Source organism: Oceanobacillus jeddahensis (assembly GCF_000750635.1).
GTDB classification, from domain to species: Bacteria; Bacillota; Bacilli; order Bacillales; family Amphibacillaceae; genus Oceanobacillus; species Oceanobacillus jeddahense.
The window spans coordinates 149,121-610,493 of record NZ_CCDM010000003.1; the positions used below are offsets into that span (position 1 = coordinate 149,121).

At 37.0% G+C, this 461,373-nt stretch carries 433 protein-coding genes, 2 tRNA genes, 2 other RNA genes, 7 pseudogenes, 2 riboswitches and 6 other annotated features; of the genes and pseudogenes, 127 read left to right on the forward strand and 317 right to left on the reverse strand.

The genetic code is table 11. From position 1 onward, the window contains the following. The first annotated feature begins 681 nt into the window (after positions 1 to 681). The 3 genes from deoC to betB all read left to right on the forward strand — a co-directional run bounded on the left by deoC (position 682) and on the right by betB (position 3,979). Positions 682 to 1,428: a deoxyribose-phosphate aldolase gene (gene deoC, locus BN986_RS14085; RefSeq protein ID WP_040981214.1), complete on the forward strand. Its 747-nt coding sequence runs from the start codon at positions 682 to 684 to the stop codon at positions 1,426 to 1,428. Between the two features lie 67 nt (positions 1,429 to 1,495). Further along, on the forward strand, positions 1,496 to 2,356 hold the full coding sequence (locus tag BN986_RS14090) for a glycine betaine ABC transporter substrate-binding protein (protein WP_040981216.1): 861 nt from the start codon (positions 1,496 to 1,498) through the stop codon (positions 2,354 to 2,356). Positions 2,357 to 2,518: 162 nt separating this feature from the next. After that, positions 2,519 to 3,979, forward strand: coding sequence for a betaine-aldehyde dehydrogenase (gene betB, locus BN986_RS14095; RefSeq protein ID WP_040982164.1), 1,461 nt, complete (start codon positions 2,519 to 2,521; stop codon positions 3,977 to 3,979). Positions 3,980 to 4,303: 324 nt separating this feature from the next. Here betB and BN986_RS14100 read toward each other — a convergent pair whose 3' ends face one another. Continuing rightward, positions 4,304 to 4,900 (reverse strand): TetR/AcrR family transcriptional regulator, encoded by a 597-nt coding sequence (locus BN986_RS14100; protein ID WP_040981219.1) that lies wholly within the window; start codon positions 4,898 to 4,900, stop codon positions 4,304 to 4,306. Between the two features lie 77 nt (positions 4,901 to 4,977). Here BN986_RS14100 and BN986_RS14105 point away from each other — a divergent pair. The 4 genes and pseudogenes from BN986_RS14105 to BN986_RS14120 all read left to right on the forward strand — a co-directional run. Continuing rightward, positions 4,978 to 5,220: pseudogene (locus tag BN986_RS14105) on the forward strand (MFS transporter); the annotation flags it as partial. A gap of 1,306 nt (positions 5,221 to 6,526) precedes the next feature. Continuing rightward, a complete protein-coding gene (locus BN986_RS14110; RefSeq protein WP_040981223.1) occupies positions 6,527 to 7,726 on the forward strand; it encodes an alpha/beta hydrolase in 1,200 nt (399 codons plus the stop codon). 119 nt (positions 7,727 to 7,845) lie between these two features. Then, the gene (locus tag BN986_RS14115; protein ID WP_081922217.1) at positions 7,846 to 8,079 is read left to right on the forward strand and encodes a sigma factor; all 234 of its coding nucleotides are present in this window, start codon (positions 7,846 to 7,848) and stop codon (positions 8,077 to 8,079) included. Positions 8,080 to 8,406: 327 nt separating this feature from the next. Continuing rightward, positions 8,407 to 8,802: a RidA family protein gene (locus BN986_RS14120; protein WP_040981227.1), complete on the forward strand. Its 396-nt coding sequence runs from the start codon at positions 8,407 to 8,409 to the stop codon at positions 8,800 to 8,802. Between the two features lie 134 nt (positions 8,803 to 8,936). On the opposite strand, the gene BN986_RS14125 is transcribed toward BN986_RS14120, so the two are convergent. Next, entirely contained in the window at positions 8,937 to 9,989 is a 1,053-nt protein-coding gene (locus tag BN986_RS14125) for an alkene reductase (protein ID WP_052400805.1), read from the reverse strand. Between the two features lie 110 nt (positions 9,990 to 10,099). Here BN986_RS14125 and BN986_RS14130 point away from each other — a divergent pair, with 110 nt between their 5' ends. After that, on the forward strand, positions 10,100 to 10,516 hold the full coding sequence (locus BN986_RS14130; RefSeq protein ID WP_040981229.1) for an Lrp/AsnC family transcriptional regulator: 417 nt from the start codon (positions 10,100 to 10,102) through the stop codon (positions 10,514 to 10,516). A gap of 85 nt (positions 10,517 to 10,601) precedes the next feature. Here BN986_RS14130 and BN986_RS14135 read toward each other — a convergent pair. Then, positions 10,602 to 10,958: pseudogene (locus BN986_RS14135) on the reverse strand (winged helix-turn-helix transcriptional regulator). After that, positions 10,948 to 11,853: a LysR family transcriptional regulator gene (locus tag BN986_RS14140; protein ID WP_052400806.1), complete on the reverse strand. Its 906-nt coding sequence runs from the start codon at positions 11,851 to 11,853 to the stop codon at positions 10,948 to 10,950. Before BN986_RS14140 ends, BN986_RS14135 begins: the two are co-directional and overlap by 11 nt. Before the next feature lie 147 nt (positions 11,854 to 12,000). On the opposite strand from BN986_RS14140, the gene BN986_RS14145 reads away from it, so the two are divergent. The 4 genes from BN986_RS14145 to BN986_RS14155 all read left to right on the forward strand — a co-directional run bounded on the left by BN986_RS14145 (position 12,001) and on the right by BN986_RS14155 (position 14,194). After that, the gene (locus BN986_RS14145; RefSeq protein ID WP_040981231.1) at positions 12,001 to 13,113 is read left to right on the forward strand and encodes an oxidoreductase; all 1,113 of its coding nucleotides are present in this window, start codon (positions 12,001 to 12,003) and stop codon (positions 13,111 to 13,113) included. Continuing rightward, positions 13,103 to 13,519, forward strand: a complete 417-nt coding sequence (locus BN986_RS14150; RefSeq protein ID WP_244445011.1) for a flavin reductase family protein — start codon at positions 13,103 to 13,105, stop codon at positions 13,517 to 13,519. The genes BN986_RS14145 and BN986_RS14150 overlap by 11 nt, the downstream gene beginning before the upstream one ends. Beyond that, the gene (locus tag BN986_RS27685; protein ID WP_244445026.1) at positions 13,428 to 13,622 is read left to right on the forward strand and encodes a hypothetical protein; all 195 of its coding nucleotides are present in this window, start codon (positions 13,428 to 13,430) and stop codon (positions 13,620 to 13,622) included. The genes BN986_RS14150 and BN986_RS27685 overlap by 92 nt, the downstream gene beginning before the upstream one ends. Positions 13,623 to 13,801: 179 nt before the next feature. After that, positions 13,802 to 14,194 carry a RidA family protein gene (locus BN986_RS14155; protein WP_198136797.1) on the forward strand — a complete coding sequence of 131 codons (393 nt, stop codon included), beginning with the start codon at positions 13,802 to 13,804 and terminating at the stop codon, positions 14,192 to 14,194. A 119-nt stretch (positions 14,195 to 14,313) separates the two neighbouring features. Here BN986_RS14155 and BN986_RS14160 read toward each other — a convergent pair. Then, a pseudogene (locus tag BN986_RS14160) lies at positions 14,314 to 14,666 on the reverse strand (winged helix-turn-helix transcriptional regulator). 386 nt (positions 14,667 to 15,052) lie between these two features. Between BN986_RS14160 and BN986_RS14165 the strand changes: the two are divergent. Both BN986_RS14165 and BN986_RS14170 read left to right on the forward strand, forming a co-directional pair. Beyond that, positions 15,053 to 16,210, forward strand: coding sequence for an MFS transporter (locus tag BN986_RS14165; RefSeq protein WP_040981235.1), 1,158 nt, complete (start codon positions 15,053 to 15,055; stop codon positions 16,208 to 16,210). Between the two features lie 681 nt (positions 16,211 to 16,891). Then, positions 16,892 to 17,593, forward strand: coding sequence for a hypothetical protein (locus BN986_RS14170; RefSeq protein WP_040981237.1), 702 nt, complete (start codon positions 16,892 to 16,894; stop codon positions 17,591 to 17,593). Between the two features lie 151 nt (positions 17,594 to 17,744). Here BN986_RS14170 and BN986_RS14175 read toward each other — a convergent pair whose 3' ends face one another. Together BN986_RS14175 and BN986_RS25775 are read right to left on the reverse strand one after the other, a co-directional pair. Next, complete coding sequence (locus tag BN986_RS14175; RefSeq protein WP_244445012.1) at positions 17,745 to 18,038, reverse strand: MerR family transcriptional regulator; 294 nt, start codon at positions 18,036 to 18,038, stop codon at positions 17,745 to 17,747. 400 nt (positions 18,039 to 18,438) lie between these two features. Next, positions 18,439 to 19,053: a TetR/AcrR family transcriptional regulator C-terminal domain-containing protein gene (locus BN986_RS25775; protein WP_052400807.1), complete on the reverse strand. Its 615-nt coding sequence runs from the start codon at positions 19,051 to 19,053 to the stop codon at positions 18,439 to 18,441. Between the two features lie 133 nt (positions 19,054 to 19,186). Here BN986_RS25775 and BN986_RS14185 point away from each other — a divergent pair, with 133 nt between their 5' ends. Both BN986_RS14185 and BN986_RS28010 read left to right on the forward strand, forming a co-directional pair. Then, positions 19,187 to 19,690, forward strand: a complete 504-nt coding sequence (locus tag BN986_RS14185) for a hypothetical protein (protein ID WP_040981239.1) — start codon at positions 19,187 to 19,189, stop codon at positions 19,688 to 19,690. Between the two features lie 287 nt (positions 19,691 to 19,977). Beyond that, the gene (locus BN986_RS28010; protein WP_316244934.1) at positions 19,978 to 20,043 is read left to right on the forward strand and encodes a hypothetical protein; all 66 of its coding nucleotides are present in this window, start codon (positions 19,978 to 19,980) and stop codon (positions 20,041 to 20,043) included. Between the two features lie 342 nt (positions 20,044 to 20,385). Here BN986_RS28010 and BN986_RS14190 read toward each other — a convergent pair. The 6 genes and pseudogenes from BN986_RS14190 to BN986_RS14215 form a co-directional block, all read right to left on the reverse strand. Continuing rightward, a pseudogene (locus tag BN986_RS14190) lies at positions 20,386 to 20,589 on the reverse strand (sigma-70 family RNA polymerase sigma factor); the annotation flags it as partial. Between the two features lie 649 nt (positions 20,590 to 21,238). Continuing rightward, complete coding sequence (locus BN986_RS14195; RefSeq protein ID WP_040981241.1) at positions 21,239 to 21,559, reverse strand: DUF418 domain-containing protein; 321 nt, start codon at positions 21,557 to 21,559, stop codon at positions 21,239 to 21,241. 333 nt (positions 21,560 to 21,892) lie between these two features. Beyond that, positions 21,893 to 23,080 (reverse strand): DUF418 domain-containing protein, encoded by a 1,188-nt coding sequence (locus BN986_RS14200; protein ID WP_052400808.1) that lies wholly within the window; start codon positions 23,078 to 23,080, stop codon positions 21,893 to 21,895. A gap of 237 nt (positions 23,081 to 23,317) precedes the next feature. Beyond that, positions 23,318 to 24,241 carry an acyltransferase family protein gene (locus tag BN986_RS14205; protein WP_211198900.1) on the reverse strand — a complete coding sequence of 308 codons (924 nt, stop codon included), beginning with the start codon at positions 24,239 to 24,241 and terminating at the stop codon, positions 23,318 to 23,320. Then, the gene (locus BN986_RS27385; protein WP_040981245.1) at positions 24,156 to 24,371 is read right to left on the reverse strand and encodes a hypothetical protein; all 216 of its coding nucleotides are present in this window, start codon (positions 24,369 to 24,371) and stop codon (positions 24,156 to 24,158) included. Before BN986_RS27385 ends, BN986_RS14205 begins: the two co-directional genes overlap by 86 nt. A 65-nt stretch (positions 24,372 to 24,436) precedes the next feature. After that, positions 24,437 to 25,198 carry a MerR family transcriptional regulator gene (locus tag BN986_RS14215; RefSeq protein WP_040981247.1) on the reverse strand — a complete coding sequence of 254 codons (762 nt, stop codon included), beginning with the start codon at positions 25,196 to 25,198 and terminating at the stop codon, positions 24,437 to 24,439. Between the two features lie 187 nt (positions 25,199 to 25,385). Between BN986_RS14215 and BN986_RS26255 the strand changes: the two are divergent. From BN986_RS26255 to BN986_RS25780, 4 genes and pseudogenes are all read left to right on the forward strand, one after another. Further along, positions 25,386 to 25,514: pseudogene (locus BN986_RS26255) on the forward strand (XRE family transcriptional regulator); the annotation flags it as partial. Positions 25,515 to 25,706: 192 nt separating this feature from the next. Further along, complete coding sequence (locus tag BN986_RS14220) at positions 25,707 to 26,051, forward strand: protein kinase family protein (protein WP_211198901.1); 345 nt, start codon at positions 25,707 to 25,709, stop codon at positions 26,049 to 26,051. A gap of 725 nt (positions 26,052 to 26,776) precedes the next feature. Then, entirely contained in the window at positions 26,777 to 30,310 is a 3,534-nt protein-coding gene (rpoB, locus tag BN986_RS14225; RefSeq protein WP_040981249.1) for a DNA-directed RNA polymerase subunit beta, read from the forward strand. 294 nt (positions 30,311 to 30,604) lie between these two features. Next, positions 30,605 to 30,799 carry a helix-turn-helix domain-containing protein gene (locus BN986_RS25780; protein ID WP_052400810.1) on the forward strand — a complete coding sequence of 65 codons (195 nt, stop codon included), beginning with the start codon at positions 30,605 to 30,607 and terminating at the stop codon, positions 30,797 to 30,799. Positions 30,800 to 31,175: 376 nt separating this feature from the next. On the opposite strand, the gene BN986_RS14235 is transcribed toward BN986_RS25780, so the two are convergent. Further along, positions 31,176 to 31,565 carry an Lrp/AsnC family transcriptional regulator gene (locus BN986_RS14235; protein WP_040981251.1) on the reverse strand — a complete coding sequence of 130 codons (390 nt, stop codon included), beginning with the start codon at positions 31,563 to 31,565 and terminating at the stop codon, positions 31,176 to 31,178. A gap of 176 nt (positions 31,566 to 31,741) precedes the next feature. Here BN986_RS14235 and BN986_RS27095 point away from each other — a divergent pair, with 176 nt between their 5' ends. The 7 genes from BN986_RS27095 (at position 31,742) to BN986_RS14260 (ending at position 35,762) form a co-directional block, all read left to right on the forward strand. After that, the gene (locus BN986_RS27095; protein ID WP_157037084.1) at positions 31,742 to 31,882 is read left to right on the forward strand and encodes a hypothetical protein; all 141 of its coding nucleotides are present in this window, start codon (positions 31,742 to 31,744) and stop codon (positions 31,880 to 31,882) included. A 247-nt stretch (positions 31,883 to 32,129) separates the two neighbouring features. Next, the gene (locus BN986_RS27695; RefSeq protein WP_074435682.1) at positions 32,130 to 32,291 is read left to right on the forward strand and encodes a DUF2197 domain-containing protein; all 162 of its coding nucleotides are present in this window, start codon (positions 32,130 to 32,132) and stop codon (positions 32,289 to 32,291) included. A gap of 75 nt (positions 32,292 to 32,366) precedes the next feature. Continuing rightward, positions 32,367 to 32,684, forward strand: coding sequence for an ArsR/SmtB family transcription factor (locus tag BN986_RS14240; protein ID WP_040981254.1), 318 nt, complete (start codon positions 32,367 to 32,369; stop codon positions 32,682 to 32,684). Positions 32,685 to 32,825: 141 nt separating this feature from the next. Then, positions 32,826 to 33,254, forward strand: coding sequence for a DMT family transporter (locus tag BN986_RS14245; RefSeq protein ID WP_040981256.1), 429 nt, complete (start codon positions 32,826 to 32,828; stop codon positions 33,252 to 33,254). 10 nt (positions 33,255 to 33,264) lie between these two features. Beyond that, complete coding sequence (locus BN986_RS14250) at positions 33,265 to 33,744, forward strand: DMT family transporter (RefSeq protein WP_040981258.1); 480 nt, start codon at positions 33,265 to 33,267, stop codon at positions 33,742 to 33,744. 82 nt (positions 33,745 to 33,826) lie between these two features. Beyond that, complete coding sequence (locus BN986_RS14255; RefSeq protein WP_040981260.1) at positions 33,827 to 34,621, forward strand: SDR family NAD(P)-dependent oxidoreductase; 795 nt, start codon at positions 33,827 to 33,829, stop codon at positions 34,619 to 34,621. A 55-nt stretch (positions 34,622 to 34,676) separates the two neighbouring features. Then, the gene (locus tag BN986_RS14260) at positions 34,677 to 35,762 is read left to right on the forward strand and encodes an SDR family oxidoreductase (RefSeq protein WP_040981262.1); all 1,086 of its coding nucleotides are present in this window, start codon (positions 34,677 to 34,679) and stop codon (positions 35,760 to 35,762) included. A 93-nt stretch (positions 35,763 to 35,855) separates the two neighbouring features. On the opposite strand, the gene BN986_RS14265 is transcribed toward BN986_RS14260, so the two are convergent. Continuing rightward, positions 35,856 to 36,227 carry a winged helix-turn-helix transcriptional regulator gene (locus BN986_RS14265; RefSeq protein ID WP_040981264.1) on the reverse strand — a complete coding sequence of 124 codons (372 nt, stop codon included), beginning with the start codon at positions 36,225 to 36,227 and terminating at the stop codon, positions 35,856 to 35,858. Positions 36,228 to 36,470: 243 nt separating this feature from the next. Here BN986_RS14265 and BN986_RS14270 point away from each other — a divergent pair, with 243 nt between their 5' ends. From BN986_RS14270 to BN986_RS14405, 29 genes are all read left to right on the forward strand, one after another. Then, entirely contained in the window at positions 36,471 to 37,436 is a 966-nt protein-coding gene (locus tag BN986_RS14270; RefSeq protein WP_040981266.1) for a quinone oxidoreductase family protein, read from the forward strand. Between the two features lie 84 nt (positions 37,437 to 37,520). Then, positions 37,521 to 37,808, forward strand: a complete 288-nt coding sequence (locus BN986_RS14275) for a TraB/GumN family protein (protein ID WP_052400811.1) — start codon at positions 37,521 to 37,523, stop codon at positions 37,806 to 37,808. A 717-nt stretch (positions 37,809 to 38,525) separates the two neighbouring features. Continuing rightward, positions 38,526 to 39,338, forward strand: coding sequence for a MerR family transcriptional regulator (locus BN986_RS14280; protein WP_040981268.1), 813 nt, complete (start codon positions 38,526 to 38,528; stop codon positions 39,336 to 39,338). A gap of 38 nt (positions 39,339 to 39,376) precedes the next feature. After that, complete coding sequence (locus BN986_RS14285) at positions 39,377 to 40,846, forward strand: MDR family MFS transporter (protein WP_074435683.1); 1,470 nt, start codon at positions 39,377 to 39,379, stop codon at positions 40,844 to 40,846. Between the two features lie 82 nt (positions 40,847 to 40,928). Next, positions 40,929 to 41,588: a Rossmann-fold NAD(P)-binding domain-containing protein gene (locus BN986_RS14290; protein ID WP_052400812.1), complete on the forward strand. Its 660-nt coding sequence runs from the start codon at positions 40,929 to 40,931 to the stop codon at positions 41,586 to 41,588. Positions 41,589 to 41,662: 74 nt separating this feature from the next. Next, a complete protein-coding gene (locus tag BN986_RS14295; protein WP_040981270.1) occupies positions 41,663 to 42,157 on the forward strand; it encodes a GNAT family N-acetyltransferase in 495 nt (164 codons plus the stop codon). Between the two features lie 259 nt (positions 42,158 to 42,416). Further along, complete coding sequence (locus tag BN986_RS14300) at positions 42,417 to 43,088, forward strand: response regulator transcription factor (RefSeq protein ID WP_040981272.1); 672 nt, start codon at positions 42,417 to 42,419, stop codon at positions 43,086 to 43,088. Position 43,089: 1 nt separating this feature from the next. Beyond that, the gene (locus BN986_RS14305) at positions 43,090 to 44,076 is read left to right on the forward strand and encodes a sensor histidine kinase (RefSeq protein WP_040981274.1); all 987 of its coding nucleotides are present in this window, start codon (positions 43,090 to 43,092) and stop codon (positions 44,074 to 44,076) included. A 123-nt stretch (positions 44,077 to 44,199) separates the two neighbouring features. Then, on the forward strand, positions 44,200 to 44,967 hold the full coding sequence (locus BN986_RS14310; RefSeq protein WP_040981276.1) for an ABC transporter ATP-binding protein: 768 nt from the start codon (positions 44,200 to 44,202) through the stop codon (positions 44,965 to 44,967). Further along, positions 44,960 to 46,975, forward strand: a complete 2,016-nt coding sequence (locus tag BN986_RS14315) for an ABC transporter permease (RefSeq protein WP_040981278.1) — start codon at positions 44,960 to 44,962, stop codon at positions 46,973 to 46,975. Before BN986_RS14310 ends, BN986_RS14315 begins: the two co-directional genes overlap by 8 nt. Before the next feature lie 33 nt (positions 46,976 to 47,008). Next, a complete protein-coding gene (locus BN986_RS14320; RefSeq protein WP_040981280.1) occupies positions 47,009 to 47,293 on the forward strand; it encodes a hypothetical protein in 285 nt (94 codons plus the stop codon). A 51-nt stretch (positions 47,294 to 47,344) separates the two neighbouring features. Continuing rightward, entirely contained in the window at positions 47,345 to 48,022 is a 678-nt protein-coding gene (locus BN986_RS14325) for a sensor histidine kinase (protein ID WP_052400813.1), read from the forward strand. 36 nt (positions 48,023 to 48,058) lie between these two features. Then, a complete protein-coding gene (locus tag BN986_RS25785; RefSeq protein WP_052400814.1) occupies positions 48,059 to 48,463 on the forward strand; it encodes a hypothetical protein in 405 nt (134 codons plus the stop codon). 255 nt (positions 48,464 to 48,718) lie between these two features. Further along, the gene (locus BN986_RS27390) at positions 48,719 to 48,880 is read left to right on the forward strand and encodes a hypothetical protein (RefSeq protein ID WP_187378566.1); all 162 of its coding nucleotides are present in this window, start codon (positions 48,719 to 48,721) and stop codon (positions 48,878 to 48,880) included. 439 nt (positions 48,881 to 49,319) lie between these two features. Beyond that, positions 49,320 to 50,213: a helix-turn-helix transcriptional regulator gene (locus BN986_RS14335; protein WP_040981282.1), complete on the forward strand. Its 894-nt coding sequence runs from the start codon at positions 49,320 to 49,322 to the stop codon at positions 50,211 to 50,213. Positions 50,214 to 50,446: 233 nt separating this feature from the next. Beyond that, the gene (locus tag BN986_RS14340; RefSeq protein ID WP_040981284.1) at positions 50,447 to 50,896 is read left to right on the forward strand and encodes a VOC family protein; all 450 of its coding nucleotides are present in this window, start codon (positions 50,447 to 50,449) and stop codon (positions 50,894 to 50,896) included. Positions 50,897 to 51,040: 144 nt separating this feature from the next. Continuing rightward, positions 51,041 to 51,862: an NAD(P)H-binding protein gene (locus BN986_RS14345; RefSeq protein WP_040981286.1), complete on the forward strand. Its 822-nt coding sequence runs from the start codon at positions 51,041 to 51,043 to the stop codon at positions 51,860 to 51,862. An 89-nt stretch (positions 51,863 to 51,951) separates the two neighbouring features. After that, positions 51,952 to 52,899, forward strand: coding sequence for a daunorubicin resistance protein DrrA family ABC transporter ATP-binding protein (locus tag BN986_RS14350; RefSeq protein ID WP_040981288.1), 948 nt, complete (start codon positions 51,952 to 51,954; stop codon positions 52,897 to 52,899). Further along, complete coding sequence (locus BN986_RS14355) at positions 52,899 to 53,714, forward strand: ABC transporter permease (RefSeq protein WP_040981290.1); 816 nt, start codon at positions 52,899 to 52,901, stop codon at positions 53,712 to 53,714. Before BN986_RS14350 ends, BN986_RS14355 begins: the two co-directional genes overlap by 1 nt. A gap of 392 nt (positions 53,715 to 54,106) precedes the next feature. Then, complete coding sequence (locus tag BN986_RS14360; protein ID WP_040981292.1) at positions 54,107 to 54,490, forward strand: OsmC family protein; 384 nt, start codon at positions 54,107 to 54,109, stop codon at positions 54,488 to 54,490. Between the two features lie 393 nt (positions 54,491 to 54,883). Further along, entirely contained in the window at positions 54,884 to 55,540 is a 657-nt protein-coding gene (locus tag BN986_RS27395; protein ID WP_040981294.1) for a hypothetical protein, read from the forward strand. Continuing rightward, positions 55,527 to 56,285, forward strand: a complete 759-nt coding sequence (locus BN986_RS14370; protein WP_040981297.1) for a cytochrome c biogenesis CcdA family protein — start codon at positions 55,527 to 55,529, stop codon at positions 56,283 to 56,285. Before BN986_RS27395 ends, BN986_RS14370 begins: the two co-directional genes overlap by 14 nt. Before the next feature lie 13 nt (positions 56,286 to 56,298). Continuing rightward, the gene (locus BN986_RS14375) at positions 56,299 to 56,907 is read left to right on the forward strand and encodes a peroxiredoxin family protein (RefSeq protein WP_040981299.1); all 609 of its coding nucleotides are present in this window, start codon (positions 56,299 to 56,301) and stop codon (positions 56,905 to 56,907) included. Between the two features lie 34 nt (positions 56,908 to 56,941). Beyond that, the gene (locus tag BN986_RS14380; RefSeq protein WP_040982184.1) at positions 56,942 to 57,625 is read left to right on the forward strand and encodes a response regulator transcription factor; all 684 of its coding nucleotides are present in this window, start codon (positions 56,942 to 56,944) and stop codon (positions 57,623 to 57,625) included. After that, the gene (locus BN986_RS14385; RefSeq protein WP_040981300.1) at positions 57,612 to 58,694 is read left to right on the forward strand and encodes a sensor histidine kinase; all 1,083 of its coding nucleotides are present in this window, start codon (positions 57,612 to 57,614) and stop codon (positions 58,692 to 58,694) included. Before BN986_RS14380 ends, BN986_RS14385 begins: the two co-directional genes overlap by 14 nt. A gap of 344 nt (positions 58,695 to 59,038) precedes the next feature. Further along, positions 59,039 to 60,124: a tyrosine recombinase XerS gene (gene xerS, locus BN986_RS14390; protein ID WP_040981302.1), complete on the forward strand. Its 1,086-nt coding sequence runs from the start codon at positions 59,039 to 59,041 to the stop codon at positions 60,122 to 60,124. A gap of 119 nt (positions 60,125 to 60,243) precedes the next feature. Beyond that, positions 60,244 to 61,143, forward strand: coding sequence for an LAGLIDADG family homing endonuclease (locus BN986_RS14395; RefSeq protein WP_040981304.1), 900 nt, complete (start codon positions 60,244 to 60,246; stop codon positions 61,141 to 61,143). An 11-nt stretch (positions 61,144 to 61,154) separates the two neighbouring features. Beyond that, complete coding sequence (locus tag BN986_RS14400) at positions 61,155 to 61,400, forward strand: hypothetical protein (RefSeq protein WP_052400815.1); 246 nt, start codon at positions 61,155 to 61,157, stop codon at positions 61,398 to 61,400. 634 nt (positions 61,401 to 62,034) lie between these two features. After that, on the forward strand, positions 62,035 to 62,310 hold the full coding sequence (locus BN986_RS14405) for an acylphosphatase (protein ID WP_040981305.1): 276 nt from the start codon (positions 62,035 to 62,037) through the stop codon (positions 62,308 to 62,310). 58 nt (positions 62,311 to 62,368) lie between these two features. On the opposite strand, the gene cls is transcribed toward BN986_RS14405, so the two are convergent. From cls to BN986_RS14465, 12 genes are all read right to left on the reverse strand, one after another. Next, complete coding sequence (cls, locus tag BN986_RS14410) at positions 62,369 to 63,823, reverse strand: cardiolipin synthase (protein ID WP_040981307.1); 1,455 nt, start codon at positions 63,821 to 63,823, stop codon at positions 62,369 to 62,371. 148 nt (positions 63,824 to 63,971) lie between these two features. Further along, entirely contained in the window at positions 63,972 to 65,489 is a 1,518-nt protein-coding gene (locus tag BN986_RS14415) for an FAD-dependent oxidoreductase (protein ID WP_040981310.1), read from the reverse strand. A 231-nt stretch (positions 65,490 to 65,720) separates the two neighbouring features. After that, the gene (locus BN986_RS14420) at positions 65,721 to 65,960 is read right to left on the reverse strand and encodes an indolepyruvate ferredoxin oxidoreductase subunit alpha (RefSeq protein WP_040981312.1); all 240 of its coding nucleotides are present in this window, start codon (positions 65,958 to 65,960) and stop codon (positions 65,721 to 65,723) included. Between the two features lie 141 nt (positions 65,961 to 66,101). Further along, positions 66,102 to 66,308 carry a DUF6501 family protein gene (locus BN986_RS14425; protein ID WP_040981314.1) on the reverse strand — a complete coding sequence of 69 codons (207 nt, stop codon included), beginning with the start codon at positions 66,306 to 66,308 and terminating at the stop codon, positions 66,102 to 66,104. A 41-nt stretch (positions 66,309 to 66,349) separates the two neighbouring features. After that, positions 66,350 to 67,309 (reverse strand): peptide-methionine (R)-S-oxide reductase MsrB, encoded by a 960-nt coding sequence (gene msrB / locus BN986_RS14430; RefSeq protein ID WP_040981316.1) that lies wholly within the window; start codon positions 67,307 to 67,309, stop codon positions 66,350 to 66,352. A 114-nt stretch (positions 67,310 to 67,423) separates the two neighbouring features. Further along, on the reverse strand, positions 67,424 to 67,924 hold the full coding sequence (vrrA, locus tag BN986_RS14435; protein WP_040981318.1) for a VrrA/YqfQ family protein: 501 nt from the start codon (positions 67,922 to 67,924) through the stop codon (positions 67,424 to 67,426). A gap of 262 nt (positions 67,925 to 68,186) precedes the next feature. Beyond that, the gene (locus tag BN986_RS14440; protein ID WP_040981320.1) at positions 68,187 to 68,411 is read right to left on the reverse strand and encodes a YozE family protein; all 225 of its coding nucleotides are present in this window, start codon (positions 68,409 to 68,411) and stop codon (positions 68,187 to 68,189) included. Between the two features lie 12 nt (positions 68,412 to 68,423). Beyond that, positions 68,424 to 69,179, reverse strand: coding sequence for a twin-arginine translocase subunit TatC (gene tatC / locus BN986_RS14445; RefSeq protein WP_040981321.1), 756 nt, complete (start codon positions 69,177 to 69,179; stop codon positions 68,424 to 68,426). 72 nt (positions 69,180 to 69,251) lie between these two features. Beyond that, positions 69,252 to 69,422, reverse strand: a complete 171-nt coding sequence (gene tatA, locus BN986_RS14450) for a twin-arginine translocase TatA/TatE family subunit (protein ID WP_040982187.1) — start codon at positions 69,420 to 69,422, stop codon at positions 69,252 to 69,254. Between the two features lie 35 nt (positions 69,423 to 69,457). Beyond that, positions 69,458 to 69,658 carry a twin-arginine translocase TatA/TatE family subunit gene (locus BN986_RS14455; protein ID WP_040981323.1) on the reverse strand — a complete coding sequence of 67 codons (201 nt, stop codon included), beginning with the start codon at positions 69,656 to 69,658 and terminating at the stop codon, positions 69,458 to 69,460. Between the two features lie 139 nt (positions 69,659 to 69,797). Next, complete coding sequence (locus tag BN986_RS14460; protein WP_040981325.1) at positions 69,798 to 70,289, reverse strand: dihydrofolate reductase; 492 nt, start codon at positions 70,287 to 70,289, stop codon at positions 69,798 to 69,800. A 35-nt stretch (positions 70,290 to 70,324) separates the two neighbouring features. Continuing rightward, positions 70,325 to 71,278 carry a thymidylate synthase gene (locus BN986_RS14465; RefSeq protein WP_040981327.1) on the reverse strand — a complete coding sequence of 318 codons (954 nt, stop codon included), beginning with the start codon at positions 71,276 to 71,278 and terminating at the stop codon, positions 70,325 to 70,327. A 745-nt stretch (positions 71,279 to 72,023) separates the two neighbouring features. Here BN986_RS14465 and BN986_RS14470 point away from each other — a divergent pair. From BN986_RS14470 to BN986_RS27100, 5 genes are all read left to right on the forward strand, one after another. Beyond that, positions 72,024 to 72,224, forward strand: a complete 201-nt coding sequence (locus BN986_RS14470) for a cold-shock protein (protein ID WP_040981329.1) — start codon at positions 72,024 to 72,026, stop codon at positions 72,222 to 72,224. A 344-nt stretch (positions 72,225 to 72,568) separates the two neighbouring features. After that, positions 72,569 to 72,679, forward strand: coding sequence for a cytochrome c oxidase subunit 2A (locus BN986_RS26270; RefSeq protein ID WP_074435684.1), 111 nt, complete (start codon positions 72,569 to 72,571; stop codon positions 72,677 to 72,679). 18 nt (positions 72,680 to 72,697) lie between these two features. Further along, on the forward strand, positions 72,698 to 73,231 hold the full coding sequence (locus BN986_RS14475; protein WP_040981331.1) for a cytochrome c oxidase subunit II: 534 nt from the start codon (positions 72,698 to 72,700) through the stop codon (positions 73,229 to 73,231). A gap of 61 nt (positions 73,232 to 73,292) precedes the next feature. Further along, positions 73,293 to 74,885, forward strand: a complete 1,593-nt coding sequence (locus BN986_RS14480) for a b(o/a)3-type cytochrome-c oxidase subunit 1 (protein WP_392392295.1) — start codon at positions 73,293 to 73,295, stop codon at positions 74,883 to 74,885. A gap of 21 nt (positions 74,886 to 74,906) precedes the next feature. Then, positions 74,907 to 75,053, forward strand: a complete 147-nt coding sequence (locus BN986_RS27100) for a hypothetical protein (protein ID WP_157037085.1) — start codon at positions 74,907 to 74,909, stop codon at positions 75,051 to 75,053. Between the two features lie 577 nt (positions 75,054 to 75,630). Here the strand turns inward: BN986_RS27100 and BN986_RS14485 are convergent. The 6 genes from BN986_RS14485 to BN986_RS14505 all read right to left on the reverse strand — a co-directional run bounded on the left by BN986_RS14485 (position 75,631) and on the right by BN986_RS14505 (position 79,068). Beyond that, positions 75,631 to 76,758, reverse strand: coding sequence for a THUMP domain-containing class I SAM-dependent RNA methyltransferase (locus BN986_RS14485; RefSeq protein WP_040981336.1), 1,128 nt, complete (start codon positions 76,756 to 76,758; stop codon positions 75,631 to 75,633). Between the two features lie 223 nt (positions 76,759 to 76,981). Beyond that, an RNA gene (gene rnpB, locus BN986_RS26275) (RNase P RNA component class B) lies at positions 76,982 to 77,363 on the reverse strand. A gap of 56 nt (positions 77,364 to 77,419) precedes the next feature. Continuing rightward, positions 77,420 to 77,734 (reverse strand): cell division regulator GpsB, encoded by a 315-nt coding sequence (gpsB, locus tag BN986_RS14490; protein ID WP_040981338.1) that lies wholly within the window; start codon positions 77,732 to 77,734, stop codon positions 77,420 to 77,422. Positions 77,735 to 77,903: 169 nt separating this feature from the next. Further along, a complete protein-coding gene (locus BN986_RS14495) occupies positions 77,904 to 78,296 on the reverse strand; it encodes a cytidine deaminase (protein ID WP_040981340.1) in 393 nt (130 codons plus the stop codon). Positions 78,297 to 78,332: 36 nt separating this feature from the next. Next, a complete protein-coding gene (locus BN986_RS14500) occupies positions 78,333 to 78,692 on the reverse strand; it encodes a DUF1798 family protein (RefSeq protein WP_040981342.1) in 360 nt (119 codons plus the stop codon). A gap of 160 nt (positions 78,693 to 78,852) precedes the next feature. Beyond that, a complete protein-coding gene (locus BN986_RS14505; RefSeq protein WP_040981344.1) occupies positions 78,853 to 79,068 on the reverse strand; it encodes a hypothetical protein in 216 nt (71 codons plus the stop codon). Between the two features lie 720 nt (positions 79,069 to 79,788). Between BN986_RS14505 and recU the strand changes: the two genes are divergently transcribed. Together recU and BN986_RS14515 are read left to right on the forward strand one after the other, a co-directional pair. Next, positions 79,789 to 80,367, forward strand: a complete 579-nt coding sequence (recU, locus tag BN986_RS14510; RefSeq protein WP_040981346.1) for a Holliday junction resolvase RecU — start codon at positions 79,789 to 79,791, stop codon at positions 80,365 to 80,367. A gap of 17 nt (positions 80,368 to 80,384) precedes the next feature. Next, positions 80,385 to 83,330 (forward strand): transglycosylase domain-containing protein, encoded by a 2,946-nt coding sequence (locus BN986_RS14515; RefSeq protein ID WP_040981348.1) that lies wholly within the window; start codon positions 80,385 to 80,387, stop codon positions 83,328 to 83,330. A gap of 106 nt (positions 83,331 to 83,436) precedes the next feature. Here the strand turns inward: BN986_RS14515 and nth are convergent, their stop codons facing one another. The 11 genes from nth to BN986_RS14570 all read right to left on the reverse strand — a co-directional run bounded on the left by nth (position 83,437) and on the right by BN986_RS14570 (position 95,414). Then, positions 83,437 to 84,087: an endonuclease III gene (nth, locus tag BN986_RS14520; protein ID WP_040981350.1), complete on the reverse strand. Its 651-nt coding sequence runs from the start codon at positions 84,085 to 84,087 to the stop codon at positions 83,437 to 83,439. 4 nt (positions 84,088 to 84,091) lie between these two features. Beyond that, a complete protein-coding gene (locus BN986_RS14525) occupies positions 84,092 to 84,778 on the reverse strand; it encodes a DnaD domain-containing protein (RefSeq protein WP_040981353.1) in 687 nt (228 codons plus the stop codon). A 310-nt stretch (positions 84,779 to 85,088) separates the two neighbouring features. Then, positions 85,089 to 86,381 carry an asparagine--tRNA ligase gene (asnS, locus tag BN986_RS14530; protein ID WP_040981355.1) on the reverse strand — a complete coding sequence of 431 codons (1,293 nt, stop codon included), beginning with the start codon at positions 86,379 to 86,381 and terminating at the stop codon, positions 85,089 to 85,091. A gap of 96 nt (positions 86,382 to 86,477) precedes the next feature. After that, on the reverse strand, positions 86,478 to 86,993 hold the full coding sequence (locus BN986_RS14535; protein ID WP_040981357.1) for a hypothetical protein: 516 nt from the start codon (positions 86,991 to 86,993) through the stop codon (positions 86,478 to 86,480). Between the two features lie 709 nt (positions 86,994 to 87,702). Further along, entirely contained in the window at positions 87,703 to 90,507 is a 2,805-nt protein-coding gene (dinG, locus tag BN986_RS14540) for an ATP-dependent DNA helicase DinG (RefSeq protein ID WP_244445013.1), read from the reverse strand. 28 nt (positions 90,508 to 90,535) lie between these two features. Continuing rightward, positions 90,536 to 91,525, reverse strand: a complete 990-nt coding sequence (locus tag BN986_RS14545; RefSeq protein ID WP_316244929.1) for a biotin--[acetyl-CoA-carboxylase] ligase — start codon at positions 91,523 to 91,525, stop codon at positions 90,536 to 90,538. Continuing rightward, a complete protein-coding gene (locus BN986_RS14550; RefSeq protein WP_040981360.1) occupies positions 91,492 to 92,679 on the reverse strand; it encodes a CCA tRNA nucleotidyltransferase in 1,188 nt (395 codons plus the stop codon). The genes BN986_RS14545 and BN986_RS14550 overlap by 34 nt, the downstream gene beginning before the upstream one ends. 4 nt (positions 92,680 to 92,683) lie before the next feature. After that, on the reverse strand, positions 92,684 to 93,820 hold the full coding sequence (gene bshA / locus BN986_RS14555; protein ID WP_040981361.1) for an N-acetyl-alpha-D-glucosaminyl L-malate synthase BshA: 1,137 nt from the start codon (positions 93,818 to 93,820) through the stop codon (positions 92,684 to 92,686). A gap of 15 nt (positions 93,821 to 93,835) precedes the next feature. Further along, complete coding sequence (mgsA, locus tag BN986_RS14560) at positions 93,836 to 94,237, reverse strand: methylglyoxal synthase (RefSeq protein WP_040981362.1); 402 nt, start codon at positions 94,235 to 94,237, stop codon at positions 93,836 to 93,838. 36 nt (positions 94,238 to 94,273) lie between these two features. Beyond that, the gene (gene dapB / locus BN986_RS14565; RefSeq protein WP_040981364.1) at positions 94,274 to 95,071 is read right to left on the reverse strand and encodes a 4-hydroxy-tetrahydrodipicolinate reductase; all 798 of its coding nucleotides are present in this window, start codon (positions 95,069 to 95,071) and stop codon (positions 94,274 to 94,276) included. After that, a complete protein-coding gene (locus tag BN986_RS14570) occupies positions 95,061 to 95,414 on the reverse strand; it encodes a nucleotide pyrophosphohydrolase (RefSeq protein WP_040981366.1) in 354 nt (117 codons plus the stop codon). Before BN986_RS14570 ends, dapB begins: the two co-directional genes overlap by 11 nt. A 495-nt stretch (positions 95,415 to 95,909) precedes the next feature. Here BN986_RS14570 and BN986_RS14575 point away from each other — a divergent pair, with 495 nt between their 5' ends. Continuing rightward, positions 95,910 to 96,776 (forward strand): YitT family protein, encoded by an 867-nt coding sequence (locus tag BN986_RS14575; RefSeq protein WP_040981367.1) that lies wholly within the window; start codon positions 95,910 to 95,912, stop codon positions 96,774 to 96,776. Positions 96,777 to 96,890: 114 nt separating this feature from the next. Here the strand turns inward: BN986_RS14575 and BN986_RS14580 are convergent, their stop codons facing one another. The 58 genes from BN986_RS14580 to BN986_RS14875 all read right to left on the reverse strand — a co-directional run bounded on the left by BN986_RS14580 (position 96,891) and on the right by BN986_RS14875 (position 151,984). Then, positions 96,891 to 97,571 carry a zinc metallopeptidase gene (locus tag BN986_RS14580; RefSeq protein WP_040982191.1) on the reverse strand — a complete coding sequence of 227 codons (681 nt, stop codon included), beginning with the start codon at positions 97,569 to 97,571 and terminating at the stop codon, positions 96,891 to 96,893. A 61-nt stretch (positions 97,572 to 97,632) separates the two neighbouring features. Beyond that, the gene (locus BN986_RS14585) at positions 97,633 to 97,887 is read right to left on the reverse strand and encodes a sporulation protein YpjB (RefSeq protein WP_040981368.1); all 255 of its coding nucleotides are present in this window, start codon (positions 97,885 to 97,887) and stop codon (positions 97,633 to 97,635) included. Between the two features lie 67 nt (positions 97,888 to 97,954). Next, positions 97,955 to 98,530 carry a lipoprotein heptaprenylglyceryl N-acetyltransferase LhaT gene (gene lhaT / locus BN986_RS14590; protein WP_040981370.1) on the reverse strand — a complete coding sequence of 192 codons (576 nt, stop codon included), beginning with the start codon at positions 98,528 to 98,530 and terminating at the stop codon, positions 97,955 to 97,957. Between the two features lie 88 nt (positions 98,531 to 98,618). Then, positions 98,619 to 99,398 carry a menaquinol-cytochrome c reductase cytochrome b/c subunit gene (locus BN986_RS14595; protein WP_040981371.1) on the reverse strand — a complete coding sequence of 260 codons (780 nt, stop codon included), beginning with the start codon at positions 99,396 to 99,398 and terminating at the stop codon, positions 98,619 to 98,621. A gap of 15 nt (positions 99,399 to 99,413) precedes the next feature. Continuing rightward, positions 99,414 to 100,088: a menaquinol-cytochrome c reductase cytochrome b subunit gene (qcrB, locus tag BN986_RS14600; protein ID WP_040981375.1), complete on the reverse strand. Its 675-nt coding sequence runs from the start codon at positions 100,086 to 100,088 to the stop codon at positions 99,414 to 99,416. A 6-nt stretch (positions 100,089 to 100,094) separates the two neighbouring features. Continuing rightward, a complete protein-coding gene (locus BN986_RS14605) occupies positions 100,095 to 100,607 on the reverse strand; it encodes a QcrA and Rieske domain-containing protein (RefSeq protein ID WP_040981378.1) in 513 nt (170 codons plus the stop codon). Between the two features lie 149 nt (positions 100,608 to 100,756). After that, the gene (locus tag BN986_RS14610; protein WP_040981380.1) at positions 100,757 to 101,215 is read right to left on the reverse strand and encodes a DUF2487 family protein; all 459 of its coding nucleotides are present in this window, start codon (positions 101,213 to 101,215) and stop codon (positions 100,757 to 100,759) included. A 294-nt stretch (positions 101,216 to 101,509) separates the two neighbouring features. Further along, positions 101,510 to 102,058, reverse strand: a complete 549-nt coding sequence (locus BN986_RS14615; RefSeq protein WP_040981382.1) for a ReoY family proteolytic degradation factor — start codon at positions 102,056 to 102,058, stop codon at positions 101,510 to 101,512. A 39-nt stretch (positions 102,059 to 102,097) separates the two neighbouring features. Beyond that, positions 102,098 to 103,357 carry a tetratricopeptide repeat protein gene (locus BN986_RS14620; RefSeq protein ID WP_040981384.1) on the reverse strand — a complete coding sequence of 420 codons (1,260 nt, stop codon included), beginning with the start codon at positions 103,355 to 103,357 and terminating at the stop codon, positions 102,098 to 102,100. A gap of 224 nt (positions 103,358 to 103,581) precedes the next feature. Beyond that, complete coding sequence (gene aroA, locus BN986_RS14625) at positions 103,582 to 104,871, reverse strand: 3-phosphoshikimate 1-carboxyvinyltransferase (RefSeq protein ID WP_052400816.1); 1,290 nt, start codon at positions 104,869 to 104,871, stop codon at positions 103,582 to 103,584. 18 nt (positions 104,872 to 104,889) lie between these two features. Further along, positions 104,890 to 105,993, reverse strand: a complete 1,104-nt coding sequence (locus BN986_RS14630) for a prephenate dehydrogenase (protein ID WP_040981388.1) — start codon at positions 105,991 to 105,993, stop codon at positions 104,890 to 104,892. Between the two features lie 13 nt (positions 105,994 to 106,006). Then, positions 106,007 to 107,101, reverse strand: a complete 1,095-nt coding sequence (hisC, locus tag BN986_RS14635; RefSeq protein ID WP_040981390.1) for a histidinol-phosphate transaminase — start codon at positions 107,099 to 107,101, stop codon at positions 106,007 to 106,009. Positions 107,102 to 107,104: 3 nt separating this feature from the next. Further along, complete coding sequence (gene aroH / locus BN986_RS14640; RefSeq protein WP_040981392.1) at positions 107,105 to 107,479, reverse strand: chorismate mutase; 375 nt, start codon at positions 107,477 to 107,479, stop codon at positions 107,105 to 107,107. After that, positions 107,476 to 108,552, reverse strand: coding sequence for a 3-dehydroquinate synthase (aroB, locus tag BN986_RS14645; RefSeq protein WP_040981394.1), 1,077 nt, complete (start codon positions 108,550 to 108,552; stop codon positions 107,476 to 107,478). The genes aroH and aroB overlap by 4 nt, the downstream gene beginning before the upstream one ends. Then, positions 108,553 to 109,722, reverse strand: a complete 1,170-nt coding sequence (aroC, locus tag BN986_RS14650) for a chorismate synthase (RefSeq protein ID WP_040981396.1) — start codon at positions 109,720 to 109,722, stop codon at positions 108,553 to 108,555. It lies immediately after the preceding gene. Positions 109,723 to 109,985: 263 nt separating this feature from the next. Further along, positions 109,986 to 110,759 carry a CheR family methyltransferase gene (locus BN986_RS14655; RefSeq protein WP_040981398.1) on the reverse strand — a complete coding sequence of 258 codons (774 nt, stop codon included), beginning with the start codon at positions 110,757 to 110,759 and terminating at the stop codon, positions 109,986 to 109,988. A 74-nt stretch (positions 110,760 to 110,833) separates the two neighbouring features. Then, positions 110,834 to 111,280: a nucleoside-diphosphate kinase gene (gene ndk / locus BN986_RS14660; RefSeq protein ID WP_040981400.1), complete on the reverse strand. Its 447-nt coding sequence runs from the start codon at positions 111,278 to 111,280 to the stop codon at positions 110,834 to 110,836. Between the two features lie 166 nt (positions 111,281 to 111,446). After that, positions 111,447 to 112,418: a heptaprenyl diphosphate synthase component II gene (gene hepT, locus BN986_RS14665; RefSeq protein ID WP_040981403.1), complete on the reverse strand. Its 972-nt coding sequence runs from the start codon at positions 112,416 to 112,418 to the stop codon at positions 111,447 to 111,449. A gap of 38 nt (positions 112,419 to 112,456) precedes the next feature. Next, complete coding sequence (gene menG, locus BN986_RS14670) at positions 112,457 to 113,164, reverse strand: demethylmenaquinone methyltransferase (RefSeq protein WP_040981404.1); 708 nt, start codon at positions 113,162 to 113,164, stop codon at positions 112,457 to 112,459. Between the two features lie 18 nt (positions 113,165 to 113,182). Next, a complete protein-coding gene (locus BN986_RS14675) occupies positions 113,183 to 113,938 on the reverse strand; it encodes a heptaprenyl diphosphate synthase component 1 (protein WP_040982193.1) in 756 nt (251 codons plus the stop codon). Positions 113,939 to 114,511: 573 nt separating this feature from the next. Further along, positions 114,512 to 114,733, reverse strand: a complete 222-nt coding sequence (mtrB, locus tag BN986_RS14680) for a trp RNA-binding attenuation protein MtrB (protein ID WP_040981406.1) — start codon at positions 114,731 to 114,733, stop codon at positions 114,512 to 114,514. Between the two features lie 157 nt (positions 114,734 to 114,890). Continuing rightward, complete coding sequence (locus tag BN986_RS14685) at positions 114,891 to 115,163, reverse strand: HU family DNA-binding protein (protein WP_040981409.1); 273 nt, start codon at positions 115,161 to 115,163, stop codon at positions 114,891 to 114,893. Positions 115,164 to 115,507: 344 nt separating this feature from the next. Continuing rightward, the gene (gene spoIVA, locus BN986_RS14690) at positions 115,508 to 116,986 is read right to left on the reverse strand and encodes a stage IV sporulation protein A (RefSeq protein ID WP_040981410.1); all 1,479 of its coding nucleotides are present in this window, start codon (positions 116,984 to 116,986) and stop codon (positions 115,508 to 115,510) included. 537 nt (positions 116,987 to 117,523) lie between these two features. Further along, a complete protein-coding gene (locus BN986_RS14695) occupies positions 117,524 to 118,243 on the reverse strand; it encodes a hypothetical protein (RefSeq protein WP_081922222.1) in 720 nt (239 codons plus the stop codon). A gap of 13 nt (positions 118,244 to 118,256) precedes the next feature. After that, the gene (locus BN986_RS14700; RefSeq protein ID WP_040981414.1) at positions 118,257 to 118,454 is read right to left on the reverse strand and encodes a DUF2768 family protein; all 198 of its coding nucleotides are present in this window, start codon (positions 118,452 to 118,454) and stop codon (positions 118,257 to 118,259) included. Between the two features lie 501 nt (positions 118,455 to 118,955). After that, a complete protein-coding gene (locus BN986_RS14705; protein ID WP_040981416.1) occupies positions 118,956 to 119,216 on the reverse strand; it encodes a stage VI sporulation protein F in 261 nt (86 codons plus the stop codon). 57 nt (positions 119,217 to 119,273) lie between these two features. Continuing rightward, complete coding sequence (locus tag BN986_RS14710) at positions 119,274 to 120,314, reverse strand: NAD(P)H-dependent glycerol-3-phosphate dehydrogenase (RefSeq protein ID WP_040981418.1); 1,041 nt, start codon at positions 120,312 to 120,314, stop codon at positions 119,274 to 119,276. 14 nt (positions 120,315 to 120,328) lie between these two features. Beyond that, on the reverse strand, positions 120,329 to 121,639 hold the full coding sequence (der, locus tag BN986_RS14715) for a ribosome biogenesis GTPase Der (protein WP_040981420.1): 1,311 nt from the start codon (positions 121,637 to 121,639) through the stop codon (positions 120,329 to 120,331). Between the two features lie 350 nt (positions 121,640 to 121,989). Then, the gene (locus tag BN986_RS14720) at positions 121,990 to 122,175 is read right to left on the reverse strand and encodes a capping complex subunit for YIEGIA (protein WP_040981422.1); all 186 of its coding nucleotides are present in this window, start codon (positions 122,173 to 122,175) and stop codon (positions 121,990 to 121,992) included. Continuing rightward, positions 122,176 to 123,072, reverse strand: a complete 897-nt coding sequence (locus BN986_RS14725) for a YIEGIA family protein (RefSeq protein WP_040981424.1) — start codon at positions 123,070 to 123,072, stop codon at positions 122,176 to 122,178. It abuts the gene before it with no gap. 281 nt (positions 123,073 to 123,353) lie between these two features. Next, entirely contained in the window at positions 123,354 to 124,484 is a 1,131-nt protein-coding gene (gene rpsA, locus BN986_RS14730) for a 30S ribosomal protein S1 (RefSeq protein ID WP_040981426.1), read from the reverse strand. Between the two features lie 116 nt (positions 124,485 to 124,600). Then, positions 124,601 to 125,182 carry a lysophospholipid acyltransferase family protein gene (locus tag BN986_RS14735; protein WP_040981428.1) on the reverse strand — a complete coding sequence of 194 codons (582 nt, stop codon included), beginning with the start codon at positions 125,180 to 125,182 and terminating at the stop codon, positions 124,601 to 124,603. Positions 125,183 to 125,304: 122 nt separating this feature from the next. Next, positions 125,305 to 125,991 carry a (d)CMP kinase gene (cmk, locus tag BN986_RS14740; protein ID WP_040981430.1) on the reverse strand — a complete coding sequence of 229 codons (687 nt, stop codon included), beginning with the start codon at positions 125,989 to 125,991 and terminating at the stop codon, positions 125,305 to 125,307. A gap of 373 nt (positions 125,992 to 126,364) precedes the next feature. Continuing rightward, positions 126,365 to 127,708, reverse strand: coding sequence for a germination protein YpeB (gene ypeB, locus BN986_RS14745; RefSeq protein ID WP_040981432.1), 1,344 nt, complete (start codon positions 127,706 to 127,708; stop codon positions 126,365 to 126,367). Positions 127,709 to 127,724: 16 nt separating this feature from the next. Then, the gene (sleB, locus tag BN986_RS14750) at positions 127,725 to 128,483 is read right to left on the reverse strand and encodes a spore cortex-lytic enzyme (RefSeq protein ID WP_379555534.1); all 759 of its coding nucleotides are present in this window, start codon (positions 128,481 to 128,483) and stop codon (positions 127,725 to 127,727) included. A gap of 470 nt (positions 128,484 to 128,953) precedes the next feature. Then, complete coding sequence (gene prsW / locus BN986_RS14760; RefSeq protein WP_052400818.1) at positions 128,954 to 129,631, reverse strand: glutamic-type intramembrane protease PrsW; 678 nt, start codon at positions 129,629 to 129,631, stop codon at positions 128,954 to 128,956. Between the two features lie 34 nt (positions 129,632 to 129,665). Continuing rightward, positions 129,666 to 130,631 carry an asparaginase gene (locus tag BN986_RS14765; protein WP_040981438.1) on the reverse strand — a complete coding sequence of 322 codons (966 nt, stop codon included), beginning with the start codon at positions 130,629 to 130,631 and terminating at the stop codon, positions 129,666 to 129,668. Between the two features lie 240 nt (positions 130,632 to 130,871). Beyond that, positions 130,872 to 131,843 carry a YpdA family putative bacillithiol disulfide reductase gene (locus tag BN986_RS14770; RefSeq protein ID WP_040981440.1) on the reverse strand — a complete coding sequence of 324 codons (972 nt, stop codon included), beginning with the start codon at positions 131,841 to 131,843 and terminating at the stop codon, positions 130,872 to 130,874. 666 nt (positions 131,844 to 132,509) lie between these two features. Continuing rightward, a complete protein-coding gene (locus BN986_RS14780) occupies positions 132,510 to 133,793 on the reverse strand; it encodes a Glu/Leu/Phe/Val family dehydrogenase (RefSeq protein ID WP_040981445.1) in 1,284 nt (427 codons plus the stop codon). A 152-nt stretch (positions 133,794 to 133,945) separates the two neighbouring features. Continuing rightward, complete coding sequence (locus BN986_RS14785; protein WP_040981446.1) at positions 133,946 to 134,533, reverse strand: genetic competence negative regulator; 588 nt, start codon at positions 134,531 to 134,533, stop codon at positions 133,946 to 133,948. A 224-nt stretch (positions 134,534 to 134,757) separates the two neighbouring features. After that, positions 134,758 to 135,036 carry a hypothetical protein gene (locus BN986_RS14790; protein WP_040981449.1) on the reverse strand — a complete coding sequence of 93 codons (279 nt, stop codon included), beginning with the start codon at positions 135,034 to 135,036 and terminating at the stop codon, positions 134,758 to 134,760. A 10-nt stretch (positions 135,037 to 135,046) separates the two neighbouring features. Beyond that, positions 135,047 to 135,613 carry a CPBP family intramembrane glutamic endopeptidase gene (locus BN986_RS14795; RefSeq protein ID WP_040981451.1) on the reverse strand — a complete coding sequence of 189 codons (567 nt, stop codon included), beginning with the start codon at positions 135,611 to 135,613 and terminating at the stop codon, positions 135,047 to 135,049. A gap of 1 nt (position 135,614) precedes the next feature. Further along, positions 135,615 to 137,153 carry a RecQ family ATP-dependent DNA helicase gene (locus tag BN986_RS14800; RefSeq protein ID WP_052400819.1) on the reverse strand — a complete coding sequence of 513 codons (1,539 nt, stop codon included), beginning with the start codon at positions 137,151 to 137,153 and terminating at the stop codon, positions 135,615 to 135,617. A gap of 7 nt (positions 137,154 to 137,160) precedes the next feature. Further along, positions 137,161 to 138,198, reverse strand: coding sequence for a YpbB family protein (locus tag BN986_RS14805; RefSeq protein WP_040981453.1), 1,038 nt, complete (start codon positions 138,196 to 138,198; stop codon positions 137,161 to 137,163). Between the two features lie 43 nt (positions 138,199 to 138,241). After that, positions 138,242 to 138,976 carry a YkgJ family cysteine cluster protein gene (locus BN986_RS14810; RefSeq protein ID WP_040981455.1) on the reverse strand — a complete coding sequence of 245 codons (735 nt, stop codon included), beginning with the start codon at positions 138,974 to 138,976 and terminating at the stop codon, positions 138,242 to 138,244. A 573-nt stretch (positions 138,977 to 139,549) separates the two neighbouring features. Then, complete coding sequence (locus BN986_RS14815) at positions 139,550 to 140,059, reverse strand: ECF transporter S component (RefSeq protein WP_040981458.1); 510 nt, start codon at positions 140,057 to 140,059, stop codon at positions 139,550 to 139,552. Positions 140,060 to 140,061: 2 nt separating this feature from the next. Then, positions 140,062 to 140,499, reverse strand: a complete 438-nt coding sequence (locus BN986_RS14820) for a DUF4430 domain-containing protein (RefSeq protein ID WP_040981460.1) — start codon at positions 140,497 to 140,499, stop codon at positions 140,062 to 140,064. Positions 140,500 to 140,799: 300 nt separating this feature from the next. Next, positions 140,800 to 142,554, reverse strand: coding sequence for an ATP-binding protein (locus BN986_RS14825; protein ID WP_040981462.1), 1,755 nt, complete (start codon positions 142,552 to 142,554; stop codon positions 140,800 to 140,802). Further along, positions 142,554 to 143,270, reverse strand: coding sequence for a response regulator transcription factor (locus BN986_RS14830; RefSeq protein WP_040981464.1), 717 nt, complete (start codon positions 143,268 to 143,270; stop codon positions 142,554 to 142,556). Before BN986_RS14830 ends, BN986_RS14825 begins: the two co-directional genes overlap by 1 nt. Before the next feature lie 201 nt (positions 143,271 to 143,471). Further along, entirely contained in the window at positions 143,472 to 144,662 is a 1,191-nt protein-coding gene (gene ccsB / locus BN986_RS14835) for a c-type cytochrome biogenesis protein CcsB (RefSeq protein ID WP_040981466.1), read from the reverse strand. Positions 144,663 to 144,698: 36 nt separating this feature from the next. Continuing rightward, entirely contained in the window at positions 144,699 to 146,342 is a 1,644-nt protein-coding gene (gene resB / locus BN986_RS14840) for a cytochrome c biogenesis protein ResB (RefSeq protein WP_040981468.1), read from the reverse strand. A gap of 24 nt (positions 146,343 to 146,366) precedes the next feature. Next, positions 146,367 to 146,945 carry a thiol-disulfide oxidoreductase ResA gene (resA, locus tag BN986_RS14845; protein WP_040981470.1) on the reverse strand — a complete coding sequence of 193 codons (579 nt, stop codon included), beginning with the start codon at positions 146,943 to 146,945 and terminating at the stop codon, positions 146,367 to 146,369. A 65-nt stretch (positions 146,946 to 147,010) separates the two neighbouring features. Continuing rightward, a complete protein-coding gene (locus BN986_RS14850) occupies positions 147,011 to 147,745 on the reverse strand; it encodes a pseudouridine synthase (protein ID WP_040981472.1) in 735 nt (244 codons plus the stop codon). Between the two features lie 416 nt (positions 147,746 to 148,161). Beyond that, positions 148,162 to 148,692 (reverse strand): spore maturation protein, encoded by a 531-nt coding sequence (locus BN986_RS14855; RefSeq protein ID WP_040981473.1) that lies wholly within the window; start codon positions 148,690 to 148,692, stop codon positions 148,162 to 148,164. Then, positions 148,692 to 149,282, reverse strand: coding sequence for a nucleoside recognition domain-containing protein (locus BN986_RS14860; RefSeq protein ID WP_040981475.1), 591 nt, complete (start codon positions 149,280 to 149,282; stop codon positions 148,692 to 148,694). Before BN986_RS14860 ends, BN986_RS14855 begins: the two co-directional genes overlap by 1 nt. Then, positions 149,275 to 150,312 carry a D-alanyl-D-alanine carboxypeptidase family protein gene (locus BN986_RS14865; RefSeq protein WP_074435686.1) on the reverse strand — a complete coding sequence of 346 codons (1,038 nt, stop codon included), beginning with the start codon at positions 150,310 to 150,312 and terminating at the stop codon, positions 149,275 to 149,277. The genes BN986_RS14860 and BN986_RS14865 overlap by 8 nt, the downstream gene beginning before the upstream one ends. Positions 150,313 to 150,662: 350 nt before the next feature. Next, complete coding sequence (gene scpB, locus BN986_RS14870) at positions 150,663 to 151,238, reverse strand: SMC-Scp complex subunit ScpB (protein WP_040981477.1); 576 nt, start codon at positions 151,236 to 151,238, stop codon at positions 150,663 to 150,665. Further along, the gene (locus BN986_RS14875; RefSeq protein ID WP_040981478.1) at positions 151,229 to 151,984 is read right to left on the reverse strand and encodes a segregation/condensation protein A; all 756 of its coding nucleotides are present in this window, start codon (positions 151,982 to 151,984) and stop codon (positions 151,229 to 151,231) included. Before BN986_RS14875 ends, scpB begins: the two co-directional genes overlap by 10 nt. Positions 151,985 to 152,160: 176 nt before the next feature. Between BN986_RS14875 and BN986_RS14880 the strand changes: the two genes are divergently transcribed. After that, on the forward strand, positions 152,161 to 152,253 hold the full coding sequence (locus tag BN986_RS14880) for a YjcZ family sporulation protein (protein ID WP_040981479.1): 93 nt from the start codon (positions 152,161 to 152,163) through the stop codon (positions 152,251 to 152,253). A 50-nt stretch (positions 152,254 to 152,303) separates the two neighbouring features. Here BN986_RS14880 and BN986_RS14885 read toward each other — a convergent pair whose 3' ends face one another. From BN986_RS14885 to BN986_RS14930, 10 genes are all read right to left on the reverse strand, one after another. Next, complete coding sequence (locus BN986_RS14885) at positions 152,304 to 152,672, reverse strand: GNAT family N-acetyltransferase (RefSeq protein ID WP_040981481.1); 369 nt, start codon at positions 152,670 to 152,672, stop codon at positions 152,304 to 152,306. A 179-nt stretch (positions 152,673 to 152,851) separates the two neighbouring features. Next, entirely contained in the window at positions 152,852 to 153,283 is a 432-nt protein-coding gene (locus tag BN986_RS14890; protein WP_040981482.1) for a peptidylprolyl isomerase, read from the reverse strand. Positions 153,284 to 153,337: 54 nt separating this feature from the next. Then, positions 153,338 to 154,663 (reverse strand): diaminopimelate decarboxylase, encoded by a 1,326-nt coding sequence (gene lysA, locus BN986_RS14895; protein WP_040981484.1) that lies wholly within the window; start codon positions 154,661 to 154,663, stop codon positions 153,338 to 153,340. 208 nt (positions 154,664 to 154,871) lie between these two features. Beyond that, positions 154,872 to 156,344 carry a spore germination protein gene (locus tag BN986_RS14900; protein WP_040981486.1) on the reverse strand — a complete coding sequence of 491 codons (1,473 nt, stop codon included), beginning with the start codon at positions 156,342 to 156,344 and terminating at the stop codon, positions 154,872 to 154,874. 413 nt (positions 156,345 to 156,757) lie between these two features. Continuing rightward, entirely contained in the window at positions 156,758 to 157,186 is a 429-nt protein-coding gene (locus tag BN986_RS14905) for a stage V sporulation protein AB (protein ID WP_040981488.1), read from the reverse strand. Then, complete coding sequence (locus BN986_RS14910; RefSeq protein ID WP_040981490.1) at positions 157,164 to 157,781, reverse strand: stage V sporulation protein AA; 618 nt, start codon at positions 157,779 to 157,781, stop codon at positions 157,164 to 157,166. Before BN986_RS14910 ends, BN986_RS14905 begins: the two co-directional genes overlap by 23 nt. A gap of 309 nt (positions 157,782 to 158,090) precedes the next feature. Next, positions 158,091 to 158,843 (reverse strand): RNA polymerase sporulation sigma factor SigF, encoded by a 753-nt coding sequence (gene sigF, locus BN986_RS14915; protein WP_052400820.1) that lies wholly within the window; start codon positions 158,841 to 158,843, stop codon positions 158,091 to 158,093. Between the two features lie 10 nt (positions 158,844 to 158,853). After that, positions 158,854 to 159,294: an anti-sigma F factor gene (spoIIAB, locus tag BN986_RS14920; RefSeq protein ID WP_040981494.1), complete on the reverse strand. Its 441-nt coding sequence runs from the start codon at positions 159,292 to 159,294 to the stop codon at positions 158,854 to 158,856. After that, positions 159,291 to 159,644, reverse strand: coding sequence for an anti-sigma F factor antagonist (gene spoIIAA, locus BN986_RS14925; protein ID WP_040981496.1), 354 nt, complete (start codon positions 159,642 to 159,644; stop codon positions 159,291 to 159,293). Before spoIIAA ends, spoIIAB begins: the two co-directional genes overlap by 4 nt. A gap of 138 nt (positions 159,645 to 159,782) precedes the next feature. Then, a complete protein-coding gene (locus BN986_RS14930; protein ID WP_040981498.1) occupies positions 159,783 to 160,961 on the reverse strand; it encodes a D-alanyl-D-alanine carboxypeptidase family protein in 1,179 nt (392 codons plus the stop codon). Positions 160,962 to 161,111: 150 nt separating this feature from the next. On the opposite strand from BN986_RS14930, the gene BN986_RS14935 reads away from it, so the two are divergent. After that, positions 161,112 to 161,834 carry a 3-ketoacyl-ACP reductase gene (locus BN986_RS14935; protein ID WP_040981500.1) on the forward strand — a complete coding sequence of 241 codons (723 nt, stop codon included), beginning with the start codon at positions 161,112 to 161,114 and terminating at the stop codon, positions 161,832 to 161,834. A 64-nt stretch (positions 161,835 to 161,898) separates the two neighbouring features. Here the strand turns inward: BN986_RS14935 and BN986_RS14940 are convergent, their stop codons facing one another. The 4 genes from BN986_RS14940 to BN986_RS14955 form a co-directional block, all read right to left on the reverse strand. Continuing rightward, positions 161,899 to 163,191, reverse strand: coding sequence for a pyrimidine-nucleoside phosphorylase (locus BN986_RS14940; protein ID WP_040981502.1), 1,293 nt, complete (start codon positions 163,189 to 163,191; stop codon positions 161,899 to 161,901). A gap of 191 nt (positions 163,192 to 163,382) precedes the next feature. Continuing rightward, a complete protein-coding gene (deoB, locus tag BN986_RS14945; protein WP_040981504.1) occupies positions 163,383 to 164,564 on the reverse strand; it encodes a phosphopentomutase in 1,182 nt (393 codons plus the stop codon). A 120-nt stretch (positions 164,565 to 164,684) separates the two neighbouring features. Continuing rightward, positions 164,685 to 165,575: a site-specific tyrosine recombinase XerD gene (gene xerD, locus BN986_RS14950; protein ID WP_040981506.1), complete on the reverse strand. Its 891-nt coding sequence runs from the start codon at positions 165,573 to 165,575 to the stop codon at positions 164,685 to 164,687. Positions 165,576 to 165,577: 2 nt separating this feature from the next. Further along, entirely contained in the window at positions 165,578 to 165,775 is a 198-nt protein-coding gene (locus BN986_RS14955; protein ID WP_040981508.1) for a DUF4227 family protein, read from the reverse strand. Between the two features lie 520 nt (positions 165,776 to 166,295). Here BN986_RS14955 and BN986_RS14960 point away from each other — a divergent pair. Next, positions 166,296 to 167,159, forward strand: a complete 864-nt coding sequence (locus BN986_RS14960; protein WP_316244930.1) for a fructosamine kinase family protein — start codon at positions 166,296 to 166,298, stop codon at positions 167,157 to 167,159. Positions 167,160 to 167,402: 243 nt separating this feature from the next. Here the strand turns inward: BN986_RS14960 and fur are convergent, their stop codons facing one another. The 3 genes from fur to BN986_RS14975 form a co-directional block, all read right to left on the reverse strand. Beyond that, on the reverse strand, positions 167,403 to 167,876 hold the full coding sequence (gene fur / locus BN986_RS14965; protein ID WP_040981510.1) for a ferric iron uptake transcriptional regulator: 474 nt from the start codon (positions 167,874 to 167,876) through the stop codon (positions 167,403 to 167,405). Between the two features lie 180 nt (positions 167,877 to 168,056). Next, positions 168,057 to 168,701 carry a stage II sporulation protein M gene (gene spoIIM / locus BN986_RS14970; RefSeq protein ID WP_040981511.1) on the reverse strand — a complete coding sequence of 215 codons (645 nt, stop codon included), beginning with the start codon at positions 168,699 to 168,701 and terminating at the stop codon, positions 168,057 to 168,059. Between the two features lie 277 nt (positions 168,702 to 168,978). Next, positions 168,979 to 169,521 carry an NUDIX hydrolase gene (locus BN986_RS14975; RefSeq protein WP_040981512.1) on the reverse strand — a complete coding sequence of 181 codons (543 nt, stop codon included), beginning with the start codon at positions 169,519 to 169,521 and terminating at the stop codon, positions 168,979 to 168,981. Between the two features lie 187 nt (positions 169,522 to 169,708). Here BN986_RS14975 and BN986_RS14980 point away from each other — a divergent pair, with 187 nt between their 5' ends. Next, positions 169,709 to 170,629 carry an aldo/keto reductase gene (locus BN986_RS14980; RefSeq protein WP_040981514.1) on the forward strand — a complete coding sequence of 307 codons (921 nt, stop codon included), beginning with the start codon at positions 169,709 to 169,711 and terminating at the stop codon, positions 170,627 to 170,629. Positions 170,630 to 170,915: 286 nt separating this feature from the next. Here the strand turns inward: BN986_RS14980 and BN986_RS14985 are convergent, their stop codons facing one another. After that, on the reverse strand, positions 170,916 to 171,722 hold the full coding sequence (locus BN986_RS14985; RefSeq protein ID WP_040981516.1) for an SDR family NAD(P)-dependent oxidoreductase: 807 nt from the start codon (positions 171,720 to 171,722) through the stop codon (positions 170,916 to 170,918). A 176-nt stretch (positions 171,723 to 171,898) separates the two neighbouring features. On the opposite strand from BN986_RS14985, the gene BN986_RS14990 reads away from it, so the two are divergent. The 3 genes from BN986_RS14990 to BN986_RS15000 all read left to right on the forward strand — a co-directional run bounded on the left by BN986_RS14990 (position 171,899) and on the right by BN986_RS15000 (position 175,103). Beyond that, positions 171,899 to 172,642: a glycerophosphodiester phosphodiesterase gene (locus tag BN986_RS14990; protein WP_040981519.1), complete on the forward strand. Its 744-nt coding sequence runs from the start codon at positions 171,899 to 171,901 to the stop codon at positions 172,640 to 172,642. A 102-nt stretch (positions 172,643 to 172,744) separates the two neighbouring features. Then, entirely contained in the window at positions 172,745 to 173,662 is a 918-nt protein-coding gene (gene rnz / locus BN986_RS14995; protein ID WP_040981521.1) for a ribonuclease Z, read from the forward strand. Between the two features lie 61 nt (positions 173,663 to 173,723). Continuing rightward, positions 173,724 to 175,103, forward strand: a complete 1,380-nt coding sequence (locus BN986_RS15000) for an aldehyde dehydrogenase (protein WP_040981524.1) — start codon at positions 173,724 to 173,726, stop codon at positions 175,101 to 175,103. Positions 175,104 to 175,146: 43 nt separating this feature from the next. On the opposite strand, the gene BN986_RS15005 is transcribed toward BN986_RS15000, so the two are convergent. Continuing rightward, the gene (locus BN986_RS15005; RefSeq protein WP_040981525.1) at positions 175,147 to 176,397 is read right to left on the reverse strand and encodes a DNA polymerase IV; all 1,251 of its coding nucleotides are present in this window, start codon (positions 176,395 to 176,397) and stop codon (positions 175,147 to 175,149) included. 95 nt (positions 176,398 to 176,492) lie between these two features. Then, positions 176,493 to 177,614, reverse strand: a complete 1,122-nt coding sequence (locus BN986_RS15010) for a M20/M25/M40 family metallo-hydrolase (protein ID WP_040981527.1) — start codon at positions 177,612 to 177,614, stop codon at positions 176,493 to 176,495. Positions 177,615 to 177,813: 199 nt separating this feature from the next. Here BN986_RS15010 and BN986_RS27105 point away from each other — a divergent pair, with 199 nt between their 5' ends. Then, on the forward strand, positions 177,814 to 177,942 hold the full coding sequence (locus tag BN986_RS27105) for a DUF4044 domain-containing protein (protein ID WP_148417142.1): 129 nt from the start codon (positions 177,814 to 177,816) through the stop codon (positions 177,940 to 177,942). A gap of 148 nt (positions 177,943 to 178,090) precedes the next feature. Here the strand turns inward: BN986_RS27105 and BN986_RS15015 are convergent, their stop codons facing one another. Beyond that, positions 178,091 to 178,531, reverse strand: coding sequence for an Lrp/AsnC family transcriptional regulator (locus BN986_RS15015; RefSeq protein ID WP_040981529.1), 441 nt, complete (start codon positions 178,529 to 178,531; stop codon positions 178,091 to 178,093). Between the two features lie 119 nt (positions 178,532 to 178,650). Here BN986_RS15015 and BN986_RS15020 point away from each other — a divergent pair, with 119 nt between their 5' ends. After that, positions 178,651 to 179,205, forward strand: coding sequence for a cysteine hydrolase family protein (locus tag BN986_RS15020; protein WP_040981531.1), 555 nt, complete (start codon positions 178,651 to 178,653; stop codon positions 179,203 to 179,205). Positions 179,206 to 179,478: 273 nt separating this feature from the next. Here the strand turns inward: BN986_RS15020 and BN986_RS15025 are convergent, their stop codons facing one another. The 9 genes from BN986_RS15025 to BN986_RS15065 all read right to left on the reverse strand — a co-directional run bounded on the left by BN986_RS15025 (position 179,479) and on the right by BN986_RS15065 (position 190,286). After that, positions 179,479 to 180,465 (reverse strand): aromatic acid exporter family protein, encoded by a 987-nt coding sequence (locus BN986_RS15025; RefSeq protein WP_040981533.1) that lies wholly within the window; start codon positions 180,463 to 180,465, stop codon positions 179,479 to 179,481. A 71-nt stretch (positions 180,466 to 180,536) separates the two neighbouring features. Next, positions 180,537 to 180,968 carry a BrxA/BrxB family bacilliredoxin gene (locus BN986_RS15030; RefSeq protein ID WP_040981534.1) on the reverse strand — a complete coding sequence of 144 codons (432 nt, stop codon included), beginning with the start codon at positions 180,966 to 180,968 and terminating at the stop codon, positions 180,537 to 180,539. A 78-nt stretch (positions 180,969 to 181,046) separates the two neighbouring features. Further along, positions 181,047 to 182,318 carry a dihydrolipoamide acetyltransferase family protein gene (locus tag BN986_RS15035; RefSeq protein ID WP_040981536.1) on the reverse strand — a complete coding sequence of 424 codons (1,272 nt, stop codon included), beginning with the start codon at positions 182,316 to 182,318 and terminating at the stop codon, positions 181,047 to 181,049. 14 nt (positions 182,319 to 182,332) lie between these two features. Then, positions 182,333 to 183,316 carry an alpha-ketoacid dehydrogenase subunit beta gene (locus BN986_RS15040; protein ID WP_040981538.1) on the reverse strand — a complete coding sequence of 328 codons (984 nt, stop codon included), beginning with the start codon at positions 183,314 to 183,316 and terminating at the stop codon, positions 182,333 to 182,335. 1 nt (position 183,317) lies between these two features. Next, positions 183,318 to 184,322 carry a thiamine pyrophosphate-dependent dehydrogenase E1 component subunit alpha gene (locus tag BN986_RS15045; RefSeq protein WP_148417143.1) on the reverse strand — a complete coding sequence of 335 codons (1,005 nt, stop codon included), beginning with the start codon at positions 184,320 to 184,322 and terminating at the stop codon, positions 183,318 to 183,320. A 59-nt stretch (positions 184,323 to 184,381) separates the two neighbouring features. Next, positions 184,382 to 185,803 (reverse strand): dihydrolipoyl dehydrogenase, encoded by a 1,422-nt coding sequence (gene lpdA / locus BN986_RS15050; protein WP_040981542.1) that lies wholly within the window; start codon positions 185,801 to 185,803, stop codon positions 184,382 to 184,384. Then, a complete protein-coding gene (gene buk, locus BN986_RS15055) occupies positions 185,804 to 186,898 on the reverse strand; it encodes a butyrate kinase (protein ID WP_040981544.1) in 1,095 nt (364 codons plus the stop codon). Between the two features lie 95 nt (positions 186,899 to 186,993). Then, positions 186,994 to 188,091, reverse strand: coding sequence for a Glu/Leu/Phe/Val family dehydrogenase (locus BN986_RS15060; protein ID WP_040981546.1), 1,098 nt, complete (start codon positions 188,089 to 188,091; stop codon positions 186,994 to 186,996). Positions 188,092 to 188,243: 152 nt separating this feature from the next. Beyond that, on the reverse strand, positions 188,244 to 190,286 hold the full coding sequence (locus tag BN986_RS15065) for a sigma-54-dependent Fis family transcriptional regulator (protein WP_040981548.1): 2,043 nt from the start codon (positions 190,284 to 190,286) through the stop codon (positions 188,244 to 188,246). A 212-nt stretch (positions 190,287 to 190,498) separates the two neighbouring features. On the opposite strand from BN986_RS15065, the gene BN986_RS15070 reads away from it, so the two are divergent. The 3 genes from BN986_RS15070 (at position 190,499) to BN986_RS15080 (ending at position 193,259) form a co-directional block, all read left to right on the forward strand. Next, on the forward strand, positions 190,499 to 190,735 hold the full coding sequence (locus tag BN986_RS15070; protein ID WP_040981550.1) for a DUF2627 domain-containing protein: 237 nt from the start codon (positions 190,499 to 190,501) through the stop codon (positions 190,733 to 190,735). Between the two features lie 339 nt (positions 190,736 to 191,074). After that, positions 191,075 to 192,472 carry an aspartate kinase gene (locus BN986_RS15075; RefSeq protein ID WP_040981552.1) on the forward strand — a complete coding sequence of 466 codons (1,398 nt, stop codon included), beginning with the start codon at positions 191,075 to 191,077 and terminating at the stop codon, positions 192,470 to 192,472. 268 nt (positions 192,473 to 192,740) lie between these two features. Further along, on the forward strand, positions 192,741 to 193,259 hold the full coding sequence (locus BN986_RS15080; RefSeq protein WP_040981554.1) for a hypothetical protein: 519 nt from the start codon (positions 192,741 to 192,743) through the stop codon (positions 193,257 to 193,259). A 250-nt stretch (positions 193,260 to 193,509) separates the two neighbouring features. Here the strand turns inward: BN986_RS15080 and glnA are convergent, their stop codons facing one another. The 8 genes from glnA to gltB form a co-directional block, all read right to left on the reverse strand. Further along, the gene (glnA, locus tag BN986_RS15085) at positions 193,510 to 194,847 is read right to left on the reverse strand and encodes a type I glutamate--ammonia ligase (RefSeq protein WP_040981556.1); all 1,338 of its coding nucleotides are present in this window, start codon (positions 194,845 to 194,847) and stop codon (positions 193,510 to 193,512) included. A gap of 87 nt (positions 194,848 to 194,934) precedes the next feature. Further along, positions 194,935 to 195,345 (reverse strand): MerR family transcriptional regulator, encoded by a 411-nt coding sequence (locus tag BN986_RS15090; protein WP_040981558.1) that lies wholly within the window; start codon positions 195,343 to 195,345, stop codon positions 194,935 to 194,937. A 116-nt stretch (positions 195,346 to 195,461) separates the two neighbouring features. Beyond that, positions 195,462 to 196,703: a methionine gamma-lyase family protein gene (locus BN986_RS15095; RefSeq protein ID WP_040981560.1), complete on the reverse strand. Its 1,242-nt coding sequence runs from the start codon at positions 196,701 to 196,703 to the stop codon at positions 195,462 to 195,464. A gap of 3 nt (positions 196,704 to 196,706) precedes the next feature. Then, positions 196,707 to 197,948 carry a GTPase HflX gene (gene hflX, locus BN986_RS15100; protein ID WP_040981562.1) on the reverse strand — a complete coding sequence of 414 codons (1,242 nt, stop codon included), beginning with the start codon at positions 197,946 to 197,948 and terminating at the stop codon, positions 196,707 to 196,709. A gap of 62 nt (positions 197,949 to 198,010) precedes the next feature. Beyond that, complete coding sequence (gene spoVK, locus BN986_RS15105) at positions 198,011 to 198,922, reverse strand: stage V sporulation protein K (protein ID WP_040981563.1); 912 nt, start codon at positions 198,920 to 198,922, stop codon at positions 198,011 to 198,013. Positions 198,923 to 199,934: 1,012 nt separating this feature from the next. Then, the gene (locus tag BN986_RS15110; RefSeq protein ID WP_040981566.1) at positions 199,935 to 201,056 is read right to left on the reverse strand and encodes an IS110 family RNA-guided transposase; all 1,122 of its coding nucleotides are present in this window, start codon (positions 201,054 to 201,056) and stop codon (positions 199,935 to 199,937) included. A gap of 492 nt (positions 201,057 to 201,548) precedes the next feature. Continuing rightward, positions 201,549 to 203,045: a glutamate synthase subunit beta gene (locus BN986_RS15115; protein ID WP_040981568.1), complete on the reverse strand. Its 1,497-nt coding sequence runs from the start codon at positions 203,043 to 203,045 to the stop codon at positions 201,549 to 201,551. Then, positions 203,038 to 207,612 carry a glutamate synthase large subunit gene (gltB, locus tag BN986_RS15120; RefSeq protein WP_040981570.1) on the reverse strand — a complete coding sequence of 1,525 codons (4,575 nt, stop codon included), beginning with the start codon at positions 207,610 to 207,612 and terminating at the stop codon, positions 203,038 to 203,040. The genes BN986_RS15115 and gltB overlap by 8 nt, the downstream gene beginning before the upstream one ends. Positions 207,613 to 207,731: 119 nt before the next feature. Here gltB and gltC point away from each other — a divergent pair, with 119 nt between their 5' ends. Next, complete coding sequence (gene gltC, locus BN986_RS15125) at positions 207,732 to 208,625, forward strand: glutamate biosynthesis transcriptional regulator GltC (protein WP_040981572.1); 894 nt, start codon at positions 207,732 to 207,734, stop codon at positions 208,623 to 208,625. 143 nt (positions 208,626 to 208,768) lie between these two features. On the opposite strand, the gene BN986_RS15130 is transcribed toward gltC, so the two are convergent. From BN986_RS15130 to cymR, 18 genes are all read right to left on the reverse strand, one after another. Next, positions 208,769 to 209,269 (reverse strand): NUDIX domain-containing protein, encoded by a 501-nt coding sequence (locus BN986_RS15130; RefSeq protein ID WP_052400821.1) that lies wholly within the window; start codon positions 209,267 to 209,269, stop codon positions 208,769 to 208,771. Positions 209,270 to 209,399: 130 nt separating this feature from the next. After that, entirely contained in the window at positions 209,400 to 210,089 is a 690-nt protein-coding gene (gene mtnN, locus BN986_RS15135) for a 5'-methylthioadenosine/S-adenosylhomocysteine nucleosidase (RefSeq protein WP_040981574.1), read from the reverse strand. Between the two features lie 30 nt (positions 210,090 to 210,119). Beyond that, positions 210,120 to 210,827: a YrrS family protein gene (locus BN986_RS15140; protein ID WP_244445014.1), complete on the reverse strand. Its 708-nt coding sequence runs from the start codon at positions 210,825 to 210,827 to the stop codon at positions 210,120 to 210,122. A gap of 451 nt (positions 210,828 to 211,278) precedes the next feature. Beyond that, the gene (gene greA, locus BN986_RS15145; protein WP_040981578.1) at positions 211,279 to 211,755 is read right to left on the reverse strand and encodes a transcription elongation factor GreA; all 477 of its coding nucleotides are present in this window, start codon (positions 211,753 to 211,755) and stop codon (positions 211,279 to 211,281) included. 201 nt (positions 211,756 to 211,956) lie between these two features. Then, complete coding sequence (gene udk / locus BN986_RS15150; RefSeq protein WP_040981581.1) at positions 211,957 to 212,595, reverse strand: uridine kinase; 639 nt, start codon at positions 212,593 to 212,595, stop codon at positions 211,957 to 211,959. 21 nt (positions 212,596 to 212,616) lie between these two features. Further along, positions 212,617 to 213,255 carry an O-methyltransferase gene (locus BN986_RS15155; RefSeq protein WP_040981583.1) on the reverse strand — a complete coding sequence of 213 codons (639 nt, stop codon included), beginning with the start codon at positions 213,253 to 213,255 and terminating at the stop codon, positions 212,617 to 212,619. Positions 213,256 to 213,725: 470 nt separating this feature from the next. Further along, a complete protein-coding gene (gene mltG / locus BN986_RS15160) occupies positions 213,726 to 214,844 on the reverse strand; it encodes an endolytic transglycosylase MltG (protein WP_040981586.1) in 1,119 nt (372 codons plus the stop codon). Between the two features lie 582 nt (positions 214,845 to 215,426). Beyond that, a complete protein-coding gene (locus BN986_RS15165) occupies positions 215,427 to 215,699 on the reverse strand; it encodes a DUF1292 domain-containing protein (RefSeq protein ID WP_040981588.1) in 273 nt (90 codons plus the stop codon). Next, positions 215,699 to 216,124: a Holliday junction resolvase RuvX gene (gene ruvX, locus BN986_RS15170; protein ID WP_040981591.1), complete on the reverse strand. Its 426-nt coding sequence runs from the start codon at positions 216,122 to 216,124 to the stop codon at positions 215,699 to 215,701. The genes BN986_RS15165 and ruvX overlap by 1 nt, the downstream gene beginning before the upstream one ends. After that, positions 216,121 to 216,390: an IreB family regulatory phosphoprotein gene (locus BN986_RS15175; RefSeq protein WP_040981593.1), complete on the reverse strand. Its 270-nt coding sequence runs from the start codon at positions 216,388 to 216,390 to the stop codon at positions 216,121 to 216,123. Before BN986_RS15175 ends, ruvX begins: the two co-directional genes overlap by 4 nt. Positions 216,391 to 216,484: 94 nt before the next feature. After that, on the reverse strand, positions 216,485 to 219,127 hold the full coding sequence (alaS, locus tag BN986_RS15180) for an alanine--tRNA ligase (RefSeq protein WP_040981595.1): 2,643 nt from the start codon (positions 219,125 to 219,127) through the stop codon (positions 216,485 to 216,487). 54 nt (positions 219,128 to 219,181) lie between these two features. Then, positions 219,182 to 219,387: a binding site (T-box leader), on the reverse strand. Between the two features lie 266 nt (positions 219,388 to 219,653). Next, the gene (locus BN986_RS15185; RefSeq protein ID WP_040981597.1) at positions 219,654 to 220,718 is read right to left on the reverse strand and encodes an AI-2E family transporter; all 1,065 of its coding nucleotides are present in this window, start codon (positions 220,716 to 220,718) and stop codon (positions 219,654 to 219,656) included. A 47-nt stretch (positions 220,719 to 220,765) separates the two neighbouring features. Further along, positions 220,766 to 220,954 (reverse strand): hypothetical protein, encoded by a 189-nt coding sequence (locus tag BN986_RS15190; RefSeq protein ID WP_040981598.1) that lies wholly within the window; start codon positions 220,952 to 220,954, stop codon positions 220,766 to 220,768. 684 nt (positions 220,955 to 221,638) lie between these two features. Next, on the reverse strand, positions 221,639 to 223,975 hold the full coding sequence (gene recD2 / locus BN986_RS15195; RefSeq protein WP_040981601.1) for an SF1B family DNA helicase RecD2: 2,337 nt from the start codon (positions 223,973 to 223,975) through the stop codon (positions 221,639 to 221,641). A 12-nt stretch (positions 223,976 to 223,987) separates the two neighbouring features. After that, on the reverse strand, positions 223,988 to 224,659 hold the full coding sequence (locus BN986_RS15200) for a tetratricopeptide repeat protein (RefSeq protein ID WP_040981603.1): 672 nt from the start codon (positions 224,657 to 224,659) through the stop codon (positions 223,988 to 223,990). Between the two features lie 30 nt (positions 224,660 to 224,689). Then, entirely contained in the window at positions 224,690 to 225,802 is a 1,113-nt protein-coding gene (mnmA, locus tag BN986_RS15205; protein WP_040981605.1) for a tRNA 2-thiouridine(34) synthase MnmA, read from the reverse strand. Positions 225,803 to 225,815: 13 nt separating this feature from the next. Continuing rightward, complete coding sequence (locus tag BN986_RS15210; protein WP_040981607.1) at positions 225,816 to 226,958, reverse strand: cysteine desulfurase family protein; 1,143 nt, start codon at positions 226,956 to 226,958, stop codon at positions 225,816 to 225,818. A gap of 239 nt (positions 226,959 to 227,197) precedes the next feature. Then, positions 227,198 to 227,623, reverse strand: a complete 426-nt coding sequence (gene cymR / locus BN986_RS15215; RefSeq protein ID WP_040981608.1) for a cysteine metabolism transcriptional regulator CymR — start codon at positions 227,621 to 227,623, stop codon at positions 227,198 to 227,200. A gap of 913 nt (positions 227,624 to 228,536) precedes the next feature. Between cymR and BN986_RS15220 the strand changes: the two genes are divergently transcribed. Together BN986_RS15220 and BN986_RS15225 are read left to right on the forward strand one after the other, a co-directional pair. Continuing rightward, positions 228,537 to 229,805: a replication-associated recombination protein A gene (locus BN986_RS15220; RefSeq protein WP_040981610.1), complete on the forward strand. Its 1,269-nt coding sequence runs from the start codon at positions 228,537 to 228,539 to the stop codon at positions 229,803 to 229,805. Between the two features lie 202 nt (positions 229,806 to 230,007). Then, the gene (locus BN986_RS15225) at positions 230,008 to 230,685 is read left to right on the forward strand and encodes an RsfA family transcriptional regulator (RefSeq protein WP_040981611.1); all 678 of its coding nucleotides are present in this window, start codon (positions 230,008 to 230,010) and stop codon (positions 230,683 to 230,685) included. Between the two features lie 97 nt (positions 230,686 to 230,782). On the opposite strand, the gene ssrS is transcribed toward BN986_RS15225, so the two are convergent. The 12 genes and pseudogenes from ssrS to BN986_RS15275 all read right to left on the reverse strand — a co-directional run bounded on the left by ssrS (position 230,783) and on the right by BN986_RS15275 (position 245,902). Further along, positions 230,783 to 230,965, reverse strand: a non-coding RNA gene (ssrS, locus tag BN986_RS26280) — 6S RNA. Between the two features lie 119 nt (positions 230,966 to 231,084). Continuing rightward, a complete protein-coding gene (gene gdhA / locus BN986_RS15230) occupies positions 231,085 to 232,455 on the reverse strand; it encodes an NADP-specific glutamate dehydrogenase (RefSeq protein ID WP_040982203.1) in 1,371 nt (456 codons plus the stop codon). A 189-nt stretch (positions 232,456 to 232,644) separates the two neighbouring features. After that, positions 232,645 to 234,423: an aspartate--tRNA ligase gene (aspS, locus tag BN986_RS15235; protein WP_040981614.1), complete on the reverse strand. Its 1,779-nt coding sequence runs from the start codon at positions 234,421 to 234,423 to the stop codon at positions 232,645 to 232,647. Positions 234,424 to 234,426: 3 nt separating this feature from the next. Further along, positions 234,427 to 235,707 (reverse strand): histidine--tRNA ligase, encoded by a 1,281-nt coding sequence (gene hisS, locus BN986_RS15240; RefSeq protein WP_040981616.1) that lies wholly within the window; start codon positions 235,705 to 235,707, stop codon positions 234,427 to 234,429. A 127-nt stretch (positions 235,708 to 235,834) separates the two neighbouring features. Beyond that, positions 235,835 to 236,054 (reverse strand) — a binding site (T-box leader). A 115-nt stretch (positions 236,055 to 236,169) separates the two neighbouring features. Continuing rightward, positions 236,170 to 236,343 carry a hypothetical protein gene (locus tag BN986_RS27400; protein WP_187378567.1) on the reverse strand — a complete coding sequence of 58 codons (174 nt, stop codon included), beginning with the start codon at positions 236,341 to 236,343 and terminating at the stop codon, positions 236,170 to 236,172. A 212-nt stretch (positions 236,344 to 236,555) separates the two neighbouring features. Next, complete coding sequence (gene dtd, locus BN986_RS15245; protein WP_040981618.1) at positions 236,556 to 237,002, reverse strand: D-aminoacyl-tRNA deacylase; 447 nt, start codon at positions 237,000 to 237,002, stop codon at positions 236,556 to 236,558. 15 nt (positions 237,003 to 237,017) lie between these two features. Continuing rightward, positions 237,018 to 239,213 (reverse strand): annotated as a pseudogene (locus BN986_RS15250) (RelA/SpoT family protein). A gap of 538 nt (positions 239,214 to 239,751) precedes the next feature. Further along, a complete protein-coding gene (locus tag BN986_RS15255) occupies positions 239,752 to 240,264 on the reverse strand; it encodes an adenine phosphoribosyltransferase (protein WP_040981619.1) in 513 nt (170 codons plus the stop codon). Further along, the gene (recJ, locus tag BN986_RS15260; RefSeq protein ID WP_040981621.1) at positions 240,254 to 242,563 is read right to left on the reverse strand and encodes a single-stranded-DNA-specific exonuclease RecJ; all 2,310 of its coding nucleotides are present in this window, start codon (positions 242,561 to 242,563) and stop codon (positions 240,254 to 240,256) included. Before recJ ends, BN986_RS15255 begins: the two co-directional genes overlap by 11 nt. Positions 242,564 to 242,647: 84 nt before the next feature. Continuing rightward, positions 242,648 to 243,028, reverse strand: coding sequence for a LapA family protein (locus BN986_RS15265; protein WP_040981623.1), 381 nt, complete (start codon positions 243,026 to 243,028; stop codon positions 242,648 to 242,650). 275 nt (positions 243,029 to 243,303) lie between these two features. Next, positions 243,304 to 245,556, reverse strand: a complete 2,253-nt coding sequence (gene secDF, locus BN986_RS15270) for a protein translocase subunit SecDF (RefSeq protein WP_040981626.1) — start codon at positions 245,554 to 245,556, stop codon at positions 243,304 to 243,306. A 46-nt stretch (positions 245,557 to 245,602) separates the two neighbouring features. After that, positions 245,603 to 245,902: a post-transcriptional regulator gene (locus BN986_RS15275; protein WP_040981628.1), complete on the reverse strand. Its 300-nt coding sequence runs from the start codon at positions 245,900 to 245,902 to the stop codon at positions 245,603 to 245,605. A gap of 145 nt (positions 245,903 to 246,047) precedes the next feature. Between BN986_RS15275 and spoVB the strand changes: the two genes are divergently transcribed. After that, on the forward strand, positions 246,048 to 247,598 hold the full coding sequence (gene spoVB / locus BN986_RS15280; RefSeq protein ID WP_040981630.1) for a stage V sporulation protein B: 1,551 nt from the start codon (positions 246,048 to 246,050) through the stop codon (positions 247,596 to 247,598). Between the two features lie 197 nt (positions 247,599 to 247,795). Next, complete coding sequence (locus BN986_RS15285; protein ID WP_040981632.1) at positions 247,796 to 248,176, forward strand: TIGR04086 family membrane protein; 381 nt, start codon at positions 247,796 to 247,798, stop codon at positions 248,174 to 248,176. A 77-nt stretch (positions 248,177 to 248,253) separates the two neighbouring features. Here the strand turns inward: BN986_RS15285 and yajC are convergent, their stop codons facing one another. The 9 genes from yajC to safA form a co-directional block, all read right to left on the reverse strand. Continuing rightward, the gene (gene yajC / locus BN986_RS15290; protein ID WP_040981634.1) at positions 248,254 to 248,523 is read right to left on the reverse strand and encodes a preprotein translocase subunit YajC; all 270 of its coding nucleotides are present in this window, start codon (positions 248,521 to 248,523) and stop codon (positions 248,254 to 248,256) included. A 15-nt stretch (positions 248,524 to 248,538) separates the two neighbouring features. After that, positions 248,539 to 249,678, reverse strand: a complete 1,140-nt coding sequence (gene tgt / locus BN986_RS15295; protein WP_040981636.1) for a tRNA guanosine(34) transglycosylase Tgt — start codon at positions 249,676 to 249,678, stop codon at positions 248,539 to 248,541. Positions 249,679 to 249,737: 59 nt separating this feature from the next. After that, the gene (queA, locus tag BN986_RS15300) at positions 249,738 to 250,766 is read right to left on the reverse strand and encodes a tRNA preQ1(34) S-adenosylmethionine ribosyltransferase-isomerase QueA (protein WP_040981638.1); all 1,029 of its coding nucleotides are present in this window, start codon (positions 250,764 to 250,766) and stop codon (positions 249,738 to 249,740) included. Between the two features lie 486 nt (positions 250,767 to 251,252). After that, on the reverse strand, positions 251,253 to 251,444 hold the full coding sequence (locus BN986_RS15305; RefSeq protein ID WP_040981640.1) for a DUF2905 domain-containing protein: 192 nt from the start codon (positions 251,442 to 251,444) through the stop codon (positions 251,253 to 251,255). Continuing rightward, on the reverse strand, positions 251,444 to 252,451 hold the full coding sequence (gene ruvB, locus BN986_RS15310) for a Holliday junction branch migration DNA helicase RuvB (RefSeq protein ID WP_040981642.1): 1,008 nt from the start codon (positions 252,449 to 252,451) through the stop codon (positions 251,444 to 251,446). The genes BN986_RS15305 and ruvB overlap by 1 nt, the downstream gene beginning before the upstream one ends. 18 nt (positions 252,452 to 252,469) lie before the next feature. Beyond that, positions 252,470 to 253,081: a Holliday junction branch migration protein RuvA gene (ruvA, locus tag BN986_RS15315; RefSeq protein ID WP_040981644.1), complete on the reverse strand. Its 612-nt coding sequence runs from the start codon at positions 253,079 to 253,081 to the stop codon at positions 252,470 to 252,472. A 63-nt stretch (positions 253,082 to 253,144) separates the two neighbouring features. Beyond that, positions 253,145 to 253,876 carry a YebC/PmpR family DNA-binding transcriptional regulator gene (locus BN986_RS15320; protein ID WP_040981646.1) on the reverse strand — a complete coding sequence of 244 codons (732 nt, stop codon included), beginning with the start codon at positions 253,874 to 253,876 and terminating at the stop codon, positions 253,145 to 253,147. 84 nt (positions 253,877 to 253,960) lie between these two features. Next, positions 253,961 to 254,461, reverse strand: a complete 501-nt coding sequence (locus BN986_RS15325; protein ID WP_040981648.1) for a YhcN/YlaJ family sporulation lipoprotein — start codon at positions 254,459 to 254,461, stop codon at positions 253,961 to 253,963. Between the two features lie 68 nt (positions 254,462 to 254,529). After that, positions 254,530 to 255,762: a SafA/ExsA family spore coat assembly protein gene (gene safA / locus BN986_RS25795; RefSeq protein ID WP_052400823.1), complete on the reverse strand. Its 1,233-nt coding sequence runs from the start codon at positions 255,760 to 255,762 to the stop codon at positions 254,530 to 254,532. A 483-nt stretch (positions 255,763 to 256,245) separates the two neighbouring features. Here safA and BN986_RS15335 point away from each other — a divergent pair, with 483 nt between their 5' ends. Together BN986_RS15335 and BN986_RS15340 are read left to right on the forward strand one after the other, a co-directional pair. Next, entirely contained in the window at positions 256,246 to 257,868 is a 1,623-nt protein-coding gene (locus tag BN986_RS15335; protein WP_040981650.1) for a BCCT family transporter, read from the forward strand. A 451-nt stretch (positions 257,869 to 258,319) separates the two neighbouring features. Continuing rightward, positions 258,320 to 259,942 carry a BCCT family transporter gene (locus BN986_RS15340; protein ID WP_040981652.1) on the forward strand — a complete coding sequence of 541 codons (1,623 nt, stop codon included), beginning with the start codon at positions 258,320 to 258,322 and terminating at the stop codon, positions 259,940 to 259,942. A 135-nt stretch (positions 259,943 to 260,077) separates the two neighbouring features. On the opposite strand, the gene pheA is transcribed toward BN986_RS15340, so the two are convergent. From pheA to rplU, 6 genes are all read right to left on the reverse strand, one after another. Further along, positions 260,078 to 260,932 (reverse strand): prephenate dehydratase, encoded by an 855-nt coding sequence (gene pheA / locus BN986_RS15345; RefSeq protein ID WP_040981654.1) that lies wholly within the window; start codon positions 260,930 to 260,932, stop codon positions 260,078 to 260,080. Positions 260,933 to 261,133: 201 nt separating this feature from the next. Then, positions 261,134 to 262,414: a GTPase ObgE gene (obgE, locus tag BN986_RS15350; protein ID WP_040981656.1), complete on the reverse strand. Its 1,281-nt coding sequence runs from the start codon at positions 262,412 to 262,414 to the stop codon at positions 261,134 to 261,136. A gap of 2 nt (positions 262,415 to 262,416) precedes the next feature. Next, complete coding sequence (locus BN986_RS25800; RefSeq protein ID WP_052400825.1) at positions 262,417 to 262,950, reverse strand: Spo0B domain-containing protein; 534 nt, start codon at positions 262,948 to 262,950, stop codon at positions 262,417 to 262,419. Positions 262,951 to 263,108: 158 nt separating this feature from the next. Beyond that, positions 263,109 to 263,399 (reverse strand): 50S ribosomal protein L27, encoded by a 291-nt coding sequence (rpmA, locus tag BN986_RS15360; RefSeq protein ID WP_040981658.1) that lies wholly within the window; start codon positions 263,397 to 263,399, stop codon positions 263,109 to 263,111. Positions 263,400 to 263,413: 14 nt separating this feature from the next. After that, on the reverse strand, positions 263,414 to 263,743 hold the full coding sequence (locus BN986_RS15365) for a ribosomal-processing cysteine protease Prp (RefSeq protein WP_040981660.1): 330 nt from the start codon (positions 263,741 to 263,743) through the stop codon (positions 263,414 to 263,416). Between the two features lie 17 nt (positions 263,744 to 263,760). Then, positions 263,761 to 264,069 (reverse strand): 50S ribosomal protein L21, encoded by a 309-nt coding sequence (rplU, locus tag BN986_RS15370; RefSeq protein ID WP_040981661.1) that lies wholly within the window; start codon positions 264,067 to 264,069, stop codon positions 263,761 to 263,763. Between the two features lie 15 nt (positions 264,070 to 264,084). Then, positions 264,085 to 264,159, reverse strand: a sequence feature (ribosomal protein L21 leader region). A gap of 647 nt (positions 264,160 to 264,806) precedes the next feature. Between rplU and BN986_RS15375 the strand changes: the two genes are divergently transcribed. Both BN986_RS15375 and BN986_RS15380 read left to right on the forward strand, forming a co-directional pair. Continuing rightward, a complete protein-coding gene (locus tag BN986_RS15375) occupies positions 264,807 to 265,589 on the forward strand; it encodes a M23 family metallopeptidase (protein WP_040981663.1) in 783 nt (260 codons plus the stop codon). Continuing rightward, on the forward strand, positions 265,573 to 266,439 hold the full coding sequence (locus tag BN986_RS15380) for a M50 family metallopeptidase (RefSeq protein WP_052400827.1): 867 nt from the start codon (positions 265,573 to 265,575) through the stop codon (positions 266,437 to 266,439). The genes BN986_RS15375 and BN986_RS15380 overlap by 17 nt, the downstream gene beginning before the upstream one ends. Positions 266,440 to 266,570: 131 nt before the next feature. On the opposite strand, the gene minD is transcribed toward BN986_RS15380, so the two are convergent. The 8 genes from minD to BN986_RS15420 form a co-directional block, all read right to left on the reverse strand. Further along, positions 266,571 to 267,365 carry a septum site-determining protein MinD gene (gene minD / locus BN986_RS15385; RefSeq protein ID WP_040981666.1) on the reverse strand — a complete coding sequence of 265 codons (795 nt, stop codon included), beginning with the start codon at positions 267,363 to 267,365 and terminating at the stop codon, positions 266,571 to 266,573. Then, on the reverse strand, positions 267,358 to 268,044 hold the full coding sequence (gene minC, locus BN986_RS15390) for a septum site-determining protein MinC (RefSeq protein WP_040981668.1): 687 nt from the start codon (positions 268,042 to 268,044) through the stop codon (positions 267,358 to 267,360). The genes minD and minC overlap by 8 nt, the downstream gene beginning before the upstream one ends. 113 nt (positions 268,045 to 268,157) lie before the next feature. Then, positions 268,158 to 268,682 carry a rod shape-determining protein MreD gene (gene mreD / locus BN986_RS15395; RefSeq protein WP_040981670.1) on the reverse strand — a complete coding sequence of 175 codons (525 nt, stop codon included), beginning with the start codon at positions 268,680 to 268,682 and terminating at the stop codon, positions 268,158 to 268,160. Continuing rightward, entirely contained in the window at positions 268,679 to 269,557 is an 879-nt protein-coding gene (mreC, locus tag BN986_RS15400; protein ID WP_040981672.1) for a rod shape-determining protein MreC, read from the reverse strand. The genes mreD and mreC overlap by 4 nt, the downstream gene beginning before the upstream one ends. Before the next feature lie 15 nt (positions 269,558 to 269,572). Then, entirely contained in the window at positions 269,573 to 270,610 is a 1,038-nt protein-coding gene (locus BN986_RS15405) for a rod shape-determining protein (RefSeq protein WP_040981674.1), read from the reverse strand. A 260-nt stretch (positions 270,611 to 270,870) separates the two neighbouring features. Then, positions 270,871 to 271,557: a RadC family protein gene (gene radC / locus BN986_RS15410; protein WP_040981676.1), complete on the reverse strand. Its 687-nt coding sequence runs from the start codon at positions 271,555 to 271,557 to the stop codon at positions 270,871 to 270,873. A gap of 261 nt (positions 271,558 to 271,818) precedes the next feature. Continuing rightward, entirely contained in the window at positions 271,819 to 272,682 is an 864-nt protein-coding gene (locus BN986_RS15415; protein ID WP_040981678.1) for an SPOR domain-containing protein, read from the reverse strand. A 101-nt stretch (positions 272,683 to 272,783) separates the two neighbouring features. Next, positions 272,784 to 274,067, reverse strand: a complete 1,284-nt coding sequence (locus BN986_RS15420; RefSeq protein ID WP_040981680.1) for a bifunctional folylpolyglutamate synthase/dihydrofolate synthase — start codon at positions 274,065 to 274,067, stop codon at positions 272,784 to 272,786. Between the two features lie 196 nt (positions 274,068 to 274,263). Between BN986_RS15420 and BN986_RS15425 the strand changes: the two genes are divergently transcribed. Further along, positions 274,264 to 275,160 (forward strand): ATP-grasp domain-containing protein, encoded by an 897-nt coding sequence (locus tag BN986_RS15425; protein ID WP_040981682.1) that lies wholly within the window; start codon positions 274,264 to 274,266, stop codon positions 275,158 to 275,160. Beyond that, positions 275,157 to 276,005: an ATP-grasp domain-containing protein gene (locus BN986_RS15430; RefSeq protein WP_040981684.1), complete on the forward strand. Its 849-nt coding sequence runs from the start codon at positions 275,157 to 275,159 to the stop codon at positions 276,003 to 276,005. Before BN986_RS15425 ends, BN986_RS15430 begins: the two co-directional genes overlap by 4 nt. A gap of 25 nt (positions 276,006 to 276,030) precedes the next feature. On the opposite strand, the gene BN986_RS15435 is transcribed toward BN986_RS15430, so the two are convergent. Beyond that, positions 276,031 to 278,676, reverse strand: a complete 2,646-nt coding sequence (locus tag BN986_RS15435) for a valine--tRNA ligase (RefSeq protein ID WP_040981686.1) — start codon at positions 278,674 to 278,676, stop codon at positions 276,031 to 276,033. A 70-nt stretch (positions 278,677 to 278,746) separates the two neighbouring features. Then, positions 278,747 to 278,991: a binding site (T-box leader), on the reverse strand. A gap of 206 nt (positions 278,992 to 279,197) precedes the next feature. Here BN986_RS15435 and BN986_RS15440 point away from each other — a divergent pair. Further along, positions 279,198 to 279,386, forward strand: coding sequence for a hypothetical protein (locus tag BN986_RS15440; protein ID WP_040981688.1), 189 nt, complete (start codon positions 279,198 to 279,200; stop codon positions 279,384 to 279,386). Here BN986_RS15440 and ysxE read toward each other — a convergent pair. From ysxE to hemA, 8 genes are all read right to left on the reverse strand, one after another. Then, a complete protein-coding gene (gene ysxE / locus BN986_RS15445; protein ID WP_040981690.1) occupies positions 279,383 to 280,381 on the reverse strand; it encodes a spore coat protein YsxE in 999 nt (332 codons plus the stop codon). The genes BN986_RS15440 and ysxE overlap by 4 nt on opposite strands. A 154-nt stretch (positions 280,382 to 280,535) precedes the next feature. Further along, positions 280,536 to 281,639, reverse strand: coding sequence for a stage VI sporulation protein D (gene spoVID, locus BN986_RS15450; protein WP_040981692.1), 1,104 nt, complete (start codon positions 281,637 to 281,639; stop codon positions 280,536 to 280,538). Positions 281,640 to 281,866: 227 nt separating this feature from the next. Then, the gene (locus tag BN986_RS15455) at positions 281,867 to 282,409 is read right to left on the reverse strand and encodes a GNAT family N-acetyltransferase (RefSeq protein WP_074435704.1); all 543 of its coding nucleotides are present in this window, start codon (positions 282,407 to 282,409) and stop codon (positions 281,867 to 281,869) included. Positions 282,410 to 282,506: 97 nt separating this feature from the next. Next, on the reverse strand, positions 282,507 to 283,793 hold the full coding sequence (hemL, locus tag BN986_RS15460) for a glutamate-1-semialdehyde 2,1-aminomutase (protein WP_040981696.1): 1,287 nt from the start codon (positions 283,791 to 283,793) through the stop codon (positions 282,507 to 282,509). A gap of 13 nt (positions 283,794 to 283,806) precedes the next feature. Further along, positions 283,807 to 284,790: a porphobilinogen synthase gene (gene hemB / locus BN986_RS15465; protein ID WP_040981698.1), complete on the reverse strand. Its 984-nt coding sequence runs from the start codon at positions 284,788 to 284,790 to the stop codon at positions 283,807 to 283,809. After that, a complete protein-coding gene (locus BN986_RS15470) occupies positions 284,783 to 285,550 on the reverse strand; it encodes a uroporphyrinogen-III synthase (RefSeq protein ID WP_040981700.1) in 768 nt (255 codons plus the stop codon). The genes hemB and BN986_RS15470 overlap by 8 nt, the downstream gene beginning before the upstream one ends. A gap of 2 nt (positions 285,551 to 285,552) precedes the next feature. Then, complete coding sequence (gene hemC, locus BN986_RS15475; protein ID WP_040981702.1) at positions 285,553 to 286,479, reverse strand: hydroxymethylbilane synthase; 927 nt, start codon at positions 286,477 to 286,479, stop codon at positions 285,553 to 285,555. Between the two features lie 316 nt (positions 286,480 to 286,795). Then, positions 286,796 to 288,172, reverse strand: coding sequence for a glutamyl-tRNA reductase (gene hemA, locus BN986_RS15480; protein ID WP_040981704.1), 1,377 nt, complete (start codon positions 288,170 to 288,172; stop codon positions 286,796 to 286,798). A 443-nt stretch (positions 288,173 to 288,615) separates the two neighbouring features. Between hemA and BN986_RS15485 the strand changes: the two genes are divergently transcribed. Next, complete coding sequence (locus BN986_RS15485) at positions 288,616 to 289,095, forward strand: LiaF transmembrane domain-containing protein (protein ID WP_040981706.1); 480 nt, start codon at positions 288,616 to 288,618, stop codon at positions 289,093 to 289,095. 130 nt (positions 289,096 to 289,225) lie between these two features. Here BN986_RS15485 and yihA read toward each other — a convergent pair whose 3' ends face one another. From yihA to BN986_RS15555, 15 genes are all read right to left on the reverse strand, one after another. Next, complete coding sequence (yihA, locus tag BN986_RS15490; RefSeq protein WP_040981708.1) at positions 289,226 to 289,813, reverse strand: ribosome biogenesis GTP-binding protein YihA/YsxC; 588 nt, start codon at positions 289,811 to 289,813, stop codon at positions 289,226 to 289,228. Continuing rightward, positions 289,803 to 292,139: an endopeptidase La gene (lon, locus tag BN986_RS15495; RefSeq protein ID WP_040981710.1), complete on the reverse strand. Its 2,337-nt coding sequence runs from the start codon at positions 292,137 to 292,139 to the stop codon at positions 289,803 to 289,805. The genes yihA and lon overlap by 11 nt, the downstream gene beginning before the upstream one ends. A 986-nt stretch (positions 292,140 to 293,125) precedes the next feature. Then, entirely contained in the window at positions 293,126 to 294,403 is a 1,278-nt protein-coding gene (clpX, locus tag BN986_RS15500) for an ATP-dependent protease ATP-binding subunit ClpX (protein WP_040981712.1), read from the reverse strand. 35 nt (positions 294,404 to 294,438) lie between these two features. Continuing rightward, positions 294,439 to 294,564: a ClpX C4-type zinc finger protein gene (locus tag BN986_RS26285; protein ID WP_081922224.1), complete on the reverse strand. Its 126-nt coding sequence runs from the start codon at positions 294,562 to 294,564 to the stop codon at positions 294,439 to 294,441. A gap of 468 nt (positions 294,565 to 295,032) precedes the next feature. Then, positions 295,033 to 296,319, reverse strand: a complete 1,287-nt coding sequence (gene tig, locus BN986_RS15505) for a trigger factor (RefSeq protein ID WP_040981714.1) — start codon at positions 296,317 to 296,319, stop codon at positions 295,033 to 295,035. A 117-nt stretch (positions 296,320 to 296,436) separates the two neighbouring features. Next, entirely contained in the window at positions 296,437 to 297,411 is a 975-nt protein-coding gene (locus BN986_RS15510; protein WP_040981716.1) for a tetratricopeptide repeat protein, read from the reverse strand. A gap of 241 nt (positions 297,412 to 297,652) precedes the next feature. Beyond that, positions 297,653 to 298,141, reverse strand: a complete 489-nt coding sequence (locus BN986_RS15515; protein ID WP_040981718.1) for a hypothetical protein — start codon at positions 298,139 to 298,141, stop codon at positions 297,653 to 297,655. Positions 298,142 to 298,628: 487 nt separating this feature from the next. Further along, positions 298,629 to 298,702, reverse strand: a tRNA-Arg gene (locus BN986_RS15520). Between the two features lie 5 nt (positions 298,703 to 298,707). Further along, a tRNA-Gly gene (locus BN986_RS15525) sits at positions 298,708 to 298,781 on the reverse strand. 229 nt (positions 298,782 to 299,010) lie between these two features. Beyond that, positions 299,011 to 299,520, reverse strand: coding sequence for a metallophosphoesterase (locus tag BN986_RS15530; protein ID WP_040981720.1), 510 nt, complete (start codon positions 299,518 to 299,520; stop codon positions 299,011 to 299,013). A 21-nt stretch (positions 299,521 to 299,541) separates the two neighbouring features. Further along, entirely contained in the window at positions 299,542 to 300,135 is a 594-nt protein-coding gene (locus BN986_RS15535) for an XTP/dITP diphosphatase (protein WP_040981722.1), read from the reverse strand. A 25-nt stretch (positions 300,136 to 300,160) separates the two neighbouring features. Then, positions 300,161 to 300,901, reverse strand: coding sequence for a ribonuclease PH (rph, locus tag BN986_RS15540; protein WP_040981724.1), 741 nt, complete (start codon positions 300,899 to 300,901; stop codon positions 300,161 to 300,163). Positions 300,902 to 301,071: 170 nt separating this feature from the next. Beyond that, entirely contained in the window at positions 301,072 to 302,145 is a 1,074-nt protein-coding gene (locus BN986_RS15545; protein ID WP_040981726.1) for a GerMN domain-containing protein, read from the reverse strand. Positions 302,146 to 302,513: 368 nt separating this feature from the next. Continuing rightward, complete coding sequence (gene racE, locus BN986_RS15550; protein WP_040981728.1) at positions 302,514 to 303,329, reverse strand: glutamate racemase; 816 nt, start codon at positions 303,327 to 303,329, stop codon at positions 302,514 to 302,516. Between the two features lie 23 nt (positions 303,330 to 303,352). Next, positions 303,353 to 303,769 carry a MarR family winged helix-turn-helix transcriptional regulator gene (locus BN986_RS15555; protein ID WP_187378571.1) on the reverse strand — a complete coding sequence of 139 codons (417 nt, stop codon included), beginning with the start codon at positions 303,767 to 303,769 and terminating at the stop codon, positions 303,353 to 303,355. Positions 303,770 to 304,064: 295 nt separating this feature from the next. Here BN986_RS15555 and BN986_RS15560 point away from each other — a divergent pair, with 295 nt between their 5' ends. Together BN986_RS15560 and BN986_RS15565 are read left to right on the forward strand one after the other, a co-directional pair. Then, the gene (locus BN986_RS15560; RefSeq protein WP_040981732.1) at positions 304,065 to 304,289 is read left to right on the forward strand and encodes a helix-turn-helix domain-containing protein; all 225 of its coding nucleotides are present in this window, start codon (positions 304,065 to 304,067) and stop codon (positions 304,287 to 304,289) included. Positions 304,290 to 305,667: 1,378 nt separating this feature from the next. Further along, on the forward strand, positions 305,668 to 306,810 hold the full coding sequence (locus BN986_RS15565; protein ID WP_040981734.1) for a hypothetical protein: 1,143 nt from the start codon (positions 305,668 to 305,670) through the stop codon (positions 306,808 to 306,810). 204 nt (positions 306,811 to 307,014) lie between these two features. On the opposite strand, the gene BN986_RS15570 is transcribed toward BN986_RS15565, so the two are convergent. From BN986_RS15570 to BN986_RS15585, 4 genes are all read right to left on the reverse strand, one after another. Then, positions 307,015 to 307,455 (reverse strand): acyl-CoA thioesterase, encoded by a 441-nt coding sequence (locus BN986_RS15570; protein WP_040981736.1) that lies wholly within the window; start codon positions 307,453 to 307,455, stop codon positions 307,015 to 307,017. A gap of 196 nt (positions 307,456 to 307,651) precedes the next feature. Beyond that, on the reverse strand, positions 307,652 to 308,416 hold the full coding sequence (sdhB, locus tag BN986_RS15575; RefSeq protein WP_040981738.1) for a succinate dehydrogenase iron-sulfur subunit: 765 nt from the start codon (positions 308,414 to 308,416) through the stop codon (positions 307,652 to 307,654). Between the two features lie 15 nt (positions 308,417 to 308,431). Continuing rightward, positions 308,432 to 310,180: a succinate dehydrogenase flavoprotein subunit gene (gene sdhA / locus BN986_RS15580; RefSeq protein ID WP_040981740.1), complete on the reverse strand. Its 1,749-nt coding sequence runs from the start codon at positions 310,178 to 310,180 to the stop codon at positions 308,432 to 308,434. 35 nt (positions 310,181 to 310,215) lie between these two features. Next, positions 310,216 to 310,836 (reverse strand): succinate dehydrogenase cytochrome b558 subunit, encoded by a 621-nt coding sequence (locus BN986_RS15585; RefSeq protein ID WP_040981742.1) that lies wholly within the window; start codon positions 310,834 to 310,836, stop codon positions 310,216 to 310,218. Positions 310,837 to 311,379: 543 nt separating this feature from the next. On the opposite strand from BN986_RS15585, the gene BN986_RS15590 reads away from it, so the two are divergent. Next, a complete protein-coding gene (locus BN986_RS15590) occupies positions 311,380 to 311,832 on the forward strand; it encodes a DUF2507 domain-containing protein (protein WP_052400829.1) in 453 nt (150 codons plus the stop codon). A 122-nt stretch (positions 311,833 to 311,954) separates the two neighbouring features. On the opposite strand, the gene uvrC is transcribed toward BN986_RS15590, so the two are convergent. From uvrC to zapA, 12 genes are all read right to left on the reverse strand, one after another. Further along, positions 311,955 to 313,760, reverse strand: coding sequence for an excinuclease ABC subunit UvrC (gene uvrC, locus BN986_RS15595; RefSeq protein WP_040981744.1), 1,806 nt, complete (start codon positions 313,758 to 313,760; stop codon positions 311,955 to 311,957). 136 nt (positions 313,761 to 313,896) lie between these two features. Beyond that, the gene (gene trxA, locus BN986_RS15600) at positions 313,897 to 314,211 is read right to left on the reverse strand and encodes a thioredoxin (RefSeq protein WP_040981746.1); all 315 of its coding nucleotides are present in this window, start codon (positions 314,209 to 314,211) and stop codon (positions 313,897 to 313,899) included. A gap of 1,011 nt (positions 314,212 to 315,222) precedes the next feature. Next, on the reverse strand, positions 315,223 to 316,197 hold the full coding sequence (locus tag BN986_RS15605; RefSeq protein ID WP_040981748.1) for an electron transfer flavoprotein subunit alpha/FixB family protein: 975 nt from the start codon (positions 316,195 to 316,197) through the stop codon (positions 315,223 to 315,225). 38 nt (positions 316,198 to 316,235) lie between these two features. Next, positions 316,236 to 317,009 (reverse strand): electron transfer flavoprotein subunit beta/FixA family protein, encoded by a 774-nt coding sequence (locus BN986_RS15610; protein WP_040981750.1) that lies wholly within the window; start codon positions 317,007 to 317,009, stop codon positions 316,236 to 316,238. A gap of 23 nt (positions 317,010 to 317,032) precedes the next feature. Further along, positions 317,033 to 317,806, reverse strand: coding sequence for an enoyl-CoA hydratase (locus BN986_RS15615; protein ID WP_040981752.1), 774 nt, complete (start codon positions 317,804 to 317,806; stop codon positions 317,033 to 317,035). Positions 317,807 to 317,839: 33 nt separating this feature from the next. After that, positions 317,840 to 318,421, reverse strand: a complete 582-nt coding sequence (locus tag BN986_RS15620; protein ID WP_040981754.1) for a TetR/AcrR family transcriptional regulator — start codon at positions 318,419 to 318,421, stop codon at positions 317,840 to 317,842. A gap of 225 nt (positions 318,422 to 318,646) precedes the next feature. After that, positions 318,647 to 320,350 (reverse strand): long-chain-fatty-acid--CoA ligase, encoded by a 1,704-nt coding sequence (locus BN986_RS15625; RefSeq protein ID WP_040981756.1) that lies wholly within the window; start codon positions 320,348 to 320,350, stop codon positions 318,647 to 318,649. Between the two features lie 170 nt (positions 320,351 to 320,520). Then, the gene (locus tag BN986_RS15630; RefSeq protein WP_040981758.1) at positions 320,521 to 320,931 is read right to left on the reverse strand and encodes a DUF350 domain-containing protein; all 411 of its coding nucleotides are present in this window, start codon (positions 320,929 to 320,931) and stop codon (positions 320,521 to 320,523) included. A 99-nt stretch (positions 320,932 to 321,030) separates the two neighbouring features. Further along, positions 321,031 to 323,376, reverse strand: coding sequence for an endonuclease MutS2 (locus BN986_RS15635; protein WP_040981761.1), 2,346 nt, complete (start codon positions 323,374 to 323,376; stop codon positions 321,031 to 321,033). 204 nt (positions 323,377 to 323,580) lie between these two features. Beyond that, positions 323,581 to 325,293 carry a DNA polymerase/3'-5' exonuclease PolX gene (gene polX, locus BN986_RS15640; protein WP_040981763.1) on the reverse strand — a complete coding sequence of 571 codons (1,713 nt, stop codon included), beginning with the start codon at positions 325,291 to 325,293 and terminating at the stop codon, positions 323,581 to 323,583. Positions 325,294 to 325,541: 248 nt separating this feature from the next. After that, positions 325,542 to 326,093 carry a CvpA family protein gene (locus BN986_RS15645; RefSeq protein WP_040981765.1) on the reverse strand — a complete coding sequence of 184 codons (552 nt, stop codon included), beginning with the start codon at positions 326,091 to 326,093 and terminating at the stop codon, positions 325,542 to 325,544. Between the two features lie 5 nt (positions 326,094 to 326,098). Further along, the gene (gene zapA / locus BN986_RS15650) at positions 326,099 to 326,359 is read right to left on the reverse strand and encodes a cell division protein ZapA (RefSeq protein WP_040981767.1); all 261 of its coding nucleotides are present in this window, start codon (positions 326,357 to 326,359) and stop codon (positions 326,099 to 326,101) included. 128 nt (positions 326,360 to 326,487) lie between these two features. Here zapA and rnhC point away from each other — a divergent pair, with 128 nt between their 5' ends. Continuing rightward, positions 326,488 to 327,405: a ribonuclease HIII gene (rnhC, locus tag BN986_RS15655; protein ID WP_040981769.1), complete on the forward strand. Its 918-nt coding sequence runs from the start codon at positions 326,488 to 326,490 to the stop codon at positions 327,403 to 327,405. Between the two features lie 13 nt (positions 327,406 to 327,418). Continuing rightward, a complete protein-coding gene (gene ung, locus BN986_RS15660) occupies positions 327,419 to 328,102 on the forward strand; it encodes a uracil-DNA glycosylase (RefSeq protein ID WP_040981771.1) in 684 nt (227 codons plus the stop codon). Between the two features lie 121 nt (positions 328,103 to 328,223). Here ung and pheT read toward each other — a convergent pair whose 3' ends face one another. The 3 genes from pheT to BN986_RS15675 form a co-directional block, all read right to left on the reverse strand. Next, on the reverse strand, positions 328,224 to 330,653 hold the full coding sequence (pheT, locus tag BN986_RS15665) for a phenylalanine--tRNA ligase subunit beta (RefSeq protein ID WP_040981773.1): 2,430 nt from the start codon (positions 330,651 to 330,653) through the stop codon (positions 328,224 to 328,226). A gap of 20 nt (positions 330,654 to 330,673) precedes the next feature. Beyond that, positions 330,674 to 331,708, reverse strand: a complete 1,035-nt coding sequence (gene pheS / locus BN986_RS15670) for a phenylalanine--tRNA ligase subunit alpha (RefSeq protein WP_040981775.1) — start codon at positions 331,706 to 331,708, stop codon at positions 330,674 to 330,676. Positions 331,709 to 332,110: 402 nt separating this feature from the next. Continuing rightward, the gene (locus tag BN986_RS15675; protein WP_316244931.1) at positions 332,111 to 332,857 is read right to left on the reverse strand and encodes a TrmH family RNA methyltransferase; all 747 of its coding nucleotides are present in this window, start codon (positions 332,855 to 332,857) and stop codon (positions 332,111 to 332,113) included. Positions 332,858 to 332,950: 93 nt separating this feature from the next. On the opposite strand from BN986_RS15675, the gene sspI reads away from it, so the two are divergent. From sspI to BN986_RS15710, 7 genes are all read left to right on the forward strand, one after another. Continuing rightward, complete coding sequence (gene sspI, locus BN986_RS15680; RefSeq protein ID WP_040981779.1) at positions 332,951 to 333,166, forward strand: small acid-soluble spore protein SspI; 216 nt, start codon at positions 332,951 to 332,953, stop codon at positions 333,164 to 333,166. Between the two features lie 1,404 nt (positions 333,167 to 334,570). Further along, entirely contained in the window at positions 334,571 to 336,169 is a 1,599-nt protein-coding gene (locus tag BN986_RS15685; protein ID WP_081922225.1) for a DUF6583 family protein, read from the forward strand. A gap of 47 nt (positions 336,170 to 336,216) precedes the next feature. Further along, a complete protein-coding gene (locus BN986_RS15690) occupies positions 336,217 to 337,440 on the forward strand; it encodes an ABC transporter permease (RefSeq protein WP_040981783.1) in 1,224 nt (407 codons plus the stop codon). Continuing rightward, complete coding sequence (locus BN986_RS15695; protein ID WP_040981785.1) at positions 337,437 to 338,582, forward strand: ABC transporter permease; 1,146 nt, start codon at positions 337,437 to 337,439, stop codon at positions 338,580 to 338,582. The genes BN986_RS15690 and BN986_RS15695 overlap by 4 nt, the downstream gene beginning before the upstream one ends. Then, a complete protein-coding gene (locus BN986_RS15700; RefSeq protein ID WP_040981787.1) occupies positions 338,566 to 339,240 on the forward strand; it encodes an ABC transporter ATP-binding protein in 675 nt (224 codons plus the stop codon). Before BN986_RS15695 ends, BN986_RS15700 begins: the two co-directional genes overlap by 17 nt. A 141-nt stretch (positions 339,241 to 339,381) precedes the next feature. Next, a complete protein-coding gene (locus BN986_RS15705) occupies positions 339,382 to 340,020 on the forward strand; it encodes a lytic transglycosylase domain-containing protein (protein WP_040981789.1) in 639 nt (212 codons plus the stop codon). 274 nt (positions 340,021 to 340,294) lie between these two features. Then, positions 340,295 to 341,446 (forward strand): glycerate kinase, encoded by a 1,152-nt coding sequence (locus tag BN986_RS15710; protein ID WP_040981792.1) that lies wholly within the window; start codon positions 340,295 to 340,297, stop codon positions 341,444 to 341,446. Positions 341,447 to 341,608: 162 nt separating this feature from the next. Here BN986_RS15710 and BN986_RS15715 read toward each other — a convergent pair whose 3' ends face one another. The 5 genes from BN986_RS15715 to BN986_RS15735 all read right to left on the reverse strand — a co-directional run bounded on the left by BN986_RS15715 (position 341,609) and on the right by BN986_RS15735 (position 345,790). After that, positions 341,609 to 342,592 carry a ring-cleaving dioxygenase gene (locus BN986_RS15715; RefSeq protein WP_040981794.1) on the reverse strand — a complete coding sequence of 328 codons (984 nt, stop codon included), beginning with the start codon at positions 342,590 to 342,592 and terminating at the stop codon, positions 341,609 to 341,611. A gap of 203 nt (positions 342,593 to 342,795) precedes the next feature. Beyond that, positions 342,796 to 343,881: a M42 family metallopeptidase gene (locus tag BN986_RS15720; protein WP_040981796.1), complete on the reverse strand. Its 1,086-nt coding sequence runs from the start codon at positions 343,879 to 343,881 to the stop codon at positions 342,796 to 342,798. A gap of 74 nt (positions 343,882 to 343,955) precedes the next feature. Further along, on the reverse strand, positions 343,956 to 344,444 hold the full coding sequence (locus BN986_RS15725; RefSeq protein ID WP_040981798.1) for a dUTP diphosphatase: 489 nt from the start codon (positions 344,442 to 344,444) through the stop codon (positions 343,956 to 343,958). 66 nt (positions 344,445 to 344,510) lie between these two features. Then, a complete protein-coding gene (locus BN986_RS15730) occupies positions 344,511 to 345,086 on the reverse strand; it encodes a TetR/AcrR family transcriptional regulator (protein WP_052400831.1) in 576 nt (191 codons plus the stop codon). Beyond that, positions 345,083 to 345,790: an MBL fold metallo-hydrolase gene (locus tag BN986_RS15735; RefSeq protein ID WP_040981800.1), complete on the reverse strand. Its 708-nt coding sequence runs from the start codon at positions 345,788 to 345,790 to the stop codon at positions 345,083 to 345,085. Before BN986_RS15735 ends, BN986_RS15730 begins: the two co-directional genes overlap by 4 nt. Positions 345,791 to 346,668: 878 nt before the next feature. Between BN986_RS15735 and BN986_RS15740 the strand changes: the two genes are divergently transcribed. Beyond that, positions 346,669 to 347,067 carry a hypothetical protein gene (locus BN986_RS15740; protein WP_040981802.1) on the forward strand — a complete coding sequence of 133 codons (399 nt, stop codon included), beginning with the start codon at positions 346,669 to 346,671 and terminating at the stop codon, positions 347,065 to 347,067. Between the two features lie 27 nt (positions 347,068 to 347,094). On the opposite strand, the gene BN986_RS28105 is transcribed toward BN986_RS15740, so the two are convergent. The 13 genes from BN986_RS28105 to BN986_RS27905 all read right to left on the reverse strand — a co-directional run bounded on the left by BN986_RS28105 (position 347,095) and on the right by BN986_RS27905 (position 357,860). After that, positions 347,095 to 347,385 (reverse strand): TIGR04104 family putative zinc finger protein, encoded by a 291-nt coding sequence (locus BN986_RS28105; protein WP_074435687.1) that lies wholly within the window; start codon positions 347,383 to 347,385, stop codon positions 347,095 to 347,097. A gap of 68 nt (positions 347,386 to 347,453) precedes the next feature. Then, positions 347,454 to 348,092 (reverse strand): TVP38/TMEM64 family protein, encoded by a 639-nt coding sequence (locus BN986_RS15745; protein WP_081922226.1) that lies wholly within the window; start codon positions 348,090 to 348,092, stop codon positions 347,454 to 347,456. Positions 348,093 to 348,218: 126 nt separating this feature from the next. Further along, positions 348,219 to 348,494: a DUF1294 domain-containing protein gene (locus tag BN986_RS15750; protein WP_040981804.1), complete on the reverse strand. Its 276-nt coding sequence runs from the start codon at positions 348,492 to 348,494 to the stop codon at positions 348,219 to 348,221. A gap of 400 nt (positions 348,495 to 348,894) precedes the next feature. After that, positions 348,895 to 349,251, reverse strand: a complete 357-nt coding sequence (gene rplT / locus BN986_RS15755) for a 50S ribosomal protein L20 (RefSeq protein WP_040981806.1) — start codon at positions 349,249 to 349,251, stop codon at positions 348,895 to 348,897. 37 nt (positions 349,252 to 349,288) lie between these two features. Beyond that, the gene (gene rpmI / locus BN986_RS15760) at positions 349,289 to 349,483 is read right to left on the reverse strand and encodes a 50S ribosomal protein L35 (RefSeq protein ID WP_040981808.1); all 195 of its coding nucleotides are present in this window, start codon (positions 349,481 to 349,483) and stop codon (positions 349,289 to 349,291) included. A gap of 31 nt (positions 349,484 to 349,514) precedes the next feature. After that, positions 349,515 to 350,021, reverse strand: a complete 507-nt coding sequence (gene infC / locus BN986_RS15765; protein ID WP_040981810.1) for a translation initiation factor IF-3 — start codon at positions 350,019 to 350,021, stop codon at positions 349,515 to 349,517. Positions 350,022 to 350,087: 66 nt separating this feature from the next. Beyond that, positions 350,088 to 350,218, reverse strand: a sequence feature (ribosomal protein L20 leader region). Between the two features lie 230 nt (positions 350,219 to 350,448). Continuing rightward, complete coding sequence (gene thrS, locus BN986_RS15770; protein ID WP_040981812.1) at positions 350,449 to 352,383, reverse strand: threonine--tRNA ligase; 1,935 nt, start codon at positions 352,381 to 352,383, stop codon at positions 350,449 to 350,451. Positions 352,384 to 352,542: 159 nt separating this feature from the next. After that, positions 352,543 to 352,775: a binding site (T-box leader), on the reverse strand. Positions 352,776 to 352,833: 58 nt separating this feature from the next. After that, a complete protein-coding gene (gene ytxC, locus BN986_RS15775; protein WP_244445024.1) occupies positions 352,834 to 353,667 on the reverse strand; it encodes a putative sporulation protein YtxC in 834 nt (277 codons plus the stop codon). Between the two features lie 342 nt (positions 353,668 to 354,009). After that, positions 354,010 to 354,939, reverse strand: a complete 930-nt coding sequence (dnaI, locus tag BN986_RS15780) for a primosomal protein DnaI (RefSeq protein ID WP_040981814.1) — start codon at positions 354,937 to 354,939, stop codon at positions 354,010 to 354,012. A gap of 21 nt (positions 354,940 to 354,960) precedes the next feature. Continuing rightward, positions 354,961 to 356,283, reverse strand: coding sequence for a replication initiation and membrane attachment family protein (locus BN986_RS15785; RefSeq protein ID WP_040981816.1), 1,323 nt, complete (start codon positions 356,281 to 356,283; stop codon positions 354,961 to 354,963). Between the two features lie 21 nt (positions 356,284 to 356,304). Continuing rightward, complete coding sequence (gene nrdR / locus BN986_RS15790) at positions 356,305 to 356,778, reverse strand: transcriptional regulator NrdR (RefSeq protein ID WP_040981818.1); 474 nt, start codon at positions 356,776 to 356,778, stop codon at positions 356,305 to 356,307. Positions 356,779 to 356,794: 16 nt separating this feature from the next. After that, the gene (locus BN986_RS15795; protein ID WP_040981820.1) at positions 356,795 to 357,181 is read right to left on the reverse strand and encodes a cytosolic protein; all 387 of its coding nucleotides are present in this window, start codon (positions 357,179 to 357,181) and stop codon (positions 356,795 to 356,797) included. A 553-nt stretch (positions 357,182 to 357,734) separates the two neighbouring features. Next, complete coding sequence (locus BN986_RS27905; RefSeq protein WP_262362471.1) at positions 357,735 to 357,860, reverse strand: hypothetical protein; 126 nt, start codon at positions 357,858 to 357,860, stop codon at positions 357,735 to 357,737. 753 nt (positions 357,861 to 358,613) lie between these two features. Between BN986_RS27905 and BN986_RS15800 the strand changes: the two genes are divergently transcribed. After that, on the forward strand, positions 358,614 to 359,357 hold the full coding sequence (locus BN986_RS15800) for a methyl-accepting chemotaxis protein (RefSeq protein WP_052400833.1): 744 nt from the start codon (positions 358,614 to 358,616) through the stop codon (positions 359,355 to 359,357). Between the two features lie 60 nt (positions 359,358 to 359,417). On the opposite strand, the gene BN986_RS15805 is transcribed toward BN986_RS15800, so the two are convergent. The 9 genes from BN986_RS15805 to BN986_RS15845 form a co-directional block, all read right to left on the reverse strand. Beyond that, positions 359,418 to 360,449, reverse strand: coding sequence for a glyceraldehyde-3-phosphate dehydrogenase (locus BN986_RS15805; RefSeq protein ID WP_040982222.1), 1,032 nt, complete (start codon positions 360,447 to 360,449; stop codon positions 359,418 to 359,420). Positions 360,450 to 360,999: 550 nt separating this feature from the next. Further along, positions 361,000 to 361,602 (reverse strand): dephospho-CoA kinase, encoded by a 603-nt coding sequence (gene coaE, locus BN986_RS15810; RefSeq protein WP_040981822.1) that lies wholly within the window; start codon positions 361,600 to 361,602, stop codon positions 361,000 to 361,002. Positions 361,603 to 361,605: 3 nt separating this feature from the next. After that, positions 361,606 to 362,442, reverse strand: a complete 837-nt coding sequence (gene mutM / locus BN986_RS15815) for a DNA-formamidopyrimidine glycosylase (protein ID WP_040981824.1) — start codon at positions 362,440 to 362,442, stop codon at positions 361,606 to 361,608. Positions 362,443 to 362,454: 12 nt separating this feature from the next. Beyond that, positions 362,455 to 365,091 carry a DNA polymerase I gene (gene polA / locus BN986_RS15820; protein ID WP_040981826.1) on the reverse strand — a complete coding sequence of 879 codons (2,637 nt, stop codon included), beginning with the start codon at positions 365,089 to 365,091 and terminating at the stop codon, positions 362,455 to 362,457. Between the two features lie 317 nt (positions 365,092 to 365,408). After that, on the reverse strand, positions 365,409 to 366,773 hold the full coding sequence (gene pnpS / locus BN986_RS15825; protein ID WP_040981828.1) for a two-component system histidine kinase PnpS: 1,365 nt from the start codon (positions 366,771 to 366,773) through the stop codon (positions 365,409 to 365,411). Then, entirely contained in the window at positions 366,774 to 367,466 is a 693-nt protein-coding gene (locus tag BN986_RS15830) for a response regulator transcription factor (protein WP_040981830.1), read from the reverse strand. It abuts the gene before it with no gap. 241 nt (positions 367,467 to 367,707) lie between these two features. Next, positions 367,708 to 368,274, reverse strand: a complete 567-nt coding sequence (thiT, locus tag BN986_RS15835) for an energy-coupled thiamine transporter ThiT (protein ID WP_040981832.1) — start codon at positions 368,272 to 368,274, stop codon at positions 367,708 to 367,710. 143 nt (positions 368,275 to 368,417) lie between these two features. Then, positions 368,418 to 368,520: riboswitch (TPP riboswitch) on the reverse strand. Between the two features lie 64 nt (positions 368,521 to 368,584). Beyond that, positions 368,585 to 370,378, reverse strand: coding sequence for a M3 family oligoendopeptidase (locus BN986_RS15840; protein ID WP_040981834.1), 1,794 nt, complete (start codon positions 370,376 to 370,378; stop codon positions 368,585 to 368,587). Between the two features lie 125 nt (positions 370,379 to 370,503). Further along, positions 370,504 to 370,722, reverse strand: a complete 219-nt coding sequence (locus BN986_RS15845) for a phage holin (RefSeq protein ID WP_040981836.1) — start codon at positions 370,720 to 370,722, stop codon at positions 370,504 to 370,506. 215 nt (positions 370,723 to 370,937) lie between these two features. Between BN986_RS15845 and BN986_RS15850 the strand changes: the two genes are divergently transcribed. Next, a complete protein-coding gene (locus BN986_RS15850; protein WP_040981838.1) occupies positions 370,938 to 371,471 on the forward strand; it encodes a YceI family protein in 534 nt (177 codons plus the stop codon). A gap of 93 nt (positions 371,472 to 371,564) precedes the next feature. Here BN986_RS15850 and BN986_RS15855 read toward each other — a convergent pair whose 3' ends face one another. The 3 genes from BN986_RS15855 to BN986_RS15865 form a co-directional block, all read right to left on the reverse strand. Continuing rightward, entirely contained in the window at positions 371,565 to 372,437 is an 873-nt protein-coding gene (locus BN986_RS15855; RefSeq protein ID WP_040981841.1) for a VanW family protein, read from the reverse strand. A gap of 302 nt (positions 372,438 to 372,739) precedes the next feature. Next, a complete protein-coding gene (locus tag BN986_RS15860; RefSeq protein ID WP_040981843.1) occupies positions 372,740 to 373,948 on the reverse strand; it encodes an NAD(P)/FAD-dependent oxidoreductase in 1,209 nt (402 codons plus the stop codon). 329 nt (positions 373,949 to 374,277) lie between these two features. Then, positions 374,278 to 375,174, reverse strand: a complete 897-nt coding sequence (locus BN986_RS15865; RefSeq protein ID WP_040981845.1) for a hypothetical protein — start codon at positions 375,172 to 375,174, stop codon at positions 374,278 to 374,280. A gap of 476 nt (positions 375,175 to 375,650) precedes the next feature. After that, positions 375,651 to 375,756: riboswitch (SAM riboswitch) on the forward strand. A gap of 136 nt (positions 375,757 to 375,892) precedes the next feature. Between BN986_RS15865 and BN986_RS15870 the strand changes: the two genes are divergently transcribed. Further along, the gene (locus BN986_RS15870) at positions 375,893 to 376,999 is read left to right on the forward strand and encodes a methionine biosynthesis PLP-dependent protein (protein WP_040981847.1); all 1,107 of its coding nucleotides are present in this window, start codon (positions 375,893 to 375,895) and stop codon (positions 376,997 to 376,999) included. Between the two features lie 235 nt (positions 377,000 to 377,234). On the opposite strand, the gene BN986_RS15875 is transcribed toward BN986_RS15870, so the two are convergent. Together BN986_RS15875 and dacB are read right to left on the reverse strand one after the other, a co-directional pair. After that, positions 377,235 to 377,642 carry a Spx/MgsR family RNA polymerase-binding regulatory protein gene (locus BN986_RS15875; protein WP_040981849.1) on the reverse strand — a complete coding sequence of 136 codons (408 nt, stop codon included), beginning with the start codon at positions 377,640 to 377,642 and terminating at the stop codon, positions 377,235 to 377,237. A gap of 217 nt (positions 377,643 to 377,859) precedes the next feature. Beyond that, positions 377,860 to 379,224: a D-alanyl-D-alanine carboxypeptidase/D-alanyl-D-alanine endopeptidase gene (dacB, locus tag BN986_RS15880; RefSeq protein WP_040981851.1), complete on the reverse strand. Its 1,365-nt coding sequence runs from the start codon at positions 379,222 to 379,224 to the stop codon at positions 377,860 to 377,862. Between the two features lie 135 nt (positions 379,225 to 379,359). Here dacB and BN986_RS26295 point away from each other — a divergent pair, with 135 nt between their 5' ends. Continuing rightward, complete coding sequence (locus tag BN986_RS26295; protein ID WP_074435689.1) at positions 379,360 to 379,455, forward strand: YjcZ family sporulation protein; 96 nt, start codon at positions 379,360 to 379,362, stop codon at positions 379,453 to 379,455. Positions 379,456 to 379,728: 273 nt separating this feature from the next. On the opposite strand, the gene BN986_RS15885 is transcribed toward BN986_RS26295, so the two are convergent. Both BN986_RS15885 and BN986_RS15890 read right to left on the reverse strand, forming a co-directional pair. After that, entirely contained in the window at positions 379,729 to 379,944 is a 216-nt protein-coding gene (locus tag BN986_RS15885; protein ID WP_040981853.1) for a twin-arginine translocase TatA/TatE family subunit, read from the reverse strand. A 71-nt stretch (positions 379,945 to 380,015) separates the two neighbouring features. After that, positions 380,016 to 381,638: a M20/M25/M40 family metallo-hydrolase gene (locus BN986_RS15890; RefSeq protein ID WP_040981854.1), complete on the reverse strand. Its 1,623-nt coding sequence runs from the start codon at positions 381,636 to 381,638 to the stop codon at positions 380,016 to 380,018. Positions 381,639 to 382,104: 466 nt separating this feature from the next. On the opposite strand from BN986_RS15890, the gene htpX reads away from it, so the two are divergent. Beyond that, positions 382,105 to 383,010 (forward strand): protease HtpX, encoded by a 906-nt coding sequence (gene htpX, locus BN986_RS15895; protein WP_040981856.1) that lies wholly within the window; start codon positions 382,105 to 382,107, stop codon positions 383,008 to 383,010. Positions 383,011 to 383,131: 121 nt separating this feature from the next. Here the strand turns inward: htpX and BN986_RS15900 are convergent, their stop codons facing one another. The 4 genes from BN986_RS15900 to pruA all read right to left on the reverse strand — a co-directional run bounded on the left by BN986_RS15900 (position 383,132) and on the right by pruA (position 388,667). Continuing rightward, a complete protein-coding gene (locus BN986_RS15900; protein ID WP_157037086.1) occupies positions 383,132 to 384,166 on the reverse strand; it encodes a lactonase family protein in 1,035 nt (344 codons plus the stop codon). A 152-nt stretch (positions 384,167 to 384,318) separates the two neighbouring features. Then, positions 384,319 to 385,806: a sodium/proline symporter PutP gene (gene putP / locus BN986_RS15905; RefSeq protein WP_040981859.1), complete on the reverse strand. Its 1,488-nt coding sequence runs from the start codon at positions 385,804 to 385,806 to the stop codon at positions 384,319 to 384,321. 174 nt (positions 385,807 to 385,980) lie between these two features. After that, the gene (locus tag BN986_RS15910) at positions 385,981 to 386,982 is read right to left on the reverse strand and encodes a proline dehydrogenase family protein (protein WP_040982223.1); all 1,002 of its coding nucleotides are present in this window, start codon (positions 386,980 to 386,982) and stop codon (positions 385,981 to 385,983) included. Between the two features lie 137 nt (positions 386,983 to 387,119). Beyond that, a complete protein-coding gene (pruA, locus tag BN986_RS15915) occupies positions 387,120 to 388,667 on the reverse strand; it encodes an L-glutamate gamma-semialdehyde dehydrogenase (protein WP_040981861.1) in 1,548 nt (515 codons plus the stop codon). A 243-nt stretch (positions 388,668 to 388,910) separates the two neighbouring features. On the opposite strand from pruA, the gene BN986_RS15920 reads away from it, so the two are divergent. The 4 genes from BN986_RS15920 to BN986_RS15935 all read left to right on the forward strand — a co-directional run bounded on the left by BN986_RS15920 (position 388,911) and on the right by BN986_RS15935 (position 393,154). Continuing rightward, entirely contained in the window at positions 388,911 to 390,272 is a 1,362-nt protein-coding gene (locus tag BN986_RS15920; protein ID WP_052400834.1) for a sigma-54 interaction domain-containing protein, read from the forward strand. 166 nt (positions 390,273 to 390,438) lie between these two features. Beyond that, positions 390,439 to 390,618, forward strand: a complete 180-nt coding sequence (locus BN986_RS15925; protein ID WP_040981863.1) for an aspartyl-phosphate phosphatase Spo0E family protein — start codon at positions 390,439 to 390,441, stop codon at positions 390,616 to 390,618. Positions 390,619 to 390,931: 313 nt separating this feature from the next. Further along, positions 390,932 to 391,459, forward strand: coding sequence for an NfeD family membrane protein (locus BN986_RS15930; RefSeq protein WP_040981865.1), 528 nt, complete (start codon positions 390,932 to 390,934; stop codon positions 391,457 to 391,459). Between the two features lie 141 nt (positions 391,460 to 391,600). After that, positions 391,601 to 393,154 (forward strand): flotillin family protein, encoded by a 1,554-nt coding sequence (locus BN986_RS15935; RefSeq protein ID WP_040981867.1) that lies wholly within the window; start codon positions 391,601 to 391,603, stop codon positions 393,152 to 393,154. Between the two features lie 206 nt (positions 393,155 to 393,360). On the opposite strand, the gene BN986_RS15940 is transcribed toward BN986_RS15935, so the two are convergent. The 3 genes from BN986_RS15940 to BN986_RS15950 all read right to left on the reverse strand — a co-directional run bounded on the left by BN986_RS15940 (position 393,361) and on the right by BN986_RS15950 (position 395,508). Further along, positions 393,361 to 393,792 (reverse strand): HIT family protein, encoded by a 432-nt coding sequence (locus tag BN986_RS15940; RefSeq protein WP_040981869.1) that lies wholly within the window; start codon positions 393,790 to 393,792, stop codon positions 393,361 to 393,363. Positions 393,793 to 393,852: 60 nt separating this feature from the next. Continuing rightward, positions 393,853 to 394,470 carry a helix-turn-helix domain-containing protein gene (locus BN986_RS15945; RefSeq protein ID WP_244445016.1) on the reverse strand — a complete coding sequence of 206 codons (618 nt, stop codon included), beginning with the start codon at positions 394,468 to 394,470 and terminating at the stop codon, positions 393,853 to 393,855. Positions 394,471 to 394,605: 135 nt separating this feature from the next. Next, positions 394,606 to 395,508: a hydroxymethylglutaryl-CoA lyase gene (locus BN986_RS15950; RefSeq protein WP_040981871.1), complete on the reverse strand. Its 903-nt coding sequence runs from the start codon at positions 395,506 to 395,508 to the stop codon at positions 394,606 to 394,608. Between the two features lie 734 nt (positions 395,509 to 396,242). On the opposite strand from BN986_RS15950, the gene BN986_RS15955 reads away from it, so the two are divergent. After that, positions 396,243 to 397,835 (forward strand): amidohydrolase, encoded by a 1,593-nt coding sequence (locus tag BN986_RS15955; protein ID WP_040981873.1) that lies wholly within the window; start codon positions 396,243 to 396,245, stop codon positions 397,833 to 397,835. Between the two features lie 310 nt (positions 397,836 to 398,145). Here BN986_RS15955 and BN986_RS15960 read toward each other — a convergent pair. The 9 genes and pseudogenes from BN986_RS15960 to BN986_RS28110 all read right to left on the reverse strand — a co-directional run bounded on the left by BN986_RS15960 (position 398,146) and on the right by BN986_RS28110 (position 406,474). Beyond that, positions 398,146 to 398,802, reverse strand: a pseudogene (locus BN986_RS15960) (DUF443 family protein). 662 nt (positions 398,803 to 399,464) lie between these two features. After that, positions 399,465 to 399,674, reverse strand: coding sequence for a hypothetical protein (locus BN986_RS15970; protein ID WP_040981880.1), 210 nt, complete (start codon positions 399,672 to 399,674; stop codon positions 399,465 to 399,467). 802 nt (positions 399,675 to 400,476) lie between these two features. Then, complete coding sequence (locus BN986_RS15975) at positions 400,477 to 401,115, reverse strand: DUF443 family protein (protein ID WP_040981882.1); 639 nt, start codon at positions 401,113 to 401,115, stop codon at positions 400,477 to 400,479. 66 nt (positions 401,116 to 401,181) lie between these two features. Then, entirely contained in the window at positions 401,182 to 401,718 is a 537-nt protein-coding gene (locus tag BN986_RS15980) for a hypothetical protein (protein WP_040981884.1), read from the reverse strand. A 344-nt stretch (positions 401,719 to 402,062) separates the two neighbouring features. After that, positions 402,063 to 402,716, reverse strand: coding sequence for a DUF443 family protein (locus BN986_RS15985; RefSeq protein ID WP_040981887.1), 654 nt, complete (start codon positions 402,714 to 402,716; stop codon positions 402,063 to 402,065). 513 nt (positions 402,717 to 403,229) lie between these two features. Next, positions 403,230 to 404,087 (reverse strand): hypothetical protein, encoded by an 858-nt coding sequence (locus BN986_RS15990; RefSeq protein WP_040981888.1) that lies wholly within the window; start codon positions 404,085 to 404,087, stop codon positions 403,230 to 403,232. A gap of 623 nt (positions 404,088 to 404,710) precedes the next feature. After that, positions 404,711 to 404,845, reverse strand: a complete 135-nt coding sequence (locus tag BN986_RS27110) for a DUF4176 domain-containing protein (protein WP_148417154.1) — start codon at positions 404,843 to 404,845, stop codon at positions 404,711 to 404,713. A gap of 443 nt (positions 404,846 to 405,288) precedes the next feature. Then, positions 405,289 to 405,927 (reverse strand): DUF443 family protein, encoded by a 639-nt coding sequence (locus BN986_RS16000; protein WP_040981892.1) that lies wholly within the window; start codon positions 405,925 to 405,927, stop codon positions 405,289 to 405,291. A gap of 283 nt (positions 405,928 to 406,210) precedes the next feature. Next, positions 406,211 to 406,474 carry a DUF443 family protein gene (locus BN986_RS28110; RefSeq protein WP_074435690.1) on the reverse strand — a complete coding sequence of 88 codons (264 nt, stop codon included), beginning with the start codon at positions 406,472 to 406,474 and terminating at the stop codon, positions 406,211 to 406,213. 330 nt (positions 406,475 to 406,804) lie between these two features. On the opposite strand from BN986_RS28110, the gene BN986_RS16010 reads away from it, so the two are divergent. Further along, positions 406,805 to 408,151, forward strand: a complete 1,347-nt coding sequence (locus BN986_RS16010) for a DUF5068 domain-containing protein (protein WP_040981896.1) — start codon at positions 406,805 to 406,807, stop codon at positions 408,149 to 408,151. Between the two features lie 67 nt (positions 408,152 to 408,218). Here BN986_RS16010 and BN986_RS16015 read toward each other — a convergent pair whose 3' ends face one another. After that, a complete protein-coding gene (locus tag BN986_RS16015) occupies positions 408,219 to 409,019 on the reverse strand; it encodes an SDR family NAD(P)-dependent oxidoreductase (protein WP_040981898.1) in 801 nt (266 codons plus the stop codon). A gap of 293 nt (positions 409,020 to 409,312) precedes the next feature. Here BN986_RS16015 and guaC point away from each other — a divergent pair, with 293 nt between their 5' ends. Then, positions 409,313 to 410,296, forward strand: coding sequence for a GMP reductase (gene guaC / locus BN986_RS16020; RefSeq protein ID WP_040981900.1), 984 nt, complete (start codon positions 409,313 to 409,315; stop codon positions 410,294 to 410,296). Between the two features lie 67 nt (positions 410,297 to 410,363). On the opposite strand, the gene BN986_RS16025 is transcribed toward guaC, so the two are convergent. The 16 genes from BN986_RS16025 to BN986_RS16105 all read right to left on the reverse strand — a co-directional run bounded on the left by BN986_RS16025 (position 410,364) and on the right by BN986_RS16105 (position 433,086). Then, entirely contained in the window at positions 410,364 to 412,043 is a 1,680-nt protein-coding gene (locus tag BN986_RS16025) for an ABC1 kinase family protein (RefSeq protein WP_187378572.1), read from the reverse strand. A gap of 135 nt (positions 412,044 to 412,178) precedes the next feature. Further along, positions 412,179 to 412,601: a hypothetical protein gene (locus BN986_RS16030; RefSeq protein WP_040981902.1), complete on the reverse strand. Its 423-nt coding sequence runs from the start codon at positions 412,599 to 412,601 to the stop codon at positions 412,179 to 412,181. 20 nt (positions 412,602 to 412,621) lie between these two features. Further along, entirely contained in the window at positions 412,622 to 413,719 is a 1,098-nt protein-coding gene (gene ddlA, locus BN986_RS16035) for a D-alanine--D-alanine ligase (RefSeq protein WP_040981904.1), read from the reverse strand. 303 nt (positions 413,720 to 414,022) lie between these two features. Then, positions 414,023 to 415,189: a rod shape-determining protein RodA gene (gene rodA, locus BN986_RS16040; RefSeq protein ID WP_040981906.1), complete on the reverse strand. Its 1,167-nt coding sequence runs from the start codon at positions 415,187 to 415,189 to the stop codon at positions 414,023 to 414,025. Between the two features lie 15 nt (positions 415,190 to 415,204). Next, positions 415,205 to 415,834, reverse strand: a complete 630-nt coding sequence (locus tag BN986_RS16045; RefSeq protein ID WP_052400835.1) for a helix-turn-helix domain-containing protein — start codon at positions 415,832 to 415,834, stop codon at positions 415,205 to 415,207. Between the two features lie 271 nt (positions 415,835 to 416,105). Continuing rightward, positions 416,106 to 416,654, reverse strand: a complete 549-nt coding sequence (lepB, locus tag BN986_RS16050; RefSeq protein ID WP_040981908.1) for a signal peptidase I — start codon at positions 416,652 to 416,654, stop codon at positions 416,106 to 416,108. A 463-nt stretch (positions 416,655 to 417,117) separates the two neighbouring features. Next, entirely contained in the window at positions 417,118 to 418,632 is a 1,515-nt protein-coding gene (locus BN986_RS16055) for an alpha-amylase family glycosyl hydrolase (protein ID WP_040981910.1), read from the reverse strand. Positions 418,633 to 419,148: 516 nt separating this feature from the next. Then, complete coding sequence (locus BN986_RS16060) at positions 419,149 to 419,526, reverse strand: YisL family protein (protein ID WP_040981913.1); 378 nt, start codon at positions 419,524 to 419,526, stop codon at positions 419,149 to 419,151. A gap of 128 nt (positions 419,527 to 419,654) precedes the next feature. Next, complete coding sequence (locus BN986_RS16065) at positions 419,655 to 420,812, reverse strand: DUF418 domain-containing protein (protein WP_040981915.1); 1,158 nt, start codon at positions 420,810 to 420,812, stop codon at positions 419,655 to 419,657. A gap of 3 nt (positions 420,813 to 420,815) precedes the next feature. Then, a complete protein-coding gene (addA, locus tag BN986_RS16070; RefSeq protein WP_040981917.1) occupies positions 420,816 to 424,532 on the reverse strand; it encodes a helicase-exonuclease AddAB subunit AddA in 3,717 nt (1,238 codons plus the stop codon). Further along, the gene (gene addB, locus BN986_RS16075) at positions 424,525 to 428,022 is read right to left on the reverse strand and encodes a helicase-exonuclease AddAB subunit AddB (protein WP_040981920.1); all 3,498 of its coding nucleotides are present in this window, start codon (positions 428,020 to 428,022) and stop codon (positions 424,525 to 424,527) included. Before addB ends, addA begins: the two co-directional genes overlap by 8 nt. 605 nt (positions 428,023 to 428,627) lie before the next feature. Continuing rightward, positions 428,628 to 429,176, reverse strand: a complete 549-nt coding sequence (gene lepB / locus BN986_RS16085) for a signal peptidase I (protein ID WP_040981923.1) — start codon at positions 429,174 to 429,176, stop codon at positions 428,628 to 428,630. 168 nt (positions 429,177 to 429,344) lie between these two features. Continuing rightward, positions 429,345 to 429,986 carry a TVP38/TMEM64 family protein gene (locus tag BN986_RS16090; protein ID WP_040981924.1) on the reverse strand — a complete coding sequence of 214 codons (642 nt, stop codon included), beginning with the start codon at positions 429,984 to 429,986 and terminating at the stop codon, positions 429,345 to 429,347. Between the two features lie 350 nt (positions 429,987 to 430,336). Then, a complete protein-coding gene (locus BN986_RS16095; protein WP_040981925.1) occupies positions 430,337 to 430,801 on the reverse strand; it encodes a competence protein ComK in 465 nt (154 codons plus the stop codon). Between the two features lie 485 nt (positions 430,802 to 431,286). Then, positions 431,287 to 432,282: a lipoate--protein ligase gene (locus BN986_RS16100; RefSeq protein WP_040981926.1), complete on the reverse strand. Its 996-nt coding sequence runs from the start codon at positions 432,280 to 432,282 to the stop codon at positions 431,287 to 431,289. A 75-nt stretch (positions 432,283 to 432,357) separates the two neighbouring features. Further along, positions 432,358 to 433,086, reverse strand: a complete 729-nt coding sequence (locus tag BN986_RS16105; RefSeq protein ID WP_040981927.1) for an MBL fold metallo-hydrolase — start codon at positions 433,084 to 433,086, stop codon at positions 432,358 to 432,360. A 110-nt stretch (positions 433,087 to 433,196) separates the two neighbouring features. On the opposite strand from BN986_RS16105, the gene yhfH reads away from it, so the two are divergent. Both yhfH and pepF read left to right on the forward strand, forming a co-directional pair. After that, positions 433,197 to 433,328, forward strand: a complete 132-nt coding sequence (gene yhfH / locus BN986_RS26305) for a protein YhfH (RefSeq protein ID WP_074435691.1) — start codon at positions 433,197 to 433,199, stop codon at positions 433,326 to 433,328. A 458-nt stretch (positions 433,329 to 433,786) separates the two neighbouring features. Continuing rightward, positions 433,787 to 435,607, forward strand: a complete 1,821-nt coding sequence (gene pepF / locus BN986_RS16110; protein WP_040981928.1) for an oligoendopeptidase F — start codon at positions 433,787 to 433,789, stop codon at positions 435,605 to 435,607. A gap of 89 nt (positions 435,608 to 435,696) precedes the next feature. On the opposite strand, the gene BN986_RS16115 is transcribed toward pepF, so the two are convergent. Continuing rightward, on the reverse strand, positions 435,697 to 436,254 hold the full coding sequence (locus BN986_RS16115) for a GNAT family N-acetyltransferase (protein ID WP_040981929.1): 558 nt from the start codon (positions 436,252 to 436,254) through the stop codon (positions 435,697 to 435,699). Positions 436,255 to 437,049: 795 nt separating this feature from the next. On the opposite strand from BN986_RS16115, the gene BN986_RS16120 reads away from it, so the two are divergent. Further along, positions 437,050 to 437,370 carry a hypothetical protein gene (locus BN986_RS16120; protein ID WP_148417144.1) on the forward strand — a complete coding sequence of 107 codons (321 nt, stop codon included), beginning with the start codon at positions 437,050 to 437,052 and terminating at the stop codon, positions 437,368 to 437,370. A 43-nt stretch (positions 437,371 to 437,413) separates the two neighbouring features. On the opposite strand, the gene hemY is transcribed toward BN986_RS16120, so the two are convergent. The 4 genes from hemY to BN986_RS16140 all read right to left on the reverse strand — a co-directional run bounded on the left by hemY (position 437,414) and on the right by BN986_RS16140 (position 443,237). Next, the gene (gene hemY / locus BN986_RS16125; RefSeq protein WP_040981931.1) at positions 437,414 to 438,817 is read right to left on the reverse strand and encodes a protoporphyrinogen oxidase; all 1,404 of its coding nucleotides are present in this window, start codon (positions 438,815 to 438,817) and stop codon (positions 437,414 to 437,416) included. Then, positions 438,817 to 439,752 carry a ferrochelatase gene (gene hemH / locus BN986_RS16130; RefSeq protein WP_040981933.1) on the reverse strand — a complete coding sequence of 312 codons (936 nt, stop codon included), beginning with the start codon at positions 439,750 to 439,752 and terminating at the stop codon, positions 438,817 to 438,819. Before hemH ends, hemY begins: the two co-directional genes overlap by 1 nt. Positions 439,753 to 439,845: 93 nt before the next feature. Continuing rightward, a complete protein-coding gene (gene hemE / locus BN986_RS16135; RefSeq protein WP_040981935.1) occupies positions 439,846 to 440,883 on the reverse strand; it encodes a uroporphyrinogen decarboxylase in 1,038 nt (345 codons plus the stop codon). Between the two features lie 152 nt (positions 440,884 to 441,035). After that, positions 441,036 to 443,237: a transglycosylase domain-containing protein gene (locus BN986_RS16140; protein WP_040981937.1), complete on the reverse strand. Its 2,202-nt coding sequence runs from the start codon at positions 443,235 to 443,237 to the stop codon at positions 441,036 to 441,038. Positions 443,238 to 443,419: 182 nt separating this feature from the next. Here BN986_RS16140 and BN986_RS16145 point away from each other — a divergent pair, with 182 nt between their 5' ends. Further along, positions 443,420 to 443,917, forward strand: coding sequence for an antibiotic biosynthesis monooxygenase family protein (locus BN986_RS16145; RefSeq protein ID WP_040981939.1), 498 nt, complete (start codon positions 443,420 to 443,422; stop codon positions 443,915 to 443,917). A 102-nt stretch (positions 443,918 to 444,019) separates the two neighbouring features. On the opposite strand, the gene BN986_RS16150 is transcribed toward BN986_RS16145, so the two are convergent. The 4 genes from BN986_RS16150 to BN986_RS16165 form a co-directional block, all read right to left on the reverse strand. Beyond that, positions 444,020 to 444,670, reverse strand: coding sequence for a response regulator (locus BN986_RS16150; protein WP_040981941.1), 651 nt, complete (start codon positions 444,668 to 444,670; stop codon positions 444,020 to 444,022). Then, on the reverse strand, positions 444,667 to 445,746 hold the full coding sequence (locus BN986_RS16155; protein WP_040981942.1) for a sensor histidine kinase: 1,080 nt from the start codon (positions 445,744 to 445,746) through the stop codon (positions 444,667 to 444,669). Before BN986_RS16155 ends, BN986_RS16150 begins: the two co-directional genes overlap by 4 nt. A gap of 15 nt (positions 445,747 to 445,761) precedes the next feature. Beyond that, positions 445,762 to 446,520 (reverse strand): cell wall-active antibiotics response protein LiaF, encoded by a 759-nt coding sequence (gene liaF / locus BN986_RS16160; protein WP_040981944.1) that lies wholly within the window; start codon positions 446,518 to 446,520, stop codon positions 445,762 to 445,764. Between the two features lie 65 nt (positions 446,521 to 446,585). Beyond that, positions 446,586 to 447,236, reverse strand: coding sequence for a phosphatase PAP2 family protein (locus BN986_RS16165; protein ID WP_040981946.1), 651 nt, complete (start codon positions 447,234 to 447,236; stop codon positions 446,586 to 446,588). A gap of 105 nt (positions 447,237 to 447,341) precedes the next feature. Between BN986_RS16165 and BN986_RS16170 the strand changes: the two genes are divergently transcribed. Beyond that, positions 447,342 to 447,806, forward strand: a complete 465-nt coding sequence (locus tag BN986_RS16170; RefSeq protein ID WP_040981948.1) for a ferritin-like domain-containing protein — start codon at positions 447,342 to 447,344, stop codon at positions 447,804 to 447,806. A 199-nt stretch (positions 447,807 to 448,005) separates the two neighbouring features. After that, complete coding sequence (locus tag BN986_RS16175) at positions 448,006 to 449,172, forward strand: M20 family metallopeptidase (RefSeq protein ID WP_040981950.1); 1,167 nt, start codon at positions 448,006 to 448,008, stop codon at positions 449,170 to 449,172. 45 nt (positions 449,173 to 449,217) lie between these two features. Here BN986_RS16175 and BN986_RS16180 read toward each other — a convergent pair whose 3' ends face one another. Both BN986_RS16180 and BN986_RS16185 read right to left on the reverse strand, forming a co-directional pair. Next, complete coding sequence (locus BN986_RS16180; RefSeq protein ID WP_040981952.1) at positions 449,218 to 450,438, reverse strand: ABC transporter permease; 1,221 nt, start codon at positions 450,436 to 450,438, stop codon at positions 449,218 to 449,220. Beyond that, positions 450,431 to 451,174 carry an ABC transporter ATP-binding protein gene (locus BN986_RS16185; protein ID WP_040982232.1) on the reverse strand — a complete coding sequence of 248 codons (744 nt, stop codon included), beginning with the start codon at positions 451,172 to 451,174 and terminating at the stop codon, positions 450,431 to 450,433. Before BN986_RS16185 ends, BN986_RS16180 begins: the two co-directional genes overlap by 8 nt. Positions 451,175 to 451,473: 299 nt before the next feature. Here BN986_RS16185 and BN986_RS16190 point away from each other — a divergent pair, with 299 nt between their 5' ends. From BN986_RS16190 to BN986_RS27700, 7 genes are all read left to right on the forward strand, one after another. Beyond that, positions 451,474 to 451,905, forward strand: coding sequence for an HIT family protein (locus BN986_RS16190; protein ID WP_040981954.1), 432 nt, complete (start codon positions 451,474 to 451,476; stop codon positions 451,903 to 451,905). 121 nt (positions 451,906 to 452,026) lie between these two features. Then, the gene (locus BN986_RS16195; protein WP_040981956.1) at positions 452,027 to 452,545 is read left to right on the forward strand and encodes a tryptophan transporter; all 519 of its coding nucleotides are present in this window, start codon (positions 452,027 to 452,029) and stop codon (positions 452,543 to 452,545) included. 388 nt (positions 452,546 to 452,933) lie between these two features. Then, positions 452,934 to 453,305, forward strand: coding sequence for a YtxH domain-containing protein (locus tag BN986_RS16200; protein WP_040982234.1), 372 nt, complete (start codon positions 452,934 to 452,936; stop codon positions 453,303 to 453,305). 528 nt (positions 453,306 to 453,833) lie between these two features. Further along, positions 453,834 to 454,019: a hypothetical protein gene (locus tag BN986_RS16205; protein WP_040981957.1), complete on the forward strand. Its 186-nt coding sequence runs from the start codon at positions 453,834 to 453,836 to the stop codon at positions 454,017 to 454,019. A 115-nt stretch (positions 454,020 to 454,134) separates the two neighbouring features. Next, the gene (locus tag BN986_RS16210; RefSeq protein ID WP_040981959.1) at positions 454,135 to 455,040 is read left to right on the forward strand and encodes a peptidylprolyl isomerase; all 906 of its coding nucleotides are present in this window, start codon (positions 454,135 to 454,137) and stop codon (positions 455,038 to 455,040) included. A gap of 1,356 nt (positions 455,041 to 456,396) precedes the next feature. Further along, complete coding sequence (locus BN986_RS16215) at positions 456,397 to 457,404, forward strand: LacI family DNA-binding transcriptional regulator (protein WP_040981961.1); 1,008 nt, start codon at positions 456,397 to 456,399, stop codon at positions 457,402 to 457,404. 132 nt (positions 457,405 to 457,536) lie between these two features. Then, on the forward strand, positions 457,537 to 457,746 hold the full coding sequence (locus tag BN986_RS27700; RefSeq protein ID WP_256710383.1) for an HPr family phosphocarrier protein: 210 nt from the start codon (positions 457,537 to 457,539) through the stop codon (positions 457,744 to 457,746). 207 nt (positions 457,747 to 457,953) lie between these two features. On the opposite strand, the gene BN986_RS16220 is transcribed toward BN986_RS27700, so the two are convergent. The 3 genes from BN986_RS16220 to BN986_RS16230 form a co-directional block, all read right to left on the reverse strand. After that, entirely contained in the window at positions 457,954 to 459,303 is a 1,350-nt protein-coding gene (locus BN986_RS16220) for a four-carbon acid sugar kinase family protein (RefSeq protein ID WP_040981963.1), read from the reverse strand. Between the two features lie 124 nt (positions 459,304 to 459,427). Next, positions 459,428 to 460,450, reverse strand: a complete 1,023-nt coding sequence (pdxA, locus tag BN986_RS16225; protein WP_040981964.1) for a 4-hydroxythreonine-4-phosphate dehydrogenase PdxA — start codon at positions 460,448 to 460,450, stop codon at positions 459,428 to 459,430. 197 nt (positions 460,451 to 460,647) lie between these two features. Continuing rightward, on the reverse strand, positions 460,648 to 461,244 hold the full coding sequence (locus BN986_RS16230; protein ID WP_040981966.1) for a thioredoxin family protein: 597 nt from the start codon (positions 461,242 to 461,244) through the stop codon (positions 460,648 to 460,650). Between the last annotated feature and the right edge of the window lie 129 nt (positions 461,245 to 461,373).

Here is a 461,373-nt window from a genome sequence, read left to right on the forward strand (position 1 = left end):
AATACGAACTTCTTTTTTGGGAAATGGCTTATACTTTTGAAGGATGGCTTTCGGAAAATAAAAAGTTTAACAGCTTGCTGGAAAAGTAAAAATTAAATCAATGTGAAGAAACAAACAGTACAGCGTTTAATCACGCTTTTACTCACTATTTTTCTTTAGTGTCTATGTCTAAAAAGAATAGTGAGTAAAAGCATGATATCTATATTCTTTTTGTTAGATGGAAAACTATTTTGTTAAGTACGCATCAATTAGATCATTAACAACAAATATGCGATGGCTTTGTCAACAAAAAAACAGGAAATGGTATACTTTTTTCGTTATAATTAATTGAATATTCAATTAATTATGTTGATCTTTAATTTTTATCTTTGTTTCTATTTTTGAGAGCACATTTGGACTCATAATTTTAAAAATTATAGAACACCTAAAATACTTGTAGGGTTACAAGCTATCTTTTGTATGTCTCTAATCATTGATACAAACAAATTTGGAAAAAATTAACTCAAAACTCGAGATATAATCTACTTTTTAGCATATGATATCCTCCCTTGTTTTTTTAAGTCAACTGTATTACAATAATCATTGTGTTAAGGGATATGTCGACATTCTCCTTGCCGAGACAACATTTATGTGTGTCATGTGATACTTGAAAGCTAAGAAAAAGGAAAAGGGAGATTGAAAATGAATAAAAAAGAATTTTGTAGTTTCATAGACTACTCCATCTTGTGGCAGAACATTAGTCGAAAGTCAATAGAAAAACGAAGTCGAGAAGTGATTAAATACGGATTTGCTTGTTTATGCTGTTATCCTGCTGATGTGTTTATAGCCAAAAATATTATAGGGAATAATGCCAGTATTAGTGGTGTGGTAGGATTTCCAGCTGGTTTTGAAACAACAAAAACGAAGGTCCAAGAGACTTTGACGGCGATTGATAATGGTGCGAACGAAATTGATGTTGTTATGAACATATCTCGCTTTAAAGATGGCGACTATGAATATGTGTTAAATGAACTGAAACAGATTGTTGAAACAGCAAAAAATAAAAGAAGTGACTGTGTTGTTAAAGTTATCATTGAGACACCTCACCTTAAGGAACGGAATGAATTAGCAAAAGCTTGTGAGTTGGTGATTGCTTCCGGGGCTGACTATGTAAAGAATGCCACAGGATTTGCTACAGGATATGATGGTACTGGGGACTCTGGGTACACGGATGAAGCGGTGGGTCCGTTCGATAATACAGGAATTGACAATGTAAAAGCAATAAGTGATATCGTGAACGGCAGAATAAAAATAAAAGCTTCTGGCAACCTTGAAAATTTGGAAGAATGTATCTATTACATTAAAGAATTAGGAGTCTCTCGGATAGGTAATGATTATATAAGCCAATGGATCGAGGAATCAGGAGACGATTATTGGAAAGATAAATAAAATTTATTGCGCTTGACAGGTTGAAGATATCATTTAGAACAAATAGTTGAAAGGAATGGTCTTTGTAATGAAGAAAATGCTTATGATTATAACTGTCCTATCATTATTGACAGGTTTGTACGGATGCGGTGCAACTAATAATGATGACGGGAATAATAAAGAGGATCAGGAATTGGTTTTGGGTTTGACAACTTGGACAAGTACTATCCCGCCTACAGAAATTGTAAAAGAGATATTGGAAGATATGGGATATGACATTGAAATAAAGGAAGCAAATATCGGAGCTATTTATGCTGGCCTGGAAACAGGAGAAATAGATATCTACATGGACTCTTGGTACCCACAACAGACACAATATTTAGAGGAATATTCTGACACCATTGAACAATTAGCGCCAATCTATGAAGATGCGGATGCGGGAATGGTGGTTCCAAATTATATGGAAGATATTAATGATGTTGAAGATTTAATTGGTTATGAAGATATGGTGAATAATGAAGTTATTGCAATTGAAGACGGTGACCCTGCCATGGATGAATTGCAGGAACTTATAGATGCTTATGATCTTGATCTTGAATTAGTCAACTCTTCAGAGGGTGCAATGATTGCTGCCGCCAAAACAAGTATAGATGAAAATGAACCGATTTTATTATATGGTTGGCGTCCTCATACCATGTTTAATGATATGGGTTTAAAAATACTGACAAACGAAGAACACCCAGATTATTTTAATGGAAGTTCGGTTCATCCTATCGTTAATGAAGATGTTAAAAAGAAAGCTCCTGATGTCCATAAATTATTAGGGGATTTGACAATATCCATCGATGATATGGAAGATATGATTATTAAAATCGATAACGGTGAAGATTCTGAAGAAGTAGCAAAAGAGTGGTTAGACATTAATCCAGACTGGCTAAACAATAACTAGGACAAGATTTATGATAGGAAGAACAATAAATAATTATGAATCAATCAATATTTTTGTATAAACAATTAACAGTCGATTACTTTTTCTTGACTGTCAATCTGTTCATTACTATTTTAATTAACAAAAAAGTAAAAAGGGGTGTATCCGTTGGAAAAGAAAAAGATGTTCATCAATGGCAAATGGGTTGGATCGAAATTCGGCAAGTTCCGTGAGATTATCAATCCTTACAATCAGGAAATCATCGCGATGGTTTCAGAAGGCGACGAAAACGATTCAAAAGCAGCAATCACAGCAGCACGGAAAGCCTATAATCAAGGTGATTGGTCTACAATGCCAGCTATAGAACGCGGCAAAATTGTTCATAAGATTGCTGACTTGATCGAACGTGATCGGGAAGAATTAGCCAATCTAGAATCACTTGATACGGGTAAAACGGTTGAAGAAAGCCTTGGGGACATGGATGATATCACTGCTGTTTTCCGATATTACGCAGAAATGGCTGAAACAGAAATCGACAGCGAGATTATCAATTCACCCATTCAAAATTCAACCAGTAAAATCGTTCGTGAACCTGTTGGTGTATGTGCTCAAATCACACCATGGAATTATCCTTTACTGCAGGCATCTTGGAAATTGGCACCTGCATTGGTAGCAGGAAATACACTTGTTATGAAACCAAGTGAAGTGACCCCTCTTACAACGATTAAAGTATTTGAATTAATGGAAGAAGCTGGCGTTAAAGATGGAGTGGTCAATCTAATTCTTGGTCCTGGAAATTCCGTTGGTGCAGAGCTTGCTTCTAATGATGATGTTGACCTGATTTCATTTACTGGCGGTCTTGAAACTGGTAAGAAAATTATGCGAGCTGCCAGCTCCAATGTGAAGAATTTGGCGCTTGAGTTAGGGGGGAAAAATCCTAATGTGGTCTTTGCTGATGCTGATTTTGAAACAGCAGTTGACCAGGCTATGAATGCAGTGTTTTTCCATGCAGGACAAGTCTGTTCTGCAGGGACACGATTGATTTTGGAAGAGAGCATTCACGATGAATTCGTTGATGCATTGGTCGACCGTGCGAAAAGCATTAGGCTTGGTAATGGTTTTGACAAATCCACCCAAATGGGACCGCTCATTTCAGAGGGGCATTTAAATAAAGTTATCAATTATGTTAAAAAAGGGAAACAAGAAGGTGTGACCGTTGCTGTAGGAGGTGAGCTCCCTGATAATCCTGAATTACAAAACGGATTTTTCTACCTGCCAACTGTACTAACAGATTGCACGACTGATATGAGTGTTGTGCAGGATGAAGTCTTCGGACCGGTCATCACAGTGGAAAAATTCATTACTGAAGAACAGGCTGTTCGATTGGCTAACGACTCCATTTATGGACTTTCTGGCGGTGTTTTTACAAATGACATAGCTAAAGCAGAACGATTCGCAGCCAAAATGCGAATGGGTACTGTCTGGATAAACGACGTGAACCTTTATTTCCCACAGGCACCATGGGGCGGATATAAACAATCCGGTATCGGTCGTGAGCTTGGCAAGACGGGACTTGAGGAATATCAGGAAACAAAACATATTTACCGTAACCTGAAACCCAAGCCATTGAACTGGTTTAAGTAATTTTGATAGACGAACTTTAGCTTCTCTTTATAATTTTGAAGGTTTTTTCTACATTTGCCAAAGAATAATTTCAATATTCTCGAAAAAGGATTTCATCACAAAGCTTAGAAATCCTTTTACCAACCATTACGGCTATAGGTTATTTTACTTTCTCCCTCGAACCCCCTCAAAATAGGGGAGGATTCGAGGGGATTTTTATCATCCTCATGCAAAACAATTAAAACGAGGTTGATACTTGGAAATTTACTCATATCCACATTTAGGTTGCAATTACAGTTGTCGTATCGCGGACTAAAACCAAGGAACCAGACGGTTCAAATATGTTTAATTGCAGATATAGCTTAAATATTCTCTGACTTTTTTTTCAACAACTTGATCGTTATATAAATTTGTATAAATCACAGCTTCAAATACTAACCCGGTAACAAATATAATTAACGAATGTGCCATATCCTTAATATTGTCGGGATTTGTAATATATTCATTCTTATAAAGCATTTTTATAATATCCTCTGCGAAATTAAGGTTTACTTTTCGATATTCTTCCTTTAGTTCTTGGTATTCCGGATTCATTGTTGCCATTAAGGTAAATTTTACCCATATATCATTTTCAATTCTCTCTTCTTCTGTATGAACTTGAACAATCTGTTTCACCATACGAACGGCGTTTTCAAAAGAATCTTGCTCCGTCTCTACTACTTTTTGCATTCTCTCTTCAAATCTTTGAAAAATAACGTCCATTGCGAATGTATACATGTCCTTTTGTTTTGGAAAAAAATGTTGAACTGAGCCTAAAGATAATCCTGCTTTTTTGGCGATTTTCCGTAAATTAGTTTTTTCAAAACCATAATGATATATAACATCAAAAGCTGCTTCAACAATTTGATCTTTTCTTTCTGTATGGTCTATTATTTTAGGCATAAGATTACTCCTTTGATTTTTTTAGGTTATTTGTATTATAACATTTTTAAAATCAAATGATGTAGATTAGCTGTTTGGGAGTAGCAACTTGGACAACAACACCGGCAAAGCAATTTTATTTAGTTGCACTCAAGCCACAATCATCTGAAACAGTGCTCAGTTTTAATACCGCATTAATGAATGTGGGCATGATGTTTGGTTCTGCTTTAGGAGGACAGTATATGGATACTGTCAACTTAAGCTGGATTGCCGGATTATTTGTTGTAGTGGCGCTTATTTTTATCAGACGTTCTTTTTATTTAAATAAAATGATTGGATAAAGGATATAGGTCCAAAACAAAAGCGATACAGCCATTATTTGGAATTAATTATCGTAAGGCTGTTTTAATGTTTTGTACATACTAAAAGACAAGGAGGTGTCAGTAATGAGTAAAAAAATAAAAACAAAGAAAATAAGAAAAATAAATCATTTGCAGATAACAAAGGAATTCAAGCGGTGCAAAACCAATTGAATGAGAGTTATCAAAGCGGCGTGGTGGAGGATCAATTAGAAATAATAAGGGAATTCACCATTTTAATAATAAGAGCAGATAAAACGATAAGATACCGGATGGCATGAGTGGTTAGCATTGGGGTTATGCTTTTTATATAACTCTAATGCTATCCCAAAATATTATCCTAGATTTTTTCTTGATATTTGAGAGAATCATTAATTTAAAACGTAGGCAGGGTTTGCAATCAAATAAGTTCTTCACTTGGTTGATATGTAAGGAGCTTTACATATTATTTCTTATCTGAGTCTGCGTAGTATTGCAACAATCCCAAACAAAACTAATACCCCAAAACCGCGATTAGCCGCATCACTTAAAATACCATATGTGAATACTAAACTAAACAGTTATTGCTAGATAAAAATGGATACTTTGGATATGGGGATAAATGCATCTGAAAGGGCACTGATCTAGGGCAGATTACTCATCAGAAAGGAAATATGTTGATATTATGATGGAAGTGCAACCAGAATGAATCGTCATAACTGATAAAGGGTCTGATATGGAGGGTGCTTTGTATGATAGTGGAGCAAATATCGTTTTCTTGACAAGCTATATGCTTCAAAAAATGGAGCTTCAAGCTCTTTTTCTTCCTCTGGTAATGATACTATTGTTGAAATATGCAAAATATAGACCCGAATGAAGCCAAATAAATAGGAAGAAGTACAAATAAAAAAACATTTACTAACCTTGATAGCTTTAACAACCACTTTTATTTTGCTTGCTGGCCGCAGTTCTTCCGGTCAAATGATAACAATTTTTTTAGTGAAAGTATATGAAAAGCAGGCGATAAACTTACCAGCTTTTTTGATGAAACCTCATTAACAAAAGATAAATCATTTGAAGGAGAAAGAACATTTGAAGAAGATGATTATACAGGAACATTTGCAGCAGTATATCAACAATTTTCAAGTAAATAAAGGGGCTAGTAAATGATAGTGTAGCATAACGAAGAAAAATCATAAATGAAATGAACATTAGAGTATTTAAAGTACTATGATGAACAGGTTTTAGTTTCAAAAATCTCTTTTCGGGGTATCGCTATTCAGATAAACTAAAGAAAGAGAGAAACGAAATGACATCTACAAAATTTAAATCTATTTTAAAAATAACTGGTATTATTGCTAGTTTACTAGTACTAACAGGTGTGCTTGTTTTGCTTTGGCGCTCCTTTTTTGCCAGCGGATATGGTACCTATTCTGGTCAAATCTCATTTTACCTGTTCACATTTCCTGTAGCATTAATCATTTTAGGTGTGGCAGCTCTCATTATTTTCGTCCTTCTTATTTGGAAAAAAACTGCATTATATTTAAAAATGATTTGGTCGGTTAGCTGTATTTCATTTTTAGGATTAGCATTTCTTTCGGGGATACAGAATCAACAGTATGCAGGTAGCATTGGCATAGAAACAGCGTTTATGGATAACTATACATTCTCTTTTTCTGATACTGATATGTATTCCGATTTAGAGGAAGATGTTGTTTATAAAACTACGGAAGATGAAGATTTATTACTGGATGTATGGGATACGAAAGTTAATGATGAACAGCGTCCTGTTATCGTAAATATTCATGGCGGCGGATGGAGCGGTGGAGATAAAAGTGAGGTTTCCTCATGGAGTAAATGGTTTAATTCGAAGGGGTATGTTGTATTTAATATAGAATACAGCCAAAATGGACCCGGCATGTGGCAAAAACAAATTTCAGATACACATGCAGCGTTAGACTGGATTGTCGAACATGCGGATGAGTATCAGTTAGATGTAGACAGAATTAATTTAATCGGATCTTCTGCCGGGGGCCATCTAGCATTATTAACAGGGTATACGGAATTAAGGGGAAATAGCCTTGTTCCCAGAGAAACAGATTCCGATTCAACAGTGGAAATAAATTCTATTATTAATCTATATGGACCATCGGATTTATTACAGCTCTACGATGAAAATAATAGTAAAGAATTTGTTCATCCGCTGCTTGAACAACTCCTGGATGAGCCGCCAAAAACAGAAGAAATCAAAAACCATTATCAGCAAATGTCTCCTATTCAATATGTAAATGAAACATCTGCACCCACTATTTCTTTTGTCGGCCAAAAAGATAAAGTGGTACCAGAAGAACAGATCGAGATATTGCATGAAAAACTTGATGAAAATAAAGTAGATAGCCAAGCTTATTATTTTCCGTTGTCTGATCATAGCTATGACACTAACTGGGAAAGTATAGCTAATCAAGCAACCAAACAAAAAATAGAAGCATTTTTAAATGAGTATAACTAGGATTTGTTGGGTAAGGGGGAGCTCTTACCCATCAACTATAATTGAATACTTTTAAGTTTATAATATGTTGAAAAAAAGATAAAATGTAATCTAATTCTTATGGTAAACAGGAGAATCCTATGATGAAATTGGAAGCCTTATATGAAACATATCAATCCTTTCTCTTTTCCATTGCATACCGGATGCTTAGGTCAGTTAGTGACGCAGAGGATGTCGTACAAGATTTATTTGTAGAAATTAATCTTGAAACATTCGAGGCAAGGGATATGAAATCTTATCTTGAGACTATCAATCGATTCATGCCTTCTATGGAGAAGAGAAAAAGCCTGGAGGGTCGGAGGAAGAAGGATTGACTCCCGGTGAAAATGGATTAGAGAAAAATACAAAGGCTTATGTAGCGTTTTTGGATAAACTATCAAATTAAGCGTTATTTTCTCTATTATGGGAGGAAGTCCTTCTTTAAATAAGATATTTTTCATTTACTATGTTATATTAAAAAAAACATACATTACCATCTGAAAGAAAGGGGTGTCCAATTCATGAAGAAAAACATAATAGCATTTTTGTCATTGGGATATGGATACTCTACTGCTGATTTTCATTAAAAATAGTCAAATTGGTGAAGTGTGTCTATTTTTAATGAATAAAGCAGTATACATTTAAGATGGTGAGGTAATAAAATGAACGGAAAAATAGTAAGGAAAAACCCTGAAACAATGCCGAGTCCTGTCGGTAACTACACTCAAATTACGAGAGTTCCTAAAAATGCCGAACTCATCGTGACTTCCGGACAAATTGGTGTTGATAAACAAGGAAATATTCCGGAAGACTTCAATGAACAAGTAAAGCAAACATTTAACAATATAAAAAGCGTCCTTGAAACGGAAAAGATAAGCAGCGGTCATATTATTAAGGTGAATATCTGGGCAACGGAATCTATTGATTGGGATTTCCTGTATTCTGAATGGGATGCCCTGTTCCAGTCAGAATATCCTGCAATGACAATCGGATATATTTCAGAACTTGGTTTGCCTGATATTAAGATTGAAATGGAGATATGGGCCGCTGAAATTTAAATAGCATCAGCACACTTTACCAATTGAACAAAGCCATGAACTACAAATTTTAAGTTCATGGCTTTGGTGTGTATGGAGAATAAATTATTGAATGAAGTACCTGTTCTTTTCCACAAACCGCCAGCTTTAAACTCCTAAACTAAACATGGAAGTCGATCTTTTGTCTGATACGGGAAAATTTCCCGATTTGCTTTCAGACGGATAACCAGATCCGGATTGGATATAAATAATTGCCCAAATGCCACCAAGTCTGCCTGATCCGCTTCAATAATGTCTGCTCCACTTTCAGGTGCTATATTTCCAACAGCGATAAGTGTTTCATCCCAGTATTGCCTGAATAAGGCATGCAGCGATCGTGGATCATTTTGAAACGTATCCTCATAGTTTTCTACAGATGGATGGAGGATTTTTAGTTGATGCTTCGCAAGAATTTCTGTTATGGCACATACCATTTCTTCCGGATATTCCCATACATAGTCCGTATCATCATCTTTTTTCTCAGAAATCCGGATGCTGATTCTATTTTTAGGAACAACCTTCTTTACTTCTTTAATAATTAAATCTAAAAAATGCAGTCTGTTTTGTAAAGAACCGCCAAACTCATCCTGACGCTGATTCGTTTTCTCATTGATAAATTGATCGATCAGATAACCATGTGCGGCATGTATTTCAACACCATCAAATCCAGCTTCCATCGCATTTCTTGCTGCATCTCTGTAATCATCTATAATGTGATAAATCTCCGTATTGGTTAAAGCTCTCGGCCTTGGGAAGGGCTTCCTTAATCGATGTGCCTTTCCGCTGGCAGCGATCGGAGAGGGGGCGACAGGAGCATGCCCGTTTAAAAATTCCTGATGGCTTACTCTGCCTACGTGCCAGAGCTGAGCAAAGATTTTTGTTTTATATTGATGTACTTCTTTTGTTACCTTTTGCCAGCTTAACGTCTGGCAATGTGTGAATATGCCGGGTATCCCGTAGGTCCCTTTGGCCGTTTCGTTTATAGCAATTCCTTCAGTAATAATTAAGCCGGCACCGTATCTTGCCCGTTTTCCATAGTAGTCTGCAACCAAGTAATTGACTTCACCTGTTTCGTCATCAGCAAATCCTCTTGTCATTGGCGCCATTACAATTCTGTTATCTAATGTTAAATTTCCAATTTTATAATCAGAGAAAATAGAACGTATCATATTTATCACCTCATATTGAAGTTTAATCTGATGGCGTATTGTTTACAATGGGATGATTAAAGTATATGCTATGAAAAACTTTAAATTTTAAAGAAAGCGGGGAGAAAAGAATGTTAGACCATATCGATCACCAGATATTAGATTTATTAAAAGGAAATGCCAGACTTACATATACTGAAATCGGCAAACAAATAAATATGTCATCTCCTGCTGTGAAAACGAGAATAGAGAGATTAGAAGATCATGTGATAAAGCGTTATACGGTCGAGGTAAATCATAAAGAACTTAATAAAGGAATACATGGTTTCGTTTTATTTAAAACCAAGAGCTGTGAAAAGTTAACGAATTATTGTAAGGAAAACAGTAATATTATAGATTTGTGGAGGATTGGAGGGGAGTATAATTACATGGCCGAAGTGGTTTGTGAAGGAACGGAAGACCTGGAGCAAATTTCTAAGGATACAACACAGTTTGCTTTTTCCAATATATTATCCGTTCTGGGTAATCATCCTGTTACTAATGACTAAGAATAGAAATTCATCAAAAAACCTGACGATTGGAAATAAAAATCATCAGGTTTTTTATTGTTTTTAGTAATGCAGGCTTTCCTGTTTACGGACTAACCTTTTGATTCATTTCTCCCCAGTCACACATCATGTTTAAAATCGGAAGAAGCGATCTGCCTAGCTCAGTCAGTGAATATTCCACTTTTGGAGGAATCTGCGGGTATTCTTTCCGCATGATAATCCCGTCCGCTTCCATTTCTTTTAGCATAACGCTTAGTGTTTTGTATGAGATAAAGGCTATATTTCGCTGTAATGCATTAAAGCGCATGACATCATTTTCAGACAGCCAATAAAGAATAATCATTTTATATTTTCCGCCAATCACGGATAATGTGCATCAAAAGCAGGTCTCTTTTAAAGCGACGCCATTTGGAACACAGGTTTTATTAAATTCACTTTGCATCCATTTTCTCTCCTTGTTTATATGTTCCATTTTTATCAGCTTCTGCAAAGCATGATGCAAAAGCAGTAAATGCCTTGCTTAAAAACGGACTTTTTCGAGTGACTAACCGGGAAGTGACGTATCTGAACTGCTCTGGTACTTGATAGGATTGGATTTGTTTATCCTTTTGATCTACTGCTGATTCAGTTAGAAGTGTATTGCCGATTCCGGCCCGTACACAGCTCAGCATCGTATCTAATGTACTTACTTCAATCGTATTATCAAATGACATTCCATCGGCTTGAAGCCAATTTTTATTCGCTTTTCGTAAGGGGCAGCCTTCCGGGAAAACAACCCAGGCTGTATTTTTAAAATCTGAGAAAACATTCTTTTCTTTCGCCTGTCCTCCTGTTAATAGAAAAACTTCTTCCTGAAATTCATAAGCTACCTTTAGAGAAGAAAAGTCATATTCGCCGGTTAGAAAAACACCATCTAATTCACCATTCAATACCTTCTGATAATTTTGCGGGGAAGTGCCGGTGCTTAACGTCAGGGATACATCCGGATATTTTTTCTGGAATTCGGATAAAGCATGGATAAAAGCCGGTGTAGATGCAATGGTTTCTACGACTCCGATAGATAATGAACCGCATGGATATTCCGGCTCTTTGACGGCAGCTATTGTTTCATCTGCCATTTGTATAATATCACCAGCATACTTGCACAGTAATATTCCTTTTTCAGTTGGCGAAACACCTTTGCGGTCACGATGAAAAAGCTGCACACCAAGCTCTGTTTCTAATTTTCGAATTCGCATTGTGAGATTAGATTGAACATAGCCCAATTTTTCTGCAGCCTTTGTGATACTGCCTTCCTGTTGTATCGTCACAACTATCCTTAAATCTGTCAGCTCCATGATGATACCTCCTTTGTTAACATCAATAATATTGATGACACCATCATTAATGATCATTTTACTATATGGAAAGCAGGACGTACAATTAATTTTAAGCAAATCTTCTTTTGAAACGGAGATGATTGCAAAACAGAAGGAGGAATTTTAATGCATAACGATACAAAACTTTTTTCAAATTATCAGCTGGGGAGCCTGCAATTACCAAACCGGGCAGCGCTGTCACCGATGACCCGCACCAGTGCCGAGCAAACAGGAGAGGCGACTGCCCGGATGGCTTCCTATTATTCCCGCTTTGCACAAGGCGGATTTGGACTGATTATTACAGAAGGGATTTATCCAGACCATATGAATAGCAGAAGTTATGAAAACCAGCCTGGGATTGCAGATGATCAACAGGCAGAGGCATGGAAGCCGGTAGTAGAGGCTGTTCATCGTGCAGGAGGAAAAATTATCGTTCAGCTTATGCATGGAGGAGCACTTGTCCAGCATGACAGTTTTACAGCTGTGGCGCCGTCTGCTATCCGGCCAGTAGGGAGCATGTTAGAAGATCATGGAGGCAGCGGGAAATTTGCTTTACCAAGGGAGATTACAAAAGAGGAAATTCGACATGTGATTGAGAGCTTTGCTCAAGCAGCTTCCCGTGCAAAACAAGCAGGTTTTGATGGCGTGGAAGTGCATGGAGCAAACGGATATTTACTGGATCAGTTCGTCACAGATTATACCAATCAACGGACCGATGAATATGGCGGATCAACTGCAAATCGTATTCGCCTAACTGTAGAAGTTTTACAAGCTATTCGGGAAGCAGTGGGTTCAGAATATCCGGTTGGGGTACGTATTTCACAAGGCAAAGTAAATGATTTTCATCATAAATGGGCAGAAAGGGAAAAGGACGCCAAAATCATTTTTGAACAGCTGGCAGCTGCTTCACCAACCTATATTCATACAACAGAGTATAAGGCATTTGCACCTGCCTTTTCAGATAGCCCGTCTACACTTGCTGCATTGGCAAAGCAGTACAGTAAGCTTCCGGTAATTGCTAATGGAAAATTAGGCGAGCCTGAAAAAGCTGAGAAGCTGTTAGAAAAGAATGAAACCGATCTGGTTGCCATTGGAACAAGCGCCATCGTCAATCCGGATTGGGTCAGCAAGATAAAAGAAGGGAGGACCCTGAATACCTTTGAACACAGCTATCTTCAACCTATAGCTACGCTCCGAGAAGAAGAGTATACAAGCGGGGAAGAAAACCATGCTTATTGATCCAGCAAGGTTATCGGAAAAAGAGCTTTATAAATTATTAATTGGTTCTGTTGTTCCCAGACCGATTGCCTGGGTTTCCACAAAAAGTAAGGAAGGCATATTTAACCTGAGTCCGTTTAGTTTCTTTAACGTAGCTCCAACTAAACCGTCGATATTTTCTATTTCGATCAGTCCCGGAACAAGAGAAAGGGAAGGCAATGTAAAAGGTACGCTGAAAAATATCCGGGATACAAAGGAATTTGTGATTAATATAGTGAATGCTTCTTTAGCAGAAGCCATGAAAATAAGCGCTGAAAATTTGCCGCCGGAGATGGATGAATTTCAAAAAAAGCGGTGTAACACCAGTAGAAAGTACAAGTGTGGTTTCGCCACGGGTAAAAGAATCACCAATCAATATGGAATGTAAACTGTACCAGCTCATCCCTCTCGGATCAGATTATTTAGTACTTGGAGAGCTGCGGCAAATGCATATTCAAGAGCTTATTTTGATAATGGCTATATTAATATAAAAAGGCTTAAAGCGCTTGGAAGACTGGCAGGAAATTACACAGTAGCAGATAAAATAATCGATCTATCTGATAAGAACAGGAATAGAAAGTAATTTATTCTATAGAAAACATTTTCCTTATGATATCAATAGTGATGAGATAGCAACATTAAAAATAAAGTATAGAAAGAAGATGACATGATGGCAGAAAAGAAACAAATTAACATTACTCCAGACCCCTACGCTCCTTTCCAATTATCTCAAGGGATGACCTTTGGTGACTTACTATTTATCTCGGGCCAGACCAGTATAAATGAGAATGGGGATCTTATTCATAGTGGAAATTTCGTGGCTCAGGCTGAACAGGCTTTTAAGAACCTTGACAAGGTCTTGAAAAGCGGCGGTTCAACGTTAGATGACATCTTAAAGGTCACTATTTTCTTAAAAGATATGTCCTATTTTAAAGAGGTTGTTGCATTGAGGAAAAAGTATTTTTCAGCTCCCTATCCAGCAGATTCCATTGTAGAAATAAGTGGTTTATTTCATCCGGATGCTTTGATTGAAATCGAAGCTATTGCTGTGAAAGCTGATTAACGGCATTGAAAGTCATTAGATTAATTTTTTTAACTGGATACAAGTTTTATTACTCTTAGGGTATAAAGTAAACAAAGCAGTGGCAATATGGAGCTGCTGCTTTGTTTACTTTATTTTGATTATTTATTACACACTTCTAAAGGATCTTTCTCTTTTTCTAAAAATTCCTCATGCGTGAAACCCCACGCACACATATCTCTTAAAACGTTTTCCAATGTCTGTCCGTGTGCGGATAAAGAATATTCTACTCTTGGCGGAACTTCCTGATAAACAACATGGCTGACCAGACTATCTTTTTCTAACTCTCTAAGCTGCTGTGTTAATACACCCTGTGTTATTTCAGGCATTAAACGTCTTAATTCTCCAAAACGCTTTGTGCTTTTTCTAGCAGGATAAATAATATATGGGGCTTCCATTTACCGCCGATTGCTTGAAGTGCAGAAACAATTCCGTATTTTGATAGATCTTCCAACTGACTTTTCCTCCCTTTATAACAATTTCATATAAAGTATGTTAATCATATCTAAGAGAAAGAAGAAAAGAAATAAATCAGCTTGAAAAAAGTTCTGTCTTAATATCTGCGGATAGCTGCTAAAAAATTTAAAAGCTCTACATCAGGCAGGGGTTTAATTGTACCTTTTATCATACTAAGTATGAAAATAATTTCTACTTTTCAAACAATATTCTGCTCGACATAATGACGGATATCACTATTTAGTTATCAGAGGAGGATACATCATTGACATTAAAAAATAAAGTAGCATTGGGAACAACAGAAAGTAGGGGAAGTGGAGCAGAAAATTACAGGTACATTTAAGCCTTGATTGTTATAAAAATCTAAATTAGGAGTGAACAGTTTTGCCTTTCGAAGTGTTTATACTAGGTTTTCTTATTTTTTCTCAAACAACATCAGAATTTATGGTAGCAGGAATTATGCCGACTTTATCAGAAGAATTCGGCGTATCCATAGCAGCTATCGGTTATCTTATTTCCGCTTATGCAGTAGGAATGATTATAGGCGGGCCAATTCTAACCATCGCTTTATTAAAAGTCCCTTTAAAGAAAGGATTGATGGCATTAACGCTTGTATTTCTTATTGGGCAGACAATCGCAGCCATTTCTCCTAATTATGAGGTTATGATGACGGCCCGGGTTGTGCAGGGAATCGCTTCTTCCGCAACGTTTGGAACGGCTATGTCACTTGCCTATCAACTCGTCCCCGACCATTTACGAGCGCGGGTAGCTTCTGTTGTATTAGGCGGGCTGATGATTGCCACCGCTGCCGGGGTACCATTTGCGATGGTATTTAATTTATATTTGGACTGGCGTGCCAGCTTCTGGGCGGTTGTGGTCCTGGTATTAATTGCGGCGATATTGGTTCAATTCCTCATACCGGCCTTTGAATCCCAGGAAAAGGAAAGTATCAGTGTCAAAAAAGAGCTTGGCTCCTTCAAAAACTACCGTTTATGGGCTGCCTATACAACGAATGTATTTATAATCGGTGCAACATTCGCTGCATTTAGCTATTTCACACCAAGCCTGACGGAAGTTACAGGATTTAATGCAGGGATTGTACCTATTATATTAGGAATCTATGGTGTAGCAACGGTTATTGGTAATATTATTGTCGGCAGATTAGCAGACTTGCATATGATACCTACCATGACAGTTGGATTATTTATTCTGACAGCTGCCCTTACTCTGTTTGGTTTTTTTGCAGAAGTCTCGGTTATTGCTGTTGTTGCAGTTATAATTATTGGTTTAACCGGCGTTTCTTTAAATCCGGCGATGGCGAAACAGGCTCTAAGCGTTTCCAATACAGGAACACTTGTCGCCACAGTAAATAATTCGATGATTAATCTTGGTCTTATGATTGGTTCATCTGTCGGCGGTGTGGCAATCGATGCCGGCTTCGGCCTTACTTCACTATTATGGGTTGGTATAATCATGGGTGTTTTAGGGCTCATATCGCTGCTGCCCTTTATACGAGGTAAAGTTTCTTCTACTGCTGTTTAATCGTTTCATTTATCGAACCAGGCTGGTTATTTTCAGCTGGGTTTTAAATATTACAGGTAGGATGAATTTTCATCTAATCATTTATTTTAATAAAGAAATAAAGTGAAGATTTTCGTTATATGATAAAGTAAACATAGAAGTTTATATGTACATTGTTTTCCCCTTACATCCATAGATGAAAATGCAATTATCCCCAAAGGAGGCTAACATGTTTCATTATGAAGCGGTTTGTTATCATTGTAAAAAAGTATTTAAAGTATACGAAGGAAGTCCAAAATATAAAATCGTTAAGGAGAAGAATACAAAAATGTTTTGTTGCGAGGATTGCGATCATAAAATACGCATTACAGCAATAAAAAACTTTTTTAGATAGGATGTTTTGGGAATATTTATAATTCATATCATTAACGAATGTAGGTTTAGAAAATTCATTGCTATAAGATCAAATAATATTCCAGGAGGCTATTCAACAATCAAGAGCTACTGGATCAAAACTAGTCGTTTTTGGTTGTCATAATGGAGTAGTAGAAAGTAGTCCTGAAGGAATTTTAACACAAGGTTGGACAGATATTATTGGTATCACATGTAACATTACTATTAGTATTGATGCAGGAGTTCTTTTTTATCGCGGATAAGCGAGGAGACAATCATTGAATCTATATTAAACGAGGAGATGGTATGATGAAAAAAATGTTTTTTCTATTGGTAACTTTGTGCTTTACCACAGCGTGTTCCATGTCTGAAGAGGATGTTGTAGAAGAAACGATTGCGGCAAGTGATGAAGTCAATAACTATACACTCGATATTACAACCGCCAACCCTAATGAGGAAGAAGATAGTGAATACACGTTAAAAATTGATTTAGAGAACACACTTGGATATATCACAAGCGAATATACAAATGAACATGGGAGAACATCAGAAGAATTATATTATAACTCCGAAACAGTTTTTGAAAAGTTATCGGACAGTGACTGGACTATAAGCTCGCTTCAAGTAGAAGATATGCATGAATACTATTTTGTAGACTATACGCAAATTGCTCAAGTACTTGAATACATCGAGCCAATGGAGGAAACATCGTTTGAAGCATTAGATGAAACGTATGAATTTTCATATCAATCAGACAATCAAAGTGATGCGACAGCTTTGTTAGAGGAATGGGGCTTTAATCTCGGGGAAGAACCAGTGACGGATGCTTCGATTGTTTTTCACATCAATAATGATAATTATTATATTGAGAATATTGAGTTAGAATATACAATGCAGGTGGGATCTGACACTGAAATCGATTTAACACAACAGCTTGATTATCAGAACATCAATGATACAGAGGATATCGAAAGACCAGAAGGCACACTCTCAGAAAACAGTATTTCATAGTAAAGCTAAATTCAGCAGCTGAATAGAGTATTTCGGGCGGATTTTGTTCCATCTGAAAATGCCTTTTTAATCGATTTTACCCAACTGCTTTCAATACAGTTGGGTTTATTTGAATTTTTTACTCCATATTCAGACTCTCTAACCATTTCTGTTAATCTTTATCTTTTGTGTCTGGTACGGTATCAGCCAATTTACGAAAGGCCTCGTTTAAAGTAACCATACGTTTTTCTGCCTTTTTAATCGCTGCATCCAATGTAAACCCTTCGTCAATCATCTCTTGAATGAGAAGCATTTTCTTCACATTTAAATAATTATATCTACGTGTTGAACCTTCCGTATTGGTTTCAGATTGTATGGCTCCTTTTTCCTCCCAATATCGAATTTTACGTGTTGGAATGCCAGTGATTTCAGATACTTCACCGATTCCAACCACTAACTTTTTCAATAAATCAAAGTCCAACAGGGAATTCAACTTCTATGTATCTTCGTTCATTTTATTTCTCTTAACTATACTTAATTGTTGTATGGAAATCATAGTAGCACTACATGTTGTTTGCAAAAACAGCAATCTTTTTTTAAAAGATAAGAAAGCATTCCTGTAATAAAGCAAAATGAGGATTGAACAATAAAAGCCTCCTTGGTATGATACGAACTATGAAATCTTTACAGTAGATATGTTAGAGGAAGACGAAGGTAGCTAAAAAGAGCCTATACAGTAGGTTTCGAGAAGTAGAGATTCATATTGCAATTCGACAAGATGAATAACCAGCCAACTGAAACATGGGTTGGCTGGTTATACATATAAATGGCCGTACTTATGATAAGAGGGCGACTTAATCTGGCAACTAGTTGCCGGATTTTGCTTTAAATCCAGCGATCATGACCTCCATCCCAAATTGAAATTCTTCAGCCATATTTGGAATGGTAAGGTGGAGAGGAGGAGAACCTTCAGATGTTGAAACTTGTTGATTATTTTTCTTAATTTCAGCAAAGCGGTATTCCTCTAGAATAAATGAAATCAAATAGGTATTGAAGAACCATAAAGCAGAGAAAGCATCCTGGTGACTCATTCCTACCTTTTTAAAAATGTCATGGATCTTTTGAATGAATTGTATACGATATGGCGTAGTAGGTGCGGTTTCAGCCAGAACTACTGCCGAATCAGTAATTGATAAGAGGGTGTTCCGCCACTCGTGCCCAAGCTGCATGAGTTGTTCTTCCCAGGTTAACTCTTCTTCTGGAAATTGAACCTTTTTACATATTTCATCAGCAATTAATTCTAATAGCTCATTTTTATTTTTGAAATGCCAATAAAGAGAGGCGCTCTTAATCCCTAATTTTTGAGAGATTTTTCTGATCGTAATGTTTTTATAGCCTTCTGCTTGAAGTATATCCAAAGCAGCTTGCATGATTTGGATTTTATCCAGCATTTTATGATGAGAACTGTTATTTTTCGACATATTGCTCCTCCTTCGTTAGTAGCACAAATTTAAATTGTCTCTTGACAGTATAACATTATTCAGGTAACCTATCAATGGTAGTTAAACTATCGTTGATAGGTTAAAGTATGTTCAATTTAAGGAGGAGAAGAAAATGAAACAGAAAGTAATTCATGTGATGGTCATTGGTTTAATTTCAATTCTTGGTTTGGAACTAGGTGGAGCGATTTATGAGGGAGTTGTCGTTGCGTCACAATGGAGTGCAAACCCACCAGAGTCTTTTGCTATTCTTCAAGAACCGTATGCGCTGCCAGTTGAACATTTTTGGATATCACTTCATATGATTGTTCAGATACTCATTGTTGGACTCTTAATTTTATGTTGGCAATATAAAAAAGTAAGAAACCTAGTCTTACTTATTGTTGGGCTTTATTTATTACTGCGGGTTCCAACTTTCCTTTATTTTATTCCGGAACTAAATGTATTTTCAATCACTGAACCAGCAGCTCCTTTTTCAAAAGAATTAAAAGAACGTGCCGACTTGTGGGTGAACCTAAGTATAATCAGAACAATGATTATTGGCTGTGTATATGCACTTTGCTGGTTGATTCTTAGTCGTTTTAAACAGCAAAAAATCGAGCTTCAGTCAATAGAATGAAATGTATAGTAATCATTCATAATTTTGTATAAAATAAAATTTAGATGTGAAGATGTTAGCATGTATTCAGCATACTATCCTCTAAAGACTGTTGTTTTGTATCCGAATATTTTTTAAGGTCCTCCTGACTCATAGGAAACTGCAATGGGATGAGCATCTCTCTACTTACCATAATTTAACACCCAGAGAACGTATCATCTTGAAGCATATCACGTATGGCAAAGTAACAAGGAAATAACTGTGGAGCTTCATATAACTGAAAAACTGTCAAAACGCATATTACAAGTATATTCGGTAAAATGGAGGTTCAAGATTACACCCAAGCAGTGATTCATGCGTTGAAACATCGATAGTTCGAATCATGACTTACGATAGTAGAAGAAACTTTTTACTGAGAGGAAAACTCACAGAGACCGTGGTTTCCAGTATATTATTGTAAAACTATATTAAAGAAGGAAGTATGATTTTAAATTAAATTTGATATTCGAAAGAGTAATGAGGCTACCAATCAAAATAAAGATAGGCTCGTTAAGTAGCAGTTAGCTTAACTTACGATGTTGAGTCATTCGACTATTTAAATTACAAAGTCTTAAATGTGACCACTACTTATTCCTGTATTTTTGATCCGATCTTTCATACCTTAAAAATCTTCAAACTAGCAAAGCTTACTAAAAACTCTCTTATTATGATTACTTTGTGAACACTTGCAAATTGGTGGCATAGTGATCGACGGTAGAAAACTGATTCACAAGATAATCTCCTATATCAGAAAAGGAAATTTCTTGTTTTGAAATTGTCAATAGATGTTTGAAATAATTTTTACGTCCATCTTTCATCGCACGCTTACAGATATAATCAAACTGATTTTCTATCGTTGTTTGAAAAGAAGATGGCTTCATTTTTTTCACCTCCTTTCGTGGTATGAAAGGAAGTGAGCGTAGCTCTTTTGTCTTCCTTTGTACTAAGTCCCAATTCGGAAGGGCTGTTTGTTGCAATTTTGGTAAAAAAATGTTTTCAGCAAACAAAAAAACACATAAGCAGATGGCTCAATCTGTCTATGTGTTTTGCTGGTTTGTTCCATATGTCTTAAAAACCACATTGAAGAGTATTTTTATCCAATGGTAGGTAAACAATCTTTTTTGATAAGATTTCAAAAAGATAAGATTTCTGAACAACAATATATTGCATGACGACTACCTCCTAAAAGCCGTCAAATCAGTAAAAGATAAAGATTAGTACACCATTATCTATAGATTCTGTACAAAAATAAAGACGACGGTTATTAAACCGTCGTCTTGGAAATGGGGTATACTTTCACGCATGAAAAAGGGTGCTGCCAGATAAGGTTTTTTATTTTCGTCTGACAGTATTTTTTGTTGTATAAAACACGTAAGGAGCAATAAAATGTATAAAGGTAGTTTATGATGGATAAATATGATTTTAGAGCGTTTGGACTGGCAACAAAAGAAGCACGTACAAAACAAGGATTAACCTGAGAACAAGTAGGAAAAAGAGCGACCCATATATCACTGCCCACCGGCTGGTTTTTTAATCCTCTTTTTCGGGTGTTTTTGCAAAATACGTAAATGAGCGCCAAATCCATTCCATAGGACCGAATTTAAAATATTTTAACCATAGGTTGCTGGCGATGGTTTGTATACCAAAAATGATGAAGGCCAGAACGACTCCGAGTGCAGGACCTAACTTCCCATACATACCAAAACCGTAACTATAAAAATTTAATGTGCAAACGACTGTTTGTAATAAATAGTTTGTCAGTGCCGTACGCCCTAGAGTTTTTAAAGGGGGCAGTATCCGCTGCCATATGTCTCTTTGCAAAAGCAACAGGAAATGATATAGAAAAAACATAAATCCGGTCCGCTAATCAACACACCAATGATGTGTGCCATATTGTAGCCTGAGTTGCGCATCCACCTACGTTCGCAGAACAACTTGAACAATCAAAAAAGCAACACCAATGATAAAGCTCCATCGCCATACCTTTTTAATGTCAGTACGATGCACGTTGATTGGGAAACATCCCAAAATAACCACACATAATACTCTTTCTCCCCTCAAGATATTACCATTATTTCCGTTGATGAAGTTATTCGAGAATAGAACTTTGATTCAATTTTCACACCCAATAAATGATACATTATTCCGTTAAAGCACCCTTTTGCAGTAAAACAACTAATGGTGCTAATTTCGGTAGATAAGTCTACGCAACAAGGCATCTGCAGGACCACGCATTCCTTTATACTCCATCATCATGGCCAAAAGTAGACTAATGAGCCAGACAAACACAGCGATAATAACTGCCTCTGTACTATGCAATACCTGACCCAGTCCAAATGCAACTGGTGATAGAGTAATGACCAGCATAGTTTCGATTAATACATAAAAAGTGAGTGATCGTTGTCCTAACGCAGTCAATGAGCGAACCATTAGACCTGTACGACTGACAATAGAACCAATCAGCCCAAATATGGCTGCGTACCCAATACCACCGGCGAGCCCCGTAATCATTTGAAGAGCCATGAACAACCCTTTCATCGTTGGGGAAGAACTCCATAACTGCGTCCCATCAAGGGCAAGCGGAAGTCCCCCAATGATTGAGATTAAAGTACCTATGATAGCTATTCGAACTAATTGCTTTCGGTTGCCAACAAGCAGCAAGTTATTACGTGCAGCCCATACCCCGATTAGTATCGGCAAGAGCATGGGGTACATGAAAAGTTGACTCAAAATCATGAAAGGGAAACTGATTAAATTAAAGAGTGTGGTTTCTATATATGATTCCGAATTTGATTGTCCCTGTGTTTCCAGGCTTCCCCCAGTAGCATCCATTGCATGTGCCATACCCACCCACACAATAGGAAGCAGAAAAAGAAAAAACAAGGAAACACACAGAATAGCACGAATAAGTACACGATTCTGGCGAAATAAAATCCATCCGATAAGGAGAGTGGAGAAACCGTAGAAAGCTAGAATATCAATCCCGCCGATAATAACGGCATGAACAAATCCAAATAATAAAAGGAAAAACCCGCGACGCCGCAATAATCGTTTAGATTCTATTTCTAACGTTCCGGCCTTAAGCTGACGATTAACCATCATGGCTAACCCATAACCTAACAATATAGCAAACAATGGAAGTCCTCGATTATCCACGAACAAGATACTGACAAAATTAACAGCTTCATCAATAACGCTACCGCCGTCTTGACGATCGAGCAATAATGGCGCATGAGCAAGAGCAATGATCAAAAGCATAAACCCGCGGGCTAAATCCGGCGCAAGCAGACGCTCTTTCGTTGAAACAGACCCTTGAGCTAATCCTCTCGAGTAAGAAGCACCATTGCTCGTTTGTTTTTTTAAATTCTTCATATCACAAACAGCCTCTCATCATTTTTTTCATATAGTTCATATTTTATCCAATAATATTAATTATCTTTCTTTTGGTAATATTAGTGTAGCAACTTAGTGAAGCCCTTTTGCTAAATTCTTCGTGTACATTGTTTTCAACTTCATCATTACTAAATGCTTCTTCAATTACTAGCCGATTTAATGAAACATTATTGCTGATAACCGTTGTACACATAACAATTCAAACGAAGCAATCTCTTAAATCCAAGATCGCAAAGACGTACGTTCTTTTAAAAAAGTAGCTATGATCCATGAAAGGAAAACGCATAGGATAACCTGAAAGATATACTTTCCGATGGTTGGTATATTGATAGCACTCATTAAATAGACAACCACATATACAATAAGATAATGCACAATATATGTGTTATAACTATTCGCTGATAATCTCAGCATACCGTCAGACCGTTTGTTGAAAAATCTTTTAAACAAAGCAATCAGCAGCATTACTCCAGCAAATGTCATTCCATTGGTGGCAAATGCCAGAAATGGATCATTTCCCGTACACTCAATCGGGTTAATATCTTTGATCACCATTGTTCCCCCATAAAGAAGGAAGTTGGCTGCATAGGCAATGACCCAAGGAAAAATCCGAACCGTATGCTCATCCGTAAACCACATCTTCATGGAAGCATATATCCCCAACGCAAAATACGCTGCATAGACAGGGAGCATCACTGGAGAAAAGTAAAGAATATAAAAGCTGATAAACACTTGAGGCTCATAGAAGAACCCCATACCATAGTACAAGACAAATGTGAGGACCAGAAACAGTATGTATACCCGACTTGGTACGTGGTGGTCAGAACCCACCGCTTGAACATTCCAATACTGTAACCTGTAAATAAAATGATGCAGATCAATGTTTTCCGGATGAAAGAAGTCTGTAAACCAAAATTCTATCAAGCCAGCATTACTTCCCCAAGACCGGTTCGCAATATACTGTGCCAGCGGAGCTAAAATGACAAGTCCAAAAAGATAGGGAATCCCCAACTTAATAAGTCTATCTTTTGCAAACTGCGAACTTCCCTTTTTCTTATACGAACCTATAACAAAATATCCCGCAATAAAAAACATGATCGAATTTAGCATAGGTCCACTTATCAGAAACGTCATAGTCATAAATAGTGGGTCGTACTGGATTTTGGACATATTCAAACGCGTTAGTGTAAAGAAGTGTCACATGATAAACAATGACCATCGTAATCGTAAAAATTCGAAGATGATCCAAAAAGTAAATTCTTTTCTTCATTATTCGTTCCTCCTTGCTTTAAAACAACTCTGCAATACCTCTTAAAATCTCTCATTTCGTTCCATTCATTCCCGATGATCCGCTCGACCCTTTCCGATTTCCCCCCACTTTGCTTCATAATGATCCATGATACTTTCAATGTATTGAATAACATCATCATCCAGCATGAACAAATTTCCTTCCTTTGGCGGTTGCTTTTGAAGCAACCAATACTTTTCAATAAGTGCGGAATCACCATAAAAAGTATTTTCAAGAAAATATACGAGTTTATTAGCCAAATCCTGTGACTTGGGTGATTCAGGCTCTTCGCTCTTTTGCTCCTTGGCCGTCTTCAACAACGCAACCAACTCTTTGGACTCTCTTTCACCCAAATCCAAACCAGGGTTTTTCAAGATGTTCAGCTCGCGTTCATCAAAATACTGTTCCAAAAATAAATGATTGTTGTAGCGTTCTTCTTCCGTCTGTCTGACAAATTGAAAAATATTTCTCCAGCTTAGCTCCTGCTCAATCTGAGATAAATGATAAGACATTCGCATCGTCTTTTCTAAATCACGGAGCCTTTCTTTTTCCTTCGCGATGAGCGCCAACTGTTCTTCAAAAACGTTTTCCCAATTTTTTTGATCCAGAATGGTTTTAATTTCGTTTAATGGAAAGCCAAGTTCCTTCAGGGCAATAATCCGCTGTAATGTAATGATATTTTCGTTTGAGTAGAAACGGTAACCCGATTCTGCGGTATAAGAGGGTTTCAACAGATTGATCTCATCGTAATATCTGAGTGTCCGAACGGTTATGTTCATTTCTTTTGCTACTTCTCCAATACTGTACATCGTGAACCTCCACACTATTTGTCGTAATTACTATACACCCTTACGTCAACGTAAGAGTCAATACATTATTTAAAAAGGTATGTTAAATTTCAATGTTGATTACCAGTCAAAAATATAACCACCCTTAAATTGGAATCGCCGCTGGCCTTATTGGTGTGGATGTCATCTTTGGGCAACACTCATTTAGGTGCTTTATGACCTTGTATCATTGCTTCAAGTGTCTGATGACGAGTTTTCCTTACCCACTAATGATCTGGAAAAAAGAACCAGATGTCTACAGGTAGAAAAACTCATGGATAGCTTCACTGATAAATAGTTAGCACTTATGGAAGCATTACAGACAAATCATAAAATCTATACATAACAGAAAGAGCCAATAAGATGAGAATATGAATCTCAAATTATCGGCTCTGCGTCATTAATTCGTGAGTTTGTATCCTTTGAGATACCTAATTGGCAAATATATGAAAAGGACTTGATTGCTTACAAAGCACTTAACGGGGCACCTGTGGAAAGTCAACGACAGAAATCCAGAGATTATGTTTGGGGGGATAATAAGAAAGAAGTCCTTGAACAATTTCATGAATCTCCAGCAAAAGTGTTAGCTGAATTGCATCAGTTACCAAAGCAACGTACAGAAGGTGTCAAATTACCTGTAGAGGAAGGAAGTGATTTAAAACTCATAATGAATAAACGGATGGATCATGTAAAAGAGACGTTTGGTGTTGATCAATCATTATGTAACAGGTGGCAAGACATGGACATTAATAAAAGAACTTGTGTTGGAACGCATGGCGACGTACCCAATCGAAATTGCCGAGTTTGTCATGGTACCCGGAACAGAAGAGCATGAACAAATGGCAAAAAATTAGCTGCGTTTCTATAGTTCAAATAAAAAAATTATACAATAAGATTGTATAAATGCGTTGATTGTAATTAAGAAATATGGTAGATTTGTATAGATGCACTTTAAAAAAGGAGGGGATTATGCATAAGTATCCTATTTTAATTATATAACAGCTGATCTTGTTTAGTCAACACTTTTTAAAAAGTTTTTTTTGAGGGTTTAGTACGTTAGTACAAAGGAAAGGATATTGCAGAAATAGGAATAGTCAGCTAAACAGGTGAATGAGTTAGTTTAGTGCTGAATGAATAAAAAGGAGAGGAGAGAAATATTCATCACTTCTTTTACAGCTCCGAGCTGGACACCATTTTTTGAATCATCAAAGGATGGATCACCAAGATTGGCAGACTGATGACTTATGGAGCAGTGATTGCACATGGATACGGTCTACTGACAGTAGTTGAGGTAAAAAAGGCAACTAAATGTATTTAAAAGACGGGCAGCCAATTTAGATACATGGAACAGAAGGGTATATCGAAAAATTGTAATGAGGAAAGAAGGGACATAAGAATTGAAAACTGTAAACGAAATTAGCTTTTCAGCAATATGCTGAAAAATTTTAGCATTATATAATTTAAGCTGTCGTTAGCAGTTGGCGATAATCCAGTTTTTAATACTAATTCCACATGGAACAGGGATATCTGTAAAAATATTTGATTTAAGGGGTGAAGCAGTTGACAGGTCAACTAGTTCAGTATGGACGGCACCGCCAACGCAGAAGCTATGCACGTATTAATGAAGTGTTAGAATTACCTAACTTAATCGAGATCCAAACCGCATCTTATGAATGGTTCTTACAAGAAGGTTTGAGAGAGATGTTTCAGGACATCTCTCCGATTGAAAACTTTACGGGAAATCTATCACTTGAGTTTGTGGATTATAGTCTGGGTGATCCGAAATATCCTGTAGACGAAGCAAAGGAAAGAGACGTGACATACAATGCTCCCCTCCGCGTGAAGGTTCGTTTAATCAATAATGAAACCGGAGAAGTAAAGGAACAGGAAGTATTTATGGGTGACTTCCCGTTAATGACAGATACGGGAACATTTATTATTAATGGAGCAGAGCGGGTTATTGTATCACAGCTTGTGCGTTCACCAAGTGTTTATTACAACGAAAAAATTGATAAAAACGGGAAACGCGGTATTACAACAACGGTCATTCCAAACCGTGGAGCTTGGTTAGAGTTTGAAATGGATGCAAAAAATGTTGTTTATGTCCGTATTGACCGTACTCGTAAATTACCAATCACGGTTTTGTTAAGGGCTTTAGGATTTGGAACAGATCAAGAGATTGTTGATTTGTTGGGCGAGAACGAATATTTACGTAATACGTTAGAAAAAGACAACACAGAGAATGCCGAGAAAGCTCTTTTAGAAATCTATGAACGCCTACGTCCTGGTGAACCGCCGACAGTAGATAATGCGAAGAGTCTGTTAGTATCTCGCTTCTTTGACCCAAAACGCTATGATTTAGCGCATGTGGGCCGTTATAAAATGAATAAAAAGCTCCATATAAAAAATCGTTTATTCAACCAAGTACTTGCAGTGCCAGTTGTAGATTCGGAATCCGGAGAAGTGCTTGCGAATAAAGGCGACCGGCTGGAACGAAAATTATTAAATAAAATTCTTCCTTATCTTGAGCGTAAAGAAAACCGCTTTGGAGATAAAACAATGACACCACATGACGGGGTTTTAGAAGAGGAAATCACCGTACAATCTGTAAAAATTCTTGACCCGACAGATCCAAATGGAGAGAGCGAGCTAACTGTTATTGGTAACGGGGAAGTAACAAAAGAAATCAAAAATATCACACCGGCTGATATTTTAGCTTCTATCGGTTATTTCTTTAATCTGCTTCATCAAGTAGGGGACAGAGATGATATCGATCATCTTGGAAACCGCAGAATCCGTTCTGTTGGAGAATTATTGCAAAACCAGTTCCGTATCGGGTTGTCCCGTATGGAGCGTGTTGTGCGTGAGAGAATGTCTATACAGGATACTTCCAGCGTAATACCACAGCAATTAATCAATATTCGTCCTGTGATTGCTTCCCTCAAGGAGTTCTTTGGAAGCTCACAGCTGTCTACGTTTATGGACCAGACGAATCCGTTGGCAGAACTGACAAATAAACGCCGTCTTTCTGCACTTGGACCAGGTGGATTAACTCGTGAGCGTGCAGGGTTTGAAGTACGTGATGTTCACTACTCCCACTATGGGCGTATGTGTCCAATTGAGACTCCCGAAGGACCAAATATCGGTTTGATCAACTCGCTTTCCAGTTATGCGATAGTCAATAAATTTGGATTTATTGAAACACCCTATCGCAGAATTGATCATGAAACTGGCAAGGTAACTGAACACATTGATTATCTGACTGCTGATGAGGAAGATAATTATGTGATTGCACAGGCGAACGCACCCTTAACGGATGAGAAAACCTTCCAAAACGATGAAGTCATTGCCCGATTTGGCGGGGTAAACACGATTGTTGCACGAGAACAGATCGATTATATGGACGTTTCTCCTAAACAAGTTGTTTCAGCAGCGACTGCATGTATCCCATTTCTGGAAAATGACGATTCTAACCGTGCATTGATGGGTGCGAATATGCAAAGGCAGGCCGTTCCTTTGATGAATCCCAAAGCCCCGATTGTTGGAACAGGTATGGAATATGTGAATGGGAAAGACTCTGGTGCGGCTGTTATCTGTCGCCATGATGGAGTGGTAGAACGTGTGGATGCGAAGACCGTCATTGTACGTCGTATTTCCAATGTGGAGGGAAAAGAAGTTAAAGGCGACACAGATCGTTACGGATTACAGAAGTATAAGCGTTCCAACCAGGGAACCTGCTATAACCAGCGCCCGATTGTTGCAGAAGGAGATCGTGTAACAAAAGGAGAGGTTCTTGCGGATGGTCCTTCGATGGAAAGCGGAGAACTAGCTTTGGGTCAAAATGTTCTTGTAGGCTTTATGACTTGGGAAGGGTATAACTACGAGGATGCGATTATTATGAGTGAACGCCTTGTAAAAGATGATGTCTATACGTCGATTCATATTGAAGAATTTGAATCAGAGTCCCGTGATACCAAGCTTGGACCGGAAGAAATTACCAGAGATATTCCGAACGTTGGGGAAGATGCCCTGAAAAACCTTGATGAACAGGGAATTATCCGTATCGGTGCAGAAGTAACAGACAGTGATATTCTTGTCGGAAAAGTAACACCAAAAGGAATGACGGAGCTTTCAGCGGAAGAACGCTTATTACATGCAATCTTTGGCGAAAAAGCACGTGAAGTAAGAGATACTTCCTTACGTGTTCCTCACGGCGGAGACGGAATCGTCTTAGATGTGAAAATCTTTAATCGTGAAAATGGCGATGAGTTACCACCAGGTGTGAATCAGCTTGTTCGTGTTTATATCGTTCAAAAACGTAAAATTCACGAAGGAGATAAAATGGCAGGTCGTCACGGTAACAAAGGGGTTATCTCCAAAATTTTACCGGAAGAGGATATGCCATTCCTGCCGGACGGTACACCAATCGACATCATGCTGAACCCATTAGGGGTGCCATCCCGTATGAACATCGGGCAGGTGTTTGAGCTGCATTTAGGAATGGCTGCCAGACAGCTTGGACTGCATGTAGCAAGTCCGGTATTTGACGGAGCAACCGAGGAAGACGTTTGGGAAACTCTTGAAGAAGCAGGAATGCCAAGAGATGCAAAAACGATCCTTTATGATGGTCGCACAGGAGAAGCTTTTGACAACCGTATATCCGTTGGTGTCATGTATATGATTAAACTTGCACACATGGTTGACGATAAGCTGCACGCCCGTTCAACCGGACCATACTCGCTCGTAACACAGCAGCCGCTCGGCGGTAAGGCGCAGTTTGGCGGACAGCGTTTTGGTGAGATGGAGGTTTGGGCATTAGAAGCTTACGGTGCGGCATACACCCTTCAGGAAATCTTAACGGTTAAATCAGATGATACCGTTGGACGTGTGAAGACATATGAAGCTATTGTAAAAGGTGATAATGCACCCGAGCCGGGAGTTCCTGAGTCATTTAAAGTACTCATTAAAGAGCTTCAAAGTCTTGGGATGGATGTCAAGATACTCTCCAGCAATGAAGAGGAAATCGATATGCGTGAGATGGGAGAGGAGACTGAGCAAACAAATAAGCTTCATTTAAAAGTGGAAGATAATTAAAGACTGCCGGCATAGCATTTAGAGAATATAAACAGCATGTTTATAATTATTCACATCTTATGAGCAGGTCTACGAATACAGAATGATACGAGAATACAAAAGAGGCTCTAATGTTATTTCAAATACTAATTCTGATGCTTTTGAAAGAATAAACAAATAGTAGGTATTTCTATTGAGATAATTAAATAGAATATTCCAAAATATCTCAAATGATAAACGACAACTGATATGCTCCCTTTATAGTAGACAGAGAAATAATAAAATTCTCTCCTATCTATGAAGGGAGTATTTCGTATGTCTAAAAGGCTGACTAAACATGAGTTAGATGAACGAATTCAAATAGTCCAGCAAGTATTAAATAAGAGAAAATCGATAGGGACAACAGCTAAAAAATATGGAGTAGATGAACGGATACTGAAAAGCTGGATTCGTAAATATCAGGCTGATGGAGTGGATGGCTTGAAAGAATCAAGAAACTGGAAGTCCTAGTCCGCAGAGTTAAAACAACAAGCTGTCGAGTTTTATCTGTATAAAGGGGAAGCCTAGAAAGCACATGTAAACAATTTAATATTTCGTCCCATTCGGTTTTACAACGTTGGATTAACTATTATACTAGTGGAAAAGAGATTAAATCCACGAGTACTAGATGTTTTAGAACAAAGAGCATATATCCAATCTACAATTAAAGTCGCTTGGGCAAAATAATCATATTATTAACAATTGTTTTATCATTTTGATTAAATCAATGGTTGGAATCGATTAGCTATTGCTGCTGGTCTAGTTCCAAGAAGCTATAAACTAGTGATAAAAAAATAGATGAGGGGGTTATACAAATCCCCTTACTTATTATAATTATAGATCATTTTTAGTCTTTCATATCAAACGGATCAATTACTTTCTTTTCATGGGAAGACAGTACAATATTCGTTGATGGCGTTCCGTATTGCATGGTATCATCAATAAATTGTTCTAAGCTTTCCGCTGAATGGGTGGATAATTTGGCAATATAGCTTACCTCTCCAGCAACTCGATAGCACTCAAGTACATCCGGATGGTTATTACAAAAGTTCGATAACGCTTTACAATCTGTTGATTTAAACAATACAAGTGCAGTAATGGGGCGATCTAACTTTTTTAATGAGACCTGCGCATGATAACCCTCAATAATTTGCTGCTCTTCTAATCTTCGTACTCTTTCAATGACGGATGGGGAGGTTAAATAATAGTATTTTATTAAATAGTTAGAACGAATAATGTCTTATGTATAAAAACGGCTATCTACCATTGTCTTCGTTAGATAAAGCTTTGATATAAAGAAAGATGAACCCAATTTTTATTTCAAAAAGATTAGCCTTTATTGTGATTGGCTCAGTTGGTTTAGCTATGAATCCTGCGCTTGTAACACTTGTTACAAGAGTTTGATGAGCCGGCATGCTCGTTGCCACTGTTCATACCTCCATTATTAATGTGGGAATTATGATTGGTTCAGCTGTAAGCGGAGTAGCAATTGACGCAGACTACGGACTTGCTTTTCCATTATGGGTGGGGCGAAAATGGGGATTTTTGGTCTGATATCGCTGTTACCAGTTATACGAGGAAAAGTTCCTTCTGTTGTAGCTCAATAAGCGAATAAGATTATCCTTATCAAAATAAAGTATTTCATTTATCTAACCCAGCTGTCCATTTGCAGTTGGGTTTTTTAGTTGTTTTAGCGGAAAAATAAAGTGAAAATTTTTATTATATGATATGGTAAACATAGAGTTTTATTTATATTTACGTTGAAATCGACCTTATATTCATTATCAATGAGGAGGCTAATATGTTTCATTATGAGGCGCTTTGTTATAATTGTAAAAAGATATTCAAGGTATACGAAGAAACTCCCAAATATAAACTAGTTAAGGAGAAAAAGACAAAGTTTTTTTGTGAAGATTATGATCATCAAATACGTATGGAAGCAATAAAAAACTTTTTTAGATAGGATATTTTGGATTATTTATTATAGGTATCACTCAATCCATTTGACATTTCGAGAATATTCGAATACCATGGATTTATGAATAACTTAAGTGAGATTTTTAAAGTGTTGGGAAATGAAAAAAGACTCGATATGCTGCGATGGTTAAAAGATCCCATGGACCATTTTGAAAAGTCGACTGCACACCTTTCCAAAAATATCAGTGAAAAAGGGGGCGTCTGTGTGGGTGACATTCAGGAGAAAGCACAAATGTCACCATCCACTGTGTCGCATTACTTAAAGATGATGCAGCAGGCAGGGCTTTTGGAATCTGAACGCCATGGGCAATGGACTTACTATCGTCGAAACGAAGAAAAAATAGAGGAAATAGTATCTCTTATAAAAAAAGATCTGTAGATCTTTTTTTATCTCTGTAAATTCGTTATTTCTCGAAATGTATAAATGCTGCTCTTTTTTCGAGGTCAGATGTTTTATTTTTTATCTTTTATTTCGTTATTTCTCGAAATATAAAATAAATATTTGTGGGAGTTGAATTTTTTGAAGATTCTATTTTATGCTGTGGCACTATTAGCAGGAGTCACATTAAGCGTGGAAGGAGCGATATATGCAGTACTTGGAGAATCGATTGGAAAATTAGAAAGCAGTCTTTATAACTTTGCTGTTGGAACGATTATTCTAGGCGTTGCTTTACTCTTTTGGGGAAAAGGTTCCTTATCTTACACAGTGAAAGCACCGAAATGGCAACTGACAGGAGGCTTGTTAGGAATTATATATTTGACCATTCTAGTTATTGGCATTCCGCTAATAGGTGTAGGTCTGGCTATGAGCAGTGTGGTTGTCGGGCAATTGGTTATGAGTATGGTTATCGAACATAAAGGCTGGCTGGGCAGTCCAAAAATAAAAGTGAGACCAGAAAAAATTATTGCTGCAATACTTATGATTACTTCATTATTTCTTATTTACTAGGAGGTTAAGAATGTCGATTTTTATTTTAATTGCTTCACTCATTGGCGGTGTCCTGTTAAGTGCACAATCATCCGTTAATGGTTCTTTCAGCAGTAAAGCAGGAACATTAGAAAGTGCTTTTCTAACCTTTATTACAGGTGGAATGATGCTGTTTATCGTTGTTTTATTTTTCGGAACCGGAAATTTCTTATCCTTTTTAGAAGCACCCAAATGGCAGCTGGCAGCTGTTTGGTTCGGTGTAGGTTATTTATTTTTAACAATACTTGCTGTTCCGAAAATTGGTGTTATCGCAACAAATCTATCTGCAATTATTGGGCAGTTGTCAATGGGAATGCTGATTGACCATTTCGGCTGGTTCGGCGGCATGCTGGTACCACTTGACTGGCAACGATTGCTGGCACTTCTATTAATGTTTATAGCGCTTCGGTTGATTTATCATGCGAATATAAAAGAGCGTAAAGAGAGAGGTCAGGTATCGGAAATGACTTAATTAATGAAAGAATGAAAGGAGGTGAGTGAAAAGTAGTTTTAAGAAGAAATGAGAAGAAAATAATCAATATGGAGGAATTTTAATGCAGTTACAATTAAAAGGAAAAACAGCATTGATTACCGGTTCAACATCCGGAATAGGGAAGGCGATTGCCATTTCTTTAGCAGCAGAAGGAGCGAAAGTTATTATTAATGGACGCAATCAGGAAAAGATTAAACAAACAATAGCGGGTATTCATTCGGAATATCCGGAAAATTTAGTTGATTCTATTGCTGCTGATTTAGGTACGAAAGAAGGCAATGAACAAGTGATAGAAAAATATCCGCATATAGATATACTGATTAATAATTTAGGTATTTTTGAACCAGTTGATTATTTTGATACAACTGATGAAGATTGGTACAAGCAATTTGAAATAAATATGATGAGTGGTGTCCGTTTAACACGCTGGTACTTAAAGCAAATGATTCAACGCAATGAAGGCAGAGTCATCTTTATTGGAAGTGAAGCTTCTTTAGTTCCAGCTGCCGAAATGCCTCATTATAGCGCGGTTAAAACCATGCAGCTTTCTTTATCCCGAAGCTTAGCGGAATTAACGAAAGGATCGAAAGTTACTGTAAATACCGTTACACCAGGGTCTACTTTTACGGAAGGGGTAGAAACCATGCTTCGTACACTCTATGCTGATGAGGATTTGACAATTGAAGAGATGGAAAAACGCTTTATACAGGAGAACCGGTCTACTTCCATTATCCAAAGACTGATTCGCCCTAAAGAAATAGCTCATTTGGTTACTTTTTTAAGCAGTCCGCTTTCTTCTGCGATTAATGGTTCTGCATTAAAAATAGATGGGGGACTGGTCCGCAGCGTATTTTAAGGCGCTAATAAAATACAAGTAAGACATACTTATGAATGAAAAGGGAGAGAATAAAATGACACATGAATCATTCGAAAACGAACAGGGTAAACAAAATAAGGTTGCACTTGTGGTAGGTGCAAATGGAGTAATTGGCAAAAATCTTATTGACCATTTGGTATCGCTAAAAGATTGGGAAATTATAGGATTATCCAGACGCGGCGGGGAAGAGAAGGGACATGTCCGCTATATCAGCGTTGATTTGCTTGATCGAGATGACAGTCAGGATAAGCTTCGTGGCCTTACGAACGTAACGCATATTTTCTATACTGCTTATCAGGATCGGCCAACTTGGGCTGAACTGGTACCGCCTAATCTGGCTATGTTGAAAAATACATTAGAGACGATAGAGGAAGTTACGACAAATTTAGAACATGTCAGTATTATGCAGGGATACAAGGTTTATGGGGGACATCTTGGACCTTTTAAAACACCTGCGAGGGAAACGGATGCGCAATTTATGCCGCCAGAGTTTATGCTTGATCAACAAAACTATCTGGAGAAACAGCAAGCAGGAAAGGCCTGGTCCTGGACAGCAATTCGTCCGTCTGTCGTATGTGGATTTGGTTTAGGGAACCCGATGAATTTGGCAATGGTTATCGCTGTTTATGCATCCATATCCAAAGAGCTTAGACTCCCATTACGATTTCCTGGTAAGCCGGGAGCATTTGATAAATTGTTAGAAATGACCGATGCCGGGCTATTGGCAAAAGCGATTGTCTGGGCAGCAACAAATAAAGCATGTGCGAATCAAGCATTTAATATCAACAACGGAGATCTATTCCGCTGGAATGAAATGTGGCCAAAAATCGCCCATTATTTTGAACTGGAGGAAGCACCACCAATTCCAATGTCATTGGATATTATCATGGCGGATAAAGAGCCGGTATGGAATGATATGATTAATAAATATGGACTTGCACAGACTCCTTATAAAGATGTATCCTCCTGGGGCTTTGGGGATTTCGTATTCTCATGGGATTACGATATGTTCGCAGACGGTTCCAAAGCACGTCGGTTTGGATTTCATGAATATATTGATACGGAAGCAATGTTTATAGATATTTTTGATGACTTTAGAAAACGTAAGCTTATACCTTGATAGGTATAATAATTACAACTTTAAAGAAGTATTCGCTAATACTATATTAGATTAATAGTCTAAACTAAATCCGGCTGAAATAAACAGTTGGATTTAGTTATTTTCGTTTATTTGTTCTTCTTCCAGCATAGCTACCCGATGATCAATGTATTTATCGCCCCATTCCCGTAATTGAAACAGGATAGGTTTTAAGCTGCTTCCGAAATCCGTCAATTCATATTCAACATGAGGAGGTACAACTGGATAAACGGTGCGTTTGACAATACCACAGTTCTCCAATTCCCGTAACTGGGTGGTTAACATGCGTTGATTGATTCCAGGAATCAGCTTTTTTAGTTCACCGAAACGCTGTACTTTCCCGTTTGCTAAATGAAAAAGAATGGCACCTTTCCATCTGCCGCCTATTGCATCCATCGCAACTTCTACTGAACAGCCAAAAGAACAATTATCTAATAATTGCTTCATTCATCTCACTCCCATAGTTACCTTTTTGTGCCTACCGGCTTAAAATGTGCCTACTTGTACTATCATAACATAGATTCTATACTTTATTTGTGTTCACACCCATCTTCATTAACGATTTGGAAAGAGGTGATCTTTTGCAGAATGAAAGAATGGAATTAATGAAAAAAGATGGAGAAAACTTTCTTTAATTGATAGAAACTAAGCAGGTAAATTAAACATGAACAATAAGAAGGGTGGAAAAAAATGATGAAAGCTCTATTAGTAAATGATTATAATGGACCTGAAACCATGCAATATACAGAGATAGAGAATCCAGCACCAAAGGATAATGAGGTAGTTATTCAAGTACAATACTCGGGAGTTGGATTAGTAGATATTCTTTTTTCACGAGGATTTGGGCAACGGAAGCTTCCGTTTATACCTGGACTAGAAGTTTCCGGAACTGTTAAAAATGTCGGGAAAAACGTGGAGAAGTTTAAGAAAGGTGACCGGGTTGCGGCATTAACCATCAATGGGTTAAAGGGATTTGCGGAATTAGTCAGCGTTGGGGAAGATTATGTAGTAAAGGTTCCGGATGAATTAGACCTTGGAATTGCTGCTGGAACACTGACTAATACAGCGACTGCATTAGTATTATTGAAAGAAATCACACCCATTCATGTTGGAGGAAGTCTTTTAGTCTATGGTGCTACTGGCGGACTTGGTTCACAGGTTGGACAGATTGCTAAATTGTTAGGAGCCCAGAAAGTAGTCGGGGTTGTCAGCACTGAAAGCAAAAAAGTAAAAGCAGAGCAATTAGGATTTGATCATGTATATCTTCAAGAAGAGTTTTTAAACTCTTCTAACGAGCTTTTTGATATCGTAGTTGATCCAATTGGTGGTAAACAGCGGAAGCTTAATTTAGACCGCCTTAATCCTTATGGTTCTTTAGCAATTGTAGGAAATGCTTCGCAGGAAGAACTGGCTGATATAAATCCTGATACACTTTGGTTGAAAAATTTAAGTATCACGGGATTTAACTTCGGAATGTATACTTCTCAATATACGAAAAGAGTAAATAAATATCTGGAATGGGCGATTCAATTAATTTATCAAAAACAATTAGACTTGCCAACAGTTTATAAAACACCAATTTCGGAAGCTTCTGAATCACTGATTAAATTGGAGAATGGTGAAATAAACGGGAAACTATTATTAGAGTATCATTAAACGAGCTTTAGAAATTGGTAAAGAAATTATTGAATTAGAAACGGCTGAAGAGCAATATAATGTATAGTATGGATACAAGTTCAGATGCTGGGACATACGCTACAGACATATGAACAACAAGCTGATTGGATAAACCAGTTAGGATATAGCTGGATAAACAGCAACATTGATAGCAGTAGAGACGTGCTAATCAATATTGTATCTAAAGGTCTTGAACGTACTAATAGTGAGTATCAAAAAGAAATGAATGATACTCGTAATATTAATATGATAAACAAACAAGATGAGATATTAAAAAGTGATAATGGACAGACTTACTTTGTAATAGTTGGCTCTGGATACACTTTTGCCCAAATTGACAATGTTTATTAATACCATGGAAATAAGATTCAATATACTAATGAGAGGAAAATATTTGAAGGAAATCCCTCATCTTAGTTCACCAAATAGACGTTAGAGAAACCAGCAAAACAAAAAATCGATTCCTTTACGTTTGGGAATCGATTTTTTGTTTTGCAATTTTTCAACATTGTAAATCCTTATTGAACTTAACTCGTACATAGAAACTTTTTTACTTATCATACAAAATAGAATGGCAAAACTAATTAAATTTATACGCTTAATCCCGTTTAGTTTAATTAGGACTCTGCAGATAAAGAAAGAAGAAATACTTATCTGGGTCATTAGAATAATAATCCCTTACTGTTTAGATACGCACAGAAGGGATTGTTTTTAATTGGATTTTTTAAATGTGCAAAACCATGTGTAAATCTAATAATTTCTTCGCTTTAAGTATTGGCTATCTGCTGAGCCACTAAGAAGACAGAAAAAATACTGTTAAAAAGGGTACCAAAATCAATTTTTATACCGTTATTTTCTTCTCCGCTGTTTTTCCTGTTTCACCATTATCAATACATGCGACTAACTGTATACTTGTATTTTAATGATTTAGAGAGAGGAAACTACTAATTTAAGGTAATTATTTTTAGGTTATCGAAAATTGCATAAAAAATGATAATTCATCTTGCGCCTACCGCCACGTATGGTGATACGATAATTTCATCAATCTAGAGAGGGGGATAATCAGTTATGAAAAAAGAAACATTCTCAATCAGTGAATTTGCCAATTCTATAGGTGTTTCTTTAAGGACACTTTATTATTATGATGAGAAAAATATCTTGAAGCCGAGGAGAGATGAAAATACGGGTCATCGTGTTTATGAAAAAGAAGATATGCTTCAGCTGCATAAAATTATGACGATGAAGTTTTTAGGGATGAGCTTAGATAATATTAAGGATTATATACAACTGGATATTTTCAATCTAAACTTTATCGATACGTTAAGGCTGCAGGAATCAAAGCTGATAAAAGATAAGGAACAGATTGATATGGCATTAGATGTCATTCATCGGACGATATATCTCTTAGAAAATGAAAAAGAAGTTGATCATGATATACTTGTCAGTTTACTGGCAAGTATGCAAAACGAGAAAAAACAGCTGGAGTTGGCGAAAGGGATTATTAAAGATGGTGTCATGAAAAAGTTGTTTCCGCAGAGAGCTAAGGAGAAGATGCTCTTTGAAAAGGAATTGCTGACATTTTGTAAACGGGTTAAAGAGAATTGTGGGAGGCCGGCAGATAATTCAGAAGTCAAACAAATGCTGGATGACTTTTATAGCCTTATTCTTGATGAGGTGGATATGGATTCTTCAAAAGAGTTAACGGATATTTTTTCCGTAGATATTAACGTCAAAGAGAATGAAGAACGGGTAGAAGCCTATATTCAAGAAATCGAACGTTTCGTCCCTACACCATTCACAGCAGAGGAAAAAACGTGGCTTGAGCAAATAACAACAGATTACATGAGTCTATTAAGTAATCAGAAAGAGAGGGAGAATTAAATGAAATTATCGAAGCAATCCTCAAGGAGTTTTGCACAATGACGAGTCAACATACCAATGGGAAATATGAGTATTTAGCAGAAAATCCAAATTTCAAATCAATGCCTATTATTATCTCATTAATTATTGGTGCGTTTTTTGCAGTTTTGAATGAAACCTTATTAAACATTGCATTAACCACATTAATGAGTGAATTTCAAATTACACTCCCCACAGTTCAGTGGATGGCAACCGGTTTTATGTTGGTGATGGGGATTATCATTCCGGCGTCAGCTATGCTAATGCAATGGTTTTCAACACGTCAATTATTTATAGGAACGATGATCATTTTTACAATCGGAACAAGTATCTGTGCGATTGCGCCGAATTTTTCTATTTTGTTGGTTGGTCGTTTAATTCAAGCGGCTGGAACAGGTCTGTTACTCCCGATTATATCTAATGTGTTTTTATTAATATTTCCTCCTGAACGCCGTGGAAAGGTGATGGGATTTATGGGGCTCGTTCTTCTATTTGCTCCAGCTATCGGCCCGACACTTTCAGGAATTATTGTTGAACACTTAGGCTGGCGGTATTTATTTATCGTTGTCATTCCTTTTGCGTTAATTTCTATTTTTCTTGCATATAAATACGTAGTTAACGTATTTGAAGTGACGAAGCCTAAAATAGATATCATCTCACTTGTTTACTCAACAATTGGATTTGGCGGAACAGTATATGGGTTTAGTTCTGCAGGAGATTTAGAAAATGGATTTCTAGATCCTGCTGCTTATATTCCTATTGTGATTGGGCTAATCGCACTGTTATTATTCACATTGAGGCAGTTTAAACTGGATGAACCAATCATGAACCTAAGAGCATTTGCTTTTCCAATGTTTACTCATGGGATCATCTTAGTTTTGTTTGTTCTTATGGCCATGTTTGCATCTGAAATTATATTGCCGCTATATATGCAGGGACCTTTAGAATTATCTCCATCAACAGCCGGTCTGGTTTTATTACCAGGAAGCATACTTAGCGGACTAATGTCTCCGGTAATGGGGGCTTTGTTTGATAAATTTGGACCTAAGGTAATGATGATTCCCGCTACGCTGATATTAAGTGGAACCATGTTTATGATGAGCAGCAGATTAAGTATGGATACGCCTTTATGGTTTGTGAAAATAGGCTTTACATTACTAATGGTCTCCGTATCTGCTATTATGATGCCGGCACAAACGAATGCATTAAACCAATTACCTAAACAGCTGTATCCTCATGGAACTGCTATCGTGACCACGTTACAGCCTGTTGCAGGAGCAATTGGAGTATCAATATTTGTTAGTATTATGAGTGCAAGACAAGAGAATATATTGAATCAATCAGCAACTCCGACAGATCCAACTTCTATTAACGAAGCCATGATTGGTGGTATGGAACTGGTATACTTTATCGCGTTTATCATGGCGGTCATCGCATTTATCTTGTCTCTATTTGTATATCGAGCTAAAACAAGAGAAATGAAAGAATAGGCGACATATACAAGAAAAAAAGCTATCTGTAATAATGGATAGCTCATCTATTACAGATGTTTGTAACGCAGGAGTACAATTCGTGGATAAGACGTATTATTCTAAGGAAGGGTTTGAAGAAACATTTGCAGTGAATCATTTGAGCCATTTTCTACTGGTGAACTTATTGCTTGATAGAATGACTAAAGACGGAAGAATTGCTTTTGTCAGCAGCGGGACGCATGATCCGAAGAAGAAAGCCGGCATGCCCGAACCTGTCTATAAAAATGAAAAAATATTAGCTTATCCTGAAGAAAACTATACGAACGATAAAAAAGGATTAGCAGGGAGGAGAAGATATACTACCTCAAAATTATGCAATATATATTGCATGTATGAACTAGTTGATCGATTAAACCAAATGAGTGCTAAGAATATAACAGTAAATGCTTTCGATCCTGGGTTAATGCCTGAAACAGGGCTTGCCAGAACCTATCACCCTATTTCAAGATTTGTATTAAAATATTTTCTGGGTTTATTTGTTATTTTTCCTGCAAATATAAATAGCGTTGCTAAATCTGGTAAGACTTTAGCTTCATTAGTAACGGACAATCAATTAAAGCATGTTACTGGAAGGTACTTTGAGGGTAAAAAGGAAATGAAAACTTCTGCGCTTTCCTATAACAAAGAAAATCAAAAAAATCTATGGAATGTAAGTGTAGAGCTGTCACAACTTCAAAAGGATGAATCTGTTTTACTTTAAAGAACACCGGCAACAATTATTGAAAATCATTTGTTATCATCATTATAAACATGCAATTCAGGGAGATGAACATCATGAAATTTATAACATGCCAAACACTTGACATAAATAAATTACAACAGATTAGCAAATTAACATATAAACAAGCTTTTAATAACATACTAGGTGAAGCTAATGTTAATGAGTATGTAAATAGCACATACAGCAAAGATAATTTGATGAGAGAATTAAACGACCCTAACTATCATTTTCTTTTTATCCAAAATAAGGATGAAGTTATTGGATACGGAATGTATACGATCCACACGGACTTTTTAAAAATAGAACGCGTATATATTTTAAACCAATATAAAGGCTTGGGCGCTGGTTCCAAATTTATGCGATATGTCGAGAACACTGCTAAAGAAATGAAAAAAGATGTTTTGTGTTTGGAAGTCTTAGCTGATAATAAAAAAGCGATAGGTATTTATGAGAAAAAAGGATTTCGTTCATCCTCGGAACAAATTATTATGATTGGGCAAAAGGAATGTCCTTTATTATCAATGGAGAAAGAACTACATTATGATTAATTTTTTACTCAATCCAGCTGGACAGTATTTTCAGTTGGATTTATTATAGTTAAAAAACATTGGTTATGCTTGAGATTCCAGAAAACTGTTAGCGAGGAGCTAAAAAACGCACATCATCACATCATGGTAAGATAAAATTGGTTTCCCGACTACTTATTTAAAAAAATTCACTCCTAAGATTCTTGGGATAATTGATTACAAAAAAATATATATTACAAAAGTAAAAATAACTAAACGCTAATCGGAAGGGGCTGATACGTTGAAAATCTTTATCGTAGAAGATGACTCAATCATATCTAAAAAGATAAAAGAACACTTAGAAAAATGGGGTTATGAAGGAGCTGTAGTACAAGATTTTCAGAATGTTCTTTCTGAAATGATTGCTTTCGATCCGCAATTGGTGCTGATGGATATTTCACTTCCTTTTTTCAATGGCTATTACTGGTGCGGGGAAATACGGAAGGTGTCGAAAATGCCAATCATTTTTATTTCCTCCGCTTCGGATAATCTAAATATCGTCCGTGCCGTTGAAATGGGAGCGGATGATTATATAACCAAGCCTTTTGATTTGGAAGTGCTGATGGCCAAGATACAGGCGATTCTCCGCCGGACCTATGATTTTAGTGGAACTAGCAATTTAATGGAGCATCGAGGGTTAATTTTTAATGTAAATAATTTTACCATTTCGATGGAGGATAAAACTGCGGAATTAACGAAGAATGAAGCTAAAATCTTTCAGAAGCTCCTGGAAAATAGAGGGGAAATCATCAAACGGGATGAATTGATGATGACTTTGTGGGAATCAGACAGCTTTGTAGATGATAGCGCACTGTATACAAACGTGAACCGCTTGAGAAAGAAATTGGATCAAATGGGATTGGAACATTTTATTACCACAAAAAAAGGCGAAGGATATATCATCGAGGGATAATATGAAAATCTTTTTAACATATTTGAATAATTATAAAATACCGATTGCGTTATGGATTTTGTTTGGCTTGATAAACATATTTATTGGTTATTTATATCAGGTGCCGTTCGAACGCTCTCTTCTTTGGCTGGCAGTATGCGGGTTTATTGGAATTGCAGCCGCTGGTTTTCATTTTTATAACTATTACAGCAGACACAAGAATCTGACCTTTCATCAAAAACAAACGCATATGGAGGTACAGCAATTACCGCTGCCAGGTAATTTAATAGAAAGTGATTATCAGGATTTACTGGAAAAATTGAGCGCAGCACATTCTCAGCTGGAAAATACTAAAGCACAAAACGAGCAGGAGATCTTAGATTATTTCACCATGTGGGTCCATCAGATAAAAATACCGATTTCGGCCCTTCATTTAATTCTTCAAGATGAAGACAGTGAAGTGACGGAAGAAATGAAGGAACAGTTATTCAAAATTGATCAATACGTCGAATTGATATTACAGTATGTACGCTTAGGAAATACTTCGACTGACTATCATTTTCAAAAGGTGAATTTGGATACGATTATTCGTGAAAGCCTCAAAAAATATGCTTCTGTCTTTATTCGGAAAAAACTTCCTGTCCGTTATGACAAAATAGATAAGCGTATCGTTACCGATTCAAAATGGCTGAGCTTTGTGCTCGAACAAATTTTATCTAATGCGTTGAAATATACAAATGAAGGGTCCATCTCTATTTACTTAGATGAAAATGCTGTCGTGATAGAGGATACAGGCATCGGTATTCGCTCAGAAGATATCCCCCGTGTAGCAGAAAGAAATTTCACAGGATTTACAGGCCGCGAGCATAAGAGCGCCAGTGGAATTGGACTTCATCTTTCCAAGCAAATCCTGGCGAAATTGGGGCATCAAATAAAAATTGAATCGGAGCCTAAAAAAGGAACGAAGGTTTTTATCGTGTTTGACGATAAACAAATGACAACAGAATAGCCAATCTAACAAAAATGTTAGAAACAAAGGAGAAATGTCAGATAGAACTGTAGATTGACATTTCTCTTTTTTGCTATTCTTTACGTATCAACAAGAAAGTTGTTGGAAGAAAGGAGATTTACGATGACACTTTTACAAGTTCAACATTTAAGAAAGGTCTATACAACCAGGTTTGGAGGAAATCAAGTAGAAGCACTCTCTGATGTCTCTTTCAGTGTGGACGCAGGAGATTATATAGCAATTATGGGAGAATCAGGCTCCGGTAAAACAACGTTATTAAATATTCTGGCGGCATTGGATAAACCAACACGCGGAAATGTATTGCTGAACCGGAAAAATATTGTTCAGATACCTGAAAAAGAAATTTCTGCATTCCGACGTAATAATCTCGGATTTGTATTTCAGGATTTCAACCTATTGGATACTTTCTCAATTCAGGATAATATCTTTGTTCCACTGGTTTTATCCGGAAAAAAGCATAAAGAAATGGAACAGAAACTAATGCCGATAGCAAAGAAACTTGGTATCGAGCATATCTTGACTAAATTCCCGTATGAAGTATCAGGCGGCCAAAAGCAAAGAGCGGCAGTTGCCAGAGCATTGATTGCCGGTCCGGAATTAATATTGGCAGATGAGCCGACGGGCGCTCTGGATTCAAAATCTACAGATGAATTGCTGGAGCATTTCGGACAAATTAATAAAGAGGGACAAACGATTTTGATGGTAACGCATAGTATTAAGGCAGCAAGTCACGCGAAACGCGTATTGTTTATTAAAGACGGAAATGTCTTCCATGAGTTGTATAAAGGAGATACATCCAATGAAGAAATGTTTCAAAAAGTCTCTCATACACTTGCTGTTTTAGCTGCAAGGGAGGATGGAAATGGGTAATGGCTTCTATTTAAAAATGGCGGCAGACAGTATACGTAAAAATGGCAAAATGTATTTTCCATTTATCATTTCCTGTATCAGCACAATTATGATGACATATATCATCCAGGCATTATCCACCAACCCGGGCCTTTCGGAAATTCCGGGCGGGGAGAACTTAAAAACGATTCTTTCTATGGGATATTTTGTATTGATTTTATTTTCTACGATTTTTCTATTTTATATGAACAGCTTTTTAATGAAAAATAGAAAAAGGGAATTTGGTGTATACAATATCTTAGGTATGGATAAAAAGCATATTATGAAAATGCTCGCTTACGAAACCTTTTATATTGCTGTATTCAGCATGATCGTTGGATTCGTTGCTGGCACAATCCTTAATAAAGTTTGTGTATTATTGATTCGCCAAATGATGGGGGCGGATGTAGCTCTTGGGTCTGAGTTTTCATCCGAAGCTGTTATATGGACACTGATTTTCTTTAGCATCATTTTTCTATTGATTTTATTGGGGAACATCTCTCAAATTCGATTAGCAAACCCGATAGAGCTTTTAAAAAGCGGAAATGTCGGAGAGAAAGAGCCGAAAACCAAAATCTTCTTTTCGATTCTCGGTGTTTTATTAACAGGATGGGGCTATTATATTGTGTTAACCCTACAATCTCCCATTAGTGGTATGCCTTATGCTTTCCTTGCAGCAGTATTGATTATTGCAGGTACTTATCTCTTATTTACCACTGGAAGTATTGCTGTACTCAAAATTTTAAAAAATAATAAAAACTATTACTATCAGACCAACCATTTTATCCCTGTTTCCGGCATGCTTTACCGGATGAAAAAGAATGCAGTAGGTCTTGGGAATATTACCATTTTATCTGTCGGTGTGATTCTTTTACTATCGATCGCGGTTTCCTTATATATCGTATCTGAGAGTGATGATGCAACCTATTCAGGTAATGTGATTTCAGAGGTAAGGTTATCAGAGGATGCAGATGAAACAGGGGAAGAAATCAAAGCAAAATTAAGTGAGCTAATTGATCAAACAGCTTCTGAAACCAATAATACCGTTACCGGTTCGTCTTCTTACACCTATCTTAATTTAGTGACGCTTGCTGCGAGTGATGGTTTTAAAGTCACAAAAGATGCCTATTCCATGTTAGCGAATGAGAGTCCGGTCAGTTTATATATGACTGATCAGGAAAGCTATAATCAGTTAACCGGAGATAACATATCGCTTGATGAAAATGAAGTATATGTACATGGAACAGGTGATGAATATACAAATGAAACCCTTTCGCTGATGGATTTTCAATTTTCCGCCACTGTCATGGAAGATATGAAAGAATTTTCTATAGACAATGAAACAACAAGTTTAATTAGTGACACCTATTACATGATTGTTGATGATATAGAAACCCTTCGACAAATAGAGCAGCAGCAAAAAGAAATATTAGATGACTATGCTGCTAGCACAAACGTGTCTTCGCAAATTGGATTGGAGCAGGGAGTAAGTGAGAAGCAGGAAATAGCATTTGGTGAGCAGCTGCGATCGAATATGGAAAAGGAAGATATGGACATTGTTGTTGTAGATAGCCGAACAGAAGCAGCAAATGACTTGCAAGCCCTAAGGAGCGGTGTTTTGTTCATTGTTTTGAATTTAGCTGTCTTACTATTATTAATGACGGTACTGATTATTTATTATAAACAAACTTCTGAGGCTTATGACGATAAAGAGCGTTTTTCTATCCTGCAAAAAATCGGGTTGAATCAATCGGAAATTAAAAAAGCCATTAAATCTCAGATTTTAACCGTCTTTTTTCTCCCTGTCGTCGTAACAGGAATCCATATTTTAGCGATTTTCCTCCTCATGAGGAAATTAATGATTCTGGTCATGATTAATCAGGTGAACTTATTCCCAATCAGTGTGCTGATCGCATTTCTCGTTTTCCTGATTGTTTATGTGGTCATCTACCGAATAACGGCACGCGTTTATTACAAAATTGTTCAATAAGTTATGTTATATGTATGAAAGAGGGGACAGGTTATGCATTTAAGTCTAATGGAGCTGCTGCTTATCTTTGTTGGAGGCGTTTTGATTTTAGGAATCCAGTTTTATTTATCGACCAGAAAGAATCGATTCATGGGGCTTTTATTCCCGCTCGTATCCTTGGGGTATTCCATGTATATGTTTTTAAAATCAGATTTCTTTTCCGATATGGCATTAAGTATGAAGGCTTATATGTTCATTGCTCAAAATATTCCAGCAATTATATTGTTGGTAATTTACTTTATTTGCCGATGGAATTTGAAAAAAACCAGGGAGAGTTGAATGTTCACGTTTAGTTCAGCGTGTAAAGAATGCGGAGGGAGGGGAAATATAATGACTGGGAAACATCATCCATCTCATCATTTTCATAATAAATGGGAGCAAAGCTCGGTAGAATCTTTAAGACGTCGGGTTATTGCAAATCTTTCTCACGATTTGCGGACACCGCTCACCATTATACGTAGGCATGTTTTCAAATTGGGTAATGAATCTTTAAGTGCCGATGGGCTTACATCCTTGAAAAATATCGACCACCAAATCATGCGGCTCAATGATCTGACGGAGGATTTGCTCACGTATACCAGGATTACTTCCAGAAAATACGCCTTTCAGCCAATAAAAATGGATATGGTTTATTTGATTAGACACGCTGCAACCAATTGGTATCCATTGTTTGAAGAAGAAAACATCCACTTTGATGTAAATTTACCAGATGAGAAAACATTCTATTGGGAGGTAGATCCAAGCTGGATAACACGTGTACTTGATCATCTGTTTCATCATATTCTACGACATTCAGTAGAAGAAAATTATGTTGAAATTATGATGGAACTGCAACAAGAACGAATTATAATAACTGATAAAGGACTTGATATGGAGGATTATTCGTATGATAGCGGAGCAGACATTGGGTTTTTGATATCAAACTATATGCTCCAAAAAATGAAACTACAAGCTCTTTTTTCATTCTCTGATAATGTTGCTATTGTTGAAATATGCAAAAGTGAATGAAGGAAGAGGTTTTTAAAACATAAAGGAGTAGTACAGATGAAAAAACATTTATCAATCTTAATAGCTTTAATAACCGCTTTTATGTTACTTGTTGGTTGCAGTTCATCCGGATCAAATGATGATGAAAATTTTTTTAGTGAAATTATACGAAAAGCAGGTGATAAACTTACCAGCTTTGTTGGTGAACCCTCTTTAACAAAAGATAAATCTTTAGAAGGAGATAGATCATTTGGAGAAGATGATTATACAGGAACATATGAAGCGGTATATCAGCAGTTTTCAGGCAGAGAAAACTTATTTGGCGGCGCATCGATCGATGGAAGTGAAGGAAAAACGATTCAGATCACCTATAACGCAAACATCGAAAGCGGAGAGGCAGAAGTATTTTGGAATACCGCTGATTCAGAGAAGCAATTATTGTTTGAAGGCCAAGGAGAGTAGACAGAAAATATTAACTTACAAGGAGGCTGGGAATACCTTAGCTTAAAAGGGGATGAACTGGAAGGGGAAGTTCGGATAAAAATTGAATAAAGAGACAGAGTAAATTGCAGAAAAGTTCTTTTAAAGAGATATTTTCTTCTCTATATTGTAGAAATATGGTTAGAGACCAGAAGCTTTACAACCACTATTTGGCAATGATTATTGCCATGCTGTTACCATGTTTTGTACATACTAAAAGATAAGGAGGTGTTTGTAATGGGTAAAAAAAATAAAAAGAAGAAAAATCAACTATTTGAAGATAACAAAGGAGTTCAAGCAGTACAAAATCAATTGAATGAAAGTTATCAAAGCGGAGTGGTTGAGGATCAATTAGAAAATAATAGAGGAATTAACCATTTTAACAATAAAAGCAGATAAAACTAAAATAACTGAGGCTGGGATATAGCTAGTCACAATCAATTTAAAAATGGTTCTGGTCATTGTTTTGTGATGATCGGAACCATTTTTTGTAGATAAATTATATTATGTACCTATATACCTGCATTAGTTAATTTAAATAAAGATAAATTGAGAAGATTTGTATGCGACTAAAGAGCACAATAAATATAGATACGTTTTATGTAGCCGAAAAGAACAAATTTGATTACAAGTTAGTTTTCCGCTTTAAAAGTTAAAGATATGGTGAATATTCGCTTAACACCAAAAATTTTATAAAAAAATTTTAATCCTGACATACTAGATGTCAGGTTAGGTGAGTTATTCTTAAATTAGCCGAAATGAAAGGAGTTGGATACAATTAATCATAAGAAACAATAGAATAGATAATGGAAAAGTCTATTGACAAGGAGAGAATAAGATGAAATTTGATCGCTTACTGGGAATTACGATGGAATTATTGACGAAAAAAAGAGTAACGGCAACGGAACTGGCTTCGAGATTCGAGGTCTCCATTCGAACAATCTATCGTGATATTGAGCTGATTAATCAATCTGGTATTCCGGTTGTCTCTTTTTCTGGAACAGATGGTGGCTTTGAGATAATGGACGGTTTCTTCTTATCAAAGCAGCACTTCTCTATTGATGACTTTTCTGTTATTTACAGCCTTTTAAAAGGAATGGAGGGCGCCGTTGGAAATCGGAAGTTCACGTCTTTAGTTAATAAGCTTGGCAGCTTACAGCCCGCCCTGTTGAATGAAGAACGACAGGAGAAAATTATTTTCGATATAAGTGCCTCAGAAGCAGAAAAAGAGATACTCTTTTCCTTATTAGAAGCAATTGAGCAATCAAAAAGGATTTCGTTTGCCTATATCGACGCTTATGGTCAAATGTCGGGAAGAAAAATTGAACCTTTAAATCTTTTATGGGCGCAAGGAAATTGGTATGTGGATGGTTATTGTTTATTACGAAAAGAAAAGCGTTTATTCCGTGGTTCAAGAATCACTAAACTTGAAATGTTGGAAGAAACCTTTCAACGGAGGTTAGACCCGAAACGTCCGATTCATACAGAAGAACAAGGCTTAAAGGTTTATCTACGTTTTGATTTAACAGCACGACCGCAGGTTTTTGAACAATTTCCGGGAGCATGCACACATCATGAGGATTTTGTTGAAGTACAAACAACTTTTTATTCAAGGGAATATGCACTTTCTGTCATTTTAAGCTACGGCACTCAGGTTGAAATTATTTCTCCAGACGATTTAAAGCAGGATTTAATTGAAAAAATGAATGAGATTCGAAAAATCTATTTTTAACAGAATGGTTGTTTGACCTAAAGTAAAAAGGTTCAAAGGTATTTACTTAACAATAATGACTTCTATTAATTTGAAATTAAATAATCAAAAATATCATTAGTGTCTATAATGAATAAAATTGCCTTTTGAAACGGTCAGATTATAAAGGAAAAACCTGAATTACGAACATAGAGAGATCAATAATGGCTGACTATAACCTTATTGGTAAACCGATATAAAGGAGAAATTTGCTTATGAATAAAACACAAACACTACGGGGATTCACTACTATTAGTTATTGGGCAGATGATATGGTGGCAGCTAAAAAGTGGTACTCCGAACTTTTGAAAATAGAACCATACTTTGAACGTTCAGGTGAGGATGGAAAGATTGCTTATGTTGAATTTCGCCTCGGAGACTACCAGCACGAGCTAGGATTAATTGATCGGCGCTATGAACCAGAAGCTGCAACTCCAGGCCCTGGTGGTACTGTCATGTTTTGGCATGTTGACGATGTAGCAGTAACCCTTGAAAAGCTGCTCTCCATGGGGGCGAAAGAATATGAGGGACTTACACACCGTGAGGCGGGGTTTATCACAGCTTCCGTCATTGATCCATTTGGTAATATATTGGGTATTATGTATAACCCACATTATTTAGAGATATTAAATTCTGGAATTCAATACAGAGTAGTAGAAGAATAGTAACTATATTTATCCAAATATTTAGAATTTACATGGATGATATGCAATTATTCAACAACTGTGAATAATTTTCAAGTTACAAATATCTTATGTAAGAAAGCATGAAGCTTTTACTCAGAGGAAACGAAATAAGGAGAATGTGTAATGACAATATTAGTGACAGGTGCAACAGGAACAGTTGGAAGACATATCGTAGAACAACTCGTTAATAAAGGAGTAAAAGTCAGAGCGATATCACGCAACCCAGAGCAAGCTAATTTACCAGAAAGCGTTGATGTTGTAACAGGAAATTTGATGTCTCCAGAGACGTTAATTCCAGCATTTCAAGATGTTACCGCATTATACTTGATTACTTCCAGTGATAAAACGGATGCGACGTTGGAAACGAATCCTTATGTTGTTGAACTGGCAGAAAAAGCGGGGATTCAAAGCGTATCCTTATTAACCGTATACGGTGATGGTCCAGTAGAACAAGCGATTAAAAACAGTCTTCTTGAATGGACATTTATTCAACCCGTTGGATTTATGGCGAATGCTATTGATGACTGGCAGGAGTCGATTCGAAAGGAAGGAGTCGTTCGGAAGCTTGGTGGAGAAACACGCGGTGCCATTATCCATGAAGCTGATATTGCAGCAGTTTTTGTTGAAACACTTCTTGAGAACGGACACCAAGGAAACTTTTATACACTCACTGGTCCAGAAGCTCTTTCCACTATTGAACAAGTGGAGATCATTAGTAAATGTATTGGGAAGGAGATTAAATTTGAAGAATTAACGGAAGAAGAAGCTCGAAGTGAGTGGAAAAAGATTGGTCTCGATGAGGAAAGTATTGATTTTATGGTTCAAATGAGTAAAAACCCGCTTGAAATTGGTTATACCGTTTTACCAACAGTCGAGGAAGTAACAGGACGTCCGCCTAAAACATTTGCTGAGTGGGTTTCTGAACATAAAAGTGACTTTATATAATAGACTCTGATTTCAAATAAATTCCCTGGAATTTTTGCCAGGGCATTCTTAAAGAATCTAATACAAGAGTGGAAAAGGAGTTATCATCAATGCAATATGCCATAGAAGTGAGTAAACTTAGAAAATCGTATAAAGAGAATCAAGTGGTTCAAGGAATTAATTTGCAAATAAAAAAGGGTGAGTTGTTTGCTCTCCTTGGTCCAAACGGAGCTGGTAAAACCACCGTCATTAATATGCTGACCACTCTTTTAAAACCAGATGGAGGAACTGTTTTAATCCAAGGATTAGATGTAGTAAAAAATTCCAAAGACGTTCGGAAAAAAATAAGCCTGACAGGTCAGTTTGCTGCACTCGATGAAGAATTATCTGGTTTACAAAATTTAATTTTGATTGCTAAATTGTATGGTTACTCTAATAAAAAATCCAGTTCAATAGCAAATGAATTAATTCATTCCTTTGATTTATCGGAAGCCAAAAATCGTAAGGTAGCAAATTATTCTGGAGGTATGCGACGGCGTTTAGATATTGCAGCTAGTATTGTCACCCAACCAGAAATTATTTTTCTTGATGAGCCGACGACAGGATTAGATCCTCAGAGCCGCATGCAGGTCTGGGAAGTAGTCCGTACACTTTTGAAATCGGGTACAACGGTTCTATTAACCACACAATATTTAGAAGAAGCTGATCAGTTGGCTGATCAAATTGCTGTAATTGATAAAGGGACAATTATTGCTGAAGGGACACCAAACCAACTGAAAGCTTCGATTGGAGAGAAAACACTATCTTTCCGATTAGCCAAATCTTACGAGCCTAAAAAGATTCATGAAATTCTAGTTGAAAAACATGCTTTAAAAATAATTGAAGATGAAAATCCGCTTGTTTTCAAGATACCTGTAACAAAAACAAGACTTGCAAATGACATCATTGACACACTCTTGAATCATGCAGTTCCCATTGAAGATTTTACATTGAGCGATCCAAGTCTGGACGACGTTTTCCTAGCCTTAACAGCGTCGAAACAAGAGGAGGCTATTTAATGAAAAATTTAAACGAATCATTGGCCTACTGGAATTCATCACCTAAAAGCATAAGTGCCTTCAAAGCCACACAAACCTTTATGTGGAGAACGGTACAAAACACAAAGAATAACTTATTTGGCTATGTGATTGAAGCTGTTCTGAGCCCTGTGATTATGCTGCTTATCTTTGGTTACTTGTTCGGTGGGGCAATAGCTGGATCAACAACAAAATACATTCAATTCCTTTTACCAGGGATTCTTATTTTAACTGTTATTCCCTTGACGGTATACAGCGGAGCAAGTCTATGTTTAGACATTACAAAAGGTGTTTATAATCGATTTCGGACAATGCCTTTTTGGCAGCCGGCATCTATACTTGGACCATTAGTTACGGATGGAATCAGATATACAGTAGCATTGCTTTCTGCATTAACTACCGGTCTTATATTGGGATTTCGACCAGAAGGCGGAGTATTAGGAACAGTACTTGCTATATTATTTCTTATTTTCTTCGCATTTAGTGTAAGTTGGATTTTTTCTACGATTGGGGTTATTGCAAAACGCCCGGAATCTGTATCGGGATCGAGCATGGTCATCATTTATCCACTGATGTTTGCTAGTAATATTTTGGTAGATTCAGCTACAATGCCAAGATGGATTCAAGTTATTGTTGATCTAAATCCAATCAGTATTGCGACGACTACTGTGAGAGGGCTTATGTCTGGAACAGTTACTAGTGCTGAGATTGTTGGAGGGATGGTAATATGCGTGTTATTCATCATTGTCTTTGCTCCGTTGACTATATATCTCTACCTTTCAAAGAGTAATAAGTGAATCATAGGTGGTTTAGTGAGAACTGCTAAGAGAGAAATAAAAGCGAAAAATGAAGTGTTTTTTATGAATGTTGCTTACCTGGATAGTCTTTCTAGCTGCATATGGCAAGTATGATACTCTCAAAGTGTTGAAAGAATTTGCGAACAGTTATACGATATAGAGAAACGAATCAAGGTGAAATAGAAGAAATAATTGTAGACTAAAAAAGTTCTTTTAATATTAGAAGAATTACTGAGTGCGTTTCTTTACAGTATAGTGTATGTTAATGTCTCCTTTAATATATTAATAAGTATGATATTCTGAAAAAAACTAAGTCATATTTTTTGATTTTCATTAAATTTTCACATTGGAAAGATACCATTATATGTACGATTATGAAAGGAGATAGAATAATGTTTCAATTTCACATGAATGAAGATGGATTTCAAACATCTGTTAACTATGGAGATTTACAAGTTTCCAGTCAAGATGAAAATGGTTATCGGCCGTATGAGATGATGGTATCCTCTGTTGCTGGTTGCAGCGGGCTCGTATTAAAGAGAATATTAGAGAAAATGAGAATTCCTTTTTCCGATATTCAAGTTACTGCAAGCATGGTGCGTAATCCTGATATTGTTAATCGTATTGAAAAAATGGATTTGACATTTACCGTTATTTCGACTGATGCATCCGATAAAAAGCTAGAAAAAGCATTAGAACTAACACATAAAAATTGTGGTATGATTCAATCAGTCAAAGATAGTATTTTGATAACTGAATCCATCCATACAGCATGATTTAATCATTATTTTATTGATTACTAAAATAGTAAATCGCTATTCCATCATGTGATGTACTGAAGTAATACAAATAAATAAGTTATACTATAATAATTGAAAATAGATCATAATAACAATTTAAAAAAGAGGCTGTTGTACAATGAATGAATTTATTGTGCGACAGCCTTCTATTATTTATGCCGATTCAAGTATGATCTCAAGTTTAACCTTTTAGAAGTCAAAACGCTTTAACTATTTTTTAAGATGTTTAATAAGTTTTTTGTTGCACTTTAAGAACGTATTCAATAATAAACAATGGAGTTCTTAAAAATTTCTTAGCCTTTTCATCAAATTTTCACATTTGATGGTTAATATAGAAACGGAAAGGGTTTGGAATGGAGGAATACCTGAATGGCAATAACAAGTAAACTCATTGCGATAGGGATTGTTGCTGTCAGTTTTTTGGTAGGATGTCTTTCCTTTTACATCATGAGTCATCTACCTGCAAAAGCGAAGAAAAAATATATGGCAGAAATTATATCCCAACTAATTAATTTTATCCTCTTTATGTGGGCAGGGAAAATTGTTTTAAATCTATCCAGCTTCTTATCTGACCCATTAACAATATTGGCATATCCTGCTAATTCAACAGCTTTTTATATTGCAGTGTTTGCAAGTATTCTTTTGCTGATCTATAAGGATAAGCAAAAGAAATTAGATATGAGTCCATTCATAGATTCTTTTGTGCATGTATTTTTAGTTGCTTCTTTCTTATATGAATTTCTAGAAATTATTTTGAAAAATAGTATGTTTGCATTTGGATATCTGTTACTGCTTTCTGTTCTAATGTTCTTATACTTTTTCCTGCGGGAACGAATTCAAATAAAATTATTATTGTTGATTATCCTAAGCAGCTGGTCGCTCGGAATAATCATTTTATCTTTTATTCAGCCGTTCGTAACCGTTTTTGGTTATATGATGGAACCATGGTTTATCAGTATCTTTTTTATTATCGTTTTAGTAATCTCCAATTTAAAAAGGGAGGGGGTAAATAATGAGTATGATTGAAGCAGATACAATGCTGCTTACTGGTATGTTTTTAGCAATGGGAGCAGGAGTGTTATCTTTTTTATCTCCCTGTGTATTACCGATTTTTCCAGCCTATATGTCATACATAACAGGAATTAGTGTGAAAGAGTTACAAGGAAATAAGAATGTTCAAATTCTTCGTCAACTATTTGCCCATTCTTTGCTCTTTTTGTTAGGAGTTTCTCTGGTGTTCATTAGTTTGGGAGCAGGAGCTTCTCTTTTGGGGCAATGGGTACAGAACTTGCTGTTCGGAGACTCAGGGTTGTTTATTCAAAGAATAGCAGGAATTTTTATTATCATTATGGGTTTATTTATAGCAGGTTGGATAAATATCCCTTTTATGATGAGGGAACATCGTTTTCACTCAACAAAAAAACAAGCTGGATATTTAGGAACTTTTTTTGTAGGATTAGGTTTTGCTGCCGGTTGGACACCATGTATTGGTCCAATTTTTGGATCTATATTATTTTTAGCCGCAAGTAATCCTGGACAAGGAATATTCTACACTTTTTTATATGTTATCGGTTTTGCGATACCATTTTTAGTTCTAACATTGTTTATAGGAAAAACCAGATGGATTGTCCGGCATAGTAATATCATTATGAAAGTTGGGGCAGTAATGATGATTATCATGGGTGTCGTTTTGTTCTTTGGATGGATGCCTTTTATTTCAGGGTTTTTGCTTGATTTGGTAGATGATACGTGGTTATCAAAGTTAGGCTAAGGAGGACATTGCAATGAAAAAATGGATTTTTGCTATTATCATAGTTGGAATGATTGGATGGGCACTGTATGATTTTATAGACTCTAATAGGCAATCTACAGATGAATTTGTACCTGTAGAAGATGAAAGTAGTTTAGAGGAGGATGTTAGAGAGCAATTAGATTCTGGAGAAAATAACAATGTGTCGGAAAATAAGGAAGTTGGTCTTGAAGAGGGAAATATTGCTCCTGATTTTGAACTTCAGACTTTAGATGGTGAAACAGCGAAGTTATCTGATTTTCGTGGAGAAAAAGTGATGATTAACTTTTGGGCCACATGGTGTCCTCCATGTAGAGCAGAAATGCCCGACATGGAAGAGTTTTATCAAGATAAAGATATAGTTATTTTAGCAGTTAATTTAACAGAAACAGAGAACGATTTGCAGCAGGTAGAGAGTTTTATTAATGAATATAAGTTAACTTTTCCAATTTTATTAGATGAGGAGATAAAGGTTGCGGAACAATACATGATTCAACCCATACCTACATCGTATATGATAGACTCAAATGGAGTAGTTTCATTTAAAGCATTTGGTTCTTTAAATTATGATTTCATGGTTCAGGAGTTTGAGAAAATGGAGTAATCTTCTTATAAAATAGTGGAAGGAATGAATGGGGATGAAACAGACGGTATTGGTTGTTGAGGATGATAATATGATACGTGAGCTGATCAGCATTTATTTAAAAAAAGCTGATTATGATGTTTTTACAGCTGTAGATGGGGAAGAAGCGAAGGAAGTTTTTTTAACTGAGCATCCTTGTCTTATTATATTAGATCTTATGCTCCCAAAGGTAAGTGGCGAAGAATTTTGTATGTGGCTTAGAGAACAAGAAAGAAATGAGGTTTCTATTATTATGCTGTCTGCGAAATCACGTACAGAAGATAAGATTAATGGTTTAAAAATTGGAGCAGACGACTATTTAGTGAAACCTTTTGATCCGAATGAACTTCTAGCTCATATAGAAGCCGTTCTCCGCCGTACAGGGCAATACTGTCAAAAGATTGCTTACAATGGTCTGTGTATTAAGCCTCGAAAAGGGGAAGTATGGTTATTTAATACGCAATTAGAGTTAACCAAGCATGAATTTAATCTATTATATTATTTTATGGAGAATCCCAATGTAGTAATCTCTAGGGAGAGTTTAATGGAGCAATTATATCCTTATGCAAATAAATTAGTTACAGATCGAAGCATTGATGCACATATCAAAAAGTTACGCAAAAAAATCGAAGTCAATCCAGCTTCTCCAGAACGTATTACGACAGTTCGAGGAATGGGGTATAAGTTTGTTACAGAATAAATGGGGAAGGAGTTTCCTTCCTAAGCGATTATTATTTCAGCTAACATTCATTAATATTATTGTAATTGTAGCTTTTGTAATGCTTAGCAGCTGGGCAATTTATAATACAGCTTGTACGTTGGCAGATGGATTAACCTCAATGACCGCACAAAAACAAAATCAGTTTCAAGCAACACTCTTTCAATATTTATGGATATTTAGTATTTCTGCTGTTATTTTAGGCAGCCTTATTCATTTTTATTTAACGAAAAAAATGATCCAGCCATTAAAAGAGTTAATCCAATCTACCAAAGAGATGAAACAAGGGAAATATCCAAGTTCTATTCATGTAAAAGGAGACAGCGAAGTAGTTGAATTAATTCATCATTTTAATGATTTGGTTCAAAAACTGGAAACAAATGAACAGCAAAGAAAAAATCTTGTATCTGATTTATCACATGAGTTTCGAACACCATTAACAAACTTAAATGGTTATTTACTTGCTTTGCAAAATGGAGTCATGGAAGGAGATGAAAAGTTATATCAGTCTCTTTATACAGAATCATCGAAGTTAACGCAGTTAGTTGAACAAATGGAACAATTAAAAGAATGGGATGATATGCAAACATATTCCTTTAATGAAAAAGAACCTATTGATATGCAGGAATTTATTGAAAGATCCATTGAAATATTTCAATGGTCATTGGAAAAGAAACAGATTAAATTAGAAGTTGATATTCAACCCGGCGTTGCTATTATTAATCGTACAAATATTTCTCAGGTTATCAGTAATTTAATGGATAATGCGATTCGTTATTATGATGGTGTAGAACCAATTATTGTAAAAGGAGAAAAGCTTCTTAATGAGTATAAGGTTTCTATAACAGGGCCGGGAAGAAGCATTTCAGAAAAAGATAAAGAACGAATTTTTGAACGTTTTTATCGGATAGAAAATTCCAGGTCACGAGAATTTGGGGGATCGGGCTTAGGACTTGCTATTTCAAAGGAGATCATCGAACGTCATTATGGAAAAATAGGTGTCAATTCCGGAGAACATATGCATACTTTTTGGTTTGTTATTCCCTTATGAATAGATTGTATAAGCGAATTTAGAAATAGATTAAAGGAAACACCTAATGAGTACTTTAATGATTTGTCTTTGGATAGAGAGAAAATTATAACAGCGTATCATTTTTAATATTAGAGTAAGGAAAACGTACTTTTTTCTGCAGGGAGGAGTACGTTTTCCTAATACGGTAAATTTTTTTGTTTTTATTACGTTAATATTAATATTATCAACACATTCAGATATAAGAAGAGAGAAGCCATATGAAAGAAATAGCATATAAATATATTATTACGTAAAATATAAATTTGACGTAATAATTGCGATTATGAGTAGAGTATTGTAAAATTTATCTATGAGGTGATCAAATGGTAAATCATTCCAAACAGCAACTATACAACAAATTACAAACTTTGCTTAAGGAACTTCCTTGGTATGTCGAAGAATTTATCAATTATAAAGAAAGAAAATTATCAGCAGCTTCACTACTTAATTATGCGCACGATTATAAAATCTTTTTCAATTGGCTTGTTACCGAAAATTTTTATTCTGGTGAACTGAAAGATCTGCCGCTTGAATTACTTGAATCATTAACTGTCCAGGAAGCTGAACGATTTTTGGCCTTTCTAAAATACCAACTACATAACAAAGAACTCACAATAAACCGCAAATTATCTAGTTTAAAGTCGTTTTTCAATTACCTGCAAAATATTGCTGAAACACGTGATTTACAACCGTATTTAAAGCGTAATGTAATGGCAAAGCTGGAATTCAATGATATCAAAGAAAGTATGGAAACAACCGCAAATAAAATGGAAGGAAAAATTTTAATGGGTGATGAATATGAACAATTTCGCCAGTTTGTTGCCTATGATTATGGTGAACTTTTTAAAGATAATAAAAAAATCGTCAACTTTCATCTCCTGAACCGTGAACGTGATACAGCAATTGTCTCGCTTATTTTAGGCTCCGGATTACGACTTTCAGAGCTTGTAAACCTGGATTTAGATGATATTGATCACAGCAAATTTACTGCACGTGCTATACGTAAAGGAAACAAAGAACAATATGTTTATTTCAGCAAGCAAGCGATGGATGACCTAAATGAATATTTACAAATCAGATCGGCACGCTATCATGTTGAGAAAACGAATAAAGCTTTATTTATTGCTGCTGCAATGGGACCAAAAGGAACGCCGCGGCGCTTAACTGCACGCTCTATTGAAAAATTAATCGAAAAATACGCCAATGCTTTCGGGAAACCCTCATTATCTGTTCATAAATTAAGACATTCCTTTGCAACAAGGTATCACAATGAAATTAACGATGTACCGAAATTAAGGCGCCAACTCGGACACTCATCGATACAAACGACGATGATTTATACGCATATTAACAATGATGATTTAAAGAATGCTGTAGATAAGATGGATATGCCTAAGATTGATGAATAATTATCAGCGTATTATCCAACTCACTTTATAGCTTTTAATCCTCCTAGGTTTCTACTTGAATACACGAACAATTGTTTGTATAATTAGGTATAAGAAAACAAATGAAAGGAGATAAAATTGTGCCTAGAAATCCAGGAATCACGGACGAAGCAATTATCAAGATGTATAAAAGTGGCATGCCTTTTAAAGAAATGGTTTCACGGATTGGTATATCTGATCGTGCTATACGTAATGTCATGTATAAACACGGTATTAAAATGAACAGAGAACAATCTTCAGGACAGCCACGAAAGCATAAAATTAACGAAAATTACTTTAAGAAATGGTCCCATGAAATGGCGTGGGTTTTGGGGTTGTTTATAACAGATGGTTGTATAAATAAGACTAACTCCAGTGTCTCATTAACTCAAAAAAATCAAATGATACTGCGCCAAGTAGCAAATTATATGAATGCAGATTACATTTTATCGAAGAAATATCAAACAAGAATAACAGCAACATTGATTATTAATTCAAAAGAAATTAAAAATGATTTAGTGAAGTTGGGAGTATTGCCTAATAAGTCATTATCTGTACAATTTCCTAAGGTGCCGGATGAGTTCCTCACTTCTTTTATTCGAGGAGTTGTAGATAGTGATGGCTGGGTTGATAAAGCAGGTTATGCCATGCACATTACATCAGGCAGTAAACCATTTTCAGAAGCCTTATTATCGTTATTTTTATCATGGAAATTAAAACCGAAAATCACATCAATCACAGGCCAAAGTGGCAATCCTATTTATCGAGTATGGCTCAACGGGAAAACAGAAATTCAGAAATTAGCAAAAATTGTTTACAAACATACAGATACTAATAACTTTTTAATCTATAAAAGAGTCTATATGACTCAGCATTTAGATAATCCTTATTATGTTGAAGACGAACGAGATGTACCTAAATGGACACAAAAAGATGGGAAACTGGAACATATAAACTTGGGTTCGAGAATAGCGTTTCGAACGAATATAAAACGAATATAAGTAGTAGAACATTGAATCGTTTAAAAGTTATTGCTAAAGAACGGAAAATGCGCCTCAATCATTTAATCGAAATTGGATTAAAAAATATGCTAGCAAAGAGTGAGCTATCAATCACTCTACAAACAAGACCCAATGACCGGATTCAATATAAAACCACTTATGATAAAGATCTGTTAACTGAAGTTAAAAAGTTTGCCAAAGAGAATAATCTATTCATAAATGATGTAATAGAACAGAGTATATATTTTATTGATTGAAAGGTTGTGTAAGCAACTATTTTCTTTGAAAATTTCCTAGTTTACATAATATATATTATGGGAAGTTATAATTAAAACAAAATATTTCATCTCAAATTAAAGTATACTTTAGATAGTGAGATGAAATTGAATTTTTACAGTTTTGATTTGCTATTCTATTTATTCGTCTGTCTAAATCAAATCTTAATCCATAAATTAGTATCCAAGCAACGCTATCCAATCTTTTATATTCTTTGCAGCTGCGTTCTGGCTGACTTGCCGAATAGCTATCCTGTGCAGATATAAAACGTCAATTTGATTTTCATGCTTTCAAAAATATGCGTTTCTATTTTTAAATAGTCATTATGCTTGACGATTCACCCTTTATGTGTCCGATAAACATTTCATTCATTACATTCTTTTTCAATAAAGCTTCTTTAGAAAGTTCATTTTGGCAGCATTTTTTCAAATAGATGCAAATTCACCCTTCCTCCTCTCTATTATATTTCTTATCATTGCTACTGTTAACAAAAGCTCCTTGCTCACATCCTTTTATTAATTATTATTTTCAGAATATTCACTTCCTATGTTCTATCACTTTACTGTAAATTGATAAATAATCTATGCTATCATATCTACTAAGAGGTGATTATCAATGAAGTATGTATCTGCTAAAGTTCAAGGACGAGTGCAAGGTGTTGGGTTTCGCTACTTTACACAGCATACTGCTATGAGTCATGATATCGTTGGATGGGTAAAAAATGAAGATGATGGTGCTGTTTTAATAGAAGCATATGGAGACGATGATAATATCGACCGGTTTCTTGAAGAAATAAAAAGAGGCCCCTCTCGTTTTGCAAAAGTAAGTGAAATGGATGTAAACAAACTTAATGGAGAACCTGAATATAACTCTTTTAATGTTAAATATTAAAAAATAAGCCAAGCATAGAATGAATCAAGCTATGCTTGGCTTATTTTTTATTCTGGAATCATAAAATCGGCGAAAGTAATCGAGAAATACTTTCTTTAAATTTAATCCATAAAGACCGTTTCCGATAACGCTCGGTAGTTAATTCAGAGCTTTGTTGACAGTCCTCTTCAAATATATTGTACAATGCTTCGGAAACTTCTGTATCATAAGTAATCGCATTGACTTCAAAATTTAACCGGAAGCTTCGGGAATCAATATTCATTGTTCCAACAGAAGCAATCTTCTTATCTACCACAATTGTTTTAGCATGAAGAAATCCATTCTCGTATAGCAATATTTTTGCTCCGTATTCAAGTAAATCTCCTGCATACGCCCATGTTGCCCAATAAACAAATGGATGATCAGGCTTGCAAGGAATCATAATTCGGATATCCACCCCTGATAAGAGCGCCATTTTACAAGCATCCATAAAGCTTATATCTGGAATAAAATATGGTGTTTGGATACAGACACTTTCCTTGGCAGAGAGAATCATTTTAATATACATATTTTTTAAATGCTCGGTCTCTGAGTTTGGCCCACTAGAAACAATTTGCACCGGGCTTGTTCCATGGTGTTTTTCTAAATGGAAACAAAATTCTTTATAATCATCATGTTTATCTTTTCCAGCTTGGTGCCAATCCATAATAAATCTTACTTGAATATCATTCACGGCATTTCCATGTATTTTAAAATGTGTATCTCGCCAGTAACCAAATTTTTTGTCTTCTCCTAAGTATTCATCACCAACATTGAATCCGCCGATGTAGGAAAGATCGCCATCAATAATAACAAGCTTTCTGTGATTTCGATTATTGATTCGGAAATTAATAAGCTTTAAGAAAGACGGAAAGAAAACACGGACTTCCCCACCAGCTTGTTTTAGGTCATGAAAGAATCGAGATGGTAATTTCTTAGATCCTACTTCATCATATAACACACGAATCTTTACGCCTTCTTTTGCTTTTGTTATTAATGCATCTCTTAATCTTTTCCCCAGGTTATCAGGCTGGATAATATAATATTGAACATTGACCTCTTGTTTTGCAACCATGATATCATCTATTAAAGCATCAAATTTTTGATGGCCATCCTTAAATATAAAAATCTCATTATCCTCTGATAAGCGCGCATGGGAAGAACGCAGGTTCATTGTAATCAGGTCAATATATTGATTTAACCACGATACATCACTTTGTTTTTCTTCATCTATTATTTTTAAGTCTGTGTTAACTTCCTCTTTAAGCAGTTTTTGCTCTTCTTCCGTTAATCCGTAAAAATTATTTTGCTTTAAACTGCGGCCTAAAAAGATATAAATAAAGAATCCGACAATCGGTAAAAAGAATAAGACCAATAGCCACGCCCAAGTATAACCGACATCTTTCTTTTCAAAAAATAGCACACCTAATGCCAATAATAGATTAATAAAAATAATGATGGAAGCAATCATTGTAATAATGTTACCTATTTCCAATATAAATCACCTTCTTCTTCTACAAATTGATCCATTTCATTATTTAATTTTATTAGATTTATCCATATTACACTATATGGAATCAAAAGTTAAGTAAATTATTGTTACTAATAAATAAAAGGAGCACGTGAGAGTGCTCCTTTTCATATTAATCATCCAGTGATACTTTTCTTAATGGCTCTTTTGCCGGCCCTGCCATTACATCCCCGTTATAATGGTAACGCGATCCGTGACAAGGACAATCCCAAGTTCTATCTGCACTGTTCCAATTGACTTCGCATCCTAAATGCGTACACGTTGTATCAAGCGCATACACATTTTCTTCCTTATCTTTATAAAGACCAACGCGGGCGCCTTTTATAGTTGTAATCGCTGCCTCATCCAACTCTAATTCCTCTATTTCTTTAGGGGTCGGAAAAGAAAGTTTTCCTTTTAATAATTCTGTTGCAACTTCCATGTTAAAGTTGAATAAGTTCTTTAACATTGGTTTAGAGGCAAAGCGTGCTGGAGAAAATAAATCTTTGTATGGATTTTCTTCCTTTTCCAAAATGGTATCAGAAATTATTTTCGCTGCCAATGTGCCATTGGTCATCCCCCATTTTCGGTAGCCTGTAGCGACAAATATAGAAGGATCATCATCTGTTATTGGACCAATGTATGGCATCTTATCTAGTGTAGTAAAGTCTTGTGCAGACCATTGATAAGAAATATCTGTTAGCTCAAATTGTTCTTTAGCAAATACTTTTAAATTGTCATAGCATAATTTCTCATCCATATTTTCTCCTGATCGGTGGTTTTCACCGCCGACAAGGAGATAAACGTCTTTATTATTTAACGTAGCTGTGCGAATTGAACGAGTTGGATTTTCTACATTAATATACATACCGCCTGGATATTCTCCTGACCATTTTCCTGACACAATATAAGACTGGTCTGCGTACATTTTAGCAAAATAAAGTCCTTGATGATCGATATATGGAAAATGTGTAGCAGCTATCAGATAATCACACGAAACGCGATGATCATCTTTGGTGATTACGGCTTTTTGTCTATTATATTCCAGCTTCATCGCAACTGTTTGCTCATACACTTCTGTTCCATTTTTAATCGCTTCGTCAAGCATAAATTGTAAATATTTTAAAGGATGGAATTGTGCTTGTCCTGGCATTTTTAAAGCTTGTTTAGAAGGGATTTGCAGAGGCATTTCTGAACTAAGCTCTCCAGGAATATTCAAGCTCTTATACGCTTCAAATTCTTTCTCTAATTGTGATAAATAAGAAGCATCATCGGTATATAGAAAAGCATCTTGCTCTTCAAAATTACAATCAATGTGATTCTCTGTGATTTCATTTTTAATAAATTCCATGGTTTCTTGCATCGCTTGATAATATTTTCTAGCTTTTTCTTTCCCTATTGTTTCGATTAGTTCTGAATAAATGAGACCATGCTGAGCGGTGATTTTCGCAGAAGTATGTCCAGTAACACCACTAAGCACATGGTCGGCTTCTAATAAAGTTACTTTCATACCCTGTTTAGAAAGTAAATAAGCAGCAGTAATTCCAGTTAATCCTGCTCCAACAATACAGACCTCTGTTTTCTTTGACTCTTGAAGCTTCGGAAAGTCTTGAAATACGGTATCTGCTTGCCAAATTGATGTTGAGCCCATATTTATTGCACCTCACATTTGTATATTTCCTTTAGTATCTCCTTTTTTAGTTGGGTCTACTCATAAGAAATGAATACTAAATAAAATGTAGCAATGATCTATGTGGTTTATCCATCGATTAACGTGTTGGTATTGTGCTTACTCACTGCATAAAACATGTTACAGTGCATTAAAAAAGACTGCTTCTAATGAGCAGCCTTACTATTAAAATAAGCTTTAATTTGAGAAAAATCAACGATTCTCAAAAAATAGCCGATTTAATGAAATATATTCATTTTCCTCATCTGGCACTTCATCTTCCATATAAATTGCCTCTACTGGACAAACTGCCTCGCACGCACCACAATCGATGCAAATATCAGGATCGATATAGAACATATCTTCGCCTTCTTCTATACAATCAACAGGACAAACTTCTACGCATTCTCCTGCTTTTTCCGTTTTACATGGTGAAGTAATAATAAAAGCCAAAGCTTCTTCCCCTCCTCTTTACCAACATTGTTAACATATTAAGTAATTATAACGCATTTTAAAATAAAAAGAAATGTCTTATGTAAGGAGAAGATAAGACTTTCTTCGGAAAGAAAATCCTATCTCCTGCTTGGTATTATTTTAATGCTGCTCTTCAAAATAATCTTTTTTAAACCCTGCCATACGATCACTATTATCTATAATAAAGTAAAATTCTTCTGTTTCATTTTTTACGTCGTAAACTTTACCAGGGGTGAGCTTACGATCTACAATAAATTTTTTCGCATTAGCATGTACGCATTTAATTTGTTTAATGGTTTCTCTGTTTTCCCAATCTTTATGAATCATTATTTGTTCTCCTCTGCTTGTTTACATAATAATATTATAATCTATTTGAATAGATATAAAAAGTGACTATAGCCTTCTTCTTCCATTTTATCTTTTGGAATAAAACGCATTGCTGCCGAATTCATACAATAACGTAATCCCCCCGCTTCTTTCGGGCCATCTTCAAAAACATGTCCTAAATGAGAATCCGATTGTTTACTACGCACTTCTGTACGTACCATCCCATGAGAAGTGTCTGTTACATCTGTAACCTGCTGCGGATCAACTGGTTTTGTAAAGCTTGGCCAGCCGCAACCCGCATCGTATTGATCTTTTGATGAAAAAAGAACTTTTCCAGAAATAATATCGACGTAGATACCTTCTTCTTTATTATCCCAATATTCATTATCAAATGGACGTTCTGTTCCATTTTCCTGAGTAACGTGGTACTGAAGTGGTGTCAGCTTTTCTTTTAATTCTGTTTCAGAAGGTTTGTTTTGCCAATTCTCTTTAATAAACGCTTCCCGGCCAGAGCCTTTTTTATACATTCGGTAATGAAAAGAGCGTTTCTTGTAATAATCCTGGTGTTCTTCCTCTGCTTCGTAAAAAGGTTTAGCCGGAAGAATCGGCGTAATAATATCTTTTTTAAACTTTCCACTTTGCTGCAGCAATTCCTTTGAATGCTCCGCTATTTCTTTCTGTTCTTCATTATGATAAAAAATAGCAGTCTGATAGGATTCACCACGATCATTAAATTGTCCGCCTGCGTCTGTAGGGTCAATTTGCTGCCAAAATGTTTCTACAAGCTCTTTATACGGCATAATGTTGGGATCAAATTCTATTTGAACTGCTTCGACATGACCTGTTGTATCAGAACAAACCTGTTCATAGGTTGGGTTTTCTACATGACCGCCAGTATAACCGGAACGAATGCTGATTACTCCGGGACGTTCATCAAATGGTTCTACCATACACCAAAAGCACCCTCCTGCAAATGTAGCAAGCTCTTTTTGTTGTGACATTCTTTTTCCTCCTATCGCCATTCTTACTATATACTCTCCCCCTATTTTTCCTTTTTTATAAAAAAAAATCAAGCAGAAGGCTTTTATAATCACATCGATAGCCTTCTTCTTGATTTAAATATACAATTTTGGCGTAGAAACACCTTTTTCCTTGATTTGCTGTTTCGGTTCTTCTTTTATTTCTTCCGTTTGTTTATTTATTTCTATATTTGAATGCGGGCGTTTTGGAGGATTGCTCTTCTCTTCTGTTTCTGTTGGTTCATCGTTATCTTCCTTACTGAATGTTTTAAAGGCTTTCATCATTCTGTACATTGATGGGAGATTCTTAACCATTGGTCCATATTCTTGAATTAATGGCGCTGTTGATTGGACAACACCAAGAACTTGCTGTACCCCTCCAAGTGTTTTAGAAAGGGTAGAAACCCCTCCTGTTTGTGCTAACCCTTGTGTGGCACCTCCAGACAATAAACTTGCTAACCCTCTTGATTCGCCTTTTGTATTTGCGACTCCACTTGTGTTTCTAATTTCTCTAGGAATTCCCCTCAAATCATGATTTCCATTACGAAAAGGGGGCTGCGGCGAACGAGGCATTTGATTTCTGCGTGGAAAAACCATCACTATCAACCCCTTATCTATCCATATTTACTCTTTTAGTGTTCTGCTATAGAATATGCGGAAGCGATATAACTGTGTAGACACTCCTTTTATTTACGCAATCATTTCCCGGGAAACCGCAGGAATCACCAAATAACCAATAAGAGTGATAAAAGATTGTCGAAATAATGTGACATTCGTCAAATATTCATTGATCAAACGTTTGTTTAATCCATTAATCCAATTTATTTAACTATTTATCCATGAAAAAAAGCAGCTTGATTCAGCTGCTATATTTCCATTCATATTCTGACCAAAGTGCATCAAAAGTACTTAATGCGCTTGGGAACGGACTATTCCATTCAAGATAATCACTAATTTCATCATACGTTGTAGCGTATTGCGGGAAATGATGATCGTAAAATGCCCAATCTGCTAAAGCAGAATAATCATCCTGATCTAACTTTCCACGATGTGTTAATAAGAATTGATAAAAAGATTGATGCATACTTCCCCTCCTTTATTCATTCATAAAGGCTTCATGTTGTGCTTGTTTCTTTTTGTAAATGATTCTGCATAATTGAATACTCAGTTCATAAATAATGATCAGCGGTATTGCAACAACAATTTGCAGAAAAAAATCAGGCGGTGTAATCAGTACGCCGACGACAATTAAAATGAAATAAGCATATTTTCGGTTTTTAATCATAAATGCCGGAGTTAATATACCCAAGCTTGTTAAAAACATTGTAACAATCGGAAGCTCAAATAAAAAGGCAAATGGCAGTGTGATTTTTATTAAAAATCCGAAATAGCGTTCCACTGTAAACATGACATTAAACATATCATCATTCAAGGATAATAGAAAAGGGAAAATTAATTTAATAAATACGACATAACCAAATACAAGTCCCAGTACGAATAAAAACAATGAACCTGGTATATAGGCTAATGACACACGTTTTTCTTTTGCTGTTAATGCAGGGCTGACAAATGCCCAAAGCTGGTATGCGATAATTGGTATGGTGCCGGCAAAGGCGATTAATCCAGCTAATGAGAAATAAATCCAGATAATCTCAGCAGGACTAATGATCGTTAGCTGCATATCGATATCATCCACAAAAAATTGATAGATGCTTTTTACATTAATAAAGCCGACAATAAAAAATAATAGAAATATGATCGCAGTAACAATTAAACGATTTCGGAGTTCTGTTAAATGTCCTCCTACGTTCATTTCTTTTTCTCCAGGTATATGTTCTTCTGATTCAGGCATGCTCCAATCCCCCTTTTAAGCTGGCGACATAAAAGAGATGCAAGGAATAATCCCTACACCTCTGCAATTTAATTACTGTTTCTTTTTAGGATTGTCATTCAAAATATCCTGGCTTGCATTTTTAAACTCTTTTAATGTTGTTCCAAGCGCTCTTCCGATTTCTGGAAGTTTATTAGGACCAAAGACAATTAGGGCGGCAATAATGATTAAAATTAATCCAGGAAATCCGATGTTTGAAAATATGTTCATTATTTATCACTCCATATACGAGCTTAAACTCATTTTTCTTCTTTGATAATCGATTTTACTTCTTTTGCCTCATCCGTGACATCCTGTGTTAAATCACGTGTAGAATTTTTAAATTCCTTTAATGATTGTCCAGCGGCTTTCCCTATTTGCGGCAATTTATTTGGTCCAAAGATAATGAGGGCTAATACCACAATTAATATAAGTCCTGGAATACCTATGTTCGTTAACATTTGTCGACACCTTCTTTATTTATATTGTGTCCTCTTATATAGTATATTCAAAAAGTACAATTTATCACCCTTTGAACATGCACTTATAGAACATTGTCTCTCATTCATATCATAGCATGTTTAGAAAACATTAGACAAGTTAATTCTTACGGTCATATTGCAGAAAATAATAGTCGTAAGGATTTCTTTCGTTCTTTATCCCTTTTTCTTTTTCTGTGAGCTCCCACTCTGCTTCATCAAATACTGGAGCAAATGTATCGCCCGGGAATTCTTCATCGATTCTTGTGATATACATTCGATCAGCAATTGGTAGTGCTTGTTCATAAATTTCTCCGCCGCCAATAATAAAATATTCTATCTCCGGATGTTCTTCATTCCAATGCTTTACGGTAGACAAATCATGAATGATTTCTACATTATCAAGTGATAAATCTTTGTTTCTAGTCAGCACGACATTACGCCGCTTCGGCAATGGACCGTTCATCGACTCTAATGTTTTCCTGCCCATAATAATCGTGTTACCAGTTGTTTTTTCTTTAAAAAATTTCAAATCCTGTGGCAAGTGCCAAGGCATTTCATTTTGATAACCAATTACATTATTTTTACTCGCTGCAAATAGTAATGAAATCATATTTTTATCCTCCGTTCTATATGTGAATGCTCTCTTTAAACGGCAATTGGTGCTTTAATTGCAGGATGCGGATGATAATTTTCAATTTCCAAATCCGTTATGTCGATATCAAAAATAGACTTGTCAGGGGCGTTTATTTTTAATTTCGGCATTTCTCTAATATCTCTTTCTAACTGTAAATTTACTTGTTCCACATGATTGGAATAAATATGTGCATCTCCAAAGGTATGAACAAACTCACCTACCTCTAAACCACATTCATGTGCAATTAAATGAGTTAATAAAGCATAACTCGCAATGTTAAAAGGAACACCGATAAAGACATCTGCACTACGTTGATATAGCTGACAAGATAATTTTCCATCCGCTACATAAAATTGAAATAAGGTATGACAAGGTGGCAAAGCCATAGTTGGAATATCTTCTGGATTCCAAGCCGATACAATATGGCGCCTGGAATTTGGATTATTTTTAATGGCTTCAATAGTTTCTTTTAATTGATCAATGGATTCTCCTTTAGATGTTTGCCAATCTCTCCACTGTTTTCCATATACGGAACCTAAATCTCCATATTTTTCAGCAAATGCGTCATCGTTTAATATTTTTTCTTTAAACAGCTCCATTTGTTGATCATATTCTTCTTTAAAAGCAGCATCTTTTTGACTGCGTATACCAAAATTTGTCATATCTGGTCCGGTGTATTCCGAACTTTTAATCCATTTCTCAAAAGCCCATTCGTTCCAAATATTATTATTGTGCTTCAATAAATAACGAATGTTTGTATCCCCTTTGATAAACCATAATAACTCCGTTGCAATTAACCGGAATGGAACCTTTTTCGTAGTTAACAATGGGAAGCCCTTTTGTAAATCAAATCGAATTTGATGTCCAAAAACAGAATATGTACCTGTGTTTGTCCGGTCATCACGGTCTTTCCCTGTATCTAATATTTGACGGCATAATTCAATATAACCCTGTTCTCCTTGCATGAATAATCCTCCTCGAAATATTGAAGCTAATATATCATTCTTTGTATAATTCTCATTACATTCTTACTTTAAATCTACCATTGATTTGAATACATATAAAGACATCAAGGTGAAACCCTGTAACAAGCATATTGTAATCGGCGTGCGATTATTTCTCCAATTAAAATTTTGGAGCAACCATAGTGATGCTCGTCTGCTGCCTATAGATAAAAAAAGTATGCAACAGTGGCTGTAGAGTTTTGATCAATCATTATTATAACAGAAAAACCCTCTTTATATGTTGTTTCTCAACTTTAAATTAAATTATCTAAAATTGAGAAAAGGATGTCTAAAAATCTCCAAATGAGGAGCAACAAATTAATATCCTTCTACTAAGAACACATACCTTTTAAAGTTCGGGTGCACAAATAATTTCCTAGAGACGAATAAGCCTAATCCCAGTTTGTCTAGATTATAGCAGACTACTCTTTTCCTGAATTTTTTTAATACCCGCTTTAAATTCAAAACTTTTTGATTATTATATAAAAATGGTAAGGTTTTCTTGACTATGAAAAAAATTTAAGCTAATATAGTTACAAGCAAAGAAGATAGTTCGGAATCATTAGAGTGTAAAGGTAGCTTCGATAGATAGAAGTGGATGATTATGATCCCGTTCTTCTATCGGAAGCTGCCTTTTTTCATATTTCGTTCTTCTGCTTTGTAATCACACGCGTTTTACGTGGAAGTATTTAGGAGGAAATTTAACATGGAAAACGGAGTAGTAAAATGGTTTAATGCAGAAAAAGGCTACGGGTTTATTCAATTAGAAGAAGGGAATGATATTTTCGTACACTATTCTGCCATTCAAGAAGAAGGATTCAAAACTTTAGAAGAAGGACAAGAAGTTTCCTTTGATGTTGTTGAAGGTGAACGTGGTCCACAGGCTGCAAATGTTGTAAAAAAATAAATATCATTATAGATGAAAGCAGGGTTCTATTTAGGAGCCCTGCTTTTTTTATACGTTAAGATGTATAAAGAATGTAAGGAAAAAAGCTCCACTATACTCCTCCCTCCCTTGCTCAATAAAATGTCCCTTTTATCATTTTACCCACTAAATGCTGTCAAGACTTTCTTTTGTTTGTTCATTAAAAAGTCACAAACTTTTCTAACCAAAAAGTTTGTAAAATAACGAAATCAACCCCTTTGTGAAGAATTGAACGAATTGTGAAAAGTTTGATTTAGCCGCGTTTACAGAGCTTTTTTTAGATATGATAGACATATAGGCAAGAAGTTACAAAAGGGGTGAATCACATGAAAAAACCTGAACCTAATTTAAAAGGTACATTTTTTTCCGTAATTACTATAGGGGTTATTATTCTTATCAGCTGGTTTGCAGTATTTTTATTATTTTTATCGCGCTAAAGAAGGAGGAGAAAGAGGATGCATTTACACAAATATGAGAAGGTCTGGCTTATCTTCGGTAGTGGGTCACTTGTATTATTTTTATTAATACTTGGATTTGGAGCATTTTATTTAGGTACACACCCGCAAAGCCACGGAGCTACCATTGACCCTGAAAATATTGAAGCAAACGAAGCGTTTCAGAGAGAAAATCTTGGACTTACACAAGTAGATGATGATAGATACATCGTTAATGTTGTGGCAAGTGCCTTCAATTATGACTTAGGAAGTGACGAGGAAGGAAATCCGGTATCACATATTGAAATTCCTAAAGGATCTACGGTTTTATTTCAAGTAGTCACAACAGATGTTATTCACGGATTTAATGTTGCTGGTACCAACGTTAATATGATGGTTGAACCAGGGTATATCAGCAGCTTGGAAGTGGAGCTTAATCAAACAGGAGAATTTACATTAGTATGTAACGAATATTGTGGCGTAGGACATCACAATATGTTTGCAACAGTGGAGGTGGTCGACGATGAGTCTGGCAATGAAACAGCAGCCGAGTGAAGAAATTAATTTAACACCTTTAAGTATCACAAAACCGCAAGCGAAATTATATCTTTCATTTATGTATGTGGCATTTATTTCTTTATTTATTGGTGGATTAATGGGTTTATTACAAGTATTGGTACGAACAGGTGATTTTCAACTTCCGCTTGGTATCGGCTATTATCAAATACTTACTTTACATGGGGTAATTCTTGCATTAGTATTAACAACATTTTTCATTATTGGGTTCCAATATTCCTTATTAGGTAAAACAGTTGGAATGTCTGATAAACAACGAAAGCTTGGCTGGCTTTCTTTTTGGATAATGACGATAGGAACAGCTTTAACAGGAACAGCCATTTTACTTGGTGAAGCAAATGTTCTATATACCTTCTATGCACCATTAAAAGCTCATCCTATTTTTTATATCGGGCTTACACTTGTAGTTGTCGGCTCCTGGATTGCGGCTTTTGTAAATTGGCATCAAGTCTATGTTTGGAAAAAAGCTCATCCGGATCAAAAAACACCGCTTTTAGCATTTATGGTGACGATCAATATGATTATGTGGGTTATTTGTTCCATTGGTGTAGCAGTAGCCGTTCTGGTCCAATTTATCCCATGGTCATTAGGTTATGCAGAAACAATAAATGTTTTGTTAAGCCGTACGTTATTCTGGTATTTTGGACATCCACTTGTTTATTTCTGGTTATTGCCTGCATATATGGCATGGTACGCTATTTTGCCAAAGATTATTGGCGGAAAAATATTTAGTGATTCGTTAGCAAGACTTTCTTTTGTTTTGTTCTTGTTTTTCTCTATTCCTGTCGGCTTTCACCATCAGCTGACAGAGCCGGGAATTGACCCGACATGGAAATTTATTCAAGTCGTTCTTACCTTTATGGTTATTATTCCGAGTTTAATGACCGCATTTTCCATGTTTGCCATGTTCGAAACTACTGGCAGAAAACAAGGTGCAACCGGGCTATTTGACTGGTTTAAAAAATTACCTTGGAAAGATGTCCGTTTTGTAGCACCGTTTGTAGGAATGCTTGCGTTTATCCCTGGTGGAGCGGGTGGTATTATTAACGCATCCCATCAATTGAATACGCTTGTTCATAATACGATCTGGGTTACAGGACACTTTCATTTAACCGTTGCAACAACCGTTATTCTTACTTTCTTTGGAATCGCATACTGGCTGATACCGCATTTAACTGGCAGGAAGCTGACTCCAAGGATTCATAAGCTGGGAATATACCAGACGATTATATGGGCTGTCGGCATGCTGATTATGTCTGGAGCCATGCATATTCAAGGACTCTTAGGAGGTCCAAGAAGATCTTCTTTCTCCGAATACAGCGGTACGGAACAAGCGGCTGAATGGGTTGGTTATCAAACTGCTCAGGCTGTAGGAGGATCCCTTCTGTTTATTGGTATTGTCCTGATGGTATATATCTTTATAGATTTAGTTGCGTTTGCTCCTGAAGGTGAAGAAGAATATCCTATTGCAGAAGAAGAAGAGGATGCAGAACCTACACCACGATGGATGGAAAATTGGAAGTTGTGGATTGGAATTACGATCGCTTTGATTTTATTTGCATATACGATTCCAATGATTGATATTATTCAAAACGCACCGCCAGGATCTCCTCCGTTTGATGGTATTTTATAAGGGGAATTTATCTGGTAAATGATGAACAAAAAAATATATAAAAACCTCGAAAGTGATTTCAAGCATAAGCTGGACCGTGAATTAACAAAAGCTGAAAAAGAATTTTTTAAATGGATTGCAGAAAAACATGTGTCTGAAGAAGGAAAAAAGAATCCATTTATAAAGTAACTGTTTCCATGTCTTTTTCAATTCACTGCTAGAGAATGGAAAAATAAAGCGATTAAATCCTCATGCAACTTGTTAAAACATAAAAAGAATCCGTTTTGAAGGTTAATCAAAACGGATTCTTTTTATTAACTTTAGATGAGCTTTTCAAGATATTTTCAGATAACTTGTCATTTTCTGTTTAAGCTTTGAAAATGAAAACTCCACTTTCAATATGAGGGTTATAAGGAACTTACTCTTCTTTTGATTAACAACATAATATTTTGATATATCTTCTTGATCATTTTTAGAGTAAATGGTAAGAGGATAAATTTCATTATCCAGAGTAATGAAATACCATATCACTATATCCGCTATATTTCCCTTTGCTTGCGTCTGGGTTTTCTAGCCTTATTTAACTATTCTATTACCTTTTAATTTTAATCCTGATACTCATTTCCTTTTTCAAACTTCTTTACTTCCATGACTTGATAATTATTTTGATTCGTCACATAATTTTCCTCTAATCCTTGCAATCATTTCTTTATAGGATCGTTTAGGCAATATACCTTTTCTTATTTGTTCTACTTCATTAAGATAACTACTCTTTCTTCCCAAAATATTGATAGTAGTTCGTTTGAATAAATCCATTAAACAGCTTACGTTTCTTTGTAGCTACTTTTCCGTACATTTTTTCAAATTGTTCATAAGCTGTAATGATATACATACTCCATGATGGATGTTGACTCATAACGCTACCTAAATCTCGATACATCTTCTCTACTTCTTCTCTATCACTTAGACGTTCTCCATACGGCGGGTTACTGATTAAATAGCCATTTTTTTGTTTAATCGCGAGATCGCTGACCTGCATCTGTTTCCATTGGATCAAATCCCCGAGTCCTGCTTCCAGTGCATTTGCCTGAGCTGTTTCAATCATCTGATGGCTAATATCGGACCCAGTAATGAATAAAGGTTGATCATAGTTCGCCACTTCTTCCGCTTCTGTAAAAGCTGTATCCCAATGTTTTTGTTTTACAAAACTCCATTCTTCAGAAGCAAACTCACGATTAAATCCAGGCGCAATATTTTGTCCAATAAAAGCAGCTTCAATTAAAATCGTTCCTGAACCACAGAATGGATCGATTAAAGGCTCGTCAGGCTTCCAATTGGTTAATTTAACAAGTGCTGCAGCAAGCGTCTCTTTTAAAGGAGCTTCCCCCTGCCCGACGCGGTAACCGCGCTTATGTAAGCCTGTCCCAGAAGTATCAATCGTCAAGGTTGCTTCATCCTTTAATAGAGCAACTTCTGTTTTATAAAGTGCTCCGGATTCTTCCAGCTTATTGACAAGACCATATTTTAATTTCATACGTTCTACAATCGCTTTTTTCACAATGGCTTGACAATCTGGTACACTGTATAAAGTCGATTTGACAGATTTCCCTGATACAGGTATTTGTCCCGTTTCATCAATATAGTTTTCCCAAGGAAGCGCTTTGGTCTGTTCAAATAATTCATCAAATGTTTTTGCCTGAAACGTGCCAACCAGAATCTTCACGCGGTCAGCTGTTCTTAACCATAAATTACATCTGGGGATTGCAGAAATTGGCGCGTCAAAGATAACTTTCCCGTTTTCTACAGTTGCTTCATATCCCAGGTCTTTTACTTCTTTTGCAACAATCGATTCAAGGCCCATCGCTGCTGTAGCAATTAAAGTTACTTGTTTCATTTTTATATCCCTCTCAGGTTTTAATATAGTGTTCATTAGAAAAACGCCTTAACACAAGGATGTGCAAATTTTGGAATTTCTATAAAAAATCGTTTTTATTATACTTGGTATTTCAACATTTTTACTACGCCATCTTTTAGATTTCTTAACGTATAAAAAGAAAAAAAGATTCTATTTCATTTTATTGAAAATAGAATCCGTTCGTTAGTACGACCCTTAAATGTCTGATAAGCCATGTTCTGTTCCATTGTACTACAAACGGTGGTCAACCTCGTACGCCGGTTGTAATCATCTATCTACAGCTATTGCTGTCCCTCGTTCAGTTCATTTCCCTACTAAAGGATGCCCCTACCATTATTTGGGTTGCTCACTCGTGGGGTTTACCTCGTTCCACCTAATGTATTTCCACACTAGCTACGTCACTGTGGCACTTTCAAGAGAGCTTGCATATCACAAAAGTAACTTAGCATAGCTCATCTGCCGTTAGTTTATAAAAACTACCTTGACTTATGACTTCATCAAGCACGAACACTACAGACATCGCAGCCTGTGTGAGCATGGACTTTCCTCTATATCCAATAAGGACATAGCGATTACATAGACATTTAAGCAACCTAGAACATTCTAGCAGAATTCGATAGATAAATCAAATCTCTATTCCTTATTCATCAGAATCAGCGTATCTTTTTCCAAATACAGCTTTTTCGAGATTAGATAAACGTTTTAAAACATCGTAATTCACCTGTGAACTTTGTTGTGTTGAACGTGCTCTTGGTGCTTCTGTTGTAGGTCGATTGTTTTTCAATTTTTCAATTTCTTCATTTAAGCGATCAATTTCCTGTTTGAAATTATCGTAATCTTGAATAATGATATCTAAAAATTCATCTACTTCCTCCTGAGAGTAACCTCTGATCCCTGTTTTAAAATCTTTTTCTAAAATTTTCTTTCCACTAAGTTGAACGCGATCAATACTCATTACCAAATCACCTCTGAAATATACTATGCTTGTTATTTTCTATCATGTGTTTTCATTTTAACATTATTTTATATTAAATAAAGCTATTATAACATAAAAAAGGAAACTGGCTATCAGTCTCCTTCTAAAATTTTAAATCTCTCACAATGATTCGGTTTTAAATTTCTTTTTACTCCATATCTTCCTTCTGAAATGAAAAAGGCAGTAACTGATCTGTGGTGACGGTTTGAACATTTTTGTTTAAATTAGTTAAATGAATTGTCATATCCGGATCAAAAAATTCGCTCATTACTTGTCTACAGGTTCCACACGGTGGTACCGGACGTTTTGTATCTGCTGCAACAGCCATTTCTGTAAATTCTGTTTCCCCGTCGGAAATGGCTTTAAAGATAGCAACCCGTTCTGCACAGCAAGTAGATGGATAAGCCGCATTTTCAATGTTACACCCCGTATAGATTTTACCTGAACTTGTTAATAGCGCTGCACCTACTGGAAATTCAGAATAAGGTACATAAGCTTTCGTTCTCATTTGAATTGCTTTTTCCAATAATTTTTCTTTCATGCCAATCTTCCCCCTGACTCCATCATCTGAAACGTTTTAATTTTCTTCTTCTAGTGTATCTAGTAGTAAATCAAAAACATATCGAATGGATGTATATAGTTCTATATATCTTTTTCTTCTGACATCCAAATAATAACTATGCATCAATAATAATTCCATATTTTCTCGTGTGGATTGAATTTGGTTTGGATGTACAGATGCTTTTCTTTCTTTTACTGCAGCGGAAGCATCTTTTTCCCAGGTTTCTAATAAATCGTAGATAGGTGCCGTTTCTTCTTTTACCAAATTAAAAAAATCTCGATCTTTTCGATCACTTGGAGCTTCACTATTATCAAATCTTTCTCGTAGTGTTTCTAAATATTGATTTAATTTTTCTGTTTGTTCACTGAGCTTCATTTCATGTCATCCTTCAATTTCAAACTGCATATTTTTCTTTTCATGTTTATAAGTGAATTTTATCATATATTCGATAGAAAAGTCATGGACAACATATTCAATAACTTATTTATCACGGAGAACCGCCCGTAAAGCTCCCGCTGAAATAAGTTTCGTTTTATTATAAGAGCTGCTTCAATCTTTGAATTTCCGTCTCTGTTTGTCTCAAGCTATTCGTTTTTGTTTGAAATTGCACCCATACTTCACTATCTACCTTTGCTTTTAATTTTAGATGAATTAAAGCAAGCTGTTCCTGGATTTGTTCTATTTGTTTTTCCATATCTTTTTTACTGTATCCGTTACTTTCTTCGGGAATGATTGATTTTGAAAGAAGCATATTTTATTCTCCTCCTATTTTATAAAAATAAAATGGTATCATTTTAATCCTGATATGCTACTTATTCCACATAAAAAAGCTAACTACCTTCTTGTTCGACAAAACTAGAACAATCAAAACAAAACTAGTGCAAAACTGTAATGTTTTACACAAAATTAGACAAGCTATATAGTGAAACTTCATTTTACGGAGTTTCACATATCTTCTTAACACAACAGAATGAGCCTGTTAATGGCCTGATCACCAGCAGGAAAGTAAACAGGAACGCCCGTTTAAAATTAGAAAAGAAGGAGGTTATTACTCATGAAGTCCTCAAAAGGTCAGCAAAAAACAAATGCTAATAACAAAAAGAATAATAATGAAAAAACAAGGGACAAGAAAGTAGCTGGACCTAATCGCCCTTCAACTTAAATTTTTAAAATGTGATTTCATTTTCCAACCTAATTATGTTTTGCGACGGTATATTACCGGCAGAATAATAATTAGGTTCTTTTTAACTTTTGACCCTTATGAATATATGTATATATGCGTAGGTTATGTAAGGTTGAGGAAAAGGTTAGTTCATTTTGTTTTCTCCATATTTTAGCCATATCTTTCAAGATTTCGCACCCTATAATTCGTTTCCTTCTTGAATTTATATTATAATATATGGTGTACTGGTTTTATATATATCCTGATTGTTGTTTTTCATTCAGGATATTGTGTTAGGAGGCTAGAAAAATGAATTATCCAAATGGTCAGCGTAAACCACTAACCATAAAACCAAAGCAAACAAGTTTTAGCAGGAGAGGAATGACGCTTGAAGAGGAAATAAATGAAACGACAGATTTTTATCGAATGCAAGGACTGGCAGTTATTCATAAAAAACCGACACCCGTGCAAATTGTAAATGTTCATTATCCAAAGCGAAGTGCTGCAGTAATTACTGAAGCATATTTTAAACAGGCATCAACCACTGATTATAATGGCATTTATAAAGGAAAGTATATTGACTTTGAGGCAAAGGAAACGAAAAATAAAACATCCTTCCCTCTCGCAAACATTCATGAACATCAAGTTCATCACATGCAACAAGTAATAGAGCACGGTGGAATCAGTTTTATTATTTTACGGTTTCGAGCTTATGAAGAAACTTATCTATTCGATGCAAAAGATTTATTTGTTTGCTGGCAGGAGCAATTTGATGGTGGTAAGAAATCAATCTCCTATGATTATGTAAAGCAGTCGGGATATCTTATTCCCTTTCATTATCAGAAAAAAGTTGATTTTTTATCTGTTGTTGATAAGCTCTACCTATAGATATGGAGGTATAAAGAATGGCAGATCAAAATAGCCAGACAAGAGCTGCTAGAAGAAAGCAGCAAGGAAAGAAATTAAAGAAGAAAAAGAAACAGCCAATTTGGAAGAAAATCATTAAGATTACGCTGTTATTATTGTTGATATTATTCTTAAGTGGGGCTGCTGTTGGTGCCTATTGGGTTGCAACGGCACCAGATATTGAGGAAGATCAGTTAACTGTCCCTTTTGCTTCGACACTTTATGATAAAAATGGTGATGAATTAGCTATTTTATCTTCAGATGAAAAAAGGCAGGAAGTAAAATTTGAAGAACTGCCGGATTTACTTATCGATGCTGTTACAGCTACAGAGGACGTCCGTTTTTTTGATCATAATGGTGTAGATGTCAGACGTATCGGCGGAGCAGTCCGCGCTAACTTTACAAGCGGATTTGGTTCTCAAGGTGCAAGTACCATTACACAGCAAGTTGTAGAGCGTGCATTTTTAAGTAATGAGAAAAAAATAAGTATTAAAGTCCAAGAAATGTGGATGGCTATGAAATTAGAAAGACAATACAGTAAAGAAGAAATCATGGAAATGTACTTAAATAGTATTTTTTATGGAGCAAATTCTTATGGTGTTGCCCAAGCTGCACAAACCTATTTTGGAAAAGATGATTTAAATGATCTTACTTTACCGGAAGCTGCTATTTTAGCCGGTTTGCCGCAACGTCCGACAGCCTATAATCCATTTGAAAACCCGGAATTAACGGAAGAGCGGATGAATACGGTATTAAATCTGATGGTACGTCATGGTAAGATTACAGAAGCAGAAGCAGATGAAGCAAGAAGTGTCGATGTCGCTTCCCTATTAACTGAAGATCGCCCTGACCCTTCACCGTATGATGCGTTTATTGAGCAAGTTCGCAGCGAAATCAATGAAAAGTTAGATGATGTTGAGCTTGATTCAGATGGATTAAAAGTGTATACAACACTTGATCCGGATGCACAGCCATATGTTGAAAGTCTCCTTGAAGAAGAGGAATCATCAATCAGTTACCCTGATAATACGCAAGCAGCTATGGTTGTACTAGATACACAAAGTGGAGCTATCCAAGCAATTGGTGGCAACCTTAATAATGAAGTGGGTTATAATTACGCTATCAGAGGGTCAACCCAAGCGGGTTCCACTGCAAAACCAATTATGTCTTATGGTCCAGCGATTGAATATAATCAAATGTCAACGTACCACCAGTTAGATGATGAAGGTCCTTATGAAATTGAAGGATCTAATCCAATAAGGAATGCTACCAGAACTTACAATGGCTGGGTAACTGCAAGATATGCATTACAACAATCTCTAAACGTCCCGGCGGTCAAATTGATGGAAGAGGTCGGCCCTGAGAATTCAAAAGAATTTGCTGAAAATCTCGGCTTTGAATTTGAATCAGATTACCTTGACCTCCGTGAAGCGATTGGCGGTACAGCCACGGAAGTTACACCGATGCAAATGGCAGGAGCATATAGCGCATTTGGTAATGAAGGAAATTATACAGAACCGTATGCTGTGACAAAAGTAGAATTCTCGGATGGCCGTGAAATTGATTTAACACCAGAATCAGAACAAGTTATGGAAGATTATACAGCTTATATGGTAACGGATATGCTTAAGTCGGTTGTTAGTTCTGGTACGGGTACAAATGCAGGTGTCCCTGGGCTAGACGTTGCCGGTAAGACTGGCACAACGACAATGGATGGCCAGGAAGGAAGTCGGGATGCCTGGTTTGTCGGCTATACAACAAACTATACGATCGCAGCGTGGACAGGCGGTTATGATTCGGAAGGCGGCGGCCGAGTTCCGCTACAGGATACAACCTTGTCTCAACAAATGTTCCAGCAGACGATGAGTCATTTATCTGAAGGTATTGAGACTCCTGACTTTACACAACCAGATTCTGTTGTTGAGTTGACCATCGAAAAAGGAACGAATCCAGCGGCATTAGCAAGTGACAGCACACCAAGTGATAACAAAGTGACAGAGTTATTTGTCAAGGGCACCGAACCAAGCCAAGTATCTGAACGCTATGAAGAGTTAGATGCCGTAAGCGGACTTTCTGGAAGTTATAATGAAGACAATAATTCCATTGAAGTATCTTGGGATTATGATACCGATTCGGAAGAAGATGTTAATTTCGATGTAAGTGCCAGCATTGATGGCGGCAGTATGCAATCCCTCTCTTCTACCAGCGATACATCCATGGAAATTTCAGATGTGGAAGAAGGAGCAGAGTATACGATACAGGTTATTGCCGAAAGAGGCTCTTTATCTAGTGACCCTGCTACCACTACTGTTCAAGTTCCGGGTGGCGATGAAGAAGACGAGGAAGAAGAGAAAGAAGAAATACCTGGAGTGAGTGGTCTTTCCGCCGAATACGATGGAAATGACACCATTGATGTTTCATGGAGTTATGATGGACCATCTGCTAATTTTGAAGTAAGTGTAAATGGTGAAACGGAAAGTGTCGGCTCTGAAAGTATCAGTGTTAATGGCGTAACACCAGGAGAATATAATATAACCGTAACACCAATCAGTGGAGAAGATAGTAATATTCAAGGTCCTTCTTCATCAACAAGCGTAACAGTCCCTGAAGAAGAGGACGAGGAAGAAGAAGCTGAAGAGGAAGAACCTCCGGAAGAAGAAAATGACTCAGAATCGGATTCTGATTCTGGCTCTGACTCGGATTCGTCTGATGAATCGAATGATAATGATTCGAATGGTAATGAAGACAATAATAACAATGATAATAATAATGACGATTCCAATAGTGATAATAACAACGGTGAGTCAGAGAACCAAGAAGAACAAGAGGAAGATAATAATTCAGAGGAAAATAATGATTCAAATGACGAAGATTCAGGTGACTCTTCCCCTCAAAATGAATCAGAGAATAACAACAGTGAAGATGAAGAAGACTCTAATGAATAAAAAACAATCCCGACCTATAAAATGGTCGGGATTGTTTTTTTCATAAATAGAAATATATAGACTGTCATTTTTGCTCAACTATAGATTTTGGTGTTTCCAGTCTTTTTCAGCCTATTTTCTTCATCCGTTTTTTACCCTCACGACAAAGTTCCAATAATGGACATTCCGGACAATTTGGGTTTCTAGCTTTACAATGATAGCGTCCAAAGAAGATCATTCGATGATGTGTAACACTCCATTCCTCCCTCGGGACCTTTCGCATCAATGTATTTTCTACTTCGACAACACTATCTTTCCACCTGCAAATACCTAAACGTTTCGATACACGTTCCACATGTGTATCAACGGCTATGGATGGTTCATTAAAAGCAATCGAAGCAACTACATTGGCTGTTTTTCTGCCGACGCCAGCCAGCTTAACCAATTCTTCTTTCGTTTGCGGGACTTCTCCATTATAGTTATCAATTAATGTGCGGCATAGCTTTTGAATATTTTTTGCCTTAGACCGGTATAAGCCAATTGAACGAATATCATTTTCTACTTCTTCTAATGGAACAGCGAGGTAATCCTCTGGTGTTTTATATTTTTTAAATAAATCTGCCGTTACTTTATTCACTAATTTGTCTGTACACTGAGCAGAAAGCAAAACAGCAATTACTAATTCAAATGGATTGGAATGGACAAGCTCTCCTTCTGCATCCGGAAACATTTCTGCCATGGCATCTAAACATTGTCTAATTTGTGTATTATTCAGCATAATCTCATTCTCCTTCCAGCCAATTATAATAAAAGGATGTATCTCTTTTGGGACGTGTATCTGTATTTTGATCTGACCTACTCTGATGAAATTGCTGGCTTGCTTTTCTGGCATCTTGTACAGTATGAATCCCTTTTTTCTTCCACTCTCTTAAAATACGATCGATATATTTAAAATTCAATTTCCCCATTAATACAGATTCGCGTAGACCTGCTTTGATTAACGAGGGTTTTATACTATCTGCATCCAGCCAGCTGTTAATCGTTTCTATTTCAAATGGTGACAAAGGTCTGCCAAACTCTTGTTCAAATAAAATAAAAATATTTCCTATATTTTCGTCCTCTGTTTTATTTACAGCAATATCTTCATCATATAGTTTTTCCAGCAAAGGTTCCAAAGAGTATGATTCACTGATTGGGGTTAAGTCAGCATTGTTTTTTTCAATGGATAAGAACCCTTTTTGTACTAATTTTCGGAGCATGTTAGCCGCCTCTTCTTCAGAAAAACTAGCTGATTGTGACAGTTCAAATGGCGTTGGAAAATGGTTCCCTTCATCTGCAAATCGGGAAAGCTGTAAAAGTAAAATAAGTTCTGTTTCATGAAGACCCAATTTATAATAGGATGTCAATAGTTTTTTGGAAACGGTCATTTGATCTTGGATAATATCTTGATAATGTATTTTTTTATTCATTTCTAGCACCTCAAATAACAGTATAGCATCTTTCCTTCATAAAGAAGAAAGGAAATCCCTCGCTTAGAAGCAAGGGATTGTTAAATACTTATTGCGTATAGGAAACAGCCGTATTCCACCGTTCTTAAAGTTAAAATAAAGTATTCAGAACGTTTGTTTTTCACAATTTAAGGAATATATGAAGCTCTCACAACGGATGTTTTGAGTGTGACGAGTAAATACATGGACATGTCACAATGTTTTTACGGAAAGGATGAATCGCAGTGTCTCAACGAAGGCGAACCACCCGGTTCCTGTTCAAGATTATTGCTTAAGGATATAAACGGTTTAACAGTCTTGGAAATGGAATGGTTTCACGAACATGTTCAACTCCTGATAACCAGGCCACTGTTCTTTCGAGACCTAATCCGAATCCACTGTGCGGCACACTGCCATATTTACGCAATTCCAAGTACCATTCATAAGCAGGTCCGGTAAGTCCATGTTCTTTGTATCGTTGTTCCATTAAATCCAGATCATCAATACGCTGTGAGCCGCCAATAATCTCTCCATAACCTTCCGGAGCAATCAGGTCAGCACAAAGCACAACATCTGAACGTTCTGGATCTGGCTTCATATAGAATGCTTTAATGTCTTTTGGATAATTTGTAATGAAAACAGGCTTATCATAGCTTTCTGCAATGGCTGTTTCATGCGGTGCGCCAAAGTCTTCACCCCATTCAATATCATCAAAACCTTTTTCTTTTAAGAATTCCACAGCTTCATCATAGCTAATACGTGGAAATGGTGCTTTTATTTTCTCTAGCTTGGATGTATCTCTTTCTAACGTTTTAAGCTCTAAAGCACAGTTTTCTAATACCTTTTGAACAATGAAGCTGACATAGTTTTCTTGGACCTGTAAGCTATCCTCATGATCCATAAATGCCATCTCTGGTTCAATCATCCAAAATTCAATAAGATGCCTTCTTGTTTTAGATTTTTCAGCACGGAAAGTTGGTCCGAATGAAAATACTTTCCCTAAAGCCATTGCTGCTGCTTCCATATATAGTTGTCCACTTTGTGATAAATACGCTTCTTCATCAAAATATTTTGTATGGAAAAGTTCCGTTGTACCTTCTGCAGATGACCCTGTTAAAATTGGTGGGTCTACCTTTACAAAACCATTTGTGTTAAAAAATTCATACGTAGCGCGAATAATTTCATTACGAATTTTCATCACGGCATGCTGTTTTTTAGAACGAAGCCACAGGTGACGATGATCCATTAAAAACTCTGTACCATGATTTTTTGGGGTGATTGGATAATCTGCTGCTTCGTGAATGACCTCCAAATGACTCACTTGCATCTCATAGCCGAAATCAGAACGTGTATCTTCTACAATTTTTCCAGTAACATATAGAGAAGTTTCTTGGGTCAGGTTTTTTGCTGCTGAAAATATGTCTTCAGAAACATCACTTTTTACAACAACCCCTTGCATAAAACCTGTGCCATCACGAAGTTGTAAAAAGGCAATTTTGCCGCTTGAACGTTTATTGGCTAACCAGCCACCAATGGTAACCTCCTCTTCTACGTGTTTTGGTGCTTCTTGAATGGTTATCTTCATTTTAAAATCCTCCAACTAGTTATTAAACATCTACGTAGGATAGATGTTTTTCTTCAAAATATTTAACTGTTGCTGCTACTTCAAGTATTTGTTTACTTAACGGAACATTTTATTATAAGTATATCTTTCTTCCAGGCTCTCTCCATCAATGGAATAATAATCCATGACAAACTGGTTATCTTTATCATGGTACGTAATTTCCCATAGAGCCTCACCGTCTTCATATGCAGGGCTAATATCAGCAAATGTACATGTATCACAGCTTGAAGACCAAGCATCTAAGATAGCTTCTTCACTCATCATATCCTCTGTATTAATAACAATTAATTCGCGTTCTTCTCCTTCTAACGGTAGAAAGATTAACCGTTCCTCATTGTCCTCATTACTTGCATAGAACACATGGTAGCTATTTTCCCCGTAGTATCCTTGTATGGAGTGAACGTCGTGGTAAGAGGTCTGCGTTTCTATTTGATTTTTTGTGTCATCAAATCCTGCTGTACGGCTATCATTGATTACTTGATATAAATAAATACTATAGCCTATTCCTATAAGCAAAAGGAGAGTAATGACGATAAGCGTCCATAATACCCATCTATTATTTGATTCCCTCATTTAATTCCATCCATTTCTTATAAGATTATCTTTCTTTCATCATTTACTATACCTAGATGTAAGGTTTCTGTAAACAAATACTGTGAAAAAACTTTATTCCTGATTTGAACAGCTCTGAAACTGACACTGCCTCTTATAAAGGAATTGATTGCTGTGACTGGGCTTCGTTTACCAATGTTGTCAGGTTAATACGACCGCTCCGGAAAAACACTACGTTTTCCACGGGCTTGAGCTCAGCCTCCTTTAAAGAAGACTTGCTGATTGGCAAGCCGTCAGGCGCAGACAGAAGCATAGTCGCACTTATGCCCGCGGGTAGAAAAAAGAAGTTCGCTTTTTTCTGCGGGGTCTTCCCTCCGCGCTTTCCCGTAGGAGTCTCCGTGTTTTTCCTCTGGGACTGCGATTACTCGTCCCATCAAAACCGTCGCTAGATAGTTTTATTACTATCTGAATTCAATTTAAGAAAATTCACTAACCTGACAACATTGAGACCTGCGATTACTCGGTCTATTAAAACCGTTGCTGCGATTACTCGTTCCATTAAAGGGCTTTTGTAAGACTACTGCTTCAAGAAATGATGGAAGTCCCGCTTTACAGCTCCTGTCATGAATTGTTGTGAAAACACGACATCACTATTACACCGTACCATCTCCGGTTAGTTTCCTTCATCAGCAGGGATTTTATCCCCCTGCTGATGAAGGATTCCCTTTATCTATTGATGAAACCAATTTTCTGCGGTGTTCATTAAATGACGTGTTGTTTCATAGTGAACAGGCACTGTTGGGATAGACTCCAAAAAGTATTTTCCGTATTTTGCTGTTTTAATTCGTCCGTCGCAAATAAAAACAATACCTCGATCCTCGGAAGAACGAATTAATCGTCCGAATCCCTGTTTAAATTTAATCACAGCCTGAGGTAAAGATAGGTCCATAAACGGATTTCTTCCTGCTTCCTTCATTTGGTGCGATTTGGCTTCAAAAACAGGATGGTTTGGTGGCTGAAAAGGCAGTCTTGCCATCACAAGCGCCGATAAATCTTCTCCAGGTATATCAACACCTTCCCAGAAAGAACTCGTTCCAAGAAGAATTGCTTGATCATACGATTGGAAGTTTTTCTTCAGCCTGCTGCGGCTGCCACTCGTTACTCCTTGAGCAATAATGACATATTGCTGATCTGTCATCATTTCTTTTAATAAATCATTTGCTTTTTTAAGCATGTCGTAGGAAGTGAATAACACAAGCATTCTGCCTGAAGTAACTTCTGCTAATGATAATATTGCTTCACATACTGCATAGACAAAATCATCAATATTGCCGTATTTAATATCTGGAAAATCAGTTGGAACTAGCAGCTGCACTTGTTTATCATACTGAAACGGTGATGCAATTTGTTCTGTTAACAAATCTTTTTCTGCCACTCCCAGCCTTTCTTTGATAAATTTAAATGAGCTTCCCATCGTCAATGTTGCACTAGTGAAAATAACACTTTCCTTTTGCGAGAAAAAGTCTTCCGCTAATATCGGTGCCATATTTGACGGTTCACTATAGAGGAAAACACTATGATGCCTTCCTTTTAAATCTACCTCCGCCCATTTTATTAACTCTACTTCATTTTGTTCTTGAAACATCACTTTTAAATCTTCCATGTATTTTTCTAATACATCCTGCATCTGACCAATATTTTCAAGAAATTGTTTTTCATCGTCATTTTCCAAAGCATAATCATTAATTAATTGCATTAAAACATCTAACTGCTTTTGGAAATGCAGACGCAAACGTGCTGCCAAATCTTGAACGAGTTGCCAAGCATCCTGTTGATAAGTATCCGTTTTGATACGATATTGTACCCTTCCTAAATCACTAGTTGCTTTATCATTCTTCTGCTGAGCCATAACAAACCGTTCAATAAGATGAAATAACTCATCAATATCGTATTTAGCTTCTTTCATAGCGGCATTCCATCTATCCGCCAGCTCCTCCCTTTTCTTTACATTAGAAGCTTTTAGAACTGCACTGAATTGCTTATCCTCATCTGCTGTTCCTAAATAATTACATGTAAATTGCATTTGTATGTAATCAAGCTTTAAACCATAATGATGAGAAGCTGTTTCTTCAAAATGATGTGCTTCATCAATAATAACCTTTTGATAGCTTGGTAAAAAAGCATAGTCATTAAACATATCTGTACATAATAAAGCATGATTGGTGATCACGATATTCGCTTTTTGAGCTCGTCGTCTGGCTAATTGATAATAAGAGTGATGGAACCACGGTGATTTTGGATTCATTGTCTTTTCTACATCGGCAGAAACCTTTTGAAAGAAAATATATCCTCCTGCCGGCAACTGAATTTCGTCAATATCTCCTGTCTCCGTTTCTGTAATCCATACGAGTAATATCGCTTTTGTTAAGACAAAGTCATAATTATCCTTGGAACCATAATCAAGTTCATAGAGAAACTTTTCCAGATTTAAATAATGATTTTTCCCTTTCATTAAAGCAACTTTAAAAGGACTATGAATAATCTTTCTTAATAAAGGGATTTCTTCTTCAAGAAGCTGACTCTGCAACTGTGTAGTATACGTACTTATAATAAGTCGTTCTTTATGATTAACAGCTTGATAAACAGCAGGTAGTAAATAAGCTAATGATTTTCCTGTCCCTGTTCCTGCTTCAATAAAAGCATGTTTTTTGGCAGAAAAGGCATCGTAAATCGTTTCTGACATTTGACGCTGCCCTTCCCTTGGTTCATAGGAAGAAAATGCCTTAGAAAGAGCACCAGGTTTATTATAAATATCATCTAAGTATTCTCCGAACGATAGATCTATTTGAGACTGCGTTTTAGTCTCCTTTTCAGACATACGAAAAGCAAGTCCCTGATAATGTTTTATTTGATCATCCGGATGCTCCTGAAACGCTAATTCTTCCAGACGGTTATCAAGAATGGCGGCTAAATCGGATTGTAGTTTATCTTCCAGATTTTTTAGCTTATATAATGTTTCATATGGGAGATGGTCCAATTTTTCTTTTAACTTAAAAAATAGCTTTGCCGTTACATAAGCATCCGATAAAGCACGATGTGGATCATCATGATGCAGCTCAAAATAGTCTGCTAAATGATTCAATTTATAGCTGGATATACTTGGGAATAAAATTCTGGATAATTCCACTGTGTCGAGAACCTGATTTTTTAATTCAGGATAACCATTGGACGTTAATTCCATGTTGAGAAAACCAACATCAAAGTTTGCATTATGTGCAATAATATAACTGTCTTGCAAAATTCGGGTAATTGCTTCTGCTTCATCAATAAATAATGGAGCATCCTTCACTTCTTCATTATGGATACCAGTCAGATGAGAAATAAATGGAGGTATAGACTGATTTGGGTTTAACAAAGTTGTTTTCGTTTCTTTAATTTCTTCATTTTCAATCACAACCATACCTATTTCAATTATTTTCCCTGACTTTGCTGGAGAATTTCCGGTTGTTTCTAAATCAATGACAACATATCGCAAAAGACCACCTCCATTCTTTTCTATATTTTTATCGGTCAAACCATGTAATTTCTGCAGAGTAAAGCGTTATAGGACTTCCCTCTTGTGATTCGACAATTAAAGCTCCTTCATCAGTAATACCTAGAAATTGGCCTGTCCACGCATCATGAAATGTGTTAATTTTAATATTTTCTCCTATTTTAAAAGCATGTTCTTCCCACGTGGATTTAATCGTTTTAAATCCTTCATTTAAATACATCTCATATGTATTTTCAAAGTGTTTTAATATGGTTTGAACGATTTCTTTCTTATCCCAGCTTTTTCCGGATTCCATTTTCAAGGAAGTGGCAATATCCCGAATAGATGCATCCCAGCTTGCTTCATTCTGATTTACGTTTAAGCCAAAACCAATTAAAACATAATCAATTCGATCTTGCTCTGCCTGCATTTCGGTTAAAATACCACAAAGCTTTTTATCTCCAATTAATAAATCGTTCGGCCATTTGATACCGATAGGCAGGTTGGTCAGTTCATGTAATGCTTCTCTTAACGCAACCGCTGCTAAAAGTGTTAATTCGGAAGCTTTATTTGGAGGAATGGGTGGTCTGAGAAGGAGCGTTGTCCATAAACCTTCTTTATCTGAAAACCAATTCTTCTTCATTCTTCCTTTTCCTGCTGTTTGCTCCTCAGCAATAATAATGGTACCATTCGGAGCATTTTCCCGGGCTATTTCGTGGCCAATTAACTGGGTGGATGGTACGGACTCTTTATGAATAATATGTTGTCCCATCCACTTTGTTTTCAGTCCCCAGCGAATTGTATTGCTGCTGACTTTATCGGGAAATGAAACAATTCGATAACCTTGGCTTCTTTTCGCATCAATTCGATAGCCATCATTCTCTAAGTCTTTCATATGCTTCCAAATCGCATTTCGAGAAATACCCAATGCTTCAGAAAGAGCCTGGCCAGAAATATAGCTCTCCTTACTTTGAGATAAAAGCTTGATTAGTCTTGAACGGGTAGATTCCATTGTATCCATTCCTTTATTTTTGATTTTTCATTTGCCAGCCCGGAGATCACAATGTGATATTCAATTTGATCTAGCAGTTCCTTGATCCATTTCCCCTTCGGACGTTCAGGAAACCATCTCATTAAATCATGTCCATTCACACACATGTCTTTTTTAGATAAGATAGGGAGATCCTCATATATAGAATATATCTCTTTTATGTCTATTATATCTTTATCTATCTGTTTTACTAAATACGTAAAATGATCCCAATGATCTCGTGGCAATTGATAAACAAACCATGCATTGATTCCATCTATTTTATAGTGATGATAGGCATCTACAAGGTTATTTGCTTGTTGTTTCAATTGATTAGAGCATTTATAAGCTTTGATACAATCTGTTACCGTGATGGAAGAACGCTTCAGTGCAACAAATGCAAAAACAGGCGCAAGGGAAGCAACCGGCTCTAATTCTTTTAATAACAACGGTTCATCGTTAAAAATTGGCAAATGTTGATAAACCTCTAATTCAAAAATATAATCAACTGCTTTCTTAAAATAAGAGCCTGCACATAATTTTTCTAATTCAACCGTTAATCGTTCCACTGCTAATTTGTCTATTAATCCTTTATAATGTTTCATTGCTTTTTTTGTATGACCTTCAATGGAAAAACCCAGCTGGCTGGAAAAACGGAGCGCACGAATAATACGTAAAGCATCTTCTTTAAACCGCTCCGTAGCATCTCCTACTGTCTGAATCTGCTCGCTAACGATATCCTCTCTTCCATAAAAAGGGTCCAACATCTCCCCTTTAGCATCCATAGCTATTGCATTCATTGTAAAATCTCTGCGCTTTAGATCTTCTTCTATATTGCGAACAAAGTAAACTTCATCAGGGCGGCGGTGATCGGTATAGACCCCTTCTGTTCGGTAAGTGGTTACTTCAAATGACTCCTGTTCGTACCGGACAATCACTGTACCATGCTCTAATCCTACTGGAATTACTTTTGGAAAAATGTTTTGAATTTCTGAAGGAAGGGCCGATGATGCAATATCCACATCATGAATCGGGCGGCCGATAATATAATCGCGTACACAGCCGCCGACAAAGTATGCTTCGTATTGGTTTTCTTCAATAATGGATATCACTTTTGCTGCCTTTTGAAAAACAGTTGGTAACATTTCTCTAGCCTCTTTTCGCTTCTTCGAGAACCCGGTCATATAATGCTTCATATTGATTGACAATTTTTTCAGATGAAAAGGAAGCACGGACATGCTCTATAGCTGAATCAGAAAATTGTTTTTGCTTTTCTGGATCAGATAACATCTCTATTGCATACGAAGCAGCTTGTCTGACATCTCCAAGCTCTACAATAAAACCTGTTTCACCATGTGTTAATACTTCTGGAATCCCGCCAACATTCGTGCCAATCCCGGGTACACCACAAGCCATTGCTTCTAATAATACTAACCCAAAGCTCTCTTTTTCAGACATAAGCAGCATTAAATCTGCCATTGCTAAGATATCACTGACATTATTTTGTTTCCCTAAAAATTGTACTTCTTTTTCCAATCCCATCTCGTTAACATGCTGCACCATATCTGAAAATTCTGGGCCATCCCCAATTAATAATAATTTGGAAGGCAGACTTTCATTAATTATTTTAAATGTATCTATAATATCTTGAACCCGTTTTACTTTTCGGAAGTTAGAAATATGAACGACTATTTTATCGGAGGGGTTTATCTGAAATTGATTTCGCAGTTCCACCCCTTCTTTGGGATAGTATTCATTTTCATTGATAAAGTTATAAATAACATCCATTTCTTTTTGTATATCCACCATTTCCACTGTCTGCTTTCGTAAGCTTTCTGAAACAGTGGTTACCGCATCGGATTGCTCAATACCGTGACGGATAACAGGCTTTAGCGTATTATCTATACCAAGCACTGTTATATCAGTACCGTGTAAGGTGGTAACGATTTTTACTGGATGCTTCGCCATATCTCTTGCTAAAATGCCGCAAATAGCGTGTGGCATCGCATAATGAACATGAAGAATATCCAGCTTTTCACGATCAATCACCTCTGACATTTTTGCAGCTAGAGCTAAATCATACGGTGGATATTGAAATACCGGATAATGACTCATCTCCACTTGATGATAATAGACATTTACATATACTTTTTCTAAACGAAAAGGCATACTGGAGGTGATAAAATGTATTTCATGACCCTTTTCGGCTAATTTCTTCCCTAATTCTGTAGCGATTACCCCTGAGCCTCCAATTGTCGGATAACAAGTAATTCCTATTTTTTTCACAATGTCCCTTCTTTCCTACTCTTCCTTTACAATCTCTCTCCACTGAAAATCGCCTCTGTTGAGCCCATGCATAAAGATTTCTCCTCCGGCAATATTGGTTGCTAAAGGAATTTGATAAACATCACATAAGCGCATTAAAGCACTTATATCAGGCTCATGGGGCTGTGCAGTTAAGGGATCACGAAAGAAAATAACCATATCCATTTCATTTTCAGCAATCATACTGCCTATTTGCTGGTCTCCACCAAGCGGTCCTGATCTAAATCGATGAACTGGGAGGCCAGTTGCTTCCATTATTCGACTGCCTGTTGTTCCGGTTGCATATAATTGATGCTTCTCCAGTACATGCGTATAGGCTGTTGTAAACTCAACCATATCTTCTTTTTTCTTATCATGCGCAATTAATGCGACATTCATAGCTTCTCCTCCTCTACCATTGTACGCAAAAATATTCTATAGAATATTTTCTAAACCATAAATAAGCTCATCTAAATCCATCACCTGATAAACACATTCTTTCACACCGTCCATAAAGGACGCTCTGTTCATCGAATCATGCTGGATGGTTAATGTTTGGCCGGCACCACCAAAAACAACTTCTTGATGGGCTACTAGACCCGGCAGGCGCATACTATGGATACGCATGCCATCAAAATCTCCCCCACGGGATCCTTTAATCGTTTCTTCTTCATTTGGATGCCCTTGTTTCTTTGCATTTCTCGTTTCTTGAATAAGCTCTGCCGTTTTCTTTGCAGTTCCAGAAGGAGCGTCCAGCTTTTGATCATGGTGCTTTTCTATGATTTCTACGTCAGGGAAATAGACAGCTGCCATTTTTGCAAATTTCATCATTAAAACAGCGCCGATAGCAAAGTTTGGTGCAATAATACAGCCCGTTTCTTTTTCGTTTGCGAGCTGTTTTAATTCTTCTAATTGCTCATCTGTATAGCCTGTTGTACCAACCACCGGCCGAACCCCGTGATTTAATGCTGCTTTAGTATGTTTATAACCGACTTCAGGGATCGTTAAGTCAACAAAAACATCAGCCCGTTGTTCGGAAAAGCATTTTTCGATATCTGTATAGATTGGTGCATTAAAATCGTCTTGAAAGTCTTCTAAATCACTCAATTTCTTTCCTTCATTTTTATGATCTAAACAAGCCACCAATTCAAAATCCGTAACGCTGTGAATCATATGAACAGCTTCCTTTCCCATTCTTCCTCTTGGACCTGCTACGATAATTTTAATTGCCATTTTTCTCTTCCTCCTCTTTTTTTGTCCAGCGATTTTTGTCTCTTGTTTCAAATTTTTGCATTGATTGCTCAAAGGAATCCGATAAATCAAAGTCCAGTGAATTTGCTAGGCAAGCTAACACAAAAATCATATCGCCGACTTCCTCTTCAACGGTATTTTCTTTTTCTGTAGCTTTTTTTGGTTTTTCTCCATAATAATGATTAATTTCTCTTGCTAATTCTCCTGTTTCCTCCGATAATCTTGCCATTAACGCAAGCGGGGAAAAGTATCCTTCTTTAAATTGAGATATGTATTCATCTACTCGTTTTTGGACATCTTTTAAAGTTTGGTTCGTATCTTCCATTTCTAACACCTCTTTTACAATCCATATACTTTTTTCTCTTCTCTAATGTTAGCTAAAAGCAAGGGTTTTGACAACTAATTGGTACAGCAGGTGGATTGTTACTTGATTTTAATTTGTCTATAATAGATATTGGTCGAAATTAGGCTGTAGTACGCCTAACTTGAAGAAACATTATTTTTACACGATAGGAAAGGATAAGAAAAACTACAGATTTAAGGAACTTCGACTAAGTTCCTTGCCCTGAGATAGGGATTAAGCGTGCTCCTCCTTCCAAAACTTTTGAACGCAGTGCAACTGGCTGGGGTTGGGACTGGGGCTGGGACTGCGATTACTCGTCCCATCGAAAACCATTGCGATTACTCGTCCCATTGTAAAGTGCTGTGCATCGAAAAACCCCCACTTATGAAAACGTTGAAATCAGCACATCTTCGTGGCAGCAAAGGACGAGCGTCTGCCTGAGTTTTTTAATAACCGTACATAAGGAGGTACAGCAAATTGAGCATTCGAGTTAAAAATATCATATTTATATTATTTGGAGCAGCAATATTTTCTTTTGGTCTCGTACATTTTAATATGCAGCACAATCTCGGAGAAGGCGGCTTCACAGGGATCACGCTGTTACTTTTCTTCTTATGGGATATGGACCCGGCAGTAACAAATATTGTACTTAATATTCCTGTTTTCTTTATCGGGTGGAAAATACTAGGTAAAAATGCATTTGTCTATACGATGGTGGGCACCTTATCTGTTTCGCTTTTTCTTTGGATTTTTCAAAAATACCAAATACCGATTGGATTAGAAGATGATATGACACTTGTTGCTTTATTTGCAGGTGTATTTATCGGAGTAGGCTTAGGAATCATTTTCCGTTTTGGTGGGACAACCGGGGGCGTTGATATTATCGCCCGTATTATTAATAAATACACTTCCTGGAGCATCGGTAGAGCAATGTTCGTATTTGATTTTCTTGTTATTATAACCTCCATTCTTACATTCCTTGAACTATCAGAAGGAATGTACACCCTGGTGGCTGTATTTATTGGTGCAAGGGTGATTGACTTTATTCAAGAAGGTGCTTATGCTGCAAAAGGAGCCTTTATCATCTCTAACCATAGTGAAGAAATAGCTGATCAGATTATGGAAAGAATGGATCGGGGCGTGACTATTTTAAACGGTCAAGGAAGCTTCTCTAAAGAGAAAAGAAATGTTCTGTATTGTGTAGTAGCACGGAATGAGATTGTACGGATGAAAAATATTATTAACGAAACAGACCCTTCTGCATTCGTCTCGCTGACAACTGTGCATGAAGTGATGGGAGAAGGATTTACATTAGATGAAAATAAAAAACCGTTAGATGATTAACCGGATGAAAAGGGCTCAAAAAGATTGTCCTGAATTCTGTCCGTTTGTCTGTTTTTATATTTTCCAGCATGCAAAAAAAAGATGACCCGTTTATGGATCATCTTTTTTTGCGTCTTAGTCTCTGTTTGCCGCAAAGATAAGAATAAAGCGGATAAGCTCAGCAACAGCAACTAATGCTGCAGCAACGTATGTCATTGCAGCGGCGTTTAATACTTTTTTTGTCTCCCGTTCTTCATTATTACGGATAATCCCGGCAGAAACCATCTGTGTCATTGCCCGGTTGGAAGCGTCAAACTCAACAGGCAGTGTTACTAATTGGAAAAGCACTGCAGCAGCGAAGAAGATAATTCCAAGAAGCAGCATATTATTTGCTTGCATAAGCATACCTGCAATGATTAAGAACATAGAAATATTAGAGCCGAAGTTTGCTACTGGCACTAAAGCACTTCGAAAGCGTAAAAATGCATAATCTTCCTGATCTTGTATCGCGTGACCAACTTCATGTGCTGCTACTGCTGAAGAAGCCATTGATCTTCCGTGGTAATTATTTTCGGAAAGGTTTACTTGTTTTTTGCGAGGATCATAATGGTCTGTCAGTTCTCCTTTTACCATTCCAATCTGTACATCATGTAAACCGTTATCATCTAGAATTTTTCTGGCAACATCTGCACCTGTCATGCCAGAAGATGTTGGTTTTTTAGAGTATTTTGAGTACGTGCTTCTTACTTTTCCTGATGCAATCATTGGCACGATCATTAATAAAGCAAAATAAATTAAATAAGCGCCTAAACCCATCTCCATTTTTTAATTCCCCCATTACTATATCTTAAGGTCAATTTTAGTCAGTATTTTAGTTTTAGTCAACTGATTTGTCGTTTTTACGAAGCGACTTATTGCCTACTTGCTCCCCCTTATATTTTTTCCAACTTACATAAGATAATGTAATAATAATGCAACCGCCTACAATAATAACACCTAAAATAAATGGAGACGGTGCTAAACTGTTGTAGTAAATATTTTCTGGTGGGATAGAGGCAGCATGAACAACATTTATATGGCAAAACATCCCTATGATTCCGATCGTCATCATCCGAAGCAGTTTCACACCCATAGAGATCACCTCTGATCTTTTTATATATACTTTAAGTTTATGATAAGAGGTGTATTGGTATGACGGCTTAGCTTTTTTGTTTCTTGTAAATCGTTAAATAATAAGCAAGAAGAATAGATACAATACTTAACCAGAATGTAAAATAACCAATTTCATTCATATACGTGGTTAAATCAGAATAAATAGGCATTTGGCCAAAAACATAGTCAATAATATCATTATGGAGCACAACGACTCCAGCAACTGCCAAATGCCGTAATTTTATTTTGTAGTATGGGGCGTAAAGCAATCCTTGGATAGCCATTCCTAAATGCGAAGCGATTAACATATAAGCAGAGGGATCAACATCTCCATTAATAGCTAAAGTTAATAAATTCATAACGACAGCCCAAATACCATATTTAAATAAAGAAACAATAGCTAAGGCTTCGATGTACGGAATATTTTTGCCAAAAATGAAAAACAACAAAAAAATAGTAAAAAACAGACTAGCTGTTGGGCTATCTGGGACAAATGGAATAAATATTGCTGGAGTGATTGCTAATTGCCATTCATACCAATAATACCCATAGATCGTACCCAAAAAGTTTATGATGAAAAGTAGGATCATAAATTTTTTATCTAATAATATGTATGATAGCATTTTCTTTTCATTTTCTCCTTCCTGACATTGTCATAAATACAGAAAGCACCTTTGCCTTATTGTGGTCAAAGGTGCTCCTGTCTATTCTTTATTCTTCTGCTGCTTCATTGGTTTCAATAATAAAATCCGCTAATTGTTCCAATTCTTCATCTGTTCCTTGGAAAACATCAGCAGGCATCGAGCCAATACCATTTACAGCAATATCCATTATTTCTTCTTTCGAATGTTCATTTCCTCCTACTAATGCAGGACCAGCTCCACCTTCTAATTCTCCGCCGTGACAGCTTAGACAGCTGGTTTCATAAGCTGCATATCCAGGATGACTTTCATCAACAATTGATTCACCTGGAGGAATTGGCTGGTTTTGTTCGGCACGCTCTTCCCAGTCAACTGGTGCTGCAGAAGTGTACGTTAACCAAATAACCGATGCGAGTCCTAAAAGCATCATACCAACAGCAACTGGTCGTTGACGTGGACGGCGTCCTGGACCGTTGTCCAAGAATGGAGCAAGGAAAAGTGCTCCAAATGCAATTCCCGGAATAACGAGAATCCCCATAATAATCCAATTACCACTTGCAAATTGATATTTTAATAATTCATATAAGAATAAGAAATACCAGTCTGGTAGCGGGATATATGCCGCGTCTGTTGGATCAGCCATTCCTTCAAGCGGAGATGGATGTGCCAACACCAGGCATAAAAACCCAACAAGGAAAACTGCCCCGGCCAACCATTCTTTTAATAAAAAGTTGGGCCAAAACGCTTCTGTTCTACCAGGATATTCGGAATAATCTTTTGGTACTTTTGATGCTCTTTCCGCCGGGATTCGAGAATCTCCGACGAACTTCATACCTTTACCTCTACGCATGGGTTGCCCTCCTTTTTATAATGGTCCAGAAATACCTTGTCTACGGATTAAGATAAAGTGAATTGCTAATAATGCAAACAATGCTCCTGGTAAGAAGAAGACATGGATTGCAAAGAAACGTGTCAGGGTTTGTGCTCCAACAATCGTAGCATCCCCAGCTAGAAGCGTTTTTAATGCTTCTCCGATAAATGGTACTTGTTCCGCAATTTCTAAACCAACTTGAGTTGCAAAGTATGCTTTGTTATCCCAAGGAAGCAGGTAACCTGTAAAGCCTAGGCCTAGAATAACAAAGAAGATAAGAACCCCTACCATCCAGTTAAGCTCACGAGGTTTTTTATATGCGCCTTGGAAAAATACCCGTAAAGTATGTAATAATAGCATTACGACAACAACACTTGCGCCCCAGTGATGCATACCGCGAACAATTTGTGCATGAGCTACTTCCGTTTGTAAGTAATAAACAGACTGCCATGCGTTTTCAATATCTGGTACATAGTACATCGTTAAAAACATACCAGAAAGAATTTGAATTACAACAACAAAGAATGTTAATCCGCCAAAACAATACACGAATGCGGAAAAATGGTGCGCTGGGTTAACGTGCTCTGGAACCTCATGATCGGCAATATCTCGCCAAATTGGCGTAATATCAATGCGATCATCGATCCAATCATAAATCTTTTGTAACATTGTTTATTACGCCTCCTCATGTGGTCTAATATTACCTAGGAATAGCATGCCATCCCTTTCTTCCTGTTCATAAACATCAAGCGGTTGTAATGGTGGTGTTCCAGGAACGTTTACTCCATTCTTGTAATAACGACCGTCATGGCAAGGGCAGTAGTACTCCTCTGGATAGTCGTCATTCCCTTCCCAAGAAACAAAACAACCTAAATGTTTACAAACTGGGGAAAAGGCAACAATTTCGTCATCATCATTTCGATATACCCAGGCTGTCTGGTTTACCTCTGATTCATACCAGCCATCCACCTGATCGACAGTCCAATCGACACGCTGCGGATCAGAAGTTATTTCAGAAACTTCTAGTCCAACATTTGCAAAATCTCCGCCTTCACCAGACTTCAATACAGGATCGATTGCCATCCGAACAGGTGAAATTAACAAACCAGCGGCCATAAAACCACCAACACCTGTAAGCGTATAATTTAAAAATTGTCTACGGGATATATCGCGCTTTTCATCACTCATGTTTTTCCCCCCTCTGTGTTCAAATAGTCACGGACATTATTAAGATTAAATCAGATTACTAGGACACTAACAATGATAGCGTAAACTATGGGTTCGGTCAATATATATCCTAGGTTAACTGTAAATGTTTTGATAATTTCGTCATATCATTACCAAAAGGACTTAACTAACTCTGCTGTCTGCATAGTTTGATCTCTGATCATGCCTTTTACGGCAGCTGGATCTGCATCCTTTAAAGGGATGGAAGGAAGCCAGATAAATTCCCCTTCTAAATCGTTAGCTATTTTTCGCCAGGAAGGATCAAAACTAATATAAAGCACCTGTTTAAAAGGTTGTTCTTTAAAATGTCTTGTCCATTTATTTATCCTCTCTACTTCTTCCGATTTCTCTGCAGTAGTTATATATGTATAAGTCGGTGTAAGCATTATTCTGCCCATTAATTCTTTTTCTAATTCTCTTGCAAAAAGTGTTAAAACATCATACTGATCTGCCTGTTTTGCAGAAGCTTCTAAAGCACCAACTTGAAAAGGCGCTAATGGTACAATAACCGTATCAACATACTCCTTTGCTTGTTCATATTTCTGCAAATCAACGCTTGTCCATTTCATTAAAAAATCCTCCTTCAAATTCTTGCCTATATTGTACCAATTTTTTATCTTTGCTGAAAGCGTTAAATTATATCTGATTATCACATAAAAAAACAACCATAAAATACAGGTTGTTTTTTACACGATAGGAAATCATAAGAAAAACTACGTAAACAACTTGATCTTTAAAACACAAGTGTTCTCGCCGAAGAGATGCCCGCTACGATCGCTGGGGCGAGTAATCGCAGCCCCAGCCCCAGCCAGTCACACTGCGATAAAGAAAAAGAAAAAAATGCTTATGAATGATATAATCTTTTATGATTTATTTAGCAGTTTTTCCAATTCCTTCGTTAACTCCAAAAATTTTGTTTGATTCCCAGTATCTAATGCCTCGTCAATCTCTTCCCGAAGCTGTTCCTGCTTTTGATTAATCAGGAGCTGATCCAGTAAATCAGATGTTGTCTGTTTATCATCTTTCGTTAGATAATAATCATCCGGCAAGAATGGATTTTCTTCTAATACAGCAGCGTAATAGGCACTTTGATTTGCCTGATGAAAATTCAATTGGATAAATAGGGCTTCTTGTTTGTTTAAACGAATGTCATGGAAGGTTTTCTCAGCGTCTGTTGTGACTAAATGATTTTTGTAAAATCGAAAAGGTATTTTATCTGAACAACGGCTGGAAATCATTACCCCCCTAGGGCAATATTTTACATCTCTAACAAAATGCACGTGCTCTAAAATATCCATATGGTTCACTAAATAATTAAGTATCCATACACTTTCTCTTTTTTTCAAGCGATAATGGTTTAAAAACCACTGGATGAATTTTTTCTTATCTTTTGCAGTTACAGATGATAGCATCCCACTCTCCCCTCTCTAAAAGCTTTGTAGTCCACCATACTACAGTAAATCTTGCTCTAAACGTTCCACATGCTCGCGCACATCCTCATCAATAGGCTGCTGCTCGAGATATGCTTTCAGGACTGGAATGGCTTCTTGCACTCTTCCTTCTTCTGTCAAGAAATAGCCATACTCTTTTAAAAAGTCACTGTCATGTTGTAAACTAGTATATGCTTCCCTATAGCTGTTTAATGCATCATCAAACGATTCTATTTCCACATTAGCTTTTGCTAATTCCCAATCATAGAGTGCATCCTCTGCACCGGTTTCTTTAATACTCTGAATTAATTCAACGATCTCATCAAATGCTTCTCTTGCCTTCAGCAGTTCTATTAAAAACAAAACAGCTTCTTTGTAGTCAGGCTCTAAAGAGATCGCTTCTCTAACATGTTCTTCGCTTTCCGCATTTCTTCCTAGTTGGTGTGCAATATCTCCAGCAAGGAAATAGAGTTCTTTTTGATAAGAGTCTCTCTCCAGGCCTTGTTCGGCAACCTTATATGCGTCCTCTAGTTCGCCTTCTTCTTTATACACGTTAGCAAGCTGGGTATAAGCAGCATAATAATCCTGGTCAACGTCCAGCACATGATCCCACGCCTTTACGGCAATATCATTGCGGTCAGCCTGATGGGCTGTAATCCCATACTTGAACAATTTATCAGGATCCGGCTCTTCCTCTTCTTTATAAAACTGGAGTGCTTTCTCATATTCACCAGCGGCAGCATATGCCTCGCCAAGACGGTCTTCGATAGAAACATTTCCTACTTCCTTTGATTCTGCATAAACTCGCTCATAATAGTTAAGCGCCTTTAAATACTCGCCGATAGAAAAGAACAATTCTCCCAACGCAAAATCAATGATGCTCTCTTGAGGATCGATATGCTTTGCTTCCAACAGTTTTTGTTCAGAAACTTCAAATAACCCTTGAGCTTGATATAAATCAGCCAGCTGGATTAAAGCCTGAACATATCCTTCATCTTCTTCCGGAATTTCGTTTAATATCGTAATCGCAAGCTCATCTTCCTCTGATTCAATAAAAATATCAGATAATGTGAGCTTTAGCGATGTTTCTTCAGGGTATTTTTCAATCAACTGTTCGAGAATGGTCCTTGACTCGATCAGAAATCCCCACTGCAGGTAAAGTTCAGCTATTTGAAACAGCGAATCATCATCCGCATTTTTTTGATAATCACTTAATAATGCCAATGCTTTTTCTGTTTCATTTTTTTCAGCTAATTCGATTGCTTGTTGAATGGTGTTCATTAAAAGAACCCCTCTCTTTTGTGTTTCTTTTACTTCCAATTTATCATACAAAAAAGATAGCTACAGTTCAAATAACAAGAACTGTAGCCACGATTTATATATGTTAGGATCCATCTTAATTTCTCTCAAAAAGCGCTATGTTTTCCTATAAAAGCTCTGGGATTCCCTCTAGAGGGAGATGTGATTACTCGCCCCGTCAAAAATTCCACTGAATAAAGCTTCTTTTACCGCAAGATTGCTTCCAGGTCATCGAAAAATGTTGGATAAGATATGTTGATACTATCTTTCTCATCCATTTTAACTGGATTTTCTGATACTAACGCTGCAATAACACCCATCATGGCAATGCGGTGGTCCATATAGGAAGAAATAGTCCCACCTGTTAACTTCATAGGGCCTTCAATAATCATTCCATCTTCAGTTGGTGTAATATTTGCTCCGAGTACCTGCAGGTTTTGACATACTGCTTCAATACGATCTGTTTCTTTTACTTTTAATTCTTCGGCATCCTTAATTACTGTTTTTCCTTCTGCCTGTGTGGCAAGTAAGGCTAGTATCGGAATTTCATCGATAAGACGGGGAATCACATCGCCTTCTATCGTTGTCCCTTTTAAAGCCGTATATTGAATCGTTAAGTCGCCAATTTTTTCCCCGCCTGTAGTGCGCTCATTGGAAACAGTAAGAGCTGCCCCCATTTGCTTCATTACATCTAAAATCCCAGTCCGGGACGCATTTAAACCGACATTCTTTAATGTAACTGCACTTCCAGGTACAATTGCTCCAGCTACTAAAAAGAAAGCAGCAGAAGAAATATCGCCGGGAACTTCCACATCACATGCTGTTAACTTCCCTTTGTTTGTAACAACAATTCCATCTTCATTCTGTTTTAAATCAGCTCCAAAAGCTTGAAGCATGACTTCTGTGTGGTTTCTTGTTTCTGTATCTTCTTGTACAACAGTTTCTCCTTCTGCAAGCAATCCCGCTAATAAAACAGCTGATTTTACTTGGGCGCTTTTTACCGGAAGACGGTAAGTGATCCCTTGTAACTCTCCGCCCTGGATGGTAATTGGAAGATAATTTCCGTCTGCTTCTCCACGAATCGCAGCTCCCATTTTTCTTAATGGCGTCACAACACGTTCCATTGGGCGCTTTGTCAGAGAAGCATCTCCAAAAATACTTGTTTCAAACGGCAGGCCGGATAAAAGACCAAGCATTAGTCTTGTGGTTGTCCCTGAATTACCAAAGTTTAATGGTTTTTCAGGCTTTTTTAATCCTTCTAAGCCATTACCATAAACAAGTACAGAGCTTTCTTTTTTTTCAATCTGGACACCCATTTCCCGAAAGGCATCAATGGTTCTAAGGCAATCCTCCCCATCAAGGAAGTTCGCTACTTTTGTAATTCCATGTGAAATACTCCCAAAGATGACAGAGCGATGAGAAATCGATTTATCTCCAGGAACCACTACTTCCCCTTCTAATCTAGGGGAAGTATATTCAAATTGAACATGCGTCACGATGTTCTCCTCCTTGTATTAAGATTGAATCATTGTTTCAAATCCACGTTGTGTTAATACCTTCTGGCCTGCTTCTTGAGCTTCTTCTGAATAAAAACTCAGGCGCAGCGCACCTGTAATCCCTTCACGCACTTCCAGGATTTCAATGTTTTTAATACTTAATGATGCATTCGCTAAAATCAGCGCAACTTCGGCGATAGCACCCGGCTGATCTGCAATATCAACAATAACATCATAAAATGCAGGAATCGCACCGCGTCCTCCCTCATTTAATCCATCCCGATAATTTTTTGCACTGTCTAAATAAGAGATAACCTCTTCTTTTTCATTTTCTTCAATCAGCTTTTTCAGCTGCTCCATTTCAATAATCCAATCATCCAGCATGGCAGACATTTTAGATTGATTATGGTAGAAAATATCCTGCCACATCACTGGATTGCTCGAGGCAATCCGGGTAATATCCCGGAATCCGCCTGCTGCGAGGTTTGGAAGGTAGGAATGTTTCTTCTCCCATTTTCTCGCCTGGTGGACAAGCGATGAAGCAATCAGATGCGGAAAATGAGAAATAACCCCTGTCATCTCATCATGTTCGTCTGATTGCAATACAACAAAGTTACTTTTGGTTGCAGATAGAACGTCTCTTAGTGTATCTACATTTTCTTCTGTTGCATTATCAAGTGGAGATAGAACATAAATGGCATTCTCAAATAAATGTTCCTTCGCCGCTTCAATTCCTTTTTTATGGGAGCCAGCCATCGGATGCCCGCCGATAAAGCGGATAGCTTTATTGGTTAAACCATTTGCAGCAATAAGTACAGAACCTTTTACTGATGCTGTATCGGAGACAATCACATCCTTGGTAAAAGGGATGTCATCCAATTTGGAAACAAGCTGAATCGTCTCTGAAATTGGTGCAGAAACAATAATAATATCTGCCTTTAATGCAGCTTCTTCAAAATTGGTAAAAGCTTCATCAATGATACCATGATTCGAAGCAAAATGGAGTGTATTTTCGTTTACATCAAAACCAATTATGTAATGTTCGGACTCTTTTTTGATTGCTTTAGCAATGGACCCGCCAATCAGGCCGAGTCCAGCTATTAATATCTGTTGCTTCTCCATACGTTCACCTTACCTAATTTAATTGTTCTTGATAATCTCTTAAAACATTTTCCAATACCTTCATATCTTCTTCTTTCCCAATTGTGACACGAATTGTATTTGGAATTCCTAATAATTCTCCAGGTCGGACAATAAAACCGCGCTTGATTAAGTAATTAAAAGCATCCGTTCCGCTTTCCGGTGTTTTCACCAGCAGGAAATTCGCTTCAGACTCATAATACTCCCAGCCAATAGAAGTTAAAAAAGCTTGAAACTGCTTTAATACCTTTTTATTTTCCCGATACGTATGTTCAATAAATTCCTGGTCTGAATAAGCGATAACTGCTGCCTGCTGTGCCGCAGACGTTGTATTAAACGGACCACGGACCTTATCTAAGGTTTCGACAATGAGAGGATCTGCTATTCCATAGCCAATTCTGAGACCTGCCAAGCCGTAAGCTTTTGAAAATGTGCGTAAAGCGATCAGGTTTGGAAATTTGTTCAACAATTCCAGAGCATTTATATCCTTTTCAGGTTGTAGAAATTCCAAATATGCTTCGTCTAAAACAACTAAAACATCGGAAGGGCATTTACTTAAAAAGTCCTCCAGTTCTTCTTTAGAGAGTGCAGTACCTGTTGGATTATTTGGGGTGCAAATCCAGATTATTTTTGTATTGTCTTGTACAGAATCAAGCATTTTATCAAGCGGATGACTGCCATCTTTATTGACCGAATGTTCAATGATTTCCGCTCCTTCAATTAAAGCGTAATGCTTATATTGAGGAAATGTCGGGGTTGCCATAATTACCTGATCCCCGATAGTTAGATAGGAACGGCAAAGCATCTGGATGATTTCTTCCGAACCGCTTCCGAAAATAAGCGATTCCGGACTTACATTTAATTTATCGCTGATCAGATAGCGGAGCTCAGATGTGTAACCATCTGGATAAATATGAAATATAGGCTCATTCGTCTGAAATACATCCTTTACTTTATCCGAAAAACCATAAGGATTTTCATTAGATGCCAATTTAACAATATAATCAAGTCCGAATTCTTCTTGAATATCTTTTGTTTGTTTTCCTTGTTTATAGGGACTGAGCTGCTTTAAAACTTCTTTACTTCTCATTCCTTAACTATCCTTTCTTTCTAAAAGATCCGGACGAAGCTTTACGGCCTCTCGTTGAAATGTATGTTCAATCTCTTTTTGCTGTGCATCAGTATTAACAACCATCATAATTCGAATACATTTTTGCAGGCTGCCAGGAACATCTATTTCCTGCATACACATCACAGGGACGTATTTCCACCCGTCAATTTCACGCAAGGCTTTTGCAGGAAATGCTGCGTCCACACCTTTTGTTACGGAAATAAATGCATGAGAAACGTCTTCAGGCTGAATATGATTCTTTTCTGCCATTTCCAGAACCAGCGTTCTTGTATGTTCAATAATTTCTTTTGCTTCATTATTTTCTATCGTTGTGGCGCCACGTACTCCTCTTGTCATAGCTTGTTCATCCTCTCTATAAATGTTTTGATATAAGCCTCCACAGAGGAGTCATCTAAGTTTTCGACAGCCGGCTCGCCAACTTTATCTAGTAATACCATTTGAATATGGCCAGAAACGGATTTTTTATCTGATTTCATATTTTTAATGAGTTCAGAGACGCTCTCTTCTTTGATGTCGATAACCGGATATTCATTTCTTTTCATCCAATTGTATAATTCGTTAAAAGGAAGCGGCTGCTCTTTTACTTTTTCACTCACATGAAGTGCAAATAACATCCCATTTGCGACAGCTTCTCCATGGGTTACCTTTCCGTATCCCAGGGCAGCTTCTAAAGCATGGCCTAATGTATGACCAAGGTTTAAATATTTACGCACGCCAGATTCTTTTTCATCTTCTTCTACAATCATTGCTTTTACTTTGATGCCGGCTTCTAAGTGATTTTCTAACTGCACAGAGGAAATTTGCTTTAAAGAAAGCGGCAATAACTCTTCAGCTAATGAAATATCAGAAATAAGTCCTTCTTTTAAAATTTCCGCATAACCGCTACGGACTTCACGATAAGGTAAAGAGGTTAAGGTTTCTGTGTCATATAAAACAGCTGCTGGAGGATAAAAACAGCCAATTAAGTTCTTACCTGATTCATGGTTAATTGCCACTTTTCCGCCAACACTACTATCATGTGCCAGAATAGTAGTTGGCATTTGTACAAAATCAATTCCCCGCATAAAAGTAGCAGCAACAAACCCTCCTAAATCACCTATTACACCACCGCCTAAAGCAATGATGAGTGATTTGCGATCCAAACCACTCTCAATTGCCTTCGACTGTAACTTATAATATTGCTCGATATTTTTAGAGGCTTCTCCGGATGGAACAATCGAAGTATAGATATTTTTCTGATCTAAACTATCCACAACGTCCTGCAAATATTTATCGGCTATCTGATCATCCGTTATCACTAAAATAGAGCTGTAATCCTTATTTAGCCATTTCTTTAAGCGAAAACGTAATCCAGCTTCCATCACAATGGGATAGTTACGCTGACTGGACTGGATTGTTAATTGTTTCATTTAGAAGCACCTGATTTCTTCTCTATACTGGTCAATAGCCTGCTTTAACTGCGGGAAACGGTCACTTGAAAATTGTTCAGTTACTGCTTTTGCTACTTCAAAAGCAACAACATGCTCCATTACTACGGAGGCAGCTGGTACCGCACAAGCATCAGACCTTTCCACAGTTGCTTTAAAAGGTTCCTTCGACTCAATATCTACACTTTGCAATGGACGCTTCATCAAGGTTGGAATAGGCTTCATCACACCACGAACTACGATTGGCATTCCTGTACTCATTCCGCCTTCCAATCCGCCGAGACGGTTCGTTGCACGATGATATCCTTCCTCTTCATTCCAAACAATTTCATCATGGACTTCACTTCCGTTTAAACGGGCAGCTTCAAATCCAATTCCAAACTCTACCCCTTTAAAAGCATTAATGCTGATTACACTTGCCGCAATCTTACTATCCAGCTTTCTATCATAATGAACATAAGAACCGATTCCGGCTGGCAAGCCTTCTACATAAACCTCACAAACACCGCCGATAGAATCTCCGACATTTTTTGCCTCATCTATCGCTTCAATCATTGGCTGTTCGACATTTGAATCTAATACCATAACAGGAGATTCCCCGGAAATTTCAGCACGTTCTTTCGCTGATAAATCCGTCTTTTCTTCTGCGCGTATACCTGCGATTTCTTTCACATATCCAGTAACATAGATTCCTAGCTGCTCTAAAAGAGATTTTGCAACTGCACCTGCTGCAACTCTTGCACCAGTTTCTCTTGCAGAGGAACGTTCTAACACATTCCGCATATCACGATGTCCATATTTCAGACCACCATTTAAATCAGCATGTCCCGGACGCGGTTTTGTTACCACTCTGCGCAGCTTGGCTCCTTCTTCTAAAGGATCTGCTCCCATAATATCTGTCCAATGCTTAAAATCATCATTATGTATCACAAGCGACACAGGAGATCCCAGTGTATACCCATGACGTACACCGCTTGTAATATCTACTGTATCCTTTTCAATTTGCATTCTCTTTCCTCTGCCATGCCCACCTTGTCTTCTACGTAGACTCTCATTAATATCTTCCGCTTTTAATTCCATTTGTGAAGGAAGTCCTTCAATAATTGTCGTTAATTGTTTTCCATGTGATTCTCCAGCTGTTAAATAACGCACTACACATTCTCCTTTACCTTTATAAAGCTATTCATAACGAGCAAGTATATCAGAAGTTATTATCTAAACTCTTTTACAATATGAACATGTCATAGTTTTTTGGCAAATAGGAAAATATAAAATTCTTCTATTGCATGAGTGCAACCCAAGCTTGATGAAACGCCAAGTTTTTTTAATAATATCGCATATACTTTACTCATTTAAATAGTTGAAAGTTTTCTAATTACTATATCATATATCACTGCACTTCGGGTAGTATAAATTTATTGTTTTCGATAAAAAAAGCTATCTTCTAAATAAAAACCATATTGATCTGCATGAAAAATCTGCTCTGTACTGCCAACAAATAAGTATCCATCTTTTACTAAGGACTTATTAAAATGGTGGAATATATTATTTTTGGCTTCGTCCGTAAAATAGATTAGCACATTACGGCAGACAATCAGGTCAACATCTTTCGGATAGCGGTCTTCTAATAGATTATGCCGTTCAAAACGAATATATTTTCTTAAAGCTGGATCCACTTGAAATATCGTGCCGTTCGAAGTGAAATATTTTTTCTTCAAAGCAGCCGGCAATTCTTTTAAAGAACGCTCTTGATAATTACCTTGCTGAGCTGCATTTAAAACAGCCTGATCAAAGTCTGTAGCCTGAATCTGGTAATTTAAGTTTGGAAAGTATTCTTCCAGCATCATTGCCAGACTGTAAGGTTCCTCACCTGTAGAACAAGCAGCACTCCAAATGGTTATTTTTCTCTTGTTTTTTGTTAATTCCGGAATTATTTTTTTCCGCAGAACATCCCAGCGGTTAGGATTCCGATAAAACTCAGAAACATTAATGGTTAACTTTTCTGTAAATTCCTCCAAAAATTTGGCATCTTTTTGACAAGCTGTAAAATAATCCACGTAACTTTTAAATCCATGCTTATCTCTTAAGGTCGTTATTCGGCGCTTCATCTGCGCTTCTTTATATAAGCTTAAATTTAATTTTAGTGATTGATGCACCTTCTTTTTCATTAATTCGTAGTCATCCCTCATTTATTATCCCTCTCCTCTGCTCGTACGCAAAAACCCCCGTATGTTTAACGGAGGTTTTCGATAACGCTTTCACTTTAATAAATCCATGTTTCATTCTGTTTGTTGTAAGAGGTAAGTTCTTCTTCATTAAAAAATAGTTTCATTTCTCTTGAAGCGCTTTCTAAAGAATCAGAACCATGAATAATGTTCTTACCGACATTTATGCCATAATCGCCTCGGATTGTACCCGGCAGTGCTTCAGATGGATTTGTTTTCCCCATTATTGTGCGGGCTGAAGTAACAACATTCTCTCCTTCCCACACCATTGCAAATACTGGTCCGGAAGTAATAAAGTCAACTAACTCACCGAAAAACGGGCGTTCCTTGTGTTCTGCATAATGTTTTTCAGCCAAATCTGTAGATACTGTCATTAACTTAGCCCCGATTAATTTAAACCCCTTTTGTTCAAATCGTGCGACAATATCTCCAATTAAATTGCGTTGCACACCATCTGGCTTAACCATTAAAAAAGTTTTTTCCATTTAAATCACCCTGCCCCTATGTAATTAAAATATAAGTTCAAAATGTTCGATAAAAAAGAGCCCAAAACTCGACGGATCTTTTTTATTGGCCATTTTGAGCCTTTAAGAAAAATGTAACCTCTAAAATAGTAACAAATTATCAGACAAATAACAATATCTTATTTAATCAGGAACGTCTTTTTCCGATAAAAGTGGCAATATCTTGTAAGCTTTTCTTTGCTCTGGATGCTTCCAGCCCATCTAACGATTTTAATGCTTTTTGCAGATAAAGATCGCTGACTGCATAGCTTCTTTGAATTGCATCTGTATTTTTCAAACAGGCAATTAACTTTTGCATTGATTTTTCGTCAATATCTTGATTGCTGGTAATTAATGTCATTAGTTCATATCTTAATTCCTCGTTCTCCATAGCATATAAAACAGGGAGCGTAATATTCCCTTGTAATAAATCGTTCCCTGCAGGCTTACCAAGTTCTTTAGCGGTAGATGTGAAATCGAGAATATCATCGATAATTTGATAAGACATTCCAACGTTGTAACCATAACGATATAGTTTATTGGCATCTTGATCACTAAGTCCTCCGACAAGTGCCCCTAATTTGCAACTACACGCAATTAATAATGCTGTCTTGCGTTTTATCCGGCGAAGATAGTCACGCAAATTTTGATTCCATTGATATTTAAATTGAATTTGTTCAATCTCTCCAATGGATACTTCAACAAGCGTTTTTGATAATAATGTATGTATTCTTGGATCCTCTATTTTTGTTATTTCTTCCAGAGCTCTTGCGAGGATAAAATCTCCTGTGTACATCGCAATTCGATTCCCATATTGAGAAGCAGTCGTCGGTTTCCCACGGCGAAGCTCAGCTTCATCAATAACGTCATCATGAACAAGAGTTGCCATATGAATAAGTTCTAACGTTACAGCAACTTTTTGTATTTTTTCAAAGTCATAATTTCCTAATTGACATGAAAGCAAAACAAAAACAGGACGAATACGTTTCCCTCCTGCTTTCAATAATGCTGTAGAAGCGTCTCGAAGTACGGGGTGTTCAGCCTGAATGCTCTTCTGTAATGTTTTTTCAATAGAATCCATATCTTTCGTTAAAAATCCATAAATCTTTGGTAGTCTCATGTACGTCACCTTATTTTACTAGTAAATTCATTCTTTATTTAAGATTTATGCCCCATATGCATCGCAGCACCACCGCCGGCATACGTTTTGACATCGACATGCTTGAAGCCTGCATCAAAGAACATTTGCTTCAATTGGTCCTTACCTGGAAAATCTTTTGCTGATTCCTGGAGCCAAGAATATTCTTGATAACTTTTTGCGAAAATTTTTCCGAATAATGGCATGATGAATCGAAAATAAAAATAATATAATTGCCTATAGCCAATTAATGTCGGCTGCGATGTTTCCAGACAAACAACCATACCGCCCGGTTTTACAACCCGGTACATTTCTTTTAAAACGGTCATATAATCCGGGACATTCCGTAATCCAAATCCAATTGTCACGTAATCGAATTGATTGTCATCAAAAGGAAGTTCCATGGCATTACCATGTATCCATTCAATGTCAGTACCCTGTTCCTGTTTTCCTTTTTCTTTAGCAATTGATAACATGTTCTCGCTAAAATCAAGTCCGACTACCCTGCCGTCATTTCCAACGGCGTTTGCTAAGGAGATAGACCAATCTCCTGTGCCGCAGCATACATCCAATGCACTGTCTCCTTCAGATACATGCATTCGTTTCATAACATCTCTACGCCATAACGTATGCTGTTTAAACGAAATGACAGAATTCATTGAGTCATAGTTTTCATATATTTTCTCAAAAACGTGATGAACACGTTCTTCTTTTGATGAATAACCCATAATTCATTACACTTCCCTTTAAAGTCTTGATGTTCTTAATTCATTGGTTTCCTGAGAATAAATAAACTGCTCCATAGATAAGCTTGAATTAGATAACTGCGAGATAGCACGATATACTGCTTTTTCATAATCCCGTAGTAATTTTTCATCGATCAGCGGCATAGAAGTTGCTTTATTATTACGTGCTTCCCATTCCATGCGCAGCAGGGAGTATCCATAAGTTGCTTCTTCTGTATCTAAACGACGATACATCAACCAGTTTTGAATAATTGATTCTAATTCAGCTCCATGCAAATATTTTGCGACATGTACAAGCAAGGAAGCATTCAATTTCATTTTTATATTTAACCATGTTTCAAGCGGTAACTGCTCTTCATAGTATAAAGTAACTTTCAGCTCATTTATTTCACGAATAGCATTCGCTAGGGTCTGGATAAACTGGATTTCACCTGCTTCCGCAAGCAGTAAATAGTATAATCCACTGTAATAGTCCCCTGAAAGAACTTGAAGCTGCTTTTCGATCATTTCGTTTTCCGTACCAGCTTTTTGTTTAACAGGAACAAAATCATGTGTATCCAGGGCAATTTGAACAAGCATTGTTGAAATAATATACTTTTCACGCTGAAGAGAAGTTAATGTTTTATGCTGTTCAACGAGAAATAGTAATAAATTCCATTTTTCTTCATCGATAACTGGATAGCGTATATGCTTATGAATGTATGAATCATACAATTTATTTTCCAGTATTTTTCTATAACCTTTATCTGTTGTCATAAATGTAGTCAACACTATCACCCGGATCCTTTCAGCCTTTCCATTGCTCTAGCTATTATAGCACATTTTACACGTTATAAAAACGAAAGAATATTTTCTATTATTGGCTTGTTCTCAGAAAACGTGATTGATCAGCAAACTTTAGGTCGGACTGATACGGAGCTTACTTCCCCCGTCAAATACTGCTGTTCTTATCATTTATTCCTTACATGCTATATTCTTTCTATAACTTCCGACTAGTTCAAACAGAAAAGATCATTATTTCTTAAAATAGTTTGCTTTATAAAAGTGTTTATTTTAAGTACTTTTATCCGGAAAACATATGCTTTATACAATTCCCTAGATTGGTAACTTCTACACTCCATAAAAGGTATAGGTGAGCCTATATTTCGTATGAAAGGAAATAATAATCTGGCTCCTTCCGCTTTTAGGGCGGAATTATTTACGAGTGAGGTATGAAATACTTCAACAAAACACTGAAGGAATAAGAATGTAAAAAATATATATGATCTACTTCTTATTCAGAAAAAATGAAATGAAGCATTCAGATGTGCTGCTTCAGGCTTTGAACTTTTAATTTTCTATTTCACCATGACTTGTTTGAATAAGTGCTTTACCACGAACTTTAATAGCAGAAGTATGTTCTGTAAATTGAGCAATCATAATTTCACCCTGGTCCAGTTTTTCAGAATGATGGAATTTTGTATTACTTCCGCGAGTCAGTCCAATAACATGTACACCGTCTTCTAATGCTTTAATAACGAAATAATCTGCTTTTGCATTTTGGTCATTCATACTTTAAACCTCCTTAAATGTAAATATTTATGTAATTCTAATCTATTTAATAAAATCTTCTCTTTCATAGCAATTAATGTTTTCTTCATAAAAATAAGGAAAGGGACACGTTTTTAAACGTGTCCCTCCCTTTTGTACACTCCGGATATGTAAAATATTATTTTACACTATCCTTAAGAGCTTTGCCTGGTTTGAAAGCAGGAACTTTGCTTGCAGGAATTTCGATTTCTTCTCCTGTTTGTGGATTACGTCCTTTACGTGCAGAACGCTCACGAACTTCAAAGTTACCAAAACCGATTAATTGTACTTTTTCACCATTCTTCAGTGAATCCATGACTGCATCAAACACTGCATCCACAGCTTTTGTTGCGTCCTTTTTAGAAAGATCGCTCTTTTCAGCCACAGCATTTACTAAATCTGTTTTATTCATGACATTCACCTCCTCCCAGGATGTTCTTTAGACAAATAGACAAGTTAGTCTGTCTATCCCATGGTCTGTTTCATCAAAGTCATCCTAATAAGTGATGACAAGGCTTATAATAAACGAGTTTTAAATAAAATTCAACAAAAACTATCGATTTCTCTAGAATTTATTGAGATTTTACTTAAATTTTCCTTTTTTTTAAGAGAAACCGGCTAAACTCTTATGAAACAAGCATTGTCACCTTTCCATAAATCTATACGGTATTGTGGAGATTTTTTTGCCGTTCTTGATAAAATATTTTCCAAAAAAAATAAACAGCTATTAATTTAGCTGCTTATCGAAAAGATTTTTTATAATATAATAGCGATTAAACCGCCTGATCCTTCATTAATAATTCTCTCTAATGTATCTTTTAATTTATATCTTGCATTCTCTGGCATTAAAGAGATTTTTGCCTGAATGCCTTCTCTGACAATGGAACTGAGGGACCTGCCGAAAATATCAGATTCCCAAATCGATAACGGATCTTCTTCAAAATCTTGCATCAGATAGCGGACGAGCTCTTCACTTTGCTTTTCCGTTCCTATAATTGGTGAAAATTCAGATTCTACTTCCACTCGAATCATATGAATAGATGGCGCAACAGCTTTTAATCGAACGCCGAATCTGGAGCCCTGACGGATGATTTCCGGCTCATCCAGCTGCATATCTTCTAAACTTGGTGCAGCAATGCCGTAACCTGTTTGTTTTACCATTTGCAATGCCCCGGAAACTTGATCGTATTCCCGCTTTGCATAGGCAAAGTCCTGCATCAATTCCAGTAAATGATCTTTACCGCGAATTTCTTCTCCAACGATTTCCTTTAGGACATGATCATATAATTGATCGGGAGCATGTAGATCAATTTCAGCGATCCCTTCGCCCATTTCCATGCCGGCTAAGTTAGCCCCTTCAATATATTCATAATCCCTGAAATAGCCAACAATATGATCCACATCACGCAAGCGTTTAATATCCTTTACGGTATCTTGAATTGCTTCCTGGTAATTCTGACGTAGCCAGTGATTTTCTTTTAATACCATGACCCAGCTGGGCAAATTCACATTTACTTCGAGTACTGGAAATTCAAATAATGCTTCACGTAATACACTATACACATCATGTTCTGTCATTGTTTCTACACTCATTGCTAACACTGGAATATCATGTTCCTCCATCAGCTCTTCTCGAAGCAAGGAAGTTTTTTGGCTGTGCGGTTCTGTTGAATTAATCACCATAATAAATGGTTTACCAACCTCTTTTAACTCTTCAATAACCCTTGTCTCTGCTTCAATATAATCTTCTCTATCTATTTCACCAATGGTACCATCTGTAGTTACAACAACGCCGATAGTAGAATGCTCCTGAATTACTTTACGGGTTCCAATTTCCGCTGCATCATGGAATGGGATTGGATCCTCATACCATGGCGTATGAATCATACGTGGTCCATTTTCGTCTTCAAATCCTTTTGCACCCTCAACAGCGTATCCGACACAGTCAACGAGGCGGACATTTACATCTAATCCATCTTCTACATTGACCTGAACGGCTTGATTAGGGACAAACTTAGGCTCTGTCGTCATAATGGTTTTTCCTGCAGCACTTTGTGGTAATTCATCGTGTGCTCTTGCTCTTTCGCTTTCACTTTCGATATTAGGGAGTACAAGCAACTCCATGAATTTCTTAATAAAGGTGGACTTTCCCGTACGGACTGCTCCGACGATTCCAAGATATATGTCGCCATTTGTACGTTTCGATATATCTTTAAAAATATCTGTTTTTTCCAAAAGATCCCCTCCCGATCTCCGTACTTTGATATACATCACCCGTAATAGTTGGACACTAACAGTCTATGACGTTGTCCTATTAGATTATGACTAGTTTCACATATTTTTATCACACGTTCATCAGACGAGATGAAGCAACGCGTATTTGGCTTCTAATGGCCTTCTAAGCAAGTTGCTGATAAAAAGATGGATATTTATAAAACAGAACGTATACCTGATGTATATGTCGCATAAAGTTATTTATTCTATTTTGTTATCTAACTTTTTTCAAAAATATTAGAAAACCTCAACCGTTCACTTGTTTTTCAAGGATGTACTGACTTCGACGTCCTTTGCATCGATCTTTTTTTAAATATTGTATGAAGAAAAATCGTATTTAAACTTATAAGTCTAGACAATACTTTGGGACGTTACATAAAATTTTCATGATAGATGGTGGCTCGCGCATGAGACAAGTCATGAAGGTCTGTCATGTAATAAAAAAACCATACAGTCATTATAAACTGTATGGTTTCTCTACTTATCAATGAAGTTTTTTTATTCTTCCTCCATAAAAACAGCCTGTCCATCTTCCACTGTGTAAGGCATTGAATAGGCGGGAACAAATGGTGTGTTATCCACTAACAGGTGACGAACATCTTCGCCTTCTTCATAGTTGTCGCTTTCTTCCAACGCCTGGTTCAAATCATAAGAATAATCAATATATAATTTTCCGTCTAAATCCATAACAATCGGTAAGTCAGCTTGTGAAAAAGGACTTTTCACAGTTGGCGGTTCATCTAACCCTAATTTCTCATGGTCTACAGTATATATCTGATCCGTAATTTGTTGCCCATAAGCTGGATATGTGTACTCCTGTCTATAAACATCTAATCGTACATTTACACTTCGTAATTGCTCGGTTGTTTGTAAATCAATTAGACGAACTTGCAGATCATCTTCTGGATTGACAATCGTATATTGGTATACACCGCCTTCCTCAAAAGAATTTCCTGGTAATTCAGACAAATAACCTTTCTCCTGCATCTGCTTAAAATCAATCAAATATTTTTCATAGATATGCGTGTCACTATCTTTCGTTTGGATAGGTACTAATCCATCTTCGCCTTCTCTATAGTCTTCAACTGCTTGTTGGACAATAGCTAATTGCTCTTCATTCGAGATTTGATTTTCTGTCCGTTCACTTTGAGGATACATGCAGCCGCTTAAGAGCAGGAAAACGAAGGATACCGCCAATAAGTATGTATATTTCATCATGAAACTCCCTTTCCTATCTGGTTGGTCCACTAAATGTAACATATAAAATAATCAAAGCTCCGCTGACGAGGCTTATATATGCTAAAAATGTAATAATGCCACCAAACCAGCCCCGTAGCTTTGTTCTACTCCAAACAATCAAGCCTGTAGCTAAGATTAATAAAAACATACCCACAAAAGAGATATACATCATTAACATGGATACTGACAAAGATTTCACCCCTATTTCAATCAAAATACATTTCGCCAGGTGCTATTATAACATAACTTTTAGACAATATGCCTTCAGATAACTGACGAAACATTGAACAATATAAGGGCATCCTTTTAAATAAATAAAAATTGGCTTATGGAAAGTTTTCATGCATGTAAAAACCTATGGCAAAGGGGGCATCTTCACCATAGGTTGACTAAATAAAATCCTCAGCAACTCTATTCCTTGAATGCTGGTGCGATTTATCTTATGCATTATTTTGAAAATCTGTATACTCAATTGCCTATAAAATGAAACTTTATTCAGTGGGGATGTAAAATCCCCACTGAATATTAGTTGAACGAATCGGGCTGTTTGATTTCCCGCCTGAAATTTTCGGGTTCCCTCATTTTCTTGAAGTGGGAATCTAACAAAAGCCCTTCGACGGGACGAGTAATCGCAATGGTTTTCGTTGGGGCAAGTAACCGCAGCCTCAACCAGTTACATCGCGATAAAGCCTTATTTTTTAAATAAATTATTTAAAGAATTTACGTCTCCTGGCATTTTATTCTTAACAATGGATTGTACAATTTTGTCTTCTTTTTCCTTTGAAAGGGGTTTGTTCGCCATCTGTGAAAGCTGTCTAACAAGATTGCGAACCGTTTTCTCATCAGAAAAATCAGCATGCTTTACCGAATCAGCTACTTTGTATACTTCGTCAGGTTGAATATTTGTGTTTTTCTGTATCTTATCAAACATACCTTTTTGAAAATTATTCACATTATTTCCTCCTTGCAATTCATTCGTCACAGTATATGCAAGAAGTATAATTATGTGTTATTGATCCGAATAGCGTTCTTTCAATAGTCCGCTTATATCATCAATTTCCTGACGCTTCGAGCGATTCATTAATTCGTCTACAACATCCTTTGGCGTTTTATCTTCAAAAAGTACCTGATAGATTCCCTGGGTAATTGGCATTTCCACACCCTGCTCTTTAGCAAACTGATGCGCTGCCTGGACGGTGCGTACCCCTTCTACTACCATTCCCATTTCCTCTAAGACTTGTTCTAAGCTCATCCCTTTACCCAATAAGTTACCAGCTCTCCAGTTTCTACTGTGGACACTTGTGCAGGTAACAATTAAATCACCAACACCCGATAACCCAAGAAAGCTTAATGGATTTGCCCCAAGTGTTGTGCCGAGCCGAGCAATCTCGGCTAAACCACGTGTAATCAGAGCTGCTTTCGCGTTATCACCATAACCAAGACCATCTGAGATCCCAGCTCCGAGGGCAATAATATTTTTGAGTGCTCCTCCCACTTCAATTCCTAAAATATCATCACTCGTATAAACACGTAAATTTTCACTGTTAAATAAATCTTGAGCTTGACGTGCTCTGTCCAGGTTGACCGCTGATACAGATACCGTTGTTGGATGGCGCAGTGCTACTTCTTCTGCATGACTTGGCCCAGATAGAACAACAATATCCTCGTAATGGAAATCAGGGATCTCCTCAGAAATCATTTCCGATACACGTTTTAAAGTACCAGGCTCGATTCCTTTTGTAGCATGAATAATCTGCGTACTTGAAGTAATGTAATTTTTAAGCTGCTGGCAAACCTCGCGAATCGCCTTCGTTGGTACAACAACAATGACTGCATCTATATCTTTTGTTGCTTCCTCCATATCATGAAATGCTGTAATGTTATTAGGAATATCGACGTCTAAATATTTATTATTTCGATGTGATTGATTAATTTCATCTACATGCTCTTTTCGATGCGCCCACATACGTACTTCATGGCCATTATCAGCTAAGACAATCGCAAGCGCTGTTCCCCAGCTACCTGCACCAATTACGACAACCTTACTCATAATATCTCTCCTCTTTATTGTCTCTGTCTTGCAAATAATTTTATTGGAGTTCCCGTAAAATCAAAAGCATCTCTAATTTTATTTTCTAAGAATCTTTCATAAGAGAAATGCATTAATTCTGGATCATTTACAAACACAACAAAGCTAGGTGGCTTCACAGCTACCTGTGTTGCGTATAACACTTTTAACCTTCTCCCTTTAAGAGTAGGTGTTGGATTCATTGCGATTGCATCCATAATGACGTCATTAAGGACATTTGTCTGCACACGACGCGCATGACTTTCACTTGCTAATTTCACCATTGGAATTAGTGTGTGAAGCCGTTTTTGTGTTTTTGCAGACAAAAATACAATTGGTGCATAATCTAAGTATTGAAAATGTGCGCGAACTTTCTTTTCAAAATCTTTCATTGCTTTTTCATCACTATCAACGGTATCCCATTTATTCACAACCATAACAATTGCCCGTCCAGCATCATGGGCATAACCCGCAATCTTCTTATCCTGCTCTCTAATGCCCGTTTCTGCATCAATCAATACTAAGACGACATCTGAGCGTTCAATCGCTCGTAATGCCCTTAAAACGCTATATTTCTCTGTACTTTCATAAACTTTACCACGTTTACGCATTCCAGCAGTATCAATAATCACAAAATCTTGATCATCTTTACGTAATTTCGTATCAATAGCATCCCTCGTTGTGCCTTCTATTTCGCTTACAATCACCCGATTTTCATTTAATAAAGCATTTACTAGAGATGATTTACCAACATTTGGCCGACCGATTAAACTAAAGTAAATCGTATCATCATCTTTTTTCACTGCTTCATCATTTGGAAAATGTTTTACGACTTCATCCAGCATATCTCCTAATCCTAGACCATGAGTGCCGGAAATAGGAAACGGCTGACCAAACCCTAAAGCATAAAATTCGTAAATCATTTCATGCATATCCGGGTTATCCATTTTATTAATGGCTAAAACAACAGGCTTACTCGACTTGAATAATAGCTTAGCAACTTCTTCGTCAGCTGCTGTGATGCCTTCTCTGCCGTTAAGCATAAAAATAATGACATCCGCTTCATCAATTGCAATTTCAGCCTGCTGTCTCATTTGATTTAATAATGGCTCATCGACCATTTCAATACCGCCAGTATCTATTATGTTAAATGTTTGATTTAGCCACTCCGCTTCTGAATAAATTCGATCGCGGGTAACACCAGGTGTATCTTCCACGATGGAAATTCTTTCTCCAACTAATCGATTAAAGATCGTTGATTTACCAACATTTGGTCTACCAACAATCGCTACCACAGATTTCCTCACGCAAGGAACATCCTCTCTTTTTTCAAAATTCCTTCTAATATATCAGCAGGTTATAAGATGCAGTATTTCTATTTTATCAGGGAGAACCACCCGTAAAACTCCCGCCTCAAAAAAGAAGGAGAATAAATTTATTTAGGCAGGAGATAACGGGCGTTAACTCCTTGAATCACTCAACTGATCATTCAGTGGGAGAAATCCACTGAATGAAGTTTCGTTTTATAAATGAAGTCTGACTACATCACAGTTTTATTCTAGCAAAAGTAAGAAAGTTCCACAATGAAATATATAAGTGCAAAATCAAAATGCGTGTTGAGGGAATACACCACATATATTTTGAACGCTCCCTACAGTTAATGCTTTACAATAATATAGACCTCATCACTTAAACGATGGGCAATCCCATCCAAAATTGCTTCTAAGTTTGTTGAAAATAATTCGAGCTCTTCCTTGGAGGAACAAATAAAAATAGGAGCACCTCCACTAACTCGCTCTTCTTTTGTCGTAATAATAGCTAAAACGGCTTTTTCGATATCCATTTACTTTTTTCCTCCTTTTATAAATGTCGTTTCAGAAGGCATTTTGATAGCATTTTCTAAAACAGGAACAGATCCGATTACTTTTTTAGCCAGTTCTACATCACGAACGAGTGGCAAAATGAAGACACCTAACCTGCCGTCATCTAAATCACGTTTTATCAAAGGAGCTAACGCCGGCGTTCCAGAATCTTTATAAATTCCTAATGTAACTGAAACATCATGTAAAACTGCTTGTCGTTGTCCTAAATTACTTATAGTAGCAATAACATTTATATTTTTTGGTTTTATGATAAAGCCCATTCCATACTTTAAAATCTCTTCTTGCCTTTCTTCTATACCAATATTCATAATATAAATATTATCAACGTACAGACCAGCTCCATCGAAGGAGATTTCTGATTCTTCGATATCGACAATGTCTTTTAATGTCGATCCACTCATAAAGCTAAGCGCTGCAACAATGGATAATATACCTACAACCGCGGAAGGAAACCAGCCCCACGCAATATAAGCAAGTGTAGTTAAAAAGGCTGTAAACATGACAAGGTAATTTCTTCCTTCAAAAGAAATAGCAATCCCTTCAATATACGTACTGCCCCTGGATACCAGTTCAAATTGATCAAGTTCTGTTAATGTGTTTCTTTCCATATTTCGTACGTCTCTAAATTGTGTTGCAGCAACTGTTAAGAAAGTTACCGCTGTAAATTCCATTTCCAATAATGCAGGAATAGCCAACGCCCCAAGGGAAGCGGCTATAAATCCTAAGGATAAGTGAATAATTCGGCCATGCAGATACGTGGGATACTGTCTATAATCACTTCGTAATGTAATTAATCTAGCCAGCGTCCCAGCGACAACTCCAAATAAAATGGCTTGGGAGTAATATTCAATTTCCATACATACCACCTCTTTTTCTTACGTGTTAGTATGGCTCATTTCCAATGGATTATTAGAAAAACTTAGCAAAGCTCGTTCTTTACTTGCGCTAGGGTATACTGACTTCGACGTTCCAAAAAGGACCCCGGGGAACTTAGCTGAAATTCCTTTAACTCCTTAGTTTTTCTTATACTTTACTTCCAACTACCATATTAGAAAATGCTTAGACGTTCATCATTATTTTTCCTCATAAAAAAAGCTGTACATATGCATGTACAACTTTTTATGATCAACGTAATCATTTATTTGTATTTATCCAATTGATCACCAATCACATCACCAAGCTGGAAACCTGGCTGATCATCAGATTTTTCATATTGCTTGTATTCTTTTTCCTCTTGTTCCTGTTCCAGATCTTTGATACTTAGCGAAATACGCTGCTCTTCTTCGTTCACATCTAATACTTTAACTGTAACCGTTTGTCCAATTTCAAGGACTTCCTGAGGTGTACCGATGTGACGGTTAGCAATTTGAGAAATGTGAACCAGTCCTTCAACACCAGGTAATAGTTCAACAAATGCTCCGAAGCTGACTAGTCTCTTTACAACACCTTCAGCAGTAGAACCCGGCTTAATTTTTTCACTTACTTTTGCCCAAGGTCCAGGCAAGGTATTTTTATGAGATAAAGATATCCGTTCACTATCTAAATCAACGGAAATAACTTCTACGTTAATTTTATCTCCTTCTGAAACAACATCTGAAGCTTTTTCAACGTGTTCGTGTGCTAATTGAGAGATATGAACAAGCCCATCAACGCCGCCTAAATCGACAAATACACCGAAATTCGTAATTCGTTGCACGACTCCTTCTATTACGTCGCCAGGGTTCAATGATTGCAGAACTTTTTCTTTTCTTTCTTTTTCTTCATCTTCTACAATAGCACGATGAGATAAGATAACACGGTTTTGCGTACGGTCAATATCAGTGATTTTCACTTTAAGCGTACGATCTAAATAATCACTGAAATCTTCTACATAATAGGTTTCAACTAAAGATGCTGGAATAAAACCACGTACCCCGACATCAACAACAAGACCGCCTTTAACAACTTCTTTAACCGTTGTTTCAAAAGCCTCTCCTTGTTCATATTTTCTTTCAAGTTCTTCCCAAGACTGCTCAGCATCTACGGCTTTTTTCGATAATACCACTTCATCATCATCGATTTTCTTTACTTTTAAAGTAACCTCTTCTCCTTCTGATAACACGTCAGTGGTGGATTCTACATGAAGTGTGGAAAGTTCGCTTATCGGTAAAATTCCTTCTGTTTTATATCCGATATCAACAAGAACTTGTTTTTCTTCTAATTTTACAACTGTCCCCGTCACTGTTGTGCCAACTTCTAATACCTGAAGGTCTTTATTTTCTTCACTCATATCCTTAGCCTCCTAGTTACAGTTCACCTATTCAAACAATCGAATAGCAAAAAGATTATTCATTATACTCTACTTATAACTTCTAATAATTAGTTTTATTTGTCAAGTAAAGTCAATTAATTTTTATGAATTTCGTATAAATTTCTGATTTCTTCCATAATTCCCTCTGACATATCTTTTGCAGAAGCTTTATTTTTTCGATAAACCTCTACATCCATTGGTTTTCCGTAAATAACCTTCGTCCGACGAAATAATTTATAATTACTGATAATCACGCAGGGAACGACTTCTGCTTGTGACCGGAGTGCGAAAAATCCAACTCCCGGCAATGCTTTCCCAGGTTTGCCATCCTTACTTCTCGTCCCTTCAGGAAATAAGCCGAGCGTTCCCTCTTCTTCTAAAATTTTCAAGCCTCCTCTTAGAGCGTTTCGATCAGCCAATCCCCGTTTGACTGGAAAAGCATGAACCCTACTTAATAACCCGCCTAAGAATTTGCCTTGAAAAAGTTCTTCCTTAGCCATAAAATGGACCGTTCTCGATGCTGTAATTCCTACTACAGGAGGATCCAGATTAGAAGTATGGTTGGTACAAATAATAACCGGCCCTTTTTTTGGTATATGATGTTTTCCTGTTACTTTAATTCGGTAAAAGGGATAAAACAAAATGCTTATAATAAATTTTGCCACATGATATAGCATAGGATCCACCTCCTGTTTCTTTATGTTTTCTTATACAACCATAACAGCTTTCTGGTTGCATAAGAAAACACTTTTACTGGAATAAGCCATCATAATCTCAGCTGAACTTTCATTTAAAAGACTTAACGAATACCAAGCTTTTTAATAAATGGTCGGCATATCTCAAGTATTTTTTCTGTTACCTCATTGATGGATAATGATGTAGTATCTAACTCAATCGCATCTTCTGCTTTGACTAACGGGGATGCTTCACGGGTAGAATCAAGTTCATCCCGCCGCTCTATTTCTTTTTCCAGTGTATGTAAGTCAGCAGGAATCCCTTTTTGATTGTTTTCCTCGAAGCGGCGTTTTGCTCGCTCTGCTACCGAAGCAATAAGGAATATTTTTACATCCGCACCCGGCAAAACATGAGAACCTATATCACGTCCATCCATTACAACACTATTATCCTTTGCAAGTTCTTGCTGTGCAGCCACCATTTTTTTTCGAACCAATGGATGTTTTGCAATCTCTGAAACAGATGCTGTAACATCTGGGTAGCGGATAGCTTCAGTAACATCCTTCTCATTGATATATACACGCTGTCCGTCTTCATGTTGTGCAAGCCTGATATCAATTTTATTTAACGTTTCCATGACTGCTTTTTCATCTTCCGGGTTAGTATTTTCTTGTAAGGTTTGATAAGTAAGCGCTCTATACATCGCCCCAGTATCCACATAAATAATTCCTAGTTTTTTTGCAATCTGTTTAGCAACGGTACTCTTTCCAGCAGCTGCCGGACCGTCAATTGCAATTGATATACACTCCATTTTCTTCACTCCTGCCATTAGAAAAACTTTCCTATCGTGTTAAAAGCCTGGCGTTTGCCAAGCGAATTCTATACTACATCATCATAACATATTCCTAATTTATTAAACAGTCGCGAATACTTGCAGCTTTAGTTGCGAGTATTTCAGTTATCACATGGTAATGATTCTGAAATAAGATATTAAAAAGTTACATTAAATTCTTTATACTTTTTTAAAGTGCAATAAAATTGCCTTCGAAAATTAGAATTTTTTCGAAGGCAATTTTACTTTTTATAATAAGAAAATATATCTTGAGGTATGAGTAATCACCATCTCAAGGCAGACCATTTTTCTAATTACAATATGTCACTTTATTGAACTTTTTGAAGATCTCTTAAATAACAGAGTTATAATTAATTTCTGTATCTGTTAGCTTCTCAATCTTTTCTTCTTCTCCAGTCTCTGCGTTAATAAATATTCGATATGTCGCATCATCTCTCGTTCCTAAAAATTCATAGGTTAGGATTTCTTCTCCTTGAGTATCATCGATAATCGCTAAATGATTCTCTTGAATCGCAACACCCTGATTAACTGCATCGCGAGCTTCTTCTTCTGAGATCGCAGGTTCTGGTATCTCTCTTTCCGTATGGTTCTTAAAGTAATTATTTGCTGTCAGCCCTGTAATATCTCCATTATCTAAAGCTACTTTTACTTCGACAGCGTCAGAGAAAATCCGAACGCCATCATCTTCATAGACAAATGAGTAAATACCGACCTGATCATATTCACTGCTTTGAAAAAGTTCCATTTCATCAAAGCCGAGTTCTTTAAGATAGTCTTCAGCAATTTCATAACCTTCATTTAAACTTAGTTGCTTTTCCTCGATATCTCTGGAAACTAACAAATGAAGCGGATGACCGCCTTTAACTGTTAAATCTGCATAACCCCGTTCCCCATTTTCCTCATAGGAAATACTATACATTGGTGTTAGTGCTCCGTCACCAGACGTAGAAATCGTCCAATCTGTTCCATTTTCCTTGCCAAAAATCTTTTCCGCTTCTTTCATCGCTTCTTCTTCTGTAAGATCATCCCCTGTTATATTTTTATAAGAATGATCTTCTGTTCTTGTGCTGGTAGTACTATCTTCAGGTGTCTCTTCTGTAGAAGTATCAAAAGAGTCTTCCAACGCTTGGAAGCTATTAACCATCTCATTATCTTTTTCCTCATCTGTACTTAATAAAGCCTGCTCTACGTCCATCCATTTTGTACCGTCATTCAAGGAATGATGTTGCGCTTCTCTTAGTTCGTCACGTATCTCACCAGATTGTTGATAGAATTCTTCTAGTTGCGCTGTCTCTTCATCTGTTAATGGGTCATCATCCAAGTCTCGAACCGCCGTCTGATAAGTAAAATCTCCTAGTTCCGATAGAAATTGTTCTGTTTTATGAATTGGCAATAAGCCCATTGGTAAATGACCTGCATTCGCATGTGCATTGGAACTGATCCGCCAAATATCAACAAATTGCGGTGATAATTTATCAGGAGAATTCATTGCTAATGAAGTTCCTATTTGGTCATTTAATACATCCATATTGTATGTGAGTTCATGGAAGGATCTTTGATATTCATTTTCTGCTTGAATATTTAAATTATTTTTTTGTTGATTTGTATGATAGCCCCAAACAGATACAGAGATAAGGGCTACTGTCAATAATGCAATTGTAATCCAACGATACATTAACTTTCACACCTTTCTAACTGCAGAATATATGTTTTCCAATTGTTTTAATCTGTGGTCTTGTCCATATCCATCCTGACGTTGCGGTATCTGGATTGAAATAATAGAGTGCATTACCTGAAGGATCCCAGCCATTAATGGCATCAAGTACTGCTTCTCTCGCTTGTTCATTCGGCTCCAGCCATATTTGTCCATCTGCTACTGCTGTAAACGCCCTTGGTTCAAAAATAACGCCTGATACTGTATCAGGAAATAGCTCGCTATTTACCCGATTGAGGATAACCGCTGCAACTGCTACTTGCCCTTCATAAGGCTCTCCTCTCGCTTCACCATATACTGCATTTGCCATGAGCTGAATATCGTTATTAGAATAGCCTTGCGGGACATTCATCGAGCTGGTGGGGGCACTTTCTTCGCCGCTATTATTTCCTCCTGATGGAGCAGAACTAGTCCCATACATTTCTTGCTGAACCTTTTCTTTATCAAATTCTGTCGCCTGCGTAAGCTTATCCTTGACTGCTTGCCCGGCAAGTCCATCAATTTCCATTCCAAATTCATATTGGAAATTTCTTAAAGCCCAGTAAGTTCCCCAACCAAATACACCGTCAATATCACCATTAAAAAAACCGATGTGTTTTAATCTGGCTTGTAATTCAATAACGTCGTCTCCAACTGCTCCTTGTTGAATCACTTGATCACTAAATGCACTTGTTTGTTCTGGTTTTGTAAAAATAAATGCAGATAGGAATACAAAAAGTGTTAAGCTGAAAATCATAGGCTTGTGGTGTCTTTTCATATTTTATGCCTCCATTTTCTTCTTCTAAACCTTTCTCTTATAAAACCTGCTGTTCCTTATTGTCTAGGAAAACCGGCTAAAGATTGGCAAAAGAGAGATTTTATCACGGAGAACACCCGTAAAAATTCCGCCATAAAAAAAGATTTATATAGGCAGGAAATAACAGGCGCTGACTCCCTGAATCACTCAACTAGCATTCAGCAGAAGAATGATGGGAACAGACTGAATTCGCGATTTCCCGGAACTGGGATTGCTGCGATTGCTCGCCCCATCAAAGAGCTGTACATCGAAATACTTCCACTGAATGAAGTTTCGTTTTATCTAAGCCTATTTTCTGTGTAATTCTTCTTTTTATTCATAAACAATGAAAATCAAATTAATTGTTGAGCATTTTGATCGTTTCTTATTCATCATGAAAAAAGCCGACGAACAACTATTTCGTCAGCTTTTTATCTATTATTTTTATACATTTTGTCAGGGAGAAAACGTATATCGTACATTCTGGCATGCTTCAAACGATAAATCGCAAAAACCCATACGCCAGCTAAAAATATTGATAAGATAATAACAAATTGATTTAATCCCAATAATATGTAGTTATATACACCATGCAGAAGAAATGGTATGAAAAATGCAATTGTTAAGTATCTATGTTTGTATTTTGGTTTCATTTTTGCCTTCCCTAAATAATATCCCATAATAATACCGAACAAAGCATGAGACGAAACTGGATATAGGGCACGCATCCACGCAAACTCAACTCCGTTTGATAATAAATAAAAGACATTTTCTAAGGAAGCAAATCCTAAACTGATTGCACTTGCATAAACAATCCCATCGTAATGGTTATCAAATTCGTCATGCTGATAAATAAGGAACATAAACATAAACCATTTAAAAAACTCTTCCAAAAAAGCACTTAACAAAAAAGCCTCGACAATAATCGGGATGTTGTTCAGTTCAGCATGAATTCCATATTGAATAAACATAATCGGTAACACAATTAATGCGCCAGTAATAAACATACGCGTTATCAACCAAAGCGGCTCTGTGATACGATCACGTAAATAAATAAAAGACATAAAAGCTACAGCAGGGGCTATACCAGCAGATAGAGCAGCTATCATTGATTCTTACTCCTCTTCTTTAGTCGGTGAAAAATTATATATCAAATAAATGATCCAGTTCTGCATTATTCGCTATTCCAACAAGAAGTTTTATTCTTGCTTTTTTACTATCATAATCTCTTCCTAATAGAACGCCATTCTCCATAAGATCATAGGTGCTTCCTTCATAATCATATGTAGGGTAGACCTCGCCTTCCACGGCAGAAGTTGTAATGACTACTTTTATCCCTTTTCGAATACATTCTTTAATGGCAGGCATCATCTCTTTTGCTACTTGTCCTCTACCAACACCTTCCAAAACAAGTCCGTCTACCCCACTCTCTATGGCAGCATGAATATATTTACCATCAGCTTCCATATATACTTTGATAATATCTACTGACGGGAGCTCATTTTTTAACTCAAAATACTCCCGATATGTCGGTTTCTGAAATACTCGTACAGTATCATTATCAATAATACCTAAATAGCCATAACCAAAAGCATTAAAGCCCTGGATATTGGAAGCATGCTCTTTTCGGACATAGCGAGAATGAAAAATACGCTCATTAAACACAACCGTCACACCGACATCTTTTAAATCTTCACTGCAAGCAGCTAAAATTGCATTTTTAATATTAATAAAGGAATCCGTTCCCACTTCTTTCGGCGAACGCTGTGAACCGGTAAACACAATTGGAATACGGTAATTTGAAATAAGATGCATAAAATAAGATGCTTCTTCCAAGGTGTCTGTTCCCTGTGTAATAACTATGCCATCATAAGCTTCTTTATTTAAGTATTCGTCTAATTTTTCTTTGATTTTTATTAAATCAGAAAAATTTAAATGCATACTAGCCTTTTGAAAAATAGAATCAACTTTTACTTGGATGCTAACAGGAACATCACAATATTCGATAATATCTTCCCCCGTTAATACACCTGAAGCCAGCTTGCCGCTTTTTTCATTTTTATCACTTGCAATGGTACCGCCTGTTGCAATCATCAAGATTTTTTTCATGTAATTACCTTCTTTATTAGTTATGTGATTTTTTATCTTGATACATTTTACTGAAACAAAACGTATAAACTACTTTCCGCCGGAGTCGTCCTCGTCTCTTCAACAAGACGAAGCCTGCGTATACTTTTTATATGTAAAAATAGTGCGTTGAAAACATAAGTCTTCTACTGACAGTCCCTTACTTAGCATTCTCTAGTATGGAGTAAGGGGTAAACTGCAGTAGAATTTATTCTTATATTCTTAAGAGAAGATAGAGTCAGCAATTTGTTCTCCATGGAAACGGCCGTTTTCAATAAATACTTTATTGTTATCATATCCGGCAGCCACTACACCAGCGATATATAAATTTTTTACATTTGTTTCCATAGTTTCCTCATTGTGTACAGGCTTGCCATTTTCGGCATTAATCTCTACACCCACCTGCTTTAATAAGCTGTAATCCGGACGGTAACCTGTCATAGCAAAGACAAAGTCGTTTTCAATCGATTCTTCCTGACCGTCCTTTTCATAGGTGAGATGGGTATCTGTTATCTCTGTTACACACGCTCCAAAAATCATATTTACCTTTCCATTTCGGATGAGCGATTCGAATTCAGGCAGAATCCATGGTTTTATACTTTCTGAATAGACATCCCCGCGGTAGATAACCGTGACATCTGCTCCTGCTTTATGCAGTTCAAGTGTTGCATCTACAGAAGAATTTTTACCGCCAATGACAACAACTTTTTGATTAAAGTATTCATGCGCCTCTTTAAAATAATGGGTTACCTTTGGCAATGATTCTCCAGGAATATTTAAGTAATTTGGCTGATCATAATAACCTGTAGCCATAATTACTTTTTCAGCACGATATTTACCCTCATCCCCGTTATTTTTAACTGTATTTAAGAAAAAACTTTCTTCATCTTTTTCGATAGATACTAACTTTTCAAATGCATTCACCCGTAGTTCATTACGCTGGGCAACTTCTCGATAATAGACCATTGCTTGATTCCGCACTGGTTTTTTATTTTCAGAGATAAAAGGCACACCGCCAATTTCCAAACGCTCGCTAGAACTAAAGAATGTTTGGTGTGTTGGAAAATTACTAATTGTCTGCACGACATTTCCTTTTTCAATTAATAATGGGTTTTCCCCTTTTTTTTGAAGCTCTAATGCACATGCCATCCCGCATGGACCAGCTCCAATAATAATAATTTTTTCGTCTAGCATTTCTTACCCTTCCTCCATCTATCACTTAGAAAAACGATTCATTCGCTATCGATTAGTGAATCAATCGTTTTTAACTTTATATTTACAAGTAAAATTTCTCACTTTCTATCGTACAACGAAGCGGACAGCATGGCAAATACAAAAGGTTATCCCTTTAAAGTGTGTGTTCAAAAAGTCCGATAAATAGGACCAAGTCGGCTAAGTTCGCGACGTCCTGGGGATGGGGCTGCGATTACCAATGTTGTCAGGTTAATGATTTTTTTAATATTTTATTGGTTACAAATAGATAACAACAACTATCTAGCGGAGGAAAAACACGGAGACTCCTGTGGGAATGCGCAAATGTCTTCGGTGGGGCGAGTAATCGCAGTCCCACCGAAGACCCCGCAGAAAAAAAGTGCTCTTCTTTTTTTCGAGGAGGCTGAGCTCAAGCCCACGGAAAGCGTAGTGTTTTTCTGGGGTTGCGATTACTCACCCCACCGGAAAAGCAAGCCAACGCACTTCCGCAGGATGCGGTGACTTCTACGTTGCCCACAGGACGTGGGCGATCTTAGTAGAAGTTCCTTTTTCCGCCGTGTCATTTTTATTGGACTTTTTGAACTTCCTCTTAAACAAATAAAAAACTCTTGGCATAAAAGAGTTTTTTATTTGTACCTTTATTAGCTATTAAACCCAGCCTCTGAAACGGGAAGCTTCGGCCATTTTTCTAACACCTATCATATATGCTGCCAGTCGCATATCGATTTTTCTCGTTTTTGCCATATGGTATATATTATTAAAAGATTTAATCATGATTTCATGTAATCGTTTATCGATTTCTTCTTCGGTCCAATAGAAGCCTTGGTTATTCTGCACCCACTCAAAGTAGGATACCGTTACGCCGCCAGCTGATGCCAAAACATCGGGAACGATAAGAATATCTCTATCTGTCAGAATTTTAGTTGCTTCCATTGTCGTCGGACCATTTGCTGCCTCAACAATGATAGAGGCTTTAATATTATGAGCATTATCTCTTGTGATTTGATTTTGTACTGCTGCTGGAACAATAATATCACAATCCAGTTCAAACAACTCTTTATTTGTAATTGTTTGATCAAATAGCTTCGTTACTGTTCCGAAACTATCCCGGCGATCCAGCAGATAATCAATATCTAAACCATTTGCATCGTATAATGCTCCATACGCATCTGAAATTGCGACAACTTTCGCACCAGCATCATGCAAGAATTTAGATAAGAAACTTCCTGCATTTCCAAACCCTTGAATGACTACACGAGCTCCTTTAATATCAATGCCTTTCTTTTTCGCTGCTTCATTTAAAGCAATTGTAACCCCTTTGGCGGTAGCAGATTCTCTCCCGTGAGAGCCTCCAAGAACGATTGGTTTTCCGGTGATGAAGCCAGGGTTATTTAATTTATCAATTTTACTATATTCATCCATCATCCATGCCATGATTTGCGAATTTGTAAAGACATCGGGAGCTGGAATGTCTTTTGTTGGCCCAACAATTTGACTTACAGCTCGAACATATCCACGGCTTAAAGCTTCTAACTCCCTAAAAGACATTTCTCTAGGATCACAGATTATCCCGCCCTTTGCTCCTCCATAAGGTAAATCTACAATCCCAGCTTTTAAACTCATCCATATTGAAAGTGCTTTCACTTCTGTTTCAGTAACATCAGGATGAAAACGAATCCCACCTTTTGTTGGCCCAATAGCGTCATTATGCTGTGCTCTGTAACCAGTAAAAACTTTCACCTTTCCGTCATCCATACGGACTGGAATACGTACAGTAAGCATGCGCAAAGGATCTTTTAATAAATCAAACACTTCTTCAGGGTAACCAAGTTTATTTAATGCGGTTTCCACAATGGATAACGTTGAATTTAACACATCAGTATTTTCTTGTTTTTTTGCTTGGGAAGCATCTCCTGCTTTATCGCCTGCCATTACTATTTACCCCCTACCATTATATCAATGTTTTACTCACTCAACGTTTAGTATACACGTTCATACAAAATATGCAATGAAAGAGGTGACGGGCTTGATAGTAAGATTTTAATCAAGTAATATACTTTTTATTTGACCATTTGCTTCTCTTTTTACGAAGCAAAATAATGGTTAATTTTAGAGATGGCATCTCTTTCAAAAATGACTTTTCCATATTCCTGTAAACGATGAGAGGTTAATATGCTCGGATGAGCAAATTCAGACATAAGACCAATAATATTTTCTTTATGTCTGTTCGTGTGCACATAAGGATCCAGCATCATAAAGTAACGATTTTCCATAAAGTACACATTCGATTCTTTGATATGCATATGAGATAAATAACTTGCCACCGCAATAACATCTTCAAAATCATCAAAGGAGAAAATAAGTTCTTTACTTTCATCAAGCGTCACTTTCATTTCAATATATTCTTCATCCACTTCTATATCCGTATCATCATATTGATGCGTAACAAAAATATGCATTCCTTGAGCTTGCATGAGGTGTACCTGTACAAGCAACATTCCTTCAAATTCCATTCCCAATTCACTGCTTGCTTCATACATCATATCACTAAACAACGTACGAACATTAGATGCATCATGCCATAAGTCCTCACGGGTAAATCCTCTTTCAATAAGATCATCGAACGTAAGAAAAATTTTAAATTGGTCTGTTGAAAGTCGTTCGATCCGCATACTGCATCCCCCTTATCTTCTTAACTTTTGCAACAAGTATTAATATTAATATATGCACTATTTTCAAATGATGAACATAACCTGCTTGTATCGTTTTGAAAATGGGTTCATAAATGAGCAAAGAATATATTTATTTGAAGTATTCATCTATATTCTTCCTATACTTGTACGCTAATTATAACATTTTATGTGTTTGTTGAATCCTATTATGCTTATTTAAAAAATCAAATAAACCAGACGATAACACCGGCAAGAGCTAGAAGTAAGACAACAATAAAAAGAAAACGCAGTAGCCGGAGATTTAGTTTAAAGCGTATTTTTCGCTTATCTTTATGTACTTCATTTCTTGGAGGCAAATTCAATATATCAATTTCTACAGATCCCTGCTCCAATTGTTCATATTGATCCTGGATAACTTGTTCCCTTTCTTCGTTTTGATGTTCTGTTACCTCTTCAATAGCTTGTCTCAATGTGTCTGCCTGATCATTATGTTTGGAGCTCAATTCCATCACCTCATTTCTTTAACCGTATAACTAAACCAAGTAGAAAGTCAATGAAAAAGTGCATGACAATGGGCGCAATTAAATTAGCTGTATGCTCATAAACCCAGCCAATATAAAAACTTAAGGCTAAGACGGCAAAAAATAATAAAGGTTTCTTTAAATACCGTATATGGACTACTGCAAAAAGCACACTTGCAAATACATACCCAAAAGTTGTTTGAACAACACCTCTAAATAAAAGTTCCTCACAAATGGCTACCGTAAGTGTAAATATAAATATAAAGCTGACTGATTCATTTTTAAATATAAGCTCATTGATCCCGCCATCATCCCACCATTTTTTGGGAGCTATATACATGATAAGCCATTCAATAAAAATAACGACAAGAGCAGACAAAAATCCAAAAATAAAAATTTCTTTCAAATTCCAGTTGAAAAGATATAACCAATTGAAAAAGGAATCAAACAGAAAAAAACTCAAGGTCATTGCTAACAGTAAAAATAATCCTTGGGAAAAAAATAATTGCATTCTTCGTTCTTTTGTTGACATTTTCTTTATCAATTCATATTGATTCATTTCACGCCTCTTCCAAATGCAAGATTTTCTGTAGTTTTTTGCGCCAGTCCAAAGGGTAAGCAGCTTCGGTATTTTTAAGTGATGATTCGGGTATCCATTTACTCCAATCAAAGCCACAATTGCTACAACATTGATCGGGCGCTTCTTTGAAATTATCCTGGAACGATTGATAAAGTGTTTTACGTAAACAATCTTTCGTCTGGATCCATTGATATAATTCATTTAGCTTGCTGTTTTTATATAATTGCCGTTTCTCCAAGTATTTCATGACACTGTCTCTGACCTGATTCCATTTCCTTTCATCTATAAACCATTCATTATCACAAATCAGTTCATGTTTTTGCAGTTGTCTTTGAATGAATCGCCCTGCTCCTTCATTTATATCCGCCATCATGTGTAATTGTTCCGGAGAAGGTAATTCCATGTGATGACGCTGATTAGTTAAAATCATTGTAATGATATGATCGATCTCCTCCATCGTTGGCAGCTCATTTTCTACCATACGTGCGGATAAACGAAAATCTCCTTTTTGATATAAAATAACGCCAACACTTGATTGGCCATCTCTACCGGCTCTTCCGACTTCCTGGATGTAAGATTCGAGCTGCAAAGGGAGATGATAGTGAATGACCATCCTGATATCTGGCTTATTAATTCCCATTCCAAAAGCGCTTGTACAGCAAATGATATCTATTTGATTATTCATAAATTGCTGCTGAATCCGTAAACGTTCAGATGCTTCCATACCGCCATGATAATAGGCAATATTACGGTTTGGAAGCTTCGCAGAAAGTGACAGAGCTATCTCTTCTGAAGCTTGTCTGCTTGTGAAATAGATTAATGTAGGAACAAAATAAGATTTTGTCATTTCTGCAATACGATCTAATTTTTCTTGATCATTTTCCATTTCTTCTACATAAAATGCAATATTTTCCCGATCCATCGGATAAATATGCTTTTTCATTTCCGGCTTATACAAGCTTTGAATGATGTCTTCCTGTACATCTGGAGTTGCTGTAGCACTTAATGCTAATACCGGTGGATGATCTAATGCTGCTATCACTTCATGCAGTCGTTGATAATCTGGACGAAATTCGTGCCCCCATTGTGAGATACAATGGGCTTCATCAACAACAAACAGTTTGATGGGCAATTGCTTCAAATAATTTTGATGCGTTCTTTTTTGCAGCCACTCTGGCGAAACATAAATGAGACGGTATGCGTGTAAATTATTTAAAGCTCTTTGCTGTTCCTGAAAAGGTAAAAAACTATTTAAGGCAATCACTTCTTTAAAAGAAGCCGCTTTTAATTCCTTTACCTGGTCAATCATTAAAGAAATTAATGGGGATACAACGATCGTAATACCATCCAATAGTTTTGCAGGAAGTTGATAACAGATGGACTTACCAGAACCAGTCGGTAAGACGCCTAGTACATCCTCTCCACGTAAAACATCAGAAATAATTTCCTTTTGCCCTTGACGAAAGGAATCATAATTAAAATGACGATGCAATGCTTCTTCTAAATGAATTGTCCTCACTCCCCTCCTACTTATTATATAACACTAATGCCAAGCGAATTTGAAAATAACTAATATCTGGATGGACATCATTTTTTATTTCTTTTAAACGATACGATTGCTTTGTTTGTACAACTTCTTTGATTTCTTCATAAATGGCAGAATTCAAGTAATCAAAAAAAGGAAAATCTTCCTTATGCATGGCAATCTCCACTAAATGATCCTGTATCGTATTTGCCTTTAACCGACGAATTCGCATCATTTCTTCAAATGAGTACTGTTTTTGCATTAAGCGAAGTGTAAATTGTGCTGTCTGGCTCAATGGCGTATCAGCAGCACGCAAGTTTTTTGCGAAAACCTGAAGCATCGGATAATTTGTATCATCTTCCTGTACACGCAGCAAATGATAAAATGTTTTCTGCAGCGTTAAATAACAATCCGGAATAGAAAGCTGGTAGTCCTGGGAAAGCTGCTGCAAACTGCTTCCATAAGAATAATAGCTGGTTATACGATCAACAAACATAGAAGCTTCAAGGTCAGTTAATCTGGATAAAGCATTTTCTAATTCCTTATAAAGCTGTTGCAACACTTCTATCGAACGGTGCTTATACTGCTTATAAAAACCTTTAATAAACTGCTCAATTTCATGGTTATCCGTAATAGGTATGAATCGAAACTGATTCTTAGAGGTGTTGGTAAAAGTCTGAATAAAAAGCAGTAATCGTTGCTTAAAAGGCTCTATTCTATTTTTATATGTTGATCCAGCAAACCCGTTTAAATACTCTTTATTGGATACAAGCCAAGCTTCCCCTTTTTTTGTTATGTGCAGCTTCTGTTTCTCACCTTCCTGTAAATAATCCTTCTCTAGCAGTTGATGAAGCTGTTGATGATAATCCTCTTTCTTTAAGTCGGGGTAAATGCCGTAGTAACTGGCGATATGATAAAATCTGGCATCCTGTATAGTTTGAATAGCTTTTTTTCCAACTAAAAGGTTATAAATACTAGAAGAGGTGCGCTCTTGTTTTATTTTTTGAAAACAATCAATCAGAATTCCCTGGAAAAGCATCTTGACACCACCATTCTTACTTAAACACCCTATGAAAGATTATTTATTGAACAGCTTCTTTCACCCAATTTATTAATAAATCATCCTGGTATAAATCCCCTGGATAATCGATTTTCTCTATCTTTCCATTTTCGAATAAATACTGTAATAATTCATTAATTGCACTCATGTATTCCTGATATAAAAATTCATAGCTGATGGTTTCTTTAGGCATGACATTATCCGAACACACGGCAGGGTTTGTATAATTCACATATGTCCTGCATGGTATGGGGCGTACCTCATAAATCATGCAAGCACTTGTTTCCAAGTTCAAAAACGGGCATGGAAGATGCTCTTTTTTGTACTTATATTTTGCATCTGAATCAGAAGCCAAATCCATGTTACCTAAACGTTCTATTTTTTCGCTGTACATTTCATTGTATTGAATAAGGTGGTCTTCAATAAAATGCTTCCTGTCTCCAGGCATTTTAGAAATGGCATCTTTTATAAGCTTTGCTTCCATTTTATTTATAACTATTGGAAAGTAACAGCAAAAAGCACAGCCCATCTGACAAGTCGGTGTAAGATTAGCTGTAGATTCCATATCATTAATTTCTTCACTCACTGCCTGAAGTAACTGAACGAATGCTTTAGCAATCTTATCATCAGCTGACATTTCTTCCTCATCCAAGATACAATCAATTACTTCATCAAAACGTTCCTGTTTAATTTCATATTTTTTATTTATTTCTTCACATTTAAGCATAATTTCTTCGTAGGTTAAAAATGCAGTCATTCGCTTAACTCCTATTGTTCATATCGTAAAATTTCATATTATTTTCATAGAAAAGTATATCATGAATGGATGAATGTTTGTATATGCAGGGTTTAAAAAGCTTGCAATGAAAAATGCAAATGGGAAAAATACACAGGAGGGATAACGATTTTTATTCATCAAATATTTATCACATAGATACACGGGGAAACAGATAATAAAATTATAATATTCACATGACTAATCAAGAAATATATTTTAATCCGTGAAATAATTATTATAAAACGATATATATAATCATGTTTGTATCCTATGCTTTAGGATTTGCTATCCTTTCTTCATTTTTAATAGGTGATAAGAAAAAAGCATACGCTTTCATCGTTTTAATGATAATTGGATTTTCATACTCTTTCCCCAGATTACTCGAAACTTCTGTTATATTCAGGGCAGCTAGTGTAGCGACGTGTATTTTCTTTATTATTGTTACATCGGTCTGATACAGGAAAAAGCATAGACAAAGAACCTCAAAAAAGTCCGCTGATTAATGGTCTTTTCTGATGTTCTTGAAGAAAACATTTTAGAAAAAGCACATCGTTAATACTTCATTCGAAATCTATTTTTCGCATATTTTTGAAATAAAACATGTAGTAATGGGTACAAAAGAATAGTAAACACAGCATTACCAATAGCATGAGCTGTGTCAAAAGGGAGTCCGGCCAAATAGTAAGGCCAGAAATGTCCTGTTACTTGATATGTTGTTAAGGAAATAATCAAGCCGTAAAAATAACCGCTAAATACAGAAAAGAGTATAATAAAGATTAATGGAACCTTTTTCCAAACAACCCCGATGGTTCCAGCAGTTAAACCGATTAAGCACCATACAACAATTTGCCAGACAGTCCAAATCCCCATCCCAAGAAGCATATTTGAAAGGAATACTGATAATATGCTTAATATAAGAGCCGATAGCGGTCCAAGAAATACACCTGTTAAAATAATAATTGCCGTAATGGGCTGGACATTCGGGATAAATTGTAATGCGTACCTGCCTACTACCGCCAGAGCTGCGAGCAATGCAAGTAACGTTAGCTTATATGTGTTCATTTTTATTCCGTCGATTGTAAATCAAATGTAATTTCTTCTTCACCATTCAGTTCATATTCTCCAGCTCCAACTGCTGCAGATTCACCATCTACAAAATACATCCAGTATTTTCCTTCGTCTTCATCATCAGATACACGCTCAATAGAAGTAATGAAACCACTGTCTTCCTCTACGTAAAAAGCATCCTTCATTACATCTAACAGAATGTCCCCTTCTTCAATCTGTACGATTTCTTCTGAGACGTATTGATTGCCTTCATCAATTGTGATCGTCAAACGTACTTCATCTTCTGCAAGTTCTTGATCTTCGCCACTGGATTCATTAGTGCTGACAGATGTATTTGAGTTTTCGTTTTCTTCCGCATCTTCACCATTACCACATGCTGCAAGAAAAACAAAGGACAGCAGCACTATACTAAAAAACTTTAACCACTTATTCATGTTTTATCTCCTCTCATGATCTGCTTCCAAAGCATAAAGAAAGCCTGTTAAGTTAACAGGCTGAAATGGCATCATATATACATACCATGTCCAATTCAGCTGCTTTCCTTAGAAGTAGGAAATCTGAGAGAAACGGGGAGAAAGCTGTCTACAATACTACGATGTATAGACATCCATAAATAGGATGTACATAAACAGAAATTTCTATACGGAAGTCTAACTCAAGCTGTTATGCTTTCATTCCCCATCTCTCTGATTGGTATTTTATATATATTGTTATATTATCATATTTAGCATTTTTTAGGAATGTTTCATAGGTATTTCAAAACTAAATGTTGTGCCAAAATCAAGCTTACTTCTTACCTGGATTTTCCCTTGATGCGCCTCAATAATATTTCTGGCAATCGCCAGACCTAAACCAGTTCCCTGCTTCTCTTTCTTCACTCTTGATTTATCTGCTTTATAAAAACGTTCAAAAACAAATGGCAAGTCCTCTTCCGGGATACCGCTGCCGTTGTCCTCCACTTCAACATGAAGGAAATCTGAATTGCTTAGAGCATGGACCTCTACCTTTCCGCCTTTCTCCGAGTGGCGGATGGCATTATCTATCAAATTGGTCAATACTTGTTCAACCCGGTCTGCATCCATTTCTCCAATTTGTTCATGCATATCCAATGTTAAAGAAAGTTCGACTTCATTATCCTGGGCAATCCCCTGAAACTTATGGACAATCCGCTCTATAAACGCCTGAACAGCAACAGAATCAACATGAAGCTGAATTTGCCCTGCTTCCATCCGCGCTAAATCAAGTAATTCATTAACCAGTCTGCCCATCCGGAGTGATTCTTCATAAATTATTTTAGCCAATTCATTCTTATCTTCTTTTGTATCCGCAATATCATCGACGATCGCTTCACTGTATCCCTGGAGCATAGAAATAGGCGTCCGTAACTCATGCGAAACATTTGCGATAAAGTCCTTCCGCAATTTATCGAGACGACGTTCTTCCGTCATATCGCGGATAACAGCAACACAGCCGCGGACATGAGATTCATCATATAAAGGAGTAACAAGCATCACATAGTTTCTGCCTTGTACAACAGATTCCTTTAGAACAGCTCTTTCCTCCGCAATAACTTCATTAAGCGCGTCTTTGAGTTCCTTTGGAAGCTGTCTTTCTTTTTCTTCATTCTGTTTATGCTCGTAATTCCAATTATCTAAGTAAGCTTCAGCAGGTGGATTGATCACAATAATTTCACCATCTCTGTTTAATGTAAAGACGCCATCCGCCATTGAGCTTACAATGCTAGATAATTGTTCTTTTTCCTGTCTTAAAGCTTGAATATGATAATTGAGCTGATTGCCCATCCGGTTGAACTCGACTGCTAAATCGCCAATTTCATCCCGGGTTAAAACAGGTACTTTTGTGTTGAACTCACCACGAGTCAGATTATAAGCAGCTTCCCGCATTTTAATCAGTGGTGCTGTAATTCGTGATGATAAAAATACAGCAAAAAATGTTGTTAATAGAATCGCAATTCCGCCGCTTAGTAAAATCAGCTTGGTTGTCTGATCCCTTGTTTCATTAATCATGTCCAGCGACTTAAAAACGAATACAGCTCCTCCATTTTCTAAAGGAGATCCAACAGAAATAACCTCATTATCATTTACAACAAACCCCTGTGAGCTCTGAGATGTAACTTGATCAGTCAACTCCTGGGCCTCTTCGTCGTTTAATATCCATGATTCATTAATAAAAGTCAAATCTGTATCCTCTGTGCCAGAAATCCATTGTTCATCATCAGCATAATAAATAACAACACGGCTAGAAGGGTCTCTCAGCATCTCTGTCGCATCCTCAATAAATTCTGAATCATAATCCGAATCAACCAATGAAGAAATCTTCGCAGACATTTGTGACATATCATTTTCTGCTTCTTGGATATGGTAGTTTTCAAAAAACTGCATTAAAAAGAACATTAATACACATAAAACAAAAGAAACTAATAAAAGAATTGTTAATGATAATTTTCCTACAACACTTTTCCAAAACATTAGTCTTGTTCAACCTCAAATTTATAGCCGATTCCCCAAACCGTCACAATCATTTTCGCAGCTTCTGGAGAAACAGAATTTAATTTTTCCCGTAAACGCTTCACATGAGTATCTACTGTACGCAGATCACCAAAGAATTCATACTGCCATACTTCCTTTAATAATTGCTCTCGGTTAAATACTTTATCTGGTGAATTCGCTAAAAAGCAAAGCAGTTCGTATTCTTTTGGAGTTAAGCTGACCTCCTGATTATCAGCTGTAACACGGTGCCCATCATGATCAATGGTTAAGTGTGGAAATACTAATAAATTTTTGGCCGTGGTATCCGATTGCTGATAATTCAAGTTAGACACTCTACGCAATATCGCTTTAACGCGCAACACAGCTTCTCTTGGGCTAAATGGTTTCACGATATAATCATCTGCGCCTACTTCAAAACCTTGTACACGATTTGATTCTTCACCTCTTGCCGTTAACATAATGACTGGTGTATCTTTTTCTTTCTTTAACGCTTCGCATACTTCAATACCATCCATTTCCGGCATCATAATATCTAGAATGATAGCATTATAATTATTTTGCAAAGCCATTTCTAACGCGGTTTTTCCATCTGCTGCTTCGTCTATTTCAAAATCTTCTTTTTCTAAGTACATTTTTATTAAACGTCGAATTCTCTCTTCATCATCTACCACTAATAGTTTCTGTGCTTCACTCATTTACATTTCACTCCTCATTTCAACTCTAATTAGCATTATAAACGAACACGTTTGAAAAGTTAAGGAATTAAGAGCATCCTAGCTTTTTTAATGGGGTTTGACGTTTAGAGTGTCTTCATAGAAAAAAGAATTGCTATCAACTGGTTGATAACAATTCTCTTTTCATTGCACATTCTCTCTACGTTCTCTTTGCGATTCAAATTATGCATAAGAGTGTAAACTTGCAAGTACCAGGTTTACTACAATCAAATTAAACATAATAATCGCAAAACCAACAACTGCGAGCCAGCCTGATTTTTCCCCGTGCCAGCCTCTGGAAAGCCGTAAATGCAAGAATGCTGCATAAAAGAACCAGGTAATTAATGCCCAAACCTCTTTTGGATCCCAGCCCCAGAATCTTCCCCAGGCAATTTGAGCCCAAATTGCTGCGAAAATTAATCCACCTAAAGTGAAGACAGGGAAACCAATAGCAACGGAGCGATACATGATTTCGTCCAGCATATCCGGTTTAACACCTTTGAGAAGCGGTTGGAGTCTTTTTCCAATCCGCTTGCGAGAAATTAAAAAGGCAATGCCATAAATAAGGGTGCCTCCAAAGAAGGACCAGATCACGGTATTTAATTTTCTGCCAGCTTCATCACCATGCATCCAGTCTGGCGCTTCAAACCAAGGGGACATTACATTCTCAGATAATAAGGTACTATCCTGCGGTGCTGCAATTGGCGGAAGATGATATTCTGCCATAATTTGCTGTCCATTTCTTTCCACTTCGAAGGTAGCTTGATAAGAAAAAGCATTAAATAAACTTGTAATAGCAATAAATCCAATAAATAAAAAGATACAATAAATTACAAGCTCAAGCATCGTATTTCGTAACGTAGCCTTTGTTTGGTCAATCTGACGAATTAAGTACATTAAGCCAGCAACAAAGCTGATAAATAGAATCCCCTGTCCCAAAGAAACGGTTGAAACATGTATAGGGAGCCAATAACTTTGTAAAGACGCTACCAATGGCGCTGCATCGGATGAAAACATGCTTGCATATGCAATAATAATCGTTGCCAATGGTAAAGCAAATACCCCTAAAAATGCTGTTTTATAGTAGATGTAAATAATGATAAATGCAAAAATCATCGACATCCCTAAGAAAGTTGTAAACTCAAAAAGATTACTTACAGGTGCATGGCCAGTCATCATCCACCTTGTAATAAAGTAAACAATTTGAGAAACAAAGCCAATAATTGTGATCACTAAACCAATGGTTCCTGCTTTTGTTTTTTGATGGCGTTCCTTTTTATCTTCCCGAATCGCTCCTCCAAAGAAGAAGGTTGCGACTAAATATAAAAGAAAAGCAATGAGCAGGGCGGTACTACTAACACTGTATAAACCCATTCACTTACCTCCAATCCTTTCTTAACCATTTCTTATTCAATCATCTAACTCCTGCTGGTCTTTAACCATAGTAACATTTGTACCTTCCACAGCTTTTTCAATATCGCGTTTAATTCCATACCAGTTTTTATTTGTATGTGCTGCTATCAGAACTGTATTATCTTTTTGTTTATTGATCCATACCCGGCGGTGCTGCCAATACATTCCCTGGATAACACCAATCATAAAGATCATAGCACCAACAAAAAAGAACGGAAGTGTGCGGTCTGAGCTTACGGTAATCCCACTGACATTCCTAAATTCTACATCATCAATCGCTACATTGTATTGATTCTCTCCGGTAGCATCAATATTCATCCCAATTCCAAGAAAGCTGACCTCTCCCTCATCTGAGCCGGGAGGATATACTGTCACTACAAATGCCGGATTCCGAGGGTAGTCTGTTTCCGAAGTCGGAGTTCCTTCTTCTGACATAACATAATCCGGATAATAATTGGTTAATTCTACCTGAAAGCCGCTATCTAATTCATAAACCCGCTCTGGGTTGTTCAAATCAATTGTGAAAGATCCTAAGGATTCTTCGTTTTCATCATCTGTTTCATGAATATAAAAGGTCATATTTTCAAATTCATTTAACTGATACCCTTGTTGATATAAAGTGTATTTATCAAATTTTGCCGGATTATTCATTTGAATCGAATAATCAAGGATTGGTTCCAACTCTGGTTCGGCGCCTACAACATCGGCATTTTGCGCTTCATAAATAACAACATCGGTCTGAAAATTAGTTGCGATCTCATCTTCCATAGAACCTTCCTGAAAACCATCATCTTCCTCTCCATTATGGGTCTCCAAAATAAATTCTTTATTCTCTATGTAATACTGGTTGTTTGTGCCGGGAATAACTCTCTGTTCCCCTTCACGAACCCACATATAATTTTCAGAGAACATGATAGGTGTCGTACGTAAAATAGCTGCAAGTAATACAATAATGAGACCAATATGGTTAACGTAAGGGCCCCACCTTGAAAATCTGCCTTTCTCCGCTAAAATATGACCATTTTCTTCTGTTATTTTATATCTGGAATCCTTTAATCGCTTTACCAGCTTGTCTACATCAGTATCGTCTACGTTAGTTGATTCACTGTATAATCGCTGTCTGGATAAAAACTTCTTATGTTTTTTAGGCTTCTGGTTTCTTAATGCCCGGTAAAGTGGTATAAAACGGTCTAAACTGGCAATGACCAGCGATATACCTATTAACGCAATTAAAGTGATAAACCACCAAGAACTATACATATGATGAAATCCAAGTTGATAATACATTAATCCTAATATACCATACGTTTCCTCATAAAAAATTGCTGGATCTCTTGATACAGCGTCCTGTGGTATAAATTGCTCTTGCGGATATATCGTACCAAAGATAGAAGCAATTAATGCCAGTACGATTAGCCATACCCCTACTTTTACAGAGGAGAAGAAGCTCCAAACTTTATCAATAATTGATTTTCGATACGTTTGTGAACGGCGGGCACTGCCATCATAGCGCATATTTAACAGCTTTTTATCATCATTTCCATCAATATGCTGATTCCCTTCTACCGGCTTTCCGCACGCTTCACACAATACGGTGCCTTCAGGGTTAGTGTGGCCGCATTCACATTTTATTTTATTCATTGTCTGCCCCCATTCTCATGGATATCATGATGCATCCGGTGTGATTGCGTCTAAATGCCCCTCTAGTCGATCTAATGTCAACGCCCCTTGAACAATTTCGTTTATTGTTCCATCCGGATTAATAAAGAAAGTTGTCGGCATAGGAGTGATTCGATATAAGTCTCTGACGTCAGCATTCGTATCATGAGGAATAGCGAAAGTCAATCCATATTCTTCAATAAAATTATCAATCACATATTCTGTACTATCTAGACTAACCGCTACAATTTCAACGCCTTTTTCCTGATATTCCGGATATAATTCCTGCATATATGGCATTTCTTCTTTACATGGTCCACACCATGTTGCCCAAAAGTTCAGCATAACCCCTTTTCCTTCTAAATCACTAAGCTGTGTTACATCCTCATCAAATGCTTCATTCACTTGAGTTAATTGAAAATCAGGAGCAGCATCACCAGAACGATATATTTCATCATCGTCTTGTGAATTCGAAACTAACGCAAAAATGACTGCACCGACTAAAACAGCTAAAATAGAAGAACGATAAATCAAGCGATTCCGTTTCTTTTTTTGTTTTTGAATATCTCTTTCTTCTTTGCTCATGATTTCCCGTCCCCCTTTCCAAACCATTATAACATTGACTAAAGCGTTTAAATTTGAATATTATCTTACAATTTTGTGGACATGTTCCGAAGTTGATTGACTTCTTTCGGCGTTAATGCTCTATATTCACCAGCATTTAATCCATGTAATGTTAAAAAGCTATATTGCTCACGTTTCAACTTCATAACCGGAAAATCAATCGCTTCTAACATTCTTCGTACTTGTCGATTTTTACCTTCATGTAAGGTTAATTCAATAATAGATGTCTTCTTATCTTTATCGTTAGATATCATACTAACATTTACAGCTTTTAGTTTCTCACCATCTGATTGAATACCTTTACGTAATCTTAACAAATCTTTTTTATGAGGAATACCTTTGACTTTTGCCACATATACTTTATTAATCTCTTTACTTGGATGCATTAACTGATTGGCAAATTCACCATCATTTGTTAAAAGTAAGAGTCCGGACGTATCATAATCCAGTCTCCCAACCGGAAAAATACGTTCTTCTACTTCTGGAAGAAAATCCGTAACGACTTTTCTGCCTTTGTCATCTTTGATACTGGAGATAACTCCTTTAGGTTTATACAATAAATAATATACAAATTCTTCTTTTTCAAGTGGAACACCATCTACCTCTACTTTATCATTAGAGGTAACTTTTACTCCCATTTCTGTTACGATTTTATCATTTACTTTTACTTTTCCATCCAGAATTAACTGCTCAGCCTTTCTTCTTGATGTTACTCCACTTTGAGCAATAATTTTTTGTAATCTTTCTTCCTGCTTCGACATATAAATCTCCTATCTTTTTCTTTTATTTTTCCCTAAATGGATACAATGTTATATCTGGTTCCAGGGTTCTATTCATTCGCTGCTTTTTTACACTTTAAGAATGTATAAAGAATTCAAGGAATAAAGTGTAAGTGCAGTTCTTTTAATGAGACGAGTAATCGTAGCCCCAGTCCCAACGAAGGCATTCGCAAAAGGCTTGTACTCAAGAGTATAAGGGATACTAAGAAAGCATAATACGCTTTTAAGTCTCCCTTTAACGAATGCCAAGTTTTCTTTATGCTTTCCTATGCTGTAATAAAGCCTATGATGAAATATAATTTTTCACATATGTTCATCATAGCCTTATTTTACATGTTAGGAAAGCATAATATATTTTTGCACTTCTAAGAAGGGGTTAAGAATTGTAAACAGCTTATTTATCCAAACATCATTGTAACAAGAAACACAGCTGCAAGTATAGCAATTAAATCAGCTAGTAAACCAGCTTGCAAGGCATAACGAATTTTTTTAATCCCTATTGCACCGAAATAAATCGTTAGAACATATAAAGTGGTGTCGGTACTTCCTTGCATAACGGAAGCAAGTCTGCCAATAAATGAGTCCGGGCCATAGGTTGCAATAATTTCAGTTGTCATCCCCAACGCTGCTGTTCCAGAAATCGGGCGAATGAGTGCAAGAGGCAAAACCTCTGCAGGAAATCCGATGAAATCCAGAAGCGGGGCTATTAAACTAACAAATGCATCTAAAGCTCCTGAGCTTCGCAATATCGAAATAGCAGTAATCATCCCTACTAAAAAAGGAAGCAAAGAAACAGCTGTTTTTACGCCTTCTTTTCCTCCTTCTACAAACAAATCGTATGCAGGTAATTTACGAATACTCGCTGCTATCATAACAATTAAAATAAAACAAGGTATTATCCAAATACTAAGTAAGCTGATCAACCCCATTATGATTTCCTCCAGGTACTTTTATAATAAAATAATCGATCAATAGCTAATCCAGCAATGGTACCTATACCTGTAACAAGCAAAGTAACGCCAACAATTTCCGTTGGAGAAGCAGATTCATACTGCATTCTAATTCCGATAACAGTTGTAGGGATTAAGGTTAAACCAGTGGTATTTAAAATAAGAAACGTAATCATCGAACGAGAAGCAGTATCAGAATTGTTATGGAGTTTCTTCATTTCCTCCATCGCTTTAATCCCTAAAGGAGTGGCGGCATTACCCAGGCCAAACATATTTGCAGTTAAATTCGATAAAATATAGCCTAGCGCTGGATGATCTTTTGGTATTTCTGGAAATATTTTCGAAATAATCGGACGAAAAAGCTTTGCAAGTCCCCGTAAAATTCCAGCTTCTTCAGCAATGCGCATCATCCCTAACCAAAATACTAAAATACTAATTAGTCCGATAGCTAAGGTAACAGCCTGGGCAGCACTTTCAAAAATAGCTTCGTTCACTGCCTCCATATTTCCTGAAAACATCGCATAAATAATTCCGATAGCAGCCATACAAATCCATATCCAATTAATCATGTGTATCCCACCTTAGAATCGAATGAAATACATGCATTACGGTATGCATCAAATCTTCTTTATCGTTACTCTCGTGTGTATTGACATCTGCATTGCTTGTCCGGAGCGCCGGTATATTCTGTTTCAGATAAACATCTTTTGCCCAATTGTCTTGCTTATTTTTATATAATGGCACACGGACAGTGTCTTTCGATGTTCCCCCGTTCGTTATTGCCTCTCCATTCATATCGATTTCTTTCATTTCAAACTGATCAAACCCCCACTCAAACATGGAAATATGGTCTTGCCAGTCATCTGGAGCATCCAATGTCACTGCGATTAACTCCATTCCATTTTTTTCAGCAGTCGTGATGAGTGTTCGTCCTGTCTGTTTTGTATAGCCAGTTTTACCACCTGTACAATATTCATAAAAATAAGTTAGAAGCTTATTTTTATTCTGCCAATGATAAGACCTGTTTTCAGAAAGGTAACTGGTTGCTCCACTTATCTCTTGGAAAATAGGGTTTTCCATAGCATATTGCATAAGTATTGCCATATCATGAGCGCTGGAATAGTGTGTATCTGAATCAAGCCCATGTGGATTATCGAAATGTGTATTTTCCATCCCCAACCATTTAGCTTTTTCATTCATTAAATAAACAAAACCCTCTTCACTTTCACCCACATGCTCAGCAATTGCTACAGCAGCGTCATTTCCTGAACGAAGCATTAGTCCGTACACTAAATCCGTTAACGTCATTTTTTCGCCCTGCTCCAAATAAATAGACGAACCTTCTGTATAAATCGCATCTCGGGAAACCGTCACTTCTTCATTCATTTTCCCGGACTCCACTGCAATAATTGCTGTCATTATCTTTGTAATACTTGCAATCGATGTTGCTTCATCAGCATTTTTTTCAAATAAAACTCTACCAGATGATTGTTCGATCAAAATGGCATGCTGTGCAGAAACATTCACAGCAGCATGTCCATGTATTGGGAATGACAAAAAACTAAAGATGATGATGACGATACATATTATAAAACGCATCAGTTTGGCTCCTCCTCACAAAAGACAGCTTTATTTCGACCTTTTTTCTCTGCCAGCCAGTCCATTAAATACTTCTGGTTTATTTATATGTGAGGAACAAGCTATTATGTATGATGAAGATTAGAAAAAAACAGATTCGCTTAAATGAGCGAATCCGGTTTTTAAGACTTCTCTGAAATAAAACAAAACTTCATTCAGTGGGGGTTTTTCGACGCACAGATCTTGACGATGGGACGAGTAATCGCAATGGTTTTCGGTGGAGCGAGTAATCGCAGCCTCAGCCCCTCACACTGCGATAAACAGAGCTGATAAGTAAGTTATTAAATAACTTACTTATCAGCTCTGTTTATTTATTCATCCTGGAATCGGTCGAAAAATAAGTCAACATCGGATGCGTCGGTTTCAGAATCGAAGAAACTATCTAATTCCGGCAATTCTTCAAGCGTGGATAAACCGAAAAAAGTAAGAAATTCCTTTGTTGTTCTAAAAAGCGTTGGGCGGCCGACTGTTTCCTTCCTTCCGCATTCTTCTATTAACATCCGGGATACCAATGTTTGCAATGGTCTCTCGCTGCGGACGCCTCGAATTTCATCAATCTCTGCCCGCGTTATAGGCTGCTGATATGCTATGATAGCTAATGTTTCTAAAGCTGCTTGGGACATTCTATTGGGCTTAGGTTGAATCACCCATTTCTTAAAATAATCACTGTGATCAGGTTTCGTTGTTAAGCTAAGCATCCCATTAGCATTGAGGATCATTAATCCACGATTCTGCTCTTTATAATCCGTTTGAAGTTCATCAATAAGGTGCCGAACTTCATCTAAGGAGATATCAAGGACATTACTAAGCTCGCTTACAGTTATTCCTTCATCTCCACCAGCAAATAGTAAACCTTCCGCAACTCCTTTTAAATAATCTAATTCCACGATGACTCCTCCATGTTATAAACAAATAATTCTTCAAAATGTTTTTCTTGCATTGCATATACTTCTCTTTTTTTCATTAACTCTAAAATAGCTACAAATGTTGTTACAATATATGATTTCGTTGGGACAGGAAACAAAGTATGGAATGCAACCCCATTTTTACTGCTTTTAACCTGCTCTAGAACTTCATCCATCCGTTTTTCTATCGGGATATCCGTTCTCTCGATAACTGTATCTTGCGGCTCTTTCCATTGATTTCTCTGCATCATTTTTTTTAGGGCATCAATCATATCAAAAATAGACGCATTCCCTGCATTCACATTTTCAACTGGAACATCTTTAAAATCAAAAACGACTGGAGAACGCGTATATACTTGTTGTTCCTTTGCTTCTTTTTCTTTTAATGCTTCTGCAGCTTCTTTATATTTTCGATATTCAATTAAACGTTGCATTAGCTCTTCACGCGGGTCCTCCATATATGCTTCATCCATCTCTTCTTCCTCAAATTCTTGTTTAGGAAGAAGCATCTGGCTTTTGATTGCCAGCAGTGTTGATGCCATTACCAGATATTCGCTGGCAATATTTAATTCCAAATGCTGCATCGTGTGAATATAATCCATATATTGTTGCGTAATCTGGGCAACTGGAATATCGTAAATATCGATTTCATATTGATTTATTAAATGAAGCAACAAATCTAACGGTCCTTCAAATTTTTCTAATTTAACTTCATATCCGTGCATCATCGCTTTAATTCCTCTCAAGCTTACTAAAAAAATGTATTATTTACCGTTATCCTAAAAAGTATTTAAAATATTATTGCAAGAGCCCATACACTCTTTGCTCAGCTTACATAAGTTATAACGTAATATAAATGTTAGCACAAAACATTTATGGATTGAACTAAAAAGGAGGAAATAAAATGAGTGGTTATTCTGGTGGTTACGCAGGTGGATTTGCTTTAATCGTTGTACTATTTATTTTATTAGTAATTGTAGGAGCAGCTTGGTACTAAAATACAGTTGAAATAAATAGAAATTACAACGAAGGAAAAGCCAACCCGTATCAGGGTTGGCTTTTATAATCATCCTTTGCTTTCTCGTAAAAGGATTTAATGTTCTCAGAAGGCACAATATCATACTTATTCGAATAAATACGATGAATTTCCGCAATCATTCGTGATCCTATCCCTTGATCTCTATGTGAAGGATTCACCGTAAGATGGTTAATCACCAATTGATTATTATCCAAAATTTGTACACCTATTGCTCCAAGGACATCATCGCCTTCTTTCCACAAATGCAAATGCAAATTATCATTTTCTTCATATTCACGAATGGTTTCTTGCAGTTTCTTTACATCTTTTTCCTCAGGCATGAATGATAATAAACCCATAGCAATCTTTTCTAAGTTTCTTTTAAAGCGAATTAACATAATTACCCCTCATTAATTTCTTGTATGGTAATCCTCTTAAATCAGTATTTACTCTGAAAGTATAACGTATTTCCAATATAATGAAAAGCATCATTTTAAAATTTACGTAAAACATTGATTCACAAATAAATGCCCTTCAAAATAGTTCACTGAAAATACTCCTTCGTGAAAAAACAAGATTAACCTTCCACACGAATTTCTTTCATCACATCACCATTAGACATTGCTTTTGCATGCTCAACACCAGATGTTACTTTTCCAAAAACTGTATGCACACCATCTAAATGCGGTTGCGGTTCATGCACAACAAAAAATTGAGAACTTCCTGTATCTTTTCCAGCGTGTGCCATCGATAAAGAACCTTCCTCATGCTTGTGCGGATTTCCTTCTGTCTCACATTTGATTGTATATCCAGCGGAACCTGTACCATTACCAACTGGACAGCCTCCTTGGCTGACAAAACCAGGAATGACACGATGGAAAGTCAATCCATCATAAAATTTTTCATTCGCTAATTTTTCAAAGTTAGCTACTGTTCCTGGAGCTTCATTTGGATATAATTCAAATTCAATTTTATTACCATTTTCCATTTCAATATAACCTTTTTTCATTTCGACAAATCTCCTTCTAAAAACAATTATACTTTATTTTACCACTTATTTAGCTCAAGTAAAGCTCTTTATTCCATCATAAGATAAGTCATTTTTCACAATATCTTGATACGTTTCTCTCTTGACAACAAGATGATCCTGACCATCTTCAATAAAAACAACAGCAGGTTTTGTTAAACGATTATAATGGCTAGCCATAGAGTAATTATAAGCTCCTGTTGAGAACACAGCCAGTATATCTTTATCTTCAATACGAGGTACCGGTAAGTCCCAAATAAGCATGTCACCAGATTCACAACATTTCCCGGCGATCGATACTTCTTTTTCTGGATTTGCTTCCGCGCGATTTGCAATAACAGCATCATATTTTGATTGATACAAAGCCGGACGAATATTATCCGTCATTCCACCGTCAATAGAATAATATTCTCTCACGCCAGGAATTTTCTTATTTGCTCCAATTGTATATAATGTAATTCCTGCATCACCTACTATAGACCGGCCAGGCTCAATCCAAATTTCTGGGAATTTCATGTTGTATTTATTACAATTTTCTCTTACGCTATCAATCATATCTTTTACATATTCAGCTAACGGAAGCGGCTGATCATCTTTTGTATAACGAATGCCAAATCCTCCACCTAAATTTAAAACCTCTGATTCAAATTGATATTTCTGTTTCCATTCTTCCAATTTAGCAAAAAGAATATCTGTTGCTGCACGAAAACCGTTTGTTTCAAATATTTGCGAACCAATATGACAGTGAAGACCTTTCGCATGAATTCTCGGATGTCCCAACACTCTTTTTAAAGCATCCTCTGCTTGACCATTTTGCAGATCAAAGCCAAATTTAGAATCTTCATTTCCAGTCATAATATATTTATGGGTCTTTGATTCCACACCAGGGGTAACCCGAAATAACACATCCATTGTTTTTTCTTGATTTAAAAGTTCTTGATCTAATAATTCAATATCATGAAAATTATCGATAACGATACAGCCTATTTCATGTTCTACTGCCATCGCAATTTCTTGTTCATTTTTATTATTGCCGTGCATATGAATTCTTTCAGTTGGAAAATCGGCCTGAAGCGCTGTATATAATTCACCTTCAGAAATAACGTCTAAGCATAAGCCCTCTTGTTTTGCGACCTGGAGCATGGCAATTGTTGAAAAAGCCTTGCTTGCATACGCAACTTTACCAGCAGCTCCTGCTTCATGAAACGCTTGAACAAAAGACCTCGCATGATTTCGAATCATTTCAACATCATAGACATATAAAGGTGTTCCATACTTTTTTGCTAATTCAATGGTGTCTACACCACCAATTTCTAAATGTCCCTTTGTGTTTACGTGAAAGGGGTGTGCATCAAGTATCATTCTCTTTCCCCCATTGTTTAAATAATTAAATACTTTAACATAATACAGTAAATAATGAAAGTATAAATAAATGGATAAGGACTGCTCTCATTGATTTTGCAGTCCTTAAATATGTTCAGTGGGCAAATAAACTGTATCCAACGTATTATAATTTATTTGTATCGGTTTGCATACATCCCCTGCAGAAGCAAAACATCGAGTAAATCCTTTAAGGCCGTCGATAGTTATTTCGTGGATGTACGATACTTGGACGATGTTTCGAATTTGGAACGGGTATACGAAATATTATATGTTTGATTGCTTGTAAATTGAAAGGAAGCAGAGGCCACATATAAGGTGTTCTTAATGATCTGATCTGAACAATAAATAACATATAAAGTGTAATTCCAATCATATATCCTGGAAATCCGAATAAACCGACAGCCAGAACCAGAATAATGGTGACGACCTTATTTGCAACACTTAATTCATAACTTGGCGTTACATAGTTACCGATAGCAGCTGTCGAAATATACAGAATTACCTCTGGTGAAAATAATCCGACTTCAATAGCTATTTCACCAATTAAAACAGCTGCGATTAACCCCATCGCTGTCGATAAAGGAGTAGGAGTATGTATCGCTGCCATTCTTAAGAATTCAATCCCTATGGTTGCTATAATAATCTGAACGGTTATCGGGACATTTCCTTCATCATTAGGTCCAATAAAGCTTAATTTATCTGGCAAGAAAGATGGTTCAACCGCAAACAATAGCCAAGTTGGTAATAAAAATAAAGCTGCCAGCACAGCGAGAAATCGAATAAATCGGATGCATGTACCAATCGTGGGTACTTGTCGATATTCTTCAGCATGTTGTAAATGATGAAAAAATGTTGTTGGAACAATAATAGCACTAGGAGATGTGTCAACAAGAATAATGACATGGCCTTCTAATAAATGACTTGTCGCTACATCTGGTCTTTCCGTATAGCGGACTAAAGGGTAAATATTCCATTTCTTTACTAATATAAATTCTTCCAATGATTTATCGGACATCGATAAGCCATCTACTTCAATTTTTTCAATTAAATCTTTTAAGTATTTTACTAAGTTCGGGTTAGCTACACCTTCAATAAAAGTAAGGCAAACATCTGTTTTCGAACGTTCACCAACTTTTAACATGACATTCCGCAATTTTTCGTCGCGCAGACGTCTCCTGGTAAGCGCTGTGTTTTCTACAATATTTTCTGTATAGCCGTCCCTTGAACCACGAATGACTTTCTCTGTATCCGGTTCTTCCGGTGTTCTTCCCGGATAATTACGCACATCAATAATTTGTGCATAATCTTTTCCGTCAATAAATACAGCAATAAGTCCGCTTAACACCTCATCAACAGCTTCATCCATGGTATGAACATGCTCCACTTGCTGATGGACTAACCTATTCTCAATGATTTCTCCAATCTTATTACTTTCCGATTCATTGTCATTGATTTCAACCATTACTTTTAAAATTTCTTGTACAACGGATGTATCTGTTAAACCATTTACATAATACATCTGAATACGTTGATTCAAGACCACTGTTTCCCTATACCCCAAATCATACGATTCTTCTAGACCTACTCTCTTTTTCATATATGCATACGTATCTTCAATATGAGGAGAAATAGAAATCTTTTTTTTCTTATCTGTCTGCATGTGATCACCTTCTGTTTGTTGGGATATATTAGAATTTCAAAAGTTAGTCAGGTACAATACACTGTTTTTGAGCTTGGCATTTTGTAACTTTATTCATTATTTAAATACTTATTTTTAGAAAACTAGGATTCACTCAGGTGCGCTGATTCCGATATGCTTTAAATCCGTAGTTTTTCATGCATTCCTTTTGTATAAAGAAAAATCGGTAATCATTAAATGGAGCTTTGAAAGTATATATTACTTTCTTTGCCTCGCTTTCACATAAGTACAAGTCTTTAGGAGAAAACCTTCGTTGTGTTCTCATTGATTAAAAACGATCACATCATATGAACAACGTCGATACTAAGCCATGTCCTGCTATATTTTTTTAAATACATTATATTTTCAAAGTGTAAAATGATTGCTTATCTTCTTTAACGGACAAAATAAATCCATTGAAATAACGAACCAAAAACTTTACCCAGCATCAATGCCATCATAAATAAAATGACATATTCTTCCATTCCTATTCTCCGCGTAAGGATAGGGAAAACATTTAACACTTCTGTTAATGCTGCAGCAAGCATTCCATTAAAAATGCCGTGCAAAGCTCCCCAAAGAATTAATGCAAAAATAGATTGTGATGTCGAAATAGGTGCAAAAGAAAAATAAGCTCCTGCCAACATTCCAATAATTACTGCAGCCCCATATGCTTTGACATATTTCTCTGTTTTACTTAATTGAATCAGTCTTGGGATAATCCCTAATACAGTAATAAAAGCAACAAACCCTGCACCAACAGCAATACCACCACTGAAACCAATAAAAATTTGCAGGATATTAAGAAGAATTTCTTGGATCATTCATTTCATTTTCCATCGTATTAATATACTGCTGTAAATCCTGTTGGTAGTTAAAAATTTCTACTTCTAACGGACTTGGCTCTTCGTTAAATCGTTTTTTAAACCAATGATTAAAAAAAAGAATCGTACCTAACCCAAGTCCTAAAGAATAAGGTATTTGAATCCATAGAGGATATTCGTTCTCTACCCCGGTCAGGATAAAATGCAGTTTTTGCTGAACGGGCTGCATACTTACATCATAATGAAAATTCATAATCGTCATTGCAGAACCGACAAATAAGAGCAGCCAGACGAATGTAATAATCACTGGATGTGTCGGTTTTTTTCGTGGTTCGATTTTTATAAGGGTTTGCTCCGGACCAAGCAGTTGAAATTCAACATTTGGATATTCATTGGTAAGGTGGTCAATCACTAAAAAGCTGTCAATCACTAAAATATTTTTATCTTTTTTAGACAAGCGGTAAATAAGTGTATTTTCAAGCGAATTTTTCTTAGTTGCATGCGTGGATATATAAGCAATATCTTTTAATTTGAGTTCTTGCCATTGTTCAAGGATTACTTTTTTGCGCATTCTTATATAAACAATCTCCGTCATATCCATCACACCTTTATCTTGATTTGCTTAACCGTTAGTATTTGTTAAAAGGAAGCAAATTATAAGCTTTAAATACAAATCGTTTGGTTAGAAAAACAAAATTCAGGTTCGCTTGATCTTTCGTATTTTTATTACGCTACAATATTTCCATGTAAAATAGGTGTTTTTATATGGACTAAGAAAGGTTACACCATGTTGTTGACTTAGGTACTAATACGTTTCTTCTGTATTTTTCCTCCTCGAAATTTTATCCTTTCTTAAAAATAACTCGAGCTTATCTGTGTTATTCACACAAATAAGCTCGAGTTATTAGCCAGTATCCATATTTTTTTTCATATCTTCTAAAATCTTTTTCTCCAGCCTGGAAACCTGTACTTGAGAAATTCCCAGCCGTTCCGCTACTTCCGTCTGTGTCTGGTCTTTATAATAGCGTAAGTAAATGATTAACCTTTCCCGTTCAGTAAGTGAGCGGACCGCTTCTTGGATGGATAATTTCTCAAACCATCTGGAATCCTGTTCCGCGATTTGATCTAATAAAGTAATGGAGTCTCCATCACTTTCATAGACTGTTTCATGGATGGACTGAGGTGATTTTGCTGCCTCCTGTGCATGCACAATCTCCTCTGGATCTAACTCTAAAGCTTCCGCCAGTTCATTAATAGATGGCGAACGTCCTAAGTCTTTCGCCATTTCCTCCCGTTTACGGCGAATTTTATTTCCCATTTCCTTTAAGGAACGGCTGACCTTCACACTTCCATCATCACGAATAAAGCGTTGTATCTCCCCAATAATCATGGGCACGGCATAGGTAGAAAATTTTACGTTATAGGACAAATCAAATTTATCCACTGCTTTGATCAGCCCGATGCTACCAATTTGAAATAAGTCATCTGGATCATAACCACGATTGACAAACCGTTGAACAACAGACCAGACTAGCCGAACATTTCGACGGATAAGCTCTTCTCTAGCTTCATTATCACCGGATTGGCTTAACCGGATCATTTTCTTTACTTGTTCATTGGAAAGCTGCTCTCTTTCCTCCGTTTTATGAATATTCACGATAGATGCCCTAATTATATACCGTTTTTGATTTGGATAATTGCTTCTTCATATAAACGGAAGTCCCTTTTTCAGGAGCAGAAATGACTTCCACGGTATCCATGAAATTTTCAATGATTGTAAAACCCATGCCGGATCGTTCCATTTCTGGTTTTGATGTAAATAAAGGTTCTCTTGCTTCATCAACATTTAAAATACCTTGTCCCTTATCACGGATCGTCAATTCTATTTCCCCGTCATATAACACACAGTCAATATAGACCTTATGATGTGGCTCACTTCCATAACCATGAATAATCGCATTAGTTACAGCTTCCGAGACAACCGTTTTAATTTCTGTTAATTCCTCCATCGTCGGATCCAGCTGTGTAATAAAGGATGCGACGGCTACTCTGGCAAATGCTTCGTTTTCACTTATACTTGAAAAAGAAAAAGACATTTCATTTCTCATGATGTCACCCCCAGGCCTTGAAGTGCACGTTCTTCATTTTCCTCTAAACGAATAATCTTGAAAAAACCTGACATATCAAAAAGACGATGCAGGGAAGGAGCTACAGAACAAAGAACCATTTCTCCCCCTAATTGCACAACCTCTTTATAACGTCCTAAAACAACTCCTAATCCGGAGCTATCCATGAAACTTACTCCCTTTAGATTTAAGATGATATGTTTAATGGAATGCATATAAATCCAATCCTTCCATGTATCCCTTAAACCTTCAGCTTCATGATGATCCAATTCACCTTCCATACGCACAATCAGTACATCGCCTCTTACTTCAAATTTTGTTTGTAACCCCATGTGCAATGCTCCTCCTCTTTGTTGTGAAATAGTTGTCCTTTGTTTAAAATACATGCTCAATTTGAACATCCTTGTGTAGTGTATTCTCTATACAAATAACTATTTCCTGCTACTCGACAAAAGAAGTGGAAATACGTGTTAATCTCCGGTTTTCACCATTTTTTGCAAGGTTCGTTTTGCTAATTCAAGCGTAGATGCTTCCTTAATATCTTCATTTACAATAAGTGGAGTAGAATATATTGGCTCATTGTTTTCTTCAACAGTGAGTTCTCCAACAACCGTTCCTTTTTTAACAGGGAATTTCCACTCATCTTGAATAGATACATCTGTTGTAATAGTTGGTTCTTCTTGTCCCTTTTTTTGCAAACTATGGACACTTTGTTCGGTAACAATATCAAACTGATGTGGCTCTGCTTTTATTTTTTCCAGTTCCATCACCGATTCTTCTTTAGCAAAGAGCTGTTTGGTATGATAACTCTGGAAGCCATAGTCTAATAACCCGGATATCATTTTATTCCGTTCTTTAGGTGTTTCTGCTCCCATAACAACGGCGATTACCCGCATATCATCCCGCTTTGCAGTAGCTGTCAGACAATATTTTGCTTCATTGGTATATCCCGTTTTCATGCCATCTGCGCCCGGATAAGAACGAATTAGCTTGTTTGTATTTACGAGCCAAAACTCATTTTCTTCTCCTTGACGTAAGTAATCTTCATAAATGGACGTATAATTTGTAATATCTTCATATTTTAATAATTCTTTGGTCATCACTGCCATATCATAGGCACTGCTATAATGATTGCTTGCCGGGAGCCCTGTAGTATTTACAAAATGTGTGTTCTCTAACTTTAACTCTTCCGCTTTTTTATTCATAGCGCTGACAAATTCCTCTTCTGTTCCTGCGATCGTTTCTGCCATTGCGACACTCGCGTCATTTCCAGAAGCAATCGCTATCCCTTTAATTAAATCATCAACAGACATTTCTTCTCCGGCCTCCAGAAAAACTTGAGATCCTCCCATTGAAGCAGCATACTCACTTACGACAACCGTGTCATCCTTAGAGATTTCTTCTTTTTCTAAAGCTTCCATTATGAGAAGTAAGGTCATTATTTTTGTCATACTGGCTGGTGGTAATTGCTCATGTGCATCTTTATCAAAGAGTACTGTACCAGTATTTTGTTCTATTAGAACACTTGATAAAGCATCATCAGCTAACGTCTGATCTTCGTTATTTTCCTCATTTGCTAAAACGGTGGAATAGTTGCAAAACATTGAACCAATGAATAATCCAATCATAAATAAGACTCGTCGCTTCATACTGCTTCCCTCCAAATTACAATAATACTTCTAGGGTTTCCATCTGGAGCGAATTTCATACTAATTTTCCTAAGTAAAAGCAGCATTTTTGTTGTTTTATCCGTTCTCCTCTATACTAAAATGGAATGACGGATGAAGGGAGTTTTGAAAATGGGCCAAGATATTCGTGGGAAAATTGCTTATATAACAGGTGGAAGCAGCGGAATTGGCAAAGCGACAGCGCATCAATTTGCAAAAGAAGGCGTCCATTTGGGGTTAATTGCCAGAAATCAGAAGAAGCTTGAAAAAGTACAAAATGAATTAGAATCTTATGGCATTTCTGTTGTCAGCTATAGTGCAGATATTTCTAATCATAATCAAGTGAAAGATGCTATTCAGACATTTGAACAGAAATTAGGAAAAGCAGATATTTTAATTAATAATGCCGCAATAAGTGACTACGGTAATTTTCAGGATATGGATGAAGAAGTTTGGAAGCATATTTTTGAAGTGAACGTTTTTGGAACATATCATATGTTAAAAGAAGTTTTGCCACACCTTGTTAGCAAGCAAAAAGGCGATATTATCAATATTTCTTCCAGCAATGGATTAAAAGCAACAGCAGGCTCCACGGCATATAGCGCATCTAAATTTGCTATTCAAGGGATGTCCGAAGCCTTGATGCAAGAGGTTCGACGCGAAAATATTAGAGTATTTACAATGAATCCTAGTTTGGTCGCTACGGAATTAGCTTTTGGTGATGAACTGGAAACAAAAAATGAAGACAAGTTTATGCAACCAGAGGATATTGCAGAATATATAACAGCTCAACTAAAATTAAATCAGCGTATATTTATTAAGCAATCTGCACAATGGGCGACAAATCCGTTTTAACTATTAAAAAGAGCTTTAGGCACTAAATAGTGATTCTAAAGCTCTTTTCTTTTGTTAACCTGTCTTAATTAATAATATGAATAACACTTGGTTTTACCTGAACAGGATTTTCTGAAAACGTGACAGCATCCTTTATTTTTTGAATTACAGTACCATTATCTTTCATATTCGTATGGATAGTTGCAATTTTATCGCCTGCCTGAAGCTTATCTCCTAATTTTACGTGAAAAGTGATTCCTACCTGGTGATCAATTTGATCATCTTTTGTTTTTCGCCCTGCTCCAAGGAGCATTGCTGCTTCTCCCATTTGCTGCGTTTCAATAGAAGCAATATATCCAGCTTCGTCAGATATTACGTCAATCGATTCGTTAGCTTCGATCTCATGGATGTTCGACATATCTCCGTCCTGTGCCTCAATAAAGGTAACAAACCTTTCATAAGCATCTCCATTTTGAATGACTTCTTTAACAAGTTTTCTAGCCTGCTCCTCAGTACTTGCTTTTCCTGCTAAGAAAACCATCTGTGCTGCAATTTCTACAGACACATCATATAAATCCTGACTATATTCCTGGTCACGTAATAATTTTACTGCTTCCAAAACTTCATTCCCATTACCAATTTCCACCCCTAGAGGCTGATCCATATTCGTCAAGACAGCCACTGTTTCCCGGTTCAGTTTTTTCCCAATGGCAACCATTGTCTCAGCAAGTTTTTCAGCTTCTTCCTCTGTTTTCATAAAAGCCCCATTGCCGACTTTAATATCCAGAACAATCGCATCTGCACCAGAAGCAATTTTTTTACTCATAATAGAGCTTGCGATTAACGGAATAGAATCAACAGTTCCTGTCACATCTCTTAATGCATAAATCTTTTTATCTGCAGGTACTAAATTTCCTGACTGTCCGACCAATGCAATACCTAACTCTTTTACTTGCTCTTTAAACCTGTCTAATGGAAGCTCTGTATGAAATCCTTGAATCGATTCCAGCTTATCCACCGTTCCACCAGTATGCCCCAGCCCACGTCCACTCATTTTCGCAAAAGGAATGCCTAAAGAGGTTATAATTGGTGCTACCACCAGACTTACTTTATCTCCTACCCCGCCTGTAGAATGCTTGTCTACAACGGTTGTATTTAGAAAGGATAAATCAATCGTTTCCCCAGATTTAACCATTAAGTCTGTAAGAGCAGAGGTTTCATCACTATTTAAACCTTGGAAATAAACAGCCATCAACCAGCTTGAGATTTGATAATCCGGTATCGTATCATGAACATATCCATTGATAATATGCTCGATTTCTTCATAGGATAATGCTTCCCCATATTTTTTCTTATTGATAATCTCAACCGTATTCATAATAACCATCCTTTCTATTTTAGTGCGTGTTTAAAAAGTATGATGCAAAGATCTGCCGACTAGGAAGAAAGCGTTCCTGCCCCATCGGGAATTACCTATCAACGCGCTTTTCACGTGTTGTATTGACTTCTACGCTGGTAATTGCCTCTTATCATCGTATTATTGGATTTTTGAATAATCTCTTTCAGCCCTTAATTTTTAATATCGTCTAAAAAACTCGTACCAAATTCAGGTAAGGTAATATTAAAGTTATCTGCAATGGTTGCTCCGATATCTGCAAACGTTGTACGCAGCGGCAGTTCTCTTCCTTCTTCGATATTCGTATGATAAACAAGCAGCGGGACAAACTCACGAGTATGATCCGTTCCGTGATGTATAGGGTCATTCCCATGGTCGGCAGTTATAATTAATAAATCATCTTCCTGTAGCTGGTCAAGTATTTCTGGAAGCTGTTTGTCATACGTTTCCAAAGCTTCTCCGTAACCGATTGGATCTCTGCGATGTCCATATTTCGCATCAAAGTCAACAAGGTTAAGAAAGCTTAATCCAGTAAAATCTTGTTTCAGAGAGTCGCTTAACTTCACCATTCCATCATTATTATCTTTTGTGCGAACAGCCTCTGTTACTCCTTCTCCATCGTAAATATCAGATATTTTACCAAGCGCAATCACATCGATTCCAGCATCTTTTAATTCATTCATGACGGTAGGCCCAAAAGGTTTTAATGCATAATCATGACGATTAGATGTGCGCTCAAAAGCACCTGGTTCTCCAACAAAAGGACGGGCAATCACACGTCCTACCATATACTTCTCATCCAATGTAAGCTCTCTAGCAATTTCGCAAATGCGGTATAATTCATCAATAGGAACAACATCTTCATGGGCAGCAATCTGTAATACTGAATCAGCAGATGTATAAACAATCAGGCTACCCGTTTCAACATGTTCTTTTCCAAGTTCTACTAGTATCTCTGTTCCGGATGCCGGCTTATTGCCAATCACTTTTCTTCCTGTTTTTTCTTCCAATGCTTGAATAAGCTCATCTGGAAATCCATCCGGGAATGTCCGGAATGGTTGATCAATACGTAACCCCATAATTTCCCAATGACCTGTCATTGTATCTTTTCCGTTAGAAGCTTCTTGCATTTTCGTATAGTGCGCTTTCGGCTTATTTGCCGGTGCAATTCCTTTAATTTCACGAATATTGCTTAGACCCAGGCTTCCCATCGTCGGCATATGAAGCCCGTTCATTTCCTCTGCGATATGTCCTAATGTATCCGCTCCCAAATCATCAAATTTCTCTGCATCCGGTGCTTCTCCAATTCCTACTGAATCCATGACAATTAAAAATACACGTTTAAAATGTGTCATTCGTATCTACCTCCTATGTACTATATTCCCGAAACTACTGTTTAGTATGATATTTATTATAGATGTTAGATGTCTGACAACACAAGCATAATGATATATCTTTTACTTAAAAGCATATCATTATGCTCTTGGATGGTACGATTGATATATATCCTTTAGCCGTGCTTTCGTGACATGCGTATAAATTTGTGTCGTTGATATATCCGCATGTCCGAGCATTTCTTGTACAATTCTTAAATCTGCACCATTTTCCAATAAATGTGTCGCGAAAGAATGCCTTAACGTATGGGGCGTAATTTTCTTTTGAATCCCCGCTTCTAAAGCTAACTCTTTTAATATTTTCCAAAACCCCTGCCTGCTTAAAGGGCGCCCATGCTGATTTAAAAAAAGTGCATTTTCCTGTTTGTTTTTCTTCACAAGTTCTTTCCTTGCTGTTTGGATATACGCTTCCAACGCCTTCCTTGCTGTATCCCCTAAAGGCACAATCCTTTCTTTAGAACCTTTTCCCATACATTGTACAAATCCCATGGTTAAGTGTAAGTCGTCCAGTTTTAAGTTTATCATTTCAGATACACGCAATCCTGTAGCATATAATAATTCCAACATGGCTTTATTACGCAGAGATAATGGTTTTGCTGTATTCATGCTTAATAATCTATCCACCTCTTCCTGAGAAAGTGTATCCGGCAGCTTACGATCTTTTTTTGGTGTCTCAATATGCAGGCTGGGATCTGTATCAGCAACTCTTTCTCTTATTAAGAACTGATGTAAAGACCTGATAGAAGATATATGTCTGGAAATCGTAGCAGTTGATTTACCATTATCCTTTAACGAATATAAAAAACGCATAATATCGTTTCTGGTAATATCATTCCAGTCGTTATATCCGATTTTTGTTAAATGTTTTTCGTAAGCATGAAGATCTCTCTGGTATGAGGAAATCGTATTATCGGATAAACCTCTCTCCACCCGAAGATAATGAAAAAAATCTTCTACTGCATATTTCAACATATCTATTCCCCTTTCAGAATATCAAATGGAAACCAAGTAGTTCCCTCATCCATCACCTTTACCGCTGGACCCTCTGGCAAATCAAATCGATGCATTTCTTGAAATTCTTTATATATAAAATGCAAACATACCGTAAAAAAACAGGCACCTATCATAAACCAAATAAATATTTTAACAGCTTCTTTAAGATGTTTTTCCATATTCTAACCACCTTATCCCGTTCCATTGTAATACGTGTTCAAAAAGTCCGATAAATAGGACCAAGAAGTTCAAGGCGGCGCAGCTTTGAGGAACGGACTTTCACAGGATGTGATGACTTCTGTGTTGTCCACAGGACGTGGACGGTCTTAACAGAAGTTCCTCTATGTTATTAGATACGTGAGTACCGGAAAAGCAAGCCAACGCACTTCCGCAGGATGCGGTGACTTCTACGTTGCCCACAGGACGTGGGCAACGTAGAAGTTCCTTTTTCCGCCGTGTCATTTTTATTGGACTTTTTGAACTTCCTCTTGTAGTGAAATGAAACGCATTTATAGTTAGAATATGCATACAACAATTTCAAAAATACCAGAAAAAGATGTGAATAATAAATTTCAGTACATCCTTATCTACTAATATTATACAATGGTTGAAACCAGAGTTAAACTACAAACACTTTTATACTTTTGTATCATCCGGCTCTATGACATACTTAAAATAATTGAAAAGGAGGTCATACAAGTGATAGAAGAAAAATTAAAACAAATTGGTGATAACACCTCTATTCAAACAATGACACCTGTTTCCGGAGGCGATATTAATCGGGCATATTATATAAAAACCGAAAAACAAGCCTACTTTATGAAAGCAAACCAAAATGCAGACAGTGATTTTTTCCAAGTGGAAGTAAATGGCCTAGAACGCATTCGTTCAACGCAAACAATAGGAGTCCCGGAAGTCTACTACTTTGACCAATCCTGCGTAAATCAGGAGATGGTGCTGTTAATGGAATGGATTAAGGGAGAAAAAACAGCAGCTACAGAGCAGCAATTAGGCGAACAGCTGGCGGCACTGCATTTGGCTGACGGATCCTCACAATATGGATTAGATCAGACAACTTATGTTGGGAAACTGACCCAGACAAATGCCTGGTATAACAATTGGGTAGATTATTTTCGCAAACATCGTCTGCAGCCGCAATTCGATTTAGCCATACAATACAATCGAATGAATCAGAAAAGACATTTAAAATTAGAGAAATTAATTCGTGATTTAGATAATTATCTTCCAAATCAGCCCCGGGTTTCCCTATTGCATGGTGATTTGTGGGGAGGAAATTGGATTACCGGACAAACAGGAAAACCTTATCTTATAGATCCTTCTGTACTTTATGGAGATCATTTATTTGAGCTTGCGTTCACAGAACTTTTTGGCGGTTTTTCAGAGCTCTTTTATTCTTCATATCGGGAAGTTCTGCCGTTAGCAAACTATTATAAAGAAGTGCAGCCTATTTATCAGCTTTTTTACTTGCTTGTTCATTTAAATATGTTTGGAGAAGCTTACGGAGGCAGCGTTGACAATATCCTGAATCAATATTTCCAATAAATGCAAGAAGGTAAAGATGTGGTAGAGCATATTCATTGTTCTACCACATTTGATTATCATATGTATAGGGCAACATTAACGAAGAACTTCCTTAACTTAATTTGTGAAAATATAAATACCTGCCTATTTTATCACGGAGAACCGCCCGTAGAACCCCCACTGAATGAAGTTTCGTTTCGTTTTATACTTCCTATCGTGCATAAAAATAAAACCTCTCTCTTCTAGAAAAAGGTTTTACTCTAATTACTGTGTTGCTTTTTGAACATCTTCTTCTACTGCAGATTTTTGGCATTGGCGACAAATCCCATGAAAGGTTAATCGATGATCCTTCACCTCAAAGCCCCAATCATTTTCAACAATTTGTTCTACTTCACCCAATAAATCATTTTCAATTTCTTCTACAGAGCCACATTCAATACACACCAAATGATGGTGGAAATGCTTTGCACCCTCTTTGCGTAGGTCATATCTTGATACACCATCGCCAAAATTAATTTTGTCTACTATTTTCAATTCGGATAATAATTCTAATGTACGATAAACGGTGGCCAGACCAATTTCTGGCGATTTCTCCTTTACAAGAAGATACACATCTTCCGCACTTAAATGATCATCTTCTCTTTCTAGAAGCACTCGTACCGTAGCTTCCCTTTGGGGAGTTAATTTGTAGCTATGCGAATGTAGCTGTTTTTTTATTTTTTCAATCCGGTGTTCCATGGATAGTCGCCTCCCTCACTTTACATCTTCATTATATGCATCTATCTTCCATGTGTCAAAGGTATTCTCAATTATAAATAATAATGATTATAAATTAATATTAATTATTATATTATAAAGAACACTCTTTATCAAGTGATAAGGGAGGAATATAAAGGGATCGATGGGTGAAGTAAATAATTATCCATTAAACCTTTCTATCCATTCTAACAGAAGTGTATTTGATAAATAAGCTTCCATCAATGCTGCTACTGCCGAAAACACGATTAAAATTGAAAAAATAATTAGCAATCTGATAAAAGGAGGCAATACTTCCTGATAATGATGCTTTAATAATAACTTCTGCCATAAACCAATTGAAAATATCATAGCGACACTTCCGGCAATGATATATATCGGGATAATTAACAAATTTTGAGGAGCAATCGATATCGATGATAAAAGCAGACCCTGCCCACCTAATTGATTAACCATAAAACCTACTGAGAAACCGACAACAAGTCCTTTCATAAATATCATAATCCAAATGATAGGCAGCCCAATCATACTTAATGCCAGTAAAATGATAAAGGAAAGATACTTGATGTGATAAAGGAGACTTTGGATAAATATATCCTGCCGCGCAATCACTTCCCCATCATTTGTTTGTTGCGTAAAGAACCGTTCTAAGTAAAAGAATAGGTTTTGCTTTTGGACAAAATCCATACTATTTACTAAGATCGCACCAAACACAATACCTGTCAGAAATAGAATGGTAGTAAATAAATAAATTGTTGTATGCTTTTTTATATGCCCAATAAATAGATGATGAGAGGTATTATACATTGAGATCCTCCTGACTATAGTTCCTTATAGAGGAAGTTCAAAAAGTCACCAACGGTCTTGATGGGGCGAATAATCGCAATGGTTTTCGGTGGGGCGAGTAATCGCAGCCCCAGCCCCAAATGGCAGGCTGTGAGAATTAGATCTTCTCACTTCTCCTTGGGTTACTTTTTAAACACTCATCTATACTTCAAACTATGAGAATCTCTCTCAAAACATACCTATTATTTTTTATCTTTTAATAGAGTGTATAAATACTGCTCATTATTACCTTTTCTTTTTACTTATTTAAAGCATGCAGATAAAGGATAGCGTAGTTAGTTTTGGCGTCTTGAATACGTCCTTCTTCTACGAGCTCTTTTGCTTCGTCTAATGTAACTTCCATTATTTCCACAAATTCATCGTCATCTCCTGCCGGCGGATGCTCCATTTTAATTAAGTCATTGGTAACGTAGACATATACCAACTCATTCGCAAAACCAGGAGAAGTATAAAAAGACGTTACCTGTGATAGATTGGTTGTTGTATAACCTGTTTCTTCTTCCAGCTCACGGACCGCAGCGGTTAATGGATTCTCGTTATTTTCCAATTTTCCCGCCGGAATTTCGATTAATGTTCTTTCTAAGGCTTTACGATATTGTTCTACAAGGACAATTTTATTTTCGGCTGTAATTGGAATAATAGCTACTGCACCCGGATGATACACAAGCTCTCTTTGAGCTGTTTCCCCGTTTGGGAGTTTTACTTCATCTACTTGAACATCTATTATATTTCCTTTAAATATTTTTTTGGATTTAATTGTTTTTTCTTCAAAACGATGCATCTTTCTATTCCACCTTTTCCGCTTCATTTTAATTTACTAGACTCTATTGTAGCAGGTATTTCTCTTTTTTTCTTCTTATTCGTATTTATACTTCTCTCCAATTTAGGTTAAAAAAGTATATTGATTGTATTCTTTTGGAACAGCATCTACAATGTATGCATACGGAATCCATAAGAGGAGGAATAACATGAAAAAACGGCAGCTTGGCAAAAGTGATATTGAAATTTCTGATTTAACCCTTGGCTGTATGTCGTTAGGAACAGATGTACAACAAGGTAAGAAAATGATTGATTATGCGTTAGATAAAGGCATTAACCACTTGGATACGGCAGACCTTTATAACTTTGGTGAGAATGAAAAAATTGTAGGTGAAGCAATAAAACAACGTAGATCGGATGTTGTGGTTACTACAAAAGTAGGGAATCATTTTGAAAAAGGGAAAGATAACTGGTTCTGGGACCCGTCAAAAAAATACATTCATGAAGCAGTCCGTCATAGTTTACAAAGACTAAATACCGACTACATTGATGTGTATATGCTGCATGGCGGTACGTTAGATGACCCTATTGATGAAACAATAGAAGCTTTTGAGGAGCTAAAGAAAGATGGTTTAATCCGTGCATATGGCATTTCATCCATTCGTCCAAATGTAGTCCGTGAATATGCAATCCGATCTTCTATTGATATTTTAATGACGCAATATAGCCTTTTGGACAGACGGCCCGAAGAAGCAATTTTACCGGTTGCAGAGGAAAATCAAATCAGCGTTGTTGCCCGTGGTCCACTAGCGAAGGGATTATTAAGCAATAAAGCCAACGAGGTCCTTGATAAAAAAGGAGAAGACGGCTACCTTGATTACTCCTATAGCGAATTAAAATCACTTTACTATGAACTTGAACAAGCATTACCTGATAGCACACTGCAGCAACTATCGATGTATTATGTTGCCAACCATCCTGCAATTACATCGACCGTGTTTGGAGCAAGCTCTATAGAACAATTAGAACAAAATATTGCTGTTCATCAATCCATTAATGAAATTACAGATGCTGCTTATCCTATTTTGCAACAGCTGACAAAAGCTTCACAATATCAGCAGCACCGTTAATACCAGGAAATTTCCCATGTATATGAAAAGATTGTAGTAGAAATAACGGGTCTGCTTTATACAAATATAATCCCTAAGAAGCAGACCTATTTCTATTACATACGTAAATTCTCTCGCCACTTCATTTCTAAAGAAATTGGAAGTGTGGGTTTCTGGGGTGTCGACTTTCAAAATGACGATGAACCGCCAGTGGAGTTGACATATCGGTGTGCTAAAAACACCCACCCTCGCTATCCTATTGCCCCTGCCTCCTGAGAGTCCTCTCGCCTAATCAAGATAGAATCTATTATTTTTTATCAAATTGAGATTTTAAGATTTTCTCCATTAATCCGGGAAATAAACGGTAAAATATACTTCCTGCCTCCATCCACCACGGCATATTAATTTCTCTTCTATTTGTAAATAATGAACGAACAACTTTCGAAGCAACTTTTTCAGGTCGAAGCATGTATTTTTCTACATTTTGCTGGTACTTCCCATCTTTATCAGCAATGTCAAAAAAAGTTGTTTTCACAGGTCCAAGGTTAACAGAGGTAACCGTTAAACTGCTTTCTCTTGTCTCCTGTCTAAGTACATTTGTAAAACCTAGCATCGCATGTTTAGAAGCAGCGTATCCTGCTGATTTCGGTGTTGGTAACTTTGCAGCTTGGGAAACGATATTGACAATATGGGATTTCCCCTTAAATTGTAGAAAATGTGGTAAAAATGCTTTTGAATATTGAATTCCTGCTAAAACATTTACTTGAAACATTTCTTCTAAATCTTGCATATCTAGATCTTCTATCGGATCAAACACACCAAAACCTGCATTATTAATTAACCCATGGACACGTTTCTCTGTTTCCATAATATCATTAATTTGTTCTTCAATAGCTTCTCTTGAAAAGGATTCGATTGGATAGATCTTGCAAATACCGTTGTTTGCTTCTATTTCATCCGTTAATTCTTCTAGTAATTCTTTCGACCTCGCTATTAAAATAGGTATACCGCCTTGAGCAGCAATTTCCTTAGCTATCTCTTTACCGATTCCTTTAGATGCACCAGTGACAATAATTTTCTTCTCATTTACAGAATGATTTCTTCCAATTTTCATATTTATCGACCCTTACTTCATATAATGTTTAAAGTACGTAAATTTTTTAAAATGGACAAACTACATTTTTGAAAGTTCTCTTATATATATTGTACAACGAAACAATAATCCAGTACACTGGTTTAAACATTGACTTATAAACGAAAATCTAACACAATAAGATTGGGGGTGACACAATGACATCCATTATCGCACACCGGGGAGCAAGCAATTATGCCCCTGAGAATAGTTTCCCGGCATTTAAACTTGCATACGAAATGAAAGCTGATGGAATTGAGACAGATGTTCAACTAACGAAAGATAACGTTCCCGTCCTTTTTCACGATGAAAGCTTAAAGCGTGTTTTTGGAGAAAAAGGATGGATTAATCAATACACAATAGCCGAGTTAAAACAATTGGATATGGGGAAATCCTTCCATGCTAAATTTATAGGCACAAGCATCGTTACCCTTGAAGAATTTCTTATTTGGGTAAAAGATAAACCATTAACGGTGCATTTAGAATTGAAAAATAATAAGATCGCACATAAGGACCTGGAAAAAATTACATATCAGCTGATTGAGCAGTATCACATGTTAGACAAGACATATTTCTCTACCTTTTCCGATACTAGTATCTCTCGTCTTGCAGGCTTTAAAGAAATCAGAAATATCGGCTGGCTGACAAAGCGATCAAGAAGAGATTTATTAAAATACGCTTTATCTATTGGGGCAACTGCCATTCATATCAGACACTCGCTTTTGCGTCAGCGCCTAATAAATGAAGCAATGAAAATGGATGTTCCTGTCAGGGTTTATACAGTTAATTCACCTGGTCTTTTAAATCGATGCTTTTCATATAAAGTAAATAGTATCTTTACGGATGTACCTGACAAAGCATTTGCTGCACGCAAAAAATTATATCGGAGCTTTCTCGTTTGATTTACGGTAGATATATTCATTTTTTTACCTTATACATTGATGATTGTTGCATATTTGGGTAAAATTTTAAAATATAATAAAATATTAAGGTGAGATTGAAACATGGAAATTACATTCTTAGGCACCGGAGCCGGTCTTCCTTCTAAAGAAAGGAACGTAACAGCAATTACACTCAGTATGCTACAGGAATTAAATGAAGTCTGGCTATTTGACTGTGGAGAAGCAACACAGCATCAGCTTCTTCATACAAAAATTAAACCAGGAAAAATAAATAAAATCTTTGTTTCTCACATGCATGGAGACCATATCTATGGATTGCCGGGTTTTCTCAGCAGCCGTTCTTTTCAAGCAGGTGCAGATAGACCCTTAACCATTTATGGTCCAGAAGGGATAAAGAGCTTTATTGAATCTGCTTTGGAATTAAGCTGTACTCATTTAACCTATCCTCTTGCAATCGTTGAATTAAAAGAAGGATTATTATTTGAAACAGATGTAATAGAAGTATACGTAAAAAAATTAGTTCACGGTATTCCAAGCTTTGGTTTCCGTATCGTTGAAAAAGATAAGCCAGGAGAACTGCTTGTTGAAAAATTAAAAGCGGAAGGGATACAGCCTGGCCCGATTTATGGAAAAATAAAAGAAAATCCTTCTGTCACTTTGGAAGATGGCAACATGATTTACCGACGTGATTTTATTGGTCCGCCTAAGCAAGGGAGAACCATTTCTATCCTTGGCGACACCACTTATCAAAAAACGCATGAAGAATTTGTAAAAAATAGCGATCTGTTAATTCATGAAGCAACCTTTGCTGCAGATAAAGAGACACTTGCAGAGGATTATTTTCATTCGACAAATAGACAAGCTGCAAAATTAGCGCTTGATGCAAGCTGTAAACAATTAATTTTGACACATATATCTTCAAGGTATCAGTTTTCTGAGATGGAGACATTTCTTGAAGAGGCAAAAGAAGTATTTTCGAATACATCCGTAGCTAGTGATTTTAGTGTGTTTCAATTATAGTATGTGTAACGTTGTATAGTTTGCACATCCTCTTGAAGTGAGAAAGGGAGAGACAGATTTGATGACCTTACAAGAAAACTATCAACAAATCGTTGATGATCAACGAAAATATATCGATCAAGGAAATACCGTTGATTATACATTTCGTAAACAACAATTAGAAAAAATCAAAAAGGTTTTAAAAGATTATGAAAATGAAATATATGATGTATTAAAAAAAGATTTAAATAAACCTGACCATGAAATTATACTTACAGAGATCGGCATTATTCAAAGCGAATTAGAAGTTGCTATCAAAAATCTTCGCTACTGGATGCAGCCTGAAAAAGTTGCCTCTCCATTAACGCATAAAGGTTCGAAAAGCTATATTATAAAAGAACCACTTGGTGTCGTCCTGGTTATTGCACCATGGAATTATCCTTTGCAATTATCATTAGTGCCTATTATCGGAGCGATTGCAGCAGGTAACTCGGTCATTTTAAAACCGTCTGAACATGCTCCTCACACGTCCGATTTTCTTGCTAGAATGGTAGAAGAGAATTTTGATCCATCTTATTTCACCGTTGTTCAAGGAGCAATCGAAGAAACAACGGAACTGTTAAAACAGCGTTTTGACCATATTTTCTTTACCGGGGGAAGTGCTGTAGGGAAAATTGTTATGCGTGCTGCAAGTGAACATTTGACGCCTGTAACACTGGAATTAGGCGGAAAAAGCCCTGCTATTGTTGATGAAGATGCGAATATTCAAATGGCAGCTAAACGGATTGTATGGGGGAAATACACAAATGCTGGTCAAACCTGTGTTGCACCTGATTATTTATTAGTACAAGAATCTGTTAAATTTAAGCTTTTAAAAGCTCTGAAAAAGCAAATTAAATCTTTATTTGGGAAGAATGTTCTCCAAGGTGAGAATTATTCGAGAATTATTAATCTGGATCACTATAACCGTTTAAAATCCTTTTTAAATGAAGATCATATTGTACATGGCGGAGAATATAATGATGAAGAATTAGTTATTGAGCCTACGATTCTTGATAAAATTGATTGGGAAGATCCAATTATGCAAGAAGAAATATTTGGTCCGATTCTGCCAGTACTACACTTTGAAAATATAGAGGATGCCCTTTCGCTTATTAAATCGAGGGAAAAGCCATTAGCTTTATATTACTTTGGTGAGAATCCTAGAATGCAATCACAAGTTATGGAATATGTTTCTTTTGGCGGCGGTTCTATTAACGATACTTTCTTCCATTTAGCAAATCCGTATCTGCCATTTGGTGGTGTCGGACAAAGTGGAATGGGAAATTATCATGGGAAAGCCAGTTTTGATACGTTTTCACATCAGAAAAGTATTTTAAAACAAACGACGAAGTTTGATATTCCTTTCCGTTATTCAGGTGGTACGGTAACCTCAAATATTTTAAAGAAATTTTTATCGTAAATTTAAAAAGCCTTGATTTTAATCTATTTTACTAGATATAAAATCAAGGTTTTTTATAATCATCTAAGAAATCTTTTTGAAAGCTTGTTCGTGGTTGTTCCTTATCTTTCTCGTTATTTAATGATAAAAATATATCTTTCCCATATTTATCCGTTAATTTTTCCATAGTTTCATACAGCTTTTCTCTCTTCGCATTATCACGGTAGGTAAACAAATCAAGCTGCTCTCCGACCTGACTTTTCTCCTCTAAGTTTTGTAAAGAGACACCTAATAATCGTACAGGGTCTTCATTCCAATGTGTTTTTAATAATTCTTTTGCCACAAAAAGAATATCTTCTTTTTCATCGATATATCCTTGTAATGTTTTGCTGCGTGTAATGGTTTGATGATTATGAAAGCGGATCATTAATTGCACACTTTTCCCAGTAGCACTCTTTCGCTTCACCCTTCTTGCAACATTATTAACAAGTTCCTCCAACAGCTGATGCAGCTCATCCCAATCGGTGGAATCATGTGCTAATGTTTGGGAGCTTCCAATACTTTTAAAATCATGTACCGCTTCCGGATCAACTAATCGGTAATCTATCCCGTTAGCAAGGTTCTTCATTCTTTCTCCGTTAACACCCAATATTTGTTTTAACTGATATACATCATGTGTGGCTAAATCGCCAATCGTTTGAATAGATACTTTTCTCAATTTTTCTGCTGTTTTCTTACCAATTCCATGCATTTCTTCAATTGGAAGCGGCCATAAAATGGTAGATAGTTCACGCTTGCGCAGAACTGTTATTCCTAAAGGTTTTTTCATATCGGATGCCATTTTTGCCAAAAATTTATTTGGTGCAATACCAAGGCTGCATGGAATATCTAACTCTTTTAATATTCTTTGCTGTAGGTATTCAGCTATTTCAATGGGGGTCCCCATGCCCACCGTATCTGTAATATCCAAATAACCTTCATCGATTGAAACCGGCTGAACAAGCGGTGTGATTTCTGAAAGCATCTTAAAGATAGCCCTGGACGCTTCCCGATACCTGTCAAAATTAGGCCTCATCAATAATAAATTGGGGCATAACTTTTTCGCCTGCCACACCGGCATGGTTGTTTTCACGCCTTTTGCCCTGGCCTCATAACTGCTAGTGACAATAATCCCTTTACGTTCTTCTGGATTCCCAGCTATCGCAATGGGACGCCCTTTTAATTCAGGATTATGCGCCATTTCTACGGAGGCATAAAAACAGTTCATATCAATATGAAATATAATACGTCGTTTAGACGTTGCAGATTGTGTCATAACAATACCTCCCTTAAAGTGAGAAGAACACATCCCATTATGGAATGCGTTCTTCTTATTTCACAGAAAGCCGCTCCAAGTATGGAAGCTGTATCTTATTTTGCTGCGATTTTAACAATCTCCACAACAAATTCTGTTACTTTCACCAGATCTTCTACTTTAATCCGTTCATTGGTTGTATGAATTTCCTCATAACCGACAGCTAAGTTAACAGTAGGGACTCCATATCCTGCAATGACATTCGCATCGCTGCCTCCACCACTTTGTTCTAATGTACTTTCTCTGCCGATCGCTTTTGCAGCTTCTCTAGCTACCTCGACAACCTGATCCCCCTCTTTGAAATGATAGCCAGGGTAAGCTATCGTTATTTTGACATCGGCAGAACCACCAAGCTCTTCAGCCGCTTCTTCAAAAGCGGTCTTCATTTTTTCTACCTGTTTTTCCATCTTTTCTGTAGATAAAGAACGGGCCTCTGCTAAAATTTCTACATGGTCCACAACAATATTGGTTTGCTTTCCGCCTTCAAACCGTCCGATATTTGCCGTGGTTTCCTTATCAATACGTCCTAACGGCATTTTAGAGATTGCTTTGGACGCAATTGTAATAGCAGAAACACCTTTTTCAGGCTCCAATCCTGCATGCGCTGTTTTACCTGTTATGGTTGCATGGATTTTTGCCTGTGTCGGTGCAGCAACAACAATATCACCGACGTTTCCGTTACTATCTAATGCATAGCCGTAGCGCGCATCTAATTTGGTGGAGTCTAACGCTTTAGCGCCTACTAGACCAGATTCTTCTCCTACAGTAATAATAAATTGAATTTGTCCATGAGGGATATTGTTTTCCTGAAGTACTCTAATCAATTCAAACATAGCAGCCAAACCTGCTTTATCATCTGAACCAAGAATGGTATCTCCCTCTGAAGAAATCACGCCATCTTTTATAATTGGATGTATCGTCTTTCCTGGAACAACCGTATCCATATGAGAAGTAAAATAAATGGCATCCGCGCCATCTTTGGTTGCCGGCAATGTACAAATTAAATTTCCTGCACCATGGCCTGTCTGCTCTTTTGTATTATCTTCTTCTACATGAATACCTAGAGCTTCCATTTTTTTGGTTAAAACCGATGCTATCTCTCTTTCGAAACCTGTTTCAGAATCTACTTGCACAAGTTCTAAAAATTCATTAACTAATCTTTGTTCATTCACACTCATTTGCGTAACCTCCTACTCTCTAGGCTACTATATTTTTTCTTTTTTTTACAGTAGAATGAATTACTTTATCCGTTACAATACTTTTGATAAATTAACTTTGGGAGAACTTTTAAAAAAAGAAACGCAATTAACTTGTCCGATATACGATTTCACGTTAAAATAACGATAGATGATACCGGATAATGAAGGGGGATATTTCATGGCAGCAAAGCAATCCGTGCAAAAGAAGCGTTCTAAACGCCAACGCCGTACGAAAATCATCATATATTTCATGGTCGCTCTAATGATTATTTCAGCAATTACAGCTGGACTGGCAGCGTTCGTCTAAAATATATACAGGCTGTGCAGAAAATGAACTATTTTCTGCACAGCCTTTTATGTATCAATACCATGTCGCTATCCTGCAAAAACGATCGGGAAGCGAAAGGATTACAGCCGGTTATTCTGCAATACATTTCGGCTGTCTATCGCTTCACTTAAGTCGCATCCAACGGGCTATGCTGCTTCATTTCTTGTATGGATAGATATAATTTATAGTTTCCATAATCAAGAATTTTATTAAGAATAACGTTCAACTGCTCTTGAGAGCTTACTTTTACTTTTAAGTGATAACATCCTTCCCCGGATACCCGATGTACTTCAATTATCTCCTTTTGGTTATTCGTAAAGTTTAAAAACGATTGATGGTCCGCAGTTTTCATAAAAATAATAACAAATGCTGTGTAAGAAAGCCCTAAATTCATTTCGTCTACCAACAGTGAATAAGCTTTGATTGTACCATTTTCTTCAAGCCGCTTTATCCGATTCCCTACAGCCTGTCCTGTCATATGAATTTTTTCTCCAAGCTCTTTCCACTGCATACGTGAATTTTCCGATAGAAGACGGAGTATTTGAAAATCAATGCTATCAAGTTCCATAATAAAATCCTTTCATCGTGAAATGATTTTCTGTAAAAGTGTTTCAGCAAAGTATCGATACAACTCTCAATATCAATTATGATTAGTATTGTAACAAAAATTTTAACGAGGTGATAATAATGAGCACAGCTTTAATTATTGTTGATATTCAAAATGATTATTTCTCAAATGGAAGAATGGAATTAGTTAATCCGGATAAAGCTGCCACAAACGCTGCAAAAATTTTAGAATGGTTTAGAACATATCACAAAGATAACATCTTTCATGTTCAACACATTGCAAGTGATCCAGCATTAGGATTCTTCCTTCCTGATACAGAAGGTGTTAAAATAAATGAAGTTGTTCAGCCATTAGAAAATGAAAATATAATTACAAAACATTTCCCTAACAGCTTTTTAAAAACAGAATTAGAACGTAAACTAAAAGAAAAAGAGATAACTAAAGTAGTTATTGCAGGCATGATGACACATATGTGTATTGATGCAACTGTAAGAGCAGCGGTGGATTTAGGTTATGACACAACGCTTATTGAAGATGCATGTGCTACCCTGGACTTATCTTATGAAGGAAAAGTAACAACAGCAGATCAGGTACACAACGCTTTTATCAGCGCTTTAGAAGGTATGTATGCAAAAGTAAATTCGACAGAAGACTTTCTGACTGCAAATAGTTAATGCAGTCTCTGCTAAATTTTTATAAATATAGAAGTTGAATTAAAAAACCTATTTTTACGCTTGAAAAGTTTTGGGTATAAGCACAGGAACCAGCGTAGTGTTTTTCCGGAGCGAATGCCAGAAGGTAAAATATTAATTTCAACTTATATATAAACAAAACAACAGCTGCAACTTCTATATTTAAGTTGCAGCTGTTGTTTTATATTTATTTCAATTCATCATAAAGGCAGTTTTATTTGCACTAACATCGAGGAAGTTCTGTTAACATTACATTCAGCTGCCTTTTTCACTTTTTCTTTTCTTCCAGGGGGTTACATCGCTTTTCTTGAATTTATTTTTAATAATTAAATATTCTTCTATTTCATGCAATAATTGAAATAAGTGTGCTCTTGTTTCAAACGCTTCTCTTGTTTCCGGTAAATCTTCCGCATGAAACTCCCGTCTTAATTCCTTTAATTGCTCTAAAAAAGTAATGGCTGTGTTCCCTGGATGAACAGCTTTAGATAAACGCTCAAAGAATGCTGCAATTTCCAGAGCAATACGATCCGTTTTTGGCAAATGCGTCACAAGCGGCAGCATATGCTTCAAAAGCTCGAATTGTCTTTCTCTCATGTTGAAATAATCATAATAGGTATGCTCATTTCGTAATAAGTGATTATCTTTATCCCGGATGACCAGGTTTTTTGCTTCTGTTAGAATATCCTCTGTAGCTGCAATTTCTTTTCCCTGCCATTTGTCATTTTCATCCCGGATATATAGAGAATATTCATATAAAATACGGCTGAAATTTCTTTCTAATTGCGATTGGAGCTTCTTTAATTTATTATCTAAGCTTGGCATATAAACATTCAGCAAAAGGCCGACTCCAAGGCCGATGGTAATCAGAACGAACTGTTCGCCAATTAAGTGTAATGTGATATTTCCGGAGCCATATAGATTCAGCATCACGACAGAACTGGATGCAATCCCTGGAGTTGCTTTCAATGCTACCATTGCCGGAATAAATAAAAGAAGTAATAAAAATATAGAGAAGGCGTAATAACCAATTAATTCAAAAATGACACACGAAAAAACAACAGCTGCTGTACACGCAATAAACCGTTGCCAAGCACTCAAAAAGGAAGACTTTCGTGAGGGCTGGATACAGAGAATGGTTAATATGCCTGCTGAAATAAAGTTGGAAAGACCAACCCATTGTGCTAATAGAATAGAGACTGGAGTTCCAACCGAAGTTTTCAGGGTACGATATCCAATTTTCACCCTTTATAAACCTCCTGATAGATATTTATGTACATAAAGAAGGCTGTCAGATGACAGCCCTTTATGATTTCTTATACTTCTTCACAATATTGATCAAACAGACCTTGAAGCTTTGCGGACACTTCCATGGCACTATGTCCTTCAATTTCATTCCGCTCTACCATCTCAAGGATTTTTCCATCCTTCAGCAATGCGAAACAAGGAGAGGATGGCGGGTATCCTTCAAAATAAGTTCTTGCCTGCTCTGTTGCTTCTTTATCCTGTCCAGCGAACACCGTCACCAGATAATCTGGACGTTTATCGTAATGAATGGCATTTCCTGCTGCCGGGCGGGCTACTCCGCCAGCACAGCCACAAGTTGAATTAACCATAACAAGTGTTGTACCTTCACGTGCTAATGCTTCGTCTACTTCTTCTGGTGTACGCGCTTCTTCGTAACCTGCTTCTGTTATATCTGTTCTTGCAACGTTAACGACATCCTGCATAAATAAATCGAAATCCATTGTACTTCACCCTTTTTACTTAAATTATATTAATAGCTTATCAGCTGGGACTTAAAAATTCAATCTATTCGTACTGGCTTAATAAAGGGTTACTGACGATTCATCCATCCCCTCAAGAATTTCTTTAACCCGGGATAAAAATCTTCCGCATACCAGACCGTCTAAAATACGATGGTCTAAAGAAAGGGATAAATTCACCATATCGCGGGCAGCAAACATGTCATTGATAATAACAGGTCGTTTTACAATCGATTCGACTTGTAAAATCGCTGCTTGCGGAGAATTGATTACTCCCATCGAAGAAACCGAGCCAAAGGAGCCTGTATTGTTGACTGTAAATGTACCGCCCTGCATATCCTCCGCCGACAGCTTTCCTTCACGTGCTTTTGCTGCTAATGCCGTAATCTCACGGGCGATTGCTTTAATTGTTTTTTCATCCGCATGTTTGATAACAGGCACAAATAATTCATTTTCTTTCGCCACAGCAATCGATAAATGAATATCTTTTTTCTGAATGATTTTATCTCCAGCCCACATGCTGTTTAATTCAGGAAATTCTTTTAGTCCCTGAGCAACAGCTTTTACAAAGAAAGCAAAAGGGGTTAACGAAAAACCTTCTTGATGTTTAAAGGAATCCTTGACGCTATTGCGATATTTTACTAAGTCCGTCACATCAACCTCCACTTGCATCCAGGCATGTGGAATTTCCTGCGTGGAACGAACCATATTTTCAGCAATCACTTTCCGGACACCTTTGACAGGAATTTCAACATCTCCAGCTGCGCTTTGAATACTTTCTTTTTGCGTGGAATTTGTTTCTTTACCAGTAACCATTTCAGGCTTCTTTTCTTGTGAAGGTTTTGCTTGTTCTTGCGCAGAGTCATTATTTTCAATGTGTTTCTCGACATCTTTTCTAGTAACTCTTCCACCTCTGCCTGTTCCTTCAATTTTACTTAAATCGATCTCATGCTCTTGAGATAAACGTAATACTGCTGGAGAGTATCGTTTTTTCATAGAGCTATCGATCTCCTCTACCTGTTCGTTCGCAGTATTTTCCTCTTCGTTCGTTTCTTTATCTGAAGTTGCTTCAGCACTCTCAGAAGCAGGCTCCTCTGTTTCTATATAGCAAATCAGGGTTCCAATTTCTACAGTCTCCCCTTCTTCTGCGACAAGTTCTGTTATCTTGCCTGTAAAAGAAGAAGGTATTTCCGCATTTACTTTATCCGTCATTACTTCAGCAATCGGATCATATTTATTTACTTGATCCCCGGCAGAAACCAGCCAAGTACTAATTGTACCCTCTGTTACACTCTCACCAAGCTGAGGCATTGTCATTTTTTCCACACTCATATTTCTACCTCCAATTAATATTCTGCAAGGTCACGCATTGCTTTTTCTACTTTATCCGGATTTAACATAAAATATTTTTCCATTGATGGAGCGTATGGCATGGCCGGAACGTCTGGACCTGCAAGGCGCTCAATTGGTGAATCCAAGTCAAACAAACAGTTTTCCGAAATAATCGCTGCCACTTCACTCATGATGCTTCCTTCTTTATTATCCTCTGTAACAAGTAAAACTTTTCCAGTCTTCCTGGCAGCTTCTATAATGGCTTCTTGATCTAATGGATATACCGTACGTAAATCAAGGATATGCGCTTCGATACCATCTCCCGCTAATCTTTCCGCCGCCTGCAAAGCAAAGTGAACGCAAAGTCCATAAGTGATGACCGTAATATCGTCCCCATCTCTTTTCACATCTGCTTTCCCAATTGGCAAAACATAATCCTCTTCAGGAACTTCTTCCTTTAATAGGCGGTATGCACGTTTATGTTCAAAGAATAAGACAGGATCATTATCACGGATAGACGCTTTTAAAAGTCCTTTTGCATCATATGGATTCGACGGCATCACAATCTTTAATCCCGGCTGATTTGCAAATAAAGCTTCAACAGATTGGGAATGGTACAATGCCCCATGTACTCCGCCGCCATATGGTGCACGGATAGTTATCGGGCAATCCCAATCATTATTGGAGCGATAGCGTATTTTCGCTGCTTCGGAAACAATTTGGTTCACGGCAGGCATAATAAAATCAGCAAACTGCATCTCTGCGATTGGACGCTTTCCATACATAGCAGCTCCTATTGCAACTCCCGCAATCGCAGACTCTGCTAAAGGGGTATCTAATACCCGGTCTTCGCCAAACGTATCGTACAATCCATCCGTCGCTTTAAATACGCCGCCTTTTTTTCCTACGTCTTCCCCAAGAATAAAGACATTTTCATCTATTTGCATTTCTTCTTTTAAAGCTGTTGTAATTGCTTGTATATAAGACATTACAGGCATATTATTCCCCTCCTTTATCCCTTTCCTCATAAACATACTTCAGTGTATCCTCTGGAGCTGCATATGGAGCTTCTTCTGCATATTCCGTTGCATCATTAACAAGTTTATTAACTTTATCATGTATTTCTTTTTCTTTTGCTTCATTCAGCATATTTTTTTCTTTTAGTGTTTCCGCAAAAGTTATAATAGAATCTTTCTTTTTCGCTTCCTTTACTTCTTCTTGTTCACGATAAGCACGATCATCATCATCACTAGAATGTGCGGTAAAACGATAAGTGACCGCTTCGATCAGCGTTGGCCCTTCTCCGTTTATTGCTCTTTCCCTTGCTTCTTTTACTACTTGATAAACAGCAATGGGATCATTTCCATCTACTCTGACTCCCGGCATCCCGTAGGAGGACGCTCTCTCTGAAATGGTTTCACTGGCTACTTGACGATCATAAGGTACAGAAATAGCATATTTATTATTTTCCACCATCGTAATGACAGGCAGATTATGGACACCTGCAAAATTTAATCCTTCATGAAAATCCCCCTGATTGGAAGAGCCTTCTCCTAATGTCACAAAGGTGGCAATATCTTTTTTATCCATTTTTGCCGCTAATGCAACACCCACCGCATGAGGGACCTGTGTAGTCACGGGGGAAGAACCGGTTAATATCCGATTTTTCTTTTGACCGAAATGCCCCGGCATTTGACGCCCGCCTGAATTGGGATCTTCTGCTTTTGCAAAAGCAGATAACATTAATTCTTTGGTAGCCATTCCAAACCCTAAAACGAGTCCTAAATCCCGATAATACGGCGCTACATAATCAACCGAATTATCCAAAGCAAAAGCAGCTCCTACCTGTGCTGCTTCTTGCCCTTGACAAGAAACGACAAATGGTATTTTACCAGAACGGTTTAGTAACCACATTCTTTCATCAATTTTTCTCGCTAATAGCATCATTTCAAACATTTCTAAAGCCATCTCGCCACTTATATTTTCCCAAGATGTTTGTGCCATTATTTTTCCCTCCTTCAGCCATTTCATTTCGTTAATGAATATTCATTTTCCCATATCATTTAACCATGAATTTGTATTCCATCAACTGCCAGTGCTGCTTCACCGATCACTTCTGATAAGGATGGATGCGGATGAATGGTCTGACTAATTTCCCATGCAGTTGCATCGAGCACTTTTGCTAAACCTGCTTCGGATATCATATCTGTCACCTGTGGACCAATCATATGAACTCCTAATAAATCTTGCGTTTTTTTATCTGTAATGATTTTGACAAAACCATCTGTTTCTCCGTATACTAATGCTTTTCCAACTGCTTTAAAAGGAAACTTCCCAATGACAAGCTCATATCCTTCATCTTTTGCCTGTACTTCTGTTAACCCGACACTTGCAGCTTCTGGACTTGCATAGATACAACTCGATATGGACTTGTAATCTATTTTTTGCGTATACTCATCTGCCATATGTTCCACGGCAGTAATCCCTTCATGAGAGGCAACATGGGCCAGCTGCATCCCTCCAATAACATCTCCAATGGCATAAATATGTGATTCCTTGGTTTGGTAAAATTCATTTGTATCAATCGTATGATTAGAAATTTGAATATCCGTATTTTCCAAACCAATATTTTGGATGTTTGCTTTTCTGCCTACTGATACAAGCAGTTTGTCCGCCTCAAATCGTTCTTTCTTGTCGCCAACCATCGCTTCAATCGCAACACCGTTATCTTTTTCTAATGTATCAGCTTGAACATCAACTCCTGTTACAATGCTTACGCCTCTTTTTTTCATCTGTTTTTTCATTTCTTTCGCCACATCTTTATCCTCTGTCGGTAAAATTTGCTTTTGATATTCTAATACCGTTACATCTACCCCGAAATCATTCAGCATCGATGCCCATTCGATTCCAATAACGCCTCCCCCTACAATGAGCATTGAGTTTGGCAGTTCTTCCATTTCTAATGCTTCATTCGAACTGATGATATATTCACCATCAAAGTCCAGACCGGGTAACGTATTCGGCTGCGAACCAGTTGCTATTAAAACATTTTTAGGAAGCAGCATGTCATTTTCATTTCCATTTTCATATTCTACAGAGATGGTTCCTGGCATAGGAGAAAAAATACTTGGTCCCAGAATGCGCCCAAAACCTTGGTATACATCAATTTTCCCTTTTTTCATTAAACCTTGAACACCTTTGTGTAATTGTTCAATAATAGCATTTTTTCTCTGCTGTACCTTGGCAAAATTTAAGGTTGGATCATTCACTTCCACACCAAATATTTCTGCTTTTTTTGTTTGTTGATAAACTTCTGCACTCCGAAGTAATGCTTTGGATGGGATGCAGCCTCTATGTAAGCAGGTTCCCCCTAATTCCGATTTCTCGACGATTGCCACTTTCATATTTAACTGGCTTGCGCGGATAGCAGCAACGTAGCCCCCTGTACCGCCACCTAAAATAACTAAATCATATTCTGTCGCCATTTAATTAGCCTCCTCTGCAACATATGTCTTCACTTCATGGGAGTTATTTAAAATTTCTAAAACCCCTTCATTCATTGCTTCTAAATCATTTTTCCCTGGAAATACCATCACGTCAGCAATCCAGTTTATTCTTGGGATAACCGCATCGATGACAAAATCATTTTCATTAATCTTTCCTGTGAAAACAATTCCATCTACTTCACCATGCAGGACAGTACCCATGGCTCCAATTTCTTTGGCGATCTGATATGCTTGTGCTTCAATTACTTCTTTCGTATGTTGATCTTCTTTCATTAATCTGGATCGGATAATAGTAGGGTCTTCCGTATGCAAGTATGCTTTTATTCCTCCATCCTGTTGAACATGATTCCAGAGAAAATCTTCTTCTGCAGAATATTGTTCCGTTAGATAGGATAAGAACCCCTTTAACGGGATACTGCCAGATCGATCAATCGTAAAAGGACCTTCTCCATCCACCCCATTGGTAACGTCAATAATTTTCCCTGTATGGTGAGAGGCAATGGTAATTCCCCGTGCAATATGAATCGAAATCAGTTTTAACGAATGATATGCTGATCCAATTTGTTTAGCAGCAATTCTACCAGCATGTCGATGATTAAGAGAGTGAAAAATGCTGGCTCTTTCTATTTCCGGAATACCTGTGTATTTTGCTATTTTTTGCATTTCATCTACCACTGGCGGATCTACAATGTACGCAGTTATATTTAAATTATCAGCAATTTCATAAGCCAAAATGGCTCCCAAATTGGATACATGCTCCCCATAAGCATTTGTCTTTAAATCATAGAGCATCGCATCATTCACTTTATAAGCTCCACCACTAATCGGTCGTAATAGCCCACCCCGGCCACACACACTTATAAAACGTGATGTATTCATTCCATCTAAATCCAGCTGTTCAAATATAGCCTGCTTTCTGTACGGAACTTGATCGATTAGTTGGACAAATTGTTGTAACTCCTCTTCATCATGCTTAATTTTTTGCTGATATAAAAGGTGATTTCCTTCAAACACACCTATCGTAGTGATATACAAGTCGGGGTAGATAACTAAAATACGAGCCCTTTGATTCACAAAACAACCTCCATTATTTACCTAAGCTCCTTAATACAAAACTTTTCCCATGAGCATTTTCGCTTTTATCATACGGATAATAAAGAAGTTAGATTCTATAATCTACGATCCAAAATATTTCGTTCATTTGTAATAAATTGACTGCGTGAGTTTAGTTTTGCTTGAATTCTTTCTTCTGCAAGCCGGTCAGCTGCAATATTTGTCGGTACTTGATCGCGATTGGAGATAGCAAACACTTGCTCAAGATTTTTGTAAATGCGTTGTACATTATGTAATGCACGATCACGATTATAACCAATTAATTCATCAGCAACATTGATTACCCCGCCTGCATTAATCACATAGTCAGGTGCATATAAAATACCTTTCTGATAGAGGATATCCCCATGCTCTTGACTCTGCAGTTGATTATTAGCAGACCCTGCGATTACTTTAGCTTTTAATCTGGAAATGGTATGATCATTAATTGTTGCTCCTAATGCACAGGGTGCATAAATATCACATTCCACATCATAAATATCATCCGGGTCTACAGCTTTTGCATTAAAATTATCTTGTGCACGCTTCACGACATCTTTATTAATATCTGTAACAATGAGCTGCACACCTTCTTCATGTAAAAATTCACATAAACTATACGCTACACTCCCAATCCCTTGGACAGCTACGACTTTTCCTTCTAACGATTCTGATCCAAACGCTTCCTTTGCAGTTGCCTTCATTCCTTGATAAATTCCCAGTGCAGTAACTGGCGATGGATTTCCTGCTGTTCCGCTGTAAGAGGATAACCCTGTTACATACTCGGTTTCAAGGGCGATTTGATCCATGTCTGATTCGTTAGTTCCTACATCTTCAGCAGTTATATACCTTCCATTTAAACTTTGGATATAACGACCAAATGCACGGAACATTTCTGGATTTTTATCCTTTTTAGGATCACCAATAATAACTGTTTTACCACCACCGAGATCTAAGCCAGCAGCTGCATTTTTATATGTCATCCCACGTGCTAAACGCAGCGCATCCTCGATAGCTTCTGCTTCTGAATGGTATGTCCACATTCTCGTTCCACCTAGTGCTGGTCCTAATGTTGTATCATGGATAGCGATAATTGCTTTTAGCCCTGATTGTTTATCCTGACAAAAAAGCACCTGCTCATAATCATATTTTTCTAAGTAACTAAAAATTTCCATCTTAACCCCTCCTAATAAATCATGATTACCTATTTTCTAACCTTATATTTATCTATAAATGATGAACGCATGAAAAAATGAGAAATCTTATCCACGATACGTTCGACATTATAAAATAGCTTCATTTATCTTACAGCGAAAAATGGTGACGTTTATTCAATCTGATATTTTTCAAGCTTATAATACAGATTGCGAACAGATATTTGAAGCGCTTTGGCTGTTTTCGTCTTATTTTTATTACATTGCTGATAAACTTCTTGCAAATATCTTTTTTCATAACGATCTAATGCTTCTTGTAATTTTAGCGGTTCTTCCGTCAGCATGATATCCTGTTTTTCTATTTTTTCATTTATTTGCAATTTGGGTAAATGAGATACCTCAATTTGTTCTTCCATATTGCCAATAAATATCATGGAGTGGCTGATAACATTAGCCATTTCTCTAACATTTCCAGGCCAATGATATTCCATCAGTTTTTTTAAAGCTTCATCAGATATTCTTTGAACATTCTTCCCATACTCTTCGTTCAATTGGTAGATAATATGTTCAATTAACATCGAAATATCCTCTCCCCGTTCCTTTAATGAGGGAATAGATATTGGAAGTTTATTAATTAAATAATACAGATCTTCACGAAACTGTTTATTCATCACGGCTTTCTCTAAATTAATATTCGTGCCAGCAATCACACGCACATCAACAGGAACAGAATTGGATGCTCCAATAGGAGTGACTTTATTCTCTTTTAGTACATAAAGTAATTTTTCTTGAATAGTTAAAGATAATTCACCAATTTCATCAAGAAAGATACTTCCATTGTTTGCCTGCTCAAATAATCCTTCTTTTTTTGTGATTTGACCTACATCCTCTTCTATCGTACCGAATAGCTCTTTTTCTAACATTGCTTCAGACAATGCAGCACAGTTTACACGAATAAATTTATTAAATTTCCGGTCACTTTCATGATGGATAGCATGAGCAAATAGCTCTTTGCCAGTACCTGTTTCCCCTCTTAACAGAACAACTGCAGGAGTTTTTGCACCTACTTTTGCTTGTTCTAAAGCAAGTTTCATTTCTGGGGAGTTGCCAATAATATCGTCAAATGTATATCGTGCTTCCAAATTACGGATAATCTGTCTGGCACGTTTTAACTCTTTTGTCACAGATTGTAATTCACTCACGTCATGAAGCACACCGACACTGCCTTTTATCTTCCCCTGAACAATGACCGGCGCACCATTCACAATCACATCTTTTCTTGCTGGTCCGACCTTCATATGTACTCCACGGATAGCACGGCGGTTTTGTAAAACCTTCAAATGTACACTGTCCCCTTCAGATATATCTACTGTTGCCGGTTTGCCAATCACTTCCTCTTCGGTTAAACCGGTAATCCTCGTATAAGCGGGATTAATAATTAAGCCATTCCCGTGTTCATCCACCACACTAATAGCCTCGTCAGAAGATTTAATAATCGCTTCCAGCATGGTTTTAATTTCATTTAAATCGGTATTCTCTTCAGCTAATTGCACGACTTCCGTAATATCCTTGAATACGGCAAAAGCTCCAACTAAATCACCTGTTTTATTAATAATGGGTATTCGTGATGCGATCACCTTTTTACCATTATCTAAAATTGTTTTCTGATTAAGCTCTTTTCTCTGGCTTCTTAAAACATGTGATAAGCGGCTTGTTTTAAGCAATTCTTTTATATGCTTCCCTTTGTACTCTCTTTCTTTTTTACCAAGGATTTGTTCTGCACGCCGATTTAACAGCTGAACTTGTTCATTTTTGTTAACAACAATCATACCGTCATTCATATGATTTAAAATTAGTTCAAGACGACTTGCCTGCACCTTTACTTCATCCGTTAAAACGGTCTTCTCATGAATTAATTCATAAATAATATTTGCTACAGATCCAGGAATAATGATTGTTTTTCTTGGAAATAATTCAATCATGTTTTCGAATAAATCTTCCTCGCCTGTTACATTTACGACAATATCAATATCATGGTGAATCCAATCTTTCCAATCTGTACTGGTATGAACGTTCACTTCTTCCGCCAGCTTCATAGCAGGAGCATTTTCATCTTTGTCAACAATTGCACAAATCTGCATACGTTTTGTTTCTTTAAATAGGTGGAATAATGCCGTACCACCTTTACCAGCGCCAACTATCAGAATTTGCTTCATACTTTTCATCCACCTTGAATTTATTTGCACAGTTTTATCATACGATACCATGCATAATTTAGCAAATAAATTCTGTTTCTATTTTTCGACGTATTTTGCTATAATCAATAGTAAGTTTGAATGAAGTCAGTTGATTAAAAATGCAGCATCAAGCGAATCAGAAAAAACATGTTGAAATAACGGAAGTATGTTTATAAAGGAGCAGAAATTTTATGCAAAGAAACCTCGCTTTGATCATTCTATTTATTCCGGGAGTGATTGCAGCTTTTGGTATTAAATTAATGCGTGATACACTTTTTGATACGTTTTATCCGATTTTTATTTACGGAAGTATTCAATTTATTGTTGGGTTAATTCTATTTCTCGGCGGTTTAATATTTCTCGGCGGCTTTATCGTCTATAGAGATAGAAAAAAACGTAATCAAGAAAAGCAATCCGTAAGCTCTTAAATCCCGTTTATTGAAACGGGATTTTTATTATGGATTTTTTTCTAAATTTAAACGAACTCTTATGCGTTGCTATCTATCTTTCAAACAGCGTGTAATTAAAATCTGAATAAGATTCTTAAAATCCTGATTTTCATTTCAAATTAACTGAATTTATAAACTTATATGTAACCGAAGAAAATGAAAGCGTTATTTTAACTGATTTTCTTTCTTTTTTTCGTTTTTCTCTTTAATTTAACAGAAAATATGTTATATTAGTAAAAATAAAATACCACGCACTAAAAGTCTTCGTAATTAAACAGCTTACTTATTGTGGGAATTTTGAAATGGGGTATCATGTAAATGAAAGTAGCAAAATTTGGAGGAAGTTCTGTAGCAAACGCAACTCAAATTAAAAAGGTAGCGAATATCATTAAGTCTGATTCCTCCCGGAAAGTTGTGGTCGTATCTGCACCAGGAAAACGTTTCTCAGATGATGTAAAAATGACTGATTTATTAATCGAGCTTTGTTATGCCAGACAGCAAAATCAAGATTACGATTTGCATTTAGAAAATATCATGGGCAGATTTCAAGAAATAATTGATGATTTAGACCTTGACCATGCTATTTTAGAAGATATTCAGCAAACGATTGAAAAATATCTTCAGTTTGATATATCACCGATGGCGCAGCTTGATGCTTTAAAATCGATTGGTGAAGACAGTTCTGCGAAAATCGTTAGTGCTTATTTAAAGCGTTTAGGTTTGAATGCAAGCTATGTTAATCCAAAAGAAGCAGGTATTTTTGTCAGCAATGAGCCCGGAAATGCTCAATTACTACCTGAAAGCTTTCCTATGATTTATAAACTCAGAGATCGTAATGACGTTTCTGTCGTTCCCGGTTTCTTTGGTTATTCCGCTGATGATGATTTAGTAACATTTTCACGGGGCGGATCGGATATTACTGGAGCTATTCTGGCTGCCGGTACCAAAGCAAGCCTGTATGAAAATTTCACAGATGTTGATTCTGTTTTTGCTGTAAATCCAAATTTCGTAAAAAACCCAAAAGATATTAATGTATTAACTTATAAGGAAATGCGGGAGCTTTCTTATGCCGGTTTTTCGGTTTTTCATGATGAAGCACTGATTCCTGCATTTAAAGAACAAATTCCTGTTTGCATCAAAAATACGAATAACCCGGATGCTTCTGGAACCATGGTCGTTTCAGAAAGAGATGCAACAGAGCAATGCGTTGTCGGTATTGCCAGTGATGACGGATTCTGCAGTTTATATGTAAGTAAATTCTTAATGAACCGGGAAGTTGGTTTTGGACGAAAGCTTTTAAATATATTCGAGGATGAAGGTATCTCCTTTGAGCATACACCTTCTGGAATCGATGATATGTCTGTTATTTTTAGAGATCATCAATTCACTCCGGAAAAAGAAAAAATAGTTATTGATCGGATTCGCAATGAACTAAATGTGGACACGGTAAGTGTTCATCGCGATTTGGCTGTCGTTATGGTTGTCGGTGAAGGTTTAGAGAATACGATCGGAGTTGCCGCTAAAGCTACCGCATCTTTTGCTAAAGCTGGTGTTAATATTGATATGATTAACCAGGGCTCTTCTGAAGTATCTATGATGTTCGGTATTCACGCGGTTGACCTGGAAAAAGCTATTCAATCTTTATACAAAGAATTTTTTACAGAAGATGAATCTAACTTAAAATTCCCTTGTGTATCAGCAAGAGGGCATCAATAAGTAATAAGCATCGAATGCAGGTGGATTACCTGTTTCTATTCGATGCTTTTTCTTTTGATCTGTTTTCGCCAGGACGAGTAAGTGCGGTCCTAGCCCTATAAGTAGAAGGCTTCATTAAAGCACCTTAAAACAATTTTTCTAATTCTCCTTTCATACCGTAAGATAATATAATCACGACCTCTCCTACAGAAACAACTTTCACTTTATGAAACTAATACCGATTTGAAACGTATAATAGCTATCCATCAGCAGAAAGGTTGTTATATATATGAAGAATGCAAAAAAAGTCACCACTTTGCTTGCAATATCTTGCATACTTTTTATCATTGTTGGTCCGATGGCTATATGGGTTGTTCATCAAAAGGCAGCTTTTCCTGGAGAATTAGCAAAAAGTGAAATTGAAGCAAATGAAACCTTTTCACCGACACACCATCGTAGTAAAACAGCTGAAATTTGGGCTTATCCTGCTACTACAAATGTAAGTGATGTACGCTGTATTACAGCAAATGAAGGCGAGGAAATTCCTTTAAATCCCAAAAATACAGAAACAACTATCTTAGATGCAGAAATGACGCATCTCTTTACCAATGACAGAGAGGAAACTGCTATATTTGATCGTGTACAATGTCAAGGCGGTGGTTTAGAAACTATTTATATGACCTCTCATTTTTCTGATCATACAAAAAACCGATTCATTATTATCATTTCAATTGCCACACCTATTCTGGCCGGAATCGGATTCATTCTATATCGCAGGAATAAGCGTAAACCCGTTAAGAAATATTAATTAAAAACTTCTCCCTTATTACGCAAATAAGCTACTGTGTAAGTATTTATCCTACTTACACAGTAGCTTATAAGATCAGGTATTTAATTGACGGGTATTTTTCATAACACACAATCTTTATTCACTGTGAAGAGAAACTTCCGGAAGCGGAAGTTTTCGACGCATATGGATGTACTAGTGCTAATGTCTAAGACAACGCCTTTGTAACCTTCAGTCAGTTGCGATAAATTTAAAACCTAACCCACATCGCTTAATAGTTCGTTAGATATTGCTCGCGCTCCCATGGATGCACAGTTGTGCGGAACATATCCCACTCGATTTCCTTAGCTTCAATAAAATGCTCAAATAAATGCTCTCCTAACGATTCTACGAGCACTTCATCCTGTTCCAGGTAGTCCATCGCTTCTTTAAGAGTAGATGGGAGATCTTTAACCCCGTTTTCTTCACGCTCTTTTTTGTTCATTACATAAATATTGCGGTCCACAGACTCCGGAACAGCTAATTCTCTTTTAATTCCATCTAAACCGGAAGCTAATAGTACAGATAATGCCATGTATGGATTAGCTGCCGGATCTACACTGCGGACTTCGACACGTGTGCTTAATCCGCGGGAGCTCGGAATACGTACAAGCGGACTCCGGTTTGATGCTGACCATGCTACGTAGCTAGGAGCTTCGTAACCGGGCACCAAACGTTTATAAGAGTTGACTGTAGGGTTTGTTATTGCAGTAAAGTTGACTGCATGATCCACAATACCTGCGATAAACTGATAGGCTGCTTGACTTAATTCCAGCTCGCCTTTCGTGTCATAGAATCTATTTTCTTTTCCAGAGAAAAGTGACATGTTAACATGCATCCCGGAGCCGTTTACTCCGAATAAAGGTTTCGGCATAAATGTAGCATGCAGGTTATGCTTTCTGGCAATTGTTTTTACAACTAATTTAAATGTTTGAATATCATCTGCATGCTTTAATGCATCTGAATATTTAAAATCAATTTCATGCTGTCCAGGTGCAACCTCATGGTGGGAAGCCTCAATTTCAAAACCCATCTCTTCAAGCTCTAAAACAATATCGCGCCGGCAATTTTCCCCTAAATCTGTAGGAGCTAAATCAAAGTAACCGCCATGGTCATTCAATTCCAGTGTAGGCTCTCTGTTTTCATCAAGTTTAAATAAGAAGAACTCCGGCTCTGCACCAATATTAAATGCATCAAACCCAAACTTCTCCATTTTTTCCAGGTTGCGTTTTAAATTATAACGCGGGCAGCCTGCGAAAGGAGTGCCGTCCGGATTATAAATATCACAGATAAAACGGGCTACTTTTCCTTTTTCAGAGGTCCAAGGAAAAACAATAAATGTATCCAAATCCGGGTATAAGAACATATCTGATTCTTCGATACGTACAAACCCTTCGATACTGGATCCATCAAAAGCCATTTTATTATCTAACGCTTTATCTAATTGACTTAAAGGAATTTCAACGTTTTTAATGGTTCCGAGCATATCGGTAAATTGCAGACGAATAAAACGTACATTTTCCTCCTCAATCTGTTTTATGATTTTTTCTCTGGTTAACTTTTTAGCCATGTGTTCTCCTCCTAGAAATCTTTAATCGCATCAAAAGAAAGTCTGCACTACATGAATAGCCCAGCGGCAATTCATTTTGATACGGTGTTAACGTTTTGCAAAGAAACGTGCCAGTTCCCCTTGTCTCATGCTTGCTTTACCGTATCTGCCTGCTTCATTTAATTCGCTTTTTAGAATGTCTCTCAGTTCCTTGTCAGACAAATTAGCTGGAGTTTTTTTCGCTTTTTTCGATACTTCTTCTGTTTCCATTTCTTTTTCTTCTTCATCCAGCAGAATTTTAATCCCTGCCATATTCAAGCCTTTGTCTAAAAGATCTTTAATTTGAAGCAGCCTGTCCACATCATTAAATGAAAAAAGACGCTGATTTCCTTTTGTCCGCTCTGGAGCAATTAAATCGTTCGCTTCATAATAACGAATTTGCCTCGCGGTCAGTTCAGTTAATTTCATTACTATACCTATTGAGAATAAGGGCATTGAACGACGGTCTTTATCATTCAAAAGATGACCCCCTTCTTATTATGATACATTCAGTATAATTGATGTTAGTTTTATTGTCAATTATATGTCAGGTTTTTTAACACTTAAATGATGCGTTATTAATGCTTACCCTTTTTTCAAGAAATAAAACCTTGACTTTTCAATGATTTCACAGCTTCTACAATCGCAATTTTAACGTGCGTATATGTTAAACCACCTTGAACGTAAGCTGTATATGGAGGTCGAATGGGTCCGTCAGCAGATAATTCGATACTTGCCCCTTGGATAAATGTTCCAGCAGCCATAATAACCTGGTCCTCATATCCCGGCATTTCACTCGGATATGGTTTTACATACGAATTGATCGGTGAACTTTCTTGAATGGACTGGCAAAAAGCAATCATCTCTTCAGATTTATTAAACGTAACCGTTTGAATTAGATCTGTTCTTTTTTCTTGATAGGATGGAGAGGTTTGGAATCCGGCTAACTCTAAAAATCTAGCCGTAAAAAGTGCTCCTTTTAAAGCTTCCCCTACAGTATGAGGCGCCATAAAGAAACCCTGATACATTTCTTGAAGCACCCCAAGAGAAGCCCCGGTTTCTTTACCAAGACCTGGAGCTGTCAGACGATTCGCACATAAATGGATTAAATCTTGACGCCCTGCAATATATCCGCCTGCTCGAACTAACCCGCCACCAGGATTTTTAATGAGTGACCCAGCAATTAAATCTGCTCCAATATGTAATGGTTCTTTGGTTTCCGTAAATTCCCCGTAGCAATTATCAACAAATACAATGACAGACGGATCTATTTGTTTTACAAAATCAACCATTTCTTTGATCTCATTAATCGTAAAAGAAGGTCTTGCTCCATAACCTTTTGATCGTTGGATTGCAATTACTTTTGTTTCTTCTGTCCAACTTCTCTTTATTTCTTCAAAATCAACTTCTCCTGTTTCCTTTAAAGCAATCTCACGATAACCAATTCGAAAATCGGAAAGCGCTCCCTCTTCTTTTCCAGGCTTTCCAATTACCTCTTCCAAGGTGTCATATGGGTGTCCTGTAATATACACTAATTCGTCATTGGGGCGCAGCACACCAAAAAGAGCTGTTGTAATTGCATGTGTTCCCGAAACAATTTGGGGACGCACGACCGCGTCCTCTCCACCAAATACATGCGCAAATACAGCTTCTAAACCGTCCCTGCCTAAATCATCGTAGCCATAGCCTGTCGTTCCTTGTAAATGGGAATCACTGATTCGATGCTCTCTGAATGCTTCCAGCACACGTTTTTGATTCTCCTCTACAATTCCTTGAATATACTGATGACCTTCTAAACAATCTTTTTCTGCTTTTAAAATAAGTGAATCTGGTTGCATTTTTTACTTCTCCTCTACAAAACGGTGAAAGGGATGTTTTTTTCTGACATAGCCTTGGATATGAAATTGATTTGTTTCTTCGATTAACTCTTTTTTTACTATTAACGCAGCTGACTGAAGCTGATATAATAAATCTCCTTTACTCGAATCTAAAACAATGTCAAATAAATCCCATTCCTCTTTTAATACTTCTTCTACTTTTATTAATAATGATTGTAAATTTTCTTCCTCTAAGGCACTAATTTGAATATTAGGGAATTGATTCGCCAAAAAGAAATCAGCTTCCAACTGATCCTTTTTATTATACACGGTTAATACAGGGATGTGGCCAGCCTCTAATTCATTTAACAATTTTCGGACAGTGTCCTGTTGTTGTAATAAATCCGGATCGGAAATATCTACCACATGCAGGAGAAAATCTGCTTCTGTCACTTCCTCTAAAGTTGATTTAAATGCGGCAATAAGCGATGTTGGAAGATCTTGAATAAACCCAACTGTATCCGTTACTAAACTCTTTAACCCGCTCGGAAACTGAATACGGCGTGTGAGTGGATCAAGTGTCGCAAATAATTGATCTTCTTCTAATGAATGGCTATTTGTCAGTCTGTTAAATATGGTAGATTTTCCAGCATTCGTATAACCAACAATGGCTATTTGGAAAATATCATTGGACCGTCTGCGTTTCCGGTATTGATCACGCTGCTTCACAACTAATTGTAACCGGCGTTTGATGTCGTAGATTCTTCTTTCAATATGCCGGCGGTCCGTTTCTAATTTTGTTTCTCCCGGACCTCTTGTTCCAATTCCTCCTCCAAGTCTGGATAGATTTGCACCTTGTCCATGCAAACGAGGAAGCAAATACTCCAATTGAGCTAGTTCCACTTGGAGCTTCCCTTCCTTCGTTTGTGCACGCATTGCAAAAATATCCAATATTAATTGGCTCCGGTCCAGAACACGGACATCCAATGTATCTGCCAGATTACGGACCTGACCGGCAGATAATTCATTATTCGCCACCACTAAATCAATTTCCGATGCATCAACTGTCCGGCTCACTTCCTGAAGCTTCCCTTCCCCGATATAAGTAGCCGGATGGATGCGTTCCCGGTTTTGTGTAACAACATGCTGCACCTGACCTCCAGCCGTTTTACATAGAGAAATAAGTTCATCTAAAGAAGACTGGAATTGGCGTTCTGATTTTTCGTTTTGGTTAACCGCAATTACTAACACGTTTTCTGCTGTCATAGTTTACCTCTTTCTTAGATATCCTTTAAAATTATTCTTATCTTTTATCTTACCCGTTATTTCTATTCTAGCAACAAATCCTCCTCCGTTAAAACAATTAAATCTTTGGATATAATCTGTTCCGAGGTAAGCAAACGGACTGCCTGCATACGGATTGCCTTTTCTATGATGTTTCGTACATATCTTGCATTCGAAAAATTAAAAGTCTCTTCCCGTAATTTTCTTGCCAAATGATTGCGGAGCTTCCATTCCGCCGATTTTGATAATTGATACTGTCTTTCCCCCAGCATGCGGTTTCCTATATTCAATAATTCATCCACAGAGTAATCATCGAAGTCTAAAATAAATGGAAAGCGGGACTCAAGCCCAGGATTCATGGAAAGAAAACGATCCATTTCACGCGGATAACCGGCAAGAATAAGAACCATATCTTCCCGCCCGTCTTCCATATGTTTTACAAGCAGATCGATCGCCTCTTTCCCGAAATCTTTTTCCCCGCCACGCGATAAAGAGTAAGCTTCATCAATAAATAAAATACCGCCCATCGCTTTTTGGATAACCGCTCTTGTTTTTTGTGCTGTCTGCCCGATGTATTCTCCGACTAAATCGGCACGCTCCGCCTCAATAAACTGCCCTTTGGACAGCACATTCATATCATGATAAAGCTTTGCCAGTTTTCGGGCTACCGTCGTCTTTCCTGTGCCGGGGTTTCCTTTAAATAACATATGAAGTACCTGTTTAGAGCTTTTTAATCCTTGTTCCTTTCTTTTTTCATTGATAAGAATACTTGCATAAATCTCTTTTATTGATGTTTTTAGCTCCTCTAAGCCGACAAAGGATGCAAATTCTTTATCGATCATTTCAAGTGGCGAATGTCTTTGTTTTTTCACGCGGAGTTCCTTGCCGGGTTGCTGTGTATTCTCATGTAATATGATGTTAATACGACCATTTTTATACCCTTCTACCTGTGCCAATTCTCCATCACCCCTTATTCACTAACAATATACGCAAATATTTAAAAAGGGGTGACAGATGCCTATAAACATGTTTGAAATAATCTATTATACAATAATCACGTTATTATCATTGCCCGGCATTCGTTCATTAAAAAGTAACTTCATTAGACAAAGAATAGAGGGTAAAGTGTAAGGTGACCGCTGCGGCGGACCGTTTTGCTTTCCTAGGGGCACGCTCTTCAGCTAACTTTTGCCAAGAAGATCGCTTGGCAAAAGTGGATCTTCAGATGGTGCTGATCCCTCAGGAGTCAAAACGGTCCGCCTCCGCTAGTGAGGTATTCTATACGTGGAATAGCTGAATAAATAAAAGGTAGATCAGGCAGAACATATTTTTTATGCTGCATGGTAAAAGTTCCGCCAAGATTACTTTCTGTGCATGAAAGCTATTCCTGATGTTAATTATTCTTGCTGTTATGATTCGAACTGCTAAGCCAGCCCTTTGAAATAACGGAATGATCGTGTCATCGAGCGAAAGAGATACTATTTCGTCCACCCCAACAGAATGTTATTTCTTTCATTCGCTGTAGAATTCTAACTAAGCGGAGGCCAACCATGGAGACTGATATGAACGAAACTGTCAAGATCCACCCACTAACTTTTCCTGTTTTCTTTTTTTAGGCAACTTTAAGCTAAGGGTCATCCCTTTTTTGGTAAATGCTATTTCTTGCGCAAGGGTAAGCAAATGATCTCCTTTCCTGTCAGGATTAGGAGGAGAGAAGCACACGGCATGAAGGCAAAAATCTCTACTCCGATGAGCATACTGATATCCGTGGGTTGTCACATTTTATCGTTCCGTCAAAGGATCTTTCACGAACTCCTAGCGTGCGTTCACTACAGAATAGCTAGCACAAGTCTCCGTCGTGCGTTATCCTCTACGGTTTTCATCTTTGCCTCCAAGCCCTATGCTTCTTTCCCCGTTTCTTCTTTTCTTTCTAGGATGTAACGATGCTTCCTTTAGCTGTCTCTATCGTCATAACATGGCCTCGTTCTTCTTGTCATCTGGTTCCCGTGCAATCGCCCAAATAAAGCCTGCTAATTCTCGGGCGACGGCGGTAATCGCTTTTCCACTTTCTTTCCCTCGTGCCATCAAACGGCAGTATTTTTTGTGCAGCCGATGTTGAGCCTTCCAAGAAATACTTAATATATTCGATGAATGACCTTTCTGCCTTTTTGCCAGCTCCCGACCAATCGTTGGTTTGTGCCGGTAACTCCACGCTGCCTCAATTAACTGCCTTCGAATATGGCGATTCCCCGTTTTGGTGATGGCTCCTTGTTTGCGTGTGTCCCCGCTGGAACCTTCACTTGGTACTAAACCGATGTATGACATAAAACCACCGGGGTGAACAAAACGAGCAAACGTACTTATCTCTGCCACCAAACTGGTAGCGGTAAGGACGGCAATGCCTCGTAAGGTCATGAGTTTTTGAATTAGTGGAGCGTGCACACCATGTTCCGCCTCTTCTTTGATTGTTTCTTCCAGTCGTTCCAACCGATGCTGATATTCTCGAAGTTGCTGGACATATTCTTGAAAAGTCACTCTCGAAGCAGCACGGGAAAATGTCAATTGACGTAACCATTCCCAGTATTTTAACGTCCATCTTTTGGTGCCCGCTGGCTCTTTTATATCATGGCGCAAAAGAAACTTCGACAGGCGATGTTTGGCACGTAATTCATCTTCCTTCACATCTTCGCGGGCTCGAACTAAATCACGTAAGGCCTCATCGTCTTCCGTTGGGACATAAATAGGTGTTAATTCCCCGGCACGTAATAGCGTAGCCAGGTTCAATGCATCCCTTTTGTCTGTTTTGATACGACTGCCAGGCTTCTGTGGGATGAGGGATGGGGCAACCACCTCACACGTCATGTCCATGCCGGTCAAAATACGATACAATCCATAACCTGTGGGACCGGCTTCATAACAGAAGTGCAGTTGTTCAGGTTCCCCTAATTTTTTGATACATTTTCTAATGGCTTCCAGGGTGTAATCGATCTTTCCTACGTATCTGGCTGAAGAACGACCCTCATCCGCTACTGCTACTGCAATTTTATTCTTCGACACATCTAAACCTACATATTTTGTGTTATAATGCATGTTACTAGCTCCTTTCGTGTAATAGCTCTGATTTGGGATAGTCTTTCTTACTACTCTATACCCGAATTAACCTACGTTATGACGAATCAGGGGCTAGTTTCGTTCATTATAACTCCTATGGGAACAGGGCGAGCTGAAGATCCACTTGAAAAGCGGGTTTCTTTTCAAGTTAGCTGAAGCCGTCCCCATGGAAAGCGGAGTGGTTGGCCGGAGCGGAGCTATGCACTATCATTAGTTCAAAAAAAGCTGATTTAACTAAAAAGCAAGCATGGTAATGGAGAATATGTTCATACTGAAATAGCAAGATATATATGCTTATTCTTAGGTACGAAAGTTAAGTAATTATAAACAAAATCTTCTCTATTGGAATCTTACGGAGAAAAGACAAAAACCCCGGCTATGTAATAATAAAAAGCGATAATTTTTCATGATTCTAAAAAAGAAATAAACCCGGTGATTGAAATATCTCCGGGTTTATTTCTTGTGTAAAACTTACATATCAGCAACAGTAGGCAGTGAAGTAGATCCCATTAAATAGGTGTCTACCTGGTAAGCGACTTCTCTTCCCTCGTTAATTGCCCAAACAATTAGGCTCTGACCTCTGCGGGCATCTCCGGCTGCAAATACATTTTCTTCTGTAGTTAAAAACTTTCCATATGCTGCAAGTATGCGGTTTCGCATCGTTTTTACTCCAAAAGCATCTAAAACCGGTTCTTCGCCTCCTTCAAATCCAATGGCAATCAACACCAGCTGAGCAGGCCATATTTTTTCCGTTCCCGGTATTTCTTCAAAAAAGAAAACACCATTTTCATCCTGCTTTTTTTCCATTTGTATCGTATGCAACGCTTTTAAATTGCCCCGTTCATCAGTAACAAATTTCTGTGTTTGAATGGAGTATTCCCGGATGTCCTCACCAAACTTTTCTTTTGCTTCTTTGTGTGCGTATTCTAAGCTAAATATCTGCGGATAAGCAGGCCATTGGTTACTGTCAGCCCGTTTAATTGGCAATTGTGGATGCTTTCCGAATTGTACAATACTTTTTGCACCTTGACGGATTGCCGTTGCAATACAATCTGCACCCGTATCTCCGCCGCCGATGACGATAACGTCTTTTCCATCTGCGTTTAACTCCTCCTCTAATTCCACATCGTCATCAAGCAATTTTTCGGTTGAGCGTGTCAGGTAATCCATTGCAAAACGCACTCCTTTGCTGTCTTTCCCTTCCAGCGGCAAATCACGATGTTTCTGAGCACCGGTACAAAGAATCACAGCATCAAAATCTGCTTTGATTTCTTCTGCTGAAATATCTTTACCTACTTCTGTATTTAACAAAAAACGGACACCCTCTTGACGAAGCAGCTGGATACGCCGTTCCACAATACCTTTATCCAGCTTCATATTGGGAATGCCATAGGTTAATAATCCACCGGCACGGTCTGCCCGTTCATAAATCGTCACCTCGTGGCCCGCTTGATTCAGCTGATCCGCTGCCGCTAACCCGGCTGGACCCGAGCCGATAACAGCCACTTTTTTTCCTGTCCGTACAACCGGGATTCGCGGTTCAATCCAGCCTTCTTCAAACCCTTTATCAATAATTTTCTGCTCGATATTTTTTATCGTTACGGCAGGATCATTAATTGCTACCGTACACGAACCTTCACATGGTGCAGGACATACCCTGCCGGTAAATTCCGGAAAATTATTAGTTTTCATTAATCTGTCTAATGCTTCTCTCCATCTGCCTTTATAAACAAGATCATTCCATTCCGGAATCAGGTTATAAATAGGACAACCTGATGTTGCGCCTTCTATTTCCATGCCGATATGACAAAAAGGGATACTGCAGTCCATACAACGCGCACCTTGCCAGCTTGCTGCATCATCAGAGAAGGTGCCAGCGTACTCTTGCCAGTCTTTTATTCTTTCAAGCGGGTCACGCTCTGTGGCTTTTTTTCTTTCTATTTCCATAAATCCGGTTGCTTTACCCATTTACTCCGGCTCCTTTCTCTTCTTTAATGACAGCATTTTTATCCAGACTCACTGTCATCTTATGATTTTTCTTTGCCATAAACGCTTCATAACGAGCCTCTTCCGTACTAAAACCCTTTTCTTTAAACCACTCTATCTGCTGAAGCATTAATTTATAATCGACCGGAATGACTTTAACAAATTTCTTCACTTCTTCTTTCCAGTTTTTTAATATAATTGCTGCTTTTTCACTATTGGTATAATCCAGATGATTTATAAGCGATTCTTTTACTTCTTCTTGTTCTTCCAGATCTGTCATTTTTTCAAATTGAATCAGTTCCGTATTCGTTAAGGTCTGAAACAAAAGACTATCATCCGGTCTCACGTAAGCAATCCCCCCTGACATACCGGCCGCAAAGTTTTTGCCGACGTTGCCAAGGATAATAACCCGGCCTCCGGTCATATATTCACAACCATGATCCCCAACGCCTTCTACAACAATTTTTGCACCACTGTTTCTAACAGCAAAGCGTTCTCCTGCACAACCTTGGATATAAGCCTCTCCACTTGTTGCACCATAGAAGGATACATTTCCTGCGATAACATTATGACCAGGATTAATTGTTGACTCTTCTGAGGCTCGGACAATCACCTTACCGCCAGAAAGTCCTTTGCCAACATAATCATTGGCATCTCCAGTCACGGTCATTGTCATACCTGATGGGATAAACGCACCGAAGCTCTGGCCGGCTGATCCAGTGAAATGTAAATTAATTGTATCCTCTGGCAACCCTTCTTCTCCGTATTTTGCAGTAAGCTCACTGCCGACAATCGTTCCCGTAACACGATCCGTATTTTGGATTGCGAAGCTCGCTTCCATTGCTTCACCAGTTTTCAGTGATTCTTGAACGGCAGGCAGGATTTCATTTATATCTAAAGATTGATCTAACTTATGATCCTGCTGCGTTGTATTTCTTCTTTCCCCTTCCGGCTGGTAAACCAAAGTGGATAAATCAAGATACTTCGCTTTCCAATGTGCATCAGCACGTGCTGATCTTTTCAGATATTCAGTGCGCCCGATCATCTCATCCATCGACCGGAAACCAAGCTCCGCCATAATTTCACGAACCTCTTCAGCAATAAATCGCATATAGTTCACCACATGCTCCGGATCTCCGGCAAACTTTTTACGAAGTTCCGGATTTTGCGTTGCAACACCGACTGGACAAGTATCCTTATGACAGACACGCATCATCACGCAGCCGACAACAACAAGAGGCGCTGTAGCAAAACCGTATTCTTCTGCTCCAAGCAAGGCTGCTGTTACAACGTCTTTTCCTGTTAATAGTTTTCCATCCGTTTCTAAAATAACACGATCTCTCAGCCCGTTTAGCATTAAAGTCTGATGTGCTTCTGCCAAACCTAATTCCCATGGGAGACCGGTATGCTTAATACTAGTTTTTGGCGAGGCGCCTGTTCCGCCATCATAGCCGACAACGGAGATAACATCTGCATTTCCTTTAGCAACACCGGCAGCAATCGTTCCAACGCCTGATTTAGCAACAAGCTTAACACTTACTCTTGCGTTTCGATTCGCATTTTTCAAATCATGAATCAATTGCGCCAAATCTTCAATTGAATAAATATCGTGATGCGGCGGTGGTGAAATTAAATCAACCCCCGGTGTCGAACCGCGTACATCCGCAACCCATGGATACACTTTTTCAGCCGGCAGCTGACCACCTTCTCCAGGTTTCGCTCCTTGAGCTACTTTAATTTGCAGCTCTTTTGCATTGACTAAATAATTGCTGGTTACACCAAAGCGTCCAGATGCCACCTGTTTAATTGCACTGGCACGTAAATCTCCATTCGCATCAGGAGTAAAGCGGGATTTATCCTCTCCACCTTCTCCGCTGTTACTTTTACCACCGAGACGATTCATCGCAATCGCCAATGTTTCATGCGCTTCTTTACTAATCGAGCCAAAGGACATCGCACCGGTTTTAAAACGTTGAACAATGGTATCCACCGGTTCTACTTCATCGATGGAGATAGATTTCGATTTTTTGAAGTCAAATAAATTTCTTAAAAATCCAATACGCGCTTCATTTGATTCTTTAGAAAATTGCTTGAATAGTTTATAATCTCCCCGCCTGCAGGACCATTGCAACTTATAAATGGTTGAAGGGTTAAAGGCATGATGCTCACCGGTTTTTCGCCATTGAAAATCACTGCCTGAATCTAGCAGCCCATTTATCACTTCCTTGTATCCTTCATGATGGCGTTTTTCTGTTTCCAGTTGAATAACCTCAAGTCCAATTCCGTCGATTTGTGAAGCTGTACCGGTAAAATAATCTTCAATCACCTGTTTGCTTATCCCGACAGCTTCAAAAATTTGCGCACCTCGGTAGCTTTGTACAGTTGAAATACCAATTTTAGACATTACTTTGATAATTCCTTCTGTCGCAACTGCGATATATTTTGCTTGTGCTTCTTGTGGATTGAAAGCTAATTTATCGTCTTCGAATGCCTGTTGATAGGTCTGATACACAAGATATGGGTAAATCGCATCCACCCCATAACCGAGCATCGCTGCAAAATGATGCACTTCACGCGCTTCTCCTGACTGGATAATAATACTTACTTTTGTACGGATACCTTCACGAATTAAAAATTGATGCAGACCGCTGACAGCCAGCAGTGCAGGGATGGCTTTATGCATTTGATCCATTTCTGTATCCCTTAATACCAGAATATTTTTCCCTTTATAGATCGCAGCTTTTGCCTGTGCAAACACTTCACTCAGCGCAGCTTCCAAATTATCTGTAAATAACGTTTCAATTACTTCAGCTGTTAATCCATCGATTTCGCTATTTTCAATCCTTTTCATCTGCACATTTGATAAAATCGGGGAGTCTAACCGAACACATCTTTTCTTTTCAGCTTCCGGATGAAGAACATCTCCTTCACTGCCAAGCCATGTCAGCATGGATGTTACCAGTTGCTCCCGGTAGGCATCAATTGGCGGATTGGTAACCTGGGCAAAGAGCTGTTTAAAGTAATTAAATAAACTTTGCGGACGCTCAGATAAAACAGCTAACGGTGCATCATTTCCCATTGCGCCGATTGGGTCTTTTCCGTCTTGCACTAATGGAATTAAATATTTTTCAATATCCTCCAGCGTGTAACCAAAGGCTTTCTGTTTAGAAAACAATAATGGATCTACTTCCATGTTTTCATCTACTTCCGGCTCCAATGTCGTTATTTGTTCCTCTATCCATTCCTGATAAGGATGTGCTGTTGTAATGGCAGATTTTATTTCCTCATCCGAAATGATTCTCCCTTTCTCTATATCTACTAACAGCATCTTCCCAGGACTCAATCGTTCTTTTAATAAAACATTACTTTCTTCTACGTCAACGACACCAACTTCAGAGGAATAAATAATATAATCATCTTTTGTCACGTAATATCTCGCTGGACGTAAACCATTTCTATCCAAAATAGCACCAATTTGTTTCCCGTTTGTAAATGTGATGGATGTCGGGCCGTCCCAGGGCTCCATCATCAGACTGTGATATTGATAGAAAGCACGTCTTTCCTGATTCATATGATTATTTTTATCCCATGGTTCAGGAATCAACATCATGGCTGCATGAGCAAGATCTCTTCCTGCCAACGTTAAAAATTCCAGCGCATTATCCAGCGTAGCCGAGTCACTGCCATCACTGCAGATAATTGGTAATAGTTTTTCTAAATCATCACCAAATACATCCGAAACAAATTGTTTTTCTCTGGCCCGCATCCAGTTCGCATTTCCTCGTAATGTATTTATTTCACCATTATGAATTAAATAACGGTTTGGATGCGCCCGTTCCCAGGATGGAAACGTATTTGTACTGAATCGGGAGTGAACAAGCGAAAAAGCAGAAACAAAATCTTTTTCTTGTAAGTCTAAATAAAATCCTTTCACCTGCTCCGGTGTCAGTAATCCTTTATAAACTATGGTAGTACTGGATAGACTCGGTACATAAAAACGGAGCTCTTTTTCTTCTGCCCAGTGCTCTGCTTGTTTGCGAATAACATACAGCTTTCTCTCGAAATCCAACTCATCAGCAGATGCATCCGCTCGAATAAATACTTGTTTCATTTCCGGCAATGTATCCACAGCGCCTTTTCCAATACAAGCAGGGTTAACAGGTACATCTCTCCAGCCAATCAGCTGCTGTCCTTCTTGCGCAATAAATGTATTTACCTGCTCCATTACCTTCTTTTGCTCCTGGTTATCCAGAGTAAGAAAAATCATTCCTACAGCATATTCTCCAGCAGGCGGCAGCTCAAATTCAGAGCACACTCTTCGAAAATATCGATCCGGTATCTGCACCATTAACCCCGAACCATCACCAGTCATTGGATCACTTCCTTGGCCGCCGCGGTGTTCCAACTTACAAAGCATATTCAATCCTTTTGTAACAATGTCATGTGTCTGTTTTCCTTTTATATGAGCATATAAGCCAATTCCACAAGCATCATGCTCAAAATCCGGATGATATAAACCTTGTGCTTTCGGCAAATCATGAAAAATCATTTCTGTTCCTCCATTCCGTGTTCAATAAAAGTGGGTAAGATACATTTTATGTTTTTTTATTTATCTAAACAATATATAATAAACATAAGAATAATCTAATTTTGATATGAGGTGGAAATATGGAACTGCGTCAATTGAGATATTTTGTTGCTGTAGCAGAAAGAGAGCATGTATCTGAAGCAGCTTTTGAATTACATGTTGCTCAATCAGCTGTCAGTCGGCAAATTTCAAATTTAGAAAGTGAATTAGGAGTCCAACTTTTTGAAAGAGCGGGCAGAAATGTACATTTAACGCCCATCGGAAATATATTTTTAACGCATATAAAGTCGGCTTTAAAAGGAGTTGACTATGCAAAAAAGCAGGTAGATGAATATTTAGATCCAGAACGAGGGTCCATAAAAATCGGTTTTCCCACAAGCTTAGCGGGTAACCTATTACCAACCGTTTTATCAGCTTTTAAGAGAAGCTATCCAAACATCCGCTTTCAATTAAGACAGGGCTCTTATAATTTTTTAATTGAAGCTGTCAGAAATAGAGAAATTGATTTAGCATTTCTAGGTCCGGTTCCCGATAATCAACCGGATATTATTGGTAAGGTTCTGTTTATGGAAAATTTCTATGCGCTTATTCCCAGTTCTAATGCAATATCTACAAAAGAAATCATTTCGATAGCAGATTTAGAACATGAAAATTTTGTATTGTTTCCAGAAGGGTATGTACTTCATCAACTTGTTATTGATGCTTGTATCCGTTCAGGCTTCACACCAAATATCCAATCGCAGGGAGAAGATTTAGATGCTATTAAAGGACTTGTTGCGGCAGGAATGGGGATTACTTTACTTCCAGAAAGTGCCTTTAATGATTTAAACACAGCTTATAGTGCTAAAGTTGCTATTGATAATCCGCCTATTCAGCGAACAGTCGGCATCATTATTCCTAAAAATCGTAATCTGGCACCATCCCAGAAGGTTTTTTATCATTTTATTCAGGATTATTTTGAAATTGGGGATTAAAAAACCATAGAATATCAAATGAGAAATTTTGATATTCTATGGTTTTTACTGTCTTTTCCTAATCAATATAAGGATAACCATCTTCAAGTATAAAACGAAACTTCACTCAGCGGGAGTTTTACGGCCAGTTCTCCGTGATAAAGTTAATTATTCAATTTAAGCCAATCATCATTCCATTGAAAATACGCATCTGATACTTTTAAGTTATGAAACAGTACTTCCGGATATGGTAATGCTAATTCAGGTTTACTATAAACATTAAAAAATTTTAAGTCTGATGATTCTCCATCAATAGCTGTTAATTTACCAGAAATGATTTTACAATTAAATACAAATATATTATATTCTACTTGGTCTTTATTTGAATATGTAAATCGAAAATCTTCTCCTCCAAATATACCTATTAAATGAAGTGGCTTTACAAGTAAACCTGTTTCTTCAAAAACTTCCCGAATAACTGCTTTTGCGGGAGGCTCACCAAGTTCAATTGCACCAGCAGGCAAACTCCATTGTTCCTCTCCTTTAATATATTGAAAAAGTATTTCATTTTGGTCATTTTTAATAATTGCTGCAACACTCGGCATAAAAATTAAATCAGTTCCTATTTTTGCCCGTATATTTTTATAATAATCTGAAATAGGCATTTTTACCACTCCTTTTATTACTTTGGATGCATAAAAGTTTAATTCGTTTGGGTTTTACAAACGATTATTTGCAATAAAAAAGGTTTCTATCTAAAACAAATAGAAACCTTTTTATAAATTCTTTTATAACTTATAATCTTTGAACCATTTTTATAATCACATCCGCTGCATTCTTTGCTGCTTTTTCTAAGAATACATCAAATGAAATAGATGATTCTTTCCCAGCAATATCTGATAATGCACGAATAATAACAAATGGTGTTTTATACTGATAGCATACCTGTGCAATTGCAGCAGCTTCCATTTCTAAAGCAAGCATCTCCGGGAATCGTTCACGGACAACTGCTGTTTGATCCTTTCTTTGCATAAACGAATCACCTGTTGCGATAATACCAGTTTCTGCTTGGATGTCTGAGTCTAAAACTACCTTATCTGCTAATTCTACCAAATCTGGAGAGGGGTTATAGACTGCCGGCATTCCCGGGACTTGTCCATATACATAATTAAATGCTGTTGCATCGACATCATGATGTAATACCCCTGTAGAAATAACGACATCTCCTACCTCCAGGTTTTCAGCAAATCCTCCGGCAGACCCTGTGTTAATAATTTTATCAGGGTTGAATCGTTCATGTAAGATGGTTGTAGACATGGCTGCATTTACTTTACCAATACCAGACAGCAGGAGGACAACTTTTTTTCCTTCCAAATATCCTTGATAAAAATAAGTCTTCGCTACTTCGATTTCTTGCACATCTGTCATTCTTTGTTTCAGCAATTCAATTTCTTCATCCATTGCTCCAATAATCCCGATAGTCATTCTATTCCTCCATTACTGTCCTGCATCATTTTAATTCAATTCTTCTACTTGTGTCGGCTGCCAGCCTTCCCCGTCTACCCAATCCAGGAATACACGATAATTCTCTGTATTGCTTGAATCGGAAACAGTAGCAATTACTTTATCAGGTCCATTATTCCCAACCCAGTGCTCTATCATACCATCTTCACTTAAACCAGTAACCATGGAGACTGCTCTCTTAATTTCAACACGGTCCGCAGATCCATCGCTAAAATCTGTATTATGCTCGCCTTCCTGTTCTGTACCTATTGGGTCCCAGTCACCGGTATAAGCCTCAGCAACATCGTCATCTGAAGGTTCGGCAGACTCTCTATCCTCGTAAGAATTATCTTCTTCATTTTCATCCTCATCTTCGTTGGATGCATCTTCATCTGCGTCCTCGTCTTCCTCATCATCTTCTTCTCGATTAGCATCTTCATCTTCAGTTCCATTTTCACCTTCAGCATCTTCGTCATTTGAGTCCGGATCTGTTATTAGAAAGCCGTTATCGTCCTCTCCATTACCTTCACCATTATTATCCTCTGAAGTATTTTCCGAGGCATCCGATTCAGTGCCCTCCTCTGTTGTATCATCTCCGCCGCCAAATACCCATATCGCAAGAAAAATAACTAACACGATTCCTGCAGCAATGGATAAGATGGTAATTGCGTTTGTGTTTTTTCTTCTTTTTTCAAATTTATTTGATCTTGTTTGACTCACCGGAAAATCCCCCTCACTACACATTTTGTTTTTAACTCTTCTATCGAGTCTATCAATTATTTTCTATTTTAGCATAAATATACTGTTTGTCTCTCTTTTAAACCTAATATAATGGGTTAAGAAAACAAGACGAAGATACAGATAAAATGAAACTTTATTCAACGTGAGGTTTTTCGTCAACAAATGTTTCGATTCGAACCGATGCACTTATGCAGTAACAAGGTTGATACCTTCTTAGCTATAAAAAATTTGCTATGTAATACTTTTCGTACAGATTGTCTAATTTTTAACGTCCTTATTTAGAAAAAACGAAAACTTACAGCCTAATACAACTGTAAGTTTTCGTATTACTTAGATATACACACTATTTTTGTAACCTAACTCATGAGGTGTCACTCCAGCTCTCTCAAGCACAAAAAAGAAAAATCAATACGTAAACGCTTTCCAATTTTTATTCTACATTTGTTATTCGAACTTCAATGTCTCCAGCTGGTGTTGAAACAGAAACTTCTTTACCGATTTCTTGTCCCAATAAACTTTTTGCCATTGGAGAATCATTAGATATTTTCCCTTCAAATGGATCAGCTTCTGCACTACCTACGATTGTGTATGTTTCCTCATCACCGTCTGGCAATTCAACAAAAGTAACTGATTTTCCTAACGCAACAACATCTGGATTTTCATTATCATTCTCAATAATGACCGCATTACGAATCATATTCTCAACTTGTGTAATACGTTGTTCTACAAATGCCTGCTCATCTTTTGCAGCATCGTATTCGGAATTCTCGGATAGGTCTCCAAAATCACGGGCTACTTTTATTCTTTCAACGACCTCTTGACGGCGGTCCGTTTTTAAATAATGTAGTTCTTCCTCTAATTTGTCTTTCCCCTCTTGTGTCATGTAAAAGCTTTTTTCTGCAGCCATCTTTATACACTCCTTCTTATTTCTTTTCTATCTAGGAACAATAGCAGCTTTATTTTAGGTTAAATTTATTCTAAAAACAGCTGCATATTCCATGTATATAAATTAAATTATAAAAATCGACTATATAGCTTATGTGCTGACTCTTCAAAATATACTAACCAATACTATGGCAGATATTACCTAAAATATCAAGAAAAATAATTATTTAATTGAATTTTTTGCTAAGATATTTTCTATTTTAGATGCCATAATATCCACTGCAACATGGTTTTCCCCGCCTTCAGGAATAATTAAATCGGCATAACGCTTAGACGGCTCAATAAATTGCATATGAGCCGGCCGAACTACTTGAATATATTGGTCAATTACCGATTCTAATGTTCTGCCACGCTCTTTAATATCCCTTAACAGGCGTCGTATAATCCTTAAATCAGCATCCGTGTCAACAAATACCTTTATATCCATTAGGTCAACCAGATTTGCATCTTCTAAAATCAAAATTCCTTCGACTATAATTACTTCTTTTGGCTCAACATGAATCGTTTCACTGGAACGGTTGTGAACCTTGTAGTCGTAAACAGGTTTTTCAACAGATTTATATTCGATCAATTGTTTAAGGTGCTCTATTAATAGATTATTATCAAATGCAAACGGGTGATCATAATTTGTCTTCAACCTTTCCTCGAAAGGGAGATCCGACTGATCCTTGTAATATGCATCTTGTTCTATAACTAAAATCGATGTTTCTTTAAAACGGTCGCAGATAGATCTTGTCACTGAAGTTTTTCCACTACCACTCCCCCCTGCAACACCAATTACAATGGGTTTATTTTTTTCCATTCTACTATCTCCTTACATATTTCATCTTTTACAGCTAATGGAAACACCATCATCCACCGGTATAATAGATGTATGGTAATCTGGATGATTCATTAGCATTTCATTGTACGCTTTTAATTTTCGTACCAATGTTCTATATTTTTTGGGTACTTCTTCATTCGAATAGACCATCCCCCGAAATAATACATTATCCGTAATTAAAATGCCACCAGAAATGAGCATTTTATTTGCTAAGTCAAAATAAGATTGATATTGCCCCTTTGCAGCATCCATAAAAATCACATCAAATTGCTTCTCTTTGTTAGTCAGATCCTGCATTACTTCCGCAGCATCACCTAAGATAACTTCAATTTGATGATCACGTTTCTGTTCTTGGATATGGACAATTGCTTCGCGGCAGCGTTTCTCATCTTTCTCAATAGTAATGATATCAGCATCTTCTGCCCCTTCTAACATCCGTAATGCAGAGTAACCAATGGCCGTACCGATCTCTAAAATCTTTTTAGGTTGTTTCATCATTAGAATAAGATTAATCATATGCATACTGCTTCGGTGTACAATTGGTACCTGGTTTGTTTCAGCATTTTTTTCAAGCATGTTTACATATTCTGATGAAGCTGGTAGCAGGCTTTCCAAGTAACTTTCTAATTCTTTATCCATTTCACCATTTCCTTTTACTTTCAAACATTATATTATTCTCACGCAAGCTTATGGACTGTTAATAAAACGAAACTTCACTCAGTGGGAGTTTTTCGACGCACAACTCTTTACGATGGGACGAGTAATCGCAGTCCCAGTCCCAGGACGTCGCGAACTTAGTCTGCTTCCTTCATTTCCCACTGCGTTAGCCTAAGTAATTCAGGGAGGTGGCGTCCGTTATCTCCCTAAATAAATTTATTTTCACGCTTTATTTTGAGGCGGGAGTTTTACGGACGGTTCTCCGTGATAAACTGAATCACTAGCTTTTTCTTTGTTATATAGGACACTTTTTCAGAGTTGGAACTGTATTTACTCACTTTCACCTAAAACATTCGCAAAAATTTTGATGGTTTCTTGTTGTGTAAAAAAGAAAACGGAAAATGGAGAAACCCTCCATAAGTCCGTTTAAAAGTGTTATTTTTACACACACTTTAATTTATATATTCTTCTCGATTTTCAACATGCTCTTCAAACGTTTCAGAAAAGTGAATATTTCCATCTTCATCATGTAAGAAATAAAGATAATCTGATTCTTCCGGAGACAATACTGCGCGTAAAGAGTTTTCCGCAAAATTCGATATGGGGCCTATCGGCAATCCATCTACTACATATGTGTTGTACGGTGATTCTATTTCTAAATCTTCAAAGGTAACAACAGCTTGGTGTTCCCCTTTTGCATACAACACGGTAGGATCCGTCTGTAAAGCTATGCCTTCGTTCAAACGATTGTAAAATACACCCGCAATTTGCGATCGTTCTTCTTCATGAGCAGTTTCTTTCTCTACCACGGATGCAAATGTTATTGCCTCGTGTGGTGTAAAATCTTGTTCCGCAATCTCACCTTCATACTGTTGAAAAACAGAATTTGTTTGTTCAACCATACGATCTATTATTGATTCTATAGATGGTTCTTCCTCAAAAAATTCGTAAGTAGAAGCGAACATATAACCTTCTAATGGTGTACGAATATCCTCATCCAAGATATCCTCCGTTAACAAGTTAGGATACTTTTCCATTAATTTATCAATAAAGTCAGGGTCATTAGCAACCTCTAAGAAATCCTCTTTGGAAAAATCAAGTTGCTCACTATAAATTTCAGCAATTTGTTCTACAGTTAACCCTTCAGGAATTGTTATGGCATGAACGGCATCTACAATAATTCTTCCATGCTGTAATGATTCAATTACTTCATCCATACTCATTGCTGTATTAAACGTGTAATTTCCAGCTTGAAATTCATTCACGTTATTAAACTTTGTATAGAAACGGAATACACGCGCATCCTTTATAATTCCATTTTCTTCAAGTATCCCGGCTATGGTTGAACTAGAAGAACCGATTGGAATTTCCACTTCTATCGCTGTTGAATTTTCTTCATCAATAGGCTGCAACGCTGAGTTAATATATAAATAACCTGAAATCCCGCCAATTATTATGATAAGCGTAAAACATACAAGAATAATTGCTACAATCTTTCTCACTTTAGAAGCATCTTTTGCTCTTTGTATAAGATTTTTTTGGAATCCATTATGCTTGTCATCTTTTGACACTATGTAACCCCCTTTCATCCGCTTCATTATACTAAATTCATATAAAATTATCCAATATTCCTGTGATTTTGTTTCATACTTCTACATTTTGAACAAAAGTTTTTGTTTTTATTAGGAATTTTGAAGAAAAATATATTTTTAGTACGCATTGAAAGGTTTTCCAATTATGATGACAGGCAGGACTACGAATTATCGAGCATTTACTAAGGCTGCGCATACTCGTCCCATTAAAAGCGTTACTTCATGATATCCACCTATAAAACGAAACTTCACTCAATGGAAGTTTTTCGACGCACAACTCTTTACGATAGGACGAGTAATCGCAATGGTTTTCGATGGGACGAGTAATCGCAGTCCCAGCCCCAACCCCAGGACGTCGCAAACTTAGTCTGCTTCCTTCATTCTCCCACTGCGTTAGCCTAAGTGATTCAGGGAGTTAGCGTCCGTTATCTCCCGCCTAAATAAATTTATTTTCACGCTTTATTTTGAGGCGGAAGTTTTACGGACGGTTCTCCGTGATAAATTACATGGTAAAAGAAAGCTGATGCCACAAAATGTGAACATCAGCTTTCTTTTAAGTTTTTACTCTTCTTCTGCTAATGTGTTTAACATTTCTTCTACCATACTCCACTCTTCATCAGAATCAATTGGGTAAAGTGTAAAATCCTCATTTTCCTGCTCCTCGTAACGGAACGCGTACACCTCTACCTCTTCTTCCTCTGCTTGTTCAGCAGGTACGACAGCTATATAGGATTGTTCTGTTTCATCCACATCAAAGGTGAAAAGCACTTCAAAAAGATGCTCATCTCCATTTTCATCCGGAATGATAATTCGTTCTTTTTCTTCTAACGCCATTAAATAACGCCTCCTTTTGAATCAAGATAACCCTGTAAAATCATTGTAGCTGCCATCTTGTCAATAACTTTTTTTCTTTTCTTGCGACTGATGTCCGCTTCGAGAAGTACGCGTTCAGCTGCCATCGTGGTTAATCGCTCGTCCCATAACACGACAGGCAATTGATACTTTTCTTTTACATAATTTGCGTAGCGCTCTGATGCCTCGCCTCTTTCACCAATCGAACCGTTCATATTTTTAGGGAGTCCGATTACAACCAGAGATACTTCATTCTCTTCTATAATCTTCCTAAGTTCTTCATCAGCAGATTCCATTTCATTTTCATTCCAATAAATGGTTGTCAGCCCCTGGGCTGTCCACCCAAAAGCGTCGCTTATCGCAACGCCTATTGTTTTTGAACCGACGTCTAAACCTATCGCTTTCATGAATTCTCCTTATTCTGTTCTAGATAAAACTTTACAAGTTCTTCAATAACTTCATCCCGTTCAACTTTACGTATCATATTACGCGCATCATTATACCTAGGAATATAAGCAGGATCACCTGACAATAGATAACCGACAATTTGATTAATCGGATTATATCCTTTTTCCTGTAATGATTCATGAACAGTCATTAAAATCTTTTTAATATCCTGGTCAAATGGTTCTTCGGAAAAGTTGAATTTCATTGTTTTATCAATTGAACTCATAATGACACCCCGTCCTTCGTTAACCTTCTTCTTCTATTTTAACATGTTTATCTCTATCATTATACTTATTAACGAGAAAACATACAACCAAGGATTAAGCATTTGTCACGTCTGTTACATAAGTTAAAGCACTTTGTAATGCTTCTGTAATTTTATCTGGGTCTTTACCCCCAGCTTGTGCCATATCAGGGCGACCACCGCCCCCTCCGCCACAAATTGTAGCAGCTTGTTTCACCAAATTTCCAGCATGGAGATTTTGCTTTATCAGGTCTTTTGTTACTCCTGCAACAAGTTGCACTTTATTATTATTGACAGCTGCGAGGAGAATTACACCTGACTCTATTTTTTGTTTTAATTCATCCACCATGGAACGAAGTTGGTTCATATCTTTCACATCAACCTTTTGAGCTAGTACTTTTACATTATTTACCTCTTTTATTTCATCTAAGATAGAAGAAGCTTCTAGATTAGATAGTTTTGCTTGTAACGAATCCACAAGTTTTTGTGTTTCTTTTAATTCGGTTTGTAAAGCAGAAACTTTTTGAGGAACTTGCTCATCTTTTGCTTTTAATAATGTTCCTGATTGCTTCAACAATTCAATTTTGTTGTTTAAATACTCGTAAGCTTCTTTGCTTGTAACAGCTTCAATCCTTCTTGTACCTGCACCTATCCCGCTTTCTGAAACAATTTTAAATAAACCTATTTCTGCTGTATTGCTTACATGACATCCTCCACATAATTCAATACTGTAATCGCTGATTTGAACAACACGGACAACGTCCCCATATTTTTCGCCAAATAATGCCATTGCCCCGATAGCTTTTGCTTCTTCAATTCCTTTGGACTCAATGAAGACTGGTAGTGAAGCCCATATTTTTTGATTCACAATTTTTTCGATTTCTTCCAGTTCTTCCTCTGTAACACTACTGAAATGTGAAAAATCAAAGCGGAGACGATTTGTCTCATTCAATGAACCTGCCTGATTAACATGAGATCCCAGTACATCTTTTAATGCCTGATGCAGTAAATGGGTTGCAGTATGATTTTTAATAACATCATTACGAAACGCTCGGTCAACGACAGCTCTTACTTCCTCAGAAACCCGCAGCACACCTTCTTCAACTTTCACACGGTGTATATGCTGACCATTTGGCGATTTTTGTACATCCATAACCACTGCATGTGCTTCATCTGTTTGAATAGCACCAATATCAGCAACTTGTCCGCCACTCTCAGCATAAAAAGGAGTTTCTTTCAATAAAATATATGCTTCTTGCCCAGCTTCTACTAATTCTGTTATTTCTTTATCTTGAATAATTGTTTGAATAACAGTTTCTTTTTCCAAGGTAGAATACCCTACAAATTCACTTTCAACGTTAATCGTTGAAAATATCGTATCTTGAACTTGCATAGAATCCACTTTTTGACGAGCATTTCTCGCTCTTTCACGCTGGAGCTTCATCTCATTTTCAAAACCTTCTTGATTTACGGTAAACCCAAGTTTCTCTACGTATTCTTCTGTTAATTCCTTTGGAAATCCATACGTATCGTATAAACGGAATACTTCTTCTCCTGGAAATACACTACTTCCTTTTTCCTTTTCTGTCTCAATGAGCTTGGTTAAGATTTCTAGACCATCATTTAATGTTTCATGGAAACGCTCTTCTTCTACTTTAATCATTTTTTGAATGTAGTCTGTTTCCGTCACAACTTCTGGATAGAAGTCCTTCATTATTTCAGCTACTACCGGAACAAGACGGTACATAAACGCTTCGTGGATGTTAATATCCTTTGCAAAACGGATAGCACGACGGAGCAGTCTCCGCAGAACATAGCCACGTCCTTCATTAGACGGCATAGCTCCATCACCTATTGCAAAACTAACTGTACGGATATGATCAGCAATAACTTTAAATGCTGTATCAGCTGTATTATCTTCTCCATACTTTCTATCTGCAATCATTTCCGTTGCCTGGATAATCGGCATAAATAAATCTGTTTCATAGTTAGTAGGCACTTCTTGGATAATAGAAGTTAGCCGTTCTAACCCCATTCCTGTATCAATGTTTTTCTTTGGAAGAGGCGTATACGTATCATCTGGATTATGATTAAATTGCGAAAATACCAAATTCCAAACCTCTAAATACCTGCTATTTTCGCCTCCAGGATAAAGTTCTGGATCAGCTGGATCATCTCCATAACTTTCTCCTCTATCATAAAAAATTTCAGTATTTGGTCCACTTGGCCCTTCGCCAATATCCCAGAAATTTTCTTCTAATCGAATAATACGTTCTTTGGGCAAACCAATGTTTTCTAACCAGAGATCATACGCTTCATCATCTTCCGGATGGACAGTAACAGATAATTTTTCCGAGTCAAAACCAATCCATTTCTCATCGGTCAGAAATTCCCACGCCCATTCAATGGCTTCTTTCTTAAAATAATCACCGATCGAGAAGTTTCCTAACATCTCAAAAAAAGTATGGTGGCGTGCTGTAAAACCAACATTTTCAATGTCATTTGTACGAATTGCTTTTTGGGCATTCACAATTCTGGGGTTGTCTGGAATAATACGGCCATCAAAATACTTTTTTAATGTTGCCACCCCACTATTAATCCATAGAAGGGTAGGATCTTCGTGCGGTACTAAAGAAGCACTTGGCTCCACCTGATGTCCTTTCTCTTTAAAAAAATCAATAAACATTTGTCGTATTTCTGCGGAACTTAAAGATTTCATTATATATTTCCCTCCTTTTATATACCAAAACAAAAAATCTCCTCACTGCATTATTGCAGGGACGAGATTTCGCGGTACCACCCTTATTATGAACACCATATATGTTCATCACTTTCCTCATTATAACGGTATGATACCGACGGGGATTAGCCGTACTCCGGTGTAGCTTTCCATAACAGTTTAATTAGGAGTCCTTTCAGCCACGGGAATCCCTCTCTTGAAATTTCATGTCATGTACTTAGCACCTTCAACGTGATTTGCATGGTTGAAAATGAAAGATTTTAATCATTTTCTACTGTTTGTTTGATTATAGCGTAATTATAGTGATTTTTCCGTTGTATGTCAATTTTTCTAATTTGAAAGGATATAAATAAATGGAAACTTCATCTAATTGAGGTTTCTTTGCTCTTCAAACTAAACGAGATTCTCCATTTACTACGTTGCTATAACATCATTGATTGAACCCATCATACTTTTGTGTAATATTATTGCGGAAATCTAGCTACTAATTAAATATCTATTTTAATTAGCCTGATTTTGAAATTTGATATTGTTGAATCAGTACTTTCAACATGGTAAAAACAGGAACAGACAGAATCATGCCTATTACGCCAGCTAACTGTCCGCCTAATAACAAAGCAAAGATGATTCCGATTGGGTGAATTTTTACTGTTTTCCCCATGATATACGGTGACAACAAATTGCTTTCAATCAATTGAATTACAAAAATAATTATGATAACGAATAGTGCTTTTTGCGGCTCTGTCATATAGGCTACTGTTACAACTGGTACGGCACCAATTATAGGGCCGAAATAAGGAATGACGTTAACAATTGCCAGAATAATTCCAAGCAGTAAAGCGTATGGTAAATCCAACCACATCCAGCATAGAGTAGAAATAATACCAACTGCCACACTGATGATGAACTGTCCGCGAATATAACCTCCAAGCCCTTTGCTCATTTCTCTGCAGATACTTCCTGTCTCATCCCGATACTTATCCGGAATAAAACGAAAAAAAAATGATTTAATAAACGGATAATCCTTTAAAAAATAAAATACGAGAACCGGGATAATGGTTAACAATATAACAGCATCCATCATGCCGTTAAAGCCGCCGATGATTCTTCCGGAAAAGTTATTCATCGTATCTTCTAAAGATTGAATAAATATATCCATTCGATCATGCACGGACTCTGGCAAGAAAGAAGTAGATGTATATATTTTACTTAAACCATTTTGATACAACGCAATAAATTCAGGAAAATGATGGCTCATTTCCTTTACTTGTTGAACAATTAACGGATAAGCGCGATATATCGCGTAACCGGCTCCTCCAAAAAAAATCAAATAAATAATTAATACTGCTATGCCCCGATGAATTCGATATCGATGCAGCCATTCGATTAATGGATGCAGCAAAAAAGCCACAATTCCTGCAATCAAAAAAGGAAGTATTAGTTTGCCTATAAAGGAAAAAAATGCTGCATAATACGGTTTGGTAACAGCTAAAAAATATAAAAGAATAAAGGAAAGTATGGCAATCAGCAGGCAATAGATGATTTGTTTTGCATTTATTTTTTTCCACATACATTATCACTCCCAGTCCATGGTAGTGTAACCAACAGACTGGGAGTTTATAATAACCTTCTCTCTTCTTTTGAAAATAAATCATCTAATGAACTGAGCGTCCCGTCTGCTTCTATCTGATGGATGTGTAACTCTTTTCCTGCCACGGTTAATTCAATTGAACACACCCAGCAATAATAGCTTGTAGGACTTAATTTCCCAATTTGTTTTTCTCGACAATTTGGACATGCTAACATACTTCTTCATCCTTTTTTCTGCTTTTATCAGTCCAAGTATTGCCCTGAATAAGATAATTTATACATGTGAAAAAAGCTTAATAAGAAGCAGTAAATCAATGAATGTATTTCTACTAAAACTATCTAACTCAACTATCGCACTTAAGAATAAGCATATATATCTTGCTGTTTCAGGGTGAACCTGTTCTTCATTACCATGCTTGCTTTTTAGTTACATATCCGGCCATTTTGGAATTGGTGATTGTGCATAGCTCCGCTCCGGAAAAACACTACGCTTTCCATGGACTTGAGCTCAGCCTCCTTTAAAGAAGACTTGCTGATTGGCAAGCCGTCAGGCGCAGACAGAAGTAAAGTCGCACTTATGCCCGCGGGTAGAAAAAAGAAGTTCACTTTTTTCTGCGGGGCTGCCCACTGGGACTGCGGTTACTCGCCCCATCAAAAACCGTTGTACGTCGGAAAGTAAAACAGTCCGCCGCAGCGGCAACTTTACACCTTACCTTCTATTCTTTGTCAAGGAAGTTATCAAATAAACAATCCACTCCTGTGTCTCTGGAAATGAAGTTTCTTTTTAAGCTGCGAAAGTTGAGTATCTAAATCGTGGATAAACATAAAAACCCGACACAACTTGTAAAAAGTAAGTTGTGTCGGGTTTTAGATGGGACTGCGTTTAACAATGTTGTCAGGTTAATCCATAAAATCATAGGGAGATAATTCTTCCTCTGGTATATCCTCTACCGTCTCATATTCTTTTTTCTCTGCTTTTTGATTGGCTAATTGAATATTCAGCATTTCCTGCAATGAGGTGTACCTCCGGTTCGTGTCTTCGGTTTGGACTCCTTTAATAAATGCTTCTTTTTCACCGCAAATAATCAGCGATTCCTTTCCTCTTGTAATTGCCGTATATAGGAGGTTTTTTCGCAGCATGCGATGATGGGAATAGACAACCGGCAGAATAACAATTGGAAATTCGCTTCCTTGTGATTTATGAATGGAAATACAGAATGCATGTGTGAAGTTATTATAATCTTTTCGAATAAAGACAACTTCTTTATCTTCAAAAGCTATTACAATTTGTTCCTCATTTTCGACATTTTCCTCAGCCTTAAAAATAGCAACTATTTCTCCAATATCTCCATTAAATATCCCGTCCTCCGGTTGATTAATTAATTGAATCACACGGTCCCCGATGCGATAAACAACATCGTGAAAAGCAATCTCCCGTTTCTTTTCACCAGGAGGATTAATTAATTGCTGCAACGATTCATTAATCGCATGAATTCCTGCTTGCGAACGATACATGGGGGATAGGACCTGGATAGAAGATGGATCAATTCCTTTTTTTTGCGCCTTATCAATAATCGATGTCAATACGTTGACCATCTGATAATCATGGCAGGAAATAAAACTGAAATCACGTGCATTCTCCAACGCATTTTTATCACAATTCGTATTTTTAATTTGATGGGCAAGCTGAATAATTTTAGAGCCTTCTTTTTGACGATATACATCTGTTAAAGAGATAACTGGCAACACGTCACTTTTCATCAGATCGGTTAAAACTTGACCCGGGCCCACCGATGGAAGCTGATCTTCATCTCCAACCAGGATAACCTGCATGGTATCCGGAATAGCTTTAAATAAATGGTTTGCTAACCATGTATCTACCATAGAAAATTCATCAACAATCAGCAGCTTTCCGGATAAAGGTTCGTGCTCATCTTTTTCAAAGCTGCCCATTCCATTCCAGCCAAGTAATCGGTGAATTGTAACTGCCGGCAAACCAGTAGATTCGGACATTCTTTTTGCAGCACGTCCGGTAGGGGCTGTTAGAATAAACGGGAAGCTATCTTTTTTCTGATAATCCGATAGATTTAAAGAAAGCTCATGAATTTTGGCAAATGCTTGGATAATTCCCGTGATCACTGTCGTTTTACCAGTCCCTGGACCACCCGTTAAAATCATAATTTTCGAGTGGATCGCTTGAACGATAGCATCAAATTGCTCTTTTCCATAGCTTAATGACTCTTCTTCCTCAATATCACCCGTTATTTTCAAAAGCTCCGACAAAGGCACTTCATCCTCTATCGGTTTCGTAAGGATTTTTTTTAAGCTAGCCGTAAAATTATCCTCCGCATAATATAATGAAGGTAAATAAACACGTTCTTCCATAACAATGACCTGTTTCTTTGTATTCAATTGCATAATAACTTCGGAAACAGTGTTCTGATCAGGATTAGGAAGACGCAGTAAATGAACAACCTCTTCCATACATTTTTCAAACGGAAGATAAACATGTCCTGCCTGAATACTTTGTTGAAGGATATAAATAACTCCTGCACCAATCCGGCTTTCATGGGTATGCGAAATACCTTGCCCAGAGGCTATTTGATCTGCCATTTTAAATCCAAAACCTTCAATATCAAAAACATATTGATATGGATCCTTCTCCAGAACCTCTAATGCTTCATCGCGATAGGTCTGGTAAATAACCTGAGCCATTTTTAGTCCAATTCCATATTCTGATAATTTAACTGCAACGCGTTCAAACCCTTGATTTTCTCTGAGCCGCTCAGCCAGTTTCTTACCAGTTTCTTTTGATACGCCAGAAACGTTGTCTAAAACAGATGGATTATCAATAATTTTCGAAACTGCGCTTTCTCCTAACGCTTCAACAATTTTTAAGGCACTTTTTTTGCCGACTCCATAAAATAAATCACTGGACAGGTATTGAACAAGACCATCCTTTGTTGTTGGCAATATTGTCTCATAGGATTGTACTTTTAATTGTGAACCATAGCGGGGATGCTTTTCCATTGATCCATAAAAACAATAGGCAGTCTGATCTTGTAATTGATCAAAATACCCTTTCACAATGATTTCTTTATCTTCATAATCAAGGTTTGTTTTTGTGATTTTAATTCGGACGATAGAGAAATGCTCTGCCTCATTACGAAAAATGGTATTTATGATAGTTCCCGTTACAAAAGGCAGTGCTTCCTTTGTTTCTATCTGGTTTCCCATGCTGATTACCCCTTATTTGTCCTCAAATGGCTCCATATACTGTAACGCAATTTCCTTTCCATTTGCAGCCAACACATGATCTGACTGTAATTCCAGTGCTTTTTCAAAGTGATTTAAAGCTTGCTTTATCTGTTCATGGAATAATGCAATGACACCTAAATTATAATAAGCGTCACTATGCTCTTCATTTATTTCAAGCACTTTTTCGAATATATTTTGTGCTTCATCCAGAAATTCACCTTGCGCTAAAGATAAACCGTATTGAAACAAAAAGCTTTCATCCTGTGAATCTAATTCTGTTGCACGCAGCAAATATGGTAAAGATAACTTCCACTGTTCCTGATTACGGAAGCACATACCGAGCATAAAGTAAGCGTCCGCTTCTTCTAGACCCAGTTCAATTGCCTTTAAAAAGTTTTGAGCAGCTTTCTCAAAGTTTTCCTGATCAAAGTAAAGGCTGCCTAAACCATAATACGCAGTTGCAGCATTTTCATCCAATTCAATTGCACGTTGGAAGAACCGTTCCGCCTTTTCCACTTCATTTAACTGCATTAAAAGATTACCAAAATTAATATAGCCCAATGGGTCTTGGGGAGATTCTTCAATTACTTCATTAAACAGTTTTGCTGCTTCTTCATACTTTTTTTCATTTAGCAGTGTAATTGCCTGCTGATTTTTATCCAATTTATTTCCTCCCTGCCTGCACGTCCTCTGCTAACCAACATATTGCAACGCTTGATCATCTTTTATAATTTCGTCAATTGTTCCGCCGCCAAGACAAACATCACCTTGATAAAATACGACAGCTTGTCCGGGGGTGATTGCCCGTTGACTGTCTTTAAATACGACATATGCTTTTTCATCTTTTACTGTAACGGTTACCTCTGAATCTTTTTGACGATAGCGGAATTTAGCGGTACAAGTAAATGTTTCTTCTATTTTTTCAGGTTGAATCCAATTAATGTCGGTTGCCACTAATGCATCAGAATATAGAAATTCATTATGATATCCTTGTGCAACATATAAATAATTATCTTTTAAATTTTTTCCTACAACAAACCAAGGATCACCGGAACCTCCGATGCCCAGGCCTTGACGCTGTCCAATCGTATAGTACATTAACCCATCATGCGTTCCTTTTTCCACACCATCCAGCGTCATCATTTTCCCTGGTTGTGCAGGTAAATATTCACTTAAGAAGCTCTTAAAATTTCGTTCTCCAATAAAGCAAATTCCAGTAGAATCTTTCTTCGATGCTGTAACCAACCCATATTCTGAAGCAATTTTACGTACTTCTGGCTTTGGCAAATGACCTAACGGAAACATCACTTTTTCTAGTACATCTTCGCTTAATTGGTTTAAGAAATACGTTTGGTCCTTATTATCATCAGCACCGCGAAGCATTTGTGTGTTCCCATCTTCGTCTCTTGCTACTTGTGCGTAATGCCCCGTAGCTAAGTAATCCGCTCCCAAAGAGAGCGCATGGTCAAGGAATGCTTTGAATTTAATTTCTTTATTACACATCACGTCCGGATTCGGTGTTCTTCCGGCTTTATATTCATCCAGGAAATAAGTGAACACTTTTTCCCAATACTGTTTTTCAAAGTTTACGGAGTAATATGGAATATCTAATTGATTACATACCCGAACAACATCATCAAAATCTTCTGTCGCCGTACAGACTCCAAATTCATCTGTATCATCCCAGTTTTTCATAAATATACCGACAACATCATATCCTTGTTCTTTTAATAATAGTGCTGCAACTGAAGAGTCGACTCCACCGCTCATTCCAACAACAACACGTGTGTTTTTTTTATCTTTCATTGTCGCCCCTCCTTTAACTTGTTAATCGTTTTACAATACTTGCAATTCTATCTGCTGCCTCTTTCACATTATCTTCCGTATTGGCCAGTCCAAAACTAAATCGAATCGAATTTGTTGTCACTGGATTGTCCGGTCCATACATCGCAGATAATACATGGGAAGGTTCTATACTTCCAGCCGTACACGCACTTCCACTTGAAGCAGCAACACCGCTTAAATCAAAATTAGCAAGCAATGCTTCTACATTTGTCCCTGGAAAACTGATATTTATAATCGTAGAAACCGTCTTTCCAGGTTCTCCATTTATAGCAAAATCAATGCCTGCTTCTGTGAAGGTATCTGTTAAAATTTGTTTATACTTCTGATACTGTTGATTTCTTGCTGCTTTCGTTTCCAGCACGATATTCGATGCTAATTCAAAACCGACTGCTGCCGGTATATTTTCTGTACCGGGACGGCGTTTTCTTTCTTGTTCTCCCCCGAATTGGATCGGGCTCATAGAAACTTTTTCATTTGCATATAAAAAGCCGATTCCTTTAGGACCGCCGATTTTATGCGCAGTAGCAGTTAATAAATCTATGTTTTGCTCATGCACATTGATGTCAATCAGTCCATAGGCCTGCACGGCGTCTGTATGAAAATAGGCCTGATGGTTCTTTAACAGCTCTCCTATTTCAGCGACAGGCTGGATGACGCCTGTTTCGTTGTTTACATACATAATGGAAACGAGAATAGTATCGTCTGTTAAAACCTCTTCCAAATCCTGAATGGAAACGAGGCCTTTTTCATTTACTGGTAAATAGGTTACACGGAAGCCTTGTTTCTCTAATTTTTCTGCCGTGTGCAAAGTCGCATGATGTTCTTGTACGGAGGTAATAATATGGTTGCCTTTATCCTGGCTTGCTTCTGCTACCCCTACAAGGGCCATGTTATCAGCTTCTGTTCCACCACTTGTAAAAATAAGCTCCTTTTCATTTGCACCAATGGACGCAGCTAAAGCTTGTCTTGAAGCATCCAGTTGCTGTCTTGCCTTCCGTCCAAAAGAATGAACACTTGATGCATTGCCAATGATTCCTTCATAGACAGGAATCATTGCTTCAACAACTCCTTTTGCCATGGGAGATGTGGCAGCATGATCTAAATATATTGCTTCCATGAGTCAAAATCCTTTCTAAGCTTTTAAAGTACGTGTTCAAAAAGTCCGATAAATAGGATCAACAGGCTAAGAACGCGACGTCCTGGGTTTATGCCAATAACTAACTCGTCGCATCAGAATAATTCGTCAACGCACTTCTTACGTGTTGTAGCGGCTTCTACATTGTCCGCATGACAGGGACGTTCTTCGTACAGTCTCCTTTTTCACCATTTCATTTTAATGAACTTTTTTACATCCTCTTAAATATAAAACATATAAGCCTCTGTCGGACCTTCATCACTACCATCATAATTTGCCAAGTCCTCCAGCGTTGTTTTCTCTAATACATCTTTTACCGCATCTCTGATTTGCAGCCATAAAGAAGCTTGCGCCGGTTTTTCATTTTCCATGCCTTCTACAATGGTTAACGGCCCCTCTAACACTCGAATGACATCACCAGCTGTAATTTCATTCGGTTTTTTAGCTAATTGATAACCTCCATAAGCGCCACGTATACTTTTAATTAACCCAGCATTTCTTAATGGGGAAGCAAGCTGTTCTAAATAATGTTCTGACAAGTCATTATCCTTTGCAATTACCTTCAGAGAAATGGGGCCATTTCCTTCATTCTTTGCCAAGTCTATCATTATCGTCAGTCCGTATCTTCCTTTAGTTGAAATTTTCATCACATACACCTCAATTTTTTACTTTCATTTTCTTTATATACTTTGTTTATTCTATAACATGTATTAAATAACCTACATTATTTAATTCCATCTATACAAATTTGATTATTTTATATTATCATGTGTACGACATGCATGATAATATAACGAAACTTCATTCAGTGTGAGTTTTTCGACGCACAACTCTTTACGATGGGACGAGTAACCGCAGCAATGTTGTCAGGTTAATCAACCGCTCCGGAAAAACACTACGCTTGATAGTTGCTATTTATCTGTAACCAATATAATATTAAAAAATTCATTAACCTGACAACATTGGTAATCGCAGCCCCAGTCCCAAATGTTTCCGGTGGGACGAGTAACCGCAGTCCCAGGACGTCGCGAACTTAGTCTGCTTCCTTCATTCTCCCACTGAATTACCCTTAGTGATTCGGGGAGGTAGCACCCGTTATCTCCCGCCTAAATTAATTTATTTTCGCTCTTTATTTTGAGGCGGGAATTTTACGGGCGGTTCTCCGTGATAAAGATCAAGCCGGCCATTGAATTAGACGTCCTATAAATTCATTTACTTGTCCCGTCAAAAACAACAGTTGCTCTTACTACTGTAAGCATTCGTATACCTTTTTAAACATATTGAGCATCAAAAGTTCAAAGCTTCCTGCCTTTGAGGAACGGAGCATATAAACTTCTTTTAAATTCATGAGTATTTTAACACGAACTTGCATGTGCTGTGCTAACTTTTACTCCTGCCACAAAACGCGGAAATTCCAGTAGAAGTTTCCTTTCCCGTCATGTCATCTTTTTTAACTTCTTATAGAGCTATACCTATTATAGCATGACTGTTAACCTCTTGCATTTCTTCTATATTCGCTTTAAGCTAATAGAATACTATGCAGATGAAGGAAGTTATTTCATGTATAAACAACCACTAGCATATCGAATGCGACCAAAAAACATAGATGACATTATAGGACAAGAACACTTGGTAAGTCAAGGGAAAATAATTGATCGTATGGTTAAAGCGAACCAGCTCTCTTCCATGATCTTATTTGGGCCGCCCGGTACGGGAAAAACATCCATGGCCTTTGCCTTAGCAGAAACTATTGGACTCCCATCCAAAACGTTAAATGCTGTAACTGACAAAAAGAAAGATATGGAAATTGTTGTCGAACAGGCAAAAATGCAAGGACAAACGGTACTTATTTTAGATGAGGTACATCGTCTGGATAAAGCAAAACAAGATTTTTTACTGCCGCATTTAGAGAACAATTTATTGACGTTGATTGGTTGTACAACAAGCAATCCTTATCATTCCATTAATCCGGCTATAAGAAGCCGTTGTCACTTATTTGAAGTACACGGTTTAACACTTGAAAATGTTAAAACAGCATTACAGCGTGCTATACAAGATACAACCAATGGATATGGTGATAAAAATATCTATATCCATGATGATGCTTTAGAACACTTCGCTATTTCAGCCAATGGAGACCTGCGTGCTGCATTAAACGGCTTAGAGCTGGCTGTCAGCTCTACCCCGCCAGGTGCCGATGAGCAAATTGAGATAACGCTGGAAATTGCTGAAGAATGTATGCAGAAGAAAAGTTTTTCTCATGATAAAGATGGAGATGCTCATTACGATGTTTTAAGCGCTTTTCAAAAATCGATACGCGGAAGTGATGCTGATGCCGCGCTTCATTATTTAGGGCGCCTGATAGAAGCTGGTGATTTAGACAGTATCGCTAGAAGGATGATTGTTATTGCCTATGAAGATATTGGTTTGGCAAGTCCGCAAGCTGGACCCCGTGCTGTGGCAGCTGTTCAAGCTGCAGAACGACTCGGTTTTCCAGAAGCAAGAATCCCGTTGGCTAATATTGTTGTAGAGCTGGCTCTGTCACCAAAATCAAACACTGCTTATAAAGCGCTGGATGCAGCCTTAGATGATATTCATAAGGGGAAAAGTGGTGAGATTCCAGCACACTTAAAAGACGCACATTACTCTGGAGCTAATAAGCTTGGTAGAGGAATAGATTATAAATATCCACATAATTATCCCGGAGCATGGGTAAAACAACAATATTTGCCAGATACGATTAAAAACCGAAACTATTATACACCAAAAGAAACAGGAAAATTTGAAGGTGCACTAAAACAAGTATATGAACGGATTAATAAAAAGTAGGATAATTAAACCTGAAGAAATAAACTCTATAATTATAAAATCATGTATATTTTTAGACTCCTCTGGAAAGAATAGAGATTACTATAATCTTTCTAGTACGTTAGGAAAATTTGATATTTTAACGTGCCAAATATAAGAAGAACTTGCATTCATTAAATAACAAATGTGTGTACGTTTTTCTGAATTATGAGGAGTGAATAAAATGGTAAAAGTAAGACAAGACGCTTGGTCTCATGAGGATGATCTATTATTGGCAGAAACAGTATTGAGACATATTCGTGAGGGAAGCACCCAGCTAAACGCTTTTGAAGAAGTTGGAGACCACTTAAACCGTACTTCAGCTGCTTGTGGTTTTAGATGGAATGCAGAAGTACGTAACAAATATGATAATGCAATTGATTTAGCAAAGAGACAAAGAAAAGAAAGAAAAAGAGCATTAAACAAAACCGTTCAAGCTGTTCCAAAAGCTAATCCTATAGATAGTTCAGAACACATTCCATCTCAACAAGAAGAAACTGTAGACGAGCCAGTAGTACAAACAAACCTTGAACCAACTGCAACATTCAATTTAGATACGGTGATTAAGTATTTAAAATCATTAAAGAAAGAATTATATACTTCTAATCAATCGAAATCTTCTCTACAATCGTTAGAAAGCGAGAACAGCTCTTTACAAACAAAGGTAGAAGAATTACAAAAGAAATTAGCAGATACAGAGCAACAGCTGCAAGCGATGAAAGAAGATTATCAAACATTTATCCAGATCATGGATCGTGCTCGTAAGATGACAGTTTTTGAAGACACAAATCTTGTTAGCTCGCCTTCCTTCCGTATGGATAAAAACGGAAATTTAGAGCAGCTTGCACAAGGTTCAAATTAATTTAGAGTGCATAGCCGCCAATACATTTATACGGGCTATCCCTATATCCATCGATAATATACAAAAAATACTGCACAATTTTGTGCAGTATTTTTTGCGTAATCCCGATAGTGCCGTTCAACAATAAAGTTTTGATCCCGCTTTTGGCAGGTGGGTGTCCTGCTTTAAAGTTATTATGCTTCCTGCATGAGGCATGCATGCACTTTAAAGACTGCGCGGACTCCCTAACTTATAGTTGTTCGGTCAAAATACCAATTGTTAACGAACACATCAGGATTGGTTAATGATTAATTTTCTATAATATTAGCATATATTTATTCAAAGTACAAATAATATATTGTCTAACATATCCAAAAAGTCGCCAACCACTTTGAACATGTACTTTTAGAGTATTTTTGACTAAATAATTCCTTGTTCTATCATAGCATCTGCAACTTTTAAGAATCCAGCAATGTTTGCTCCTGCAACAAGATTTCCTGGTTTTCCATACTCGTTTGCAGCTTGAACACTGTTTTGATAAATATTACGCATGATGTCTTGCAGCTTTTCATCAACTTTTTCAAAACTCCAAGCTACACGGCTGCTGTTTTGCGCCATTTCTAAAGCAGAAACAGCTACGCCACCGGCATTTGCTGCTTTTGCAGGGGCAAATAATACGTTGTTTTCTAAGAATTGGTTAATCGCTTCTAAAGATGATGGCATATTAGCTCCTTCTCCAACTGCGATAACACCATTTTTAATTAACGTTTTTGCTGTTTCTTCGTCAATTTCATTTTGTGTCGCACAAGGTAAAGCTACTTCACACGGGATTTCCCAAACGGGCCCATTAGCAACATACTCTGCATTTGGATAGGTTTCTAAGTATATATTAATACGGTCTCTATCTACTTCCTTGATTTGCTTCACCAATTCAACATCGATACCGTTCTTATCATAAATATATCCATTAGAATCACTACATGCCACTACTTTAGCACCAAATTCAGCTGCTTTTTCCATTGCATAGATAGATACGTTTCCTGATCCGGATACAACAACTGTTTTTCCAGAAAAATCTTGACCATGGTCTTTGAGCATTTCTTGTACAAAGTAAACAGTACCGTATCCTGTTGCTTCTTTACGTGCTAAGCTGCCTCCAAAACCTAAGCCTTTTCCTGTTAAAACGCCAGGTTCGACGGCACCTTTCATTTTTTTATATTGACCGTAAAGATAGCCAACCTCTCTTGCGCCTACACCAATGTCTCCAGCAGGCACATCCGTATCCGGCCCAATATGTCTAGATAATTCTGACATAAAACTTTGACAAAAACGCATAATTTCTAAATCTGATTTTCCTTTTGGATCAAAATCTGATCCGCCTTTTCCTCCGCCTATAGGTTGACCTGTTAAAGAGTTTTTAAAGATTTGTTCAAAGCCTAAAAATTTAATAATACTTGTATTTACGGTTGGATGAAAACGAAGCCCGCCTTTATACGGCCCAATTGCGCTGCTAAACTGAACCCGGTATCCACGGTTTACCTGAACCTTTCCTTCATCATCTATCCAAGGCACACGAAAAGCAATTAAACGTTCTGGTTCTACAATTCTTTCTAGTATTCCTAATTCCATGTATTTAGGGTGCTTCTCAAAAACACCTTCTAACGATTCGACAATTTCTTCGACTGCTTGTAAAAATTCTGTCTCATGACTGTTTCTATTCTTTAGTTCTTCATAGACTTCCTGGACATACTCTTTTGCTGTTCGATGATTGTTCTGTAATTTATTTTCCATGGTTTCTATCATTCAGCTCCTTTAATTATTTCAACCGATTCTTCAACTAGAAGGTTGTTTTATTTTATATGAAAATGCAAATAAACACAAGATTCTTGAGGTTTTGTTTGTTTTTATTTCACAATTTTCATTATTTATTCCTGTAATAATATGCACGATACTTCTTAATATCGTGCATATTTTACTATTTTACTCGTTTTGCTCACTTTTTTTTGCTAATGCAATTGACAATTCCTGCAGTTGATCTCCACTTACTTCACTAGGAGCCTCTGTCATTAAATCGGAAGCAGATGCTGTTTTAGGGAAAAGGATGGTATCACGCAGATTAGAACGTCCTGCTAAAAGCATAATAATCCGGTCTAAACCAAGTGCAACTCCTCCATGGGGAGGTGCCCCATATTCTAAGGCATCCAATAAGAAACCAAATTGCTCTTTCGCTTCTTCCTCTGTGAACCCGAGAGCTTTAAACATTTGATTTTGAAGTTCTGTTTGATGAATACGGATAGATCCACCGCCAAGTTCATACCCGTTTAAAACTAAGTCATATGCATTAGCACGCACATTAACCGGATCCGATAACAGCTTATCTCTGTCTACTTCAATTGGTGCTGTAAATGGATGATGGGCTGCGAAATAGCGGCCTAATTCCTCATCGTATTCAAATAATGGCCAGTCTGTCACCCATAAGAAATGAAATACTTCCTCGTCAATCAGTTCTAAATCTTTTCCTAGTTTTAAACGTAAGGCTCCCAGGCTATCATAGACAACAGATGATTTATCAGCTACAAATAATAGTAAATCTCCACTATTTGCATTTGCTTTATCCACGATCGCTTCTTTTTCATCATCTGATAAAAATTTACTGATTGGCCCTTTCACTTCTCCTTCCTCTACTTTTAACCAAGCTAAACCTTTTGCACCATATACATTGACAAACTCGGTTAATTTATCAATATCTTTTCTTGAATAGTTGTCTGCAGCACCTTCTACATTTAATAATGCTACTTTTCCGCCATTCTCTACTGCTTGTTTAAATACTTTAAAACCAGAGTCAGCTACGATGTCAGACACATGAATTAACTCCAATCCAAAACGTGTGTCCGGCTTATCAGAACCAAAACGGTCCATTGCCTCATCATAAGGCATCCGTTGTAAAGGTAGATTAATCTCCACATCTTTAACTTCTTTAACGACTTCTTTCATCATTTCTTCCGTCATGGTCATAATTTCATCACTTGTTAAGAAAGATGTTTCAATATCAACCTGTGTAAATTCCGGTTGACGATCCGCACGCAAATCTTCATCACGGAAACAACGTGCGATTTGATAATAACGTTCAAAACCGCTCATCATGATTAATTGTTTAAATAATTGCGGAGATTGCGGCAACGCATAAAATTCACCTGGATGTACACGGCTGGGAACAAGGTAATCACGTGCTCCTTCTGGGGTACTTTTTGTTAAAATAGGTGTTTCCATTTCTAAAAATTCATTTTTATTTAAATAGTTGCGGATGCTTTGTGTTGTTTGATGGCGCAGCTTAAAGGTTTCCTGCAAGCCTGGCCGGCGCAGATCTAAATAACGGTATTTTAAACGTATATCTTCCGCAATATTGACATCATCCTGGATCATAAACGGCGGGTTTTTTGCTTTATTCAATACAGTGATCGAGGTAGCCAACACTTCTAATTTACCAGTCGCAATAGATGGATTAATGGTTGCTTCATCACGTAGCACAAGCTTCCCGACCACATCAATCACATATTCAGAACGGATGCTTTCAGCTATTTCTAATGCTTCCCCGGAATAATCTGGATTAAAAACGATTTGAATGATTCCGGACTTATCACGTAAATCAATGAAAATAAGTCCCCCCAGGTCGCGCCGTTTTTGAACCCACCCTTTCAGCCTAACTTCTTTTTCTATTTCTTTTTCAGTTAAGTGTCCTGATAAAACACGTTCTGTCATTTTCTAACTCTCCTCCAATAACGCTTTAAATTCACTAACTATATCATTTATGGAAACCTCTTTTTGATTTCCCGTTTCCATATTTTTAACAGTCACTTTTTGTTTTTCGAGTTCATCATCACCTAAAAATATCACAAATCGTGCTTTTAATCGATCGGCTGCTTTAAGCTGTCCTTTCATTTTGCGTTGTTGATAATCTGTATCCACTTGAATACCAGATGCACGCAACTGATGAACAAGCTTCACAGCTTCTGTACGTACTTTTTCAGAACCAAATCCTGCTACAAAGCAGTCTAATTTTGTATCAACAGGGATATCTATACCTTCTACTTGAAGAGCCATTAATAAACGTTCTAATCCCATTCCAAAACCGATTCCCGGTGTATTTGGACCACCAAATTCGTTAATTAGTCCATCATACCGGCCACCGCCGGCAAGCGTTGTGATTGCACCAAACCCATCTGCTTCACTCATAATTTCAAAGGCTGTGTGATTGTAATAATCTAAACCGCGGACTAAATTAGGATCTACTGTATAAGCTATTCCCATAGCATTTAAATAAGCTTTAACCTGCTCAAAATAAGTTTGAGACTTTTCGTTTAAATAGGTCAAGATAGACGGCGCTGTTTTCATAGCCGGATGGTCACGATCTTTTTTGCAATCCAGTACACGTAATGGGTTATTATCCAATCGTGATTGACAATCGGAGCATAGCTCTTCACGATACGGATCAAAATGAGCTACAAGGGCGTCACGGTGTGCCTGACGACTTTCCTTATCACCCAATGAATTAATCACGAGCTTTAGAGATTTCAAACCTAAACTGCGATAAATTTGCATTGCCAAATCAATTACTTCCGCATCGATTGCCGGATCTTCACTACCCATTGCTTCTACACCGAATTGATTTAATTGACGCATTCTCCCTTTTTGCGGGCGCTCATAACGAAACATGGAACCAAAGTAATAAAGTTTTTCTGGTAAATTCGGACTACCATATAATTTATTTTCAACAAATGCACGAGCTACAGCAGCAGTTCCTTCTGGACGAAGTGTAATACTTCTCCCTCCACGGTCTTCAAAGGTATACATTTCCTTTTGTACAATATCGGTAGAATCTCCTACTCCACGCTGAAACACCTCTGTATGTTCAAAAATCGGCGTACGTATTTCATGATAATGATACGCATGACATATTTCTTTAATTTTACTTTCAACGTATTGCCATTTTACCGAATCCTCTGGCAATATATCTACTGTTCCTCTTGGAGCTTTCATAGCCATTTTATTTCCTCCTTCACAAATTTACAGAACACTAATGAAATTCATTTTCTGGTTGCCGGCAACTTTTACCGTTACATAACGCATTTCTTATTGGACAATACAAAAAACCCGTCCCTTATTATAAAAAATAAGGGACGGGTTTTTCCCGCGTTGCCACCCTAGTTGATACCAAAAGATATCCACCTTTATCAGTTAACGCCTGCAACACGTTTATATCTACTCATCTCATTCGATATAACTCCTCCAGAATGTCTTTCATATAAGCCGTATAGATAGTTGCTTCCAGCCAATGACAACTACTCTCTTGCTATCAGTACTTATATTACTTTTTCCTTCAACGGTTTCATTCATTTAATTTTAAGAACTTCTGCTGACACTGCCTATGTTCTTCTGGCGATGCAGAAGTGACCATATCCTATGGAAATGGAATGATTATAATAATAAGGTTAGTTTCCCGCAATGTCAAGGGCGACCTAACCTTTTTTTTAATTGTTTTACTTCCTGTATGGAAATTCCAAGTTCTGTTGCTATTTCTAAATAGGTAGAGGATTGTTCCATTTTAAGAAAATGATGGAAATCAGTCATCAGTAATTCTGAATAATTATTGACATTACGCTGTTTTGTGTCTCGATGCATAACTTAAATTCTCCTTTAAAACGATTTAAGGGCGCGTTTAAAAAGTTTGATTGAAAGAGCCAAGTCGGCTGACGAAATTCCCGACTCCGGAACATTAGCGGTTTTAGTACAAGAACTTGACTTCGCCGCTTATCATTCGGGGACTTTTTAAACACTCTCTTTAAGTTTTTATAGCATCTCCACAAAAGACTAACCTTATTCTTCACACTCTCTTATCTGTCTTTGCTATCCAAAATTAACGTCACAGGTCCGTCATTTACTAGATTGACATCCATCATTGCTCCAAATGTTCCTGTTTCTGTCACGATACCTTCTGCGCGTAAAGCTTCGTTAAATGATTCATATAAAGCTTTTGCTTCGTCAGGCTTTGCTGCTTTGATAAAGCTCGGACGTCTGCCTTTCTTCGTATCTCCATATAATGTAAATTGAGATACAGATAAAATACTTCCTTCTACATCTTTAATCGAATGATTCATTTTATCATTGTCATCTTCAAAAATACGTAAGTGAACAATCTTATTCACAAGGTACTTTAGATCTTCTTCGTTATCTTCATGTGTCACACCAACAAGCAAAAGAAAGCCTTTCTGTATGGCACCAACTTTTTCATTTCCAACGATGACAGAAGCTTCCTTCACCCGTTGTAATACTACTTTCATAACAATAAACGCTCCTTATTGAACTGTTCTTGTAACGGTATATACTTCCCGAATTCGTTTTATTCGATCCACTACTTTCCTCAAATGGTTGGTATTATGGATTAAAATTGTTAATTGAATAACAGCCATTTTATTCCGGTCCGATTTGCCGTTAACATGTGTAATATTGGTTTTTGTTTCATTGACAGCTTGTAATACCTCATTAAGAAGACCACGACGATCATATCCAGTAATCTCCAAGTCTACATGATATTGTTTACGTTCTGCATATTGATTTTTCCATTTTACATCAATATATCGCTGCCTTGCTTATTCGGTCTGTACATTTGGGCAATCTGCACGGTGGACAGATACTCCTCTGCCTTTGGTAATATACCCCAAAATATCGTCACCAGGTACAGGATTACAACATTTTGCTATTCGTACAAGTAAATTATTAACACCCGCAACTTCAATACCTGAATCTTTCTTAGAAGATGGTCTTGCTTTATCCGTTTTTACTTCTTCTATTTTTGTTTCCAGATCTTGATCTACTTCCCGTGAATGACGGATTCTTTCGGTCAACCGGGTAGCGATGAGTGCTGCAGTAATGCCCTGATAGCCAACAGCAGCATACATATCTTCTTCATTTGTAAAATTGAATTTGTCAAATACACGTTGCAAATTATCTGGAGTCAATACTTCTTTTGGCTCGATATCAAAGGAGCGTATTTCTCTTTCAACAGCTTCTCTTCCTTTAACAATATTTTCATCACGCTGTTGTTTTTTGAAAAATTGTTTTATCTTACTTTTAGCTTGGGAGGTTTGAACCATTTTCAACCAATCCTGTGATGGGCCATAGGAGTGCTTAGACGTCATGACATCAACAATATCTCCATTTTGTAGTTCATAGTCCAAAGGCTCCATTTTTCCATTGATTTTTGCTCCAATGGTTTTATTACCAATTTCTGTATGAATCTTATAAGCAAAATCAATCGGAATGGAGCCAGACGGTAATTCGATAACCTCTCCTTTTGGCGTGAAAACATAAACCATATCTGAAAAAAGATCAATCTTAAGCGACTCCATAAACTCTTCTGCATCATGGGTATCGCTTTGCCATTCCAATATTTCCCGGAACCAAGACAGCTTTTCTTCAAAGGAACTTTTCCCTTTTGCTTGTCTGCCTTCTTTATATGCCCAATGAGCCGCAATTCCGTATTCGGCAATATCATGCATTTCCTTGGTACGAATTTGCACCTCAAGCGGATCACCTTTAGGTCCTATCACCGTTGTATGCAAAGATTGATATAGATTTTGTTTTGGCATGGCAATATAATCCTTAAATCTGCCAGGCATTGGTTTCCAATTTGTATGAATAATACCTAAGACTGCATAGCAATCCTTAATATTATCAACTAAAATTCGCACAGCAAGAAGGTCATATATTTCATTAAATTGCTTTTTCTGATTAACCATTTTTTGATAAATACTATATAAATGTTTTGGACGCCCAGACATCTCTGCCTTAATATTAACAGCTTTAAATTCCTGGGAAAGATCATCAATGACTTCTTGAATGTAAGATTCTCTTTCTTCTCTTTTCTGCTTCATTAACTGAACAATACGATAATATTGCTGCGGATTAAGATAACGTAATGCCGTATCCTCTAACTCCCATTTTATCGTAGAAATTCCTAAACGATGAGCCAGTGGAGCGAAGATTTCCAAAGTTTCATTAGAAATACGTCTTTGCTTTTCAGGAGGTAAATGCTTTAATGTCCTCATATTATGCAACCTGTCAGCTAACTTAATCATGATAACACGGATATCTCTTGCCATTGCCACAAACATTTTCCGATGGTTTTCTGCTTGTTGCGCTTCTTTTGTTTCGTAGCGAATTTTACCAAGTTTTGTTACACCATCTACAAGTGCAGCTATTTCATGATTAAATTCTTCTTCAATTTGTTCAAACGTTACATCTGTATCCTCAATAACGTCATGCAGAAAACCAGCTGAAATTGTTTCTGCATCCATTAACAGCTCAGCAAGTATACCTGCAACTTGTACTGGATGAATAATATATGGTTCCCCAGATTTACGAAATTGGTCTTTATGAGCCTCTTTCGCAAATTCATAAGCATGTTCAATTAAAGCAACATCTTCATCAGATAGATATTCTTTTACTTTTTCTACAATATCTGTAATGTTGACATTTTCATCTTTTGCCATGTAATCACCTTTATTTACCTTCAATATTAAAAAATTATTTCTGTTCTATATCAAAATCTATGGTTGACAAACTAGGTATAATGATCATTTGTAATAACAGCTACGGCCATTTGTAGGCAAGTAATCGTAACACTACGCTAGTTCGTTTCATTACTATCTGTTTTAAACTATATTAACCTGACAATATTGATAATCTCAGTCTATCCCTAAAAAATGTTAACTAGTGTTAATTTCATATCAACTATTGATTTTAACGTTAACTCATTACAATTGATAGAGCTTTGTTGTTTTAAAATTATCGCACTAAACCGATATGAAAATAAAAATAGCAACAAGTGTTTTAAAGCTTGAAGCCATTTCTTCCATTAAAATCTCTTACATTTCTCCGATTTAAAAACATTATTCGATAATAATTACTATTATAAGACTTTTTTTATATTTCTGTCCAACTAAAACCTAATATAAGTGGATAAAATAATCTATACAAAAAGAGTCAACACAGTATTCATCTCTGTTTGACTCTTTTTGAACTTCCTCTTTAATAGGTCATTATTGTAAGGACATCGTAGCCTTCCAACTTATCCTTCCCATCTAAATAGCTTAACTCAACTAAGAAAGCACAACCCACAACGATTCCTCCAAGTTGCTCTACTAAATTAATCGTTGCTTCAATGGTACCGCCTGTTGCTAAAAGATCATCTGTAATTAAAACACGCTGCCCAGGCTCAATCGCATCCTTATGAATGGTTAATACATTTTTTCCATACTCTAACCCATAATCTACTTTAATTACTTCACGCGGCAATTTCCCTTCTTTACGGACAGGGGCAAAACCAATTTCTAAGGCATAAGATACCGGACATCCGACAATAAATCCTCTTGCTTCCGGACCTACAACAACATCTATTTCTTTTTCTTTTGCATAGTTTACAATTTCATCCACGGCCGATTTATAAGCCGGTCCATTGGCCATTAATGGCGTAATATCCTTAAAACGAACCCCTTCTTTCGGCCAATTCTCAACAATCTCAATATGTTCTTTATAATCCATACACTACTTCCTCCTTCAAATTTTTAGACGCATCCATACAAGTTTCAAACCATTTTTTTAAATCTTGGTAGTTAGAATAAATAAGTATATTTTCTGCTTCTTTTTGTTTCATACAGGTCTGGTAAATGATTGAATCCGATAAATCTTTTTTATGTGCCGCTTCCTTATAACGAAGCCAGCCATCCTTCTTCTCTACAAATCCTAAATCTGCAAAAACATCTGTCATAAACATCACTTTTGCTTCATTCCATCCACGATGCTGTTCAATCGCTTTTTGCATCTCAGCAATCGCAAACTGCTTATGCTGTTTAATCAGACGGTAATAATCCCCAAACTCTTTCCTGGAAGGGAACTGAAACGGATATTGGTTTGGAACCTGACGTATCGCAATGACAATGTTTTCCGGATTCACTTGCTGGATAATTTCCTTTATATCATTTAACGATTCAGGCAACGCTGTAAAGCCGATTGTTTGTTGAGAACGAAGATCTTTAGAGAATGTCTCTTTATAAGTAAATGCCTCTAAGTGCTCAGCGATTTGTACAGGTCCATCACAAGTAAACACTTCTTTTACAGTGTTTGGAAGTAATTGTTCCGCTTTTTTTCCACGTAAATCAAATAGCTGCCATTCATTAATCTTCAAATCCTTCATCATTAATTGGGCATTTCTTCTGCCGTTCCAATCGTTAATGGAAAGCTCTCCGACAACAGATACCTTTGTGTAAGGAGAAATAGCTTCTTTTAACTCTCCGAACCCAAAACCAACCATATCTATTTGTGCACCGGACGAAGTAAATTGCATTTTTAAATGATTCTTTTTACTTCCAATTTGACGAACTTCTTTTGGTATTTCATTTATCTCAAATAACGGTTTAGGATTACCCATACCAAACGGTGAAAGCTTTTCTATCTCTTCAATGAGATTAACATTAATATCTGTTATATCTAATATAGCATTTATAGATAATTCCTGCTTAAAATCTTCTTCTGATAAATTTTCAAAAAGTAAATTGTCCAAGGCTGCTTCCAGTTCCGTTAAATTTTCAGCAGGTAATGTCATTCCTGCTGCTTGAGCATGCCCGCCGAAATGTGTGAATAAATCTCTGACCGTCATACAGCCTTCAAATAAATCAAATGCAGGTATGCTTCTGGCTGAACCTTTGACAATTCCTTGCTCCGGTTTGATGGCGAGCACAATTGCCGGACGATCGTATTGCTGGACTAATTTAGAAGCAACGATTCCTAATACACCCTCATTCCAGCCTTCTTTTGCTACAATAATAATCCGTTTATCTGTTTGAACCATTTCCATTGCTTCGTCTACAATATCTTGAACAATTTTTTTGCGCTGCTCATTAATATGATTTAATTCATTCGCCATTTCTAAAGCAATTCCACTATCTTCTTCCAGAAGAAGATCGACGGCTAAATCGGCATCACCAAGTCTTCCTACAGCGTTTAATCGTGGTCCAATACGAAAACCAATATCTTCTTCGGTAATGGTTTCCTCTAGTTGGCACACTTGTTTTAAAGCTCTTAGCCCAACATCATTCGTAGATTGTAGTTCTTTTAGGCCAAATGTCGCCAGTATTCGGTTTTCAGAAACCAACGGCACCAAATCTGCAATAGTGCCTATCGCTACAAAAGGAAGTACTTCTGTTGGCAGTTCTCCGATTAAAGCTTGGGCCAGCTTTAGGGAAACACCTACACCTGCAAGCTCTTTAAAAGAATAATTCTCCGATAACTTCGGATGAATAACTGTGTAACAATCCGGTATTTCTGCCTGAGGTTCATGGTGATCAGTAATGATCAAATCGATCCCAAGCTCTTTAGCTACTTCCGCTTCATGAACAGAAGCAATTCCTGTATCAACAGTTATAATTAACCCAAATCCTGCTTGTTGAAGCTGTCTAAACGCTAATTCATTAGGTCCATATCCTTCTGTAAATCGATTCGGAATATAGTATTCACAATCTGCACCAATTTTTTTTAATGCGTGCAATAGAACAACAGTAGAGCTTACCCCATCAGCATCATAATCTCCATATACAGCAATTTTTTCATTATTATTGGCTGCTTCCTTAATCCGTTGTACCGTTTTCTCCATTCCACTCAATAGAAATGGGTCTATTAAGTTATTTAGATCAGGCTGCATAAATTGTTTAGCTTCTTCTGTCGTAGTAATTCCTCTTTGTAAAAATAGATCCTTTACAATAGGTGACAACTCTATTTCTATCGAATCTCTATCCTTTACAGGAGGATTATTTATATATTTCCAATTTGCTTTACTTGATAGCATAAATTCACCCCTGACCTAGCTATTATACTAAACTAAATCAGGGGCATCAAATAGATTCCTTTAATTATAAATGAATAAGGCAGATCATTCTTTATTTGTTCTTTTTGTATTTCTTCTTTCACGACGCATTTCTTCTCGAGATTCTTTTTTATCTTCTTGTTCATTTGCATTATCTTCTTGATTCAGCTCATCTGTCAAACCATAAGCTGCCATTCGTTTTTTTAGTCGTTCATTTTCTGTACGAAGTTTTTTGACTTCATGATGCGCTCTGTATAGCCTAATGGCTCCCACAGCTGCAGTGATCAATCCTCCCATTAACACAGAAAAGAGAATAACGAGGATCAAAGGTGATTCCTGTGTCCAAAATAAATAGTTTACTGCAACAGGATCCACATTAATAACTGCAAAAACAGCTATAATAATTACAAATATAATTGCGAGTATGACGTAAACTTGTCCATTCATAAAACTTCCTCCATTAAAAAATATTTACTAACTATTCATTACCCGATTAGCTATTATTTTAAGCATCCTAATTAAAAAGAGAGCTTTCCATTGTTTTGAATAATAATGTTCAGACAGGTCTGTGATTCAGCAGACCCGCCCAAAAACATTACTATGTTGAAAGCTCTCTTTTTGTATTTTACAAATGATATATTAAGAATTTGGTTTTTCACAAAAATCTATGGGTGACATCGAAGATATAATTTTGATGTTGCCCCAAGAATTGCTTAATATATTTATACTTGCGGTCCATCTACACGTTCTTTCTTTCTAAAATCAACTGGCTTATCTTTTACTTTTCTACCTCTCCATACTAACCAAAGCTGGGAAGCAAGGAATAGAGAAGAATAAGTTCCAGCCAGCAATCCAATTAATAGCGCAAAAGCGAAAGCCCAAATAGATGACGCTCCAAGTACCATAAAAGCAACAACTGCTATAATGGTTGTAATAGACGTATTCATTGTCCGGATAAATGATTGAACGATACTCTTATTTACGATTTCCGCAAGCTTCTTAAAGGACTTCACTCTTTTCTCTCGACGAATGTTTTCTCTAATCCGATCAAAAATAACGAGGGTATTATTCAAGGAATAACCGATTATCGTTAAAATTGCGGCTACAATTGTAACATCAAATTCAATTTGCGTTACGCTAAATGCTACTAGCATAAACAAAACGTCATGTAACAAGGCAATTATCGCTGTCAACCCAAAGAAGAATTCAAAACGGATCGCAATATAGGCAACGATAAATACGGATGCAATTGCTACAGCATAAATCGCATTTCTCACCAGTTCTTGACCAACAATTGGCGATACCACGCTCACGCTAGGCTCATGATCATAAATTTCTAAGAAATGCTGCTGTACTGTATCCACTTCTCCTTCATCTAGAACGGTGTCAAAACGGACAACGCCAATATCATTGTTTTCACCTGATAAATTTACGGAGTTTATCTCATAACCAAGCTCTGCAAATTCTGATTCTATTTCTTCTTCGGTCAAGCTTTGGTCAGCTACCACTTCTATTCGTGAGCCACTTGTAAAATCAACGCCTGGGTTAATTCTAAAGATACCAATACCGACAGCTCCAATAATGACTAATATTAAGGTAAAGGTAAAGAATTTCTTACGATGATTTGTGAAATTAACTTGCTTTCCAAAAATAGTTGGTTCTAGCTCTTCGCCTTCTGAAATATCCTTGATTTGGTTCTTATTTACTCCCAGCCACGCTTTTCTTTTTTTCAAAAAGCCGCTTTGCACCCATAATGCCAAGAGTGCTCTAGAACCGAATACTGCAGTGATAAAGCTGATGATAATACTGATAATTAACATCGTTGCAAATCCTTTAACAGAACTTGTTCCAAATATAAATAACACAGCAGCTGCAATCAATGTTGTTAAGTTAGCATCTAAAATAGTCACAAAGGAACTCTTATTCCCAGATTGAAATGCCGCTTTCACAGATTTACCGACACGTAATTCCTCTTTAATGCGTTCAAACGTAATAACGTTCGCATCGACTGCCATCCCTACTCCCAGAATCAAAGCAGCTATACCAGGCAATGTTAATACACCGTTCAGCAATTCAAAAATCAACACGACCAAAAATACATATACAGCTAAATTAATCGAAGCAATAACACCACTGAAACGATAAAAAACGCAAAGATAAAGGATGATTAAACCAATTCCAATAATTCCTGCAAAAACCGTCTCATTTAATGCTTGTTCACCGAATTGTGCACCTACTGAAGTAGAGAAAATTTCATTCATATGTACATCGAGTGAACCAGAATTAATAATATCTGCCATTTGCTGGGCCGATTCCACTGTAAAGTTTCCCTCTATCATAACATCATTGGAATGAATCGCTTGACTGACTGCCGGAGCAGAAACAAATTTAGGGTCTTCTTTTGTGGCTTCTTCAGCAAAAGAATCTTCTCCTTCTTGATAATCCATCCAAATAACAAGTCGATTATCCTCCATTTGGCTGATTTCTTGTGTTACTTCACCAAATTTGGAGGCATCTTGTAATTGCAAGGTAACAATCGGAGCATTTGTATTCGGATTATAATCCTGTCTGGCGCTTCCTTCTACGATATCAGACCCATGCAGATACTCTTCATCTTCCACATCTCTAAAGGATAATTGAGCAGATGTTGACAGCAACTCTCTTGCTTCCGCCTGATTATCAACTCCTGCAAGCTGTACCCGGATCCGGTCGTCTCCTTCTATATCAATGACCGCTTCACTAATACCGAGACGGTTTACGCGGTCATTTAATGTTTCTACAGTTCCTTCCATTAAGCTTCCTGAAATTTCTTGACCTTCTTCAACAGGCTCTACTTCATATAAAACTTCAAACCCGCCCTGCAAATCCAAGCCAAGATTTACATTACTTACCAGATTGCTAAACGTTGTTCCAATTACTCCTGCCAAAACTGCGATGACAAGAAAAAAGGCAACGATTCTGCCTCTTTTTTTCATCGTTTGCGCTTCCTCCTTCATATACCAACCTTTTATTTAATAGGAACTATTCCCCTGTATCAGGTGAACTTCCTAAAAGTGCTTCAATCGAAGCGGCTAAATCATCATTTTCATAGGATTGAATAGTTAAATAGCTTAAATAAATAGATGATTTCAAATGAAAAATATCTTGAACAATTTCATGCAACCTTTTTTCAGGCTCACCCTTCCAAGTTTTTACACAAAGGCATTTCCACACATCTTCTGGAGTCGCTTGTTCATACCCTAACATTTCTAATTCTTCTTGCTTGCTTTGTAATGCCGGATAAATCATTTCTTTCCATGTATCTACATGTTGGTTTTCCATTTCATCCCACCATTTCTATTTAATCTCCATGAACTTCTTTCTTAATTGTATGTCTTTTTTATTCAACTGTCATGGTTTGTCCATTACACAGCATATATATCATTGTATATCAAATTTATTTTTTTGAGAAGGCGGGGCAACACAAATGACAAAACAAACCTTTATCCAGGGAGCATTGATTCTAATTATTGCCGGAATGCTTACACGTTTTATGGGTTTCATTAACCGCATGGTCGTAGCACGCTTTATGGGTGAGGAAGGTGTCGGGCTATATATGATGGCTTTGCCTACTTTATTTTTAGTAATGACGTTAACACAATTTGGCCTTCCTGTCGCTATTTCAAAACGTGTTGCTGAAGCAGATGCTCAAAATGATTCCAAAAAAATAAAACAAATTGTTGCTGTCTCTCTTGCGATTACTTTAAGTGCAAGTATCCTGTTTACAATCCTATTGATTCTGGCTGCACCAATTTTATCCGTTACTCTGTTTACAGACAAACGGGTATTACTTCCATTAGTGGTTATTAGTCCAATTGTTCCAATTGCTGCTGTATCGGCAGTGTTAAGAGGGTATTTTCAAGGAAAACAAAATATGAAACCGCAAAGTATCTCCCAAGTATTAGAACAAATTGTTCGGATTGCATTTGTTGGTATATTCATTTATATTCTTTTACCTTATGGAGTGGAATACGCAGCTGCAGGCGCCATGTTCAGTATTATTATTGGTGAATTTGCTTCTCTCTTATACATGGTTCGGAAATTTCGTCAAAAAAGAAAGCTCAAAATACGAAAACATTTTACCGAAACCGTTCTATCTGGAAAGCAAACAGCAAAAGAGCTACTATCTATTTCCATGCCTACTTTAGGAAACAGAATGATCGGTTCTATTTCAAACTTTCTCGATCCGATTATTATCGTCCAGTCTCTCGCATTAGCTGGTGTTACTACTGCAGTTGCAACGAAACAATACGGAGAATTAATGGGCTACACCATGCCTTTATTATTTTTACCAACATTTATTACAAGTTCTTTATCGATAGCACTCGTCCCTTCCATTTCTGAAGCAGCAGCTAAAAACCAAACTGAGCTGATTCATAGTCGTATTCATCAATCTATCCGAATTTCTTTCGCATCAGGTGCATTAGCTACCATTATTATGACCTTATTTGCTGCAGATTTATTAAACCTGATGTATCGTTCTGATTCTGCTGCTCCATTATTGATTGTTATGGCACCTTTTTTCTTATTTTTATATATTCAAGCCCCCTTACAGGCCGCATTACAAGCTCTAGATTTAGCTCGTCCGGCTATGTGGAATACACTAACAGGAGTGATTTTAAAATTTGGAGCCATGCTTTTGTTGGCAACCAGTTCAAATTTAGGTATTAAAGGAGCCGCAATTGCAATTAGTCTAAATGTCGTTCTCGTTACTTTTCTCCATATTGCTGTATTAAAAAAAGAAATCAATTACTTTCCTGCCTGGAAAGACATCATTCGGATGGTTATCTTATGTGGGACAACTTTCATCTTGACATATTATATAAAAAACCAATTTTATAATGGTGATACAAATCTATTTTCATTTATCATACTGCTGATTGTCATTGTATTGATTTATTTAATTCTGTTGATTTTATTACAATTTATTCGAAAAGAAGAGTTAAAACAACTGCCGTTTTTTTCAAGAAGAAAATAAGAACAAACATTGGAAAAAATCACGTCAATGCATTTCTCATATATTGCGGTGATTCTACGTCTCAAGATGGCGTGTCGCTCTTAAAAAATTCTTCTTATCATCGCTTCATTTTTATTGGATTTTTGAACATCCTCTTCTAAATAAAATAAACAAGCATAAATTTAAATTAAGGGACAAACTCGGGAGGAGATAATTACATGGAAAAGATTCAATGGACATCCTTATTTTACGGTTGGATTATATTGTTCGCTTTACTTTTTATAACAAGTTTCACATTAGGATTAGTATTAAAATTCTTAGAGATGAAAGAAGCAACATTATCCTGGACTACCTTTATTATTGGACTGCTGATATTATTTTCTTGCGGAATGGTTACTGGTTTAAAAGGAAAGGCAAAAGGCTGGCTGTTAGGCTTGCTGATTGGATTAGGATTTACCGGATTTGTTTTTCTGGTCCAGTTTCTCGGATACCAACAGGCCTTTTCACTATCACAAGCAATGTATCATGGATTTTATATGATTGCCGCCATTTTAGGAGGAATTATCGGTGTTAATTTTTCGAGTCCCGCCGAAGAATAATAAAGTTTATGCTCATTTTCTACTGCTTTCTTCAAGCGTAAAAAAAGCTAATGACCTCGTAGTCATTAGCTTTTTTCTTATGCGTCTTGTTTTATTTCTCTAATCGCAGAACGATCATATGTTAATTTTGTGCCTTCTTCGGTAATTAACACAATCGTACCTTCATCAATTGCATGGATTTTTGCATGTAATCCGCCAATGGTTATGATTTCATTACCCTTTTGAAGGCTATCCTGCATTTCTCTTACTTGCTTCTGTCGCTTTTGCTGTGGGCGAATAAGTAAGAAATAAAAAATAGCAAACATAAGTACAATCCATAAAATTGGTGTAATCATTTCAGCTCCCATGTGTTCCACTCCTTCCTAAAAATTCTTTGGATTTTCTTGATTCAATCCGTATTGTTCAAAGAATGACTCTTTGAAATCACCAAGTCGATCTTCTTTTATAGCAGTTCGGACTTGCTCCATTAATTTTAACAGAAAATGCAGGTTATGATAAGTCGTAAGTCGGAATCCAAACGTTTCGTTACATTTTATTAAATGTCGAATGTAAGCTCTTGAGTAATTTTTACATACATGACAGTCACAATTCTCATCTATCGGCGTGAAATCACGTGCATATTTTGCATTCCGGACAACTAATCTGCCATTTGAAGTCATGCAAGTTCCATTTCTAGCAATACGCGTTGGCAGTACACAGTCAAACATATCTACTCCTCGAATCGCACCATCAATTAGAGCATCTGGAGACCCTACTCCCATTAAATATCTTGGTTTATTCGCTGGTAATAATGGTGTTGTAAATTCAAGAACTTGATTCATCACTTCTTTTGGCTCTCCAACCGATAAACCGCCAATCGCATAGCCAGGGAAATCAAGTGATACTAAATCACTTGCACTTTGCTTTCGTAAAGCTTCATATTCTCCACCTTGAACAATTCCAAATAGGCCTTGTGTATCTGGACGTTTATGTGCCTCCAAACAACGCTCTGCCCACCTGGAAGTCCGTTCCACAGACGATTTCATATAATCGTATGTAGCTGGATACGGAGGACATTCATCAAATGCCATCATAATATCTGATCCTAATGCATTTTGGATATGCATCGCTTTTTCAGGAGAAAGGAATAATTTCTCTCCATTTAAATGGTTACGAAAATGAACTCCTTTTTCTTCAATTTGGCGCATATCACTTAAACTAAATACTTGGAAACCGCCTGAATCTGTTAAAATGGCTTTATCCCAATTCATAAATTTATGCAGTCCGCCAGCTTCTTCAATAATATCTTCTCCCGGCCGGAGCCATAAATGGTAGGTATTTGATAAAATGATATTGGCCTGCATCGAATGTAACTCTTCCGGACTCATTGTTTTTACAGTTGCAAGTGTACCAACAGGCATAAAAGTCGGTGTATCAAAAGAGCCATGGGGTGTGTGGACTCGACCAAGTCTCGCTCCAGTCTGTTTGTCTGTTTTTATTAATTCATACGTTATCGGTATCATCATTCATCTTCCCTTTTCTTCAGCCTAAACATATCATAACGTATTTATACATGATTAGGCTAGATAATTAGCATTGCATCCCCAAAACTGAAAAAGCGGTAACGCTCTTTCACCGCTTCACGATATGCATGAAGCACTTCATCCTTCCCAGCCAAAGCACTAACAAGCATAATAAGTGTTGATTTCGGAAGATGAAAATTCGTAATCAAACCATCAATCGCCTGGTATTGATAAGGCGGGTAGATGAAAATATCTGTCCAGCCGTTTGTTTCTGCAAAAGAGCCATCATGATCACGGGTAATGGTTTCCAGTGTGCGGGTAGAAGTCGTACCCACTGAAATAATTCTTCTTCCTTCTGCCTTGGCAGTATTTAATGCTTCACCAGCCTCTTTGGACATACGATAAAACTCGCTGTGCATTGTATGATCTTCTACCGAATCTACGCTGACAGGACGGAATGTACCGAGTCCGACATGGAGAGTAATAAAAACAATCTCGACACCTTTATCCTTTATCTGTTGTAATAATTCATCAGTGAAGTGAAGGCCGGCAGTAGGGGCAGCGGCTGAACCTTTTTCTTTTGCATACACTGTCTGGTAACGGTCTTTTTCAGACAATTGTTCCTTAATATATGGCGGAAGCGGCATTTCACCGAGCTCATCTAATATCTCGTAAAAAATACCTTGATAAGAAAATTCTACTGTCCGACCACCATGCTCTTTGATATCTGTACAAACTGCTTTTAATAAACCGTCTCCGAAATCAATAACTGTTCCTTTTTTTACTTTCTTTGCAGGTTTTACTAACACTTCCCAGCTATCGCCTTCTTCCTGATGCAGCAAAAGAACCTCCAGCTTTGCACCAGTATCTTCTTTGACACCATACAAACGAGCCGGCAACACCTTGGTATCGTTTAATACAAGGCAGTCTCCTGCATGAAGATAATCTATAATATCTGAAAAATGCTTATGCTGTATCTGACCTGTCTGCTTATCCAACACACAAAGTCTAGACGCAGTCCGATCCTTCAACGGCGTCTGTGCAATCAATTCCTCAGGCAAATCAAAGTCAAAATCCTCTATATTCATGTTCATCCCTTGCTTTCTTTTTATCTTTCATACCTTATCATGGAGAACCGTACGTATAATTCCCGCCTCCAAATAAAGCGTAAAATAAATTTATTTAGGCGGGAGATCAGGTGAGCTAACTCCCTGAATCACTCAGGCTAACTCAGTGGGGGAAGAACAGCCGACTAAGTTCGCGACGTCCTGGGGGTAGGGCTGCGATTACCAATATTGTCAGGTTAATCGACCGCTACGACGGGTTATGGTGGGGTGAGTAATCTTAAGCCCCAGAAAAACACTACGCTTTTCGTGGGCCCTGATCTCATCTCCTTTAAAGAAGACTTGCTGATTGGCAAGCCGACAGGCGCAGACAGAAGCATAGTCGCGCTTATGCCTGTGGTAGAAAAAAGAAGTTCACTTTTTTCTGCGGAGTCTTCCCACTGGGACTGCGATTACTCGCCCCATCGAAAAAGTTGTGCGTCGAAAAATCCCACTGAGTGAAATTTCGTTTTATCTGAATCTGTTTATAATAAATAAAATCAGCGTTAATATCACACTAACGAGAATAGAAGTCATCAGCGGAAAATGAAAGGTCATATTTCCTTTTTGAAACGAAAAATCACCTGGCAGCCTCCCGATAAATGACCAAAGTAAACCAATGACAATCAGAACAATGCCAGCAATAATAAAGATTTTCCCCATTATTCTTCCCCGTTTATCATTGGTATTCCAAAATGTTCATAGGCTTTTGGGGTAACTTTTCTTCCTCTTGGAGTCCGCTGAATAAACCCTAATTGAAGCAGAAAAGGTTCATATACTTCTTCTATCGTCTGCGATTCTTCCCCAATTGTAGCTGCGATAGTATCTAAGCCGACCGGGCCGCCATTAAAACCTTCTATAATTTCTTTTAACAGCTTATGATCAATATGATCCAAACCGGATTCATCAACCTGCAGCATTTTTAAAGCTTGCCTTGATGTTTCAAAACTAATTTCTGTTTCCCCTTTCACCTGCGAAATATCACGTACTCTTTTTAGTAAGCGATTGGCAATACGCGGTGTCCCTCTGGACCTGCTGGCAATTTCTACAGCAGCATCTTCCGAGATGGTCATATGAAATATTTCGGCTGTACGCATGACTATTTGGCGCAGGTCCGCCACATCGTAATATTCCAGGCGGCTGAGTACCCCAAATCGGTCACGTAACGGCGCACTTAACAGTCCAGACCGTGTAGTCGCTCCTACCAGTGTAAACGGAGGCAAATCAATGCGGACACTACGGGCGCTTGGCCCACTTCCTATTACGATATCTATAAAAAAGTCTTCCATTGCCGGATACAGCACTTCTTCCACAGATCGTGGAAGGCGATGTACTTCATCAATAAATAATACGTCTCCAGGCTCCAATGAAGAAAGTATTGCTGCCAAATCTCCTGCCCGCTCAATGGCCGGACCAGAAGTAGACCTGAATTGAACTCCCATCTCATTAGCAATAATAGAAGCCAGTGTTGTTTTACCCAATCCCGGCGGCCCGAACAGCAATACATGATCAAGCGGTTCTTCCCGCATTTTGGCTGCTTGGATAAAGATACTTAAATTTTCTTTTACCTTGGGTTGACCAATGTAATCCTCTAGTTGCAGCGGTCTTAAACTTTGCTCTATCGATACATCCTCATCTTGCAAGTTACCGTCAATCATCCGTTCATCCAAGGATAAAACTCCTTTCTATTATTTTGCTAACAGACTAAATGCTTTACGAATAACTTCATCCGTATTTGTGAGTGTATTATCTGATTTCAGTTGTGGCGTAATTTTCTTTAATTCACTAGGCGTGAAGCCTAATGCTTTTAAAGCATCCAATGCTTCAGAAACGATTTCGCGCTCCCCGGTACTTACTGTTACTTCCGAAGATTGCTCCGCAGTACTCTCTATAGCAAAATCATGAACCAGTTTTCCTTTTAAGTCTAATATAATCTGACGGGCTGTTTTTTTCCCGACACCTGGAAAAGTTGTTAAAAATTTTTCATCTTCATTTTCGACTGCCGAAATAAAACCTTGGATATGAACGCCTGCTAATATTGCCAAAGCTCCTTTTGGACCGATTCCTGACACAGAAATAAGCTTTGTAAATAAATATTTCTCATCCGTATTCCGAAAGCCGAATAAGATTTGTGCATCTTCCCGGACATGATGATGTGTATGTATTTGGACTTGCTGATTCATTTCCGGTTCAAATACATAAGGATTGGGACAAATCAGCTCGTACCCAATCCCATGTACATCCACAATGACAGCATTATCTTTTATCGTCATAAGCTTTCCTTTTATATATGCAATCATATTGAGCTCCCTTTATTTTAAACGGAATCAATGAATAAACTTCTATTTATGAAAAATAGAAGTTTATTCATTCGACTCCAGATTATGGTGAACATCCTGGACATCTTCACTTTCTTCCAATGCATCCACTAACTTCATCATCTTTTCTTCATCTTCCGGAGATAAAGAATTATAATTTTGCGGGATGAAAGTAACTTCTGCATCAGCCAACTTGTAAGACTGCTCTTCTAAATAAGAGACAACATCCTGGTAATCCTCTGGACTTGTAAAGACCTCATAAGCTCCATCCTCAACACTCACATCTTCTGCTCCAGCTTCCAGTGCATCTAATGTGATCGTATCTTCATCAATAGCACCGTCTTCATTTTCAACGACAATGTAACCTTTACGATCAAACATAAAAGAGACACTCCCATTTTCACCCAGATTTCCGCCATTCTTTTTAAAAGCATGTCTGATTTCTGCAGCAGTACGGTTTTTATTATCTGTTAATACATTTACAATAACTGCCACACCGCCGGGGCCATATCCTTCATACGTGATTTCCTCATAAGTGGCACCATCCAACGTACCCGTTGCTTTTTTAATATTTCTCTCTATATTATCATTAGGCATATTATCAGCCTTTGCTTTATCAACAGCTGTTCTTAATGCAGCATTGGTATCCATATCCCCACCGCCGCTTTTGGCAGCAAGATAAATATCTTTTGCGTGCCTCATGAAAATTTTACCTTTTTTTGCATCTTGTGCATTTTTTCTTTTTTGTATATTTTTCCATTTGGAATGTCCAGCCATTAGACATACTCCTCTCTCGAAACTCTTTTTTTACTATATCAAAAAAAGTTCCATCAGAAAAGGAAAACCATCTTTTACCTTCAATTATTCAAACAGCTCCTGAAACAGGCGTTCCGTATCTTCTCCCATTTGGTTTGCTTCCTCACGTGCATTAAAATCTTTCACCCGTTCCCATTTTGCCGTATTATTATAAATAAACAACTGTTTGTCTGTATCCAGTATTTGTTCAATATCTTTACTGATTTCCTCAAAATCACGATTATCTGTACCTTTTTTCATTTGAACAGCGACAACGACACGATCTGCTGCTGTAACAACTTGAGCATCCTCTACCTCTACATTCTCTCTAACCCTTTCCTGAAATGCAGCAGATTCCTCTCTATCGAAAGTTTCAAATGATGGAGCTGGTGTTTGTATTTCTGCATCGTTTGAATTCTCTATAGATTGTTGATTCCTGTTTTCTTCATAGTGAATAGGTTGAACAGATTGTTTGTTACTTGCATCTTTTTCTGTAGAAGTATTAGCACAACCCATCATTACTAGCATAATTGATACCATATAAAAAATATGTTGTATTTTAAACATAATAAAATCCTCCCTCATACGGTAGTATGGATAAGGAAGGATTTTTTACACCTTTTTTATTCAACCTTTTATGAATTAGAGCCATGTTTATCATTAGGATGTTCTGGAAAGAATGGTGGCTTAGGATAAAATGTGTTTCCTTGTGAATTAGATAGTGACGTCTGATCAACCTGGAAATAATTTCGATTTTCAGCGAACCTTTGCGGCTGTCTTGGTTCATTCATAAATGATGCGGATGTTGGCAACTGATTGTGTTTATAAGGTGATAACGGTCCATTATTATTCGTATTGTGATTAGAAGTTAATGCATCATTTTCTGAAGAGTATGGTCCCGCTTCAGATGGTTGTTGGTTTGTTTGATTTATAGATGGTTGTTGCTGGCTAGGCCTCATCCCTTGAAATTGCTGATCGGTTGCTCCAAACTGTTCTTCGCTAAGTCCACCAAATCCCGCTGGCACCGGATTAAAATTACCTTGCATTGGTGCAAATTGATGTTGACTTCCACACCCACAATCTCCCATAGGCGGCATCATTGGAAATTCCTGCTGCATTCCCGGATGGATAGGATGCGGATGATGTACTGGCGGATGCATTGGCGGACAAGGCATATAAAATATCGGTATCATTTGCGGAAAGAACGGCATTGGTTCACATGGCATTGCTGCCGGCTGCTGATATGTCTCAAAATCAAATGCAGGTTGTTTTTGTTCTGCCGGTTGTGTTTGCGGTTCTTCCATACTGGCTGGCTGCTGCTTTTCGATTGGTTTTGGTTTTTCTTGCTTATGTTCTTTAGGCTTTGGAGGCTTCGGCATCTTTTTTGACGGCATTTTTTCCGTTTTCATTTCCTTTTCTAAAACAGGCATTGCAGGTGCCTGTGGCATTTTAGGCATGACTGCTTCAAATTGTTCTTTTTTCTTTTCTTTTTGATCGTCTTCTTGCAATACAGCAATTGGTGTAGGTGTTTTTTGTTTAAATGGATGCTCCTCTTTTTTCTGCTCTTCTTTTTGCACAGTTTGTTTTTCTTCTTTTTTAGGTGCTTTTGTCTCTTCCTTGGAAACCGGCGCTTTCTGTTCTTTCTTGGCTGTCTTTTTCTCTTTCGGTATTGGTGTCATTTGTTCCTTTTTAGATTCACTTTTTTGGACTGTTTTTTTTGAGCCGGGTATTTTTATTTTCATTCCAGGCATTAGCTTTTCCGGATCAGCCAAGTGTGAATTTACCTTTTTTAATTCTTCAAAAGAAGCATTATACTTCTCTGCCAATTTCCACAACGTATCTCCAAGTTGCACAATGTGTATTTTCAAAAATAACGAACTCCTTTCCCTTTCATTATTGAAATGGGCTAATGCTCTATATCAGCATATGCATCAAATAGAAAAAAGTTGCACAAGGAGACTTACATGGTTTTTAATTTTGAAGCTTCCAGTTCAGGCTTGTATTGAAAAAGTAATATGCGATGGCTTTCATGCAATGTTCCCACCCGGAAAAGCTGACCCGTCAAAATAGTATACATGTCCATAAATGTTTCAACTTGATTTGTACATACTAACCAGAGAAAGCATCATTTTCATGAAATTTTTTTGTTAAATATTCATTTAGAGACACTCCAATCATAATTTGATTGAAGTGCGGAGCATGAAGTATGCAATCTGTTTTTATCCTGCCCGTGATTATTATGGTCTTGCTCATAGCAGAGGTTATTCTATTTATGCTTGCTTAGGAAACGGAATTCCAAAATATATGAATCATTATTACATGCACATTTTAAATACTGGAAGGTGAAAATTATGAGTAAATCCTCTAAAAAAAGGAAAATATCTAATGTTTTTATTTATGCCTCTGTTGTTGTTGGCATCTTAGTAATACTTGGAGCAGTATTTCCAAATCAATTCGGGCAAATTTCCGGTAACTTATCCTCCTGGATTACGAACTATTTCGGCTGGTATTACATGATTCTTACCGCTCTGCTTGTCTTCTTTTGTATATTTCTTATTTTCAGTCCAATTGGAACTTTAAAATTAGGAAAACCAAAAGATGAGCCAGAATTCAATACCGTTTCTTGGCTTGCTATGTTATTCAGTGCCGGGATGGGGATTGGATTAGTGTTTTATGGTGCATCTGAGCCAATTTCACATTATATTGCACCGCCTACAGAAAATCCAGAAACCAATGCTGCAATGCTTGAATCAATCCGATCCACTTTTTTACATTATGGATTTCATGCTTGGGCTATATATGGAGTGGTTGCGCTCGCTCTCGCATATTCACAATTTAGAAAAGGAGAAGTTGGACTATTATCTAAAGCGTTGCGTCCGTTATTCCATGACCGTGTAGATGGCGCATTCGGTACGATCATAGATGTATTGGCCGTTTTTGCAACCGTGATTGGTGTCGCTGTATCACTTGGTGTCGGGGCTTTACAAATCAACGGTGGTTTAAACTACCTGTTCGGCGTACCCAATAACTCCGTCGTCCAGGGAATCATTATCGCTATTGTGACGGTGCTTTTCCTAATCAGTTCTTGGAGTGGAATAAATAAAGGTCTTCAATATTTGAGCAATGCAAACATGGTGCTGGCCGGTATCATATTTCTTACCATATTAGTTGTTGGACCTACCATTCTAATCTTAAATATGACGACAAGCGGAACAGGCTCCTATTTGCAAAATCTTCTGTTCAACTCCTTGGATGTTGCACCGCTAAATACGCAAAAGAGCGAATGGATGGCTGACTGGACGCTTTATTATTGGGGCTGGTGGATGAGCTGGAGCCCATTTGTCGGTATCTTCATCGCGCGTGTTTCCAGAGGCCGGTCGATTCGTGAATTTGTTCTGGCTGTAATGCTTGTCCCGACCGTCATTAGTATTTTATGGTTTAGTGTATTCGGCGTTACAAGTATTTCGGTTGCACAAAATGCTCCACAAATCTTTAATATGGGGCCTGAAACACAATTATTTGCAGTTTTCAACGAAATACCATTGGGCACCATTTTATCCATTGTTGCAATTGTACTCGTAACCATATTCTTTATAACTTCTGCAGACTCAGCAACTTTCGTTTTAGGGATGCAAACGTCATTTGGATCCTTAACTCCGGACAGAAAGATTAAGATCGTTTGGGGAGCTTCCTTATCAGCCATTGGGTATATCCTCCTTTTAGCAGGCGGAGAAAATGGCCTCGATGCACTGCAGTCCGCTGCAATAACAGCTGCCTTGCCTTTTAGCATCGTTGTTATACTGCTGGTTATATCCTTCTTTAAAAGCGCCAATGACGAAAGGAAATTTTTAGGTTTATCCATAACGCCTGACAGAAAAAGAATGCAGACCTACCTGGAAAATTCATCAGAGGAATACGAAAAGAAATTAGAAACATACCGGGAAAATAAAAAAGACGATACAAAAGGAATATAACGGATTTCTTGAACCCTTACTGTATGCTAAAAAATGCTGAGAAGAAACTGACTCCGCTCTTTTTCTTATCTCAACTTAAGTAACCGCAGACTTACCTCCTTGATTTCATTTTTCTTCAGGAATAACCGTGTCTAGCTCCAAGCGCTAAAAACGGACGCTTGGAGCTTTTCGTTCTTTGTTAGATTGTTCAATTATTATGATAGACCCTCATTTTGATTTAAAATGTTTGCTTTTTTCTTATAGAGGTATATAGATATAAGGGGACATCCTGAACAAGAAGCTTAATTAAATTGAAAAATCATTCTTATTGCAGTACAGCAGGTGGTTCGTTTTATTTTCATATGGACTGCAGTTGATTTTATAATGATTCCTTGTTAGGATATGAAAGTCTAATAAATACAATATTCAAATTTGTATTTAGGATTGTTTTAAATACGGGAAGGAGCAAATTATGAGTAAAATCTCATCAAAAAGAAAAATGTCTAATGTTTTTCTTTACGCCTCTATTGTTATTGGCATTTTAGTAATACTTGGAGCAGTTTTTCCAGAAGGATTTGGAAGCATTGCGGGTAATTTATCAGATTGGATTACAGAATATTTTGGCTGGTACTACATGATTCTTACAACCATCCTCGTTTTCTTTTGTATTTTTCTTATTTTTAGTCCAATCGGAACGTTAAAGTTAGGAAAACCAAAAGATAAACCAGAATTCAATACCGTTTCTTGGCTTGCAATGTTATTTAGTGCCGGGATGGGAATTGGATTAGTGTTCTATGGTGCGTCTGAGCCTGTTTCGCATTATCTCGCTCCGCCCACAGCGGATCCAGAAACGAACGAAGCGATGCTTGAGTCGATGCGCTCTACTTTCTTACACTACGGTTTCCATGCATGGGCTATATACGGTGTTGTGGCACTGGCACTCGCATATTCTCAATTCAGAAGAGGAGAAGTTGGACTTTTATCCAAAGCGTTACGCCCGATATTCCACGATCGTGTCGATGGTCCGTTGGGGACTGTGGTAGACGTTCTTGCAGTTTTTGCAACTGTAATCGGTGTTGCCGTCTCACTTGGTGTAGGCGCTTTGCAGATTAATGGCGGTTTAAACTACTTAATTGGTATACCTAATAACATATTCGTTCAGGCAATTATTATAGCTGTGGTAACAGTGCTGTTCTTAATCAGTGCTTGGAGTGGGTTAAGTAAAGGAATTCAGTATTTAAGTAATGCCAACATGGTATTAGCTGGAATACTATTTTTAGTTATATTAATTGTCGGTCCAACTATATTAATTTTAAATATGATGACGTCCGGTACGGGTGGCTATCTGCAAAATTTTGTGTATAATGCTCTGGATGTCGCACCACTGAATGAACAAAAAAGCAACTGGATGTCTGATTGGACGATTTACTACTGGGGCTGGTGGATGAGCTGGAGTCCGTTTGTAGGAATCTTTATCGCCCGTGTTTCCAAAGGACGTACGGTCCGAGAATTTATTCTTGCTGTATTGCTTGTACCCACAGTGATAGGCATTATATGGTTTAGCGTATTTGGTGTTACAGGCATTTCTGTCGGCCAAAGTGTACCACAAATATTTGATATGCCTCCGGAAACACAGTTATTCGGGATTTTCAACGAGCTTCCAATGGGCGTGATACTATCGGTTGTAGCGATTCTGCTTGTATCCATATTTTTTATAACCTCCGCAGACTCAGCAACTTTTGTTTTAGGAATGCAAACATCTTTTGGATCCCTGACACCACCAGGAAGAATAAAGATTGTTTGGGGTGTTTCTTTATCAGCTATCGCGTTTATTCTTCTATTAGCAGGGGGAGAAACTGGCCTTGATGCATTGCAATCAGCCGCGATAACGGCTGCACTGCCATTTAGTATTGTTGTTATATTACTAGTTATATCCTTCTTCAAAATTGCTAACGAAGAAAGAAAATTCTTAGGACTAACCATAACTCCTAACAAGCAGCGAGTGAAAACTTATTTGGAAACTTCTCCAGAGGAGTATGAAAAAAAATTAGAAACGTATAGAGAAAAGCAAAAAGACGATACAAAAGGAATATAAACAAGAAAAAGTGCTGAGACCAAATATCCTCAGCACTTTTTCTTGTTTATTCATTTATCACGGAGAACCGCCCGTAAAACCTCCACTGAATGAAGTTTCATTTTATAGACGATAAACTTGTATTAATCCAAGAATTTATAAAATATCATAAACAGAATATGATCCCAGGATTGTAACCTGACATCCCAGCGCTTCCAGTTCAGCTTTAACACCAGGAAGCAGAACGTCATCATAAGCTTGGTTTACATCGATAATAAAGAAATAATTGCCTAATCCCGTTTTTGTAGGTCTGGACTCAATCTTAGATAAGTTTAATTTACGCCACGCAAACGCAGAAAGAATTTGATGCAGTGCACCTGCCTGGTCACTTGGCAATGTAATTAAAAGTGTTGTTTTATCGCCCTTGGCTTCACTTTTGATTTTAACTTTCTCCGGATGATGGGAAAGGACCAGAAAGCGGGTATGATTATTTGGGTAATCATGAATATTTTCTTTAATTATTTCTAAACCATACTCTGATGCAGCAGCTCGATTTCCGATAGCTGCAATAGGTTGATCAGAATCGCTTACGATTTCGGCCGCTTTCCCTGTTGATGAAGTAAATGCAATTTTGGCATTATGTAAATTTTGATGCAAATACTGATGACACTGAGCGATAGCATGGCTATGCGAATGTACCTCTTGTATTTCGGATTCGTTATGAACAATATCACTGCGTACCAATAAATGCTGTTGAATTGGTACAACAATTTCTCCCACTACGGGTATTCGGGCTTGATGGATCAAGTAATCAACCGTCAGTTGTACAGTGCCTTCAATGGCATTTTCCAATGGAACAACTCCAATATCGATTTCTCCTTTATCTACAGCATCGATACATTCTGGAATTGTTTTAAAAGCTTCTTTGTGTTCTCCGTTAAATGTTGCATCTACTGCTAATTTTGTAAATGTTCCCTTAGGACCTAGATAACCAATACTCGTCAACTTCATTTCCTCCTAAATAGAAAAATGCAAAACGTCTGTTTAGAAACGTAAGACTTAAGCCCCGAACTTTGGACATGATTCAAATTTAACCTGGCTTCTTTCACTTCCAGAAAAAAAGAATCATGCCATTTAGTATTATATCGATACCAATCTTTAGTCTCACGTTCTATTTTCTACTCTTGGCGCTTGTAACCAGATAACCATAAACTATTCAATAAAATCGAATTCATAATCTAACAGTCGGACCGTATCACCGTCCTGTGCACCACGTTCACGAAGAGCTTTGTCAACACCCATTCCCCTTAACTGACGGGAGAAACGTTGAACAGCCTCGTCATGTTGAAAATCTGTCATTTTAAATAAGGTCTCAATTCGGTGCCCATAAAGTACGTAAGCACCATCTGGATCTCTTGTTATATGGAAAGGCTCCTCTTCCTTCTGATAGCGATAAACAACTGTTTCATCTGCCTGCTCTATCTCTGGTTCATACTTCGGAATTTCTTCCAATTTATCGGCCACTGCAAATAATAAATCTCTCAATCCTTCTTTGGTAATGGCTGAAATGTTATATATTGGGACTTCCTCTCCCAGTTTCTCTTTAAATACTTTTAAATGCTCTTCTGCATCTGGCATGTCCATTTTATTAGCAGCAATAATTTGTGGTCTTGTTAACAGCTTCTTATCGTATGCAGCAAGTTCTTCATTAATCTTCGTATAGTCTTCATAAGGAGTACGTCCTTCTGTTCCTGCCATATCAATCACATGAACAATCACCCTCGTACGTTCCACATGACGAAGGAATTGATAGCCCAATCCCACACCTTGTGATGCCCCCTCAATCAATCCAGGTAAATCAGCCATAACAAAACTGCGCTGATCTCCGGTATCAACTACTCCAAGATTGGGAGCAACCGTTGTAAAATGATAAGCTGCAACCTTTGGCTTAGCTGCACTGACTACAGACAGTAGTGTAGACTTACCTACGCTTGGAAAGCCTACTAATCCTACATCAGCAATCAGCTTCAATTCTACTTTTATATTACGTTCTTGACCTGGTTCACCATTTTCAGCCATATCCGGAGCGGGGTTACGCGGACTGGCAAATCTTGTATTGCCCCGGCCTCCGCGCCCTCCTTTTGCGATGACAGCTTCTTGTTCATGGGTTGTTAAATCAGCAATTACTTCTTCTGTATCTTCATCTATTACCGTTGTGCCCGGTGGTACGGGAATCACATAAGCAGCAGCATTTTTTCCGTGCTGCGTTTTGCTCATCCCATTTTCACCGCGTTTTCCTTTAAAATGTCGATTATACCGAAAGTCCATTAAGGTATTTAACCCCTCATCTACTTTAAAGACAATATCTGCACCATTTCCACCGTCTCCACCTGCTGGTCCTCCTTTTGGTACATATTTCTCTCTGCGGTATGCAACAAGTCCGTTTCCGCCATCTCCTGCTTTCACATAGACACTTACCTGATCGACAAACATGATTAATCACCTCTTTCTACTTTTGCTATATTCCATTCAAAGCTTGTTTGTTCTTTTTCTTGTATCACAGAAATTCCATGTTGCTTTTCTATGTGTTTCACATTCATATTCTCCAGTGTGACATCTTTTATGTTCATCCGAATGATCCAATGTGTTTCTTTTTCTTGTATATGGAGAAAGAGATCGTATACATGCAACTCTTCCGCAGCCTCTGATAGAACAGCTAATAATTTCTTACAAGTTATTAAAAGCTCTTGCTCATCAATTGATTTTTCAACAGATTCCAACAACTCCACACGATAGGTTAATGCAAAAGAAGGATATGCATCCTGAAATTGTAACATCCAAATCATAAAACTATCTGCATTCAACCGCATGAGATTCCGTTCCTCTTCATAGTACCTAAGAACGTCATCTAAATTCCGTTTTGCTTTATCCGTTTTTTCCATACTCAAATAACCGGAAACAATTTGCAATCGGTTCATTAAGTCATGTCTATATTTTTGTATTAAACGAACTGTTTCCTTTTCATCCATTCCTTCACCTCATTAAAGTTGAGTATAGCAGAAAACAGTGGAAATCAAAAGCCGTAAACCGCAGAATACAACAATACATAAAATGAAAGAAGGCTGTCGAGAAGTTACCTCGACAGCCTGTCTTATCTGTATTTAACTATACCGCTGCTATCCAAGCATTATGCTTCTTTGGCTACAGGATAAACACTAACTTTTTTACGGTTTCTACCGAAGCGTTCAAATCTCACAACACCATCGATTTTAGCGAAAAGCGTGTCATCTCCACCGCGGCCAACGTTCTCACCCGGATAAACTTTTGTACCACGTTGACGGTAAAGAATAGATCCACCAGTTACTTGCTGTCCGTCAGCACGCTTTGTACCAAGTCGTTTTGATTCTGAATCACGACCGTTTTTAGAGCTACCTACACCTTTTTTAGATGCGAAAAATTGTAAATCAAGACGTAACATGAAAATGCACCTCCTTATGAAAAATTCAGTTGAACATGCTCCCTATAACTCTCCTCAATGGTTTCTAAAGAGACAATCATCCCTTGTATCAACCATTGCATCTTTTCAAGTTTTTGGGAGCCTATATCCGTTGGAAGCTTCACAGCAAAATAACCGCCATCAGCTCCCTGATCAATATCAAGGTCTGTCTCACACAGTTCCATAATTGCATTCACAGCACCAAATGTTACAGCCGAAACGCCTGCACAGACAAGGTCATACCCATAAGGGCCGCTTTCCGCATGCCCGGTAAGCTCAAATGCTGTAACCCGGCTTTCTGATTGAAAAACAGTTATTTGAATCATGATGAACTACAGTACCCTTATAAGTTGATTTTGTCGATAACAAGTTTCGTATATGGTTGACGATGACCTTGTTTACGATGATAGTTCTTTTTAGGTTTGAACTTCACAACATCAATTTTCTTTTGACGGCCATGCTTTGCAACATTTGCTGTTACAGATGCACCATCAACGTATGGAGCACCAACCTTTACATCGTCTCCACCGACGAATAGGACTTTCTCAAAAGTTACCGAGTCATTCACTTCACCAGCAACTTTCTCTACATAAATTTCTTGTCCTTCTGTTACTTTAACTTGTTTACCACCAGTTTCGATAATTGCGTACATTTATATGCACCTCCTCATTAAACTCAGACTCGCCATTCAGGTACTGCACTATACAGTTTTAAGACCTGTTCTGCGCGGTTGTAGCACGGGTGCTACTTAGAATAACAGATAAATCTTATCATTTTACGGGTTCCACTGTCAACCTTTTTACAAAAGTTCCGCCAAGATTACTTTCTGTGCATGAAAGCTATTCCTGTTGTTAATTATTCATGCTGGTTTGACTCGAACTGCTAAACCAAGCATTTGAAATAACGGAATAATCGTGTCATCAAGCGATAGAAATACTATTTCGTCTACCCCAACAAGATGTTTTCTCTTTCATTCGCTGTAGAATCCTATCAGAGCGGAGGCCAACCACGCAGACTCCCATGGGAACAGGGCGAGCTGAAGATCCACTTGAAAAGCGGTTTTCTTTTCAAGTTAGCTGAAGCCGTCTCCATGGAAAGCGGAGTGGTTGGCCGGAGCGGAAGCTATACACTATCATTCGTTCAAAAAAGCTGATTTAACCAAAAGCAAGTATGGTACTGAAGAACATATTCATCCTGAAATAGCAATATATATATGCTTATTCTTAGGTGCGAAAGTTGAGTAATTGGATTAATTTATTTACAAAAGAACAAACATCATCATACATGCCGTAGAAAACAAATCGCTTCAGCTTTCTATACAATTAATCATATAAACAGCTTGTTTAACATATAATGAATCACACCACGCTGTAAAGGATTGTGAGATGTATGGATAAAAACTTAAAAAAAATTCGTAAAGCCATTGAAATGCGTCAAAAAGCAAAAAGTTTAAATCAAACAAAGCAAAATCAGCAAGAAGATTATTTACAAAGTAACGCTTTACCAGATATGGAAGAGTCTCACGGTTTTTATCCTTCTATATCTGCCAGCCATACAAATTCTGCAATTCCTGAAAACAATTCTCGTGTTACTAACATTGCTGTGAAAGCTCTTTTATCCGTTTCCCTTTTTCTAGGGACGGCGTTCATTACAGAAATCGACAGGCCTTTTATGAATCAGCCTAAAGAGTGGCTAACTTCCACTTTAACGAATCAATTTCCTTTTGCAAAAGTGAATGCATGGTATTCAGAAGCTTTTGGTACTCCTCTATCTTTTAGTCCCAGTGCAGTTACAGAGGAAGTAATTACAGATTCATCATATCTTCCGGTCAATGGAATTATTTCAGAGCATTTTCATGAAAATGGCCAAGGTATCTATATTGAGGCAGAAGGTGAAGAAAATGTAGCCGCTGTTCAAGAAGGAATTGTTGTATTTGCTGGCAACGACCGTTCCACAAATAAAACGGTAAAGATCCAGCATGCTGACGGAACAACAACACAATACGGATTTTTAGATTCCATCGAGGTCCATTTATACCAGCATATTTCTAACGGACAGGTCCTTGGAACATTAGGGACTGAGAATGATAGTACATCTGTTTTTTTCGCAATTGAGCAAGAAAACCAATATATTGATCCTGAGCAGGTGATTCTGGTTGATCAACAGCCTTAAATCTTCCGTACAACTTATTCATTTACATCCAATTTTATGGATATTTATTGTGGTCTCTTTCTTAACAGGTTCTTTTACGGAACTGGCAATTATTTTTAGCATTGTTTTTCTCCATGAATTAGGACATTATATTGCTGCTTCATCCTTTAGATGGCGAATTTCCTCTATTGTTCTTTGGGCATTTGGCGGAGTGATGAAAACAGATGAGCATGGTACCCGCCCCATTCGTGAAGAAGTAATTGTTATACTAGCAGGACCTTTTGTACAAGTTCTCATATACGGCTTACTTTATGTTGTATCTTATTTTGGGGTTATTCCAGATTATTACTTCGGGTTAATTTTTTATTATAATACAATCATTCTCCTATTTAACTTGCTGCCAATTTGGCCCTTGGACGGTGGAAAGCTTGTTTTTTTAGTTCTCACTGCATTCTTAACTTTCAAAAAGGCGTATTATGCAACAATTATTGGCTCCTTGGCAATATGTGCCATTATCATTTTAGTACAACTTTTCTTATTTCCATTTACGCTAAGCAGCTTTCTCATTTGGCTCTTTTTAATACATGAAAACTGGAAAGAATGGAAATACCGCTTTTATGTATTTATCCGTTTTCTTTTAAAAAGGTATGAAGGAGGACATTTTGTACGTGCTATCAAACCAATCTATGCATCTCCACATGATAACTTTTTAGATGTATTAGCCCGTTTTCAAAGAGAGAAAAAACATACAATCTATATTGAATATCCGGACCGGGAACGAATTTCTATTGAAGATAATGAATGTTTAGATTTCTATTTTAATGAAAGACCTTACCGAAAAACAATCGGTGAAGCTTTCACGGGTTACTGATTATCTAAAAAAGGAAAGTATCTTTATAACGATTAATCCGATGTATGATTACTCTTTCTAAAATTTATCTATGTTTATTTCATAAAACAAAAACATCCGTTTCTAGCGGATGTTTTTGTTTTATATGATTATTATATTTTAAAGAATGCTTTTACCTTTTGCATAAACCCTTTTTCTTCTTCCAGGGATTGTAACGGGACGGTTTCTCCTAAAATTCTTCTTGCTATATTACGATAGCTGATTGAAGCTTTAAAATTTGGATGCAGTGCAATGGGTTCTCCTTTGTTCGAAGCTTTAATCATTTCTTCATCATCCGCTACAATCCCGATTAAATCAATTGCTAACAACTGAACAATATCATCGACATCAAGCATATCGCCATTTTTTATCATATGATTACGTATTCGATTAATGATTACTCTTGGTGGTTCTACCATATCTTCTTTTTCTATTAATCCGATAATTCGATCAGCATCCCGGACACTTGAATTTTCAGGGGTTGTGACAACAATTGCTCTATCTGCCCCAGCGATTGCATTTTGAAAACCTTGTTCAATACCTGCTGGACAATCAATAATGATATAATCATACTCTTGTTTTAGTTCTGTCACAATTTCTTTCATACCCTCTGTTGTTACAGATGACTTATCACTTGTTTGTGCAGCGGGAAGTAATGAAAGATAATCAAAACGCTTATCTTTGATTAAAGCTTGCTGCAGCTTACAACGTCCTTGAATGACATCAACAATATCATAAATAATCCGATTTTCAAGTCCCATAATTACATCGAGGTTACGAAGGCCAATATCTGTATCTATCAAACAAACTTTTTTGTCCATTAAAGCTAGAGATGTGCCAATATTTGCAGATGTCGTTGTCTTACCAACGCCACCTTTACCGGATGTAATTACAATCGCTTCACCCATTATTCATTCTCCTCTCAAATGCGCTAATCACCTTTCTCTGTTTAGAAAGTATTTTGATCGAATCAATAACAATTTTATTCTGATCCGGATCAATGATTCCGCATTCCATGTATACTCCATCAGCTTCATAATCAGGTGCCCGACTAATATATTCTGCAATTCGAAGCTGTGCTGGCTTCATATAAGAAGCAGCTATGAAAGCCTCTCGATCTCCCTCTACACCAGCATGTGCGATTCCTAATAAATTCCCCATAATATAAATGTTTCCTCTAGCTCTTACTCTACCGCCAGGATTCACGTCACCAATAAGAAGCAAATCTCCTTCCGTTTCAAGAACTTGTCCGGATCTTACAATCTGGTTAACTACTTTTAATTTACTCTGATCCAACCATGTTTTTGCATCCTTAATTGGTATCACTTCTGATTCCATTGCTTCAATCTGAAAACGATTTTTTTCTTCAATAATTTCCTTTAATTGCTGGCTCTGCTCTTCCGTTAAATAACGGTGTCCCAGTTTTACTTTTACGGAAACCACTGGTTCATCTTTTTTCGGGCTGCTGGCTTCCAGCTTTTTGATTAAATCTTGTACAATCTCTTCAAAAGAAGAATTTTCATCTATAAATAAAATCAAACCATCTCTTGTCCCTTTAATCGTGATGGTCGGTTTGGTTTCTTGCACGATTTATTCACCTCTTTTTTCTACAGTCAGCACAAACGAAGGTTGCTGACTGAGCAGAGTCTGCCGCTCTTCCATAAATATACGTCTATACAGACTTATTTCAAACGGTCAGATTATGTTAATTCTCTACCCCATTTCCGCATCGGCTTTATGATTAACGGATAGATTAATACTAAGAATAAAAGATTCATAAGAATGGTTGGCACCAAACGATTCAATAAATATACTTCTATCGGCATATCTGCTAATCCAATAACTGTGAAGATGGTATAAATACTAATATCAGCTAAAGCAATTCCAAAAGCGGACAGGATTAACAACACATAAAAATTTCCTTGCAGCATTTTCTTTAGACCACGAACAATATAAATAACGAGTGCATAAGAAAACATATAAACACCTAGAATACCTGTATATACGATATCAAAAAGCAATCCAAAAATAAGGGCGTACAATACTGCATAGTAGGTATCATTGCGATCATAGAAGATCGCAATATAAATAAGTATCACAAACACCCAGTGCGGCACAATCATATAAGAGCCCATTAACAATTGATGAGGTAATAGTTCTAAAGCTACTCCGCTAAGTACCATCACAATAAACAGAATCAAGGGGAATATCACACGTCTAGTCAAGACTCGTCATCCCCTTCTTCTTCATCTTCCGGCTCGCCTAAGGAACGATTGACAACAATAACATTTCGAATATCAAATAAATCTGCTGCGGGTTCAACCATTGCAATCCTGGTTAACCCATATTGATCAGCAACTACTTCACTTACTTCACCAATTGTAATACCTGCCGGGAACTCTCCTCCGAGTTCGGAAGAATAAACCGTGTCTCCTTCTTCAATATCCGAATCGGATTCTTCAATAATCCGGAATAGCAGCATTTCAGTCTCTTCATCGAATCCTTCGATCATTCCAAAAATATCGCTGTCATCTTCTCTTAATACAGTTGCAGATACACGATTAAATTCATCAAAGCCCGTAAGTAATTGTACAGTAGATGTACCTTGAGACGTATGAAGAACTTTCCCAATCATTCCTTCTGCTGTTCTGACAACCATATTTTCTTGTATTCCATCATTCTCTCCCCGATTAATGGTCACTTGGTCCACCCATTGCTCTGGTGAACGAGCAATAACAGTGGCATAGATCGGTTCGTAATCTCGCGCTGTTTCCGACATATCAATGATGGAACGCAGCTCTTCATTCTCATCTTCTAACTTCTGCACATCATATGCTAACCCTTTTTGTTGAGATAATTGTTCTCTTAAAATCTCATTTTCTTCATATGTGGTCTTAAAGTCACTGATATTTGAAGCAATATCTGTAACAAACGTCACCGGAGCCTGTGCAACATTCTGCACCCACCCCACGGTATCACTAACAAATTTCTCTGCAAAATTTAAATGTCCCCGGTTGTTTAGGGAATATCCTATTAATACAACTAATACAATAAATCCTACAAGGATTATAAATAATTTCTTACTTCGAAAAAAATTCATACAAACACCTACTTATTAATTTAACGCGCGCGAAGACACACTTGGAGCAGAACGAAATTGGTCAATATAATCAAGTGATTTACCGGTTCCAATTGCCACGCTTTCCAAAGGTTCATCTGTAACAAATACAGGAATTTTTGTTTCATCACTAATAACTTTATCAAGATTTTCTAACAGAGCGCCCCCTCCAGATAAAACAATCCCCCGATCCATGATATCAGCTGATAATTCAGGCGGTGTTTTTTCTAACGTTGTTTTAACAGCATTGACAATTGCATCAATATTATCATCCAAAGCTCCAGAAATTTCTTCAGATGTAACTGTAATTGTTTTTGGCAATCCCGTCAACAGATCACGCCCTCTAATATCTCTTTCTTCTCCAATAATTCCTTCTTTCGCTGCTGCTATATCCATTTTAATCGATTCAGCCGATCTTTCTCCAATCATTAGGTTATATTTTTTTCTTATGTAAGAGATAATTGCTTCATCCATATCATCTCCTGCAATTCGAATAGAACTGCTCGTTACAATTCCACCTAATGAAATAACAGCTATTTCTGTCGTTCCTCCACCGATATCAACAATCATACTCCCTGTTGGTTCCCAAACTGGTAAACCTGCTCCTATTGCTGCAGCAAAAGGCTCTGCAATTGGATAAGCTTCTTTCGCTCCAGCTTGCTTTGTTGCATCAATAACCGCCCGTTCTTCCACCATCGTAATACCAGATGGAACACAGATCATCACATTAGGTTTCTTCGCAAAGAGAGAGCGTTTCTTCATTGCTTTTTTCATATAATAATTCATCATCACGGAAGTTGTGTCGTAATCTGCAATTACACCATCCTTCATTGGACGGACAACAGAAATATTTCCAGGTGTACGTCCGATCATCATTCTCGCATCACTTCCAACAGCTTCCACGGCGCCTGTCTCCAAATTTTTCGCCACAACAGAAGGTTCCCGAACAATAACTCCTTTACCTTTTACATAGACTAATGTATTTGCTGTTCCTAAATCAATTCCTAAATCCTGTGAAAAATTAAACATCCCCATAAATTTCATCCTTTCCCGTTCGCACATCAATAAGTATTTTCTCCATGCTTCTTTATTACGAATAACCGCTTGTAAAACTCGCGCAGTATAAAGTTTCATTTTATATCAGCATATATTATAGCTACAGAATACATCTTTTTACCAGCCAAGTTTTGTTTATACAATTCTAAGAAGCGCCACTTTTACATCTCCTCGAAAAATGGCGCTGAAAATTAATTCCATATATAATTATACGAAAAAAACTCTAAAATAGATAGTATTTATAAGTATCCTTTTTGTTTTAATGAAACAAAACGTTCATTTCCAATAACTAAATGATCAATAACCTCAATTCCAATTATTTTACCTGATTCAACAAGGCGCTTCGTGATAAGAATATCTTCTTGAGATGGGGTCGGGTCACCAGAGGGATGATTATGGCAAACTAACACAGAGGCAGCAGATCGTTTTACAGCTTCACGAAATAGTTCCCGAGGATGGACAATCGAAGCGTTTAAAGAACCAATAAAAAGAGTTTGCCGATGAATGATTTGATTTTTGGTATTTAAAAAAAGAGCTACAAAATGCTCCTGCGCTAAATTGCGCATCTCTTCCATAACATAATTGGCTCCGTCTTCTGGAGACCGAATAATATAGACATCTACAGCTTTATAACTGCTAATTCTTTTTCCGAGCTCAATGGCAGCCAGTATATTCAAACTTTTTGCAGTTCCGATCCCTTTAATCGCTATTAATTCTTCTACGGTAGCATCTCTTAATAATTTTATACCTTCAAAATGCATAAGAATACGATCTGCAAGTAGTTGAACTGGATCATTTTTAGAGCCGCTGCCAATTAAAATAGAAAGAATTTCCTGATTGCTCAGCTTATCAGCACCATGTTTTAACAGGCGCTCTCTTGGTCTATCTTCTGTTGGTAAATCTCGTATAAAAATTGGCTTTCCCATGGTATCTCACCTTTCGTTTATTTATATCATAGAGATACCACGCTTTTTCTACAACTTGAAAAAATCCCATTTTTAATAAGATCTAACAAGTTATAATTAATTTTTTCTAGTAAGAAATTGCTCATTCATGAAGTGTTTAACATGATAAAAATCAATTTTACGTAAAATTACTATTTTTTGTTTTCATAAGCTTAGGATACCTAATAGTCACCTTAGAAAACTTACTATCTAAGGTGATTATTAGAGTAAGTATGAGCATTTTTATGATAATTCGTCATAAACCTTCATCCAACTCAACAATTGATAAGCAGCAGGTTCACCCTGCATTTCTGTTAAGCTGGTTATCAGTTCATCTACCTTATTCACTTCGTCCGGGGCCTTGTCCACCAAAGCAGTGATTTCTTCATCTGCAATTGGCTGAGTTAAATCTGTTTGCTGAATCTGCTCATCAAAGAAAGCTTGAAACATTGTTATCCATTCACTTTCCGCTTCTGTCAATTCTATTTCGTTTGTTTGGGTACTCCATTCCTTCACATAAAGTTCTGCTTGACCGTCAGAAAGGGAGTCTGCAAGAGCTTGTGCTGTATCCTCAGATGATGCGACTCCTGCCATCAAATAAAATTCCTCTTCTCTTTCAAAAAATACAGTTGAGATACCTAAACTTGACAAGGTGTCAATTAATGGGCCGGCATTCTCTTGATCTGAAAAAATACCTGCTTGAATTATATATGTTTCTAATGAATCAAGTGATGTCGAAACGAAATCTAAACTTGTTTCCTCTTTTTCTGTTTGTGATACTGCTGGTGTCGTTTGCGATGAATTCTCAGCACTTGTCGGTGTATCAACTTGTACAAACATCCGAAAAAGAAAGAATCCTATAGTCGAACCAACAAAAATGGCACTTAATCCACTAATTAATATCGCTTTCCATATAGGGTTTCTTTTTAGTTTATCCTTATTCGTACTTTTAACAGGCTTAAGCGTCGTAAAGTCAATTTCTTCTTGTTCATTTTCAAGCGATGCTGCTGATTCTCTTTCTGCACTATCTCCTTTGGAGGATGTATGGACCTTATATGTCCAAGTACCTTTTGAGTCTTTTGCGATATGCGGTTTATGTTTTGTCATTAATCCGGCCCTCCATGCTAGTTTTGTTTCACTCTAGCACAGCTCTTGTAAAAAGTAAGGCGAATCATGACATTTCCTATGATAATCGTTCTACAAATTTCTTATAGAAGATCGTCTGTTTCAGTGTCTATGTCTATCTTCTTGGAAAAATCAATAAAAGAACGGATTAAATTAATAAAATGGAAGGAACCAGTAATCAAGATTGGAACCTTTGACGTTTTTATTTTATCTTCTATCCATGCTTGCCAGTCCTCAACGAACTCATTTTCTCCTTTTAATGGATAATCTGTCAACGCTGCTGCCCGGGGATGATCAAAAGATGTGGTATATAAATTCGGAAAAACATCTGCTAGTTGTTTTTGCATTTCTTCTATATCTTTATCTTTAAAAGCAGCAAACAGCACAAGCACTTTCCTTCTTGGATAGATTGCTCTCACTGTTTTTATAAAAGCCTTCATCCCTGCTTCGTTATGAGCACCGTCCACTAAAATAAACGGATTATCATGGATTTTTTCCATTCTTCCCGGTATCATTACCTTTTGAATTGCTTCGATGGAAATTCGCATATCCAGATGGCCGAATCTATTTTTCAACACTTTTATAGCTTGTATCGCAACAGAAGCATTCTGATGCTGATGTAAACCAATTGTCTGAAGTTTAATACGGTAGCGCGAGCCAAGGTTTTTCCATTCAAATTCATCAATTTGAACATCTTTTATCGTAAAATCCATCCCAAATCGGTATAAAACAGCTCTTTTTTTATTTGCTTCATTGATAATTGGAATTAGTCCCTCTCCTTCTACCCCAGTTATAATCGGGGTACGAGATTTAATAATTCCTGCTTTATGCGAAGCTATCTCTGTGATTGTATTTCCTAAAAAGGCGGTATGGTCTTTAGAAACCGTGGTAATAATTGATAAGACAGGTTGAATCACATTGGTGGTATCGTCCCTCCCACCCATACCAGCTTCTATAATGGCTATATCAACATTTTTAGAAAAATATAAAAATGCCAATGCCGTTATAATTTCAAAATGGCTCGGATGCCTGCCTTGATTATCCATTTCTTCGATCACCGGCTCCATTTCTTGAAATAGCTCCGTGAATACATCTTCTGAAATTGATTCTCCGTTATGAAGAATAAAGCCAGTCAAGCCACTTAAACTCGGTGATGTAAAAGTCCCTACTTGATAACGGTTTGCTCTTAATGCAGCTTGCAGAAAAGCTCCAGTGGATCCCTTTCCGTTCGTGCCTGCAATATGAATAGATGTAAATTTTTTCTCTGGATGATCTAAAGCATCTAACAGGGACTCTATTCGATCCAAGCCCGGCTGCACACCAAGCCGCTGACGTTTTTCAAAAAAATCATGGATGTCTGTATTCATCTCTCTTTCCTCCTTCACTTATTCGTCGTATACTGAGTATCACAGTATGATTGTCCGTAATCCCTTCCTATTACATACGAAAGAATTATTTTACGGGAATGGGAAAACAAACACTTCATTTCCTGCTTGGTTTCACCGGATTTATCACGTCCGTTGTTAAATCCCGTTTTACCGTAAAGAGAAAGGATGTTCTAATTTGAATTATACAGGTTGGATTATTATTAATGGAAGCATCGCAACAGATAAATTTCTGGACTATGCAAATATGATTGCAGAAGCTGCAGAAAAACAAAATATCCAAACAGTCTGTTTAAAAAATGATGCGGTTTTAACTTTATTATGCCCGAAAAATGGCATGGTGTCATCTATCGCAAATAATGATAAGCTGCCTGATTTTGCTTTTTTTATAGACAAAGATATTTATATAGCAAGACAGCTGGAGCAGCTCGGTGTTCGTGTATTTAATTCATCACGTACGATTGAAATCAGTGATGATAAAATTTACACGTATCAAATGCTTAGCCAGCAGCAGATTCCTATTCCTGAAACAATCATCGCTCCGAAAAAGTATCATGGAGGAAACCTGCCTCCTGCTTATTTACAGAAAGTAACGGAGTCTCTCGGAATTCCTCTTATAGTTAAAGAAGCGTTCGGTTCCTTTGGGGAGCAGGTTCATTTCATTTCCAACCATGAGGAATTAACAAATATTATTCCGATGATGGAACAACGTCCGTTTGTATTCCAGCGTTATATAGCGGAGAGCAAGGGACGGGATATTCGTGTGCAGGTAGTCGGTGAGAAAGCTGTAACTGCTGTCGAACGACAAAATAACAAAGATTTCCGTGCGAATGTAACAAACGGGGGGAAAATGTTGCCGTTTGCTCTTGATGACAAAACAGAAAAGTTGGCTGTGAATGCAGCAAAAGCAATTGGAGCTGATTTTTCCGGTGTGGATTTATTGTTTGGACCAAATGAGGAGCTGCTGGTTTGTGAAATAAATGCCAATGCACATATCCGCAATCTATACGAATGTACCGGAATCAACGCTGCTGATGACATGATAACCTATATAAAAAAGGAGCTTTCCCGATGAAAGGCTGGCTGATTTATACAACATCTGATTCTATCAGAAATAAAAGTTATATTGACTGGTTTATCTCTGAAGCCAGAAAACAATCTATCGATCTGGTCTTATTACGCAGAGAAGATATTTCTATCGGTATTCATCATAATAAACCGGTTATCTATGCAAATGGAGAAGAAATAACTGCTGACTTTGCTGTCGTGCGGACGATCGATCCACTCTTGAATAAACAGCTGGAGCAAATGGGGTTAGCCGTATTTAATAAGCCTATTATTTCAGAAACATTTAATCATAAAGCCTATGGCTACCTTGCTGTCCAGCAGCTGGGCATTTCTGTTCCGGAAACGTATTACTTTCCGGCAAATTTGACTCCTTCCTCCCCGCCTCTGGATTTCCCTTTTGTTGCTAAAACAGCAGCAGGAAAAGGAGGAGATCAAGTTGTCATGCTCGATCATCAAAAAGAGTGGGAAGCGTACTGTCAAAGCACCACGGAAACCTTTGTAGTACAATCTCCAAAAAATATACAGCCGGGCAAGGACTTACGGGTCTTTGTGATTGGCAAAGATATCATCGCAGCTGTTTTACGCGAGAACGCCAATGACTTTCGGGCAAATTATTCCCTGGGAGGTAAGGCATCTTTATATACATTAAATAAAACAGAAAAAAGAACCGTTCAAAAGATAATAGACGCTTATGATTTCGGGCTGGTCGGGATTGATTTTATGTTCAGCTCTGACGGAGAATTCATTTTTAATGAAGTGGAAGATGCGGTCGGCTCACGTGCATTAAGTATGCTCAGCGATATCAATATATTAGAAAAATATGTAACGTATATAAAAGAAAAAATGCTATGAGAGATTGTCTCATAGCATTTTTTAATTACTGTTTTAGCTCTGCCAAACGGGCTTTTACTTTCGCCTGTTTATCCAGATAATCTTTTTCTTTCTGCTTTTCTTCTTCCACCAATGCTTCCGGCGCTTTGCTGATAAAGCCTTGATTCGAAAGTTTTTTCTGCACTCTTTCCACTTCTTTGTCCCATTTGGCAAGTTCATTTTCCAAGCGTGCGATTTCTTTATCAAAATCAATTAAACCTTCTAAAGGCAGGAAGATTTCCGCTCCGGTGACAACAGAAGTCATTGCTTTATCCGGCGCTTCGATACCTGTGGCAATCTGCAGGGAACTCGGATTACAGAAACGTTCTAAATACTCCCGGTTCTTCTCTAATTCCTGCACAAGTGCTTCATTTTCTGCCGAAATAAGCATCTCAATCTGCTTAGACATCGGCGTATCCACTTCTGCACGGCTGTTACGTACCGATTTGATAATAGCAACTAAGCGCTGCATTTCCGATACTGCTTTTTTATCATCAAAGGCCGGATTTACTTTGGGCCATTCACTGACGGTAATAGAAGCTCCTTCATGCGGCAGCTGCTGCCAGATTTCCTCTGTGATAAATGGCATAAATGGATGCAGCATACGCATTGTCTGATCTAAAACATGTGCCAAAACAGAACGTGTTGTCTTTTTCTTAGCTTCATCCTCGCCATATAACGTCAGTTTCGCCATTTCAATATACCAATCACAAAATTCATCCCAGATAAAGTTATAGAGATGTCTTCCTGCTTCTCCGAATTCATATTTATCCGCATTTCGTGTTACATGATCAATCGTTTCATTCAAGCGGGATAAAATCCATCTGTCTGCAACGGTTAAATCTCCCGTTAAATCAATATCCTCATGCGTAAAACCTTCCATATTCATCAGAGAAAAACGGGACGCATTCCATACTTTATTGGCAAAATTCCAGGTAGACTCAATTCTCTCCCAATGGAAACGCAAATCCTGACCAGGTGTGGATCCAGTCATTAAGAAATAACGCAATGAATCTGCACCATATTTATCAATAACATCCATCGGATCTACACCATTTCCTAAGGATTTACTCATTTTTCTTCCTTCTGCGTCACGGATCAAACCATGCAGCAACGTATCCTCAAATGGACGTTCATCCATAAATTCTTTGGATTGGAAAATCATCCGGGATACCCAGAAGAAAATAATATCATAGCCTGTTACTAACACATTCGTAGGGAAATAACGTTTCAGGTCAGCAGATTCTTCATTGGGCCAGCCCATGGTAGAAAACGGCCATAAAGCGGATGAGAACCAAGTGTCCAAAACATCTTCATCCTGCTCCCAATTTTCCATATCAGCAGGGGCTTCTTTACCTACATAGATTTCTCCTGTTTCTTTATGATACCAGGCCGGAATCCGGTGGCCCCACCATAGTTGCCTGGAAATACACCAGTCACGGATATTATCCATCCAGTTGAAATACGTTTTTTCAAACCGCTCCGGCACAAAGTTTACTTTTTCCTCCGGCGAATCCTGCATTTTTAAAGCTGATTCTGCCAGTGGTCCCATGTTGACAAACCATTGTGTGGACAAGTAAGGCTCAACAACTGCGCCGCTTCTCTCCGAATGCCCAACTTGATGCGGACGTTCTTCGATTTCAAACAGCACGCCCTGCTCTTGCAGATCTTTAACAAGCTGCTTCCGGCATTCAAAACGGTCTAACCCCTGATATTTGCCGGCATTTTCGTTCATGGTGCCATCTTCATGCATTACCAGTACACGCTCTAAGTCATGGCGGTTGCCGATTTCAAAGTCATTCGGATCATGGGCAGGTGTTATTTTTACTGCTCCGGATCCAAGTTCCATATCTACATAATCATCGGCAACTATTTCCATTTCTCTTCCTACAATCGGCAGAATAACCGTTTTGCCGATCAAATGCTGATAGCGCTCATCTTTTGGATGAACAGCTACTGCGGTATCCCCGAGCATGGTTTCCGGACGGGTTGTGGCAATCTCAATCGTTTCATCACTGTCTTTGATTGGATAACGCATATGATAAAATTTACCCGGGATTTCTTCATAAATAACCTCGATATCAGATAGCGCTGTTTGCGTGGAAGGATCCCAGTTAATAATATATTCTCCGCGATAAATCAATCCTTTTTCGTAAAGACGGACAAATACCTCACGAACCGCATCCGACAAACCGTCGTCTAACGTAAAACGTTCACGGGAATAATCCAAACCAAGTCCAAGCTTCTCCCACTGCGAACGGATAAAATCGGCGTATTCCTCTTTCCACTCCCATGCAGTTTCCAGGAACTTTTCGCGTCCAAGTTCATAACGGCTCGTTCCCTGTTCTTTCAACTTTGCCTCTACTTTTGCCTGCGTCGCAATCCCTGCATGGTCCATTCCAGGTAACCAAAGTACATCATACCCCTGCATACGCTTCATACGCGTAATCGTATCCTGCATCGTTGTATCCCATGCATGCCCTAAATGCAGCCGCCCTGTTACGTTTGGCGGCGGAATAACAATCGAATAAGGTTCCTTTTCAGGATCATCTTTCGCTTCAAAAAATTTACCATCTAACCAAAATTGATATCTTCCTGCTTCCACTTCTTGCGGGTTGTATTTAGGAGGAAGCTGATTTTTTTCATCTGACATGTTAAAAACCTCCTTTATTCATGTAACAAAAACTTTTCCGGAAAACCAAAAAAACCTTTTCATCCTTATAATAAAGGACGAAAAGGTATATTTCCGTGGTACCACCTTTGTTTGCTTATAAATAAAAGCTGTTACAGCTTACGTAAGCACACTCAAGGTCATGGATAACGGCTGACAACCGGAATCTCCTACTTCCTTTTTCAGAGACTCTACATCAGAGACGACTTCAAGAACAACCTTCCCGGGAAATTTTCACCACATGATTTCCCTCTCTAAGAGCGTTTATTCTTTACTACTTCCCTTCAACGTATCCGTATGTTTTCCTAGTAATATTTATTTTATCTGTTCCTCTAAAGAACGTCAACTACATTCTCTAACATTTACTGATAAATGGGTGTTTGTCCAGTTTATATAAAAAAGTGTATCTATATTATTGACACACTTTTTAGAAGTTTATACATAACATAATATATCACTTTCCATCATTTTAACCTTATTCAACTAAACAGGAGGAGAAAAATATGTCCCGTTTTTATCGTTACCGGCTTCCGCCATGGGCAAGAAAATGTATCTTTGTTGCGGAGACAGTTGTTACACCAATTATGATATTTCAGCTCATCCGGACGCTTTTCATCCCGACAACAATTGATATTTTAATTCTTGCCATATTGATTGGTCTGGTTATTGCTTTTTATTTGCAATGGATTTAATCTGGCTGTTCTTCCTTCAACTCATATGTTTCTTGTACAAATTCTACCCAGTTCATCGCAAATTCTAAACGGCGGAATTGCTGCTGTAATTCCTTCACCTGATTAACCATTGATTTCTTTGTGCGGCGATCTGTATAATTTTTAAGTACGCTTAAATAGGAAGACGGATTTAGTAAATAAACAGAAACAAGATGCATTTCCTTCACAGTCAGATGATTTGTTTTTTGATAGACCGTAAATGCCTGCTGTATAGTTTTCTCCGGTTGGTTATAAGCACCTGTCAAACTCCGGAAATAATGTGATAAATCACGTGCCGGGTGCTCCATACCTCCTGATTCCCAATTAATTAAATAACCGCCTTTGGAATGCGTATGATCGACACGCTGATGGCATAAACTGGTCGACCATAAAATCTCCGCTTCTTCCTCGCCATAAATTTGTTCCAATTTATCTTGTAGCAATCCAACAGCATGACAAACCCCTTTATAATGTGTGCAATAAAGAAGTTCAAATGGCGACATATACTTTCTGCTTTCGTAATCAGTAACACGTACATGGAGCTGATCTAAAGACTGCTTGCAAAAATTTTCAAAACCTTGAAATGACGCTTTCATACGATCTGATTTTATCCGGCTGGTTTGTCTTGTCTTTTTATGAATCTGAGCGAGTGTCTGCAGCGTCCTCTCTATATCATACGCCGGATCGGTAACTTCTGGAGAATCGATCCAAGGCGTTAAATAATAATAAAAATTCTCTTCCTTATGAAAAAATGTATTATTCCGGGTCAAATACACAGGTAAAATTTCTGTTACATTTTTTTCACGGGCAAGGTGGTAGACATGCTGCCAATTCTCTATTGTCTGTTCTGTTAAAAAACTGCGCTTTAATGCATATTCTTGCATCCCATCAAATACCTTGACCACCCGTTCTGTCTGTTTCTCAATACTGACAGGATAGATATGATATGCTTCTAGAACCTTTTTCCAAATATTCATCACATGTCACCTCTTATTTAGAAAGCCTTGAATTTACTCGCATATAGAGAATTGGCGTTTTTCTAATTCTTTTACAGAATGAAGGTATTAAAAGTTATATTATGTAAAGCTCCCACACAAATAATTTTATTCATTATTTGTGCAGGCTATTTATTTATTGCTTTAACGGGATATAAAGCAACTGTCCTTCGTTAACTTCATAATCAGCATCTAATTGGTTATGTTTAATTAACTGAAGCGGGCTGATTGCAAAGCGTTCAGCTATGGTATCAATCGTATCGTTTTCCTGGACAATACATAGCCGCATTCTGGCATAATGATTCTCATCTGCTTCCCGAAAAATTTCAGATAAAATAGAATCACTTTCTATTCGCTCTTTTTCCGGTTCTACAGCTTCTATAATCACTTCTTCGCGGGGAGCATCTGAATAGACTGTATCCTCTATATAATCAATGAGCTCTGTTTCCTCTGTCACATCCCAGCCTGATTCTTCCTCTGTTTCTTCTACATTTTCTACTGCCTCATTTTCCTCAACAATTTCTAATTCCTCTTCTGCTTGATCTTCATCCTCTGTTTGTTCCTCTGAACCCTGTAATTCTGTAAGAGACTGAAAATACTCAGAGAGTGGTTGCGATTTTATTTTCCATCGATCGGGATCATCCTCTACCTGCTCTTCTGTTTCCGTTTGTTCTTTTGACGTCGTTTGTTCATTTCGTGCTAACATTTCTTCCGGATGTTCTATTTCAAATGAAAAAGTTTCCCCTACTTGTTCCTGTTCCTCCTCCGCGAACTCCTCATTCTCTTCCTCTGGACGATATGCTTCATCCTCTAAGATTCCTTGAATTTCAACTACAGCAGAAACTTTTAAACTATCTGGTCCTAATAAATCATAATCAAATGTCTCAATTTGTACCGTTACATCCTCTAAATTTTCCACCCGATGAGGGGGTACAGATATATCTACCGGAAATTTATGTGTAAATACATAAAGTCCATTCACCTCTCGGATACTTTCGACATAACGCTTTGCTTGAATCTGGTCAAAGTCAAAAATCTCTTCCTCTTCCTCATCAGCATTTACTCTTTGATACTCTCCTTGAAGCTCAATAGCACCGCGAATAGAAATATAGTTATCCAATGATTCGATTGTTATTTCTGGTTCAATGGAAATTCCTCTAATTTCTTCTACTTCCTGTCCTTTTTCAAAAAACAGGGATTCTTCCAGATCAAAAACAAATGAATTAGAATCTACTGACAAATGTATTCCTCCTCTCGCAAACAGTCCAGATGCGAATCATTCGTTATCATTTATATGTTTGCAGACAGTGGAATATGCTAAGATGAAAGATTAGATTGCAGGAAACAAAAAGCCTGCAGCATCCATACATTTTGGGGCTGCAGATTTTTCATAAAATGAAACTTTATTCAGTGAGAGTTTTATAGGTAATACATCGTAATATCTATGCATTGGGTCGTTAAAATTAATTAAGTTCCTGGCTGGTATTCCATTAACCAGCAATCCCGATACTCACCCTCATGCAGTTCATGATTAGGGAGTAATGAAATCTTCTTAAAACCACATTTCTCGTAACAGCGAATCGCTCTCTTATTCCAGACTTGAGGGTCCATAACAATTTTTGTTACGTGTTTCTTAATGATTAAATAATCAACCATGGCCTTGATGAGGACTTTACCAATACCTTTATTCCAATATTGCGTTTCTCCTATGAACTGATCCATTCCATACATAACATTTTTATCATTTAAATAACCATACTTTTTTCTTGTATTTTCATTTAATAAATAATATTGAATGTATCCGATTTCAATACCTTCAAATACTATAATACATCTAACTATATTATCTTGAGGCGGATAAAATTTTTCATTCACTTTTTCTAAATCAAATGGATTATCTCTCCCATCGTAAAATCGAAGAACCGCCGGATCAGAAAGCCACTTTGCCAGTAAATAATTATCCTCTCTTTCCAATTCACGAACGGTTAGCTTATTATTTTGAAACAGCATCATTATATGACCACCTCGCCTGAAATTTTAGGAAAATAATATTCTGTCAGTAAAAAAAGAGAAACCCGCATGGATTTCTCTTTTATTAAAATAGTTATTATTTTTCAATCTTAGAAAAAGCAGTATACACTGCTTCAATTGTTTTTTCAATATCCTCATCGGTATGTGCAGCAGATAAGAATAATCCCTCAAATTGAGATGGCGGTAAAAATATGCCTTCTTCAATCATCGCGCGGTAATATTGTGCAAAGTAATCTAAATTAGATGATTGCGCCGTTTCAAAATTGACGACTTCTTGATCGGTGAAAAATACACCAACCATTGAACCGGCACGATTGATATGAAGCGGAATATCATATTTGTCAGCTGCCTCGCGGAATCCTTCTGTAAGCTTATCCACTTTCTTATTAATTTCTTCATAAGATGCTTCTGTCAAGGATACTAAGGATTCATAGCCTGCTGTCATTGCCAAAGGATTACCCGATAATGTTCCAGCTTGATAAATCGGACCAGTCGGTGCAATTTGTTCAATAATTTCACGTTTCCCGCCGTATGCACCCACAGGAAGACCACCGCCGATAACTTTACCCAGACAAGTTAAATCCGGCGTTACATCAAAATGGCCTTGTGCACTATAATAGCCGACACGGAAGCCTGACATTACCTCGTCAAAGATAAGCAGGGAACCATGTTGTTCAGTAATTTTACGAACAGATTGTAAAAAGCCTTCTTTTGGAGGGACAACGCCCATATTTCCACATACAGGTTCCATAATCACAGCTGCGATTTTGTCTCCATAATGTTCAAAAGCAAGTTTCAGGCTTTCCTCATCATTGTAAGGAACGGTGATCGTATTTTTAGCGATATTTTCTGGTACTCCTGGGCTATCTGGAAGACCAAGTGTTGCCACACCGGAGCCGGCTTTAATCAACAAAGAATCGCCATGCCCGTGATAGCTGCCTTCAAATTTAAGAATCAAGTCTCTATTTGTATAACCGCGCGCCAAGCGAATTGCACTCATCGTGGCTTCTGTTCCAGAGTTCACCATTCTGACCATTTCAATCGATGGTACACGATCAATAACGAGTTTTGCCAATTTATTTTCTAATAATGAAGGGGCACCGAAGCTTGTCCCTTTCTCTACAACTTCTTTTAAGCTTTCGGTTACACGTTCATCTGCATGACCTAAAATTAACGGGCCCCAGCTCAATACATAATCAATATACGTGTTGCCATCAATATCGGTAATTTTAGATCCTTTCCCCTTTTCCATAAAAATTGGATCTAAGCCTACTGATTTAAATGCACGTACTGGAGAGTTCACCCCGCCAGGCATTAAATCTACTGCTTCTTTATAAGCGTCTACTGACTTGGTATTTACCATGCATATCCTCCTTTTAATTGTCTTCCTGCAACCATTTTGCCACATCTTTTGCAAAATAGGTAATAATTAAGTCTGCACCTGCACGTTTCATGGATAACAGGGTTTCGGTAACCAGTTTTTTCTCATCAATCCAGCCGTTTAAAGCAGCCGCTTTTATCATGGAATACTCTCCGCTGACATTGTATGCCACAACAGGAACATCAAAACGATCTTTTACTTCACGCATCACATCCATGTAAGACAGGCTTGGTTTAACTATTAAGAAATCGGCGCCTTCTTTAATATCCGATTTCGCTTCCCGAATAGCCTCTAACCGGTTGGCAGGGTTCATCTGATACGTTTTCCGGTCGCCAAATTGTGGTGTGCTATCTGCTGCATCACGGAAAGGACCATAATAAGCGGATGCATATTTTACCGCATAGGACATAATCGGAATATGGTGAAAGCCTTCTTCATCTAAAGCATGGCGGATAACTGTCACAAAACCGTCCATCATATTAGAAGGTGCAATAATATCAGCACCTGCTTTCGCTTGCGAAACAGCTGTCTTCGCTAATAATTCTAGTGAAGCGTCATTCGCTACGTCTCCATTTTCAATGACACCACAGTGTCCATGTGATGTATATTCGCATAAGCAGGTGTCGGCAACAACCAGCATTTCCGGATATGCGGTTTTCACCATTCTTGTGGCTTCCTGGATAATTCCGTGATCATGAAAAGCCTCTGATCCGATTTCATCTTTTGCTTCAACAACACCAAATAAAATAAGAGAACGGATGCCTAATTGAAATGCGTCTTCCACCTCTTCTAATAAATGATCAAAAGAAACCTGATAAACTCCTGGCATCGAAGGAACTTCATTTCGGATATCCTCTCCTTCGATAACGAATATCGGATAAATAAAATCCGTTGCCCGTAAGTGTGTTTCTTGAACGAGGGCGCGCATCGAAACCGATGAACGCAAACGTCGATGTCTGTCAAATGTGAATTCACTCATGATTTATCTTCCTTTCATTTGCTATCTTTACAATTAAATCCAACATCGCATCTGTAGTATACGGTGTAGAAGTATATAAATTAGGAACCCCTAATTCTTGTGCTTTTTCTTCTGTCGTTCTACCGATACAAATATAAGCTGCCTTGTCTGGAACATATTTTGCTAATGCTATAAACGCGTCAACAGTTGACGGGCTTGTAAACGTTATATAATTTATGGTTGGAAGTACTTGATTAAGCACTGCTTTCGATTCTGTAGAGTACATTGTCTCATATACTTCCAATGTTTCAAAAGGAATTTGTGCTTCTTGCAGTTTTTCTGGCAATGTTGGCCGAGATAGGTTTCCTCGAATTAACAGGACAGGTTTGTCTCGTTTATAACGGGAAAAAAATTCATCTGTCATTGTCAGCGCATCAAAAGTTTCCGGGACAAAGGAAGCCGTATAACCATACGTCTCCAATATCCCTTCTGTTTTCTTTCCGACAACCCCAATGTTTAGTGCTTGGGGGAGTTGTATATGATGCTTATTGAGCAGCTGGAAAAAGCCGTGAACTCCATTAGCACTCGTAATGAGAACCCAGCTGAAATCGGAAAGCCGCTCTATTATGGTCTGATTCTCAAGGCTTTCATCAAAATTTATTTCAATCATCGGGACAACGATCGGACTTCCACCCAGCTTCGTGACTTTTTCCGCCATTTCGCCAGCTTTTGTCGCTTCTCTCGTAATTAAAATACGTTCCCCGTTAAGCGACTTTCCCATGATTACTCCATCTCCTCTTTAACGCGGTCCACAATTTCCTTCGCACCCTGTTTCATTAATATTTCAGCAGCCTCTGTTCCAACTTGAACAGGATCGTTTCCACGAACAACTTCTTTTAAAATAGTTTTTCCATCTGGTGTGCCTACTAATGAAACTAATATAATTTCTTCTCCATCTAAATAAGCATAGCCGCCAATAGGTACTTGACAGCCTCCTTCTAATAATTGTAAGAAAGTACGTTCAGCTAATACGGTTCTAGCTGTATATTCATCGTGAATTTTTTGGACGATCTCCTTTAATTCCAAATCGTCTGCACGGCTTTCGATTGCCAGCGCCCCTTGTCCGACAGCAGGTACACAAATTTCAGGATCCAAATATTCTGTAATCAGATCCTCACTTAAACCGACACGCTTCAAGCCGGATACAGCTAGAATAATGGCGTCATAATCTTCTTCATTTAATTTACGGATACGTGTTTCCACATTACCCCGAATCCATTTAATCTCCAAATCCGGTCTGGCCGCAAGAATTTGTGCCCCTCTCCGCAAGCTGCTCGTACCGACGATCGAACCTTCTTTAAGATCTGCTAATTTCACATTATTTTTGGCAAGATAAGCATCGCGGTGATCTTCCCTGTCTGGAATGGAAGAAATTTCTAATCCTTCCGGTAAAGAGGAAGGCATATCTTTCATACTGTGAACGGCAAAATCAATTTCTTTGTCAAACATCGCGTTTTCAATTTCTTTCACGAATAGACCTTTTCCGCCAACCTTCGATAAGGTTACATCAAGAATTTGATCTCCCTTTGTAACAATTTTTTTAATCTCAAATTCGTTTTCTACGCCAGCTTTTTTCAACTGATCGATAACCCATTTCGTTTGTGTCATTGCTAAATTACTTTTTCTGGAACCAACAATTATTTTTCGCATGATGTTTCCTCCTCGACTTTTACAGTTTTCTTCCTTCTTTTATAAGGTAAACTTGGCATTTTTGAATACCTTGGCTTGGACTGCGACTACGATTACTCGCCCCACCGAAGAGCTTTTACTATTATTTGCCCTCTTAAAACTGCGGCACTTTCATCGACTAAGAACGGTCACACAGCCCGGGTACCAGGACAACGTGTCCATCGTACTTTATTCCTTGAATTCTTTAAACTTTCCGTACGTACAATAAAAATCAACCAGAAAGTAATTACATGACCTTCTGGTTGGATGTGAATGATTGTAAAGACTGCTTGCCTTATTATGCAGTAGTCACACGCTCAACGACTTTAAATGAAGAGCCTTCTTCTTGCTGCGTAATATAGCTAGATGTATCATTCTTTTTCATCTGTTTTGCAAATTCTTCTGTTACTTCATTTTCAATCCCAAAAATATCAATAAATAATTGCAAAGCCTCATCTGCCTGTTCCGTACCTGCCAATTCCTTCGCCTGCGTGATCGGCTCTTTCAGCAACTGATTAATAATACTTTTCGTATGCTTACTAAGCACTTTTTTTTCACGATCCGTTAAGCTTGGTATTTTCCGTTCAATACTTTTCATTGTTTCAGACTGAATAGATAATGCTTTATGTCTAAGCGCAGATATAACCGGAATAACGCCTAAGGTTTTCATCCATTCTTTAAATTGAACAATTTCTTCTTCCAAGGATAATTCAATTTGTTCTGCCGCTGCTTTTCGAGACTCTAAATGCTCATCTACAATATTCTGCAGGTGATCGATATCAAATAAAGCAACCTGATTTACCTCAGCAATCTCTGGATCAATATCCCGTGGCACTGCAATGTCTACTAGGAATAATGCTTTATCCTGTCGTTTATTTTGCACTTTCTCAATATCTTCTTTGGATAAAACAACTGATTCTGAACCGGTAGAGCTGATTAAAATATCAGCCGTTTCTAATACGGAAGATAATTCATCCATCCCGGCAACCTCAGCTTCAAATTTATCTGCCATCATTTTTGCTTTTTCTTGCGTTCGATTAACGACAGTAATTTTTTTCACTCCAGCACCTTGAATATTTTTCGCTGCCAATTCACCCATTTTTCCAGCGCCTAAAATAACTACATGCTTATCACTTAAATCTCCGAACTTTTCCTTTGCTAATTCAACAGCTGCATAGCTGATAGAGACAGCATGTTCTCCAATACCTGTCTCCTTGTGCATCCGTTTCCCGAATGTGATAGCTTGTTTAAACAGCTCATTAAAAATAGTTCCTGTTGTATTTATCAACTGTCCTTTTGAAAATGCTTGTTTTAGCTGGCCTAGAATTTGAGTTTCTCCAAGCACCATAGAGTCAAGCCCGGTTGTCACGCGGAATAGATGTTCAATTGCACCGTCATCCTCTGTAATTTGCAGGTATGTGGAAAAGGTTTCTTTCTCCTCTCCAAACCAATCTGCTAAAAACTGTTTAATATAGTATCTGCCAGTATGAAGCTGGTCAACTACTGCATATACTTCCGTCCGATTGCATGTTGAAACAATTACATTTTCAAGAATGCTCTTCTGACTCTTCAATGCAATCATCGCTTCTGACAATTTCTCCTCATTAAATGTGAATTTTTCCCTAATTTCTACAGGGGTTGTTTTGTAATTAAACCCAACCTTTAAAATATGCACCGTACTACCCCCATTATGATAAATTGATTCTTACTTTTTATTATTATTAACTAATAATTATTATAACATGTCATGAAATGCTTTTCGTGCTAAAATGTGAACAGAATCTGAAACAATTTGCACGTATCATATAAATATGTATGATAGAATGATTCATTCCAGCTAAAAAAATGCCCGTTGCAACAACTTATACCGACTGTAATGTAACATAACTAACCCTTTATAGCAAGGAACTCGCTTTTTTACGCCATAGAAAAATATCAGAAAAACAAGCGATATCAAGGACCTTTGATCAAAGTGCCTACATTGGAAACGAAAGTCGATGCCCACATATTCTTGTGCTAGTTAAAAGCGAGTGTAGAATACATTTAAATTTAAAAACTTTATCTATTACATAGCAGTTTAAAATTGTGTAAAATAACAAGCATGGAAGGAGAATTTTTATGAAAAGAAAGCATTCATTACTAGCTTATCTGTGTATCGGAATCGGCATTTTCCTTTTATTACGAGAGCTCCGGATTCCATTTTTTGTCGATCTTTATTCATGGCAATCTTTTCTGATTGTGATTGGTCTAGGAGTTATTATTCACAGCTATACAACAAAAGCATATCAAAATTTATTTATAGGTACATTACTTTTTGGAATTGGTATTCATCTACATGGTATCAAACATTATTCTTTTTGGGTAGATGACTGGTCGGTATATTTTATTATTATAGGTCTTGCTTTTATAATCCGCTATACCAAAACAAAAAAAGGATTTTTCTTAGGTATTTTCACTGTCCTGTTAGGATTGCTATTTCTTTTTTCAGACCAGCTTTCCATATACACAAGCTGGATCGAACCAATTGTTTCATTTTTAGAACGTTTTTGGCCAATTCTTCTTATTCTGTTAGGTATTATTATGCTCAAACGCAAATAAAGGATACGGTTGAAGCTTTTGCTTCTATAACCGTATCCTTTTGATTATCTTTTTACATAAAGTAGCATTTCTATTAACAAGTTATCATGCGTAATATATTCTATTCTTGAAACTTGGATTTCACAGCCAGTTAATCTGCGATAAAAGATTTTATTGCTCCCCAGACTGCATCTTTTCCCTCTCCGGTTTCTGCTGAAAAAGGAATAAAAATATCATTGGGGTCCATTTCAAGTACTTTCTTGGAACGCTTAATATGCTTGTGTTGTTTTGTTTTTGGAATTTTATCCAGTTTCGTTCCAATTACGATTACCGGAAGCTCAAAAAACTTCAAATAATCATACATTTGGATATCATCGTCTGTTGGTTCATGTCGCAAATCAGTAATCAAAATAACAGCTCGAAGCGGTTCTCTATTTTTAAAATATTGCTCCATCATGCCGCCCCATTTTGCCCGCTCCTTCTTGGATACTTGTGCATACCCGTATCCAGGAACATCGACAAAATAAAGAGATTCATTAATTAGGTAGAAATTTAATGTTTGTGTTTTTCCGGGTTTAGAAGAAGTTCTTGCTAAGTTTTTCCTGTTAATTAGTTTGTTAATTAAGGAAGACTTTCCAACATTCGAGCGGCCTGCCAGCGCAAACTCAGGATATTGTTCTTGTGGATATTGATTCTCGCTGACAGCACTGATAACAATTTCTGCTTGATTAACTTTCATCTGGCTCGCCCTCCTTTACTAATGCAATCTCTAATACTTCATCTAAATGGCTCACTGGTATAAACTCAAGGCCTCCCCGGACACTTTCCGGAATAGTCTCAATATCTTTTTCATTTTCTTCAGGTATAATAATTGTTGTCAGTCCGGCCCGGTGAGCACTCAATGCTTTTTCTTTTAACCCGCCAATAGGCAATACTCGGCCACGAAGTGTAATTTCTCCAGTCATCCCTACTTCTCTTTTGATGGCACGACCGGTTAAGGAGGATACAAGTGCGGTTGCAATCGTGATCCCGGCTGAAGGGCCGTCTTTTGGCGTTGCACCAGCAGGAACATGAATATGGATATCATATTTCTCATAGAAATCAGTTTCAATATTCAACTGTTTTGTACGGGATCGTACGTAGCTGAATGCAGCCTGTGCTGATTCCTGCATTACTCCGCCAAGTTTACCGGTAAGCTTTAGATTCCCTTTCCCTGGGTAATGCGTTACTTCAATCGATAAAATATCTCCACCAGCCGTTGTATAAGCAAGACCCGTAGCAGCACCAATTTGATTTTCCTCTTCAATCATTCCATAGCGATACATTGGCTTGCCAAGATATTCTTCAACAACGCGTTCGGTAATTACAATACGGTTCTTATTTTCGTCAGAAACCAATTCTTTAGCTGCTTTACGACAAAGCGTTGCAATTTGTCTTTCCAAAGTACGAACTCCTGCTTCTCTTGTATATGTCCGGATTAATTTCATGATTGCTGACTCACGAATTTGAACTTTACTCTTTGTCAGTCCATTTTCTTTAATTTGTTTTGGCAACAGATGACGTTTAGCAATATGCAATTTTTCAACTTCTGTATAGCCCGGGATAGAAATTAATTCCATCCGGTCAAGTAACGGCTCCGGTATGGTATTAACATTATTTGCTGTAGCAATAAATAAAACATTGGATAGATCATAGGTCTCTTCAATATAATGATCACTAAAATTATGATTTTGCTCTGGATCTAACACTTCCAGCATCGCTGAAGAGGGATCCCCCCGAAAATCATTTGACATTTTCTCAATTTCGTCCAATAAAAAGACTGGATTAACCGTTTCTGCACGCCGCATCCCTTGCATGATTCTGCCTGGCATTGCTCCGATATAAGTCCGGCGGTGACCACGGATTTCTGCTTCATCTCGAACACCGCCCAAAGAAATACGGACAAACTTCCGGTCGATTGCATCAGCGATAGATTTCGCTAACGAGGTCTTCCCTACACCAGGTGGGCCAACTAAACATAAAATCGGTCCTTTTATCGTGTTCGTAAGCTTTTGAACAGCTAAATATTCTAAAATGCGTTCCTTTACTTTTTCTAATCCATAATGGTCCTCATTTAAGACTTTTTCTGCTTTTTTCATTTGAATATTATCTTTTGTTTTCGTTTCCCAAGGTAGAGCAATAAGCCATTCGATATAATTCCGGATAACTGAACTTTCTGCTGATGACTGCGGTACTTTTTCATAACGACCTAATTCCTTCATGGCGACATTGGTAATTCTTTCGGGCATATCGGATTGTTCAATTTTTGTCCGCAGCTGTTCTAAATCACCACTTCTGCCATCACGGTCACCTAACTCCTTTTGTATCACTTTTAATTGCTCTCTTAAATAATACTCTTTTTGGGTCTTCTCCATTGATGTTTTAATCTTTTGTCCAATTTTCTTTTCAATCGATAGAATTTTTCTTTCATCAGCAATAATATCTAAGAGTTTATGTATTCTTTCTGTCACATCAAAACATTCTAATATGTCTTGCTTATCATTTAACTTTAAAGAGAGATGTGACGTAATCATATCTGCTAAACGTCCTGGATTATCAATATCTCCAACGGTTTCAAATGTCTCTTCTGTTAATTTCCGGGAAACTTTTATGTATTGTTGGAATTGTTCGAGTAATGTACGCATTAACGCTTCTATCTCATATGCATCTCCAATAATCTCTTCTTTTTCTTCTACCTCAACAGTAAAATGTTCTTCTTCTTCTAAATATCGAATGACCTCTGCCCGATAAAAACCTTCAACCAGTACCCTTTGTGTTTCATTTGGCAACTTTGTAATCTGTTTAATTTTTGCAACGGTTCCTATGCTATATATGTCAGAAGAACTTGGGTCATCTGAATTCATTTTCTTTTGTGAAGCTAAAAATATGTATTGATCAGCTAACATAGCTTGTTCCAAAGAAGCAATAGATTTTTCTCTGCCAACGTCAAGGTGTAAAACCATCGATGGAAATACGATTAGTCCTCGTAAAGGCAACAGCGGCATCTTTAAATTGTTTGCTGTCATACATTCACCCCTTATTTTATTTTTTATTTTTTCTTTACATGGCTCTTTCTCAGTGTAAAAAAAATTCATCTAAATGTAAACACCAATATACTTTCTTATAGTATAAACAGTTATGTAAGTATCTATGATTATTACACTAATTTTATAATAACTCAACTTTCACATCTAAGAATAAACATATATATATCTTGCTATTTCCAGATGAACGTGCTCTTCATTATTGTGCTTTTTTGAACGAATGATAGTGTATAGCTCCCGCTCCGGTCAACCACTCCGCTTAGATAGATTCTACAGCGAATGAAAGAGATAACATTCTGTTGGGGTGGACGAAATAGTATATCTATCGCTTGATGACACGATCATTCCATTATTGTAAAAGGTTGGTTTAGCAGTTCGAAATCAAAACAGCATGGATAGTTAACATGAGGAATAGCTTTCTTGCACAGAAAGAAATTATTGCTGATCATTTTACTATGCACAACAAAAAATCTCTTCTGTCTGATCTACCTTTTATTTGTTCAACTATTCCACGAATAGAACACCTTACTAGCGGAGGCGGACCGTTTTGACTCCTGAGGGATCAGCATCATCTGAAGATCTACTTTTACCAAGTGCTCTTCTTGGCAAAAGTTAGCTGAAGAGCGTGCCCCTAGGCAGACTATAGTTGCAACGTCCTGGGACTGAGGCTGAGGCTGCGATTACTCGCTCCATCGAAAACATTTGTACGTCGGAAAGCAAAACGGTCCGCCGCAGCGGTGCTTTACACTTCACCTGCTATTTTGATCAACTCCTGTTTCTATAGAAATGAAGTTACTTTTTAATGCACAAAAGTTGAGATAATAAGAAAAGTTTTTCTTATCTTTTTGTATAAATAATGGTTGATGTTCCAGGCATACCTTAAAACATCTAAAATATGTATTCTGTAAGTAGAAAGATGAAGAATGCAGATTCTGTTCAGAATCTGCATTCTTCATTCATTATTATAGTTATGCACTTTCTTTTGGTAATTTCTCATTTCCTTGTTGAACGGTACCATCCTGGAAAACTAATTTTGGACTTCCATTTTCCTGGATAACTGTATCTTTTGTAATGATGCATTTTTCTACGTCTTCTCTAGAAGGAAGGTCAAACATAACATCTACAATGATTCCTTCTATGATAGAACGAAGTCCACGTGCACCTGTCTTCCGTTCAATAGCTTTCTTAGCAATTTCGATAAGCGCATCCTGTTCAAAATCAAGCTCTACATTATCGATTTCAAACAGCTTTTGATACTGTTTAACGAGAGCATTCTTCGGTTTCGTCAGAATTTCAATCAGTGCGTCTTCATCCAGTGGAGTAAGACTGCCGATTACCGGAATACGTCCGATAAATTCCGGGATAAGCCCATAGCGCAATAAATCTTCCGGAAGAACCTTAGATAACAGCTGTGCTGTATCCATTTCTTCTTGTTCTTCATTGGCGCCAAAACCGATAACCTTTTTACCGATACGGCGTTTAACCACTTGATCAATTCCATCGAATGCACCGCCGACGATAAAGAGAATATTGGTTGTATCGATTTGAATAAATTCTTGATGTGGATGTTTTCTGCCACCTTGAGGCGGAACGCTTGCTACGGTACCTTCAAGAATTTTTAAAAGCGCCTGCTGAACACCTTCTCCAGATACATCTCTTGTAATAGAAGGATTCTCAGATTTTCTGGCTACTTTATCAATTTCATCAATATAGATAATTCCTTTTTCTGCCTTTTCTACATCATAGTCTGCAGATTGGATCAATTTAAGAAGAATATTCTCAACATCTTCTCCTACATAACCGGCTTCTGTTAATGATGTTGCATCTGCCATTGCAAATGGTACATTAATAATTCTTGCTAATGTTTGAGCTAAAAGTGTTTTACCACTACCAGTCGGCCCAATCATTGCAATATTACTTTTAGAAATTTCTACATCACCATTGTGCATGCCGGAATTAACACGTTTGTAGTGGTTATATACTGCTACGGAAAGATTTTTTTTCGCTTTATCCTGTCCGATAACATAATCATCAAGAATATCACAGATTTCTTTTGGTTTTGGAATTTCATTCATTTCCATACCTTCTTCTGTGCCAAGCTCCTCTTCAACAATTTCAGTACATAATTCAATACATTCATCACATATATATACGCCAGGGCCAGCTACCAGCTTACGGACCTGTTCTTGACTTTTGCCACAAAAAGAACATTTTAATTGTCCTTTTTCTTCATTAAATTTAAACATTACTTTTCGCCGCCTTCCTCAACAATCTCTATGACTTATTCTGCACATTCATTACATATATAAACACCCAAGCCTGCTGCTAACTTCCGAACTTCCTCTTCCTTACCACAAAAAGAGCATTGGAATAAGCTATTCTCATCATCTAACTTATACGATCCCATCAACACTTTCTTGGATTGTTACAGATTAGCAGTCAACTTTATAATTCATCATATCAGATACATATAGAAATACAAAACAATATACTTTTAATATTTGCTATAGCTATTTGAATGATAAGTCTGTCATTCAAGTATGCATTAATTCTTTTAAATGTCAACTAATTGCCATTCTATCTGTATGGTATATTTTACTTCTTTTGAGTCTAATAAAATATAATGCAGCGTTAGAAAATTAGATGTCTTAACCTTTGGGAGCTCTCTTACCCGATTTCTGCATGCAGAACGAATACCATGTTTATTAAAAATGCCCATGCCACTGGCGGACATCGAAACTAAACATCTTTATTCGTACTTAAATCGCAAAAAACGCTATTTTTCGACGCTGTCCCTAATTAACAGGAAAGACAAGGCACGTATTTTAGCGCACCTTGTCTTATTTATCCTCTTTTTTATTTGTTTAACTATGATTTATTTTGTTTTGCTGTTTTCTGCTAAGAAGTCAATTGCAGCACGCATTTTCAAATCATTTTCTAAGGTTTCTGTTGAACCGCCAAGCATTTGAACAAGCTGCTCTTTTTCAACACCGTACATAGAACCCATTTTTTCAAGTTCTGCATCGATATCTTCTTGAGTAGCTTCAAGATTTTCTTCTTCGGCAATCGCTTCTAAAGTAAGATTTGTTTTGACGCGTTTTTCAGCATCCTCACGCATTTGTTCTTTTAGAGCATCCTCGTCTTGTCCGGAGAATTGGCTGTACATTTCTAAAGTCATCCCTTGCATTTGAAGCTGTTGTTCAAACTCACGGACCATTTGATTCACTTCTGAATCGACCATAGCTTCAGGAATCTCAACTTCGATATTGTCTGATGCTTGTTGAAGTAATTCTTCACGTTTTTCATTTTCAGCTTGCTGCTTCTGGTTTGTTTCGAGTTCTTCACGTTTTTTTGCTTTTAATTCATCCAGTGTTTCTACATCTTCATCTACATCTTTAGCAAATTCATCATCAAGTTCTGGTAATTCTTTTGCTTTTACTTCATGAATTTTCACTTTAAAAACAGCTTCTTGACCAGCTAAGTCTTCTGCATGATATTCTTCAGGGAAAGTTATTTCAATTTCTGTTTCATCTCCAGCTTTTTTGCCGATTAATTGCTCTTCAAAACCTGGGATGAATTGGCCTGAACCAATTTCTAATGAATGGTTTTCACCTTGTCCACCTTCAAAAGCAACGCCGTCTTTGAATCCTTCAAAATCGATTACTGCTGTATCGCCGTCTTCAATTTCGCTATCTTCTTTTACAACTAGTTCTGCATGACGCTCACGAAGATTTTCAAGTTCTTGTTCAACATCTTCATCAGTTACTTCTACAGATTTTTCTTCTACTTCTAATCCTTTATATTCACCAAGTTTTACTTCTGGTTTCACTTCTACTTCAGCAGTGAAAACAAGCGGTTGTCCTTTTTCAATTTGGTCAATATCAATAGAAGGCTGTGCAATTGGGAAAATCTCAGCTTCATCAACTGCTTTAGAATAAGCATCTGGAAGCACAATATCTACTGCATCTTGATATAGAGATTCTACACCAAAGCGTTTTTCAAAAATACTGCGGGGAATTTTCCCTTTACGAAATCCAGGAATTTGGACGTCTTTTGATACTTTTTTAAACGCTTGATCTAACGCTTGGTCAAATTCTTCAACAGATACTTCAAACGTTAATACACCTTTATTACCTTCTTGTTTTTCCCATTTAGTTGTCATTATAATTCCCTCCAAAATCAAATCTATCATTCATTTCATTATTCATTTGATTAATTAATTTTCCTAATTTACAACCACCTCATTATAACACATATCTTTCGTGTTTCAAGCATTTTACTACTCTTCAATGATACTTAAATAAAGGGAATTGCAAATTTTTATAGATTCCATCCATGATTCAGCATTACGATCGAGGTCCTCCAGCTGTGTATCTATCTGTAAATACTCGTTCCCAAGTATATAGACGGCCTCTGTAAAAGAAAATAGATCACTTTTTTTAGGTGTAAACGGATAGGTTACATAAAAGTACCGGTATACAAGCTGCTTGATCAGATTTAGTAAAGTTGGATTGGCTTCAGCACGCTTTTCCAATTCTTCCATTACAGTTTTATAACTATTTTCTTTAGAAATTTGGTTCAGTTCAGATGGCTGAATGATGATACTTGTTTCAAATTTATGTATGTAGATGGACCTCTCTACGCCTGCTTCCTTTAGCCACTTTAATAAAGCTGTTTTAATGACAGGATGAACTTGAGGATTTTCAAGTAGTTTAATATTTTCTTCCTTTGGATCTGCTTTTATTCGTCTAAGATTATCAATCAGATTCCATTGTTTCAGATAATCATCCCCGCTTACAGCTTCTTTAAGCTCTGCCAGAAAACCTTTGGCATTATCTTCATCGATCCCGATTTTCATATTACTGCTCATCTCATACAATTGCTGAAAAGGCTCTTGAAGCATATCAGGGATCATATTGTGTTCAAATTCAATTTCTAACAAATCCATCAAATGCTGATACTGGCTTGTTTGAAACAGGAGAGTTAAGTAAATATGAAAATAATGATAATAATGTTCGTCTTTTCTTGCTAATAATTTTTCACTAAGCTGCTCAGCCTCTTTATAATTTCCTAACTCCATTAGGCACATTAATTTACCAATATATATTTCATGACTTCCTTCATGATACGCAATAAGGCAATTTAATTTATCAAGCGCCTCTTTGTACCTCTTTTCCTTTAATGCATACAAGCCTTCTTCTTCTAACTTCTTTTTCGTATTTGGAAATAAGATTACCTTTGTACTATCTTTCATTTGCTCACCTCTTTTCTGGATTACCAAAAATATTCGTCAAATCTGTTTTTCCCTATTCTACGATATTTAAACTATTTATTGGAGAGTATATTTATTAACTACTTACTTTTCATGCCAGTATCCCCCTTATAATCTTACCTTCAAAAAGGTTGCAGGTCTATATTAACTTTAAGCGCTGAAAGCTTATTCATCAATGCTTGAACGTATTACGTTACTATTTTTAGTATAACGACCAATACGATCACCGCAAGTATCCCCGTGATACCCAGTCGGTATTCTTACCTTTCGTTGTTCTATTGCCTTCCTTATCAACCGGTTGAACGACCAGAATCAATTCTGATTCATCTTCATATAAATATTTGTTATCATTATCGTCCATCGAAATTATTTTTTCTCTGCCACCCAAGATATCTAAATCATATATTGAGATATATTCCATTTGAGTGTCTACTTTTTTATTCATGCGTTTAGGTACATACCCTACAGGATGCTTGTGGTTATCTACATCAGTAAGTAATACTTTAATAGCGTTATCTTTTTCAAGAGTAATAACTCCTTGCAATGTTTGATCTTCGAACTCCGCTCCATCTTCTTCCTCTTCAATAATCTCTTGGTCTGACATGCCATACCACGACTCTAACTTTCCTTTAGAAGCATAACCATCAAAAATCTCTTGTATTAATTCTTGCTTTTCTTCATGGTTTGCTCCTGCAACTCTAAACTCTTCCATGAATGTCCATCCCCTTTTATTATCCCATTTTACAACAAATATGGAATAAAACGAAACTTCATTTAGTGGGAGTTTTACAGATGGTTCTCCGTGATAAAGGGAATATTTTTTCAATAGAAGAAGGGTAATGCAGTACTCGCAAAGCACGTGCACTTGATCGGTATTTACTTATATTTAAAGCATTCCTTCCTGACTATTCTAAGTGACTGAGGTTTATGTTCGGGCAAAACTCAATTAAAAAAGGAGCTGCATTTGATAAATATGGCCTAAATATGGACATGTTTTTCCAGAAGAAGAAACGAAGACAGCCGGTTATGTTAAAGAGATGTTTAGACCGACTTAATCATATAAAAATATCCTTTTTAAAAACAACCGCAGTTCAACCCTAAATAGATTTTTTTTAATAATGTTTTTGTGAAAATAATCCATCCAAACAAAAACGGCAAATTCCTAAAATAATAAAGGAATTTACCGTTTGTTTGAATTACGTCCCAGGCAGGATTCGAACCTGCGACCCACAGCTTAGAAGGCTGTTGCTCTATCCTGCTGAGCTACTGGGACATTATTGGAGCGGGTGAAGGGAATCGAACCCTCATCATCAGCTTGGAAGGCTGAGGTTTTACCACTAAACTACACCCGCAACTGCCGTGTTTTATGTAACTTATTATGTACGCCGTTTTTAACGGACAAGTAATATTATATGTCGGATAGAAGTTTTTGTCAACAAGATTTTCAAATTTAATTTTCCAGCATGATAATAATGGTACAACCCCTTTGTACAAAAGGAATTAAGCATAATTATCTTTGATTAAAATGTTTAAAACAGTTTATATTTCCTTTTGCAGAAAATATAAACTGTTTTATTTAATTTATAAAGAAGTCCGAAAACTCATATCGTCTACTTTTCCATTTTTTAAAGTGTAGAAATCTACTTGTACTTCATTTGTATCTTCCCAATTTAAAATAGCGTACGTTTTTTCTACGCGATTCCTTGGCATGCGAATACTTCCTGGGTTGATAAATAATTGATCACCAATTTTTTCAGCCCCGGCAATATGTGTATGACCAAAACATACAACATTGGCATCATGTTCTTCTGCTGCGTAGGATAGGTTGGTCAGACTCCCTTTCACCTGATGAAGGTGACCATGTGTTACAAAGAATCGAAGTCCTTTTAAATCTAACACTTCCTGTTCCGGGTAGAGCGAATCAAAATCACAATTCCCGCCAACTTTATAAAAAGGACTCAGCTCTGTTGCATCAAAATCGAGTTCTGAATCACCACAATGGATGTATAAATCCACAGCATGCTTTTCCGTCATTTTTTCCAGTTCGTTCGTCAATCCATGACTGTCACTTGTAATCAGTACGCTTGTCATTATACTCCCTCTTTTCATCATTTATAACAAATGTATATTTTGTTCCAATTGTTTCATCGCTATTTTCCGGTGACTGATTTGATTTTTTTCGTTTGGATCCAGCTCTGCCATTGTTTTTTCATAGCCTTCCGGTACAAAAATAGGATCATAGCCGAAACCATTCTCCCCACTTTGTTCCGTTTGAATACGGCCTTCACAATAACCTGTTACAAATATCGGCTCTTCACCGGGCTGAGCAATCGCCAACACACAAACAAAGCGAGCCCCGCGTTCTTCTTCAGGAATCTCTTTCATTTCTTCCAGAACTTTATCTATATTTGCTTGGTCATTTGTCGGTTCCCCTGCATAACGTGCAGAATACACTCCTGGTCTTCCATCTAAACTGTCAATAACCAGTCCTGAATCATCTGCAAGCACTGGCTGCTGGAATCGATTAGAAATCTCTTCAGCTTTTATAGCTGCATTTTCTACAAAGCCTTCTCCTGTTTCTTCAATATCTGGAATCTCCTCGTCTAAATCAAGTAGAGAAACAACCTCAATGTTATGAGGAGCAAAGAAAGCTCTAAATTCGTTCACCTTGCCTTCGTTTTTGGTTGCAATAATAATCTTCTTCATGGTACCTCCCCCAATGAAATTTGTCTTAATGAACTAAATCTGTAATAGAACCTAGCGTATCTTTCTGCTGGCTGATCAACGTATGAATACCTTTTTCACCCAAACTTAGCATCGCTTGTAATTGTTGCGCATTAAACGTAGCTTCTTCTCCAGTTCCCTGAAGCTCTACAAATTCACCTTTTCCAGTCATAACAATATTCATATCAACAGCAGCTGTACTATCTTCTTGATAATTTAAGTCGAGTACTTCTTGTCCATCCGACAGTACACCAACGGAAATTGCAGCTAAGAAATCTATTACAGGAAGCTCTTTGATGACTTTTTTTTCAACAAGCTGATGCAATGCCATTACCATAGCCACATACGCTCCAGTGATGGAAGCTGTTCTTGTTCCACCATCTGCCTGAATAACATCACAATCAATCCAAATAGTTCGTTCACCAATCTTTGAAAGATCAACCACTGAACGTAATGCACGTCCAATAAGACGTTGAATCTCCATTGTTCTTCCACTTACTTTTCCTTTTGAAGATTCACGGATATTACGCTGCTCTGTTGCACGTGGCAACATTGCATATTCTGCTGTAATCCACCCTTTTCCTTGTCCTCTCATAAATGGTGGCACCCTATCTTCAATACTTGCATTACATATTACCTTTGTCTGGCCCATTTCAATTAGCACAGACCCTTCTGGATGTGTAATATAACCTGGTGTAATTTTTATTGGTCGTAATTCAGTTGCTTTTCTATTGTCCTGTCTTTCCATCTGTCTTCCTCCTTATTTCACATTACATAGCTTATCATATTTTCTAAAAAAGAAACATGAGAATGCCGTGAAAATAACCATGTTCAATTAAATTGTCAGATTAAACAAAAAAACACCTAAAGAGCAATAAACCGCTCTCCAGGTGCTTTAAACACATTTTTTATCCTATTTTATAATTCTTCACCCGGGGTAAATAATTGTGCAGATACCGGTTCAGAATAGGGCTCACCATTTTCATTAAATACTTCATCTACATTTTCAACCTGAACATTTACTGCATCAATATTCGGCTGCTGTGTTAACGTTCTGACCATTGTCTCCATCACTTCGTCTGAGATAATATTTTGTTCTCCGTCCATTAGAATTCCTTCATTAAATGTTAGATGTACGACCCCTTCTTCTATAACTGGATCTGCTGTTAAAGCAGCTTCAGGGTTAAATACATTGACAACATTATTTTGATACCCCGGGCCATCTATCAGTTCATTAACCACATCCGCTAAATCATTTTCATCTTCCATCTCTACATACTGGGTAACAGGAACATAATAGCGATTATTTTCCTGTTCCACTGGATAAAACATTGTTACTGGGCTGCTATTAAAATAATCTAATGTATCGTTGTTTGTCAGATTAATTCCGTTTGCCCGCGTGTAGCCATTATTAATCGGTGTACCATTCACAGGCATTTCTTTTAAGTCGACCCCATCTACCCGCAGCTTGACTTTTTGGACATTATCAAATTGTGTTAGAGTGTGCGTAACCGCTTCTAAAATAGGAAGCTCTGATGCTGCTTCATAATCTGAAAATTCCCCAGATAAATCTACGACAATCGTGCCGTCCTCTTGAAGATCAATTCCAAGGACTTCGGTATCTTCTGGCAGTACAGCCTGGAATCCATTTGGCAGCATTGGTGTTATTGGACCGCCTTTAACCATATATTCAATCACTTGCTGCGCCACTTGATTTTCTTCAGGAATAGGAAGTTCAATCATTTGTGAAGCAACCATACCATTTGAATCAATTAAATACAATTCTCGAGAAACCGTATCTTCTGCTTCCACAGGAGTAGCTGCAGCATCCTCTCCGTCCAATGTTTCTTCATCCATTGTTTCCTCCCCGTTCACTGCTTCTGCATTTTGCGGAGGGTCTACCTCTTTTGATGACTGCTCTCCTTTAAAGCATCCTGCCAACAAGACTAATATTCCAAAAGCCACTAATAATTGGATTATCTTTTTACTCATGCAACTACCTCCCAAGATGGTTTGTACTATTAATCATACGAGCCTACCCTAAGAAATAGACCATGAATTAGATAGTTTATTGAAAGAAAACTTGGCATTCGTTAAAGTGGGTCTTGAAAGCGTGTTTTACTTTCTTAGACGATAATAGGAAATCAAAACATAATTTAATGCGTTTAGTCGTTAATTATATGAATTCTGAGCTTAATTAATTCAGAGAAGCAACGTTTGGTTTTCTTTCGTACTGTAAAGGAAATGACGGCCACCCTTAATTTATTAAAATAAAACACGATATCCAAAAAATATCGTAAAAAAACTCCAACACTGTAAAATTGATACTCTCACAGCATTGGAGTTAATCATTATTTCGATTAAACATTATGTAGATCTGCATGTTTAATAGTAAGAACCTCAAAATTGCTATCCTTAAATATTTTTTGAGTAATTTCAATAAATATTTGCAAATCCCCTGTCGCATAAAATTGATGCAAAGGCATACGGTCACTCTCATTTGCAATTTGATGGATATCTAATGTTGTACTTGTCTCTCTTGCTGTCTCTTCACTTGAAGAAATGACAGTAATTTGCTTACCAACAACCTCTTGGATTGTATCTTTTAACAGTGGATAATGGGTACAACCTAAAATCAAGGTATCCATTTTTTTATGCTCTAAGATTGGCATTAACGTTGTTTCCACTATTTGTTTTGCTTCCGGGCCATCCAGTATACCTTTTTCCACCATTGGAACAAACCGTGGACAAGCTAAAGAAATAAGATCAATATCAGACTTAATTTGCCAAAGTGCATAACTATATGCTTCACTTCGTACAGTTCCTTCTGTTCCAATAATCCCGATATAATTACTTTCCGTTGACTTAATCGCAGCTCGCGCACCAGGCTTGATGACACCAATTACCGGAATATCCAATTTTTCTTGTAAATCCTTTATGGTAAATGCCGTTGCGGTATTACAAGCTATCACAAGCATTTTGATATTTTTTTTTAGTAAAAACCGGACCATTTCCCAAGTAAATTGTTTCACTTCTTCTTCTGTTCTCGGTCCATATGGGCACCTTTCCGTATCCCCCAAGTAAATAAGTGGCTCTTTAGGAAGTTGTCTCATTAATTCATGAACAACTGTTAGTCCCCCCACTCCTGAATCAATTACACCGATCGGCTGCTCCAAAATTCTCTCTCCCTTTTCTTTTCTTACTTTTCATTAATCTGCTTCATTTCATCATGCAAAAAACCTAATAACTCATTCAACGTTTCTTTCTGCTCATCTGAAAATGGAGATAAAACGTCTCGCAAATATTCTTGTCGTTTTTGAATTACTTCTTCAATAATGTGCTTTCCTTTTTCTAAAAGATGAATTCGCACTACGCGACGATCGTTCGTGTCACGTACACGTTCTACTAATTCATTTTTCTCTAATCGATCCACTAAATCTGTAGTAGTACTAAACGCATGGCTAATACGATTAGAAAGTTCACCAACTGTCAAATCCCCTTCTTCCAATAGCCATTGCAAAGCGATAAACTGCGGGGAAGTAATCGGATAATGATGTAATATTTTTCGTCCATTTTGCTTGATCATTCCGGAAATATATCTCAACTGTTTTTCCATTTTATTAACTGCTTCTACTTCTTGATTCTTTTCCAATCTGGTACCCCCTAAATGTAAAGTCCACTCCAAGTATTTTAACACGAATCATGCAGCGATTGTTATGAAGTAATTTTATATATACTTGTAATACATAGTAAACTAAAAAACACTTCTTGAAAACTTTTTTAAAGAAAAGCTGATAAACGTAAATCCCTTCAAAAATGTACGCACTCTTTTCTTTCAGCCTTCATAAGCTATATCGACTAAATAATTTCCCTTCATGATGCAGTTCTATAAAGCAAGGAGGGGGTAACATTTGAAGGATAATGGGTATAAACCGAAGCAGCTACTGACCAAACGCGAGAAAGAAGTGTTTGAACTATTGGTACAAGATAAAACAACAAAAGAGATTGCCCAAGAACTATTCATCTCAGAAAAAACTGTGAGGAATCATATTTCAAACGCGATGCAAAAGCTAGGGGTAAAAGGCCGTTCACAGGCTGTCGTCGAATTGCTTCGCATGGGCGAATTAAAACTGTAGGCACAAACAAAAGAGAAAGCATTAAACAAGACATCATCCGAGATCAAAATACATTTATTATCTTTTTTAGTTCATTTTGTTTTTGAGCTCAAGCCAATAGATGCATTTATCGGTGAGATTTTCTGTGAATATACTCACCATTTAATTGTATTCTGTATCATCATTCCTTACAGGAAAATCTAAGGCTATATGAAGGTTCTATGTAAGTCTGAGCTTTGAAAAAGGAGCTCAGACTCTTTTATTTCCCTGTAGGAAATGAAAATACTTAAGGGATATTTCTAATTTAATCATACTATTTAAATAAGACACCTAACAAAAATGCCGCGAATGCTCTTTCAATATTTACAGACAATCATCTAAAGCGATTAGTTTATGGAACTATCTGTACACCCCCGCATGCAGGAAAAACTATCTAACCAATAAAATAGGTACGTTTTTTAACTGCATAGGAAATTATAGAATTATTGCCTTGTGGATAACTATTTATAGTAAAACAGCCACGTCCAGCTCCGAGCGCCAAAAACTAGGAGATTTCACGTCGCGCCCTACGATAAGTCAACATCGGTTCGTCACCTCACCGTGTTTCCTTTATCTCAGTTGCGCCGCTCCAATCTCTACGTTTTTAAACAGGCGCTCTGCGCTTTTGTTCCTAGTTACTCTCTGAGCAGTATGGAAAGCTATATAATTGATATTTTTATTGAAAATATGTGTAGTAGATAAACAACCAATAACTTTATAAATCTAACTAAACATTTGTCCTAATGTATTCAATTAATTTAATTATAATAACCTATCCTATTGTAACTAAATAATCTAAATATATGATATAATAGTTTTGCAAGAAAGATAGGAGAAACCTTGGAGCTTCTTCTTTTATCGCAGTGTAACTAGCTATACGCCTCCCGCTTCAAGAATAGAGGGGAGTCGAAATTTCTAAGAGAGAGATTGGACAGCAAGTAACGGCCGATCCGCTTAACTGCCAACGGTTTTGTTAGGGCAAGTAACAGCAATGGTTTTGGATGGGGCAAGTAATCGCAGCAACGATTTTAATAGACCGAGTAATCGCAGGTCTCAATGTTGTCAGGTTAGTGAATTTCATTAAGATTATGTTTGATACTGGTAGATTGCAATAAGGCTAACTAGCGTAGTGTTTTTCTGCAGTGGTCGTATTAACCTGACAACATTGGTAATCGCAGTCCCAGCCCCAGCTTCAGCCCGACTCTCATTTAGCGGGAGATGAACCCCCCCTCACTGAAGGAAGTTTCGTTTTATCATTTCTTTTTTATTTCAATTACTTCTATGATCTAAATTCAAAATTGTAACCTTCCTAATCACTATTAATTTATTATATATTTTTAGTTTTATCAGGAGGTACATAATGAAAAAATATTTCTTTGTTTTACTTATTTTCTTACTATTATTAGCAGGCTGTCAATCGGACAATGATGAGGATGATAACGAGGCTGCAGATGAAACTGATACTTCAGAAGAAGAAAATCAGGAATCTGAATCTTTCACCAACATTATTGCAGAATTAGATCCGGATGAAATAGAAGAATCTATTCAAGAATTGGCTGAAGATAATTGGCCGGGTGATACGGAGATGCAGGAATTCCAAATTGATAATCAAACAAAAGCTTACAATCAATTGGTTGAACTTTCTATTGACAGCGCCCAAAAAGAATCTATTTTAAATGAAGCCTATCATGAATGGGATAACGATTTTGAAATGGTTCAACACCATTATGAGAGACAATCGGAAGCACTTGAATGGGTAGAGAATATTGAATTTGAAAATGACATCGAGGAACAGATTTTCGAAACAGTTGCATCAGAGGATGAAGATAATTTTATCGGAATACAATCTGAATTTGAACGTCAATTAGAGGCCTACCATTGGCTGGAAGAGCTGGAACCAGAAACAGAAGAAGCAGAGCTCATTTTAGAGGAAGCAAAAGATTATGCTGAAAATGACTTTTGGCTCGTTCAGCTTACTTATGAAAGACAGTTAGAGTCACTTGAATGGATACAAGATTTAGATCTTGATACTCCAGAAGAAGAACAAATTTTAGAAGATGCAAAAGAAGAATGGGAAAACGATTTTGAAATGGTTCAACATGTTTACCAAAATCAGATGGATGCACTTGAATGGCTGGAAGATGTCGAATTGGAAAATGACGTTGAAAAAGAAATCTTCGAGACTGTTGAATCAGAATATGAAGCAAACTACGCCAGGATGAGAGATGAATACGAATACCGGCTCGAGGCCTATCACTGGTTAGAAGAATTAGAGATTAGAACACCAGAAGAAGAGCAAATTATCAAAGACGCAGAAGAATCATGGGACGATGATTATCACATGATTCAAGCTTATTACGAAGATCAGATAGAAGCTTTAGAATGGTTACAGAATTTAGATTTAGATGATGTAGAAGAACAAATCTTAGATGAAGCAATAGAAACATGGGGGAGCGATTTTCGTATGATTCAATCTGAGTATGAATCACAAATAGAAGGATAAGCATTTTTTCCTCTTATAAAACGTAACTTCACTCAGTGGGAGTTTACGGACGGTTCTCCGTGATAAAGTGAAACTTCCTTCAGCAAAAACTGGAAGAACCAAGTATTTAGAAGCTGCAAGGATGGTAGTATATACTACCATTCTTGCAGTTCTCCTATTTTATTAGAAAAATATGCCTTTATTTTAAAAACACTAAAGATATGATTATTCTTCAATCAGCTTTCTCTTTAAATCCTCAGATAATCTTTTCGGTGCTTTCTTCTCAGTATCAATATAAACTAACCTGCCCCGGGCTGTCAGAATAACCTCTTCCTCCTTCATTACTTTATAATGAATATCAAAAGATGTATTGCCAACAGAAGCTGTTTTTACATATACATGAATATCGTCGCCAAAATAAAGTTCCTTCAAATAATTACATTGTAAATCAGCAACAATAATTCCATCTTTTTGACGCATGTTCTTTGATAAAAAACCAATATGATTTAAATAGGCAATACGCGCTTCTTCAAAATAAATAAATGGGGAGACATTATTTACGTGTCCATACATATCAGTTTCAGAAAACCGAACCGATACAGGGATATAAAAAGAAAAACCTTTTTCCCATTCTGAAAAATCCTCTATATAAGAAATACGACTCATACGGCCCTTTCCTCACTTTCACAAATTTATCCTTACTTTACGTCTTATGTTAAAACGCTTTCATTTTATATTTAAAAACTTAGGAGACAAAGACTGTAAAAGCAACAGTTTGCATTGATGCATTTCCATTTCTTAAAGTGTAAGAAAAACCCTGACCTGTTAATGGGCAGAGTTTTTCTTTTTTATCCATCACATATTAAAGTGCTGTGTCGCTTCCAAAGAAATTCTTGAATGCTTGAATATTTGTCGCACGGTTCATTGCTGCAATTGAAGTTGTCAAAGGAATTCCTTTAGGACAAACTTGTACACAGTTCTGAGAATTCCCGCAGCCGTCAATTCCTCCATCTTCCATTAACCCGTTCAACCGGTCACTGGCATTCATCTCGCCAGTTGGATGTGCGTTAAACAAACGCGCTTGAGAAATCGCAGCAGGACCAATGAAGTTCGAGTTGTCATTTACATTTGGACAAGCTTCCAGACAGACACCACAAGTCATACATTTGGATAATTCATATGCCCATTGACGTTTATTCTCCGGCATACGCGGTCCAGGACCTAAATCATGCGTTCCATCAATAGGAATCCATGCTTTTACTTGTTTTAAAGCATCAAACATTTGCTCACGGTCTACAATAAGATCACGAACAATCGGGAAAGTAGACATCGGCTCCAGGCGAATTGGCTGCTCGAGCTGATCAACTAATGCTGCACAGGACTGTCTCGCCGTGCCATTGATAACCATCGAACACGCACCGCAAACCTCCTCTAAGCAGTTCATATCCCACATGACCGGTGTAGTTTGCTCTCCTTTACTGTTTACAGGATTTTTTCGGATTTCCATTAAGGCAGAAATAACATTCATATTCTGTCTATAAGGTATCTCAAACGTTTCCTCATAAGGAGCAGCGTCCCGGCTGTCTTGTCTAGTTATGATAAAGGTAACTTTACTTTGCTCAGCCATTTTATTTACTCCTTTCTAATGTTTAGTTGTATAATCTCGTTTTCGAGGAGGAATCAAGGAAACATCCACATCTTCATAACTAAATACAGGCTCATTATTTTCAGCATTGTATTCAGCGATGGTTGTTTTTAACCATTCCTCATCATTACGTTCTGGAAATTCCGGTTTATAGTGTGCTCCGCGGCTTTCATTACGATTGTATGCACCAATTGTGATCACACGTGCTAAATGAAGCATATGCTTTAATTGACGGGTGAACATAACTCCTTGATTACTCCAGCGGGAAGTATCATTAATGTTAATGTTTTCCCAGCGTTCCATCAATTCAACAATTTTCTTATCTGTTTTTAATAATTTATCATTGTCCCGGACAACCGTCACATTATCTGTCATCCATTCTCCAAGTTCATGATGAATTTGATATGCATTCTCTGTTCCCTGCATATTCATCAGCTTATCAAAATCATTTTGCTCTGCTTTTTCGCGAGTTTCATAGAGTTCATCCGGAAGTTCTTCCACATGCTCATCTAATTCATCGATATATTCAATCGCACTTGGGCCAGCGACCATACCGCCATAAATAGCTGACAACAGGGAATTCGCGCCAAGACGATTTCCGCCATGTTGTGAATAGTCACACTCACCAGCAGCGAAAATTCCAGGAATGCTTGTCATTTGTTTTTCATCAACCCATAAGCCGCCCATAGAATAGTGAACAGCAGGGAAAATTTTCATCGGCACTTTACGTGGATCTTCACCGACAAATTTCTCATAAATTTCTATAATTCCGCCAAGTTTCACATCAAGCTCTTTTGGATCTTTATGAGATAAATCAAGATAAACCATATTTTCCCCATTGATACCAAGTTTTTGATTCACACACACATCAAATATTTCACGTGTTGCAATATCACGAGGGACAAGGTTACCATATGCCGGATATTTTTCTTCAAGGAAATACCAAGGTTCCCCGTCTTTATACGTCCAGACACGGCCGCCTTCTCCACGGGCCGATTCACTCATTAACCGGAGTTTATCATCTCCAGGGATAGCTGTCGGGTGGATTTGAATAAATTCTCCATTCGCATATTTTGCTCCCTGTAAATACAGCTTACTAGCTGCAGAACCTGTATTAATCATGGAATTTGTTGATTTTCCAAAAATAATTCCAGGTCCTCCTGTTGCAAAGATAGTTGCATCCGAGCGAAATGCTTTAATTTCATGTGTCTTCACATCTTGTGCCACAATTCCTTTTCCAACGCCGTTTTCATCAATAACAACTTCAAGGAATTCCCAGCCTTCAAATTTCGTAACAAGCCCTTCTACCTCATAACGGCGAACCTGTTCATCCAATGCATATAATAATTGTTGCCCTGTCGTTGCCCCTGCATATGCTGTACGGTGCATCTGTGTACCGCCAAAACGTCGGAAATCTAATAATCCTTCCGGCGTACGGTTAAACATAACGCCCATACGATCAAACATATGTATAATACCTGGTGCAGCATCACACATTGCTTTTACTTGCGGTTGATTGGCGAGAAAATCTCCCCCATAAACTGTATCGTCAAAATGCAAATCGGGAGAATCGCCTTCTCCTTTTGTATTAACAGCTCCATTAATACCGCCTTGCGCACATACAGAGTGAGAACGCTTTACAGGTACGATAGAAAATAAATCTACTTTTACTCCTGCTTCAGCAGCTTTAATTGTAGCCATCAATCCGGCTAAACCGCCGCCAACTACAGCAACTTTTTTACTCATTCGTTAGCTCACTCCTTCTTTCATTCCATTACCATTTAAACACCATATGCGAATGCCAGTAATGATCTCACCCCTAAATAACTGACTGCAAAAAAGACAATCAGACATACATACGTAGATATGCGCTGTGACTTTGGTGTTTGTGTAATTCCCCATGTTACCAGGAAGCTCCATAAACCATTTGAGAAATGGAATACAGCCGAGATGACACCAAGCAAATAAAATATAAACATTGGTGTGCTGGTCAAAATGCCTTCCATCAGACTATAGTTGACATCGACATTCCCTAAACCAACCTGAACGCGCGTTTCCCAAATATGCCATGCGATAAAAATCACAAGGAAAATACCAGTAAAACGCTGTAATGCGAACATCCAGTTACGGAAAAAGCCGTAACGACGCGTACTGTATCTGGACGTAATAACAATATACACACCCAGAACCGCATGGAATAGGATTGGCAGATAGATTACTAACGTCTCTATCAGCAATACAAATGGTAATTCATGCATAAAGCCGGCTGCCGCGTTAAATGCTTCTTCCCCATACACAGCAAGATGATTAATAAATAAATGTTGTACCAGGAAAATACCAATTGGCACAACTCCCAGTAACGAATGTAGTCTTCTAAAGAAGAACTCACGTTGCTCTGCCATGTTTACCCCCCTTTGAAACGTATTCCAAAAATATATGTATACTATAAAAATAAAGCGCTTTACAAAAATGTAAATTTTTATTTTATATAGTACAGCCAATAACATCTATTATTGTACTTCTTACAAGATAAAGCGTCAAGAATTCCCGACCGCGTTCTTTAATAAAGTAAAGAAGTTTCAAGCTCAAAACTTTTTCAAGCTAAGAGAAACGATATAATGATAGTATGTTTTATATGCAGCTTATATAAAACCATACTAAATTACTAGAAAAAGATTTAGAAAAATCGTTCGTGATGTTATTATAATAGAAGTATTTAACTTCGTATGTAATAAAGAAAAACTGGTTTTCATGAGAAGAGACTCTTGGAGTAAATTTTGCTTTCTTATACTTTTTATATTTTCTTAGAGAATAACAAACGAAAAACATCTTTTATGTATATTGCTCTAAAAGCAAAAAGAAATTGACTTCAATACTTGCTAATTAATAAACAACCATAGATAATAACCATAGACATTCAATACGAACGAAGCAGGAAGGAAAGGATGAAAGTAGTGTTAAAGTACGGCAGTAATCAAAAATTAGATGTAAATGAACTGGAACAATTACATAGTGATGGAGCAGGATATGATATTTTACGATATATTGGTTTACCTGAACTATTCGGTGAAGAAAAAGAAACATTACTTTACTTTTTAGGTAGAAATTTAGCACGTAAATTTGAATTTAATAGTCTGGAAGATTTAAGTTTATTTTTTGAAAAGATGGGGCTTGGAGCATTGGACCTGGCAAAGGATAAAAAAAATATAAAAACCTTTTACCTCTTATCTGATGCGATTGTTACGAAATTAAAATCAAATATAGAGACCGATTTTCGATTAGAAGCAGGAATCGTTGCTGAAGCACTCCAGCAATTAGAAGGGGTAGATTGTGAATGCCTTGAATCCGTCAATCGGCGTCTAAAACAAATTGAATTCACCGTTTATATACAAGATTAATCATCTTCTAAACCAAAGAATAAGAAATAAAGTAACCAAGTTATCTACTATAGAAATCACGTATAAACTACTATATAATTATGTATACATGCCGAATTGGCCATAAAAAAAGATCGCGAAACTTATTCTATTTCACGATCTTTTTTCTCTGTTTCCTGCTCTTTTAAATGTTTAATAATTTCTGTCGCAATATTTTTTGGAACACCAATTTTACGCATTTCCTCTAAAGAAGCGTTTTTTATCTCTTCTACCGATTTGAAATGGGTCAGCAACAGTTTGCGCCGTTTTTCTCCAACACCAGGAATACGATCAAGCTCTGATTGAAACAACCCTTTTCCTCTTAATTGTCTGTGAAAAGTAATGGCAAAGCGGTGCACTTCATCTTGTATCCGTTGCACTAAATAAAAAGCCTGCGACTGCCGTTTTAAAGGAATTACTTCCGGAGGATCTCCGTATAATAGTTCACTTGTTTTATGTCTATCATCTTTTGCAAGGCCGGCAAGTGGAATGCTTAAACCAAGCTCATTTTCTAGTACATCTGCCGCTGATGACATTTGTCCCTTTCCCCCGTCGACAATAATTAAATCCGGTAAAGGAAGGTCCTCGCGAAGCACCCTTGTATAACGCCTGCGTATAACTTCCCGCATGGTGTCATAATCATCTGGTCCTTCGACATCTTTAATTTTATATTTCCGATACTCTTTTTTATTTGGTTTTCCATCCTCAAAAACAATCATTGCTGATACAGGATCTGTTCCTTGAATATTCGAATTATCAAACGCTTCAATTCGACGAGGCATCTCTATGTTTAGGTAATTACCTAAATCTTCTATCGCTTGATACGTTCTTTCTTCATCGCGCTCAATTAATTGAAATTTTTCATCCAAAGCAATCTTTGCATTCTTCTCAGCTAATTCTACCATTTCTTTTTTGCGGCCACGAAGTGGTGTATGAACATTAATTTCAAGCAATTTTTCCAGTATATCATCATCTATCCCTATAGGAACAAGTACTTGCTTTGGTTTCAAATGATTTTCCTGCAAATAAAATCGAGCAATAAAGCTAATAATCGTTTCTTCTGCACTATCGTAAAATGGAAATATACTGACATCACGTTCAATCAATTTTCCTTGTCGGATAAAAAAGACCTGAACACACATCCATCCCTTATCATAGCTATACCCAAAAACATCTCTATTCACTAAATCATTTGCAGCCATTTTCTGCTGTTCCATCGTTGCGTCAATATGCTGAATTGTATCTCTTAGCTCTTTCGCTCTTTCAAAATTCAATACTTCACTTGCTTCAGTCATTTCGTTTGTCAAACGATTACGGATTTCTTTAAAACCGCCATGTAAAAAAGAGGTGATTTCTTGAACAATTTCTTGATACGTTTCTTTGGAAGGCGGGTTTTTACTGCAAGCTAAGCATTGTCCCATATGATAATAGAGACACGGTCTGCCAGGAGGATTATTGCATTTCCTAAGCGGATAAATACGATCCAAAAGCTTTTTCGTTTCTCTTGCCGCAATCACGTTCGGGTAAGGTCCAAAGTACTTTCCCTTGTCTTTTTTCAGCTGTCTAGTAACAATTAACCGCGGATGCCGCTCTGAAGTTATTTTTAAATAAGGATATGATTTATCATCTTTCAACATAACGTTATATTTAGGGTCATACTTTTTAATTAAATTCATTTCTAAAATAAGTGCTTCTATCTCAGATGACGTAACCATATATTCAAAATCCGCAATATCCTGTACCAGGCGTTGTGTTTTCCGGTCATTTGCCCCACGAAAGTAAGAACGGACACGATTCCTTAATTTTTTTGACTTCCCTACATAAATAATCGTTCCATGTTTATCCTTCATCAAATAACAGCCCGGCTGCATAGGAAGGATAGACAGCTTTTTTTCAATTGCTTCTTTCATACTATAACCAGCCCTTTATGCATCAGAAAATCCCTTCTCATCTGCTTGATGAAAAAGGGATTCTCTTTTTTCTAATAAACAATCAAAGAATCCGTTTTATTATATAATATCATAATAAAACGAATATTTGACTTTATCAGGCATGTTTATTAATTAAATCAGTTAATGCCTCTTTAGGTTGGAAACCAATAACTTGGTCTACCACTTCTCCATCTTTGAATAAAAGAAGTGTCGGGATACTCATTACACCGAATTTCCCTGCTGTCTCTTGGTTTTCATCAACATCTAATTTGACGATCTGTACTTTTTCTTCCATTTCTCCATCAATTTCTTCTAAAACTGGAGCAATCATTTTACAAGGTCCACACCATGGTGCCCAGAAATCAACAAGTACAAGACCTTTTGACGTCTCTTCTGTAAAGTTTTGATCTGTTGCATGTTTAATTGCCATTCATTTTACCTCCTTAAAACATCATACAGCTTATCATAAGCTTAGTATGAGTATATCACCGTATAAGTATACTGTATAATAGTTTGCTTGAACAAGTGTAAACTAACCTTTAAAAGGTCTGTATCATAATATCTCACAGACCTTTTATATCACATTTGAAAATATATTGCACGAATATTTCTTTAACCATCAACTTTCGCACCTTAAAAAGTAACTTCTTTTCCATAGAAACAGGGGTTGATTGTTTCTCCCCTACATCAGTTGACAAAGGTGAGAAGGTGAAGAGTAAAAATACCGCTGCGGCGGACCGTTTTGCTTTCCTAGGGGCACGCTCTTCAGCTAACTTTTGCCAAGAAGAACGCTTGGCAAAAGTGGATCTTCAGACGGTGCTGATCCCACAGGAGTCAAAACGGTCCGCCTCCGCTAGTCAGATATTCTATACGTGAAATAGCAGAACAATAAAAAATAGATCAGACAGAACATATTTTTTATGCTGCATGGTAAAAGTTCCGCCAAGATTACTTTCTGTGCATGAAAGTTATTCCTGATGTTAATTATTCATACTGTTTTGATTCGAACTGCTAAACCAACCATTTGAAATAACGGAATGATCGTGTCATCTAGCAATAGAGAAACTATTTCGTCCAACCCAACAGGATGTTATTTCTTATATTCGCTGTAGAATCCTAACTAAGCGGAGGCCAACCATGCAGACTCCTATGGGAACAGGGCGAGCTGAAGATCCACTTGAAAAGCGGTCTTCTTTTCAAGTTAGCTGAAGCCGTCCCCATGGCAGACTAAGAACGCAACGTCCTGTTGCAACGTCTGCACTAGTACGTCCTGTACGTCCTGTACGTCGGAAAGCGGAGTGGTTGGCTAGAGCGGAGCTGTGCACTATCATTCGTTCAAAAAAAGCTGATTTAACTAAAAAGCAAGCATAATAAAGAAGAACTTGATAATCCTGAAACAGCAAGATATATATGCTTAGGTGTGAAAATTGAGTTTAACCCTTTATACTTTTACTTTTTTTATTTCTTCGATGAGCAGAGGAATGACTTCAAATAAATCTCCCACAATACCATAATCGGCAATATTAAAAATATTTGATTCTGCATCTTTATTGATAGCAACAATCACTTTTGAATTAGACATCCCTGCTAAATGCTGAATTGCACCTGAAATACCTACAGCAATATATAAATCAGGGGTTACGACTTTTCCAGTCTGCCCAATTTGAAGTGCATAATCGCAGTAGTCCGCATCACAAGCTCCCCTGGAAGCACCTACAGCACCCCCCAATACTTCTGCAAGTTCATAAAGTGGTTTAAATCCATCCGCACTCTTTACCCCTCTGCCCCCTGCTACAATAACATTTGCTTCCGACAGATCAACACCATCAGAGGCTTTTCGCACAACATCTTTAACAATCGTACGTAAATCTTTAATATCCACATCTTTTGCGCTCACATCACCAGATCTAGAATCATCTTTTTCAAGGGCAGCTATATTATTTGGGCGAATGGTTACAAATATAAAATCATCTTCAAACGCTTTCTTCTCAAATGCTTTTCCAGAATAAATAGGACGTATAAATATACTGTTTTCTCCGTCTTGTTCTATAGCTACAACATCGGATATAAGGCCAGTAGATAGCCTGCTTGCAATTTTTGGTGTTAAATCTTTGCCAATGGATGTATGTCCCATCACGATTCCTTTTGGAGATAATTCATCAATAATTTCTAAAAGCGCCTGTCCATACCCTTCCGATGTATACGTTTTCAAATTTTCATGTGTAACGGTGATGACACTGTCAGCTCCATAAGCAATCAGCTCTTCTCCTGCGCTTGTCAAATCGCTGTCACTTAATAAAACTCCTACAATTTCAGCATCTTGGTCAATTTGTCTCGCTGCTGCAATTGCCTCAAAAGAAACATTTCTTATATCATTATCTCTTACTTCTCCAACCACTAGTAACTTGTCACTCATTGTTATAATCCCCTTTCACTTTCAGCTGATCATTCTATTTAGAGTACTTTTTTGTCATTTTTTAATAAGGAAACAAGTTCTTTCACCTGATCCTCTATTTCTCCCTCTAACACCTTACCTGCTTCTTTTTCAGGAGGAAGATAAATATCAACTGTTTTTGTTTTTGCTTCCACATCATCTTCATCCAGATCTAAATCATCAATTTCTAATTCTTCAAGCGGTTTTTTCTTCGCTTTCATAATACCTGGTAAGGACGGATAACGCGGATCATTTAACCCTTGTTGACATGTAACTAATATTGGCGGACTGGTTTCGATAATTTCTACGTCACCTTCCACGTCTTTTTCAATCGATACTGAATCACCATCGATAGACAGGCTGGTTATCGTTGTAACGCAAGAAATCCCTAAAAGCTCAGCAAGTCTTGGTCCGACCTGGCCGCTTGCTTCATCAATAGCGACGTTTCCTGCTAAAATCAAATCAGCTTCCTTTTCTTCAAAAAATGCTTCTAAAATTTTAGCGGTTGTAAATTGGTCCCCATCTTCCAGGTCTTCTTCCGTATTAATGAGAACAGCTTTATCTGCTCCCATTGCAAGTGCTGTCCGAAGCTGTTTTTCAGAATCTTCGTCACCAATCGTTACAACTGTTACTTCCCCGCCATGCTGATCTCTTTGTACAATAGCTTCTTCTACCGCATATTCATCATAAGGATTAATAATGAATTCTGCACCATCATCTTCAATTCTTCCATCTTGAACAGTAATTTTTTCCTCTGTATCAAACGTTTTTTTCAATAATACATAAATATTCATATCTTTCTCCTCCTGACTAAATTCTATCTATCTTGAAAGTTAGCTGCTCTTTTTTCAATAAAAGCGCTTACACCTTCTTTAGCATCATAAGAGCCGAAGATTTCACCAAATAATCTAGCTTCCTGATTAACTCCTTCTTCAAATTGACTCGTATTTGCATAGGGGATTAACTGCATAATCCGATTGATTCCTAGCTTACTTTTTGCAGCAATTTTTCTAGCTAATTGATGAACTTCTTTTTCCAGCTTATCTGCTTCAAAAACCCGATTAACAAGTCCCCATTCTTTCGCTTGTTCGCCGGAAATGGGTTCTCCAGTTAAAATCATTTCATATGCTCTTGCATTCCCTATATAACGCGGCAAGCGCTGTGTTCCTGCAAAACCTGGAATAATTCCTAAATTCATCTCTGGGAGCCCTATTTTTGCGTCAGCTGCAGCATACCTAATATGACAAGCCATTGCCAGCTCTAATCCTCCACCTAAAGCAGCACCATGTATAGATGCGATGACTGGTAGCGGAAAATGCTCTACTCTATCAAAAATATCCTGGCCATTCTTCGCTAAGGTTTCATATTCTGATGCCTCTTGAAGAGAGGTAAATTCTTTAATATCTGCCCCGGCTGAGAAAAACTTACCTTCTCCTTGCAATACAACAACTTTGGCTTCATCTTCTTTTTCAATCTGTGTTAGTAACTCATCTAATTTCGAAATAATCTTTTGAGACAATGCGTTAGCAGGAGGGCTTTTTATAGTTAAATAAGCAACCTTCTCCTCTACTTTTAAATCCAAAACAGACAAAAACGATCACCCCTTTTATAGTTTGTTACCTACTTATTTAGATAAAGCATTGACCAGCATTCTATGAACTTCAGGTACCATTTCAACGAGATTATACTTCTGTTCTTTCATCACCCAATTTGTGACAATCTCATCAAGCGTTCCGAAAATCATTTGCCTGACTAAAGGTATATTCAGATCTTTGCCGAATTGATGCTGCTCCATTCCTTTTTGAATAATACCATCTATTACTGTTAAATAAGGCTTCAAAACCTGATTAATCTGCAACCTCAAAGAAATATTTGATTGCCTTAACTCAAGCTGGGTGACAATAGCCAAATAATAATCCGAAGATATCTGTCTAAAATGCATTTTGATTAAGGTATATAACTGATCGGAAGCAGCATCACTTTCTTCAATTGCTTTCGCTATCTGATTAATAAATTCCCCCATTTTGACTTCGAATAAAGACACAAGAATATGCTCTTTGTTCTTAAAATATAAATAAATGGTTCCGTCAGCTACATTCGCTTCCTTTGCTATTTTGGAAACTTGTGAGCCATGATATCCATTTTCAGCTATCACTTTTACAGCAGCTTCAATAATTTGATGATATTTTGGTTTTTGATTCTTCATGATTTACTCCTTGATTTCTTCATTAAAAATGAGTGAATAGTCATTCATATTTTTAATATACATTCCCGGCTATTTAATGTCAATCAAAAACTGTTTTATTTTAAAATTATTCCGTAAAAGCAAAATAGATTTTTTCTAAACTGGCATTTTCCGTTAACTTTGAAATTCAAACCATTTTTTTAATGGGTTATAAATAAATTAGGAAAAAGAAAAAGAGCACGAGGCTCAAACAGTTGTTGCTTCTTGTTTCTGTTTCTCTTCGTCAATCAACTTTCTTCTTAAGATTTTTCCAACTGCTGTTTTTGGCAGCTCATCACGGAATTCATAAATTCGTGGAACCTTATAGCTTGCTAAATATTTTCTTGCAAACTCATTTAGTTCTTCTTCTGTAAGATCTGCTCCTTCTTTTAACACAACATAAGCTTTTACCGTCTCTCCTCTGTATGGGTCAGGTACGCCTGCTACTACTGCTTCCTGGATCGCTTCATGTTCATATAAAACTTCTTCAATTTCTCTTGGATAAATATTAAAACCGCCTGCAATAATCATATCTTTTTTCCTGTCAACGACATAGAAAAATCCACGTTCATCCACATAACCTAAATCGCCGGTTAACAGCCAGTCGTCTTTCAGCGTATTGGCAGTTTCTTCTTCATTTCTCCAATATCCTTTCATCACTTGTGGTCCTTTTACTGCGATCTCACCGATTTCTCCAACAGGCATTTCTTCTAATCCTTCTTCGCCCTGCTGAACAATTTTTGCATCCGTATCCGGCCACGGCACACCGATACTTCCATTAATACGGTCAGCGTATACAAAATTTGCATGTGTAACAGGAGAGGTTTCTGTTAACCCGTATCCTTCAACCAGTTTTCCTCCAGTAATCCTTTCAAAACGCTCTTGAATTTCAATCGGTAACGGAGCCGATCCGCTTATACATGCATCTACAGAAGATAAATCATATTTCTCCAGATCAGGATGGTTTAACAGGCCGATATAAATTGTTGGGGCGCCAGGGAAAAGATTTGGTTTTTGTTTATCGATTACTTTTAATAAATCACCAGCGTCAAACTTAGGAATCAGAATGATTTTGGAGGCTTTTTTTATGGCAAAGTTCATCACAGCTGTCATGCCATATACATGAAAGAACGGAAGAATACCAAGAACGACATCCTGCCCTTTTTGTTCTCCATTGCGTGAGAGCCATGTTTCACACATTTGAACATTCGAACTCAAATTATAATGGGTAAGCATAACTCCTTTAGGATTACCTGTTGTTCCACCAGTATATTGCAGAAGCGCAAGATCCTCTTCCGGGTCAATTGGGGATTCTAAATAGTCAGCGACAGATTGTTCCATCATCTTCTTCCATACATGCGTATCGTTGCTAGGCTCTACTTTAACCAGCATATTATATTCCCGTTTCTGTATAAATGGATAGATGACATTCTTAGGAAATGGAAGATAGTCTTTAATCCCGGTTACAATAACATGCTCTAATGATGTATGTGATCGAGCACTATTTACACGTGGGAGTAAAATATCTAAACAAATAATTGCCCGGGCCTGAGCATCATTCATTTGAAAGATTAACTCTCTTTCCGTATAGAGCGGATTCGTCGGAACAGCTATCCCTCCTGCCATTAAGATACCGTAATAACTTATGACTGATTGAGGCGTATTTGGTAAGAAGATAGCAACTCTGTCTCCTTTTCTAATACCGATTGATTGCAAATAGTTTGCAGCTTTTTTTGCTTCTTCATAGAGTTCTTTATACGTCATCTCCTTCCCCATAAAATAAAGCGCTTTCTTTTCTCCGTGTTCCTTAGCAGCATTAACTAAATACTGGTATAGAGCGTACTTATCATACTCCAGCGTTAGTGGTAAATCTTCAGGGTAACGATCATGCCAAGCCTTTTTTTCCAACATAAATCATTCCTCCTTCAATTCTTTCTATACCTATTATAACGATTAATTTCTTTTTTTAAAAATATTATCTAATTTTTAGAGAAATAAGTAAATCATTCCTACTATAAAAAAAATAATTCCCACTGCCATTAATATTTTTGCCAGACGTTCAAATATCACACATTGTCCTCCTAACCAACGATGCTTGCTCCAATAACATACGCTAATCCTACAGAAATAACCATTGAGATAAAGCCAACAGCCTTATTGCCGTTGCCGATTTCTTCATCTACTTTCATAAATGGGGTTAAAAACTCAAAAAATAGATAACCAGCTATTAATAAAACAAATCCATAAATGCCCCAGCCCATCGATACCAATAAACTATCATTATGTTCAATGGAGAATCTGAAAATCATGGCTATACCAAACAGCTTTCCTCCCGTAGCCATTGCAACAGCCAGATTTCCACTTTTTATTTCCTCCCAATTTTTATAGGAAGTTACTAACTCAAATATAGCTAAAAAGAGCAGAGTTGATAAAATAAACACACTATATCTTGCTGCCGTTATTACTAAAATATTTTCCCAAAAACCTTCCATTTTTCTCGCTCCTTCATTGGGAAAAAGGGATTCGTTATCACGATGTAATTAATCCCTTCCTCCAATGTTTCCAAACATTAAAATGCATTCCCGTACTGCTTATTCAAAGCGAATAACGGTAACACCACTACCGCCTTCTCCAGCTTCACCTGACCTGGAGCCTTTAATATGCGGATGGCGCTTCACAAATTCCTGTACACCTTTACGCAACGCACCAGTACCTTTCCCATGGATAATAGACGCTTGAGTATAACCTGCAAGCAATACATCATCGACATACTTTTCCAGTTTGTAAATGGCATCTTCGTAGCGTTCCCCACGTAAATCTAATTCTGTTTTTACATGGTGATTGCTTCCTCTGACAGTAGCTATTGGTTCAGCTTGTTTCTTTTTCTTCTTTTTCACGAGTTCTAAATCAGATCGTTTTACTTTTACTTTCATAATTCCGACCTGCACCATATACTCTTTATCATTTACTTTTTCAACAACTTCACCAAGCTGATTTACAGTAAGCAGTTTAATCTCATCTCCCGGCTTCAGCTCACTCTGTTCCTCTTTCTTTTCTGGTTGATCAGTTGATTTATTACTGCTTAAATTCGGCATTGCTTCATCCAGCATTTTTCTTGCTTCTATCCATTCATGCTCTTTCATACCAGACTGATCTTTCATATTGCGCATCATCTGCACAATTTCTTCTGCTTCCTGACGAGCTTTAAGCAATGCTTTTTCCGCCTTCTCTTCCGTTTTCTCATAGATTTTCTGCTTATTATCTTCCCACCTGTTCATGGCTTTTACTAATTCTTGATGAAGCCTTTCACTTTCTTCCAGTACTTGATGAGCTTTCTCATAGTCCCTCTCGGCTTCCGAATGAGATTGTTCTAAAGATGCAATCATATTTTCTACTTGATGGGAATCTACACCAATTAATTGCTTCGCTTGATTAATAATCCCCTCATCAAGGCCTAATCGCTTGGAAATTTCAAATGCGTTACTTCTACCTGGAACACCAATTAATAGTCGATAGGTTGGCCTCAATGTTTCTACATTAAACTCAACAGAAGCGTTGACTACTTGGGATCGATTATATCCGTAAGCTTTCAATTCTGGATAATGTGTCGTCGCAATAACACTTGCATTTTTCGAGAGAACCTCATCCAGAATTGACATTGCTAGGGCAGCTCCTTCCTGCGGATCTGTACCAGAGCCCAATTCGTCAAATAAAACCAGAGACCTGTCTGTGACATGCTTCATAATCTCTACAATATTTGTCATATGCGAAGAAAAGGTACTTAAGTTTTGTTCAATAGATTGTTCATCACCAATGTCAGCAAAAATTTCATCAAATATTGGCATTTCACAACCATCAAGTGCAGGGACCTGTAAACCGGATTGTGCCATCAACGTGCATAGGCCAACCATTTTTAAAGCGACTGTCTTTCCTCCTGTATTTGGCCCTGTAATAACAATCGCTTGGAAATCTTTCCCCATTTCAATATCGTTAGCAACAACCTGATCGTCCGGAATATAAGGATGTCTTGCTTGTTGCATCTTTATATAACCATGTATATTCATCTTAGGCCTTACCGCATGCATTTTTTGTGCAAGTTTTCCACGAGCACTGATAAAATCTATTTCCGAAAGCCAATACACGTTATTCAAAAGCTCTTGCTCATAAGAAGCAATATGTCCGCTGAGCTCCTTTAGAATACGTTCTATTTCTTGTTTTTCTTTAGAAAATAAATCCTGCAATTTATTATTCATATCTACTACTGCTTTTGGTTCCATGAATAATGTTTGACCAGATGAGGACTGATCATGAACAATTCCGCCAATGGCAGCACGATATTCTTGTTTGACTGGTAAAACATAACGATCATTGCGAATTGTGATAATTGCATCAGAAAGCATTTTACTATTAGATCGTGTATAATTTTCTAACTTATTACGAACACTGCTTTCGTAAGTTCGAATGGAACTGCGGATTGATCGTAATGATTGAGATGCCGCATCCATTATATGACCATGATCGTCTATGCAGCTATTAATATGCTGCTCTAAATCACGGATAGCGATAATATTCGCAGCTGCAGATTGAAGAATAGGGATTTCTGCGTCCTCCACCTGTTCCAAAAAACTTTTTGTCTGTCTGCCTCCATATAACGTATCACCAATGCGTAAAACCTCATCTGCAGCAAGCACACTGCCTATTGCACTACGCTTTACACTTGGACGTATATCTGAAATACCTCCTAATGGGATTGCTTTATTAAGCCGGGAAATTTGGACGGATTCATCTGTCTGCGCTTGTAATTCCTCCACTTCATTGAGTGTGGACTTCGGTCGTATCTTAGATGCTAAATCCTTTCCTATAGAGGTCTCTGCTTGATCACGAACCATGTCAACAAGGCGATGAAATTCAAGCGTTTTTAATACACGTTCGTTCATTTTAAAACCCTCTTTTATTAATAATTAAATTCGATGGATTAACTGTTAATCGTCTTTTTAAAAGTACGAAAAGCAAAGTAAACTTAGGTGACTGCTCTAGAAAGTTCTACGTTTAAATGAAGATTCTTTTATTTTTATTAAACATCGAATCTGCTTTGATAACTGAGAGCGCGTGTCAGTAGCTACATTAAAATAATAATGTACTTATCTTCCCTGGTTAAAAAATGTCTTTAGCTCTTCTTTTGACCATGTGTTGATGACGGTGGATGGTTTAATCCATCCTTTGCGGGCAGTCGCTACGCCGTATTGCATATGTTCAAGCATTTGGTAGTTATGTGCGTCCGTATCAATGACCAGATTCACGCCTGCTTCTTGTGCTTTTTTAGCCCATTCATGAGACAGGTCTAAACGATTTGGGTTGGCATTAATTTCTAATGCTGTATTTGTTTCTTTCGCTTTTTTAATTAATTGCTCTAAATTCACTTTATAACCATCTCTTCTACCGATAAGCCTTCCTGTTGGATGAGCAATAATAGAAACATATGGATTTTCCATTGCATTGTTTAACCTATTCATAATCTCTTCTTCAGATTGTTGAAAGCTGGAATGAATCGCGCCGATAACAAAGTCCATTTCTTTTAGGAAATCATCATCGAAATCTAAACTTCCGTCTGGTAAAATATCCATTTCTACTCCAGAAAAGATATGAAAATCGGAGTGCTTTTTATTTAATGCATTAATTTCTTCCCGTTGTTTCAAAAGACGTTCTTCGTTTAATCCATTTGCTACTCGTAAAAATTTAGAGTGATCGGTAATTGCCATATACGAATAGCCCATACCTTTCACTTTATCCACCATTTCAGTTAAAGACTGTGCGCCATCACTCCAGGTGGTATGCATATGCAAATCCCCACAAATATCAGAGAGCTGGATTAATTCTTGCTTTTCTTTAAATATTTCTACTTCCCCAGTGTTTTCTCGAACCTCTGGCGGAATAAATTGTAGACCGAAATGATTAAAAAAATCTTTTTCTGTTTCAAATTGAAGTGTTTCTCCTGTTTCTTCCACCTCTACACCGTACTCACTAATTTTTTCACCACGAGATTTTGCTAATTGCCGCATGGCTACATTATGATCCTTTGAACCGGTGAAATGATGTAAAGTTGATGCAAATTCTCCGTTAGAAACCAAACGAAAATCAACATTAATATCATAAAGCTCTTCTAAAGTGATCGATACCTTTGTATCTCCACTTGCAATTACATTTTTGATAGAAGGATAGCCAATTAATGCTTTTTTCACTTCTTCGGGTTTGTCTGTAGCAATAATAAAATCAAGATCCTTCACCGTTTCACGCATGCGCCGGATACTTCCCGCTTGAGAGTAACGGATAATATCAGGAATTTCATCTAAGTAGGCTTCTACTTTTTCCACAATTGGGAGCATAATTGCTATAGAAATCCGTTCCGGTCTCTTTCCGGCATCCTCTATTGCTGCAATAATTTTTTCCACTGATTTTTTACCAAACCCTGGTAAGGCCTCTACCTTACCAGACAAACAAACTTCTTTTAGAGTCTCTCCGTCTACAACACCAAGTTCCTGATAAAGTTTAGACAACTTCTTCCCACCCAAACCAGGCAAATCCAATAAAGGAACAAGTCCAGCCGGAACTTCTTTTTCGAGAGCTTCTAAGGTTTCAGAATGTCCTGCTTCTATAAATTCTGTGATTACCGTTGCCGTTCCTTTTCCAATGCCTTTCATCTTCGTAAAATCTTCTATTTCACTTAAACTGCGGTCATCTGCTTCCATAGCTTGCGCCGCTTTTCGATAGGCACTTATTTTAAATGGATTTTCTCCTTTTAACTCCATATAAACAGCTATTTTTTCCAGTAAACGAATGATATCTTTTTTATTCATACATTTTCACCCTATTCTGTCACGATTTACATAAAACGAAACTTCCTTCCGTGGAGATTTTTACTTTCCACAAAAGATTCATTAACTAATTCAGGAAATGAAGTGCCCGTTCTTTCTCATCAGTATAAGCATACTTCTTCAATCTGCCCCTGAAGAATGCTAAGCACTCAAGCCGTGATAAAACTGACTCAATCTATTTGTGTTAGGTTGAGCCAGTTCACTTATTATCCTGTTAATGATCTTTTATTTTATTTGGTCAGAGATTCGGTCAAATTAAACCATAGTTCAAAAATACGTTCTGAAAAATATGGCGTATGTTCAATTATCCGCATCGCCAGGGACGATCCTTGAATTGCCTCCTGCACCCCACCGACCGGTGTCAACGCCAGGATATATAAAATAATAAAGCTGATTAGATATACTTCTACGAAACCAAGTGCTGCACCCAAAATTTTATTGACAAAGCTGATAATTGGAATTGCAGCTACAAAATCTAACATGGAAGCGATAATCTGTAGAATAAATTTCACTGCAAAAAAGATAAGCGCAAAGGAAATTGCATTATAAAATGCTGCTTCTATAGGTAAGTTTTCTAAAAAAGCTGACCAGGCACCATCACCTGAGAGATCAGGATAAGGGATATACAGGGAAAGTCTTTCTGCAACTGGGCGATAATACATTACTGCAACGATAAAAGCAATAATAAACCCTGTTAAATGGAATAACTGCAGGATGAATCCTCTTTTTAACCCCATCATAATCCCAAATAATAATAGAAGTATTATAATTAAATTAATCATGTTTGTTATTCCTCTTTCTTTCGTAATGAACCTAAGAGTGTTGCGTAATCCTCTTTTAATTTTAAATAATCGTTCATTGTATTTACAGCTGTTAAGACTGCTAAACTAGCTGTATCTAATTGTTTATTTGCATCATGGATTTCATTCATTTTTTGATCGACTAAATTCGCCACTAATTGAACATGGCGTTCTGACTCTGTACCAATAATATGGTATGTTCGATTATATATTTCAACAGTTACGCGTTTTTTTTCATTGTCTGTCATTTTTTGCTGCCTCCTGTGCAACGATGATTCTTCTATATATTAACATGAACTTTGCGTAAAAAGAAGTATTTCAAAATCCCGTTATATTTGCTATAGTCTTAGGTATCTGATGATTGGAGGAATGAGCTTTGGGCCAAGAAGTATTAAAAACATCTATAGATAAAATAGAACAAATGAAAAGCCATTATCACGCCTATTTAGAAAAAACACCACAAGGTGCCGTTTTCCGAGCAAAAACACCATACGCTGTTATCACAGCGTACCGTTCTGGGAAAGTCCTTTTTCAGGGTAACCAGCCAGAGAAAGAAAGTACCCAATGGAAAAATGAATCAAGTACTGTAGAACCGAGAAAAGCAAAGCCTTCCCCAGGCATAGATACAGCTATCTTTCAAAAAAATCATATTGGATCAGACGAGTCAGGTACTGGTGACTACTTTGGCCCAATAACGGTTGCCGCAGTTTTTTCGACAAAAGAACAGCAGGCGCAATTAAAACAGCTAGGTGTGGAAGACTCTAAGCATTTAAAAGATGATTTGATCCATCAAATTGCGCAAAAAATTATTAAGCTTCCTATTTCATATACGATACTTAAGTTAGGAAACGAAAAATACAATCTCTTGCAAAAAAAAGGCTGGTCTCAAGGAAAAATGAAAGCAATGCTCCATCATCATGCCATTGATAAATTGATCAAAAAATTAGATAGAGAAGTTTACGATGGTATTGTTATTGACCAATTTTGTGAACCTGCAGTATATAAACGCTACCTGCAATCTGAAGCATTAAAGCTTCATGAGAAAACAACCTTTATTACAAAAGCGGAAAGTTATTCGATTAATGTAGCTGCTGCTTCCATTTTAGCCAGAGCTCGTTTTGTAACAGCAATGGATAATTTGTCGGAAGAGGCAGGTATTATATTACCAAAAGGCGCATCCAATAAGGTTGATAGAGCAGCTGCAAATTATATAAAAACACATGGTGAAGAACAACTGGGACATGTTGCCAAGCTGCATTTTGCTAATACAAAAAAGGCAAAGAAATTAATATAAACGAGGTGCTATAATGAATATACCTTTAAAAAACGATTGGGGACAAGTTTTAGAGCAAGAATTTCAAAAAGACTATTATAAACATTTACGAGAATTTCTAAAAATGGAATATGGTTCTAATACAATTTATCCAGATATGCATGATATATTTAACGCACTGCATTTCACGGATTTCCAACAGGTAAAGGTTGTTATTTTAGGACAGGACCCTTATCATGGGCCCAATCAGGCACATGGTTTAAGTTTTTCTGTACAGCCTGGCGTACCTGTTCCGCCTTCCTTAAAAAATATGTATCAGGAACTTGCTGCTGATGTTGGTTTTCAAATTCCTTCTCATGGTTATCTTAAGGAATGGGCAGATCAAGGAGTACTTCTCCTTAATAATGTCTTGACGGTTCGTGCCCATCAAGCACATTCTCATAAAAATAAAGGCTGGGAACACTTCACGAATCAAGTAATTTATTCGTTAAATCAGAAAGAACATCCAGTCGTTTTCTTATTATGGGGAGCAGCCGCACAAAAAAAGATAGAGTTAATTGATACCGATAAACATTATATTTTAAAAGCCCCGCATCCAAGCCCATTATCAGCACATCGAGGTTTTTTCGGATGCCGTCATTTTTCAAAAACGAATACTATTTTAAAACAGGAAAACCTTACTCCTATCGATTGGCAGCTTTCTATGACCGTTAGATAATTCATTCGATAAACTTGTATTCATCTGTTTTTCAGCGAATCCGCCGTCTTTCTTAAAGTATAATAAAGGCCGCTATTACAGCTTTAAAAACAAACTGTAATAGCGGCCTTCTTTCTATCAATTATGAACGGACATACGATCCAAATTGATTATTTACTTTTTCAATAATCGCTTGATAAGAAGCATCAACTTCATCATCTTTTAGCGTTCGGCTTGGGTCCTGATACAGAAGACGGTAGGCTACAGATTTTTTCCCTTCTTCCATATGCTCTCCTTGATATACATCAAATATAGACACTTCTTTGACTAAAGGAACTCCTTCTTCCTCGATAACTACTTGAACGTCTCCAGCAGGAACATCACTATCCAAAATAAAGGCAATATCTCTCGTTACAGATGGATAACGCGGGATATCCGTAAAACTAGGTGCTGCCTGATGTGCAGAAAATACAGGTTCCAAATCTATTTCAAATACATACGTTTCCTTCACATCAAAATCTTTTGCAACTAATGGATGAACTTGACCGACATAGCCAATTCCTTTGCCATTTATCCTGATTTCTGCACAACGTCCTGGATGCATATCTTCCATTTTTGTCTGTACAAAAGAAACATTTAACTCTAAATGCGCAAATAAGCCTTCCACAATTCCTTTGGCTACATAAAAATCAACGGGCTTCTTTTCCTGCTGCCATGGATGATTATGCCATAAACCTGTCAGTGCCCCAGCAACATGCAAATTCTCAATTGGTTGTTTGGCGATTACTTCTTCTTTTGAAATAAAAACTTTTCCAATTTCATAATAAGCTAAATCAGTTTGGGTTCTAGCTACATTATGCTGTAATACACGAAGCATTTCTGGTGTCAGACTTAAGCGAAGGTGACTGTGTTCTTCACTCATCGGCATCGCCAAACCAACAGGATAAGCAGTTTGATCATCTATATCAGGTGTCAGGAAACGCGTAGCATCCCGCTTATTCGTTAAAGAATAAGTTAATGTTTCCATTAGTCCGGCACTTGATAAATAATTTTTAATTTCCCGCTGTAATAACTGGATATCTGTTAATCCACCAGCCTGTACCCAGCCTTGTGGAATGGTGTACGGTAGATGATCGTACCCATAAATACGGATAACTTCTTCTAAAATATCCTCAAAAATAGAAATATCCTGTCGGCGTGTTGGTACTTGAACCACAATTTCTTCCCCGTTTTTGCTGAACTCAAATTGCAGTCGTTTGAGAACAGAAGTAACCTCTTCCTCTTCTAATTCCATTCCTAAGCGTTGATTTATTTTTGCCGTAGTAATCGTAACAGACTTCTCTGATTTACCCAACTCATCAACTTCTGCCACGCCACTAGCTACTTTTCCGTTAGCATATTTTTGTAACAGGCTGCACGCACGCATCCCAGCACGTTTCACACGATTAGGGTCAATACCTTTTTCAAAGCGAGTACTTGAATCACTTCGAAGTCCTGTTTGTTTGACAGTATGGCGTACAGAAACAGAATCAAAATAAGCTGCCTCTAATAAGATATTTGTTGTTTCTTCCGTTACCTCAGAATTTGCTCCCCCCATTACTCCAGCTAAAGCAACAGGTTCTTTGCCATTCGTGATAACAAGGTTGTTTTCATTTAAATGGCGCTCCTGATCATCGAGTGTAACCATTGTCTCGTTTTCTTTCGCTTGACGAATGACTACCTCTTTCGATCCGAACCTGTCATAATCAAACGCATGTAACGGCTGCCCATATTCTAATAGTACAAAGTTGGTAATATCTACAACATTATTAATTGGGCGGATTCCTGATGCCATTAAATAATTTCGCATCCATAATGGTGCTGGCTTTATTTCCACATCTCTTATCACAAAAGCACCGTAGTATGGATTATTTTCAATGGAATCAATTTTTACGTCAATGTAGTCTTTCACTTGTAAAGATTCATCAGTAGTTAGACTCTCCTCAGGCAGGTCGATCGGCTGATTTAAAATAGCTGCTACTTCATACGCAACGCCTAACATACTTAAAGCATCTGGACGGTTTGCTAATACATCTAAATCTAAAATAGCATCATCCAAATTTAATAATTCCTGTACAGGTGTACCAATCTCTGCATTTTCAGGGAAAACGAAGATACCTTCTGCGACATCTGCAGGAATATATTTTTCCTCTAATCCAAGCTCTTGTAAAGAACAAATCATACCATTTGATTCAACCCCACGCAGCTTTACCTTTTTAATTTTCATTCCATTCGGAAGCTTAGCGCCAGGCTTTGCAACGGCTACCTTCTGTCCCTTCCCAACATTTGGCGCTCCACAGATGATTTGCAAGGTCTCTTCTCCTACATCCACCTGACATAAATTTAATTTATCTGCATCTGGGTGCTGCTCACAGGTTTTCACATATCCAACAACAATATTTTCGGAGCTGGAAGCCAGATACTCCACTCCTTCTACTTCAATCCCAGAACGCGTTATTTTTTCTGCTAATGCTTCTGGTGTTACATGATCTAAATTGACATAATTTCGTAACCAATTATAAGAAACAAGCATGTACTCTCCTCCTTTTTCACTTACGCTTGATGATATTGTGACAAGAAACGAATATCATTCGTATAAAAATGACGAATGTCGTTTACCCCATATTTCAGCATTGCAATGCGTTCCTGCCCCATTCCAAATGCAAACCCGCTATAAATAGATGAATCATAACCGCTCATTTCTAATACACGCGGATGAACCATTCCACCACCTAGAATTTCAATCCAGCCGGTATTTTTACAAACAGAGCATCCTTTACCATTACAAACCTTACAGGATACATCCATTTCAACAGATGGCTCAGTAAACGGGAAGAAAGATGGACGCAAACGAATCTCACGGTCTTCTCCAAACATTTTTTTCGCAAATACATCCAGCGTTCCTTTTAGATCACTTAACGTAATATTTTTATCGACAACTAACCCTTCAATCTGTCTAAATTGATGCGAATGCGTTGCATCATCTGTATCACGTCGATACACCTTTCCTGGACAAATCATTTTAATTGGACGTTTCCCTTGATACGCTTCCATCGTCCGAGCTTGCACAGGTGATGTTTGTGTGCGTAAAAGCAATTCATTAGTAATAAAGAAAGTGTCCTGCATATCTCGTGCCGGGTGGTTTTTTGGTAAATTTAATTTTTCGAAATTGTAGTGATCTGTTTCCACTTCCGGGCCTTCTTTTACTTCATAGCCCATACCGATAAATAAATCCTCAATTTCTTCCATAATACTCGTTAATAAATGTCTGCCACCGACATGGACTGGATTTCCAGGCAGTGTCACATCGATTGTTTCTGTTTCCAGCTGCTGATTTAAAGCTTCTCTTTCTAATTTTTCTGTTTTACCATCCAATGCCTCTGTAATAGTTTCACGGACATTATTGGCAAGCTCGCCAATAACCGGGCGTTCTTCTTTAGATAATTTCCCCATACCACGAAGAACAGTAGTTAAAGAGCCTTTTTTTCCTAGATATTTCACTTTCATCTCTTGTAAAGCTTGACTGTCTTCTGCTTTTTCAATAGCCGCAAGAGCTTCACGCTTAATCGCCTGCAATTCTTCTTTCATCGCGCTAAATACCTCCTTTTAATACTTTCCTGTTTTGATGGACTTTTTTGAACGCAAAAAAGCTCCGTCTCCAAAAAAAGGGACGAAGCTATATGGTCGCGGTACCACCCTTGTTGACTGGATAAAACCTATCCAATCCAACTCTTGCCTCGTAACGGATGGCGTCCGAATCACCTTTACATTAATCGATGGTCCAAGTGTCCGCTCCAGAGTGAAATGTAATCAACCTAAATGATAGAAATGCTTGCAGTCAAGGCATCTCCTCCCTAAATCATTTGTACAGGTGGTTACTTACTCTTTCATTGCGTTTGGTTGTTGGTTCTTTTTATGGGAAAAAGAACATATCATTTATTTTATGATGGATTACAGTTATTATAGAAAAATTATCGCTCCATTGCAAGGCTAATTCTTTAAATAATATAGCAAGATGCCTGCTGCAATGCTGACATTTAATGATTCAGCTTTGCCAAGGATCGGAATGGTTACACGTTCATCTGCTGTTTCCAATAAGGATTCCTTTACACCAGCACCTTCATTCCCAAAGATAATTGCTGTTTTTGGTGGAATAGACAATTCTTTGTAATTCTCCGCTTTTTCTAAAGCAGTTGCCCAGATATTATAATCCGCTTCTTTCAGTCGGGCCGCCGCCTCCTCCACATCAGCATGCATAATAGGCAGATGGAAGATAGATCCCTGTGTGGCACGAATAACTTTATCATTATACAAATCGACACATCCGTCGCCAAGGATAATTCCCTCAGTACCGGCAGCATCCGCAGTACGTATTATTGTTCCTAAATTCCCAGGGTCTTGAATAGCATCTAATAAAACAATTACTTCCCCACTCACTCCATCTTCTTTTTTCATTTCCACTACAGCCATAATTCCTTGTGGAGATGCAGTAAAAGAAAGTTCTTTAAATACTTGCTTCGTCACTTTTATAATGGGAACATTGTCCGCTGCTTCCGGAACAGAAGCCTCTTCCGAAATAATAATTTCTTTTGTAACCCAGTTACTTACAAGTGCTTCTTCTATTAAATGTGTACCTTCAATCAAGAAAGTATTCGTTTGCTTTCGATATTTTCTTTGATGTAATTTTTTTAAAGTCTTTATTTTCTCATTCTTTACAGATGTAATCACAATATTCATCCTATCCAATTTTAAATTCTATCTACATCATACATAAATTCACAACTTATGGTCAAACTACGTTTAATATCACAAATAAAGGAGTGAATGGTGATGGATTTAAATATCCGTAAAGCAATTTACGCAAACATATCAAATAATGATCAAGAACAATTAGAGGCAACTATTGTTGACGCAATTAATAATGGTGAAGAAAAAATGCTGCCTGGTCTTGGAGTACTTTTTGAACTGATTTGGAACCATTCGGATGAGGAAGAGAAAAAGGAAATGATCTCTTCTTTAGAAACAGGAATACAAACCGATTTATAATGATTAAAAGCTAAAAGGACTTTGTACAAAAATGATTGCTCCAAAAACATACCACTTCTTAAAAGGAGCTGGTATGTTTTTGCTTTTTATCAGGAAAGAAACATGATTGGTTTCAGAAACGTTGACAAGGTTCCCTATGTCTTTTAGAAATCGTTGAATCCGGCATATCCTTATGTACTCAATTTCCGCACATTAAAACGTAACTTCATTTCCATAGAAGCAGAAGTGGATTGTTTCTTAGATAACTACTTTGACAAAGAATAAAAAGTGAAGTGTAAAGTGTAAGGCGACCGCTGCGGCGGACCGTTTTGCTTTCCGACGTACAACGGTTTTTGATGGGGCGAGTAATCGCAGCCCCAACCCCAGGACGTTGCGACTTTAATCTGCCTAGGGGCACGCTCTTCAACTAACTTTTGCCAAGAAGTGCACTTGGCAAAAGTGGATCTTCAGATGGTGCTGATCCCTCAGGAGTCAAAACGGTCTGCCTCCGCTAGTGAGGTATTCTCTACGTGGAATAGCTGAACAAAAAAGGTAGATCAGACAGAAAAGATTTTTTGTGGTGCATGGTAAAAATGTTCGGCAATGATTTCTTTTTGTGTATGAAAGTTATTCCCTGTATTTCATGTCCATGCTGTCATGATTCGAACTGCTAAACCAAAACATTTAAAATATCGGAATGATCGTGTCATCAAGCGATAGAGATACTATTTCGTCCACCCCAACAGGATGTTATTTCTTATATTCGCTGTAGAATCCTAATTAAGCGGAGTGGTTGGCTGCAGCGGAGCTATGCACTATCATTCGTTCAAAAAAAGCTGATTTAACTAAAAAGCAAGCACAATAAAGAAGAACTTGATAATCCTGAAACAGCAAGATATATGCTTATTTTTAGGTACGAAAATTGAGTTATGTAAATAACATACAAACAAATATAAGGTTTTCTGACACGGTTAAAAGTATATAAAGTCTGGATATGCAGTTTAGAGTAAGTGAAAACAAGATTTAAATTAATTTCTTCTGTGAATTCGACAAATTTAGTAAACTTTGAAACCTTTTCTGGTTTCGCTCCGTAGAAAATAATAGAATAAAAGAAAGCAAGTTTTGTCGAATAACCTGTTCTCAACCTGTTTATTCTTGTTTCAAAAAGGGAATAGCTAAACAAGCTTGGCCATAGTTAATAAGGTTTAAGAACTGTTTGACTACTGATTCCTTTAATGTTATAACAAATTAGGGTCATTTTTCATATTATAAATTTTTTGATTCTAAATCTCAGCTGTTGAATATAATTTATAGTATGAAAAGAGATACAGTAGCCTGGCAAAACTACATATGCTGAGCTTTTATTGATCATTCTAAAATGTGCAAATTGCGCAAATATAGTTTTAAGAAAGGAGCATGACTTTGGTGGAAAATAATAATGATGAACAACCAAAGAAAAAAGGTTTATCTAAAGGAATTATTGCTATTATTATTGCTGTAATCGTCCTTGCCGGCGGAGGTGCAGCTGCATTCTTTCTAACAGCATCTACTCCAAAAGCAACGTATTTCCAAGCTGAGAAAAATTCGATTGAACAACTGCAAGATTTTATGGAGACAAGATATGAGGATGAATATAATTGGTATGAACAGTCCATAGAAAATCCTGTTTCACAAAATGTTAGCCTCGGTTTAAACTTAGAAGGGCTTGAAACTCAAGGCCTTATTGACCCTCAAATGTCAGCGATGATTTCGAACGCTGAACTTGCATTCAATACGGAGACAGACATGGAAAACAAACAGGCTTACGGAGAGGTATCCTTAAATGTTGCCGGGATGAACTTAGACGGCATTACTGGTTATGTGGAAGGATCTGATTTGTATACAGAGCTGCCTTTCCTGGAAGAAGTACTTATGATTTCTGACGAAGATATTGGCAGTGTATTAGCTGAAATGGATCCGTATATGTTTACAGGTAATGAGCAGTTAGGTATTGAAGAGCTTATGTTTGAAAATGATGGCAGCCTATTGACAGAAGAAGAAAAAGAATACATCCAGGACGAATATCTCATGTTCATTTACGATGAACTTCCTGATGATTCATTCGAAAGTGAAAATGAAGATGTCGAAGTAAATGGTGATTCAATTAGTGCTGAGAAAATTACGATGAACCTTTCCGAAGAGGAATTTAAATCTGTTATCACTTCTGTCTTAGAAAAAATGAAGGGTGACGAAGAGTTCCAAGAAATCTTACAAAATCAGTTTGAAAGAACTGCTGCTGCACCCCTTGAAGATCCTGAAGTAATACAACAGCAGATTGATGAAGTTTTAGCAGAATTTGACAGCTCCATAGATCAAGGTATTGAAGCTGTTGAAAGCTTCCAGTTCCCTGACGGGATTCAATCTACCCTTTGGGTATCTGATGACAAAGTTGTTCAACGTGACTTCTCTATCAGTCTAGCACCTGAAGGCGAAGAACCAGTTCCGTTCTCTTTATCTGGCGGACAATTATTTAATGATGACCAAATTTATTTTGATCATACAATAATGATGGGTAATGAAGACATGGAAATTTCCATTGGATTAGATGGTGATTTCCAAGGTACCGGAGATACAGTTACAGATAATGCAAACCTTAATTTTGTACTCGACGATGGCTATATGCCGTTTGAAATCACTGGTACGTATACCGGCGATGAATCATTAGACGGCTCTACCCGTAATTTCGACCGCCAGCTGCAATTTACGGTAGATAACGACACCATTAATCTTGGCTGGACTGGTGATTCTACTTACGATGGTGACCAAATGAGCTCAAACAATAATATTGCATTAGATTTCCCTGGTTACATTGATAATGTTTCCATGGACATTAATTCTGAAGGGGCAGTTATTGACGCTGTCGAAGGTGTCGATACATCAAATGTCGTTGACCTTGGTTCCATGTCTGCTGAAGAGCTGCAACAATACTTTGAAGGTGACTTTAACAGCCAGCTTGAGCAATGGTTAATGCAATTTGGATTATAAGCTGACCTTGAAACGATTGAATTAGAAAGAAAAGAGTGTGCATAGTCATGATTTTTTTAAAGCAGACTGGGCTTTTTATTAAAAATCATATAAGGCAACTTAAGAGGAAGTGGTATTCACTTCCTCTTCTTTTCATATTTCCACTGCTTTTAACAGGACTTATGATGGTTATTGTTGTCAGTTTTTTTTCCCAGGATGAAAATGAAGCCATTCAATTAGGTTTAGTTGATTTAGATAACTCAACAGAAACAGAAATGATGGTTCAATTATTAGAACAATCCTCAGGCTTTATTGATTTTTTAGAAGTCCATGAATTACCAGAGGAAGAAGCCATTGAACAGATTGAATTAAATCATTTAAGTACATATATCGCTTTTCCAAGCGGGTTTATCCAGGATTTATATCAGGGACACTCGGTTGAAGTTCCTATCGTCGGAAACAGAAAGCAGCAGCTGGAAAGCTACATGATTAATGAAACGTTACAAAGCGTGATACGGCATATCCGCTCCTCACAAGCAAATATACTGACCATCAATTATTATGCAAAACAGTTTCAAATGGACGATGAAGAAAGAAATGATTTTGTTTTTGAACAGTTTCAGGACTTTCTTATGTATACGGTCGGCAGAGATCAAGTAATAAAGGAACGAACTTTATCTAATCAGGCAAGTTCCTCCCCTATCGCTTATTTTAGCTTAGGAAGCTGGTTTATCATTAGCAGTCTTTGGCTCTTTTCATTATATTACTTTTTTACAAAAGAAAATCCGCCATTGCTCAGCCAGCGTATTCAATTGTATGGAGCTACGCTGCTTAGGCAAATGCTCGCTAAAATAGTGGTTACTTGTATGTTGTCTCTTACTTTAGCGTATCTTTCCTTTTTCACATTACTTCATTTCTTAAATGTAGACTTGAATCAGGAAAATATTATTCGCACATTGATACTTATTGCAATTTATCAAGTTGGTTTTATTATTTCTTTAGCTATTTTTGAAGTACTTATTTCTTCTTTAAAACTAAGGCTGCTTGTCCAAATACTATTCGTATCCATTTTGATATTATTTAGTGGTGCAATCATACCGACACTTTACTTACCATTAGGAATTCAAGATTATCTTTCCTACTCTTATGCTTATAACAGCCTTTATTGGCTGCAGGAAATTATACTTAGCCAAAGACATTATGCAGAATATACTTCCAGCCTTCTGCTAATTGGTGTTCTGATATTTGTGTTACTAGGACTATTAAGCTGGAAGGAGAAAAGAAACATATGATAGATATAATAACAACGCGTTGGCTGCATATGAAAAGACAACTCCTGTCGATATTATTTTGGATAGTCTTCCCTCTTCTCTTCACATGGATTCTGATATCTGGTACGGAACTGATCCAAGACCAAAGCGCCATTCCAGTTGGAATTATTTTAGAAGAGGAAACGGAAATGGCTGCTCAATTAAAAGAAAAGCTCGATTCCTCCGATTTAATTCGTGTAGTTGAAGTAGATAATGAAAACGAAGCAAGACAGCTGGTAGCGACGCATGAATTAGATAGTGCATTTATTATTGAAGAAGGATATGCAGATGCAATCCAGACTGGTCAGCGAAATCAATTAGTTACAAGCTATCGGACAGATTTATCAATGGGCTATACACCAGTTGTTGAAATGATTGCTTCTTTTGTCCAGGAGGATAGTGGAAAATCAAAAACAGCATATACCGTTATGGATTTAGGGGAAGCCTTAAATAGTTCTTCTATCCCTTCTTTTGACGAGATAATCAATGAGATTTATTCCATTGAAGAAAGCGAAAACTTGATTTTTACGAATTTCCATTTACTTGGTGAAGATAACGAAACAGATACAGGATTTTCTTTATTTCAAAATCCTTGGGGACTGTGGTCCATATTTACTCTTTTATCTACCTTCTTTTTATTTGATTGGCTAATAAAAGAGAAAAACGCAATGGCTAGTATACGATTTACGTTTCATCGCTTTTCTTTTCAAGCCTATTTATTATATAATCTTCTTTTTTATAGTTTTGGTTTATTTGTATTAGATTTGCTTACATGGGGCGTTTTTTATGTTTTATATGATGAAGGCTTTTACTTAGCGCAATTTATTTATCTAGTCAGTTTTCGTTTAACCATTTGTATGCTGGTCTTCTTAATCGGATTAGCTTTTAAAAAACTGCTTCCCTACTATATAACTGCTATTATTATTTGTTTAATAACGATTATTATTAGCGGAATTATATTACCGATGGACGCTATTTATGAAAACTATCCCTGGGTTGCTATTTTAAACCCATTAAGACAGGTTGTTTACGAAGAAGTATGGAGCGGTTGGACAATTATTGCACCTATTTGTTTAATCGTTTGGTATGTGAAAGGAGTTTTTAATCATGCAGCTGGAAATTGATAATGTCTCTAAATCATTTGGAAAAAAGAAGGTTCTTGACAACCTATCCTTTCAAGTGAATCCTGGAGAAATTATTGGATTAGTTGGAGAAAATGGTGCAGGCAAGTCTTCCCTGTTACGTATTTTAGCAACTATTTCAAGAGCAAATACAGGTAGTATACGTTTAGGTAAATGGACATATGGAAAAAATCGCAAACAGCTTCGCAGGCTGGTAGGATTTGTTCCACAGGATATTGCTTTATGGGAAGATATGACCGTAGAAGAAAATATGGTTTTCTTTGAAAAATTATCTTGGGTAAACCGTTCAAAAAATGAATTAAAACAACTCTGCGAGGATATGGAATTATTAAAATGGAAAGAGCCCGTTCATACATTATCTGGTGGAATGAAGCGTAAATTAAACATGGCAATCAGCTTCATTCATAACCCTGAATTATTATTACTAGACGAGCCAACAGTTGGTATAGATTTACGATCTAAAAAAGAAATTGCGGCTTATCTAAAACAGAAAGCTCAAGTTGACCATAAAATGATTATGTATACTTCACATGATATGGATGAGATTCAAAGTATTTGTGATGCTGTTGTATGTATCGGGAATGATCCATTCTATGAAAATTTATTACGTGAAGCAAACATGAAAATTATCTCTATCTAATATTGCCTAAAGGATATAAAACAGATAGAATAATAGTAATTAGTGTTAAAAAATAGTAGTGATGATTTTCGCTTTTTGCATGCATATATGTGATCAGGATAAAGGAATCTATACTTTAGTTTATTTGGACGGTGAATATAAATGGAAATTAATTCGAATCAACAGACGAACCCTTTAGACATGTTAACTTCTTCCCCTAGTTCAGCAGGCAGTATTGAAGAAAGTACAGGTTTTGGAGGAAAGACTTTTCAACAGCTGCTTTTAGAACGAATTCGAGAGGCTGAGGAACGTACTGCTCAAGATTTTGGATCAAATATTCAAAGACCCGACCTTACTTCCTCTCCGGCAGCCCAAGCCATTTCACCTGTACAGACAGCTTCTAGCCCCTCTGTTAATGAAAACGGGTCAAATTATCAAAATATTGTTCAAGAAATGGCAAACAAATACAATGTGAGTGAACAATTAATCAATGCTGTTATTCAGCAGGAATCGAACTTTAACCCTAATGCAAGAAGCCATGCCGGTGCACAAGGTTTAATGCAGTTAATGCCAGGAACAGCTGCAGGTTTAGGTGTAACAAATTCTTATGACCCCCGTCAAAATATTGAAGGCGGTACAAAATATTTAAGCCAAATGCTTAATAAGTATAACGGAAATACAGAATTAGCTTTAGCTGCTTATAACGCGGGACCTGGAAATGTTGATAAATATCAAGGAGTTCCTCCATTTAAAGAAACAACAGCTTATGTATCTAAAATAATGAATACATACCTTTCCTAATGATCGATGCAGTCAAATTTAAACTAACATGATAATATAGGTTTAAATAAATAGTAAGGAATCTATTTTAACATGTGATTCCTTACTGTTTATTCTTTTTATCACGGATAGCCCCCAGCCCCCCTTTTAAAACTCCTGCCTCCAAAAAGACAGGAAATACATGTATTTAGGCGGGAGATAACAGGCGTTAACTTCCACTGAATGAAGTTTCGTTATTTGATTGCGATTACATAATGGAAGGCTTAAAAAATAAAAATGATTGGAGTTGACGTTCTTGCAACAGAAAAAAATAATTATTGCACCAGACTCTTTTAAAGAAAGCATGACCGCAAAACAAGCTGCAGAAGCAATTGCCAGAGGATTCAGCACTGTTTTTCAGACTGGAGTTAACCTAGAAATTATCCCAATGGCAGATGGTGGCGAAGGGACAACGCAATCATTGGCTGATGCCTTGCAGGGATCGATTTATTATAAAACCGTTACCAATTCAAATGGGGAATCTGTCCGAGCAGCTTATGCTATATCAGGAGATAATTCAACAGCAATTATTGAAGCAGCAGAGGCTTCTGGTTTAGAGTTAATTCCACCTCATAAAAGAAACCCTTTACTTGCTACGACCTATGGTACAGGAGAATTAATTCAAGCAGCCTTGGAACATGGCGTTACCAAAATTATTCTTGGAATTGGCGGAAGTGCTACAAATGATGGCGGTACTGGCATGTTAGAAGCGTTAGGCGTTCAATTCTACCATCGTAATGGGAAGAGACTGAATCAAGGTGGAGGGCATTTAATAGACCTTGATCATATTGATATTTCTAACCTGGATCCCCGGTTAGAAAATGTAGAAATTGTCGTTGCTTGCGATGTAGATAACCCTCTTTTAGGTGCTAACGGTGCTAGTGAGGTTTACGGTCCACAAAAAGGAGCAACGGAAGATATGGTCAATCAGCTGGATAAAGCGCTTAGCAACTATCATGATGTGCAAGAACGTATCACCAACAAACCTGTAAAAGATATTCCAGGATCCGGTGCTGCTGGTGGTCTTGGTGCTGGATTACTTGCCTTCTTAGACGCAAAGCTTGAGCCTGGAGTAGAGATTGTTTTAAAAGAAACAAATTTCTATGAACGTGCTTCAGATGCTGATCTCGTTATTACCGGAGAAGGAAAAATTGACGGACAAACCATCTATGGAAAAACACCGGTTGGCGTTGCGAAAGCAGCAAAACAGAGCAATATCCCTGTCATTGCAGTATGCGGAACATTGGGCCAAAACTATGAAAAGGTATATGAGCATGGAATTGATGCAGTATTCAGCGTTATTCAGGCTCCTTGTGAATTAAAAGACGCTTTAGAAAATGGACCAGTGTATTTGGAAGGATTAGCTACGAATATTGCGAAAGTACTTAAGCTGAATAATACCTTCTAAAATTTTCGGAAGTCTCTATATGTATCTTATTTAAAACGAAAAAATACAGATCGCTTAATGTTTAAGCACTTCCTATTTATTTAGAAAGTGCTTTTTTGCTTCGTGAAAAAGTATAAAAAATCGTTTACCTATCCTATAGTAAACGATTTTTTATACACTATTTCATTCGTATTCTTTTTCAATTGCTCTATTACTACGTACCGTATCAATTTCTCTTACCTGGCTTTCAATCTGCTCACGCTGTGACTCAAAAAATGGCGGCAAGGATAATTTTTCTCCAAGCGTTTCATACGGTTCATCCTCCATAAATCCAGGTCCAGCTGTTGCTAATTCAAATAATACTTGAGGTGCAACCGGTGTGTATAATGAACCAAAATAGAAGCGTTCAACGAATCCGGAGGTTTGAAGACCAACTTGTTCAATTCTTTGTTGCCAAGCATCTAAATCTTCACGCGCATCAACACATAATGCAGCGTGATGAACAGTGCCATAGCCTTGTCTGGCAGGAGGTAATTCTTCATTATGCTCCACGATGATCCGTGCGCCATTTCCCCCTTCGTCCACTTCAAACAAATGAAAGGCTCCTTCATCGGCAACTTCATTATACATAAATACTTTTTCCAGTACTTGTTTAAAAAAGCTAAAATCTGCTACACGTACTACGACTGGACCTAGACCAGTAATACCAAATTCTGATGGAATCGGACCATTTTTCCACGGTGTTCCCGATGCTCTTCCAGTATTATTTTGATCTGACACAAGCTGATATTTTTGATCATCAAAATCTGCAAAAGATAATGTTTTCACATCAAATTGCTGCTCAATTCCTGTGTGCGCTATTCCCAGACGGTCAAAGCGTTTTGCCCAGTATTCCAGCGCCGCGTCACTAGGTACACGTAAAGATGTTTTGTAGATTTCATTTGTTCCATGAGAACCTTTAGGGATGCCCGGAAAGTCAAAAAACGTCATATCTGTTCCGGCATTACCTTCATCATCTGCAAAAAATAAGTGGTACGTCTGGATATCATCTTGATTGACTGTTTTCTTTACTAATCGCATACCAAGTACATACGTAAAAAACTCATAATTTTTTTCTGCGCTGCTTGTAATTGCTGTAACGTGGTGCATTCCACGGATTGGATTCATTGAAAAATCTCCTTTATACTTAATTAAATATTTTTTAATTAAGTATAATTTACCACAGCTTTTCTTATCTGTCAATTATAGGCCTTTTATAAAAATAATACTTTCCTGGCATAGAAAAAACCCGTACATTTTAATCCATTTAAAATGTACGGAATCAATGGTAATTCTATTTCTTTGGAATTATCTTATTTAATGAATCGTTATTAAGCATTGATTAGAGCATCTACTGTTTTACGATCTAATTTTTTGATAACAGCTGTCAATAATTTCACAGCATTTTCATAGTCATCCCGATGAAGAATTCCGGCGTGTGAATGAATATAACGTGTTGCTACCGTAACAGACAACGATGGAACTCCATTACCAGTTAAATGAATAGAGCCTGAATCTGTACCTCCACCAGCAATGGAAGTAAACTGATAAGGAAGATTGTTTTCTTCGGCTGTTTCGACAACGAGATCACGAAGCCCTTTATGAGAAATCATTGAGGCATCATACAGTACGATCTGTGGACCATCACCCAGCTTACTGTCCGCTTCTTGTTTAGCAATACCCGGTGTGTCACCTGCAATACCAACATCGACACCAAAACCAATATCAGGCTGAATCAGATGAGAAGATGTTTTTGCTCCGCGTAAACCGACTTCTTCCTGGATTGTTCCAACACCATACACCGTATTCGGATGTGCCTCATCTTTTAATGCTTTTAATACATCAATGGCAATGGCTAAACCAATACGGTTGTCCCATGCTTTTGCCATCAATAATTTTTCATTTTTTAATTGCGTAAACTCAAAATACGGAACAACAGAATCGCCTGGCTTCACACCGAATGACTCTGCTTCTTCTTTACTTGTTGCACCAATATCGATAAACATATCTTTTATTTCATATGGTTTTTTTCTGGCTTCGGGACTAAGTACATGTGGAGGCTTTGAACCGATAACACCAGTCACATCTCCTTTGGAACCCATAATGGTTACACGTTGTGCCAGCATGACCTGGTTCCACCACCCGCCAGCTGTTTGAAAGTAAAGAAAACCATTTTCATCAATACGTGTCACCATCAGACCAATTTCATCTAAATGTCCTGCAACCATAATCGTTGGTCCGTTTTCGTCTCCTGCCTTTTTAGCAATCGAACTCCCTAAATTATCTGTGATAAGTTCATCTGCATAAGGCTTTATATAACTTTCGAATACGTCTCGCACTTCTTTTTCATTACCTGGTATTCCTTTAGCATCTGTTAGATCTTTAAGCATAGTTAACGTATTATCTAACTTTTCCATCTTCAAAATCTCTCCTTTATAAGTGAAATTTTATTCTATATAAGGCTTTACCACCAATATAAATGCAGAAAGACTTAATATCCTTGATCCTGACGCTGATAGTTAACTTGGTTTTTCTCCAAATACGCCTGCTGAATATCCTTATCGGTAAAACCAAGCTGATTTCCTAACTGCAGGCTCCACTTAAATAATTGCTGATAATTTTCATTTATCGGGTCCTCTCTGTAAGCAATTGCCTTTGCATATACCTGATAAAAACATTCTGATTCAGTTAAAGGTTCTGTCTTCTCTCCCTTTTCTTCTTGGTAAATATAACCTTTTTCTATCCCAATGGACATTAAAAAATGCAAAACGTCTACGTATTCTTCTAAAATAATTTGTTGACTATTTCTTGGTTTTGTACTCCAAAATTTGAAGCATCTCGTTTCATTTGCAAGCTCGCCAAGTTCTACGAGAAGCGCCAAATGCTTTTCCTGAAATAAATTTACATTTGATAAATCATGATTGTTTTCAATATATGTATCTAATTCCTTTTGCATTTCAAATAGTTGATTCCAATCCAATGTAATGCCTCCTTGTCCATTCTGTCTTTTATTTTATCACAGTGTATAGGGAAAAGCTTTTTATAATTATTGATTATTTAAATTTGAACTGCTGTCTAACTCCGTTAAAATAACATTTACTCCTAACGTAAAACTTTTCTCTAACTCCTGAGGCAGTCCAAAAGCTTCCTCCATTTCTAAAAGTATAAATCCGTGCAAATAACTTCTTAATGTCCGAATAAAATGAATGGTTTCGTCCTCTGACAAAGCATATTTTTGTAATATTTTAGAAAATATACCCAAAATCTGTTCAGGTATCTGTTTGGTTTCATCACTTTTCCATAGCTTTACTTTCTGCGTTAGTTGGTATTGGCCTGGATAATTTTTTGCAAAACTTCTATATTCATACGCGATTGCCCATAATGCTTCTTTCTTTTCCAGACCAATACTGGCTAACATAAGCTTTTCATATAAATTTTTCATACTTTTATGTGCAGTCATGTCTAATAAATCTTCTAAATTTGCTATATGGTTATATAATGACGGTGGTTTGATTGCTAATTTGATAGCTGTATTTTTTATCGTAACTCCTTCTATTCCCTTCTCATCAAGAAGTTCCATTGCTGCATCTGTAATAATCTCTTTCGTTATCTTTTTTTTCATTTTCCGATCCTTGCCTCCGCTGTTTTTATTGCTTCCTTCATTTTTCCCTCTGGATCAACTAATACATCTCCATGTCCTACTGCAAGCAATTCAGGGCTGCGATTCAGTAATTTTATTGCACTGTTAACCGCTGTTTTATTATCCCATGTAGCTGCTTTTGGAAAAGGAAATAGCCATTTTAATACTCCGGAAACGGCAATACCACCTTTTGTTTGAAATGCATCTCCTGCGATTACTATCCGATGCTGCTGTTCATAAAAAGATACCGATCCAGGTGTATGTCCTGGACTTGAAATAACTTCTAACGTGTCAATCGTGTCCCCTTCTTCAAAAGTAAAATCAATCGGCACATTGTTCCTCGGAAAACCTCCCTTTATTGGTTTATCTGGCTCATCTGCCTTCAAACGGAAATCTTTCTTTAACAAATAACTGTCCCGCTTTGATATTCCCACTGGCACATCGGGAAAAACCTCTTTAAAATAAGGTACTCCATTCACGTGATCACCATGTGCGTGAGTCAAAATTAATTTACTCAACGGTTTCCCTGTTTGATGAGTCAGTTTTTTAATTTCATGAACAAATTTCCTGGTTCCCATATCAATACAAATCAGATTTTCCTCCTGTTCCAAGATAAAACAATTAATTGGAAAAATACTTGGCAGAAACGTCACTTGATATAGATTCTTATAAAGCTTTATTTTCAATGCAATCACCTCGTAACTAATCTTATTAATATTATAACTAATTAGATTAGTTTATTCAAATAATTATTTTTATATTCTTTATTTACTCAACTATTGCACCTAAGAATAAGCATGTATATCTTGCTGTTTCAGGATTATCAAGTTCTTCTTTATTGTGCTTGTTTTTTAGTTAAATCAGCTTTTTTTGAACGAATGATAGTGTACAGCTCCCGCTCCGGCCAACCACTCCGCTTAGTTAGGATTCTACAGCGAATATAAGAAATAACATCCTGTTGGGTTGGACGAAATAGTTTCTCTAACGCTTGATGACACGATCATTCCGTTATTTCAAATGGATGGTTTAGCAGTTCGAATCAAAACAGCATGAATAATTAACATCAGGAATAGCTTTCATGCACAGAAAGTAATCTTGGCGGAACTTTTACCATGCAGCATAAAAAATATGTTCTGCCTGATCTACTTTTATTTGTTCAGCTATTCCACGTATAGAACATCTAACTAGCGGAGGCGGACCGTTTTGACTCCTGAGGGATCAGCACCATCTGAAGATCCACTTTTGCCAAGCGCTCTTCTTGGCAAAAGTTAGCTGAAGAGCGTGCCCCTAGGAAAGCAAAACGGTCCGCCGCAGCGGTCGCATTACACCTCACCTGCTATTCTTTATCAAGGGAGTTAACAAAGGAACGACCAACTCCTGTTTCTATGGAAATGAAGTTTTTTTTAAGGCACGAAAGTTGATTTATTTCATTAAAAATTGCTCTATTTTATATTACAAAATAATAACATTCTACATTTTCTATAAAAAAATATGATTCTCCTGAAACTTTTTTGAGACTCATTCGTATGTAGGATTAACAGGACGTTCTAAGGAGTAGATAATTATGGTCATCATTATCTTTCGAATATTATTAGTGATAGCAATTGCATTGTTAATTTATACATGGATTCAATACTTAAAAAACCCTGAGCGTAAACTGCGATTGAACCAGGAAAATAATGGGTTTTATTTATTAGATGAACAGAATAATAATAAGAAAAATTTCCAATTAACTTATAAAGGCTGTCTTTTTATCGGTGAAAAGTATTTAGGAACAACAGAAGATTCTTTTGAAGTAGTGGATATTCATGTTACTGTTAAAAATCCATTGGAGCTCCGCGGATTAACGAGAGAGGATTTATATTTTCTGGAACAGGAAATATTGATTCATTATCCGCATGCTTCGATTACGTGGAAGCATCCGATTAATGAGCTTATTATAACGGAGATCACAAAAGACTAACCAGACATGTCCAGTCTGGTTAGTCTTTTATACAAATGGTGCTTCTTTGTCGGTAAAACGATAAAAGTAAGGCGCAATTGCCATAAAAATAATTAATAAACAAAGACTTATTGGAATTATAACCAACCAGGAAATGTTCAGCGAATTCATGATAGATATTATAATTACTGGAATCGGACTGAAAAGCAAAGTATTAAACCGGCTTTCTTTTGTCAAAAACTGCTTCTTTTTGCAATTTGGACAGTGAAGTCTCACGTTCCAAACAAGTTGATGAAGTTTAAATTCATGCTCACAATTCCAGCAGGACGGGAGTTTCATATTACTACACACCACCTTTTTAACGGCTTCCCTTTATACTTCCATACTAAAACAACCAACCCTTACGTTCAAGAGCTGGTTGTTTTACTTGGTGTTAAAGGTTTAGGTAACCCTTGATGCTGGTTCTCTGTACCTGCAGATGATGAAGCAAAAAACTCCTGCCATTTAATAATAATCTCTTTTCTCCTTAAAAAGTACAAGGATGGAAGTAAGGCGATGATAAAAACAGCGATATACATTGGAGAAAGTTGAGAAATCCAGCCGCCGATACTTGTATAGATAATTGCCAGAGGAATGTTTGATATTAAGGAAGATTTCGCATATCCTCTAAAGGTTTGATTTGTTTCGATCAAGCATAATGATAATAAGTGAAAATGAATAAATGGAACAAGGCGCAATAAAGTAATTTGGGCTGTTGTCATTTCTGTATTTTTGCCGAGTAATCGTTGCTTCAAAATGATTAGTTTATCAATAGATTTTGGCATCCAACCCGCCATCACATAAAAAAGCAGACTTGCCATTGTTATCCCAATAATAGAATAAATACTTCCTGCTATTGGACCAAATAAGATACCGCCAGAAATACAAATAAAAACAACTGGTAAGAATAACATTGGCCGAATGAGATGAAGTATAATAAATAATAGTGGAGAAAGCACACCACCCATCTCTATAATCACCAGCAAATAATTCCCAACGTATTCCATGGCTATCCCTCCCCTGAGGAAGCTGGGTTACTTCTATTTATATATATGTTTCAAGACGAGCAGTGTATGATAAAAGAATTACTTAGACTTTTCCCTCTAAAATATCCATCAAAAATGATTATTTCCTTAAAGAAAGAAAACCAGACTGATAAAACTAATTACATTCACAACGATAAGAACAGGAATACCAATAGTGAAGCTCTTATGTTTTGTTTTATGCCGGAAACTCCGCATACCAATGTAAATACCGATACTTCCTCCTAAAATAGCCAGCAGCCAAAAAGTCCGCTCAGGAATACGATATGTATGCTGTTTTGCTTTTTGTTTATCTTTAAACATCAAATAAAATCCAATAATATTAGCCACGAATAAATAAATAAGCCACGATGATACATTTTCCATTCTTCCACCTGCTTCAATGATTGTCAATACCCTTTAATCATAAAGAAAGTCTCTGTTGCACGCAATATTAAAAGCATGCTGATTATCAGGAAATAAAACGAAACTTCATTCAGTGGGAGTTTTTCGACGCACAACTCTTTACGATGGGACAAGTAACCGCAAAAGCTCTTCGATGGGGCGAATAATCGCAGTCCCAACCCCAGGACGTCGCGAACTTAGTCTGCTTCCTTCATTCTCCCACTGAATTAGCCTTAGTGATTCAGGGAGGTAGCGCCCGTTATCTCCCGCCTAAATTAAGTTATTTTCGCTCTTTATTTTGTGGCGGCAGTTTTACGGGCGGTTCTCCATGATAAAATAAAAAAAGACCGCTCCACAATTGGATGCGATCTAAATTTTTATCTTATTTTAAAGCTTCTTTTGCTTGAGATACTAATTGTGTGAATGCTTTTTCATCATTAATAGCTAAATCAGAAAGCATTTTACGATTAATATCGATACCAGCCAGTTTTAAACCGTGCATTAATTTGCTGTAAGAAATATCGTTTAAACGAGCAGCAGCGTTAATACGGGAAATCCATAATTTACGGAAATCACGTTTTTTCTGTCTGCGGTCACGATAAGCATATTGACCTGATTTGATAACTTGCTGTTTTGCTGTTTTAAATAGAGTTCGTTTTGAACCATAATAACCTTTTGCTAATTTTAAGACGCGTTTACGACGACGACGCGTAACTGTTCCACCTTTAACACGTGGCATAAGAAATCCCTCCTAATTCATTACATATCTAAATTTATTATTTTGGCAGCATTTGTTTAATACGTTGATAGTCTCCGGAAGAAACCAAAGCACTTTTACGTAATTTACGTTTCTGCTTCTGAGATTTGTGTGCAAACATATGGCTAGTGTATGCATGAGATCTTTTTACTTTTCCAGTTCCAGTTTTTCTGAAACGTTTTGCTGAACCTTTATGAGTTTTCATTTTAGGCATAATTTTTTCCTCCAGTCATTGCAATAAAAGCTTATTTTTTTTCATTCAATGGAGCGACCATCATAAACATATTACGGCCTTCCATTTTCGGCTTTGTTTCTACTGATCCGAGATCTTTCACTTCTTCAGCGAAACGGTCTAGTACTTCTTTCCCTAGTTCTTTATGGGTAATTGCACGACCGCGGAAGCGAACCGCAGCTTTTACTTTGTCCCCTTTTTCCAAGAACTTACGTGCATTTTTAAGCTTCGTTTCAAAGTCATGGTCACCAATTCCAGGTGTAAAACGCACTTCTTTCACATTAATTACCTTTTGCTTTTTACGAGCTTCCTTCTCTTTCTTCTGTTGCTCAAAACGATACTTCCCGAAATCCATAATACGACATACCGGTGGTTTTGCGTTTGGAGCAACTAATACTAGATCAAGGTTTCGTTTCCCGGCAATATCCAATGCTTCATTACGAGATTTTACTCCAAGCTGATCCCCATTTGAATCAATGAGACGAACTTCCCTTGCACGAATTTTTTCGTTAACATTCATATCCTTGCTAATAGCCAGCCACCTCCGAAATTTTGTTACTGATCTATCTGGACAAGTCATTTCAATACATTAAAAAAAGTGTCGGTACATACTGCACCCACACATCTCCTCATTCGTAAACATGAATCGTGATGAACCAGTCAACTATCCTCCAGGGATGTCAATCAGGTGAGAAGCGGGTGCTTCTACTTGTCGTTTAGATCATATCATTAACTTTTATAATATAGCATTTTATCGTTTTCTTGTCAAGGACGGTATCCTTTGTTTGAAACAACTATTGAATCATAGCATGGTTCTGTAAGGTTGTCAATGGATTTTCTAAAAATATATTAGTGGAAACAGGGTATTAGCTTTCATTTTAATCCCAAACCAAAAAAGGCTATTCTCACAAAAATGTTAAAATAGCCTTTTTCGTCATAACCAATACTTATTTCTTCTGCTCAATTTCTCCTTTTATAAAGGCAACAAATTGATCAAATTCCAATGTTTCTGTATCTTGCTCACCATAACGGCGGTAATTCACACTGTTTGCTTCCATTTCTTGATCCCCCAGAACAAGGGCAAATGGAACTTTTTGTGTTTGTGCTTCACGTATTTTATAGCCTAATTTTTCATCACGGCTGTCCAATTCTACTCGAATGCCTTCCAAGCGTAATTTTTCTTCCACTTCTTTCGCATAATCAAGATGTGCTTGTAAAGATACTGGAATGATTTTCGCTTGGACCGGTGCAAGCCATGTTGGGAAAGCTCCCTTGTATTCTTCAATAAGAAATGCAATGAAACGCTCCATCGTAGATACTACACCGCGATGAATAACGACTGGACGATGTTCTTTTCCATCTTCCCCGATATACGTTAAATCAAAACGCTCTGGTAAATGGAAGTCTAATTGAACCGTAGATAACGTTTCGTCTTTTCCTAAGGCTGTTTTCACTTGTACATCCAGTTTCGGACCATAGAAAGCAGCTTCTCCTTCTGCTTCAACATATTTCAATTCCATGTCTTCCATGGTTTCTTTCAGCATTGCCTGCGCTTTATCCCACATGGCATCATTGTCTACATACTTCTCTTTATCCTCTGGATCCCGATACGAAAGACGGAAATAATAATCATTAATTCCAAAATCTTTATAAACGCGTTGAACTAGCTCTACCACACGAATAAATTCCTCTTTTAACTGATCTGGCCGAGCAAAAATATGGGCATCGTTCAGTGTCATTGCACGCACACGCTGCAATCCGGCAAGTGCTCCGCTCATTTCGTGACGATGCATGGTTCCAAGCTCTGCAATCCGGACAGGCAGATTACGATAGCTCCATAATTGGTTTTTGAAAACCATCATATGATGTGGACAGTTCATCGGACGTAATACAAGCTCTTCATTATCCATTTCCATGGTCGGGAACATGTCCTCTTGGTAATGATCCCAGTGTCCGCTTGTTTTATATAGATCCACGTTGCCAAGTACAGGCGTATACACGTGGTCATAGCCTAAGCGTTCTTCCATATCAACAATATAACGCTCAATGTTACGACGGATGGTTGCTCCTTTTGGCAGCCATAGCGGCAAGCCTTGTCCTACTTTTTGTGAAACTGTGAAAATACCCAGCTCTTTACCAAGCTTGCGGTGATCTCTTTCTTTGCGCTCCTCTAAAATCTGCAAATACTCATCCAGCTGTGATTTTTTTTCAAATTCTGTTCCGTAAATCCGTTGGAGCTGTTTATTATTGCTGTCTCCACGCCAATAGGCACCGGAAATACTTAATAATTTAAATGCTTTAATTTTACTTGTGGAAGGAACATGCACTCCCCGGCACAGGTCAAAGAATTCACCCTGCTCATAAATTGTAACTGTTTCATCTTCCGGGATCGCATCCAGCAGTTCTAATTTTAATGCATCACCAATTTCTTCAAAACGGGCCTTTGCTTCATTACGAGAAACTTCTACACGTTTTATTTCTAGGTTCTCATCAACAATCCGTTTCATTTCCTTCTCGATTTTAGGAAGATCTTCCGGTGTTAATGAATCTTCCATGTCTATATCGTAATAAAAACCTTCTTCAATTACCGGACCAACGCCTAATTGAACGTTAGGGTATAAGCGTTTTACAGCTTGTGCTAATAAGTGTGCAGTAGAGTGACGTGCAATCTCTACTCCTTCTTCATTACGATACGTAATAATTTCAATTTTCCCGCCTTCTGAAAGCGGTCTGCGTAAATCAACAGGCTCTCCATCTAATTTAATGGCGAGTGCCTGTTTTTTTAATCCTGGAGAAATAGAAGCTGCAATGTCTTCTCCTGTCGTTCCTTCGGGGAATTGTTTCTCTGCTCCATCGGGAAAAATAATTGTTAAATCAGCCATTTCCTTCAAACTCCTTTATCAAATATTAGAAAACTTGGCAGTCGTCAAGTCTTAAGGTGACGACCTTAATTGGGTCTGGGGCTACGTTTGCTTGCTCCATCAAACCTCTGCACTTATACTTTTTTTAAGCAAAAAAACGCTCCATCCCTTTGCATAATGCAAAGGGACGAGCGTTTTAAGTCGTGGTTCCACCCTAATTCCTGAGGATAAAAATAACCTCAGCTCCATTCATCTTTAACGCAGATTGGACGTTACCGCCTACTTTCAATCATTTCAGCAGCAATGCTCCGAGGTGGTAATTATTTCGTTACGAAAGGAAGCTTGCAGCCTTAGGGACTTCCCTCTCTACGTACGTAAACTGAAAATAATCGTATCCTCATCTCAGCAATTTCATTTTCAAACTCTATCCGTATTATATTCCTTCTAAGTTTGAAAAGCAAGTCCAATCAATTATTCTCCACGGGAAAGAATCGACGTTCCTTTCATTTTAAATTCTACTCTTTCTTGAAAGATATTTGTTATTGTCAGGATCTTTGGATCAGCCGGATCATTTCCATAAACTTTTATTTTTGCTGGTGACATAGCAATAAGCGGGCTTAAATTAAATTCATTTTCGTGTAATCCCAATGCATATAACGGTGCTTGAAACATCCACATACGCAGCATATCTTTCGAAATTACTTCTCCTTTTTCATTGTAAAATATAAAATTCTCATCTTGTTCGATATGAACTAAATCAACACAAGGATCTTTTTTTTCAATATAATGACGTAACATATCAATAAATGCCTGATGATCCTCTTCTCGTTTAAATTCTTCAATCGCCCTTCCAACGCATTCTCGAACAAAATCTAAAAATTGAGCCAGACGAAAATGTATGATCCCATTAAAATGAACGCTCGTATGTTCCTTTAATTGAAGAAAAAAGATATGCTGCAGGAGATTAGCAGTATCCACATGCTCTCGTAAATATTGGTTATCTGCATCTGTTTCAAATAAAATCCACATCGTAAAATCGTAAATGCGATTGATTTCATCCGGATCCGAAAAATAAAATCCATCGGTAATCTTATGAATGATAACGTCAGAAAGATGCTCTTCTATAAAAACGTTTGCCATTACAGTACTGATCAAATGGATTAATTCTGCCCTTGCTATATCACCTTCCAACCTTAACCTGCTCCCCCACTTGGCATCTGTTTGTTGATGTACTCTGATCTGCTTCCTGTATGGGTTTAACTGATTACGAAAAGCTGTTACTTCTTTATCCGATTCAAAATACACTTCCAACAATACATATCACCCTCATCCACTTACAAACTGTTACAATTATATGGACAAGTTTATATAAACATGCTTAAACTAGTCAGACTAGTAAATTTGAATCGCTTAGTATAAGAGAAAAACGAAAGCAACCCTATTTTTCATCATTGGAAACCCTTTTTAGCAAATTAGAAGAGGTTTATCCATCGTTATCACAATATGATTACGATGACAACGAAATGTTTTTTATGAAAGCTATTATAACCGGTAGTTTTTCTTATACATTCCTATCATCAAAAAAGATTCCCGTTCAGATACGGAAATCTTTTGGTCGAATCAATTTATATAGTGAGAAACACTCACCTATTCATCTCTTCTATTTTCTCCGGACATTTTAACGACTTTGCTGACTTGTTTAATACGCTCAATTATGCGCCCGGCTTTCACTTCCTCCACACCATTTCTTGTACTTGCCAATTCTTTTTCCAACTCGTTTAAATCAAAGTTGGAGGAGAAAAAGACAGGTAAGCCTTCCATCATACGATATTGCAGAACAGATCCAAGTACCTCATCCCGGAACCAGGCTGATTGTAATTCTGCTCCAATATCATCCAGCATTAAGACATCTGCTTTTTTAAAGAAATCTATCTTTTGGTTAAACGAATCATCTTTAAAAGAGCCTTTTATTTCTCGAACAAACTCTGGCATGTAAATCAATGTAGTGGAATAATTTCTCTTTTTTAGCTCATTTGCTACCGCACCTAATAGATATGTTTTACCAACTCCAAAGGAGCCATGCAGGTACAACCCTTTTTTTGGTAAGCCTGTTTTCGCTTCTTCTAAAAAGCTGAGAATTTCACCAATTGCCGAAATTCTCGACTTATCCTGAATCACTTCCGACATTTTTGCTTCTAAAATCTCTTTTGGCATATAAAGACTTTGCAATAACTTTTGCTGTGCTTCCTGTTCTTCTGCTTGAATACGGGAATGGCATTTTTCATAGCTGAGTCTAATTTCATTTTTATCCATACTTAATACGGGGGAGTAACCTGGAATCATATTCTGACATTCTCCATAAGAAGCACATCGATCACATTGTTTCGATTGTGATTTATATTCATACAGTCGCATTAAATGTTTTTCAATATCCTGATCCGTTAGTTCTGGATGTTCATGCAAAAAAGATTGAATAGAGGGATCACTTAGAATTTCTTTTTTAATTCTAGTGTAGTTGGTTTTGAAATTCTCATTTTTATCCATCCATGCTTTTAATTCTGATTGTATCGGTTTCACCAATCATCCCTCCTTTATAACTTAGCTTTCATTTAAATATTTTTGCAGCTTTGCCTCGATTTCCTGCTGCTCTTTTTCACTTACATTCGTATCCGTGTTACTTTTAGATGATTTCTTTTTCCGATCATTAAACCAGTCAGGAACAACCTCTTTCTTATAATTATTATTATAGTTATTAGTTTTCCTAGGTTTATTTTTAGCAGCTTTATATTTTTCCTGTTCCTGTTTAGCAAAATTCATCGCATCTTTTGCCGTTTTTAATCCAACTCTTGACCAGTGCCCTGCAATAGTTTCCATATACGCTTTGGACAGCTTCATATTTGATTGCAGCAGAACATAATGAATTAAAACATTCATGACCGGAGATGGGAGACCTTGCTTCGTCATCACTTCACGAACAACTTTAATATCTTGTTCAGAGGCATGATTTCCATCGGATAGGTCCTCTAATAATTGTTTGGGGGAAATGGTCTCTAGTTCATGAATCAACTGTTCTTCTTTTGTACTTGGCTTTTTCATTAACATTTGAGGATCAGCTGCTGTTTTTTCATTTAAACGAATTGCCTGTCCATTATTACGGGAAACAAACATATCATGGCATGCTGATTTAAATTCTTCCTGATTCAATTGATTATCCTCATCAAGAGCCCACAAAAGTGCTTTTTCTATTTCTACACTCTCTGCATCATACAGTATTTTCATCTGGTAAATGAGTTTTTTATTTGCAGAGTGTAAAACTTTTTCAACTGGAATAAACCGCTGACGAAGCGATTGTTCTATCCAGGAAAAATCCATCCATTCAGATTCCGTATCTTGATTATTATTTTCTACATTTAAAGCAGCAGGCGCCGACGGTATTATTGTATCAAACACTTCATTGAAATCTGCCGTGACCTCTTCACCATAAAGGTAGCTCTCCTTTACATAACGTGTATAAAGCTCATTATATTTCTGTTCTCCTATATGATGTAATAAAAGTTGAGACAGCATTGCTTCTCTAAAAAATTGATTGGGCGAATAGGGACACTGTACACTATACGTATAATAGTCTCTATTATCATCTCTACGTTTATAAGTTTTTAATAAACCAATAGCCTCCAGTTTTATACGCGCACGATAAATATCATCCAGCGTCAGATTTAAATATGTCATTAATGTATGATGTGTCTGCATTTGTTGCGTATGGTCCACTTCATAGAATAATGTATAATATAAAGAAACCGCCTGGATTCCAATTAACGGCTGATAAAGATGCGTTAAAGAAGCATTAAAGTCAATGGGAGGCTGTTCGTCCATAACGACATTATATCCATCAATAGGAAGAATTTTTCCGATTGCATTCATTCTAACCCATCCTTTTTGTTCTTATTCTTCCTCTGTTTGTTTATCTGTCTTAATAATCTCTTTCAGCTCATCTAAGAAAACAGTTATATCTTTGAATTGGCGGTATACAGAAGCAAATCTGACATAGGATACTTCATCCACTTCTGCCAGTCTTTCCATAACCATTTCACCCACTGTATGACTCGATACCTCTGAATTTCCGGTATTTCGTAAATTCTTTTCTACTTCTAAAGCAATATTTTCGATGGTTTCGATCGCTACTGGACGTTTCTCACAAGCTCTGATAATCCCTCTTGTCAATTTTTCTCTTGAGAATTCCTGACGCATACCGTCTTTTTTCACTACAATGAGTGGCACTTCTTCAATCCGTTCAAAAGTGGTAAAACGAAATCCGCACTTCTCACATTCCCGACGTCTACGTATAGCTGCTCCCTCTTCTATCGGACGAGAATCTAGTACTTTTGTATTTTTATTATTACAATTGGAACAACGCATTTCGTTCACTCCTTCCTTATTTACCTTTAATTTCTGGCAGCTGTTCATTTACATGCTGATAAATTCTTTTAATAATTCGATTACTATAACCAAAGTCTATTTGAATAGGTGTTTCTGTTGTCACTGAAAAATCAAGCGCTGTTTGGTAAGGGCGGACCATAATAACCGTAGCAATAATAAAAACCTTCTTACCGCGCTTGCTTGTTGCACTAATCTCTCCATGCTGTTCCGAACGAGCATGAATAGAAAAGTCAGGGCTTGCATTAAAATAGTTCTCTAATTCCTGAATGACTGCATTCTTACTTGCTTTATAATATCTGGTTTTCAAATCTGAATGAACATGATTATCACTTGTTTCTTCATGGTTACTAAAAAAACGTTTGATTTTATACCCTGCTGACATTTATATACACATCCTATATTTATCACTATTAAAAAAAGTATTTTTCTTTTCCTTTAATCATTCCATATTTTATAAAAAGAAACTTCATTCAGTGACAGTTTTACGGGCGGTTCTCCGTAATAAAATAAACGAAACTGGTAAGTACTCATTTTATCGTAATCTTCCAGACCTTTAAACCTATATAAGTTTAAATATAGTTTTATGTTTAAGCAAGCACGCCGGAAAAACACTGCGCTTTCCACGGGTCCCGGGCTCATCTCCCCGGTAAAATTTCTGCGGTTGCCCGTCCCGTCAAAACCGCCGCTGGCAATAGTGTTTAACCATGAACTAAATAAATTATAAAATTAGACGTAAAAATAAATATAATCATTTCAATTTTTATATAAATACATCGATACTACGCATCTATTATTTTAACATGATTTATCCATTTAAACTACTTTACCAAAAAGGAAGAAAAATTCTTTCATAACAGCAGAAAATAATTACTCAACTTTCTCACTTAAATAATAAGCATATATATCTTGCTATTTCAGGTTTATCATGTTCTTCATTATTGTGCTTGCTTTTGGTTAAATATCCGGCCATTTTGGAATTGGTGATTGTGCATAGATCCGCTCCAGCCAACCACTCCGCTTTCCATGGAGACGGCTTCAGCTAACTTGAAAAGAAATAACATTTTGATGAGTTTGATGAAACAGCAGCTGTCGCCTGTACAAACAATCTTGATAGCATGGATATCTAATATCAGGAATAGCTTTCATGCACAGCAAGTAATCTTGGCGGAACTTTTACCATGCAGTATAAAAAATATGATCTGTCTGATCTACCTTTTATTTGTTCAGCTATTTCACGTATAGAATACTTTACTAGCGGAGGCGGACCGTTTTGACTCCTGAGGGATCAACACCATCTGAAGATCCACTTTTGCCAAGTGCTCTTCTTGGCAAAAGTTAGCTGAAGAGCGTGCCCCTAGGAAAGCAAAACGGTCCGCCGTAGCGGTATTTTACACTATACCTTCTATTCTTTGTCAAGGGAGTTATCGAAGAAACGATCAACTCCTGTTTTTTTGGAAATGAAGTTTCTTTTTAAGGTGCGAAAGTTGAATAATTATATACTTTTTATCTACATCAAGGAATCTTCATTGATAATTATCTTTTTAATCCACCAAAGAATTTTATGATTTATTACAACTGAATTATAAGAAATAAGTATTAGTATTTTATTCACAAAACAGCAACAAAGATATGCTACATATTAATTATAAATAACCGATAAAGGAATTAGGTAACTATTAGGTGCTTCATCGGAAGAGCTTTCTGCAAGTGCGGAAGAAGCATCAGCGACAACGGAAGAAGTCACCAAGCAAGCGGCTGATACAGCAGAGACATCTCAAACAGCGTCGCATGCAGCGAATGAAAGTTCTATTGCGATGGGTGAAACTGCTCAAGGTGTTCAACGGATTGCGGAAGCAGCACAATCGCTTCATTCTTCTTCCAGTGAAACAAGTGAAGCGGCTCAGAATGGAACACAGGTTATCGGCGACGCACAACAGCAAATGAATCATATTAATGAATCAGCAGCTTCTGTAAATGAGCTTGTATTAAAACTGGCAAAACAAACAGAAGAAATTGAAAATATCACTAAAGTGATTACTGACATCACAGATCAAACAAACTTATTGGCGTTAAACGCTGCAATCGAAGCTGCCCGGGCAGGAGAGCAAGGGAAAGGATTTTCAGTTGTAGCAGACGAAGTACGTAAACTTGCAGAGGAATCCAAAAAATCAGCCAGCTCTATTAGCCTGCTGACAACAGAAATTAAAAATGATACAGAAAATGTTGAGAAAGCGATGCAAAGTGCCCTGCCCGCTGTACAAAAAGGAGTAGAGGTTATTACCGAAGCCGGTTCATCGTTTGAATCTATTGCAGATGCTGTTAATGGGATGTCACATCAAATTCAAGAAATCTCAGCAACCTCTCAAGGGCTTTCCGCAAGTGCAGAACAAGTTTCTGCGTCTGTTACAGAGATTTCAACCGGATCCCAAGTTATGTCCGGCAATATTGATACCATTGCAGCTTCGATGGAAGAACAATCTGCAACGGCTCATGTAGCCACTTCCTTAAGTGAAACTGCCCAGGAACTGCAAGAAGAGACACAGAAATTTAAAGTATAAATGAAATAAACATCTCCACAGGAATTCTGTCCAAATTCCCGCGGAGATGTTTTCTTCTGTTTATGATGTTAGACGTACTTTCTGTTCTAATCTGTAGCCTACGTAAGTTACTAAATCTACAACGCGTTTCGAATAACCCCATTCATTATCATACCAGGCTATAATTTTTAATTTATTATTATCCATAACAATGGTTGAAAGCCCGTCAATGGTTGCGGAATAAGTACTTGTTGTATAATCAATGGAGACTAAAGGTTCATCTGAATATTGAATAACTCCTTGCATACTTCCTTCTGCTGCCTGTTTAAATAATGCGTTGACTTCTTCTACAGTCACATCTTCTTCAATATCAATCACTAAGTCTACTAAAGATACGTTTGGTGTTGGCACACGTAAAGCCATTCCATGCAGTTTACCTTTCAGCTGAGGCATTACTTCTGCCAGTGCTTTAGCAGCGCCAGTCGTTGTTGGAATAATAGACTGCGTGCAGCTTCTTGCACGGCGCAAGTCTTTATGCGGATTATCAATATTCTTTTGATCGTTTGTAAATGCATGAACGGTTGTCATTAACCCGTTCTTTATTGTAAAGTGATCATCAATTACCTTGACCACAGGAGCTAAACAATTTGTCGTACAAGATGCATTTGAAATAACATCGTCAACATCCGGGTTATAATCATTTTCATTCACACCGATAACAATTGTCTTATCGACTTCTTTCCCAGGAGCAGTGATCACTACTTTTTTTGCTCCTGCCTGTATATGGCGCCCTGCTTCCTCTTTTGTTTTAAATTTACCAGTCGCCTCGACAACTACATCAATGTCAAGATCCTTCCAAGGCAATTTTTCAGGTTCTCTGGAATTCACTAAAATAATTTCTTTCCGATTAACAATTAACTTATTTGGCAGCGCTTTTACATCCCCTTTAAAAGGGCCATGGACACTATCGTATTTAATTAAATGAGCAAGTGTTTCCGATGGATAGCTGGCATTGATAGCTACAACATCTAAATGCTCCTCTTCCATTGCTTGACGAAAAACCATTCTGCCAATTCGACCAAAACCTGTTATTGCAATACGCGTCTTCTCCATAAGCACTTTATTCCTCCCGATAATGTTATACTTTTTATCTTTTGTTGTAATTAGTATAACACATATGGAGAAAAGTGTGTCATTAAATATAAAAATGTTTTATATTATTTTTTGTAATAATTTCATGTACATTTCCTTTTTATCTGGTTTCCCTCCATTGGAAAAAGCTTGTTACCGTTTTAAGGAGACGAGCGCCTTGAAAGTATAATATCTAATATTGCTCAATTTTTGCGCTTTAAAAAATTACTTCATTTCCATAGAAACAGGAGTTGATCGTTTCTTCGATAACTCCCTTGACAAAGAATAGAAGGTGAAGTGTAAAGTCACCGCTGCGGCGGAAAGCGGAGTGGTTGGCCGGAGCGGAGCTATGCACAATCACTCATTCCAAAATGGCCAGATATGTAACCAAAAAGCAAGCATGGTAATGAAGAACAGGTTCACCCTGAATTAGCAAGATATATACTTATTCTTAGGTGTGGAAGTTGAGTAATATTATAAAAACACCATCTTCACTTTATTAAAAGCTTAGATGGTGTCTCATTATCTTTTGCTATTCAATGACTTCCCATTTTTTCAGCAAATCAAGTAATTGCTTTTTACTTTCTTCAATGGATTGATTGTTATCGATCACTTCATCAGCCAGGCTTGCCTTTTCTGTTAATGGCATTTGCGATGTAATTCGGTCAGTCGCTTCCTCTTTACTGAGCTGATTTCTTTCCATTAAACGTTTTAATTGCGTTTTTTCATCCACAAAAACAACCAGCGTTTGGTCTACTAAGAAAGTCAGCTTCCCTTCAAACAGCAAAGGAATGTCTAATACTACACACTTTTCCCCTTGTGACAGATAATCTTCTTTTTTCTTTAGCATTCGTTTACGAACTGCCGGGTGAACAATTTGATTTAGTTGTTCTCTTTTTTCTTCATTTGAAAAAATAATAGAACCAAGTTTGGGGCGGTCAATCGAACCATCTTCCTTTAAAATTTCATTACCAAACACGTCGACTACTTGCTTATAAGAAGCTTCCCCCGGTTCCACTACTTCTCTTGCTATCACATCCGCATCAATAACTGGAATATCTAAATCCGCAAACATTTTTGCAACTGTGCTTTTCCCGCTGGCAATTCCCCCGGTTAATCCAATTACTAAACTCATAAATCATTCACCTTTTTGCGGCTGACATTTAGTACATAGATGAGTTCCCCGTCCGCCAACCTTCATTTTAATAATTTCTTCACCGCATATTTTACACGGTTTTTTATCCTGGCCGTAAACATATAAAACCTGTTGAAACATCCCCATATTACCCTGGCTGTCCACATAGCTCCGAATAGTTGTACCGCCAGCTTTTACCGCTTCTTGAAGTGTTTCTATAGCGGCAAATCGAATCGCATCCGCTTCTTTTTTTGTCAGTTCATTACACTTGGTCAGCGGATGAATCCCGGAACGGAATAGCGTCTCGTCAACATAAATATTTCCAAGTCCCGTAACAAGATTTTGATCCAAAAGTGCCGTTTTAATAAATCGTGTTGATCTTTTTAGCTTTTGGTAAAAATAATCTGTCGTAAAAGCTTCCTCAAATGGTTCAGGACCAAGTGTGACCAAGGGAGCTTGCATAAATTCACTACCTTTAGGTAATAAATGCATCGTTCCAAATTTACGAACATCATTATAATGTAATGTTTCTTTATCTTTTAAATGAAAAACAACATGTGTATGCTTTTCTATCTCCTCATCCGGTTTATGCAAACGATATTTGCCTTCCATTCTTAAGTGTGATACAAGTACATAATCATCTAAATAAAATAGTAAGAACTTCCCTTTTCTTTTTATTTGTTGAAAGGTCTGCCCTTCTAGCAAATGTTTAAAAATCTCTGCATCATCTGGCTGTTTTATAATATTCGGCCAAAGCACATCCACTTTTTCAATCGTTTTCCCTTGAACAAGCAGTTTTAATGTTTCTTTAATTGTTTCTACTTCTGGTAATTCCGGCATTCTCTCTTCCCCTTATTTTGCATCAAACCAGCTTTCACCATAAGAATAATCTACTTTTAACGGTACAGAAATCTCTACAGTCTTCTCCATCATCTCTGGAACAATTTCTTTTAAGGTTTCAATTTCATCTTCTGGTGCTTCTAAAATTAATTCATCATGAACTTGTAATAAAAGCTTGGCTTGCAGTTTTTCTTGTTTCATTCGATGGTCTAAATCAATCATTGCTTTTTTTATGATATCAGCCGCACTCCCCTGAATAGGTGTGTTCATTGCTGTTCTTTCCGCAAAACTACGCACATTAAAGTTCCGGCTCGTAATATCAGGTAAATAACGGCGACGATTCATTAAAGTAGAAACGTAGCCTTTTTGTTTCGCTTCTACAACAATGTCATCCATATATTCTTTTACACTTGGATAACTATCAAAATAACGTTCAATGAATTGTTTGGCTTCTTTCCGTGTAATTCCCAAGTTTTGGGATAGCCCGTAATCACTTATTCCATAAACAATACCAAAGTTTACCGCCTTGGCTTGACGGCGCATATTTGATGTAACCTCGTCTCTTTCCACATGAAATACATCCATTGCTGTCTGCGTATGAATATCTAAATCATTTTTAAAGGCAGCACTTAATTTCTCATCATTCGCGATATGAGCAAGCACCCGTAATTCGATTTGGGAATAATCCGCAGCAAACATTTTCCACCCTTTTTTAGATGGAACAAAGGCTTCCCGTATTTTTCTTCCTTCTTCCAGACGAATCGGGATATTTTGCAAATTAGGATCTACGGAGCTTAATCTGCCTGTTTGTGTTAAAGCCTGATTAAAACGGGTATGAATTTTATGGGTATCTTTACGAACAACCTTTTGAAGACCTTCAATATAGGTTGACTGTAATTTTCCTAATTGACGGTATAAAAGCAGTTTTGGAATGATTTCATGCTGATCAGCAAGCTGTTCCAACACATCGGCTGCTGTTGAGTAGCCTGTCTTTGTTTTCTTAATTACAGGGAGTCCCAAATCCTCAAATAATACCGGACCAAGCTGTTTTGGTGAATTAAGATTAAATTCTTTACCAGCCAATTCATATACTTCTTTTTCCAAGGTTGCAAGCCGTTCCTTTAAGTCATCACCCATTTTTTTCAGATGATCCACATCTACTAAAACACCCTGGTGCTCCATTTCCGCAAGAATCAGGGCAAGCGGCATTTCCAATTCCTTTAATAACTTCGCCTGTTCATTTTCTTCTAATTCATTTTCCATTTCTGGATATAATTCAAGCAGCACATTTGTTTTTCGAACCACATGCTCACTAAGAATTGGTTCTTCAGGCACTTTTTGCTTAGCCCCTTTACCATAAACCTCTTCATCAAAAGATACATCATATTTTCCTTTTCTGCTCGCAATAGCTGGAATATCATGATTATTTTCAGCGGGATTAATTAAATATGATGCAAGGAGAGCATCAAATACAATCCCTTCTATTTGAATATCATTACGCAATAAGGCAACCTTTGTTCGTTTCGCATCAAATACAATCTTCTTTTTCTTCGGGTTTTCCGCCCATGTCTTGAAAACAGAAGATTCTGCCGCCACAGAAGCAGGGATGAAGCTTTTTTTATTCTTATTTACAACACCAATTCCTTCTATTTGTGCAGTATGATAATTTTCACCTAACATCTCTACAACGAGTACATCTTCATCCGAAAATATCGCTTCTGTTATTTCTTCAACGATGTCATATTTAATTTCTTGATATTCTACTGTTTCTTCCTCCGCTTCCTCGGATCCAGCAATACGTGTCAGCAGAGATTGGAAGCCTAAATCCATAAACAGATTACGGACAGAAGCCGTAGAATAACCCTCGTAGATAACTTCATCAAGATTAAGCTCAATCGGGGAATCACGGTTAATTGTTGCCAAATCTTTACTCATCAATGCATCATCCTGGTATGTTGTTAAATTTTCCTTTAACTTTTTACCACTTACTTCATCCAAATGCTCATATACCTGCTCTAGTGTCTTAAATTGTGTTAATAGTTTCGTTGCTGTTTTTTCGCCAACTCCTGGTACGCCAGGAATATTATCTGAGCTATCCCCCATCAATCCTTTTAAATCGGTTATTTGTTCAGGGGTTACTTGCATTTTTTCAAGGAGATACGAAGGTGTATATTTTTCAATTTCACTAATGCCTTTTTTCGTTACACTAACTGTGACATGATCAGATACAAGCTGCAGCAAATCTTTATCACCTGAAATAACCGTAACTTCCCAGTCCTTGTCATCTGCCTGCTTCGATAATGTTCCAATAATATCATCTGCTTCATATTGATCCAATTGATAATGCTTAATATCAAAAGCATCGAGCAGCTCCTTTAAAACAGGAAATTGTTCAGAAAGTTCGGGAGGGGTTTTTTGGCGTCCTCCTTTATATTCTTTATAAGTTTGGTGGCGAAATGTTGTTTTTCCTGCATCAAAAGCAACAAGCATATGTGTCGGCTTCTCTTCTTCTAAAATTCGAAGCAGCATCGTTGTAAAACCATAGACCGCGTTCGTATAGACGCCTTTCTCATTATTTAATAATGGTAATGCAAAAAAAGCACGATAAATAACGCTATTACCATCAATTAAAATTAACTTTTTGGTCATAATCCCGTCTCCTTTATCTTTCATCTAATAAGTAACTTTATTTTATCATGTTTGGAGAAAACTGCATAATACGTCTGTTCTCTTATTAAGTAAGGATATCCGTTAAACATGTATCATATAACTGCCGCCCCGTATTCCAAGGGTTCATTTGTACTTTTTAAAGAAAACTTGGCATTCACTAAGCCTTTTTCGAATGCCTTAGTTGGGAATGCGGTTACTCGCCCCATCAAAAGCACTGCACTTATACTTTATTCCTTGAATTCTTTATACTTAAAGTGCAAGCAGAAAAGTCACCACCAGGGCTGACTGGTGATGACTTAATCTTTTGGTATATATACATGAACAGCAGTACCTTTATTCACTTCGCTTTCTACAACAATTTCTCCCTGATGTACTTCTACGATATGCTTCACAATAGCCAGGCCTAATCCAGTTCCTCCTGTATTTCGGCTTCTGTCCTTATCGACCCTGTAAAAACGTTCAAATACTCTTGAAATCGCTTTTTGTTCGATTCCAATTCCCGTATCCTTAATAGAAATATGAACATGATTTTTTTCTTCAGCTACATTTAAACTAACATTTCCACCGGATGGCGTATAGTTAATTGCATTGTCTACAAGATTGATAATAACTTGCTTCAATTTTTCAGAATCTGCAAAAACGTTAATACCTGGGGAAATAGATGTTGTAAAATGTAAATCTTTTTTCACTGCTTTTTGTTCCAATGATGGCAATACAGCATCTATCATCTGTTTAACATTAAAATCTTCTTTCTCTAATTGAAAACCTTCTCTTTCCAAACGAGAAAGTTCTAATAAATCTTCAATGAGCAACTGTAATCTGTAACTTTCCTTAAAAATAATATCAATAAAATCTGCTGCCGCTTTTTCATCATGCTGTTTTTCCTTTAAGGTTTCTGCAAAACCGCGGATAGAAGTTATTGGTGTGCGCAGCTCATGAGAAACATTCGCAACAAAGTCTTTACGTATTTTTTCTAAACGCTTTAATTCCGTAATATCATAAATAACTAGTACTGCACCTTTAATCATATTATGGTCATTAAAAATAGGTGCAGCAATAACTTCCATGTAATTTTTGCTCAAACCACGCTTATTTTTAAATTGTTCTTTAACAGGCTGTTCATACAGAAATGTTTTTTGAACAACATCGTGCATTGCTTCATTTTCAAATACTTCATAATATAAATGACCACGGTACTGTTTTTCTTTTCCATGAAACATTTCCAGGAAGCCCCGGTTAACCAGATGAACATATCCCTTTTCGTCTATAAGCGCAAGCCCATTTTTCATATTATCAATAATAGAAGTTAATTGCTCTGATTGCATTTGTTCCTGAATTGAAATTTCATTCATATTTCGTGCTAATTTATTAATATTTTTACTTAATTGCTCCATTTCTTCACTGTTACTATTGTTAAAACGGGCAGAATAATTTCCCTTAATCATTTCATTGACAGTTTTTGAAGCTTTGTTAAGCGGTCGTGTATATTTATTATAAAATTGCATAAAAATGATAGAAATCACTAAAAATTCTACCAAAATGATAGCTGTGATAAATATCCAGTTTCCTTCTGCTTGTACCATTAACCACCCTGATAATACCAGGACAATCGTGATACCCAGTATATTAGGAAACAATGGTTTGGAAAATAATATTTGCATTTAAACCGGCTCCTCTAGTTTATAACCTAATCCACGAACTGTTTTTATATAAACAGGCTTTTTGGAATTGGGTTCAATTTTATCGCGTAAATGACTTACATGAACATCTACAATCCTCGTATCTCCAACAAAATCATAATCCCACACACTGCTGAGCAATTGATCTCTGGAAATAACCTTTCCTTTATGTTTAGCCAAATAATATAGAAGTTCAAACTCTTTTCGTGTAAAAGTAATTAATTCTTCTTTTATTTCTGCTTCATAACGCTCCGGATAGATCGTTAAGTCTTTTATACGGATCGCCTGATAATAGCTTTCTACTGGACGTTGTGTTCTCCGGATAATTGCTTTTACACGGGCAATAACTTCCTTCGGGCTAAATGGTTTTGTCAAATAATCGTCGGCTCCCAGCTCCAGGCCCAGTATCTTATCAATTTCTTCATCTTTCGCAGTAAGCATTAGAATCGGTATATCAATATCATTCTTTCTTAATTTTCTGCATACCTCCATCCCATCGAATTTCGGCAGCATGAGATCTAAAATAATCAATTCATAACTATTTTCTGTGGCTTTCTGATAGGCTTCTTCTCCATCATATGCTACATCAGTAGTAAAACCAGCATTTTCAATATTGTATTTTAATAATGTAACAATTGACTCTTCATCATCCACGATTAGAATTTGTTTTCCCATTTCGAATCCCCCTTATTGATATATACGTTCTCACAGACAAAAATTCCTTCTTTTAACAAAATTTTCTACTGAATAAAAATACGAGAACGTATATTTATCTATTCTTTTATTTTCTTTATTCTACCATTATTCACCTATATAGCCTATTCCATAAGCAAATGTTAATAAAATTTAACAAAATGAAGGATAAGAAAACCTGAAGCAATCGTTGCTACAGGTTTTTGTGTGAGGGAGTTTTTCTTTAAATTTTTCCTACTAATGTTCTCGGCTGTTTATAAAACAGGAGAAACACAATAATTAAACTTAAAATAAAAGATGGAATCATATAAGACGAATTATAAATAAGAGAGTAAAGCCAGGCTGGCTGTCCTTCAACTGCTGAACCGAAGAAAATCATTCCAGCAATATAATGGCAAATAAAACGCGCTGCTGATCCCAAGAATACCCCAATTAAAATATAAACAAAAGATTTCTTCATCTGCTTTTTTTTAATGCTTTCAATAACTTGTTTGGATAACACTCCGGCCAGTCCAACAACAGTAAAAGCTAATCCATATTCAATAATACCTTGCAACGGATGTAAGATGTAAGCCGTACCTGTTGCCACTTGTAACACTCCCCACAGGAACCCTGATAACAAACCGCCCTTTAGTCCCCAGCGAAAAGCAACAATAAAGATAGGAATCATCGCAAAAGAAACAGATCCTCCTTGTGGCCAAAGCTTAAATCCTATTGGTAAAATATCCAATAGTAGTGCAAGTGCAGTAAAGATAGCAACCTCTACTAAAAAAAGTGTTTTATTTTTCAATTGTCACTCCCCCATTTACATCGAACAATTTTTTTTAACAACAAAAAAGTAATGCCAAGGGAGTCTTCTTGATGGTGACATTCTAAAAAGGGAATACCTCTTTTTGGAACATCTTAAACTCCACTCACACATTACTTTTATATCCATCAAAAAGTCCACAATCCCTACGCCAGCGCTAACTAACAGGTTCAAAGGGTCAGAACACATAATGTTCACTCTCAGCCAAAGGCTCCCCTTGCAGGCTTTTTTTATTCACTTTTTTGTATAAATTTAGTATAGAACACTTTACTGCAAATCGCAATACTCTCTATTACTTTTCAAGCTTCTTGGCTAATTCTAAAAATTCCTGAACATCTTGTTTACAAATTCCGATTGCGTTTTCCCAAAAATCAGGTTGGGTCAAATCCACTTGTAAATGTTTCTGGGCGAGTTCTTCAACAGTCACCCGGCCAGTATCTCTTAATAAGGCATTATATTTTTCTTCAAAATCTCCTTCATAATCTTTCGCATATGCATAAATTCCCTGACTGAATAAATAACCAAATGTATAAGGAAAATTATAAAAAGGAACCCCAGTAATATGAAAATGTAACTTAGATGCCCAGAAATGTGGATCATACTCCGATAGACTTTCGCAATAAGCTTCTTTTTGCGCCTCAATCATAAGCTCATTTAACCGCTCTGTGCTAACCATGCCTTGTTTGCGTTCTTCATAAAATTGTTTCTCAAATAAAAAGCGTGCATGGATATTCATAAAGAAAGCAACACTGCGTGATACTTTATCCTCTAATAGTGTCAATTTTTCTTCATCCGTTTTAGCCGTTTTTACCGATGCATCCGCAACAATCATTTCCGCAAATGTAGAAGCAGTTTCCGCCACATTCATTGCATAGCCTTGATTCAAACCATTCACCTTATTCATTACGTGCTGATGATAGCCATGACCCAATTCATGAGCCAATGTAGCTATATTGGAAGGTGTTCCTGAATACGTCATAAAAATACGTGTTTGTTCACTAAGCGGAAAGCTCGTACAGAAACCGCCGGGACGTTTTCCGGGCCGATCTTCTGCTTCAATCCACCGTTTCTCAAATGCCATTTGTGCGAAATCTGCCATTTGGGGACTAAAACTTCGAAATTGATCTACGATAAAACTAGCGCCCTCATCATAGCTTTTCTTTTCAACTTTTGATTGAATGGGGGCATTTACATCAAATATACTTAATTTATCTAAATTTAATAGGGAAGCTTTTTGAGCTAAGTATTCAACAAATAGAGGTTTATGTTTTACAATCGCCTCCCACATCGTATTCAATGTTTCTTCTTGCATTCGGTTTATCGCCAACGGTTCTTTTAAAACATTATCCCATTGGTAATGCTTATATGTTTCCAAACGGAAGCCTGCCAAATGATTTAAAGTCTGTCCAAACAAATCCTCATTCGCTTTCCAAGCATCGCTTATTTGACGAAATATATATTCTCTTTGTTTCCGATCCGGTGTTGACAACTTATTCGAAGCCTGTCCAACAGAATAACTTTGAGTCTCTCCATCTTCCTCAATCTCAATTTTCATATTACCAACAATCGTTCCATACATTTGATTCCATGCATGATATCCGTCCACCGCCAGATCACTGATCAAAATTTCTTCATTTTTAGACAATTGTTCACGTGCCCGTTCTCTTCTTTCCTCTAATATAAATTGCAGAGGTTTTATCGCTTCCCGTTCTAGTAACAGTTCCCAATTTGCTTCAGTTATTGCTCCCAGCTTTTGGTCAACTATTTTTGTAAGGGCACTGCTTGCAGCCGCAATTTGAGCTCTTTTTGCAACATATATGTCAGCCTGCTTGTCAGTTACATTCTGCGCACTTAAACAACTGATAAAAGCTCCCATTTCACGTGATTTTTTAGTAACAGTTTCTAAATTTTCCAAAATTTCTTCCCAATCTTCTACAGGTCCATTTACATTTAAATGATTCACTTTTTCAGTTAATACTTCTATTTCCTTACTAACCTCATTCACAAAATGTTGAAATTCTTCTGAACTGCTTTGGCCTGGAAAAATAACATCTAAATCCCATGTTGGTTGTAATTTTTGAGCCATTAGCTTCTCCTCCTAAATTTTATTCTATTACCTAATATTTAGTATAACGAACTTTTTAAGTAGAAGCATTAAAAAAATGCCTGTAAAGAAAAAATTTTTCAATTACAGGCATTATTCTTAAAATGTTATTTCTTTTTTTTATCTTTCTTTTTTGGTTTAGCCATATGCGCTTTCTTCCTTCTTATCCAAGCAATAAGAACAGTGACAATGGTGAATATGGCAGATAATACTTGTTCTATAAGGGTACTATCGATAAGCATTGGTGACTTACCAAATAGCACAAGAACTTGGTTTGTTGCTGCAATCATCACGGCTATTATACTAATCATAGTACCTTTGTCCACTTTTCTCCCCCTCCTTTACAACCCCTATATATTATTATTGCAAAAACAAGGTTTTAGGAACGGCTGAAACCTTTAGAAGTTTCATTATAAGATTACTGGGGTATACTATATATGTATTTAAAATATTTTTAATTAAATATACTTGACTTTCTTTATTTATTATTTTACACTTGGTAACAGAAAGTAAGTAACTAATTTTTTAGGAGGATTCATTCATGACAAAAGTAAACTGGAATTTAGACACAGCGCATAGTGAAGTAGGTTTTTCTGTAAAGCATATGATGATTTCAAAAGCAAAAGGAACATTTGATAACTTTGATGCACAAATAAATGCAGATCCTGAGGATTTATCAAATGCAGATATTCAAGTAACTATTGATGTAGAAAGTATTAACACACGAAACAAAGATCGTGATGATCACCTTCGTTCTGCTGATTTCTTTGATGCAGAAAATTATCCAAAAATCACTTTTATTGCAACAGACATCAAAAAATCTGATAATAATTATGAAGTAACTGGTGATTTAACACTGAAAGGAACGACAAAACCTGTTACATTGGACGTGGCTTTTGAAGGACAAAGTAAAGATCCGATGAGCGGCAGTACTGTTGCAGGATTTAGTGGTTCTACAAGCATTAACCGTAAAGAATTTGGTTTAACTTGGAATGCTTCTCTTGAAACTGGCGGAGTTCTTGTTGGGGAAGAAGTAAAGATCAACTTTGAATTAGAATTACAAAAAGCTGAGTAATTAAAATGATAAAGTGAAACTTCCTTCAGTGAGGGCTTTCATCCCCCCACTGAATAAGGAACAAAGCCCCTGAATTTACTGCTAAGCGTAAATTCAAGGGCTTTTTGCTTGAAAAATAGAAGCATCATTACTTGTATAAATAACGACAGTCATCGCTCCACCTTTCGCACTCGCTCGAATAAGTAAAGGCTCATTATATTTATTACGAAACGCAAAATCTGGTCCCCACCAACTTACTGTAGCATCTCTTCCTTTTGGAACATAAGGCACCTCTCTGCTATGTGCGTAACGCTCTGTTATTTCAATTCCCTGGAGATCTACTGCATTAAATAATGTCGAGGATACTTGACAGATACCTCCACCAATTCCCTCACTAAACTCCCCTTTTACAATAACTGGAGCTGGTAGATAACCTCTTGCCTGTGTTCGCTCTCCCACAATTTCATTAAAGGAAAAATACTCACCCGGGAAAATAACTGTATTATTAATTGCTTCTGTAGCAAGCTCAATATTACGTGTTCTTTCCACATTTCCTTCCCGAAATCTCGTCGTAAAACGGTTTAATTCCCGTTCTTGAATTTCTTTCAAAAGGTCTTTGTTAACACGTGCTGGAATGGATTGTTTAGGTACCTGAAGTCGTTTATTAACTTCACCATAGTACACTTCATTGATCAACGTGTGAAATTGATTTACATCCAATGTAAATCCTGGTTTTTCTTTAATAATTTTTCCATCCTTATCAATATAAGCATTCTCTGGCTCTTTATAGACTTGCTTTTGCATATATTTTGTTAAATTCTGAATATTATTCCAATTTAATAAAACTTCATCTACTTCAAATATATAAGGTTTTAAATCAATTAGCCAAGAGTCTTCCTGTTTATCATAAAACTCCATGACAGTAGCATAAGAAGTATGAGGAAATAAAAGAAATAAAAATATCAATAGCACTACAATAATTCGCATACTGGCACACCCCTTAAACTTTAGTATGTTTGAGGTGCTTTGTTTCTATACAATGTATCCGTTTAAAATGGCTATGTAAATAAATGACAAACAATTTCTTTATTAAAAAATAAAAATTGCCAGGAATTTATCCTGGCAATTTTTAAACTTATCTAAAGTCCCTATTATCTTCTAAATATTCACTTGCAACTCGATAACCAACTAAGGCTGTTAAAGCAAGCAAAACATAACAAAAAATATTCTTCATATCTCTTACCTCCTGTGGAGTAATTTAATGCTTACAATGATAATGTCACCCTGATTTAGAATGGACGGAATTTACCTTTTTTAAGTAAGGTTTTAGCACCGCCAACTAAGAATAGAGAACGGTCATCAACTACTTTTTTCATTGCTGCAGCTGCTTTACCACTTAATTTTTTACCATCAAGGACATTACCAATACCATCAGATAAACCAAGAGATGCTACTGTTCCTTTATTAGAGTAAACAAAATCAGTAATTACTTCATCACGGATCAATGCAACAACGTTATCCGCAGCTTTTGCACCTTCTTGTACAGCTAACTGACCAGTTGGAGGGAATGGCTTACCAGTTTCTGGATCCATTGTCCATGAGCAGTCTCCAAGGATAAAGATGTTTTCTTCTCCTTCTGGACGCAAGTCTAATCCAACATTTACTTTTCCTTTAAATAATTCAAATCCGGAATCAGCCAATACCGGGTTACCCATTACTCCGCCAGTCCATACGATAGTACCAGCTTTAATTAATTCGTTATCATCCCCGACAACAAAACCATCTTCTGTACATTCTTTGATTGCAGTACCGATACGGAATTCAACACCACGATTTTCTAAAGATTGTTTTCCGTAAGAAACTAAATCTTCATCAAACATGGGTAAAATAGAAGGCATTGCTTCTACGTTAATAATTCTTGCTTTACTGCGGTCAATATCATATTTTTTGCATAGCTCAGGTACTTTATCCGCAAGTTCACCGACAAACTCAATACCAGTGAAACCGCCGCCTCCAACAACAATTGTAAGCTGCTCATCACGTTTTTCCTCACTTGAAGAATACTGCGCGAATTGATATTCAATATGTTCAGCAATTAAACGGCTTGAATCAATATCTGTAATTGCATAAGCATTCTCTTCCATGCCTGGAATTCCAAATGAGTTGGATACAAATCCAAGTGCAAATACAAGATAATCATAAGCAACTTCACTGTTTTCTAATACAACACGTTTGTCTTCGCGCTTTACTTCTGTAACGGTATCATAGATTAAACGCACACGCTTAGGGTTAACAACATCTGTCAACATAAACCGCGCCTGGTTCGGACTAATTGTACCCGCTGCCACTTCATGTAACCATGTACTTTCATAGTGGTAATTATGTTTGTTAATTAAAACAATCTCAGCTTCTTCAGCAGAAAGCTGTTGAGTTAAACGTCTTGTTGCAACTAATCCAGCATAGCCAGCACCAAGCACAACTACTTTTGGTTTACTCATAATTCATCTTCCATCCTTTCTATCTTCCATAAATAAAATGTAATGTAATTTCGAACTATCACGATTAATAGTTACTGCATCTATTATAATATCAAATTTTGCAGCATTAGGCTAATTTTCGTTGTAATTTCTTTAGAAAAACTTAGCAAAACTTGCCTTATAACAAATATAGCATTTTTTATCTATTTTATATATTAGGATTATTGCCAAGTCGAAAACTTCTTTTGAGCTGTGACTACTCGATTTAGCAAGCGGATATTACTAAAAAACTGCAAGTTCGCTGATTAGCGAATTTGCAGTTTTATTATCTCTTATAGGTTAACTTGTATTTAACCTGAATAGATAGAAGCAGTATTTACCTTATCTTCTCCACGTTCATTATCATCGTCATCTTCCGTATCTTGATCAGAATCTTCTTCTTCATCCTGTTTATCTTCGTTTTCATTTTCGTTTCCATCTTTGTTTTCTTCAGATTCTTCTTCTTCTGAATCCGGTTTTTCGTTCTCTACTTCATTATCTTTATTTTCATCAGATTCTTTATTTTCTTTTTCATCATCTTTTTTATCTCTTTCATCTTCTGTTTTCCCTGATGAATCATCCGGTTGATTTTTTGAAGCCTCTTCTGTACGATCATCAGATTCAGAATCATTGGAGCGTGAAGAATGGTTTTCCTCTTTAGATGAAGTCTGATTTTCAGAAGCTGCTGAGCTTTGAGAGTAATTCGATTCTGTTTCTCTTTTATCTGCACTCTCGTTGTTATTATCGCCAGCAGCATAGCTTTCGTTTGAGGAAGTATTATCTTCTTCCCTCTCATTTGTTTGGTCACTTGTTATTTGAGAATTTGCATCTTCTTCAGATTCTGTATTTCTTGTTTCTTGCGTTTCTGATTCTGGCTCTATATATGTTTCATTTTCTATTCCTGTCTCTTGAGTCACATAGCTCTCATCTGATACTTCTGTTTCGCTATCATCTTCTTGAAGAATATTACGATAGTCTAAATGAACAGATTGATAAATTTGCTCATTATCTGCTAATAATTGGTTATTCCAAGAAGTAGTAAAAAGCTCTACACTTTCTCCAGTTTCACCATTTCCACCTTCCCTAATCTGCGTATTCATTTCCATCGAATATTCTACGGAACGGTTTTCTTTATAGATCCCCATACCAACAATAATGATACAGCCTGCTAATATAGAAATGTTAAGTAATAGCTTTTTATTGCGCATATATCTTCTTCCTTTTTTAAATATTGTCATTCTAATTCTTGTATTGTCACCCTTTATATTTCAGACCTTCATCATCTTCATCTAAGGTAAGCATCTTCGTTTTTTCATCAATTGTTAAAAACAATATCACTTCTATTGTAATCTTCATCTAAGACCTTTTCAAATACTTTTCGTATTTTTTACGATAAAAAAGCGTAAACGTTATTATAAAAAAACAATAGATCTCAGAAACGCTCACTAAGTACCCTACGTCCTTTAAGAATATCGAAGTCAATATATCCCTATGCTAGAATAGGGTATGCGAATACTTCCGTTTTTCTAAAATACTTTTTGCTACATTATGATTGATTTTAATATAATAAAATTTGTCACCACGATAGGTAGCTTTTTGATTCTAATTAAAAATATAATTAAGACTTGATTTTTTTTTTTAGCTCTTGTACAGTTAACGTAATTCTAATTTAATAAAATGTTAATTCTTATCCAGAGAGACGGAGGGACTGGCCCGATGATGTCTCAGCAACCAGCTTACCATGGCAAGGTGCTAATTCCAGAAAGGGAATCTCCCTTTAAAGATAAGATGTGTATTATTTTGATATTATACCCTTCTTATCTCTAGAATAAGAAGGGTTTTTTATTTTACATTGAAAAGCAGAAAAATGGTCAATCCGCAAATAAGAGCGGATGCATGTTTCTCTAATGAGGAGGCTGAAAGAAAATGAGAAAATTAGAAACAGCATTAGTACAGTTAGGCAACAAATCAGATGAACGTACAGGGGCTATTAACCCACCTATTTACATGTCAACAGCTTATCAGCATCAAGGAATTGGTCATTCAACAGGCTATGACTATACTCGTACCAAAAATCCGACCAGGGCTGTACTGGAAGAGGGATTCGCCAAATTAGAAGCAGGAGACGCCGCTTTTGCTTGCAGTTCAGGAATGGCTGCTATTCAGTTGATTCTTTCCTCTCTATTTCGTATGGGGGATCATCTCATTGCGACAAAAGATATTTATGGCGGTACTTATCGCATTTTTGATCATTATGAAAAAGCATATAATATAACCGTGACCTATGATGAGTGCCAAAATATCTCGGAAACAGAACGATGTATAAATGAAAATACGAAAGCCATATTTTTAGAAACGCCGACGAACCCATTGCTGCAAGAAGTAGATATTGAACAATATGCACAGCTGGCTAAAAAACATAACTTATTACTTATTGTTGATAATACTTTCTTAACACCCTATTTGCAGCAGCCTATTACGCTGGGCGCAGACATTGTTGTGCACAGTGCAACAAAGTATATTGGCGGGCATAATGACGTTTTAGCCGGCCTTGTAGTTACGAAAAGCCCTGCTCTATCTGAAAAATTATTTCAAATGCATAATGCTTCTGGAGCAACGTTATCTGCGTCAGATAGCTGGCTTCTTGTCCGTGGATTAAAAACGCTTGCGCTTCGCATGCAACGTCATGAGGAAAATGCGCAACAAATTGCTGCTTATTTACAAAAACACCCGGCAATTCGTCAAGTTTATTATCCGAATAAAGGAGGAATGCTTTCCTTTTGTTTGAAGGATGCCAATCAAGTAAGATCATTTTTAGCTGGTCTAAATTTAATTGTATTTGCTGAAAGTTTAGGCGGGGTAGAAAGCTTTATCACCTATCCAACAACACAAACACACGCTGATATGCCTGATGAGGAAAGGAACAATAGAGGAATTGGCGATGATCTTCTTCGCTTTTCTGTAGGAATTGAAGATGCTGAAGATTTAAAAGCAGATATTGAACAAGCATTGCAAGTTACCAGCAAAGTATAAAGTGAAACTTCATTTTGCCTGAATAGAAGAAAGTTCTTAGGCGGAATGAAATTCCCTTTACTCCTTCTCTCTAAAAAATAGTAAAATAAATCATTAAAAACAAAGCAGCTTCATATTAGCTGCCTTGTTTTTTATATAGATAAAAAATCTACTCTTCTCATTTTGATCAGTGTATGAAAATGAACACTATTTTAATGTGAATCCAATATTTAAGGTTAAGTTAAGGTTGATTATCTTATCCTTTCATTAAACCTAGGTCTACTTTCCACTGTACCCATTGTAACTGTCTTGTTTTCCGAGGTAAAAATTGACGAATATCTTCCTCATGATAGCCAACCTGAAACCTTTTTTCATCAACCAAAATTGGACTTTTTAGCAATCTTGGATATTTGTGAATTAATTGTAGTAAGGTCTGTAAAGATAGTTCCTCTACATTCAAATTAAGTTCCTTATAAATTTTAGAACGTGTTGAAAGTATTTCATCCGTACCTTCTACCGTCATTTGTAAAATATTTTTTAATTCGTCAATTGTCAATGGTTGATGTAAAATATTTCGTTCCTTATAAGCAATTCCATTTTTGCGAAACCATTGTCTCGCTTTTCTTGTAGATGAGCAAGATACTCCGTAAATATGCACTGTCATATTCATTCTCCTTATTATTTGACATATTCATTACAAGAATCAAAGTAATAATGATTGAAATGAAAGATGTTTTTTGCTTTTTCATTCCATTTTTCTATCTTAATTTCACTTTAGCATGGAAATGTGGTAAAACTATGGTAAGGTCATGAAAAAAACATAAAATGAAGCTTAATTCAATGAAATATACTGATTTATACACCATAATCAGAACTGTATTTTAACCCCAATCCCCTATTTCAGCCAATATAGTAACCAGCTCATCTTCTAAATCTTTTCCTTTATCCGCATCCAATAAATGATTAAATAAAATAGAAAAAATTAGCCGTTCCCCATTTACGTTTGTCACATAACCGGAAAGCGTGCTGACTCCTTCAATGGTTCCTGTTTTTGCTTGGACAGCTCGCCCTTTCATTCGATTGCGCAGTGTTCCTCCGACCATTTTATCCGCTTCTCCAGCTATTGGTAAACTGGTTAAAAATGCAGGAAACCACTTTTCCTGCTGAATTTCAAAAAGTAAACGTGTTAATTCTCCCGCAGGAACGAAGTTAGCTGCTGAAATTCCGGAACCATCCTTTAATTGCATCGTTTCCAGATTAATTTGATATGAAGCCAGGGTTTCTTTTACTGCTGCTATTCCGGATTCCCATGAACCGTCACCATATGCAATCCGTCCTAATTCTTTGGTAAGCATCTCACCAATTCCATTATTACTCAGCTTCATAAATGGAATCATAATTTTAGACAATGGCAATGACTGCTGTTGATAAATACATTCTACATTTGTTTTTGTTTTTCCTCTTTTTATTTGCCCCTCTAAAACGATACCTGTATTTTTTAAAATCTGACAAATCATTTTTGCGATATAATTTTCAGCACCTTTGATGGCCATATATATATCTTGCTTTCCTTCTTTTATCCCAATTTTTCCAGATATAAAAAAATGGTTTTCCGCAAAATCCCGCTTTATAATGAGGTCTTCTTCATCTGCTTCTTCTGTCGTTACAGCAGTATTTGTAATTGTAATCCCTTCACTATGCGGCAGAATATTTACACTTGGTGCTGTATTTAACATTCCTGGGGCTATCTTCAATTTAATAGCATTGGTATCATAATCTGCGTCTGGAGCAAGCGTTAAAGCAGACACTTCTGCACCATATGCATATTGCTGATCAGCCCAAATTAAATCATCTGACCAACGCTCATCATCGTACCAGGTGTCATCAAGAATAAAATCTCCGGAAATCTGCTTTATTCCTTTTTCTTTTAAAGAAGTTATAAATTGCAAATAATCCTTTTCTTGCAAAGTCGGATCGCCTTTTCCAATTAAAAATATATTTCCATGACAGGTTTCATTTACAATTTCTCCATCTGTATAAAGTTCCGTTTGAAATGTATAATCAGAACCTAATTTCCTTAATGCTGCAGCTGCTATCAGTATTTTCAAGTTAGAAGCTGGTTGAAGACGTGTTGATGCAAAATAATCGTATAGACTTTTACCAGTAATACTGGATCGAATACTTAATCCAAGAATACTTCCTTCGTTGTTACACGTATTTTTCAAAAAGTCATTTAGTTTCTCCATCGATTTCACCTCGAATGACATATTACGTACTTAGCTTTTACTTCGTTATCCATAGGTTAAAATCCTTTTTTCTAGTCAAATACCCTCTCAAACAGAAAACCATATCATATATTAACCGTACAGGAGGTGTAAAAAATGAGTAAATACAATGAATTTGGCGGAGGTTTTGCTTTACTGGTAGTCTTGTTCATCTTATTAATTATTGTAGGTACCTCTTATTGGGGATTCTAATAATACCATGAAAGGCAAATCTTTTTCCTCCTCTTCCCTATAATTTACTAGCTTTTACGTACGACTAGCTAAGAAAACTGACCGTGTTTATGGACGCTTGTAAAGACAGTTTATCAACCTCTTTACAAGCATTTTTTATGTTCAGAAAAAATGTATTAAAAAACCCTCATTCGTGCTCGATTTTAAACGAATTGATAGTTCTTCGTATACTTTCCCATCGTACAATAAAAAACAAGGCGTATGATGACAGCATCAAATAACGCCTTGTTCTTCTTATTTTGGTGAACCATCCTCAGGTTCATCATTATTTTCTTTTATTTCATTCTTTTTGTCTTCCTCTGACATTATGTTATTCGTTGAATTCTTGAATTCCCGTAAGGTTTGTCCGGCTGCTTTCCCGATTTCCGGAAGCTTTTTAGGTCCGAAAATAATTAAGGCAAGAACAACAATCAGTATCAAACCTGGAATACCAATGTTTGCTGGGTTCATGGAACAACACCTCCATTCTAATTTTATTATAAATCATATCATTGTATTTTTTAATGGTTAAATCTATAAAATTATGACGATTTGTCTTCTTTTTGAGAAATTTGCAGAATGAGCTGGCGAATTAAAGATGGAAATTGTTCAAAAGCATTAGAAATATGCAATCTTTCTGTTCGTTTATGCGCATCATGACCAAATGGACCAACATTTAAAACTGGCGCCTTCAATTCACGCATTAATGAAAACGGTAATTCATACGAGTCCCCCCAGACCGGTGTATTTTCTTCGTAAACCTGCAGATTCTTGGCGCTTCCTTGATAGTTCACATAGCTCAAATCACAAATACCATTTAAAAAATGGCTTCTTTTTATCTCTAATTGAAATTGCTTTTTCGCTTCGTGTTTAACAAAGTCCACACACGATTCTACAAATGGATCGCCACTGGAATTTACAGCTGGATAATATGGCGGTGCAAATAAAATCACAATAACTGGTGCAAGCTCCTGGCAATGAATCATAAAGCTATCAGTAATACGCAGCGACTTTTCCCTGTCATCATAATCATCATTATAATGAATATCCTTTTTCAACTCCTCTACAAATTCCTCGCCTAATTTTTTCCGGGCATACTCCAGTAACTCTTTATAAGAAATCACCTTTACATGGCCTATTGGCTCAACCTGATTATCCTTACAGATCTTTTTGTACCTCTGATTACATTGCGCAGCGGCTGTCTTCGCAATTTGCTCAAATAAAGCAAATGCTTCTTCCGCAGTTCTTTCTAAAAGAAAAATATTATATAGAGCAGAAGAGCGGTAAGGTGTTTGTGTAGAATAACTTAATCGCAAATCCGTCTGCTGTAAAGTAACCGGTAAGGGAGCTGTTTCCCCAAGTACGGTTTCCTGAAAAATCGGGTTCCATTCCATCTCTCTTGTTAAAAATGAGGAGATAAAGGGAGAGGTCATTCCGCTTAAAGGTTCCCCTGCATGTGTTTCCTTTCCGTAGAATAAAGCTCCCGCCAATACTTTTCCAATTGTCCCGCTATAAATATAATGTATATTATCTTTAGGATCATGCCGGAATGACGGTTCACTGTTTAAAAATAAAGTAAATGATAAATCATGTTGTTTTTGTAAATCTGTGAGTACAGGGACAGCATATCGCATGCCGGCAGAATTCACCTCTTCATCAGGAACCGTTAAAAGGAGTAAATTAATGGGCCACTCCTCTATAGCAGCCTGTTCTATCAAGCTCATATGCATCACAAGCCCCATCTTCATATCCATTGTTCCCCGCCCAAATAAAAAATCGCCTGATTCAATATCCGCACGAATATCTCTGGAAAATGAATCTTTTTCTTCCAGATAAACTTTTGTCAGTTCTTCCGGCTGCGTTGCGAGCGGCTCCAAAGAACCATATTCTTCTGTATTCACCGTATCGAAATGGCTGATTAAACAAATTGTCTGTGCAGCCTCAGGGTGCTTGTATAAAGCGGTTAAAAGTTTCCGGCGCTGATCCGCTTCATGCAATTTTAAGTAATCAGGATGTTCTTGAAAATAATTTAAATCTTGAAGTTTCGCATACAGCTTCCTTGGAAACTGCTTTTCCCCTTCTGAAAGGCTGATACTCTTCCAGCTGACAAGCTCATTCAGCAGCTGGCGTAATTCATCAGGACTGTTCCATTGTAATGCACTCATTAAAACCCCCGCCTTTCTACCAACGTCACTTTCTATTATATCAGCAATTGAATACGTTTACATCATTTGCTGATATTCTCTTATTTAAGTGTGTGTTCAAAAAGTCCGATAAATAGGACCAAATCGGTTAAGAACGCGACGTCCTGGGGTTGGGGCTGCGATTACTCGCCCCATCGAAGAGCTTTTGCGATTACTCACCCCACCGAAAAGCGTTGTCGCAACACCGACACTAGCACGTCCCACCGGAAAAGCAAGCCAACGCAATTCCGCAGGATGCGGTGACTTCTACGTTGCCCACAGGACGTGGGCGATCTTAGTAGAAGTTCCTTTTTCCATCGTGTCATTTTTATTGGACTTTTTGAACTTCCTCTTTAAAGAATTTGTTCTCTTGACACGGTTAGAGTTTAGCCTGTACGGAAAAATATGATATGATTTAGAATATATAACATGTATCAGGAGGTTATTTATGGGGAAAAGAATTTTGTTATTTCTTTTAACAAACATTTTAGTAATGACAACTATTGTCATTATCTGGTCCATTATTACAAGTATTTTTGATATTGGCCCAAGTTATCGTACAGATGGAGGAATTAATTATCCTTCACTCATGGTATTTAGTATTATTGTAGGTTTTACAGGGGCCTTTATTTCTTTAGCAATGTCCCGCTGGATGGCTAAGCTGATGATGAAGGTTCAAACAATTGATCCTAATAATATTAAAACATACCAAGAACGCGAAGTTTATGAAAAAGTAGAACGATTATCGCGTGCGGCTGGACTTGCACATACGCCGGAAGTTGGAATTTATCCTTCACAAGAAATAAACGCTTTTGCAACAGGCCCAAGCAAGAAACGTTCCTTAGTCGCTGTCTCCCAAGGATTACTGGATAATATGGATGATGATGCTGTAGAAGGCATTATTGCGCACGAAGTAGCACACGTGTCTAACGGTGATATGGTAACCATGACTTTATTACAAGGAATTATCAATACATTTGTTGTCTTCCTGTCCCGTATTGCCGCAAGTATCGTTTCACGTATGGTACGTTCTGAATTGCAATGGATTGTTCACTTTGCATGTATCATTATTTTCCAAATCCTGTTCTCCATCTTAGGTAGCCTCGTTGTCAGCGCTTATTCGAGATATCGGGAATATCACGCCGACAGAGGCGGGGCTGATTTAGCCGGCAGAGATAAAATGAAACATGCTCTGGAATCGTTAAAGCTGCATATAAATCGTGCAGAAGTAGATGATCATAGTAATGATGCAGCTATTCAGACAATGAAAATTAGCAATAAATCAAGCTTTCTCAACGCATTTTCTTCCCACCCGCCGTTAGATCAGCGGATTGCGAAATTAGAAGAGCGATAAGATAAGTAAAGGGATACTTTCTTTATATATAAAACATCCTTCCAAAGAGATTTTTCTTCTCCTCAGAAGGATGTTTTTTTATGCTTTAAAACCTTTTCTTACACCATCAAGAAAGTATTTCTTATGAAAGAAACTTTACACAAACTACTTCAGGAACGTCAATAACCTGATCTGTTTCTGTTAGTTCTCCTGTTTCCACATCTCTTCTAAACAGAACAATGTTACCAGTATGCTGATTAGAAGCCACCAAATATTTTTCAGTCGGGTCAAAATCAAAATCTCTTGGCCATTCGCCGCCAGATGGTGTAAATGCAAGAAATGTTAACTCTCCGCTATTTTCATCGACTTTAAAAGAAGCTATGCTATTATGGCCGCGATTACCCGTATATAAAAATTTGCCATCAGAAGTGATATGAATAGCACTGGCATCATTTGTTTCTTTAAAATCAGCAGGCTTTGCAAGAATCGACTGCTTCTCTGTAAATTCTCCCGTTTCTTCATTATAATCTAATACAACGACCTCTGTAGAGAGTTCTGTAAGCAAATAAGCTACTGATTTATTCGGATGAAATACAAGGTGTCTCGGTCCGCTTCCCGGTTGCGTACGAAAAGTACTTACTTCTTTCAAGGAGTAATCTTCCACTCTATACGTCACTAATCGATCTGTCCCCAAATCAGCAGCAATAATAAATTTTTTATCTGGTGTAAATCCAGTGAAATGAACATGGGGTTTTTCCTGTCTTTCATGTGGGCCATTACCTTCGTGCTTTGTAAAATTGCCTTGATCTAATTCAGCATCCTGGTTTGTAAAATGAAGTGCAATTTCGCCTTTATGGTAATTCCCTGTTACGACCATATTTTCTGCCGCTTCTACATGACAAGGAGGATTTCCTTCGACGAGCTGGCCGTTTACTGGTTTTAACTCACCACTGTTTTTTTCGACCCGAAAAGCATTTACTCCCCCCATCTCATCTTCCTGAGCAACAGCATATAAATAATCCTGATTTTCATTAAAGGTTATATAAGTTGGATTTCCTAGTACTGCAGCTATCTCTGCAGCAAATAATTGCTCTTTCTCTGTATCTAATGTGAATCTGTATACCCCTTGGCTTGTCTTTCTCGTGTATGTTCCTGCATAGCCAAAATATTTACTCATATTCATGCACCTTCCTTATCGTTATTCCTTTTCAGTTTATTGTATCATCTTACATAAAAAGGTTACATACAAAAGTATTTTACCGGACTTTTTCTTATACTTTTTTAAAGTGCAATAAGAAAGAGCTAGCATTTGCCTCTAGCTCTCCTTCTTTATTTATTCTTATATTCTTTAATTCTGTTTATTGTTTCATCAAATTCTGCTTCAATTTCTTTATTTGGTTGATACGTTTTTAAGCTGACCAAAAAGATAACAACCGTACTCAAAATAAATCCAGGAACAATTTCATATAAATATTCAGATAGCGGAGAATAGCCCCATGCAAATACAACTACTGCTCCGACAATCATTCCCCACAGTGCTCCAGCTCCCGTTGTTTTTCTCCAAAATAGGGAAAGTAGCACAACAGGACCAAAAGAAGCGCCAAAACCTGCCCAAGCAAAGGAAACGAGCCCTAAAATCGTATCATTCTGTTGCCAGGCAAAAACCATAGCAATTAAAGAAACAGCTAATACAGCAATTCTTCCTATATTAACATAGGTTTTATCCTTTGCATCCGAATGAAATACAACCTTGAATATATCCTCCACCAAAGCAGAAGAAGTAACCAGAAGTTGTGAAGAAACCGTACTCATAATTGCAGCAAGCACTGCAGCTAATAATAATCCAGCTATAAATGGATGAAATAATAATTGCCCTAAAACAATAAATACTGCTTCCGGATCAGCTAATGTTAATTCTGGGTTGGCGTGAAAAAATGCAAAGCCGGATATTGCTGTTGCGGCAGCGCCAACTAATGAAATAACCATCCAGCTAATACCAATACGACGAGCGGAAGTCGTTTCCTTTACAGATTTAATTGCCATAAAACGGACGATAATATGCGGCTGCCCAAAATAGCCCAACCCCCATGCTAAAGATGAAATAATTCCGGTAGCTGATGCAGCAGCAAAAAAGCTTAATATATCCGGATTCACATCTTGTACAATGGTTACTGTTTCACCTATTCCTCCGAGAGAAACAATTGTCAACGCCGGTACTAGAACAAGCGCTAAAAACATCATTGTGCCTTGCACAACATCCGTAAAGCTAACCGCAAGAAAACCACCAATAAGCGTATAGATAATAGTTACTGCTGCTACTGTCAATAAACCAGTATGGTAATTTACATCAAAGGCACTTTGGAAAAATACACCGCCTGCAACCATCCCTGAGGAAACATAAAACGTAAAATACAGCAAAATAACAATACCTGATACAATACGTAATACCTTCGTATTATTTTTAAAGCGATTGTCTAAGTAACTTGGAATAGTAATGGAGTTATTAGAAACTTCTGTATATGTACGCAGTCTCGGAGCAATAATCAGCCAGTTTACCCAAGCACCGATTGCCAAACCAATAGCCATCCACCCCTCCGCTAAACCAAGTACATAAATAGCCCCCGGGAGCCCCATTAACAACCATTGAGACATATCTGAAGCGCCGGCGCTCAATGCAGATGTAACAGGACCTAAGCTTCTCCCTCCCAGCATGTAATCATCTAAGTTTGATGTTTTGCGGTAAGAATAAAAACCGATAGCGATCATCACCAAAAAATATAAGATAATCGCCATAATTTGATAATTTGTTTCTGACATCCTTTCTCACCCCTTATCAGTCATGCAATTTATTATAACAAGTATAAACTTGAAATGTTTACTTTGTTTTTTAGCTTACTTTAATTATAAAAGTTGAAAAAGGCTGTATAAGAAACAATCTATACCTTCAACAGCCAAAACAAACCTATTTCGTTTTTAATCTTAATTTGCTACCTACCCCTTCTTTTTTCGCGTTCCCAAGCATAATAGCAACGTTAACACTACTGTGCCAATGACAACCGGCTGTTTTTTCAGCTTATTATCTTCGGTATAAAAAGCATCTTTTACAAGAAGATTGAGGTTCTGTGGCCTTTCTGCTAAACGGCGCATAAAGTATCCGAACCAATCCTCTCCAAATGGGATGTATGTGCAAAACCTGTAACCTTCTTTCACTAGTTGATGCTGCATATCGATACGGAACCCATAAAGCATTTGAAATTCAAAATTATCTGTTGAAATCTGATGTTCTGCGATAAATTTCTTTAGCTCATTAATAATATGATGATCATGTGTTGCAATAGATGTAAAAGCGCTTCCAAGTAATCTTTTCTTAGCTATCTTCAAGAAATTTTTATCAATTTCATCTTTAGAACCATATGCAACAGAACTATCTTCCTTATAAGCCCCTTTCACAATGCGTAATCGCACATCTTCAAGGTCACTTAAATCTTTTTCAGCATCATACAAGTAGGTCTGTATAACTGTACCAACATTGGGGTAGTTTTTACGCAGTAATTTCAAAATCTTTAATGTGCTGTCATAATGCGTATACTTCTCCATATCAATATTCACAAAAACGTCACATGCATCAGCCACTTCTAAAATCTGCTCCACATTCTGAATACAGAAAGATTCTTCAATGTCTAATCCCAATTGTGTTAACTTAATAGAAACGTGACAATCTAAATTCTCTTCATGAATTTGATGAAGCATATCCATAATTTTCTCTTTAGCATGCTCCGCCTCGCTTCGATCTGTCACAAACTCACCGAGGTGGTCCATTGTACAAGATATTTTTTTTTGGTTCAACTGCCTGATAGTTGGAATAATTGCATCAAAAACAGTTCCAGCTACGAAACGCTCTGCTCCGAAACGAGCTCCAAATTTTTTAGCGCTTTGATTTAAAAAATCATTATTTGAAAGTCCTATGAAAAAATCCTTTGCCAAGCTTGCCATCATCCATTTCCCCCAATCTCCCAACAAACTTTTCATTTTAAATGCTTTCTATATTTCCGTTTATATCTTATTTAAAAAGCTAACTGTGAGCAGAAAGAACTTTGTTCTTTCTGCTCACTCAGATAAATTGTCATCCATTAAAATTGTTCAGATACAATTTTAGCCTCTAAGAAATGCTGCAGATAATCAGGCCCTCCTGCTTTTGAATCTGTTCCTGACATTTTAAATCCGCCAAACGGCTGATAACCGACAATTGCAGCTGTACAACCACGGTTGAAATAAAGGTTACCCACATGGAAGTCTTCACGCGCGCGTTCTAAATGGGCACGATTTGTGGAGATAACAGCTCCTGTCAATCCGTACTCCGTATTGTTTGCAATTTCCAGCAATTCGTCAAAATCTTTTGCCTTTGCAAATGCAACAACAGGTCCAAAAATTTCCTCTTGCATGATACGTGCTTTTGGATCTAAATCTTTGAAAATGGTTGGATAAATAAAGAATCCTTTGGAGTCATCCGTTTCTCCGCCAAAAACGAGCTCGCCTTCTTCTTTTCCAATTTCAATATAATTTTTAATTTTATCAAATTGCGTTTGGTTAATAACCGAAGCCATATACACATTTTCTTCTGATGGGTTACCAACTGTTAAAGTTTTTGCAATTTCAACTGATTTCTCGATAACTTCATCATAAACATCCTCATGGATGATTGCACGAGAGCATGCAGAGCACTTTTGTCCTGAAAAACCAAAAGCAGAGTGAACAATCGACTCAGCTGCTAAATCTAAATCCGCTGTTTCATCGACAATAATTGTATCCTTCCCACCCATTTCTGCAACAACACGCTTCAAGTGCTGCTGACCTTCTTGAATTTTAGCGGCGCGTTCAAAAATTCGAACACCTGTAGCTCTAGAACCTGTAAAATTAATAAAGTGCGTATCTTTATGATCTACTAGATAATCTCCAATTTCTTTTGGATCTCCCGGTACAAAATTCAATACGCCTTTTGGTAAACCAGCTTCTTCTAATACTTCCACAAGCTTATATGCAATAACTGGCGTATTTTCAGAAGGTTTTAATAAAACTGGATTCCCGGCAACAATTGGCGCTGCAACTGTTCCGCACACAATAGCAAAAGCAAAATTCCATGGTGGGATAACGACTCCGGGTCCCATAGCTTTATAGAAATATTTGTTATCCTCCGTTATCCGGTCTTCCACATGCTTCCCCTGATCAAGTTCCAACATTTGGCGGCCATAATATTCTAAGAAATCAATTCCTTCAGCGATATCTCCATCTGCCTGGTCCCACGGCTTTCCTGCATCCTGAATTAGCCATGCGGAAAATTCATGCTTACGACGACGAACAATAGCTGCTGCACGGAATAAAACGTGTGCTCTATCTTCTACAGGTACTTTTCTCCATGTTTCATATGCTTCTACCGCTGCTTCAAATGCCTGTTCTACATGTTCCTTTGTAGCTTTAGATACTTTGCCGACAATTTCTTTCTTATTTGCTGAATTAATAGCAACCAGTTTATCCTCTGTATATATTTTTTCTCCATTAATAACAAGTGGATAATCCTTACCTAATTCTGTGCGGACAGAACGTAAAGCTGACTCGAGCTCTTTCCTATTTTCTTCTACCTTAAAATCTGTAAAAGGTTCATGTTTGAATGGTAATACCATGTAAAATACCTCCTAGTAAATAATATGATTCTGTTCTATATCAAACTACAAGCAAAAAATATGCCAGTTTTAAAAATATAGATTTAAAACTGCTGTGAATGCTTATGATCGTTGGAAGCGATTTCATTTTTTTTAAAATTTCTATTGCTTTTATTAGTGATTTATATTTACAATAATGTAAAGTAATAGTACACATACTGTATAGACACTTTACAATATACTTTACACTTTTGAGGTGATCATATGAATGAAGTTTTTTTCTTTGAGGAATTATTAAATTCAGAAGATGATGCTATAACAATTGTTAACAGAGAAAAAAAAGTAATCTATTGGAATAATGCGGCAGAACAAACCTATCAAATTGCTAAGGAACAAATTATTAACCAGCCTATCACGAATTTTTTTTCACATGATGATCTGATGGTAATGAACGTATTAAACACGATGAAACCTGTCAAAAATGCCTATCATAGACCAAGAAAAGACAAACATGTTGTTGTAAATTCATCTCCTGTCTTCAATCAGGAAAATACATTAATTGGCGTGATTTCGATTGAACGTGATATTACGCATATTGTAAAACTAAATGACAATTTAGAAAGCACCTCTCAAGAATTACAGGAACTAAAACAAAAAATGACTCCCGCTTCGTCCAACTCTCCCTTTGCCAAATTAAAAGGAGACAGTCAAGCACTCCACCAGATGATTCGACTAGCTAGTAAAACGGCTGACACAGATGCAACGACATTAATTCTAGGAGAAAGTGGTACAGGCAAAGAAGTATGTGCCAGGGCTATCCATGATGCTAGTAAGAGAAAAGATGCTCCTTTTATCCCTGTCAATTGTGGTGCAATTCCGCAAGCTCTATTTGAAAGTGAATTATTCGGATATGAAAGTGGTTCCTTTACAGGCGCTGAAAAAGGAGGAAAAGCTGGAAAAATTGAAATGGCTGATGGTGGTACAATTTTTTTAGATGAAGTCGGTGAGCTCCCTTTAGATATGCAAGTGAAGCTTCTACGTGTTCTGCAGGAAAATCGCATTTACCGGATCGGTAACTCCCGAGGAAAACAAATTGATGTCCGTTTTATAGCTGCAACAAATCAAGATTTAGAGAAACTGATGCAAGAGAATAAATTTAGATCAGATTTATTTTATAGATTAAATGTTATTCAATTAACCATGCCTCCTTTACGTGATAGGATAAAAGATATTAACATACTCGCAAAAACGTTTTTAAAACAATTTGCGGTTAAATATCAGACTTCTGTTCCAGAGTTACCTACTGATACAATGGAGGTATTACAACAATACCATTGGCCTGGTAATATAAGAGAAATCCGGAATCTGATGGAGAGAATCATTATTTTACATGAAGGAGCAACTTTAACAAGGCAGGATGTATTAAGTTTTCTCCCTGGTTCATTTTCAAAGGCCTCATTATCCCCTATTGATACGCTGCCATTGGAGAAGGAAAACATAGAAAAAATATCCATTGAACAAGCCTTAGATCGATGTAACGGCAATAAATCCAAAGCGGCTAAGCAATTAGGGATATCCCGGGTGACATTGTATCAAAAAATCAAAAAATACAATCTTAATAACTAATCTAAATTTGTATTGTCGAAAAATATAATCTTATTACTAGTTTTGTCGAAGGTATTCCATTTTATTTCATCTTTTGCGATAATTCTTTTGGTACTTTAATAACAATACTCTTATTACGTTATTCATTGCAGCCAAAAATTACTAGGAAAGGTGCATCGTATATGACATGAAGTATGAAAGAAAACTTGGTGAGTACAATAGGGAAACCATTGTACTGTCCATTGTTCAAAAAAGAAGTGAAATGTTACAACAAGCACAAAAGAATGGCTTAGGAGCCAAAGAAACCGTCAATTGCAGCCAAGAATTAGATGAACTGATGAATCAGCTAGTTCTTTTAGATAATTAACATAAAGTGAAACATTGTTTTTTGGGTTTTTCTTACTCCTTCTACATAATGGAGCGCTAGATTACCCATTGGACAAATCAGTTTGTTACCAGCAAGCTAATCCCCTGCCTGTACTTTTTTGTATCTTAGGAAATTTTTACGCAGGGGGCTTGCTGCTAATTAAATTGTGATAAATAGTGAAAGAGGCTCTTTTCTTAAAAGAGTCTCTGTTTTATTATAGTAGTATAAAACAAAACCCCCTCAAAAAAATGAAACCAAATAAGAAGGATAAACGTACATATTAAGTAAGACAAAGAGTAAGGGAGGGTACATATTGACATTATTTGGTTACGCTATACAAGATTTATATTTATGGGTGTTAATTATAGCAGCGATTTTAACCGTAGTCGTCTTGCTATTTGGAGATTTGTTGGATGGTATTTTTGAATCAATTCCTTTCTTACATCCCGTACTCATTCTCTCCTTTTTCATTTTTTTCTCTGCCATCGGATATGTTCTCGAATGGTTCATGAACTGGTCGAGTCTTGTAATTCTTATTATTTCTTCTATATTAAGTATTATTTTTGTAACTCTCCTGCATTTATTTGTGCTTGTCCCAATCAGATCCGCCGAACAATCATGGGGATATTCCGAAGAAGCACTAATTGGCAGTGTAGGAACCGCGATTGTATCTATTCCAGTTGATGGTTATGGAGAAGTAATCGTCCAATGGAAGAGCGGGGTTATTTCAAAACCGGCTGTTAGCTATGATAATGAAGCAATCTCTCAGAATGAGCGTGTTTTGATTATCGAAATAAAAGATGGAGTTTTCTATGTCAGTCCATATGAATCGTTGGATTAGCTAATTATAGATTAGCTTTTCATATATAATGAAGCTGCATTCTTTTTAATTACAGAGAATGATAGTGGATAGATTCAGGTTGTTATTATTTTACTCACTTGTAATAGCAGCCTGAAAAATAAAACTTAGAGGAGGAAAAAAATGTCAGAACTTTGGATTGTCATTATTGTAGCAGCCGCACTTCTTTTAGCATTACTCGGTTTATTTGTAACAAAATACCGTACTGCTGGACCTGATGAAGCGCTTATTGTTACAGGGAGTTATTTAGGTGGAAAGAATGTTCACGTCGATGAAGCCGGAAATAAAATTAAAATTATTCGTGGTGGCGGTACATTCGTTGTTCCTGTCTTTCAACAAGCGGAACCACTTAGTCTATTATCTAGTAAATTGGAGGTAACTACTCCAGAAGTTTACACAGAACAAGGTGTTCCTGTTTTAGCAGATGGTACAGCAATTATAAAAATAGGTGGATCTATCAGTGAAATTGCTACAGCAGCAGAACAATTTCTTGGAAAATCAAAACAAGACCGAGAGCTTGAAGCAAAAGAAGTTCTAGAAGGTCATTTGCGTTCCATCTTAGGTTCTATGACGGTTGAAGAAATCTATAAAAACCGTGATAAGTTCTCTCAAGAAGTACAGAGAGTTGCTTCCAATGACTTGGCTAAAATGGGATTAATTATTGTATCTTTTACTATTAAAGATGTTAGAGATTCCAACGGATACTTAGAATCACTTGGTCGGCCTCGTATCGCTCAAGTAAAGCGTGATGCTGATATTGCTACTGCTGAAGCAGAAAAAGAAACAAGAATTAAGCGTGCGGAAGCAGCAAAAGATGCAAAACGTGCAGAATTACAGCGAGCAACAGAGATTGCGGAGTCAGAAAAAGAAAATCAATTAAAAACTTCTGAATACCGTCGTGAGCAAGATACAGCAAAAGCACGTGCAGACCAAGCTTATGATTTTGAAACAGCCCGTTCTAAACAAGAAGTTACGGAACAAGAAATGCAAATCAAAATCATCGAGCGTCAAAAACAAATTGAGTTGGAAGAAAAAGAGATTCTGCGTCGTGAAAAACAATATGACTCAGAAGTTAAGAAAAAAGCAGACGCAGACAGATACTCTGTTGAGCAATCTGCCGTTGCTGAGAAAGCCAGAGAAATGGCTACAGCGGATGCGAATCAATATCGCATTGAAACAGCAGCTCGTGCAGAAGCTGAAAAAGTCCGTGTTGACGGTCTCGCAAAAGCAGATGCAGAACGTGCTCAAGGGGAATCAGAAGCAGAAGTTATCCGCTTGAAAGGTCTTGCAGAAGCAGAAGCAAAAGAAAAAGTTGCGCAAGCCTTTGAACAATATGGAGAAGCAGCTATTCTTGATATGGTTATCAAAATGCTTCCAGATTATGCGAAACAAGTGGCAAGTCCGCTATCCAATATTGATAAAATTACAGTTGTCGATACAGGAAGCAATGGCTCTAATGGTGGAGCAAATAAAGTTTCCAGCTATGCAACTAACTTAATCAGTACATTACAGGAAAACTTAAAAGAAACCTCTGGAATTGACATTAAAGAATTACTGGCAGGCGCATCAAAAGGAAAGGTTGCTTCAGAAGTCGATCAAACGCCTGCATCAACAGCAAGTTCAGAAGTTGCTGCAGCGAAAACGGACAGTAAAAATAGCAGTGGTGCAACAGATTAATAACATAACAGTATGATTCTATTTTAAATAAAACTGTTCATTTGTAAACAAAACTACGGATTCGCTAAAATCGAGCGAATCCGTAGTTTTTCTTGTACCTTGCTATTGTAGAACAAAAGTCTTTCACTTCAAATTTTTTATAGTGAAAGGCTTTTCTAATATTTTTATGTAATATCAATGACATTTACTCTTTTTGGCATTGACCTTTAAAATCGAATCTCCCCTTCTTCTTTTTCTGTCCGGCTATTTAAGGAAGACTTAAACAAATAACGTATCCCTTTTCCCGCCATCTGTTCATTTTCATAGCGGGGAAGCAAATGCAAATGGGCATGGTTCACATGCTGGCCGGCCACTTCTCCACTATTCCAGCCAACATTATATCCAGAAGGTTTATGATTTTCATCAATGATAAATTTCGCTTTGTGCAGAATATCTTTAATCGCCAACCATTCTTCATCCGTTATATCGAATGGGGATACACGATGTGCTTTGGTTACAATTACTCCAGCACCTTCAAGTGGAATTCCAGATTGTTTTGCTTCATCCAATTGTAAAAATCTAGCTTGTTCATTTTCCAAAACAACCTGCTGATTGACTAACAGTTGAGGATAACAAAAAGGACATGAAGAATTGTCCATGATCCAGCCTCCTTTCGAATTACTTTAATCAATTTCCATCTTCTAATTTAAAAATCCATCTCAAACCCTGTCGATAAAACAGGTTAATACCTTTGCCTCCTGATCATCTACTGGAAGGAATAAATGCGGTTTAGAGCCGGCAAAATAAGCACTGTCTCCTGTTTGGAGCAGCTGCTTTTTTCCATCATATAACAGCTCTATTTCCCCTTCCAATACATAGATAAATTCATCCTGTGAATGCGTATATGTTTTTTCATCACGCAGATTCAAAGACTTTGGGGTAACATGGACAATAGTCGGTTCAATCCCGCTATATTGAGAACGGTTAGCAAGAATTTCATAGGAGTAGCCCATACTTTCATCCCCTACTTTTTGTGGACGGTTACTTTTTTTCTGAATCACAATATCCTGTTCTTCTTTATCATCCAACACCCATGATAGTTGTATATGTAAAGCATCACAGATTCGGGATAATGTCGCTATTGCTGAGGCTGTCTGTCCATTCTCAATTTTAGACAAAAGACTTTTAGAAATACTGGAAGCGTCCGCAATTTCTTGCTGCGTTTTATTTTCCCGCCGTCTTGCATATTTTATTTTTTCACCAATTTTATGTAATTCGATGCTGCTCATTCCTTTCTTCTGCCAAATTTTTTCGGATGCTATAATATACTTAATCATAAGCTAGACAAACTAATAGAGTCAATCGATTCTCTAATACTATTTTCAAAAAATAAGGAAAACATGATATTCGCTAACACACTAAAAAGCCTTGCCATCATTAGCTTGACAAGGCTTTTCTGCTGTTTTCATATTTCAAGCATTTTTCAAATAAGCGACGGATCTGCTGGGAAGTGTTTTTCCGAGCTTATTTTGAATATATATACTTGCTTCCTGAATACGCTTCTCATTTATTCCTGTCTCAATTCCGAGTCCGTTTAACAGGTAAAGAACATCATTAGTAGCAACATTACCTGCCGCTCCCGGTGCATACGGACATCCGCCCAGGCCGCCGACTGTACTGTCAAATCGGGTAATGCCCATGTGAAGCGCCGTCATGATATTCGCTATCGCCATTCCTCTCGTATCATGAAAATGCAATATTAGTTTATCTTTTGGAAAATAAGGAAAAAGACCTTCGAGTAACTTCTCCACTTGCATGGGTACAGCCGTTCCAATGGTATCACCAAGGGAAAGATAATCTACTCCGCTTTCAATTAATTGATTACATACGCTGAGTACATCCTTCACTGCAACCCGTCCCTCATATGGACAATCAAATACAGTAGAAACATAACCTGTTACAATTTTTCCAGCATTTTTAGCTTCTTTAACAACTTCCGTTAACACTGGATACGTCTCTGGAATACGTTTATTAATATTTTTAAGATTATGCGTCTCACTTGCCGACATAAACACAGAAGCGCCGTCAATACCAGCTTCTAAGGCGTGCTCCAATCCTTTCATATTCGGCACTAAAGCGGAATAAGTAACCCCTTTTTCACGGTTGATCCGTCTGCCTACCTCTCTCGCATCCTTCAATGCAGGAATCATTTTAGGATGAACAAAGGATGAATACTCAATTTCCGAGACCCCTGTTTGGGAAAGCATATTAATCCATGCAACCTTATCATCTGTAGAAATCCATTGTTGCTCGTTCTGCAGTCCGTCTCTTGGCCCTACTTCCTTTAAATAAACATTGCTTGGTAATCCACGCATCCATACCCCTCCCTTTGTATGCGTTTTCAATTCAAGCTATGAAAATCCATATCAAATGTGCATGACTCGCAATCCAAATAGCATAGATATTACAGGATATCATACCTAAGTTTATTTAAAATTCATCTTTCTACCTTTATATAATATTCAATCCAGTTTCCTTTTGTTCAACTTTGTTGAATTAAGTATATAATAAAATTTCTGAAAATGTCAATCCTGCCTGCTGTCAAAATGAAACAATTTTGATAAAATATAATCATAGCTCCATTCATTAGAAGGTTTTCTGTATGGGGATTATTAGGCATCTGTGGCATAGTTTCAGTGTGTTCCGTTTTTTAATCATTTACTCAACTTTCGCAGCTTAAAAAGTAACCTCATTTTCATAGAAACAGGGGTTGATTGTTCTTTTGATAACTTCCTTGACAAAGAAAGAATAGAAGGTGAAGTGTAAAATACCGCTGCGGCGGACCGTTTTGCTTTCCGACGTACAACGGTTTTGATGGGGCGAGTAATCGCAGTCCCAGGACGTCGGAAAGCGGAGTGGTTGGACGGAGCGGAAGCTATACACTATCATTAGCTCAAAAAAAGCTGATTTAACTAAAAAGCAAGCACAATAAAAAAGAACTTGATAATCCTGAAACAGCAAGATATATATGCTTATTCTTAAGTGCGAAAGTTGAGTCATTTATATGCGTACTGTAAAACATACGATAATTTAGACAAGGAGCGTTTTCATGATAAAGATTTATACCAATGGTGTCATACATACATTTCAACCTTCTCAGCCAGTTGTAGAGGCTGTTGTTATTAAAGATGGACGTTTCATAGATATGGGTCCTGCCGAGCAAATGCTTTCTTTCTGGAGTTCAAAAAGTGATGCGATTATTGATCTGGACGGAAAAGCTGCTACCCCGGGATTAACGGATACACACCTCCATCTTTCTGTGCAGGCAATGAAGTTTATTGATTTAGATGTGACCGGTGTGACAAAGAAAGAAGTATTTTTAAATAAGATAAAACAACATGCTGACACATTGGACAAAGGAGAATGGCTGCTTGGCGCTGGCTGGGACGAAAACCTGTTTACGGATGGTGGTCTGCCAACAAAAAAAGAGCTTGATGCAGTTGCACCTCATCATCCACTTTTTCTGACAAGAATATGTGAGCATGCTGCGGTGGTTAACTCGAAAGCACTTGAGAAGATTCATTATTCCAGTACATTACCTATACCGGTGAGCGGCGAAATTGTAACGGATACCAATGGGGAACCTACCGGGTTAGTTTTGGAATCTGCATCCGCATTATTTAAAGCACAAATTCCTGAAAAAACGTATAGCACATGGAAAAAAGCCCTTCGTAAAACCATTTCCACGGTTATTGAACACGGAGTGACAAGTGTGCACTCCAATGATCCAGCATACTTAGGCGGTTTACAGCAAACGTACCAGCTCTATCAGGAATTATTAAATGTAGAACAAATGGGACTGCGCACTAATTTATTAATTGATTATAACTTTTTAGAAGATCTTCATGCAGAGGGAATGTATGCCGGATTCGGCAATAACACGCTGCAAATCGGAGCAGTAAAAATATTTGCAGATGGCGCCTTTGGTAGAAGAACCGCACTATTAAAAGAGGCGTATTCCGATCAAGCAGGACAATTTGGAGAATCCATGCTTACACAAGAGACCTTGTATGCGATTATTAAACGCTCCAGAGAACTATCCATGCCTGTGGCTGTTCATACAATCGGTGATCAAGCATTAGAAAATGTCCTGGATATACTGGACCAGTTTCCAACGACAGCATATAGAGATCGATTGATCCATGCCCAAGTCGTCAATCCAGATTTGGTACAGCGTCTTTCCACACCTGGTCGTATCGTTGATATTCAGCCCCGCTTCCTTGCGAGTGATTATCCATGGGTAACAGATCGTCTTGGAGAAGCACGTATGCCCTATGCTTATGCTTGGAAAACACTCCTTGATAGCGGCGTTATTTGCGGTGGCGGATCTGATGCCCCCGTAGAACCCATTAATCCTTTACTTGGTATTCATGCAGCTGTTACAAGAAAAGCCCCAGGTGATACACATAACGGCTGGTATCCGGAGCAAAAATTAAGTATGCGTGAAGCTTTTTATCTTTTTACAAAATATGCAGCTTATACGACAAACGAAGAAAAGATAAAGGGAACGATCTCACGGGGAAAATTTGCAGATATGACCGTTTATTCTATGGATCCGTTTCAAATGAAGGACGCAGATGAATTATTAGACACCAGTATTGAAATGACGATTATTAATGGAGATATTATGTATCGGAAATAATTTTCGTATGGAAAGTCCAGTTTTAGAGTATAAATGAGGTGCTGCGGGAGGGTACAGATTAGATTTCCTCTTTTCCTCTCCCGCAAGAATTTATATATGTTTTTAGCATTTAAATACGTGAATACATTGCTCATTCAAAGAGCTTCATTATTACTTATTACTTTTAACTTACATTATGAGTCATTCCTAACCTTTTCCTAAAACATATCAACCATACGTTAGAGAATTCTTTATCGACAATCACCTTTACGGATAGGACAGTCTCCTATCCCCCTGTATTAAACTACTCTCCTGAAAAAGCTTTGCAGCTCTATGTATTTTTCACTTTTACATTAACAGTGCCTTCTCTTACTGTTTTTCGATTAACCATTAAAAATCCAAGTAGAAATCCTGACGTTATGATTAACACCATGACATTTTTCGTTTCAGTATATGCCCAAAACATGAAAGAAACCAGCACCAAAAGAAATACATAACTAAATAAGACATTTAAAAAATGTTTGAAAGAACTAGGCATAATCCATAATTTTTTCTGGGGCATATCTTCAAGTTTAATCATCTCATACAGTTTTTGTTTACTGTTACGGCTAAGTATACGATACCATATTCCTACCAATAGGATAGCAAATAATAGCAATGCTATATTAACCTTTGGAGACATCGGAACATTGAAATATTCCATTAAGGGAGCTAAAGAGACGCCTGCTCCATAAGAAACCCCCGCTATGGACATAATACCAGCAATTCCTTTCCTCTCCATTTTTTCAGTCTATAACTGTTCCGCGATCTCCTGATTTTCTATCCTGAAAATAGTATTTGGAAGCAGCCAAAAGAAAAATGGAAAAATAACTTTCCAAAAGGAGCTTTCTATATCCATAATGTAGGTTTCTCCGTTAATTATCAAAATCCGATACCGTTCATTGTTAGCTAGATGCCTTATTTCGCTCTTCATAAAACAATATTTCATCCTTTCTTTACAAGCTAATGTTATCTATCAGAAACAAGGGAGATTAATGCGAATGCAGCGTGCTTTAAGGCATCCATAAAACGAAACTTCATTCAGTGGGAGTTTTTCGACGCACAACTCTTTACGATGGGGCGAGTAACCGCAAAAGCTCTTCGATGGGACGAGTAATCGCAGTCCCAGCCCCAACCCCAGGACGTCGCGAACTTAGTCTGCTTCCTTCATTCTCTCACTGAATTAGCCTGAGTGATTCAGGGAGTTAGCGCCCGTTATCTCCCGCCTAAATAAATTTATTTTCGCTCTTTATTTTGAGGCGGGAGTTTTACGGACGGTTCTCCGTGATAAACACTAATGTTTTTAAAGTGATTCCCTTCATATTCATCTGTCTATTCTGGCTATCATTCAATTTTTTACTTTTTTATGTTTTGGCTTCCTCTCGGAATTTTAAATTACCAAATACTTTATGGGAAAGCATTTATAAGCTATGTAATATTAAAAATAGATTTACCAATGTATAGCGCAAAAGAAAAATTAGCTGGATTACCTCCAGTCGAATGCCATACTAAACCCATCCATTCAGATGCATAATAAAAATTTTTAACTTTTGAGGGCCGCCTATGTAAACAGTTTTTTATAACATCATTTGCTACATATCGCGTAACAAGTTATGATAATTCATTATTATCTCCACATTTATCGACAATACGTTTTAACATGGTACCTATTATAATAGTTGACATACAAACAATAAAAGTGGTCCAGAAAGTGAGTTCAATTTCAAAAGTACCTATTATTAAGATCCAAACAAATAGTACAATTAAACGCCAGGTATCTTTTTTTAAATTCTTAATTTTTTTGAATAAATTGTGTTTCATATTCCTACATCCTCTACAAGATAAACTCTCTTTCCTTAATTCCCTCCAATGGAATTTTAACACGCGAATTACTGATTTCATGTTTAGTTTATTTATTTTCACTTTGAGCAGTTCAATTGATTGCATTCGGAACTTGATTTAACATTTTTAATTAGTTATTTCGAAATAATAATTGATTCATAGAATCAATATGGAGTAAAAAAACTTTAGTAACTACTAAGTTTATGAAGAGATTAAAAATATCTAACCTATATAAGAATTCTTGTATCTTTTGATACTGATTAGCCTTTCTTATTTGGTAAAAAGTTCTTAACAAAAGAAGCATACCGACGATAATATGCTTCTTTATTCCATTGGACCTGTAATCGTTCCTTTTTTAATGTTTGGTATTTCTTCCTGCAACCAGTCTTGAAAAAACTCTTGAAAGCGTTCTTCTTCATTTATTGAAATTATCAACTTAATCCCATAAAGAAAACGGGTTTAGTGCACCCAGACCACTTTCATGCGCATTTCCAAAAGCATCCGCTGCATAAGATGCCCAACCGTTCACAGTTTCCAGACTATCTTGTCACCTATCTAGTCCATAATATCTTGATACTCGAAAACGTTATTTTCATATGTAAATTCAAAAGTTATTGTCAGACCTACACTTACTATTACAAAAGCTGCTACTCCTCATGCAACTGAGTTTGAGACGCAAAATCCACTTAGAGCTGCTGTTTCCACCTCCTTGGCAACAAAAATGACTTTGCTTCCATTTTTTTATGCTATTCTCTTATTTAGAAGAGCTAAACCACTTTTTTTAGTCTATAAATCTCACAGTAGTGTAGCCTTCTTCAACTGAAATACGGTTGATAACTAATAGAGCGAAGTAAAACCCCGAACCAATTATTAATATCAAGATATTTCCCGAATCAATATACATTACAAAGCCTGATAAAACTAATCCTAAAGCCCAAGTATAGATCATTATTGCTTTGAAAATATGTTTGGTAGATTTAGGTCGAATCCGTATTATACTCTGTTGTAATGGATTACACTCCATAATATCAATCAAATTCTTTTTACGTTTATGGCTAATGGATAAATATAATAAAGTCACAAGGATTAGTGCAATGATTGAAAGAATGCTATTGACAAAGAAAGAACTTTGAACTTCAAAATAATCCATTAGAGGTGTTAAAAACTGACCAAGCACAACGGCAATTCCTCCCCACATTATTATCTGGCCACTATTTACCTTTTCCTTTTTTTCCACATTCAATTTTTCCATAACAGCTTGATCCTCCACTTTAAATACTGGACTAGGCAACAACCAAAAGAAAAACGGAAAGATAATTTTTAAAAAGGACCGCTCCATATCCAGGATGTAATGTTCACCGTTAATGATCAGGATTCGATACCTTATATTTTCAGCTAAATGTTGTACCTCGCAATTCATTAAATATGCTCCTTTTAATTGAGTTATCAACTTGAAAATTCCCAAGACAACGGGGGAAGTCTATATTTATCTTTTTTTACTCCATTCTTTTATTACCTTACGTCGTTTAAATGGCTTCATATATATAAAGCTAAGAAAAACAGTGGTACTTAAACATCCGATAATTAATGGTTCTATGCTATTGGCGATAAAAAACAAAGCAAAAGCAACTATTGCAAACAAAAATGAAAGAACAATAACAACTATTTCTATCCGTGATTGTTTCATTCCTTTATATATACACTCTTCTAAATAAGAAAAGTCTAAAATAATTGGATGTTTTTTTTCATATTCATAATAGATTTGATATATTTTATCAACTGTAACATAAGCAATTCCTATCCCTAATATAAGCAAAATAATATCAAGGAGAACATTGGAATAGTTTTGATAAAAACCATTAAGAAGAAAACCAATAATATAAAGCGCAATAACAATTAAATATACACTACTAATAGAGTTTTTTTTCCAAAATGGTATTTTATAAATAACTTTTTCATTCTGATCATAAAATAAAGTGTATAGATCCTGGTTTCTATAAATTGGAATTAAATTTCTTTTCAAATTTTATCCCTCCTCGAAATTTCAACTAAATATAGAGCCTAAACCATCGATTAGTTCTCCTGCTGCAAATCTATACCGCCTATAATGAAATAACACTGTACTCTCTTACTCTTCCAGTTGCATTTTTCTTATTTTTTGCCATCAACATGTACTTGAACACTATAATTAAGGATAGAATCCATCTGCTTGCATTCGAATCTTAATTTAACATTTTCCAATTAGTTATTTTTCTAATGATGATGGAATCATAGAAGCAACATGGAGTAAAAAGTCTTTTAAGAGCTACTAAGCTTTTATGTAGAGATTAAAAATACTTATTTTTTATTAATTTCTTATTTAAAGTGCTAAACTACCTTTTTATAGCCTTTAAATCTCACACTAGTATGGCCTTCATCAACTGTTACACGACTAGCAAGTAGCAGAAGGAATAATAATCCCGATGTAGTAATTAAAACCATGACATTCCCTGTCTGGATATACAGTAGAAAACTTAATAGAACAAATCCTAAAAGAAAAATATAAGCCGCAAGAAATTTGAAAATGAGTTTCATTGAACTTAGTCGAATCCATAATACATACTGTGGTAATCTCTCAAGTTTAATAACATTTTCCAACTTCTTTTTACGCTTATAGCTTATAGAAAAATACAATAAAGCTATCGTTATTAAAACAGGAATAAGGAGCATAATGTTAACCATTGGAGAACTTGGAATTTCAAAATAATCCATTAATGGTGTTAAAAGGATGCCGATTGCATAGCCCCCTCCTCCTAAAGATATGACCAATGAACTTTCCGCCTTTTCCTTTTTTTCTGTCTTCAATTGTTCAACGATGGCATGATCTTCTACTTTAAATACAGGGCTAGGTGCCAGCCAAAAGAGTAATGGAAATATAATCTTCCAAAATGACCGTTCCATATCCAAGATGTATTGTTCGCCGTTGATAATTAGAATTCGATACCGTATATTTTTAGCTAAACGTTGTACTTCACAATTCATTACAAAAACGCTCCTCTTTAAACCTACTAATTAGTACTTACCAAGAAAATGGAACGATTGCGTCTAGGCTGTTATGCAGGGATGCACCAACGTTTCTAGTCCCATTTATTACGGTGTCCCATCTACTATCTATTTATTGCCTTGCCCGATCTAATCCATTTAATAAAACTGTCATTCCATTTGATAACATTATTTCTATTATTTTATTTCCACTCCTTGTTTCATAAGTTTTTCGTTTCCTTAAAGGTCCCTTGCTATCATCATCTGATTAATAAAACATGAAAAACGCACCGCTTCAGTTAATTGTTTCAGAAAAATAAGTAAAAAGGGCAAAGGAATAGCCTTTTCCTCTTTGCCTAAATACCTTACATATATTCATCTAAGTTACATCCTCGACTATCTATACTCGAGAAACTAGTTTGTTTTCTGGCCAATCGGTTCATATGATGAGTGTATTTTCTGTACTTCCTACTCTATATTTCGTAGTTCAACAACCAATTTGCATAAATAAAACTATGAATTATGCTTTTTCAAGTTAGTGTTATTTTTATCTACATACTTTTTCCCGTACCATTCGCTTTTGTTTACTCCGAATTTTATTCTAAACTCTTCAGAGTATTTATTAAGGTAGTAGCTTCTAATTATATTACTATTCAAAATCAGAAATACTAAAAGAATTAAACAGACAAGCAGCGGTAAGAAATCGATCAGCCCTCCAATTATACGGGTTTCCAAGTCTCCTGCTGGAGGAAAAATAACCTTGCCAAGATAATACAGACTACCAACACCTGCCAAAACACTTAACACACTTTTTTTATTTCTACTGAACCATTCCACGATGGCACTTCTTTTCTTTTTCTCCCCAAATACCATTTCTTTCGCGTTTTGGTAACTCCGAACAAAAACATAAACAAGACACAAGCTAAATAAGACAGTATACACCATACGCAATGGAAAAGAATATACAGCCAATTGTGCAAGCTTAAAAAATAATAATATAATCAGGAACACAAAAACTGTAAAAGAAATATTATAAATATAAAATGCCTTTACATTATTTTTCCTCATTAAATACGAGCCTCCAAATACAGTAATTAACATTAATATACCTTGTACGATTGGATACCAGATACTTGTTAAGAATGGAATATACTCATTATTCATATCAAGTACAATTGATGTACTACCCATATTATTTCCCAGGAATATACTCACTCCATAAAAAGCATAGAATCCCCCCATAAAAAACAATATAAATATAATAATCTTTCCAAAAGAAAATCTCTCTATTGTATCAATAGAATTTTTTGCAAAGCTCTCACTGACCGTATCTTCCACTTGGGAGAAAGATCCTGATAATATATTTTTCATATAACATTTCCTTTCATTTTTGCACAGTGTTTATTACTTACAGTTATTTCATAATGAATAAGCTTTATTCATACGTATTCATCCTATAAAAGACATTATCGCCTTTTAATGAATCCAAACCAGAATGTACCCATTTCCAATGGATTCAGCTACTGATCCTGCTGTTTCAACAGCTTTGCTGCCAAAGTCTTTGGCACTATTCCAAGTTTTCTCTGCCGTTTTGCTGCTCCTACATTATCCAATTCATTAATATCCAGCATTTATTTATATTTCTACAGCAGTTCAATTGCTTACATCGGTACTTTACTTTAAAATCTTCCAAATAATTATTTCTTAATGATGATTGATTCGTAAAATAATATTGAGTAAAAAAGCTTTTAGTAACTACTAAGTTTGTGAAGTTATTAAAAATAGCTATGTAAAAATTATTTTATATCTTTTGGTGCTGATTATTAACATAATTCCTTCTTTGGTAGAAGACTTTTAAAGAAGCATACCGATAATATGCTTCTTTGCCATAATAATTCCATTTTTTCTTATTCCATTGGACCTGTAATCGTTCCTTTTTTAATGTTTGGTTTTTCTTCCTGTAACCAGTCCTCGAAAAGCTTTTGGAAACTCTCCTATTCTTCATCCTTGAAACCTTCAATGATCACTTTATCTATGTTTTCCTCATTAAAGTAATAAACTTTAGCGGGATTTAATACTTGTGGATAAAACGAAACTTCATTCAGTGGGAGTTTTTCGACGCATAGGATGTGCTAGCGCAGACGTTGCGACAACGGTTTTCGATGGGGCGAGTAATCGCAAAAGCTCTTCGGTGGGGCGAGTAATCGCAGCCCCAGTCCCAGGACGTCGCGAACTTAGTCTGCTTCCTTCATTCTCCCACTGAATTAGCCTAAGTGATTCAGGGAGTTAACGCCCGTTATCTCCCTCCTAAATAAATTTATTTTCGCTCTTTATTTTGAGGCGGGAGTTTTACGGGCGGTTCTCCGTGATAAAAATATCCTGAGTAATCATATCATATTCCTTCTTCTTGATTTTCTTCTGAAGGAAGTATCGGAGCCCGGTTCAAAATCATCAGTTTACTTGTTCCTTCTCTATAAATATACAATTGAACCAATTGGTAGCATAATTGTTTCCCCTCTCTTTACCTACTATTGTTTTCACTATTTTTTATCCGTAGTTTAAATTGCTTTTTTCAATCTTTAAATCCCACTGTAGTATAGCCTTCTTCAACTGTAATACGATTGGATAACAAAAAAGCGAACAAAAATACTGATGCAATAATTAACAGCATAATATTCTGAGTTTCTATAAATCCTACAAAGAACAATAGATTTAATCCTAATAATCCAGTATAGACTGTTATTACTTTGAAAATATGTTTGATAGATTTAGGCCAAACCTGTATTATATTCTGTTGTAATGTCTTAAGTTCAACAACATCAATCAGATTCTTTTTACGCGTACGGCTAATGGATAAATATAATAAAGCCACAAGGATTAGTGCAATGATTAAAAGAATGCTATTGACGAAGACAGAGCTTTGAACTTCAAAATAATCCATTAAAGGGGTTAAAAGAATACCATGCACATAAGCAAATCCTCCTAAAGATATCAGTAACGCTCCGTCTGTCTTTTTCCTTTTCGGTGCTTTCAACTGTTCCACAATATCCTGATCTTCCAATTTAAATATAGAGCTAGGTACTATCCAAAAAAGAAAAGGAAAGATAATTTTCCAAAAAGATCTCTCCATATCCAGGATATAATGCTCATCGTTAATAACCAAAATTCGATATCTTATGTTTTTTGCTAAATGTTGTACTTCGCAATTCATTTAATAACCTCTCCCCTTTAAGCTTACAAATACCTATCAATAAAATGAATTTATTACATCTAAGCTATCATGTAGAGTCTCACCAACGTTACCTGTCCAATTTATTACTGATAACAAATTATGTACCGCAGCTTCACTTACAGATTTATCATTATTAAACTTATCATCATACATACTATAACCAAAGCCTAATGTACCAAAAACAGGACCTGCTGCTTTCCCATATTCTAGAATCTTCTCAGTATTATCTTGAAATTATACGTATCATTCTGCTGGAAAACTTTTATTTTTTGCCAGCTAGGAATTGTATTCTTGTATTGCTTTCTACTATTGTTCCGAGACCAATTAATATCATTATAAACAATAAAACTGTTGTAAATAATAATATCGTCCAGTTATCATATTCAATATAAGTCGCAGTTTCCATCACAATAAAACCAAGACACAAAATATACATTAGTATAATCATTAAAAAGACTTTAAAAGAAACAAGCATAATCCATAATCTACTTCTTAGCAATTGATGAAGCATAACTGCTTGATACATATTTTTTATACGTTCGACTCAGAAAATAAATTAGTAAAACCGCAAGTGGAAAAACATTTTCCAAAGGAGACCATTCCCATACCCTAGATATACTTCACTCCTTCTATGATTAACATTCGGTATCTTAAATTTTTATCTATACCCCGAATTGTATATGTCATTAAGTGCTCTTCTTTCTTCTAATTCATTAATTATCAACGATTATTTCTCAAAAAATCAAATAAAACAGGTAAAATTCTTTAAAAAAGGATATTTTTTTATGAATTTTCTCATCTATTCTTAGTAAATTATGTTACTATTATATATATTTCGGAAAAATGGAGGTATAAGATGTATAAGAAAATGCTTTACGTTCTTCTTGCAGCTGTATTCGCAATTGCTTTAACTGCTTGTGGCTCCAGTGATGAAGATGACGCAGCTGATGCAGAAGAACAGGAAACAAATCAGGAAGAAAACGAAACAGAAGAAGAATCTGATGAAGAATCAGAGGAACCAGAGCAATTGGAAGAGGAAATGGAAAATGAAGAAGCTTCTTTTGATGAAGAAGATGCTGATGAGGAAGAACAGCAGCAAACAGAATCTTCCAATGCAGAATTTGATGAACTTATTGAGGCAATGGAAGAAGAAACAGAGGGTACTGCGACAGTTTTATTTGAAAACAATGAACCTCAATCTCATGAGATGGAGGATGTTACAGTTACTCTAGATGCTTATCAATTGGTAGAATTAAAGGATTTTCATAATAGATTCAGTATTCCTTTTGACGACCAGACAGATGGCGGAATTATTCTAACAGAATTTACTGTTGAAAATGATTCAGATCAGGATTTATATTATTCTACACTCTTTTATTTACATTATTTTGGCGGTTCAGAAGCAGCCGGTCCAAACCTGGATTTGATACCACGTGATGTAGAGTTAACGCAAATACTGTCACCTAGTGATGATGATCGTCTGCTTGAAGGCGGAGAATCATATCATGGATACTTAGCTTACCCAATCGGCGAAAAACAGCTGGAAGAAATTCTTGAAGAAGATGGAAATGTCACCATTGATATTGAAACTCCATTTACGGAAGAGGATGAATTCTCTGAAGAATATCGGGTTGGAGAGCGTGGAGAACTGACACTTTCACTGGATGAAGAAAATGTTGAAGAAAGAGCTGAAGTAGAAAGCCAAGGTTTTTACCAAGATAGTATCAGCGCAGATAACATGGGCGATAAAGAAATGATTGAGCAAGAAGACGGAATTGGCGAAAGTGATGAACTGGGAGATGTAACAATTACATTAGATGGTTATCAATTTGTTGATTTTACACCGAACCAATATGAAGAAGACCGATTTACAGATCCTGATAATTTAGTAGCTGCTACGATTAAATTTGAAATCGATAACCAGGGTGATGAGGAAATTGGTCTGAACTCTCTAACTACAAAACTGACTGTTAATGATGGTTCCCAATATCTTTTAAGTGAAGGCATGCTGCTTCCTTATGATATAAATGACCACATCGAACCTGGAGAACAAGGAGAGCTGTTACAGACATTCTTACTTGATAAAGAAATGTATGAAGAAATTTGGATCGATAAAAGCATGGAAATTGAAATCGGACCAATGCGAAACTCAGACGCTGAGGATATTTCCAAAGGGCAAGAAATTACGTTTGATTTAAAATAAGTAAAAGAAAGACCAGTGGATAAATTTTCCGCTGGTCTTTCTTTTCATCATGGAATAACAATGATTCTTATCGCATGACAGCCCCGCCTGAAATTTTCACCGATTCTCCTACAATATTCTGTGCAGCATCTGTCAGCAGGTACGCTATTGTATTGCCTACCTCTTTCGGAGTCGTTATTCGTTTAGACGGCAAAGACTCCTCTGCTGTTTTTCTTACCTGTTCAAAGGATTGATTCGTGTTTTTTGCTTTTGCTTCAAATAAACCTTGTACCATTTCTGTATCAACAAAGCCGGGACAAACTGCATTGACACGAATATTATAGGCGACCGCTTCCAGAGCCATAGATTGTGTCCAGCCAATCATCGCAAATTTAGAAGAAGCATATGCGCTATTTCCATATGTCCCCCGCAAACCAGATAAAGATGCTACATTGACAATATTACCCTGTTGCTTTTCTTGCATCTCCTGATAAATTTCTTTCGTTAAACTGAATGCAGACAAATAATTCACAGTGAGCATTGCTTGAATATCGGCTTCTTCCAGCTGATCCACCGTCTTATTTCCCGCAACTCCAGCCGCATTGACTAAATCAGAAATAAATCCCAATGTTTCCCGGGCATTGCTGACCAATTGCGTTCTTTCTGCTTCATCTGTTATATCTGCCTGCTGTACAAAGATATTCGAAGCATCTGTGAGACTTTCCAGCTCCTGTCTAAGTTCAGCAAGCTTATCTGTATTCCGGGCGGTAACAGTGACTTTAGCCCCCATCTGCGCGACAATCTTTGCTGTTTCTCTTCCTATTCCGCCAGTTGCACCTGTTATTAATACGTGTCTTCCTTTTAACGCATCTTTTGAAAATATAGGCATTATGTATTCCCCTTTCTAATCGTCATATTAAAATAATTATCTATTCATTATAGCATGACTTCCTTTTTCCGATTAAGTACTGTTATGCCCTATCCAATAAACTATTCTTCCCTTTTATAATGTTTATTCATTAATTTTAACTACAGATTTTAGTGAAGAGCATTACTTTTCAAATTATTTTGTCGATAGCTAAGCACAAACCATTGACAAAACATCCTGATTGAGTTAAATTACTAAAGGCGAATGTTTTTAATATCCAATACAAATTTTATTCGTGTTTAGGAGTGTTTTAAATGGAAAATGTTTTTGATTATGAAGATATCCAATTAGTTCCCGCAAAATGCGTCGTAGATAGCCGGTCAGAATGCGATACCTCTATTGAATTTGGTGGAAGAAGCTTTAAACTACCGGTTGTGCCTGCAAATATGCAGACAATTATCGATGAAAATATTGCAACATATTTAGCTAAAAATAATTATTTCTATATTATGCACCGTTTCGAACCTGAGAAACGTGTTGATTTTATAAAAAAAATGCACGAACAAGATTTAATCGCTTCGATCAGTGTCGGTGTGAAAGAAGACGAGTATGCTTTTGTTGAATCACTTGCTGATAACAACTTAATTCCAGAGTATATCACCATTGATATTGCACATGGCCATTCCGAACCTGTTATCCGTATGATTAAACATATTAAAAAGCATTTACCAGACAGCTTTTTAATTGCTGGAAATGTTGGAACTCCAGAAGCTGTCCGTGAACTTGAACATGCTGGTGCTGACGCTACCAAAGTAGGTATCGGTCCTGGTAAAGTATGTATTACTAAAATTAAAACTGGTTTTGGAACTGGCGGCTGGCAATTAGCAGCACTGCGCTGGTGTGCAAAAGCTGCTAGCAAGCCAATCATTGCAGACGGTGGCATTCGCACACATGGCGATATTGCAAAATCCGTACGTTTTGGTGCTTCCATGGTCATGATTGGTTCCTTATTTGCAGGTCATGAGGAATCTCCAGGAGAGACCATTGAAAAAGATGGCAAGAAACTGAAAGAATACTTCGGTTCTGCCTCAGAGTTCCAAAAAGGAGAAAAGAAAAACGTTGAAGGCAAGAAAATGTATGTGGAACACAAAGGTGCTCTTCAAGATACATTGACTGAAATGGAACAAGATCTTCAATCCTCTATTTCTTACGCTGGCGGAAAACGTTTAGATGCTATCCGCACAGTGGATTATGTTGTCGTTAAAAACTCTATCTTCAACGGTGATAAAGTATTTTAATTTACACTAAAAAAGCTTATGTCAAAAAGGTACGCCCTTTTGACATAAGCTTTTTCTCTGTTTAAAACTAAAACCTTCCCGACCTGAATATCGCAAAGATAAGCCATATAAACATCAGTACAGCAACAACAAAGCCGATTTCAATAACTGGCAGACTCCAAAAATAAGAAACCTCTCCCGCTATGGATGAACCAATAATTAATCCAACCATAATAATGCTGAAAGATAATAAGACAATACTGAAAGATAAACGGTTACTGATTCTGTCCAGTTTCTTCAGAATCATATCCACTCTGGAGACGGATATTTCCAGAGGGACTTTACCTTTACGTATCAACTTATAAACAGCATTCACATGCTCTGGTAAATCTAAGAAAATATCTTTATAATCGTCGGCCTGTTCATAAACTTCCTCAGCTATTTTTTTCGGCCGGTATTTCTCTTTAATTAACCGTTTCCCGAAAGGCTGCGCAATTTTAACAATACTAATATCCGGATCTAATCTTTCCACTGTGCCTTCCAGCGTTATCAGTGTTTTTCCGACTAGCGATAAATCAGCCGGAATACGAATTTGATGTTTAGAAGCAACACTGAACAAATCATTCACTGCTTCCCCCAGGCTGACTTGGCTAAACGGAACATCATAATATTTATCCCGAAGCTCTTCAATATCCGCCCGCATCATATCATCATTGACCTCATCAGGGACAACCCCCATTCGGTAGATCGCCTTCACGATAGCATGTGTATTTTGACGGGCAAGCGCAATAATCAAATCGGTCAAATGCTCCTTCATCAGCGGTGTGAGCCTTCCGACCATTCCAAAATCCATAAATAATAATTGGTGACCGGGAAGTACCATCACATTTCCTGGGTGCGGATCTGCATGAAAGAACCCATCCAGCAAAATCTGCTCAAATAAATTATGAATTAATTTTTCAGCAATCACTTTAGGCTGATAACCTTCCTGAATAAGCTGTACATTCTCGTCCAATTTAATCCCTTTGACAAACTCCATCGTCAGGACACGTTCCGTTGTAAATTTCCAATAAACATCCGGGACTTTAACGCCTTCACGATCATTCTTGAAATTCATCGCAATTTTATGTGCATTTCGTCCTTCTAATGTATAATCTAATTCAGCCAGAATCGACGCTCTAAACTCTTCAATAATTTCTGTGATTTTATATTGCTGCGCCCATTCTAAACGCGTTTCTGCGAGGGTTGCAAAATTCATTAAAATTTCTAAATCGGTATGAATTTTCTTTTCAATATTTGGACGCTGAACCTTTACAGCCACTTCTTCCCCGCTCTGTAAAATGGCTTGGTGGACTTGACCTATCGATGCAGCTGCTAAAGGCTCTTGGTTAAAATCTTTAAAAATAGCATGAATCGGTTCTCCCAATTCTCTTTCTATAATTTCCTGAATTTCGGTATACGGAATTTGTCCAACCTGGTCCTGCAGCTTCTCTAATTCTTTAATAATATCTTGCGGGATTAAATCACTTCTTGTACTTGCAATTTGTCCCAGTTTGACAAAAGTCGGCCCTAATTCTTCTAAGAAAAGACGAATTCGCTCCCCCGTAGTTTTGCTATGTATTTCTTTCTTCCCTTTCAGTACCTTTTCAGGTAAAGAAACAACCTTTTGTAGTCCCAATTCTTTCACGATATATCCAAAACCATTACGGGAAAATGCAACAAGTATTTGACGATAACGTTGAATGTGACGAATACGTTTATTAAAAATAGCGGCTCCCTCCCTTCCCAATTACACATATTCATAGTATACCCATTCTTAGCCATCTGCTAACTAAAAATCAAGGCTTTATTGCAAAGAGGAACTGCTTCTTTATGACAGCTCCTCTTTGTACATTGGTAATCACTATTCTTTTTTTAAATTTGTTATGAGTATTTTCACATATAATCCAATCAGCATACAAATAGATGGTAATATAATAGCTAAGAAAATTAATTGTTCATTTATAAAAGCTAAATAAAGATATGGTAAGGAATAAAACATAAGTACCTCAGCTACTGCCAAAGGAACTAATGTGTACATGATCAGATTAATAATAAAAACCAAAGAAACAGATTGTATATTTTTGAATAGTGTTCCTTGATTTTTCAAAGCTAATCCAAATAGAGTATATGCGATTAAAACACCAAAGAATATGATTTGCAGTTGATTTATGAAAAGTACCGTAAGCATCGCAAAAACGGTTAAGAAAAAATGAAAAATCAGTGACGGCAAATTCCATTCTAAATAAGCTTTGATACTGTTTCTTTCTGCATTGTTGCTAGACATTCAACCATCCTTTTACATCTTTAATTTTGAATAGAGCTCTTTAATTGCTGGTCTCTTTGATGTCTTTCGATTGCCAATTCAATTAATTTTTCTATCAATTCACGATAAGAAATTCCGCTTTCTTCCCAAAGCTTTGGATACATACTAATTTTTGTAAATCCAGGTAAAGTATTTATTTCATTAATAATAATGGTGTTATCTTCTTTTAAAAATACATCTACTCTAGCTAACCCCTCACAATTTAGAGCTTCAAAAGCTTGAATGGCAGTTGTTTGAATTTGTTCTACAACATCTTTTTCTAACGCTGCAGGGATCTCCAATCTCGCTCCAGATTCATCAATATATTTCGCTTCATACGAATAGAATTCGACGGTTGGAAGGATCTCTCCCGGCACCGATGCAATTGGCTGTTCATTACCTAATACAGAACACTCTATTTCCCTTCCAACAACAGCTTCTTCTACTAAAATTTTATGATCATACAGAAACGCATCCTGAATCGCATGATTAAATGCTTCTTCCGTTTCCACCTTGTGTACCCCTACAGAAGAGCCTTGGTTTGCCGGCTTAATAAATAATGGCGTACCTAGTTCGGCTGCAATATCCTGATAGGAGATTTGATCCTGTTTTCCTTTACGGAAGCTGTAGCCACGGGCAACGTTTAAACCGGCATCAACCAGCAAACGTTTGGCAATGTCTTTATCCATACTAATCGCTGAGCCAAGCACACTGGACCCGACAAACGGAATATTAGCCATTCTGAGCATTCCTTGCAGACTGCCATCTTCTCCAAGAGTACCGTGAACAATCGGAAAAATAACATCCAACTGATCCATGCTGACATCGGAGTCCGTCTGAATAATTTGGTTCTTTTCAGCTCCAGGAACAATCGCAATCCCTTCTCCTGTTTTATTCAATGCAATTAAACTTGGATCCTCTTCATTTATTAAATAATGAGAACGGTCATTAACATGCCAGTTCCCTTGTTTATCAATCCCTAACAGATATACTTCATACTTATCTAAATCAATCGCATCCACAATATTTTTTGCTGATTGTAAAGAAACCTCGTGCTCTGAGGACTTCCCTCCAAATACAATACCAACTTTTTTCTTCATCCAAATCCTCTCCTCATTGACTCTAATGACATAATTACGATACTTAACACATCATATGTTTTATATCATTATTTGTTTGACCTGTATCGCTATTTTATCATAGAGTTCATTTTGAAGGGGAAATTTAAGAAATTTGTTTATTCCAATTGAGGTTTAAATTTATATCAGCAGAACATTTTTGTTTGCTTACTCGCCCCTTAGAAGCACTGTCCTTATACTTTTTTTCCTTAAGCCCTTTACAGTTTCCAACCGCTTAAAATAGAGAAAGCTAAAATCAGCATCGGAAGATTTTTAGCTTTCTCTTTATTCACTAATCGCCTTTTTTCGAAATAAATAATCTTTTGAAGAACGGATTTGTACACTAATCACCAGACCCATCATGATCATATTGGTTATCAGTGAGCTCCCGCCGTAACTGATAAATGGTAACGTAATACCTGTGATTGGCATGAGTCCAATTGTCATAGCAATGTTTTGGAAAACTTGAAAAGCAAGAATTCCAATGATACCGACACAAAGATAGACTCCAAATAAATTATCTGCTTCATAAGCAACCTTTGTAATTCGATAAAGAAGCAGGAAATATAATAAAATCAGGATACTTGCACCGATAAATCCATACTCCTCTCCGATTACTGTAAAAATAAAATCTGTATGTGCTTCCGGAACATTCCCATTTTGGATTTGCATTCCTTGATTAAATCCAGCACCGCTTAATTGCCCTGAACCAATTCCCATGATCGCCTGTTGGAGCTGATATCCGTAATCAGATGCATATTCGGCAGGATTTAACCAGCCATAAATTCGATCCATTTGATGTGATTGAAATAACCTCGAAAAAATGTCCTCATTATAGGCATACAAGAAAACTAAACCAGAAACCGAAGCAACGATCGTAAACAATATCGGTAAAATAACTTTAATAGAAATACTGGAAACAATAATCATGGTTAAGGCAATCGCTAATACGGTTAAGGCAGAACCCAGATCCGGCTGCAGAAATATGAAAACAAATGGAATAAATGTTACTGCAATTACTTTGAGAGTTAATTGGATACTCATTTTTAAAGATAACTTTCGATTCCCGTGTCTTTCCAGCAAAACAGCTAAATAAATAATAAGAAATATTTTCATAAATTCCGACGGCTGTATCTCAAAAACTCCTAAATTCAACCAACGCTGCGATCCATTACGAAAAACACCAAAAAAGTGGACAGCAACGAGAAGTAAAACGCTAATCCCATATAATTTAAATGCTTGTTTTTTTAAAAGCTCATAGTCAAAAAAAATAACAGCCAACATAATTAAAATACCGAAAATATACCAGATAGCTTGACGAATTACAAAATAAAAGGGTTGTGATTGCGCGTATTGTCCTGAACCACTATATATAGCAAATAAACTAATGATAAATAATAAGAATAAAATGGTGATTATACTATAGTCCAAATAAAATTTCTTTTGCTTCATCCAAAACCCTCATTACTAATATTTATTAGAAAGTAAATTCATTACTACTTGAACCGCTACCGCATCATCTAAATACCCAATTGGAAAAAGATAATCAGGAATAACATCTGCTGTACTGATAAAATAAATTAAAGCAGCACCCATTAATACTAATTCTTTCCGCGTTCCTTTTTTATGAAAAAACCGGTGAAAAAAAGTAGATATCTGCTTCATATAAGCTCCGTGATCTCCTGCATTTTCTTTTTTCTTTTGAAAATTATCCACAATGAAACGGCGGCCATTTTCCGTTTCCACGTCTTTTTCATAGCTATGTAATTTCTTTTTTAATTTTTCCATTGAAAAAGAATCATAACGATTGTCTGATTGCTTTAAAAAATGATCAATCATTATAATGGAAGCCTGTATATCATTGACAGGATTTTCTGCTTCTTTTATTGGAAGTCCTGTTTTGTGAAGCAGTTCCTCGAAAGGAATATCCAACGCTTTTGAAATTTCCACTAAATGCTGATTTGTCGGTTTACGTTTATGATTAATAATACGTGATATCGTCGAAATATTAATATTTGTTTGTTTACTTAATGTCCGCATAGAAATATGCTTTTTCTCCAGTTGCTCTTTAATAAAATCTCCTATATTTTGACTCACTTCTTTTACAGACCCTTCTATCTTAAGATGTTTTCTCTCACTTATTCTAATATACGAGGAGTGTTGACAAATTGTCAAACTTTGTTGCAATTTTATTAGAATCAATAAAAAACTTGATTTTTGCTTGGTTATTACTTGTAAATCAGTAGTTTTTCTTATGTTTGCCAGCATACAAAAAATCGTCTTTATGCACACATTTACGTGTATATAAAGACGATTTAAATAGAAAGGTTGAACTCGTGTATAAAGTGACATTACTTTTTACAAATTGTTATTTGGGTCTCCCAATATTATTAAATGGATAAAATCGAAATGTTACTTCCCCAATAACTGCATTTTCATGTAGTAATCCAAAAAAACGGCTGTCATTGCTGTTTCCACGATTATCGCCTAAAACAAAGTAGGTATTTTCAGGAATGAGTGAATAGCCTGTTAACTCTTCTAACGTAAAATCACCCGTTTGAAGACTCCAATTTGAAGAGCTGTTTTCACTTAACAAATAAGGCTCATCGATCGCTTTTCCATTTAAATATAATATGTTATTTTTATATTCAATATGATCACCCGGTACACCAATGACTCGTTTGACATAATAGTTATCAGAATCAGGAGCATGGAATACAATCACATCAAACCGATCAATAGTAGATACTTTATTCACAATAATTTTATCCTGATCAGAAAAAGTAGGCTGCATAGATTCTCCCCAGACAACAGAAGGAGATAACAGGAAATTTTTAACAACAAAAATCGCAATAATAGCAAATAGAATTACCTTACATAATAAATAGAATTCTCTTTTTATAGAACTTCCCTCCATAAACAGCACCTCCTTTAAACAAATCGGTATATTCTGCTTTATTGATTTCATTATACTATAGAATCAGGAGAATTGTATGAGTTTTATGATTCTATCCTGAAATTCCTCTTATCCACCCAGCTCCATATTTTTGTGCTTATATACAATTACTCAACTTTCACATCTTAAAAAGTAAATTCATTTCCATAGAAACATGAGTTGATTGTTCCTTTGATAACTCCCTTGAAAGAATAGCTGGTGTAGTGTAAAGCACCGCTGCGGCTGAGTGGTTGGCCGGAGCGGGAGCTGTACACTATCATTCGTTCAAAAAAAGCTGATTTAATTAAAAGCAGGCACAATAATGAAGAACATGATAATCCAAAATAGCAAAATATACATGCTTATTCTTAGGTAAGAAAGTTGAGCAATTAGAAAAACATGCACCTGGTATTAGATACATGTTTTTCACGCATTATATTCATGCTCATGATTCAATATGGTTATTGTTTTGCTGCTCTGACAGCTTTTGCTTTCTTTTTAATAACACAACGGCAATAACAAATAATGCAAGAACAGAAACAATAAAGCCAATAAATAACCAATTAAACCCTTTATCTTCTTCTAAAAGATATACTTCTACAGATTCTCTTGGTATTCCAATCCGATAATTTCCTTCCTCATTTTCACGGACTAAATTATCCTCTAAAATACCTGTTAACTGCATACCGGATTCTAAATTTTCTTCATCAATATAAGCCGATTCACTTCCATTATTAATAGCTACATACATCACTTCATCCTCATAGCTGCGACGGAATACGAATAAAGAAGCATCAGATCCAACATATTCAAAATCTCCAAATCTCAATGCAGGGAATTCATTGTGTAAAGATGCAATACGTTTATGGAATTCCTTTAAGTCCTCATCCCCGCTATTAAATGGAACAAGCCGCTGAGATTCTTCGGCATCCATTCCATACATTGGAATTTCTGTCCCTTGTGTAATCATCGTTGGACCCGGTGTCGTGTACATATAAGTTAAAGCAAGTGTCCAAGCTGTTACTGAATTACGTTGATTTTCCGAGAAAATATTCGTAAACCGTTCCTGATGGAAGCCGTCAATTTGCTTATAAAAATCTGTTAATCCCTGCTCTTCCCAAGTATCATAAACTTCAGAAACGTTCTTATCACTATCTGCTAATGTTTCACTTAAAACCTGATTCAAATCTGGATAATTAATGAGATCCAGCGATGTATTTTCTAATAATTCAGCCGCCTCATCTATATTTTCATCAGCTATATCACCAATCAGATAAAAGTCAGGACGATTCTCTTTTAAAGCGGCTGTCAATTCTTCTATAAATGCTTGTGGCGCCATATCAACATCCTGAAGTTTAAACCCGTCTACTTCTGTTTCTGTTTGCCAGTATGATGCAACATCTAACATATATTCAGCAGCTTCCGGATTTGTTAAATCAATTTGAACCGTTTCCGACAGCCATTCATAATCAGAATCTGGCGTCCTTAACCACCAATCTTCCTTATCTTCATCTTCTGTTAATGGATTCGTGTCCGCAGCATAGTTAAACACAAAATCGATAACTATTTTCATATCACGATCATGCACTTCGGATACTAACCGCTCAAAATCTTCCATTGTTCCAAATTGTGGATTCACCTGATAAAAATCATCAATCCAAAAGCCATGGTAGCCTTGTTCTTTATTTTCCATAATTGGTGTTACAGAAATCGTCGTAATTCCAATATCTTGTAAATCATCTAATTTATTTATAATACCTTGAAAATCTCCGCCATGATAATTATAAGGATCGTTAATATCTAATTCTCCTTCAATTTCTATATCACCATTATTAAAGCGGTCAATTAATATTTGGTAAAATACTTCATTATGTATATCTTCGTCCTGTGCATGTACAGGTGCTTGGATGATCAACATGCCCAGAACAGCAGCAAGTCCAATACTTAATTTTTTGATCATAAAATTTTCCCCCAATGATAATAAAACTGTAATCCCTATTAATCCCTTGTATTATTATCACTTATTTTCTCCAAAAATCATACCTTGATTTGAATGATGTAAAAAAGCTTTCACATTTATCTTGAAAAAAGGGTCGTAAAGTGAAACGCAATGTTGTCAGGTTAATCGACCGCTCCGGAAAAACACTACGCTTTCCGTGGGCTTGAGCTCAGCCTCCTCAAAAAAGAAGTTCGCTTTTTTCTGCGGGGTCTTTCCTCCGCGCTTTCCCACAGGAGTCTCCATATTTTTCCTCTGGGACTGCGATTACTCGTCGCATCAAAACCGTCGCTAGATAGTTTTATTACTATCTGTATTAAATTTAAGAAAATTCATTAACCTGACAACATTGGTAATCGCAACCCCAGCCCAACCTGTACCCTGCGATAAAATTAAATAAAGTGCCTTAGCGGGTAGCCTAAGACACTTTATTATACCGTATTTCGGAATCGATAGTCTTTCTGTTATTTTGCTATCGTATTAGAAATAAAAGCCCATTGGCAGACGGAAAAAGCCTAAAATGATAACGATAATCAGCGCAATAAAGAATTGAATCCATTTGCCTGTAGTAGCTTTCCCTTTTTTCGTGGAAACTAAAATTCCTTCCATTGCCACAACGATCCAAAGACCAGCAAGTGCTTTTACAATGGCTTCCCCAAGTTGCGGCATGCCATATCCTTGAATATAATCCCAAGTTAGTAATCCGCCGGTAACGATGATAAATAAATACACAAGACGTAAAATCATATGAACGATGGTTGCAGGCTTGTTATTGTTATTTTTATAAAGGACTAAAGCAATGATAAACAGAATCAGTCCCAACGCCCACGTCGTAATATGCAAATGTGTCTCTCCCATTTCATGTTTCCTCCTTCATATCATCATCTTTCATATTTCACAAAAATGACTAATAATTCGTCTATAATGATACCATTTTCTTCCCTAAGATTACATTTTAACGATTCTTTGTCAATAAATTGCCATGATTAGCGTTTCATTGGCTGTATTTTTTTATACGTAATCGATCTCCATAACCATTCCACAGGACCAAATTGAAAGTATCGAAGCCAAATAATACTCCCTATAATCTGTAAGCAGAAAATCACAACCACAAGCGCAATTTGCTGAACAGGACGGACTTCTCCATATAATCCAAAGCCAACACCATAGAATAACCAGAAGGAAATAATCGATTGCAGCAAATAATTAGATAATGCCATTTTCCCAATCGGCTTCAGAACACTAAGAACTTTTCGCGCCATATTTTTCTCCCATAACAATGTAATTGACGTCAGGTAAAATACAGCTGATGCAGTCCCGCCAATATTATCCTGAACCAGACTGAACCAGAGTGGGTTACCAAATGTATACGGTCCTATCTTAAATAAGATAAATACAATTAAAGAAATAACCCAAACTTTTTTCAATATTCCCTTATGGTCAAGCGGCTCATGAAACCATCTCTTTTTTGCCAGGTACATCCCAAATAAAAACAGCGGCAAGAAAATAAAAGGAAACAGGAAAAAGCTGAAAATTCCATTCGATAACTGCCAGTCCTGAAAATTTTGCGCCAAAATAATGGAAAAATCATTAGAACGATAGCTTTGAAAAGCCTGGTTTATTTCTGCTGTATAACTTATATCGATAAAATCTCTTACCGCATACTGCAGACCTGTCAAGATAATGGTGGATGCCCCTAATAAACCAACAGCCCAGCCGATTAGAACCTTCTCCCCGCTGTACAAAAATAATAATAGTAGGAGTCCCATTGTTCCATAGGTTAAAAGAATATCTCCGCTCCAAATTGCAAAGGCATGAATGATTCCAAAAACAATCAACGCTCCCAGTCTGCGCCCGAAAAAGCCATAGGGAGAAATACCTTTTTTATCTAAGCTGTTCTTTTGAATTTGAATGCCAAAACCAAAAAGAATCGAAAATAATGTATAAAAGCTCGCTTGAAAGAAAATATCAATAAAAATCAAGCTGAACTGATCTATTTTAGTATTCCAGGCATTCTCTGTTCCACCATAGAGGAAATAAGGAGCAGAAAAAGCTCCTATATTCACCATAAATATTCCCAAAATCGCAAACCCTCTTGCTGCGTCTATCCATTCTAATCGTTTGTTTCTTTGATAAGGTTGCACTTATTATTCTCCTTTGATAAGTAGCCCTTTTGAAAAGAAATAAAGATACGTTTCCTCGACAGGCTGCTTCCAGATTTCTTCAATTGCATACCGGTAAAGCTCAAGCTGCGTTTTATATCGTTTCTTCAGCTTTTCTTCCAGCTTCTCTGTAATATCCTCTGTAATCATATCTGTTTTATAATCAAGAATAATCCAGCCATTTTCTGCAGGAATAATACAATCAATAACCCCTTGAATCAACACTTTTTCTTTCGAAGTATCCTGCCAATCAGCGTATACCTTTTCTGCCGGCAGCATTAAGCTGAATGGCACTTCTTTGAAGATTTTTTTCTCATCAAAAATTTTTTGGGCAATGGCTGATTCTAAAAACGCAACAATATCGGAAGAGGATATACTATCAGCTTCTGCAGCTGTCATTTTTTCCTCTTGAACTAACTTTTCAATAAACTCCTCTACCTCTTCTTTTGTGAGTGGAGCAGTGAAAGGAAGGTGCTGCATCACTGTATGAAGAGCCGTTCCTTTCTCCGCTGGAGTTAATTTCTTTTCCGCCTGCATAAACCTTGGTCTTCTTGTGATTGGACGCATAGAGGACTTAGGAACCATTCTTTCATCACTATAGGTATCCTTTTGTTCCAGCTGACGTTTCAACTCGGTGACGGATTGTTTCGCACGTGAATGTACAGCCTCCTGATACGGATATTGATAGGATAGACGATGATCAACCCAAGCATCTAACTCGTTATCTTCCTGTGCAATCAAATCCCAATTCCTGATTTGACTTTTTAAAGCATCCTGTTTCTCCTGTACCCGATTTTCAAACGATACAATATCTTCACTCAAATAAATGTCCGCCTCCCATTTGGAGGGGTCCATTGTAATATCAGATAAGATATGATCACCTGGTTCTTCTTCCCGCAAAGCTTCTCCGTGAGCATGACGAATAAGAGCGGGGCCAATCCAATCCAGATAGCTCTTTGCTCCAACCCGGAAATAAGCTGGTAACAGCCAGTCAGGATGTTGACCAATCCATGACCATGCTGCTTTTCGCTTCTCTACAGAAGGAACTGTTCCTACCATCAACAGCTTTTCTTCTGCACGTGTTAAGGCAACATATAATAAACGAATTTCCTCTGATAGCTGCTCTCTTCTTATTTTTTCTCTCATAGCGTGATAAAATAAAGTAGAATATTGAATTCGTTTCTCCGGATCAATAAATTTACTAGCAAAACCTAAATCTTTATGCAATAGATACTTCTCATTTAGATCCATCATATTAAATTCTTTCGCAGTTCCACCAAGAATCACAACGGGAAATTCCAAGCCTTTACTTTTATGAATCGTCATTATCCGGACAACATCTTCTTGTTCACTAAGTGCACGCGCCGCCCCTAAATCTTTTTGCTCTTCTTCCATTCTCTCAATAAACCGCAAGAACCGGTATAAACCACGGAAAGAAGTCTCTTCATAGCTTCTCGCCCGGTCATACAGCGCGCGTAAGTTCGCCTGACGCTGCTTTCCTCCAGGGATACCGCCTACAAAATCATAGTAACCTGACTCCCGGTAAATCTGCCAAATTAATTCAGACAGTGCTCCCTGCCGGGCGGAGAGTCTTAAGTTTTCTAACAGCGTCTGGAACTCTTTTAACTGCTCTGTCACGTCATTGTCTTCTTTTTCCATATAAGCTGACAGGGCATCATAAAAGTTTCCATGACGATCTGCTAAACGAATAGCTGCTAAATCATTTTCTTTCAATCCGACAATAGGTGACCGTAATACAGCAGCCAACGGGATATCCTGGCGCGGGTTATCGATGATCTTTAATAAACTAATCATGACTCTAATTTCAATCGCTTCAAAATAACCTGAAGTTAATTCTGCATAGACAGGAATACCTTGTTTTTTTAACTCATCCATAATCACTGGTGCCCATGTCATCGAACGCATTAAAATAACAATATCACGATACATCAAATTTCGATGCTGCCCTTTGTCTTTATCAACTACTTGCATTGGAGAACCGTTCTCTCCCACACCAATCCATTCTTGAATTTTCTTGGCATAGGCACGTGCTTCAATTTGGGCTTTTTCTAAATCTTCTTCGGTCTCTTCTCCTTCGTTAGACTTCTGTCCTTGTGGAGAATCAATCAGCAGTAACTCCGGATCGGAACTGGCGGGAAATTCATCGTACATACGATTACCATAGATCAGCTCAGCGTCTTCATCATAGGCAATATCACCAACCTCTTCATCAAAAAGCTGACGGAATAAATAGTTTGCACCAATCAATACTTCCTCCCTGCTTCGGAAATTCCGATTCAGGTCAATTCGTTCTGCTGGATCATCGTTTGCTGCAAATTGTTTATACTTTTCGATAAATAAGGAAGGCTCGGCATGACGGAATCCATAAATACTTTGCTTCACGTCCCCTACCATAAACATATTTCCGTCATCTTCAGGGTTACGGACTAATTGTAAAATACTCTCCTGAACCAGGTTGGTATCCTGATATTCATCTACCAGTACTTCCTTAAACTGCTTCTGCAGCTGTAAAGCAATTGACGAAGCCTGCATTTTGTTAGCCGCTTGATTTGTTTCTGTTAAAATGTCCAGACAGTAATGCTCCAAATCATTAAAATCAACAATAGCCTGCTCTTTTTTTCGATTTTGAAACTTGTCCATATAGTCTTCTACCATCAAAGTCATTTGTTTCAAAACAGGAGCCATTTCTTGCATATCTTGAATATGAGCATCCAGGCTGCGTACGAACCACTTTTCCTTCATCTTGTCCCATCTGTCTTTGACTTTTTTACGGAAATCTTTTACCTGCTCCCGTTTCTCTGGATTATCGTCTGCTTTTTTTCTGGATAACGCCGCAAACTTGCTATCTTGAACAAATTGGTGCAGCTCATCCCATTGTGATAACTTTTCCGTTGCTGCTTCCAGCATCGCTGTGTCCTTTTCCAAAGCATCCAGATAATGATATGGTCCGTCCGGCTCTCTTGCAACCGCAATTGCCAAAGCATTCTCTTGCTTCATTGCTTTTAATTGATTGGCAATCTCTTTTTTGACTTCCTGTAGCCAAGGGATGGTCTCTTCTGTCCAGGATTGGTCAATATCATAATTCGCAGTCAGCTGGCGCAGCCACTCTTTTGGAGATGGATGTTGAACTGCAAAATTTGCAGTCCTTAAGATTAATTCTTCTACATCTCTATCACTTCTATCATTAGAAAAGCGATTTACTACTTCAAAAAATGTTTCCTGCTCTGTATTTGCATCATCATACCAACCTTCCAGCAGTTCATCCAGAACCTCCCGCTTTATCATATCCATCTCTATATCATCCGCAATTCGAAAAGATGGGTCTAAATCAATCATATAAGCATTTTTCCGGACAATATCTAAACAAAAGGAATGCAGTGTTGAAATAGATGCTTTTTGCAATAAGGAGAGCTGTTTTTTTAAATGAAGTGAGTCAGGTTTATCAACCAGGGCCTTCTCCAATGCAGCTCCAACTCTTGCTCGCATTTCCTGTGCTGCAGCATTCGTAAAGGTAACGACGAGTAATTCATCTATATTAATCGCGTCTTCTTCCTTTAAAAGCTTCTGAATAATGCGCTCTACAAGGACGGCTGTTTTCCCGGATCCAGCTGCTGCAGCTACAAGGATATCCGTACCACTTTGATAAATTGCCTGTTCCTGCTCTTTTGTCCATTTAACCACGGAATTCCCCTCCTTTTAGCCGATCAATCACTTCTTTTTCTTTCATATTCGTTATTTTTCTATAATTATTTCCTTGTAAAGCAGGATCAAACTGGCAAACTGCGTGGAAAGGACAATACGTACATGCTTCAGTATCTTTTTTCAGAAACGGATTGATTTCCACACCCCCTGATGTCATATCCAAACCTGCTTGCTTCAATAATCCATGAATATGATTTTTTAATTGTTCGAATGTATCTTTATCTGCAATTTTCGAATTGCTATTGAATGTACCATCTTTTTTCAGTCCGGCAGGAATAATATTACTAGTTCCCATTTCTAAAGAATCATCCATCATTCTGGCAATTTCTTCATCGGATAAGAGCAGTCCTCTCATTTTATAAGATTTAAAGATTTGCTCCTCAATGTCACTGTCTATTTTCTCTTTATCCAAATTAATCATTGGATTATGCACATGAAAATAAAGGACACCTGCCGGGTTTGCCTGCTGACCTAGCCATTTTTCCGAATGGGTCAATACAACATCTAAATACGTCAGCATCTGCAGGGCCAAACCATAATAAACCTCTAACAGATCTAAAGCACGGGAGCTTGATTTATAGTCAATAATTCGTAAATATAAATCTTGGTGAAGCTGCGCTTTATCAACACGGTCAATTCTTCCGCGCAGCAGTAATTCATAACCATTTTCAAGCGGCAAAATAAGCGGAGGCAATGGACTATCTTTCTCTCCAAAACTGAGTTCTAAACCAACTGGACTAAAATCTGTCTGTCTCGCTTGTTCACTTAATATAAATGCCGCTCTGGCAATGATCTCTTCCAATTTTTGCTGAATAAAGGTATAGCGATTCGAACTGTGCAAGATTTGATGCTGCAGGACGGGAGATAATTTCTGGATGGCCCGATGCGCATAATTAGCTGATGTTTCTTTGGTAAGCTGTTTAAAATCTGTTTTTTCATCCTGAACCCACTCTGTAATTAAACGTAATGCCTCATGAAATAGCTGCCCGATATCTGGTGCATCTAATTTATAAGTCTCTCTCTCTTTCAGATTCAAGCTGTAGCGGGCAAAATGTTGATACGAACATCTATAATAAGATTCTAGGCGGCTTACACTTGCTTTAATCTGTTTTGGGTAAAGTTCTTCGGCTGTTTCTTTGTTTAATTGTTCTGGCTGATTTTTATAAAATAGACCTTGTAATATACGATAAGTCATATGATGCTTTGGTTGATTTTTCACATACCAGTTATAAACAGCAAACCAGGCATTATCAATTTCATAGCCTCGTTGCAACCTAGCAAATTGTGTCGTTAGAGCAGCTCTTGTTTTCGTTTTTGTCGTAATAAACCTCGTTGTATCAGCAGTATCTTCTACATCTTGGAATAATAAATGTTCCTGACAAACGGGGAATAAATCCTCTATTCTATGAACAACCTGAGAAGGAACCTTTGCTTTCCCTTCCTCATCACTAATTGGATAACTAATCATTAATTTGTCTTTAGCTACTGTTAAGGATAAATAAATATAAAACCAATCATCAAGTAGCTGTCGTTTTCCATTATCAGCTAGCTTCAAGCCATTTTGCTCTAGCAAATCTCTTTCTTCATCATCAATCATCCCGTCAACTTGTGGTTTCATTGGCCATACCCCTTCATTTACGCCGAGTAAAAAGGCACAGCGGACATCTGACATCCGGGACCTATCAATCGTTCCCACTAATACATGATCCATAGTCGGTGGAACATGTGAGAATTCAAGCGCTTCAACACCAGCATTTATTGACGCGTTAAAGGTTGCCATATCTAGTTCTTCGTCACCAGCCACCTCCACCATTTCATCGATTAATTGAATCACTGCATCCCAAACTTGCTGTTGCTCTCTTCCTCTTTCAGGAAGACCTTGCTCATCAAAGGATACTCGCATTTCCTCTAGTCTTTCAGGCACGCCAAGGGATTCAAGCCAAATAAAGATGGCTTCACAGCGATCTTTTACACTGGTGGCATTTCGAAAGCTTTCATCAAAAGAACGAAGCGCACTCGTTATTTGATCACGATAACGATTAATTTTTTCTTGCATCTTCCTTTCAAAGTTTGTCTGTGCAGCCTGATCAAAGCCGCGAAAACGTTGATATTTCCATGGTTTATCCGTTAACCATTGCTTCCGATAACGAATACCGTATTCTATCGTATAGTTCTCTAATTGATCAATCGCATCACTGGTCAATGGAAATTCCTCATCACGGGCAGGTATAAACCCTGTTTTTAAAACACGGAAAATCGCATCCGATCTCCAGCCATTCTCAATTGCTTCCAGCATGGAGCGAATCAGTTCAATTAATGGGTGATGCAGCATCGAACGCTTCTGATCAATAAAAACAGGAATACCATAATCGCCAAAAATTGTTTGGATTAAATCGTCATATACATCCGATTGTCTTACTAGAATGGAAATATCTCGGTAGCGGTACCCCTCATCTCTAACAAGCGAAAGGATTTCTCCAGCTACACCGTCTACTTCTGCACGAGGATGTACTGCTTCAGCTATTTGAATAGGAGCATCCTCTTTGTATTCCGGTGAAGGACGAACATCAAAATTTTGTTCTAAATGGGCAAAATAAGCACGATCTTTAAACTGATCATTTGCCAGATTTAAATAAACTGGCTGGTCTAAAGAAATACCACTATCTTCTGCAACAGCCACTAATTGATGATATGTCTGATTCGTCTGATAAAAAATATCCAGCTCTTCTAAATTCTCCGTATTAGCAGGATCTAAGGTCAAGCCAATATAAACGTTGGCACATTTTTTCATTAATTCCACAATTACCGATATTTCCTGCGGTGTAAAACGGTGGAAACCATCGATATAAATATGAGCTCCCTCCAGCATCTGAGCATGGGGAATTTTTTCTTTTAAAATTTGTAATCTGTCCTCATTATCCATATAAGTATGCTGCAGTTGTTTCAGAAGCTGCTCATAAATATAAGTAAAGTCATCTAATTTCCGGACCAGGCCGATTTCCGATGGAGATTGATGGACAAACTTATTAAATTGATCTTGCTGCATACGAAGAGCCTCAGGCGTAATCTCATATCTCTTAAATTCCTGAATAACAGATTCTAACTGAGACAAGAATCCTTGCTTTTTAATTGCTTTTTGAAATGCCATCCAATCGCCATTTTTTTCAGCAATAATTTTCCGAAGCATCATTTGTGTTCCAATCGAACTGATAAAAGGCTTTAACCCTCCTCCAGTTTCTTGTAAAATACGCCATGCAAGCCGTGAAAAACTAGTCACTTGTGCTCTAATGCTTCCACTTAAATGCTCCCGGCTAAATAAAGATGTTTCCAGTTGAAAGGTCATTTGATCCGGAACAATATAAAAAATAGCTGGACCTATTGGTTTCTTTTGTAAACGATTCTCTATGTCATTCATCATCCATTCACTTTTATTTGTACCGGCTCTGCCGAGAATAAATCGCACTGTCAATCTGATGCACGCTCCTTTTTATTGATATATGTATTCTATTAAAACGAAACTTCATTCAGTGGAAGTTTTCGACGCACAGCTCTTTACGATGGGGCGAGTAATCTCACCCCCAGTCCCAGGATGTCGCGAACTTAGTTTGCTGCTTTTTTCCACTGAATTAGCCTGAGTGATTCAGGGCCAGCGCCCGCCTAAATAAATGTATTCGCCCTCTTTATTTGGAGACGGGAGTTTTACGGGCGGTTCTCCGTAAAACGTTATTAAACTAACGATCTGGATTGTAGTGATTTCATGAATTTCCTTAAGTTTATATTCTATGCCGATTGAAAAAATGCATGAAGCCTCCCTAAAAGCGTAATGAGAGGCGCTAATACGTTTGACCTGGAATGGTCCGTCCAAAAAAAACTCCTACCTTTATTTTATCAAAGATAGAAGCTTGTTCCTAATAATAGTAATTTATCTCTGTTCTACTGTCAGTGTAAACCCGATTAATTCCACTAAATTTTAGTTGAAGAGGCAGAAAAAGCTAAGATGAAATGAAGTTTCATTCTGTGTCTCCATCCGTTTCAAAATGGTTTAACTATGATTACCAAGACTTTTCACTGATATTAACGTGGCTGCTTAAATAATTGTTTTATTGGCCAATACGTAATGTCAACCTTGCCAACCACTTCCTCAACTGGAATGAAGCCAATAGATCTGCTGTCCAAACTGTCTACACGATTATCTCCTAATACAAACAGCTCACCTTCAGGCACTGTTTTTTCGTCAGTTACTTGAAGAAGCGTAAAGTCTTCTGTAAAGGGATTTGCTTCCACGTTTTCTTTTTCTTCCTGCAGGAAATCTTCAGAAATGTATTCCCCATTCACATATAATTGATCATCTTTGTACTCGATGGTTTCTCCCGGAAGCCCGACAACACGTTTCACATAATCATTTTCTTCTGATGCATGGAATACAATTACATCGAAGCGGTGAATATTTGAAATATCACTCGTAAATGTATTAACCATCATTAAATTACCATCATAAAGTGTTGGTTCCATAGATTTTCCATTAACAACATAGTTTTCAAATAAAGATGTACGAACAATAAAAAACACAGCGATTAACAGAACAGCTACAACTGATACTCTTACATAGTTATATTTTTTCACTGTTATTCTTCCTTCGCTTTAGTTTATTATTAATATCATACCCCAAAGCAAAGGGTTTTAATCTTTCATCCGTGTAATGACAGGATTTGTGCATCTTTTAATCATAAATATATGTGTACTTCTTAAATGGTTAACTGCTATTAACAGAAGAATATTTTACTTTTTCTCCTATGCTGTAGGATGCTTATCTACTTTTTTATGCAGTCTTTTCTCTAAGTATTTGCCGAACACCCAAAAGATGATAATACCTATACCAACTAAAATTGTCCGCACTGGTTTTTGGGCAAATTCCATGATACTAGAACCGATATAAGAAATAGAGAAAATCATTACGGTTTTCCCTAACAACACTGCTAATATAAATGGATAGATACTGATTTTTGACAGACCTGCTACTACATTAATAACAGAAGATGGAGAAAATGGAAAACATAATAACAAAAATAAAGGTCCAAACCCATGTTTTTCTACCCAATTCGTGATCTTTGACACTTGTTTGTTATGTCTAATCCGTTTTACTAACCTTGTATTACTTAAACGACGTATAAAAAGAAATACAAGAACAGCACCTAAACAGGCACCGAGCCACGAGTATAAAAAACCTTCAAATAATCCATAAGCAGCCGCGTTTCCCAGTACAAATACGATGAGCGGCAAAAATGGTAAGAATGCTTCAAAAAAAGGCAGAGCAATACCAGGCAATGGCCCAAGTCCCTCATATTGTTCTAACAGCTGGCGGATAAATTCCTCCCAGCCCTCTTCTCTTAAAAATGCTTGCCAATTTGAAAATGTAATATTCATTACGTACATGTGGTCAGTCTCCCTCAAAATTCCAACAATCTTATGATGATTATATGCTACTGCAGATTTTTTGAAAAGTATAAACTTCTCCAGTAAATAAAACTCAAACTATCACTAGGGCATCTTTTATATTTGAAATAAATAGAGAAGTTTTCTCCATCATATTCTTAGATAATATGATGATTTTATACAGCAGCTAATTTATAAACCGATTTTAATCTAGGTAGTAGTATGAATTTTTGTTTGCGGTATTTTTGGAAGGAAATGAGAAGAAAGAAGGTAAGGTTCAAATTTAATCAATTTGTTTTAGGGTCTTTTTGTTTCCTTTGAATACCCTTACAACTCAACGTTTATTTCTCTTAAAATGGCTTTCCTCGTTCATCCATAAGATAACGGATTTGAGCTGTCCGCTGTATTTGATTAACAATAATACCGTGAGAAACATCTAAACTGATCGTTCGCCCATTTTTAAATAAAATCTCTGTGGATGTATTATCTATTTTTCTTGAATTATCAATATGGGCGTGTGATATCCAAGAACAGCTCTCGAGAGTTGGGGACTTAGTTGGAAAGAAATACATTCTATTTCTTGGATCAACTGGTATGGGAACCTTATGGGTAATACCCGAAACACTTTTAATTCCATTTTGTCTGCCTTTCAAATCAGAACCAAAATAGGTACATGCATATTCAATAATTTTTGTCGGTTTTTCTTCTAATAGATATTCTGCATCATCTTCTAAAACGCGAGTAACAAGTTGTTCATTTTCATCTAATTCAGATAATATTGCCATTGTATAAGGCGTTATTTCCCGGATTTTCATTACATAATACCTCCTTAATCCCTAGTGATATGTGTGAGTTTAGAATTATTATACCATCTAAATAAGAAAAAAGATATATTAATTTTAAAAATTTTGTATTATTTTAAAAATCAAAGAAATCCACTTTATAAAATGCAAGCATTAATACCTACTAACGAAAATTAATATTCGTTCGATCTTTAATAACATAAGGATACGCCAACTTTGATGTTACTAAAAAAGTTTCATAGGTAATGGTTTGTGGTGCCTGGAAAAACTATGCCGGATCCTCATATGTAAAAAACCTTCATTCTGTGTAGCATGTTAACACTACGCAGAATGAAGGTTGATGATATAGCTTCATTATTTATCACGGAGAAAAGCAGCAAACTAAATTCGCGACATCCTGGGACTGGGAATGAGATTACACCCGCCCCATCGTAAAGAGCTGTGCGTCGAAAACTCCCGCTGAATGAAGTTTCGTTATATAGGAGGTTTATAAAAAATTAGTAAAGCAGCTCTAAAAATTCTTCTTTAGAAATTCTTCCTAAGTAATGTGAAACATCTACTTGGCCAACAGCTTCTTTAATAGCATCGCGATGATGACGAATACCTGTTAGTGCATCTTCTAACTCTTTTACATTACCTAATCCAAAGAAATCACCATAGATGATGCAGTTCTCGATAATTCCTTTTTTCACATCTAAACGTACATCTACAAGTCCGCCCGGAAACTTCTTAGATTCCTGATAGTTAAATGAAGGAGATTTTCCATAGTTCCATTCCCATTGCTGGTAACGATTTTTAGAAATCTCATGGATTTTTTCCCAATCTTCATCCGTCAACACATATTGCGGTACATCTTTAACATCTTCTACATCAAAAATATAACGTAATATTAATTCCTTAAATTCATCCATAGACAATGGTTTGTCTAAATACTCAGCGATATTTGCTACACGACTGCGGATGGATTTAATCCCTTTGGATTCAATTTTAATTTGTTTCACCTTTAATGCTTTTGTTAATTCTTCTAATTGGGAATCCAGCATTAAAGTCCCATGACTAAACATACGTCCACGGGTAGAGAACATCGCGTTACCAGAGATTTTTCTTCCTTCAACAGCTAAATCATTTCTTCCTTGTAATTCAACGGGTACACCTATATTATTTAACGCATCAACCACCGGCTGTGTAAACTTAGCAAAGTTTTGAAAACTGTTACCATCATCCTTGGTGATAAAACTGAAATTCAAATTCTGTTCATCATGGTAAACTGCCCCTCCACCTGAAAGGCGACGAACAACTTTAATTCCTTGTTCATCTACATAATCCGTATTAATTTCTTCAATCGTATTTTGGTTTCGCCCAATAATAATGGAAGGACTGTTCACATAAAACAATAAATATGTATCTTTCTCACCAAAATTTTCTAGAATATACTCTTCAATAGCCAGATTAATTTGAGGGTCTGTAATCCCCTTGTTATCGATAAATTTCAACTTAATTCCTCCCTTATTTTCACTAGTTTTATTCTAACGCATAAATAATCGCAAATCAAAATATCTACCCGCAACTTATTTCCATACGTAACCCTCTTCTGCTAGTACAATAGGACCTGTATAAATTTGTTTTGCTTCCTCTCTCAACTGTTCTAGTACACCGAATTGTGGTAAATGACTAAGTATCAACTGTCTTACATTAGCAGCTTTTGCAATGCTGCCAACTTCTTCGCTATTCATATGCCCGGCAGCTGTTCCGTCCTGTCCTTTAAAATAATTACAGTCTGTTATCATGACATCCGCGTCCTCAGCAAATGGGATCCAAGCCTCTGTATAACTGCTGTCAGCTGTATATACAATTGTTTTATCACCATCTGTAATACGCATTCCAAAACAAGGAACCGGATGCTCTGTTCTTAAAAAAGTGATTTCAAAGGGGCCTGCTTTTAATCTTTCATCCGGATTATAGGCTACACCTTCTGTATATTGATGTGACAAGGATGCATAGCCTTCCTCATCTTCTGTATGACCGTATATTTTCAACTTTTTTTCATTGTTATGAACATAATAATCAATTAGTTTGGCATATTGTAATACACCAATATCAGCGACATGATCATGGTGATAATGTGATAAAATCACTGCATCTATTTCTGGTACAGAAATGAAATTTTGCAGCTTGGATAATGCTCCGCTCCCCATATCCAGCACCAATTTATAATTGTCTTTTTCTAATAAATAACTGGAAGTGGCGCCATCTCTATTAGGATATCCACCCCAGAACCCAATTACAGTTAATTTCATAATAAACATCTCCTTCATTTTTCAAAAAATTGTATCAATACAGTATTGACATTAACACCCTGTTATAGTACAATACTTTTAAATCAATTAAATCATTAGGAGGAATCGAAATGACTGGAATTATCGAATTTTTTAAAAATCTGCCAAAGAAGAAATGTGCAAAATGTGGAAATGCAATGGTACACGAAAAAGCTGACTGTTATGGTAACATTTGTGATGATTGTGATTATCCAGGGCGTTAATATTACCCGCAAATCAAATAATTTGAATGGCTGTAATTATCGCTCTGTTTAATAAATATGAGTTCCCATAAGTTATAATCCTTCTCCTGAATAGCCAGTAATATGGCTATTCCTTTTTTTGTGTCCGAACAATTGAAACGTATGTAGACGCTTGTCCAAAGTCTATACCATACAGATTTGATTTAATTAACACAGCAGACCTTCATTGAATAGATCCCTTCTAATTTTTAAAAACACGATGCTTCATCACTTACAGGATGCCAACAATTAGTCCATTCATTGTTTCCCAATTAAAATACTGCTTTAAAAATATTTTCTGCTCGCTGAACAAACAAAAATCCTATAATTTTTTCCTCTGCTGTACTATAATTAATTAGGTAGTCGAATTAATTGATGAAGTATTACTATACCATTATTTTCTTTTATCGATAGTAATATTTCAAGTATTTAAAGGAGGAATGAGTGTGTCAGAGACAAACAGGCAATATCGAAAAGACGTTCCAATTGAACAGACATGGGATTTAACAGATCTTTTTCCAGACAAAGAAAGCTGGGAAAAAGCATTGAAGGAAATTGTTGAGGAAGTGGATCAAATCACAGCTTTTAAAGGAAAAATTTCTGAAAATGCAAACACTTTATTGGAGGCTATACAAACTGCAGAGGCTTATCAGCAGAAGGTTATCCATGTCGCTGTTTACGCAAATTTATTAGTTAGTGCAGATGGAAGCGATCCGGCTAACCAGGGTGCGGCAGCAAAAAGCAGTTCTGCGCTTGCAACCATCAGTTCGAAGCTTTCCTTTTTTGAAACAGAGCTTCTCGAGCTTACCTCATCTGATATAGAACAATTTATCAAAGATGAACCTAAGCTTGAAACATATCGTAAGTATTTATTGGATATTCTTGAGAAAAAAGATCATATCCTTTCCCCTGAGCTGGAAGAAGCTTTATCTGCATTAGGTGAGGTTTTAGACGCTCCGTATAGTATTTTTTCTCGCAGCAAGCAGTCCGATATGCAATTCGAATCGGTTGTAGACGGCCAAGGAAATACCAAGCCGATGAGTGAACCATTATACGAAGAAAGCTATGAATATTCTGAGGATACTGCGTTGAGAAGAAATGCATATGACGCTTTTGTAAATACATTGGAGCAATATAAAAATACGTATGCAGCAACCTATGCTACGGAGATTACCAAACAAGTACAGCTTTCAAAATTAAGAAAATATGATTCTGTTACAGACATGCTTTTAGCACCACAGCAAGTAACAACAGAAATGTATCATAATCAATTAGATGTTATCCAAGAAAAATTAGCACCGCATATGCAGAAATATGCGAAATTACTAAAAGAAAAACTTGGTTTAGACGAATTACGTTTTTGTGATTTAAAAGCTCCTTTGGATCCGTCGTTTAATCCAAGTACATCCTATGAAGAATCTTCCGGAACCATTTTAAATGCTCTCGATATTATGGGGCCGGAGTATGTAGAAGGAATGAAAAAAGCATTATCAAACCGGTGGGTGGACCGTGCTGAAAATGTTGGAAAAGCAAGCGGTGCATTCTGTTCCAGCCCTTATGGAGCGCATCCGTATATTCTTGTCACCTGGGCTGATAAAATGCGTAACGCTTTTATTTTAGCACATGAATTAGGACATGCCGGTCATTTCTATTTAGCCGGTAAGAATCAAACATTATTTAATACCCGTCCGTCAACTTATTTTATTGAAGCACCTTCCACTTTAAATGAATTATTGCTCGCTGATCATTTAATGGAGAAAAATAAAGATAACCCACGGATGAAACGATGGATTATCACCCAGTTATTAGGAACATATTATCATAATTTTGTTACCCACCTGTTAGAAGGCGCCTTCCAACGTAAAGTTTATGATCTAGCTGAAGAAGGTATCCCTTTAACTGCGGATGTTTTATGTAAAGAAAAACGCAATGTATTAGAATCTTTCTGGGGAGATACCGTTACATTTGATGATGGAGCTGGATTAACATGGATGCGGCAGCCACATTACTATATGGGCCTATATCCGTATACGTACTCTGCCGGTTTAACAGTTTCTACCACGATGGCTAAACGAATTCGGGAAGAAGGACAGCCGGCTGTTCAAGACTGGTTAAACGTACTAAAATCCGGCGGTACCAAGCAGCCGCTTGATTTAATTAAAGACGCGGGCATTGATATGTCCAATCCAAAAAATATCGAGACAGCTGTTGATTATGTCGGCTCTTTAATCGACGAATTAGCAGAGAGTTATTCGGAATAATAAAAAGTAAAAGCCAGCCGGTTGATTTGCCGGTCTGGCTTTTTGAAAATATGAAAATACTACATACACTATCTCTGAAACTAAAGCCGTTAATTGTGCCGGCTTCCATTCCCCCACTCTTCTCTTAACATTCCATACACTTCCCGATCATGGAAGGTATCTCTTATCCGTTCATCCGCCCTTATTGTCCCTTCATGTTTAAATCCCAGCTTTTTGGGAACAGCTGCACTTTTTATATTTTTTACAGCTGTTTTAATCTCCACTTTATTTATTTCCAGTTCATGAAAAGCATAATCCACCATTGCAGCACAAGTATCTGTCATAATCCCTTTATTTGTATACGCCTCGCCTAACCAGTATCCAATTTCTGTTTTCTTTACATTCCAGTCAAAATACAAAAAACCGATGCATCCTGCTAATTTTTCCTTATACCAGATTCCTACCCAAAAACCTTCTTTGTTCACAAAACGAAATAAAGACTTTTTAATAAATGATTTAGAATCTTCTACGTGATTGGTTACTGACGGAAACCTTAACCAGTTACTTAAAAATGCTTTGTTAGCGGTTACTAAGTCAAATAAGATTTCAGCATCATTTTCTTCCAGCAAGGAAAGCATGATGTTTGGATTCACCTGATTGTATAGCATTATTTCTCCCCTCTCTTTTATCTGTACCAGGAGTAATATTACCGGGCAATCCCGAATACTTCTTGATAGAGAATGCTTGTATTTTCTTTATTCTATCATTCATTGTTCGATTCCCAAAAAAACTTATGATTTTTAGCGATAAAAAGATTTATATTGAAAACAGTAGATTCTAATTCCGATTTTGAATTTTACTATCGTCTTTTTAATGTATGCTTACATCAGCGTTGCATTCATTATGTCCACTAATACGAAATAATTGCAATTTCTATTTTTTCTGTTTGAAGCCATGAAAAAATCCTTTATAATAAATAGGTCAAGTGAATTTCCATCCAAATCCAATATAAAGGAAAGAGCTTATGGACAAGAATACATGAAAAAAAGTATTCGTGCTCCCCGGCTTACACGCAAAAATAATGAAATTGAACCTTCAATCTCAGCTTCCTTATTTTCACACTTTATTTGAAGGCGGAAGTTTTACAGACGGTTCTCCGTGATAAAAATAGAAAGAATCTGGATATGAGGAATTTGTGATGTGATCTATTTCGTGAAAGCTGTTATTTCGTCAAACTCATCAAAATGTTATTTCTTTCATTCGCTGTAGAATCCAAATTCAGCGGAAGCCAACCACGTAGACTCCTATGGGAACAAGGCGAGCTGAAGATCCACTTGAAAAGCGGTTTTCTTTTCAAGTTAGCTGAAGCCGTCCCCATGGAAAGCGGAGTGGTTGGCCGGAGCGGGAGCTATATACTATCATTAGTTCAAAAAAAGCTGATTTAGCCAAAAGTAACCACAATAATGAAGAACACGATAATCCTTGATATAGCAAGATATATATGCTTATTATTAAGTGCTAAAATTGAGTTAATTAAAAAAGGAGAGCGGCATATTATGGTATTATTTCGACTTTTAACTATTGTTTTTACTTTGATATTAGGATATTTAGGATATTTTTATTCCAAAAATGCCGGGATCGGATTATTAATTGTATTTGCTTTGAGTCTATTTTTCCCAATTGCCTTAGCAGATGTTTCTTTTTTGGGGTTTAGCGTGATTGTCAATTTTTTTTGTTATATAATAATGATCAGGTCTATAAAAAAGAAAGAAAATAAGATATAAGTAAAACTCCCGGTTCGCAAAATAAGCGAATCGGGAGTTTTACTTATACCAATGCTTCCAATGCCAGCTCAGCGCCTTTTTGACCATGCTCAATGCAATCCGGTAGTCCTGTTCCATCATAGGAGCTTCCTATTAACTTCAGGTTCGGAAGATTATCAGCTACATAGGTCCGTACGCGGCTGACAAGTTCCAAATGCCCTGTATGGTATTGCGGTCTGGCATTTATAAATCGGGTAACCTCATAAAACAAAGGCTGCCCCTTCACTTTCATTACTTTATTTAAGTCTTTTAATACAATATCCACGAGCGTTTCGTCGGATGCCTTTACAATATCCTGATCACCCGGTTTACCAACATAGCAACGTAATAGAGCTTTCCCTTCAGGTGCAGTGCCTTCCCATTTACGATGGGCCCATGTGCAGGCAGTAATCCGGTAATTACTGTTTCTCGTCACTAAAAAGCCGGTTCCGTCCAGGTCACGTTTAATTTGCTTTTCATCAAAAGCAAGAACGACATTGGCAGTTGATGTTGCCGGGATATCATATAATTCCTGCAGCGGCTCATGCTTGCTTAACATTCCCGGAACCTGCGTATGCGGAACGGCGGATAAAACAAAATCAGCCGTTAAAACCTCACCGGAATCCAGCAGAAGATGATAACCCGCTTCTTTTTTCTCTATATGATTTACTTTATTCCCGCGGATAATTTCCACAGTGTCCAGATTTGCTTCTAACGTATTTACAAGCGTCTGCAATCCATTTGTAAAAGAGAAAAATTGACCCTGGGCAGGTTTCGCCTTTTTGTTTTTAGCCGGCTTCGGCATTGTTTTACTGAGGCCTTTCATGACACTGCCATATTCCTGCTCCATTTTTCCGAACACTGGATAAATAGCCTGGAGACTCATCTGATCAAGGTCGCCGGAGTGAATACCAGACAATAGCGGATCAATCTGATTATCGACGATTTGATCTCCGAAGCGGCGGCGCATAAAATGCCCTAAGGATTCATCTTCCGTACTTTTCTTTTTCGGTTTCACCAAATCCATTAAACCACGGAGTTTTCCGTCTAATGTAAAGGAATTGGAACGCAAAAGCGGCCCTACTTCTTTTGGAACACCCATATAAGCACCCTTTGGCATTTTATGCAGACGATCTTTTATCAGCATAAAGGATTGGCCGGTCGAATTACGTTTTACTTGATCGGAAATACCTAATTCTTCCGCCAATGCCATTGCTGCCGGTTTACGTGCTAAAAGCGAGTCCGGCCCTTTCTCAATCGTAAAGCCATCTTTTTTAATTGTATGAATACGTCCGCCTAATCGGTCCGAACCTTCTACCAATGTAATATCGATTGGGAGTTTTGCTGCTTTCACTTTTTTTTGAAGATGATAGGCGGCAGATAACCCTGTTATGCCGCCGCCTATAATAACTACCTTTTTGCTGTCCATCAGGAATCACGCTTTACTTTTTTTAATACCACATTAGCCAACGTTTCAATAAATTCCGGTTTCGCATTTGGCATTTCCGGGCGGTAATAGCTTGCTCCAATCTCATCACAAACGACTTTACATTCATAATCATTATCATATAAAACTTCAAGGTGATCTGCCACAAAGCCTACTGGTGTATAAATAAATGCTTTGTACCCTTCTTTGTTATATAATTCACGAGTTAGGTCCTGAACATCCGGTCCAAGCCAAGGGTCTGGTGTGTTACCTTCACTCTGCCAGCCTACTGCATAATTTTTCACATCTGCAGCTTCTACAATTAATTGCGCTGTTTCCTCTAATTGCTGCTTATATGGGTCGCCGTTTTGAAGAATTTTCTCCGGCAAGCTGTGCGCAGATACGATTAATACTGCATTTTCTTTTTCTTCTGCAGGCATTTTTGCAAACGTATCTTGCACACCTTTTGCCCAGAAGTTAATAAATCCTGGTTCAGTATACCAATCTTGGACGGATTCAATTTTTATACCGTGTTTTTCAGCGGTACTATTTGCACGTTCGTTATATGATTTCACGCTGAACGTAGAATAATGTGGCGCTAAAACAATGGAAACTGCTTCTTCTATGCCATCTTTTGCCATTTCTTCTACAGCATCCTCAATAAACGGTTCGATATGTTTTAAACCGATATATGCTTTAAATTCATATTCATCCTGTACTTCATTCAGTTTGCTTTCTAATGCAAAAGTTTGTTCTTTGGTTATTTTCGCCAAAGGGGAGATACCGCCAATTGCTTCATAACGATCTTTTAAATCCTGTAATGCATCTGGTTCAGGCTTTCTGCCATGACGTATATGCGTGTAATATGGTTCAATATCTTCTTCTTTATATGGCGTACCGTATGCCATTACTAGTAATCCTAATTTCTTTTTTTCCATTTCCAATACACCTCGTTACGTTTTGTTGTTCAAAAGTAAATCTGTTTTTAAAGCAAGATATAACTGCCTAAATTTAATTTTAGTGAGGACAATTTAATGTTTCATTGAATAGCTGTGAATCAGTTCCGTTAGCCGTTTTAACGTTTCTGGCTTAATATCAGGAGTAACACCATGACCAAGATTAAAAACGTAACCTTCCGTGTTTATCCCTTGATCAAGAATCGCTTTCGTTCTTTTTTCAATTGTCTCCCAATCACTAAGTAAAATAGCAGGGTCCAGATTTCCTTGTAGTGCTTTCGTTACACCTAAACTTCTCGCTTCTTCCACAGAAGTGCGCCAGTCCAGGCCAATAACATCTACAGGCAGGTCATTCCATTCGAGCAGCAGATGTCTTGCACCTACACCAAAGGTAATCAGCGGGATATCGTGCTTTTTCAATGCTGAAAAAATATCCGTCATTACTGGTTTCATAAAATAGCGGTAGTCTTCCGCATTCAATGCACCTACCCACGAATCAAAGATTTGAATAGCACTTGCACCAGCTTTAATTTGCGCTTCTACATAACGAATAATCATTTTCGCCAATTTATCCATTAATGCAAACCAAGTCTTTGGCTCACGATACATTAACGCTTTTGTTTTCGTATAGTTTTTTGAAGGGCCGCCTTCAATCATATAACTCGCTAATGTAAATGGTGCTCCGGAAAAGCCGATCAATGGTACGTCAAGCTGTTCCTCTGTCAACAAACGAATGGTATCCAGCACATATGGAACATCACTTTCCGGATCGATCTCACCAAGCTTTTCTATATCTTGCAAGGTCCGGATCGGCTGGTCAATCACTGGCCCAATCCCGCTTTTGATTTCTACATCCACTCCGATAGCTGGCAGAGGCGTCATTATATCTTTATAAAGAATAGCTGCATCTACCCCGTAGTTCTCTACCGGAAGTCTTGTAACGTAAGCACAAAGCTCCGGCTGATGTGTAATTTCAAATAGGGAATATTTTTCTTTTAATGCCCGGTATTCTGGTTGGGACCTTCCAGCCTGGCGCATAAACCAAGCTGGCGTGTAGTCCGTTTTTTTTCCGCGATATGCGTCTAAAATGGTTGTATTTTTTACTTTTGCCATGCAACGTTCATCCTTTATATTCTTTTTCCATCTCTAACTATATCTATTTATTACATTTCTGTATAGGGCTATGGATTGTTTGTCATCAAATTGTCTCATTTTATAATCATTCTAAAAAGATATTTTTTATAATGAAATACTACTACAGTATATCAAAAAAACGATACAGATGTGGATTGAGAACCTTCCATATTGGTAATAGGGTCAACGGGAACAACATAATAGGTTTCATTACGGAACCAGACATCATCAATAATAAATTCTGTTTCTCCTTCTACTTCCCCTACTAATTCATCTGTTCCCTCTTCTTCTTTATAAACACGGTAGACTATACGATCGTCTGTTGAACCATCCCAACTGAGCTTTCCTTTCAATAAGGCAAAACCGCCAAAAGTATAGCTTGCATCGACATGCTCGATGACCGGTAAATCTATCGGATCCGGTAAAGCTTCTACACCTTCAGGCATCTCAAACGAAGCTGTTAATCCGGAACCCGTGTGATTATCGATATCCGTCAGAATTTTTTTGGTTAGTGACGTCGGGTAAGAGCTTCCGCCAGTTAAATAATGATCTGCATCAGACCGGTCATAGCCCATCCACATAGCAGTAACATAATCTGGTGTATAGCCTACAAACCAGGCATCCTTTGATGCTCCTTCAACTGCCGGATGCTGTGTTGTTCCTGTTTTCCCTGCAAGCTCCTTGCCATAATCGCCGGAACTTGCTGTTCCTGTCCGGACCGTTTCTTTAAGCATTTCTGTCATATCCCAGGCAACCTGCGGCGTAAATACTTCTTCCTTGTTCGATTCAGACTGATAAACAACTTCACCATGACGGTCTTTTATCTCTGCAATCGCTGTTGCTTTCGACATCTCTCCGTTATTCGCAAAGGTTTGGAAGCTTTGAGCCATTTGCAGCGGCGTAACTCCCTTATTTAACCCTCCTAACGCAATAGACAATCCATTATCTTCAATTGGCATGTCCATTTTCTCCAGATACGATTTCGAATTGTCTATTCCAATTTCATTCAGCAGCCAGACCGCAGAGGTATTTGTTGATTCAACAATAGCTTGATAAATGGTTATGTTATCCTTATATTCTCCACTAACATTGGTTGCTTCATACCCATCTATATCCATATATTGATCAGGGATAATCGTATAAGGATTATACGTATCTTCCTGCATAAGGGCAGGGCCGTAAACCGCAACAGGTTTAAAGGTTGATCCCGGCTGCCGCTGTACATTTGTCCGGTTTAAATCGCCAAAGCTGTAGTCTCGTCCACCGATAGCCGAAACAATATGCCCATTATTCTTATCAAGCATAACAAAGGCTCCCTCTGTTCCTTCAGTATTACCGGGAAAGAAAGCATCCTCCTGAAAGTTCTGATAAGCAACCTGTTGAAAATCATCATTCATATATACAGTGATGTCATATCCTCCACTTTGCAGTTCCGCAAAGCTTAAGTCATGTACTTCCGCAGCTTCTTTTATAGCAATATCGACATAGCTGTCGACCCAAGGATTCGTTCCTCTCTCTTCTTCTGCCAGATTGATTCCTAACCCTTTTTCCTGCTCCGCAATCATTGTTTCCTCATCTATAAATCCTGCTGATTCCATTGTCATCAAAACAACATTTCTACGCTCAGCTGCTTTGTCCGGGTGATTTAAAGGCGAATATCCATTAGGTGCTTTCATTAAACCGGCAAGCAACGCTCCCTCAGAAATCGTTAAATCATCTACATCTTTGGAAAAGAAATATTCGGATGCCTTCTGAACGCCATATACACCTTCTCCAAAGTAAACCTGGTTCACATATAGCTCTAATATTTCATCTTTGCTAAGCTTGCGTTCCAGATAAAGAGAAGCCATCATTTCTTTTATTTTTCTAGTCCACGATTTGTCATTTGAAAGAAAAAGGTTTTTAGATAATTGCTGTGTAATAGTACTGCCGCCCTCTACTTTACTTCTTGCTAAAATATCACGGTAAACCGCACGGCTGATTGATTGTAAATCAATCCCCTGATGTTCAAAAAAACGGCGATCTTCCACAGCGACAAATGCTTGCAGAACATGATCCGGAATATGATCTGAAGAAACATACTCCCTGTTCTCATTATATAACGTCCGAATAACTTCTCCATCTTCTGTACGGATGGTGGTCGTCAAATCAAGCTGTAAATCATCTTCATTTGCAATCATTTTCCCACCTAAAATAAGCAGACCATAGCCGCTTAATAAAAGCAGGAAAACAGCAGCGATTGCAATCGCCAGCCATTTTATTTTTTGCCAGAATGCATTCTTCTGTTTTTTTCTTCTTTCATTTCTTTTTTCGGTTCTATGTTCATTTTTCATTAGCTCACCTCATGTAGCATATACGACTTTATTATACGTCATTCATCCTTTTTGATAAAGAATGGGCACTCTTAAATTACGAGCTGATTCGACAAGGGTGTATTGTTTTCAATATTTTTTGGATTTGTGTACAATCTAATTATAATGACGTATATAGAGAAGGTTGATAAAGGAGGATTTTTATGAAAGCGTTTATGTCCAGAGGAACCATACATTTTTTGGAATCATTAGAGAAAAAACATACAAATATTGATTTTTATTTTATTGCCAGCAATGATGGCGGAATTGCGTATTATGAAAACAGCTCTAAAAATATATTTTCCAGTGGACAATCCTTTGACGTATTAAAGTCGGTTGGTGAATTATCTAAAGAGGGGTATGTCGTCATGAACCATCTCCCCATCTCCGAGGATAGCAGCTCCACTTTTGAATACCGGATGAAGCACAATGACAGTGGTATTGAAGAGATGGAAGGTTTTCAGGCATGGCGTTTCTTGCGTCAAGAAAAAACAAGTAAATATGTGGTATTAACACAGTGGAGATCATTCTCTGACTTCGAGAACTGGAAAAACTCGGACCAATTTAAAAAAGCACATGATACGCAAAAAGCAAAACAGCCGAGTTACTTTATGGAGCGTCCGTTTGTTATTTCGGGGCATATGCATGAAAAAGATGAATAAAATATAATTTAGTACATTTAACAGATAAAAACGAGAAAACGGGTGCATCCGCTTATCTTTTTACCAAATGCATCCGTTTTTCTTATAACATTTTTTATAACGTTATACGAAACCATCCCCACTTGCTTTAAACAACTGATTCCGGTGTACATAAACAGCGGCCTGCGTTCTATCATTCACTTCCAACTTACTTAGAATACTGCTTACATGCGTTTTAACTGTTTTAATCCCAATATATAATTTTTCACTGATTTCTTGGTTCGTCATCCCGTCTCCAATACATAGCAGCACTTCTAACTCCCGTTCTGTAAGGTCTTCATGAAGTTTTTTTACTGGGGAACGAAAGCTGGTCATCATTTTACTGGCTACTTTCGGCTCAATCACGTTTTCATCTTTGGCAGCTTTTCGTACAGCGTTTGCAATTTCCTGCGCATTTGAAGTTTTCAATAAGTAGCTGAATGCACCTGCCTCCAGTGCAGGGATTACCTGCTCATTATCATAATAGGATGTCAATATAATGACTTTGCATTCCGGGTAAGAAGACATGATTTGCTTCGTCGCTTCTATTCCATCCCCATTTTCCATAATTAAATCCATCAATACAACTTCCGGCCGTTCTTGTATAACAAGCTCAGCTCCCTTAAAACCACTATCAGCCTGCCCTGCAATTTCTATATCATCCTCTGTCTGTAAAAAAGAAATAATTCCTTTACGCACTACATCATGATCATCAATAACTACAACACGAATCATAACACATTCTCCCCCTTTTCACTCCCTTGATTGGGAATTCGAATATAAATGTATGTACCTTGGCCCTTTTTTGAACGAATGGTAAATGTTCCGCCCAGTTCTTCACTGCGTTCTTTCATTGTTTTCAATCCATAAGAAGTTTTTTTATCCTGCTGATTATCCAATTCAAACCCTGCACCATCATCTTCAATACGGAGATGGAGCTCTTCCTGCTTCCGTTTAATTTCTACTTTTACCGTATCGGCATTCGCATGCCGCAATATATTCGATAAAGATTCCTGAATAATTCGAAAAATATGCTCCTCGACGACTTCTTTTAAATCCAGCATCTCATCAATATCGATTTGGAATGTCAGGTTACTTTTTTGCTCTAAAGCGTCTATTAACTTCTGCACGCCTTCTTCCAACGTTTCTCCACTTGTAAGATACACCGGACGCAAATGCAGCAATAATGCACGCATTTCTGCCTGTGCCTGATGCGCAGATTGTACAGCTTCCTGCATCTGTTCTTTTGCAACAGCAGGTTTTTTATCAAATAGCTTTAATGCAGCTTCTGATAACATCGCTAATCCAAAAAGCTCCTGGCTCACAGCATCATGTAAGTCACGGGCAATCCGCTGCCTTTCTTCAATCACTGCTGCTTTATGTGCGGATTTCGCGTAATCTGCTTTTTCATCCGCCATTCGTTGTAACGACTCAACTTGCCGTTGTAATTTATCTCCCAGGTCATTCAGTTCAACAATAATTCGATCTGTTTCATCCACATCCTCATGAACGGTTGAAATTTTAGAAGTATAATTCCCATTAGCAAATTGCTTGATTTGAATCGAGATGGCATCCAAACGAACTTTCAATAAATTCCCGATTTGGGTAAAGCCGGCTTGTAAGGACAAAATAAAACCAACAACTATATACAAACCGATAAATAAAAAGATACTTTGCGCCGTTAACCAATCAGGTTCCCAAATGACAAATAAGGATAGAATAATTGCCAGCAGGATACAAGTTGTTAAAAATAAAACGTAAAGATGCGATTTTATAAAACTAAACCGGATGCTTTTCCACCATTGTTTCATCAGCTATCCTCCCTTCTAAACTCTGTCAATACGAATGGAACCTGCTTTTAAACGAATATCAATATATAATCTTTTGGTAGCACTTTCAAATTGAATTGTTTCAAAAAATATTTCTGCATTAATCCCTGTTGATTCTTCTTTTAATATATTTATATCACCAGCCTTTGCAACTGCGTTAGCTTGAAACTCTACTTCTTCCGGAATCAGAATCGTGACATCACCTGCTAAGGAACGAATATTTATTTCTGTTTCTTCATCAGGGATATATGCATCTGTTAAATCCAAATAAAAGCTGCCTGCCACTGTACTAATATTCATGGGTTCCAAGTTCCAATTCCCCTTTTTTTCCATATCTCCAAAGGTAAATGAAGTCTCTTTATTCTGATCACTCTTCTTTCTATGTTTCTTTTTTTTAGAACCACTGCTGACATCCCAATAAATATGGAATCCCCGAAAAAGACTTATGCCTATAAAAATTAAAATCATCGGCCAGAGCTTAAACACATTCCAAAATGTAAAATCAACTAATCCAAACCGGTCTGCTAACAAAAAGCCTCCAAAAACGAGTAAAAATGTTCCTATCATCCACCTTCCGTGCCTTTTGATAATAGCTGTTCCCAGCAGTACAACTCCAGTAACAATAAAAAATAACGGATAAATATATGTCCAGCCAAAATTTAATTCAAAACCATCTATATTTAAACTGTTTACGATTAGCATTATTCCAATCCAAATCAAGCAAATCGCTATAAAGTAGGAAATAATTCTCCGCATATATTTGATCAGCTCCTTTCCTATGCCTTTATTTTAGATTAGAAAACGGTTTAGAAGGAACCAGCTTAAGAAGGTTTTCTTCTCCTCCTTAAGTCTGAGAAACTTCTATCTATTTGTATATAAATATAAAGAAGTGCAAAACCAACCGTAAATCCAGCGATAACATCTGTTACATAATGGACATTAATAAAAAAGCGGCTGATTCCTATTAAACACACAAGTAAACCAAATACAGTCTCTACAGTTATTTTTAATTTTTCGGAATGAATTTTTTTACACAGTAAATAAGCCATCAACCCGTAGCAAACCATGGAAATCATACTGTGCCCTGATGGAAAGCTAAATCCCTCTGCGTTTAAAGTAACAGAAATACTTGGGCGTTCCCTGGCTATAAGCTGCTTTATCAACACATTCAAAAAATGTGCAAATAAAGATCCTCCTAAAAGCAACAATCCTGGATACCAATGTCTATATAAAAACATAAGCCCTATCGCAGCACCAATAGCGATCGGGATCAGTACATGGGAAGATCCCAACTCCGTAATTACCCTAAAAAAATCATATAGGGCACTTCCATGGGTAAGCGGAACAATTTCTCTTGTCCATTGATCTATGTACGGTAAAACATCAAGTTTTATTTGTATTACCCAAACCACACTCAGTAAAAAGGCAACTGTCCATATACTGCCAAAAAAAATGACTGATTTATTTTTCATACGATCTCTCCTTCTTGTTCTCTTTTCATGCTAAACAGGTTTGAGAAAAATAACAACGGGAAATATATATAAAGAAGTAAAAATCATAAAAAAGGGTGATAAAACATGGACGCTAAATTACATGAAGTAAGTAATGGAGACAAAAAATTACAAGAACTTATCGACGGGTTAAATGAAGATCTGGCGAATGAATACGCTGCTGCTATCCAATATACGTATAGCGCATCTGTCGTTACCGGGCTATACCGGTCTGCTTTAAAACCATTTTTTGAGTCAGAAATAAACGATGAATTAGGCCATGCACTTTACTTATCAGAAAAAATTAAATCCCTTGGTGGTATTCCAACTACAACAGCCGCTTCAGTACCACAGCCTACCCAGGTAGTTGATTTGTTAAAAGCTTCTCTTCAATCGGAGACAGATACGATTGAACGTTATGAAAAAAGAAAAGCACAAGCGGAAGAACTTGGATTAACAGAACTCGTTGTGAAATTAGAAGACTTAATCTCTGATGAAACACATCATAAAGAAGAAATTGAAAGATTATTAGAAGATCCGCGTATTAATTAAAAATAACTGATCTATTTTTTATCCATGAGGCACTTATCACCTCATGGATTTTTATATTTTTTCGTGTCCATAAAATATTTCGATGATTGAAATATTTTATTCTACAGCATCTTTAATAAATGATATAATGAAGTACATTGATAATAACATGAATTTCCATTTTATTCTCAATGTATTTCAATACTTAAGAGGTGATAAAATGTTATCAGCTATTCATTCACTCCTTGATAACACCTATGAAGAAATGGTTAGCATCCGCAGATATTTGCATCAACATCCGGAATTATCATTTCAAGAAACGGAAACTGCTAAATACATTGCAAATTATTATGAAAAATTAGGCATTCCTTATGAAAAGAATGTTGGTGGAAATGGCGTTATTGCCACACTTAAAGGGGCTAAACCAGGAAAAACAGTCGCTTTTCGTGCCGATTTTGATGCTTTACCTATACAGGATGAGAAAGATGTTCCCTATAAATCACAAGTTCCTGGAATAATGCATGCTTGTGGTCATGACGGGCATACGGCTACCCTGCTAACATTCGCAAAGGTCATGCAACAGTTTCAAAATGAATTGGAAGGAACAATCGTATTTATTCATCAGCATGCAGAGGAATATGCACCAGGCGGAGCAAAACCTATTGTGGAAACAGGTGTTTTAAAAGATGTAGATGCCGTATTCGGTACACACTTATGGGCTACCTTGCCTCTTGGAAGTATCTATTCTTCTCATCAGGCAATTATGGCTGGTGCAGACCGATTTGAGATTACGATTCAAGGGCAAGGAGGACATGGCGCGATTCCACAAGATACAAAGGATGCCATTGTCATCGGTGCTGAAGTTGTATCACAATTCCAGCAAATTGTAAGCAGGCGATTAAGTCCATTAACTTCCGCTGTTGTCTCTATTGGTATCTTTGAAGCAGGAAATGCCTTTAATATTATTGCAGATCAATCTAAATTGGTAGGCACCGTCAGACATTTCGATTTAGCTGTTCAAGAAAAAATCATTCAAGAAATGGAGCAAATTTTAAAAGGAATTTGTGATTCATTTGGTGCTTCCTATGAATTTAACTATATTAAAGGTTATCCTCCTGTTGTTAATCATCCAGAACAGACAGATCTCGTGTTACAAAGCACAAAGGAAATTGACGGGGTAGATACTGCTGAAATTATAGAACCACTCATGGTTGGAGAGGATTTTTCGTATTACTTACTAGAAAAACCAGGTTCTTTCTTCTTAACAGGGGCTAATTTGGAAGGAAATGATTATCCGCATCACCACCCTAAATTTGATATTGATGAAAAAGCTATGTTAATTGCTGCAAAAGCTTTTGCCAATATTTATTTAGCTTATCAAGAATAAACAAACAAGCTGACGGAGAACAATTTAATTCTCCGTCAGCTTGTTTTATACTTTACCCAGTTTAGGAATTACATAGAATCTCACATATGCCCAGACAAAAGTAAGTGCACCAACTAATATAATGATACTTCCCACCCATTCAAGTTGGAAGATAAATAAAAATGTAAAAGCAAATGCCTGGACATACCCAAGCTTCCGAATAATTTTAATGACTGCCGTTTGTTTTAAATTCGGGTTTACCGGATAAAGATCGAGCCACATTTGTGTCCGGTGATGCTGGTAAAGAGCCATCATCTGGAATAAGCTTAAATAAATAAACAAAATGGCAAATAACATTTTTATCCAGACATTAGGAATCACCCAAATAAAAATACCACCGATTACTACCAGCCGGATATACATTCCTAGATAATCGCCGCTGCGCAAAAAGGAGATCTGGTATAAATAATCATAGGTCGCTGACCGTTCAAATGGAATTCTGCTGATAAACGGCTTCGTCAACCATTCTCTTTTCTTCACTTTATTTTTCAAATGCGGGACATCTGCAAATAAATTGGCAATACGGTAAAAGGATTGTAATCGACTTTGATCCTTCTCAATTAATAAATCCCAAATGATTCCCGGTTGTTTGGCAGCTACCATAAAATCATACACAATAACTAACAGCAACAGTACAATGGTTACTATAGCAAATAAAGCATGTCCTTCAATCACGAAATAAGCTGTTACTATATTAAGTAATGTCCTAGCTGTTAAATCAATTGTTCGTAAACTCTTATCACGAACTTTTAACATATTCCAGTTGGTCAGCATGTTCATTCCTTTTAATACTAAGAATAAGAGAATCGTAACTAGATATACACTCCCTGCCCTTCCACTGAAACTTGTAAAATATAGTGGGCCGAAAGCTGCTGCTGCTAAAACAATCAGATACGTCTGGATAACAAAACTGTACATAATACTATTACGAAAATATGGACCCATTCGTTGCTCAGCAGCAATAAGAAATACCAAGTCCGGCTCTTGCAGTAATGTCCGGATCGGATTGTAGCTTATCAGTAAGCCTAAAACGATCCCCATAATAATTCCAGTCGGAAAATTCGCTGGCAGTTGCTCGAGCCATTGCTGATAATAATAGGCTGTTGCAGCAGTGAAAAATAGCATAGCAAACGCAATATGTCCATTGAACATATATTTTAAATACCTGCTTAAATTCTTCACATGGGAAGATAAGCGTTTTTTATAAAATGTATGGGAATCAAACATGATCATCTTCCTTTGTCAATTGAACATATAAATCATCTAAAGTCGCATCAGGCATTTGGAATTCTCTGCGAAGCTCCTCCAGCGTACCTGTTGCTCTTAATTCCCCATCATGTAAAATTATGAAACGGTCACAGTATCTTTCAGCAGTTGCAAGAATATGTGTGGACATTAAGACACCTGCGCCCTGCTTTTTCATTGAATCCATCATTTGAAGATAAGATTGGATACCTAATGGGTCCAGGCCAACAAATGGTTCATCAACGATATAAAGCGGTGGTTCAATAAGAAAAGCACACATAATCATTACCTTCTGCCGCATTCCTTTTGAAAAATGGACTGGAAACCAATTCAACTTCTTTTCAAGTCGAAACTCTTTCAAAAGTCTAGGAAGTCTCTGCTCAAATACCTCTTCTTCAATTCCATAGGCCATCGCTGTAAGCCTCAGATGTTCATATAAGGTCAGCTCATCATATAGAATAGGCATCTCTGGAATATATGCCATCTGATTACGATATGCTTCGGGGTCATCCTGAAAACTCTTCCCTTGGACTTGCACCTCCCCTTTTTTCGGGTGCATTAACCCAATGATATGCTTAATGGTTGTACTTTTCCCAGCACCATTTAAGCCGATCAGACCAACAATTTCTCCTTTATTTAAATCAAACGAAATGTCATGTAATACATTTTTATGGGTATACCCTCCGTATAAATTTTCAATATGTAATAAAGAACTCACCATGTTATCCTCCTTTGTTCCAAGATAGGGTTGTATAAAGTGTTAGCACTTGTTCCTATCGTTGGGTGCACATTCGTCGCTCCAATGAAATCTTTTTTAGACTTGGCTTGCCGCTTTTTCATGAACTAATATGATTTTATCATTATTCGGAATGGATTCCAAAATGAACCGTTCTACAAATTATGAGCTGTTTTTTGAAGTTCTTCTGATAAGTTTAATGTAGAATCCTTTACTTTACCCTTTCTAACTCTATACAATAGATAAAAGAATATATTTTTAATTACTAGGGAGGAACAAAAATGGCACATGAAGATTGTATTTTTTGCAAAATTATCGATGGGAATATACCTTCTGCAAAAGTTTACGAAGACGAAAAGGTATATGCTTTTCTTGACATCAGCCAAGTAACCAAAGGACACACTCTTGTTATACCAAAAGAACACACGAAGAATATTTACGAAACTTCACCGGAAGTAGCAAAAGAATTATTTAGTAGAGTACCCGTTATTGCTAACGCTATTCGCGATGCCTATCAGCCATTGGGAATTAACGTGCTCAATAATAATGAACCGGCAGCAGAGCAGTCTGTGTTCCATTTGCACGTCCATTTAATTCCGCGTTACGGTGACGGGGATGGTTATACACCAAACTGGATAACGCATACAGAAGATTATACTTCAGATGATTTACAAGCTGTTGCAAAAGCAATTAACGAACAGATCGAGCACTAAAAACGGTCCAAATAGTTCTTTTTATTTTTAATAGCATTTGGTATACTGATTATACTTTCGCGGCTGGCAATGAGTGCATAGCCGGAAAGCAGAGTATAGACAAGTAGAGGAGAGTTAAGTGATGAAGACAAAAATTTTAACCATACTTGCCCTTTTGGTGAGTATCGGTACCGTACTACATTTTGTGATGCCCCCGCTATTGTTTGGAGTAAAACCTGATATGATGCTGGCCATGATGTTTTTAGGAATTATTTTATTTCCAAAATGGAATTACGTTATTCTGCTTGCATTTGCAACAGGAGCTATTTCTGCATTGACCACTGCTGCTCCGGGTGGACAAATTGCTAATCTGATTGATAAACCGCTAACTGCAGTTGCTTTCTTTTTACTATTTTTATTAGTAGGAAAACATCTAAATACAAAAGTAACAGCATCTATATTAACCTTTGTAGGAACACTAATTAGTGGCAGTATCTTTTTATCTGTTGCTCTATTCTTTATTGGATTCTTAGAAGGCGGTTTTCTAGCTTTATTCGCAGCTGTTGTTCTTCCAGCAGCAGTAATGAATACAGTCATCATGCTAGTTGTCTATCCAATTGTCGAGGGTATTATGAAACGAAGTAAAGTAGCTGCGGTATAAGTTTCGTGAAGGTCCAGGAAAGTAAATATACTTTTCTCCCTTCGTCTTCCCAAACATTCGCTCCAATTTAAATTGGAGCGAATGTTTTGTTCCATGATAAAGAAAGCACAAGAAAACTATCGATGTAAGGAAAATCGAAGCCAGCACATTCTCGCGCGGGTAACAATCATGCAAATGCGGGATTTTCTAATATGTTTAACAAAGTATATTTATCATACATTATCTTTTTTGTGTTAGAATAAAGATAATAAAAATATATTCATATTAGCAGAAAATGATTCCTTTTCCTATAATATGTATGTACCTTGAACTTTATAGGAATATGTTTAAGTATATGTGGTAAAAGGAAAAGGTATATGTGAAAGAAGAAAGGAGTGCATATCCTATTATGTCTAAGAAAAAATCATTAACCCTGGGATTTATCGTAGGAGCATCTGTTAGTGCTGGTATTGCACTATTAAGTACACCTGAATCAGGCAAGGATCTTCGTGGAAGAGTTAAAAGTCAATCCTTAGAATTAAAAGAACTATTGATGAACTTAAAAGAGGATAGTATCCGTATTAAAGAACAATTGCTTCGAACCTCTAAAGAAGGTGCTGTTTTAGTAAAAGAGCTAACGGAAGAAATGCGAAAATCCGTGGAAGATTGGAAAACCGCTGTAGAACCTCAGCAAGAAAATATTCACCAATCCCTGGAACAAATTGAATCAAGTATTCGTGAATTAGAAGAAAAACTAAAAAACACAAATGCCAATTCATAAAACGAAACTTCATTCAGTGGGAGTTTTCGACGCACAGCTCTTTACGACGGGGCGAGTAATCGCAGCCCCAGTCCCAGGACGTCGCGAACTAAGTCTGCTGCTTTTCTCCCACTGAATTAGCCTGAGTGATTCAGAGAGTTAGCTCACCTGATCTTCCGCCTAAATAAATGTATTTTCCCTCTTTATTTGGAGGCGGGAGTTTTACGGGCGGCTCTCCGTGATAAAAAGGAAGCTTTTGCTGGCAAATTGAGCGCTAGTAAAAGCTTCTTTTTTATTTGTGCTTTAGAAAGCATAGACCAACATTTCAGAATTTAAATCGTCAAACTCGTTTTGCCAGTGCTGCTTCAGTCTCACGATATGATCACTTTTAGCTGTTGAAAAGTAAGAGTTTTTTTAGACTAATTGAATTTATATTATTAATTAAGATGTGATAAAATTAGTATTCCTTTGGCTTTATCACTGTTCAATGCTACATGTTTTTGATAGAGTTATAGGAGTATTATTATTGTAAAGGGGCGTACATAAAACATGGCTATCTTTTATATTATTTTTGGTTTTTTTGTATTACTTATCTTCAACGTCATGATTAGTGCTTTGAGCACAAAAATGGAACTGTCCAAGCAAAAATCAGAAAGAATGGATCGGGTTACGAATATGATATTGGTAGCTATGCTTGTTTGTTCTTATCTTCGAGTTTTAAATGTGACAGTTTAATGTGATTTTTTAGTAAAAAGTTGAAAAAAATTATTTAAACTGGAAAAGTATGATATATTAATCATGGTAAACAATAGAAAGTAACATTAGGAAAGAGTAGGAGTGTATATCAGACATGAAAAAATGGACATTAGCTGCAACAATCTCTGCCAGTATGCTTGCACTAGCTGCATGTAATTCTTCAGACGATGAAGTTGTTGCCTCAACAGGCGCCGGCGACGTTACAAAAGAAGAATTTTATGATGAGTTAAAAGAACGTAATGGTGAAGCAGTTCTAGAAGAGCTTATTACCATAAAAGTTCTGGAAGACCAATACGAAGTGACAGATGAGCAGGTAGATGAAGAAATTGATACCATGAAAAACGAGCTCGGTGATGAGGAATTTGATTCCATGGTCGCTCAGCAGTTCGGAGATGAAGAAGAACTTAGAGACCTCGTTTATGTAGGGATGCTTCAAGAAGCAGCAATTTCTGAAGATATGGAAATTACTGATGAAGACCTCCAAGAATATTATGATCAAAAGAATACAGAGGTAGAAGCACAGCACATTCTTGTTCAAGATGAAGAAACCGCGAATGAAGTAAAAGGAAAGCTAGATGATGGAGAAGAATTTGAAGATCTGGCTTCAGAGTACTCCACAGATGGCAGCGCGGAAGATGGTGGTGATCTTGGTTACTTCTCTGTCGGTGATATGATTCCTGAATTTGAAGAAGTAGCATTTGATATGGAACCTGGCGATATCAGTGATCCTGTACAATCTCAATTTGGTTTCCACATTATTAAAGTAAATGATGTACGTGAAAAAGAAGAAACCATTGGTGACTTTGAAGAATTAAAAGATGAATTAAGAAGTGAATTAGTTCTTCAACGTGCTAATCAAGAAGACATTCAAGCAAAACTTCAAAGCCTTATTGAAGAAGCTGATGTAGATATTTCAGAAGAAGGTCTTGAAGATCTATTTGAAACAGAAGATGTAGACCCTGGACAAGTAGATCCTACAGCCCCTCCTGTAGAAGAATAAGCAAAAAAGTATAAGAATCATACCAAAACAATCGCTGCTTTTTATAGCATGCGATTGTTTTTTTAGTTAAAGGCTTTGTTTCAAAAACTCCTGAATGGTCCACAGCAAAGACGCCCTCTTCTCAAACAGCTATGACTATGTCGTCACGAAAGGCTTAACTCAACACAAGAGAAATTATCATGAAAACCATATTTTTTAACACCGTAAAGATGTATAAAAAATATGATAGATTCACTAAAGTAATGGCGAATACAAGTTTTTCTGATGTTCATCCGGAGATTACATTGCTATAATAAAGAAAAGTATTGTAAAATTATGTCCTATCTGATCAAACATCTATTAGGTGAGTTGTTTTCCACGTATAGAGTTTTATTATCGGAGGCGGATCGTTTTGACTCCTGTGAGGAAAGCGGAAAGCGTCGTTTAAAAACGTAACAACTGGACCGAAGCAACTGAGATAAAACGAAACTTCACTCAGTGGGAGTTTTCGTTCTTCTCCCACTGAGTGTTAGTTGAGTGATTCAGGGAGGTAGCGTCCGTTATCTCCCGCCTAAATAAGTTTATTTTCACGCTTTATTTGGAGGCGGGAGTTTTACGGACGGTTCTCCGTGATAAAGGAATCACCGTGAGTTTACGAACGGATGATGACTTTCACCCGTGGGCATAAGTGCGACTTTACTTCTGTCTGCGCCTGTCGGCTTGCCAATCAGTAAGTCTTCTTTATCGTAGGGCGCTCTCGGAAAGTTGTCTAGTTTTTGACGCTTGTAGCTGGACAAGGGATCAGCACCATCTGAAGATCCACTTTTGCCAAGTGCTCTTCTTGGCAAAAGTTAGCTGAAGAGCGTGCCCCTAGGCAGACTAAAGTCGCAACGTCCTGGGGTTGGGGCTGCGAATACCAATGTTGTCAGGTTAATGATTTTTTTAATATTTTATTGGTTACAGATAGATAACAACAACTATCTAGCGGAGGAAAAACACGGAGACTCCTGTGGGAATGCGCAGTGGGAAGACCCCGCAGAAAAAAAGTGCTCTTCTTTTTTTCGAGGAGGCTGAGCTCAAGCCCACGGAAAGCGTAGTGTTTTTCCGCAGCGGTCGTACTAACCTGACAACATTGCTGCGAATACTCGCCCCATCAAAACCGTTGTACGTCGGAAAGCAAAACAGTCCGCCGCAGCGGTGCTTTACACCTCACCTTCTATTCTTTGTTAAGGGAGTTATCAAAGGAACGATCAACTCCTGTTTCTATGGAAATGAAGTTACTTTTTAATGTGCGAAAGTTGAGTGTTTTAAATGTATCATCATGAACAAATTCTACCGTAATTATCTGACAGTATTTAATTCAACGAGGTGAATAGAATGCGTATTACAATGAAAGAAATTGCTAAAGAAGCTGGTGTATCAGTAACTACTGTCTCCCATGTTATTAACGGCAGTAAAAAAATAACCGAAGAAACTTACAATCGGGTTATGGATATTGTAAATAAATATAATTACGTACCAAATTACTCTGCAAAAAATTTAAGAAATAACACGACAAAAACAGCTGGTCTGATTGTTCCCAGTTTTCCAGACTCTTTTGTCACGGAATATATAAATGCTATTTCCCTTAGAGCAAAGGAAATGAATTATAATCTGCTGTTTGTCAATACAAATGAAGATGTAGATTATGAGGAAGCCACCTTAAAATTATTTAGTTCTCAAATGGTGGATGGCATTATTTTATCCCCTGCTGCAAGTTATTCAAAACCCTTTCCATACCATATACATAATATCATGAAAAACTTGCCCATTGTTTTAATCAGCAGATACCATGATGCACTAACAGATACACCATTGGTCTGTCAGGATGATTACCAAGCTGGATTTGATGCAGCAAAACACTTCCTGGAACACGGACATAAAAAGATGGTTGTTGTTTATGGAATGGATGATATCGGCCCCACTTTTAACCGGATTAAAGGCTTTAAAGCTGCTTTGGAACTAGAAGGAATGACATTGGATCCTGAACAAATTATAGATGGAGAAGCAACCGTTCAAGGCGCTGAAAAAGCTATCAAAAAACTAATTAATAACCAGACAGATGTTACAGCCATGTTCCTTCTGAATGATTCTATGACAATCGGTGCTATATCAGCATTAAACGATATGAATATATCCATACCAAATGAAATGGCAATCATCGGTTTTGGTGATTTTCCTTCTGCCTCCATTATTAACCGGCCAATTACGACGATTAGTGCTTCTGCGGAGACAATGGGAAGAACAGCTTTTGATATGCTCTTAAATAAAATAAATAATCCAGATTACATGAATAAAGTTATCGTTCCAACTTATTTAATAAAAAGAAAATCCTGCGGCTGTTAGGTTAAACGTTTTTCTTTTGTTTTTCTCCCTTTCCCTTTATAATTTAGTTAAGCTTATATTCTAAAGGAGGAGATTCCTATATCATCATTTAAAAAAAGTACTGTCATTAATATCAGTGAAGAACAAACAATTATTGAATTAAGCTATTTACTACAAAAGTATGATTGCGAGGTATTTATCCGAAATCAATCTGGCAATCAAATTCATGAAGTAAATCCTAAAAGTGTTTTAGGCCTTGCAACATTGCAGCTTAGAAATGGAGTCGAAGCTACTGTACGAGCTGAAGGCGAAGACGCTGAGAAAGCTGTAATGGAGGTTATCCGCTTCTTTGGAGGAGAATAATTCATTACAAGGCTTTTTAAATCCGTTATATCCAAAAAGTCAACAACGATTTGGGTAAGACGGGGCAGCTACTTCCGTCCTTAATAATAATCGACGATTTAGTCTCATTCTGCTAAGAAGGTTGGTGCCTTTCTAAACATGCATTAATAACCCATCAATTCAATTGATGGGTTATTACCTGTTAATATCAAATTCTTGCACTCTTACTTAACTCTCTATCAAATCCCGGTTACCAGCCTCTTTAGCAATCCGTTCTATTATATCAACCGCCGTCTGCTTTGAACCGGTTAAACCACCCTTTCCAACGACAACAAGCCCATCTGAATAGCCACCGATAACAACACCTAAATCAGCTTGTGGAATAACGTAGTCCAATAGTTTTATTCCAACTGCTTTGAGCGTTTTCAAAACATGAACCATGGTATCCCCGCCTGTCATATAAATCCCTTTCACTTTGGAAGTCTGCATCAAAATCCCTTTTGTGATTTCTCCTAATGCTTTATTAATGTTATTTGCTGCTTCTCCAGATTGTAAGCCATTACCTCTTTCTTCCGCTTTTAAATCGATTCTTTCATTTGTCACAGATGTTTCGATAATGAGTGCTTGCGGAGAATCTGCTTTTAAATAATTTACAGCTGACTCAATAACACGTTTGATCTCTTTAGAGGCGGCTTTATTGGAACAAATTAAATCTTTTACTATAACCGGTATTTGAATCACGTTCTCTTGCTTAGACAAATAATTAATTTGCTCTTTTGTAACCGAAGATGCACTCCCGGCAACAGCAAGTACAGTTCCATCCATGTGACTAGCTGACACTTCTTCTTTATCCAGCACTTCTCCTTCTGTTCTAAATCCATTATAATGAGCCATTCTCTCTGTAAATGGCCCTGGATCAATCGTCAATACATTCCATTTTAAGTTTGAAACCACCTGAGCAATTAAATCAATATGCTCCAGAGAAACGGCATCTGCGATAATAATTTTCGCGCCGTTATCACGAGCTTTTATAAAACTACGTTGGACTGCTGCTTCACCAGCTAATATCGCATTTAGTGAAATGGTTTCAATAGGATAATCCGTTTGTTTTTTTATTAATGTAGGGCAATGGGATTCTTCAACAGGAGTTCGCACATCTTTAGCTACTGGTGTTTGTGATAACGGGATACTATCAATAATAGAATATCCTCCTACTAAAATTCGCTTTGATTGCGGCATTGCAGGAACCATAATACCAATTGCATCCTCATTCATCATTTCCAGCATGGCTTCTACTTCGGCACCAATATTTCCCCTTAAAGTCGTATCGATTCGTTTAGCTAGGTACGTGGCATTGTTTTCTTTTAACCTCATAACCGCTTGCTTCACTCTTGCTTTTGCATCTTCTTTTTTTACCGCTCTGGAATCTGTTGTTAAAATAAATGCTTCTTGACCCGTATCCTTTGATAAATTATCTGAATCAAAATAGGCAGCAACTGGTATGTTCGATCTTGCTAATAAGACACCTACAGTTGTTGCACCTGTTAAATCATCAGCAACAATACCCAATTTGGACATTTCTACACCTCACTATGATAAGCACTTCCAGTTAACTTTTTATAGAAATAAAACAGGAAAGTCTCCCTCCCTGTTTTTATCCCTGTCTATATGGAGTAAAAGTCAACCCGAATAAAATATTTCATTATGCTTGTAATGCTTTTTGTTGTTTTTTCCAATATTGAACGGGAACTAATGTGGATTCAATCATACTTACAGAACCGGCAATACCTTTACCAGCAATATCAAATGCAGTACCGTGATCTACTGAGCTTCGCATAAATGGAAGTCCCCAGGTAATTGTAATGGATTTTTCAAAATCATATGTTTTACAAGCAATATGCCCCTGGTCATGATAAAGGGATAAAATAGCGTCATATTTACCTTGCAATCCTAAATGAAATATCGAATCAGCCGGTACCGGGCCAACAACATTCATTCTCTGTTCTTTTGCTGCTTCTACTGCAGGAATCAAATGATCCTTTTCTTCTGTACCAAATAAACCATTGTCAGACGCATGTGGGTTTAATGCAGCAAGAGCAATTTCTGGATTTTCGTAACCAATACCTTTTAATTCCGTATCAATTTGACGTAACGTATCTAAAACAACATCTTTTGTAGCATAGCGGCACGCTTCAACCAATGCTTTATGCCGACTGACAAAAAATACTTTTAAATTGTGGCAATTAAACATTGTCAGTGCATACTCTGAATTTGTTAAATCCCCAAATATTTCTGTATGACCTTCATGTTTGCAGCCTGCTAACTTAATGGCTTCCTTGTGAATAGGAGCTGTTGAAACAATATCTATTTCTTTATTTAACCCTAATTCAATTGATTTCGTTACATAGTCATAAGCCATTTCACCAGCTAACTTTTGCACTTTTCCAAATTCAATTTGTGAACAATCATATTCTTTTGGTTCAAGGACATCAATCATACCGTAAGTAAATTTAGCTTCTGAAGGAGAATCGATTTTATTGATTTGAAAATCACTATTTTTTATAGCTAAAGCTCTTTTTACAATATCAATCGAACCGATAAGAAAAGGATTACATTCATTATAAACTTCCTCTGACAACATTGTATCTACTGTTATTTCAGGTCCAATTCCTGCTGGATCTCCCATTGTTACTGCAACAACCGGTTTTTTTAAATCTCCGCTCATTTTACTTACCCCTATCTATTTAAATTTTGGTTAAACGTTTTCCTTATTTATATTCTATACTCTGTGTTGAATTGTGTCAACTTCTCATTTTATCGTTTAACTAAAAATTATCGTTTAACTAAAAAAGATTGACTAATCTATTATTCTAGACTGTCAATCTCGAAAGATTTTCTATCGTTTTCAGATCAACTCGTATCCTATGCATTATTTCTCGGAATCAAATCACAAGCCTCTGGCGGCATCCAGTATTTATCTTTTCCGTTCCACTTTACATTACATCCTAATGGATTAGTGATTGGCACAGTTATTTCTTTTCCAGAAACAGCTTCCTCTAATACAATTTGCAGATCATTTCGTAATGCTTCTTCCGGATTTTTAGGGTTATCAATCCCTCTGCCTGTATATATTAGTTCCCGTTTCTCATTAAATACAAAGAAATGCGGCGTTTTTAAAGCTCCATATGCTTTGGCAATTTCTTGATTTCCATCCCTTAAATAAGTCCAAGGAAATCGTTTTTCTTCCATTCTTTCAACCATATGTTCATAAGAATCCAGCGCTTTTGTTTCTTCACTGTTTGAATTAATCCCAACAAAATAAACTCCATTCTGTTTAAAGTTATTGGCTGTTTCTCTAGTCACCTCATCGGATCCAATCACATATGGACAGTGATTACATGTAAAAAACACAACGAGTATTTTTGCATTTTCAAAATCACTTAAACTATAGTACTTGCCATCTGTTGCAAGAAGCGAAAAATCCGGTGCTTGTGTTCCTAATTCAATCGTGTATGACATCTTCATTCCTCCAGATATTTTCATAAAACATTATCAGAACATTTATAATTCGTCAACAATATTTCTTAATACTAAAATTTCTAAGATCCCCAAAATGCGGGAATTCTATAAGCTTTAGCGACCATTCAC

Coding starts and splice junctions, on each gene's coding strand:
- deoC (WP_040981214.1), top strand. CDS start 682: ATGAATAAAAAAGAATTTTGTAGTTTCATAGACTACTCCATCTTGTGG.
- BN986_RS14090 (WP_040981216.1), top strand. CDS start 1,496: ATGAAGAAAATGCTTATGATTATAACTGTCCTATCATTATTGACAGGT.
- betB (WP_040982164.1), top strand. CDS start 2,519: ATGTTCATCAATGGCAAATGGGTTGGATCGAAATTCGGCAAGTTCCGT.
- BN986_RS14100 (WP_040981219.1), bottom strand. CDS start 4,900: ATGCCTAAAATAATAGACCATACAGAAAGAAAAGATCAAATTGTTGAA.
- BN986_RS14110 (WP_040981223.1), top strand. CDS start 6,527: ATGACATCTACAAAATTTAAATCTATTTTAAAAATAACTGGTATTATT.
- BN986_RS14115 (WP_081922217.1), top strand. CDS start 7,846: ATGATGAAATTGGAAGCCTTATATGAAACATATCAATCCTTTCTCTTT.
- BN986_RS14120 (WP_040981227.1), top strand. CDS start 8,407: ATGAACGGAAAAATAGTAAGGAAAAACCCTGAAACAATGCCGAGTCCT.
- BN986_RS14125 (WP_052400805.1), bottom strand. CDS start 9,989: ATGATACGTTCTATTTTCTCTGATTATAAAATTGGAAATTTAACATTA.
- BN986_RS14130 (WP_040981229.1), top strand. CDS start 10,100: ATGTTAGACCATATCGATCACCAGATATTAGATTTATTAAAAGGAAAT.
- BN986_RS14140 (WP_052400806.1), bottom strand. CDS start 11,853: ATGGAGCTGACAGATTTAAGGATAGTTGTGACGATACAACAGGAAGGC.
- BN986_RS14145 (WP_040981231.1), top strand. CDS start 12,001: ATGCATAACGATACAAAACTTTTTTCAAATTATCAGCTGGGGAGCCTG.
- BN986_RS14150 (WP_244445011.1), top strand. CDS start 13,103: ATGCTTATTGATCCAGCAAGGTTATCGGAAAAAGAGCTTTATAAATTA.
- BN986_RS27685 (WP_244445026.1), top strand. CDS start 13,428: ATGAATTTCAAAAAAAGCGGTGTAACACCAGTAGAAAGTACAAGTGTG.
- BN986_RS14155 (WP_198136797.1), top strand. CDS start 13,802: ATGGCAGAAAAGAAACAAATTAACATTACTCCAGACCCCTACGCTCCT.
- BN986_RS14170 (WP_040981237.1), top strand. CDS start 16,892: ATGAAAAAAATGTTTTTTCTATTGGTAACTTTGTGCTTTACCACAGCG.
- BN986_RS25775 (WP_052400807.1), bottom strand. CDS start 19,053: ATGTCGAAAAATAACAGTTCTCATCATAAAATGCTGGATAAAATCCAA.
- BN986_RS14185 (WP_040981239.1), top strand. CDS start 19,187: ATGAAACAGAAAGTAATTCATGTGATGGTCATTGGTTTAATTTCAATT.
- BN986_RS14195 (WP_040981241.1), bottom strand. CDS start 21,559: ATGTTTTTTCTATATCATTTCCTGTTGCTTTTGCAAAGAGACATATGG.
- BN986_RS14200 (WP_052400808.1), bottom strand. CDS start 23,080: ATGAAGAATTTAAAAAAACAAACGAGCAATGGTGCTTCTTACTCGAGA.
- BN986_RS14205 (WP_211198900.1), bottom strand. CDS start 24,241: ATGACTATGACGTTTCTGATAAGTGGACCTATGCTAAATTCGATCATG.
- BN986_RS27385 (WP_040981245.1), bottom strand. CDS start 24,371: ATGAAGAAAAGAATTTACTTTTTGGATCATCTTCGAATTTTTACGATT.
- BN986_RS14215 (WP_040981247.1), bottom strand. CDS start 25,198: ATGTACAGTATTGGAGAAGTAGCAAAAGAAATGAACATAACCGTTCGG.
- BN986_RS25780 (WP_052400810.1), top strand. CDS start 30,605: ATGTCTAAAAGGCTGACTAAACATGAGTTAGATGAACGAATTCAAATA.
- BN986_RS27095 (WP_157037084.1), top strand. CDS start 31,742: ATGCTCGTTGCCACTGTTCATACCTCCATTATTAATGTGGGAATTATG.
- BN986_RS27695 (WP_074435682.1), top strand. CDS start 32,130: ATGTTTCATTATGAGGCGCTTTGTTATAATTGTAAAAAGATATTCAAG.
- BN986_RS14240 (WP_040981254.1), top strand. CDS start 32,367: ATGAATAACTTAAGTGAGATTTTTAAAGTGTTGGGAAATGAAAAAAGA.
- BN986_RS14250 (WP_040981258.1), top strand. CDS start 33,265: ATGTCGATTTTTATTTTAATTGCTTCACTCATTGGCGGTGTCCTGTTA.
- BN986_RS14255 (WP_040981260.1), top strand. CDS start 33,827: ATGCAGTTACAATTAAAAGGAAAAACAGCATTGATTACCGGTTCAACA.
- BN986_RS14260 (WP_040981262.1), top strand. CDS start 34,677: ATGACACATGAATCATTCGAAAACGAACAGGGTAAACAAAATAAGGTT.
- BN986_RS14265 (WP_040981264.1), bottom strand. CDS start 36,227: ATGAAGCAATTATTAGATAATTGTTCTTTTGGCTGTTCAGTAGAAGTT.
- BN986_RS14270 (WP_040981266.1), top strand. CDS start 36,471: ATGATGAAAGCTCTATTAGTAAATGATTATAATGGACCTGAAACCATG.
- BN986_RS14275 (WP_052400811.1), top strand. CDS start 37,521: ATGCTGGGACATACGCTACAGACATATGAACAACAAGCTGATTGGATA.
- BN986_RS14280 (WP_040981268.1), top strand. CDS start 38,526: ATGAAAAAAGAAACATTCTCAATCAGTGAATTTGCCAATTCTATAGGT.
- BN986_RS14285 (WP_074435683.1), top strand. CDS start 39,377: ATGACGAGTCAACATACCAATGGGAAATATGAGTATTTAGCAGAAAAT.
- BN986_RS14295 (WP_040981270.1), top strand. CDS start 41,663: ATGAAATTTATAACATGCCAAACACTTGACATAAATAAATTACAACAG.
- BN986_RS14305 (WP_040981274.1), top strand. CDS start 43,090: ATGAAAATCTTTTTAACATATTTGAATAATTATAAAATACCGATTGCG.
- BN986_RS14310 (WP_040981276.1), top strand. CDS start 44,200: ATGACACTTTTACAAGTTCAACATTTAAGAAAGGTCTATACAACCAGG.
- BN986_RS14315 (WP_040981278.1), top strand. CDS start 44,960: ATGGGTAATGGCTTCTATTTAAAAATGGCGGCAGACAGTATACGTAAA.
- BN986_RS14320 (WP_040981280.1), top strand. CDS start 47,009: ATGCATTTAAGTCTAATGGAGCTGCTGCTTATCTTTGTTGGAGGCGTT.
- BN986_RS14325 (WP_052400813.1), top strand. CDS start 47,345: ATGACTGGGAAACATCATCCATCTCATCATTTTCATAATAAATGGGAG.
- BN986_RS25785 (WP_052400814.1), top strand. CDS start 48,059: ATGAAAAAACATTTATCAATCTTAATAGCTTTAATAACCGCTTTTATG.
- BN986_RS27390 (WP_187378566.1), top strand. CDS start 48,719: ATGGGTAAAAAAAATAAAAAGAAGAAAAATCAACTATTTGAAGATAAC.
- BN986_RS14335 (WP_040981282.1), top strand. CDS start 49,320: ATGAAATTTGATCGCTTACTGGGAATTACGATGGAATTATTGACGAAA.
- BN986_RS14340 (WP_040981284.1), top strand. CDS start 50,447: ATGAATAAAACACAAACACTACGGGGATTCACTACTATTAGTTATTGG.
- BN986_RS14345 (WP_040981286.1), top strand. CDS start 51,041: ATGACAATATTAGTGACAGGTGCAACAGGAACAGTTGGAAGACATATC.
- BN986_RS14350 (WP_040981288.1), top strand. CDS start 51,952: ATGCAATATGCCATAGAAGTGAGTAAACTTAGAAAATCGTATAAAGAG.
- BN986_RS14355 (WP_040981290.1), top strand. CDS start 52,899: ATGAAAAATTTAAACGAATCATTGGCCTACTGGAATTCATCACCTAAA.
- BN986_RS14360 (WP_040981292.1), top strand. CDS start 54,107: ATGTTTCAATTTCACATGAATGAAGATGGATTTCAAACATCTGTTAAC.
- BN986_RS27395 (WP_040981294.1), top strand. CDS start 54,884: ATGGCAATAACAAGTAAACTCATTGCGATAGGGATTGTTGCTGTCAGT.
- BN986_RS14370 (WP_040981297.1), top strand. CDS start 55,527: ATGAGTATGATTGAAGCAGATACAATGCTGCTTACTGGTATGTTTTTA.
- BN986_RS14375 (WP_040981299.1), top strand. CDS start 56,299: ATGAAAAAATGGATTTTTGCTATTATCATAGTTGGAATGATTGGATGG.
- BN986_RS14380 (WP_040982184.1), top strand. CDS start 56,942: ATGAAACAGACGGTATTGGTTGTTGAGGATGATAATATGATACGTGAG.
- xerS (WP_040981302.1), top strand. CDS start 59,039: ATGGTAAATCATTCCAAACAGCAACTATACAACAAATTACAAACTTTG.
- BN986_RS14405 (WP_040981305.1), top strand. CDS start 62,035: ATGAAGTATGTATCTGCTAAAGTTCAAGGACGAGTGCAAGGTGTTGGG.
- BN986_RS14415 (WP_040981310.1), bottom strand. CDS start 65,489: ATGGGCTCAACATCAATTTGGCAAGCAGATACCGTATTTCAAGACTTT.
- BN986_RS14425 (WP_040981314.1), bottom strand. CDS start 66,308: ATGATTCATAAAGATTGGGAAAACAGAGAAACCATTAAACAAATTAAA.
- msrB (WP_040981316.1), bottom strand. CDS start 67,309: ATGTCACAACAAAAAGAGCTTGCTACATTTGCAGGAGGGTGCTTTTGG.
- vrrA (WP_040981318.1), bottom strand. CDS start 67,924: ATGGTTTTTCCACGCAGAAATCAAATGCCTCGTTCGCCGCAGCCCCCT.
- BN986_RS14440 (WP_040981320.1), bottom strand. CDS start 68,411: ATGCATCAATCTTTTTATCAATTCTTATTAACACATCGTGGAAAGTTA.
- tatC (WP_040981321.1), bottom strand. CDS start 69,179: ATGCCTGAATCAGAAGAACATATACCTGGAGAAAAAGAAATGAACGTA.
- BN986_RS14455 (WP_040981323.1), bottom strand. CDS start 69,658: ATGTTAACGAACATAGGTATTCCAGGACTTATATTAATTGTGGTATTA.
- BN986_RS14460 (WP_040981325.1), bottom strand. CDS start 70,289: ATGATTTCATTACTATTTGCAGCGAGTAAAAATAATGTAATTGGTTAT.
- BN986_RS14465 (WP_040981327.1), bottom strand. CDS start 71,278: ATGCAAGGAGAACAGGGTTATATTGAATTATGCCGTCAAATATTAGAT.
- BN986_RS14470 (WP_040981329.1), top strand. CDS start 72,024: ATGGAAAACGGAGTAGTAAAATGGTTTAATGCAGAAAAAGGCTACGGG.
- BN986_RS26270 (WP_074435684.1), top strand. CDS start 72,569: ATGAAAAAACCTGAACCTAATTTAAAAGGTACATTTTTTTCCGTAATT.
- BN986_RS14475 (WP_040981331.1), top strand. CDS start 72,698: ATGCATTTACACAAATATGAGAAGGTCTGGCTTATCTTCGGTAGTGGG.
- BN986_RS14480 (WP_392392295.1), top strand. CDS start 73,293: ATGTATGTGGCATTTATTTCTTTATTTATTGGTGGATTAATGGGTTTA.
- BN986_RS27100 (WP_157037085.1), top strand. CDS start 74,907: ATGAACAAAAAAATATATAAAAACCTCGAAAGTGATTTCAAGCATAAG.
- BN986_RS14485 (WP_040981336.1), bottom strand. CDS start 76,758: ATGAAACAAGTAACTTTAATTGCTACAGCAGCGATGGGCCTTGAATCG.
- gpsB (WP_040981338.1), bottom strand. CDS start 77,734: ATGAGTATTGATCGCGTTCAACTTAGTGGAAAGAAAATTTTAGAAAAA.
- BN986_RS14495 (WP_040981340.1), bottom strand. CDS start 78,296: ATGAAAGAAAAATTATTGGAAAAAGCAATTCAAATGAGAACGAAAGCT.
- BN986_RS14500 (WP_040981342.1), bottom strand. CDS start 78,692: ATGAAGCTCAGTGAACAAACAGAAAAATTAAATCAATATTTAGAAACA.
- BN986_RS14505 (WP_040981344.1), bottom strand. CDS start 79,068: ATGCTTCTTTCAAAATCAATCATTCCCGAAGAAAGTAACGGATACAGT.
- recU (WP_040981346.1), top strand. CDS start 79,789: ATGAATTATCCAAATGGTCAGCGTAAACCACTAACCATAAAACCAAAG.
- BN986_RS14515 (WP_040981348.1), top strand. CDS start 80,385: ATGGCAGATCAAAATAGCCAGACAAGAGCTGCTAGAAGAAAGCAGCAA.
- nth (WP_040981350.1), bottom strand. CDS start 84,087: ATGCTGAATAATACACAAATTAGACAATGTTTAGATGCCATGGCAGAA.
- BN986_RS14525 (WP_040981353.1), bottom strand. CDS start 84,778: ATGAATAAAAAAATACATTATCAAGATATTATCCAAGATCAAATGACC.
- asnS (WP_040981355.1), bottom strand. CDS start 86,381: ATGAAGATAACCATTCAAGAAGCACCAAAACACGTAGAAGAGGAGGTT.
- BN986_RS14535 (WP_040981357.1), bottom strand. CDS start 86,993: ATGAGGGAATCAAATAATAGATGGGTATTATGGACGCTTATCGTCATT.
- BN986_RS14545 (WP_316244929.1), bottom strand. CDS start 91,525: ATGGATACAATGGAATCTACCCGTTCAAGACTAATCAAGCTTTTATCT.
- BN986_RS14550 (WP_040981360.1), bottom strand. CDS start 92,679: ATGTTACCAACTGTTTTTCAAAAGGCAGCAAAAGTGATATCCATTATT.
- mgsA (WP_040981362.1), bottom strand. CDS start 94,237: ATGAATGTCGCATTAATTGCGCATGATAAGAAAAAAGAAGATATGGTT.
- dapB (WP_040981364.1), bottom strand. CDS start 95,071: ATGGCAATTAAAATTATCGTAGCAGGTCCAAGAGGAAGAATGGGAAAG.
- BN986_RS14570 (WP_040981366.1), bottom strand. CDS start 95,414: ATGGAAGATACGAACCAAACTTTAAAAGATGTCCAAAAACGAGTAGAT.
- BN986_RS14580 (WP_040982191.1), bottom strand. CDS start 97,571: ATGGGTTTAGGCGCTTATTTAATTTATTTTGCTTTATTAATGATCGTG.
- BN986_RS14585 (WP_040981368.1), bottom strand. CDS start 97,887: ATGGGTGTGAAACTGCTTCGGATGATGACGATCGGAATCATAGGGATG.
- lhaT (WP_040981370.1), bottom strand. CDS start 98,530: ATGCTATCATACATATTATTAGATAAAAAATTTATGATCCTACTTTTC.
- BN986_RS14595 (WP_040981371.1), bottom strand. CDS start 99,398: ATGCGTAGAGGTAAAGGTATGAAGTTCGTCGGAGATTCTCGAATCCCG.
- qcrB (WP_040981375.1), bottom strand. CDS start 100,088: ATGTTACAAAAGATTTATGATTGGATCGATGATCGCATTGATATTACG.
- BN986_RS14605 (WP_040981378.1), bottom strand. CDS start 100,607: ATGAGTGATGAAAAGCGCGATATATCCCGTAGACAATTTTTAAATTAT.
- BN986_RS14610 (WP_040981380.1), bottom strand. CDS start 101,215: ATGAAATGGACAAGCGTTGATTTGCAGAAATATGAACAAGCAAAGGAG.
- BN986_RS14615 (WP_040981382.1), bottom strand. CDS start 102,058: ATGCTATCATCTGTAACTGCAAAAGATAAGAAAAAATTCATCCAGTGG.
- BN986_RS14620 (WP_040981384.1), bottom strand. CDS start 103,357: ATGAACACCATTCAACAAGCAATCGAATTAGCTGAAAAAAATGAAACA.
- BN986_RS14630 (WP_040981388.1), bottom strand. CDS start 105,993: ATGGAGAAGCAACAGATATTAATAGCTGGACTCGGCCTGATTGGCGGG.
- hisC (WP_040981390.1), bottom strand. CDS start 107,101: ATGAGAAGTAAAGAAGTTTTAAAGCAGCTCAGTCCCTATAAACAAGGA.
- aroH (WP_040981392.1), bottom strand. CDS start 107,479: ATGACAAGAGGAGTACGTGGCGCCACAACGATAGAAAATAATGAAGCA.
- aroB (WP_040981394.1), bottom strand. CDS start 108,552: ATGAAACAATTAACAATCCAGTCCAGTCAGCGTAACTATCCCATTGTG.
- BN986_RS14655 (WP_040981398.1), bottom strand. CDS start 110,759: ATGAGGGATGACTACGAATTAATGAAAAAGAAGGTGCATCAATCACTA.
- ndk (WP_040981400.1), bottom strand. CDS start 111,280: ATGGAAAAAACTTTTTTAATGGTTAAGCCAGATGGTGTGCAACGCAAT.
- hepT (WP_040981403.1), bottom strand. CDS start 112,418: ATGAGACTACCAAAGATTTATGGATTTTTAACGAAAGATATGGATTCT.
- menG (WP_040981404.1), bottom strand. CDS start 113,164: ATGGGTTATTCATCAAAAGAAGAACGTGTTCATCACGTTTTTGAGAAA.
- BN986_RS14675 (WP_040982193.1), bottom strand. CDS start 113,938: ATGACAACAGATAAAGGTTATAGAAAAATACTGGAAAATAAATTGTAT.
- mtrB (WP_040981406.1), bottom strand. CDS start 114,733: ATGAATGACCAAAATGCAAAAGCAGATTATTTCGTTATTAAAGCATTA.
- BN986_RS14685 (WP_040981409.1), bottom strand. CDS start 115,163: ATGAATAAAACAGATTTAGTAAATGCTGTGGCTGAAAAGAGCGATCTT.
- BN986_RS14695 (WP_081922222.1), bottom strand. CDS start 118,243: ATGATGAAATATACATACTTATTGGCGGTATCCTTCGTTTTCCTGCTC.
- BN986_RS14710 (WP_040981418.1), bottom strand. CDS start 120,314: ATGAGTAAGGTTGTCGTAATTGGTGCAGGTAGCTGGGGAACAGCGCTT.
- BN986_RS14720 (WP_040981422.1), bottom strand. CDS start 122,175: ATGGATATCGAAAAAGCCGTTTTAGCTATTATTACGACAAAAGAAGAG.
- BN986_RS14725 (WP_040981424.1), bottom strand. CDS start 123,072: ATGGAAATTGAATATTACTCCCAAGCCATTTTATTTGGAGTTGTCGCT.
- rpsA (WP_040981426.1), bottom strand. CDS start 124,484: ATGAGTGAAGAAAATAAAGACCTTCAGGTATTAGAAGTTGGCACAACA.
- BN986_RS14735 (WP_040981428.1), bottom strand. CDS start 125,182: ATGCTATATCATGTGGCAAAATTTATTATAAGCATTTTGTTTTATCCC.
- cmk (WP_040981430.1), bottom strand. CDS start 125,991: ATGGAGTGTATATCAATTGCAATTGACGGTCCGGCAGCTGCTGGAAAG.
- ypeB (WP_040981432.1), bottom strand. CDS start 127,708: ATGTATCGTTGGATTACAATTGCATTATTGACAGTAGCCCTTATCTCT.
- sleB (WP_379555534.1), bottom strand. CDS start 128,483: ATGATTTTCAGCTTAACACTTTTTGTATTCCTATCTGCATTTATTTTT.
- prsW (WP_052400818.1), bottom strand. CDS start 129,631: ATGATAGCTGCTCTATCTGCTGGTATAGCCCCTGCTGTAGCTTTTATG.
- BN986_RS14765 (WP_040981438.1), bottom strand. CDS start 130,631: ATGAAAAAAATCTTGATGATTGCAACAGGCGGTACCATTGCAAGTGAT.
- BN986_RS14770 (WP_040981440.1), bottom strand. CDS start 131,843: ATGCTAGACGAAAAAATTATTATTATTGGAGCTGGTCCATGCGGGATG.
- BN986_RS14780 (WP_040981445.1), bottom strand. CDS start 133,793: ATGGCAGGCGATAAAGCAGGAGATGCTTCCCAAGCAAAAAAACAAGAA.
- BN986_RS14785 (WP_040981446.1), bottom strand. CDS start 134,533: ATGCGGATCGAACGACTTTCAACAGACCAATTTAAAATTTTTCTTACG.
- BN986_RS14795 (WP_040981451.1), bottom strand. CDS start 135,613: ATGAATCAATATGAATTGATAAAGAAAATGTCAACAAAAGAACGAAGA.
- BN986_RS14805 (WP_040981453.1), bottom strand. CDS start 138,198: ATGCTTTTCCAGGGAATTCTGATTGATTGTTTTCAAAAAATAAAACAA.
- BN986_RS14810 (WP_040981455.1), bottom strand. CDS start 138,976: ATGACTGCATTTTTAACCTACGAAGAAATTATGCTTAAATGTGAAGAA.
- BN986_RS14815 (WP_040981458.1), bottom strand. CDS start 140,059: ATGAACACATATAAGCTAACGTTACTTGCATTGCTCGCAGCTCTGGCG.
- BN986_RS14820 (WP_040981460.1), bottom strand. CDS start 140,499: ATGAATAAGTGGTTAAAGTTTTTTAGTATAGTGCTGCTGTCCTTTGTT.
- BN986_RS14825 (WP_040981462.1), bottom strand. CDS start 142,554: ATGTTTTGGAAAAGTGTTGTAGGAAAATTATCATTAACAATTCTTTTA.
- BN986_RS14830 (WP_040981464.1), bottom strand. CDS start 143,270: ATGAGTGAAGCACAGAAACTATTAGTGGTAGATGATGAAGAGAGAATT.
- ccsB (WP_040981466.1), bottom strand. CDS start 144,662: ATGGGTTTATACAGTGTTAGTAGTACCGCCCTGCTCATTGCTTTTCTT.
- resB (WP_040981468.1), bottom strand. CDS start 146,342: ATGAATAAAATAAAATGTGAATGCGGCCACACTAACCCTGAAGGCACC.
- resA (WP_040981470.1), bottom strand. CDS start 146,945: ATGAGCAAAGAAGAAAGAGATATTCAAAAACAAAAAAAGAAACGGAAT.
- BN986_RS14850 (WP_040981472.1), bottom strand. CDS start 147,745: ATGTCGAAGCAGGAAGAAAGATTACAAAAAATTATTGCTCAAAGTGGA.
- BN986_RS14855 (WP_040981473.1), bottom strand. CDS start 148,692: ATGGGGTTGATCAGCTTACTTAGTATTTGGATAATACCTTGTTTTATT.
- BN986_RS14860 (WP_040981475.1), bottom strand. CDS start 149,282: ATGATTAATTGGATATGGATTTGTATGGCTGCTATCGGAATTATTTAT.
- BN986_RS14865 (WP_074435686.1), bottom strand. CDS start 150,312: ATGCGTTTTATAATATGTATCGTCATCATCATCTTTAGTTTTTTGTCA.
- BN986_RS14875 (WP_040981478.1), bottom strand. CDS start 151,984: ATGATGCACGGATATGAAGTTAAATTAGAAAAATTTGAAGGACCGTTA.
- BN986_RS14880 (WP_040981479.1), top strand. CDS start 152,161: ATGAGTGGTTATTCTGGTGGTTACGCAGGTGGATTTGCTTTAATCGTT.
- BN986_RS14885 (WP_040981481.1), bottom strand. CDS start 152,672: ATGTTAATTCGCTTTAAAAGAAACTTAGAAAAGATTGCTATGGGTTTA.
- BN986_RS14890 (WP_040981482.1), bottom strand. CDS start 153,283: ATGAAAAAAGGTTATATTGAAATGGAAAATGGTAATAAAATTGAATTT.
- lysA (WP_040981484.1), bottom strand. CDS start 154,663: ATGATACTTGATGCACACCCCTTTCACGTAAACACAAAGGGACATTTA.
- BN986_RS14900 (WP_040981486.1), bottom strand. CDS start 156,344: ATGCAGACAGATAAGAAAAAAAAGATTTCTATTTCTCCTCATATTGAA.
- BN986_RS14905 (WP_040981488.1), bottom strand. CDS start 157,186: ATGATCCAAGAAATTCTTCTTAATATCCTGCAAATTTTTATTGGTTTC.
- BN986_RS14910 (WP_040981490.1), bottom strand. CDS start 157,781: ATGACGGAGATTGTTTATATAAGAATGCGCAAAAAAGTAATCCTTGAA.
- spoIIAB (WP_040981494.1), bottom strand. CDS start 159,294: ATGAGAAATGAAATGTCTTTTTCTTTTTCAAGTATAAGTGAAAACGAA.
- spoIIAA (WP_040981496.1), bottom strand. CDS start 159,644: ATGGGGTTACAAACAAAATTTGAAGTAAGAGGCGATGTACTGATTGTG.
- BN986_RS14930 (WP_040981498.1), bottom strand. CDS start 160,961: ATGAAGCGACGAGTCTTATTTATGATTGGATTATTCATTGGTTCAATG.
- BN986_RS14935 (WP_040981500.1), top strand. CDS start 161,112: ATGGGCCAAGATATTCGTGGGAAAATTGCTTATATAACAGGTGGAAGC.
- BN986_RS14940 (WP_040981502.1), bottom strand. CDS start 163,191: ATGAATACGGTTGAGATTATCAATAAGAAAAAATATGGGGAAGCATTA.
- deoB (WP_040981504.1), bottom strand. CDS start 164,564: ATGACACATTTTAAACGTGTATTTTTAATTGTCATGGATTCAGTAGGA.
- xerD (WP_040981506.1), bottom strand. CDS start 165,575: ATGTTGAAATATGCAGTAGAAGATTTTTTTCATTATCTTCGGGTGGAG.
- BN986_RS14955 (WP_040981508.1), bottom strand. CDS start 165,775: ATGGAAAAACATCTTAAAGAAGCTGTTAAAATATTTATTTGGTTTATG.
- fur (WP_040981510.1), bottom strand. CDS start 167,876: ATGGAACACCGGATTGAAAAAATAAAAAAACAGCTACATTCGCATAGC.
- spoIIM (WP_040981511.1), bottom strand. CDS start 168,701: ATGTATAATACCTCTCATCATCTATTTATTGGGCATATAAAAAAGCAT.
- BN986_RS14975 (WP_040981512.1), bottom strand. CDS start 169,521: ATGCATCGTTTTGAAGAAAAAACAATTAAATCCAAAAAAATATTTAAA.
- BN986_RS14980 (WP_040981514.1), top strand. CDS start 169,709: ATGAAAAAACGGCAGCTTGGCAAAAGTGATATTGAAATTTCTGATTTA.
- BN986_RS14985 (WP_040981516.1), bottom strand. CDS start 171,722: ATGAAAATTGGAAGAAATCATTCTGTAAATGAGAAGAAAATTATTGTC.
- BN986_RS14990 (WP_040981519.1), top strand. CDS start 171,899: ATGACATCCATTATCGCACACCGGGGAGCAAGCAATTATGCCCCTGAG.
- rnz (WP_040981521.1), top strand. CDS start 172,745: ATGGAAATTACATTCTTAGGCACCGGAGCCGGTCTTCCTTCTAAAGAA.
- BN986_RS15000 (WP_040981524.1), top strand. CDS start 173,724: ATGACCTTACAAGAAAACTATCAACAAATCGTTGATGATCAACGAAAA.
- BN986_RS15005 (WP_040981525.1), bottom strand. CDS start 176,397: ATGACACAATCTGCAACGTCTAAACGACGTATTATATTTCATATTGAT.
- BN986_RS15010 (WP_040981527.1), bottom strand. CDS start 177,614: ATGAGTGTGAATGAACAAAGATTAGTTAATGAATTTTTAGAACTTGTG.
- BN986_RS27105 (WP_148417142.1), top strand. CDS start 177,814: ATGGCAGCAAAGCAATCCGTGCAAAAGAAGCGTTCTAAACGCCAACGC.
- BN986_RS15015 (WP_040981529.1), bottom strand. CDS start 178,531: ATGGAACTTGATAGCATTGATTTTCAAATACTCCGTCTTCTATCGGAA.
- BN986_RS15020 (WP_040981531.1), top strand. CDS start 178,651: ATGAGCACAGCTTTAATTATTGTTGATATTCAAAATGATTATTTCTCA.
- BN986_RS15030 (WP_040981534.1), bottom strand. CDS start 180,968: ATGGATTTCGATTTATTTATGCAGGATGTCGTTAACGTTGCAAGAACA.
- BN986_RS15035 (WP_040981536.1), bottom strand. CDS start 182,318: ATGAGTGTGGAAAAAATGACAATGCCTCAGCTTGGTGAGAGTGTAACA.
- BN986_RS15040 (WP_040981538.1), bottom strand. CDS start 183,316: ATGCCTGTAATGTCTTATATACAAGCAATTACAACAGCTTTAAAAGAA.
- BN986_RS15045 (WP_148417143.1), bottom strand. CDS start 184,322: ATGGCACAAACATCTTGGGAAAATATAAGTGGCGAGATGGCTTTAGAA.
- lpdA (WP_040981542.1), bottom strand. CDS start 185,803: ATGGCGACAGAATATGATTTAGTTATTTTAGGTGGCGGTACAGGGGGC.
- BN986_RS15060 (WP_040981546.1), bottom strand. CDS start 188,091: ATGGAAATTTTTAGTTACTTAGAAAAATATGATTATGAGCAGGTGCTT.
- BN986_RS15065 (WP_040981548.1), bottom strand. CDS start 190,286: ATGAAGCAAATTCTGATAGTTGGCGCTGGTAAAGGTGGTACGGCATTA.
- BN986_RS15070 (WP_040981550.1), top strand. CDS start 190,499: ATGCAAAGAAACCTCGCTTTGATCATTCTATTTATTCCGGGAGTGATT.
- BN986_RS15075 (WP_040981552.1), top strand. CDS start 191,075: ATGAAAGTAGCAAAATTTGGAGGAAGTTCTGTAGCAAACGCAACTCAA.
- BN986_RS15080 (WP_040981554.1), top strand. CDS start 192,741: ATGAAGAATGCAAAAAAAGTCACCACTTTGCTTGCAATATCTTGCATA.
- glnA (WP_040981556.1), bottom strand. CDS start 194,847: ATGGCTAAAAAGTTAACCAGAGAAAAAATCATAAAACAGATTGAGGAG.
- BN986_RS15095 (WP_040981560.1), bottom strand. CDS start 196,703: ATGCAACCAGATTCACTTATTTTAAAAGCAGAAAAAGATTGTTTAGAA.
- hflX (WP_040981562.1), bottom strand. CDS start 197,948: ATGACAGCAGAAAACGTGTTAGTAATTGCGGTTAACCAAAACGAAAAA.
- BN986_RS15110 (WP_040981566.1), bottom strand. CDS start 201,056: ATGCATTATAACACAAAATATGTAGGTTTAGATGTGTCGAAGAATAAA.
- BN986_RS15115 (WP_040981568.1), bottom strand. CDS start 203,045: ATGGGTAAAGCAACCGGATTTATGGAAATAGAAAGAAAAAAAGCCACA.
- gltB (WP_040981570.1), bottom strand. CDS start 207,612: ATGATTTTTCATGATTTGCCGAAAGCACAAGGTTTATATCATCCGGAT.
- gltC (WP_040981572.1), top strand. CDS start 207,732: ATGGAACTGCGTCAATTGAGATATTTTGTTGCTGTAGCAGAAAGAGAG.
- BN986_RS15130 (WP_052400821.1), bottom strand. CDS start 209,269: ATGCCTATTTCAGATTATTATAAAAATATACGGGCAAAAATAGGAACT.
- mtnN (WP_040981574.1), bottom strand. CDS start 210,089: ATGACTATCGGGATTATTGGAGCAATGGATGAAGAAATTGAATTGCTG.
- greA (WP_040981578.1), bottom strand. CDS start 211,755: ATGGCTGCAGAAAAAAGCTTTTACATGACACAAGAGGGGAAAGACAAA.
- udk (WP_040981581.1), bottom strand. CDS start 212,595: ATGGAAAAAAATAAACCCATTGTAATTGGTGTTGCAGGGGGGAGTGGT.
- BN986_RS15155 (WP_040981583.1), bottom strand. CDS start 213,255: ATGGATAAAGAATTAGAAAGTTACTTGGAAAGCCTGCTACCAGCTTCA.
- BN986_RS15165 (WP_040981588.1), bottom strand. CDS start 215,699: ATGGCGTTAGAAGAAAAAGAACGAATTATCATTCCGGATGAAAATGGA.
- ruvX (WP_040981591.1), bottom strand. CDS start 216,124: ATGAAAGCGATAGGTTTAGACGTCGGTTCAAAAACAATAGGCGTTGCG.
- BN986_RS15175 (WP_040981593.1), bottom strand. CDS start 216,390: ATGAGTTCAATTGATAAAACAATGAAATTCAACTTTTCCGAAGAACCA.
- alaS (WP_040981595.1), bottom strand. CDS start 219,127: ATGAAATCTTTAAGTTCCGCAGAAATACGACAAATGTTTATTGATTTT.
- BN986_RS15185 (WP_040981597.1), bottom strand. CDS start 220,718: ATGTGGAAAAAAATAAATGCAAAACAAATCATCTATTGCCTGCTGATT.
- BN986_RS15190 (WP_040981598.1), bottom strand. CDS start 220,954: ATGTTAGCATGTCCAAATTGTCGAGAAAAACAAATTGGGAAATTAAGT.
- recD2 (WP_040981601.1), bottom strand. CDS start 223,975: ATGGGAAACCAGATAGAAACAAAGGAAGCACTGCCTTTTGTAACGGGA.
- mnmA (WP_040981605.1), bottom strand. CDS start 225,802: ATGAAAGATAAAAAAAACACACGTGTTGTTGTTGGAATGAGCGGTGGA.
- BN986_RS15210 (WP_040981607.1), bottom strand. CDS start 226,958: ATGGAAGCAATATATTTAGATCATGCTGCCACATCTCCCATGGCAAAA.
- cymR (WP_040981608.1), bottom strand. CDS start 227,623: ATGAAAATTTCAACTAAAGGAAGATACGGACTGACGATAATGATAGAC.
- BN986_RS15220 (WP_040981610.1), top strand. CDS start 228,537: ATGTATAAACAACCACTAGCATATCGAATGCGACCAAAAAACATAGAT.
- BN986_RS15225 (WP_040981611.1), top strand. CDS start 230,008: ATGGTAAAAGTAAGACAAGACGCTTGGTCTCATGAGGATGATCTATTA.
- gdhA (WP_040982203.1), bottom strand. CDS start 232,455: ATGGAAAATAAATTACAGAACAATCATCGAACAGCAAAAGAGTATGTC.
- aspS (WP_040981614.1), bottom strand. CDS start 234,423: ATGACAGAACGTGTTTTATCAGGACACTTAACTGAAAAAGAAATAGAA.
- hisS (WP_040981616.1), bottom strand. CDS start 235,707: ATGGCTATGAAAGCTCCAAGAGGAACAGTAGATATATTGCCAGAGGAT.
- BN986_RS27400 (WP_187378567.1), bottom strand. CDS start 236,343: ATGCATCGAGACACAAAACAGCGTAATGTCAATAATTATTCAGAATTA.
- dtd (WP_040981618.1), bottom strand. CDS start 237,002: ATGAAAGTAGTATTACAACGGGTGAAGGAAGCTTCTGTCATCGTTGGA.
- BN986_RS15255 (WP_040981619.1), bottom strand. CDS start 240,264: ATGGATTATAAAGAACATATTGAGATTGTTGAGAATTGGCCGAAAGAA.
- recJ (WP_040981621.1), bottom strand. CDS start 242,563: ATGCTATCAAGTAAAGCAAATTGGAAATATATAAATAATCCTCCTGTA.
- BN986_RS15265 (WP_040981623.1), bottom strand. CDS start 243,028: ATGAATGGACAAGTTTACGTCATACTCGCAATTATATTTGTAATTATT.
- secDF (WP_040981626.1), bottom strand. CDS start 245,556: ATGAAAAAAAGAGGCAGAATCGTTGCCTTTTTTCTTGTCATCGCAGTT.
- BN986_RS15275 (WP_040981628.1), bottom strand. CDS start 245,902: ATGGAAAACCAACATGTAGATACATGGAAAGAAATGATTTATCCGGCA.
- spoVB (WP_040981630.1), top strand. CDS start 246,048: ATGACAAAACAAACCTTTATCCAGGGAGCATTGATTCTAATTATTGCC.
- BN986_RS15285 (WP_040981632.1), top strand. CDS start 247,796: ATGGAAAAGATTCAATGGACATCCTTATTTTACGGTTGGATTATATTG.
- yajC (WP_040981634.1), bottom strand. CDS start 248,523: ATGGGAGCTGAAATGATTACACCAATTTTATGGATTGTACTTATGTTT.
- tgt (WP_040981636.1), bottom strand. CDS start 249,678: ATGATACCGATAACGTATGAATTAATAAAAACAGACAAACAGACTGGA.
- queA (WP_040981638.1), bottom strand. CDS start 250,766: ATGAATATAGAGGATTTTGACTTTGATTTGCCTGAGGAATTGATTGCA.
- BN986_RS15305 (WP_040981640.1), bottom strand. CDS start 251,444: ATGGGGAAAATCTTTATTATTGCTGGCATTGTTCTGATTGTCATTGGT.
- ruvA (WP_040981644.1), bottom strand. CDS start 253,081: ATGATTGCATATATAAAAGGAAAGCTTATGACGATAAAAGATAATGCT.
- BN986_RS15320 (WP_040981646.1), bottom strand. CDS start 253,876: ATGGCTGGACATTCCAAATGGAAAAATATACAAAAAAGAAAAAATGCA.
- BN986_RS15325 (WP_040981648.1), bottom strand. CDS start 254,461: ATGTTTAAAATACAACATATTTTTTATATGGTATCAATTATGCTAGTA.
- BN986_RS15335 (WP_040981650.1), top strand. CDS start 256,246: ATGAGTAAATCCTCTAAAAAAAGGAAAATATCTAATGTTTTTATTTAT.
- BN986_RS15340 (WP_040981652.1), top strand. CDS start 258,320: ATGAGTAAAATCTCATCAAAAAGAAAAATGTCTAATGTTTTTCTTTAC.
- pheA (WP_040981654.1), bottom strand. CDS start 260,932: ATGAAGTTGACGAGTATTGGTTATCTAGGTCCTAAGGGAACATTTACA.
- obgE (WP_040981656.1), bottom strand. CDS start 262,414: ATGTTTGTCGATCAGGTAAGTGTCTATGTGAAAGCAGGAGATGGCGGA.
- BN986_RS25800 (WP_052400825.1), bottom strand. CDS start 262,950: ATGGATGAAAAGGAAACAGTTCGTTTAATACAAAAATATAGACATGAC.
- rpmA (WP_040981658.1), bottom strand. CDS start 263,399: ATGTTACGTCTTGATTTACAATTTTTCGCATCTAAAAAAGGTGTAGGT.
- BN986_RS15365 (WP_040981660.1), bottom strand. CDS start 263,743: ATGATTCAAATAACTGTTTTTCAATCAGAAAGCCGGGTTACAGCATTT.
- rplU (WP_040981661.1), bottom strand. CDS start 264,069: ATGTACGCAATTATCGAAACTGGTGGTAAACAAGTTAAAGTAACAGAA.
- BN986_RS15375 (WP_040981663.1), top strand. CDS start 264,807: ATGGATAAAAACTTAAAAAAAATTCGTAAAGCCATTGAAATGCGTCAA.
- minD (WP_040981666.1), bottom strand. CDS start 267,365: ATGGGTGAAGCGATTGTAATTACATCCGGTAAAGGTGGCGTTGGTAAG.
- mreC (WP_040981672.1), bottom strand. CDS start 269,557: ATGAATTTTTTTCGAAGTAAGAAATTATTTATAATCCTTGTAGGATTT.
- BN986_RS15405 (WP_040981674.1), bottom strand. CDS start 270,610: ATGGGGATGTTTAATTTTTCACAGGATTTAGGAATTGATTTAGGAACA.
- radC (WP_040981676.1), bottom strand. CDS start 271,557: ATGGGAAAGCCAATTTTTATACGAGATTTACCAACAGAAGATAGACCA.
- BN986_RS15415 (WP_040981678.1), bottom strand. CDS start 272,682: ATGACAAAACATAAACCGCATATCGCAAAAGACTCAAAAGGTACTTGG.
- BN986_RS15420 (WP_040981680.1), bottom strand. CDS start 274,067: ATGAATACAGACATCCATGATTTTTTTGAAAAACGTCAGCGGCTTGGT.
- BN986_RS15430 (WP_040981684.1), top strand. CDS start 275,157: ATGAAAGGCTGGCTGATTTATACAACATCTGATTCTATCAGAAATAAA.
- BN986_RS15435 (WP_040981686.1), bottom strand. CDS start 278,676: ATGTCAGATGAAAAAAATCAGCTTCCTCCTAAATACAACCCGCAAGAA.
- BN986_RS15440 (WP_040981688.1), top strand. CDS start 279,198: ATGTCCCGTTTTTATCGTTACCGGCTTCCGCCATGGGCAAGAAAATGT.
- ysxE (WP_040981690.1), bottom strand. CDS start 280,381: ATGAATATTTGGAAAAAGGTTCTAGAAGCATATCATATCTATCCTGTC.
- BN986_RS15455 (WP_074435704.1), bottom strand. CDS start 282,409: ATGCTGTTTCAAAATAATAAGCTAACCGTTCGTGAATTGGAAAGAGAG.
- hemL (WP_040981696.1), bottom strand. CDS start 283,793: ATGGTAAATACCAAGTCAGTAGACGCTTATAAAGAAGCAGTAGATTTA.
- hemB (WP_040981698.1), bottom strand. CDS start 284,790: ATGAGTGAATTCACATTTGACAGACATCGACGTTTGCGTTCATCGGTT.
- BN986_RS15470 (WP_040981700.1), bottom strand. CDS start 285,550: ATGGGAAAGTCGCTTAACGGGGAACGTATTTTAATTACGAGAGAAGCG.
- hemC (WP_040981702.1), bottom strand. CDS start 286,479: ATGCGAAAAATAATTGTTGGTTCCAGAAAAAGTAATTTAGCAATGACA.
- BN986_RS15485 (WP_040981706.1), top strand. CDS start 288,616: ATGAAAAGAAAGCATTCATTACTAGCTTATCTGTGTATCGGAATCGGC.
- yihA (WP_040981708.1), bottom strand. CDS start 289,813: ATGAAAGTTAATCAAGCAGAAATTGTTATCAGTGCTGTCAGCGAGAAT.
- lon (WP_040981710.1), bottom strand. CDS start 292,139: ATGACAGCAAACAATTTAAAGATGCCGCTGTTGCCTTTACGAGGACTA.
- clpX (WP_040981712.1), bottom strand. CDS start 294,403: ATGTTTAAATTTAATGAAGAAAAAGGACAATTAAAATGTTCTTTTTGT.
- BN986_RS26285 (WP_081922224.1), bottom strand. CDS start 294,564: ATGGGATCGTATAAGTTAGATGATGAGAATAGCTTATTCCAATGCTCT.
- tig (WP_040981714.1), bottom strand. CDS start 296,319: ATGACAACTAAATGGGAAAAACAAGAAGGTAATAAAGGTGTATTAACG.
- BN986_RS15510 (WP_040981716.1), bottom strand. CDS start 297,411: ATGAAAGATAGTACAAAGGTAATCTTATTTCCAAATACGAAAAAGAAG.
- BN986_RS15515 (WP_040981718.1), bottom strand. CDS start 298,141: ATGGAAGAGTTTAGAGTTGCAGGAGCAAACCATGAAGAAAAGCAAGAA.
- BN986_RS15530 (WP_040981720.1), bottom strand. CDS start 299,520: ATGACAAGCGTACTGATTACAAGTGACAGTCATGGATTGACGAACGAA.
- BN986_RS15535 (WP_040981722.1), bottom strand. CDS start 300,135: ATGAAGAAGATTATTATTGCAACCAAAAACGAAGGCAAGGTGAACGAA.
- rph (WP_040981724.1), bottom strand. CDS start 300,901: ATGGAAAGACAGGACAATAGAAAAGCAACTGAATTACGACCAATAAAA.
- BN986_RS15545 (WP_040981726.1), bottom strand. CDS start 302,145: ATGAGTAAAAAGATAATCCAATTATTAGTGGCTTTTGGAATATTAGTC.
- BN986_RS15555 (WP_187378571.1), bottom strand. CDS start 303,769: ATGGAAAAACAGTTGAGATATATTTCCGGAATGATCAAGCAAAATGGA.
- BN986_RS15565 (WP_040981734.1), top strand. CDS start 305,668: ATGAAAAAATATTTCTTTGTTTTACTTATTTTCTTACTATTATTAGCA.
- BN986_RS15570 (WP_040981736.1), bottom strand. CDS start 307,455: ATGAGTCGTATTTCTTATATAGAGGATTTTTCAGAATGGGAAAAAGGT.
- sdhB (WP_040981738.1), bottom strand. CDS start 308,416: ATGGCTGAGCAAAGTAAAGTTACCTTTATCATAACTAGACAAGACAGC.
- sdhA (WP_040981740.1), bottom strand. CDS start 310,180: ATGAGTAAAAAAGTTGCTGTAGTTGGCGGCGGTTTAGCCGGATTGATG.
- BN986_RS15585 (WP_040981742.1), bottom strand. CDS start 310,836: ATGGCAGAGCAACGTGAGTTCTTCTTTAGAAGACTACATTCGTTACTG.
- BN986_RS15590 (WP_052400829.1), top strand. CDS start 311,380: ATGAAAGTAGTGTTAAAGTACGGCAGTAATCAAAAATTAGATGTAAAT.
- uvrC (WP_040981744.1), bottom strand. CDS start 313,760: ATGAAAGAAGCAATTGAAAAAAAGCTGTCTATCCTTCCTATGCAGCCG.
- trxA (WP_040981746.1), bottom strand. CDS start 314,211: ATGGCAATTAAACATGCAACAGATCAAAACTTTACAGAAGAGACGTCA.
- BN986_RS15605 (WP_040981748.1), bottom strand. CDS start 316,197: ATGAGTGACAAGTTACTAGTGGTTGGAGAAGTAAGAGATAATGATATA.
- BN986_RS15610 (WP_040981750.1), bottom strand. CDS start 317,009: ATGAATATTTATGTATTATTGAAAAAAACGTTTGATACAGAGGAAAAA.
- BN986_RS15620 (WP_040981754.1), bottom strand. CDS start 318,421: ATGAAGAATCAAAAACCAAAATATCATCAAATTATTGAAGCTGCTGTA.
- BN986_RS15625 (WP_040981756.1), bottom strand. CDS start 320,350: ATGTTGGAAAAAAAGGCTTGGCATGATCGTTACCCTGAAGATTTACCA.
- BN986_RS15630 (WP_040981758.1), bottom strand. CDS start 320,931: ATGGAAGGTTTTTGGGAAAATATTTTAGTAATAACGGCAGCAAGATAT.
- BN986_RS15635 (WP_040981761.1), bottom strand. CDS start 323,376: ATGAACGAACGTGTATTAAAAACGCTTGAATTTCATCGCCTTGTTGAC.
- polX (WP_040981763.1), bottom strand. CDS start 325,293: ATGAATAAAAAAGATATCATTCGTTTACTGGAAAAAATAGCTGTTTAT.
- BN986_RS15645 (WP_040981765.1), bottom strand. CDS start 326,093: ATGATTAATTTAATTATAATACTTCTATTATTATTTGGGATTATGATG.
- zapA (WP_040981767.1), bottom strand. CDS start 326,359: ATGACAGACAATGAAAAAAAACGCGTAACTGTTGAAATATATAATCGA.
- ung (WP_040981771.1), top strand. CDS start 327,419: ATGAATATACCTTTAAAAAACGATTGGGGACAAGTTTTAGAGCAAGAA.
- pheT (WP_040981773.1), bottom strand. CDS start 330,653: ATGCTTGTTTCTTATAATTGGTTACGAAATTATGTCAATTTAGATCAT.
- pheS (WP_040981775.1), bottom strand. CDS start 331,708: ATGAAAGAAGAATTGCAGGCGATTAAGCGTGAAGCTCTTGCGGCTATT.
- BN986_RS15675 (WP_316244931.1), bottom strand. CDS start 332,857: ATGAATATTGTGATTACATCTGTAAAGAATGAGAAAATAAAGACTTTA.
- sspI (WP_040981779.1), top strand. CDS start 332,951: ATGGATTTAAATATCCGTAAAGCAATTTACGCAAACATATCAAATAAT.
- BN986_RS15690 (WP_040981783.1), top strand. CDS start 336,217: ATGATTTTTTTAAAGCAGACTGGGCTTTTTATTAAAAATCATATAAGG.
- BN986_RS15695 (WP_040981785.1), top strand. CDS start 337,437: ATGATAGATATAATAACAACGCGTTGGCTGCATATGAAAAGACAACTC.
- BN986_RS15700 (WP_040981787.1), top strand. CDS start 338,566: ATGCAGCTGGAAATTGATAATGTCTCTAAATCATTTGGAAAAAAGAAG.
- BN986_RS15705 (WP_040981789.1), top strand. CDS start 339,382: ATGGAAATTAATTCGAATCAACAGACGAACCCTTTAGACATGTTAACT.
- BN986_RS15715 (WP_040981794.1), bottom strand. CDS start 342,592: ATGAATCCAATCCGTGGAATGCACCACGTTACAGCAATTACAAGCAGC.
- BN986_RS15720 (WP_040981796.1), bottom strand. CDS start 343,881: ATGGAAAAGTTAGATAATACGTTAACTATGCTTAAAGATCTAACAGAT.
- BN986_RS15730 (WP_052400831.1), bottom strand. CDS start 345,086: ATGAAAAAAAAGATAACGAAAGAGATTATTACAGATGCAGCAATGGAA.
- BN986_RS15740 (WP_040981802.1), top strand. CDS start 346,669: ATGGTCATCATTATCTTTCGAATATTATTAGTGATAGCAATTGCATTG.
- BN986_RS28105 (WP_074435687.1), bottom strand. CDS start 347,385: ATGAAACTCCCGTCCTGCTGGAATTGTGAGCATGAATTTAAACTTCAT.
- BN986_RS15745 (WP_081922226.1), bottom strand. CDS start 348,092: ATGGAATACGTTGGGAATTATTTGCTGGTGATTATAGAGATGGGTGGT.
- BN986_RS15750 (WP_040981804.1), bottom strand. CDS start 348,494: ATGGAAAATGTATCATCGTGGCTTATTTATTTATTCGTGGCTAATATT.
- rplT (WP_040981806.1), bottom strand. CDS start 349,251: ATGCCACGTGTTAAAGGTGGAACAGTTACGCGTCGTCGTCGTAAACGC.
- rpmI (WP_040981808.1), bottom strand. CDS start 349,483: ATGCCTAAAATGAAAACTCATAAAGGTTCAGCAAAACGTTTCAGAAAA.
- infC (WP_040981810.1), bottom strand. CDS start 350,021: ATGAATGTTAACGAAAAAATTCGTGCAAGGGAAGTTCGTCTCATTGAT.
- thrS (WP_040981812.1), bottom strand. CDS start 352,383: ATGGCTGATTTAACAATTATTTTTCCCGATGGAGCAGAGAAACAATTC.
- BN986_RS15785 (WP_040981816.1), bottom strand. CDS start 356,283: ATGAATGCAATCGGAAAAATTCTTCCTATTGATGGATATAATGTCGTT.
- nrdR (WP_040981818.1), bottom strand. CDS start 356,778: ATGCGTTGTTCCAATTGTAATAATAAAAATACAAAAGTACTAGATTCT.
- BN986_RS15795 (WP_040981820.1), bottom strand. CDS start 357,181: ATGTCAGCAGGGTATAAAATCAAACGTTTTTTTAGTAACCATGAAGAA.
- BN986_RS27905 (WP_262362471.1), bottom strand. CDS start 357,860: ATGTTATTTCTTTTCAAGTTAGCTGAAGCCGTCTCCATGGAAAGCGGA.
- BN986_RS15800 (WP_052400833.1), top strand. CDS start 358,614: ATGGGTGAAACTGCTCAAGGTGTTCAACGGATTGCGGAAGCAGCACAA.
- BN986_RS15805 (WP_040982222.1), bottom strand. CDS start 360,449: ATGGAGAAGACGCGTATTGCAATAACAGGTTTTGGTCGAATTGGCAGA.
- coaE (WP_040981822.1), bottom strand. CDS start 361,602: ATGAGTTTAGTAATTGGATTAACCGGGGGAATTGCCAGCGGGAAAAGC.
- mutM (WP_040981824.1), bottom strand. CDS start 362,442: ATGCCGGAATTACCAGAAGTAGAAACAATTAAAGAAACATTAAAACTG.
- polA (WP_040981826.1), bottom strand. CDS start 365,091: ATGACCAAAAAGTTAATTTTAATTGATGGTAATAGCGTTATTTATCGT.
- pnpS (WP_040981828.1), bottom strand. CDS start 366,773: ATGCAAATATTATTTTCCAAACCATTGTTTCCTAATATACTGGGTATC.
- BN986_RS15830 (WP_040981830.1), bottom strand. CDS start 367,466: ATGGGAAAACAAATTCTAATCGTGGATGATGAAGAGTCAATTGTTACA.
- BN986_RS15840 (WP_040981834.1), bottom strand. CDS start 370,378: ATGGCTCAAAAATTACAACCAACATGGGATTTAGATGTTATTTTTCCA.
- BN986_RS15850 (WP_040981838.1), top strand. CDS start 370,938: ATGACAAAAGTAAACTGGAATTTAGACACAGCGCATAGTGAAGTAGGT.
- BN986_RS15855 (WP_040981841.1), bottom strand. CDS start 372,437: ATGCGAATTATTGTAGTGCTATTGATATTTTTATTTCTTTTATTTCCT.
- BN986_RS15860 (WP_040981843.1), bottom strand. CDS start 373,948: ATGAGTAAACCAAAAGTAGTTGTGCTTGGTGCTGGCTATGCTGGATTA.
- BN986_RS15865 (WP_040981845.1), bottom strand. CDS start 375,174: ATGCGCAATAAAAAGCTATTACTTAACATTTCTATATTAGCAGGCTGT.
- BN986_RS15870 (WP_040981847.1), top strand. CDS start 375,893: ATGAGAAAATTAGAAACAGCATTAGTACAGTTAGGCAACAAATCAGAT.
- BN986_RS15875 (WP_040981849.1), bottom strand. CDS start 377,642: ATGACAGTGCATATTTACGGAGTATCTTGCTCATCTACAAGAAAAGCG.
- dacB (WP_040981851.1), bottom strand. CDS start 379,224: ATGGAGAAACTAAATGACTTTTTGAAAAATACGTGTAACAACGAAGGA.
- BN986_RS26295 (WP_074435689.1), top strand. CDS start 379,360: ATGAGTAAATACAATGAATTTGGCGGAGGTTTTGCTTTACTGGTAGTC.
- BN986_RS15885 (WP_040981853.1), bottom strand. CDS start 379,944: ATGAACCCAGCAAACATTGGTATTCCAGGTTTGATACTGATTGTTGTT.
- BN986_RS15890 (WP_040981854.1), bottom strand. CDS start 381,638: ATGAGTGCATTACAATGGAACAGTCCTGATGAATTACGCCAGCTGCTG.
- htpX (WP_040981856.1), top strand. CDS start 382,105: ATGGGGAAAAGAATTTTGTTATTTCTTTTAACAAACATTTTAGTAATG.
- BN986_RS15900 (WP_157037086.1), bottom strand. CDS start 384,166: ATGAGTAAATATTTTGGCTATGCAGGAACATACACGAGAAAGACAAGC.
- putP (WP_040981859.1), bottom strand. CDS start 385,806: ATGTCAGAAACAAATTATCAAATTATGGCGATTATCTTATATTTTTTG.
- BN986_RS15910 (WP_040982223.1), bottom strand. CDS start 386,982: ATGGCAAGCTTGGCAAAGGATTTTTTCATAGGACTTTCAAATAATGAT.
- pruA (WP_040981861.1), bottom strand. CDS start 388,667: ATGGTATTACCATTCAAACATGAACCTTTTACAGATTTTAAGGTAGAA.
- BN986_RS15920 (WP_052400834.1), top strand. CDS start 388,911: ATGAATGAAGTTTTTTTCTTTGAGGAATTATTAAATTCAGAAGATGAT.
- BN986_RS15925 (WP_040981863.1), top strand. CDS start 390,439: ATGAAGTATGAAAGAAAACTTGGTGAGTACAATAGGGAAACCATTGTA.
- BN986_RS15935 (WP_040981867.1), top strand. CDS start 391,601: ATGTCAGAACTTTGGATTGTCATTATTGTAGCAGCCGCACTTCTTTTA.
- BN986_RS15940 (WP_040981869.1), bottom strand. CDS start 393,792: ATGGACAATTCTTCATGTCCTTTTTGTTATCCTCAACTGTTAGTCAAT.
- BN986_RS15945 (WP_244445016.1), bottom strand. CDS start 394,470: ATGATTAAGTATATTATAGCATCCGAAAAAATTTGGCAGAAGAAAGGA.
- BN986_RS15950 (WP_040981871.1), bottom strand. CDS start 395,508: ATGCGTGGATTACCAAGCAATGTTTATTTAAAGGAAGTAGGGCCAAGA.
- BN986_RS15955 (WP_040981873.1), top strand. CDS start 396,243: ATGATAAAGATTTATACCAATGGTGTCATACATACATTTCAACCTTCT.
- BN986_RS15970 (WP_040981880.1), bottom strand. CDS start 399,674: ATGAAACACAATTTATTCAAAAAAATTAAGAATTTAAAAAAAGATACC.
- BN986_RS15975 (WP_040981882.1), bottom strand. CDS start 401,115: ATGAATTGCGAGGTACAACATTTAGCTGAAAATATAAGGTATCGAATC.
- BN986_RS15985 (WP_040981887.1), bottom strand. CDS start 402,716: ATGAATTGTGAAGTACAACGTTTAGCTAAAAATATACGGTATCGAATT.
- BN986_RS15990 (WP_040981888.1), bottom strand. CDS start 404,087: ATGAAAAATATATTATCAGGATCTTTCTCCCAAGTGGAAGATACGGTC.
- BN986_RS16000 (WP_040981892.1), bottom strand. CDS start 405,927: ATGAATTGCGAAGTACAACATTTAGCAAAAAACATAAGATATCGAATT.
- BN986_RS28110 (WP_074435690.1), bottom strand. CDS start 406,474: ATGTATCAAGCAGTTATGCTTCATCAATTGCTAAGAAGTAGATTATGG.
- BN986_RS16010 (WP_040981896.1), top strand. CDS start 406,805: ATGTATAAGAAAATGCTTTACGTTCTTCTTGCAGCTGTATTCGCAATT.
- BN986_RS16015 (WP_040981898.1), bottom strand. CDS start 409,019: ATGCCTATATTTTCAAAAGATGCGTTAAAAGGAAGACACGTATTAATA.
- guaC (WP_040981900.1), top strand. CDS start 409,313: ATGGAAAATGTTTTTGATTATGAAGATATCCAATTAGTTCCCGCAAAA.
- BN986_RS16030 (WP_040981902.1), bottom strand. CDS start 412,601: ATGTCTAGCAACAATGCAGAAAGAAACAGTATCAAAGCTTATTTAGAA.
- ddlA (WP_040981904.1), bottom strand. CDS start 413,719: ATGAAGAAAAAAGTTGGTATTGTATTTGGAGGGAAGTCCTCAGAGCAC.
- rodA (WP_040981906.1), bottom strand. CDS start 415,189: ATGAAGCAAAAGAAATTTTATTTGGACTATAGTATAATCACCATTTTA.
- lepB (WP_040981908.1), bottom strand. CDS start 416,654: ATGGAGGGAAGTTCTATAAAAAGAGAATTCTATTTATTATGTAAGGTA.
- BN986_RS16055 (WP_040981910.1), bottom strand. CDS start 418,632: ATGATCAAAAAATTAAGTATTGGACTTGCTGCTGTTCTGGGCATGTTG.
- BN986_RS16060 (WP_040981913.1), bottom strand. CDS start 419,526: ATGGGAGAGACACATTTGCATATTACGACGTGGGCGTTGGGACTGATT.
- BN986_RS16090 (WP_040981924.1), bottom strand. CDS start 429,986: ATGTACGTAATGAATATTACATTTTCAAATTGGCAAGCATTTTTAAGA.
- BN986_RS16095 (WP_040981925.1), bottom strand. CDS start 430,801: ATGAAAATCCGGGAAATAACGCCTTATACAATGGCAATATTATCTGAA.
- BN986_RS16105 (WP_040981927.1), bottom strand. CDS start 433,086: ATGAAATTAACTGTAATTGGGTTCTGGGGTGGATATCCTAATAGAGAT.
- yhfH (WP_074435691.1), top strand. CDS start 433,197: ATGACTGGAATTATCGAATTTTTTAAAAATCTGCCAAAGAAGAAATGT.
- pepF (WP_040981928.1), top strand. CDS start 433,787: ATGAGTGTGTCAGAGACAAACAGGCAATATCGAAAAGACGTTCCAATT.
- BN986_RS16115 (WP_040981929.1), bottom strand. CDS start 436,254: ATGCTATACAATCAGGTGAATCCAAACATCATGCTTTCCTTGCTGGAA.
- BN986_RS16120 (WP_148417144.1), top strand. CDS start 437,050: ATGAAGAACACGATAATCCTTGATATAGCAAGATATATATGCTTATTA.
- hemY (WP_040981931.1), bottom strand. CDS start 438,817: ATGGACAGCAAAAAGGTAGTTATTATAGGCGGCGGCATAACAGGGTTA.
- hemH (WP_040981933.1), bottom strand. CDS start 439,752: ATGGAAAAAAAGAAATTAGGATTACTAGTAATGGCATACGGTACGCCA.
- hemE (WP_040981935.1), bottom strand. CDS start 440,883: ATGGCAAAAGTAAAAAATACAACCATTTTAGACGCATATCGCGGAAAA.
- BN986_RS16140 (WP_040981937.1), bottom strand. CDS start 443,237: ATGAAAAATGAACATAGAACCGAAAAAAGAAATGAAAGAAGAAAAAAA.
- BN986_RS16145 (WP_040981939.1), top strand. CDS start 443,420: ATGAAAGCGTTTATGTCCAGAGGAACCATACATTTTTTGGAATCATTA.
- BN986_RS16150 (WP_040981941.1), bottom strand. CDS start 444,670: ATGATTCGTGTTGTAGTTATTGATGATCATGATGTAGTGCGTAAAGGA.
- BN986_RS16155 (WP_040981942.1), bottom strand. CDS start 445,746: ATGAAACAATGGTGGAAAAGCATCCGGTTTAGTTTTATAAAATCGCAT.
- liaF (WP_040981944.1), bottom strand. CDS start 446,520: ATGCGGAGAATTATTTCCTACTTTATAGCGATTTGCTTGATTTGGATT.
- BN986_RS16165 (WP_040981946.1), bottom strand. CDS start 447,236: ATGAAAAATAAATCAGTCATTTTTTTTGGCAGTATATGGACAGTTGCC.
- BN986_RS16170 (WP_040981948.1), top strand. CDS start 447,342: ATGGACGCTAAATTACATGAAGTAAGTAATGGAGACAAAAAATTACAA.
- BN986_RS16175 (WP_040981950.1), top strand. CDS start 448,006: ATGTTATCAGCTATTCATTCACTCCTTGATAACACCTATGAAGAAATG.
- BN986_RS16180 (WP_040981952.1), bottom strand. CDS start 450,438: ATGTTTGATTCCCATACATTTTATAAAAAACGCTTATCTTCCCATGTG.
- BN986_RS16190 (WP_040981954.1), top strand. CDS start 451,474: ATGGCACATGAAGATTGTATTTTTTGCAAAATTATCGATGGGAATATA.
- BN986_RS16195 (WP_040981956.1), top strand. CDS start 452,027: ATGAAGACAAAAATTTTAACCATACTTGCCCTTTTGGTGAGTATCGGT.
- BN986_RS16200 (WP_040982234.1), top strand. CDS start 452,934: ATGTCTAAGAAAAAATCATTAACCCTGGGATTTATCGTAGGAGCATCT.
- BN986_RS16205 (WP_040981957.1), top strand. CDS start 453,834: ATGGCTATCTTTTATATTATTTTTGGTTTTTTTGTATTACTTATCTTC.
- BN986_RS16210 (WP_040981959.1), top strand. CDS start 454,135: ATGAAAAAATGGACATTAGCTGCAACAATCTCTGCCAGTATGCTTGCA.
- BN986_RS16215 (WP_040981961.1), top strand. CDS start 456,397: ATGCGTATTACAATGAAAGAAATTGCTAAAGAAGCTGGTGTATCAGTA.
- BN986_RS16220 (WP_040981963.1), bottom strand. CDS start 459,303: ATGTCCAAATTGGGTATTGTTGCTGATGATTTAACAGGTGCAACAACT.
- pdxA (WP_040981964.1), bottom strand. CDS start 460,450: ATGAGCGGAGATTTAAAAAAACCGGTTGTTGCAGTAACAATGGGAGAT.
- BN986_RS16230 (WP_040981966.1), bottom strand. CDS start 461,244: ATGTCATACACGATTGAATTAGGAACACAAGCACCGGATTTTTCGCTT.